The organism is Microbacterium xylanilyticum (assembly GCF_054654695.1).
The window spans coordinates 1514596-1961296 of record NZ_BAAIEN010000002.1 but is presented as its reverse complement, the minus strand read 5'-3'; the positions used below and the strand labels follow the sequence as shown (position 1 = coordinate 1961296).

The following is a 446701-nucleotide window of genomic DNA, read 5'->3' as shown; positions in this document are numbered from 1 at the left end:
GGCTACGGTCGATCACCCCGTTGAGCACGGCGTAGGAGAGCATCCCGGACAGGGTCTTTCGGGTGACGGATGCGAAGCTGTAGGAGCGTTCGCGGGCGAGACGCTGGAGCAGGTTGTGGATGAATCCTGGTGTGAGTGAGCCGATGGGCACGGCTCCGATGTATGGGAGGATGTTGTTCTTCACTCGCTGGTGGTATGCCTCACGGCTGGATTGCTCGATCGAGTCGTCCGCCCGCTGATCGACATCCGCCAGCCAGAGCATCGCCAGCTGTTCCGTCGTTGATGCTTCGACGAGCGGGACGAACATGCCTGACCAGATCTTGCTCGCAATCGCGCGAAGGTCTTCCTCAGCGTCGGCAGCGGTTGTACCCCACCCGCTGATCCGATGGGCTTCGCCGGCGCCATCGCGGATGGTCACCCGGCTCCGGTACACCCCGCCTTCCAGGCGCGTACGGATGGTCCCGAACTCACCGGGCTGCTTGCGCGGCCTAGGCAACGTCCTGCTCCTGCCGTTCGATGAACGCGACGATCGACGCGGCGGTCCACCGGAGGTGCTTGCCGATCTTGATCGCGCTCGGTCCGCGCTTGTGCGCACGCCATTCGTCGACCGTCCGGACGGAGACGCCGAAGTAGTCGGCTACTTCGGCCTTGGTCAGGAGAGCGGGGAGCTCCACCCTCGGGGGGAGCCCGGTTGCGCTCGTTTCGGTGCTGTTGTTCGTGCCCATACCGATCACATACCCGTATCGGTCGGCTATCGGTCCGCGGTCGTGAGCGCGAACACGTATCAACCGCCGGGGCGTTTCCTCAGCACCCTGATTTCGGGAGTTTTTGGCCGGTTTCTGGCCGGTAGAGGCCCATTTGCGTGATGTGCCTGACATGAGCGAAGGCGTCACTTCCCTAGAAAACACTGGGATGTGACGCCTTCGATTGGCTCCCCGGCTTGGACTCGAACCAAGAACCTGCCGGTTTCAAGCCCATCGTGGATCTCGCGTCGCGGCGGAAGGCGAGCTGATGGGTGTCACGCTGGACCAGATCGAGGCCGTAGAGATGACGATCGCGCGGTGCGTCCTGCAGGGCGAGATCGCGCGGGCTCGCGACTACGCCCAGTACCTCGCGGAGCTCCGCGACTCTCGCCCGACGTTCGCTGAACAGAGCGCCGCGCTGAGCGCCCTCCGCGCCTAGCAGATCACGCGGCATTCCGCATTCCGCATGAATGAGGGGATGATCCACTTGAACAATGACCAGATCATCGCCCTGTTCGAGGTGTGGATGCTCGCGAGCTACCGCGCCGAGGGAACCGTTAAGCTCCGGCTGCGCCACGTGCGCCAGCTCGCCCGGCGAGTGCAGCTCACGCTCGCCGGGCAGGACCACCTCGAGGACGCGCTCGCCCGCACGAGGCACCTCGCCGCCGACACGCGACACTCGATCCTCGCCAGCTGGCGTCTGTTCTACCGCTGGGCGGTCGCGAAGCGGTACGTGCTCGCCGACCCGACCACGCTCCTGGACCCGATCCCGGTGCGGGCTCGGATGCCGAAGGTTGCTCCCGACGCCGCAGTGACGACCGCGATCGCGGCCGCGACACCACGAGATCGAGCGCTCGTGATGCTCGGCCGGTACGCCTGCCTGCGACTCAGCGAGATCGCCACACTCGACATGCGCCACCGCGCCGACGACGTGCTCCGGATCCGCGGCAAGGGCGACAAGGACCGGGTCGTGTACGTCAACGAGCCGCTCATGGACGCGCTCCTGCTCCTCGAGCGGCTGCTACCTCGCGGCCCGTACTTCCCGGGCGAAACAGACGGGCACCTGCACCCGCAATCGGTGCACAAGATCATCAAGCGCGTGACCGGTTGGAACCCCCACAGCCTGCGCCATGCCGGAGCGACCGCCGCGTACCGCGCGACCGGCGACCTGCGCGGCGTGCAGGACATGCTCGGACACGCGAGCCTTGCGACCACGCAGCGATACCTACACCTGGACGACGACTCGCGCCGGCGGGTCGCGAACGCGACAGTCATCCTCCCGCGCGATAGGGTCGCGGCATGAAGGATCGCTACTCGATGAATCCGTTCTCCGTCATGGCCTGGGTGCTCGCGCTCGCCGGCATCATCGTGTGGCTGTTCACCGCTGGCGCAGCAGGTGGTCAGTACGGCGACGCGAAGATCGCAGTACTGACCACCTCGGCTGTCGCTCAGAGCATCGGGCTCACTGCGCTCGGCGCCGCGCTGATCCTCTCGGGGCTGCGCTGGCTGCTGTCGTCGTGGACGACCCTCACAGGGTCAGTCGCGCGGGACGTTGCGGCCCGCGATGAGCGGGCCGGTGCCGAGCACGGCGCTGCCGAGGGATAACCAGAGCCCGCCCTGTTCGGCGGTGATGATGCCGTACCCCACGCCGACGCCGGCGAGGGCGACGAGGACGCCGTAGAGCCAGCGGCGCGCGTCGGGCGACGGGATCCACCGGTTCGGGGTCTGGGTCGCGCGCTGCTTGGCCTCGGCGCGCGTCGTGGGCTCGGCGTCGAGGACGCCGGCCGCGATGAGGGCCTCGCGGACGGCGGCGCGCTGCTCGGGTGTGGTTGCCATGGTGGGTATCTCCTAGAGCTTGGGGACGAGGTTGACGGCGAATGCGGCGACGGCCGCGACGGCGGCGACGACCATGGGCCACGCGGGCCGGATGGACGCCTTGATCTCCTTGATGTCGCGCTCGACGGCGACGAGGCGCTCATCGATCCGCGCGACGAGGGTCTCGGTGGTCTCGCTCATGCCTTGCCCTCGCGGACGGCCTTGCACGCGGCCTCGATGGACGCGAAGTCGGACGCGGAGACCTCGAACGTGGGGCCGGCGAGGTCGTGGCCCTGCGCCTTGGCGGTGTTGTACGCACCGTCGTTGGACTCGAACACCTGCCAGTAGCCGCTCACGGTGTTGTAGATCGCGTTCACGATCACGCCGTCGTTGCGGCGCGTCCAGCAGTACTTGTCCTTCATGTCGTCCTCCTCGGGACTCTCGATGGTGGTGGGGGTGGGGTCGTTGCGGTGGTTGTCACGGTCGCGGAAGTACTCGCGGTGCCACGGTTCGTCCTCGTCGGGGTCGTCGTAGCGGGCGGTCTGGATCCAGCCGTTGTCCGTCCACACGGCGTCCTCGTGCGGGTCGGTGTAGGCGTTGGTGTCGGCGGCGTAGCCCTTGCAGTGCACGGATTTACTGCCGGGGAGCGCCAGTGGTGCCCACGGCCCGCGACCCTCGACGTAGGCGCGGTATGCGGCATAGTTCTTGTCCGCGTCCTCAATGGAGCGTCCGGCCTCGGTGATCTGCGCCGGATCGCCGAGCTGATGATCGATACGGAAGATCGAGGCGGCGGCCTCGTCGGATGCCCAGCCGCGCTCGTACCCGAGGTCGGTGGTCATGCTCGCCCCTCCAGTGTGTCGAGGCGCTGCGCGAGGAGGTCGAGCGCCTGGTGCAGCTGCGCGTTCTGTGCGATGAGGAGCCCGATGAAGTCGATGCTGTCGGGCAGGGTCTCGCCGTTGATGTCGGCGTAGACGACGAACGGGGCGGTGTCGGGGTTCTCGGCGAGGCGTTCGGCGATGTACCCGATGCGGGCGGATCCGTCGCCGCCGGCCATCCGGTAGGAGTGCAGCACGGGCCAGATGTCGCCGAGCGCGGCCGGGTCGAGCGGCTGGATGTCTTCCTTGTAGCGTTCGGAGGACGCACCCTTGGACACCTGACCGTCGCCGTCGATGTACGCGATGGTGTATCCGGACACGGCCGCGGTGGCGCCGAGGGCGTAGAGCTTGCCCTGCACGTTGACCTTGTTGAACCAGAGCTCGGGTGCGCCGATCACGGCGTCCACGTAGGCCTTGTTCGCGACGTCGGCGCGCGCGGCGGGCGTGTTCGTGACGAGCCGGCCGGCGGCGGTGTAGGACGGGATCTTGTTGACCTCGACGGATCCGATCGCGGCGAGCTCGATGCCGAGCGCCGTGCGCGCGGCGGGCGCGGTCGTCGCCCCGGTACCGCCCTTCGCGATCGGGGTGACCGTGGCGGTGCGCTGCGCGATGTAGTCCCGGGTCTTGTTGATCTCGGTGTCAAGCGTGTTGGCGAGGGCCGTGCCGGGCACGAGATCCATGCCGGCGGCGAGGGCGTCATCTCCAGCAGCCATGCTGAGGGTCCTTTCAGGTGAGGGAGTCGATCGTGCCGGGCAGGGCGTCGATCGTGCCGGGGAGCAGGTCGATCGCGCCGGCAGGCACGTCGATCGTGCGGGAGTGGATGGTCATTCGGTCGGTGGTGAGGTCGTACTCGATCGCCTCGGCGGTGCCGGCGTGCACACCCTGGACGGGGTTGCGTCGCTCCTCGACGCTCGCCGAGGCGTTCACGGTCCCGAGCCACCGGTAGCGGAGCTCGGGCGACGGGCTCACGGTGCCGCCGTCGAAGTAGCCGCCGTTCGTGGGGGTCTTCTCCATGGACGCCCGGCGCACGACCGCGCGGGCACCAGCCGGGATGGCTGTCGAAGCGTAGAAGTAGAGGCTCACGCTGGCAGTGCCGGCCGGGGCCGACGCCAGCGAGGCGGTGAGCGTCTGCGTCGTCCCTGGGTTGATCGTCACTGCAGTGCCGACGCCGCGGGGCGAGAGCGTCCCGCTCGACGCGTTGTACGCGACGAGGTGCAGCAGCATCGTCAGCGGCGGATAGCCCGCGGGGACCGTCACTTCCAGCGACTCGGACCAAGGGTCGTTCGGAGCAGCCACGGGTCGCTGAGTGCCGATCATCTGCACGACTCCCGCCGTCGTGCCGGAAGCCCAGTCGATTTGCGTGCCGTTCGCGGTCGGCGTGAATACGGCCCCACTCGCTGCGAACCAGCCTGTCGTGGAGTTGACCATTGCCGAGTTCGTGATGTAGTTGCGGCGCTGCTCGGTCCAGGTGTATTCGTCGGCCTCGAACATGACGGTGAGGACCTCATCACAGACCGCGGACCAGTCCGCGACGGCGGTCACGTCGAGGGTGCGGCCCTTGCCCTTGGCGCGCTGGACCGCGTACTGGGCGCGGCCCGGGCCGGGGTAGACGGCGTTGATCTTGCGGAGGATGATCTTGGTCGCGCCGGGCAGGGTGTAGATGTCGTCGCGGGTCTGCTCGATGCCGTTCTCGTCGGTCCACGTGTAGCGGAACACGGCCCCGTCGTACCAGTCGTCGCCGTCGCGGCTGGCTTCCTCGGCGGCGTCGATCAGGTTCACGCCGTGGCGGATCGAGATCGAGCCGGGCTCGGTGTGGTCGGCGCCGCGGAGCGTCCATTTCCGGTCGCCGTCGCACACGAGCCGGTACCCGTTGGCCTGGACGAGCGGGGCGAGGAAGTCCATCGCGGACACGCCGGGCTGCCACTCGAACAGGGCCGGGGGCCGTTCGATGTTCGGTTTGCGGGTCGAGGCCGAGGCGTGCGGGCTGGCCGGGTCCTGCCACTCGTAGGTGTAGCCGCCGCCGGCCGCGGTCGCGCCGTCGTAGTACGGGATGAGCTCGCGGCCCTCGTACCACTGCGCGCACGACGCGTAGTGCAGGTTCCCGGCAGTGTTGGCGAGGGTCGTGATGAACGGGACAGCCTCGGTCGCGCCGGGCGGGCACTGCGCGATCACGCTGACACGGCGGAACGCGGTCGCGTCGCTCGCGACCACGGCACCATAGGCGGTCGCCGCGGCGGAGACACCGCCGACCGCCCAGAACTGCACCGCGGCCTGCGCGTTGCGGGCGGTGCCCGAGCAGAGATAGGCGGAGAACACGTACCACTTGCCGGCCTCGACGCGCATGCGGGACGTACCGACCGCGATCGGGACGATGTTCGACGTGCCGACCGCGGCGGTCCACTGGATCGCGGTCGTCCCGACCGGCGGGAGCGGCGCGGCCATGGTGGTGCGGGCCAGGGCGGACGACCCGGATCCGAGCTGCCAGCCCGTCGCGGTCAGCGCCGCACGGGGGTTCACGACCTGGTTCGTCACGGCCCAGTACGCGGTCACGTTGGCATCCTCGGTGCCCGCCTCGAGGTGCGCGCCGATCTTGCCGAGCACGTAGTTGCACACGCCGCGCAGGGACGCCTCGTAGGCGCGCGCGCCGACGTCCAGGACGAGGGGGGCGTAGTCGCCGAGCAGCGCCTCATCCGAGGCGAGCGTCAGCGTCGCGTCGCCGTTCGCGCGGCTCGGCTGCATCCGCCGGATCCCGAGGTCGAAGATGCGGTCCTGGCTGAATGTCGGGAACGTGGCCTGCGCGTGGACGGTCACCCGGCGACCGGCGCGCGGGTCGAGTTGCAGGAGCAGCGCCGGGTCCGGGATCGCGACTTCGATCGTGGCGGACACGTGCGGGTACTTCGACGCGTCGAGGAAGACCCGACCGCCCTTGATACCCAGGGACACGGGCGGGGCGCCGCTGAGGGTCGCGGTGTAGGTGTGGGTCGAGACGGTCACGGCGTGATCTCCTGAAACGGCACGGTGACGTGCCAGTGATTGCGGGTCGCGTCGTCGAGGGCGAATCCGATCTGCTGCCCTTCGGGCACGACGAACGTCATGCCGATGGTGCGCTCGTCGGAGACCAGCTGGAGCACGCCGTTCGCGCACACCGCGGCCCAGGCGTTGTTCGCGGCGGTCTCGTCGGTGAACAGGAGCGTGAGCGTGCCCGTGCGCGTCCCCGCGGGGCGGAGCGTGATGTCGGGGCTCGTGCGCCCGAGGATCTTGTGCACGATGGTTCCGCCCTCACGGGACGCCTCGTAGCCCTCCACGAGCCGCGGTGTGATGATGGTGGCGCCGGCCAGAATCGTCGTGGCCATTAGTCCCAGACCTGCCTTCCGAGGCCCTGCTTATCGATGTAGGCGGTGACGCGACCGTTCTTCTCGACCGGCTGCCAGTTGCGCCATGCGGAGTCATCGACGCCGACGCGGATGATCGCCTGCCGGCCGTTCACGTGATCGATCGCGCCGTCCGCGTCGCCCTTGAATCTCGCAATCGCCTGGGACGCGAGCCCGGTCTGCGCGTCGATGAACACCTGCGTGTTGTCGGGCAGGGTGATGAGCTTGTTGCCGAGCTCGTCAACCTCGACGGCGGCATCCGCCGAGTCCTGAACGATCCGCTTGAAGGACTCGGAGACCTGTGAGGCGGTGACCTTGCCGGCGTCCATCTCATCGGTGAGGCGCTTCATCGCTTCCTTCCCGAGGAAGGTTCGCTGTGCGAATCCGTCGAGGTCGTCGGCGATGTCCTGGTACTGCGTCCCCATGCCCTGCAGCTCTTCGTGCACACGCCGGTCGGTTTCGGCGAGCTGATCCTGGGCGACGCTCAGCGCGGTCGCGTTCCCCGCCATCGCGTTCATGGCCGTGGACACGTCCACGCCCCAGTTCTTGGCGTTCTCCTGCGCTTCCTTGTACCGCTCCGGGTCGGTCGAGATCGCCATGACGTTCGCCGTCTGGGTAGCCGTGCTGACGATCAGTGACCCGGCGTCGATATACGCCTGCGCCCACTCTGCGGCCCGCTGCCGGGACTGCTCGGCGGCTTCGTCGTTCGCACCGAACGCGGCGGCGATCGCGCCGACACCGACCGCAGCGGCGCCGGCGAGCAGGCCGATGCCGGGGATGCTGCCGGCGAGTCCGCCGAGGGTGCCCTGGATGAGATCCGTGACCGAGGACATGTCGCCGTTGAACGAGGAGGTGACCTCGGAGAGGTTCTGCAGGGCTTCCTGCTTGACCTCGGACATGTTCTCGCGGGCCTTGCTGGTGCCGTCCTCGGAGGACTCCTTGACCTTGCGGTAGCTGTCCCGGAACTCGCGTTCGATCGCGCGGGCGGTGTCCTTGGTCTCGTCGCCGAGGCGCTCGGTGGCCTTCTGTGCGTCCTTCAGGGATCGCTCGAGCTGCTCGGGTCCCTTGTTCTTGCCGAGGTCGAGCAGCTCTTTCTGTGCGTCCTCGAGCGGGTCGATCACGCCGGATTCGATGCCCTGCTTGAACGCTTTGGTCTCGGACGCGATGCCGACCTGGTAGCCCCCGGCCATCACTTGCTCACTTTCTCGAACGTCTCGGCGACCGTCCGGTAGACGGTTTGGAACATGAGCGCTCCCGCGCGGGGGATGAATGCCTGCACGGACGGGAAGAACACGTGGCCTCGCTTCGCACGGCTCCGGAACACGGGACCGATGCGGCGCTTGTAGGGCTTGCCCTTGCGGCTGTGCGTCGCGACGATCCGGCCCGGGTCCATGCCGAACTCGGTGCCGGACGCGAGGACGCTCGAGGGCGTGCCGTGGACCTTGCCGATGGTCGCGGTGCGCAGTATCACGTTGTCGTCCCGAACCGCGACCCGTGCGGTGTCCAGCAGGACGCGCGACTCGAGGCGGGTACCGGCGCGGGAGCGCATCTCCTCCTGAAACGCAGGCTCGATCACGCGGCGTGTCTGCGCGCGGAGTTGCTTGCGGACCTCGCCGGGCAGGGATCGTGCCGCCTGCACGAGCACCTGGAAGTCCCGGGAGACCAGGAGGGAGATGCGCCCCGCCATGGTTCAGGCCAGGACCGGCTGACCGTCCACGGGCAGCGCCACGGATCCGGTCGCGAACGTGCCGACCGTGCCGCCGATCGCGCCGGGCAGCAGCGTGACGGTCACGGTCGCGGCCTTGAGGCCGGCGCCCTTCTTCGGGGTGAACTTCATCGTCACCTTCTTGCCGACGTTCGCGAGGCTGTACTGCGCCCACGAGTTGGCCGTCTCGAAGTCCTGCGCGTAGTCGATGTTCGCGACCCACTCGGGCTGCGCGATGTCCTGGTAGACGGCGGTCGGCGCGAGGCCCTTCCAGACCTGCACGTTCGTGCTCGGTACCAGTTCGACCTTGGACACCTGCAGCTCGAAGTCGCCGATGTCGGTCGCGCCGTCCTTGATGTTCACGGTGCAGTCGCGCAGAACGTAGGGCTTGAGTGCAATCTGAGCCATTGTCAGCTCTCCTTCGTGATGATGGTGGTGAGGGTGATATCCCAGGCGAGCCGGTCGGTCTGGTCGTCCTTGACCTTGCGGGCATCGGCCCACGCGATCGTGGAGTGCGGGTCGAGGGCGACGATGAGCGCGAGCACGTCGTCATCCACCTGGAGCTCTGCCTGCTCCGGGTCCGAGAGCGGCGTGATGATGGTGAGCACGCACCGCGCCTGCACGTGCCCGAGCGGTGCGACCTCGAGCGGTTCGAGGCCGAGCAGCTTGAACACGACCGTGGTCACGTTCACGCTGTCGCGCGAGCGCATCGTGTCCGACCACTCCCACGTGTCGGGGAGCAGCGGCATCACTTCGCCCTTGACGTAGGCGCGCAGATCAGAGGGCATGGGGTTTCCCGTCCACCGGCCGGATGGTGGTCCGGATGGTCTTGTCGAGCGGGCGCGGCTGGTACGAGAACTCGCCTTCACCGAACTCGCCGCCCGAGCGGACGGTGCCCGCGGTGTAGAGGTTCTTCGCCTGCTGGAGCTGCGCGAGCACGTACCGGTTGGGTGGGTCCGGAACCGGCTCGCCGTCAGGGACGGGAGCCGGCTCCGGAGCGAACGCGATCACCTGGTCCTTGGCGACGGTGAGCAGCATGCCGAGCACCTCGGCGTTCTGCACCGGAGCGTCCGCCCAGGCGGCGCGCACGCGGGCCTGCGCCTCGGGGCTGTCCGCGGTGTACCAGGTGACCATGGCTCAGGCGTCCGCGACGCCGATGAGCTTGAGCGCCTCGGGGCGCCGCACGAACGTCTGCAGGTAGCCGTGCGCGGCCTTGTCCACGCCACCGCGGGCGAGGTCGAGGGCGTCCACCTCGAGCAGGCCGCCGGCGGGGCGGTCGAAGTCGATCGCGTAGGACGCGCCGACGAGGGTCGCGCCGGTGGCCTCGATGCCGACGTCGCCGTTCACGACGTGCACGTTCCCGTCCACGGTGCCGGCGCCGGCGGTGGACAGTGCGATGGACACGAACGCGGGCAGGTTCTGCTCGCCGCCGGCGGCATAGATCAGCTCCTCGAAGTCGAGGTCGTTCATGATCGCGAACGTCGGGGTGTCGCGGCGCCCGTCCGTCTTGCGCTTGCGGACGGCGAGGATGCCCTGGATGAGGTGGCCGAGGGCCTTCGGGTACTTCGCGTCGGCGAGGTACGCGCCGGCCGGGGCGATCGGGGCGCCCGCGGTCGCGACCGTGTAGGACAGGGCGAGGTCGTCCTGCCACACCAGGAAGTCCTCCTGGATGAACGTGAGGAACGCGAGCACGAAATCGAGTCCGCCGGGCAGATCGTAGAACTCCCGGCCGATGTCCTCACCGATCGCCCACCGGTCCAGGACCGAGGTGTGCGTCTCGGTGAAGCCCTGGTAGGACTTGATCGCGGTCTTGTTGCCGGCCCACGCGCCGTCGAACGGGGCGTTGATGGGCGCGGCCTGGGTGCCGCGCTTCATCTTGTAGCCCTTCTTGCCGCCGGCGTAGATCTCGGTGCCGGGGTTGAACAGGGTGATGTACTCCTGCACATAGGCGATGCCGTCCGACAGGAGCCCCATCCAGTTCGGCTGGAGGGCGGCGCCGGGCAGGGAGCCGGCGCCGGTCAGGGTGAGGTCGGAGAGTGCGGCGAGCACCTCGACGGCCTTCTGATCCTGCCGGTTCGACTTGAGGTCGCTGATCGCCTGCGCGATCGACTGGATGCTCGGCGCGCGGGCGGCGAGCACGGCAGCGGGCGCGGAGCCTGCGGCGGCGGTGGCGGGGATGGCCCCGGCCTGGACGGTTTCCTGAACGGCCATGAGGCCCTCCTCCTGGGTGTTGGTGGTCGTCTCCTCCACGACGGTCGTCGTGGTGGTCTGGGTGCCGCCGTCGATCTGGACGGCCTCGGTCTGCGTCTCGACCTTGCGCACCCACGTGTCGCCGTTCTCGTCGGTGTACTCGGACACGCGCGCCTCGCTGGTCGTCACGGGCGCTGCCGGGTCCGTCGCGGCGGGGTCGGTGGGGGCGAGCTCGGCGAGGACGCGGGCGGAGCGGAACGCGCCGGCGACGAGCTGCGCGGCGCCGGTGAGGATGCCGTTGCGGGCGACGCGGCCGGCGTCGATGTCGGTCTTGAACTCGGCGGACAGCGCGCGTCGGGTGCCGGCGGGGTTCGTGGCGTCGGCGAGGGCGGCGTCACCGGCCGGGGTGCGGGCATAGCTGAACGTCGCCATGATGCCCTGCGCGGTCTCCCACAGGCGGGTCGCGCGGCCGACCGGCTGGTACCGGTCGTGGTCGAGGTTCAGGGTGACGACGGACGGATCCGCGGGAAGCTCGATCGAGCCGGCTTCCACGGTGAACCGGCCGGAGCTGGTCTGCCCCACCTCGTTGAACGGGATCAGGAGCCCGGTGCTGGAGCGGTCATCGAGATTCGCGAGAATCTCGCCGCCCTGGATGGTGATGTCGTGCATGGTCAGTCCTCGCTTGTCTGCTGCTCGGTCGGGGTCGGGACGGTCAGGAACGCGGACGTGTCCACGCGGATCGACCGCCCGGGCGCGCACACGTCGTCCAGGGACAGGCGGGCCGCGATCGCGCTCGCGTACTTGGACAGCCCGTAGTCCCAGATCTCGGAGCGCTGCGCGCCGTTCTGCACGCCCGAGTACTTGATGTCGGTGCCGCCGCCGGATCCGCCCTGCCGGACGCCCTCGAGGATCGAGGCGGGAAGTCCGGCGTGATTGGCGAGGTCGAGGCGGTTGCCGTTGCGGCCGGACTCGAACAGGTCGGTGGGCAGCTGGCCGGCTGCGGTGTCGATCGTCACCCAGTCGGGCTTCAGGCCGGTCGCGCCGCCCTCGGTGGAGCGGGCCGCGATGAAGCCCTGCCGGAACTGCTCGCGCTCCTCCTTGGTCCACATGTCCCAGCGCTCGGCGGCGAGGGTGAGCATGGTCAGCGCGATCGGGTTCTTGATGCGGTCGCGGTAGGCGTCGCGGATCCCGATCGCGTCGAGGATGTCGGAGAGCGCGTTCACGAGCATGCCGTTGGAGCCGTAACCGAGGCGGATCGGGATGACGCGGGCGAGGTAGGGCTGCATGCCGGCGGCCGGGCGCACGTGGATCTGTCCGTCGTCGTCGGCCCACCAGCGGTCTTTCGGGATGTGCAGCGCGTCGATGGGCTGCCCGGCGCCGTCGAGCTGGAAGCCGATCGCGGCCCATCCTGACATGAACAGGTCGCTGGTCACGCCCCAGCGCAGGTCGCGCGGCGGGAGCCCGGTCGAACTGGTGGTGAGCCATCGCGGCTGGTCCGGCACGCGCGTGTCGCCGTCGTACTCGAACCAGGGCATGTCGGAGATCACGGAGCAGATCAGGTCGTGCGCGCGGGCGACGGCAGGCACCCGCAGCGCCGCGTCACGGGTGACGGAATCCGTGGCGACCGGGAGCGCGTCGGCGACGAGCAGGGACTGGATGCTGTCCTGCGGCGAGTGCCAGGACAGCAGACCGCTCGTCGCAGACGCGGCCGGGCCGAGGAGCCAATCACGGAAGAAACCCACGTGACAGACCCTCGGCCCGGTATCCCACAGATCAGGAATCAGACGGCGTGTTGCGCCGCCTTTCGGCGCGCCTCGGAGAGCGCGTCCTGCGCCTGGGTCTGGCCAGGGTGGGTGCGCTTCTCGTGCGCGGCGCCCCGCTCCCAGCCTTCCATCTTCGTGAACGCGAACCCGGTCCAGGCGGGGCCGCAGTCGGTGCAGACGATGACGACGCTCACGGGCGTGCAGTCGAGTCGGATCATGGTGTGTCTCCTCAGAACGTGAACACGTCGGACGGGCTGGTGGTGGTCGGGGCATCGTCCAGGAACCGCAGCGCGAGCGCCGCGGCCTCGACCGGGGTCACGTCCGCCTCGGGGTCGTCCTTCGGCGGACCGAACCGGAACGTGCCGTAGTTCCCGAACGCCTGCCGCGTCGCGATCCGGCAGGCCCGTTCCAGCTCGGGGCTGGCGAAGATCACGAGGTCGTCCTGCTCGAGCGCGCGCAGGAACCCGACCGTGGATCCGGGGATGTCGGCCGCGACGGTCGGCTTCATCAGCGGCCGCGGCGTCGCGGTCGCGATGTGCTTCTCGGCGATCTCCTCCGTGTACCCGCGCTTGTCGTAGCGCAGCACGACGGCCGGGTGCCGGCGCATCCGCAGCAGCACCTCGACGTCCAGGCCGGTCGTGCCCTGCTGGTGCCACCACAGCGCGACCGCCCGGCGTCGCCGCGGCGCCTCGCCGCCGGCGAGCTGCACGAGATCCGCGGGCGGCGTGTAGTCCCACGCGATCGCGAGCGACGCGGCGTTGCCGAGGTGGTGCACCTTGAGCGCGGCCGAGAACCGCGCCGGCGGCTCCGGGAACGCGGCGCGGGTCAGCGCCCGCTCGAGCTGGGCCGGCGGGATCAGCACGTCCGCGGCGCCCTCGAGCCCGAACTGCCCGCCGTACTCGATCAGGAAGTCGTCCAGCGGGAACTTGTCGAACGAGCGCTTCGGCGCGTCGGTGAGCGTCGTGAACCCGAGGCCCGGGTGGGTGCGCTCGATCCACTCCCGCATCCGCCCGCCCGTCGCGCCCGTCTTCGGGTGCGGTAGGTCTGGCTCCCACGACACCAGCTCGGCGCGGTCCACGGTCTCGGGGATCCCGTGCCACGCGATCGCGGCCTCGTCGTCGTGCAGGTTGTCCCAGAGCAGCTGCCCGGTCCGCCACTTCTGCCCGGTGCCGGCGAGCACGAACTGCGCGCCGATCTTTGTGTCCATCGTCGGGATGACGGCGCGCGTCACGTCCTCGCCCTGGTCCACGTCGGCCTCGCCGGCCTCGTCGCCGAACGCGAGATCGAACCCGCCGGAGCGGAACATGTCGCCGTTCGGCGTGCCGACCTGGATGAGCGAGCCCGTGTCGCGGAACACGAGCTGCTCGCCACCCTTGGACAGGCCGATCGCGACCGGGCTCGTCTTGGAGTCCGGCCACAGCTTGACGAGGTGCTTCACGATGTCCTCGCGGAACCGCTGCCCTGCCTTCGCCCCGGTCGTGAACATGGTCCACCCGACCGTGTAATCCTCCCGCGACCAGCATCGCCCGAGCATCACGGCCTGCACCGCGGTGGTCTTCGTGGACCGGCGCGGCTCGAAGATCGCGTTCATGAATCGGCCGGCGGCGAGCACGTCCGCGACGAGCAGCTGCATCGGCGACGGCCCGAACCCGCCATCGCCGGCACGCTGCCGCTGATCCAGCCGCAGCAGCCGCGCCCCCTGGATGAACTCGCCCCGCGACTGCTCCGTGGTGACGAGCTCGGTCAGCTTGATCGGCGTGAGGTGGTCCAGGCGCGATCGCCACTCGAGCCAGTTCGCCTCGGACCACAGGTCGGCGAGCGTCGGCGTCAGGGTCATGATGTTCTCCAGTTCAGGGGGAAAAGTGGCTCTTGGAGCCGGAGGCGGGGGTTGCACCAGCACCTAAAAAAAGGCTGGTCAGCGGTGGTTACCACGGCGCGAGGCCCGCGGTCGGTGTGGTCGGCGCGCTGCGCGGCGCGGGCTGGCCGGCGCGGCGCGCGTTGGTCAGCGCCGCGCCACGCCGTCCGCCGTCCGATCGGTTGCAGCGCACGCACTCGGGCGCGAGGTTGGACAGCGCGTGCCCGCCGTCCGGGTCGAGGTGCCCGACGTCGAACCGGGAGCCCGGCTCGATCGGACAGCCGCGCCGCCAGCAGCGCACCTCGGTGCCGTGCCGCCAGTCGCGTCGGACCCGAGCGCGCACGATCCGAGCGTTGGCCAGGTAGAGCGGATCCCGATGCTTGTCGGTCATGGCCGATCCAGCCTGGTCAGGCCGGTCAGGGCAGTTTCCCTATTTCTCTCTCTTCTCTTTCTTACGCGAGAGAAAGTAGAGAGAGGGCTGACCGCCCTGACCAGGCCGCCCCCCGCCTGGGATCGAGGGCTGACCACAGCCCTGACCATGCCCTGACCACAGGGCTGACCACCCTCATTCCATCGGCGAAGCTCATCATGATGAGGGGCACGGGGAGCGGGCGCGGCCCGGTTTGCCCTGACCGCGGTCAGCCCTGACCAGCCCACGGCGGTCATGCGCGGTCCGCCGTGATCATGACGCTGATGCCCTGGTAGTAGTGGACGCGGCCACCGTTGATGCGTGGGCGGGTGGCGGTCACGCCGCGCTGCTTGAGGCGCTGAGCGAGAGAGCCGGAGTTCATCGCCTGGTAGCCGTTGCGGCGGCACCAGGTCGAGTAGACCCTGTACACGTCGTCCTTCGGGCTGGACTGGTCGGCGCCTTCGGTCACGGCGTCGTCCTCCTCCAGCCAGGTGAGGAAGGGGTCGGCCTCGTCGTGCATGCGCGTGGTGGCGTCCTTGACCGCATCGGGCGGCAGGAACCGCCCGCGCTCCATGAGCCGGCGCAGGCCCTCCATCGCGTAGTTGAAGATCGCGGGTATCTCGTCGGTCAGCACAGACTCGTCGTACAGGGGCCCGGTGTTGTCCTCGGACTCGACCTGGTTCGGGAACTCGATCACCATCCACCGCCGGCGCCAGCCGCGGGAGTTGTCGGAGGTGCGGAAGAACCCGTTCGCGGCGAACAGGGGGACGGCGTAGGGCACGAACTCGAACGCCTGCCCGTGCTTGCGTGACGCGCTGATCGAGTCGCCGCCGGTGATCTCCTTGAGGATCTGCGGGTCGCGCAGGAACGCCTCGGACAGGTCGCCGCTGATGTTCGCGATCTTGCCGTAGAGGTTGGACGACGCGAACCGGTCCTCGACCAGCTGGTGCATGCTCACCGAGCTGTAGTTGGCCTTGCCGAGCATCGCGCGCAGCAGGCGCATCAGGGTGCCCTTGCCGTCGCCGCCGGCGCCGTACAGCAGGATGATCTTCTGCAGCGGGTTGCCGGTCATCAGGAGGTAGCCGATCACCTCCCACACGTGATCCTGCATGACGGGATCGTCGCCGAACACCTGATCGAGCCAGGCGCGGAACTCGTGCGGGATCGCGATCGGGTCGTGCACGATCGGGAGCTTGGTCAGCGCGCCGAGCATCTCGTTGTGCGGTGTGAGGCGATCCTCACGCCACCAGTAGACGCCGTTCTCCAGCACGATGTAGTCCAGGTAGCCGCGGGGGAGCTCGGGCAGGCCCACCTCGGTGAGCTCGATGTTCAGCAGGTGCGCCGCGGCCTGAGACTCGACGTTCTTCGTGTACGTCGCGCCGAGCGCTTTCGCGCAGCGCCGCGTGACCACGTACGGATCCTGCACATACACGCCCTCGCGGTACTCGTACAGGTTCCCCGCGAAATCGCGCCCGAGCTTCGTGGGCTCGTGCGCGATGTGATCGGCTAGCAGCGTCGCGTCGAAACGCTCGGTCTGCGGATTGACGAAACTCACCACAGCAGACCGTCTCCTCTCGCGTACGCGGATCTGAGCGCGTCGGCGGCGCGCTCCAGGGTGAGCGCGTCGGCGTGCATGGTCTCGTTGTGCTCCCGGATCCCGGCAAGCACTAGCGCGCGAGCATCGGCCCAGGGCAGATCGTCGGGTGCCGTCACGATGCGCGGCTCACCAGCGCACCGCATGCACACGCCGTGCAGACTCACTCCGGACTCCCGTTCGTGCGATCTGCCACCCATGCCGTGCGCGGATCGTGGGTGTGCGAGCCGTCCTCGTGGCGCTCGATCCAGGGGCCGTCACCAGGCGGGACCGCGAGCCAATCGCCGCACGCATCACACCGGATCGTGCGGTTCGTGCGCCGCTGGCTGCTCCACGCGGCAAGCTGCTCCGCGTAACGCTCCGGCGTCTGATGCTGGCTCGTCACATCGAGAACGACGCTCATCCGCCCGTCCGTGGACTCGATCTGCTCACGGTCGCGCCACTCGGTCATGAAGTCGAGCGAAAGCTGATCGACCGCGTTGTGCAGCTCGTCCAGAGTGTTCGCCGCGATCGTCACAGCCAGCATGTACTTCGGCAGCGGGATCAGATCCTCATCGCGCTGTGCGACGCGGTTGGCGATCAGGTCACGCAGTGGGTGGCTCATCACTCACTCCCATCCGTGCGGTTGGGTGCGGGCCGCTCACCGACCCAGCAGGCGAGCTTGTACGCGCCCCAGAGGAACAGGCCGGCGAGGATCCATGCGCCGTTGAGGATCACGGCTCGACCTCCTCGTCGGAGAGGGCGAGGCACACGGCGCCGAGCACGGCGCGCGCGTCGCCGAGCTGGAGCTGCACCGCTTCCCAGTCGATCTCGCGCGGCTTCTCGGGCTGAAAGCCCAGCAGGAACTCGGTCATCTTGATGTGGTCGAGCGCGGCGCGCACGTCGGCCCAGATCGCGACCTTGCGCGCGCTCGGGCGGCTCATCGGGCGTCCTGCTGATCGAACGTCAGCCACTCGCCGGTGTCCGGATCCAGGCCCATCGTGAGCCGGTGCTGGAATTCGGCGATCTCCTCGGGCGTGTAGTTCGCCCGCATGTACCAGTGGTCCCGGTCCACGGTCACCGCGTGCAGCTCCCGGCGCAGCCGCTCGATCTCCCGCCGCATGAACAGGTACGTGGCGGGCGAGATGTGAGGCCACGACGCCCCAGGCGCAGACGATGATGACGACGACGGCGACGCCGAGGATCGTGAAGAAGACGATGAGCCCGACAACCGTGTTCACCGCCCCGGCTCCCACGGCTCGCGGGCGATGATCGCCTCGATGTCCGCAGCGGCGTAGCGGCGCTGCGTGCCGCCCGGACGGATGGCGCGGATCGATCCCTTGTCGGCGAGCCGCGAAACGGACTTGGGTGTGAGGCCGAGTGCCGACGCCGCTTCCGCCGGCGTGAGCCACTCTGTGTCCCGAACGTGCTTTTCTGGCATGTTCGGGACCGTACCAGACAAAACGGGCATACCGGGACTTTCAGGCATGTGTCTTGTCGGAATGTCCGCTTTGTCCGTATTATGGCCGCATGAGTACAGCGAATCCGGTTCTGCCCATCGAGGAGCCCATCGACGTGATGGTGGGCCGCCGCGTACACACGCTCATGTGGGAGCAGCGGGTGAAGAACAAGGACGTGGCCGAGCTGCTCGGGCTCGACCCGACCGCGATCGGCAAAAAGCTGCGTGCTGAGCAGAAGTTCAGCATCGAGCAGTTGCGCGTCGTTGCGCGCCGACTCGACACGACGATCGCGTATCTGGTGGGAGAAGCAGAGAACCCCCACCCGAACGGATCGGATGGGGGTTCGTCGCTCCCCGGCTTGGACTCGAACCAAGAACCTGCCGGTTAACAGCCGGCTGCTCTGCCAATTGAGCTACCGAGGAATGCTCCCCGCTGGGCGGGCAACTCGTCAACTATAGCAAAGGTTGACCGTGCATCCCGCTTCGGGGCGCCGCCCGGGCGCGTCGCACACCGGCGCGGGAGCGCTCACCCCTCGAGGTGATCGACGCCGGGCAGCCAGCTCGCGCCGGGGCGTCCCCAGCCGCGCTTGCGGGCGATCTTCTGGACCGTCTTCCAGTCGCCGTCGTCGAGACGGTCGACGTACAGGATCCCGTCCAGGTGGTCGAACTCGTGCTGCATGATGCGGGCGCGCCAGCCGTCGACCTCGATGCGCACCTCGTCGCCGTCGAGGTTCGTGCCGGTGACGAGCACGCGCTCGGAGCGACGCAGCGGGAACCGCTCGCCCGGGAACGACAGGCATCCCTCCGACTCCAGATCGGGGTCGGGCGAGCCGGGCTCCAGGGGCGCCATCCACAGCACGGGGTTGATGATCTCGCCGCGCCAGGGGTTCTCATCGTCGTCCACGTACGAGTACACGTAGATGCGCAGGCCGACGCCCACCTGCGGTGCGGCGAGGCCCACGCCGGGAGCGATGTCCATGGTCTCGTACATGTCCGCCACGAGCGTGCGGATCTCGTCGGTGATCTCACCGACCGGTTCGGCGGGGGAATGCAGGACGGGGTCGCCCATGATGCGAATCGGAAGCACTGCCACGCGTCAACCCTAGTGGGCGCGCGTCGGCGGGTAGGCTCGAAGGGTGCTTGAGGACCTGACGCGGGACGTGGGGGCGGCGAACGTCGGCGACCACCTCGTCGGCGTGTTCCAGAACCCGGGACTGCTGATGGGCATCCCGCTGGCCCTCGCCGGTGCCGTCTTCATGTCCCTCGGCGCGCAGTATCAGCATCGCGGCGTCGAGAAGGTGGAGCGGCTCAGCGGCTCCGACGCGGGATCCGGCCTCAGCTGGGCACAGGTCAAGGGCCTCTTGAGCCGCCCCTCCTGGATCATCGGCACGCTCATGCTGGTCCTCGCGATCGTCTGCCAGCTCGCCGCGCTCACCAAGGCGCCGCTGATCGTGGTGCAGCCCCTCGGCGCCATCGCCCTGGTGATCACCACGCTGCTGAACGCGCGCGTCAGCGGCATGGCGCCGACCAGGCGCTCCCTCGTGTCGATCTTCGCGTGCGTGGGCGGCATCTTCATCTTCGTGCTGTTCGCCGCGCTGTTCGCCGCCGAGCGGCGGATCAGCGAGATCCAGCTCTTCACCATCCTGACGATCCTGCTGCTCGTGATCATCCTGCTGGGCACCTGCTGGCTGATCCTGCGGCATCGCATGCGAGCGCTCTTCTACGTCACCGGCGCGGGCATCCTGTACGGCTTCGTGGCGACGCTGGCGAAGGCCGTGCTCATCCGGATCCAGTTCGGGCAGTTCGACTGGCTCACGGCGGTCTGCGTGATCGCGCTCATCGCGGCCGGTGCCGCGGGCGCCTACTTCGTGCAGACCGCCTACGGATCCGGTCCGCCCGACCTGGTGATCGCGGGGCTCACCGTGATCGACCCCATGGTCGCCGTGCTCATCGGCCTGCTGGTGCTCGAGGAGGGCGCGGCCGCGCCGACCTGGGTGTTCGTCGCCTTCGGCATCTCCGGCCTCATCGCGGGCTGGGGCGTGGTCACGCTCGCCCGGTACCACCCGCAGGTGGTCAGCGAGAGCCAGGAGCTGCCCATCACCCGCGGCAGCGGCGGGGGCGCGACCCCGCCGTCGTCCGCGGCGGCTTCCGACCGCGGTCCGTCGGGGCCGGCAGCGCCGACCGGGCCGGCGACGTCTCCAGAGGGCTCGGAGCCGGGCGACGATGAGCGCCCGGACGCCCCGGAGTGGCCGTCGAATGTGGCACCGCTACGACGAGAGGACCCGTCCCGCGCCGGCAGCGATGTCGACGAACGCGGGAACGGATCCTCCTGGAGCTGATCGAGGCGACGTGCCGTCGCCCCGGTGCTCAGTAGTCCACGTCGATGAGGTCGGGGGCGACCTCTGATGCCGCTGCCTCGTCCACGAAGAATACGGTGCGCTTGCGCCCCTTGGCGCCTGCCGCCGGCACGTTCTCGTAGTTCGCGCCCGCGAGTGCGAGCCCCAGTGCGGAGGCCTTGTCCGCGCCGGTGAGCACCAGCCACACCCGCTTGGACGCGTTGATCACCGGGCGGGTGAGCGTGATCCGCTCCGGCGGCGGCTTCGGGGAGTCCCGCACGGGCAGGACCGGCCTGTCCGTGACGGTGATCTCGGGACGGTCGGGGAACAGCGACGCGATGTGACCGTCCGGCCCGACGCCGAGGAAGCAGACGGCGAACGACGGCCAGGCCCGCTCCGCGTCGCCGAATCGGGCGAGCTCGGCGGCATAGGCGTCCGCACCCTCATCGAGGGTCAGCCCGGCGTCGCTCGCGGCCATCTCGTGCACGTTCCCTGCGGGGACCGGGATCCGGTCCAGCAGCGCGGCGCGCGCCTGCCCCGCATTGCGGTCGGGGTCGTCCCGCGGCACGAAGCGCTCGTCGCCCCACCAGAAGTGCACGAGCGACCAGTCCACCTCCGCGGTGCGCGGATCCTCTGCGACTGCGCGCAGCACGGCTGCTCCCATGCCGCCCCCGGTCAGGGCGATGTGCGCCAGTCGGCCGTCCCGGATCCGCGCGCGCAAACGCACGAGGAACCGGTCGGCGACCAGACGCGCGAGAGCGGCTGGATCCGCGCCGATGACGACGCGCTTCGCGGGGGATTCGGCGGCCATGTCAGGCCACCGCCTCCGGAGCCTCGAGCAGCTCCCAGCCCTCGGTGATCACGCGGCCGTACAGCAGGTCGGGATCGAGGCGGCGCAGCTCCTCTGCGAGGCACTCGCGCAGCGTGCGCCGCGGCAGGTGCAGTTCGTGGTCCGGCTGTCCGGGCTGGGTGAGCACGGCCGACCCGGGCACCGGGCGCTCGAGCAGGATGTCGCCGTTCGACCGGGTGAGCCGCACCGACTTGATGCCGTGAGCCCAGTCGTCGACGGGCTCGTACGCCCAGCGCACCGGAACGTCGAGGGCCAGCCGCAGCCAGCCCGCGAGCAGTGCCGTGGACGGAGAGGCGGCGGAGCCGCGCACCTCGACCGCGGTGATGTCCTCGTAGGGCGGCTGGTCCAGCACCGCGGCGAGCTGCTCGCGCCAGTGCGTGAGCCGGGTCCAGGCGAGGTCGGTGTCTCCGGGCACGTAGGTGCGCCCCAGGACCTCGAGCTGCGCCCGCACGTCGTCCGCGGTCGCCGCGTCCGTGATGCGGCGCTGCGCGATCCGGCCCAGGGGAGAGGCTGCCGGCGCCTCCGGCGCCTCGCGCGGCCACCACACGACCACCGGGGCGTCGGGCAGCAGCAGACCCGTGACCAGGCTCTCCTCGTTGCTGGCGGCGTCACCGTAGGCGCGGAGCACGACGACCTCGCTCGCACCGGCGTCGCCGCCGACGCGGATCTGCGCGTCGAGGCGCGCCTCGCCGTCGCTCGTGGTCAGCACGATCACGCGCATCGGGTGCTCGCGGGAGGCGTCGTTCGCGGCATCGATCGCCGACTCGGCGACGTCGTCGTTCGCGGCGATGATCAGCGTGAGCACGCGTCCGAGCGCGACCACGCCGCCCTCCTCGCGGGCCTTGACCAGGTTCTTGGCGACCTGGCTGGTGGTGGTGTCGGGCAGATCGATGATCACGGGCGCCTCCAGACACGTCCGTCGCGGGCGAGCAGGGCGTCGGCGGAAGCCGGGCCCCAGGAACCGGGAGCGTACTGCTCCAGCGGGCCGCCTTCCGCGGCCCAGTACTGCTCCACGGGGTCGAGGATCTTCCAGCTGAGCTCGACCTCCTCGTGCCGCGGGAACAGCGGCGGGTCGCCCAGCAGGACGTCCAGGATGAGACGCTCGTACGCCTCGGGGCTCGCCTCGGTGAAGGCGTGCCCGTAGCCGAAGTCCATGGTCACGTCGCGCACGTTGCTGCCGTTGCCCGGCACCTTGGAGCCGAAGCGGAGCGTGACGCCCTCGTCCGGCTGCACGCGGATGACGAGCGCGTTCTGACCCAGCTCCGAGGTCTGCGCGCCGCCGAACAGGTGCTCGGGAGCGCGCTTGAACACGACCGCGATCTCGGTGACGCGGCGGCCGAGGCGCTTGCCGGTGCGCAGGTAGAACGGCACGTCCGCCCAGCGCCGGGTGTTGATCTCGAGCTTGACGGCCGCGTACGTCTCGGTGGTGGAGGCCGGATCCATCCCGTCCTCGTCGAGGAAGCCGGTGACCTGCTCGCCGCCCTGCCAGCCGCCCGCGTACTGCCCGCGCGCCGTGGCGAGGGAGAGGTCGTCGGGGAGGGACACCGCGGCGAGCACCTTCTCCTTCTCCGCGCGCAGGTGCTCGGCGGAGAGGCTGATCGGCTCCTCCATCGCGGTGAGCGCGAGCAGCTGCAGCAGGTGGTTCTGGATGACGTCGCGCGCGGCGCCGATGCCGTCGTAGTAGCCGGCGCGGCCGCCCACGCCGATGTCCTCGGCCATCGTGATCTGCACGTGGTCGACGTAGTTGCGGTTCCAGATCGGCTCGTACAGCTCGTTGGCGAAGCGCAGCGCGAGGATGTTCTGCACCGTCTCCTTGCCGAGGTAGTGGTCGATCCGGAAGATCGAGTCCGGCGGGAAGGTGCCCTCGAGCGCGTCGTTGAGCGCCCGCGCCGAGGCCAGATCGTGCCCGAACGGCTTCTCGATCACCACGCGGCGCCAGTGGTCGGCGTCCTGGTGTCCTTCGACGAGACCCGAGTCGCGCAGCTGCTGCGCGACCAGCGGGAATTGGTTCGGCGGGATGGACAGGTAGTACGCGTGGTTTCCCATGGTGCCGCGTTCGACGTCGAGCTTCTCGACCGTCTCGCGCAGGCGGCGGAACGCGTCCGGATCGCCGAACTCGCCGGAGACGAAGCGGATGCCCTGCAGTAGCTGCGCCCACGTCTCCTCGCGGAACGGGGTGCGCGCGTGCTGCTTCACGGCGTCGTAGACGACCTGGGCGAAGTCCTGGTCCTCCCAGTCGCGGCGGGCGAAGCCGACCAGGGCGAAGCCCGGGGGCAGCAGACCGCGGTTGGCGAGGTCGTAGACGGCGGGCATGAGCTTCTTGCGCGACAGGTCGCCGGTGACGCCGAAGATCACGAGGGCGCTGGGCCCTGCGATCCGGTTCAGTCGGCGATCGTCGGGATCGCGCAGCGGATTGTGGCCGCGGGTGACGTGGACAGTCATCGGTGGGGGATTCTCCTGAGGGGGTTTTGCGGGCCTACTGAGCGGCCTCGAACAGGTCGAGCACGTCGTCCTGCGGTTCGGTGATCGTGAGAGTGACGACCGGTCGCCCATGGGCGGCGAGCACGCCGGCGTCGCCGGCGGCCTGGGCCTCGATGAGCTGGCCGAACGTGAAAGGACGGTCCGGGATCTCCAGATCCACATCCGTGCGCTCGAGGATCTGCAGGTACACGCCCTGATCGGGTCCGCCCTTGTGGTACTGGCCGGTCGAGTGCAGGAAGCGCGGACCCCAGCCGAACGTCGTCGGACGTCCGGAGTCGGCGGCGACGAGCTCGCGCAGGCCCTGCAGCTGCGGCATCTCGAGGCGGTTCACGTACGCCTGGATCGAGACGTAGCCGTACTCGGGCAGCCGCGCCCACAGGGCGTCGAGCACGCCGGCGATCGTGCCGGAGACGAGCAGCGCCGGATCGGAGGCGCGCACCTCCACCCCGTCCTGTTCGAAGGCGGCCGGCGACGGCTCCGGCCGGGCGTCCAGCAGGCCACGGGCGGCGACCTTCGCCGACTCCACGTCGGGCTGGTCGAACGGGTTGATCCCGAGCAGGTATCCGGCGACCGCGGTCGCGTGCTCCCACACCAGGAACTGCGCGCCGAGCGTGCCGCTGACCAGGATCTCGCCGGGGTGGCGCTCGCGCAGGTGGAACTCGTCGGCGTCGTCGACGAGACGGACCAGCTGCAGATCCGCCGGTCGGCTGTCGACCTCGGGGGAGACCGGGAGCAGCACGACGGGCAGGATCCCGGTGCCGTCCTTGCCCGTCGACTCCGCGACGAGCTGCTCGATCCAGTCGGGCAGTCCGACGATGTGCGTGCCGTCGGTGATCAGCCCGAGCTTGTCGCGACGCGGCCCGCCCGGGCTCTGCCTGCTGGCGGCGATCGCCGCACCGAGGAGCAGGGCCGGGTTCTCCGGCGAGTCGATCGCGACCTGCAGCAGCGTGGCCTCGGCCTCGTCCAGCAGCTCGCCGATGTCGACACCGGCGAGACCGGACGGCACCAGTCCGAACGCCGTGAGCGCGGAGTAGCGGCCGCCCACGTTCGGGTCGGCGTTGAACACCCGGTAGCCCGCCTCGCGGGCGGACGTGTCGAGCGGGGATCCCGGATCCGTGACAATGACGATGCGCTCCACGGGGTCGATCCCGACATCGCGGAACGCGGCCTCGAAGGTGCGGCGCTGCGCGTCGGTCTCGACGGTGGAGCCGGACTTCGACGACACCACGAGCACGACGTCGGACAGCCCCGCGTCGATGGCGGCGAGCACCTGTCCTGGCGCTGTGGAATCGAGGATCGTGACGTCGATGCCGGCGGTCTGCGTGATGACCTCGGGGGCGAGCGAGGACCCGCCCATCCCGGCCAGCACCACGCGCGAGACGCCCTTCGCCGCGAGCTCGTCGCGGAGAGCCAGGATCTCGGGCACCAGCAGGCGCGACACGGAGACCGCGTCGACCCACCCGAGGCGGATCGACGCTTCGGCCTCGGCCGCCTCGCCCCACACCGTCGGGTCGCCGTTGGTGACTCGGGAGGCGATGAGCTCGCCCACCAGACGCGGGACGACCTCGTCGATCGCCGCCTTCGGCGCCCCCGACGTGTGGATCTCGAAGCTCACCGCTGCGCTTCCAGTCCTTCGCGGACCTGACCCAGCAGATCGTGCCAGGAGTCGATGAACTTCGCGACGCCCTCGTCTTCGAGCACCTGGGTCACGTCGGCGAAGTCGACGCCGACGGCGGCGAGGTCCGCGAACACCGCGCGGGACTCGTCATAGGTGCCGGTGATGGTGTCGCCGGTCACGACGCCGTGGTCGAAGGTGGCCTCGAGGGTCTTCTCGGGCATCGTGTTGACGACGTCGGCCGCGACGAGCTCCGTCACGTAGAGCGTGTCGGGGAGGGCGGGGTCCTTGACGCCGGTGGAGGCCCAGAGCGGACGCTGACGGTTGGCTCCGGCTGCGAGCAGCGCGGCGGCGCGCTCGTCCGCGAAGGTCTTCTGGTACAGCTCGTAGGCGAGGCGCGCGTTGGCGAGCCCTGCCTTGCTCTTGAGCGCCGCGGCCTCGTCGGTGCCGATCGCGGCAAGACGCTTGTCGGTCTCGGTGTCGACGCGCGACACGAAGAACGACGCCACCGAGTGGATCGTCGACAGGTTGATGCCCGCGGCCTTGGCCTGCTCGAGCCCGGCGAGGTACGCGTCGATGACCTCCGCGTAGCGCTCCAGGCTGAAGATCAGGGTGACGTTGACGCTGATGCCGGCGGCGATCGCCGCGGTGATGGCGGGCAGACCCGCCTTCGTGGCCGGGATCTTCACGAGAAGGTTGGGGCGGTCGACCTTGGCCCACAGCTCCTTCGCCTGAGCGACGGTGCCGTCGGTGTCGTGCGCGAGGTCGGGGGAGACCTCGATCGAGACGCGGCCGTCGACGTGCTTCGACTCCTCCCACACCGGGCGGAAGATGTCCAGCGCCTCACGGACGTCCTGCGTCGTCGCCTCGAAGATCGCCTCCTCCGCGGTGGCGCCGGAGGCGGCGAGCTGGGCGACCTGACCGTCGTACGAGGTGTCGTCCGGGTTGGTGATCGCGTTGGCGAAGATCGTGGGGTTGGTGGTCACGCCGACGACGTTGCGGGAGGCGATGAGGTCGGCGAGGTTGCCGGACGTGATGCGGTAGCGGGACAAGTCGTCCAGCCAGATGCTGACGCCGGCTGCGGAGAGGGCTGCGGTGGGGGTGGTCATGCGGATCTCCTCTGGATGGTGCTCAAGCGGCCGCGGAAGCGGCGATGGTCTCGTGGGCGGCCGCGACGACGGCCTCCGTGGTGATGCCGAACTTCTGGAACAGGGTCTTGTAGTCGGCGGAGGCGCCGAAGTGGTCGATGCCGACGGAACGCCCCGTCGATCCGACGATGCCGTGCCAGCTCAGCGTGGATCCGGCCTCGACCGAGACGCGCGCCTTGACGGAGGACGGCAGGACGGACTCGCGGTAGGCCTCGTCCTGCTCCGCGAACCACTCGAGCGACGGCGCCGAGATCACGCGGGCGTTCACGCCCTCACCCGCGAGGGTCTCGCGGGCCGCGACGGCCAGCTGGACCTCGGAACCGGTCGCGATGAGGAGGACGTCGGGGGTGCCGTTCGGCGCCTCCGCGAGGACGTACGCCCCCTTGGCGGTGTTCGAGGCGGCGGCGAAGGTCTCGCCGGACGCCTCTCCCGTGCCGCGGGCGAAGTTCGGCACGTTCTGACGGGTCAGGGCGATGCCGGTCGGCCCGCCGTGGCGGCGGAGGATCTCCAGCCAGGCGGCGGCGGTCTCGTTGCCGTCGGCGGGGCGAACCACCGCGAGGTTCGGGATGGCGCGCAGCGAGGCGAGCTGCTCGATCGGCTGGTGCGTGGGACCGTCTTCGCCGAGCGCGACGGAGTCGTGCGTCCACACGAAGATGCTCGGCACGTTCATCAGCGCGGCCAGGCGCACCGGCGGGCGCATGTAGTCGCTGAAGATCAGGAACGTGCCGCCGAACGGGCGCGTGGGCCCGTGCAGGACGATGCCGTTGAGGATCGAGCCCATGGCGTGCTCGCGGATGCCGAAGTGCAGCACGCGGCCGTAGGGGCTGCCGTTCCAGTCGTGGGTCGACCACTCTGCGGGGATGAACGACGGAGCACCGGCGATCGTGGTGTTGTTGGATCCGGCCAGGTCGGCGGATCCGCCCCACAGCTCGGGGAGCTCGGGCGCCAGGGCGTTGATGACCTTGCCGGAGGCGGCGCGGGTCGCGAGCTCCGTGCCTGCCTCGAACACGGGCAGCACGTCCTCGATGCCCTCGGGCAGCTCGTGCGCCTCGAGGCGGTCGAGCAGCGCCTTGCGCTCCGGGTTGGCCGCGGCCCACGCGTCGAAGCCCTCCTGCCACGTCGCCCGCTCGGCGGCGGCGCGCGCCCCGAGCTCGCGGGTGTGTGCGATCACGTCGTCCTCGACGACGAAGCTCTTCTCCGGGTCGAAGCCCAGCACGACCTTGGTCTCCGCGACCTCGTCCGCGCCGAGCGCGTTGCCGTGCACCGACTCGGTGCCCTTCTTGTTCGGCGCCGGCCAGCCGATGATCGTGTTCAGGATGATCAGCGAGGGCTTCGACGTCTCGCCCTTGGCCTGCTCGATCGCGTCGAAGAGCTCCTTGACGTCCTCGACGTACGTGCCGGTGCGCACCCAGTCCACGTGCAGGACCTGCCAGCCGTAGGACTCGTAGCGTTCCCGGACCTTCTCGGTGAAGGCGACGTTCGTGTCGCCCTCGATCGAGATGCGGTTGGAGTCGTAGATGGCGATCAGGTTGCCGAGCTGCTGGTGGCCGGCGAGCGACGACGCCTCGCTGGTCACGCCCTCCTGCAGGTCGCCGTCGCCGGCGATCACGTACACGTAGTGGTCGAAGGGGCTGGTGCCCGCGGCGGCGTCGGGGTCGAACAGGCCGCGCTCGTACCGCGAGGCGTATGCGAAGCCGACCGCCGAGGCCAGACCCTGGCCGAGCGGGCCGGTGGTGATCTCGACGCCCTTGGTGTGGCCGTACTCCGGGTGGCCCGGGGTGAGCGAACCCCAGGTGCGCAGCGACTCGAGGTCGTTCAGCTCGAGGCCGAACCCGCCGAGATACAGCTGGATGTACTGCGTGAGAGAGGAGTGACCCACGGAGAGGATGAACCGGTCGCGTCCGATCCAGTGGGTGTCCGCCGGGTCGTGACGCATCACGCGCTGGTAGAGCAGGTAGGCGACGGGCGCCAGGCTCATCGCGGTTCCCGGATGGCCGTTGCCGACCTTCTGAACGGCGTCGGCCGCCAGAACCCGGGCGGTGTCCACCGCGCGCCGATCGATCTCATCCCACAGCAGTTCCGACACTCCAGAGCCCTTTCAACACAGTGAGTGCGCCCCGGACTGCGCGGCAACCGCGACTTCACGGATGGCGTAGCACGAACGGGCGCGCGAGTGTTTTCAGCATAGTGCGGCGGCGAAACGCCGTGCCCGGTCACGCGGAAGTGTTTCAGCGTGTTCCCAGTCGTGTTTCCGAGGTGTTTCGGGCGATGGCCTGTGCGCCGGGCCGGCGCGGGTCGTGACGTGGTCCGTGACATAGAATGTTTCTGTTCCCGTGTGCGCATGAAGGAGGCGGTCAGCATCGCGACCACCATCGAGTCCGTCGCCCCCGAGCGCACCCTGAAGCGGACCATAAAGGCGTACATCGCGCTGACCAAGCCGCGTGTGCTCGAGCTGCTGCTCGTCTCCACCGTTCCGGTCATGTTCCTCGCGCAGCACGGCCTGCCGAACATGTGGCTCGTCGTGGCCACCGTGATCGGCGGCTCCATGAGCGCCGGGTCCGCCGCGGCGTTCAACATGTACATCGACCGCGACATCGACGCGCACATGCATCGCACGGAGAAGCGTCCGCTGGTGACCGGGGAGGTCTCCCCGCGTGGCGCGCTGGTGTTCTCCTGGGTGCTGGCGATCGCCTCGACCGTCTGGCTCTGGCTCACCACGAACTGGGTGGCCGCCGTGCTCTCGGCCGCCGCGATCTTCTTCTACGTCGTCATCTACACGATGATCCTCAAGCGCCGCACAGAGCAGAACATCATCTGGGGCGGCATCGCGGGGTGCTTCCCGGTGCTGATCGGCTGGGCCGCCGTCACCGGATCCCTCGACTGGCCCGCCTTCGTGCTCTTCGTGCTGGTCTTCCTGTGGACCCCGGCGCACTACTGGCCGCTGTCGATGAAGTACAAGGACGACTACGAGGACGTCGACGTGCCCATGCTCGGCGTCACGCGCTCCGCGTCGCAGGTCGGGCTGCAGGTCATCCTGTACGCCTGGGCGACCCTGACCTGCTCCCTGCTGCTGATCCCCGTCGCCGGCATGGGACTCGTCTACACGATCTCGGCACTGGTGTTCGGCGGATGGTTCGTCTACGAGTCGCACCGTCTCTATGCGCAGGCGGTGAAGGGGGCGGCCGCTCGACCGATGCGCGTCTTCCACGCGTCCATCACGTATCTGACGCTGATCTTCGTCGCCGTCGCGGTGGATCCGCTGCTGCCGTTCTGAGACGCGCCGCACGTCGCCCGCCCGCAGTTGATCCGGCACCGCCAGGCCGCCGTCCGATCTCCGGGGGAGAGGTCCCGGATGTTCGGGCATCCGGGACCCGCGTCCCCAGCAGCATGCAGGTCTGCGGATCCGTTCCCCAGAAGAGGGATCCTCCTGCTAGCGTCCAGGTTCATCCAACTGACCTGATCAGGACGACGCAAGGACCGGTTCCTGCGTTGTCCGCAAGAGGACGCCATGACCGACGACGAGCTCCTGGACCTTCTGCTGCGCGAGCGGCCGCGCGGCGTCGCCGACGTCGCGGAACGCTCAGGGCTCGACATCGCGACAGCCCGCGCTGCGCTGGAGCGGCTCGCCGCGACCGGTGACCTGTCTCTGCGCGACGACGTCGTCCTGCTGAACCCCCCCGCAGCACGCGGCGGCGATCGCCATCGAGCGACTGCTGGTCGCGGAGCGAGCGGAGGCGCAGGCGCGCAGCGAGAGCCTGGCGGCGATCATGGATGCGGTGGCTCGGCGCACGTCATCGTGGAACTTCGGCGAGGCGGTCGCCCAGGACCGGCTGGTGCTGCAGAGCGCGCATGGGCCGCACGCGGCGGAGGATCTCTGGTTCGCCGTGCAGGCGTCGCGCGTCGGCTCCGGCGGGCGGGTGCGCGCCGTGCTCACCGATCTCGCCCGATATGAGGCCAGCGACCCCGAGCGCAGCGCCGCATTCGCGAAGGCGATGTCGTCGTACTCCTCGGTGCGCGCGATCCTTCCGGCCGTCGCGCTGAACGACCCGCTGACGGCGATGATGCAGCGGTTCCAGGCGGCAGGTGTCGAGTTCCGCATCCTCCCGGATCCGCCGAGCTGGTTCTGGGTCGACGACGAGGAGGTGACCGGCCTGCCGCTGCTGTGGGGGGACCAGGCGCCGCAGAGCGTGCTCGCCGTCTCCAGCCCCGTGATCGCGGCGCTCGCGCGCGCGTATTTCGACGGTCTCTGGCAGCAGGCGCGCCCGGTCGAGCGCGATCCCGGCGGATACGGACAGCTGCTGCACCGGATGCGGCGCGGGATGACGCTGGATGCGGCGTCGCGTTCGCTCGGCATCACTCCGCGCACGGGCCGGCGCCGGATCGCTGCGGCGATGGAGCGTTACGGCGTGGCGACGCTGTTCGCACTCAGCGCGGCGTGGGCGCAGGACGGCAGCCCGGGCGTGGACCGGGCGCAGGACTGACGGGAGAAGGTCCGGTGCCGGCGGGGGAACGCGCGACCGCCGCTCAGGACGCGGTGCCGGCCTCCTGGTCGGAGGCGATCAGGCCCGCGGGGCCCTTCACGCGCAGCACGAGCACGGTGCACGCCGCGACGAGCACGGCGGCGAGCACCATGTGCACGCCGACGGCGAGCGGCGGCAGCGCGTTGCGCGCCTGGTACAGGCCGACGGCGATCTGCACGAGCTCGATCGCGAGCAGGCCGATCACGGCGCTGCGGATGGCGGCGAGGCCGTTCGCGAGCGTGATCACGAGCAGCGTGAGGGTGAGCGCGAACAGCGCGTACGCGGGCCACGAGTGGACGTGCTCGAGAAGAGTCGCATCGAAGCCGTTCCGCAGCGTCACCGCCGGGTCTCCGGAGTGCGGTCCGGCGCCCGTGGTCAGCACGCCGAAGATCACGGTGAGGGCCAGCACGAACGACGTGATGTGCACCAGGATCGCCACGCCCTTCGGCACGACGCGCTCGCGCGGTCCGCGCGGCTGCCCCATGCGCACGAGGAACGCGGCGGACACGGCGACGAGAACGAGCGAGACGAGATAGTGGAACGCGACCATGTTCGGGTGCAGATGGAAGATCACCAGGATCCCTCCGACCGCGGCCTGGACCAGGACGCCGGCGAAGACGATCCACGCCATCGCCCACAGATCGCGACGTTCGGCCCTGATCCGGGAGATCAGCACGATCACGACGATCGCGGCGAGCCCGACGAAGAAGCTCAGCCCCCGGTTGCCGAACTCGATCAGCGAGTGATAGCTCTGCTCGGGGGTGGGGAACAGGGAGTCAGGGGTGCACAGGGGCCACTCGCAGCCCAGCCCGGAGTCGGTGAGGCGCACGGCGCCGCCCGTGCCGACGATCGCGACCTCGAGCACGAACGACACCCAGGCGGCGATCCGCACGCGGAGATCCACACGATCCGGGAGCCAATCGTGGACTCGGCCCAGAAATCCGGGGCGAGTGCGGGGAGCGGACGAGGGAGCGATCTCGGGCATGGGTCCTCCGGAACCCTGCGCGGGCGGCCATGACGGCCCGGACGTCGGAGGGAACCTGTAGAATCGGGGGTGTGCGGAGATGACCGCGGAACTCGCGGACAGCATCGTGCACAAGTTTAGGCGCGATTGCTCGCGTCCATGATGAGGGCCCAGAAGCGGCACCCGTTCCCTGCAGACTCGACGGGATCGACGGTGTGCCGGGGCGGATGAACCGTTACGGCCCAAGAGGAGAGTGTGATGTCGGATGTGCTGATCGACCGCCCGGAGCTGGATGGGCTGGGGGTGTACGAGTTCGGCTGGCACGACCCCGATGCGGCCGGCGCGAGCGCGCGTCGCGGTCTCAGCGAAGCCGTGGTGCGCGACATCTCGGCGCTCAAGAACGAGCCCGAGTGGATGCTGAAGACCCGTCTGAAGGGTCTGCAGCTGTTCGGGCGCAAGCCGATGCCGACCTGGGGTGCCGACCTCAGCGAGATCGACTTCGACAACATCAAGTACTTCGTGCGCTCCACGGAGAAGCAGGCGCAGAGCTGGGAGGACCTGCCGGAGGACATCCGGGAGACCTACGAGCGCCTGGGCATCCCCGAGGCCGAGCGTCAGCGCCTCGTCGCCGGTGTCGCGGCGCAGTACGAGTCCGAGGTCGTCTACCACCAGATCCGCGAGGACCTGGAGGCGCAGGGCGTCATCTTCATGGACACCGACACGGCGCTGCGTGAGCACCCCGAGTTCTTCGAGGAGTACTTCGGCACGGTGATCCCGGCCGGCGACAACAAGTTCGCGGCGCTGAACACCGCCGTGTGGTCCGGAGGGTCCTTCGTGTACGTGCCCAAGGGCGTGCACGTGGAGATCCCGCTGCAGGCCTACTTCCGGATCAACACGGAGAACATGGGCCAGTTCGAGCGCACGCTGATCATCGCCGACGAGGACAGCTACGTGCACTACATCGAGGGCTGCACCGCTCCGATCTACAAGAGCGACTCGCTGCACTCGGCCGTGGTCGAGATCATCGTCAAGAAGAACGCCCGGGTGCGCTACACGACGATCCAGAACTGGTCGAGCAACGTCTACAACCTGGTCACCAAGCGTGCCGTGGCGCACGAGGGCGCGACCATGGAGTGGGTCGACGGCAACATCGGCTCCAAGGTGACGATGAAGTACCCCTCGATCTACCTGATGGGCGAGCACGCCAAGGGCGAGACGCTCTCCGTCGCCTTCGCCGGCCCCGGTCAGCACCAGGACGCCGGCGCGAAGATGATCCACATGGCGCCGTACACGCAGTCGTCGATCGTCTCGAAGTCGATCGCCCGCGGCGGCGGTCGTGCCGGCTACCGCGGCGAGGTGCGGGTGGACGCGAACGCGCACCACTCGGCGAACACGGTGCGCTGCGACGCCCTGCTCGTGGACACCAAGTCCCGCAGCGACACCTACCCGGCGATCGACATCCGAGTGGACGACGTGCAGCTCGGCCACGAGGCGACGGTCTCCAAGGTCAGCGAGGAGCAGCTCTTCTACCTCCAGTCCCGCGGCATGCCCGAGGACGAGGCGATGGCGATGATCGTGCGCGGCTTCATCGAGCCGATCGCGCGCGAGCTGCCCATGGAGTACGCGATGGAACTGAACAAGCTCATCGAGATGGGCATGGAAGGATCGGTCGGCTGAGATGACGGCCCCCACTGCCGCGCTCGCGGAGGCGCAGGACACTCACGCCCACATCGACCCCGCGGCACAGCTCGTGGCCGCCGGCAAGGTCGTCCCCGTGCAGACCCGTTCGGAGCGTCCGCACTCGTTCGACCCCGCCGACTTCGGCGCGCCCACCGGCCGCGAGGTCAACTGGAAGCACACCCCGGTCGCACAGCTCGTGCCGCTGTTCGAGCCGGCCGGCTCCGGCTCCGGCATCGCTGTCGAGGTGAGCGACGAGGCGTACCTGCGCCCCGCGCTCGGCTTCGGCGACGCCCCGCGCGGCGAGATCTTCCGCCCGGAGGACGTCGTCTCGGCCGTCGCCTGGCAGGGTGCCGCCGAGGCGGTGCACCTCGCCATCCCCGCGGACCAGGAGGTCGCCGAGCCGATCTTCGTGCAGCTGACCGGTCAGGGTGCCCAGCTCCGCGCCGACCAGCACCTCGTGATCGAGGCGGGCACGAACAGCTCCGCGACGGTGGTGCTGCGGCACACCGGCTCCGCGCAGCTGGCGCAGAACGTGGAGATCCTCGTCCGCGACGGCGCCAGGCTGACGCTCGTCACGGTGCAGCAGTGGCAGGACGATGCCCTGCACTCCGCGTCGCACCAGGCCCGGATCGACCGGGACGCGCACCTCACCCACATCGTCGTCAGCTTCGGCGGCGGCGTCGTCCGGGTGAACCCGAACGTCGAGCTGGCCGGATCCGGGTCCGAGGCGCGCCTGTACGGGCTGTCCTACGCGGACGCGGGCCAGCACCTGGAGAGCCAGGTCTACCTGCACCACAAGGGTGCGCATACGGTCGGCGACGTCCTGTACAAGGGCGCGCTGCAGGGCGACGGCGCGCACAGCGTCTGGATCGGCGACGTGCTGATCGGCCCTGGCGCCACCGGCACCGACTCCTACGAGGCCAACCGCAACCTGGTGCTCACCGAGGGCGCGCGTGCCGACTCGATCCCGAACCTGGAGATCGAGACCGGCGACATCCTCGGCGCGGGTCACGCGAGCGCCACCGGTCGTTTCGACGACGAGCAGCTGTTCTACCTGCAGGCGCGGGGGATCACCGAGGAGGAGGCCCGCCGCCTCGTCGTCCTCGGCTTCCTCAGCGACATCGTGCAGCGTCTGGGCGTGCCCTCCCTGGAGGAGGAGCTGCTCGCGGCGATCGAGCTCGAGCTGCAGGCGGTGAACGCGTGACCGCGCAGCGGGCGTGCTCGGTGAGCGAGCTGCAGGAGGACACGCCGCTGCGCGTCGAGCTCGACGGCGTCCCGATCGCGGTCGTCCTCGACTCGGAGGGCGAGATCCACGCGATCGGCGACACCTGCACGCACGGCGACATCTCGCTGGCGGAGGGCTTCGTCGAGGGCAAGACGCTCGAGTGCTGGGCCCACGGCTCGGCCTTCTCGCTGTGCACCGGCAAGCCGCTGAACCTGCCCGCCTACGAGCCGGTCCCCGTCTACACCGTCGAGATCGACGGCGACGACGTGCTGATCGACCCTGCCGTCACGAAGGACGTCAGCGCTCTCTGAGCGCGTCCGTGCGCGCGGATCCGCGCGCCGCGTCCCCCACGAAGCTTTCACGAAACCACGAAGGAATCATCCATGTCTGTCCTGGAGATCACCGATCTGCACGTCACCGTCGAGACCGAGGCGGGCACCACGCCGATCCTCAACGGCATCAGCCTCACGATCCGCACGGGCGAGACCCACGCGATCATGGGCCCGAACGGATCCGGCAAGTCGACCCTGGCCTACACGATCGCCGGTCACCCGAAGTACACCGTCACGAGCGGCTCGATCACGCTCGACGGCGAGGACGTCCTCGCGATGAGCGTCGACGAGCGCGCCCGTGCGGGACTCTTCCTGGCCATGCAGTACCCGGTCGAGATCCCGGGTGTGACCGTCACGAACTTCCTGCGCACGGCCAAGACCGCGCTCGACGGCGAGGCGCCCTCGATCCGGCAGTGGACGAAGGACGTCAAGGAGGCCATGGCCAACCTGCGCATGGATCCGAAGTTCGCGCAGCGCAACGTCAACGAGGGCTTCTCCGGCGGTGAGAAGAAGCGCCACGAGATCCTCCAGCTCGAGGTGCTCAAGCCGAAGGTCGCCGTGCTCGACGAGACGGACTCCGGCCTCGACGTCGACGCGCTCCGGATCGTCTCCGAGGGCGTCAACCGCGCCAAGGAGCACACCAACCTGGGCGTGCTGCTGATCACGCACTACACCCGCATCCTGCGCTACATCCGTCCGGACTACGTGCACGTCGTCGTCGCGGGGAAGATCGTCGAGGAGGGCGGCCCGGAGCTGGCCGACCGTCTCGAGGAGGAGGGCTACGACCGCTTCCTCGACCCCAGTGCTCCCATCGAAGCGTAGGCTGAAACCATGACCGCAACGCTGACCGGAGAGAAGTACGACGAGGTCACCGAGGCGCTCAAGGACGTCGTCGACCCGGAGCTCGGGATCAACGTCGTCGACCTCGGTCTCATCTACGACCTCTCCTGGGACGAGGAGAACGACGCCCTCGTCATCCACATGACGCTCACGAGCGCCGGGTGCCCGCTGACCGACGTGCTCGAGGAGCAGACCGGCCAGGCGCTGGACAACGTGGTCGACCGCTTCCGCATCAACTGGGTCTGGATGCCGCCGTGGGGTCCCGAGCGGATCACGGACGACGGACGCGACCAGATGCGCGCCCTCGGCTTCGCGATTTGATACGCAACGCCTCAATGCTGCGCAGCAGCGTTGAGGCGTTGATGCTCCTATAGTTGTCAACCCATGATTTCGCCGGTTCTGGGGTCGGTCTTGACGAGGTGGTAGACCTCCCGGATCACGTAGCGCTTCAGGCAGCGGATGATGTCTCGCTTGCTTTTGCCTTCGGCGGTCCGTCGGGCAACGTAGGCGATCGTCGGCTCGTGGAACCGCATCCGGACGATCACAGTCCGGTAGATCGCGGCGTTCAGCTGCCGGTGTCCGCCGTGGTTGATCCGGTGCTTGCCGCTGGTCATCCCGGAGCCGGTCGGGATGGGACTGATACCGGCGAGCTTCGCGAACGCGGCTTCGCTTCTGATCCGCTCCGGGTTGTCACCGGCGACGATCAGGATTTCCGCGGCAGTGTCGACGCCGATGCCGAACTCATCGAGCAGGTGCGGGGCGCGCTGGAGCACGAGCTGCTCGATCTGCGCCTCGAGTTCCTTGATCTCGTCGTTCAAAGCGATCCACCGTTTCGCGATCGAGCGCAGCGCGTGACGGTTCGCGTCCTCGGGTGTCGCCAGCCCTCGAGGACGGAGCGCGGCGCAGTGCCGGGCGACCATCTTCTGTGTCTTCTTCGACATCTCCCGACGGAGGTCATCGGTGGCGTGCACGAGCATCGCCTTGAGCGTGATCATTGCCCCGGTGCGGTCCTTGACCGCGGTATCGTGCGCGACTTTCAGCTGTCGGATCATCTCGACGACGCCGTCCGCGGTCTTCGGGATCGCAGTCGCGAACCCGGCCAGCACAGCCCGGGCGGCGTTCTCCGCGTCGAGGGTGTCGGACTTCCCATTCAACCGGCGCAGCCGCCGGTCAGGCCGGCTGACCTCGATCACCTTGTGCCCGTGACGGCGGACGAACGAGGCGAGAGCGGCTCCGTAGGAACCCGTCCCCTCGATGCCGAACGCGATGATCTTCCCGAAGCCCGTCGCCCATTCCAGCAGCTGCCGGAACCCGGCCGTGTCGGTGGCGATGGTCAGCGTCGCGAGGATCCCGCCGACGGAGTCCATCACTGCGGCGACGTGGATGTGCTTGTGCGTGTCCACGCCGATCACGACGTGTCCGGAACGGACGGTCTCGATATCGGTCATGTGTGCTGTCTCCTTCACCGGTTAGCGTGGTGTCACGCTGTCGCCGGCGGGTGGACAAGACTGTCATGGGGACGCGTTGTCGAGACTGCTCCAGGCTCCTATCAGGTCACGCCCGATCCGGCGGCAGCGGTTACTGCGCGCCCGGCCGGAGGCTCGACAGATCAACGCCAAGGCACCCTGCGGGCCAATCGTAAGCAAGGGTCAGAACGCTCCAGCCGGGACTACCCCATCCTCGCGAGATCGGGCAGAAACAGACTGACAGTCGTACGCGTCGCCGACGGTCCCGATCGACCCGGCGATCCCAGCGTCGTGGAGTGCGTCGGTGAACGCGAGAGACGTGTACTGGGACCCCGCGATGCTCTCCTAAGAGTCAAGCGGCAATTTTGGCGGGTTTCGTGTTCGGGGTGATGTGTTCGATGCCGGGGTTGAGGAGGAAGTAGACCTCGCGGGCGAGGTAGCGCTTGAGGCAGCGGATGATCTCCATCTTCGAGTGGCCTTCGGCGGTCTTCTTCGCGGCGTAGGCCTGCGTCTTGGGGTCGATTCTGAGGCGGCTGATCACCGCGAGATGCAGGGCCCGGTTCGCCTGCCGGTCGCCACCGCGGTTGAGCCTGTGCCGCTGGGTCATTCCGGACGAGGCGGGAAGCGGGGACACGCCGCAGAGCATCGCGAACGAGGCTTCCGAGCGCAGCCGGTCCGGGTTGTCGCCGGCGGTGACGAGGAGTTGTCCGGCGACTTCGATGCCGATTCCGACGCGTTCGAGCAGCTGCGGGGCGAGAGCTTCGACGATGGGGTTGATCAGGTCATCGAGGCCGACGATCTCGTCGGTGAGCTCGAGGTAGCGGCGACCGAACGACTTCAACGCGACCCGGTAGGCGACGACGGGGTCGGTCGCGTTGGAGACGTCGGGGCGCCAGGCGGCGAGGTGGCGGATCAGCTGCATGCGGGTGAGGTTTCGGACCTGGTCACGGACTTCGTCGGGCGCGGAGACGATCGACATGCGCAGCAGCTGCAGCGTGTTGCGGCGTTCCCGGACCGCTTGAGCGCGGGCGACGCGCAGGATCCTGAGGGCCTCGACCGCGCCGTCCTTCGACTTCGGGATCGTGGTGCGCCGCTCATGCAGTGCGGCGCGGGCGGCGTTGATCGCATCCAGATCGTCGTCCTTGCCTTTGCGTCGGCGGTCGGAGCGGTCGGGCCGGTCGACCTCGAGAACGACGACGTCGTTCTTGGCGAGGTGGCGGGTGAGACCGGCGCCGTACGATCCGGTGCCCTCGATCCCGATCCTGACGAGTTCTCCGTGGCTGTGCACCCACGCCAGCAACGCCCGGTAGCCGGCACGGGTCGTGGAGAAACTGTGTGTGCCCATCACGGTGCCGGCCGCGTCCACGACGGCGGCGACGTGGATCTCCTTGTGCGTGTCGACTCCTGCGAACACGGGCGGGTGGGATTGAGGTGGTCGTGTCGTGTCGTGGATGATGGTCATGTCGTGCTCCGATCTGCTCGCGTGGGGGTGGGGAACGGCACCGCGCACCACCAGACCGGCGGACAAGACAGTGATGAGCACCTGTTGGCGCAGGCTCTCCTTAGGTCACTCCGGCGGCGAGGCGTGACGCCTCACCGGGCGTTCTCAGGGGACCGACAGATCCGAGGAAAGACAGCACAAGTCGATCGGAGTGAGAGTCAGGAACCCCTGAGAACACTCGGCACCAGCATCCTTGCGCGTCCATCGCTGTGAGGGTCAGGACCCCTGAGAACACCAGCACGAACAGTCTCACTGTCGGAGTGGTGCACGAGCCCCGTCGCCGTGAACTCGACGAGTCCGCGGTGGCGGACCGCGACCGCTTGGGCGAGCGCGGAGGCGACCAGCGGTGTCGTCTTCACCGTCATCACCCTCCAGCCCAGGATGCGGCGGGAGAACACGTCGGTGATGAACGACACGTAGCAGAACCCCGCCGTCGTCCACACGTAGGTGAAGTCCGCGACCCACCACTGATCGGGCCGGGTCGGGATCGCCCACCGGCGATGCGCGAGGTCCGGATGCCGCGGCGCCCGATCATCCCGTTCGGTGGTGACGGTGCGGTGCTTCCCGCGGCGGACCCCGTCGATCGCGGCGAGTTTCATCAGTCGTTCCACCTGGTCACGGCCCACCCGGATCCCGGCACGTCGCGCGGCCTGCCAAAGCTTGCGCCGTCCATACAGGCGCCGGTTGGCCACCCACAGGGTGAACAGTGCGTTCGCGAGGTACGCGTCCTCGAGTTCGGCCGGGCTGGGCGCGAAGCCGCGGGCGGCGTGCGCGTAGTACGTCGACGGGGCGATCCCGATGCCGTGCTGATTCAGCACGGCGAGGATCGGCTCGACCCCGAACCGGTCCGCGTGGGAGCGGACGTAGTCGATCACTGTCCGAGTTTGCGGTCGAGCTCCGCTGCCGCGAAAAACGCGGATGCGGTCTTCAAGATCTCGTTCGCCCGCCGCAACCGGGCAACCTCGCGTCGCAACTGGACGACCTCATCATCGGGACGCTCCGACCCCGCCGACGTGGTCCCCTCACCGACCTCCCGGCGCACCCAGTTCCGCAGCGTGGACTCGTTGATTCCGAGCAGCTCGCCAACCTCGGCACGGGCCGCGCGCAGTGACACGTCGCCCTCCTCGACCCGGTCCAGATACATCCGGACCGCGCGAGCCTGCGTCTCCTCGTCGTACTTCTTCAAAGCGGGCATTGATCTCTCCTTGTTAGATCATGCCCTCCGGAGATCCCAGGCCGGTTCACCTACCCGCCCGTCTACACCGGCGACATCCAGATCGCGCTCGACGGAAACGGACCCCTGATGTTCAAGGACGGGACGTTCCAGACGACGATTACGGTCAACGGCAAGACCACCAACCTGGGCAACGGGAACTACTCCGAAGCCGAGGTACCTGCGGGGATCATCGTGAAGAACCCGAAGTTCGCCTGGCCGACGCAAGCCGTGGGCAACGGCGGCATGAATGTGAACCTGACCGGCTACTCCCCGTCAGGGCCCACCATCACCCAGGGCGTGTGGGTCGACTTCGCCAAGTGGACGGCCGCCCCCGTGCTGTAAGAGTCCTGCAGGGAGCGAGGGGCATTCCTCATCCTCCCGCGATTATGCCCCGGGCGGGCCGGCATTTCTGCTGAGTGCGCCGGCCCGCCCGGTCTCGATAGGAGAGCTCCCCACAGAGTGGAGCTGTCGGAATGGCAGTCTCTCTCGGCTGCGGGACTCATCGTGACCGAACTGGGATCGCTTCGACGTTTCGCGTCATCCGACGACTGCCGCATCTTTCGGCCTTCCCAGAATGGACCCAGCTCAGCTTGAGGAGATTGTCGGACCCGTCGTGTGCTTCTAACCCTTCTGCCTCGCACAGGTACTCCGCGAATAGCCTCCTGATACCCACGTCGTTTCGCGGTCACCTGACCGAAGCAACAGGGCATGCGAGCTACCTCCGGATTACTCGGCCTAGCATGGAGACTCGGAGGCGCTAATGGACGAACGGGTCACGATTCACGACGTGGCAAGAGTGGCGGGAGTCTCGCGGCAGACAGTCACGCGCGCGATGAACAGCATGTCGGAGATCAGCGAGCAGACTCGCGATCGTGTTCTCGCGGTAAGTGAGCAGCTTGGGTACCGGCCGAGTCGCTTCGCCGCGAACATGGCGAAGCAAAAGAGCCACACGATCGGGCTCCTCGTGCCTTCACTCCAGAATCCCTATTTCACCGACCTCGCTACCCATCTGCTTGAGGAGATGGAGCCGCATCGCTGGCAGCTCTCTGTCGCAGCGCGCTTCCACATCGATGATGTCGAAACGATGCGCCGTCTCTCCCATGAGGTGGATGTCATCGTCGGCCACTTCTCGCCTGCGCAAGTCAGCGCTGCACCTCGGGGCACACCATTGGTCCTGCTGGAGGACGGCGAGCCGAGTGGAGCCACCAATACCGTGCATATCGATCTCGAGGCCGGAGTCATCGACCTCGTGACACACCTTGTCGGCTCGGGTGTCAGATCCGTCGGATTCATCGACGTCTCGCGTGGGCCTCGCGGCAGCTACGTCCAGAGCGTTCGCGGGGGCCTGATCGCCAAGCACCTCCGCCCGCATGCGGAGCTCTTCGCCGTCGAAGCGAAAGAGGAGTCCCTGGAAGGCGGAGCTATGGGACTCGAAGAACTGCTTCGCGATCATCCACAGATCGATACCCTTATCGCCTACAACGACCTGATGGCCGTCGGGGCCATGCGCGCTGCACGCGAAGGTGGCCTCGCGGTTCCTGGACGGCTTCGAATCGTCGGGATTGACGGCATCGCGATCGGCACCATCGTTACGCCCACCCTCAGCACCGTAGCCATCGACACATCCGCGGTGGCGCGCGCCGCCGTCCACATCATCGAGAACATTCTCCGGCCCAGCGACAAGCCCCGACCAGCGCCCGACCCGATCCGCCCAAACCCGATCTGGCGAGAATCCGCCTAGGGCGTGTCCCCCATACAGTCGGTTGGGCTCGAGGGACGCGGAGCGGATGAGATCGACGGGTCGGTGCAACTCCCAGGCGGACGGCGAGCTGAGCCGGCCCTCCCGCAACCTCATCCGAAGACTCATGCATCGCTTCGTGACCGCCTTATTCGTCTTGGTCGGTGAACTCTTCGGTCGTGAAGAGTGGTCGTGCATGGTCTCACCAGCCAGGCAGCGATCGGCCCGCTTCACAATGGGCCAGGCGACTTGAAAGCGGGCGGCGACCTCGCTGATCGGCCAGCCGTCATCGACGACGAGCCGGGCGACTTTGAGGCGGTGACGTGGAGTGCGTGCTGCGTTCGCGTGGGACTCGATGCTCCTTGGAGTGCGGAGACGGCCAGTGGAGTCTGCCGCTGGCCGTCTCTAGATGGTGGAGGTGAGGCCGTTACGCGACCGCGGTTCCTTCGAGTTCGACCATCTGGCCGGGGATCGCGAGACGGGTGACCCCGAGCATCGTGGTTGTCGGCGCGACCCCTGCGGCTCCGAGCCGCCCAGCGATGATGCCGTAGTGCGGGAACAGCGCGTCCACGTCGATGGTGTAAACGTTGAGGCGGATCAGATTCGCCAGCGGTTGACCGTAGAGCAGAAGCAGGAGTGCCGCGGTTCGCTCGAGAGGCCGCAAGGCCGGTGCCGAGTTGATCAGCTGCTGGATGTGCGCCAGGCGTTGCTGCTGGGTGATCACGGGGGTGGTCTTAGCGAGCCGGTAGGGGATCTCGATCGTGGCGAGGTGGCCGTGTTTCATGGCCCAGCGGATGAAGCCGCGGGCGAGGCTGCGTGTCGTGGGGCCGCCGTTCAGCCAGTCATCGATGTCGGCCTGTCTGCAGGCTGCTGGCGTGGTCTGCCGGTCTCTGAGGAACGCGAGGAACTCGTGTGCGACCGTGGTGGACTGTTTGGCCGAGAGGAAGGTTCCTTTCTTCAGTTGGCCGATCTGGGCGAGGTGGTGCATGCGGTTGAGGTGGACCCAGCGCGCGTATTGGGTGACCATCCGACCATCGTCCGGGTGTGCGAGCGCGACCTTTCCCGCGAGCCAGGCCTGGAAGCGTTCGATGTCGAGATGGACGGGGGAGAGGAGTCCGTGTTCGATGCAGAGCTCGCGCAGGAACGCGACTTTGGACGGGTTCGGGTGCTCCGTGAAGGTGCTGTGTTCGAGCGTCGCTTCACCGCGGGCCAGGGCTTGGATCAGGGCGGTGACGTCCTTGTTGATGATGAACCAGATCTTCGCGCTGCGTGCGTGCTTCTGCGTGTCGCGCGTCAGACTTTGTGGCAGGACGATTGATTGAGTCCTGAGCGGAGTGTTTGACGATGGGTAGACCACCAGTGATCCCGGTGGAGAAGAAGACGAGGATCGTGCTGAGCATCCTCGCCGGCGAGATGACGATCGCTGAAGCGGCTCGGCGTGAGAAGGTCAGCGAGCAGTCGATCGGCCGGTGGAAGGCGGACTTCCTCGAGGCTGGCAAGACCGGCCTGGCCGCTGGCAAGACGGGGCCGTCGACCCGGGAGCAGCAGCTCGAGGCGGAGGTCGCCGATCTGACCCAGGCGCTGGGCGAGGCGGCCGTCGAGATTCGGGTGTGGAAGAAGAGTGCGGAGGGCCGGTTGGGCCCTTCGAGGACCTCGAGGTGATCCGCATGGAGGCGGGCATGTCGACCTCGAGGTTCTGCCGCCTGATCGACATGCCCGAACGCACCTGGCGGCGCTGGCAGGCCAAGGCGAAGCAAGACCGGCCGACGAAGGGGCCCTGGCCGCAGCCTGCAAGGGACGCCGCCCGCCCGCTGGTGACGGGGCATGCGTTGGCGAAGCCGGCGTGGGGGCATCGGAAGATCTGGGCGCTGACTCGGCACGACGGTCACAAGGTGTCGCAGGCGACCGTGCTGCGCCTGATGCGCGATGACGGGCTGATCCTGCCGTCGGAGTACCAGAAGCAGCGCCGCGAGCTGGCAAAGGAGCGGAAGGCAGCGTTCGCGCGGAACCCGACCGGACCGAACCAGGTCTGGCAGCTGGACTTCAGCGAGTTCGAGACCACGACCGGTGGGACCTGGCGGATCGCGGGGTGCCGGGACTGGTACTCGAAGCTCGAGTACCCGTTCCACGTGTCGCCGACCGCGAACCAGTACGACGCGATCGCCGCGATCGAACTCGCCCTCGCCGACTACGAGCAGATGTTCGAGCACCCGCTCGTCGACGAATGTCAGGTCGATGAAGAGACGGGTGAGGTGCTGCCGGTGGTGACGATCGTCACCGACAACGGCGGCCCGTTCCGGTCGCTGAACTTCGAGCTGTTCATCATGCGGCACCCCGAGCTGCGGCACGTCCGCACGAGGGTGCGCTCGCCCGGGCAGAACGGGTCACGCGAACGCGGGTTCGGGACGCTGAAGTACGAGCGATTGTTCCTCGATGAGATCCCCGACGCCTTGACGCTGATCGAACGCGCCGAGGACTACCGGGTCGAGTACAACACCGAGCGGCCGCACGAGGCGATCGCCTGGAACAGGCCGATGCAGGTGCACCTGGGCCTGGCCGACCCCACCATCCCCACCTTTGAAAGAGAAGAAATCCTGCCAACTACTTGACGCGGGACATGCGTCGTCAAGGCCTGGAACAGCGGATGTAGGTGTGGGGCGATCTCGCCGTGGCCGTTGTCGAGCAGTTGAGCGAGATCGTCGGCGAGGCAACAGTGGGCGCAGAGCCCGGCGCGGACGGGTTCGTCTTCTCGGCGGCAGCGGGTGCAGTGGAAGTCTTTCGGGATTCCCGTGCAGTCGGTGCAGGCTGGCGCATCGTTCAACAGCCCCGGCAAGAGACGGTGCGTGTCGCAGCCCGGGCAGGTGCCATGGACGCGTGTGGCCCGCTGATAGCAACGCCGGCAGATGCGACCCTCAGGCCAGGTCGTCGCGAATCGAACCCCGGTCCGGCCGCAGCGTGCGCAACCGACTTCGGCGCGGCGGGCGTTCAACTGGGCCGGTGGATCCGTGCCCGGGCGGGCCGGATCGCGTCGGTGCGGGAGGCCGCGGCCGCGTCCGTCGTTCCCGTGGCGCGGGTGCGGGATGCGGTGGCGGTGACCGTGACAGGGACCAGCTCCTCGAACGTGCAGTCCAGGGTGTCGAGGATCGCGCCGAGCAGGGTGAGGTTGATCCTCTCGGGCGTTCCGCTGAGGAGCCGGTAGAGCTGCGAATCGGAGAGGCTGATGCCTCGATCGGAAAGGTGGGGGATCAGGTCGGAGATGGTGGTCATCCCGCGGGCGGCCATCAGTTCCCGCAGTCGCCAGCCGTGGTCAACGCGTCGGATCATCAGATATCACTCCTGTGTGGTGAGGGCTTGTGTGGCCATGCGGGCGATCGCGTCGTCGACGACGCGGGCCCGGTAGTCGGGGGAGAGGCCGGTGTAGATGGATGTGGTCGACGCGTGCTCGTGGCCAACCTGCTGCTGGATGAAGAACGCGTCGTAGCCCTCCTCGACCAGGTGGGTGATGTAAGAGCGGCGCAGGGAGTGGAAGTCGAGATCGTCGGTCAAGCCGGCCTCGCGTTTGACCTCAGCGAACGCCCGGCTGATCTGCCCGGCCGTGATGATCTGGTTCCCGCGCTCGCTCGGCCAAAGACCGGTCACCCCGGGCGGGGCGTAGAGCGGGCGGACCTCGTCACGCCATTGCTGCAGGCACTCGACCGCCCAGGAGAACTCCGGCAGGGTCAGCACCGTGCGGCGTTTCGGGGGAGAGCCCTTCATCGCCTTCCCGAATCGGACATAGATGATGCCCGCGTCGCCGAACTGGCGTGCCCGGGGATTCGAGGCGAGATCGACCAGATCGAGCTGACGGACCTCGTTGCGACGAAGACCCCAGGCGTAGGCGACCTTCATCAGCGTCGCGATCCGGAACGCCGGCACCCACCCCTTCACGCCGGCGCGACGGATCCGCAATACACGGTCGTCAGCGCAGTCGAAGAGATCCTCCAGCTCGTCTCGGGTGTAGGGGCGCTTGCCTGGTTCCGCGATCGCCTCTGACGCGTGCCGCGCCGTGTTCCAGTCGTGGAAGACCTGTGCCGGGTGATCACCGAACCGGTCCCAGCACTGCTCGCTCCACCCGTAGGCGGGATCGGTCAGATACTCCAGGAACATCCGCAGCGCGTTCTGATAGCCCAGCACCGTCGAGCGCGACGCACCACGAACGCCGCGCAGCTCGATGAAGAACTCGTCCACCAGCCCCGCCGTCCACGACCACGGGTAAGACTCCGCGAACGCACGAAACTGCAGCACGATCGACCGACGCGCATCCACGGTCGACGGAGCGAGGTTGCGCGCGAACTGCTGCGCCCGCCACCCATCAAGCATGGCCAACCAGACGTTCTCAGCCTCATTCAAGACCGCCGAACCCGACCGCAAATAGGCAGGAACCGCGCCCGGAACAGGCCCCTCAGACACTCGCATAATACGCGAAAGTCTCGCACTATCCGCGAATCATCCGCAAGTGCGGCAGCGAAACACCACGTCAGGAGCAATTCGGAGTGTCAGCCTGACGACCGTAACCCCAGCCACGGTGCCTTCCACGCGCGCGACATGACCCCGCAGTTCCGGACCGCACCAGGGGAGTCGTACCAGGTGTCGAATTCGCATCCAGTGAGAACAAGCCATCTTCTGATGGGTAACCGCGTTATCCGTTCCTTCACCAATCGCCCGTCCCAGGTGGGGACTCAGCCGCCAGTCGTCGGGGATCGCCGCGTTAACTGCGCGGCGCCACTCAACGCACGACTGCTCCACCGACGTCTGGTTTGACAGGCCGGCGCACCGGCGCCTCCTCGTCGCGAGCATGTCCTCCGACATGCCGTACTCGTGGGCCAGATTTGAGGCGTGTACGAAATTGCCGTGAACGCGGCTGGACGGATCGGACAATACAGAGTGTGAGCATCGACGACGGCGAGATCATCAGCCGCTCCCTGGAGCAGCGAGCGGCATTCGCCGAGCTGTATGACCGCCACGAGCGTGTGGTCTACCGCTATGCCGCTCGCAGGATCGGTGTATCTCATGCTGATGACATCACCTCCGAAACGTTCCTCGTGGCGTTCACTCGACGAGAGGACTTCTACGGAGGACGGGATGCGCGCCCGTGGTTGCTCGGAATCGCGACCACGCTGATGCAGAAGCATTCCCGGCAAGAGGCCAGAGCGTGGAAGGGAATGCTGGTCGCTGACCTTGCCCGCGTCGATGTCGACGAGTTCGATGCCGCGGATGCCCGCATCGACGCAAAAGGCGTCGTACAGCGGCTCGGTCGGGCAATCGCGCGACTGCCAGCTGGAGATCGTGACGTACTCCTACTGCATGCGTTCGCCGATCTCGACCACGAGGGTATTGGCCTTGCTCTCAGCATCCCCACCGGCACTGTCCGGTCACGGCTGAGCCGCGCCCGGCGCAAGCTCCGCATCGCGATCGACTCAACAGCCCGCCTAGACAAGGAAGAACATCATGGACGAGATCTCGCTCCTGCGTCGGTCGCGGAATGATATTCCGGAACGCACTCCACAGAACATCGCTCGCGGACGTGCTGCACTGTTCCGTGCGATCGACGAAGAGTCGCCGTTCTCGCTTTTCGCCGGCGTCGAAAACCTGAAGGTAGTGGAGCCGCGGGTGCGTCGCCGGCGGCGAACAATGGTGTGGACGGGGTTCTCCGCGCTCACCGCTACGGGGCTCACCGTCGCGATCGTCGCCGCCAATGTTCTCGGCATTGGGGGTTTGGACGGCGCCGCCGATCCCGCAGCGGCCAGCGTCCTCGAATCGGCAGCCACCGCCACCCTCGAGTTCAGCGACCCTGTCGTTGCTGCTGGCCAATACAAGCTCGTGCGAACCGACGCGATCTTCGCAGCCACCGGAAGTGTCGAGAAGGACGGGCCATTCGTCTCCTTCCTAGAGAACTATCACGACGAGACGTACGTGCCTGCCGACCGCGCCGCCGACTGGGTGTGGATCTCCTGCGCGCGGACGCCATTCCAGACCTTTGGTCCCGAATCGGAAGCACTCGCCAAGATATTCACCTCAGGCGGCGATACCAGCGTCTTCCGTCGCCTCCCCGGAGGTGACGCACCCAACGGCGACGCATTCGGCGGCTACAACAACGGCACTCGGAACCTGAGCGATGACTACAACGCCCTACCGAGTGACCCACAGCAACTTCTCGACGCGATCTACGCGTTCAACGGCAAAGCGGGCCAGTCGCGCGACGGCGAGGCGCTCGTATGGATCGCTGACACCCTCCGCTCGGGCACCGTACCCGCCGAGGTACGCGCCGAACTTTACAAGGCCGCAGCCCTGATTCCAGGTGTAACGATAACCGAGGAGCAAGCCACGCTCAACGGAGCGAAAGGGACCGCCATCGGACGCGTCGAAACTGCGTCCAATACTCGTCAAGATCTCATTATCGACCCTGCCACGGGCCAGTTCATCGGAGAACGGCAGGTCGCGCTCAACGGCTACAACGGGCTTCCTGCGGGAACCACGATCGCTTCGACGGCCGTAACGACCACCGTTGTGGACACAGCGCCGACCGACACCTCAACCTGCGGCGCGCACAACTAGGAACGCCGACAAATGGAGGACTCACACATCCGCTCGAGCATCGGACCCGCAGACATAGCGCTTCCGCCGACCAGTAGCGTTCAGGTGCCCATCACACCTCGGACATCCACAGAGACTGAGCCTCGCCACGCACAGCCATATCCCCGCGGGTTAGCTGAACTGAACTGCGGCAAGTGGAGATCGGGCGAGCAGGCGGCTTGTGCGGTCGGACGTCACCGCATGGTCCGTCGTTTGAGGGTGATGTAATCCGACATTGGTGCGCTGGCGCGAGCCGCGTATCGGGCGACGACGGGTTTGCTGTAGCCGAGTAGGTCCATCAGCGTTCGCGCGTCGACATCATGGGTGAGGTCGCGCAGTGTTGCGTTGCGTGCACGCTGGGCATCGATCCCGAGCACTTTGAGACGCTCGGACAGCGTCCCGGGGTGGAGGTGTCGTCCGGCCTGCGTGCTGGGGAAGAGCCATGAAGTCCCGGTGTTCACAGTGCGCGGATTGCCGGGCGATTCCAGGTGCCGCCAGAAGAGGTCGGCGACGGCTTCCGGGACCGCGGTGGGATGCTGTCCCAGTGTCAGGGTCATTCCGTCGGCGCGGACTGTAACGTGCTCCTGTTTGAGCATCACGATCTTGTTCAATGGCTGGGCCCAGAGCAGAAGGAGGAGCCCGGCGATTCGCGTCGGCAGCATCACCTGGTCCCATTCCAGGCAGTTTCGGACGAGTGTGATCCGCTCGCTCTGCCGCAGCATCGGCTCCGAATGAGCTTGGCGGAAGGGAACGTCGAGCCGGCCGGCCTTACCGCTGCGGTGGTCGTCTCGGTTGAGCCAGCGGACGAAGTTTCGGATGTGCTTTCGGGTGCTTGTGCCGCTTGAGAGGTAGTCGTCTACATGTTCCTGGCGCAGCTGCGCAGCGCTGAACCGATACTCGGCGCGAAGCCAGAGCAGGAACTTGCCGGCCTCCGTGATCTCCTGCTTGGCCGCGTGAGTCACGGTTTCGATGTTGACCTCGGGCTCGCGGGCGCGTTCGCGGACCCGTCTGAGGTGGTGCCAGGTCGCGAAGCGCTCGATGCGGTCGCGGGTACCGTCATCCGGCAGAGCCGCGAGGCGCTCGACGATCCATTGTTCGAAGCGGTGTAGTTCCTCCACGGTGCCACGCTCGGGGAGCATTCGGTGGTGAACGAGCAGGGCGCGGAGATGCTCGACGGCCGGGCCTGGCGTCAGCTGATCGAACGCTCCCTGGGTGAGTGCGAGTTCGCGGTTGCCTATCGCGGTCAGCAGTGCGCGAGCGCGGGCGCCGCGCATGTACGTATAGATGCTCTCGGGGCGGCGCACACTGGCGAGGGTGTCGACGAGGCGGTGTAGCCGAAGATCCGATTCGGGGCGGAGAAGTTCCGTAAGTTGGCCACGGACAACACAGCGCACGCAGGCGCCGGCACGGAATCGCTCTGCCTCGCGGCCACAATCGACGCATTCGAGCCGCGTGGTGATTCCCGCGCACGTTCGGCAGATCGGGTTGCGTTCGTCGTCGCGTCCGGGCAACATCCGATCTTCCTCTTCGCAGCCCGGGCACCTCCCGTAGGTATGGGTCGCGGTGGTGAAGCAGATGCCGCAGATTCTCCCGTCAGGCCACTTCACCCGAAGTTTCGCTACGTCCGTGCGCCCGCAGCGGTCGCAGGTGTTCGCGCCGGTGGAGCGCGGCCGCCCGCGACGTGCCGGCGGCTCGAGCCCTCGGAGAGTTGGCGCGCGCTTCGAGCCGTTCCCGCCGGTAGCTGGCCGACCTCGCGGCATCTCAGTCATTGTCGTCGACGATGCGTGCGCGCACCGGGCGGTAGTCGCTCAAGTCCGCCAGCCCCGTGGTCTCACCCGATACCTTCCGCCGCCGTGTGGTCTTCGCGTCGATCGCGGTGAACGTGATGAGGTCGTTCATCTCGACGTCGAGTGCGTCGCAGAGAGCGACGAGCATTTTGAGAGATATCCGTTCGGGTTCGCCCGCGACGATCCGCCAAATTGCGTTCGGTGTCAGGGTAATACCGCGTTCGTGGAGTAGGGGAGCGAGGTCTTTGGCGGTGAAGATCCGGCGTCGTGCCATGATCTCCCGCACCCGCCAGGTGTAGGTGAGTTCGCGTCGACTCATGGGGTCCTCCTGCTCATGGAAGTCGGCGACTGTGCCGCCTCGAGAGTGCGTGCGTGTGCTCGCTCAAGCGAGAGCCGTTGGTAGTCGGGGGAGGGGAGTGTGTAGATCGAGGTGGTCGCGGCATGCTCGTGCCCAAGCTGGAGCTGTGCAAAGGTGACGTCGAATCCCTCGCCGGTGATGAGCTGCGTTGCGTAGGAGCGCCGGAAGGAATGCAGGTCGAGGCCCGGAGGGAACCCGAGTTCGTCGACGAGCCCACGAAACCTCCCGAGAAGGTGTGACTCGGAGACGAGCCCGCCGGGACCGGTCGGGAAAATGTCGTTGATCGGATCCCCGAAGCGAGGGAGCCCACGGTCGATCCAGTCCTCGATAACGTCAACCGTCCAGGGCCACACGGTCAAGACCGAGCGCACCTTCTTCGCACTTCCGCGATGTGCCTTGCCCCAGCGGACCCGCAGCACCCCGAAGTCGCGCATATAGGGCGCACGGCCGTTGCGCGAGAAGTCGACGGTCTGCAGATGTCGCAGCTCGTTCGTCCGCAAGCCCCAACCATAGAGAGTCTTGAACGCGACCGAGTCGCGCCAGGCTGCCAGAGGGCCGCGGCGTCCCGCGTGAAGAATGCGCTGGATTTCTAGGTCGGCGAGGTCGAAGAGCTGCTGCAGTTCGTGCTGGGTGAACGCGCGTTTCTCCGGTCGTCCCGTGTTTGCGTGAGAGTGCGTGACGCGGTTGAGCTCGGTGACGACTTGCGCGAAGACCTGGCCGAAGAGCTTCGCGGCCTGCTCGTTCCACTCGTATGCAGGGTCGCACGCGAAATCGCAGAACAGCTTGATCGCCGTCTGGTACGACCGCACCGTCGCATGCGACAGATTGCGCACCCCGCGAGCGTGCGAGAAGTAATCGTCGGCGTCACCGAGAGTCCATTCCCACGGGTAGTGCCCGGTGAAGTCGATGAACGCGAGCACGAGCCGCCGTCGCGTACGGATCGTTGCGGGGGAGAAGTCCTTCGCACGCTGCTGCCTGCCCCAGCCGTCCAAGATCGCAGCCATGAACGACTCAGGGTCGGGAACCTGCAACCCGAACGGCGCGAAGACCACGTTGTCATCGCCCGCCATCCCTGCCTCCTGACACACCATTACACCCAATCGAAGCGCCGCTATACCGGCGTCGCAGCGATTGCGAGTCTCGCACGTTGTTTGCGAGAAACGCAATCATTGCGCGAGGATTTCCTGATCAGGAGCGATTCCTACGGAGTCCGTCGCGTTTCTGGCGCGCGGGAGTCCGTCACGAGCGGACAGGATCCGAGCCTGCGAGAACCCCAGTTCAACCTCTAGATCCAGCAGGGCGGGGAGGAGTTACCCGCTTCTTCACGATTGCGAGAAGCGCACATAGTGTCGATATCAACTGACATAATGTGCATTATCGGAGTATCAGCCACCGTCAGAAGTCAGCTCCGTCCACGTTGCCTGCCGGGCACTTTCTCAGCGCGCGGAGCTGCTCCCGTACGTCCTGAGCGCGCACGACTCGCACGACAACAGTCTCCCTGAGAAGCAGACGGACCAGGCCGATTTCGGTGATCGGCGTCGTGCACCACGACTGAATTGCGGCGAATCGCTTGCGCGCCTGCTCGTGATGCCTCAAGCTCAGCGCGAGCAGGACGTTGACGTCCAGCAGCACCCGTCGGGTCATCCGTCATCCCTATGCACGGCGACAGGACCATCCGTGACGACATGCCTCTTCGAACCTGACATAACGGAAATCCGCTCCGCATTCGAGGCGATTCCGGCTCAGCCTGGTCGAGTCCGACAGCGGCGACTTCAGACAGGGGCCGCCCCACCGGCACCGCACGCAGCGCGGCGCGCACCTCGAGGGCGGGAGCCGACAGCGACTCCAGGGCGCCTTCTCCACCAAAAGCACCAGGCGACCGACCGCCTTGCCGTGGTCGGTGACGGTCGGCTCTGCTCCCCCGCGCACGGCCGCGAGGTCCGTGGGGACCATCGTGAGCGAGGTCCCCTGCCCGGTCAGCCCAAGCCCGGCTCGCCCCACTGTCCGCCGCCCGGCGGAGGCGGACACGGCACATCCACTGGGTCCGCGCCGACTTCGGCGCGGATCGCCACGCCTCCGCTCGGCAGCGTGTCGATGGTGAAGGCGATTCCTTCCAACGCACCACGATGCGGCACCTCGCCGAACCCGATCTCGGTCCCCACGTGCGCGGGATCCGGCGCCTGGGTGCGGTTGGGGATCAGTCCCGGAGTCGGATTCTCGACCATCCAGGTCATGGCATCCGAGAGCGACAGGTCCGGAATTGTCCAGTAACGCTCCTCCGCGACCGTCGCCGGGCACGGCCATCCCGTGTACGACTGGAATGCGACAGGCGCACGATCAACCGGGACGGCGCCGGCCGGCACGGAAGCGGTGGCGAGCCACCCATCCGCCCGCTTCTGCGCCTCGACCGTTCCGGGGCTGACCGAGGGTGTCGCAGACCCCGTCGGAGAAGGTTCGGGCACAGCGGGCGGGGCCCCACCCACGCTCCCTGCACATCCCGTCAGCGCGCCGAACATGACCACCGCCACGGTCGCGACTGCTCCTCTGAGACCTCGCATGATCGCGAGCCTAGTGCTCAACGGGCACCGGCTCGTTGCCGCGCCGCCTCGTACAGCATGAGGGTCGCCGCGTTCGAGGCGTTCAGCGAGCTGGCGGATCCGCTCATCGGCACGCGGACCATGACGTCCGCGGCCTCGCGCCAGGCGCGCGCGAGCCCGCCCGTCTCATTCCCGATGAGCACCAGGGACGGCTGGGTGAAGTCGTGGTCCCACACGTCGACGTCGCCGTGCTCGTCGGTCGCCACGATCGTGATCGCCGCTCCCGCGGCACGCTGGGCCTGGACCCAGTCCAGCACCGGTCCCGGCGACGTGGCTCGCACGACCGGCGTGGCGAACAGCGATCCGGTCGACGCGCGCACCGACTTCGGATCGTAGGGATCGGCCGCATGCCCGGAGACGATCAGCCCATGGCCGCCGAGCGCGTCCATCGACCTCACTATCGCCCCGATGTTCCCCGGCTGGGTCGGCCGGTCGAAGACCACGCCGAGGAAGTCCGGCGGCACGGGGATCCGTGTCAAGTCCTCGCCCGGCATGGCGACGACCGCGATCACCTCGGTCGCGCCCTCGTCCTTGTCCGCGAGTTCGGCGAGCAGCGCAGGGCTCATCGCGATCGTTTCGCGCGCGTGCGCCAGGACGTCGCGCGCCCACGGCGAGAGCGAACGCTCGGCGTCGTGGACCGCGGTGAGCACCGTCCAGCCGTGCGCGATCGCCTGGGTGATCGGCCGGACGCCCTGCACCACGAACCGGTGCTCCCGGGTGCGATGTGTGCGATTGCGCGTCAGCGCCTCGAGCAGCTGGAACCGCGAATTGCGCGTCGTGATCTTCAGATCCGCCACCGTGCCCCCTTACGCGCCCACGTACGCGGCGAGGTGCTCCCCCGTCACGGTGGACTTCGCCGCGACGAGATCCGCGGGCGTGCCCTTGTACACGATGCGCCCGCCGTCGTGCCCGGCACCCGGTCCGACATCGATGATCCAGTCGGCGTGCGCCATCACCGCCTGGTGGTGCTCGATCACGATCACGGACTTGCCGGAATCGACGAGGCGATCCAGCAGAGCGAGCAGGTTCGCCACGTCGGCGAGATGCAGGCCGGTCGTCGGTTCGTCCAGCACATAGACGTCGGCACCGTCACCCATCTGCGTCGCGAGCTTGATCCGCTGGCGCTCTCCGCCCGACAGCGTGGACAGCGGCTGCCCCAGCGACAGATACCCGAGTCCGACGTCCTCGAGCCGGCTCAGGATCGTGACGGCTGCGGGGATCTTCGCCTCTCCCCCGCGGAAGAACTCGTGCGCCTCCGCGACCGGCATGTCGAGGACCTCGGTGATGTCCTTGCCCGCGAGCTTGTAGTCGAGCACGGCCGCCTGGAAGCGCTTTCCGCCGCAGTCCTCGCACGGGCTCTCCACCGTGTCCATGAAGCCGAGCTCGGTGACGATCACTCCGGCACCCTTGCACGTGGGACAGGCCCCCTCGGAGTTCGCGCTGAACAGCGCCGGCTTCACGCCGTTCGCCTTCGCGAAGGCCTTGCGGATCGGCTCCAGCAGTCCGGTGTATGTCGCCGGATTGCTGCGCCGCGATCCCTTGATCGCTGTCTGATCGATCGAGACGACCCCGTCGTGCTTGGCCACCGAGCCGTGGATCAGCGAGCTCTTCCCGGATCCGGCCACACCCGTGACGACGGTGAGCACGCCCAGCGGAACGTCGACGTCGACGTTCTGGAGGTTGTTGGTCGTGGCGCCCCGCACCTCGATCGCTCCCGTGCGCTCGCGCACCTCGGGCTTCAGCGCGGCACGATCGTCGAGATGCCGTCCCGTGAGCGTCCCGCTCGCGCGCAGACCCTCGACGGTGCCCTCGAAGCAGATCTCTCCCCCGGCGCTGCCGGCCCCGGGCCCGAGATCGACCACGTGGTCGGCGATCGCGATGGTCTCCGGCTTGTGCTCGACGACGAGCACCGTGTTGCCCTTGTCGCGCAGCTGCTCCAGGAGCCGGTTCATGCGCTGGATGTCGTGCGGATGCAGTCCGATCGTGGGCTCGTCGAACACATAGGTCACGTCCGTGGGGGACGAGCCGAGATGGCGCAGCATCTTGATCCGCTGCGCCTCTCCCCCGCTCAGCGTGCCGCTGGGCCGCTCGAGGGAGAGGTAACCGAGGCCCAGGGTCACGAACGCGTCGAGGTTCGCCCGCAGCGCATCGAGCAGCGGCCCAGCACCCGGCAGATCCAGCCCGCGCACCCACCCCGCAAGGTCGGTGACCTGCATGCGGCACGCGTCGGCGATGCTCACCCCGTCGATCTTCGACGAACGCGCGCCCTCCGTGAGCCGGGTGCCGTCGCACTCCGGGCACACCGCGAAGGTGGCGACCCGCTCCACGAAGGCGCGGATGTGCGGCTGCAGCGCGTCGATGTCCTTCGACAGCATCGACTTGGTGATCTTCGGGATCAGACCCTCATAGGTGATGTTGATCCCGTTGATCTTGACCTTCGTCACCTCGCCGTACAGGAACAGGTGGCGCTGCTTCTCGGTGAACGTGGAGATCGGCTTGTCGGCCGGGTAGAAGCCGGATTCCGCGAACTGACGCACCATCCAGCCGTCGGCGGCGTAGCCGGGCACCATGATCGCGCCGTCGTTCAGCGACTTGGTCTCGTCCACGATCTGCCTGAGATCCAGATCCGACACCGCTCCCCTGCCCTCGCAGCGCGGGCACATCCCGCCGAGGTAGATCGCGTCCTTGACGATCTTCTTCTCGCCGCCCGGGCCCGTCATCACGCCGCTGGCCTTCTGGGTGGGGATGTTGAACGAGAAGGCGGTCGGACCGCCGATGTACGGGGTGCCCAGTTTCGAGAAGAGGATCCGCAGCATCGCGTTCGCGTCGGTCACTGTCCCGACGGTCGAGCGCGGGTTCGCGCCCAGGCGCTCCTGATCCACGAGGATCGCCGTGGTGAGCCCCTCCAGCACGTCCACGTCGGGACGCGGCACGGACGGCATGAACCCCTGCACGAACGCGCTGTAGGTCTCGTCGATCAGCCGACGCGACTCGGCCGCGATCGTGTCGAACACGAGCGAGCTCTTGCCGGATCCGGACACGCCCGTGAACACCGTCAGGCGCCGCTTCGGCAACTCGATCGAGACGTCTTTGAGGTTGTTCTCGCGGGCGCCCTGCACCCTGATGACGTCATGGGTGTCGGCGATGTGCGGCTCGGTCATGCGCGGTCTTCTCCGTCTTGTGGGCGCTGAAGGGGCGGGACACAGACTAGCGGGGCCCGCCGACGCGCCGGCGGGCCCCGCTGGACGGCTCAGGCGACCTGCTGCAGGCGGATCATGTTGCCGGCGGGATCCCGGAACGCGCAGTCGCGGATCCCGTAAGGCTGATCGATGGGCTCCTGCACGACGTCGGCGCCGCGAGCCTCGATCTCCGCGAACGCCGCGTCCACGTTCGCCGTGGCGAGCACGACGCCCCCATAGCTGCCCTTGGCCATGAGCTCGAGAATCGTGCGGCGCTCATCGTCATTGATGCCGGGATCGACCGCCGGTGGCGTGAGCACGATGGAGGTGTCGGGCTGGTTGACCGGGCCGACCGTGAGCCAGCGCATCTGCTGGTAGCCGACGTCCTTGCGGAGCTCCCAGCCGAGCACGTCGCGATAGAAGCGGAGGGACTCCTCCGCGTCGGTGTGCGGGAGGAAGCTGGCGTTGATCGTGATGTCCATGACGCTCACGCTACGCGGGCGGATCCGCCGGGGCTTCTCGATTCCTGATCGGTCTCGTCGCCTGCTTCTCGATCCACGACGGGATCCCCGGCCCGAGACCCGGATCCGCCCGGTAGCGGCTCGGCGAGACGCCGACGAGTTCGGAGAACCGCGTGCTGAACGTGCCGAGCGACTGGAATCCGACCGCGAAGCACGCCTCGGTCACGGACACATCGCCTCGGCGCAGCAGCGCCATGGCGCGCTCGATCCGGCGCGTCATGAGATAGGAGTACGGCGGCTCGCCGTAGACGAGCTTGAACTGCCGGCTCAGATGCCCCGCCGACATGTGCACCCCGGCTGCGAGCGCTTCGACGTCGAGGGGCTGCGCGTAGTCCCGGTCGATCCGATCGCGCACGGAGCGCAGCGCCGCGAGATCGCGCAGGCGGTCGTCGTCGGCGGGACTCATCTCTCGATCCTCGCATGTCGCGGGGCGGTGAACGCCCGGCTACCTGGCCTTTTCCGTACGCGGCGGTACAGTGAGCGCATCCCCCGTTCCCAGGGAATCCTCAGAAAGGGTCATCTCATGTCCGAAGCAGTTGCCGATGCGAAGAGCCTCGTGAAGTCGCTTCGCATCTTCCTCGCCGTGTCCGGAGTCATCGCCCTCATCGCGGGCATCGTGATGCTGGTCTGGCCGGTCAAGACCGCTTTCGTCCTCACCGGCATCGTCGCCGCCTATCTGATCGTCGCCGGCATCGTGTACATCGGGCTCGGCATCTTCGGCGCCGCGCGGACGGGCTGGGCACGTCTCGGGCACATCGTTCTCGGCCTCCTCTACATCGTCGCCGGCGTGATCGCGTTCACCAACATCCAGGCAGCGGCGGTCGCGTTCGCGCTCGTGACGGTGATCTTCATCGGAGTCAGCTGGATCTTCGACGGGGTCGTCTCGCTGAGCCTCATCGGCCAGGACGGATCCAAGACCTGGACGCTGCTCTACGCGCTGCTCAGCATCGTCGCAGGCATCGCGGTGATCAGCCTCGGCCTCGCGGCCGTGCCGTTCTTCTGGATCTTCCTCGGTATCTCGCTCGTCGTGCTCGGCATCGCGCAGATCGTGCGCGCGATCACGATCGCGAAGGACGCGAAGGCGGTCGCAGACGTGGCAGGACTCTGACCGGCCACGAAGAAGCGGTCCGGAGCGGAGTGCGCTGCGGACCGCTTCTTCGTATGCGGACTACTCGGCGACGAAGCCGCTGACGTCGCCGATCAACCGGGTGTGGTCGGCGGGCACGGGCTCGACGGCGGCCTGCGCGACCTCAGCGGCGAACTCGGCGACGTTGTACAGACGTCCGGCCGACTCCCGGCGCTGCGAGATCGCGCCCGGGTTCGCCCGCTCGAGCAGGGTCGCCGTGATGGTGCCCTCGATCATGTCGCCCGACACGACGACGAACTCGACGCCCTGCGCCTCGATCGTCGGGATCAGCTCGCGCAGGGCGTCCTCGCCGGCGCGCTTGGACAGCGCGACGGGCTCGTACTCCGGCATGGTCGGCGTGGTCCGGATGAAGTGCGCCTGGTGGCTGGTGACGAAGACGATGCGGCCGCCGTCGCGCAGCAGCGGAAGAGCGGTCTGGAGCACGTTGACCTGCGCGTCGCGGTTGAGGCGGAGCGCATAGTCCTCGCCCATGTTCGCCTCCATGCCGCCGGACGCGTTGAGCACGAGGATGTCGAGCCCGCCGAACTCCGCCTTCACCGCGTCGAACATGTCGGCGACCGATGCCGGGTCGGTGAGGTCGGCGCCGACGACGAGCGCACGGCGTCCCAGCGCGCGAACCTCGGCGGCGAGCTTCTCCGCACGCGGCGCCTTGTTGCGGAAGTTGATCACCACGTCCGCGCCAGCCTCGGCGAAGTAGCGGATCGTGTCGGCGCCGATGCCGCGGGAGGAACCGGTGACGAGGGCGACCTTGCCGGTCAGCGAATCGGCGGGAAGGGTCTGAGACACGAGGACTCCTCGAGAGCATGCGCCGGGGCGCGCGGGTGGGACGACATCACCCTACCAACCCGCGTGATTCCGCGGTGCGCCGCCTGGAATCGCCTTCCCAGCGTCGTGATAGGTTGGCAAAAAGAAGGGGCGGTATGGACACGATCCTGCAGATGTTCCAGGACTGGGCGTGGATCGGCTGGCTGGTCCTCATGGTCCTGTTCTTCGTCATCGAGATCTTCACTCTCGACATGACATTCCTCATGCTCGGCCTGGGCTCCGCGGTGGGTCTGCTCTCCACACTCACCGGCTGGCCCGTCTGGGTCCAGGTCATCATCGCCGCTCTCGCGGCGGTGCTGCTCATCTTCCTGCTGCGGCCGCCGCTGCTGCGCCGCCTGCATCGCGGCGAGGACCAGACCCGCTCCAACGTGGACGCCCTGATCGGCCTGCACGGCACGGTGCTGCTGGAGGTCACCTCGCTCACCGGACAGGTCAAGCTCAGCAACGGCGACACCTGGACCGCCCGCCTCGCCTCGGAGGCCCCCGTCATCGCTCCTCTGGCGCCCGGCGCGCCGGTGACCGTGGAGCGGATCGAGGGCGCCACCGCGTACGTCCGTTCCGCCCACGACTAGGAGAAACAGGAGCAGCCCTTCATGGACAGTGCGTCCTTCATCCCCACCGCCATCGGGTGGATCCTGGCGATCGCCGTCATCATCTTCGTGCTGGTGACGATCGCGCGATCGGTCAGGATCATCCCGCAGGCCACGGCCGGCATCGTCGAGCGTCTCGGCAGGTACCACAAGACCCTCTCCCCCGGTCTGAACCTGCTCGTCCCATTCATCGACCGCCTGCGCCCCCTCATCGACATGCGCGAGCAGGTCGTGTCGTTCCCGCCGCAGCCGGTGATCACGGAGGACAACCTCGTCGTGTCCATCGACACCGTCGTGTACTTCCAGGTCACCGACGCGCGTGCGGCGACCTACGAGATCGCGAACTACCTCGGTGCCGTGGAGCAGCTCACCACGACCACCTTGCGCAACGTCGTCGGCGGCCTGAACCTCGAGGAGGCGCTGACCAGCCGCGACAACATCAACGGCCAGCTGCGGATCGTGCTCGACGAGGCGACCGGCAAGTGGGGCATCCGCGTCTCGCGCGTCGAGCTCAAGGCCATCGACCCGCCCGTGTCGATCCAGGACTCGATGGAGAAGCAGATGCGTGCGGAGCGCGACCGCCGCGCCGCGATCCTGACCGCGGAGGGCACCAAGCAGTCCCAGATCCTCGAAGCCGAGGGCCAGCGTCAGGCGGAGATCCTGCGCGCCGAGGGCGAGAAGCAGGCCGCGGTGCTGCGTGCCGAGGGCGAGGCGGAGGCGATCCAGAACGTCTTCAACGCCATCCACCAGGGCCAGCCGGACGACAAGCTGCTCGCGTACCAGTATCTGCAGATGCTGCCCAAGATCAGCGAGAGCGCATCGAGCAAGCTGTGGATCATCCCCAGCGAGTTCACCGAGGCGCTGAAGAACTTCGGTGGTGCCTTCACACCCGGGGCGGGCGGATCCGCGCCGTTCCCGCCGAAGGCCCCCGCGAGCCCCGCGGTGCCCTCGACGCGGGCCGAGGCCGCCGCTGCCGCTCAGGCGCCGAGCGCCGACGGCACCGCGTGACGCACCCCTATTTCGAGGGCGCCGCCGCGCCACGAGTCCTCGCCCACCGCGGTCTGGTGGGCGAGGACTCGTCCGTGTTCGACAACTCGGCGCTCGCCCTCGCGTCCGCGGACGCCGCCGGTGCCGAGTACGTGGAGACCGATTGCCGCGCCACGGCCGACGGCGATGCGGTCCTCTTCCACGACGAGACGCTGCAGCGGCTGCTCGGCGATCCGCGCCCGGTCGCCGAGGTCGGCACCAGGGAGCTCGGGGACCTGTTCGCGGCCCACGGCGGTCTGCTCAGCCTCGGCGAGGCGCTCGAAGCGTTCCCCGCCCTGCGGTTCAACGTCGACGTGAAGGCGCGCGCCGCCGCCGCGGACGTCGGACGCGCGGTCGCCCGGCATGGACACCGCGTGCTGCTCACGAGCTTCGACGACCGCAACCGCCGCGCCGCCCTGGATGCGGCGCGCGACGCCGGCGCCGAGGTCCTTCCGGCGTCGTCGGGCGGCCGCACCACGATCGCGTTGCTGCGCTCGGCGTCGGCGCTGCGCCTGACGGCGTGGTCCCGGCGCGTCCTGCGCGGCGTCGACGCCGTGCAGATCCCGGAGCGGTACGGCGCGCTGCGGGTGTTCACGCCGGCGCTCGTGCGTGCGGCGCATGACGCCGGTGTCGAGGTGCACGTGTGGACCGTGAACGACCCCGACCGGATGCGCGCGCTGGTCGCCGCCGGCGCCGACGGGATCGTCACCGACCGTGCCGACCTCGCCATCGCGGCGCTGCGCTCCGACTGAGACGCGGTCGCGGGATCCGCCGTACTCGGTCTCAGATCCGGCGCCCCGGCCCACGGGGCTGGGTATCGACTGTGAAAGCGTTCACGGTTTGCTCCCTTCGCACCTTCTGCACAGCCCAGGCCGCTATACCTGAGGGCGACGAGAGGACCACACAATGGCAGATCGCAGCCTTCGAGGAATCCGACTCGGCGCCCAGAGCCTTCAGAGCGAAGAGGGCGTCGTGTTCATGGAGCGCACGCAGACCGCTTACACCTGCGACACCTGCGACCACGTGACCACCCTGATGTTCGCGGCGGACGCCGAGCCGCCTGCCACCTGGGAGTGCCGCGCGTGCGGTGCGGAAGCGCGCCTGCAGATCGACGGCAAGCCCGTCGAGGTCGCGGACAACGGCGACAAGAGCGGCCGCACCCACTGGGACATGCTGCTGGAGCGCCGCACCCGTGCCGAGCTGGAGGAGCTCCTGGAGGAGCGCCTCGCCTTCATTCGCGCGCGCCGCGGTGCGGGCGACGACCCCACCCGCGAGCGGATCGGGGCCTAAGCCCCGGATCCGGCCCGCCGCAGGCGCGCCAGTCCGCCGGCTGCGCAGAGCGCGAGCAGTCCGCCCCAGAGCAGGACCTGCTCGACCCACGGGCCGAGCATCACCCCCGCCGTCGCCCCGGTGCGAAGTTCGACATCGTCGAGCAGCGCACCGGGGCGATCCGCGTGCAGGGAAGCCTGCGTCGATCCGTCGGGCCGGATCACCTGACTCGTGCCCACTGTGGAGATGTTCACCACGGCGCGGCCGGTCTCGACGGCGCGCATCCGGGCGATGCCGAGCTGCTGCAGGTTCTCCACCGTGCCGCGGAAGTCGGCGTTGTTGGTCTGGAACACGAGGACCTGCGCTCCCCCGCCGATGCCCTCGGCGATGAGGTCGTCGTAGATCACGTCGAAGCAGATCGCCAGGCCCACCGGGGTCTTCCCGACGCGCACGACAGGCGCATCCGTGCCCGGAGTGTATCCCCGTCCGATGAGCCCGATCAGGTCAGGGGCGAGCGCGTAGTAGAACGCACGATCGGGCACGTACTCGCCGAACGGCACCGGGTGACGCTTCGCGTGCGTCTGCACGTCGCTCCGGGTGAGGGCACCATGATCCGTGTCCGGCCACAGGAACGAGGTGTTGAAGAAGGCCTCGCCCTTCTGGGTGGCGGCGTTCGCGAGGATCGGCGCCCGCACCTTCGCCGCGACCTCGTCCAGACCGTCTGCGAGCGCCGGATCCTGGAAGGGATCCCCGTCCAGCCCTCCCTCGGGCCAGACCAGCAGGTCCATCCGCTCGCCGTACAGGGACTCGGTGGCGGAGGTCTGCGCATTCAGAACGGACAGGGGCGCGCGCTGGTCGAAGTACCCGGTGGGTCCGTTCCCCTGCACCGCGCCGATGCGCATCGTGCCGTGCGCAGCGGTCGGGAACCCCGGAAGGAATACGAGCAGCGCCGTGAGAGCTGCCGGAAGCACCAGCCCGCCGACGCGGAGAGGCCGGCCCGCCCGCGCGAGCTCGACGAGGAGCGCGATCAGCAGCACGAGCACGAACCCGAGCCCGCTGATCCCGATCCAGCTGGACACTCGCGCCGCATCGGCGTTCGACAGCGTGTAGGCGATCCTCGCCCACGGGAAGCCGCCGTACGGCCAGTTGCCGAGGAACAGCTCCCGGCCGATCCACAGCGCCGCGACGACGAGGGAGAGCACGAGCGAGCGCATGAACCGGGGTCGGATCACCTGCGGGATCCAGCGGTATGCGAGGGTCACCGGGATCAGCGCGACCGCGGTCAGCACGCCCTCGAACAGCGCCAGCGCGAGCCACGGGATCGGCCCCAGATAGCGCGCCGTCCACGACACCAGGATCAGGAAGAACACGGCACCGTACACGAAGCCGACCAGCAGCGCCGAACGGATCCGCCGCCCCATGAGCGCGCACAGCAGCAGCGCAACCCCGGGGACGGTCGCGATCCACACCGACGGCGAGGGGAACGCCAGGTTCATGAGACCGCCGGCCCCTGCCGCCGCGACGACCGCGGCCCAGAGCGGCAGCGGCGGACGCGAGGGTTCTGACCCGGCGCGGGCGCGGGTTGCGGCGGCGGAAGCGGTCACGATCACATCGAGGAGTAGGCGACGATGCCGCGGCGCACGCCGTCGAGCGCGGCACGGGCGGTGCGGGCGGTTTCAGCATCGGGCGCCACGATGGAGAGCTGGTCCAGGAGGTCGATGGTCTGCTTCGCCCAGCGCACGAAGTCGCCCGCTGCCATGTCCGCATCCTCCAGGACGGCGTCGAGCGAGCTGCCTCGCGCCCAGGCGTGCATCGCGCCGGACAGGGCCGCCGACGGACGGTCGGATCCGGGCAGGCGGTTGTCGTGCTCCATGTCGTCGAGCTCGGCCCAGAGCTCCTGCGTGCGCTCCCAGGCGATGCGGAAACGACCGCGCGGCAGGTCGCGAGGGTCTGCCGACCCGTCGTCGCGGCGCGGCTCGTACACGAGCGCGCACGCCATCGCCGCCAGGGACGGCGCGTCCAGCCCGTGCCACAGCCCGCGGCGCAGGGACTCGGCGACGAGGAGATCGCGCTCCCCGTAGATGCGCTGCATGGTGCGGCCTGCTTCGGTGAGCGTGAGGTGGTCTCCGCTCCCCTGCACGTAGCCGACCTCGGTGAGCACGTCGATGACGCGGTCGAACACGCGTGCCACGGTGCCGGTGCGGTTCTCGATCTGCTTGCGGATCCGGTCGGTCTCGCGCTTCAGCTTCCAGTAGCGCTCCGCCCAGCGCGCATGCGCCTCGCGATCCGGGCAGCGATGGCAGGCGTGGCGCTGCATCTCCCGCCGGAGCGACTCGATCCGGCGCAGTCGCTTGTCGCGCACAGCACGCGGCGCCTGCTGATCGGACCGGTTCTTCTTCTCCAGGTCGCTCAGCTCGCGCCGGATCCCCGAGTACTCCGTGAAGTCGCCGCGGTCGCAGGTCATCGACGCGAGGTAGCCCTCCAGCGACGTCTCGGCCTCGCGGACGCTGCGGGCGAGGCCCACGACGGCGCGGTCGGCCTGGAACTGCGCGAAAGACGACTCCAGGATCTCGCGCGACCGGTTCCGCCCGAATCGGGCGAGCAGATTGACCGCCATGTTGTAGGTCGGCCGGAAGCTCGAGTTGAGCGGGTACGTGCGGCGGGAGGCGAGCGCGGCGACGGCCTGCGGATCCATCCCCTCGGTCCACTGCACGACCGCGTGCCCCTCGACGTCGATGCCGCGGCGGCCGGCGCGACCGGTCAGCTGCGTGTACTCACCCGACGTGATCGCAACACGCGCCTCGCCGTTGAACTTCTCCATGCGCTCCAGCACGACCGTGCGCGCCGGCATGTTGATACCGAGGGCGAGCGTCTCCGTGGCGAACACGACCTTCAGCAGGCGCTGCTGGAAGAGCTCCTCGACGATCTCCTTGAACGCCGGCAGGAGCCCCGCGTGGTGCGCCGCGACGCCGCGCTCGAGGTTGTCCAGCCAGTCCCAGTAGCCGAGCACCGCGAGGTCCTCGTCACGCAGCGTGCGCACGCGGTCCTCGACGATCGCCCGGATCTCGTGGCGCTCCTCGGCCGTGGTCAGGCGCAGTCCCGAACGGCGCACCTGCTGCACCGCTCCGTCGCACCCAGCGCGGCTGAAGATGAAGAAGATCGCCGGCAGCAGGTTCGCCCGGTCGAGCAGCTCCACCACCTGCGGCCGGTCCAGCCGCTCGATCCGGCGCACGTTTGCGGAGCGCACCGGACGCTTGCCGCCCCGCTGCGGCCGCCGCCCCTGCGCCCCTGCGTGCCTGGCGCTGCGGTATTGCTGCGCGTCGCGGTTGCGCTCGTAATTGGCGCCGCCGAAGGAGCGGATGCGCAGCAGCTCCTGGTTGACGTGGGCCGTCGCGATCCCGGCCCTGTCGTCGAACAGCGGCAGCAGATCGTCGCGCACCAGGACGTGCTGCTCGAGCGGCACCGGCCGTGTCTCCGACACGATGACCTCGGTGCCGCCGCGCACGGTGTCGAGCCAGTCGCCGAACTCCTCGGCGTTGGAGACCGTCGCGCTCAGCGCCACGAGCCGCACGCTCTGCGGCAGGTGGATGATGACCTCTTCCCACACCGCGCCGCGGAAGCGGTCGGCGAGGTAGTGCACCTCGTCCATGATCACGTAGCGGAGGTCGTCGAGCGTGCGCGAGTCCGCGTAGATCATGTTGCGCAGCACCTCGGTGGTCATCACCACGATGCGGGCGGATCCGTTGATGTTGACGTCTCCGGTGAGCAGGCCCACCTGGTCGGCCCCGTACACGTCGACGAGCTCGCGGAACTTCTGGTTGGACAGCGCCTTCATCGGCGTCGTGTAAAACGCCTTCTCGGAGGCCGTCGACATCGCCAGGTGGATCGCGAACTCGCCGACGATCGTCTTGCCGGCACCGGTGGGGGCGGCGACGAGCACACTGCTGCCGCGCTCGAGCGCATGACACCCCTCGATCTGGAACGGGTCCAGCTGGAAGCGCTGCATGGCCGCGAACGCGGTCGTGGCGGGATAGTCTTGAGCGGCGCGAGCGGCGGCGTAGCGATCCGCCGGCGACGTCATACCGTGGACTCCTCGAGGAACTCCTGCTGCCGCTTGTGCTTGCGCCGGTCGAAGAGCAGCGACAGGCAGGCCGCGGCGAAGTACAGCACGATGAGGATCCCGGCGAGCATGAGCATGCTGACCACGTCCGCTGCAGGGGTCGCGAGGGCCGCGAACAGACAGGCGATCAGGATCGCGATCCGCCACGCCTTCAGGATCGCGCGGCCGGACATGATGCCGGCGAAGTTCAGTGCGACGAGGAAGACCGGGATGATGAACGAGATGCCGATGACGAGCATCAGCTTGAAGACGAAGTCGTAGTAGTCCTGAGCGTTGTAGAGATTGGCGGCGCCCTTGGGCGTGAAGCCCCACATCAGCTCCACGATGTGCGGCATGACCAGCACGCCCACGTAGCAGCCGGCGAAGAAGAGCGGCACAGCGGAGGCCACGAAGCCCACGGTGTACCGGATCTCCTTCCTCGTCAGACCGGGCATGATGAACGCCCAGATCTGCCACAGCCAGATCGGCGCCGACAGGAAGATGCCGATCGAGAACGCGATCCGCATCCGCATGTCGAAGGCGGCCGTCACCGTGCCGAAGTTGAGCGCCGCGAAGTCGTCGCCGCGCTCCTTCGCCACCTGCCGGATCGGCTCGGTGACGAAGGAGATGATCGGATCCGTGATGAGGAACGCCACGATCATCCCGATGAGCAGAGCGGCGGCCGAGATGACCAACCGCTTGCGAAGCTCCACGAGATGCCCCGCAAGGGGCATGGTGCTGTCGCGACGCGGCTTGCGGCCCTTCGTCGCGGGTGACACGTCGGTCACGCCTGTCAGCGCTGGGTACCGGCGTCGTGCGGCGGGGTGACGGCCGTGGTGTCAGCGGAGGTGTTCTGGGTCTGCGTCGGCAGCGCGGTCGTCGCCGGCGCCTGGGTCGACGCTGCAGTGTCGTTCGCGGCGGCTGCCGCGTCCTCCTCCTTCATGGCCTTCATCTCACCCTTGAAGACGCGGGCGGACTGGCCCATGCTCTTCGCCAGTGCGGGAAGCTTGGCCGCGCCGAACAGGAGCAGGATGACGGCGAGGATGATGACGAGGTGCCATCCGTTGAGCCCGGCGAACATGATGATCTCCCTTGATGGTTCGGGTGTTCTGCACAGTCTATCGTGACGGCGGAGTGGTTTGTTCGGAGTACAGCGCAAGCGCAGCATTCGCCCAGTCGCGCGCCGCACAGCGCGCCGCGGACGGCTCCAGGATCTCGACCGCGCCGCCGAAGCGGGCGGCCAGGCGCTTCAGGCTGAGCGGGTCGCCCACGTGCAGGGTCGCCGTCATCTCACCGTCCGCGACGGTCACGTCGGCCCGATTCAGGTAGTCCCGCAGCAGCGGTGCCAGTCGCTCCGGGAAGCGGATGACGGCCTCGTCTCGCTCCGTGTCGCCGGCGAACAGCTCGGGGACGGGCTCGTCGCCGTGCGTGATCGGGATGTCGGTCAGGTGGGGCTCGCTGACGCGATCGAGGTGGAACGTGCGCATCGCGCGCCGCAGATGGCACCACCCCTGCAGGTACCACTGGCCGTTCGTGATGAGGACGGTGACCGGATCCACGGTGCGCGTCGTCGGCTCGGCATCCGGTGCACGATAGGTGAACGCCACGGCGACGCGCTGCTTCAGCGCCGTCGCGACGACGGTGCGCACTTCGTCGACCGGTCCCGGCGCGACGATGACGTCGGCCGGCAGGCCGGCCGCGCCGCGCGAGAGCTTCGCGATGAGCCCCTGCACCACGGCCGACGACGCGACACCGGGCACCGCGGAGGCGAGTTGCAGGCCCGCCACGAGGGCGGCCGCCTCGCGCGCGGTGAACTTCGGCACGCGGCGCAGTCCCACGTCGTTGGTGATCTCGATGATCCCCTGCTCGTCGAGCAGATCCCAGTTGATGTCGAACAGCTCCTGCGGCGCCTGCCAGTAGCCTTCGTCGCCGGGAAGCCCGATCACGGTGAGCTTCTCGACCATCGCCCGCATCTGCGTCTCGGACATGTCGAACTCCGCCGCCGCCTCGGCCAGCGACACCTCACCGCGCTCGAGCAGATACGGGACGAGCGTCAGGTAGGCGCGCACGCGGTCGGAGCTGAGCAGGGGCTTGCGCTGGGGGGCCATCATTCGCCGCCCTTCGACTCGGCGTGTGCGGACGCCGCTGCCTTCAGGCGCGCGATCACGGCCTCGCGCAGAAGCGCGGGCTCGACCACGCGCACCTCAGGGCCGTACGAGGCGAGCTCGTCGGCGAGGATGTGCAGGTCCACGTACGGCACGCGGATCCCCTGCACGGCCGGCTCGGCGCGCCGTCCCAGCCGCAGCGCGGCCTCGGTGCCCGGGGTGACCTCGAGCAGCGCCGAATGCGCCGCCGCGACCGCCTGCAGACTCGCGAGCGCACGCTCACCGGCGCCCTCGCGCAGCTCCGCGGGAAACGGCTCGGAGGTCACGGTCACGTCGCCGACGATGCGGGTGAGCAGGAACATCCGGTCGCCCTCGGCATCGATGTCCTGGCCGAAGACATGCCAGCGCGCCTCGTACTCGACCAGGGCGAGCGGCTGCACGCGGCGACGCCGAGGCGCCTGCTCCCCCGGCTTCAGGTAGTCGAACGAGACGACGACGCTGCGCTCGATCGCGCCCTGCAGCGGGGCGAAGGCGGCATCACGCGCCGTGATCCGCGGAGCGAAGCCGATGATCGGCTCGTCCACCTCGATGCCGAGGGCGCGGATCTTGCGCACCCCGGCCTGGGCGTCCGCAGACAGCGACTCCTCACTCCACACGCTGCCCGCGAGCCGCAGCACGGCGAGCTCGGCCGGGGTGAACTCGATGTCGACGGGGAGGTCGTATTCCGCTTTCGGAATGCGATAGCGCGCCTCTCGGAGATCGTTCGGATCCGCGTGGTCGCCGAGGGTCTCGATCGGGATGCCGAGGGCGCGGAGCTCCTCCTTGTCCCGCTCGAACATCTTGTCGAGGGCGTCCGCCTTGCCTCCGGACCGTTGCCGGTAGCCGGAGACCGAGGCCAGGATCTGCTGCTTCGTCAGGCCGATCTCCGTCGCCATGAGCGCCACGACGAGGTTCGTCAGGCGCTCCTCCGCGGGGATCCGTGCCGCCATCTACTGCCCCGAGGACAAGGAGGCGGCCGAGTCCACACCGAGGATGTCGACGACGATCGCCTGGGTGCCGTTGCCGTCCGAGCCGGTGCTCTGGCCCGCCCCGGCGGGCGGGATCACCAGGAGCACCTGGGATCCGACCGTCTGGCCCTCGAGCTCCGAACCGGAGATCGCCGTGGACTGGGAGTCCCAGGTGGACTTCAGCACCTTGCGGGTGTCCCAGTCCACGCTCGTGAACTGCACCCGGAGCACGTCGGTCTTCTTCACCTTCGGGCCGTTTCCCTTGATGAGGGTCTGCGTCACCTGCTTGGCAGGCTTCTTGGCGTCGGGGATGATGATGCCGGGACGGCCGTCGGGGGCGCGCACCACGGTCGGAAGGCCGAGCGCATCGTTGTAGACCAGCGACCCCTCGGCATGCGGGAGGAAGACCTTCTGCACGTCCACGACTGCGACCGCCGCGTCCTCGGCGACGGTGCGCGCCGGGAACCCGACCAGCAGGCGGGACCCCGCCTTGGCGCACCCGAGGGCGTCGCCGATGGTCTTGAGCTGACCGTCCCACATGGTGATGTCGGCCACCTGGGTCGAGCCGTCGAAGCCGGTGCTGCCGAGCGATTCGCCCGTCTTGGCGTCGTAGAGGGCCACGTCGATGACGAACGGCTGGTTCTTCGCGGTGATCGCGGATCCCTTGCCCGTGATGAGATCGTCGACGCTGGACGTGGGCACCTTGGTGGGCGACGCGAACGTCACCCGCGGCGCCGAGCCGAAGTCGCCCTTCACCGTGACCGAGTTCGTGAGCGCGGACGAGGTCGGCTTCGCCGAGCAGGCCTGGCCCTCGTACGAGGGGCCGGCAGAGCAGCCGGCCAGGGCGAGGGCGGCGAGGCCGAGGGTGATCAGAGCAGCGGCAGTCTTACGCACGCGCTCCAGTCTATGCGGACGGATCCCCGGGCTCGGTCCCTTCGACGTCCGCGTCGCGCGACGCGGCGAGCCGCGCTCCTCCCGCGGCCCGCTGTGCCTCCCGGACGCGCTTGCGCAGGTTCTTGTCGGTGATCTCCCGGTCGCCGACCGCCCCCGGGGTCCACAGCTCCACATCCTCGTCGCCGTAGGTGGCCTTCTTCGCCGCGCGGCGCTTCACGTCGGGCGGGATCGCGCCCGGTGCGAGCCGGCGCGCGGTGATGAGGAATCCGGTGTGCGCGACCATGCGGTGGTCGGGCCGCACGGCAAGGCCCTCCACGTGCCAGCCGCGCACCATGGTCTCCGACGCCTCGGGCTCGGTGAACAGCGCGGTGCCGCGCACGTACTCGGCGACGCGAGAGAGCTGGGTGGCGGTCGCCACGTAGCAGAGCACGACGCCCCCGGGTGCGAGCGCGTCGGCGACGACGTCGATGCACTCCCACGGCGCCAGCATGTCGAGCACGACGCGGTCGACAGTGCCCGCTGCGAATTCGGCGGGCAGCGCCTCCTGGAGATCACCCACGACGACCCGCCAGGACTCCGGCAGGTCGCCGAGGAAGGTCTCCACGTTGGCGGTGGCCACCTCCGCGAAGTCCTCGCGGCGTTCGAAGGAGACCAGGCGCCCGGTCGGCCCGATCGCCCGCAGCAGCGAGAGCGACAGCGCCCCCGAGCCGACACCGGCCTCGACCACGGTCGCACCGGGGAAGATGTCGGCCTGCGTCACGATCTGGGCCGCGTCCTTCGGGTACACGATGGCCGCCCCGCGCGGCATCGACATCACGAAGTCGCGCAGCAGGGGTCGCAGCGCCAGGTACTCGTTGCCGGAGCTGTTCGCGACGACGGATCCGTCCGGCAGTCCGATCAGGTCGCGGTGGCGCAGCACGCCGTGGTGAGTGTGCAGCTCGCCGTCCGCACGCAGGGTGACGGTGTGCATGCGCCCCTTGGGGCCGGTCAGCTGTACGCGGTCGCCCTCGCGGAACGGCCCGCTCGGCCGCTGCGCGGTCACAGCGCGGCCTCCGCCCGGGCGTAGCGCACGCGCGCGAACTCGGCGGCGAGGTCGTCGACTCCGCGCCCGGAGAGCGTGTCCCAGAGGACGTCGGCGCCCAATCCGTCCAGCTCGACGATGTGCGGGACGCCGATGGTCACGGCGCGCGCCGACAGCGCGGCCTGCAGGCCCGTCGGCGAATCCTCGAGCGCGACGGCGTGCGCGATATCCACACCGAGGGCGTCGGCGGCCTGCAGGTACGGGTCCGGGAACGGCTTGGGGCGCTCGACATCGTCCCCGCCCACGATCACGTCGAAGGCCTCGAAGCCGATCAGGGAGACGATGTCCTCGGCCATCCGGCGCAGCGACATCGTCACCAGGGCGGTGGGCACGCCCTCCGAGCGAAGTGCACGCAGCAGCTCCTTCGCGCCGGGGCGGAACGGCACGCCGTCCTGCTGCAGGCGCACGCGGACGCGCTCGGTCAGCTCATCGACGATCTCCTGCGCTCCCATCCGCACTCCCGCGCCCTGCAGGATGACCGCGCTGTCGATCAGGCCGTTGCCGACCAGCTGCAGCGCCTGCTCGTGGGTCCAGGTGCCGCCGAACGACTCGACGAGATCGGTCTCGGCGTCCATCCAGTACGGTTCGGTGTCGACAAGGGTTCCGTCCATGTCCCAGAGGACCGCGCGAGGATGCTGATTCACTCCCCCATCGTACCGGCGTGCCGCCGCTCGCCCTGTGGCAGGACTAGCCTGGACGGAACACGCGGCGCGGGCCGCCGCAGGAAGGAACACTGTGCAGGTACTCGGATCCCGGATCCTCGTCGCCGCCTTCGACGGCTGGAACGACGCCGGTGAGGCTGCGTCCGGCGCCGCCGAGCAGATCGACGACGGCGGCTACGAGCTCGTGCACACGGTGGACCCCGAGCTGTACTTCGACTACCAGTGGGCCCGTCCGACCGTGGAGCGCGACCAGGACGGCAATCGTCACCTGCGCTGGCCGTCGGCGCGCATGCAGCGCCCGGCGGGCGCCGTGGACGACGCGGAGGCCCGGCTCTGGCTGCTGACCGGCACGGAGCCCGCACGCGCCTGGCAGGCGTTCAGCGCCGAGTTCATCGACGCCGCCCTGAGCGAGGACATCACCGGCTTCGTCACGCTCGGCGCGATGCTCTCGGACGTGCCGCACACGCGCCCGATCTCGATCTTCGCCTCGAGCGAGAACGCCGAGGTGCGCGAAGCCCTGGGGATCGAGCGGTCCACCTATGAAGGCCCCATCGGGATCCTCTCCGCGCTGGATCACGCCGCGGAGCAGGCCGGGATCCCGGCACTCTCGCTCTGGGCCAACGTGCCGCATTACGTGCAGACCGGCGGTGCGTCGCCCAAGGCGACCCTGGCCCTGCTGGACCGCCTGCACGAGGTGACGGGAGTGGACGTTCCCCGCGGCACCCTGGCCACCGAGGCCGCGATGTGGGAGGCGACGATCGACGCCGCCGCCGCGGAGGACGAGGAGATGGCCGCCTACATCGCGCAGCTGGAGGCCAAGCGCGACACCTGGGATTCGCCGGACGCCTCGGGCGAGGCGATCGCGCAGGCCTTCGAGCGGTTCTTCCGCCGCAACGGCGAAGGGCCCGGCGACCACAAGCGCTGAGCCGTGCCTCGGCCTGCGCTCCCGTTTCGCGGCTGATCGCGGCCACACGCCGTGGCAGCGCTGCCCGCACGAAGCATCGGGCGACCCGTCGCGTGCCGCCCGATGCGAGGCTCACCTCACGCAGCGGTCTCGGTCGCGTCCCGGACTCGGGGTCATGCGGCTGTCGTGTCGGTGTCGATGAACATGACGCGGGGTGGTGGGGTGTCGGCGTATTCGGTTCCGGTGGGGCTGATCCAGATGATCACTCCGCCGGGTCTCTGCTCCGCGTCCCAGCGCCACCGCGGATCCACGTCCGGATGCTTCATCGCGTGATGGGTCTCGCAGAGGCAGGCGAGGTTGCACGGGTCGGTGGGGCCGCCGCGGGCGTAGTCGTGGGTGTGGTCGATCTGGCAGCGGCGGGCCGGCATCCGGCAGTTCAGGAACCGGCAGGTGCGGTCCCGAGCGCGGAGGTACCGCTTCACCTTCTCCGGGGGACGGTACGGGGTGGTGCGGACGATCCTGCCGGCGGCGTCGATCACGAGCCTCTCCCAGCTCAGCGCGGCGGCGGCGAGGCGTCGTGCGAGGTGCGGATCCATCGGCCCGCGCCCGTCCAGCTCCGCCATCCGCTCGTCCTCCCCGGCCAGGGTGGATTCGGCGACGGTGACCTGGACCGTGGCGTGCACGTTGTCGAGGAGGTCGGCGTCGTCGGCGATCCGTCCGGTGAGGAGCTTCAACAGGAACCGGTCGAAGCGCACCTGGTCCAGCCGCCGACCGTCCGCCACCGCGCCGGGCTGCTTCGCCGCATCGAGGATCGCGCGTCCTTCCTGCGTGAGCAGATCGAACGCGGCGTGGATGAGCGCGGCGGGCCCCGTGGCGTGCAGGGTCGCCTGACCGGTCCCGTCGTCCGTCACCCGCACGACACGATCGTCCTGCGCCCGTCGGCGCGTTTCCGTCACCGGGACCGGCGCGACCGCGGCGGCCACCGTCTCGGCGAACGCCTTCGTGCGGGCCCGGGATACCGTCGCGGCCAGCGGCACCACCTGCGCCTCGTACTCGGCCAGCGCCACCTGATCGTCGTGCGGGATGTCGGCCGCGGCCTCGATGATGACCTCCACATGGGCGAGGGCCACGTCACCCGCCTCGAGCGCGGCACGAGTGGCCGGGAACCGCTCGTGCAGGGTGTGCCCGGTGGCCAGCAGCTTCGCCGCCGCATAACGCGACAGCTGCAACCCCACCGAGAACTCGCAGATCATGGACCGTTCGGCCTGATCGAACCCGGCCGACCCCGCCGGGACCTCCTCCAGCAGCAGCGCCACCCGTTCAGACGCGAGCGCGGCCTGCCTGGCCTGGATACGAGACATCTCACGGCTCAGTTCAGCGCACTCGTCCGCGATCTCCGCACTGCGGCGGAGGTAGTGGTCGAGGGGCTTCTCCATGACCCCAGTTTAGAACATATCTTCGAAGAGGGGAAGAGTTCCCCACAGCTTCAGAACGACCGACGCTCATCGGGATCGTCCTGACCCCTGGCGTGACGCGTTGCGGGTCAGGGCTTGATCACGCCTACCGCCAGCAGCACGATGAGCACGACGCCGAGCAGGATCCGGTAGATCACGAACGGCAGGAAGCTGCGCTGCGAGATCCAGCGCATGAAGAAGGCGATGACGCCCAGCCCGACGACGAACGCGATGCCGGTCGCGGCGAGGGTCTCCCCCGCCGAGAACACGCTCGGCTCGCCGATGCTCTTCACGGCCTGGTAGACGCCGGACCCGAAGACCGCGGGGATCGCGAGCAGGAAGGCGTAGCGGGCGGCGGCCTCGCGCTCGTACCCGAGCAGGAGACCCGCCGTGATCGTTCCGCCCGAACGCGACACGCCGGGGATCAGCGCAAGCGACTGCGCGAGACCGTACACCACGCCGTGCCCCACGGTCAGGTCCTTCAGGGTCCGCCGGCGGGCGCCGATCGCGTCGGCGACGCCGAGCAGCACGCCGAACACGATGAGCATGATCGCGACGAGCCACAGCGATCGGAAGACCGTCTCGATCTGATCCTTGAAGACGAGCCCGAGCACCACGATCGGGATGCTTCCGATGATGATCAGCCAGCCCATCCGCGCGTCCGGGTCGTTCCTCGGGATCCGGCCGAGCAGCGCCGACCACCAGCGGCTGACGATGCGCACGATGTCGCGCCAGAAGAACACGACGACGGCGGCCTCCGTGCCGATCTGCGTGATCGCGGTGAACGCGGCGCCCGGATCCTGCGCGCTCGGGAGGAAGGCTCCGACGATGCGCAGGTGCGCGCTGGAGGAGATCGGCAGGAACTCGGTGAGTCCCTGCACGATGCCCAGGAAGATGGCTTCGAGAAGGTGCATGGCTCGCTTTCGCGTCGGGCGCGGCTCGCGCGGTCAGTCGGAGGGCGGGTGCGGGCGCGGCGCTCAGTAGGTGCGCAGCAGGTCGGTCAGCACGCGCTGCCCGAACACCAGCGAGTCGACGGGCACGCGCTCGTCGACCCCGTGGAACATGCCGGTGAAGTCGAGGTCCGCAGGCAACTTGAGCGGCGCGAAGCCGTAGCCGGTGATGCCGAGGGACGCGAGCGCCTTGTTGTCGGTGCCCGCGCCCAGCAGATACGGGATCACCGGCACGCCGGGGTCGTGCCGGCCGAGCGCCGCCACCATCGCGTCGACGAGGTCGCCGGCGAAGGGGGTCTCCATCCCGATGTCCTGCACCACCATCTCGAGCTCGATATCGTCGCCGACCAGGCCGCGCAGCTGCGCCAGCACGTCCTCCTCCTGTCCGGGCACCACCCGCACGTCGATGAGCGCTTCGGCGCGCTCCGGAATGACGTTGTGCTTGTACCCGGCCTGCAGCACGGTGGGGTTCGTCGTGGTGCGCAGCGTCGAGCGCAGGAACGCCTCGGCGGGGCCCGCGGTGGCCGCCAGCGCGTCGGGGTCGTCCACGGGCAGGCCCGTGAGCGCGCTCATGCGGTCGAGGAACTCGCGCGTGGTGTCCGTGAGCTGGATCGGCCACGACGAGTGGCCGATCGCCGTGACGGCCGCGGCGAGCTTCGTGACCGCGTTGTCCGGATGGAAGCGGCTGCCGTGCCCGGCGCGCCCCTTCGCGATCAGCCGGATCCACATCAGCGCCTTCTCGCCCACCTGGAGCAGATACGCGCGACGGTCGCCCACGGGGATGGAGTAGCCTCCGACCTCGCTGATGGCCTCGGTGGCGCCGGCGAACCACTCCGGGCGGTTCTGCACGACCAGGGTCGAGCCTTCCACACCGCCGTTCTCCTCGTCGGCGAAGAACGCCAGGACGAGGTCGCGTTCGGGTTGCTCCCCCGACCTCAGGATCTCGGCGACCGAAGTGAGGATCATGGCGTCCATGTTCTTCATGTCCACGGCGCCGCGGCCCCAGAGCATGCCGTCGCGCACGACGCCGGCGAACGGGTCGACGCTCCAGTCGCCGGCCATGGCGGGCACGACATCGAGGTGCCCATGCACGACGAGCGCCGGCTTGTCCCGGTTGCGGCCTGGCACACGCGCCATCACGTTGGTGCGGCGGGCGATCGGCTCGTAGTACTCGGGCGTCAGTCCCAGGGATTCGAGGTGAGCGCCGACGTACTCCGCGGCCTCGCGTTCGCCCTTCGCGTCCCCGCCGCCGAAGTTGGAGGTGTCGATACGGATGAGCTCTGCGGCGATCCGCGCGACCTCGGGAAGTTCGGCATCCGGGTGGGGCATGCGACAAGGCTATCGAACCCGTCCGACGCGCCCGACGTGCATCCTGGTTCGAGGGGGCCCTCGGAACGTGATAGTGTCATTCCTCGGTTGGAAACAGCCGAAAAACACCAGCGCGGGTGGCGGAATAGGTAGACGCGCTAGCTTGAGGTGCTAGTGCCCGCATAGGGCGTGGGGGTTCAAGTCCCCCCTCGCGCACAGAACGAAGAAGACCCCGGATCGAAAGATCTGGGGTCTTCTTCGTTTCCGGTGAACGGCCGTTCAGATGGGTGCTTCATCCGAGTCGGGCTGCTCAGGGGCGATCACGCCGATCCCCTGCGCGCGATGGCTCGGCTCCGGTTCCGCTTCCCGTGCGATCGCCGGCGCCTTCGGCTCCTCGTCCACCTCCTTCTCGGTGCTCGGTTCCCGCAGCTCCGACACGGTCGGCTCCTCCGGCCGGTCCGCATCGGGACTCGTCTCCGGATCCAGATCCCTCTTCCGGTCTTCCACTCCGCTCATCGCTCCGCCTTCCTGTCCTGCTCCGCCGTGTTCTGTTCCAGGCTGCGGACGGAGAAGGGGGTGAGGCCAGCGGCTTGACAACCGGCCTCACCCCCCCAGAGCGACGGGTCACGCGATGCCAGGCTCAGAAGCCGGCGGTGCCCCTCGGCGTGCCCAGGCCCGTGGGACCGTCCCAGCCGGCACCTGCGGTGCACAGCACGGTGACGGTGCACGATCCGTTGCTCCCGGAGGTCACGTCGTTGAACGCCGACGATGCCGCCGCGTAGAGCACGTCGTTGGAGTAGCCCGACGGCGCCCCTGCCAGCGCGAACACCGACGCGATCAGCGGAGACGACAGCGAGGTGCCGCCGTACTGCGCCCAGCTCGAGTTCTTGCGCGACGTCGGCGCGTACACGGCGAGACCCGTGTTCGGGTCCGCGACCGCCGAGACATCGGCCATGGCGCGCTGCGCACATCCCGTCGCGCCCGGATTCTGCCCCGTGGGTGCGACGTTCAGCGTCGAGCATCCGGAGCCGGCGCCGCTCCACCCGGCTTCCGACCACCCACGGGTGTTCGCGGCCGTGCTGAGCGAGGTTCCTCCGACCGCCGTCACGTACCGCGAGCTCGCCGGATACGACGGCCCGGTGAAGCCGTTGTCCCCTGTCGACGCGGTCACCGCGATGCCCGGGTGGCTGTAGTACCCGCCATAGGTCGTGTCGGCGAGGTCGCCCGAGGATCCGTAGGAGTTCGAGATCGCCGTGGCGCCGAGCCGGGCAGCGGTGTTCACGGCCGTGCCGAGATCCGCCATCGAGCTCGAGGACGCCTGGACCAGGAGGATCCTGCAATCCGGACATGCGGCCGAGACGGCGTCCAGATCCAGGGCCTGCTCATCGGCCCAGCCGAGGTTGAAGGCGGGCAGGTTGGAGCCGCCGCTCTGGTTGACGATCGTGAGACACCCTGTGGCGACGCTGCACGCCGGCAGGTGGAAGTAGGACCGATAGGCGGCGAGGTCCCGCTCGGCGTTCGGATAGCCGTACGCGTCGACGATGGCCAGGGTGCGGCCCTGCCCGGACAGCCCCGCGAGTCCATAGGCCGACTGGATGTCCGCCGGGGTCTTGCCGCTCACCGTCGCTGCCGCCCCTGCTCCAGCGCCGGCGCGGAACGGGTCGACCGGATTGTCCTGCGCGTCGACCAGGACCTCGGCGAAGCACGACGCCGAATCCGCGGCCGCCGTCGCGCAGACGCGCCGGCCGTGTTCTCCTGCATGGCTGCTCGCCTGAGCCGGCACCGCGGCCAAGGCGCCGCTGAGGGCGATGCTCGCGACGACGGCGAGACGTAGGGACGTACGGAGTTTCACGGTGGGTATCTCCTTCGACACGACATCGATATCTGGACGGAATCAATAAATGGGCACCGCACCCGGGATCCCAGTATTCCGCCGTCCTGACGCGATGCGTCGACGAGACGTCGTGCGCCGACAGGACCTCCCCGATCAGCCGGCGCTGACTCCGAACAGGAGGCCCAGCCCGTAGGTGACGGCCGCCGCGCCGAAGCCGATCGCGAGCTGGCGCAGTCCGCGACGCAGCGGCGGACCGCCGGAGAGCACGCCGACCGTGGCGCCCGTGCTCAGCAGGGCGATGCCGACGAGCACGAGGGCCACGATGACCGCCGGGGTGCCCTGGAGGCCGAAGATCCACGGCAGCACGGGCACGATCGCGCCGGAGGCGAACAGGAGGAAGCTCGAGATCGCGGCCGGCCAGGCGTTGCCGACGATCTCGTGCTCGTCGCCGTCGTCAGCCGCGACCCGCAGCGGCCCGGTGGCGCGCTGGGCGAGTCCCGCCTTCGCGGCGCTGACGACGCGGCGCGCGCGCTCCAGCGACTCCTCGGGATCCATGCCGCGTGCGCGGTAGACGAGCGCGAGCTCGTTCTCGTCCAGATCCAGGTCGCTCGCCGTGGCGGCGCCGTGCCCGTTCTCCTGGGTGGCCTCCAGCAGCTCGCGCTGCGAACGCACCGACACGAACTCGCCCGCGCCCATCGAGAGCGCCCCCGCGAGCAGCCCGGCGAGGCCGCTGAAGAGCACGAACCCGCTGCCCGCGCCCGTGGCGCCGATGCCCAGTACGAGCGCGAGGTTGCTCACGAGCCCGTCGTTCGCGCCGAAGACGGCGGCGCGGAAGGATCCGGACAGCTGCCGGCGTCCACGCGCGGCAAGGCCCCGCACCACCTCGAAGTGCACCTTCTCGTCGGCGCGCATCGCGGGCGTGGCGTACTCCTCGGAGTCGTACGGCGAGCGGGCCTCGGCGGTCTGGGCGAGCGCCAGCACGAAGATGGAGCCGAAGCGTCCCGCCATCCAGCCGAGCAACCTGGTGCGCAGGCCGGGCCGCGGCAGCCGCGCCGGCTCCCCGCCGAGGAGCTCCAGCCAGTGCGCCTCGTGGCGGCCCTCCGCGGCGGCGAGCTCGAGCAGGATCTCCCGCTCCTCGCCCTCGCGCCGCGCGGCGAGCTGCTGATACACGTGGGCCTCCGCGCGCTCCTCGACGAGGTAGCGCGACCAGCGCCGGCGGTCGGCTGCCGTGGGCGCAGCGGGCACGGGGGCGGGGGTGTTCATCGACGTCCTTCGCGATCGGGGTGGCCGTTCCACGCTACCCACCCGCTGTCCGCCGACCCGCACGGAGACGAGGATTGACAGCATTTCGGGGATCCGAACCGGCAGCTCCCGGGCGCGTCCCTTCGACAGGCTCGAGGGCGCTCGTCGCGGACCGTCCCGGCTCAGGAACGGACGCGCCGCCGCAGGACGTCGATCCGGGACTGCAGCTGGGAGACCGTGGCCTGCGCCACCGCGGGACCGCCGCACAGGCGCCGCAGCTCGGCGTGCACCGCGCCGTGCGGCTCCCCGGTCTGCCGCGCGTACAGACCGACGAGGCTGTTCAGGAGCTGCCGCTGCTCGCGGAGCGTGCGGTGCAGGGGCTCCGGAAGGGTCGTGGTGGCCGCGGGCGACTGCGCCTCACGCGCCTCCCGGAGCCGGGACTGCCGGGACTGACGCTGCATGAGCAGCTCGTGCACGTGCTCGGGCTCGAGGAGCCCTGGGAGCCCGATGAACTCCTCCTCCTCGGGCGTCCCGGGTTCGGCGAGCTGGCCGAACTCCTTGCCGTCGAACACGACCCGGTCGAAATGCGCGAGTGAGGAGATCGCCTGGTAGCTGAACTCCTGGGTGAGGGCATCGGAGGCCTCCTCCTCGCGATTGGCGCTCTCCAGCAGCGAGTCCTCGAGGCCGTCGTCGTCCTTCGACTGCCGGTCGAGCGCGTGATCGCGCTGCTTCTCCAGCTCGTTCGCGAGCTTCATCAGCACCGGCACGTTCGGGAGGAACACGCTCGCAGCCTCACCGCGACGTCGAGCCCGCACGAAGCGGCCGATCGCCTGCGCGAAGAACAGCGGCGTCGACGAGGATGTGGCGTACACGCCCACCGCCAGCCGCGGCACGTCGACCCCTTCCGACACCATGCGCACCGCGACCATCCAGCGATCCTGCGACGCGCTGAACTTCTCGATGCGCTCGGAGGCGGTGGCGTCGTCGGACAGCACCACGGTGGGTCGCTGCCCCGTCAGCGAGTGCAGGATCTTGGCGTATGCGCGCGCCACCGTCTGATCCGTGGCGAGCACGAGCCCGCCCGCATCGGTCACGTGATGGCGGATCTCCGTGAGCCGCCGGTCCGCGGCCGAGAGCACGGCCGGCATCCACTCCCCCTCGGGATCCAGCGCGGTGCGCCACGCCTGAGAGGTCACATCCTTCGTGTTGTCCTGGCCGAGGTGCGCCTCGAGCTCGTCGCCGGCGCTCGTGCGCCACCGCATCTTCCCCGCGTACATGTGGAACAGCACGGGCCGCACCACGCCGTCCTGGAGCGCACGGCCGTAGCCGTACGCGTAGTCGGTGCTGGAGACCCGCGCCCCCGACTCATCGGGCAGGTACTCCACGAACGGGATCGGCGCGGTGTCGCTGCGGAACGGCGTGCCGCTGAGGAGCAGTCGCCGGCGCGCCGGGGTGTAGGCGTCGCGGATCGCGTCGCCCCAGCTCAGCGCGTCGCCGCCGTGGTGCACCTCGTCCAGGATCACGAGCGTGCGCGCGCCCTCGGTGAGGTGCCGGTGCACGGACGACTTCGCGGCCACCTGGGCGTACGTCACCACGACGCCGTGGTACTGGCGCGACGGCGCCCAGTGACTGTTGCGGAACCGCGGATCGAGCCGGATGTGCACGCGCGCGGCGGCGTCGGCCCACTGCGTCTTGAGGTGCTCCGTCGGGGCGACCACGATCACGCGATCGACCTCGTTCGTGCGCAGCAGCTCCACCGCGAGAGTGAGCGCGAACGTCGTCTTGCCGGCGCCGGGCGTCGCGGCGACCAGGAAGTCCCGGCGATCCGGGATCCGGAAGTACTCCTCGAGCGCCTCGCGCTGCCAGGCCCTCAGCCGATCTGCGGTTCCCCAGGGTGCGCGCTGGGGAAAGGACGGGGAGAGCATGGGATTCCACGATAGACGAGCCCGCCGACATCCCCGACCACGCCGCGGGGCTCCTCCGACAGGCCGCACGGCGTCCCGCGCGGGTAGTCTCGGATCCGGCGCCGCGCCGACCGCGCGGCACGCAGGAGGAGGATCATGTCCGGTCACGAGCCGCGCACCCCGTACGTCCCCAACGACACCCCGCATCCGTGGCATCGCTACGTCGCGCTGGGCGACTCGTTCACCGAGGGCATCGGCGACCCCGAGCCGAGCGCGCCGGGGGGGCACCGCGGCTGGGCCGATCGCGTCGCCGAGGTGCTCGGCGCGCAGAGCGAGGATTTCGCATACGCCAACCTGGCCGTGCGCGGCAAGCTCATCGCGCAGATCGCCGACGAGCAGATCGCCCCGGCGATCGCGCTGAACCCCGACCTGATCACCCTGTGCGCCGGCGGCAACGACGTGATCCGCCCCGGCACCGACCCGGATGCGATCGCCGTCCAGCTGGACGACATGGTGACCCGCTTGGACCGCACCGGCGCCGCGATCGTGCTGATCACGGGCATCGACACGAACTTCACCCCGGTGTTCCGCCCGTTCCGCGGCAAGGTCGCGATCTACAACGAGAACGTGCGCGCCATCGCCGAGCGGCACGACTGCATCGTCGCCGACCAGTGGGGGCTGAAGACGATCCAGGATCCGCGGTTCTTCGCCGATGACCGGCTGCACATGAATCCGCTCGGGCACCAGGAGGTGGCGCGTCTCGTGCTGCGTGCACTGAACGTGCCGAACGATCTGCAGGCCATGGAGGCGGAGCCGCTCCCGGAGCGCACCTGGCGCGAGGCCCGCAGCGAGGACCTCGTGTGGGCCCGCACGCACCTGGTGCCGTGGGTGCTGCGGCGCCTCCGCCACCAATCCTCCGGTGACGATGTCGAAGCGAAGCGCCCCGAGCCGATGCCCGTGCTGCTGCCGCGCGAGGACTGACCGGACCGCCCGCGGAACGCCTCAGCGGCGGCGCCGGGCGGGCGGATGCGCCAGGGCCCATAGGGCGACAGCCGCCGTGGAGGCGACGTTGAGCGAGTCCACGCCGCCGGCCATGGGGATCGTCACGACCGTGTCGGCCGCGGCCAGGGCGTCCGCGGTGAGACCGGGCCCCTCGGATCCGAACGCGAGCGCCACGCGCTCCGGACGGGTGGCCGCATACTCCTCCAGCGGCACCGCATCGTCGCGCAGCGCCAGGGCGGCGAGCCCGATCCCCTCCGCACGCAGCAGAGGGACGAGCTCCTCCCAGTCGCGGAACCGCGTCCAGGGCACCTGGAACACGGATCCGGTGCTGACCTTGACGCTGCGGCGGTACAGCGGATCCGCGCAGCGCGCCGAGACGAGCACCGCGTCAGCGCCGAGGGCGGCGGCCGCCCGGAAGGCGGACCCGACGTTCGCATGCTCGATGAGGTCCTCCAGCACGAGAACCGTGCGCGCTCCCCGCAGGATCGCGGGCGGCTCCGGGAGCGGCGGCCGGTGCATGGCGGCCAGGGCGCCGCGGTGCACGGGGAAGCCCGCCACCGCCTCGACCACGCCATCCGGGCAGACGTACACCGGCACCGCATCGGCGAGGGCGAGGTCGCGGATCCCGGGGAGCCAGCGCTCCTGAGTCAGGATCGACCGCGGCCGGTGCCCCGCCCGCACCGCGCGCTCGATCACCTTGAGCGACTCGGCGATGTACAGGCCGCCCTCGACGTCCCGGCGCGCACGCAGCGCGGTGTCGGTCAGGCCCCGGAAGTCGTCGAGGCGAGGATCGGCGGGGTCGTCGATGCGGATCTCGTGCACGGATCCACTCTCCCAGGTCGGTCGACGCGCGTGCGCCGCTCGCCCGCGACGCGCGGCCCGCCGCCCGGCGGCAGGCGCCCGTAGACTCGAGCGGGGAGGTTCCGTGAACAGCAGCATGCCGTCGTTGCACGCGCAGCTCGAGCCGGTCGCCGAACTGCTGGCCGACCGCCGCATCGCCTTGCTCACCGGCGCCGGTCTCTCCACGGACTCGGGCATCCCCGCCTACCGCGGCGCGGGATCCGCACCGCGGCGCACCCCGATGACCGTGCAGACGTTCCTCGGATCCGAGGACGCGCAGCGCCGCTACTGGCTGGGCGGTCACCTCGGCTGGCGTTCCTTCGGCACCGCCGATCCGAACCCGGGGCACCGCGCGATCGCCGGGCTCGAGTCCGCCGGACGAGCGGTCGGGGTGATCACGCAGAACGTCGACGGGCTGCATCTCGCAGCCGGGTCCGCGCGCGTGGTCGAACTGCACGGCACGATGCGCACCGTGCTGTGCCTGCGGTGCGGCCAGGCGTTCTCGCGCGACGCCGTGGCCGCGCAGATCGAGGAGCGCAACCCCTGGCTCGACGTGCCGGACGAGGTGCTGCTCGCCCCGGACGGCGATGTCCGGCCGGAGAGCACGGCCGGGTTCCTCCTCCCGATCTGCACGGTGTGCCAGGGCCCGCTCAAGCCGGACGTGGTCTTCTTCGGCGAGTTCATCCCCGCCGACCGGTTCGCCACCGCCGAGGCCCTGCTGCGCTCCGGCGATGCGCTCGTCGTCGCCGGGTCGTCGCTCGTGGTGAACTCCGGGATCCGGATCATCGACCGGGCGCGCCGACGGGGCCTCCCCATCGTCATCGTCAATCTCGAACCGACCCGCGCCGACGCCTGGGCCTCCGCGACCATCGCGGCCTCCACCAGCGTCGTCCTCCCCGCCCTTCAGGAGCTGCTGTCGTGACCCTCATCACCCTCGTCCGCCACGGTCAGACCGACTGGAACCTGGAGGGCCGGATCCAAGGATCCACCGACATCCCCCTCAACGACACCGGACGCGCGCAGGCACGCGACGCCGCGCGGCGCCTCGCCGGCACGCCCTTCGACCACGTCTACGCGAGCCCCCTCAGCCGCGCCCGCGAGACCGCGGAGATCATCGCCTCCGAGCTCGGACTCCCGGCGCCGCTGATCACGGTCGGCATGCGCGAGCACGAGTTCGGCGACGCCGAGGGGATGCTCTGGGACCAGTACGTGGAGCGATTCCGCGCGCGCCGCGAGGACGTGCCGGGCGCGGAGACCGTCGAGGCGCTCACCGCTCGCGCTCTGGCCTCGCTCGACCGGATCGCGCTCGCCGCCCGGCGCCGCTCCGCGCCCCGCGTCGAGTCGGTGCTGATCTGCACCCACGGGGGCGTCATCCGCGCGCTGCTCGAGCACGTGTCCGGCGGCACCCTTCCCGCACCGGGCGAGCGCCTGGGGAACGGCTCCGTGCACCGCTTCGCCATGGACGGCGGCGGGCTCCGGCTGCTCGACGCGGCCGCGGTGTGAGCGTGCCGCGCGCTGCGCTGGACCGGTGCCGTCCCGGCGCGGCCCGGTGCGGTCCCGGCGCGGCTCGGGGTCGGGCGTAGGATCGAAAGAGCCGCCGACCCCGAGGAGAGCCGTGAATCCCGCCCCTGCACCGACCTGGCGGATGTGGCTCATCTGGACGGTGGGGGTCGCGGCCTACGTGCTGTCGATCACGAACCGCACCTCGCTGTCCGCCGTCGGCGTGGATGCGGCGCATCTGTTCCAGGCCGATGCGTCCACGCTCTCGCTGTTCGCGGTGCTCCAGCTCGCCGTGTACGGGCTCATGCAGATCCCGGTCGGCCTGCTGCTGGATCGGTTCGGATCCCGTCCGATCATGGTCGCGGGGATGCTGCTGATGGCGATCGGCCAGCTCGTCATGGCGTTCGCTCCCAACGTCGGCGTCGCGATCGTGGCGCGCATGATCCTCGGCGCCGGTGACGCCGCGATCTTCCCCGGCGTGCTGCGCCTGGTCGCGATCTGGTTCCCCGCCCAGCGGGGGCCCCTGATGGCACAGCTGACGGGCATCGTGGGTCAGCTCGGCCAGCTGGTGGCGCTGATCCCGCTGCCGCTGCTCCTGCATTCGACCACGTGGTCGGTCGCGTTCGGGAGCCTGGCGGGGCTCGGCGTGCTGTTCACGGTGCTCGTGTTCGCGCTGATCCGCAACCGGCCGCCCGAGCTCACCGAGGATGTGTCGGTGAACACGGACACCGGTGCGATCCGGGTCGTGACCTCGCAGGTGGACCTGCGGGTCTCGCTGCGCGAAGCGCTTGCGCACCCCGGCACCCGCCTCGGCTTCTGGACGCACTTCACCACGCCCTTCGCCGGCACGGCCTTCATGATGCTCTGGGGCATCCCGTTCCTCACCAGCGGGGAGGGCCTGTCCACCGGCACCGCAGCACTCGTGACGACGGTCTACGTGCTGTTCGGGATCCTGTTCGGCCCGGTGCTGGGAACCCTCTCGGCGCGACACCCCACCAGCCGCTCCCTCATGCTCGTGCTGCCGACGATCGCCGTGCAGGTCGTCGCCTGGCTCGCCGTGGTGCTGTGGCCGGGTCCCGCGCCGCTCTGGCTGCTGATCGTCCTCGCCATCGCGCTCGCATCCGGCGGACCGGCCTCCATGGTCGCGTTCGACCACGCCCGGACGCACAACCCGCAGCACCGGCTCAGCACGGCGACCGGCGTGGTCAACGGCGGCGGCTTCCTGGCCGCGCTCATCGCGATCTTCCTGATCGGACTCGCCCTCGACCTGCAGGGCGCCGGCACGCCGGCGACGTATTCGCTCGACGCGTTCCGCTGGGCGTTCCTCACGCAGGCGCCGCTGTGGCTGCTCGGCACGGCCTTCATCGTGCGGGAGCGGCGGCTGACCCGGCGCGTACTGGGTCTGGACCGCCGCTCCCGAGAGGGCTGATCGCGTCGATCAGCCGAGCAGCATCGCCCGGCCGGGCTCCTGCAGGACGTCGGCGACGGCCTTCAGGAACTGGGCGCCTTCGGCACCGTCCACGATGCGGTGGTCGAACGAGAGGCTGAGCGTCATGACGTCGCGCAGCGCGATCCCGCCGTCGTGCTCCCAGGGCATGCGCCGCACCGCGCCGAGGGCGAGGATGCCGGTCTGCCCCGGCGGCAGGATCGGCGTGCCGGCATCGATGCCGAAGACTCCGATGTTGGTGAGCGAGAACGTGCCGCCCACGAGGTCGGCGGGCGCGGTCTTCCCGCTGCGCGCGGTGCGGGTCAGCTCCGCGATCGCCGCGGCGAGCTCGCCCAGCGCCATGCGCTCGGCGTCGCGGATGATCGGCACGATGAGCCCGCGGTCCGTGGCCGCGGCGATGCCGAGGTCGACGAAGTGCTGCTGCACGATCTCGCCCGCCTCGCCGTCCCAGCGGGAGTTCAGACCAGGGAAGCGTCCGAGCGCCAGGCACACCGCCTTCGCGACGATCGTCAGCACCCCGATGCGCGGGGCATCCGGCGCGGCGGTCTTGCGCAGCGACGCGATGAGCTCGCTCGTCGCCGTCACGTCGACGGTGTGGAACGTGGTCACGTGCGGCGCCGTGAAGGCGCTCTGGACCATGGCCTCCGCGGTGTGCTTGCGGACGCCGCGGATCGGGATGCGCGTGGTGGCGCGCTCCCCCGTCGCCGGACGGACGCGGGCCGGCGACGGGGGAGCGGATGCGCCGGCATCGGGCTCGGAGGTCGTCCCGGCGGCGCGCTGGGCGACCCGTTCCCGGTACGCATCCACGTCGGCCCGCGTGATCACGCGGTCGCCGAGCTCGGCCGCGACGAGCGCGAGATCCACGCCGAGCCCCTTCGCGTAGGCGCGCACCGGGGGCGTGGAGCGCGGCCGCTCCCCGCGCACCGGCGGAGCGGGGTGCACCTCGATCGCGTCATGCGGCGCCGCGACACGCACCTCGGCGTCGGTGGCCACGGCGGTCGCGGTTCCCGCGGCAGCGCGACGGGCCCTGCGCTGGGGACGGCCGGCGGAGGGCGCGGCACCGTAGCCGACGAGGTTCGGACCGGATCCCTCTTCGACGGCCTGTGCGGGGGCCGCCGGCGCGGGTGTCGGCTCCGCGCCTTCGATCTCGAAACCCACCAGGGGGGCACCGACCGGAACCACGTCGCCGGCGGCGGCGTGCAGCGCCGTGATCACGCCGGCGTGCGGCGAGGGCAGCTCGACGACCGCCTTGGCGGTCTCGACCTCTGCGAGGGTCTGGTTCAGGGTGACGGTATCGCCCTCGGCGACCAGCCACTGCACGATCTCTGCCTCGGTGAGACCCTCGCCGAGGTCCGGGAGGAGGAATTCCTGCTTCATCGGTCCGCCCCCTCCAGCAGCGGCTCGTCATCGCACACCCGGTCGACCGCATCCAGGATCCGGTCCAGGTCGGGCAGGTGGAACTTCTCGAGCTTGGCCGGCGGGTATGGGATGTCGTGACCGGTGACCCGGAGAGGCGCCGCCTCCAGCCAGGTGAAGCACTTCTCGGTGATGCTCGCGATCACCTCGGCGGCCACGCCGGCCTCGCGTGCGGCCTCGTGCACGACCACGACGCGCCCCGTGCGCCGCACCGAGGCGCACACGGTTCCGTAGTCGACCGGGGAGAGCGATCGCAGATCGATGACCTCGAGCGAGCGGCCCTCGGCCTCGGCGGCCTCCGCGGCGTCGAGCGCGGTGCGCACCATCGCGCCGTACGTGACGATCGTGACGTCGCCGCCCTCCCGCACGACACGGGCGAGGCCCATGGGCGCCGCATCGGCGAGCGGGGTGTCCAGATCGACTTCGCCCTTGGCGTGGTAGAGGCGCTTGGGCTCGAAGAAGATCACGGGATCGTCGCTCGCGATGGCCTGCCGCAGGCAGGTGTACGCGTCCTGCGGGTTGGACACCGCGACGACGCGGAGGCCGGCCGTGTGCACGAAGTACGCCTCGGGCGACTCCGAGTGGTGCTCGGCTGCCCCGATGCCACCGCCCCAGGGGATGCGGATGGTGATCGGCATCGGCACCGTGCCCTGCGTGCGGTAGTGCAGCTTGGCTACCTGGGAGACGATCTGGTCGAAGGCGGGATACACGAAGCCGTCGAACTGGATCTCCACCACCGGCCGGTACCCGCGCATCGCGAGCCCGACGGCGGTGCCGACGATGCCGGACTCCGCGAGCGGCGTATCGATGATCCGCTCGGCGCCGAACTCGTCCAGCAGGCCGTCGGTGATGCGGAACACTCCCCCGAGCTTGCCGATGTCCTCGCCGAGCAGCACCACCTTCGGGTCGTCCGCCAGCGACTGCTTCAGGGCGGCGCCGAGCGCCTTGCCCATCGTCATCTGCACCATGTCACGCCTCCGCGAGGGTCGCGAGGTAGCGCGCGTAGTCGGCGCGCTCCTCCGCGAGTCCGGTGTGCGGCTCGGCGTACACGCCGTCGAACACCGCGAGCGGCTCGCGGGTGGTCATGCTCAGGCACGCGCTGCGCATCCGCATGGCGGCCTCTTCCGCCTCGGCGGCGAAACCGGCGGCGAGTTCGTCGGTGAGCACACCCTCGTTGCGCAGCAGCGTCTCCAGCCGCGTGAGCGGGTCCTTGCCGCGCCAGTACTCGAGCTCGGCCGGGTCGCGGTAGCGGGTCGGGTCGTCGGCCGTGGTGTGCGGGCCCATCCGGTAGGTGACGAGCTCGAGGAACGCCGGGGAGCCGCCCCGCGCCTGCTCGAGCGCCCAGCGCGTCGCCGCGAACACGGCGAGCACGTCGTTGCCGTCCACGCGCATGCTGGGGATGCCGAAGCCCGGCGCACGCCCGGCGATCGGGTACTGCGACTGCACGGCGACCGGCTCGGAGATCGCCCAGTGGTTGTTCTGGCAGATGAAGACCACCGGTGCGCGGTAGGAGGAGGCGAACACCATGGCCTCGTTCACGTCGCCCTGGCTCGTTGCGCCGTCGCCGAAGTACGTCACGGCGACCTGGTCCGAACCGTCGTGCAGGATGCCCAGGGCGTAGCCGACGGCGTGCAGGGTCTGCGCGCCGATGATGATCTGCAGCGGAGCCATGTGCATCACGGCGGGGTCGTAGGCGGCGCCCTCCTCCCCGCGCCACATCCGCACGTAGTCGCCGGGCTGCGCGCCGCGCACCAGCATCACGCCGGTCTCGCGATAGCTGGGGAACACGACGTCGTCGTCCTTCAGCGCGCGCGCCGATCCGATCTGCGCGGCTTCCTGACCCTGGCAGGGCGCCCACAGGCCGAGCTGGCCCTGACGCTGCAGGGCCACGCCCTCGGCATCGATGCGGCGCAGCACCACCATGTCGCGCAGCAGGGCCAGGAGCTGCTCGGAGCTGACATCCGCGGCGAAGGGCGCCAGGCGCGCGTCGGCGTGGCGACGACCGCCCGCATCGATCAGGGTCGCGGGCTCGTCCAGTCCGATGCCGGTGACCGTGATGGGATCAAGGTGGGTAGACATCTTCGTCCTCCTCAGTGGATCCGCCCTCGTGAAGCGGAACCGATGCGTCTTCGCTGTGCCTTGAGCGTACGTCCGCTTGACACGTCGCTCAAGCATTCCGGCATGCCCTGAGCATGTTGCGCAATTATCGCCTCGTCTCCCCTGCTACCCTTTGGCAACATGGCAACCCTCGATCGCACCGATCTCGACATCCTCGAGATGCTCTCGGCCGACCCCCGCACCACGGTGGTCGCGATGGCGGAGAAGCTCCGCCTCTCCCGCAACACGATCCAGGCGCGCATGGCGCGCTTGGAGCAGACCGGCGTCTTCCTGCCGTATGAGCGCGCCTTCTCAACGGCCGTGCTGGGCTACCCGCTGCAGGCGTTCATCAGCATCGGGCTGCGGCAGACCGAGCTGCCCCGGATCATCGCGGAGCTCGCCCGGGTGCCGGAGGTCGTGCAGGCGCACGGGCTCAGCGGATCCATCGACCTGCTCGCCCTGGTCGCCTGCCGCGACGCGCGTCACCTGTTCGACACGGACGCCAGAATCCTGTCGATCGACGGGGTCGAGCGGACCGAGACATCGCTCGCGATGGGCGAGGTGATCCCGTTCCGCGTGGGCGGTCTCATGGGGCTGGCACGGCGAGAGGCCGGAGGAACCGCCTGATCGCTCCCGCCGCCTCGGCCGGCGTCTCGTAGTGGATCAGGTGCCCGACGTGGGCGATCTCGACGAGCTCGGCGTCCGGGAACAGCACGACCAGCCGGCGCTCGGCCTCGATCGGGGTGATGTCGTCGCGCTGCGCGGCGATGAGCAGGGTCGGCACCGCGATGCGGGGCGCGAACTCGCGCACGTCGTGCGACACGCTGGTGCGGAACGCCTGGCTGAGGACCTCGCGGTCGGCGAACCGTGAGAAGTACGTGTCGTGCTGATCGTGCACGAACCGGCGCAGCGCGGGATCGGTGGTCTTCGCCATCGCGATGCTCATGGCCCGCACGATGATGCGGTTTCGCAGGAGTCCGGTGCCGACCCGCTCCGGCAGCCGCGCACCCAGGGCGTAGTACAGGATCGCCAGGCGGGTGAGCACCGCCTTCGGCCCCTCCAGCGCGGGCGCGCCGATCGGGTTCACCAGGATCAGCCGCGGCGTCTGCAGCCCGCGCGCGACGGCGGCCGAGGCGACGATGGATCCGAACGAGTGCCCCAGGATGACGGCCCCGGGTGCGACCGCCGCGGCGAAGTCCGTGAGCCAGGCAGCGTACGCCTCGATGTCGTGCACGCGCCCGGGCAGCGGGGCGGTCTCGCCGAATCCCGGCAGGTCCGGCATGATCACGCGGACGCCCGGGAGATGCGCGACCACCGGCTCCAGTCCGTGGTGCTCTCCGCGGAAGCCGTGCACGGCGAGGACGGTGGTGTCGGCGTCCTCCGGGCCGTAGGCCCAGTACGCGGTGCGCCCGCCGAGCACCTCGGCCTCGAAGCGCTGCACGGGGACGCGATCCAGGCGTGCGGCGTAGGGCGAGGGAACGGGCATGCCTCGAGTCTACGGGCGGCGGCGCGCGGGCCCCGTCCCCCGAGCGCCCGGTACCCGCCGCCGCGGGGTCGCGGCACCGCCGCGCGCCGTCGCCGCGATGTCCGGGCCCCGCCCTACGGTGGGCGTCATGACTCCGCCGCCGCTGCCGCCCTGGCTGACCCGCGTCGGAGTCTTCGACCTGGAGACCACCGGGATCGACGTCACGCGCGACCGGATCGTCACCGCGCACGTCGGCGTCCTCGACCACCACGGGGCCGAGATCGCGGCGCGCACCTGGCTCGCCGACCCCGGGATCCCGATCCCCGCCGGCGCCACCGCGATCCATGGCATCACATCCGAGCGCGCGCACCGTGACGGCGCGCCCGCGGCGCAGGTGGTCGCCGGCGTCGTGGCCGCACTGCGGTCGCTGCTCGACCAGGGCGTGCCGCTCGTCGCGTACAACGCCGCGTTCGACTTCTCCCTGCTCGCGCACGAGGCGCGGCGCCACCGCATCGCCCCGCTGGAGAATCCGGCACCGGTGATCGATCCGCTCGTCATCGACAAGGCATACGACCGCTACCGTCCCGGCAAGCGCACACTCGAGATCGTCGCGGCGCACTACCGCGTCGATCTCGTCGGCGCGCACGACGCCTCCGCCGACGCCGTCGCGGCAGGGCGCGTGGCGCAGGCCCTCGCGCAGCGCTTCCCGCTGCCGCCGAGCGCTGCGGAGCTGCACACGCGTCAGATCGCCTGGGCGAGGGCGCAGGCAGCGAGCCTCACCGACTACTTCGTGCGGATCGGCCGGATCGACCCGACCGATCGCCTGGACGGCCGCTGGCCGGTGCGCGACGGGGACCCTGCCCGTCAGGACTCCCCTGCCGCGACGTGGTGACGGCTGGCGTTCATCCGGCGGATCCATGCCCCCGGTCGCCCCGGACACGACGAAGGCCCCGCCGGAGCGGGGCCTTCGAGGAAGCGATTACTTGGAGGAACCGCCGAAGTTCTTGAAGCGCTGGTTGAACTTCTCGACGCGACCGGCCGAGTCCATGATGCGCTGCTTGCCCGTGTAGAACGGGTGCGAGGCGGAGGAGATCTCGACGTCGATGACGGGGTACTCCACGCCGTCGAGCTCGATCGTCTTGTCGCTGGTCACCGTCGAGCGGGTCAGGAACGTGTCTCCGGTGCCGAGGTCGCGGAACACGACGGCCTGGTACTCGGGGTGGATGTCAGTCTTCATGGGATTCCTTACGTGGTGCCCTGGATTGTGCCAGGGGCGAGGGAAGTCTGCGGTGCAGAACGCACCAAGGGTCGATTCTAGCACTCCTTGACGCCGATCCCGCGCTCGCAGCGGGGCGCGAGCGCGGCAGGGGTCAGGACGCGGCGCGCGCCGCGAACCGGCCGTCGACCCGGTCCAGGGCGATCGGCATGCCGAACGTCTCGCTCAGCGCCTCGGCGGTGAGGGTCTGCTCGATCGGGCCGGCGGCCACGATCCGCCCCTCGCGGAGCAGCAGCACGTGCGTGAAGCCCACGGGGATCTCCTCCACGTGGTGCGTCACCATGACCATGGCGGGCGTCGTCGGGGACTGGGCGAACCCGCTGAGCAGGCCCAGCAGCTCCTCCCGGGCGCCGAGGTCGAGGCTCGCGCTCGGCTCGTCCAGCAGCAGGAGCTCCGGATCCGTCATCACCGCACGGGCGATCTGCACGCGCTTCTGCTCGCCGTCGCTCAGCGTGCCGAAGTGGCGCTCGGACAGGTGCTCCAGGTGCCACTGCTCCAGCACGCGCGTCGCGCGGCGCTCGTCGAGCGACTCGTACGACTCGTTCCAGCGCCCCATCACCGAGTACGCCGCCGTCATCACGGTGTTCAGCACGGTCTCGTCCGCGGGGATCCGACGGGCCATCGCGGAGGAGGCGAAGCCGATGCGCGGGCGGATCTCGAACACGTCCGTACGGCCGAGGGTCTCCCCCAGCACGTCGACGCGACCCTGCGTCGGGTGCATCAGCGTGTCGGCGAGCTGCAGCAGCGTCGTCTTGCCTGCGCCGTTCGGTCCGAGCACGACCCAGCGCTGGTCGTCCGCGACGGTCCAGGAGAGGTGATCGACGATGTTGCGGCCGTCGCGGCGCACCACGACATCCGAGAATTCGAGGACGGCAGACATGCCTTCAGCCTATCGGTCAGGCCGTGAGCTCCTCGTAGAGCGCCCGGGTCGTGTCGGCGATCGCGGCCCAGCTGAACTCGTCCGCCGCGCGCTGACGACCGGCCTCGCCGTAGGCCTTCGCGCGCTCCGGATCCGAGACGACCTCGGTGAGCACCGCGGCCAGATCCGACGCGAAGCGCTCCGGGTCCACAGGGGTGCCCGTGCCGTCCTGCACCTGCTCGATCGGCACCAGCCGGCCAGTCACGCCGTCGACGACGACCTCCGGGATGCCGCCCGTCGCCGTGCCGACGACGGCGGTGCCGCAGGCCATGGCCTCGAGGTTCACGATCCCCAGCGGCTCGTAGACGGAGGGGCAGACGAAGGTGGTCGCGGCCGTCAGGATCGCGGAGAGCTCGTGGCGCGGGAGGAACTCCTCGATCCAGACGACGCCCGTGCGGGTCGCGGTGAGGTCGGACACCAGGCCGCGCACCTCGTCCATGATCTCCGGAGTGTCGGGCGCCCCGGCACAGAGCACGAGCTGCACCTCGGGCGGCAGCTTGACCGCGGCCCGCAGGAAGTACGGCAGGCCCTTCTGCCGGGTGATCCGGCCGACGAACACGACGGAGGGGCGCGACGGGTCGATGCCGTGCTTCGCGAGGACCCCCGGGTCGTCGACGGGATGCCAGGCGTCGACGTCGATGCCGTTGTAGATGACCCGCACCTTCGCGGGATCCACCTGGGGGTAGGCACGGAGGATGTCGTTGCGCATGCCGCCGCTCACCGCGATGATCGCCGCCGCGTTCTCATAGGCGAGCCGCTCGATGCCGCTGGACACGGCATAGCCGCCGCCGAGCTGCTCCGCCTTCCACGGACGCAGCGGCTCGAGGCTGTGCGCGGTCAGCACATGCGGGATGCCGTGCAGCTGCGCGGCGATGTGCCCCGCGAAGTTCGCGTACCAGGTGTGGCTGTGCACCACGTCGGCTCCGGCGACGTCCGGAACCATGTCGAGATCCGTGCCGAGGGTCTGCAGGGCGGCGTTGGCGCCAGCGAGCTCGGCAGGCGTCCGATAGGCCGTCACACCCGGTTCGTCACGGTCCGCACCGAAGGCGCGCACCTGCACATCGATGCTCTCGCGCAGCGCTTTCACGAGTTCTGCGACGTGGACGCCGGCGCCTCCGTAGATCTCCGGCGGGTATTCCTTGGTGATGACGTCGACGCGCATGTCATGAAGGTAGTACACGGCGACCGCCTGCCTCTATGGTGGACGCATGTCCGCACCAAAGAAGGTTTTCGGGATCATCCTCGCCGGCGGCGAGGGGAAGCGACTCATGCCTCTGACGGCCGACCGGGCCAAGCCCGCGGTGCCTTTCGGCGGCCAGTACCGCCTGATCGATTTCGCCATCTCCAACCTCATCAATTCCGGTCTCAGACAGGTCGTGGTGCTGACGCAGTACAAGTCGCACAGCCTGGACCGCCACATCTCCCAGACGTGGCGGATGTCGGCCCTGCTCGACTCCTACGTCGCCTCGGTCCCGGCACAGCAGCGTCTCGGCAAGCGGTGGTTCTCGGGCTCCGCGGACGCCATCCTGCAAAGCCTGAACCTCATCAACGACGAGAAGCCGGACATCGTCGTCGTCATCGGCGCCGACCACGTGTACCGCATGGACTTCCGGCAGATGATCGACGCGCACATCGCCTCCGGCGCGCGCGCCACCGTCGCCGGCATCCGCCAGCCACTCGCCCTCGCCTCGCAGTTCGGCGTCATCGACGTCGCCGAGGGGGACTCCGGCCGCATCCACCAGTTCCTCGAGAAGCCGTCGGACCCGACGGGCCTGCCCGACTCGCCGCACGAGGTGCTCGCGTCCATGGGCAACTACGTCTTCGACGCGGACGCCCTCATCGAGGCCGTGGAGGCGGACGGCGAGCTCGCCGGCTCGAACCACGACATGGGCGGCGACATCGTCCCCTACTTCGTGGAGCGCGGCGAGGCGGGCTTCTATGACATGAAGCAGAACGAGGTGCCGGGATCCTCGCCCCGCGACCGCTCGTACTGGCGGGATGTGGGCACGATCGAGTCGTTCTTCGACGCGCACATGGATCTCATCTCGACCCTGCCGATCTTCAACCTCTACAACATGGAGTGGCCGATCCACTCGCAGGCGGTCAACTCGCCGCCGGCGAAGTTCGTGCGCGACTCGGTGGGACGGATCGGCAACGCGATCGACTCGATCGTGTCGCTGGGATCCGTGCTGTCCGGCACGCATCTGGAACGCAGCGTCGTCGGGCCGTGGACGCTGGCCGCGGGAGGCTCGACCATCACCGACTCCGTGCTGTTCGACGGCGTGCGGGTGGGGCAGGGCGCCCGCGTGCATCGCGCGATCCTCGACAAGAACGTGGTTCTGCTCGACGGCGCCACCGTCGGAGTGGACCGCGAACGCGACCTGGAGCGCGGTTTCACGATCACGGAGACCGGGTTGACGGTGGTCGGCAAGGGCGTGCGCATCGAACGCTGAGCCGGCCGCCCCGCGGCCGTCACACCGGCGGGGATCCACGGCCTCGGCCGCTACGCTCATCGGGTGACATCTGCGCGCTTCCTCGTCGTCCTCGATGCCGATTCCACGCTCATCCGCAACGAGGTGATCGAGCTCCTCGCCGACGAGGCCGGCCGGCGAGCGGAGGTGCAGGCGGCCACCGAGGCGGCCATGCGCGGCGAAGTCGACTTCGCCACGAGCCTGCGCTCCCGGGTCGCGGCCCTCGCGGGCGTTCCCGCCACGGCGTTCGCGCGGGTGCGCAGCCGCATCGAGCCCACCCCGGGCGTGCAGGAGCTGACCGCCGCGGTGCATGAGCGCGGTGGCGTCGTCGGCGTGGTCTCCGGCGGGTTCCACGAGATCCTGGACGCCGTGGCGCCCGCCCTGGGCGTCGACCGCTGGCGCGCGAACCGCCTCGAGGTGACCGACGGCGCCCTCAGCGGCCGTGTCGACGGCGAGATCGTGGACGCGGCGGCCAAGGCGGCATCCCTCAGGGAGTGGGCGGCGGAGCTCGGCGTCCCCCCGCACGCCACGATCGCGATCGGCGACGGGGCCAACGACCTGCAGATGATGGCCACCGCCGGTCTCGGGATCGCGTTCAACGCCAAGCCCGCCGTGCGCGCGGCGGCGTCGCTCGTGGTCGGCCCGGTCGATCTCGCGCAGGTCATCCCGCTGCTGCCCTGACGCCCCCGGGCGGGCGGCGCGGGTCGCCGAGGAGTAGGCCCCAGTGCCGGATGTCGGCGGCCCGGCTTAGCGTGGTGCCATGAAGCTCATCCTTGTTCCCGGACTGTGGCTCGATGCCGATTCCTGGGCGCCCGTGCTCGAACCGCTCCGTGCCACGGGCCATGATCCGCAGCCCCTCACCATGCCCGGTGTCGGCGTCCCCGCACCCGACTCGGCAGACATCCACCTGCAGGACTGGGTCGATGCCGTCGTCGCCGCCATCGACGACGCGTCCGGAGAAGTCGTCCTCGTCGGGCACTCGGGTGGCGGCAACGTCATCTGGGGCGCCGTCGATGCGCGTCCGGATCGCGTGCACCGCGCGATCTTCGTCGATTCCGCGCCTCCGGCGGACGGCGTGGGCATCAGCGAGTTCGACGTCGTCGACGGGGTCGTCCCCTTCCCCGGATGGGACTTCTTCCCCGAGGACGAGGTGCGCGATCTCGACGCAGCGACGCGCGCATCCGCGGCGGCCTCCGCGCACAGCGTGCCTGCGCACGTGCCGACGGATCCGATCTCGCTGCACGACGAGCGCCGCTATGCGGTGCCGGTGACCCTGTTGATGGGATCGGTCGAGCGTCCGGAGTTCGAGGAGGCGCTCTCGCACTGGGGCCCCTACAAGGACGAGTACGAGGCCCTCGACGACGTCGAGGTGATCCGCATCGGATCCGGGCACTGGCCGCAGTTCTCCGTGCCGGACCGCCTCGCCGAGCTGCTCGCCGCCGCGGTGCGCTGACCGCGCCGCGCGGGGCCGCGCCGACGGTCACCGAATCGGCGGTCCTGCGCGGGCGGCGGCGCTACCACCCCACGGCGGTGGGCCGGGTCAATGGCCCATGCCGAGACCGCCGTCGACGGGGATGACAGCGCCGGAGATGTACGCGGCGTCGTCGGAAGCCAGCCAGGTGACGACGCCCGCGACCTCGTCGGGCGAGGCGAACCGCCCCGCCGGGATGCTCGCCTTGTACTGCTTCTGAGTGTCCTCGGAGAGCTCCGCGGTCATGTCGGTCTCGATGAAGCCGGGCGCGACGACGTTCGCCGTGATCCCGCGCGCGCCCAGCTCGCGGGTGAGCGATCGTGCGAATCCGACGAGCGCGCTCTTGGAGGCCGCATAGTTGATCTGCCCGGCGGAGCCGTAGAGACCGACGACGCTGGAGATGAGGATCACCCGGCCGAAGCGGGCCTTGAGCATGCCCTTGGAAGCGCGCTTGACGACGCGGAAGGAGCCGCCGAGGTTGGTGGACACGACGCTGTCGAAATCCTCCTCGGACATCCGGAGCAGGAGCGTGTCCTTGGTGATGCCCGCGTTCGCGACCACGATCTCGACGGGACCGAGCTTCTGCTCGACCTCGGTGAACGCCGCGTCGACGGCGGCCGCGTCGGTGACGTCGGCACGGACCGTCAGCGTCCCTTCCGGCCCCTCGCCGCTGCGGGCGGTGACGGCGACCCGGTAGCCGTCCCGCACGAAGCGCTCGGCGATGGCGCGGCCGATGCCACGGTTGCCGCCGGTGACCAGGACGACGCGATCAGTGCTCATGCGGGACTCCCAAGAATCGAGGTGTACGGCACGCAAGCCTAGCGACCGGACAGGGCGTCAGGAATTGACACGGCCCTGGCCACGCGGAAATCTGTGTGGTGAACCAGGAGGAAGCGCATGAGCAACGACAACGGCGGGATCCCGCCCCAGGGGCAGCAGCCCGCATACCCGGGCGGCCCGGTGGCCCCGCAGCAGCCGCCCACGTACCCGGGAGCCGCCGTGCCGCCGCAGCCCTCCTATCCGGGCGCCGCGCCGCAGCAGCCGCCTGCACCCTCCTACCCGGGAGCCGCGCCTCAGCAGCCCGGCTACCCCGGTTCCGCGCCGCAGTCCCAGGGCTACCCCGGTGCCGCGCCGGCCGCGCCGGGCTACGGCGCACCATCGTACGGACAGCCCTACGCCCCGCCGTACCCCGTGCCGCTGAAGTCGAACGGCCTCGCCATCGCTGCGCTCATCTGCGGCATCGCGGGAGTGGTGCTGTTCTGGCTCGCCTACATCGTGCTGCCGTTCCTCGCCGCGGTGACGGCGATCATCACGGGCCACCTGGCCCTCGGGAGGATCAAGCGGGACCCGGCACTCGGCGGGAAGGGCATCGCCCTGACCGGCGTCATCCTGGGCTACGTGGGCGCGGTCCTTAACCTCGTCATCGGCATCGGCTTCCTGCTGCTCATCGTCTACGGCATCTCGCAGGGAAGCAGCTACTGAGTCGTCCTCTGCGACGATCGCCGGGTCGCGGCGGCGTAGGCTGGAGTCATCGTGAAAAGGACTCCCGACGCCGCCGTGACCTCCCTGCCGCGCGCCCCGCGCGACGAGGCACGAGACCGCGTGCGCCATTACGCGATCACCATGGGGATCCGCACGATCTGCTTCATCCTCGTCTTCACCGTGCAGCCGATGGGCTGGTGGACGTGGGTCTTCGCGATCGCCGCCGCGGTGCTGCCCTACATCGCCGTGGTGTTCGCCAACGCGGGTGACGACTCCGTCCCCACGGGCGTCGAATCGCCGCTCATCGAGCTCGAGTCGCCTGCCGGGCAGCAGGACGAGGCACCGCGCGATCCGCAGGTGATCACGGTCGCGGAGACGCCGGCGCGCCCCGCAGAGCCGCGATCATGAACGCGCCCGAACGGGAGCTGAAATGCTCCCGGGCGGGTTGCCGTGCGGCAGCCACGAACCGGATCGTCTGGCGGAATCCGCGCATCCACGGGCCCGAGCGTGAGAAGGTCTGGCTCGCCTGCCCTGAGCATCTGCGCTTCCTGTACGACTACCTGCGCGCCCGCGACTTCCCGGCGAGGATCGACGCCGCCGTCGGCGAGGGCGAGCGGGAATGATGCGGCAGCGTCTGCTCCGCTGGAGCGCCTATCTCGCCGTGGCGATCGTGTTCGCCGTCGTGTGCGCGTACCTGTCGAACTGGCAGTTCTCCCGCAACGAGGGACGGCAGACGCAGCTCGAGCTCGTGCAGCGCAACTACGACGCCGAGCCGGTGCCGCTCGACGATCTGCTGGCCCGAGGCGGGAAGCTCCCCGCGTCGGCGCAATGGCATCCGGTGACCCTGCACGGACGCTATGACGCGGGCGGGCAGCTCCTGGTGCGCAACCGACCGCACGGCGGCACGAGCGCCTTCGAGGTGCTCGTACCCTTCCGCACCGATGACGGCCGCGTCTTCGTCGTGAACCGCGGCTGGGTCGTCGCCGGCGAAGGCTCCGACGTGCCGACCTCGATCCCGGCCCCGCCGGCCGGCGACGCCACCGTGATCGCCCGGCTGCGGCCCGGCGAGCCGCTGCCTCCGTCCGGCCGCGGCGCCCCCGAGGGACAGGTGCCGAGCATCAACCTGCCCCTCGTGGCCGAGAAGACCGGCGACGGCGCGGCCGTCGACACGGGCGCGTACGGCGAGCTGGTGAGCGAGTCCCCCGCACCGTCCTCGCGGCCGCACGCGTTCGAGGCGCCCTCGGACGATCCGGGGCCGTTCCTCTCCTACGCGATCCAGTGGATCCTGTTCGCGATCATGGGCTTCATCTTCATCGGCTACGTCATCCGCACCGAGATCGTGAAGCACCGCGATGAGGCCGCCGGCCGCGCACCTCGCGGTCCGCGGCGCCGCCGCGATCGCGACATGGACGATGAGGACGCGCTGCTCGACGCCGTCGAGCAGCGCTGAGCCCGGCGCGATCGGTCCCGAACCGAGTCAGGCGAGCTCGATGAGCTCCTGGTACTCCTTCGACCAGATGTCCTCGACGCCGTCGGGCAGGATCAGCACACGCTCGGGGTTCAGCGACTCCACGGCGCCCGGGTCGTGCGAGACGAGCACGACCGCGCCCTCGTAGTGCGCGAGCGCGCCGAGGATCTCCTCGCGCGACGCGGGGTCGAGGTTGTTCGTGGGCTCGTCCAGCAGCAGCATGTTCGCGGAGGACACCACGAGCGTCGCGAGCGACAGCCGCGTCTTCTCCCCGCCGGAGAGCACGCCCGCAGGCTTGTGCACGTCGTCCCCGGTGAAGAGGAAGGATCCGAGGACCTTGCGCGCCTCGGTCTCGTTGAGGTCGGGAGCGGAGGACATCATGTTCTCCAGGACCGACCGGCTCACGTCGAGGTTCTCATGCTCCTGGGCGTAATAGCCGACCTTGAGGCCGTGTCCGGGCTCGAGCTGCCCGGTGTCGGGCTGGTCGACGCCGGCGAGGATGCGCAGCAGCGTGGTCTTGCCGGCGCCGTTCAGGCCCAGCACGACCACCTTGGAGCCGCGGTCGATCGCCAGGTCCACGTCGGTGAAGATCTCCAGCGAGCCGTAGGACTTTGACAGCCCGGACGCCATGAGCGGCGTCTTGCCGCAGGGCGCCGGCTTCGGGAACCGCAGCTTGGCGACCCGGTCGACCTGGCGCACCTCCTCAAGCCCGGAGAGGAGCTTCTCGGCGCGCGCCATCATCTGGTGCGCGGCGGCGGCCTTGGTCGCCTTCGCGCCGAAGCGGGCGGCCTGCTGCTGCAGCGTGGTCGCCTTCTTCTCGGCGTTCGCGCGCTCCTTCTTGCGCCGCTCCTCGTCTGCCACCCGCTGGCGCAGGTAGTTCTTCCAGTTCATGTTGTAGATGTCGATGACCTGGCGGTTCGCGTCGAGGTAGAAGACCCGGTTGACGGTCTCCCCGACGAGCTCCACGTCGTGGCTGATCACGATGAGGCCGCCTTTGTACCCCTTGAGGAACTCGCGCAGCCACACCACGCTGTCGGCGTCGAGGTGGTTGGTGGGCTCGTCCAGGATCATCGTCTCGGCGTCGGAGAACAGGATCCGGGCGAGCTCGATGCGGCGGCGCTGTCCGCCCGACAGCGTCTTCAGCGGCTGGTCGAGGATGCGGTCCGGCAGCGAGAGGTTGTGCGCGATCGACGCGGCCTCGGCCTCGGCAGCGTAGCCGCCGAGCGTCTCGAAGCGCTCGGTGAGGTTTCCGAACTGCCGCATGGCCTTCTCCGCGACCGCCGGGTCGTCGGACCCCATGGCCTCCGAGGCCTCGCGGATGCGGAGAGTGAGGGATCCGAGTCCGCGAGCGTCGAGGATGCGGGTGCGCGCCAGCATCTCGGGATCGCCCGAGCGCGGGTCCTGAGGAAGGTAGCCGAGCTCGCCGCTGCGCTCCACCTTGCCGTCCGACGGGATGAGGTCGCCGGCCAGCACCTTCGTGAGCGTCGTCTTGCCGGCGCCGTTGCGGCCGACCAGCCCGATCTTGTCGCCGTCGGCGACGCGGAAGGACACGTTCTCCATGAGGAGACGCGCTCCCACGCGGATCTCGAGGTCGTGCACGGCGAGCACAGCGGACGTCCGTTCTTCAGAAGGGGGTGAGCGGCCGGATGGCCAGCCTCCCAGTATAGGCGGCGCGCCCGGGAGGCCGCCGACCCGGCCGGTGCAGGCGCGTGCCGTCCGCAGATCCGGCAGCGCTCAGCCGGCGAGGCCGCGGGCGGCCAGCGCCTCCCCCACGGCGTCGGCGTGACGCATCGTGCGCACCAGGAGGGGCAGCGCCGCGCGCAGGCCCAGCCGCACGCCGCGGGCGTCCTGCGCCTCGCGGACGGCCCGCACGAACCCGCCGATCACCGGGACCATGGTCAGGGTGAGCGACAGCACCAGCCCGACCGCGTCCGCGTCGACGCCGATGCGCCGCAGCGGTCGCAGCAGCCGCACGATCAGCGCCATCAGCGCGCTCGTCGCCGTCGTCCGGGTGAGCAGCTCCGCCAGCAGCAGGAGCACCACGAGGCGGCCGGTGTTCACGACCGCCGCCGGAACGCCGACGAAGACGCCCAGCGCGACGCCGAGCACGAGGATCAGCCAGCGCAGGCGCCACCATGCGGCCCCCAGTTCCCGCACGCCGAACCCCCCGAGCGGGAAGAGCAGGCTCGCCACGACCACGCCCGTGAGGATCGGCGCGATCATGACGGCGTGCGCCGGGACGAACGACAGCGCGAGCGCGACCGCCGCCAGCACCGCGAGCTTCACGCCGGCAGGCGTCCGGTGCAGGAAGCCCGAGCCGGGACGGTACAGGGAGATCACGCGAACCGCCTCACGCGCACAGTTGCAGGTAGGAGGCGATCACGTCGTCCGGGGCGCCCTGAGCCTGCACCCGTCCGCCGTCGATGAGCACCGCCTCGTCGCATCGCCGGGCGAGGTCGAGGTCGTGGGTCACCAGCACGAGCGGGACCTCGAGCTCCTCCACCAGGGCATCGCCGATGCGCCGGCTGTTGCGCAGGTCGAGGCGCGTGGTCGGCTCGTCGGCGACGATCAGCTCCGGTCGGCCGATCAGCACCGAGGCGAGCGCGAGCAGCTGCTTCTCTCCGCCGGACAGTTCCGCCGTGGGCGCGTCGCGGAGCGCGTCGAGCCCGCAGAGCGCGAGCGCGGCGTCCACACGCGCGGCACGCTCCCGTTCCGACAGGCCGCGCAGGGAGAGGGCGAGATCCTCGGCCGGCGTCGGCATCAGGATCTGCGCCTCGGGATCCGCGAACACGAAGCCCACGCGCCGCCGCACCTCCCGCACGTCGCGAGCCGGATCCAGGCCTCCGACCCGCACGGCTCCGGAGGTCGCGACGCGGAGTCCGTTCAGCAGCCGGACCAGGCTCGACTTGCCGGATCCGTTCGCGCCGATCACGGCGGTCCTGCGCGCCGTGAGCCGCAGCGACACGTCGTCGAGGATCGTGCGGCCCTCCGCCCGAAGGGTGACCGAGCGCAGCTCGATGTCAGGCGACACGGAGCTCCGTCCGCGGGAACGCGCGCGGGTAGGCCCGCTGCAGCGCGACGCAGAGCGCGGTCGCCGCGACCGCCTTGATCAGGTCTCCCGGCAGGAAGATCAGGCTCGACAGGGCGGTGGGGCCGAGGGGTACACCGGTCACGAGGGCCTGCACGGGGACGCCGAAGACGTACACCGTGGCGATGCCGCCGAGCACTGCGGCGAGCCCGGCGCGCCACCAGGTGAGCCGTCGCGAGCCGGCGATCAGCCCGATCACGATCACGCCGGCGACCCAGCCGATCAGGTAGCCCGCACTGGGCCCGACGAACACGCCCAGTCCCCCGCGGCCTCCCGCGAGCACCGGAAGACCGGCGGCGGCCAGAGCGAGCACGGCGAGGACCGACAGCGGCGCGAGGCGCGGACCGAGGACGAGGCCGGCGAGCATCACGCCGAGGGTCTGCCCGGTGATGGGCACTCCCCCGGGCAGCGGCACGATCACCAGACCGAGCGCGATGATCAGCGCCGCGAACACGGCGATACGGGCGGCGTCGGAGCCCCAGGGGCGGCCGGTCGTCGTCATGGAGGTCTCCTCGGTTGTGCTGTCGGATCGTGTCGCGGCGGTCCGCCGCTGCCGAGCTGTTCACCTGAACACTGTTCACCTGAACGTCGTTCAGTATAGTCAGACCATGACTCCCGCGCGCACCGGAAGACACGACCGCGAGCACATCATCGGCGTCGCCCTCGAACTGCTGGACCGTTACGGCCTGCCCGATCTGACCATGCGCCGCCTGGCGGCCGAGCTCGAGGTGCAGGCGAGTGCCCTCTACTGGCACTTCGACAGCAAGCAGGACCTGATCGCCGCCGTCTCGGACCGCATCATGGCGCGCATCCCCGACCCGGTCGACGGCGCGGAGCTGATCGATGCCGCCCGTGCCGTCCGTGATGCGCTCCTCGCCCACCGCGACGGAGCGGAGGTCGTGATGAGCTCCGCGGCGCTGCGCCCGGGGCCTTCCCGCGCCCTCGACGTGCTCCGGCAGGCTCTGCCGTCGCACCAGGAGGACGGCGAGCTCGCGGCCACCGCCGTGCTCCAGTTCGTGCTCGGTCACACAACGCTGATGCAGCAGCGCATGCACGGAGAGAGCTACGGCGCCGCCAGCACGGCCGGCACGCTGGACGAAACCGCCCGGGATGCCGCGGTGTTCGAGACGGGCATCGCCCTGATCAGTCGTGGGGTTGCCCGGTCGACGGCCGGCCGCTGACGGCAGGACCTGTCGCGTCTCTCCGGGGCCCGTCGCCGATGCGCGCCCCGGGCACCAGCCCGATCACCACGGCCGTCGCTGCGACCGCGAACACCGCGGGGAATCCGGATCCGGCGATCGGCGCACTCACGAACATGAGCCCGGCGAAGGCGATCGCAACCGCGGATCCGGTCGAATCCGAGATCGAGAGCGCCGAGGAGTTGAAGCCCTCATCCGCCGGCGTGGAGTAAGCGAGCGTGAGCACGTTCAGCCGCGGGTAGAGCAGCCCGATGCCGCTTCCGGCGATCCCCCACAGCACGACCACGCTCCAGGGCGCCGAGCGCGTCACCGCGACGACGATGAGGCCGAGGAACGCCACGAGCAGCAGCGCCGCGCTGATCACGACCATGCGGCGGCTGCCCAGTCGCTCGCCGTAGCGGCCCTGCACCGCGGACGCCCCTGACCAGGCGAGGGCCGCGGCCGTGAGCGCGAGTCCGGCGATCGTGGGGCTGAAGTCGAACCGCTCCATGAGCATGCGCGGCACGTACGCCTCCGCGGCGAAGAACCCGCCGGCCAGGAGCCCGCGCAGCAGCACGACGCTCGGCAGCCCCGGAGCGGCGCGCAGGGCGCCGGCGGGGAACAGCGGCCGGATGGCGAGAGCGATCGCCGCGGTCGCCGCGATCGCGATCGGCCAGCCGATCGCCGGGGCGGCATCGGAGGCGAATCCCACCGCGACGGCCGCGACCGCGACGACGACGGAGAGCAGGATCCGCACGCCGAACCGGCCGCCGGACGCGGCCGCCTCCGCAGCGGTGCTGCCGTCGGGGTGTGCGCGCAGGTCGACGTCGCGCAGTCGCACGACGACCAGCAGGAACGCGATCACGTTCAGCGCCGCGACGCCCAGGAAGGTCCAGCGCCAGTGCAGGTACTGCGCCACCGCGCCGGCGAGGAACGGCCCGATCATGGACGGGACGACCCAGGCCGCGGCGAACGCCGCGAAGATCCGCCCGAGCAGCGCGGACGGGTAGACCCGCGCCACGACGACGTAGAGGGCCACGGTCTGCGCACCACCGCCCAGCCCCTGGATCAGCCGCCCGAGCACCAGTGCGTACATGTCGGTCGCCGCTCCCGCGATCACCAGCCCGGCGATGAACAGCACCACGGCCGTGTACAGCGGAGCACGAGGGCCGGCACGGTCGCTCCATGCGCCACTGGCGACCATCCCGATAACCCCGGTCGCGAGGGTCCCGGCGAACGCCACGGCGTACAGCGCTTCGCCGTGCAGATCCGCGGCGACGAGGGGCATGACCGTCGTCACCGCGAGCGCTTCGATCGCGCCGAGGAGGATGAGCACCACGGAGCCGACCGTGATGCCGAGCCGGTGCCGGTCCCAGATCGTCGCTGCGGCGGCCGGCGAGGTCACCGGCGCACCAGCGCGGCGATGCGGAGCACCGCCTCGGTGAGCACGTCCGGGGAGCAGCCCAGGTTGATGCGCACGTGCCCCCTGCCTTCGTCGCCGAAGGTGTGCCCGCGGTTCACGGCGACGCGCGCCTCGCGCAGGATCCGGTCCGCGGGGTCGTCTCCCCAGCCGAGGTCGCGCAGGTCGACCCAGGCGAGGTACCCCGCGTCGGGCAGACGGTAGCGCGCCTCGGGCAGATGCTCCGCGAGCAGCCGCCCGAGCAGCCGCCGGTTGTCGTCCAGCGCCACCCGCAGGGCCTCCAGCCAGGAGTCGCTCGCCGGGTCCCACGCAGCCACGGCCGCCAGCGCGCCGAACAGGCCGGTGCGCCATTCGACCTCCGGCGGGAGCGCGCGGACGACCGCCGCGGTCTCCTCGCTCGCCGTCACCATGACCGCGCACTTGAGGCCGGCGAGGTTGTACGCCTTGCTCGCGCTGGTCACCGCGTAGCCGACCTCCGTCGCCCGGGGCGACGCCGCGAGGAACGGGGTGTACTCGACACCGGGGTGCACCAGGGGCGCGTGGATCTCGTCGCTCACCACGACCGCGCCGTGGGCGGCGGCGATCTCCGCCAGCTGCGCCAGCGCGGAACGGCTGTGCACGGTGCCCGTGGGGTTGTGCGGGTTGCACAGCAGCACGGCGCGGGCTCCGCCGGCCAGCGCGCGCTCGATCCCGGCCAGGTCCAGGATCCAGGATCCGTCGACGTCGATGAGCGGGACGCGCTCCACGACGCCTCCCGCCTCCTCCACGCAGTCGAAGAACGGCGGGTACACGGGAGGCGCCACGACCACGCGGTCCCCGGGCGCGATCACGGCGCGCAGGATCTCGACGACCCCCATCATCACGTCGCAGGTGGAGCGGATGCGATCCGGGTGCACGGTCCACCCGAAATGGCGCTGCGCATAGGCGGCGAACGCGGTGCGGAGTCCGGGATCCGGCGGGGTGTACCCGGTGTCGCCCAGCTCGAGGGCCTCGCGCAGCCGCGCCGTGATCGCCTCTGCGAGCGGGAAGTCGGTCTCCGCCACGAACAGCGGCAGGACGTCCTCGGGGTAGGTCCGCCACTTGGTGCTGGAGCGGCGACGGAGCTGTTCGAGCGGCAGTGCATGCAGTGCGGTGCGGCAAGCGGTGGTCACTCTTCGACCCTATCGACGCCGGGACGACGAAGGGCCCGGCGCCGTCATACGGCGTCAGACCCTTGCCTTTTGAGAGGGTTTCGTCTCGCTCCGCTTCGCGGTGCTCGCTCAACCTTGATACGACTGTCAGTCTGTTTCTGCCCGATCTCGCGAGGATGGGGTAGTCCCGGCTGGAGCGTTCTGACCCTTGCTTACGATTGGCCCGCAGGGTGCCTTGGCGTTGATCTGTCGAGCCTCCGGCCGGGCGCGCAGTAACCGCTGCCGCCGGATCGGGCGTGACCTGATAGGAGCCTGGAGCAGTCTCGACAACGCGTCCCCATGACAGTCTTGTCCACCCGCCGGCGACAGCGTGACACCACGCTAACCGGTGAAGGAGACAGCACACATGACCGATATCGAGACCGTCCGTTCCGGACACGTCGTGATCGGCGTGGACACGCACAAGCACATCCACGTCGCCGCAGTGATGGACTCCGTCGGCGGGATCCTCGCGACGCTGACCATCGCCACCGACACGGCCGGGTTCCGGCAGCTGCTGGAATGGGCGACGGGCTTCGGGAAGATCATCGCGTTCGGCATCGAGGGGACGGGTTCCTACGGAGCCGCTCTCGCCTCGTTCGTCCGCCGTCACGGGCACAAGGTGATCGAGGTCAGCCGGCCTGACCGGCGGCTGCGCCGGTTGAATGGGAAGTCCGACACCCTCGACGCGGAGAACGCCGCCCGGGCTGTGCTGGCCGGGTTCGCGACTGCGATCCCGAAGACCGCGGACGGCGTCGTCGAGATGATCCGACAGCTGAAAGTCGCGCACGATACCGCGGTCAAGGACCGCACCGGGGCAATGATCACGCTCAAGGCGATGCTCGTGCACGCCACCGATGACCTCCGTCGGGAGATGTCGAAGAAGACACAGAAGATGGTCGCCCGGCACTGCGCCGCGCTCCGTCCTCGAGGGCTGGCGACACCCGAGGACGCGAACCGTCACGCGCTGCGCTCGATCGCGAAACGGTGGATCGCTTTGAACGACGAGATCAAGGAACTCGAGGCGCAGATCGAGCAGCTCGTGCTCCAGCGCGCCCCGCACCTGCTCGATGAGTTCGGCATCGGCGTCGACACTGCCGCGGAAATCCTGATCGTCGCCGGTGACAACCCGGAGCGGATCAGAAGCGAAGCCGCGTTCGCGAAGCTCGCCGGTATCAGTCCCATCCCGACCGGCTCCGGGATGACCAGCGGCAAGCACCGGATCAACCACGGCGGACACCGGCAGCTGAACGCCGCGATCTACCGGACTGTGATCGTCCGGATGCGGTTCCACGAGCCGACGATCGCCTACGTTGCCCGACGGACCGCCGAAGGCAAAAGCAAGCGAGACATCATCCGCTGCCTGAAGCGCTACGTGATCCGGGAGGTCTACCACCTCGTCAAGACCGACCCCAGAACCGGCGAAATCATGGGTTGACAACTATAGGAGCATCAACGCGCTCATGGAGTCCACGATCGGCCTGTTCAAAACCGAGGTCATCGAGCACGAGAGGGTCACGTGGACGTCGTGGCGGCAGGTTGAGCAGGCCACCGCGTCCTGGGTGCACTGGTATAACCACGAACGGCTGCACTCCGCGATCGGACACCTCACCCCCGTCGAGTTCGAAGACCTCGACTACGCTCTAACCCACGACGTCGAGCAACCGCTCGCCGCCTAACACCGCCCTCCGAGAATCCCAGGCCGGTTCAAGTTGACGTTGCTGTTGAGGAAGCCGATGTTGTAGTTCGGACCGGTCCAGACCTGGATGACGTCCTGGAAAGTCACGGACCCGTAACCCGGTGCGGACGCCTGGATCGTAACCGGCCCTGGGGTTGCGCCATTCATCAGCCACTCGCTCCTGGCGAAGCGTTGCGCGTTCGTCAGTATTGCGATCATCGGTCCGTGCCCGACGCGGCGATCGTGCGCACCTCGAGGCGGATGTCGCCGTGGACGTCGCGGGGTGTGAGCTCGTGTTTGGCGAGGACGCCGGGTCCGCAGGCTGCCGTGCCGACGCCGCGCTGGGCGAAGTCGATGATGAGGTGGACGGGGCCGTCTGCTGCGAGTTCGTGGTCGTGTTCTGCCTGGGCTACCGCGGATCGGGTGTTTCGGCTGATCGTAAAGCTGAAGTTCCCGCGGATCGTGACCTCATGTCGACCATCGCAGATCGTGAGGAACGATCGGCATGTGCGTGCGCCGTTCTCCTGCGGCCGCAGGTAGTCCGTCGACAGGGCGGCCACGTTCGATCGCCACCAGCCGGCGCGTTGCCCCTGTCCGGTGTCGGGGTAGCTCTGGTCCGGGCCGTCGCCCATCCAGATCACTTCATCGAAGTCGCTTGGCAGTTCGAACTCGATTCCGACGCGCGGCCAGGAGTCGCATTCTCGCCATCCTCCGATGGGGGTGACCGAGAAGTCGAGATCGGCGCCGCGGGGCGTCGCGGTCCAGACGAAGTCCGTGTCGACTCCGCGGGTGGTGGCTGCTGGCGCGACACGTTGGCGCACATGGGTTCTCGTGCCGTCGCTCACGACCGACACCGTGCGCGTATGGAGATGTTCGAGTCCGGCTTCTTCCCAGACGGTCGCGTCCGGGCGTTGCCCTTCGAAGGAGCCGAGGTCGTTGTCGGTTGGTGCACGCCACAGCAGCAGGGAAGGGCCGACGATCGGCACTGCCCCTATGGATCGCAGGGCACCGCGTGCGGTGAAGTCGATCCCGGCGACGCTGTGCGCTTCTTCTTCCCCAGGCGCAGTGCCCCGAGGTGGCTGATCGGCTGGGACGGCGGCCTTGACGATCTGTCCCCATGCGACCTCGTGAGCTGCGGGCGCCCATCGGGTGTCATGCGCGAGGACCGCGCGCACCGTGAACACGGTGTCGCCGTCTGCTCCCCTCCATGCGTCCCGTGCCTTCGCCGGGATGGCAAGTTCGCGTTCCTCTCCGGGGCTGATGTTCTCGACGACGAGTTCGCCGGCGGCGCGGACGTGCTCGTCCTCGACGACCGCCCACTCGAACGTGAAGTCGCGCAGATCGATCACGTCGTGACGGTTGCGAATCTGGGCGGTGGTGGCGTCGGCGTCGATGCTGATCCGAATGGGCTCGTACACCTTCTTCAGGTCGGCAAGCGCAGGGCGAGGAGCACCGTCCGGGGCGACGAGCCCGTCCGCGACGAACGTCCCGTCATGCACGTGTTCGCCGAAGTCGCCGCCGTATCCGAAGTACTCGGTGTCACCGCGGCCGATAGCGATCCCGTGTTCGCGCCACTCCCAGACGAAACCGCCCTGCAGACGGGGATACCTGTCGAACAACGCCGCGTACTCGCGGAGCCCTCCGGGACCGTTGCCCATCGCATGGGCGTACTCGCAGAGGATGAACGGAAGAGATCGACGGTGCGCATCTGCGACAGGATCCGCGAGTTCCGGTTCCTCGTATCGCCCCCACGCTTCGAGGGTCGCCGGGTCGACGTACATGCGCGAGTTGATGTCCGTGTATGCGGCGTCGAAGTCTCTTTCGTAATGCACGGGCCGGGACCGGTCGCGCGCTCGGACCCAGTCGGCCATGGCGCGCAGATTGGAGCCATCTCCTGATTCATTGCCGAGAGACCACATGATGACACTGGCATGGTTCTTGTCGCGCTCGACGGTTCGACGGATCCGATCGATCGCAGCCTCGCGCCAGATGGGGTCGTCCGATGGATTCTTCGCCGCGCCGAGGTCCTGTACGCCAGGGTGCTCGAAGCCGTGCGTCTCGTAGTCGTTCTCCAAGATCACGTAGAAGCCCAGCTCGTCCAGCAGCGGGAGCACCCGAGGGTCAGGCGGATAGTGACTCGTCCGCACCGCGTTGATGTTGTTCTGCTTCATCAGGCGGAGTTCGTCGCGGACGCGGGTCAGGTCGAGCGTTCGCCCGGTCCACGGGTCGTGCTCGTGCCGGTTCACGCCTCGAAGCTGTATGGCAGCACCGTTCACCATCAGCAATCCGTCGGAGATCCTTACCCGCCGGAATCCCACGTGCACGGTCGCCGTCTCCGCAGGGGTATGCACCATCACGGGGTAGAGCTGAGGGGTCTCCGCCGTCCACGGATCAACCTGGCCCACCAGGTGCCGTTCACCGACAGCCAGTCCGCTCAACCCGAGATCCGGGATGTCGAAAGTGACGTCGGAGCCCGTCGACGCATACGTCTCACAGTCGATGACGATCGTCGCCGTCCCGGTATCGGCATCGTAGTCGGCATGAACGAACAGATCTCGGATGCCCTCGTTAGGTGCCGCGAGCAGCGTCACCGAGCGGAAGATCCCGGGCAGCCACCACATGTCCTGCCCCTCGAGATAGGTCGCTGAGGACCATCGCGCCACCCGCACCGCGAGGACGTTGTCCTTGCGGAGCAGTGCGCTGACGTCGAACTCGTGGCACAACCGGCTGCCGCGAATGCTGCCCAGTAGCGAGCCGTTGAGCCAGACCTCAGCGGCGGAGTCGACACCGTCGAAGCGGAGGATCGCACCGTTGCGGAAATCCGAACCTGCCGCGAAACGAAGACGGTAGTCACCCAGTGGGTTATCGTCCGGCGTGTGCGGCGGATCGACCGGGATCGGATACCGGATGTTCGTGTAGACCGGAGCGTCATACCCGTTGAGCACCCAGGTGGACGGGACAGGCAGGATCGGCCAGCCCGAATCGTCCAGATCCTTCGATGCGAAATCAGCTGGAGCTGACCACGGCGAATCATGATGCCGAAACCGCCACATGCCGTCCAGGCTCAGCTCAGACCTGGTGGACTCGAATCGCGCCCGCGGTGGGATCGTCCCCTGGGACGGGCCTGTGTTGGTGAGAAAGTCGGAGTTGTTCACAGAAGGGTTTCCGGGTTGAAGCGAGAAGTGATGGCCTTGAGGAACGTCAAAAAGGTGCTGGCATCGTTGACGACCGAACGGCACGTACGTAGCCGCCCAATTACTCGTGTGCCCCCGCCACGGCGACGCTCCGGGGGCACACGAGCACACATCTTGGTTGGTGTCGACGGCGGGGAGGCTGGCGTATCCGCGCCGTCGCCGTGTCGTCAGGGTTTGGTGTCCGTCGGAGTCATCCCTTGTTGGCGCCCAGGGTGAGCCCGGCGATGAACTGGCGTTGCAGGACGAGATAGATGACAAGGGTTGGTATGACAGTGATCATCGCGCCCGCGGCGAGCAGGTTGTAGTTCGTCAACCATTCGCCTTTGAGGTTGTTGATCGCGGTGGTGACAGGGAGACGGTTACCGCTCTGGATGAAGATCAGCGGCCAGAAGAAATCGTTGTAGATAAAGATGACTTCGAGGGTCGCGAGCGCTGCGAGGGCTGGGCGGCTCAAAGGCATCACGATCGACCAGTAGTGTCGCCAGACTCCGGCGCCGTCGACTCTTGCGGCTTCAGAGATTTCCGTGGGCAGCGCTTTCATGTAGTTGGATAGCACGAATGTGCAGAAGCCGACCTGGAGCGCGGTGTTGACGGCGATCACGCTGACATAGGTGTTGAGCAGTGTGCCTGAATCGCTCATCCAGTACGGCAGCTGCAGGAGGCGGAAGGTCTCGAACAGCGGTGTCGCGAGCACCTGGGGTGGCAGCAGATTGCCGGCTGTGAACATGACGAGGAGCGTCAGGTTGAAGGGCCAGGAGTAACGGCTCAGCGCGAACGCCATCAGGGAGGCCAGAAACAGCGTGAGGATCACGGTCGGGACCGTATAGATCACGGAGTTCGTGAAATAGGTCGTGAAGCCACCCTGATTCCAGGCATTGATGTAGTTCTGAATGTCGAACGTTCCGCTGAAGGAGAAGTATCCGTGTTTCGCGGTGTCGGCATAGGGGCGCAATGAGGTGTACAGGGTCCACACGAGGGGCACGAGCCACATGATCGCCATGACGGTGAGGAACACGTACGCGCCCAGGTTCCGCTGGCGCGGGTCTTTCCGGAGCGTGCCGACCTGGCCAGTGACGATGGCGCGGGTACTCGTTGGTGCGGTAGTCATTCTCGAGCTTCCTTCCCGAACGTGCGGACAAGGTAGAAGGTGATGGGGACGAGCGAGATCAACAGCAGAACCACGGCGAGGGCCGAGCCGATTCCGATGACCTGGCCCTCTCCCACGAGGTTGCGCACGACGAGCGCGGAGAGGAGTTCGAGTCCGTTTGTGCCGCCGTTGATGACCCATACCACGTCGAAGGCGCGTAGGGCCTCGATGATGGTGATGACGATCACGATGATGTTCGTGGGCCGCATCACGGGGAACACGACGCGGAAGAACGTCTGCACCGCGTTGGCGCCATCGAGGGACGCGGCCTCACGAAGAGAGGGATCTACACCCTTCAGGCCGGCGAGGTAGAGGATCATGACGTAGCCCGCATGGCGCCACGTGGCTGCGATCAGCGCCGCCCAGAGGTTCACACTCGAAGCCCCGAACCAATCGATCGCACGCGACGTGCCCGCAGTGCCGAGCAGGTTGTTCAGCAGGCCGCTGTCTTGGGAGTAGAACAGCTGCCAGATCACGCCGACAAGTGCGAGCGAGAGCATCACCGGGATAAAGAACACCGTCTGGTAGATTCGGCTTCCTTTCAGTTGACGATCCAGCAGAACAGCCAACAAGAGTCCGATCGGAGTCCCGACGACGGCGAGGAAGAGCAACCAGACGACGTTGTGCAACACGGCGGGCCAGAACGGCGGATAGTTCTGTATCACGTACTGGTAGTTGTCCAGTCCCGCCCAGCGGATGTTGTTGAGGGAAAGTCCGTTCCATTTGGTGAACGACAGCAGCACAGACACCAGGGTGGGGATCCAGATCAGGACGGCCTGGACGAGTGTCGGTAAGGCGATCATCAAGCCCAGAACGAGCCTGTCGCCACGGGTGAGCTGTTGCAAGCGCCGCCGACGAGCGGGCGGAACCTGTGCTTGTGGTCTGCCAACGGTGGCAGCACCGGGGGAGGTCGCGGTCATCGTCGCCGTCCTCTCATTGCTGGGAGTAGAGCTGCTTGGCCTGCGACTCAATGTTCGCGAGGTTGATCGTCCCGGACTTGGTGAACTCCTGCAGTGCAGGGATCACCACGTTGCTGGCCATCGCGGGCAGTGCGTCGCGGTCGAAGAACTGGCTGATGTGGCCCGCCTTGGCGATGACCGACGACAGGGACTTCGTGAAATCGCTGTAGGCGGACGTGTCGGCGTCCTTCGCGGTCATGATGTTGGAGGGGTCGACCTTCCAGTACGCGGTCTGCCCGGCTCCGGTCGCCATGAACGCGAGAAGGTCCCGGGCGGCCTGGCTGTCCGCGCCCCTCTTTGACAGGCAGAGGCCGTCGATCGGCGCCTCGAGTGCGGACTGGCCCTCCATCGCGATCTCCGGGAACTCGAAGAACCCGATGTCACCGGCAACGGCGGGGTCGGTGAACTGCTGCGTGATGAACGAGCCGAGGAGATACATGCCGGACTGCTTGTTGGCGAGCTTCTGTGCGGCGTCCTGCCAGGTGAGGCCCAGCGCGCTCGGATCCTGGAAGGGGCGGAGCTCGTTCCACGTGTCGAACACCTTCTGCACTCGCGGCTGGTCCCAGGACTCATTGTGTGCGCATAGATCCTTGTGGAACTGGTAGCCGTTCAAGCGCATGTCGATGTAGTCGAACGTTCCCATCGCGGGCCAGCCATCCTTATCGGCGAACTGGATCGGGATGAGACCGTCGGACTGCATCTTCTTGCACAATGCGATGAAGGCGTCCCACTTCGTCGGGACCTCGTACCCTTTCTCCTGCCATACCGACTTCCGGTAGAAGAAGCCCCACGGATAGTTGTAGTTCGGCACAAAATACTGCTTGCCGTCATCGGCCGTCGAAGCGTCCTTCATCGCCGAGCTGTAGTTGCTGCTGGCGCTCGACCACACGTCCGAGACGTCGCCGAGCAACCCGTTCTTCGCGAAATACTGCATCCGATAGCCGGCGAACCATGTGAACGCGTCATCCGGGCTGCCCTGCAAGTAATTGTTGATCTTCTCCTGGAAGGAATTGTGGTCGCTGGTGTTCACCTTGACCGTGTCGCCCGACTTCTTCTCGAACGCAGCGACGAACGCTGCATAGGCGTTCTTGGGTGTCGGATCCGAGGCATTCGATCCGAAGCTCGCGGCTCCTGCCTTCGAGGAGGAAGGCGCAGTCCCGCCCGTGCAGGATGCGAGCGTCGGGGTAAGAGCAAGAGCGAGAGCGCTGGCGCCGACGCCCGTCAAGAGCTGCCGCCGGCTCACTGCAACGGCGGGCCAGGAATGGTTGTTTCGCGACATGCGTGACTCCTTCGTCAACAAGAAGTGACCGGTCGGCCTGACCGGTTCTGCAAACAGGATGAACCCGTTCACTGGTCCGTCTCACGAAGATCCGTGAACGTTCACGGACCACCATACGACCCTGCTCCGCGCCCGTCAACACTGGATCTTTCACCGCCCGCGTCGGACGTGGCCGCTATCGTGGCGATCGTCCGACGGGGACATCAGACGACTGTGTCGGCGTGACGTTCCGGGAGTTTGTTGAGCCTCGAGCTTGGCGTGTAATCGATGTTCAACCTGGTTGAGCATCAGGGGACGTCGACATGACAAGCGGGCGTGAGGAACGAATCGGTGACAACTGATCGTTAGTGCCGGGAGGCGCTGGCGGGAAGGATGTCATCATGCCCGGTCCCTATCCCAGAGAGTTCCGCGAAGACGTTGTCGCGGTTGCTCGCAGCCGCGAGAGCGGCGTCACCATCAAGCAGGTTGCGACCGACTTCGGTATCAGCGAGGCGACGTTGCAGAACTGGCTCCGTCAGGCCGACGTCGAGGAAGGCAACCGTCCTGGTCAGACCGCCGCGGACGCTGCCGAGGCACGTGAACTGAAGAAGCGGATCCGCCTCCTCGAGCAGGAGAACGAGGTCCTCCGGCGAGCGGCGGCGTATCTGTCGCAGGCGAACCTGAGACTCGGTGGCTCCCCAAAATGACGTACCCGCTCGTATCTGAGCTCGCCGACGCGGGGATTCCCGTGACGGTGTCGTGCCGGGTCCTCAAGCTCGCAAGACAGCCCTACTACCGGTGGCGAAACGATCCCGTCAGGGACGCGGACATGCTCCGCGCGTATCGGATCAACGCGCTGCATGACGCGCATCACGACGACCCGACGTTCGGATACTGATACCTCGCCGACGAAGCCCGCCGGGCGGGATGGCGGATGAGCCGGCGCACGGCGTGGAAGCTGTGCTCGCAGGCCGGGATCCTCTCGTCCGCGCAGCGCCGGCGACGTGGGAAGGGCAAGAAGACCGGCCCGCCGGTGTTCGACGATCACGTGCAGCGGGTGTTCCGCGCCGATGCCCCGAACCGGCTGTGGCTCACGGACATCACGGAGCATCGGACGAGCGAAGGCAAGCTTTACTGCTGCGCGATCAAGGATGTGTTCTCCAACCGCATCGTCGGCTACTCGATCAGCGACCGGATGACCGCGAAGCTCGCCGTCGATGCCGTCCGCAACGCCGTCTCTCGTCGCGGTGAGGTCGCCGGGTGCATCCTGCACGCTGACCGGGGCAGCCAGTTCCGCAGCAGGGCGATGGCCCGCGAGCTGCGCCGTCATGACATGGTCGGATCGATGGGTCGCGTCGGCGCCGCCGGAGACAACGCCGCCATGGAGTCGTTCTGGTCGCTGCTGCAGACGAACGTCCTCAACCAGCAGCGGTGGGCCACCCGGCAGGAACTGCGCCTCGCGATCGTCGTCTGGATCGAGCGGAAGTATCACCGCCAACGAGCACAGGACACCCTCGGCGGGTTGACGCCGATCGACTTCGAAGCCAAGCTAACCGAGCCGCAATCTCTCGCGGCCTAAACCGAATCTGTCACCGATTCCTGCTTCACGCCCTTGCGTTTAGGGTGAGCACATGACGGCGGCGCGCACCAGGATCCCTTCACGCATTCTGGTCACTACAGGGGCCGCTCTTGTGCTCATGGGAGTCTCGGGTTGCTCGGTGGGAACCGCCCGGTCGCACGCGGAGCCTTCTGTAAAGCCGTCGGCTACGGCGGCGTCTCCCTCCCCCGATCCGACGGCTTCTGTTGCAGCGATCGACAGAGTGTCCTGCGAGACGTACTCGGACATGCTGACGATCCTGCAGAACTCCGACTATGCGTTCCACAACAACGGCATCAGCTCTCAAGAGCGGATCGGCTGGTACGCGCTCGCTTTCCGCGTCATCGGACGCGCGCCGTCCGCAGGTGATGGACCTGTCGCCACGGCGCTGACAACGCTGAAGACGATCCAGCCCCCGATGATCACCGAATCGTCGACGCCGGACCCCACGAGTCGCGCGTGGGGCGACGCCTCGCAGACGCTCGCCGCGGCGTGCAAAGCCGAAGGTCTTCCGTACTGGGCCGAAGGCTTCGTCGGAGGCTGACCCCTGACGAGCGCGATCGACATGGGTCCGACAAGACTCGTGCGGTCTCCTGCGCGCCCGAATACGCCGCTCTCGAATACGCACCCACACCACTATGTTCAGGGCGTGCTTCCCTGGGCATCGCCGCACGACGGCGCCGATTGTCGTCTGCTACTGCTGAGAATGCACGGCGTGGCCTACTGTCATGACCGTTCACCTCGCACGCGCTCATGATCCGCGGCATCGACCTTGTGGGTCTCGGCGAATGAGGCTTTCACCTGCCAGCTCATCGAACGTCCGGTCGGTTCGGAAGGACGGAAGTATGTGATGTTGTCACCCAGGCCCGCGCTCGTGCGAAGACCTTCCCGGCGCCTCTGGGTGGCAGCTTCACTCTGTCGACCGCTCCCCCGCCGTCGCCCCCGTCAGGCGGTCTCCAGCACGCGCGTCACTGCGCTCAGAGCCTCGGGGACCAGCCGGTAATACGCCCACGTCCCTCGCTGGGAACGGGTGAGGAACCCCGCGGTGGTGAGGACCTTGAGGTGATGGGACACGGTCGGCTGCGACAGCCCGACCGGATCGATCAAGTCGCACACGCACGCCTCCTGGCCCTCGCTGGAGGCGACGATCGACAGCAAGCGCAGCCGGGCCGGATCCGCGAGCGCCTTCAGCCGCACGGCAAGCTGCTCAGCATCCTCTTGCCCGAGCGGTTCCTTCACGAGCGGCGCACAGCACGCCGTCGTTGCGGTGACGTCGGTGACCTCCAGCATCGTGACCATGCATCGATACTAATCGATATTGACACTCGTCGATAGATGCGCTCATACTTGCATCGACGTTCATCGATATGCGGAGGATCTGATGGTGACGATGCTGGATCTGACCCCGAGGGTCGCGGTCTCTGACCGGTTGGCGACACTGCCGGTCGTGATCATCGGCGCGGGCCCGATCGGGCTCGCTGCGGCGGCGAACCTGGTCGATCGGGGCATCGACTTCACGATCCTCGAAGCCGGAGACAGGATCGCGGACTCCATCCAACTCTGGGGACACACCCGCCTCTTCTCCCCCTGGAAGCATCTCGTCGATCCCGCGTCTCGGCGGCTGCTGGAGGCGACGGGTTGGGTGATGCCGGGCGCGGAGGGACGCGCCCCGACCGGGCAGGAGCTCGTAGACGACTACCTGGCCCCGCTCGCGGATCTTCCCGAGATCGGGTCGCGGATCCAGTTCGGCGCCCGGGTGGTCGCCGTGTCTCGGGAGGGCATGGACCGCACCCGCACCGCGGGGCGCGCGCAGGCCCCGTTCCTGCTGCGCATCCAGCACCAGGACGGGCAGGTCACCGAGTCCACGGCGCGGGCGGTGATCGACGCATCCGGCACCTACACGTCCCCCAACCCGCTCGCCTCCTCCGGGCTCACCCCGCTCGGCTTCGACCAGGTCGCCGACCGCGTCCTGCACGCTCTCCCGGACGTTCTCGGCGCCGATCGGGCCCGGTTCGTGGGGCGGCACACGGTCGTGGTCGGGGCGGGGCATTCGGCCGCGAACACGCTCATCGCGCTCGGGAAGCTGGCCCAGCAGGAGCCGGGCAGCCGGGTGACCTGGGCGATCCGCAACCCCTCCGCGATCCGCGTGTCCTCCTCCCCCGACGACGATCTGCCGGACCGTGCGAAGCTCGGCACCCGCACCGAACGCCTCGTCGCCTCCGGCGTCGTCTCGGTGGTCGACTCGTTCGAGATCTCCCGCGTCGAACCCACTGGCGACGGGATCCGCCTGATCGACACCCGCCGTGGGGAGCCGGCGATGCTGGACGCGGACCTGGTGGTGAACGCCACCGGCTTCCGCCCCGACCTGGACATGCTGCGGGAGGTCCGGCTCGAGTTGGACGACATCGTCGAAGCCCCGCGCCGGCTGGCGCCGCTGATCGACCCGAACATCCACTCCTGCGGCACCGTCGAACCCCACGGGTTCCGGGAACTCACGCACCCGGAGTCGGGGTTCTTCATCGTCGGGATGAAGTCCTACGGCCGCGCCCCCACGTTCCTCCTCGCCACCGGCTACGAGCAGGTCCGCTCCGTCACCGCCTGGATCGACGGCGACCTGCCCGCGGCCACCCAAGTCGCGCTCACCCTGCCCGCGACCGGGGTGTGCTCGACGGGCGACAGCACCGGCGGATCCTGCTGCTCATGAGCCGGATCCGCGCCATGGCCCCTGCGGACTGGGAGCGGGTCGAGGAGATCTTCGCAGCCGGGATCGCCGGCGGCGAAGCCACCTTCGAGACCCGAACCCCCACCTGGGAACACTTCAACACCGGCAAGATCCCGCACCCGCGCCTCGTCGCCGTCGACGACGCCGACATCGTGATCGGCTGGGCTGCCGCGTCCCCGGTCTCCACCCGGGACGCCTACCGGGGCGTGATCGAGCATTCCGTCTATATCGACCCGGTTCACCGTGGCCAGGGGATCGGCCGAGCCCTGCTCGACGCGTTCATCGCCGCGGCCGAAGACGCCGGCTACTGGACGATCCAGTCGAGCATCTTCCCGGAGAACACCGCCAGCCTCCGCCTGCACGAGAGCGCCGGATTCCGGATCGTTGGAACACGGGAGCGAATCTCCCGATCCCTCCTCGGACCGCACGCCGGCCAGTGGCGGGACACCGTCCTCGTCGAACGCCGCTCCACCCGCAACGGCACCCCCTGACCACTCCCCTCGCCCACCCGAACGAAGGAACCCGCGTGACCAAACCCACCGTCCTGTTCGTCTGCGTCCACAACGCGGGACGCTCCCAGATGGCCGCAGGCTACGTGTAGCACCTCGCCGGCGACCGCATCGACGTCCGCTCCGCCGGATCCGAACCCAAAGACCAGATCAACCCCGTCGCCGTCGAGGCCATGGCGGAGGAAGGCATCGACATCACCGCGAACGCCCCGAAGCTGCTCACCGTCGACGCCGTCAGGCAGGCCGACGTCGTGATCACGATGGGCTGAGGCGACGCCTGCCCCATCTTTCCCGGCAAGCGCTACGAGTACTGGGAACTCGACGACCCCGCCGGACAGAACATCGATGCCGTCCGACCCATCCGCGACGAGATCCGCACCCGCGTGGGCGCACTCATCGACGAGCTGCTTCCCTAGCGAACAAGCCTCGCGGTCGAGCGGATCTCGGGGCTTGGGCCTGATCTTGGGCAGAGTTCTCCTCAGCCATTGGCGATTGGCGCCTTTCCCGGGCTCCTAGCGACGCCGGATGTCCGCTGCGGCGCATCGGGCCGGCATCTTCCGGGCCTGCGGCCGGCGCTTCCTTCACAGCCACCTCCGTGATCGACTCCGTAGCGTGGTCCACGCCGTCCCCGCAATCGAAAGGCGACCGCGTGAAAGCGAGCATCCCCAGCCCTCCTGAGCAATGGGCGCAGTTTCAGGTCGGTCCGCTGACGATCCATGCGTACGCGCTGTGCATCATCGCCGGCATCATTGCGGCGACCCTCATCCTCGGCAGGCGCCTGAAGAGGCGCGGCATCGAGCCGGGGTTCGCGATCGACATCGCCCTCTGGTCGGTGCCCCTCGGGATCGTGTGCGCGCGTTTTTACCACGTGTTCACGCACGTGGCCGACTACTTCGCTCCCGGGGACAACCTGTGGAACGTGTTCGCGATCTGGGACGGAGGCAACGCTCTCTACGGCTCGCTGATCGGGGGCACGGTTGGCATCGCCATCGCGTGCCGCCGCGCTCGGGTGCGGTTCTGGAGCCTGGCGGACGCCCTCGCGCCTGCGCTGCTGGTCGCCCAGTCTCTCGGTCGACTCGGCAACTACTTCAACCACGAGCTCTTCGGGTTGCCGACCACGCTGCCCTGGGGCCTTGAGATCGAGGCGACGAACTCCAAGTTCCCGCCCGGGCTGCCGGCGGGCACCCTGTTCCAGCCTCTGTTCCTCTACGAGATCGTCTGGAATCTGCTCGGCTTCGCCGTGATCCTCTGGATCGAGCGCCGTTTCGCCCTGCAATGGGGCAAGGTGCTCGCGCTGTACCTGATCTGGTACGGCGCGGGCCGCAGCTACCTCGAATCGATCCGCATCGATCCGTCCAGCATCGGCTTCCTGGGCATCCCCGCCAACGTATGGGCGTCGCTCGCTGCCGTCGCGCTGGGCATCGTCCTGTTCCTGGTGCAGGCCAGGCGCCACCCCGGCGCGGAGCCGTCCGCCTTCACCGGGGCATCCCGGGTCGCGCTCCCGGCCGGAGGATCGGGCGAACCGGTGGGGCGCCGTGAGCCCCGGGACGAGACGACGGATGCAGGAGAACCGGCGGGGAGGGCATCAAGACCGTAGTACTGCCCTCGATCCGCACGCGGAGCGACGTCAGGCCACGAGGACCTCGTCGCCGAGCACCGCCCGTGCGGTGAGCATCCCGCCCGACAGCGACGCGGAGTCGAAGCCCGATTGGGTCAGGAGCCGGTGGGCGATGTGCGAGCGCACGCCGGAGCCGCACAGCACTCGCACCGGGCGGTCCGCCGCGGCGGCGCGCACCTCGTCGAGACGGTCCCGCAGCTCGGTGTGCGGGATGTTCAGGGCGCCCGGCAGATGTCCGGCGGCGTATTCCGCCGCGCTGCGGACATCGAGGATCAGCGTCTCGTCGCGCAGCCGCTCCCAGTCCTGGGCGTACCAGAGGACGAGGGTTCCGTCCGTCACGTTGGCGCCGACCATGCCGACGAGGTTCACCGGATCCTTCGCGCTGCCGTAGATCGGGGAGTAGGCGAGGTCGAGGTCGATGAGCTCGGCCGTCGTGAGGCCTGCCCGGATCGCGGTGGCGAGCACGTCGATCCTCTTGTCCACGCCGTCGCGACCGACCGCCTGCGCGCCCAGCAGGAGCCCGTCGCCTCGGCGGATGTGCACGACGAGGGACATCTGCGTCGCCCCCGGAAAGTAGCCTGCGTGCTGGGTGGGGTGCAGGTGGAGGGTGTCGGTGTCGATGCCTGAGGCGCGCAGCGCGTCCGCATTCGCCCCGGTGAGTGCCGCGGTGATCTCGCCGACGCGCAGGATCGCCGTGCCCACAGGGGCGGGCAGCGGGCGAGCCGACGCGGGGCGGAGGATGTGGTCGGCGATCCCGCGCCCCGCTCGGTTCGCAGGGCCGGCGAGAGCCACGGGCCGACGCAGTCCCGTGACGGCATCGGCGGACAGGACCGCGTCTCCCGCGGCGTACACGTGCGGGACGTTCGTGCGGCCGTGTTCGTCGACGAGGATCGCACCGCGCTCGCACGCGATGCCAGCCGCCTCGAAGACGGCGGTGTCGGGGCGGACGCCGACGGAGAGCAGGATCAGATCGGCCTCGAGTCGTCGCCCGTCCGTGAGCACCAGGGTGTCGTGTCCTTCGTGCTGCTCCACAGCCTGCGCCGCGACACCGGCGTGCACCGAGATCCCGAGCCGCTTCAGCTCGGTCGTGACGGACGCGGCCATCTCGGCCTCCAGAGGTGGGAGGACATGCGGGGCGAGCTCGACGAGAGCGACCTCGAGCCCCTGGCGTCTCAGAGCCTCCGCGGCCTCCAGGCCGATGAAGCCGGCGCCGAGCACGACGGCGCGTCGCGCGGGGCTGGAAGCCTGCGCGTCGATGCGCGCTCGCAGGCGCACCGCATCCTCGACGGTCCGGAGGGTGCTCACCCGCGGCGAATCGAGTCCGGGCAGCGGAGGACGCAGGGCGACCGCGCCCGGCGCGAGGACGAGCGCGTCGTACCGCAGCTGCTCCTCCCCTCGCGGCCCTCGCACGGACACGGTCCGCCGAGCGGGGTCGAGGGCGGTGACCTCGTGGCGCACCCGCACATCGAGGTCGAGGGCGTCGCGCAGCTTCTCGGGCGTCTGCACGAGCAGCGCGGCCTCGTCCTGGATCTCGCCGCCGACGTAGTACGGGAGCCCGCAGTTGGCGAACGAGACATGCTCGCCGCGTTCGAGCACGACGATCTCCGCGTCCTCGTCCAGTCGACGGGCCCGGGCGGCGGCGCTCATCCCGGCCGCCACACCGCCGACGATCACGATCCGCCGGGGACGATGTGCCATGGTCGCGCTCATCGTCCGAGGATCCGGGACAGCAGGCCGCTGCGGGCGGGTCGGGCCGCAGCGATCTGCGCCTGTGTGTGCCGACCATCGCACCACTGTGCGGCCGGCACGGAGCGCTTCACGTCGGATACGTGCTGGCCGCACCCGGCCCAGGTGGTCTTCCCGCACGTCTTGCACGTCACTGCACGGCACATCTCTGCTCCTCGATCCCGGGAGGGGTTGGATACTCCTGGGGGTATATCCTAACATACTCCCCGGGGTATAATCGCTCCATGGTCAGCAGGGGAACAGCTCAGGGCATCGCCGACGACGAGACGCGCGCGGCGGGGCACGATCCGGACGCGGTGCGCAAGATCGCGAACCGGTTGCGACGCGCTCACGGCCAGCTTGCGGCAGTGATCGCCGCGGTGGAGGGCGGCGACGACTGCCGCGCGATCGTGCAACAACTCTCTGCCGTCACGAAAGCGCTCGACCGTGCCGGCTTCCTGGTCATATCGACCGCGTTGCGCGAGTGCCTGACTGATCCGGACGCCCAGGGGGCTCCGGATGCGGAGGAGTTGGAAAAGCTCTTCCTCACCCTCGCCTGAAGGGCAATGCTTCGGTCGAGCCGAGTCCCGGCCGACTCGTCACCGCAGGCGCCGTGCTCATCGGGCTTCCCATTGGAACCAGCGGATCCCGATGCCCGCGAAGACGATCAGGTATCCGGCGATGGCGACGATCGCCCAAGCGTCATCGGTGTTCCAGGCTGCCGTAGCCTGTGCGGCGGTGAACAGCGTCATCAGCGCCCCGACGGGCGACCATTTCGCGATGTTCGTGAACGTGTCGCCGAGCACGCCGGAGATGCCGAGGATCCCGAGCAGGAGGAGGACGACGTAGAGGACACGGCCGAGGGCGTTCACCGCTGTCGAAGAGCGCAGGAGCCCGACCACCGCCTGCCCGATGCCGAGGAACATCGCCGCACCGTAGAGCGCGACGAGCAGGATCAGCAGGTAGGTGCCCAGCCCGTACGTGAGACCGTGCATGATGCCGCCGACGACGATCACGACGACAGCCGTGACGATCGCGGCCGCGAATTGCACGGCCAACCGGCTCAGCATGATCGCCCAGGTCGGCGTCGGTGTCACGCGCAGCCGTTGGAACACTCCGGCCTCGCGATCACGCGCGACGGTGATCGAGTATCCCAGCAGCGCAGACGACAGCAGACCGTAGCTGAGGGCGAGCGCGATCATCATGGCGGGTCCGGCCGCACCGAATCCGCTGCCGCCCCGGCGGGTGGCCTGGTTCGTGATGATCAGCATCAGGATCGGCACGGCGAGGTTCAGGATCAGCGTCTGCCTGCTGCGCAGGAGCACCAGGAAGTCGGCGGTGAGGAGCGAACGCAGGGTGAGGCCGATCGGAGGTCGGGCGATGGCGGCGTCAGTCACGGAGATCAATTCCGGTCAAGGCGATGAACACGTCTTCCAGCGTCGGCTCGCCGTGCGCGATGGCTCGCACGCGAGGGTCGTCCCGGTGCGTCGCGATGAGCTCGGCCGGGCTGCCGGTGGTGACGATCCTGCCGTGGTCGATGATGACGATGCGGTCGCACACGGCCTGGGCCTCCTCCATGGAGTGGGTCGTGAGCAGGATGCTTCCGCCTCGCCTGCGAGAGCCCTCGATGTGCCGCCACAGATCTGGTCGAGGTGCTCCAATTGTCGGCGCAGTCCGGTCCCTGCATCGACTGCTTCCGCACCGGCTCCCCCATCCTGGTGCCATCGCTCGCGACGGCGTCCGGCTGGGATTCCTTCCGCATCGAGGCGCTGGCGCAGGGATTCGCGTCGATCCACGCACTCCCGCTCCGGCTCAGGGAGCAGACCATCGGCACCCTGAACTTGATGGGGGCGCAGGAAGGCCCGCTGTCCGAAGAGGTGCTGGTCGCCGCCCGCGCTCTCGCGGACGTGGCCACCATCGGGATCCTCCATGAGCGCTCTTTCCGGGAGTCCGAGCTGCTCGCGGAGCAGCTTCGCATCGCCCTCAGCAGCCGTGTCGTCATCGAGCAGGCGAAGGGCGTGGTGTCGTTCACTGCTGATCTGCCCATCGACCAGGCCTTCGAACGCATCCGCTCCTATGCCCGGCGCAACCAGCTGCCGCTGAGCCAGGTCGCGGGCAGGATCGTGCGGCGGGAACTGCATTTCGACGCCGACTCCGAGCGATGATCTGAAGCCGTCCAGGGGTTGCCCGGACTTGGGCGGCTCCTAGACTGGGAAGAGGAGAGAAGACGCCCCAGACCCCGGCGCACGAGTTTGACGCTGCGCACGGGACTCTGACATGAAGCTGATCATCACTCCGCTGGGTTCGTACCTCACGGGCGACGAGATCGCCGACGCTCTCCTGGACTACGGTCACGCGCTCGCCCGGAACCAGACCACGGACCTCGTGGACGTCCCTGTCGTGGCGGAACAGTCAACGAGAAGGCTGCGTCTCACCGTCGGATGGATGGTGCAGCTGCAGAGCCTGGATGCCGAACCCCGCGAACCGGAGCTCGTCTCGCTCTCCACCACGAAGGCGCTGCGGGCCCGAACCGCCAAGCTCCTCGAAGGCGAGCCGAGCCTGGCGTGGCCGGCCGAGCCCGAGACCGGGGCCGGGACGGACGAGGACGGCTTCTTCGAGTACGGCCTGTGAGCCGTCACCCCCCGGCACTGCGTGAGGCGGTCAGTACGCGCGGGCGACGACCGCGACCAGATCCTGCTCGGGATGCATCGGATCCGGCATCCGGCCGTCGCGGGTCTGCAGGCAGCGCACGGTGATGGCGTGCGTGTTGAGCTCCCTCTCCCCCGCTTCGCCGAGTTCGGCCCAGCTGATCACCGCGAAGCCGGTCGCCGCGGCCTCGCGTGCCTCGTCGATCGTCGACACGTGCGTCGTGCGTGCAGCGAGACGCCGGCGGGCGTGCGCGAGCATGTCGTCCTGCATCTGCTCCAACAGTCCGGGAACCGTCGACGCGAGGCTGCTCATCGGCAGCGCGGACTTGCCGTCGACGCCACGACGGGCGTACGTGACCTGAGCCGCGTCGAGATCGCGCGGGCCGACCTCGATCCGCAGCGGCACGCCCTTGAGCTCCCACTCGGTGGCACGACGGCCGAAGCCCGGGGGCCACGTGCGTCGAGCTTCGCACGCACTCCCGCGGCCTCCAGGTCGGCGACGACCCGCCGTGCGGCATCGACCGTGCGATCGTCGTCCTTCACGGCGATGACGACCACCTGGTGCGGCGCGATGCGCGGAGGGATGCGCAGCCCGGAATCGTCGCCGTGCGACATGAAGAGGCCGCCCATCATCCGCGTCGACGAGCCCCATGAGGTCGTCCACGCGGTCTGCACCCGGCCCTGAGCATCCGTGTACGTGATGTCGAAGGCGGTGGCGAAGTTCTGGCCGAGCTCGTGACTCGTGGCCATCTGCAGCGCCTTGCCGTCGCCCATCATCGCCTCGCACGTCATCGTGTTGATGGCGCCGGCGAAACGCTCGGACGGACTCTTGAAGCCGGGCAGCACCGGGATCGCCAGAACGTTCTCGAGGAAGTCCTGGTACACCTCGAGATGGATCCGGGTGGCGTACGCCGCGGCATCCTCGCGCGTCGCGTGCGCGGTGTGCCCCTCCTGCCACAGGAACTCGCTGGTGCGCAGGAACAGCCGCGGACGCATCTCCCAGCGCACGACGTTCGCCCACTGGTTCAGCAGCAGCGGCAGATCGCGGTGGGATTGGATCCACTTGGCCATGAGCTCGCCGAACACGGTCTCGGATGTCGGCCGGACGACCACCGGCTCGGTGAGCTCCTTCCCGCCGGCGTGCGTGACCACGGCGAGCTCCGGACTGAAGCCCTCGACCTGCTCGGCCTCGCGCTCGAGGTACGACTGCGGAATGAACAGCGGCAGGTACACGTTCTCGGCGCCGGCCGCCTTGATGCGCGCATCCACTTCGGCCTGCATCCGCTCCCACATCGCGTAGGCGTACGGTCGGATGACCATCGTGCCGCGCACGGGTCCGTTGTCGGCGAGTTCGGCCTTCTCCAGACATCCTGGTACCAGCGAGGGAAGTCGGTGTCGACGGATGCGAGGATCCTCTGTCGTTCTGCCACGAGGCCAGGCTATTGCCCCGCGTCGATCTCGCCGAGACCGACGATCGGGTCTTCTCGTCGGGCGGGGCGGCCGCTCCCCCGCCGCGCTTCTCAGAGGCCCGCAGCCTTGAGGGCGGCGGCCACGTGCAGCGCGGTGGTCGGGAAGACCGGCACGTCCACGTCTCGCTGGGTGATGAGCAGCTCGATCTCGGTGCAGCCGAGGATGATTCCCTCGGCGCCCGCGCCTGCCAGGCGCTCGATGACCTCCTGATATGCCCGACGCGACTCCTCGGTGATGAGCCCCTGCGTCAGCTCTTCGTAGATGATCCGATGCACGACCGCCCGGTCCTCGGCATCCGGAACCAGCGCGGCGATGCCGTGTGATGCGAGGCGGTCGCGGTAGAACGCCTGTTCCATCGTGAAGGCCGTGCCCAGCAAGCCGACTGTGCGCAGGCGCGCGGCGGTGATCGCCTCCGCGGTCGAGTCCGCGATGTGCAGGAAAGGGACGCTGATGGCCTCGGTGATCCTGTCCGCGACGAGGTGCATCGTGTTCGTGCACAGCACCACGAGGCCCGCGCCGGCGGCCTCGAGCCCGCGCGCGTGGGACGCGAGCAGGTCGCCCGCGGCGTCCCACTCCCCTGACGCCTGCATCGCCTCGATCTCTGCGAAATCGAGCGAGTCGAGCAGGATCGGGGCCGAGTGGAAGCCGCCGAGCTCCTGTCTCACCTGCTCGTTCGCCATCCGGTACCAGTCCAGTGAGGACTCCCAGCTCATGCCGCCCAGGACGCCGATGGTCTTCATGCCTTCACGGTACCGGCGAGACCAGCACGCATGACGCGGGAGCCCTCGGAGCTATACCGACCCGCCGTTGTGGTGCCGGGCGGCGGCATCCCCGGTCCATGGAGGCGCGCGTTCGGTCGACCCCCGCCCCTCTCGCCTCGCCGCCAACACGGATGCAAGGCCGGCGAGCAGCATGATGACGACGCCCGAGATGACACCCGCGCGGACATCCTGTGACATGAACCAGATACCGGAGCCGGCAAGCACACCGAACAGCAGCGCGGTCGTCCACGCGGCGACGAGATAGCCCCGTGTGGGTCGCGGAACGGGGGTGTCGTTCATGTCTGAAGGATACGGACGGGTCTGCGGTCACACCAGCGCGTGATGCGCGGTGGGACGCGTGTCCTCAACCTGGAATGCCACGACCAGGGCCGCGGTTCACGAGGACATGATCACCGGGGAATTCTCCGCCGAGCGCGCGTTCGCACGGCCCCTGTCGGAAGTGTGGCGTGGATACAGCGATCCTGCCCTGCGTGCGCTCTGGCGCTCGGTTCCCGGTTCGCGAAGCCGCTTCTCCGTCGACTTCCGGCCGGGCGGCAGGGAGGTCGCCGAGGGGATCTTCGCGCCATCGGGGGTCGATGAGGCCATCGTGGCGACGGCGGACTTCCTCGACATCGTCGACCATGACCGCATCGTCTTCGCCTCATCGCTGCGGCTCGACGGCGTCCTTCGCTGGGCCTCCCTCGTGACGGTCGTGTTCAGCGGCGGGGACGCGACAACATCCGTGCGGCACACCGAGCAGTTCTCGTTCCTGGCCTACGACGGTGACGGTGAGAACGACGTCGCCCATCTCCGCGGCGGTCTGAACCTGCAGTGGAATCGCTTCGAGGTCGCGCTGGACTCGTTGCGCGCAGATACGTCGCAGAGCGTGAGGCTCTGATCAGGCCGGACCCTCCGGGTGCGCCAGGTCGTAGGCGCGGGACAGCTTCTGCGGGACGACCATGCGCCACGCATCCACGACGAACTCGCGCGCTTCTCCCGGCTCGAGAGCGGCGAGGGTGGAGCCCACGCAACCCCCTGAGTTCGTCGACTCAGCGCCGCGGCGTCCAGCCCGCCGGCAGCGGGCCGTTGAGAAGCGCGCGCTCCTCGTCGGCCGCACGGGACCAGCCCTGCGCCGCATCCTCGGCGTCGAAGCCACCGCGTGCGACGCGGAAGCCCAGATCGTCCTGTGCGGTGCGTGGGTCCCCGCCCCGCCGCACGGAGGCGCGCACGCTCCACGCGTCGTCGGCGAACCCGCCGCCGCGGAACACCCGGTATTCGCCGTAGCGGGCGGGATCCAGCAGGTCCCAGCACCACTCCCACACATTTCCGAGGGTGTCGAAGAGCCCGTTCAGGTTGGGCATCCGCTCCCCCACGCGCTGCGCGTGACGGACGCCGTCGGCGGCCGTCCACGCGACCTCGTGCAGGGGGCCGTAGTGCGGCGTCGTGGAGCCGGCACGGCACGCGTACTCCCACTCCGCCTCCGTGGGCAGCCGGTATCCGTCGGCGGTGACGTCCCAGCGCACCTCGGTGCCGTAGAACCGATATACCGGGTCGAGCCCCTCCCACTCGGATGCCGCATTGCAGAAGCGGATCGCCCGCTGCCAGGAGATGTCCACCGCCGGACGGTCCGGATGCTCGGCCGCGATCCCGAGCAGCTCCGAGGCCTGCTCCTCGGTGACGGCGAACACGCCGATCTCGAAAGGCTCCAGCGCGACGGTCCAGCGCCGGCGGGTCCGTGCGTCGTGCAGGGCGACGGAACCGGCCGGCAGGGAACGCATCTCGATCTCACTCATCTCAGGGCAGTCTAAGAGCCGGGTCCGTACCATCGGATCCATGTCTGCCGCCGCCCCGCATCGCACGCTCGATCGAGTCTTCGCGGTGAGCCTCGTGCTGAAGGGCGTGGACGGTGTCGCCGAGCTCATCGGCGGCCTCGCCCTGCTGTTCATCTCTCCGTCCCGGCTCCGGGACTGGCTCGGCGATGTGGTCTCCTTCGTCCTGGTCGGGCACGAGCACTCCCCCGTGTTCCACTGGGCCATGCACCTCGGGGACTCGTGGGGCACCGGGACGACGCTGTTCGCGGCCGCGTACCTGCTGCTGCACGGCATCGTCAAGGTGGTGCTCGTCTGGGCGCTGCTGCGCGAGCAGCTCTGGGCATATCCCTGGATGCTCGCCGCTCTCGCCGTGTTCATCGCGCTGCAGTGCTACGAGCTGATCGTGCATTTCAGCGGGTGGATGCTCGCGCTCACGCTCTTCGACGTGTTCATCGTGATCCTCACCGCGCGCGAATGGCAGCTGCATCGCCGTCGGCGCGCGGACGCGGCCGATGTCGGACCCGGCGTCTAGCGTCTCCTGCATGACTCGCGCGATCTTCTACACCGCTTCGACGCTGAACGGCTTCCTCGCCGATCCTCACGACTCGCTGGACTGGCTCCTCACCATCCCGCAGGACGAGGCCATGGCCGACATCGCGGCGTTCACCGAGCGGATCGGCGTGATGGTCGAGGGATCAGCGACGTATGAATGGGTGCGCGAGCACGAGGATCTGCTCGCCCACCCCGAGCGGTGGCAGCAGTTCTACGACGACCGACCGACCTTCGTCTTCACCCGACGCGAGCTGGAGAGGGTGCCCGGCGCCGACATCCGCTTCGTGGCAGGAGCGGTGACCGAGCACTGGGCGGACATCGTCGCGGCCGCCGGGGGCAAGGACGTGTGGATCGTGGGCGGCGGGGATCTCGTGGGCCAGTTCGCCGACGCCGGCCTGCTCGACGAGATCGTCGTCACCTTCGCGCCGGTGACGCTCGTCGCGGGCAAGCCGCTGCTCCCTCGCGATCTCGATCACACCCGGCTCGAGCTGATGGCCGTGCGCCATGCCGGTCCGTTCGCCGAGCTCACGTATCGGGTGTCGGGGCGCGCCGGCGACGTGTGATCACGCTCTGTCGCGCGGGGTGGGCAGGCCGGACGGACCCTCTACGCTGAACACGTGCCCGACGCCCTCCTGACTGCCGAACGGCTCGTGCGCCGGTTCGCCCGAGAGACCAACCTGCTGATCGCGGGGCGGACCATCGACGTCATCGGCGAGAGCGAGGTCGCGGACGCACTGCGCGTGCTGCTGCCGCGCCTCGGTGCGCGGTCGGGGCCCGGCGGGGTCGCATTCGCGCCCGGCGCCGAGAGCGAGATCCTGCTGGACGGGGCTCCGCTCCCCCTGCGGCAGAGCGCCGACGAGCGCATCGACTTCGCCGCCGCGCACATGCCGGTGTCGCGAGGGATCGCCGAGACGCTGCGCGGATCCGGCGCGGTGCGCGGGATCCGCATCGGCATCGCGATGGTCCTCGAGCCGAAGACGGCGCAGCTCGCCCTCCTGCTGCGTGATGCAGGCGCCGAAGTCGCGGTGTACGCGCATCCCGACGAGATCGACGTCGAGGTCGCTGAGGCGCTGCGCGCCCGGGGGATCCCCGTGGACGGCGATCCCGCGCTCCCGGGTGCTGCGGAGCGGGCGGCCGCTGTCACGTTCCTCCGCCGAGATCACGAGCTGCTCCTCGACGATGGCTCCCACCTGATCCGGCTCGCGCACGAGGAAGGGATCCTCGCGGGCCTGCGCGGCGCCGCCGAGGAGACCACGAGCGGCCTCGCGCCCCTGCGTCGGATGGCCGCCGAGGGCGCGCTGCGGATCCCGGTGATCGCCGTCAACGACGCGCCGATGAAGACCGCTTTCGACAACAGGTACGGCACCGGGCAATCCTGCGTCTTCGCCATCGCCGATGTGCTCGACGCGGCGGGCATCGGCCTGCGCGATCAACCCGCGGTCGTCGTCGGATACGGCCCCGTGGGCGAGGGCGTCGCGGCGCATCTGCGGGCGCTCGGCGCCGCGGTCGCCATCACGGAGACGGATCCGGGACGAGCCCTGCGCGCGGCACACGACGGCTATGCCACCGGCCTGCTGCGGGACCTCGCGCCCGGCGCACTCGTCGTCTCGGCCACGGGCGCGCCGCACACGATCGACGCCGCCACTCTGCGCGCGGCGCGGATCGCGGCGGTCGCCGGAGGGGTTCCGGGCGAGGTGGACGTCGATCTCTCCGCTCTGCAGCCGGTGTCCCGCGCGGGATCGATGATCCCGCACCTGGACCACGCGGGTGACGGCGCCCTTCTCCTCGCACGGGGCGGTTGCGTCAACCTCGCCGCGGCCGAGGGCAACCCCATCGAGATCATGGATCTCTCCTTCGCTGTGCAGCTGTCCGCGGTCGCTCAGCTGGTCGGCTCGTCGCTGCCGGCCGGCGTGCACCCCTTCCCTGCCGATGCCGACGCCGCCGTCGCGCGAGCCGCCCTGGCCGCGCGCGGCGAGCAGATCGACGTGCGCTCCGAAGCGCAGCAGCGCGCGCAGCGGGACTGGCGTTCTCCGCGCTACCGCGGTGAGGGCACAGCATGACCGGCGTCACCCTCTACTCGGCCGGACAGGTCTTCCCGATCACCGCACCGCCCATCGCCGAGGGCGCGGTCGCGGTGCAGAACGGACGGATCCTGCACGTGGGCGAACGCGCCTGGGTGCGTCGCTCGCTCGCCGATCGAGGCATCACGCCGATCGAGGTGCACTGGCCCGGGGTGCTGATCCCGGGCCTCGTGAACGCGCATTCCCATCTCCAGTACACCGGCATGGCCGAGGTCGGACAGGGCCGGTATCACGGGTTCGAGGACTGGGCCAGGGCGTTCGATCCGGTGTACGAACGCGGACGGGACTGGTCTGCGGACGCTGCCGACGGCGCGGCGCAGCTTATCCGCTCCGGGACCACCGCGGTCGCCGATGTCGTGACGGACGTCGCGGCGGCAGCGGCGCTGCACGATGCGCGGTTGCACGGCATCACCTACTGGGAGGTGATGAGCTGGACCAACGCCGACTGGGCGCGTACCGGCCGTCGCCAGGTGGAGGACGCCCTGGACGCCCTTCCCGCTCCCCCGGGCACCGGGCTCTCGCCGCACGCGCCCTACTCGCTCGAGATCGAGCCCCTCCTGGAGATCCCCGACATCGTCAGGAAACGCGGCGGCCGGATCCACATCCATCTCGGCGAGGCGGCTTTCGAGAGCGAATTCGCGCACGACCAGGCGCACGCCTGGCACACGGCCGGCCTCACGAGCTTCCAGGAGCTGCGGGACGCGGGCTTCGGCACCAGCGCGACGGAGTTCGTGGACCAGCTCGGGGTGCTCGGCCCGGACTGCCACATCGCGCATGGCGTCTACATGAGCGCCCGCGACCGCGCGATCCTGCGCGAGCGCCACACGAGCGTCGCGCTGTGTCCGCGCTCCAACGCCGTGATCGGGCTCGAGGAGCCGCCGATCGCCGCGTATCTGCGCGAGGGCAACCCGATCGCGGTGGGCACCGACTCGCTCTCGTCGAGCCCTTCCCTCGACCTGCTGGCGGACGTCGCAGAGCTGGCGCGCATCGCTCGCTCGCAGGGCTACACCGACCGCGACCTGCATGCGCGGCTCCTGAACGCCGCGACTCTCGGCGGTGCCCACGCCATGGGCATCGACGTGGGTCCGGATCGGACGGGGTACCTCGCGGTGGGCGCACTCGCGGACCTCGCGTTCTTCGACGTGCCCTCCGGGCCCGAGGCCGTCGTGGAGCTCGTCGAGGCCGGCGCCGGACGCGCCGCCGCGACGGTGATCGCCGGCGAGCTGGGCCACGCGACACCCGCGTTCGATGCATCCCTTCCCGCGAACGGAGACACGCCATGACAGACCCGATCCCCGCGACCGCCGCCCGCCTCGGTCTGGAGCCGCATCCCGAGGGCGGCTGGTTCCGTCGCACCTGGACGAGCACGCATCCCGTGGAGACCGTGAACGGCACGCGCCCCGCCGCGACGTGCATCCATTACCTCCTCAGTGCGGACGAGTCGAGCGCCTGGCACGTGGTCTCCAGCGACGAGCTCTGGCTGTGGCACGGGCCGGGCCGTCTCGTACTGCGCCTGGGCGGATCCGGCTCCACGCCGGACGAGGCCGAGACGATCGTGCTCGGACCGGACGACGCGGCGCAGGCGCTGGTCCCCGCAGGCGTGTGGCAGGCCGCTCAACCCCTGGACGGCCTCGAAGTGCTCGTCTCCTGCTTCGTTTCGCCGGGTTTCGACTTCGCCGACTGGCGTCTCGCCTATTCCTCTACGGTATGAACGGGGCACCTGCGCCCGCCGTCGCACCCGTCCGCCCCCGCACTCGCACTTCAGGAGTCCTCGTGTCCCTCGCACCCGCCCTGCGCCGCACCGCCGTCATCGCGACGGTCGTCGCCTCCGCGCTCTCCCTCGCCGCCTGCAGCGGTGCCGCCTCGTCCTCCACGCCGTCCGCCGGCGCCGATGCCACGGGCACCGCTCTGCAGACCGTGACCGCCGGCAAGCTCACGATCGCCACGGGAGACCCGGACTACGAGCCGTGGTTCATCGACAACGACCCGGCCAACGGCAAGGGCTTCGAGGGCGCCGTCGCGAACGCGGTTGCGAAGGAGCTCGGCTTCTCCGACAAGCAGATCGTGTGGACGCGCACCGGGTTCGATGCCGCGATCGCGCCCGGCCCCAAGGACTGGGACCTGAACATCCAGCAGTTCTCCATCTCCGAGGACCGCAAGAAGGCCGTCGACTTCTCGTCGTCCTACTACACGACCACCCAGGCCGTCGTCGCGGCGAAGGGCACCCCGGCCGCGACGGCCAAGACGGTCGCCGACCTCAAGAAGGCCAAGGTCGGCGTCGCCACGGGCACCACGAGCTACACCGTCGCGAAGGCGCAGCTCGGCACCGGCAACCTCAGCGTCTTCAACTCGGTCGACGATGTCGTCCAGGCGCTCAAGGGCGGTCAGATCGATGCAATGATCACCGACCTGCCCGGCGCCTTCTACGTCACGGGCGCCCAGTTCGACAACGGCACGGTCGTCGGGCAGTTCGCCGATGACAAGGGCGGCGACCAGTTCGCGTTCGTGCTTCCCAAGAATTCTGCGCTCACCCCGGCCGTCACCAAGGCCGTCGACGCGCTCAAGAAGAACGGCACGCTGGCGGAGCTGCAGAAGAAGTGGCTTAGCGAGGCCGTGAACGTCCCCGTCCTGAAGTGACCTCGCCCCTCGTCGACGCGGCGTGGCAGCCGAGCCCGCTCGAGCTGTCCCGCCGCGCCCTGCGCCGTCGCGCCACGACGCGCTCGGTCCTGCTCGCTCTGCTGAGCAGCCTCGTGCTCGCCGCGGTGCTGGTGGCCGTCGTCGCGAACACCCCGGGGTGGACGGTCGTCCGCGAGACGTTCTTCGACCCGAAGATCGGCCTCGCCAGCGTAGGGCCGATCTTCCAGGGACTGCTGGTGAACCTTCTCGTGCTGGTGATCGCGGCCGTCTGCGTCGCGCTGCTCGGCACGCTGCTGGCGGTGCTGCGATCTCTGCGCGGGCCGGTGTTCTTCCCGCTCCGGCTGCTCGCGGCGGCGTACACGGACTTCTTCCGCGGTGTTCCGCTGCTGATCGTGCTGTACCTCGTGGGCTTCGGGATCCCGGCGCTCATGATCTTCCCGCGGATGCCGGCGATGTTCTGGGGCACCATCGCCCTCGTCATCAGCTACTCCGCCTACGTCGCCGAGGTGCTCCGCGCCGGCATGGAGGCCGTGCACCCGTCTCAGCGCGTCGCTGCGCGCTCGCTCGGTCTGACGCACGGCCAGACGCTGCAGATCGTCGTGATCCCGCAGGGCGTGCGCAAGGTCGTCCCCGCGCTGATGAACGACTTCGTCTCGATGCAGAAGGACGTCGGACTCATCTCGGTGCTCGGCGCCGTGGACGCGGTCCGCGCTGCGCAGCTGCAGGTCGCGGAGACCTTCAACTTCACGCCGTACATCGTCGCCGGCCTGTTCTTCGTGGTCCTGAGCTGGCCGATGATCCGGCTCACCGACATCGTCACCGCGCGGCTCAACCGCCGCGAGCAGGCCGGGGGGATCGTATGACCGCCCCCGTCATCGAGGCGCTCGGCGTCCGCAAGCGCTTCGGGGATCACGATGTGCTGCGCGGCATCGATCTGGCGGTGGACGCGCACGAGGTCGTCGTGCTGATCGGCGCCTCCGGATCCGGCAAGTCCACCCTGCTGCGCACGATGAACCTCATCGAGCGCGTCGACGACGGACAGATCCTGCTGTCCGGCACCGACATCACGGATCCACGGATCGATGCGGATGCCGTCCGCGCGCGGATCGGTGTCGTCTTCCAGCACTTCAATCTCTTCCCGCATCTGACGGTGCTCGACAACATCACACTGGCCGCACGCCGGGTGCACCGGATGGCGAAGGCGGACGCGGTGCGACGGGGCCGGGAGCTCCTTACCGCGCTGGGCCTCGGGGACAAGGCCGACGCCTATCCGGACCGGCTCTCCGGCGGGCAGCAGCAGCGCGTCGCGATCGTGCGCGCGATCCTCACGGATCCTGAGCTCCTGCTTCTGGACGAGATCACGAGCGCCCTGGACCCGCAGCTCGTCGGCGAGGTGCTCGATCTCGTTCGCGAGCTCAAGCAGCGGGGCACGACCATCCTCATGGCCACTCACGAGATGTCGTTCGCGCGCGAGGTCGCCGACCGGGTCGTGTTCCTCAAGGACGGGGTCCTCGTGGAGCAGGGGCCGCCGGCGCAGATCTTCGACGCGCCTCAGCACCCGGCGACGGCGGAGTTCCTGGCGCGCGTGACGCGCTGAGCGCCGCCCTGCGACCTGGGCCGGGCCGTCCGGTCGCTCAGTCGGCCGACGATGGGCGGATCTCGGTCCACTCCGGGAACTTCGGGCGGCGACCGTCTCCGGAGGAGCGCCGGGTGACGCGCCGCTTGATCCACGGACCGACGTGCCGACGGTAGTACGCGGCAGTGCTCAGCGGCTCGGACTCCGGCGCCGCACGGGCGTGCCACCACTCCTCCGGAGCGCCCGCCCCGACGGCGTCGAGCACCCGGGCCGCTACGCGGTGGTGTCCGTTCGCGTTCATGTGCAGGCGATCCTCGGCCCAGTACTCCGGCCGGCTGAGCTCGTGGTCCGGCCAGTTCAGCGCCTGGAGCACGTCGGGGCGGTCCTGGATCCGCCGCAGCACCGCCGCCGACAGCTCGTCGCCGCGGCGCTGGATGAGCGAGCTGAACGGCAGCCGCGCCGAGGGGTTCGCGCCGCTCAGCACGATGAGCGTCGTGCCGGTCTCGTCGCACCGGCGCAGGACGCGCGAGAACGCATCGGCGATGTGCTCGATGTCGGCACGGGGGCGGAGCATGTCGTTGCCGCCCGCGTTGAACGAGAGGTGCGTGGGCCGCAGCGCCAGGGCGGGCTCGAGCTGCTCCTCGACGACCGGCCACGCCAGGCGTCCGCGGATCGCGAGGTTCGCGTACGAGATCGGCTCCCCCAGAGCGTCCGCCCAGCCCAGCGCAGCCAGGTCCGCCCAGCCCCGCACCCTTCCGTCGGGCAGCTCGTCGCCGACGCCCTCGCTGAAGGAGTCGCCGATGGCGACGAATCGAACCGCAGTCACGCTCTCAGCCTACGACGGCGCGGCGTGTGCCCAGGTCCCTGCCGACCCGGGCCGGGCTGCGCGGGCTCGGTGCGCCGCGAATCGGTCAGTCATCCGCCAGCAGTCGCCGCACGCGCGGGATCACCTCGGTGCCGTACAGCTCGATGCTTCGCATGAGCGCGGAATGCGGGGTCGTTCCGGTGGCGTACTTGAGGTCGAAGCGGCCGATGCCGAGGGTGCGCACGGTATCCGCGATCTTGGCGGCCACCCGGTCCGGGGATCCCGCGTACACGGCGCCCTCCGGGCCGACCTCGTTCTGGAACTGCGCACGGCTGTAGCCCGTGCCCCAGCCTCGCTCCGCGCCGATCGTGTTGCGCATGGCCTCGAAGCCCGGGTAGGCGGCGGACCAGGCCTCCTCGTCGGTGTCGGCGATGTGTCCGGGCGAGTGCACGGCCACGGGGAGCGCAGGATTGCCGAACGCGTCCACCGAGCGGTGGTAGAGATCCACGAACGGGCGGAACCGCGCGGCGGGCCCGCCGATGATCGCGAGCATGAGGCCGAGCCCGTGCCGGGCGACGCGCACGACGGATTCCGGCGAGCCGCCCACGCCCACCCAGGTGCGCATGCCCTTCTCCGTCTTGGGGAACACGTCCGCGTCCTCCAGGGGAGCGCGCACCGTGCCCTGCCAGCTCACCGGCTCCTCCTTGAGCAGCTCGACGAACAGTTCGAGCTTCTCCTCGAAGAGCCGGTCGTAGTCGCGCAGGTCGTAGCCGAACAGCGGGAAGGACTCGGTGAAGGATCCGCGCCCGAGCACGACCTCCGCGCGTCCGTTCGACAGCGCATCCAGGGTGGCGAAGCGCTCGTACACGCGCACCGGGTCGTCCGAGCTCAGCACGGTGACGGCGGTGCCGAGACGGAGACGCTCCGTGCGCGAGGCGATCGCGGCGAGCACCATCTCCGGGCTCGAGACGGCGAACTCGCGGCGGTGGTGCTCCCCCACCCCGAAGAAGTCGACGCCCACCTGGTCGGCCAGCGCGGCCTGCTCGACGATGTTGCGGATCGTCTGCGCCGCGGTGAGCGGTGTCCCGTCGTCGCCGACGGTGATGTCTCCGAAGGTGTCCAGCCCGAACTCGATGTCCATCCCGAGCCCCTTTCTATTCACCTGAATGAACTGAGGAGGGGTCGCGGGCATTCCCGCGACCCCTCCTCGGGTCTACCGGGGCTCAGCCGACCTGGAAGACGGAGCGCAGCGTGTCGAGGCCGACGCCGCCCATGTCGAGCGCGCGCTTGTGGAACGCCTTGATGTCGAAGGCGTCGCCCTCGCGCTCCTTGACGGCATCGCGCACCTGCTCCCAGATCCGCTGGCCGACCTTGTACGACGGCGCCTGGCCGGGCCAGCCCAGGTAGCGGTTCACCTCGAACTGACGGAACTCGTCCGACATGTTCACGTTGCGCCGCATCATGTCGAGTGCGTAGTCGTGATCCCACACGCCGGATCCGTCCAGACGCGGCTTGCCGAGGTGCACGCCGATGTCGAGCACGACGCGCAGGGCGCGCATCCGCTGTCCGTCGAGCATGCCCAGCCGGTCGGCGGGGTCGTCGAGGTACCCGAGCTGCTCCATGAGGCGCTCGGCGTACAGCGCCCAGCCCTCGGCGTGCCCCGAGGTGCCGGCCAGCACGCGCCGCCAGGTGTTGAGCTCGGCGCGGTTGTACGTGGCCTGCGCGATCTGCAGGTGATGTCCGGGTACGCCCTCGTGGTACACCGTGGTGAGCTCGCGCCAGGTGTCGAACTCGGTGACGCCCTCCGGCACCGACCACCACATGCGGCCGGGGCGGGAGAAGTCGTCGGTCGGGCCGGTGTAGTAGATCCCGCCCTCCTGCGTCGGCGCGATCATGCACTCGAGCGTGCGGATCTGCTCGGGGATGTCGAAGTGGGTGGCGCCGAGCTCGGCGATCGCCCGATCGCTGGTCTCCTGCATCCAGCGCTGCAGCGCATCGGTGCCGATGAGCTTGCGCGCCGGATCCGCCTCGAGGTGCGCGACGGCCTCCTCGACCGTGGCACCGGGGAGGATCTCATTCGCGATCGCGGTCTGCTCGGCGACCATCCGGGCGAGCTCCTCGCGCCCCCACTCGTAGGTCTCGTCCAGGTCGATCGTCGCGCCGAGGAAGCGCCGCGAGGCCAGCGCGTACAGGTCGCGGCCGACCGCGTCCTGCTCCCCTGCGACGGGGGCGAGCTCGGCGCTGAGGAACGAGCGCAGCGCGTCGTAGGCGACCCGCGCCGCCGCCGAGCGGTCCGCGAGGTCGCGGGCCAGGCTCGCCGGCAGCTGCCCCTCCTCGGTCGCGGCGTCGGCGACGAACGCCGTGAAGAAGCCGTCGTCGGCGGTGTAGCGGCCGATCTGCGTGGCGACCTCGACCACCTGGCGACGTGCCGGGACGACGCCCTTCGCGATCCCCTCGCGCAGCGTCTCGACGTACCCCTCGAGCGCAGCCGGGATCGCGCCGAGCCGTTCGGCGATGACGCTCCAGTCGTCGGCGGTGGCGGTCGGCATGAGGTCGAAGGCCTGGCGCACGTCCTGGGCCGCGGACGCGATCACGTTGAGGTCGCGCAGATGCCACTGGGCATCGTGCTGCTCGATCGCGAGCCGGAGCTCCGCGGAGAGGTCGGTCTTCGTGACGCGGTCGATCTCGTCGACCGGCTCCTGCGCGTCCAGCTCTGCGAGCACGCGCCGGGTCTCGGCGATCGCGTACTCGTGGCCCGCGGGGCTGAAGTCGTCGAGACGACCGTTCACCTCGTTGCGGCCGATGTAGGTGCCGAGGATCGGCGAGAGCTCGGTCAGGGTGTCGACCCAGCGTTCGGCGATCTGATCGATGGCGGAGGGCGTGCGCGTCGTGGGCTGCTCTGCGGTCATCCCATGATGCTATCCGCGGATCCGGCCCCGCTCCATGGAACGACGCGTCCCTGCCGGGCGGGTCGCGGAGCAGGGCCGGCGGCTCACCGCGCGACTCTCAGTGCGCCGCCTCGTTCCAGTCGGCGCCCCGGCCGACCTGCACGTCCAGGGGCACTGACAGGTCCGCCGCGCCGGCCATGCGCTCGCGCACGATCCGCTCGGTCGCGTCCCATTCCCCGGGTGCCACCTCGACGACGAGTTCGTCGTGGATCTGCAGCAGCACCCGCGACGACATGCCCTGCTCGAGCAGGTCGGCGTGGATGCGGAACAGCGCGATCTTCATGATGTCGGCCGCACTGCCCTGGATGGGGGCGTTGAGGGCCGCCCGCTCGGCGTTCTCGCGGAGCACCCGGTTCGGGCTGACGAGGTCGGGGAACGGGCGCCGACGGCCGAAGATCGTCTCGGTGTAGCCGACCTCCTTCGCGGCGAGCACCGAGGCGCGCAGGTAGTCGCGGACGGCGCCGAACCGCGCGAAGTACTCCATCATGAGCTGCTTCGCCTCGGACTGCTCGATGCGCAGCTGCTTGGACAGGCCGAAGGCGCGGAGCCCGTACACGAGCCCGTACGACATCGCCTTGACCTTGGTCCGCATCGCGGGCGTGACGTCCTCCGCCTCCACGCCGAACACGCGCGCTCCGACGAAGCGGTGCAGGTCCTCCCCCGAGTTGAAGGCCTCGATCAGGCCTTCATCGCCGGACAGGTGCGCCATGATCCGCATCTCGATCTGCGAATAGTCCGCGGTGAGCAGGGTCTCGTAGCCCTCCCCGACCTGGAACGCGCTGCGGATGCGGCGGGACTCCTCCGTGCGGACGGGGATGTTCTGCAGGTTCGGATCGGTGCTGCTGAGCCGGCCGGTCTGGCTGCCCGTCTGCACGTACGTCGTGTGGATGCGGTGATCGGCGCGGATCGCGGTGTCGAGCGACTCGATGATCTGCCGCAGCTTGGTCGCCTCACGGTGCTGCAGCAGCAGGTCGAGGAACGGATGCGGGTTGATCTCCTGGAGATCCGCGAGAACGGCGGCGTCCGTGGAGTAGCCGGTCTTGGTCTTGCGCGTCTTGGGCAGCTCCAGCTGGTCGAACAGCACCTCCTGCAGCTGCTTCGGCGAGCCCAGGTTGACCTCGCGGCCGATGATCTCGAACGCCGCCTGCGCGATGCCGCCTGCGCGTTCGCCCAGCTCGTGCGAGAAGCCGGAGAGGATCTCGTGCGACACGGCGACGCCGGCGAGCTCCATGTCGGCCAGCGTGATGAGCGTGGGGAGCTCGATCTCGCGGAGCACCCGGTCCACGCTCTCCGGGACGTCCGCCCGCAGCGCCGTCGCCACGCGGGCGGTGAACCAGGCGAGCTGCGCGGGAGACGCCCCCTCGGTCTCCGGCACGAGCTGGGTCGGGTCCGCCTCCGGCAGCTTCTCGCCCAGGTAGCGGTCGACGAGGTCGGCCAGCGTCTTGTCCGGGTAGCTGGGGCGCAGCAGCCAGCCGGCGAGGTTCGTGTCGTAGGCGAGGCCGCCGAGACGCACCCCTGCGGTGTGCAGCGCCTTCACCTGGGGCTTGGCGTCGTGGAGCACCTTCGGCGCCGCGGAGGCCAGCCAATCCCCGAGCGCCGCCTTCGCCGCCGGATCCCAGGGCAGCTCGACGAGGTCGTCGCCGTGAGCGAGGCCGAGGCGCCGCGGCAGACCTCCGGACACGGTCACCTCGACGGCGACCTCGCCCGTGGCGCCGGCGAGCCATGCCGGGACGGCCTCCGCCGTGAGCTCGGAGGCGGCGGGAATCACGACGGCCGCGGGCTGCTCCAGCGCAGGGGCGTCCTCGCCGACCGCCTCGAACACGCGCGGCAGCAGCGTGCGGAACTCCAGGCGCGCGAAGATGTCCCGCACCGCCTGTGCGTCGATCGGCCGGGTCGCCAGATCCGCGGGGCCGACCTCGAGCTCGACGTCCTGCAGCAGGCGGTTGAGCTTGCGGTTGCGGCGCACGTCCTCGATGTGCTCGCGCAGGTTGCCGCCGACGACGCCTTTGATCTCGTCGGCGCGCTCGAGCAGCGCGTCGAGCGAACCGAATTGCGTGAGCCACTTCACGGCCGTCTTCTCGCCCACTTTCGGCACGCCGGGCAGGTTGTCGCTGGTCTCCCCGACGAGCGCCGCGATGTCGGGATACTGCTCGGGGCGCACGCCGTAGCGCTCCTGCACCGCGATCGGGTCGTAGCGCTTCAGCTGCGACACGCCCTGCACGTTCGGGTAGAGCAGGGTCACGTCGTCGCTGACGAGCTGGATGGTGTCGCGATCGCCGGAGACCACGAGAACGTCGTAGCCCTGCGCGGTGCCCTGAGCGGCGAGGGTGGCGAGGATGTCGTCGGCCTCGATGCCCTCCTTGGTGAGCACGGGGATCGACATCGCGGCGAGGCAGTCCTGCAGCAGCGGGATCTGACCGCGGAACTCGGACGGCGTCTCCGAGCGGGTGGCTTTGTACTCCGGGTACTCGTCGGTCCGGAACGAGTGGCGGGAGGTGTCGAACGCGATCGCCATGTGGGTCGGCCGCTCCGCCTTGATGAGGTTCACCAGCATCGACAGGAACCCGTAGATCGCGTTCGTGTGCTGGTTGTCCTTGGTGGTGAAGTTCTCCACCGGAAGGGCGAAGAACGCCCGGTATGCGAGCGAATGGCCGTCGACGACCATGAGGGTAGGCTTTGCGGAGTCCGTCACCACTTCAGCCTAACGACAGCGGCGGACATCGATTCGAGGAGGATCCGCGTGACCGACCCGGCCGACACGAGCACCGCGCAGCGCAGCCCCGGCCTGGACTGGGCGGCGGAGCGTGGCATGGGAGCGCTGGCCGAGAAGATGGGCCTGCGCTGGGTCGAGTTCTCCGTCGACCGCTGCGTCGCGACGATGCCCGTCGAGGGCAACACGCAGCCGGTCGGGCTCATGCACGGCGGGGCATATGTCGTGCTCGGCGAGTCGCTGGGATCCATGGCCGCCAACTTGCACGCCGGCCCGGGACGCCTCGCCGTGGGCGTCGACATCAATGCGACGCACACCCGCTCCGCGACGAGCGGAGTGGTCACCGGCGTCTGCACGCCGGTCCACCTGGGACGCAGCATCACGGTGCACGAGATCGTCGTGAGCGATGATCAGGGCCGCCGCTGCTCGACGATCCGGATCACGAACATGATCAAGGACCTGCCCGCCGCACGCTGACGGATGCGCGCTCAGGCGCTGCCGTCGACGGGGTCCTCGAGGATCCGCTGGAAGAGCAGATGATCCTGCCACTCCCCTGCGATGCGCAAGTAGCGCGGAGCGCGGCCGATCTCGGTGAATCCGGTGGCGCGCAGCACCCGCTGCGACGCGACGTTGTGCACGAGCGTCGCCGCCTGCACCCGATGCAGGCCGATGTCGTCGCGCGCCTGCGCGCACACGGCCTGCACGGCCCGGCGCATGAAGCCCCGACCCGACGCGTCCTCGTCGATCCAGTAGCCCAGATGAGCGCTCCAGAACGCGCCGCGGACGATGTCGCCGAGGTTCACCCGTCCCACGATGCGGCCACCGGCGTCGGCCAGCACGAACGCCGCGCTGAGGCCATCCGCGACGCTGCGCAGCGCCTCCTCCACGAGAGCGTCCTGACGCTCCGCGGTGAAGAAGTCCTCGGACCGTGAGGGCTCCCACGGCGCGAGGTGCGCACGGTTGCGCGTGTACGCCGCTGCCAGCTCAGCGCCGTCTCCCGGCAGGAGCGGACGGAGCAGGATCCCGTCGCCGAGATCCACGCCCTTACTTCTTGGGGGCGAGCTGCTCGATGATCGCCTTCGCCACGTCCTGCATGGTCAGGCGGCGGTCCATCGACGCCTTCTGGATCCAGCGGAAGGCCTCCGGCTCGCTGAGGCCCATCTTCTCGTTGAGCAGGCCCTTGGCGCGGTCAACGAGCTTGCGGGTCTCGAAGCGCTCGACCATGTCGGCGACCTCGGCCTCGAGCGTGATGATCTGCTCGTGACGGGCGAGGGCGATCTCGATCGCCGGCAGCAGGTCGTTCGGCGTGAACGGCTTCACGACGTAGGCGAGGGCTCCGGCCTCGCTCGCCCGCTCGACGAGCTCCTTCTGGCTGAACGCCGTGAGCAGCACGACCGGGGCGATGTTGCCCTTGTGCAGCTTCTCGGCGGCGCTGATGCCGTCCAGCTGCGGCATCTTGACGTCCATGATGACCAGGTCCGGACGCAGCTCGGTCGCGAGCTGCACGGCCGTCTCGCCGTCGCCGGCCTCGCCGACCACGTCGAAGCCGTTGTCACGGAGGATCTCGACGATGTCGAGGCGGATCAGCGACTCGTCCTCGGCGACGACGACGCGTCGCGGAGCGGACGAGGCGGGCTGCTCAGGCTGCTGCTCTTCAGTCACGGATCCATCCTATCGGACACGCGTTTCGGTTCACGCGAACCGTGGTGCCGGCGGTGGGACTCGAACCCACACGCCCTTTCGGACAAAGCATTTTGAGTGCTCCGCGTCTGCCATTCCGCCACGCCGGCCCGGATCGACCCTAGCGCATCCCCGGAGACGACGAACGCCGGCCCCGTGAGGGGCCGGCGTTCCGAGTGCGCTCAGCCGTTGTTGGCCTGATAGATCGGCGCCGCGCCGTGCACGGTGTCGCCGACCCGGTGGATGCGCAGGTCGTTCGTGGAGCCGACGATCCCGGGAGGGGATCCGGAGATCACGACGACCTTGTCCCCCACCTCGGCCAGGCCGGAGCCGAGCAGGTGCTCGTCGACCTGGTGGAACATCATGTCGGTGTGCGGCACGAAGTTCACGAGGCTCGTGCGCACGCCCCAGGTCACGGCGAGACGCCGGCGGATGCCGGGGTCGGGCGTGTACGCCAGCATCGGGATGCGCGAGCGCAGCCGCGCCAGGCGGCGGGCGGAGTCGCCCGACTGGGTGAACACGCAGAGGTACTTGGCCTCGACGAACTCGGCGACCTCGAGCGCCGCGAGGGTGATCGCACCGCCCTGCGTGCGCGGCTTGGTGGTCAGCGGCTGGATCCGCTCCAGGCCGTGGTCCTCGGTGGACTCGATGATGCGCGCCATGGTCTCCACGACGATGACCGGGTACTCGCCGACGCTGGTCTCACCGGAGAGCATCACGGCGTCGGCGCCGTCGAGCACCGCGTTGGCGACGTCGGATGTCTCGGCGCGCGTGGGCACGGGGCTGGAGATCATCGACTCGAGCATCTGCGTGGCGACGATGACGGGCTTGGCCATGCGGCGGGCGAGTTCGACCGCGCGCTTCTGCACGATCGGCACGGCCTCCAGCGGCAGCTCGACACCGAGGTCGCCACGGGCGACCATGATCCCGTCGAACGCGTCGACGATCTCCTCGAGGTTCTCGACAGCCTGCGGCTTCTCGATCTTCGCGATGACGGGCACCTTCACGCCCTCTTCGGCCATGATCTCGTGCACCCGGGTCACGTCGGCCGCATCCCGGACGAACGACAGCGCGATGAGGTCGGCGCCGGTGCGCAGACCCCAGCGCAGGTCGTCCTCGTCCTTCTCGCTCAGGGCGGGCACGCTGACGGCCACGCCGGGCAGGTTGATGCCCTTGTTGTTGGACACCGCCCCAGCGACGACCACGCGGGTGGTGACGACCGTGCCGTCGGTGTCGACGACCTCGACGCGGACCTTGCCGTCGTCGATGAGGAGGAAGTCGCCCGGCTTGACGTCCTGCGGGAGGCCCTTGAACGTCGTGCCGCAGATCTCCTTGTTCCCGATGATGTCCTCGGTGGTGATCTTGAAGATGTCGCCGGCCGCGAGCTCGTACGGGCCCGCCTCGAACTTGCCGAGACGGATCTTCGGGCCCTGCAGGTCGACCAGCACGGCCACGGCGCGACCGGAGTCCTCAGCGGCGCGGCGCACGTTCGCGTAGTTGTTCTCGTGCACCGAGTAGTCGCCGTGGCTCAGGTTCAGTCGGGCGACGTCGACACCTGCATCGATGAGGGCCCGCACCGTCTCATATGTCGAGGTTGCTGGGCCAAGAGTGGCCACGATTTTGGCACGTCTCAATGCGTTCTCCGATAGCTGTCAGGGGGATGGAAGTCAGGCCTCGCGGCCGGGCCAAGCCTACGCGGGCTGGAGCCCGATCGCGACATCGGTCGGGCGGACGGGCGCCGGCAGCACCGTGGATCCCATGAGGTGACGGTCGACGGCGGCGGCCGCCGCGCGGCCCTCGGCGATGGCCCACACGATGAGGGACTGACCGCGTCCGGCATCGCCGGCGACGAAGACGCCGGGGATCGTGGACGTGTAGTCCTCGTCGCGGCGGAACGCGCCGCGCTCGGTGCGCTGAGGAGCCTCCTCGCCGAACGAGTCGTGCTCGGGACCGGTGAAGCCCATGGCGATGAGCACCAGGTCCGCCGGGATCTCCCGCTCCGTGCCGCTCTTGGGCACGCGGCGGCCGTCGACGAACTCGGTCTCGGCGACGCGCAGCGCGCGCACCTCTCCGGCCTCGTTGCCGAGGAACTCCACGGTCGAGGCCAGGTACATCCGCTCGCCGCCCTCCTCGTGGGCGGACTGCACCTCGAACACGGTCGGCATCATCGGCCACGGCTGGTGCTCCGGCCGGTGTGCGGAGGGCTGACGTCCGATCGCGAGGTTCGTGACGCTGAGGGCGCCCTGGCGGTGCGCGGTGCCGATGCAGTCGGCGCCGGTGTCGCCGCCGCCGATCACGATGACGTGCTTGCCTTCGGCCGAGATCTGGTTCGGCACCGGGTCGCCGGCGACGGCCTTGTTCGACTCCACGAGGTACTCCATCGCGAAGTGCACGCCGTCGAGGTCGCGCCCCGGGATGGCGAGGTCGCGCGGCAGCGTGGCGCCGGTGGCGATGAGCACCGCGTCGTATCGGGCGCGCAGGTCGTCCCAGCTGATGTCGGTGCCGATGTTGACGCCCGCACGGAACCGGGTGCCCTCCTCGGACATCTGGCGCAGCCGCGCGTCCAGGTGGGACTTCTCCATCTTGAAGTCGGGGATGCCATAGCGCAGCAGACCGCCGATGCGGTCGTCCCGCTCGAACACGGCGACGGTGTGCCCGGCGCGCGTGAGCTGCTGCGCTGCCGCGAGTCCGGCAGGACCGGATCCGACGACGGCGACGGTCTTGCCCGTCAGACGTTCCGGCGGCTGCGCCTCGACCCATCCCGAGGCGAACGCCTCGTCGATGATCGAGACCTCGATCTGCTTGATCGTCACCGCGGGCTGGTTGATTCCGAGCACGCAGGCGCTCTCGCAGGGCGCCGGGCACAGCCGCCCGGTGAACTCCGGGAAGTTGTTCGTCGCGTGCAAGCGCTCGATGGCGGCGCGGCCTTCGCCGCGCCAGGTGAGGTCGTTCCACTCCGGGATGAGGTTGCCCAGCGGGCAGCCCTGATGGCAGAACGGCACGCCGCAGTCCATGCAGCGGCTGGCCTGGCGGCGGAGCACAGCCGAATCTCCCGGCTGGTACACCTCCTTCCAGTCCATGATGCGGACCGGTACGGGCCGGCGTGCGGGGAGCTCGCGCTCCGTGACTTTCAGGAAGCCCTTGGGATCAGCCACCGGTCACCTCCAGGATGCGGTTCCAGACGATGGAGCCGTCGGGGTCGATCCCCTCGGCCTCTGCTTCTGCCCTCGTGCGCAGCACGGCCGCGTAGTCGCGGGGCAGGATCTTCGTGAAGGAGGCGGCGAAGTCGTCGTCCTCCAGGATCTCCGCGGCGAGCGGGGATCCGGTGCGCTCCAGGTGCTGCGCGAGCAGTTCGCGCAGCTCCTGCGCGTCCACCTCGTCGAGCGGGAGCAGCTCGAGCTCGCCGGAGTTCAGCGACAGCGGGTTCACGCGCTCGGTGTGCAGGCCGCGCACGTAGGCGATGCCGCCGGACATGCCGGCGCCGAGGTTGCGGCCGGTGCTGCCGAGGATCACCGCGACGCCGCCGGTCATGTACTCGAGCGCGTGGTCGCCCACGCCCTCGGCGACCGCGGTCGCACCCGAGTTGCGGACCAGGAACCGCTCTCCGACCACGCCGGAGATGTGGATCGTGCCGCTCGTCGCGCCGTATCCGATCACGTTGCCCGCGATCACGTTGCGGTGCGGCGCGAACGTCGCATCGCGGTGCGGGCGGATCGTGATCTCCCCGCCGGAGAGCCCCTTGCCGACGTAGTCGTTGGCGTCGCCCTCGAGGGTGATCGAGATGCCGCGGGGCAGGAACGCACCCAGCGACTGGCCGGCGGTGCCGTGCAGGGAGATGCCGATCGTGCCGGCCGGCAGGCCCTCTCCCCCGTGGCGCACGGTCACCTCGTGACCGAGCATGGTGCCCACGGCCCGCTCTGTGTTGCGGATGGGCAGGTCGAACGACACGGGCGTGCCGTGCTCGATCGCGTCGCGTGCCGCGGTGAGCAGGGGCGCGTCGAAGTGCTTCTCCAGCTCGTGGTCCTGCGTGCGGGCGCTGCGGCGCGGCTCGTGCGCCGGGAACGCCGGGCCCTCGAGCACGGGTGCGAGGTCGAGGCCGTCCGCCTTCCAGTGCCGGATGGCGGCGTCGGTGCGGAGCAGGTCGGTGCGTCCGATGATCTCGTCGAGGCTCCGGAAGCCGAGCGCGGCCAGGTGCTCGCGCACCTCCTCCGCGATGAACTCCATGAAGTTCACGACGAACTCGGGCTTGCCGGTGAAGCGCTCGCGCAGCACCGGGTTCTGCGTGGCCACGCCCACCGGGCAGGTGTCCAGGTGGCAGACCCGCATCATGATGCACCCGCTGACCACCAGCGGCGCGGTGGCGAAGCCGAACTCCTCGGCGCCCAGGAGCGCGCCGATGATGACGTCGCGCCCGGTCTTGAGCTGGCCGTCGACCTCCACCACGACGCGGTCGCGCATGCCGTTGAGCATGAGCGTCTGCTGCGTCTCCGCCAGGCCCAGCTCCCAGGGGGTGCCGGCGTGCTTGAGGGAGTTCAGCGGGCTCGCGCCCGTGCCGCCGTCGTGGCCGGACACGAGCACCACGTCGCTGAGCGCCTTGGCCACGCCCGCCGCGACCGCGCCGATGCCGGACTGGCTCACCAGCTTGGTGTGGATCCGGGCGTCGGGGTTGGCCCGCTTCAGGTCGAAGATGAGCTGCTTCAGGTCCTCGATCGAGTAGATGTCGTGGTGCGGCGGCGGGGAGATGAGCCCCACGCCCGGCGTCGCGTGCCGGGTGCGCGCGATCCACGGGTACACCTTCTGCGGCGGGAGCTGGCCGCCTTCACCGGGCTTCGCGCCCTGGGCGAGCTTGATCTGGATGTCGTCGGCCTCGGTGAGGTACTGGCTGGTCACACCGAACCGGCCGGACGCGACCTGCTTGATCGCGCTGCGCCGCTCCGGGTCGACGAGGCGCTCCGGATCCTCTCCGCCCTCGCCGGTGTTCGACTTCGCGCCGAGCCGGTTCATCGCGATCGCGAGCGTCTCGTGCGCCTCCTGCGAGATGGAGCCGTAGCTCATCGCACCGGTGGAGAAGCGCTTCACGATCGACGACACCGGCTCGACCTCGTCGATCGGAACCGGCGGCCGCTCGCCCGTGCGCAGCTCGAACAGCCCGCGCAGCGTCTTCAGCTCCCTGGCCTGGTCGTCCACGAGCCGCGTGTACTCGCGGAAGATGTCGTACCGCCGCGTGCGTGTGGAGTGCTGCAGACGGAACACCGTCTCCGGGTTGAAGAGGTGGGGTGAGCCGTCACGGCGCCACTGGTACTCGCCGCCGGTCCAGAGGCGCTCGTGCGCGCGCGCCGCGGCGTCCTCGGGATAGGCGAAGTCGTGCCGGGCCTGGTTCTCGGCGTAGATGTCCTCGATGCCGATGCCGCCGAGCTTCGTCTCGGTGCCGGTGAAGTACGCGTCCACGAGCTCCTGGCTCAGCCCCACGGCCTCGAACACCTGGGCGCCGGCGTAGGAGCTGACCGTGGAGATGCCCATCTTGGACATGATCTTCAGCACGCCCTTGCCGAGCGCGTAGATGAGGTTGCGGACCGCCTTCTCCGGCGTGAGGCCGGTGATGTAGCCCGAGCGCACGAGGTGCTCCACGGTCTCCATCGCGAGGTAGGGGTTGACCGCGGAGGCGCCGTAGCCGATGAGCGTGGCCACGTGGTGCACCTCGCGCACGTCGCCGGCCTCGACGATCAGGCCGACCTTCATCCGGTTCTCGCGCCGGATGAGGTGGTGGTGCACCGCGGAGAGCATGAGCAGCGACGGGATGGGGGCGAGGTCCTTGTTGGAGTCGCGGTCGCTGAGGATGATCAGCTCCGCGCCCCGCTCGATGGCCTCGTCGACCTCGGCGCACATCTCCTCGAGGCGACGCGCGAGCGACTCCGGACCGGCGTCGACGTGGTACAGGCCCTTGATGGTCGCGCTGGAGCGCTCCGGACGCGCCTTGTCGATGTGACGGAGCTTGGCGAGCTCGTCGTTGTCGATGACGGGGAAGTCCAGCACGATCGTGCGGGCGTGCTCGGGACCCCAGTCGAGGAGGTTGCGCTCCGGGCCGAGACCCAGCGACAGGTTGGTGACGACCTCCTCGCGGATCGCGTCCAGCGGCGGGTTGGTCACCTGCGCGAACTGCTGCACGAAGTAGTCGAAGAGCAGTCGGGGCCGTTCGGAGAGCACCGCGATGGGGGTGTCGCTGCCCATGGCGCCGAGCGGCTCGACGCCGGTCTGCCCCATCGGCGTGAGCAGGATCCGGACCTCCTCCTCGGTGTAGCCGAAGGTGCGCTGACGGCGCGTGATGGACGCGACGGGGTGCACGATGTGCTCGCGCTCGGGGAGGTCGGCGAGACGCACGCGTCCCTCGTCGAGCCACTCCTGCCAGGGGTGCAGCTCCGCGAGCTCGCGCTTGACCTCGTCGTCCTCGACGATGCGGCGCTTCGCGGTGTCGACGACGAACATCGTGCCCGGCTGCAGGCGTCCGCGGCGCTTGATGCGCTCCGGTGCGAACTCGAGCACACCGGTCTCGCTGCCGATGACGACCAGGCCGTCGGTGGTCTCGGTCCAGCGTCCGGGGCGCAGGCCGTTGCGGTCCAGCGTCGCGCCGACGACCGTGCCGTCGGTGAAGATGAGGGCGGCAGGGCCGTCCCACGGCTCCATCTGGTTGGAGTGGTACTCGTAGAAGGCGCGCAGACCCGGATCCAGGTCGGTCTGGCGCTCCCAGGCGGCCGGCACCATCATCATCACGGCGTGCGGCAGGCTGCGACCGGTGAGGGTGAGCAGCTCGAGCACCTCGTCGAAGGAGGCCGAGTCGCTCGCGCCATCCGTGCAGATGGGCAGCAGGGGCCGGATGTCGCCGAGCAGCTCGGACTCGAGCTGGGACTGGCGCGCGCGCATCCAGTTGCGGTTGCCGCCGACCGTGTTGATCTCGCCGTTGTGGGCGAGCATGCGCAGCGGCTGCGCGAGCGGCCAGGACGGGAACGTGTTCGTCGAATAGCGCGAGTGCACGACGGCGAGCTCGGAGGCGAAGCGCTCGTCCTGCAGATCCGGGTAGAAGGGCTCCAGCTGCAGCGTGGTGACCATGCCCTTGTAGCCGAGCGTGCGCGCCGACAGCGACACGAAGTAGGCGCCGAGCTCGTGGCCGGCGCGCTTGCGCAGGCGGTAGGCGACGCGATCCAGGTCGATGCCGGAGAGCGCCTCGGCGGATCCGGTCGCGGGGCGCGAGACGAAGAGCTGCTCGAACGCGGGGCGAGCCTCGTCGGCGAGCTTGCCGAGGTGCTGGTTGGCCGTGGGCACCTCGCGCCAGCCGAGGACGGTGAGGCCCTCCTCGGCGGCGATCCGCTCGATGCCCGCCTTCTGCTCGCGACGCGCGCGGGAATCGAGCGGGAGGAAGGCGAGGCCCGCGGCGTACTCCCCCACGGCGGGCAGCGCGAAGGGCACCACCGCTCGCAGGAATGCGTCCGGCATCTGGGTCAGGATCCCGGCGCCGTCACCGGTTCCCGCGTCGGAACCGATCGCGCCGCGGTGCTCGAGGTTGCGCAGCGCCTCGAGGGCGAGCGCGATGATGTCGTGTCCCGGCTCCCCACGGAGCGTCGCGACCATGGCCAGGCCGCAGGCGTCCTTCTCGAACGCGGGGTTGTACATCCCCTGCTTCGGGGGGTAAGCGCCAGAAGCGCCGGTGGGAGGCTGGAAGTGCACCAGTCACCGTCCTCAGAATTCGGATGAAACCGGGGACGTCGTCGGCCCGCTCGTTCAGTGCGTGTTTCCCGGTGGACGTGCGTCCACCGCAGCGAGGCTCCTGTCGGTGCCGTTCTCAGGGGCGCGAGGCGGCGCTCGTGGCGTCCACCTCGACGCGATTCCCGTCGGACTGAGGCTCACTCAGGTCGACGAAATCATCGGGGTCTTGCGATTCTACCGCAGGGTCGCGCGGCTCCCGACCCGGCTGGTACGGCGAGGGCTCGAAGCCGGGGTGACGGCGCGTCTGCACGAACAGGATCACGATGCCGAGCACGACGCCGAACAGCGCCGCCCAGACGTTGGTGCGCAGACCGAGGTAGATCTCGCTGGGATCGATGCGGATCGACTCCCACACCATGCGTCCTGCGCCGTACCAGATGAGGTAGACGGCGAACAGCTTGCCCCACTGCAGGCGCAGCTTGTGACCGAGCCAGAGCAGGAACAGGCAGCCGAGGGTGTTCCAGATCACCTCGTAGAGGAACGTGGGGTGGAACAGGGTCCCCGGGGCGAGCCCGGGAGGGAAGGCCGAGTTCGTGGGCTCGATCTCGAGGCCCCAGGGCAGGTCCGTGGGAAGGCCGAACAGCTCGTGGTTGAACCAGTTCCCGAACCGGCCGAACGCCTGCGCGAGGATGAGGCCGGGGGCGAGCGCGTCGGCGAAGGCGGAGAAGCGCACTCCGGTCCATCTGCAGCCGAGCCACGCGCCGATCGCGCCGCCGATGAGCGCGCCGAAGATGGCGATACCGCCCTCCCAGATCGCCCACACCGACCCGGGCTCGAACGGGTTCCAGGTGTTCTTGCCCGGGCCGAAGTAGAAGCCCGGGTGGGTCAGCACGTGGAAGATCCGCGCACCGATGATCGCCAGGGGCACCGCGATGATGCAGATGTCCACCACGACCCAGCGCTCCGCCCCGCGCCGGGTGAGGCGGTGGTTGGTCATCAGCGTGGCGGCGATGATGCCGGCGATGATGCAGAGCGCGTAGTAGTGGATCTGCATCGTGAGGCCGAAGATGTTCAGCGTGAAGTAGCTGACCGGCGGGCTCGGGATGCTGGCGTGCACGCCGATCAGGGCGTTCTGGAGCGCGAAGGGCATGGTCACGAGTCTACGTCGTCAGAGCGCGCTCACCGTGCGCGTGGCGTGCCCGTGGCGAGCTCGCGGGTCACCTCGGCGAGGCGCTCCACTCCCCCGTCCCTGAGGGCGCGGACGAGCGCAGTGCCCACGATCGCGCCGTCGGCGTACTCCAGCACCCCGGCGATCTGCTCGGCCGTGGAGATGCCGATGCCGACGCAGGCGCGGGAGGCGCCGTGTTCGCGGAGGCGGCCGACGAGGGCGCGTGCGGCCTTGTCGAGCTCCGCACGCTCGCCCGTGATGCCCATCGTGGACACCGTGTACACGAAGCCCGTCGAGCGGGACGCCACCAGGTCGAGGCGCTCGTCCGTGGACGTGGGCGCGGCCAGGAAGATCCGATCGAGCCCGGTGCGCTCGCTCGCGGCGATCCACTCCGGCGCGGCCTCGGGCGTGATGTCGGGCGTGATGAGCCCCGCGCCGCCCGCGGCCAGAAGGTCGTCGGCGTAGCGGTCGACACCGTATTGCAGGACGGGGTTCCAGTACGTCATGACGACGACCGGCGCGTCCACGGCCTCCGTGATCGCCTTCACCGCGGTGAACAGGTCGCGCATCCGGAAGCCGCCGGCGAGGGCCGCCTGGGTGGCCTCCTGGATGATCGCGCCGTCCATCACCGGGTCGCTGTAGGGCGGGCCGAGCTCGATGATGTCGACGCCGTTGCGGGCGAGGGCGATCGCCGCGTCGATGCTCGTCTGCAGATCCGGGAAGCCGACGGGCAGGTAGCCGATGAACACGCCACGGCCGGCGTCGTGCGCGCGCTGGATCGCCTCTTCGACGCGGCTCATCCCCGGGCTCCGTTCTCGGCGGCGGCGCCGTCGTACAGCCCGAAGTAGCGGGCGGCGGTGTCCATGTCCTTGTCGCCGCGGCCGGAGAGGCAGACGGCGAGGATCGCGTCGGGGCCGAGCTCGCGGCCGATCCGGATCGCGCCGGCGAGGGCGTGCGCGGACTCGATCGCGGGGATGATGCCCTCGGTGCGGCTGAGCAGGCGCAGCGCCTGCATCGCTTCGTCGTCGGTCGCGGGGATGTACTCGGCGCGACCGATCGCGGCGAGCCAGGAGTGCTCCGGGCCGACGCCCGGGTAGTCGAGGCCGGCCGAGATCGAGTGCGACTCGATGGTCTGGCCGTCCTCGTCCTGCAGCACGTAGGTGCGGGCGCCGTGCAGCACGCCGGGCCGGCCGCGCTCGATCGACGCGGCGTGCTTGGGGGTGTCGACGCCGTCGCCGGCCGCCTCCACGCCGTACAGGCGCACCTCGGCGTCGTCGAGGAACGCGTCGAACATGCCGATCGCGTTGGATCCGCCGCCGACGCAGGCGAGCACGGCGTCGGGCAGACGCCCGGCCTCCTCCAGCAGCTGCCGGCGGGCCTCCTCGCCGATGATCTTCTGGAAGTCGCGGACCATCGCCGGGAACGGGTGCGGTCCCGCCGCGGTGCCGAAGATGTAGTTGGTCGTCTCGACGCTCGCGACCCAGTCCCGGTACGCGTCGTTGATCGCGTCCTTCAGCGTGCGGGAGCCGGTCGTGACCGGCACGACCTCCGCACCCAGCAGCCGCATCCGGGCGACGTTCAGCGCCTGGCGCTCGGTGTCGACCTCGCCCATGTAGATCGTGCAGTCCAGGCCGAACAGCGCAGCGGCCGTGGCCGTCGCGACGCCGTGCTGACCCGCGCCGGTCTCCGCGATCACCCGGGTCTTGCCCAGGCGCTTGGTGAGCAGCGCCTGCCCGAGCACGTTGTTGATCTTGTGGGATCCGGTGTGGTTGAGGTCCTCGCGCTTGAGGAAGATCCGCGCACCGCCGGCGTGCTCGGCGAACCGCGGCACCTCCGTGATCGGCGAGGGACGCCCCGCATAGGAGTGCAGCAGCGCCGCGAGCTCCGCCTGGAAGGCCGGGTCGGCGATCGCCTCCTGGTACGCCACGGTGAGCTCGTCGATCGCGGCGATGAGCGACTCGGGCATGAACCGCCCGCCGAAATCGCCGAAGAACGGCCCGGGCTGTTCGCGCAGACTCTGAGTCATGATCCGGCCTCCAGGAAGGCGTGCAGGGTGGCTACCGGATCACCGGTGACGAGCGCTTCGCCGATGAGCACCGCATCGGCGCCGGCCGCGCGGTAGTGCGCGACGTCGGCCGGCGTGAGCACGGCGGACTCCGCGATCTTCACGGAGGTCGAGGGGATCCGGTCCACGAGACGGCCGAACAGGTCGCGGTCGAGCTCGAGGGTCTTCAGGTCGCGGGCGTTCACGCCGATCAGGTGCGCACCGAGGTCGATGGCGACCTCGAGCTCCTCGGCCGAGTGGGTCTCCACCAGCGGCATCATGCCCAGCTCGACGATGAGGGTGTAGAGCTGCTCCAGGTTCGCGCGTTCCAGGCCTGCCACGATCAGCAGCGCGAGCGATGCGCCCGCCGCGCGGGCCTCGAACACCTGGTACGGGGTGGCGATGAAGTCCTTGCGCAGCACCGGCACGTCGACCGCCGCCGTGACGGCCTCGAGGTCGGCGAGACTGCCGCCGAAGCGGCGCTCCTCGGTCAGCACGCTGATCGCGGACGCGCCGCCCTGCTGGTACAGGGACGCCTGCAGGGCCGGATCCGGGATCTCGGCGAGGGCACCCCGTGAAGGGCTCGCGCGCTTGACCTCGGCGATGATCTTCACCCGGTCAGCGGGCGCCAGAGCGGCGCGGACATCCATGGCCGGGGCGCGATCGAGGGCAGCACGCTCCACGATCGCGAGCGGACGTTCCCGCTCGCGACGGGCGGCGTCCTCGACTGCGCCGGCCGTGAGGTCGGCGAGCACCATTAGTGCGCCTTCGGCTGGTACTTCGGACCCTTCGCGCCGTAGCCGGCCTTGGAGAGCACCCAGCCCGCGATCGCGCCGATGACGATGAGCGCGACGCCCACCCACACCACGACCGGGATGTCCAGGAAGAAGGCGGTGGTGCCGACGCTGAAGCCGAGCAGCATGATCACCACGGCGGTCCAAGCCGCAGGCGAGTGTCCGTGGCCGGGATCTGCGATGGGGTTGCTCATGTTCTCCTCCGAGCGTTCGGGTGGTCGGTGCAAGTCTATCGGGATCGTGCTTCCCGCCGCGGACGCCGCCCGGCATCCGTCGACAGGAGACAGGTCAGCGGGTCGGGTCCGTGCCGCGGCTGAGCTCGTCCCAGCTCTCCACGGCATCCACCGGACCGTCGTGCGGCGCCGGAGCCGTACGGTAGCGCCTGCCCCCGCTGCGCCAGCTCCCTGCGGTGACGAGAGCCCACGCGCCGCCGAGAAACAGCAGCGCCCAGGCGATCAGGGCGCCCCACGGCCAGGCCGTCACCGTGATGCCGTCGACGAGGGCGGTGAGGGCCTGATCGCCGGCGAGGCCGGTCGCCTTCGTGAGCGCAGGGGCGATCGCGTCGAGCGGATGCTGCAGCAGGATCCGCGCCGTCAGCACCAGCAGCAGACCGCCGACCAGGACGGCGATCACCGCGAACACGCGGCGCAGGACCGGGCCGACGAGTGCCAGCGCGGCGCCGACCGCGAGGGCGGTGAGGCTGAGGGGTGCGAGCACCGGAAGCGCGGCGTTGCCCGCGACGTCGAGGGTCTCTCCCCCGTCGGCGCGGCCGACGGCGAGCCAGGTCTGCGTCGAGGACAGGATCCCCAGGGCGCCGGCGAGCAGGATCAGCAGCAGGCTCGCGGACTTCGCACGGCGGGCGAGCATCAGGGCGCCGGCTCGGCGTCGGACGCCACGACCGCGTCCAGATCACGCCCGTCGAAGCAGGTGCGCGTGCCGGTGTGGCAGGCAACGCCGACCTGGTCCACGAGCAGCAGCACGACGTCGCCGTCGCAGTCCAGGCGGGCGCCGCGGACGTGCTGGACGTGTCCGGACGTGTCGCCCTTGCGCCAGTACTCCTGGCGGGAGCGCGACCAGTAGGTGGCGCGGCCGGTGGTGAGCGTGCGCCGCAGCGCCTCCTCGTCGGCCCACGCCATCATCAGCACCTCGCGGGTGTCCCACTGCTGCACGATCACGGGCACGAGGCCCTGGTCGTTGTACGCGACGCGCGCGAGCTGTTCGTCGGTCGTGCTCATCGCACCGGCACCCCCGCTTCGCGCAGCGCGGCCTTGACGTCGCCGACCGTGAGCTGACCGGAGTGGAAGACGCTCGCGGCGAGCACCGCGTCCGCACCGGCGGCGATGGCGGGCGCGAAGTCCTCGGCCCTGCCCGCACCGCCCGAGGCGATCACGGGCACGCTGGAGACCTCGCGCATGAGACCCACGAGCTCCAGGTCGAAGCCGTCCTTGGTGCCGTCCGCGTCGATCGAGTTCACGAGCAGTTCGCCCGCTCCGCGTTCGATGGCCTCCCGCGCCCAGTCCAGGGCGTCCAGGTCGGTCTCGGTGCGGCCGCCGTGCGTGGTGACCACGAAGCCGGACGCGGTGCGCGGGCTGCGCTTGACGTCGAGCGAGAGCACCAGCACCTGTGCGCCGAACCGGTCGGCGATCTCGCCGATCAGCTCCGGCCGGGCGATCGCGGCGGAGTTCACGCCGACCTTGTCCGCGCCCACGCCCTGCAGGCGGGCGACGTCCTCGACCGAGCGCACCCCTCCCCCGACCGTGAGCGGCACGAAGACCTCTTCGGCCGTGCGGCGGACCACGTCGTACGTGGTGGCGCGCTCGTCGACGGTGGCGGTCACGTCCAGGAACGTGATCTCGTCGGCGCCCTGCGCTGCGTAGTGCCTGGCGAGCTCGACGGGGTCGCCCATGTCGCGCAGGTTCTCGAAATTCACGCCCTTGACGACGCGGCCCGCAGCCACGTCGAGGCACGGGATGACCCGGGCGGTGAGCGACATCAGAGCCTCGCGGCGTGGATCGCGGTGACGAGGATGGCCCGTGCGCCGAGCGCGTAGAGCTGGTCCATCACCTGGTTCATGCCGCGGCGCGGGATCATCACGCGTACGGCGACCCATGCGGGGTCGCGCAGCGGGGACACCGTGGGCGACTCGCGGCCGGGAGCGATCGCCGCCGCCTCCTCCACGAGGTCGGCGGGCAGGTCGTAGTCGAGCAGGACGAAGCGGTGCGCGACCATGACGCCGCGCAGGCGCCGCAGCAGCGTCTCGGTGCCCTCGGCGTCGCCCGGGCGGCTGATCAGCACGGCCTCGGACTCGATGATCACCGGGCCGAAGATCTCCAGGCCCGCCTGCCGCAGCGTCGTCCCGGTCTCCACGACGTCGGCGATGGCGTCCGCCACGCCGAGGCGCACCGCGGACTCGACCGCGCCGTCGAGCGGCACCAGTTCGGCCTGCACTCCGTGCTCGCGGAGGTAGTCGTCGACGAGGCCCGGGTAGGCGGACGCGACGCGGACGCCGTTCAGATCCTCCAGCGTCCGGAAGCGTCCGGGCGGGGCGGCGAAGCGGAACGTGGAGCGGGCGAAGCCCAGCTGCTCGATCTCGCGCGCGCCGGGGCGGCGGATGTCGCGCAGCAGGTCGCGGCCGGTGATGCCGACATCGAGCGCGCCGGAGGCGACGTACGTGGCGATGTCACGCGGACGGAGGAAGAAGAACTCGACGTCGTTGTCGGCGTCGATGACGTGCAGGGTCTTGGTGTCGCGGCGGCCGGCGTATCCGGCTTCGGCGAGCATCTCGGCGGCGGTCTCGGACAGCGATCCCTTGTTCGGGACGGCAATGCGCAGCATGGGAGGTCTTTCAGTTCGAAGCGGTCGGGGACGGCTTCACAGATGTCGGTAGACGTTCTCCAGCGTCAGGCCCTTGGCCAGCATCAGCACCTGCAGGTGGTACAGCAGCTGGGAGATCTCCTCGGCTGCGGCCTCGTCGCTCTCGTACTCGGCGGCCATCCAGACCTCGGCGGCCTCCTCCACGATCTTCTTGCCGATCGTGTGCACGCCCGCGTCGAGTTCGCGCACGGTCCCGGAGCCCTCCGGGCGCTCGGCCGCCTTGCAGCTCAGCTCGGCGAACAGTTCGTCGAAGGTCTTCACCCTCCCAGGCTACCGGCTCGGGCGAGCCCCCGGAGCCGCGTGACGGCGGCCTCGATGTCGCGGGAGCCGTAGACGGCGGATCCGGCGACGAAGGTGTCGGCTCCGGCGGCGGCCGCCTGGGCGATGGTGGCGTCCGAGATCCCGCCGTCGACCTGCAGCCACACATCGGATCCGCGGCGCTTCGCCTCGTCGGCGAGGGCGCGCAGCTTCGGCATGGTCTCGGGCATGAACCCCTGCCCGCCGAAACCCGGCTCCACGGTCATCACCAGCATCTGATCGAACTCGTCGAGGATGTCGTAGAGCGCGTCCCCCGCCGTGCCCGGCTTGATCGCGACCCCCGCGCGCGCGCCGATGCTGCGCAGCGTGCGCGCGAGACCGACCGGATCCGTCGCGGCCTCGAGATGGAAGGTGACGCTGGCCGCGCCCAGTTCGGCGTACCCCGGCGCCCAGCGCTCCGGATCCGTGATCATCAGGTGCACGTCGAGCGGGATCGGGCTCGTCGCCTGGATGCGCTCGACCATCTGCGGCCCGAACGTGAGGTTGGGCACGAAGTGGTTGTCCATCACGTCGACGTGCACGAAGTCGGCCGTCGCGATGCGGGCGAGCTCGGCCTGCATGTTCACGAAGTCGGCGGCGAGGATCGACGGGTTGATCCGGGGAGCGGCGGGGAGGGGGACGTGAGATGCGGGCATGCGCCCCATTATCCCGGTGCGCGGTGTCAGGGGGCACCTAGGGCGTGTCTGACAAATTGATCGGTGTGGGCCTGGGAGTCTTGAAGCGTGTCGCGTTTCCAGTTGCTCTCGGATGCTCAGTGGTCGTTGATCGAGGGCATGCTGCCGCGTCCGACGGGCCGGAAGGGCCGGCCGTTCTCGGATGCGCGGACCATGCTCGAGGGGATCATCTACCGGTACCGGTGCGGGATCGCGTGGCGTGATCTGCCCGAGGTGTTCGGGCCGTGGCAGACGGTCTGGACGTGGCATCACCGGCTCGCGACGGAAGGTGTGTGGGACACGATCGTGGCGACGCTGATCGCGCAGGCCGACGCGCAGGGCCTGGTCGACTGGTCCGTGTCGGTGGACTCGACGATCGCGCGTGCGCATCAGCACGCGACGAACACGACGCGTGACACAGGGGGATGGGTCGAATTACACGAATCTGGCCGTCGAGCCGCGTGATCACGGGATCGGGCGCTCGCGCGGCGGGTTGTCGACGAAGATCCACCAGCTGGTCGACGGGAACGGACTGCCGCTGGTCACCGTGATCACGCCCGGGCAGGCCGGGGATTCGCCGATGCTGATCCCACTTCTCGGGCAGCTGCGCGTGGCCCGTCCGATCGGTCGGCCTCGTACTCGGCCGGACGCGGTCCGCGGCGACAAGGCATACTCGTCCCGCGCGATCCGCTCGCACCTGCGCGGTCGCGGCATCAAGGCCGTGATCCCCGAACCCCGCGACCAGCAGGGCCACCGGAAACGTCGCGGCCCACGCGGCGGCAGGCCCGTCGGGCTCGATGCCGACGACTACAAGAACCGCAACGTCATCGAACGCCGCTTCTGCCACACCAAGCAGTGGCGCGGCCTCGCGACTCGCTACGACAAACACGCGATCGTCTACCGCGCCGCCGTCCTCATCCACGCGATGATCGCCTGGACCCAGCAATTATCAGACATGCCCTAGGCGACCCCGCTACGGTCGGCCCGGGCCTACGGCCCCACCCGGGATCCTGCGCGATCCGCACCGAGCACCACGAGGAGACCGATGACCGCACCGCGGAGGCAGAAGGACGCGCAGCGCGGCGCGGAGGCGACGCTCGCGCCGACGCGGGTGCCGGATCCGACGCCCGGTTTCTGGATCGCGAAAGCCGCGTCGACCGCGTTCGGCGAGGCGGCCTCAGACTTCTCGATCCACGTGGCTCCGCCGGTGGTCGCGGTGTTGACGGGATTCGCCCTCTTCGCCGCCGCGCTGGTCTGGCAGCTGACGCGCCGCAGGTACGTGCCGTCGGTCTATTGGTTCGCGGTCGCGATGGTCGGCGTGTTCGGAACCATGGCCGCCGATGTCGTCCACGTCGTCCTCGGCCTCCCGTACGCGGTGACGACGCTGGCGTACGCGCTGTCCCTGGGCCTCGTCTTCCTGCTGTGGTGGCGCACCGAGCGCTCGCTCTCGGTGCACGAGGTACGCACCACCCGCCGCGAGCTGTTCTACTGGGCGGCGGTGGTCGCGACGTTCGCGTTGGGCACCGCGGCCGGAGACCTCGCCGCGGTCGGCCTGCATCTCGGCTACGTGCCCTCGATCGCGCTGTTCGCGGTTCTCATCATGATTCCCGCGCTCGGGTTCCGGTTCCTGGGATGGAACGGCGTCCTGACGTTCTGGACGGCTTATGTGCTGACGCGCCCCCTCGGCGCCTCCGTCGCGGATTGGCTCGGCAAGCCCGTCACCGAGGGTGGCGTCGGCATCGGCTCCGGTTGGATCGCCCTCTTCTTCGCGGTCGCGATGACCGTCGCCGTATCGGCGTTCGCCCGCGCGCGGCGTCCGCGGGCCTCCGCCGCCGCACGGCAGGCATCCCCGCGCTAGTCGTCCTTGCGGAGTAGCGCGAGGAACATCGCGTCCGTGCCGTGCCGGTGCGGCCACAGCTGTGCGTGGCCGGATCCGCCGGTCGGCGCGGCCAGGTCCATCGGCGTGCGGGTGACGGCGTTCAGCGCCTCCCGCGCATCCAGCTCTTGCACGTCATCGCGATCACGCAGCACCGTCTGCACCACGGCGGCGGTCTCGGCCAGGTGCGGCGAGCAGGTGACGTAGGCGAGGAGGCCGCCGGGCTTCAGCGCGCCGAGAGCCGCGGCGAGCAGCTCCTCCTGGAGCGCGGCGAGCTCGGGGACGTCGGCGGCGGTCTTGCGCCAGCGCGCCTCCGGACGTCGGCGCAGCGCACCGAGCCCGGTGCACGGGGCATCGAGCAGGATCCGGTCGTAGGCTTCGGGGCGCTCGGCGGCGAGGACGCGTCCGTCCTCCTCGGCGACGGCGACCTCGAGCGGCACCGGGGCGACGGCCTTGCGCACCAGACCGGCGCGTGCGGGCACCACTTCGTTCGCGTCCAGGCTCGCACCGGAGCGCAGCGCCTCCGCGGCGAGCAGCGCGGTCTTCCCGCCCGGACCCGCGCACAGATCGAGCCAGCGCTCCCCCGGCCCGACCGGCCGGGCGCCGACCAGGGCCAGCGCGACGAGCTGGGATCCCTCGTCCTGCACCCGCACGCGCCCCTTCTCCGCGGCGACGACGGCGCCGGGATCTCCGCCTTCGGAGCCGAACGCGGTCGGCGCGTACGGACGACGGGGTTCTCGGGGTTCGGCGAGGCCAGGGAGGGCCACGAGGGTCACATCGGGTGCGGCGTTGTCGGCCGCGAGGAGGGCTTCGAGCTCGCCCTCCCTGCCCTCCGCCGCAAGTGCGCGTCGCAACGCACGGATGATCCAGACGGGATGGGCATACCGCAGTCCGAGGCGCTCATCGTCCGACCGGGCCGCGGTCGTCACGTCTTCGAGCCACTCCTCCTGGGTGCGTGCCGCGACCGTGCGCAGCACGGCGTTCGCGAACCCGGACGCACCGCGTCCTGCGTGCAGAGCCACGAGGTTCACCGTCTCGTTCACCGCCGCGTGGGCCGCCACACGCGTGCCGAGCAGCTGATGCACGCCCAAGCGCAGCGCGTCCAGCACCGGCGGGTCGATGCTCGTGACGTCGCGTCCCGCCGCACGGGCGATGATCGCGTCATAGGTGCCGAGCTGCCGCAGCGTCCCGTACGCGAGCTCGGTCGCGAGCGCCGCGTCCGGACCCGTCAGGCCCGCCTCGCGGATGGCGCCCGGCAGCAACAGGTTCGCGTAGGCGTCGGACGCGCTGACCGCGCGGATCACGTCGTAGGCGACGCGGCGCGCCGGCTGAACCTCGCGGCCGCGCGCCGGCTGCCCGCCGCGGCCGCGTCCAGACGTGGCACGGCCGCCGCCGTGCTCGGTCCGGCTCTGCGGCGCCCGGCGGTCATCGCGGTTCTTCCGATTCTGACCGCTCATCGCGCCTCGTTCCCGTCGCCGCTCTCGCCCAGTCGCACGGTCTCCCCGTCCGCGATGCGCAGCCCCCGGAACCAGTCCGCCGCCGCCATCGGCGGCTTGCCCGCGGGCTGGACCCGCACGAGCAGCAGCGGGTCGGTGCCGGTTCCCACGAGCACTCCGCCCTTCACGCCCCGCAGCGCTCCCGGCGGCAGCGGATCCGCGCCGGTCGCCCGAGCGAGCCCGCGCACCTTCAGCGGGGCGCCGTCGATCGTCGTGTGCGCACCGGGTTCGCTCGTGACCCCCCGGTAGCGGGCGAACACGGCGTCGGCGGGCTCATCCCAGTGCAGCAGGCCGTCGGCGAGGCCGAGCTTCGCGGCATGCGTGGGCTCCCCCTGCTGCGGCACCGGGCGGGCCGTGCCGTCGGCGATCGCGGCCACCGCCTCCACAGTGAGCTGCGCGCCGTCCTCGGCGAGCGAGGCGAGCGCCTCATCGGCCGTCGCGTCCTGCGGCACCGGGAGCACCCGCGCGGCGTGCACGTCGCCGGCGTCGAGGGCCGGGACGAGCTGGAACACGGTGGCGCCGAGTTCCTCGTCTCCGGCGATGAGGGCTCGCTGCACGGGTGCCGCGCCCCGCCAGGCCGGCAGCAGCGAGAAGTGCAGGTTGATCCACCCGTGCGACGGCGTGCTGAGCAGCGGCTCGCGCACGAGGCCGCCATAGGCGACGATGACGCCCAGGTCGGGCCGGAGGGCGGCGATCCGCCCCGTCGCCTCGTCGTCCAGCCGTGCGGCCTTGATCACCGGGATGCCGAGGGCGTCGGCCTCCTGTGCGACCGGGGAGGGCGTGAGCACGCGCTTGCGCCCGAGGGGCGCGTCCGGACGGGTCACCACGGCGACGATCTCGTGCTGCGCGGCGAGCAAGCGCAGGGTGGGCACGGCGGCCGCCGGGGTGCCGGCGAAGACGAGGCGCATGGAAGGTCCTTCGGAAGGTGCTGCGGGCGCTCCTGACGAGCGGCCGGGTCAGAGGTCGGGTTCGGTGATGTCGAGCCTCACGGAGAGCGTAGTCCGTGCGGTGCGGCCGCGGCCCCGCCGTCGGCCCATGGCCTCGGCGACAACGGCGGCGCGCAGGGTGGCGGCGACCCGCGCTCCTTCGGCATACGGGAAGCGCACCAGGGCGCGCTCGCGGCCGTCGGGATCGCCCTCGATGGGCACAGGGCCCAGCACCGCATCCGGGGGCAGGTGCAGGGCTCCGAGGTCGTCGAGGGCGCGCCGCACGCCGGCGGCGGTGCCCTCCAGCTGCGCGACGCGCACGGTGGGAGGCATCCGCAGCGGTGCGCGCTCGGCGAGCTCGGTGCGGGCGTAGGCGGCGTGCGACCACGTGGCGAGAGCGCGGGCCACGGGACCGTCGACGCCGACGAGGTGCACCGGCGCCCCGGGCGCCGCCAGCGCTGCGGCGTTCGACCACCAGCGCAGGCAGGATTCGCCGATGCGCAGCTCCGGCGCCTGCAGCATCCGGGAGCCGTCGAGCAGGACGACGGCGCGGTACCCGCCCTCCGCGAGCGGCTCCGCTCCGCGGGTCGCGACGACCAGGGCCGGCTTCGCACTCACCCGGTCCACCGGGTGGGCGCCGTCCGCGACGATCACTCGGATGCCGGGGAACGCGCGCCCGAGCTCCTCCGCCGTGCGTTCGCTGCCCGACGCCGCCAGGCGCACGGCCTCCCCGCCGCACGCGACGCACGCCCACGCCCGTGCGTCGCGGCCGCACCATCCGCACACGGGAGTCGCGCCGCGGTGAGCGGCGCCGAGCGGCCCGCCGCAGGAACGGCAGCGGGCCGGCGCGCGGCACGACGCGCAGACGAGGGTCGGTGAGAAGCCGGGGCGGGCGACCTGCAGCAGGACAGGGCCGGTCGCCGCGGCCTCGCGTGCCGTGAGGAAGGCGCGCGACGGCAGCCGCTGCCCGCGTCGATCCAGATCCTCGGTGGAGTCGAGCACGATCCGCGGCAGCAGCCGGCGTTCGGCCGCGATCGCGCGACACCATCCCGTCTCGACGAGCCGCTCGACGTCGGTCGTGCGGCTGTGCCCGGCGAACAGCAGGGCGGATCTCTCCTGCTCCTGCCGCAGCAGCGCCGCATCCCGCGCGTGCACGCCGGGAGCCAGCGGCTCCGCGAGCAGCCCGTCCCCGTCGTCCCACACCGCGACGAGACCCGCCCGCACCGGGGCGTAGACGGCCGAGCGGTTGCCCACGACGATGCACGGGGCGTCCTCGAGCGTGCGCAGGTAGGCGCGGTAGCGGTCGGGCCCGCTCTGGCGCGAGTCGAGCCGGGCGACGGGCACGCCCGGCGCCAGCGCGTCCAGCGCGGCGAGCAGCAGATCCAGATCCCTGTAGTCGGGCACCACGAGGATCGCCGACTCCCCCGCGGCGAACGTCTGAGCGCCGGCCGCGGCCAGCAGCCGCGTCCATTCCGGCAGCCCGTCTGCGGCGAGCCGCGCGATCGCCTCGACCGCCGCACGTCCCTTCTCGGCGAGGACCTCGGTCAGGCCGGCGTACTGGGCGATCGTCGCGCCCGCCTCGGCGCGAGGCCCGTCGACCGGTGCGCCGGCCGGCGCCGCCTCGTCCGGCGCCGCCTCGTCCGGCGCCGCCTCGTCCGGCTCCGCCGAGCCGGCGACCTGCCCGGGCGTCTCCGCACCGGCGGCGAGCCACGCCTTCTCCACGCGCACCTGGCGCTTGGGCACGATCAGCCGCAGCACGTCGGAAGCGCCGCCCGCGGCCCGGTCGGCGACGCGGCGGGCGAGGGTGTAGAGCCGCTCCGGCAGCACCTGCGCCCGGGAGACGACGGCCTCGATCTCGGCGAGCGGACGGGCGTCGTCGTCCTCGACGGCCAGCTCGACGACGAACGCGTCGACCATGCGCCCTGCGGACCGCAGCGGCACCCGCACGCGCACGCCGGGCAGCGCCTCGCCGGACAGCTCCTCCGGCACCGCGTAATCGAACAGACGATCCAGCTGCGGGACCGGCGAGTCCAGCAGCACACGGGCGATCGGTCGGGGCACGAGCAGGTCCTGCCGTTCCGAACGCGGGTTCAGAGGCCGGCGGCCCGGCGCAGGTCCTCCGCGCGGTTCGTCCGCTCCCAGGTGAACTCCGGCAGCTCGCGCCCGAAGTGCCCGTAGGCGGCTGTCGCGGCGTAGATCGGGCGCAGCAGGTCGAGCTCCTCGATGATCGCCTGCGGGCGCAGGTCGAACACCTCGCGGATCGCCCGCGTGATGATCTCGTCGTCGACCTTCCCGGTGCCGAACGTCTCCACGTACAGCCCCACCGGCTGAGCGACGCCGATCGCGTACGCCACCTGCACCTCGAGCCGATCGGCGAGTCCCGCGGCGACCGCGTTCTTGGCGACCCACCGCATCGCGTACGCGCCGGAGCGGTCGACCTTGGATGGGTCCTTGCCGCTGAAGGCGCCGCCGCCGTGGCGCGCCGCGCCGCCGTACGTGTCGATGATGATCTTGCGCCCGGTGAGGCCCGCGTCGCCCTTGGGCCCGCCCGTCACGAAGGGGCCGGCCGGGTTGATGTAGGGGGCTCTCATGCCGTCCAGGTCGAGCCCCGTCGTGGCGAGCACGGGGTCGATCACGTGCTCGCGGACGAGCGCCTGCAGCTCCTCCTGGGAGATGTCGGGGTTGTGCTGCGTGGAGAGCACCACCGTGTCCACGGTCTTCGGCGTGAAGCCGTCGTAGCCGAGGGTCACCTGGGTCTTGCCGTCGGGACGCAGGAACGGCAGCGTGCCGTCGCGGCGCACCTGGGTGAGCCGCTCCGCGAGGCGGTGGGCGGTCCACGCCGCCATCGGCATCAGCTGCGGCGTCTCGGTGGTCGCGAACCCGAACATGATGCCCTGGTCGCCGGCACCGAGGAGATCGCGCGGATCCGACGAACCCCCCTGGCGGTGCTCGTGCGCCTGGTCGACGCCGCTCGCGATGTCGGCGGACTGCTCGCCCACCGACACGCTGACGCCGCAGGAGGAGCCGTCGAAGCCCGTGTCGCTGGAGGTGTAGCCGATCCCGTTGACGACGTCGCGCACGATCGTGGGGATGTCGACGTACCCGGAGGTGCGGATCTCGCCGGCGACGTGCACGAGGCCCGTCGTCACCAGCGTCTCCACCGCGACCCGCGCGCCGGTGTCCACCGTGAGCAGTCCGTCCAGGATCGAGTCGGAGATCTGGTCGCAGATCTTGTCCGGGTGTCCCTCGGTGACGGACTCGGAGGTGAACAGACGCAGCGCGCTCATCGGTGCTCCCTAGGTGTGCAGGGCGGTTGGCGGGGCGGGATCGGCCCCGGGTGAGGGGCGGGGCGCCCGACCCCAGTATGGACGGAGCCGCCGACATCCCGGAAAAGGATGACGGCGGCTCCGTAAGGATCGCTCACTCCGCGTGGCGGATGCGGAGCTTGTCCTCGTTGATCTCGTGCAGCGCGATGGTCAGCGGCTTGTCCTCGACGGAGGAGTCGACCAGCGGTCCCACGTTGTCGAAGAGGTTGCCCTCGTGCAGGTCGGAGTAGTAGTCGTTGATCTGACGCGCGCGCTTGGCGGCGTAGATCACGAGCTCGTACTTCGACGAGACGCGCTCGAGGAGGTTGTCGATCGGCGGGTCGATGATGCCCTGGTTGTTTCCGGCCATGGTGGACCTCCTGAGTCTGGCGACGGTGCGTCGCGGTGAAGAATGAGGGGCGCGCTGAAGCGTCAGCGCGCGGAGTCTGCCGTCAATTCTACGACCTCGCGGGCGGCGGTGGCGACGTCCTCGTTGACCACGCGGTGATCGAACTCGCTCTGCGAAGCCAGTTCGACCTTCGCGGTGCGCAGCCGGCGCGCACGCTCCTCGGCGTCCTCGGTGCCCCGGCCGACGAGCCGCTGCACGAGCTCGTCCCAGGACGGGGGCAGCAGGAAGACGAGGTTCGCGGACGGATCCGCGGCGCGCACCTGTCGCGCGCCCTGCAGGTCGATCTCGAGCAGCACGGTCCTGCCGTCGGCGAGGGCCTGCTCGATCGGCTTGCGCGGAGTGCCGTAGCGGAACTTGTTGTGCACGGTCGCGTGTTCGAGCAGCTCCCCTTCGGCGATCATCCGGTCGAACTCGGCGTCGTCCACGAAGAAGTAGTGCACGCCGTCCTGCTCGCCCGGGCGGGGCGCGCGGGTGGTCGCCGACACGGAGAGGTGGATCTCGGGATAGTGCTCCCGGATGTACGCGGCCACGGTGCCCTTGCCCACAGCGGTCGGGCCGGCGAGCACCAGGAGCCGACTGCGGCCCGCACGCGGCTTCGGCAGCGGGAAGCGCGCGTCGACCCACGCCCGCAGCGCCTGCTGCTGCCGCACGCCGAGCCCGCCGAGCCGCTTGACCGGCGAGATGTGCAGGTCGGCGAGGATCCGGTCGCGCTTGCCGGCGCCGATCGCGGGCAGGGCGGTGAGGAAGTCCGGCACGCGGAGCGTCCCCGCGGTCGAGTTCGGATCGGCCGCCGCGGCCTGCAGCACGTCCTGCGGGGCGACGACGCGCATCGTCAGATCCCGCTTCAACGACGCCCGTGCGCGCCGGCGCTCGACCGCACGGCGAGCGGCGGCGACGCGATCGACCTCGGGCACCACGCGCCCTGCCGGTTCAACCACCCATGACCTCCTGGTAGCGCGCGGCGCGCTCTTCGATCGTCGCTGCGATCCGGTCCGGACCGGCGGACAGGATGCTCCGGCTCTCGGAAGCCAGGACGTTACCTGCCAGCGTACCGAATCTCGACCGCAGATCCGCAGGCGTGGCGCCCTGCGCGCCGAATCCGGGGGCGAGCAGCGGCACCGTGCGCAGCGTGTCGTCGTCGAGCGCGAAGGCGGCGCGGTCGATGGTCGCCCCCACCACGAGCCCGACGGATCCGAGCGCCCCGTCGTGCGCGTCGAGGGCGGTCACATCGCGGGTCACCCGCAGCGCGACGGTCTCCCCCGGGGTGCCCGTGCGCGCCTGCTGCACGGCCGCGCCCTCGGGGTTGCTCGTCGCGGCGAGCACGAACACGCCCTTGCCCGCGGGCAGGGCGCGCGTGATCGCCTCGGTCAGCGAGCCGCCGCCCAGGTACGGGCTGATCGTGAGCGCGTCCGCCTCCAGCGGCGCGCCGGGCTCGAGCCAGGCCTCGGCGTACCCCGCCATGGTGGTGCCGATGTCGCCGCGCTTGGCGTCCGCGACCACGAGCAGCCCCGCGGCGCGGGCGGCGGACATCACGTCCTCCAGCGCCGCGAAGCCTCGGGATCCGAACCGCTCGAAGAACGACACCTGCGGCTTGACCACGCCCGCGCGGCCGGCCGCGGCCTCGACCACCGTCAGGCCGAAGGCGCGGACGCCCTCGGCGCTCTGCGGCAGCCCCCAGGCGTCCAGGAGCGCCTCGTGCGGGTCGATGCCCACGCAGAGCGGCCCGCGCTCGTCGAGCGCGGATCGGAGCCGCGAGCCGAAGCCGGGGTTCACACCCGGGCCAGACGGTCGTGGGCGTACTCCTGGAGGCTGCGCACCGCGAAGCCCTTGTCCGCCGCATCCATGCCGCTCACGGCGGCGCCGAGCGTCGCGATCGTCGTGAACAGCGCCTTGTCCGCGGCGACGGCGGCTGCCCGGATCTCGTAGCCGTCCGCACGCGCTGCACCGCCCGAGGGCGTGTTCACGATGATGTCGATCGCGCCCTGGTCGATGAGGTCGACGATGTTCGTCTCCCCCGACGCCTGCGTCTCGCTGTACTTCTCGACGACGGTCACCGGGATGCCGTTGCGGGACAGGATCTCGGCCGTGCCCGCCGTGGCGACGATCGTGAAGCCGAGCTGGTGCAGTCGGTGCGCGGGCAGGATCACGGCGCGCTTGTCGGCGTCGGCGACCGAGATGAACACGGTGCCCGAGGTCGGGGTGCCGCCGTAGGCCGCCGCCTGGCTCTTCGCGAACGCGGTCGGGAAGTCGCGGTCGATGCCCATCACCTCACCGGTCGAGCGCATCTCCGGGCCGAGCACGGAGTCCACGATGCGGCCCTCGGCGGTGCGGAACCGCTTGAACGGCAGCACGGCCTCCTTGACCGACACCGGGGAGCCGAGCGGCACCCGGGATCCGTCGTTCTCCGGCAGCAGGCCCTCGCTCTTGAGCTCGTCGATCGTGGCGCCGGCCATGATGCGGCTCGCCGCCTTCGCCAGCGGGATGCCCAGCGCCTTGGACACGAACGGCACGGTGCGGCTCGCGCGGGGGTTCGCCTCGATGACGTACAGGACGCCGGCGCTGATCGCGAACTGCACGTTCAGCAGGCCCCGCACGCCGACGCCCTCGGCGATCGCGAGGGTCGCCTCGCGCACCCGGTCGATGTCGGTCCGTCCGAGCGAGACCGGGGGCAGCGTGCAGCTCGAGTCGCCGGAGTGGATGCCGGCCTCCTCGAGGTGCTCCATGACGCCGCCGATGTAGAGCTCGGATCCGTCGTACAGGGCGTCCAGGTCGATCTCGATCGCGTCGTCGAGGAAGCGGTCCACGAGCAGGGGCTTGCCCTCCTCGATGATGACCTCGCCCGCGGTGCGCACGAAGTAGTCGCGCAGCGCCTCGGTCGAGTACACGATCTCCATGCCCCGGCCGCCGAGCACGAAGCTCGGGCGCACCAGCACCGGGTAGCCGATCTCCTCGGCTACCGCGACGGCGCCGTCGACGTCGATCGCGGTGCCGTTGCGGGGCGCCACCAGGCCGGCATCGTCGAGCAGGCGCGAGAACAGCTCGCGCTCCTCGGCGAGGTCGATCGCCTCGGGGCTGGTGCCGAGCACCGTGTACCCGGCGGCCTCGATGCCCTTCGCGAGGCCCAGCGGGGTCTGGCCGCCGAGCTGGCAGACGACTCCGAGGATCTCCCCGCTCTGCGCCTCGGCGTGCAGCACCTCCAGCACGTCCTCGAGGGTCAGCGGCTCGAAGTACAGCCGGTCCGAGGTGTCGTAGTCCGTGGACACGGTCTCCGGGTTGCAGTTGACCATGACGGTCTCGAATCCGGCCTCCGAGAGCGCGAACGACGCGTGTACGCACGAGTAGTCGAACTCGACGCCCTGTCCGATGCGGTTCGGGCCGGATCCGATGATGACCACCTTGGAGCGGTCGGAGGGCGTGACCTCGGTCTCGCTGTCGTAGCTCGAGTAGTGGTACGGGGTGAGCGCGGGGAACTCCCCCGCGCAGGTGTCGACGGTCTTGTACACCGGGCGCACCCCGAGCGCGTGCCGGACGCCGCGCACCTCGGCCTCGGTGAGTCCGCGCAGCTGTGCGAACTGCGCATCCGAGAAGCCGTGGTCCTTGCCGAGGCGGAGGATCGCGGCATCGAGCTCGGGAGCGGTGCGGATCTGCTCGGCGACCTCGTTGATGAGGACGATCTGGTCGAGGAACCAGGGGTCGATCGCGGTGGCCGCGAAGGCCTGCTCGATCGTGGCGCCCTTGCGCAGCGCCTGCTGCACCACGACGATCCGGCCGTCGGTGGGAGTCTTCGACACCTCGAGCAGCTCCTCGACCGGGCGGGTCTCCTCGCCCCAGTGGAACGAGGATCCGCGCTTCTCCAGCGACCGCAGGGCCTTCTGCAGGGCCGTGGTGTAGTTGCGCCCGATCGCCATGGCCTCGCCCACCGACTTCATGGTGGTCGTGAGCGTGGCGTCGGCGGCGGGGAACTTCTCGAACGCGAACCGGGGGGCCTTGACGACCACGTAGTCGAGCGTGGGCTCGAAGCTCGCAGGGGTCACGCCGGTGATGTCGTTGGGGATCTCGTCGAGGCGGTAGCCGAGCGCGAGCTTGGCGGCGAGCTTGGCGATCGGGAAGCCGGTCGCCTTCGACGCCAGCGCCGAGGAGCGCGACACGCGGGGGTTCATCTCGATCACGATGACCCGGCCGTTCTCGGGGTTCACGGCGAACTGGATGTTGCAGCCGCCGGTGTCGACGCCCACGGCGCGGATGATGTCGATGCCGATGTTGCGCAGGTTCTGGTACTCGCGGTCGGTCAGCGTGAGCGCCGGGGCGACCGTGATCGAGTCGCCGGTGTGCACGCCGACGGGGTCGACGTTCTCGATCGAGCACACCACGACGGTGTTGTCGGCGGTGTCGCGCATGAGCTCGAGCTCGTACTCCTTCCAGCCGAGGATCGACTCCTCCAGGAGCACCTCGGTGGTCGGCGAGTCGTGCAGGCCCGCCCCGCCGATGCGGCGCAGGTCCTCCTCGTCGAACGCGAAGCCGGATCCGAGTCCGCCCATCGTGAACGAGGGGCGCACGACCAGCGGGTAGCCGAGCTTCTCGGCGCCGGCGAGCAGCTCGTCCATGGTGTGGCAGATGACCGATGCGGCCACGTCTGCACCGGCGTCGAGCACGAGCTGCTTGAAGATCTGCCGGTCCTCGCCCTTCTGGATGGCGTCGACCTTCGCGCCGATGAGCTCGACGCCGTACTTCTCCAGGATCCCGCGCTCGTGGAGAGCCATCGCGGCGTTGAGCGCGGTCTGGCCGCCGAGGGTGGGCAGGATCGCGTCCGGCTTCTCCTTGGCGATGATCGTCTCGATGACCTCGGGGGTGATCGGCTCGATGTACGTGGCGTCGGCGAAGTCCGGGTCGGTCATGATCGTGGCCGGGTTGGAGTTGACGAGGATGACGCGGACGCCCTCCTCGCGGAGCACCCGGCAGGCCTGGGTGCCGGAGTAGTCGAACTCGCAGGCCTGACCGATGACGATGGGGCCGGATCCGATGACGAGGACGGAGTGGATGTCGTCGCGCTTGGGCATTACTTGCTGTCCTTCTTTGCGAGGTGGGCGACGACGACGTCGCGGAAACGGTCGAAGAGGTAGTTGGCGTCGTGCGGGCCGGCGGCGGCCTCGGGGTGGTACTGCACCGAGAAGGCCGGGATGTCGAGGGCGCGCAGCCCCTCGACCACCCGGTCGTTGAGGCCGACGTGGCTGACCTCGACCTTGCCGTAGCCGTTCGGGCTGTCGAAGGATCCCTCGACAGGCGCCTCGACCGCGAAGCCGTGGTTGTGCGCGGTGATCTCGACCCGGCCGGTGGCCTTGTCCAGCACCGGCTGGTTGATGCCGCGGTGTCCGAAGGTGAGCTTGTAGGTGCCGAGTCCGAGCGCGCGGCCGAACAGCTGGTTGCCGAAGCAGATGCCGAAGTACGGCAGCCCCGCGTCGAGCACCTCGCGGAGCACGGCCACCTGGCCGTCGGACGCCGAGGGGTCCCCCGGGCCGTTCGAGTAGAACACCGCGACCGGCTCGACCGCCATGATGTCCGCGAAGGTCGAGGACTGCGGCAGCACGTGCACGTCGAAGCCGCGCGCGGCGAGGTTGTCGAGCGTGGACTGCTTGACGCCGAGGTCGAGCACGGCGAGGTTGCCGATCCGCTCCTGCGCCGTGGACGGCGTGAGCTCGGCGACGGAGACCGAGACCTGGGCGGACAGGTTCTGTCCGGCCATCTCGGGCGCCTCGGTGACGAGGCGCAGCTGCTCGTCGGCGTCCAGCGCGGCGTCGGCCCCGGAGAAGATGCCGCCGCGCATGGATCCGGCGGAGCGGATGTGCCGGGTGACGGCGCGGGTGTCGATGCCGCTGATGCCGACGATCCCGTCGCGCACCAGGGTGTCGTCGAGCGAGCTGTTCGCCCGCCAGTTCGACACGACGCGCGAGGGGTCGCGCACGATGTAGCCGGCCACCCAGATGCGGCGGGACTCGGGGTCCTCGTCGTTCATCCCGGTGTTGCCGATGTGCGGCGCGGTCTGCAGGACGATCTGCCCTGCGTAGGACGGATCGGTGAGCGTCTCCTGGTACCCGGACATGCCGGTGGCGAAGACGACCTCGCCGAGAGTGGTGCCGCGGGCGCCGTAGGCGCGACCGACGTGGCGCGTGCCGTCCTCGAGGACCAGCACGGCGGAATCGTGGGAAAGGGTCATTCGGAGTCTCCCGTCTCGGAGCCAGCGCACAGGCGCTGCAGGTCGGTGAGGGCGGCGCCCTGGGCGTCAGCGTGGCCCAGGTCGCCGGTGATGCGGAGGTAGCTGTCGACGAGCGTGCCGTCGTCGGTGTGCCAGACCAGGCGGATCAGTCCGCCCGGTTCCACGGCGCGGTCGATGGTGACCGTGGCCCGGTCCGCGGCGACGAGACGCGCCGTCGCGAGGAACACGGTGGGCGAGCCGTCCAGGCTCAGGGCCGCGCCGCGGTCGGTGATGGCGAGCTCGCCGCGGGCGCGGTAGACGAGGGGGCGCACCGCGAGCCGCTCCAGGGAGTGGTCGTGCTTCGTCGTCGCCACGTACAGCGTCTCGTAGCGGGTGAGGACCTCGGCGTGCTCGGGCACCCCGATCGGCGCGGTGAGGCCGGCATCCCGGCGCAGCCGCGCCCGCCACGCCAGCACGCCGGCGAGGATGAGCAGCACGGCGACCCCGAGCACGATCGCTCCCGCGAGCTGCTGGTTCACGAGCGCCCCTCGAGCGTCGCGAGCACGCCGTCCTCGAGCGTCAGGTAGCCGCGGTGCACGGTCCAGCGCACGCTGCCCGGCAGCTCACGACCCAGGTACGGCGAATTCGTGCTCTGCCCGTGCAGATCCGGCTCGGCGAACACGCCCTGGGCGTCCGCGTCGTAGAGCGTGAACTCCGCGGGCTGCCCTGCCGCGATCGGCGTGCCGTGGCCGGCGAGGGATCCGATGCGCGCGGGCGCGGCGCTCATGACGCGGGCGACGTCCGCCCAGTCGAGCAGCCCCGTCTGCACCATGGCCTGATGCACCACGCGCAGGGCCGACTCCAGCCCGACCATGCCGTTCGCGGCGGCCTGCCACTCGCAGGCCTTCGCCTCGCTCGGGTGCGGGGCGTGGTCGGTGGCGACGATGTCGATCGTGCCGTCGGCGAGGCCCTCGCGCACCGCGAGGACGTCCTCCTGGGTGCGCAGCGGCGGGTTGACCTTGAACCGCGCGTCGTAGCCGCGGGCCAGCTCGTCGGTCAGCAGCAGGTGGTGCGGCGTGACCTCGGCGGTCACGGCGACCCCGCGCTTCTTCGCCCAGCGGATCAGCTCGACGGATCCGGCGGTGGAGAGGTGACAGACGTGCAGGCGGGATCCGACGTGCTCGGCGAGCAGGATGTCGCGCGCGATGATCGACTCCTCGGCTACGGCGGGCCACCCGGCGAGACCCAGCTCGGCCGACACGGCGCCCTCGTTCAGCTGGGCGCCCTCGGTGAGCCGGGGATCCTGGGCGTGCTGCGCGATGACGCCGTCGAACGCCTTCACGTACTCGAGCGCGCGGCGCATGATGAGCGGGTCCCACACGCAGAAGCCGTCGTCGCTGAACACGCGCACGTTCGCGCGGGAGGAGGCCATCGCGCCGAGCTCCGCGAGCCGCTCTCCCTTCTGCCCGACGGTGACCGCGCCGATCGGCTGCACCGTGGCGTAGCCGGCGGCCTCGCCGAGGGCGAGCTCCTGCTCGACGACGCCGGCGGAGTCGGCGACGGGAGAGGTGTTGGGCATCGCGAAGACAGCCGTGAAGCCGCCCGCGGCCGCGGCCCGGGTCCCGGAGAGCACGGTCTCGCTCGCCTCGTAGCCGGGCTCGCGCAGGTGGGTGTGCAGGTCGACGAGACCCGGCAGGGCGACGAGCCCGTCGGCGTCGATGACCCGGGCTCCGGCGGCGCCGAGGCCGGAGCCGACCTCGGCGATCAGGCCGTCCTGCACGAGGATGTCGGCGGATTCGCATCCGAGGATCTTCGCGCCGCGGAACAGCAGGCTCTCGGTCATCATCGGTCTCCCCTGCTCGCTTCGGCGCTGCTCGCCTCAACCTTGTTCACATCGATCTCCTCGCTCGCCGCGGGACGCTCCCCGGCCAGCAGCACGTAGAGCGCCGCCATCCGCACGGACACGCCGTTCGCGACCTGCTCCAGCACGGTGGAGCGGGCGGAGTCCGCGGCGTCGGAGGAGATCTCCAGGCCGCGGTTCATCGGACCGGGGTGCATCACGATCGTATCGTCGGGCAGCAGCCGCAGGCGGGTGGCGTCCAGGCCCCAGCGCCGGGTGTACTCGCGCTCGGACGGGAAGAACGCCGCCTGCATGCGCTCGAGCTGGATCCGCAGCATCATCACCGCGTCCGCGCCCTCGGCCAGCGCCGCGTCCAGGTCGTAGAGCACCCGGACGGGCCAGGCGGTGACATCCTGCGGGATCAGCGTCGGCGGGGTGACCAGCGTGACCTCCGCCCCGAGCGTCGACAGCAGCCAGACGTTGGAGCGGGCGACGCGCGAGTGCAGCACGTCGCCGACGATCACGACGCGCACGCCGGACAGGTCGCGGCCCCGGCTGTCCGCGCCGAAGCGGCGCTTGCGGATCGTGTACGCGTCGAGCAGCGCCTGCGTGGGGTGCTCGTGCGTGCCGTCGCCGGCGTTCACGACGCCGGCGGAGATCCAGCCGCTGGTGGCGAGGGTGCGCGGCGCGCCGGAGGCCGAGTGCCGCACCACGACGGCGTCGGCGCCGATCGCCTCCAGGGTCTGGGCGGTGTCCTTCAGGCTCTCGCCCTTGGACACGCTGGATCCCTTGGCCGCGAAGTTGATCACGTCCGCGGAGAGGCGCTTGGCCGCTGCCTCGAAGGAGATGCGGGTGCGCGTGGAGTCCTCGAAGAACAGGTTGACCACGGTCTTGCCGCGCAGCGTCGGCAGCTTCTTGACCTCGCGGGACTGGGTGTCGGCCATGTCCTCGGCGATGTCGAGGATGCGCAGCGCGTCCTCGCGGGCGAGGGTGCGGGTGTCGAGCAGATGCCTCATGCGTCGCTCCCCTCGATCGACACGTACTCCTCGCCGTCGTCCTCGCGCAGGCGCACATTCACGCGTTCGGCGCGCGAGGACGGGATGTTCTTGCCGACGAAGTCGGGGCGGATCGGCAGCTCGCGGTGGCCGCGGTCGACGAGGATCGCGAGCCGCACCACGGCCGGCCGTCCGATCGACTGCAGCGCGTCGAGCGCGGCACGGATGCTGCGGCCGGAGAACAGCACGTCGTCGACGAGGACGACCGTCTTGCCGTCGATGCCGCCGGCCGGGATGTCGGTGCGGTGCGGCGAGCGGGTGGGGTGCTTCGCGAGATCGTCGCGGAACAGCGTCACGTCCAGTGCTCCCACCGGAACGGCGACCTGTGCGATCTCGCTGATCAGCAGCGCGAGGCGCTCGGCGAGCGGGACCCCGCGGGTCGGGATGCCCAGGAGGACGAGATCCGCCGCTCCCCGGTTGGATTCGAGGATCTCGTGGGCGATGCGCGTCACGGCGCGCCTGATGTCGGCTTCCTGCAGCACGATGCGTGCGCTCATCCGCCGGCTCCCTTCTCCGCCTCACAGGACGGTGTTAAAGGTTGCTTCTGTCGGTGCGTCCAGTCTACCGGAGCGACCAGGCCGCCCCGAACCGCGTGTCGGGGTCGCTCAGCCCGCGGACTGCAGCGCCTCGCGCGCCGCGCGGCCGGTCTCGATGATGCGCGAGGCGCGGATCGGGTGCCCGCTCGTGGAGAGGCACCGCCCGGTCTTCAGGTCCCACTTCCAGTCGTGCATGCTGCAGGTCAGCACGCCGTCCTCGTCCACGGAGCCGGTGCGGGTGAGGTCCGCGCGCAGGTGCGGGCAGCGTCGCTGCACGACCCAGTCGCCGATCTCCGCATCCTCGGTCTGGTCGGTCTGCTCCTGATACCAGTTCTCGACGTACTCGATGCGATCGACCGAGAGGCACTTCAGGAACGTGGTGAGGAACTCGTTGAACTTGCCGCTGCGGCCCACCGAGAACTGCATCGACAGGAAGATCGAGTTCGACCAGTCGATCTCGTGGTCGGCGATGTTCGTGGAGACCAGGTCCGCCGGGATCGTGTACCAGTAGATGCACTCCTCCCCCGCGTACTCGCGCACCTTCGCCTTGGGGAAGTCGACCACCATGTCCAGCTCTCCGATGCGGAAGCGGACGTTGCCGCCCACGCCCAGGCGGATCGTGCGGGACTTCTTCAGCAGCGGCTCCCACCATTCCTTGATCGCGGCGAGCATCTCCTCGGGCGGCAGGATCGGCGCACGGCGCGCCTCCTCGTCGCGCAGCTCCTGCTGGCGGCTGGCCCGCTGCTGCTCGAGGTAGTCCCACTTCTCCTCGAAGATGTGGCGCAGCTCCTCCTCGGAGTACAGCGTCTGCTCCACGGAGACGAGCGCGCGGTCCTCGAGGGTGACCAAGGTGCCGGGAACGAACAGGTGCCCGTCGTACTGCGGGGCGAGCTCGTTCATGTGGGCGAGGAACTGCTTCTGGTCGGTGAAGATCGACTCGCCGTTGCGGCCGGTGCCGTTGAAGTCGAACAGCTCGTCGCGCAGGAACATCGGCGGGCCCGCCATCGGGAAGACGTGCGGCGCGTCGACCTTCTCGATGTAGTACATCGCGCGCTTGTTCTGCGCCTCGCGCTTGAGACGCGCGAAGTTCTGCTTGGCGTCGAGGGGCAGGTCGTAGACCATGGGCCACCAGATGGCGCCGGAGACCTGGGTGAAGTACGCGTCCGGCTTGCCGAAGGCCATCAGCTTCTCGAGGTCGAGGGGGTGCGAGTCGTTCTGGTTCAGCACGGATCCGGTGCCGTCGTCGACGCTGAGCGAGGAGTCGCCGATGGGGCCGTCGCTCGGCGCGCGCAGCGGCGTGATCATGATCTTGAGCACGCCGCGCTCGATGATCTCGCCGGCGGGTGCGTAGGTGATGTTGTCGTAGCCGAGGGCGCGCAGGTCCTGTTCGAGATCGTCCGTCGGGTACTCCGGCAGCAGCACCTCGATGTCCTTGCGGATGTAGCGCTCGAGCAGGCGCGGGTCGAAGTGGTCGCGGTGCCGGTGCGAGATGTACAGGAAGTCGGCGTCCCGGCCGAGGCGCTCCCAGTCGAGCCCGCGGTTGTCGGGGAACGGGAACCAGGAGCCGTAGAACGACGGGCCGAGCACGGGGTCGCAGATGATGTTCCCGCCGGCTGTCTCGATGAACATCCCGGCGTGTCCGAGTCCCGTGATCCGCATGCTTCTCCTCCTGTGCAACCCTGTCGATCCTACCGGGGCGATGCCGCGGCGGCCTGGAGACGGCCCGTGCATAAACCGGATCCCGCGGCGTGCGGCCTCAGCTCAGCAGCTCCCGGATGTCGTCCGCGGTGAGGGCCTGCGCGAAGAGGTCCTCGTCGTCCAGGACCGCGGAGAACAGCCGGGCCTTGCGCTGCTGCAGCGCGAGCACCTTCTCCTCGATCGTGCCCGCGGCGATCATGCGGTAGACGAACACCGGGTTCTCCTGGCCGATCCGGTGGGCTCGGTCGGCCGCCTGCGCCTCGGCCGCCGGGTTCCACCACGGATCGAGCAGGAAGACGTAGTCGGCCTCGGTGAGGGTGAGCCCGGTGCCGCCCGCCTTCAGGCTCAGCAGGAACGCGTCCTGGTCGCCTTCGCGGAACTCCTGCACCACCCGGTCCCGGTCGCGCGTGGAGCCGTCCAGATACGACACGCGCAGGCCGGCACGGCGGAGACGTTCGGCCGCGAGGCCCAGGAACGAGGTGAACTGGCTGAACACGAGCGCGCGATGGCCCTCCGCGCGCAGCTCGAACAGGCGCTCGACCAGCTCCTCCAGCTTGCGCGAGGGGATCCCGGCATCCTCCCCGTCGATGAGACCGGGTGCGAGGCTCAGCATCCGCAGCATGGTGAGGGAGCGGAAGACGATGAAGCGCTGCCGGTCGAGGTCGGGCAGCAACCCGAGGATCTTCTGACGCTCGCGCTGCAGCACGGTGTCGTAGCGGTGCCGGTGGGCGGGACCGAGCTCGACGCTCAGCACCTGCTCCTGGCGCTCCGGCAGCTCCGGCGCGACGAGCTCCTTGGTGCGGCGGATGAGGAACGGGCGGATCCGCCGGCGCAGCAGCTCGATACGGGACCGCCGGTACGGGGCGCCCTCGGCGTTCTCGGGCACCTTGCCCTGCTCGATCGGCTGGATGAAGTCCTCGCGGAACTTCCGCGCCGATGCGAACAGACCCGGCGACGTGAGACTCAAGATGGCCCACAGCTCGGCCAGCCCGTTCTCCAGGGGCGTGCCGGTGGCGGCGTACACGGCCCGGGCGTCGAGCGCCGCGACGGCCCGGTGCTGGCGGGTGGCCGGGTTCTTCACGTGCTGCGCCTCGTCCAGGACCACTCCAGCCCAGCGCCGGCGTGCGAAGTCCTCCGCGTCGAGGCGCAGCAGCGTGTAGGAGGTGATGACGAGATCGGCGCCGGCGATGTGCGGCCCCAGCGCGACGCCGTGCGCGTGACGCGTGCGGTCGACGACCGCGACCCGCAGGCCCGGCGCGAAGCGCTCCGCCTCGCGCTGCCACACCGGCAGCACCGAGGTCGGCGCGACGACGAGCCAGGGGGCGCGATCGTGCTCCGCTCCTACGTCCGGCGTCGGCTCCTGAACGGCGTGCGCGATGAGAGCGAGCAGCTGCAGCGTCTTGCCGAGTCCCATGTCGTCGGCGAGGATGCCGCCGAGCCGGTGCTGCCACAGGCGTGCGAGGCGCGTGAAGCCCTCGTGCTGGTACGGGCGCAGCCGCGCGGTGATGGCCGCGGGCACGGCGACCGGATCCAGCCCGGGATCGGCGCGCAGGCTCTGCACCGCCGCTCGCCAGGTCTGCGCTGCGACCGTCTCGTCCGCGAGGTCCTCGAAGTCCTCCCACAGGGCGAGGTGCGTGCGCGGGATCCGCGGGCCCGCCTCCCATTCCGCGAGGTCGGCGGCCTCGTCGAGCAGCTCCTTGAGCCGGTCGAATGCCGGGTGCCGCAGGGAGAACCAGGTGTTGTCGGAGAGCTTGAGCTTGCCCTGCCGCAGCGCGAGGGCGCGGAACAGCGGTTCGAACGGGATGCTGCGCCCGTCGATGCGCACGACGAATCCGAGGTCGAACCAGTCCGGATCCGTGCTCTCCACGACGTTCACGGTGATCGCCGGATCCCCGGTGAGCTCGGGATAGGCGCGGGGCGCCCCGGTGCGTTCGACGATGATCCCGCGCTCCTCCAGAGCGGGGACGAAGACCGAGACGAACTCGGCGGCGTCGGCGTCGCGGAGCGTTCCGCCGAGCGAGAAGGGCAGCCCGGTGACGGCGGTCCAGTCGGACACGACCTCGTCGCGTCGCGCGGCTTCGGCCTCGGCGTCGCGGACCGGGGAGGCGGCCGCCTGCTCGTCCAGCGGGAAGCGCCGGTATCCGGGGTAATCCCAGCAGAGCTCGTAGGCCACGACGTCGGCAGGGCGGAAGTCCAGCACGAGCGTGGGCACCGGCCGCGGAGGCTCCGGCAGGGTCACGCCCTTGCCCGGCCGGATGTGGGCGGAGCGCCGCAGCAGCGGGTAGGCCTCGCGGAAGAATGCGGCGCGATCCACGGGCGCCACGGAGAGGCCGCCGGGCGCTTCCAGCAGTGCCCGAGCAGTGTCGGAGAGCGCGACGGGCCCCAGCACGAGCTGGATGTCGGCTCCGAGCACGCGGTGCGCGTAGACCCCACCGGATCCGATCGGCCGCACGGCGGCTCCGTCGAGCGGCTCACCGTCCAGGTCGATTGCGGCGGCGACGGTCAGACCGCCCCCGCGCGTCCCGTTCAGGTCCACCCGGACGCGCAGCCGGTCGGTCCACTGCAGCAGGGTGCTGCGCTCCGTCGGCACCAGCGCGATGCCGGCGTCCGCGGCCGCGGCCAGCTGCGGCCACAGCAGCGGCGAGGCCACGGGATCCAGCAGCAGCCAGTCCCCCGCCGTCCCGGACAGCAGCGAGTCTCGGGAGATGCTGAGCAGGTCGGCGAACCAGCGCGACTGCGTCGCCCGGAAACGCGTCCCCGGCCGGCGCACCGCATCCCAGTCGGCATCGGATTGCACCCAGGAGTCGCCCGCGTCGTTGCGCCGGAGCGGACGCACGGCGAGGAAGAGCTCTCCGGGATCCTTGACGAGATCGCGGGCGGTCGCCGTGCGCAGCGGGCGCGCGCCCCAGTGGCGGGCGTCCGCGACGTCGCGGCGGCGCAGCTCCACGCCGAGCGCCAGCGGCGTGCCTCCCGCGCCGGCGGAGGGCAACAGGACGCGCCAGTCGTCGGGCTCAGCGGTGGTCATCGGATCCATCCTCGCCCCGACCACGGACACCCGTCCTCCGTCCCTGAGCGCGTCGCAGGGTCCGATGACGGGAGTCCAGGCGCTGCGACGGTCGCAGCGACCTGGGGGCGCGGCCGGCTCAGGCCGAACGGGCCACGCGCGCCAGCACGCCGTGCACGAAGGCGCCGGACTCGTCGGTGGAGAACTCCTTGGCGAGCTCCACGGCCTCGTCGATCGCGACCGCGGTCGGAACCTCGTCGTTGTGCAGGATCTCCCACACGCCGATGCGCAGCAGCGCCCGGTCGACGGCCGGCATCCGGTCCAGCTTCCAGTCCCGGCTGTGCGTGGTGATCTGCTCGTCGATCTCGTCGCGCTGATCGATGATCCCGTCGACGATCTCGCGCGCGTACAGCCACGAGGCCTCGCGGGCGGGCTCCGCGGCGGCGCGCTTGGCCTCCGCGGCGAGCGTCACCGCGAGGTCGTCGCCGCGCACGTCGGCCGAGAAGAGGATGTCGAGGGCGCGCTTGCGCGCCTTGGTCCTGGCGCCCACGCGTCAGTCGTTGATGCGGCCGAGGTAGCCGCCGGTGCGCGTGTCGACCTTGACCTTGGTGCCGGTCTCGAGGAACAGCGGGACCTGGATCTCGTAGCCGGTCTCGAGCGTCGCGGGCTTGGTGCCGGCCGAGGAGCGGTCGCCCTGCAGGCCGGGCTCGGTGTAGGTCACCTCGAGCACGACCGAGGCGGGCAGCTCGATGTACAGCGGGTTTCCGTTGTTCAGCGCGATCTGGACCGACTGGTTCTCGAGCATGAAGTTCTTGGCGTCGCCGACGGTGGCCGCGGGGACGTTGATCTGGTCGTAGTCCTCCTGGTCCATGAACACGAAGTTGTCGCCGTCCGTGTACAGGTAGGTGAAGTCGCGACGGTCCACGTTCTCGATGTCGACCTTGGCGCCGGCGTTGTACGTGCGGTCGACGACCTTGCCGCTGACGACGTTCTTCAGCTTGGTGCGGACGAACGCGCCGCCCTTGCCGGGCTTGACGTGCTGGAACTCGATGACGTTCCAGAGCTGCCCGTCGATGGAGAGGACGACGCCGTTCTTGATGTCTGCAGTGGATGCCATGGGTCTGAGAAGTCCGTTCTGAAGTCTGCGCGGTCGATCGACCGACGTCCCATCTTACGCGATGCCCACCGGACGGCCGGTGGGAGCAGTCCGTCCCGGCCCGCGATCAGCCGTCGGCCTGACCGGTGATCACGAGGATCAGCCGGCGCGTCGCGGTGGCATATCCCTGCACGCCCTCCCCCACGACGTGCACCGCGGCGACGTCGGTCAGGTACGAGTGGTGCCGGAACTCCTCGCGGGCGTACACGTCGGAGATGTGCACCTCGGCGAACGGGAGGCCCACCCCGGTGAGCGCATCGCGCAGCGCGACCGAGGTGTGCGTGTAGGCGCCGGCGTTGATCACGATGCCGGCGCAGTCCTCGCGGGCAGCATGGATCGCGTCCAGCAGCACGCCCTCGTGGTTGCTCTGCACGGCGCGGGTCTCGAACCCGTAGGCGGCGGCGGCCTCGGACGTGATCCGCTCCACGTCGGCGAGCGTCGCGGATCCGTAGATGCCGGGCTCGCGCGTGCCCAGGAGGTTGAGGTTGGGTCCGTTGACGAGCAGGAGGCGGCGAAGCGTGGTCACGTGCTCACGGTATCAGCGCGCGACGGGCACGACGGGGCGCACCATCACGTACTCGCGTCCGTTCGCGAGCTCGGTGATCTCCCCGGTGCGGGTGAATCCGCAGCGCTCGTATGCCGCCTGCGCGCGGTGGTTGTCCACGTGCACCTCGAGGGTGAGCTCAGCGTACCCGTGATCCGCGGCCCATGCGGCGCACTCGTCGAACAGCACCTCGATCACGCCGGCGCCGCGATGCCCGGCGGCGACGTAGACGCCCACGACGAGGGCCGTGGCGCGGCCGGCGCTGGTCTGCGACGGGATCACCGTCGCGGATCCGAACCACTCGCCGCCCTCCGCGACCGTGACGTACTGCGCGTTCGGCCCACCGGGCGCCGCGTTCGCCGTGCGCTGCTGCCAGAACTCGTCCGGCTGCACGGAGGCGTTCTCGAACGTGTCGAGGAACGCCAGCGCCGCGACCGGATCCTGCAGGGATCGCAGACGCAGGTCGCGCACGCGCTCCCACTCGTCCGCCTCGACCCGCCGCACGGTGAAGGTCACTCCGCGACCTCCTGGTAGGCCGCGAACAGGAGCGACTCGTCCGGGGCCTGCAGCACGGTGGGTCGGGCGATGCCGTCCAGCACGATGAAGCGCAGCATGCCGCCGCGGCTCTTCTTGTCGCGCTGCATGGTGGACAGCAGCGTGGGCCAGGCTCCGCCGCGGTAGGACGTGGGCAGGCCGAGCGACTCGAGCACGGTGCGGTGCCGGTTCGCGTCGTCGTCGGACAGCCGGCCCGCCAGCCGCGACAGCTCGGCGGCGAACAGCATGCCCACCGAGATCGCCGCGCCATGGCGCCAGCGGTAGCGCTCGGCGTGCTCGATGGCGTGGCCGAGGGTGTGCCCGTAGTTGAGGATCTCGCGCTGGCCGGCCTCGCGGAAGTCGTCCGAGACGACGGCCGCCTTCATGCCGATCGCGAGCTCGACCGCCCGGCGGAACTCCGACGTGAGCGGATCCACGGCGCGCTCAGGGTCGGCCTCGACGATGTCGAGGATCTCCGGAGCCCAGATGAAGCCCGCCTTGACCACCTCGGCGAAGCCGGCCGTCGCCTCGTTCCGGCTCAGGCTGGAGAGCTGGTCGAGGTCGCCGATCACCGCACGCGGCGCCCAGAACGCGCCGACGAGGTTCTTGCCCTCGTTGGTGTTGATCCCGGTCTTGCCGCCGACGGCGGCATCCACGAGACCGAGCACCGTGGTGGGGACCTGCACCACCTGCACGCCGCGCAGCCAGGTGGCGGCGACGAAGCCCGCGAGGTCGGTGACGGCACCGCCGCCGTAGCCGACGACGGCGTCGGTGCGGGTGAAGTCGGCCTGCCCCATGATCTGCCAGAGGAACTGGGCGACCTCGATGCGCTTGCCCTGCTCGGCATCCGGGATCTCCGCGAGGAGCACCTCCCGCGGCCCGTTCGCGGTGTCGGCGAGCATGCGATCGCGCAGCTCCGCCGCGCGGTCCGCCAGCGTCGGCGGGTGCACCACCAGCACCTTGCGCACCGTGGGTGCGAGCGCCGCGGACACGCGGTCCAGGATGTCCCGGCCGATCGTGATGTCGTATGGCGTGGTCCCCCTGACCGCGATGGTGGTGACCGCGTCGTCCGCCGCCATGTCTTTCTGATCGACGCTCATCCTCGTCCTCTCATCCATTCCACGATCCGGTCCGCCACGCGCGACATCGGCACCCGGGACGTGTCGAAGGTCGCGTCGGCGACCTCCTCATACAGTGCGCGCCGCTCGGCGAGGATCCGCTGCCAGCGCTGCACCGGATCCTCCTCGCCGTGCAGCAGCGGGCGGTCGCTGCCCGTGATCCGCTCGGCCACCGCCTCCGGGGTCACGGTGAGCAGGACCACCGGCACGGTGCGCAGCAGCTCCCGGGTCGCCGCGGTGAGCACCGCTCCTCCGCCCAGCGAGATCACGCCGCCGTTCGCGACGGCCGACGCCACCTGCGCCTGCTCCCAGGCGCGGAACTGCGCCTCGCCGTGCTCGGCGAAGATCGCCGGGATCGGCCCGTGCGCACGGGCGATCTCCTTGTCCGTGTCGACGAAGCGGAGCCCCGCGGACCGGGCGACTCGGCGGCCGACACTCGTCTTGCCCGCGCCCATGGGACCCACGAGCACGAGCGTCTGCGGCGACGCGGACTCAGCCGAGCTCATCGTGCAGGATCAGCGCGGCCTCCGATGCCGGCGTGGTGCGCAGCTCCTCGGGGATCGCCGCGAGGTACGCCTCGAGGTTGCGCCGGGTCTCGGCGACGTTGTCGCCGCCGAACTTCTCCAGCACGGAGTTCGCCAGCTCGATCGCGACCATGGCCTCCGCCACGACGCCGGCGGCCGGCACCGCGCACACGTCGGAGCGCTGGTGGTGCGCGGTGGCCTGCTCCCCCGACGCGACGTCGACCGTGCGCAGCGCGTGGGGCACAGTGGCGATCGGCTTCATGCCGGCGCGCACGCGCAGCACGGTGCCCGTGGACATGCCGCCCTCGGTGCCACCGGCGCGGTCGGATCCGCGGGTGATGCCGTCGCCGGTCGCGAACAGCTCGTCGTGGGCTGCCGACCCGCGACGGCGGGTGGTCTCGAAGCCGTCGCCGATCTCGACGCCCTTGATCGCCTGGATCCCCATGAGGGCGTACGCGAGCCGGGCATCCAGCCGGCGGTCCCAGTGCACGTGCGAGCCGAGCCCCGGCGGGAGCCCGTACGCGAGCACCTCGACGATGCCGCCGAGGGTGTCGCCGTCCTTGCGGGCCGCGTCGACCTCGGCGACCATCCGGGCGGAGGTGGCGGGGTCGAAGCACCGCAGCGGGTCCGCGTCCAGCGCATCGACGTCATCGGGGGTCGGCAGGACGGATCCCTCCGGGACCTGCACCGGGCCGATCGAGAGGGTGTGGCTGACCAGGCGGATGCCGAGCTCGCCGAGGAATGCGCGGGCGACGGCGCCGAGCGCGACACGAGCCGCGGTCTCCCGCGCGCTCGCGCGCTCCAGGATCGGGCGGGCCTCGTCGAAGCCGTACTTCTGCATGCCGACGAGGTCGGCGTGCCCCGGGCGAGGACGGGTGAGCGCAGCGCTGCGGCCGCGCGACTTCTCCGTCATCTCGACCGGATCCGCGCTCATCACCTCGACCCATTTCGGCCACTCGGTGTTGCCGATGCGCATCGCGATCGGGCTGCCCAGCGTGAAGCCGTGGCGCACGCCCCCGGAGATCGTCAGCTCGTCCTGCTCGAACTTCATCCGCGATCCGCGTCCGTAGCCGAGCTTGCGGCGCTGCAGATCGGACTGGATCGCCTCGCGGGACAGGGGCACGCCTGCCGGCAGGCCCTCCATGACGGCAATGAGTTCGGGGCCGTGCGATTCGCCGGCCGTGAGCACGCGGAGCATTGTCCTAGTCTCCCATGTCGGAACGGGCGCTCCGCGCGGATGACTTCACGCTCGGGCGCGAACCCGCGGGCGCTTCAGTGAGCCGCGCTTCAGTGCACCGCCGCTTCAGCGCAGCGCGGCGCGCATGGCGTCGAGCACCGCGGGCTCGTCCGGCAGCGCTTCCTCGGGCGTGCCGTGCAGGAAGATGCGGATCTGCGCCACGGCCTGATGCATCAGCATCTCCAGGCCGGTGAGCACCGGGGCGTCCGTCCATGCCTGAGCCAGTCGTGTCGGCCACGGGGCGTACGCCGCGGAGAACAGCGCGCCCCCGCGTGCGGCCAGGGCCGCAGCGACCGGGTCCGGGAGTACGACGTTGCCGGGCAGCGTCGAGACCGTCAGATCCACTGCGGAGGGAGGCGCCGGGTCGTCCAGTGCGCGCGCGGACGCGGTCAGGCCGATCCTCGCGCCGAACACCGCGAGCTCGCGCGCCTGCTCGATGCGCCGGGTGCGCAGCTCCACCTCGGTCACCCCGAGGCGCAGCAGCGACACCAGCGCCGATCGCGCGGTGGCGCCGCCGCCGAGCACGCGCGCCGTGCGGCTGGAGCCCAGCCCTCCGGACTGCAGCGCCTCGGTGAGACCGCGCACGTCGGTGTTGAAGCCGTGGATCCGCTCCCCGAGCAGGAGCGTGTTCACCGCCCCGGTGAGGCGGGCGGCGTCGTCGAGCTCCTGGGCACGGGCGAAGGCGCGTTCCTTGAGCGGCATCGTCAGCGAGAGCCCGCGCCAGGTGGCGTCCAGGCTGTCCAGCGCGTCGTCGAAGCCGGAGACGTCGACCTGCCGCCGGCCGTAGTCCCAGTCCAGCCCGAGCAGACGATAGGCGGCACCGTGCAGGTCGGGCGACCGGCTGTGGTCGATCGGATCCCCCCACACCGCGAGTCGCGTCCGAGCGCCGCTCACGTCAGCAGCCCGAGTCCGGGTTCGCCTTGCACCAGTCCTGCCACTGCTTGACGGCGGCCTCGTGCTCCTGGTAGGTCGTCGAGAACACGGTCTCTCCGGTGTCGAGGTTGACCGTCACGAAGTACAGCCAGGAGCCCGTCGCGGGGTGCATCGCGGCATCGATCGCCTTGTCGCCGGGGTTCGCGATCGGGGTCTTCGGCAGACCCTCGATGACGTAGGTGTTCCACGGGTTGTCGTCGGTCTGCGCTGCGTCCGAGGTGCTCGCCGAGCCGCTGTGCAGCTCGCCGTAGCCGTACTGCGCGGTCGAGTCCATCTGGAGCTTCATGCCCTGATCCAGACGGTTCTGGATCACCCGCGACACCTTGTAGAAGTCGGCCTCGGCGCGTGCTTCGCGCTGGATGATCGACGCGATCGTGAGCACGCGCTGCTCGTCGCCCGCCGGCACGGAGGCCGCAGCCAGGGAGTCCCTGGTGCGCTTCACCATGGTGGCCACGATGTCCTTCGCCGTCGCGCCCGGCGCGAACTCGTAGAGGGCCGGGAAGAGCCAGCCCTCCAGCGACGGGGCGTTCACGCCGTAGTCGGCGGGATTCTGCACGGCGGCCTGGAGATCGGCCAGCGGCACGTCCACGCTCTTCGCGATGCGCTCCACGGTCTGGGCGACGGTGTATCCCTCGGGGATCACGGCCGAGTTCTGCATCTTGTTCTTCGGGTCGTTGAGCGCCTTGAGCGCGGCTGCGGCGGTCATCTTCTGCTGCAGCTTGTAGACACCCGGGTAGAACGTGTTGACGATGTTCTCCTTCACCATCATGGTGTAGAACACGCCGGAGGTCTTCGTCACGCCGGCGTTGTAGAGCGCCTCGGACACCTGCTGCCCGCCGTCGCCCTTGTTGATCGTGACGAGCGCGGTGCCGGTGGCCTGGCCGGCCTCGTAGTCCTTGGACGGCCCCCAGCCCATCGTCTCGCTGATCTTGTCGCCGTACGTGTTCCACACCCACAGTCCGCCCGCAGCGACGCCGCCCACGAGGACGAACACGATCAGCAGGGCGATCAAGCAGCCCCGGCGTCGCTTGTGCTTCGGCACGGTTGCCGGCTCGGCCTCATGGCGGAACAACGCCTCGAGGGCCGCGTGGTGCTCCTCGGCAGCCGGCACCGCCGGCGTCTCCGCGTGGGCCGCATCCGGGGCGCTCGTGGCGGCGGCTTCGCGTGCAGCGCGACGGGATCCGGGGACAGCCGGCTGCTCGGCCGGCCTCGGCGTCTGCACCTGGGGATCCGGGAGGGCACCGAACAGGTCGTGCAGCTCAGGCTCCTGCCCGGAGGGGGCGGCCGATTCCGATCGGTCGGACATGTCAGCGATTCTCCTCGTCGGGCATGAGGGCGGTGCCGGCGGGCCGACCCGTCCCCTTCTCCGTGTCGATGGCGTGCTGCAGCAGGACCACGGCCGCGGCCTGGTCCACCACGCCGCGCGACGTGCGCTGGCTGCGTCCTGACGCGCGAAGCGCCTGATGCGCGGTGACCGTGCTCAGGCGCTCGTCGATCAGTCGCACCGCGCACCCGCCGGCCTGCGCGAGGGCGGCAGCGAACTCGCGGGCGTCGGCGGTGGAGGCGGTGTCCTCGCCGCGCAGGTTGATCGGCAGCCCGACGACGACCTCGAGCGGCTCGTACTCCGCGACGAGCTGCGCGATCCGCGTCACGGACGCGTCATCGCGCGGCACGGTCTCGACGGGCACGGCCAGCAGGCCGTCCGGGTCGCTGCGGGCGACGCCGATCCGGGCCCGCCCGACGTCGATCCCGAGCCGCACACCACGTCGGAAGCCGGTCACGCGCGCCGCAGCTCCTGCTCGATCGCGGCGAAGGCGGCGGGCAGGGCGGTCACGTCCGAACCGCCGCCCTGGGCGACGTCGTCACGGCCTCCGCCTCCGCCTCCGAGCACGCCGGCGGCGATCTTGGCGAGAGCGCCGGCCTTCACCCCGGTGGCGCGCGCGGCGTCGTTGACCGCGACGACGACCATGGGGCGCCCGTTCGCGACGCCCGCGATCGCCACGACCGCGGCGGCGGATCCGAACGTGTCGCGGACGCCGGTCGCGATCTCGCGCACGTCGTCGGCTCCCGAGACGGAACCGAGGTCGTGCGCCACGAACTGCAGCGCGCCGAGCGACGTGGCGGTCTGAGCGATCGCCGGCACGCGGCCCGCACGCTCGGCGGCCTCAAACTGGGCGATCCGCTTCTCCGCGGCCTTGAGCTGGGCGGCGAGGTCGCTGACGCGTTCGGCGAGCTGCTCGCGGGGGGTCTTCAGGGCCGAGGTGAGCTGGGAGACGAGCGCGCGCTCGGCGGCGAACTCCCGGAACGCGTCCTGTCCGACGAGCGCCTCGACGCGGCGGTTCGACGCGCCCACCGAGGACTCCCCGACGAGGTTGATGATCCCGATCTCGGAGCTCGTCGACACGTGTGTGCCGGCGCAGAGCTCACGCGACCACGGGCCGCCGATGTCGACCATCCGCACCGTGGCGCCGTACTTCTCGCCGAACAGGGCCATGGCGCCCGCGGCCTTCGCGTCGTCGAGCGACATGATCCGCGTGGTGACCTCGAGACCCTCCTGCACGGCGCGGTTGGCGATCTCCTCGATCTCCGTCTTCGTCTCGGCGGACAGCGCCTGCCCCCAGGAGAAGTCGAACCGCAGGTAGCCGGCGCGGTTCAGCGAGCCCGCCTGGGTGGCGGTCTTGCCCAGCGTGTCGCGCAGCGCGGCGTGCACGAGGTGCGTCGCGGAGTGCGCCTGACGGGCCGCGCGGCGGTTGGCTGCGTCGACCGTGGTGGTCGCCGGCGCGTCGACCGAGACCACGCCGCTGGTGACCTCGACGGTGTGGCTGATGAGGCCCGGCACCGGGCGCTGCACGTCCAGCACCTCGAGCGCGTAGCCAGGTCCGGTGATGACGCCCTTGTCGGCGACCTGACCGCCCGACTCGGCGTACAGGGTGGTCTCGGCGAGCACGACCTCGGCGACCTGGCCCTCGGAGGCGCTCGCGACCGAGGCGCCGTCGACGAGGATGCCGAGCACCGTCGTGGCGGTCTCCAGCTCGTCGTAGCCGAGGAACGCGGTCTCGCCCTTCGCGCGCAGGTCGCCGTAGACCGACACGTCGGCGATCTGGCGCTTGCGGCTGCGGGCGTCGGCCTTGGCGCGGGCGCGCTGCTCCTGCATGAGCGTGTCGAACGCGGCACGGTCGACCTTCAGGCCGGCCTCCTCGGCGATCTCGAGGGTGAGATCGATCGGGAAGCCGTAGGTGTCGTGGAGCAGGAACGCCTCGGAGCCCTTCAGCGTCTCGGATCCGGACTTCTTCGTGTCGGCCAGGGCCAGGTCGAGGATCGTGGATCCGGCGTCGAGCGTGCGGCGGAAGGTCTCCTCCTCCGCGTTCGCGGCGGTGCGGAGCTGCGCCCAGTCCTGCTCGAGGACCGGGTACGCGGACTTCATCGCGTCCTTGGAGGCGGCGAAGAGCTCGTCGAACACCGGCTCGTCGACGCCGAGCAGTCGCATGGAGCGGACCGTGCGACGCATCAGGCGGCGGAGGATGTAGCCGCGGCCCTCGTTCGAGGGGCGCACGCCGTCGGAGAGCAGCATGAGCGAGGACCGCACGTGGTCGGCGACGACGCGGAAGCGGACGTCGTCGGCGTGGTCTGCGCCGTAGCGCCGTCCGGAGAGCTCGACGGCGCGGTCGAGGACCGGACGCACCTGGTCGGTCTCGTACATGTTCTCGACGCCCTGCTTGAGGAACGCGACGCGCTCCAGGCCCATGCCGGTGTCGATGTTCTTCATCGGCAGCTCGCCGACGATGTCGAACTCCGTCTTGCCCTGGATGTTCTCGATGAAGTCCTGCATGAACACGAGGTTCCAGATCTCCAGGAACCGCGTGTCGTCCGCGGCGGGACCGCCGTCCTTGCCATACGCCGGTCCGCGATCGAAGAAGATCTCGCTGTCGGGTCCACCGGGTCCGGGCTGCCCGGTGTTCCAGTAGTTGTCGGCGCGGCCGAGACGCTGGATGCGCTCGGGCCTCAGCCCGATGACGTCGCGCCAGATCGCCTCCGCCTCGTCGTCGGTCTCGAAGACCGTGACCCAGAGGTCCTTCTCGTCGAAGCCGAGCCCGCCGTCGCTCTCGGAACTGGTCAGCAGCTCCCAGGCGTAGCGGATCGCGCCCTCCTTGAAGTAGTCGCCGAACGACCAGTTGCCGAGCATCTGGAAGAACGTGCCGTGGCGGGCCGTGCGCCCGACCTCCTCGATGTCGTTGGTGCGGATGCACTTCTGCAGGTCGGCGATGCGCGGGTACGGCGCGGGGACCACTCCGGTGAGGTACGGGATCATCGGCACCATGCCGGCCACGGTGAACAGCAGCGAGGGGTCGTCGCTGACGAGCGACGCCGAGGGAACGATCAGGTGGTCGTTCTTCTCGAAGTAGCTCAGGTAGCGCTGCGCGATCTCCGCGGTCTTCATGCTCGTCGGGTGGTCCTTGCTGTCAGGGCGCGCCGGAGCGCGGATTCGGGAAAAGGGGGCGGATCCGCGTCAGTCCGCGGTGCTGTCCTGGGTGAGGCGGGACTCCTGCGCGCGGAACGCGTCGGCGAGGATCCCGGTGAACTCGTTGATGCGATCGTCCACCGCCGCCAGCACCTCGTGCCCGCGGGGATCCTTGTTCAGGAAGTGCGCGGCGACGAAGCCGCCGATCAGGCCGATGAGGAACCACAGCAGACTCTTCATGTCACCACCTCCGGGAAGCACCGCTCATCACAACGGTCTCCATCGTATGCGTAAACGCGAAGGAGGCGCCGGGGATCCCCCCGACGCCTCCTCGGCGTGTTCGCAGAGTTCGCTGAACTCAGCGAGCCGCGTAGTACTCGACGACCAGCTGCACGTCGCAGGTCACGGGGACCTCGGCGCGCTTCGGACGGCGGACCAGACGGGCCTCCAGCTTGTCGAGCTCGACCTCGAGGTAAGCCGGAACCGGGGGCAGCACCTCGGCGTGACCGCCGGCAGCCGCCACCTGGAAGGGCTCGAGGCCCTCGCTCTTGGGCTTGACGTGGATGAGCTGACCCGGCTTCACGCGGAACGACGGGCGGTCGACGAGCTGGCCGTCGACGAGGATGTGACGGTGCACGACGAGCTGGCGGGCCTGCGCGGTGGTACGCGCGAAGCCGGCGCGGAGCACGAGCGCGTCCAGACGCATCTCGAGCTGCTCGACGAGGTTCTCACCGGTCAGGCCGTCCTTGCGACGGGCCTCGTTGAATTGGATGACCAGCTGCTTCTCACGGATGCCGTACTGCTCGCGGAGACGCTGCTTCTCGCGCAGACGGACGGCGAAGTCGCTGTCGGCCTTGCGCTTGGTGCGGCCGTGCTCGCCCGGAGCGTAGGGACGCTTCTCGAGGTAGCGGGCGGCCTTCGGGGTGAGCGCGACGCCGAGGGCGCGCGACAGACGCACCTTGCGGCGGTCCTGGGACTTCGTGACCACGAAGTGTTCCTTTCGAAACGCGGCCGTGTCCGTCACGGCTCGCGGACGTATCGTCTCGCTTCCGCCCCTCACGAACGCACGCCGGGGCGGACGAGAGGGTGGTACAGGAGTGGAGAGATGCCCGAAAACTCGGTTTCGAGCCGATCCATGCTATCAGATCCGACCTCAACGGCCGGCCGGGGCGCGTCCTCGTGCAGCGGGCTCGGTGGCGGAGACTACCCTTGCGGGGATGGACCTGACCTTCGCCGAGTTCGAAAACACCCGCAGCCACTGGTGGTGGCGTCCCGGCTGGGGTCCCGGCGTACGGTACCTCACCTTCCACCTGACCTTCGAGGGCGCAGAAGACCTTCATGACGCCGTGCGCACGCTGACGACGTCCCTGTCCGAGCTCGATGCAGTGGATCCCGTGCCGGAGGAATGGCTGCACATGACGATGACCGGCCTGGGCTTCGCCGACGACATCGACGACTCCGCGAGGGATGCGGTCGCGGAAGCGGTCTTCACGGCCGCCGGGTCTCTGACGACGCGGCCGCTGCGCTTCGGACGCGCGTACGTGCATCGCGAGGGACTCGGATTCTCTGCGAACGACGCGGACTGGCTGCGGGAGCTGCGTCGCATCCAGCTCGCAGCGGTCGGCACGGTACGGGATACTGCGCACGATTCCGCGTTCCGTCCTCATGTGACGGCCGCGTACTTCTCCGGGGCTGCGGATGCGCAGCGCGTCGGCGAGGTCGCACGCGCACTGCGCGCGGAGCAGATCGTCGTCGCGCACCCACGGCTCTCCCTCATCGAGCTGGGGCGGGACGATCAGGTCTACACCTGGCGGGTGCTCCGGCAGATGGCTCTCGGCTGAGCCGTCATCCCTCCCCCAGGATCCGCCGGATCCGCTCCAGCCGCGCCTGCACCTCACGCTCGCCGCCGAGCGCCTTGGGCTGGTAGTAGCGGCGCCCGCGCAGTTCATCGGGAAGGTACTGCTGCGGCACGATGCCGGCGTCGCTGTCGTGCGGATAGCGGTAGCCCTTGCCGTGTCCGAGCCGCTTGGCGCCCGGATAGTGCGCGTCGCGCAGGTGCACCGGCACCCGTCCGAACCCTCCGGCGCGCACATCGGCGATGGCGGCGTCGATCGCCAGGTACGCGGCGTTCGACTTCGCCGTCGTCGCGAGATAGACCGTCGCCTCTGCGAGCGGGATCCGCCCCTCGGGCATGCCGATGAACGCGACCGCATCGGCGGCGGCGGTGGCGATCACGAGGGCCTGCGGATCGGCGAGGCCGATGTCCTCCGCCGCGGAGATGACCAGCCGCCGTGCGATGAAGCGCGGGTCCTCCCCCGCCTCGATCATCCGGGCGAGGTAGTGCACCGCCGCGTCGACGTCCGATCCCCTGATCGACTTGATGAACGCGCTGATCACGTCGTAGTGCTCGTCGCCCTGGCGGTCGTAGCGCAGCAGGGCGCGGTCCACGGCCTGCGCCACGTCGTCGTCGGTGACGACCGGCGTCTCGTCCTCGGTGAGGCGATCGGGCGCGGCGGCGACGGCCGCGGCGGCCTCCAGGCCGGTCAGTGCGCGGCGGGCGTCTCCGGAGGCGAGGCGGATGAGAGCGGCACGCGCAGCGTCGTCGAGGGCGACGGCGCCGTTCAGCCCGCGCGGATCCGCCACCGCCCGATCGATGAGGAGGCCGATGTCGTCGTCGGTCAGCGGCTGCAGGGTGAGCAGCAGGGATCGGGAGAGCAGCGGCGAGATCACGGAGAAGGACGGATTCTCGGTGGTCGCCGCGATGAGGATGACCCAGCCGTTCTCCACGCCGGGCAGCAGCGCGTCCTGCTGCGCCTTGGTGAAGCGGTGGATCTCGTCCAGGAACAGGATCGTGGACTGGCCGTACAGATCGCGCTGGGTCAGCGCCTCCTGCATCACCTCGCGCACATCCTTCACCCCGGCGGTGATCGCGGAGAGCTCGACGAAGCGGCGCCCGGACGAGCGGGCGATCGCCTGGGCGAGGGTCGTCTTGCCGGTGCCAGGCGGACCCCACAGGATCATCGACACGCTGGACGCCGTCTTCGCGGACGGATCCGCGAGCGTCACGATCGGTGAGCCCGGGCGCAGCAGGTGCTGCTGCCCCGCGACCTCGTCGAGCGAGACCGGGCGCATCCGCACGGCGAGCGGCGTCTGGCCGCTCATCAGCGGGGCTGCAGGAGTCATCCCCCCAGGCTATCGGCGGCGACCGACATGCGCCGCGGTCCGCCGAGCCCGCCGTGCGGTGCACAGGGGCGGGGGCGATAGGCTCTGTGCTCGACATCAGGGAGGATCCATGGCCGGTCGCCGTCCGACGAACGCCCGCACGCAGCGCGCACGCGTGGAGCAGGAGCGGGCCCGCCTGCACGCGGCACGCCAGGAGCTGCACGCCCGCAGCGTGCGCCGCCGGGTGCGCGACAACACCGTCGCCGTGGTGGCGGGAGCGCTCATCGTCGTCGGCGCCATCGTGAGCCAGGTGCTGCACGCGGAGGCGACCGCGCCGGCGCCGAAGCCCTCCCCGACGGCCAGCCCGACGGCGACGCCGCAGGCCCCCGCGACGCCCGCGCCGACCGTCTCGGAGACGCCCGCCGGCTGAGCACGGGCACTCTCGCAGGACGGCCCGTCGTACTAGGCTGGCCGTGTCCTTTCCGCCTCCCGCGGTCCGCCGCGCAAGGAGTTCACCGTGTCCACCGAAGAGCACACCCCCGAAGACCCCACCGCCGCAGAGCAGGCCGCGTCAGGCGCAGCCGAGACCGCCGCGGCCTCTGACGAGCAGGCCGCCGAGGCGCCCGCCGCGAGCAGTGACGCGCCGGCCGAGACCGCATCCGCCGCCGAGCCCGAGACCGGGACGCCCGCGGCGTCGGCTCCGGCCGTGCCCGCACCGCGTACGCCGGCCACGCCCCGGCCGCCGGCCATGCCGCGCCCGCCCGCAACGGCGATCCGCCCCGTCGTGCCCGCAGCGCCCGCTGCGCCGGCCCCGGTCAGCACGTCCGACGCCGCCGAATGGGGTCGCGTGGCCGAGGACGGCACCGTCTCCGTGCGCGAGGGTGACACGTGGCGCGAGGTCGGGCAGTACCCCGACGGCACACCGGCCGAGGCGCTCGCCTACTTCGCCCGCAAGTTCGAGGACCTCGCCTTCAAGGTGAACACGCTCGAGCAGCGCGTGCAGGCGGGAGGCTCCGGCGCCGGCGATCTCGTCAAGCAGGCTCAGCACCTCGTCGACGAGGTGACCGATGCCGCGGCGGTCGGCGACCTCGCCGGGCTCCGCGCCCGGCTCGATGCGCTCACCGGCTCTCTCGCCGAGGCGTCCGCCGCAGAGGCGCAGGAGGCCAAGGCAGCCGTCGACGCCGCCATCGCCGAGCGCACCGCCATCGTCGAGCGCTCCGAGGCGATCGCCGCGCAGGACCTCTCCTCTGTGCAGTGGAAGAAGGTCACCGAGGAGATGGGCGCGCTGTTCGACGCGTGGCAGAACCACCAGCAGAACGGCCCCCGTCTGCCGAAGGGCGTGGCGAACCAGCTCTGGAAGCGCTTCCGCGACGCCCGCGCGACGGTCGACCGTCAGCGCCGTGCGTTCTACGCCGAGCTCGACGAGACCCACAAGGCCGCGCGCGAACGCAAGACGCGCCTGGTCGAGCGCGCGGAGGCCCTCGCTCCCAAGGGCGTCGACGGCATTCCCGCCTACCGCGGTCTCCTCGACGAGTGGAAGGCGGCCGGCCGTGCCGGACGCAAGGCCGACGACGCCCTGTGGGCGCGGTTCAAGGCCGCCGGCGATGCGCTGTACGCGGCACGCGCGGAGCAGGCCGCGGCGACAGAGGCCGAGTCCGCGCCCCGTATCGAGGCCCGCACCGCGCTCCTCGAAGAGGCCAAGGCCGTGGCGGACGAGCCCGACCTCGCCAAGGCCCGTGCCCTGCTCACCCGGATCCAGCGTCAGTGGGACGAGGTGGGACGCATCTTCCCGCGGGAGAAGGAGCGCGCGCTGGATGACCGTCTGCGCGTCATCGAGCAGGAGCTGAAGGCCCGCGAGGACGTCGACTGGAAGCGCAACAACCCCGAGACGAAGGCCCGCGCCGGCGCGATGAGTGAGCAGCTCCAGCAGGCGATCGCCAAGCTGGAGGCCGAGCGCGACGCGGCGCAGAAGGCCGGGAACGCCAGGGCGCTGAAGGAGGCGACCGAGGCGCTCGAGGCGCGTCGGTCCTGGCTCAAGGCGCTCGGCGGCTGATCACGACGCCGCGGTGGCGCCGCGGCAGGTTGTCCACAGGGCGGGGATCCTCGGATCCCCGCCCTGTGCCGTCTGGCGCACACTGGACGCATGCGCGGCGTCTTCCTGCATCTCCCCGGCGAGCGGCTCTCACTGTCGGAGCTCTCTGCGGCACGGCTCGACGGAGATGTGGTGGAGCTGGGCGAGGCCTATGCACCCGCCGACCTCGTGGAGACGGCGGTGCTGCGCGCGGCGTCCCTCCTGCCGCTGATCGGGAGCATCCCCGGAGCGGCATTCGCCGGGATGAGCGCGGCATGGATCCACGGCGCCGGTGACGCGCCTCCCGATGTGCACGAGGTGCAGAGCGCCACCGGGCGCCGACTGCGCGCGACTCCGAGCCGCCGCCTCCTCGTGCACGATCCGGTGCTGGACGCGGAGGACGTCCAGCACATGGGCGGTATCGCCGTCACGACCGCCGAGCGCACGCTCATCGACCTGCTGCGGTGGCCGCCGACGCACCCGGCGCGTCGGGACTGGGCGCGCCTGCTCGCCGAGAGCGACCCGTCGCTGCCCGAACGTGCCGCAGTGCGGCTGTCGCGTCTGCCCCATGGCCCCGGCCATCATCGCGTCGTGGAGTTCCTCACCGCGCACGGCGCGGAGGCGGCGTGACCGCGGATCAGGCCCGCTCCGGGCGGTGCGGGTTCAGGACGATGTGACGCGGTAGACGTCGTAGACGGCGTCGATCCGGCGCACCGCGTTCAGGACCCGGTCCAGGTGCACGGTGTCGCCCATCTCGAAGACGAAGCGGCTCAGCGCCAGCCGGTCGTTCGTGGTCTGCACCGTGGCCGACAGGATGTTCACGTGGTGCTCGCTGAGCACGCGGGTCACGTCGGAGAGCAGGCCGGAGCGGTCCAGCGCCTCGGCCTGGATCTGCACCAGGAACACGCTGCGCGTCGTCGGCGCCCACTCCACGTCGACCATGCGGTCCTTCTCGACCGACAGCGCCTTCACGTTCACGCAGTCGGAGCGGTGCACGGAGACACCGCTGCCCCGCGTGACGAAGCCCACGATGTCGTCCCCCGGCACCGGAGTGCAGCACTTCGCGAGCTTGACGAGGATGTCGGCCGCTCCGCGGACCAGCACGCCCGAGTCGCCCTCGCGCGGGATCCGGCTGCGCCCATGCGACGGGATGTCGATCGCACCGGTCGTCGTGTCGTCGGCCGTCGAGATGAGCGCGGTGACCTTCTCGAGCACGGACTGCGTGGAGACGTGCCCCTCGCCGACCGCCGCGTACAGAGCGGAGACGTCCTCGTACCGCAGCTGGTGCGCGACCTCCGTGAACGACTCCTGGCTCATCAGGCGCTGCAGCGGCAGGTTCTGGCGGCGCATCGCACGGGCGATGGCCTCCTTGCCCTGCTCGATCGCCTCCTCGCGACGCTCCTTCGTGAACCAGCCGCGGATCTTGTTCCGCGCCCGGGTGCTCTTCACGAACGTCAGCCAGTCCTGGCTGGGGCCGGCGTCGGGGTTCTTCGAGGTGAAGACCTCCACGACGTCGCCGCTGTTCAGCGCGGTCTCCAGCGGCACCAGGCGCCCGTTGACCTTGGCGCCCATCGTCCGGTGCCCGATCTCGGTGTGCACCGCGTACGCGAAGTCGACCGGGGTCGCACCGGACGGCAGGCCGATGACCCGTCCCTTCGGCGTGAAGACGTAGACCTCCTTCGCGCCGATCTCGAAGCGCAGCGAGTCCAGGAACTCGCTGGGGTCGGCGGTCTCCGCCTGCCAGTCCGAGATGTGCGCGAGCCAGGTCATGTCGGCGTCGGCGGTGGACGCCTTCCCGCCGCCGTTCATCCGCTCCTTGTACATCCAGTGCGCCGCGACGCCGAACTCGGCCTGCTGGTGCATCTCGTGCGTGCGGATCTGGATCTCCACGGTGCGGCCGCCGGGGCCGATCACGGTGGTGTGCAGCGACTGGTAGAGGTTGAACTTCGGAGTGGCGATGTAGTCCTTGAACCGGCCGGGCAGCGGCGTCCAGCGGGCATGGATCGCGCCGAGGACGGCGTAGCAGTCGCGCACCGTGCTGACGAGCACGCGGATGCCGATGAGGTCGTAGATGTCGTCGAACTCCCGGCCGCGCACCACCATCTTCTGGTACACGGAGTAGAGCTGCTTGGGCCGCCCTGCCACCTTGCCGCGCACGCGCAGGTCGCGCAGGTCGCTCTCGACGGCCTCGACCACCTCGCGGATGTACTTCTCCCGCTGCGGGGTGCGCTGCTTGATGAGGCTGTCGATCTCGGCGTAGATCTTCGGGTGCAGCACCGCGAAGGACAGATCCTCGAGCTCGGACTTGATCGCCTGGATGCCGAGCCGGTGCGCCAGCGGGGCATAGATCTCGAGGGTCTCGGTGGCCTTCTTCGCCGCCTTCTCCGTAGGCACGAAGCCCCAGGTGCGCGCGTTGTGCAGGCGGTCGGCGAGCTTGATGATCAGGACGCGGATGTCCTTCGACATCGCCACGATCATCTTGCGGACGGTCTCCGCCTGCGCGCTGTCGCCGTACTTGACCTTGTCGAGCTTGGTGACGCCGTCGACGAGCATCGCGACCTCGTCGCCGAACGTCGCCGTCAGGTCGGTGAGCGCGTATCCGGTGTCCTCGACCGTGTCGTGCAGGAGCGCCGCGGCGATCGCGCGCGGACCCAGCCCGAGGTCGGCGAGGATCTGCGCCACCGCCAGCGGATGCGTGATGTAGGGCTCGCCGCTCTGGCGCTTCTGCCCCCGGTGCTTCTCGGCAGCGACGGCGTAGGCGCGCTCGATGATGGCGAGATCACCGCGCGGGTGGTTCTGCCGCACGGTGCGGATGAGGTTGTCGAGGTCGTTGATCCTCGGCGCGCGCGAGAAGATCCGGGGCACGAGCCTGCGCAGGCTCGAGCCCTGTGCCGGCGCCCCAGGCGTCGTGCCGACCTCGCTCATCCGACCTCCAGGCAGATCATCCTACAAGCGCCCGGGAGGGCGGGATCCATAGACGGCCGAGGGGGCCGAGCCACCGGCCTGACAGGGCATCAGACCTCGATCGCGCTGACCGTCGCGCGCTGGCGCGCCGCCAGGACCCGCTTGTCGTGCTCGCGGATCGCCGGCTCGTTCTCACGGAAAAGCGAGTACAGCGGCGCCGCGACGAACAGCGTCGAGTACGCGGCGACGATGATGCCGACGAAGATGGACAGCGAGATGTCCGTCAGCGTCTGCGCGCCGAGCCAGAACGCCCCGATGAACAGGATCGCGCCGACCGGCAGGGCCGCGATGACCGCGGTGTTGATCGAGCGGACCAGTGTCTGGTTCACCGCCAGGTTCACCGACTCCCCGAAAGTGCGGGACGACTTCGCCCCCTCCTCCGTGGTGTTCTCGCGGATCTTGTCGAACACGACCGTGGTGTCGTACAGCGAGTACGCGAGAATCGTCAGGAAGCCGATCACGGCCGCCGGAGAGATCTCGAAGCCCGCCAGCGCGTAGACGCCGATCGTGATGATCAGCACGTCGAGCAGGCCCAGGATGGACGCCGCCGACATCTTCCAGGTGCGGAAGTAGATCGCCAGGATGAGGAAGGTCAGCGCGAGAAAGATCGCGAGGCCCCAGAGCGACTGCCGGGTCACGCCCTCGCCCCAGCTCGGGCCGATGAACGACGTGTTCACCTTGTCCTCGGAGACGCCGTACGCCTTCGCGAGTGCGGCGGCGACGTCGTGCGACTGCTGCTCGCTCTTGAGCTGCGCGGTCTGCACCCGGATGTCGCGGTTGTTGACCGTGGTCACCTTGGTCGTGACGTTCGGCAGCACCGAGCGCACGGCCGTCGTCGCGATGCCCTGATCGCGGGTCGCCGGAGCCTCGACCGTGAACTGCGAGCCGCCGGTGAACTCGATCGAGAACTGCACCGGACGGAACAGCGGCACGAGCGCCGAGCCCACGACGAGCAGGATCGCGATGATGAACCAGATCCGCCGCTTCCCGACGAACGGGAAGGAGGTCTTGCCGGAGTAGAGGTCGTTGCCGAGCTCATTCATGGAGCGCATCAGTCGTTCTCCCCGTTCCGGCTCGCGCCCTGGGACGCGTCGGCGAGTGCCTCCGCGCGCTTTCGTTCGGCGATGGTCTGCCGGCGCTCCGCCTCACCGCGCGAGCGGCTGGCGCGGGCGGCCCGGCCCTGCGACCCGGTGATCACCTCGCGGTACTCGCTGCGTCCGCGATAGACCGCGCCGAGCGCCTCCGGATCCATGCCGGACAGCGGGTGACCGTTTCCGAAGAACCGGGTGCGCGCGAGAAGCTGCATGACGGGGTGCGTGAACACCACGAAGATCAGCACGTCGATCAGGGTCGTCAGGCCCAGCGTGAAGGCGAAGCCCTTCACTGTGGCGTCGGCCAGGATGTACAGCACGACCGCGGCGAGGATGTTGATCGACTTGGAGATGTAGATCGTGCGCTTGGCGCGGCTCCAGCCGTCCTCGACCGCACCGGTGATCGACTTGCCGTCGCGCAGCTCGTCTCGGATGCGTTCGAAGTACACGATGAACGAGTCCGCCGTGAATCCGATCGACACGATCAGACCGGCCACGCCGGCGAGCGACAGACGGAAGCCCATGCGCCAGCCCAGGATGCAGATCAGCACATACGTGATGACCGCCATCACGGCGATCGACGCGATGATCACGAAACCGAGGGCGCGGTAGCTGAGCAGCGAGTAGATCGCCACGAGGCCGAGTCCGATCAGGCCGGCGAGCAGGCCGATCTGCAGCTGCTGGGATCCGAGCGTCGCCGAGATCGTGTCGGAGCTCTGCACCGTGAAGCTCAGCGGGAGCGCACCGAACTTGAGCTGGTCGGCAAGGCTCTTCGCCGTCTCCTGCGTGAACGAGCCGCTGATGGACGGGCGACCGTCCAGGATGACGCCGTTCATGGACGGCGCGGAGATCACGGATCCGTCGAGCACGAACGCGAACTGGTTGCGCGGCGTCTGGTTCTGCTGCGTGAACGCGTAGAGGCGCTGGCTCACCTTGCCGAAGGCGTCGGTGCCCTTGCCGTCGAAGGTCAGGTTGACCTCCCACTGGCCGTTCTGCTGGTTGAGACCCGCGGTGGCGTCCTTGATCGACGTGCCGTCCAGCTCGACCGGGCCGAGCAGGTACTTGGCCTGGCCGCTGCTGTCGCATGCGATGAGCGGCTGATCGGCGGGCTGCTTCGCCGCCTCGCGCTTGGTCTTGCAGTCGTAGGCGAGGAACTGGGCCTGCAGCTTCGGCGTCACCCAGGACATGTCGCTGCCGTCGGTGGGCTTCGGCGACGGCGTGGAGGCGAGGTCGGGCGCCGGCGTGGGGTACGGCGTGGACTTGCCGTCATCCCCCACGAACGAGGTCGCCGGGTTGGTCGCCGCGAGCACCGCGCGCAGCTCCATCTTCGCGCTCGCCTGGATGCGGTTGCGCGTCGCTTCGTCCGCCTTGCCGGCGATCTGCACGACGATGTTGCGGCCGCCCTCCGTCGTGATGTCGGACTCGCCGACGCCCGAGGCGTCGACACGCTGACGGATGATCTGCGCCGCCTGCGTGAGCTGCTCGGCGTTCGGATCCTTGCCGTCGGCCGTCTGGGCGCTGAGGATGATCTGCGTGCCGCCCTGCAGGTCGAGGGCGAGCTGCGGCGTCCAGGAGCTCTTGCCGAAGCCGTACACGCCGAGCGCGTTCAGGCCGAAAAGCACACCGATGGCGATGAGCAGGCCGAGCAGGACCCGCCAGGCGTGCTTGACCGGAGAAGACGATGCCACGAAGGTTCTTCGCTTTCTGAGGGTGGGAGTGCGACGGCGCGGGGCGCGCGTCAGTTCTTGTCGTCGGCCTCGCGCTGCAGACGCGCGCGCGTCTCCTCGGCCGATTCGATGCGGATGTCCTCAGGACGCTCGTCCAGCGGCGTGTGCTCGTCGAGCGGCGTCTGCGCAGCCTCCTCGGCTGGCGCCGCCTGCTCCTCGTCCACGATGCGCAGGATCGCCTGCGAGTGCACCTCGATGACGACGCCCGGGGCGACCTCCACCTTCGCGGGGCGGTCGAGGTTCTCCGGGTCGAACTCGACGATCGTCCCGTAGATGCCGCCCTGCAGCAGCACCTTGGCGCCGGGAACGGTCTCCTGCGCCTTCTTCTCCTGCTCCTCCTTCATCCGCTTGTTGCGGCGCCGCGTCGACAGCACCATGAAGACGAGCAGGATGGCCAGGACGAAGAACAGGCCGTACTGCGAGAAGAAGGTCGCGAAGTTCATGCGGAGAGAGAGCCTTTCGGGCGCGCGCCGACGGTGGGGCGCAGAAGGGTGGGGATGGTGGAAGTCTCCAGCGATTATAGGTCATCGAACAACGCGGCCCCCTCGGGGTGCGCGACGCCGAGGTGAGTGTAGGCCTCGGGCATGGCGATGCGCCCACGAGGTGTACGGCCGAGGAAGCCGATCCGAACCAGGTACGGCTCGACGACGCTCTCGATGGTGTCGGCCTCCTCGCCGACCGACACCGCCAGGGTGCTCAAGCCCACCGGTCCGCCGCGGAACCGCCGCACGACGGCGTCCAGCACCGCCCGGTCCAGGCGATCCAGCCCGATCCGGTCGACGTCGTACAGCTCGAGCGCGGCGCGGACGTCCTCGACGGCCGCGGACGACCCGCCGCCGTGCACGAGCGCGTAGTCCCGCACCCGGCGCAGCAGCCGGTTGGCGATGCGCGGGGTGCCGCGGGAGCGACGGGCGATCTCCTCGCGCGCGATCGCGGGCACGTCGACGCCCAGGACGATCGCCGAGCGCTCGACGACGCGCTCCAGTTCGGCCGGGTCGTAGTACTCGAGGTGAGCGGTGAACCCGAATCGGTCGCGCAGGGGGTTCGGCAGCAGTCCGGAGCGCGTCGTCGCGCCGACGAGGGTGAACGGCGCGAGCTCGAGCGGGATGCTGGTGGCGCCCGCGCCCTTGCCGACCATGATGTCGATGCGGAAGTCCTCCATCGCGAGGTACAGCATCTCCTCGGCGGAGCGCGCCATCCGGTGGATCTCGTCGATGAACAGCACCTCGCCGGGTGTCAGGCTGCTCAGCAGCGCGGCGAGGTCGCCGGCGTGCTGGATCGCCGGGCCGCTGGACATGCGCAGAGGGCGCCCGCTCTCGTGAGCGACGATCATCGCGAGCGTGGTCTTCCCGAGCCCGGGCGGGCCGGACAGCAGGATGTGGTCGGCCGGACGGTCCTGGATCCGGGCCGCGTCGAGGAGCAGCTTCATCTGCCCGCGCACCTTGTGCTGGCCGACGAACTCGTCCAGGCTCGACGGGCGCAGCGCACCCTCGATCGCCAGCTCGGCCTCGTCGACGGCCTCGCTCGAGTCGCGGAACTCAGCCACGGGCGCCCCCGCCCTGCGCGGGTCCCAGCGTCGCGAGCGTGCGACGCAGCAGCAGGGCGACGGACCCGCGTTCGGTCTCGCTGGCGTCGGCCGTGCTGCGCTCGGCGGCGTCGGCGGCGACCCGCTCGGACCAGCCCAGCCCGATGAGCGCGGCGATCAGCTGCGCGCTGATCTCGTCGGGGATCGATGCGGCCACCGGAGCGGCCGCGGGGGGCTGCAGCTTGCCGGTGAGCTGCACGACGATGAGCTTCGCGGTCTTCGGACCGATGCCCGAGACCCGGCGGAAGGGCGCGTCGTCGTCTGCCGCCACCGCCGAGGCGATCTGGTCGACGGACAGGTGCGACAGCACGCCGAGCGCCGACTTGGGGCCCACCCCTGTCACCGACAGGAGGTGACCGAACACCTCCAGCTCGGCGGGATCCGCGAAGCCGTACAGCGACAGGGCATCCTCCCGCACGATCAGCGAGGTGTGCAGGCGCAGCTCCTGTCCGATGCGCGCCGTGTGCGCCACATCGCCGGGGACCGCGACCGAGAAGCCCACTCCCCCGACCTCGATGACGACGGAATCCGTGGTGGTGGACAGCACGGTGCCGCGCAGGGAGGAGATCATGTCAGCAGTCTACGCAGGTGCTCGTAGGTATGTTCGAGCGACACGCTCCGCGTCGGCCCACGCCTTCTGCGCCGGCGTCTGGCCTCCGGCATCCGCCGCCGAGGTCGCGAGCCCCGGTCCGCGCCAGGCGTGGCAGAGCGCGATGGCCAGCGCATCGGCGGCGTCCGCGGGCTGCGGCGGCGCGTCCAGCCGCAGGATGCGGGCGATCATCGCCTGCACCTGCTTCTTGTCCGCGGATCCGTATCCGGTGACCGCCGCCTTGACCTCGCTCGGCGTGTGCGTGGCCGCGGGGAGTCCGTGCTCGGCCGCGATGAGCAGCGCCACCCCGCTGGCCTGCGCCGTGCCCATCACGGTGTGGCTGTTCTGCTGCGCGAAGACGCGCTCCACGGCGACCGCCTGCGGCGCGTGGTCCGCGATGACCGCCCGGATCCCCACAGCCACCGCAGCGAGCCGCTCCCCGATCGGCGCGTCCACGGGCGTGCGGATCACTCCGACGTGCACGAGGGTGCCGCGCCGCATCGGGTCGACGTCGACGACGCCGACGCCGCAGCGCGTGAGCCCCGGGTCGATGCCCAGCACGCGACGGATTCCGGTCATCCCCCCAGGCTAGGCGCGGGGCGCCGCGCCAGGGCCGAGGCGCTCCGCAGATCCGGTCCCTGAGCCCGTCGAAGGGACACACCTGAGTCCGGTCCCTGAGCCCGTCGAAGGGACACACCTGAGTCCGGTCCCTGAGCCCGTCGAAGGGACCCGCCTGAGTCCGGTCCCTGAGCCCGTCGAAGGGACCCGAGTTCTCCACAGCCTGGTTCTCGGCCCTCGCGTCGGGGGAAGGATCGACAAATGGCTTGGACATACATCGTCGAGTGCGCGGACGGCTCGTTCTACACCGGCAGCACGGACCTCATCGACGTCGAGGCGCGGATCTGGCAGCACAACAACGACCGGGACGTGAGTGCGAACTTCACCCGCAGACGTCGCCCCGTCCACTTGGTATATTCCGAGGCGTTCGACCGCATCGAGGATGCATTCACCCGGGAGAAGCAGATCCAAGGATGGTCACGGGCGAAGAAGCTGGCGCTCATCGAACTTCGCGGGGCGGATCTGCCTGAACTCTCGCGCTCGCGTCGACGCGAGGTCGCTTCGACAGGCTCAGTGACCGACGGTGGTGACGCGAGGTCGCTTCGACAGGCTCAGTGACCGACGGTGGTGACGCGACGTCACTTCGACAGGCTCAGTGACCGGTGGTGACGCGAGGTCACTTCGACAGGCTCAGTGACCGACGGTGGTGACGCGAGGTCACTTCGACAGGCTCAGTGACCGACGGTGACGCGAGGTCACTTCGACAGGCTCAGTGACCGACGGTGACGCGACGTCACTTCGACAGGCTCAGTGACCGACGCGCGGGGACCACCGGTGCAGCATGACGAAGGGGCCGGCGGCGCCGAGGCGCACGTCGACCCCTTCGGAGGCTCGGGGGCCTATTCGTCGTTCTCGAGCTCGGCCTGCACCTCGGGGGTCAGGTCGAAGTTGGCGTACACGTTCTGCACGTCGTCGCTGTCCTCGAGCGCGTCGATGAGGCGGAACACCTTGCGGGCGGCCTCCGCGTCGATCTCGACCTTGAGGTTCGGCACGAACTCGACGTCGGCCGACTCGTACTCGATCCCCGCCTCCTGCAGGGCGGTGCGCACGGCGACCAGGTCGGAAGCGTCGGTGATGACCTCGAAGCCCTGGGCGTGCGGCTCGATCTCCTCGGCGCCCGCCTCCAGCGCCGCCATCATGACGTCGTCCTCGGTCGTTCCCTCGGAGGAGACCACGATGACACCCTTGCGGGTGAAGTTGTACGCGACGCTGCCGGGGTCGGCCAGCGTGCCGTTGTTGCGGCTGAGAGCCGTGCGCACCTCGGCGGCGGCGCGGTTCTTGTTGTCGGTCAGACACTCGATCATGAGGGCGACGCCGCTCGGGCCGTAGCCCTCGTACATGATGGAGCTGTACTCGACGGACTCGCCGCCGATGCCGGCGCCGCGCTTGATCGCGCGGTCGATGTTGTCCTTGGGGACGGAGGTCTTCTTCGCCTTCAGCACCGCGTCGAACAGCGTCGGGTTGCCCGCCTGATCGGGGCCGCCGAGCTTCGCGGCGACCTCGATGTTCTTGATGAGCTTGGCCCACGACTTGGCACGGCGTGCGTCGATGACCGCCTTCTTGTGCTTGGTCGTGGCCCACTTGGAATGCCCGGACATATGTCTCCTGCTCGTATCCGCCCCGGGGTCGCTCCCGCCAGGGCATCGTCCATTCTAGAAGATCCCCGCTCGCGGCACGGTGCCGTCGGGAGGTGCACCGGGATCGACGCGCCTGCTGCGGTAGATCCAGGTGAGGAGGATCCCGAGGAGTACCGTCACCGCGCAGACCGCCCAGGGCAGCCAGGCCGCGTCGGAGAAGCCGGCGTCCGTGCGCACGACGATGCGGTCCCCCGCCATCGCCGTCGCGCCATCGCGGTAACCCGCGCGCGCCATCTCCACGGGGCCGGTCGATCCCGCGAGCACCACACCGTCGAGCTTGCGCGAGCCGTCGTCGCTGGTCCAGCTGCCGATCGGCCGGCATCCGCTCTTGGTGCTCTCGCAGGACAACTGCGTGAACGTCCCCCACTGCACGGGGCGCGAGGCATCCACGGCCTCGCCGATCCCCCACGCCGCGCAGAGGAGGAAGACGAGTCCGAGGAACGCGTAGCCGGCACTCAGCGCGAGACGGGCTGAGCGGGGCATGCGAGAACCGGAGGGCACCTCTCCATTAAACAAGCCCGGCCGTGCGACGACCCGACGTCGACGGGCTCAGGCCGCGCGCGCAGTGCGCTGCTGCGCGGCGATGTCCAGCAGCCGCTGGTGCAGGCGGGTCTCGCCGTTCATCTCCGGGTGGAAGCTGGTGCCGAGCAGGTTGCCCTGCTCCACGGCCACCACGCCGCCGTCCGGCAGCGCGGCGATCGCCCTGGCCTTGGGCCCGACCCGCGTGATGAGCGGGGCGCGGATGAAGGTGGCGGCGACCGGATCCGCGATCCCGGCGACCTGCAGTTCCGTCTCGAACGACTCGACCTGTCCGCCGAACGCGTTGCGCGCGACGGTCACGTCCAGGCCACCGAACGTGAGCTGCCCGTCGATCGCGCCCTCGATCTCGTCGGCGAGCAGGATCAGGCCGGCGCAGGTGCCGTAGACGGGCAGACCGTCGGCGATGAGCGCCCGCAGCGGATCCCGAAGCCCGAAGATCCGGGACAGTTTGTCGATCACGCTCGACTCGCCGCCCGGGATCACGAGTCCGTCGAGCCCCTCCAGCTGCTCGGGGCGGCGGACGGCGACCGCCTCCGCCCCGAGCGAGGTGAGGATCGCCGCGTGCTCGCGGACATCGCCCTGCAGGGCGAGCACGCCGATCCGGAGAGCGGCTGTCACCAGCCGCGCTCCGCGAGACGGTGTGGCGCGGGCAGGTCCGACACGTTGATGCCGACCATGGCCTCGCCGAGGCCGCGCGAGACCTGCGCGATCACCGCGGGGTCGTCGTAGGCGGCCGTCGCCTTCACGATCGCGGCGGCACGCGCCGCCGGGTCGCCCGACTTGAAGATGCCGGATCCGACGAAGACGCCGTCGGCGCCGAGCTGCATCATCATGGCGGCGTCCGCCGGAGTCGCGACTCCGCCGGCGACGAACATGACGACCGGGAGGGCGCCCTTCTCCGCCACCTCGACGACGAGCTCGTACGGCGCCTGCAGCTCCTTGGCCGCCACGTACAGCTCGTCCTTGCTCAGCGACGTGAGCCTGGCGATCTCGCCGCGGATGGTGCGGATGTGCTTCATGGCCTCGGAGACATCGCCGGTGCCGGCCTCGCCCTTGGAGCGGATCATCGCCGCACCCTCGGTGATGCGGCGCAGCGCCTCGCCGAGGTTGGTGGCGCCGCAGACGAAGGGAACCGTGAAGCCCCACTTGTCGATGTGGTTGACGTAGTCGGCCGGCGAGAGCACCTCGGACTCGTCGATGTAGTCCACGCCGAGTTCCTGCAGCACCTGCGCCTCCACGAAGTGGCCGATGCGCGCCTTCGCCATGACCGGGATCGAGACGGCCGAGATGATGCCGTCGATCATGTCCGGGTCGCTCATGCGGGACACGCCGCCCTGAGCGCGGATGTCGGCGGGCACCCGCTCGAGAGCCATCACGGCGACGGCGCCGGCGTCCTCCGCGATCTTCGCCTGCTCGGGCGTGACGACGTCCATGATGACGCCGCCCTTGAGCATCTCCGCGAGGCCGCGCTTGACGCGGGCGGTGCCGGTGGTGGATTCGGATGCCAGTTCTGTCATAGGACATATCTTACGCTGTCTGCGACGGGGTCCGACATCACCCGGACAGTGGGCGGATGCGCCGTCCGCGAGGTGAGAGGATCGAGGAATGCTCACCGTGCTCTCGATCCAGTCCGCCGTCGCGTACGGCCACGTCGGCAACTCCGCTGCGGTCTTCCCGCTCCAGCGCATCGGCGTCGAGGTGCTGCCCGTCTACACCGTGAACTTCTCCAACCACACCGGCTACGGCGCGTGGCGCGGTCCGCTGATCGCCCCGGAGGACGTCCGCGAGGTCGTCACCGGCATCGAGGAGCGCGGCGTGCTCGGCGAGATCGACGCCGTGCTCAGCGGCTACCAGGGCGGCGAAGGCATCGGCGACGTCATCATCGACGCCGTCGCTCGCGTCAAGGCCGCGAACCCGAACGCCGTGTACGCGTGCGACCCGGTGATGGGCAACGCGAAGTCCGGCTGCTTCGTCGCGCCGGCCATCCCCGTCCTGCTGCGCGACCGCGTGGTGCCGGTCGCCGACATCATCACCCCGAACCAGTTCGAGCTCGGCTTCCTCACGGGCACCGAGCCCGACACGCTCGAATCGACGCTCGCCTCTGTCGACGCCGCCCGCGCGATGGGCCCGAACACCGTGCTCGTGACGAGCGTGGAGCGCCCCGACCGCGAGGACGGCACGATCGAGATGCTCGCCGTCGACGACAAGGGCGCCTGGCTCGTGGCCACCCCGCATCTGCCGATGAAGGCGAACGGATCCGGCGACGTCACCGCGGCCCTGTTCACGGCGCACTACGTCGAGACGGGCGACGCGAAGGTTGCCCTGGAGCGCACGGTGTCGAGCGTGTACGAGCTGCTGCGGCTCACCCTCGAGTCGGGTGCGCGCGAGCTGCAGCTCATCCCGGCCCAGGAGTTCTACGCGAACCCGCCGCTGCAGTTCACCGCACGCCAGGTGCGCTGACGCCGAGTCGGTGCTCCGCGGGCGCCGCGGTGGGCACCGAGATCAGGCGAACCGCCCGAGATGAGGTGGATCCTGCCGAGATCGCCTGATCTCGGGCAACTCGCCGCATCTCGGGCGCTGCGGATGCACCGGCATGCCCGTGGAACCCCGCGGTTCAGGCGGGCCAGGCCGCCGCGACGGTGTTGCGGACGTCGCCGAGCAGCTGGGGCAGCGCCTTGGTCTTGGCGATGATCGGGAAGAAGTTCGCGTCGCTGTTCCAGCGCGGGACGACGTGCTGGTGCAGGTGCGCGTCGACTCCGGCGCCGGCGACGGCACCCTGGTTCATGCCGATGTTGAAGCCGTCGCATCGCGAGGTGGCCTTCAACACCCGCATGGCGGTCTGGGTGAGCGCGCCGATCTCGGCGACCTCCTCGGCGGTCGCCTCGTCGTAGGTCGCGATGTGGCGGTACGGGCAGACCAGAAGATGCCCGGAGTTGTACGGGAACAGGTTCAGCAGCACGTACGCCGTGCGCCCGCGGGCCACGATCAGCCGCTCCTCGTCCGGATGCTTGGGCGCCTCGCAGAACGGGCACTCCTCGCGCAGCGGCTCCGGGCCCGCCTGGATGTAGGTCATCCGGTGCGGCACCCAGAGGCGCTGGAACTCGTCGGGGACGCCGGCCAGGTGCGCGGCGTCCTCGAGCCGCTCGCCGGCGGCGCCCCCGTCGATGGTCATGCCAGGTCGCCCGCCGTCTGGATCAGCGCGTGGCTCTCGACCGCGCGGCGCACCCGCTCCACGGCATCGGCGAGGGGCACACCGTTCTCCTGGGTCCCGTCCCGGAAGCGGAACGAGACCGTTCCCGCGGCGCGGTCCTGCTCCCCCGCGATGAGGATCAGGGGCACCTTGCCGGTGGTGTGGTTGCGGATCTTCTTCTGCATGCGCTCGTCGGAGTGGTCCACCTCGGCGCGCACGCCGGCCTCGCGGAACGCCGCGACGGCGTCATCCAGGTAGTCCGCGAACTCCTCGGCCACGGGGATCCCCATGATCTGCACCGGGGAGAGCCACAGCGGGAAGTCGCCGGCGTAGTGCTCGAGCAGGATCGCGAAGAAGCGCTCGATCGACCCGAACAGGGCGCGATGGATCATGATCGGGCGCTTCTTCTGCCCGTCCCGGTCCGTGAACTCCAGGTCGAAGCGCTCCGGCAGGTTCGGGTCGACCTGCACGGTCGACAGCTGCCACACCCGGCCGATCGCGTCGGTGGTCTTCAGGTCGATCTTCGGGCCGTAGAAGGCCGCCTCACCGGGCACCTCGGTCAGCTTGAGGCCGGATGCCAGCGCCACGTTGCGCAGCGCGTTCGTGGAGTACTCCCAGAACTCGTCGGATCCGATCCACTTGTCCTTCTCGTCGTCGCGCATCGACAGCTCGAGCTCGAAGTCGCTGAGCCCGAAGTCCCGCAGCATCGAGAGGATGAACTCCAGGACCTTGGTGACCTCGGACTCGAGCTGGTCGGGCGTGACGAAGAGGTGCGAGTCGTCCTGGGTGAAGCCGCGCACACGCGTAAGGCCGTGCAGGGCGCCGGAGAGCTCGTTGCGGTAGACGGTGCCGTTCTCGGCCAGCCGCAGGGGCAGGTCGCGGTAGCTGCGCGCGCGCTCCTTGTAGATGAGGATGTGCATCGGGCAGTTCATCGGCTTCAGGTAGTAGTCCTGGCCCTGCTTGGTGATGTGCCCGTCCTCGTCGCGCTCCTCGTCCATCCGGATCGGCGGGAACATGCCGTCGCGGTAGGTGACGAGGTGGTTCGAGGTGAGGAAGAGGTCCTCCTTGGAGATGTGCGGCGTGTACACGTAGTTGTACCCCGCCGCGATGTGGCGGCGACGCGCGTGCTGCTCCATCTCGCCGCGGATGATGCCGCCGCGCGGGTGCCAGACCGAGAGGCCGGATCCGATCTCGTCGGGGAAGGAGAAGAGGTCGAGCTCCTTGCCGAGGCGGCGGTGGTCGCGCTTTGCGGCCTCCTCGAGGCGCTGCTGGTAGGCGCGCAGCTCGTCCTTGGTGGGCCACGCCGTGCCGTAGATGCGCTGCAGCTGCGGGTTCTTCTCGGATCCGCGCCAGTAGGCCGCGGCGATGCGGGTGAGGTCCCAGCCGTTGCCGATCATGCGGGTGTTCGGCAGGTGCGGACCGCGGCAGAGGTCCTTCCAGACGACCTCGCCATCCTTGGAGACGTTGTCATAGACGGTCAGCTCGCCCTCGCCGACCTCGACGGACGCGCCCTCGGTCTTGTCGGCGCCCGGACCCTTCAGGCCGATGAGCTCGAGCTTGAACGGCTCGTCCGCGAGCTCGGCCCGCGCCTCGTCGTCGGTGACCACGCGGCGGACGAAGCGCTGGCCCTCGCGCTGGATCCGCTGCATCTCCTTCGAGATCGCCTTGACGTCCTCGGGGGTGAACGGGGTGTCCACGCCGAAATCGTAGTAGAAGCCGTCCGTGATGGGCGGGCCGATGCCGAGGTTCGCCTGCGGCTTGATGCGCTGCACGGCCTGAGCGAGCACGTGCGCCGTGGAGTGGCGCAGGATCGCGAGGCCCTCAGGGCTGTCGATCGTGATCGGCTGTACGTCGTCGTCCTCGTTCACGACGGCAGCGAGGTCCTTCTGCTGCCCGTTGACGAGCATGGCGACGACGGAGCGGTCGCTGTACGGTCCGTTCGCGCCGTAGAGTGCGAAACCGTCGCAGGGGTAGGACGGCAGTTCAGGGGCGGACACGGGGTTCTCAGACAAAGGAAGTTCTCCAGTTTGGCGACGGTCTCGGCTCAGCTTCGGGCGCGTCGGCGCCCTGCCCGCTCAGGCCCTGAGAGTTCGCGTGCCGGTGACCGTGACGACGGTCGCGTGCGTCAGCCGAGCGAAGTCCATAGGAGAATCCTACGCCGCCGCATCCTGCGACCCGACCAGCGATCCACCCAGGGCCTCGTCCAGATGCCGCCAGCCACCCGCTTCGTACGCCACGACGAGGAGCACCGGCCCCGCGAGCACGGCGAGCAGGCACGCCCACAGCGCCCAGCCCGCTGCCGCTGCGGCGACGCCCGCCGCCGGGAGCACCCCTGCGAGCACGTGGATCGGCAGACCGCGCGTGCGCCGGCGCACGAGGTGCAGGTGCAGGAGCGCGACCGACAGGACGAACACCATGACGGGCACGGCGATCATCGGGATCACCGTCGACGTCGGAAGTGCGTGCTCGCCGTACGCGTAGCCGATCAGATGGAGGCCGGCGCCGACGGCGGCGATGCTGGCGAACACGAGGGCGTGCCCGTAGCCCCACACGAAGGCGCGGTCGCGGTGCGCGGCCAGCACGGCGCCCGACGGCAGCATCGTATAGATCCACCACAGGGCGAAGGTCATCGCGATGCCGGCGCCGATGACGACGACCGCGTCGACCGTCCATCCTTCGGTCTCGGCGATCTCCTGGGCGGCGGCGAGCGTGCCGATGACGGTCTCGCCGAGGGCGATGATCGTCAGGAGCGAGTAGCGCTCCGCGATGTGGTGCGCGTGCCAGGGCGTGCCGCGGCGCTCCCCCTCGCCCTTGCGCTCCGCGACGATCGGGCCGCCGAGCTCGACCAGCCAGCACAGCGCGGCGCCGATGATCGCGGCGCCGAAGGGCAGCGGCGCCCAGGCCGTCCGCGGTACCTCGTGATGGAGTACATCGACGGGCCGACCCTCGCGGAGCTGATCGCCCACGGGCCGCTCGACCGCGCCGACGCCGCCGCCGTGGGGCGGGACCTGGCCGACGCGCTCGCCGCGGTGCACGCCTCGGGTGCCGTGCATCGCGACGTCAAGCCCTCCAACGTACTGCTGCGGCCATCGCTCGATCCCTCGCACCCCTGGCACGCCGTCCTCGCCGACTTCGGGATCGCACGCGGCACGGACGACACTGCGCTGACCGCGCCGGGGATCACGATCGGCACCGTGGCGTACATGGCTCCGGAGCTGTTCCGCGGCGCTCGCGCCACCCCGGCCGCCGATGTGTACGCGCTGGGCGTGCTGCTGCTCGAGGCGCTCACCGGCGCTCGCCCGTCTCCCGCCGCGCTCGGCACGGACGCTGCCCGCGCATCGGGGCCGACGGTCCCCGATGCGCCCGGCGGCATGGCACCGCCCACGGTCCCTGATGCGCTGGGTACCGGATGGGCGCTGCTCCTGGGGCGCATGACGGCCGCCGAACCCGAGGAACGCCCGTCCGCCGCACAGGTGGCAGCAGCGGCCGCGGATCTCCTCTGCGTGGAGGATCGTACGTCTTCCGCAGTAGGGCTGCCGACCCGCAGCCGTGGTTCCACGGGCGGCCGCGACCTCCCGTCCCGCAGCAGACGCGCGGCCCGACGATGGTCACGCGGCCGCACCCGCGGCCTCGTCGCCGTCTGCGCCGGTGTGCTGATCGCGCTCGCTCTCGCCGTAGCGGGTCTAGGCGGTCTCGCGCACCCGGATCCTCCGGAGGCGCAGCCCTCCGTGCCCGGCCCGTCGTCCGAGCCGACCCCTCTGCCCTCGACGCCGGTCGCCGGCGTCCCGTCCCCGGCGGTACCGCAGGCGCCGGTCGTCCCGGCCGCCGACGTCGAACCGCACCACGGCCCTGGCAGGGGTGCGGCCGCGCACGCCGGCCAGGGCGGGGATCCGGGGCCCGGCAGCGATCACGCGGCGACGGGGAACCCGCACGACCGCGGCTCGAACGAGGACTCCCCCGACACGAGCGCGGGAGACGACCGCTGAACCACAAAAACCCCGGGCCGGACCGGGGGTTTCTCTTGTGCGCGATACTGGGATCGAACCGGTACACCTGACCCTTCCGAGATCCGCAGAATCTCGTGGATTTCGAGACGTTGACCTGGTATTTCTATCCTCTCCTCAATGTGGCCAGATAGGGCTAGAATGGGCAACAATCAGCACCCGTTAGGGCACGTTGGGGCACGCTGATTCGACACTGGGATCGAACAGGGAGCACGAGATGGTTGGGGCACGCGGCAAGATCACCGACGCATTGGGACGCGAACGGAAGGCGACGCGCGCCAGCTTCGGGAAGGTGCGTAAGCTGCCCTCGGGCCGCTATCAGGCGAGCTACGTCGGCCCGGACGGAGGACGGCACACCGCGCCGCAGACCTATGTCGCGAAGATCGACGCCGAGAGCTGGCTGGCCGTGCAGCGGGCGCAGATCGTCCAGGGCGAATGGGCACCCGCCATCGTCAAGGCGAAGGACGTCCTGCAGCGCGAGCGGGCGCAGACCCTCGGCACCTACGCCGCCGACTGGATCAAGACCCGCACGGGCCGCAACGGCGAACCGCTCCGCCACACGACGCGCGCCGAGTACGAGCGCATGCTGAGGCTGCCCGACAGTGCGAAGGACACGAAGAACGGGAAGGACCGCGGCGGCCCGCTCGCTCCCCTAGTCACGATGCCGCTGGCCGCGATCACCCCTGAGTCCGTCCGCAGCTGGTACTCGAAGCTTGTGAAGGCGGGCCAGAAGACCACCGCAGCGCGCGCTTACGGGCTGCTGAGGAGCGTGTTGCAGACAGCCGTGCAGGATGGCCTGATCCCTGTCAACCCGTGTCAGATCCGCGGCGCGCAGAACGCGAGCACCGGCAAGAAGACGCTGCCGCCGACGTCCGCGGAGCTGCTGATCATCCAGCAGAGCATGCCGGAGCACCTGCGCGCGGCCGTCAGCGTCGCCGCCTGGGGCGCTCTCCGCTATGGGGAGCTGACCGAGCTTCGCCGTAAGGACGTGACCTTCGACGGCGACGTGGCCATGGTCAACGTCACCCGCGCTGTTACCCGCGTGAAGGGCGGCGGCTTCCACGTCGGCCCGCCGAAGAGTGAAGCAGGTGTGCGCACGGTGGCACTCCCCCCGGCCGTGTCGCGCGAGCTGAAGCAGCACATCGAGCAGCACGCGCAGCCGGGGCCTGACGGGCTGCTGTTCCCGAGCGTCAGCGGGGGTCACCTGGGCGAATCCACGTTCGTCCGCGCGTGGTATCCGGCACGCGCTGCTGCTGGCCGTGACGACCTGCCCTGGCATGGACTCAGGCACTTCGGGCTGAGTCGTTACGCGCTGACCGGCGCGACCCTCCGCGAGATCCAGGAGCGTGCAGGACACTCGACTATCGCCGCCGCCATGCGCTATCAGCACGGCGGGAACCGTGACGCTGAACTGGCTGCACGGATGGCTGAATTGTCCTGATTTGCTAATGATTCTATTAGCAGCCGGGAAATGGCTACTGACACTAGCCGAAATGTCGAACTAAGGAAATTCCCAGCATTTAATGCGCACTATTTGCCCCCACTCTGCGATATTGTCTAGCCAAGACGAAACACCCGGCGACTAGTCATCGGAGCCTGAAGAGGAAAAGGGCTCACATGCATCTAGGCAACGGAATCCAACTCACCCTGAGACAGATTCCTTGCCCTGTGTTGTGAGCAACTCTTCAGGAGGGGATCATGGCCCTTGTAGGCTCCGAGCTTCTGACCGTTCAGGCCGCAGCCGCCCGACTCAGCCTCGCGCCGTACACCATCCGCCGACTGATCGCAGATGGCGCGCTCCGCGCCTACAAGGTCGGCCCCGAGCCCGTGGGCAAGCTCCGCGACGTGCGGCCGCTCCGTATCCCTGCCGACGCCGTGGAGGCCTTGCTGCATCCCGTTATCGGGAGCGCAGCATGAGCGCCGTCGTCAAGCTCTTGTCGGCATCCGAGGCGCAGCGTCTCACGCAGCGGATCAAGCTCACGGCATCCGGCGTGCGGGATGGCCTCTTCAAGCTCCGGAACCTGGTGGACGAGGCGAAGAACACGAACGTCTGGAACGTGCTCGGTTTCCCGTCCTGGCCCGCCTACCTGGCTGACACGCTCGGATCTGAGCCCATGCGTCTCGGGCGCGAGGAACGGCAGGAGCTGGTCGGCTACCTCGCGGGTGAGGGCATGTCCACCAGGGCTATTGCTCCCATCGTCGGAGTGAGCAGGGAGCAGGTACGTATCGATGTGGCAGGTGACAAGAAGTTGTCACCTGAGCCCGTCCGCGATGACGCACCCGAGTACAGCGACTACCCGCATGCCGACCCTGCCACGGGGGAGGTAATCGAAGCCGAGCTAGTCGAAGACGAAGACGAGCCCGAGCCCGTGAAGGTGATTGGCCTGGACGGCAAGACCTACACCCGCCCGGAGCCACACGCTTACCGTCGTCCGCTTCCTGAGGTCGCGAAGGGCATCGTTCGCGACATGGAACTGCTGACGCAGCGGATCGACAAGATGTTCACAGACGACCGCTTCCGCGGGCACGCCATGGAGATCGCGAAACTCTTCGACGACACCACACACCGCCTCTACTCGGAGCTTGGCAGATTCGGCTGCCCGGAGACGTGGGGGGAAGAGCAGCACGCGCTCACCGACGATGAGCTTGCGCGGGCCGGTGTCGATCTAGGACACCCCCTGGTCGAGCTTGTGGCGAAGCCGGTGGCACCGTGAGCCGCCCTCTGGAGGACTGGTCGTACTCCGAGGAGTTCGACGCCCTCGGGCTGTCGGCACCTGAGCGGGCCGTGGCGCGCTACCTCTGCTGGCGGGTGTCGAAGAAGAGCGGCTGGTGGTACGAGTCCATCGACAAGATTGCGGCCAAGACCGGGCTCGGTGCTTCGACCGTCCGCAAGGCACTGGACCGGCTAGAGGTTCAGGCGTACCTGGTGCGCGAGCGGCGTCGTGATCGACGCGGGTACGGCATGGAGTACGTGTTCGCCTTCCCGGCCTTGCAGCCCGTGGACGCCGTCAGCTGGCGCGCGGCCCTTCGACCCGGCCTACCGCTCGCAGAGAGCGCTAGGAGCGCTCGGGGCGACAGCATGACGTATCTGGACACGCCTACCGCTCTGAGCGAGCGCACCGGACCGCTCTCAGCGAGCGCACCGGACCGCTCTGAGCGAGCGCACAAGAGAACGAGGGAAGAGAACGAGGGAAGAAAACGAGGGGATTCGACTGCCCCAACCGCAAGCGGTCGGGGCCGAGCGTCTGATTCTCAGCTCGCCTACTTCAGGGATCTCTACGTGATCTGCCACAGGCAGGAACCGTCCGAGGCGTTGCTCGCGTCCGCCAGCGGTGCGACGCACGAGGACGTGCACGAGTCGATCATGCGTCTACAGCGCGAGGCCTATACCGAGTACCGCGACGGCGAAGAGATTCGCCACGAAGAGGTTCGCGACGACATGCAATACGACGGCTCCTGGGATCTGCTCAGCGACGAGGGCCGAGCCAAGCTCGACGTCCGCGCAGAGAAGCGCATCGCATCCGAGGCAAGCCTCCGCGAGGCCTTCGAGGCGGGCGCACCCAAGACTGACGCCGACTGGTGGAAGACCGCCAGCGCCGCCGACCTGTTCACGATGAAGGGGGCACCGGAATGAACGCCAACCGCGACACTGGGAACGCGATCACGGCCGTGTTCGCGTTCGGCTCGATCCACGTTGCCGAAGGCATCGACCCTCGCGGCAACACCGTGTTCGCGATCCTGGGCGACCCGGATGGGATCCATGGAAGCGCGGATGCGAAGTACGCACCGCACGAGCAGCTGGGACCGCTGCCCGCCGCCTGGCAGGAATTGGTTGACCTCACACCCGCTGACCGCCACGTGTCTCGGGTACTCGCTCAGGTTGACGACGGACGCTGCACCGGCATCCGTAAGGACGGTCAGCCCTGCCGGGCGCACCGGGTGCGCGGGTCGCTATGCAGCGCCCACGAGCGTCAGCAGGCCGATGCCGGGAGGACGCGATGAACGCGCGTTGCGACGAGCACGTTGGCGAACCGTTCCCGCCCCGCTGTAAAGCGTGCGACGAAGCCGAGATCGAAGCTGCCGCCGACCGGATCGGATCGAAGCTCGACACTCTCGCAGCGACCGCTGCCGACACCACGAAGGGACTATGACCGTGACCGACATGGAGCTGCTGGAGGCGGCTGTTCACGCTGTCGCCGCCTGTCATGTCCACCGCGGCGACCCGCACGCCGTGGAGCGCGTTCTTCAGGACGTAGAGCGCACCCGCGCCCGCGTCCTGGAACCGCTGCCCGAGCACGTCTGGAGCGCGCGATGAGCGAGCAGCTGACCGACCTCTTCGGGCGCGTCGTCAACCCGCCGCAGCCGACGCTGGAGAGCCGTCTGCGCTCCGTCCCGCAGCCCAAGCCTGAGCCCGTCCCGCCCGTGGATGGTCACGCCATGACGGCGCAGGTTCTCCGCCCGTCGGGCAACACCTACGCCGCCCCCATCCATATGCGGGTCTGCGAATGCGGCCGAACCTTCGAGTCGTCGGACATGCGCGTCGCGCAGAACCTCGCGGACATGCACCTGGCCGACCCCACCCTGCCCGAGCGCATCGCCCGCTCTGAGGCTGAGAAACCGGCGCGCATCGACACTGCGCAGCGGATCTAACCCACCACTGAAAGGAACAACATCATGGACGCAGAGTACGAAGTGAAGACCTTCAAGCCCGAGAAGACCGAGGAGGAGAAGCGGCAGGCCGCGTTCGTGCAGAGCGCCACGCACCGCGACGCCTCTGGGATCCGAGCAGGGATCGAGGCTGCCGAGGAGCGTCGGCAGGCCGAGGCTGACCTGATCGCGCGAGTGCAGCGGGAGCAGGCTGCCGCCCGCCGCCGCGCGGAGGGTGCCGCACTCATGACGCCCGAGGGACGGGCCGCCGCGCAGCGCCGGGAAGCGGAGGACGACAACGCCAGAATTTTCGCGGCTGACGCTGAGCTGTCCGAGGATCTGGCGGCGCAAGGGCTCCGATCCGGCGACGGGATCCTCCGCATGCAGGCGACGCGCGACGCGATCCGGTCCAAGGCCGCACAGCTGCTCTCCCAGACCGCCGACGCGAACGGGCGGCGCTAGACAACCGAACTCCCGCGGGCGTCTTCCTTTCCGCCCGCGGGCACGGGGCCGCTGGCCCTCCTCAAGCCGACCAGCGGCCCTACTCCCTCCCGAGCAGAAGCGAGGACCATGATGTTCCATCGACGTAAGCGGCCACGCGGCGGGCGCATCATCGCGCAGGTGCCCATCGACAGCGCGCACGTGCTGCTCGTGGACCCGATGCACGTGGATCCCGAAATGCTCGATTGGCTGCTGGAGCCGCGCCCCGAGATGGGCGGGCGCAGCGTCGGCGTCATCCTGCACACCCCAGGCGGAGACGGACGGCTGTCCATAGTCAGCGACGCGGACAACGGCACAGCGACACTCGTGCACTCCGCCGACGACGAAGGCGACTTCACCAACGCGACGGACGCGAAGCGGATGGCCAACCTCGCTTTCTGGCACCAGTACCAGGCCGAAGAGCAGGACGGCGACGACGATGCGTAGCTCTGGGTACTCCCGCAGCGGCGGCCGGTGGAGGACCCTGAAGCGGCGCATCCTCCAGCGGGACGGAGGCCGGTGCTATGCGTGCGGAGGCGACGCCATCACGGCCGACCACGTCACGCCGGTAGGTGAAGGCGGCGACCTCTGGGACGAAAACAACCTTGCTGCTATCTGCAAGACCTGCCACGACGCGAAGACCGCCGCAGAGACAGCACGCGGTGCTCAACGTGCCGCGACCGCACGACGCGACCGACACGCGAACCTCTCGACCTGGCACGAGCCACACCCGAACGCACCGCACCGGGACCGGGGGTAGGGGGGTACCGGGGAAACCACCCATCCCCCGGGGGGAGCCGCGACTAGCGTATAGAAGCTCGCATCCAGCGTGCTGACGTGAGCATCCGTCATTTTTCAGCCAGCCCGCCCGCGAGCCAGGTTCCTGCTTCAGCGATTCAGAGACAGGAGGACAAGATGGCCACGAACAAGCTGCTCCGCGCTCCCGCGGGGCTCGGATCCGCAGGCCGCGCCCTATGGCGGCAGATCGCAGCCGACTGGGCTGAGAACGACGTACTGCCGGACGCACGAGAGCATCGGCTGCTCGCTGATGCTTGCCACGAAGCCGACGTGCTCGCGCTGCTGCAGGAGGAGCTGGCCGCAGCGACCGCTGCAGGCACCTTGACGACGCGCGGGAGCATGGGCCAGTTGGTGACGCATCCGCACGTCTCCGAGGCCCGCCGAAGCCGCGCTCAGATCGCCGCGAACCTCCGCCAGCTGCAGCTGGACGTGCCAGAGGCGAAGGAGCAGGGGCCGAAGTACCGGACGCGCTCCGAGCAGGCCCGTGCGGCTGCCGATGCACGGTGGCGGGCTCGTGGTTAGGTCGGCTGGCCCGCGCCGGGGCCGTGTGGATCCGGCCGTGCAGGCCATCCGTGAGGCGCACGTGGCCCGCGGAGACGCGCACCTGCGCCACTGGTGGACCGAGGGCCACGAAGCACGCTGGAACGCAGAGCGAGCCGCCTGGGAGGCCGGGGAGGACATGATCCTGACCTCCGCCGAGCTGCTCGGCGACTGTATGGCCGCTGGACTCACTGCTGAGGCCACGAAGCACGTGCACGCGACCGATCCCGCGGATACCCGCATCTGGCTGATCCCCGGCCTCACGGGCGGCCCGCTGGTCGAGGTTTACGTGGATGACGGTGAACTGTACGACGTCACCACCGGGCGGCGGATCCCGTGACCGAGGATGGGTCACCCTCCGAGCGCGGTGGGAGAGCCCGATACTTGCATATTCATGCTGTACAGATCTATGCTTGGCCAGTCGATAGGACTGCCAACGCGGTTCCGTTCAGCCGGTGAGACTGCCAACGCGGTGCTCACACAGCGCTGGGTCGAACACACGAGGCCAAGGACCATCATGGTCCCTGGCCTCGCTCTTTTCTGGGGGACGCATGTATTTGCTGTTCGTAGATGAATCCGGAACACATCCTGGACCGCATCCGTTCGTGCTCGGGGCTATGGCCATCCACGAAGATGATGCAGCGCAACTGCAAAGGCAGCTCGATCAGATCGTCATCGAGCACCTCGGCCGGGTGCCGCCGAACCTCGATGAGTACGAGGTGCACGCGTCCGAGATGAGGAACGCGAAGAAGCCGAAGGACGGCTCGTCGCCTCAGAACCAGAGCATCTGGGCTAACGTCGACCGCGCGGTGAGATTGGCTATCCTCGACGCGGTCTACGAGAAACTCACCACGTTCATCCCATCGAACGCAAAGCTCCCTGCGGTGCTGTTTGGCGTGGCAGTTGAGCGGGACTTCCATTCGGACTGGAGCCAGATCGAGCGCGACGCGGTACACGCCCGTGATCACCGCATCCGGCGCATCGGCGGCGACGTAGGCGATTGGCTCCACGGGGCCGCGCCTGTCGAGCATGATGCCGATTTGAAACATCACGGTGATCACCGCCTCTCGAATCCGGGGATCTCTAATTCTACCGCTGGGCCGCCGACGCTGCCTCGGCGCAGCCAGTAGCGCGCGTGCACGCTCCCCATCGGGTCGAGGTAGGTCGCAAGGATCGCGTCACACCGGTTGTCGAGGTTCGGGTGCAGCTCGATATCCACGTCCTGCCCGTCGATGAACACATGGCCCTCGTGAAACCACGGCGCGCGGGCACGCGAGCCGATCTGCTTGCGGAGGACGTAGCCGATCACCTTGCCCTCAAACCGGATGTTCCAGCGCTCGGGCGCGAACCGGCGCACGGGCATGGACTCGACGGTGAGGCGGGGATCCATGCCGCAACGGTAGACCCGGCCGCCGACACGCTCGGATCCGAACCCATGCGACTCGGGCGGTGGTCGCCGGGCTTGATTCAGTCTCGACAACGCTTCCTGTGTGTACGAACATGAGCTATCCGTCATATCGGTTCGTCTAACACCATTCGGGAAGTGTTCGCATGGATCTGGGGCCGTACGGGGGACGCACCGACGACGGCGGCCGCGCTCAGCAGCTCAGGGACCTGTTGAGCGCGGTTTCTACGCAGCATGCATGCGCCGCCCGCCCGCCGTAGCCCCCCCACCGCCGACGCTACTCGGGGACCTCGCGAGCCCATCCGCGCCCGTGGGGAACGTCCGGACGACTCATCATGCACTCGGGATTGGTGCACAGCGTGGCCTCGGGGAGATATGCGACGTTCGCGCCCATCATGCCGTTGATCCCACCCTCATGTCGCCGCAGCCGTTGTTCCGTGGGCAACCCCGCACGAAGCACACTCGAACCTGGTCATGCGCAGGACGGTACGCCGATCCGGAAACCTGTCAAGAGCCGGGCGAGGTCATCGAATAAGCGATGTTGGGACTGGTGGTTGGGTCTGATGACCCGTTAGCGTCAGCGCATGGCGACATACAAGATCAACGAGGGCTATCCCGACGAGAAGACCGTTACCGCGCTCTTCCCGAAGGAGATCAATGGCTTCTTCTACTTCCACGAAGAGGCCGTAGACGACCTGTCGAAGATCGTCTACATCATCCCGTCAACCGGCGTCCGATCCATCGAGCGCATCTCCAGTTAGGTTCAGCGGCGGCTGCATCCCCGCGACCTCCTGCAGCGTATCGGCCAGCGCGCGCGCCTGGAGGCCGCTCAGATCCTCTAGGCCGTCCTGGTAGTCCAGGGACACCCGGACACCGTCCACGTCGCTCCAGAGCGCCGTCAGCGTCGCAATGAGCTGCCCTTCCGCGGTGACCGGCACCACGGGTCCGATTGCCGTCTCGCCGGACACGTCCAGGGTCCATGTCGAATCGTTCATGGGATCGATCATCCACAGAGATCGTCTATCTGTAACCCGGTCGGCCGTGCGACTTCCATTGGACGCCGAGCGGGATCCGCTGGGGCACGCTAGGGGCACGCCACTCCCCCACCAACGAAAAAACCCCCGGCTGACCGGGGGTTTCTCTTGTGCGCGATACTGGGATCGAACCAGTGACCTCTTCCGTGTCAGGGAAGCGCGCTACCGCTGCGCCAATCGCGCCTGTTCAGGCTATTCAGTTGAGGAGAAGCGAGGTGGCGACGGGATTCGAACCCGTGTAAACGGCTTTGCAGGCCGGTGCCTAGCCTCTCGGCCACACCACCATGTGGATTCGAACCCACATGCCGAAGCCCCCGAAGGGGCTCCTGCACTGGAGCGGATGACGAGACTCGAACTCGCGACCCTCACCTTGGCAAGGTGATGCGCTACCAACTGCGCTACATCCGCGTTTTGTGTTTTCCCCGGTGTCCCGGGCACTTGAAATACATTAGCCGAGGATCCGGCGTGTGCCAAACCGGGGCCCGTTCTCGGGCGTGTCCAGGATCACACGCGCGGGCTCTCCTGTGTCTCCGCACCGCCCCAGTAGGTCCACCGCCACCCGTCCGCCTCCCGGACGAAGACGCCTGTCTTCGTATAGGGAACGCGCACCACGATGCCGTCCTCGTCGACATCGACGCCACCGAGGATCTGCGCCCAGGCGACGTCGCCTCTGCGCCACACCCGCACGCGTTCGGGCACCCACGCGCGACCTTGCCCGGCGATCTCGCCGGCGACGGCGATGACCCGCTCGGGGCCGTCCATGAGCTCGCCCACGCCCGACCCCGCCACCGTCATGTCGCCATGCCCGAAGATCTCGGCGAAGTCGCTGCCCGACGTCGACAGCGCGGCATAGATCTGCGCGATGAGCTCTCGGATGATGGCGGAGGTGGCCGCATCTGCTTCCTGGCGGTCAGCCTAGACCGCTCCCCTGGCGACGTACGGGCCCTGGTCGGAGCGACCACTCAATCGACCAGGGCTCCCGCGGACAGGTTCGCGATCACCCCTGTCATCGACGCTGCCCGATCGGATGCAGCGAAGGCGAGGTACTCCGCCACCTCGTCGAGCGCCGGGAGCCGCCCGAGCAGGGTCGTGGCGGCGAGCCCCCGGATCCATTCGTCCACGCCGAGGCCCGAGGCCTGCGCGATCCGCCCGAACATCTCGCGCGTATACGAGGTCTCAAGCGCGTCAGAGATCGCGTGCGGGCGCACGCAGACGACCCGGACGCCGTCGGGTCCGAGCTCGCCGGCGAGGGCGCGGGAGAATCCCTCCAGCCCCGCGGATTGGGCCGCATTGCCGATCAGCCCGCGTCCGGTCAGTCGCGCTCCGGGCGTCGAGATCGTCAGGATCACTCCGGAGTGCTGCGCGACCATGCGACGGGCCGCCGCCTTCGCCGTGATGAAGTTCGTCCGCAGGTAGCCGACGATCGGATGCAGGTACTCCTCGAGCGAGGTCTCCGTGATCGCCGACCCCTGGACATGATCGAAACCGACCGCGTTGAGCGCGATGTCGACGCGTCCTGCATCGCCTGCGGCCTCGTCGATGTGCCGTTCCACGGCGACCGGGTCGGATGCGTCGACGACCGCGATCGAGACCTGCGCGCCTTCAGCTCGCGCCGCAGATGCCGCCGCCTGCAGCCGCGGCAGCGAGCGCCCCGTCAGGAACAGCCGCGCTCCTTCTCGCGCGAAGACCCGAGCGGCAGCGGCCCCGATCGATCCGCCACCGCCGTAGATGACAGCGGTCTTGTTCTCCAACAGCATGATGCGCGCTCTCTCTCTCGTCAACCGATTGCAACCCAAGGATTGCACTTGATGAGAAATGACGCAACCGCACAGTTGCATAAACGGCCAACCCGCTCAGAGTCCCTCGGCGATCTCCTTGATCGCTGCGAGCCGGCGCTCCCAGGCGCGTCCGATCTCCTCCAGACGGCGCGCAGTGGCACCGAGCTCAGCCCCCACCACGCGGTAGCGCACCTCCCGGCCGACCCGGACGGGTTCCACGAGACCGACCTCGGCCAGCACCGACAGGTGCTTCGCGATCGCCTGCCGCGACACCGGGAAGCGGGCCGCGAGGGCCGACGCCGAGGCGTCGCCCTCACCGAGGGCGCTGAGGATGCTCCACCGGGTCTCATCGCCGAGCGCCGCGAACACGGGCACCAGGGTCGTCGTCATCGTCCGGCCTCCAGCAGCGAGACGAGCTTGTCGAGCTCGAGTTCCCAGCCTGCACGATGGCTCTCGAGGTTCGCGCGAGGATCCGAGGTCCGCTCGAAGCCGGACTCGACGACGGTGAGTCGCGTGATCTCCCCCTGCTCCTCGAGCGTGAACGTGAACACCGTCGAGGTCGCCTCGACGATCCCGGAGGGCAGGACACCGCGGGCGTCGTCGTTGTTCCAGCGATAGGTCACCGAGCGCGGCGCATCGATCGACTCGACGCGGATCGGCACGGCGCCGTAGCCGTCGAAGCTCATCGTGCCCTGGGCGCCTGCTCCGGCTCCGGCGAGGACGGTCCGGCCGAACCAGAGGGACAGATGCTCCGGCTCCGTGATCGCACGCCACACCTTGTCGGCGGACGCGGCGATCTCGATGCTCCGCGTCACGCGGAAGGCCTCTTCATCGATGACCGAGGCGCCTTCTCGCTGGGTGTTCACCACGGCCAGACCTCCTGGAGTGCTCGAGGAGGCCGTCGGCCTGCCTCCTGCAACTGAGAGGTTACATCACAGCGGTCGCCGCGGCGGGGAGATGGTGGTGGGCGATGCCGGACTCGAACCGACGACCTCTTCCGTGTGAAGGAAGCGCGCTACCAACTGCGCCAATCGCCCTTGCGGGTTTGCGTGCCCTGAGGCACAGGTAAAGAGCATACCCGATGCGGTGCTCCCCCTCCGACCACGCCGTCCGCCGGGCGTGGCGCGCACCCGCGAGGCGCCGCCGATGTCGTCGGCCGCCGGTACCGTCGCCGCATGAACACCGCAGAGCTTGCCGAGGAGCTGGACGAGGCGCAGCGCTGTGCCGTCGAGCACGGCGAAGGCCCCCTCGTCGTCGCCACCGGAGCAGGGACCGGTAAGACCCGGGTCCTCACCGCACGCGTGGCGCGCCTGATCGATGCCGGTGTCGCGCCGGAGCGGATCCTGCTGCTCACCTTCACCCGGCGCGCCGCTGCGGCCATGACCTCGCGTGCGGCGGCGATGGTCGGCGACACCGGGATCGCCCAGCGGATCGCAGGCGGGACCTTCCACGCCGTGGCGCATCGCGTGGTGGCCGAGTACGCGCAGCATCTGGGGCTGGCCGATGTCAGCGTGCTCGCGCCCGACGACATCATCGATCTGATCGACCTGCTCCGCAGCGAGCACGGTCTGGACGGCACCGATCGCCGGATGCCGACCAGCCGCGCGATCGCCGACATCGCCTCCCGTGCGATGAGCCTGGAGCGCCCGGGCCGCGAGGTCATCTCCGAGCAGTTCCCGTGGGCGCTCGGCCACGCGGACCAGATCATGGCGCTGCTGCGCGCCTATGCACAGCGCAAGCGGGCTCGCGGTCTGCTCGACCTCGACGATCTCCTGCTCGCCTGGCGCGCGCTCGTGCGCGATCCCGACGTCGGCGCCCGCCTCAGGGCGCGCTGGGACTGGGTGCTCGTCGACGAGTACCAGGACGTCAACCGCGTGCAGGCGGACATCGTTCAGGGGCTCTGCCCCGACGGTCGCGGCCTGACCGTGGTCGGCGACGACGCACAGGCGATCTACGGCTTCCGCGGCGCCGGCGCCGGACAGCTCCAGGAGGTGCTGGACCGTCTCCCCCACGCCGAGCTCGTCCCGCTGGAGCGCAACTTCCGCTCCACGCAGCAGATCCTGGACCTGGCGAACGCGGCTCGGCCACAGGATTTCCCGATCCGCCTCGTCGCCGACCGCTCGGCCCCCGCCGCGCGCCCCGAGCTGGTGAGCTGCGAGAACGCGGATGATGAGGCGCGTGCCGTCGCCGATCGGATCCTGGCCGCTCACGCCGACGGGCTGCCGCTGCGGGAGCAGGCGGTGCTGATGCGCACGGGATCCCACAGCGCGCTGCTCGAGGTCGAGCTCACGGTGCGGGACATCCCGTTCATGAAGTTCGGCGGCATCGGCTACCTGGAGACCGCGCACGTGCGTGATCTGCTGGCGGCGTTCCGAGTCGTGCTCAATCCGCACGACGAGATCGCGTGGTACCGCCTGCTGACGCGGCATCGCGGCCTCGGCAAGGTCGGCGCCCGCCGGCTGTCCGGCCTGCTCGCCGATCAGGGCATCGCGGGAGGGCCGGAGGCGATCGCCGCCGCGCCTGCGACGGCACGGGTGGGGCTCGCCACCACGCTGTCGCTTCTCGGCGTCGTGGACGGCGACTCCCCGGTGTCCGAGGTGACCCAGGCCTGTCACGACGCCGTCGCAGCGCTGCTCGAGCAGCACTACCCGGACTGGCAGCGCCGCGCGGCCGACGTGGCCGCGGTCACCGAGACCGCGGGCCGGCACAGCGATCTCCGCGCGTTCGTCGGCGAGCAGGCCATCGATCCCGTCACGGTCGCCGGCGACTGGGCGGCGCAGCCGCATCTCGACGAGGACTGGGTGACGCTGTCGACCATCCATTCGGCCAAGGGGCTGGAATGGTCGGCCGTCCACCTCCTGCGCGCCACCGACGGCGCCATGCCCTCCGACATGGCGCTCACCTCACGGGCCGGTCTCGAGGAGGAACGGCGCCTGTTCTACGTCGCGCTCACCCGGGCCCGCGACACCCTGAGCATCTACGCGCCGGCCACCCTTCCCACGCACCCGACCGCGTTCACGGCCCGTCACGTGCAGGCGAAACCGAGCAGGTTCCTGACGGACGCCGCACGGTCCTGCCTCACCGTCGTCGGCACCAGAACCCCATCTCCGGCGCCCACGGCGGCTCCCGCCGGTCCGCGCGTGCGCCTGGACGACCTCGACGCGCTGTTCGCGTGATCGGCGGCGGGCGGTGCTCAGTCCAGGATCTCCGCGGTCTGCCGCGCGATCTCCAGCTCCTCGTTGGTCGGCACGACCAGCACCGTGACGCGTGAGGAATCGCTCGAGATCACCCGGATCCCCCGATCGGGAGCCTCATTGCGCTGCGGATCGATCTCGACACCCGCGAACCCCAGCGTCGCCATCGCCTCCCGGCGCACCAGCGCGTTGTTCTCGCCCACGCCTGCGGTGAACGAGATCACGTCCACGCCGCCGAGCTGGGCGATGTACGCCCCGGCGTAGCCGCGCAGACGATGGATGTACACCGCGAACGCGAGCTCCGCGGCCTCATCCCCCGCCGCCGCACGGGCGAGCACGTCCCGCATGTCGGAGACGCCCGCCAGCCCCTTCAGGCCGCTGCGGGTGTTCAGCAGCTCATCCAGGTCCGGGATCGTGAGTCCGGCACGCCGAGCGAGGGCGAACAGCACCGCCGGGTCGATGTCGCCCGACCGGGTCCCCATGACCAGTCCCTCCAGCGGCGTCATCCCCATCGACGTCTCGACCGAACGCCCGTCACGCACGGCCGTGACCGAAGCGCCGTTGCCGAGGTGGAACACGAGCTGACGCAGATCCTCGCGCCCGCCGCCCACGAACGCCGCGGCCGTCTCGGAGACGTACTTGTGCGAGGTGCCGTGGAACCCGTACCGCCGGATCCGATGGGCGGCGGCGAGGTCGCGGTCGATCGCGTAGGTGTAGGCGGCCGGGGCGAGCGTCTGGTGGAACGCGGTGTCGAACACGGCCACGTGCGGCACATCCGGGAACGCGCGCTCGGCGGCCCGGATCCCCTGCAGCGCGCCGGGATTGTGCAGCGGGGCGAGGGCGGAAAGCTCCTCGATGTCGGTCTCCACCTGCGGCGTGACCACCGTCGGCGCGAAGAAGCGCGCACCGCCGTGGACCACGCGGTGCCCGATCGCGACCGGCCGCACGTCCCCGAGCGACGGGCCGTGGGCTCCGAACGCGTCCAGCATCACCTGGAAGCCTGCGGTGTGGTCCGGGATCGGCAGCGTCCGCTCGCTCTCCGCGCCCGACGCGTCGACGTGCACGGCCCTGCCCTGGTCCTGGCCGATGCGCTCGACGAGCCCCGACGCCAGCGAGGCCCCGGAATCCGTGTCGACCAGCTGGTACTTGAACGACGAGGATCCGCTGTTGATCACCAGCACGACGCTCATGGGCGGTCCTCCTGAGCCTGGATCGCGGTGATCGCGATGGTGTTGACGATGTCCTCGACGAGCGCGCCGCGGGACAGGTCGTTGATCGGCTTGTTCAGGCCCTGCAGCACGGGTCCCATCGCGACCGCTCCGGCGGAGCGCTGCACCGCCTTGTAGGTGTTGTTGCCGGTGTTCAGGTCGGGGAAGACGAACACAGTCGCGCGGCCCGCCACGGACGAGCCGGGCAGCTTCGCCCGGGCGACGGCCGTGTCCGCCGCGGCGTCGTACTGGATCGGTCCCTCGACGGGCAGCTCCGGCGCCCGCGTGCGCACCAGCTCCGTCGCCGTGCGCACCTTCTCGACCTCGGCCCCCGCACCCGAGTCGCCGGTCGAGTACGACAGCATCGCCACCCGCGGCTCGATCCCGAACGCCCGCGCTGTGGCCGCCGAGGAGATCGCGATGTCGGCGAGCTGCTCGCTCGTGGGGTCGGGGATCACCGCGCAGTCGCCGTAGACGAGCACGCGGTCGGCGAGGGCCATGAGGAAGACCGAGGACACCACGGAGACGCCGGGCCGGGTCTTGATGATCTCGAAAGCGGGGCGGATCGTGTGCGCGGTGGTGTGCGCGGCGCCGGACACCATGCCGTCCGCGAGACCGAGATGCACCATCATCGTCCCGAAGTAGGACACGTCGGTGACGGTGTCGGCCGCCTGGGCGAGCGTGACGCCCTTGTGCGCGCGCAGGCGGGCGTACTCGGCGGCGAACCGCGGCACGAGCTCGGGATCCGTGGGCGAGACGATGCGGGCGGCATCGAGGTCCACGCCGAGTTCGCGTGCCCGTGCGCGGACGGCCGTCTCGTCGCCGAGGATCACGAGATCGGCGATGCCGCCGCTCAGCACCGCGCCCGCGGCGCGCAGCACGCGATCGTCGTCGCCCTCGGGCAGCACGATCGTGCGCCGCTGGGTGCGCGCCCGGTCGAACAGCTCGTACTGGAACATCAGCGGCGTCACCACGTCGGACCGCGCGACGCCGAGCAGGGCGATGAGCGCGGGCACGTCGACGTGCTGCTCGAACAGCGCCAGTGCGCGCCCGACGCGGTGCGGGGCGTCGACCGAGAGGCGCCCCGGCGCGTTCATGATCCGCACGGTGGTCTCGTAGGTGCCGTGATCCGTGGCGATGATCGGGACGCGCGGCCCCAGGCCGTCGAGAAGCCGTTCGATCGGCTCCGGCAGCGCGAACGGGCCGTTCAGCACGATCGCCGCGATCGACGGGAAGGTGCCGGCCGCCTGCGCGAGAAGCGTCGCCAGCAGCACCTCCTCGCGATCGGCGGGGATCACCACCACCGCCGATTCGATGAGCCGCGGCAGCACGTTCACCATCGACATGCCGGCGATGACCACGTCCAGCACCTCGCGGTCGAGGAGTTCCTCGTCGCCGCGCAGCATGCGCCCGCCGAGCGCCTGCAGCACACCGCGCACGGACGGCGCGACGAGGGGCGGATCCTCAGGGACGACCCACACGGGCACGGCATCGGCAGCGCTTCCGTCGCGGTCGCCCAGAGCAGCCGCGACCGCCGCACGGATCTCGTCCCCGTGCTCCGGGTCTGCCCTGTTCACGATGATCGCCGAGAGCACCGCCCGCTCCTGGGCGAGCTCGGCGACCCCGAGCCGGGCGAGCTGCCCGAGCTGCGCCGCCGTGCGTGCCTCCGTCGCGCCGAGCCGCTCCCCGTGCCCGGCGGTGTCGCGACCGCCCAGCACGAGCAGGACGGTGGCGCCCAGGTTCGCGGCGATCCGCGCGTTGACCCCGAGCTCGGCGGGTCCGGCCACGTCGGTGTAATCGCTGCCGAGGATCACCACGGCGTCGCACCGGGCCTCCACCGCGCGGAACCGCTCCACGATCCGCCCGAGAGCCGCATCGGGATCCGCGTGGAGCTCGTCGTAGCCGACGCCGATGCACTCCTGTGCGGACAGTCCGATCCGCGTGCGCGAGAGCAGCATCTCGAGCACGTCGTCCGCGGTGTCGGTGGACCGCGTGACGGGTCGGAACACCCCGACCCTGGCAGTCGCCCGGCTCAGCGCATCGATCACTCCCAGCGCGATCAGCGACTTGCCGGAGTGGCCTTCGATGGACGTGATGAGAATGCTCTTCGCCACACGCTCAGCCTACGGGTGCTGCTGCGGTTCAGGGCTTCTCGCTGAACGCTGCGAACAGTCGATCCCGGAAGGCATCCATGCGCCAGATCGGCGAGCCGTCACCCGGAAGGAGCCCGGGAGACCATGCCCAGCTGTCGATCGCGGTGAACACCGCCGGATCGCGGGCGATCACGCTGATCGGCACGTCGTGCGACGCTCCGGCGCCGCTCACGATCGGCGCAGGCTGGTGGTCGCCGAGGGCGATGACCACGAGGTTCGGATCGTCGACGTTCCTCAGAAAGGAGAGCAGAGAGCCGAGGGAGTACTGCACGGACTGCCCGTAGAAGCGCTGAATCGTCTTCGCGCTCTGCCAGACGGCGCCTGCGGACATGCTCTGCGCCGGCTGCGGATCGTAGACCGAGCCGTCTCCGATCCGATCCCACGGGAGGAGCTGCGGCAGCGGCGCCCACGGCGTATGAGATGACACGAGATCGATCTCGGCCATCACCGGGGCATGGGGACCACGGAGCTCGGTCGTCGCGAAGCGCTTGAGCGTGAACTGATCCGGGATCCGGGCGTAGCCGAACCCGGGCCCCTGATAGCCGGCGTCCGTCGCGTCGATCAGCGAGTCGTAGTGGTAAAAGGACGAGCCCACGCTCCAGCTTCCCGTGTCCGACGGGATGTCGGAGACCGTCCGCCAACCCGCGGCGCGGAACGCCCCGGCCAGGGAGAGCCGATCGCTCGCAACCAGCTGGTCGTACGCCGACTGCGTGGGCGTCCACACCCCCGTCTGCAGCGTTCCGTGGGCGAGCCAGCTGAGCCCGCCGCAGGTGGGCGACGTGAGCCAGGCGCTGCGTGCGGAATAGCCCTCCGCCGCGAGCGAGGCGTCGCCGGCACGGAGCACGCCGGTGACGCCGTCCGCGATCCCGTCGCCCTCGACGGCGACGCGGCCGTAGCTCTCCACGAACACGATGATGACGTCCTTGCCCCGAAGCCCGGTGAGCAGCCGACCGGACGGCACGGCGGCGAACGGATCCTCCGCGATCGCGCGCGCGACGGCTGCCTCAGCGGCGACCACGCCCGCGGTACGGGACACCGCGCCGCCGATGGAGCCGACGGATGCGGCAGCCGCGAGCGAGCGTCCGCTCGGCCACGGCGCGACGACACCCGCGACCAGCCACATCACCGCGAGCGCCGAGACGGCGACCCGTCCCGCGGCATGCGTCCGCACCGCGTCTCCCACGCGCAGCGCTGACCAGGCCAGCACTGCCGCGCACGCGAGGATCGCGCACAGCACCAGGAGGAGCAGCAGCTCGGCGAGGAAGGCACCCGCCGAGTCGACGACCACTCCGTACGCGGAGGCGAGCTGGGCCCCGTCCACGAGGACGAACGGGGTGCCGACCGTGGCCCGGAACCCCCGGTCGACGCCGGCGAGGACGACCGCCGCGGCGACGAACGCGCCGAACATCCCCGCGAGGATTCGGCGCACGGTCCGCCACGGCACGATCACGATGAGGAGCACGATCACAAGCGATTCCGCGGGGATCCCGACGAGGCCGGTCGACGCCGCGGGGAGCCGCTCCGTCGCCAGCGGCCCCGGAGTGAGCGGCAGGACGACGAGCGCGGCGATCGCGGAGATCGTCGCAGCACTGCCGCCCCGCGCCCCCGAGCTCGAACCTCCGTGCGCCCCCGAGGGGCCGATGCGCTCCCGCGATCGGATCCGGCTCCCCCGTCCGGCGCTCATCGCCGTCCGGAGACGACGGCTGCGTCGTCCAGGATGGCAGCATCACCGTCGTCCTGGACGACGCAGCGATCAGACAGCGCGTAGCGCAGCAGCACCACGTCGCCGATCTGCTGAGCGCCCGCGAGCCGCGCGCGCCGCGAGGCGGTCCACGGGTACGCGCCCTCGCCCGCCGCGCGAGGCGCGCCCGCCTCGCCGACGAAGAACGGGGCGATCACGAGCTGCAGCTCGTCGACGAGGTCCGCCTGCAGGAACTGGGTGAGCACGCTCCCGCCGCCCTCCACCATGAGACGGCGGATCGACCGGCGCTCGCCGAGGTCGTCCAGCACCCCGGCCATCGTGACCCGCGCACCGAGTCCGATCACGGTGGCGCGCTCGCCGAGGCGCGAACGCAGCCGGGGCACCGCCTCGGAAGGCGTGTACACGAGCCGCGGCACCTCCCCTGCCGTGAAGAATGCGGCGTCCGGCGGCAGTTCACCGGAGGCCGTCACGGTGACCTTCGCCGGCGAGTCGGAGAATCCCGCGGATACCCGTCGCGCACGGCGTCCGGCGTCACGCACCAGCAGACGCGGATCGTCCCGCCGCACGGTCGAGGCGCCCACCAGGATCGCGTCGTTGCGGGACCGCACCTCATCGACCCGGTCGAAATCCGCCGCGTTCGACATCGCCAGACGGTGCGGCGCGAAGCCGTCGAGATATCCGTCGATCGACATCGCGCAGCTGAGTGTGACGTACGGGCGCTCGCTCATGCTGCTCTCCTCCGATCGACGAGGAGCAGGACGGCGCCCGGCACGACCCCGATGAGCGCCAGCGCGCCGAAGGTGGCGGAGATCGAGACACCGGTCGGTGCCCCGAGGCCGATGGCAGCGAAAGCGACGCCTGCGGCGGCCTCCCGCGGGCCCCAGCCGCCGATGCTGATCGGGATCGCGGATGCGGCGAGCACGACGAGCCCGACCGCGACGATCCCGCCGTCGAACGGCAGTCCGGCGACGAGCGATGCCACGACGAACAGCGCGACATGCGAGCCCACCACCACGATCGAGGCCAGGACGATCGTCATCAGCACCGCGGGGCGCGCCAGCACGGGCCGCATCAGGTCCCACTCCCGCCGCACGAGCCGTCGCGCACCCGGCAGCAGAGCCGCCGCCATCCCCGCCACGACAACCGCGACCACGCTCACCCCGGCGCACCAGGCGAGCGGCACGAGCGCGGATCCGAATCCGAGCGGCACGAGCGCGGATCCGAATCCGAGCGGCAGCAGGATCGCGAGCGTCAGCATGATCTGGACGCATTGCCCGAGGATCCGCTCCACGGCCACGGCGCGTGCGGCGCTGCCGAGACGCGCCTGATCGCGGCCGTGCGTCCACGCGCGGTGGACGTCGCCGAGCACGCCCGCCGGCAGGACGGCGTTGAGGAATTGCGACCGGTAGTACGCGGCGAACGCGGCGCGCCGCTTCAGCGCCAGTCCGTAGCCGTTCGCGACAGCCCGCCACCGCCACGCGGCAGCCGCGCTCGCCGTCGTGGCCAGCGCGAGGGCGGCCAGCGCGGACACCGGCGAGATCGCCGCGATTCCGCGCAGGAAAGGACCGAGCCCGACGAACAGCACCGTCGCGATCAGGATCCCGATTCCGGCGGCGCTGCGGAGGGCGAGCCGAAGGCTGCGGCTGCGTCGCTGGGGCGCCGCGAGACGTCGCTCCGCGACGCCGTCCGAGACGGGGCTCAGCGCGGCCATGCGAGCACGTCCTGGTGCGAGACGGTGACGCGCAGCGCTCCCCCGGCGAGCTGGGCGGTTCTGCGGGCGAGGTAGGACCGGGCTTGGTCGGCGAGCTCGGGGCGCTGCTCCACCGCTGCCGCGATCCAGCCGTCCAGCCAGGCGGCGATCAGGAGCGTGTCCTCGGGGCCGAGATGCCACGGCGTCGCGGCCGTGCGCACCTGCCACCGGGCATCGGCGAACAGACGGGCCAGGATCGTGGGCGCGTCCGGACCCAGCAGCCGGCGTCCTCCGACCTGCCGTCGCTGGTGCGCGTTGAACGCGTCGCCGAGGACGGCATCGAGGGCATCCGGCGGTTCGATCACCACCGTCCCGGTGACGGAGAGGCTGAACAGCGCGGGAGCACCGGCCGCGACGCACGCACGCACGATGCGGACCGCCTCCTCGAGCGTCACCACATCGAGCAGGGCGGACGCCGTCACGGCGGATGCGCCCGCGAACGCGCGCGTCTCCAGCGCTTCGAGCAGCTCGACGAGCGCGGTGAGGCGGATCGGCCGCCCGGTGTCGTCGCCGACCGCCTCGAGGTCGAGATGGTCGAGAATCCCCGGATCCCCGTCGCGGAGCACCCACCTCTGCGGTCCGGGCAGCCGCGGGGCGAGCCACCGGGCCATGCCGCCGGTGCCGGCGCCGAGGTCGTGCAGCACGATCGGGCCCGGCGGGAGCAGACGCGCGAGCCGGGCGGCCAGGGCCGTCGAGCGCGCCGCGTCGTCGGCGGCGGCGCGCAGCGCGAGCCACGACGGGGTCGCCGTCGAGAGGCCGCTCATGACGACCCCAGGACGCGGGCCACGATGTCCACGGTGTCGGCCCAGGCCGGCAGCGCCGCGCGGGCCGCGCGCGTCTCGGCACGCAGCCGCCGGCGCAGCGCCGGATCCGTCATCCATTCGTCGAGGGCCGCGGCGAGGGCGGCCGGATCGTCCGGCGGGACGAGGACGGCCCCGCCTCCCGCGACCGTGTCGGGGATGCCGCCCACGGCGGCGGCGACGACCGGCACGCCGTGGCCGAGGGCCTCCGCGATCGCCATGCCCGAACTCTCCGCCCGTGAGGGCGCCACGAGCACGGCGCTGCGTCGATATGCCGTGGCGAGCTCGGCCCCGTCGAGCACCCCGGTGAGCCGCACCCTGCCGCAGAACCGCCGCGCGTCGCGAGCCACCGAGGAGGCGAACGCGGCGAACGGCCGCGAGGATCCGACGATCCGGCATGTCCAGCGCCGTTCCGGCAGCCGGTCGAGCGCGGCGAGCAGCAGATCCTGGCCCTTGTGCGGCGCCACGACGCCCACGCAGAGGAGATCCAGGCGCGATGGCGCGCGGTCGGCTCCGGGGAAGGATCCGGCCGCCGGCGCATCGACGCCGGGCGGCGCGATCGTCACCCGCTCCGGCGTCGCCAGCCCGAGGCGCTGCAGCTCCTCGGCGGACCACCGGCTCGTCACGACGACATGGGCCGCCGCCGTCAGCGCCTGCCGCTCCGCTAGCACCGCCCGCGGCGCCGCGTCCGGGAATGCTGCCGCGACCATGTGCGCCAGCACCACCGTCCGTGTCCGGGCCGCCGCCTCGGCGCACGCCTGCGGTGCCCGCAGGGCGACGAGCCCGTCGATGAGCAGCGTGGCGCCGCGGGGCAGATCGCGGAGCGCGGCCGCTGCATCCGACGCGTCTCCCGCCTCGACCGTCGCCACCCGCCACCCCAGAGCGGTCAGCCCGTCGCGCACGCGTCGGTCGTACACGTTCCCCCCGCTGACGCGGGAGGGGTCGTCGATCCCCGCCGGCACGAGGAACACGAGCGAGGGCCCGGTCATATCGTCACCTCGTAGGAGGCCCAGGCGATGTGCGACTCGTGCAGCGTCACGACGATGCCGGTCAGCCGTGCGTCATCGGGTGCGCTCTCGCGCACTCGGACGGCGAGCCGGTCGCCGATGATCTGGCACAGCCTCTCGGTCGTGGTGTTGATCCCCGCGAGGTCGGTCTCGTCGTCGAGGTTGCGGTACGACAGCGCGCCGACGATCTCCCGCAGCACGTCCGACGCCCATCCGATGTCCACGACGATGCCGTTCGGATCCAGCTCCGCCGCACGGAACGAGGCGTCGACGACATACGTCGCGCCGTGCAGCCGCTGCGCGGGCCCGAACACCTCGCCGCGCAGGCTGTGCGCGATCATCAGGTGGTCGCGCACCGTCACGGTGAAGGTCATGGTGCGCTCCAATCGATCGTCTGGCAGAGTTCGGCCGCAGTGCCGTCGGCAAGACCCGCCGTCACCTCGGGCAGCCGACGCCAGGACACGCTGGCACCGAGCAGGGGTGCGAACGCGGGGTCTTCGAGCAGGTGCAGCGCGAGCACCAGCCGATCCCCCGTGCTGCGCCGCTCGCGGCGGCTCGCGGCGACCGCGCCGACCTGGCTCGACCGGATCCTCAGACGTCGCGAATGGAAGTCGGCGCCAAGCTCGAGCGGCACCGGTGCGGCGCCGTACCAGCTCGCCACGACGACCTCCCCGTCTGTGGGCGCGGCCCGAAGGGCGTGTTCCAGTCCGGCTGCGGATCCGCTCGCCTCGATCACCACGTCGGGCGCGCCGATGGGAAAGCCGTCATCCGCGAACCGCGCGCCCAGAGCCTCGACGACGTTCCGCTTGTCCGGATCGACATCGGCCACGGTGACCTCGACCCCGGGAATGCGCTGCGCCAGCGCGGCGACCGCGCAGCCGATCATCCCCGCTCCGACGACGAGCACCCTGTCGCCGATCGCGGGCGCCGCATCCCAGAGCACGTTGACCGCCGTCTCGACGGCGCCGGCGAGCACCGCGCGCCGTGACGGCACGCCGTGCGGCAACGGCACGAGCGCATCGACGGGCGCGATGAACCGCGACTGGTGCGGGTAGAGCGCGAACACGGCGCGACCGCAGAGCTCCTCCGGCCCCTCCTCGACCACTCCGACGTTGAGGTAGCCGTACTTCACCGGGAACGGGAAGTCGCCAGCCTGGAAGGGGGCTCGCATCCGCTCGTGCTCGGAGCGGGGAACCGCGCCGCGCGCGACGAGGGCCTCCGTGCCGCGGCTGATCCCCGTCCACAGGGTGCGCACGGAAGCCTCACCAGGGCCGGGAGCGCCGATCGGCTCGATGCGGAATTCGCCGCGGCCAGGGCCCGTGGTCCACCACGCGGTCGCCGCATCCGTGCGATCCGCGTGAACCTCGACCGCCCGTCGCGTCGTGTCACCCATGACTGCCATGAACGTAACACGGAGGCCGGATGCGAAAGGTTCAGCTCAGCCCCTGGCTGTGGGCAGCCGCGGGAGCTGTCGTGACGGTCGCGATCGGCCTCTCGGCGCCGCTGTCCCTCGCGGGGTGGATCGCAGCGCTGTGCTACCTGGCCGTGTCCTCGGCGCTGGTCTCCCGCGGGCTCCGCCGGCGTGGCAGCACGCGGTTCGGCGCAGCCAACGCCGTCACGGCGGCGCGGTCGGCGCTCGTCGGCATCGCGACCGGGATCGTGGTGACAGCGCTCAGCGGGCGCGATTCTTCCGCTCTGCTCCTGAGCGTGGTGGTGATCGCGCTCGCGCTCGATGGCGTCGACGGCTACGTGGCGCGCCGCACCGGCACAGTGAGCGAACTCGGCGCCCGTTTCGACATGGAGGTCGACGCGTTCCTGCTGCTCGTCCTGAGCGTCTATGACGCACGCATCGTGGGCGGATGGGTGCTCGCGATCGGCCTGATGCGCTACGTGTTCGTCGCCGCCGCGTGGGCGCTGCCGTTCCTCGGACGCGCCCTGCCGTTCCGGTATTGGCGGAAGGTCGTCGCCGCGGTCTGCGGGATCGTGCTCGCCGTCGTCGCCGCGCAGCTGCTGCCTCCGGCTATCGGCGTCCTCGCCGCGGCGGGAGCGCTCGTGCTGCTGATCGAGTCGTTCGGGCGCGACGTGGTGTGGCTCGTCCGGATGAACCGCGCCGGGGGCGCATCTCGTGTCATCTCAGAAGGCCACGGCTCGACACGGAAGCAGGCAGCACCATGACATCCACCGCCACCGCCCTGCGGATCATGCGCATCCTCAGCGCACTCGTCCTGATCGCCACCGGCGCGATCCACCTGTTCCTCGTCTTCGACGGGGTCGGCGGCGTCCTGGGCGTGCTGTTCGTCCTCAACGCCGTCGCGGCACTGGTGCTCGCGGTCGCGATGATCCTGCTCCGCGGCCGGCTCCTGCAGGCCGCGACCGTGCTGTCGCTGCTGTTCCTCGTCGCGACGCTCGGCGCGCTGCTGCTCGCGCTCACCGTGGGGCTCTTCGGGATCACCGAGGTGTGGACGTTCACGCTCGTCCCGCAGACGGTCGTGGTCGAGTCGGTCGGGATCCTGCTGCTCGCCGCGACGACCGTGATGGTGCTGCGCAACGGGGCGCCGGCACGCCGCTGAGGGCTCGTCGGACAGCGGTCAGCGCACCGCGGTCCAGCCGAACCGCCGCTGCAGCACGCCGGCGACGCTCTCGAACCGGCGGCGGTCCAACGCCGCCGCCTCCCGCCGCACGCCCGCGACATGCACGCTGTAGAGCTGGTCGATGTCAACCCAGCTCTCGCGCCCCTGACCGTCCCACGGACCGGATCCGAGGGACAGGAAGTCCCGGTCGCCGTCGTGCGACTTGCTGGTGAGCTTCACCGCGTACACCCGGTCCGCGGACTGCGTCGCGATCACCAGGACCGGACGGTCCTTGCCCCGCCCGTCGCGCTCGGCGTACGGCACCCAGGTCCACACGATCTCCCCGCCGTCCGGCGCGCCGTCGCGGTGCGGCGCGTAACGGACGCGCAGTCCGCGCACCGACCGCGGGTCGAGCTCGACGGTCTCCGTGGCGCCGCCGTGGCCCGGCTCGAGGATCGCAGTGGCGGCACCGCCCGCCCTGTTGCGCGCGGACCGAGGTGCGGCGCCGTCCCGGCGCGAGCCGCTCCTGAGGGAGCGGACGAACGCCGCCGCGGCATTCGCGAGCGCGGACAGAATGCCGTTGCCAGTGGTGGTCACAGCGACACCCTATCCGCGCCGACCCCGCGTTCCGCCGGCTCAGGAGGTGAGCGCGTAGCCCTCCTCGCCGTGCACCACGAGGTCGACACCGGCGATCTCGTCCTCGCTGGTCACGCGGAACCCGATGGTCTTGTCGATGGCGAGGCCGATGATCAGGGCGACGACGAAGGAGTAGATCAGCACGCCGCCCGAGGCCAGCACCTGCACCACGAGCAGGCGGAGGTCGCCACCCGTGAACAGGCCCTGCCCGGTGGCGAAGAAGCCCAGGTAGATGGTCCCGATGAAACCGCCGACCAGGTGCAGGCCCACGACGTCGAGCGAGTCGTCGAAGCCGAGGTGGAACTTGAGCTCGACCGCCAGGGCGCACACGGCGCCGGTCACCGCGCCGAGCAGCAGGGCCCAGCCGGGAGTGAGGTTGGCGCAGGCGGGCGTGATCGCCACGAGACCCGCGACTGCGCCGCTCGCGGCCCCGATCGAGGTCGCCTTGCCGCCCCGGATCCGCTCGACGAGGATCCAGCCCAGGATGCCCGCCGCAGCCGCGCCGAAGGTGTTGACCGTGATGAGCCCGACGCCGTCCATGCCCTTGGTCGTCCACTGCGCACCCGCGTTGAAGCCCACCCAGCCGAACCACAGCAGGGCGGCGCCGAGGAGCGTGAGGGGGACGTTGTGCGGCTTCTGGATGCCCTTCTGGAAGCCGATGCGCTTGCCCAGCACGAGGGCGAGGGCGAAGGCCGCCGCACCCGCGTTGATGTGCACGGCCGTGCCGCCCGCGTAGTCGATGAACTCGATGCCGCTCTTCTCGCCGAACAGCATCGTGCCGAGGTGCATGATCCAGCCGCCGCCCCACACCCAGGCCGCGATCGGGAAGTAGCCGACCGTGGCGAACACGCCCACGAAGATGAGCCAGGGGCCGAACTTGGCACGGTCCGCGATCGCGCCGGAGATGAGCGCCACGGTGATGATGGCGAAGGTCGCGCCGTAGCCCACGGTGAGCAGCGCGATGTTGGAGCCCTTGCCGCTCGCGATCGATGCGAGCCCGAAGTCGGCGAACGGGTCGCCGGCGAACTGGGTGGGGGCCTTGACGCTCGCCATCGACGATCCGTACAGGATCCACAGCACGGCGACGAGTCCGATCGCGCCGAAGCTCATCATCATCATGCTGATGACGCTCTTGGCCTTGACCAGGCCGCCGTAGAAGAACGCCACTCCCGGCGTCATGAGCAGCACGAGTGCCGTCGCCGTGACTCCCCAGGAGATGTTCCCTGTCGATTCCATGCCGTACGCCTCCACCTGATCGCGTTGTGCGTTTCAGTGTGGCGCCGCTGTGTTTCGCGGGGAGGCGGGAAATGTTGCGGGCGTGTTACAGCACGCGCCGCTGTGTGAACAACGTGTTTCGTGAACGCGCCGCTCAGACGCCCGCGGGTCGCTCGGCGTGCGAGAGGGCGTTCAGGCGGGAGATCGCCCGCAGATACTTCTTCCGATAGCCGCCGCCCAGCATCTCCTTGCTGAACACCTCGTCCAGGGGGCGCCCGGTCGCCAGGATCGGGATCTGGGCGTCATAGGCCCGATCGACGAACGCGACGAACCGCAGCGCCTCGGACTGATCGGTGAGCTGACGCACCTCGCGGATGCCGAGAGCACCGAGCCCCGCGATGAGCCGGATGTACCGGGACGGGTGCACCTGCGCGAGGTGCTTCACGATGTCGTCGAAGGCATCGTCGGACACGCGGTGCGCGGTGCTCAGCGCTGCGAGCTCCTGCGCGTACTCATCGGGGCTGAGCGAGACGGCGTGACCGTCCAGCGCGCGCTGACGGAAGTCGACACCGTCGATCCGGATCGTCTCGAAGCTGTCGGACATCGCGTGGATCTCGCGCAGGAAGTCCTGCGCGGCGAAGCGGCCCTCGCCCAGCGCGTTCGGCGGCGTGTTCGACGTCGCGGCCAGCCGGGTGCCGGACCCCACCAGCTCCCCGAGCAGTCGTGTCATGACCATCGTGTCGCCGGGATCGTCGAGTTCGAATTCGTCGATGCAGAGCAGATCGGATCCGCGCAGCAGGTCGACGGTGTTGCGGTATCCGAGCGCACCGACGAGCGCGGTGTACTCGATGAAGGATCCGAAGTACTTCCGGCGAGCCGGCATCGCGTGATAGATCGACGCGAGCAGATGCGTCTTGCCGACGCCGAATCCGCCGTCGAGGTACACGCCCGGCTTCGACTCCGCGATCTTCGGCGCACGACGGAACAGGCCCCCGCGCTTGACGGGCTGCGCACCCGTGGCGAAGGCGACGAGACGCTGCTTGGCCTCCTCCTGGGAGGGGTAGGCGGGATCGGAGCGATAGCTCTCGAAGGTCGCGCCGTCGAACTGCGGCGGCGGGACGAGGCCCCCGAGCATCTCGGTGCCGGTCATCTGCGGCTGGCGGTCGATGAGGTGGACGACGCCGGCGGGGGCGGCCTGATCGGTCATGCGGATCCTGTGTCGAAGTCTTACCCCTCGGGTGCACGGAGGCCTGGAGGGTTCTAGGGTCGAGGGGGACGGATCAACACTACGCCGTCGCCACCTCACCCCCGGCGCACATCCGGCGCCGCCACCCGTGACGCTTCTTCCATCCAGCGCCGTCTTCTCACCCAGGGAGCCACCGTGACCGTCGAGTTCGACACCTCATCCGCATCGTTCGCCGACTACGCCGAGCCCGGGCGCCTGGTCACCACCGAATGGCTCGCACAGCACCTCGGCGATGAGGGGCTCGTCGTCGTCGAGTCCGACGAGGACGTGCTCCTCTACGAGACCGGGCACATCCCCGGCGCGGTCAAGGTCGACTGGCACACCGAGCTCAACGACCCCGTCGTGCGCGACTACGTGGACGGCGCCGGGTTCGCCGAGCTGATGAGCCGCAAGGGCATCGCGCGGGACGACACGGTCGTCATCTACGGAGACAAGAACAACTGGTGGGCCGCCTACGCCCTGTGGGTCTTCTCCCTCTTCGGCCACGAGGACGTGCGCCTGCTCGACGGCGGCCGGGACCGGTGGATCTCCGAGGGCCGCGAGATCACCACCGACCTCCCCGACCGCGCGCCGACCGAGTACCCGCTGGTGGAGCGCGACGACACGGTGCTGCGCGCCTACAAGGACGACGTGCTCTCGCACCTCGGCAACCCGCTCATCGACGTGCGCTCCCCGGAGGAGTACAACGGCTCGCGCACCTCGGCCCCGGCCTACCCCGAGGAGGGCGCGCTGCGCGCCGGCCACATCCCCACCGCGCAGAACGTGCCGTGGGCGAAGGCCGTCGCCGAGGACGGCGGCTTCAAGCCGCGCGCGGAGCTCGAGGCGATCTACCTGGACGGCGCCGGCCTCCGGCCCGGCGACGACGTCGTGGCGTACTGCCGGATCGGCGAGCGTTCCGCGCACACCTGGTTCGTCCTGAAGCACCTGCTCGGGTTCGAGAACGTGCGCAACTACGACGGGTCCTGGACCGAGTGGGGCAGCGCGGTGCGCGTGCCGATCGTCACCGGCGAGGAGCCCGGCTCGATCTGACCGTGGGAGAATGGCGGGGATGACCGACACCCCCGCCACCGCTCTCCCCGACTCCCTCGCCGAGATCCGGGACGAGTTCCTGGAGCTCCCGGAGCCCGACCGGCTGCAGCTGCTGCTGGAGTTCTCGAACGAGCTGCCGCCGGTGTCGGACGAAGTCGCCGCGCACCCGGAGATGACGGAGCGGGTCGCCGAGTGCCAGTCCCCGGTCTACATCTACCTCGAGGTGGCCGATGGAGCGGTGACGATGCACGCCACCGCTCCGGCCGAGGCGCCGACGACCCGCGGCTTCGCGAGCATCCTCGCCCAGGGCATCGCCGGGCTCACGCCGCAGGAGGTGCTGGCGATCCCCGACGACTTCCCGCAGTCGATCGGTCTCACCCGGGTGGTCTCGCCGCTGCGCATCTCCGGTATGACGGGCATGCTCATGCGCGCCAAGCGCCAGGTGCGCGAGCGCCTCGCCGCCTGAGCCACGGCGACGCAGCCGGTCGCTGAGCCTGTCGAAGCGTCCGACTCCGGGATCCGGCAGCCTCAGTCCGCGAAGCCGTGCTCGTCGAGCCAGGCGGTGATCGCGTCGGTCCACCGGTTCTGGTCGTAGTTCCACAGCTTCGTGTGGCGGGCGCCCGTGAACACCGGCATGGTCACCAGGTCGGGCCGCGCCGCCGCCAGCGCATGCGACGCGTCGGACGGGACGAATCCGTCGTCGTCGCTGTGCAGCAGCAGGATCGGGACGTCGAGTTCGGCTGAGCGGGCGACCATGTCGAGCGCATCGAAGGCGATCGCCTGATCCGCGCCGCTGAGACGTGCCGACCAGGGCTGTTCGAGCGCCCCCATCGCAAGCCGTGGGAACGGCCCGGGCAGCCTCATCTCCCGGGCCTGGAAGTGCAGCACCGTGCGCCAGTCCACCACGGGCGAGTCCAAGATCATCCCGACCACCGCGCCGCCGTGATCGGACGACACGAGCGTCTGCAGGGCGATCGCGCCGCCCATCGACCAGCCCATGAGCAGGATCCGCTCGGCGCCGTGCCGCAGCGCGTAGGCGATGGCGGCGTCGACGTCGCGCCATTCGGTTGCTCCGAGGCCGTACGATCCGGGGCGTGTGCGAGGCCCCTCGCCGTCGTTGCGGTACGACGTCACGAGCACGGGCAGCCCGGCGGCGTGCAGGACCGGCACCGCGCGCAGGCACTCCGAGCGCGTCGCTCCCCGGCCGTGCACCTGGATCACCCAGGTCGACGACTCCGCAGGGAAGAGCCAGGCCGGGCAGGGGCCGGCCGGCGTGCCGATGAGCACGGACTCGTACGGCAGGTGCAGCTCGCCCGGCGCGAGGTAGTAGTAGCCGCTGAAGGCCGCCCACCGGCCGATCTCGGCGCCGGGCTCGATCTGGGTCAGCAGCTTTCGGCGCACCGAGTGGCTGTCCGCATGCAGCACCGCGCCGAGCTTGACGTAGCCGGGCGTGCCGTCCACGTACAGGCCGTAGCTGCCGGGCAGCTCGGTGTCGGGTGTCCGTGCGAGTTCGATCGTCTGGGCGGCGGTGTCGACCGCGAGCACCTGGGTGTCGTTCTTCCGCGGAGCCGGCGTGACCACCTCGCGCGCGATGCGCAGCACGAGGGCTCCCCCGATCGCGGCGCCGAGAGCCGCGGCCCCGGCCAGTGCGATCGCGCCGAACGTCGCGGCGTGCCTGAGACTCTTCATCGCCTCCTGACTCTAGTCTGTCCGCGTGAGCGCTCATCCAGGATCCGACGGGGCCTTCGCGCACGCCGCCGAGCAGCTTCGGGCGCTGCGATTCCGCACCGACATCGTGGTGCGCGAGATCCCTGCGCCCTCGGGCCTGGCCCCCGACGCGCTGGCGTTCGCCGCCGACGTGCGTCCCGACGCGAACGGCGACTCGATCTACGGCACCGGCAGGTTCGTGCTGCTGCACGATCCCGCTGAGCCGGATGCGTGGGGCGGCCCGTGGCGCATCGTCGCTTTCGCTCAGGCGCCGCTGGAACCGGAGATCGGCACAGACCCGCTGCTCGCGGATGTAGCGTGGTCATGGCTGATCGACGCGCTGGCCTCCCGAGGTGCGTCGCACCACTCCGCATCCGGCACCTCCACGAAGACCCTGTCGAAGGGCTTCGGCGGGCTGGCGGCGGAGGGTGACGGCGCGCAGATCGAACTCCGCGCGTCGTGGTCGCCGACCGGTGCGCTCGCGCCGCACGCCGAGGCGTGGGCCGAGCTCGTCGGAATGCTGGCGGGACTGCCGCCCGGCTCAGAGGACATCGCCGTGTTCGGCGCCAGGAGAACCATTCGTGACTGACTACGTCGTCATCGACAGCGATGAGGCCTTCGCCGCGGCGGCGCAGGCGCTCGCCGCCGGACAGGGCCCCGTCGCCGTCGACGTGGAGCGCGCCTCCGGCTTCCGCTATTCGCAGCGCGCCTATCTCGTGCAGGTGTTCCGCCGTGAGGCAGGCGCGTTCCTGTTCGATCCGATCGCGATCTCCTCGTTCGCGCCTCTGCAGGGCGCGATCGGCGCCGAGGAGTGGGTGTTCCACGCCGCCAGCCAGGACCTGCCCTCGCTGCACGAGCTGGGCCTCGAGCCCGCCCGCGTGTTCGACACGGAGCTGGCCGCGCGCCTGCTCGGGTACGAGCGGGTCGGCCTCGCCGCCGTCGTGGAACGCGCGCTCGGGATCGTGCTGGCCAAGGAGCACTCCGCGGCGGACTGGTCCACGAGGCCGCTGCCGAACGCCTGGCTCGAATACGCGGAGCTCGACGTGCTCCACCTCGTGGATGTGCGCGATTTCATCGCCGCCGAGCTCGAGGCGGCGGGCAAGACCGCGTTCGCGGCGCAGGAGTTCGAGGCCACGCGGCTGCGTCGGCCCAAGCCGCCGCGCGACGAGCCCTGGCGCCGCCTCAGCGGGCTGCATCAGGTGCGCGGTGCGAAGAACCTCGCTGTCGCCCGCGAGCTGTGGGAGGCGCGCGAGGAGTTCGCCCGCGAATCCGACGTCTCCCCCGGCCGGCTCGTGCCCGACCGCGCCCTCATCGCCGCCGTCCAGGCGAATCCGCAGAGCAAAGGCGCCCTCGCCGCGGTGTCGGCGTTCACCGGGCGCGCGAGCCGCAGCCAGCTCGACCGCTGGTGGGCCGCGATCGAGCGCGGCCGGGAGCGCACGGATCTGCCGCGCGAGCGCGTGCCCAGCGACGCGCCTCCGCCTCCGCGGGCGTGGGCGGACCGCAACCCCGAAGCGGATGCCCGGCTGAAGGCCGCACGCGCGGCCGTCGAGGCGCGCGCGGAGGAGCTCGGGATGCCGACGGAGAACCTCCTCACCCCGGACACGCTGCGTCGTGTCGCCTGGGAGCCGCCCGCGGAGATCGACGCAGCGGCGATCGGGCAGGCGCTGGCGGAACGCGAGGCTCGGCCGTGGCAGATTGAGGAAACCGCACAGCGGATCGCGGATGCTTTTGTCGAAGCTGCGCAAACGCCGGACGAGGCGCCCGGAACGTCTTCGTAGGTTCAGCCCAACCGATTCGCGCCCGGATCCCCCACCGCTCCTAGGCTGAGGGAACACCCCCTGGATGCGATGACCGAGTTGACACTCGGTCTCACCCATCCAGGAACCGCGTTCCTCAGGACGTGCGAAAATGTAAGTCCGGCTCGCACAGGCGGCCGGCGGAACTATGGAGGCAGAGTGGCCGAGATCTCGGACGTCTTCTTCGTCGATGGAGTGCGCACCCCGTTCGGGCGCGCCGGCGAGAACGGCATGTACTGGAACACGCGCGCGGACGACCTGGCGGTGAAGGCCACGATCGGCCTGATGGGGCGCAACGCGAACGTCCCGCTCGACCGGATCGATGACGTGGCGATCGCTGCCACGTCGCAGACCGGTGACCAGGGGCTCACCCTCGGCCGGTCGGTCGCGATCCTCGCCGGCCTCCCCCAGACGGTGCCGGGCCTCGCCGTCGAGCGCATGTGCGCCGGCGCGATGACCAGCGTCACCACGATGGGCGCCTCGATCGGGGTCGGCATGTACGACCTGGCCCTCGCCGGTGGCGTGGAGCACATGGGCCACCACCCGATCGGCGGCAACGCCGACCCGAACCCTCGTTTCGTGGCGGAGAAGATGGTCGACCCGGGCGCCCTGAACATGGGCGTGACCGCGGAGCGCATCTTCGACCGCTTCCCGCACCTCACCAAGGAGCGCTCGGACCGCTACGGCATGCTCAGCCAGCACAAGGTGCAGGCCGCCTACGACGCCGGCAAGATCCAGCCCGACCTGGTGCCCGTCGCGATCAAGGGCGCCGATGGCGCCTGGGGCCTGGCCACTGAGGACGAGGGCCGTCGCCCGCAGACCACGATGGAGGATCTGGCCGGCCTGAAGACCCCGTTTCGCCCGCACGGCCGCGTGACCGCCGGCACCTCCTCGCCGCTGACGGACGGCGCGACGATGTCGCTGCTCGCCGGCAAGAGCGCCGTGAAGGAGCTCGGCCTCACCCCGAAGATGCGCATGGTCTCGTTCGCCTTCGCCGGCGTGCAGCCGGAGATCATGGGCATCGGGCCGATCCCGTCCACGGAGAAGGCGCTCAAGAAGGCCGGACTCACGATCGATGACATCGGCCTGTTCGAGCTGAACGAAGCGTTCGCGATCCAGGTCATCTCCCTGCTCGACCACTTCGGCATCGCCGACGACGACCCCCGCGTGAACCCGTGGGGCGGCGCGATCGCGATCGGTCACCCGCTCGCCGCCTCCGGTGTGCGCCTGATGATCCAGCTCGCGGCGCAGTTCGCGGAGCGTCCTGACGTGCGCTACGGCCTCACCGCGATGTGCGTGGGCCTCGGCCAGGGCGGCTCGGTCATCTGGGAGAACCCGTTCTTCGACGGCAAGAAGCGCAAGTAAGGATCCGCGGAATGACGAACTACGACGCCATCGACTTCTCGCCCATCCAAGCCCTCACCGAGGGCGAGGTCGTCACGCACTCCCCCGTGCGCGACGTCCGTCTGCCCTCGGGCAAGGTCCTCGCCCTCATCACGCTGGACAACGGGCGCGACCACACCCGCCCCAACACGCTGGGCCCCGCCACGCTCACCGAGCTCGGCGAGACGCTCGCGTCGCTCAAGGCGCGCGCCGCTTCCGGCGAGATCCAGGCCGTCGGCATCACCGGCAAGCAGTACATCCTCGCCGCCGGCGCCGACCTCTCCGACATCAGCCGGGTCGGCTCCCGGGACAACGCCCGCCTCATCGCGCAGCTCGGGCACAAGGTGCTCGGCTCGCTCAGCGAGCTGGGCGTGCCGTCGTTCGCGTTCGTGAACGGCCTCGCGCTGGGCGGCGGCGTCGAGATCGCGCTGAACTCCACGTACCGCACCGTCGACGCGTCCGCCGCGGCCATCGCGCTGCCCGAGGTGTTCCTCGGGATCATCCCCGGCTGGGGTGGCGCCTACCTGCTGCCGAACCTCATCGGCATCGAGAACGCGCTCGAGGTGGTCATCTCGAACCCGCTCAAGCAGAACCGCATGCTCAAGCCGCAGCAGGCGTTCGAGCTCGGCATGATGGATGCGATCTTCCCCGCCGCGAACTTCCTCGAGGACTCGCTGCGCTGGGCCGATGCCGTCCTCGGCGGCAAGAAGGTGGAGCGCAAGAACGAGCCGGGCAAGATCGAGCGGCTCACCAAATGGCCGATCGCGATCAAGATGGCGCGCGGCATGCTCGAGTCGAAGATCGGCACGGTGCCGCGCTCGCCGTACGTCGCCCTCGACCTGCTCGACAAGGCGAAGAGCGGCACGCGGGAGGAGGGCTTCGCGCGGGAGGACGAGGCGCTCGCGGATCTCGTCACCGGCGACCAGTTCGCCGCGTCCATGTACGCGTTCGACCTCGTGCAGAAGCGCGCCAAGCGCCCGGTCGGCGCTCCGGACAAGGAGCTCGCGAAGAAGGTCACCAAGGTCGGCATCATCGGTGCCGGGCTCATGGCGAGCCAGTTCGCGCTGCTGTTCGTGCGCAAGCTCCAGGTGCCCGTGCTGATCACCGACCTCGACCAGGCCCGCGTCGACAAGGGCGTCGCCTACATCCACGACGAGATCGGCAAGCTCGAGGCGAAGGGGCGTCTGGACGCCGACACCGCGAACAAGCTGCGCGGTCTCATCACCGGCACCACCGACAAGAGCCTCTACGCCGACTGCGACTTCGTGATCGAGGCGGTGTTCGAGGAGGTCGGCGTCAAGCAGGCCGTGTTCGCCGAGATCGAGAAGATCGTGGCGGAGGACGCGGTCCTCGCGACGAACACCTCGTCGCTGTCCGTCGAGGAGATCGGATCCAAGCTCGCCCACCCCGAGCGCCTGGTCGGCTTCCACTTCTTCAACCCGGTGGCGGTCATGCCGCTCATCGAGATCGTGAAGACGCCGACGACCACCGAAGCCGCACTGTCGACGGCCTTCGTGGTCGCGAAGGGTCTCGGCAAGAACGCCGTGCTCACGGCCGACGCCCCCGGATTCGTCGTGAACCGCCTCCTCGCCAAGGTCATGGGCGAGGCGGCACGGGCCGTCTACGAGGGCACCCCCGTCGCGGACGTGGAGAAGGCGTTCGCGCCGCTCGGACTGCCGATGGGGCCGTTCCAGCTCATCGACCTGGTCGGCTGGAAGGTCGCGGCGCACGTGCAGGACACCATGGTGCACGCGTTCCCCGACCGCTTCTACGCCAACGAGAACTTCCACGCCCTGGCGGATCTGCCCGAGGTCGTCGAGAAGGACAAGGGCGGCCGGGTGACCGGCTTCACGAAGGCGGCCGACAAGCTCGTCAAGCAGGTGGCCGGTTCCACCCCGACCTCCGCGGCGGAGATCCTCCGGCGGGTGCAGGACGGCCTGGCGCAGGAGATCAAGCTCATGCTGGAGGAGGGCGTCGTGCCCGAGGTCGAGGACATCGACCTGTGCCTCATCCTCGGTGCGGGCTGGCCGTTCATCGACGGCGGCGCGTCGCCCTACCTCGACCGCGAGGGCGCTTCGGAGCGCGTGTTCGGCGCGACGTTCCACACCCCGGCGATCCGGGGCATCGCGCACAGCTGACGCTTCTCAGAGCCGCCCGAGGGCTGGATCGAGACGAGACGCCGCTTCCCGACGGAGGCGGCGTCTCGTCGTCTCGCCGCAGGACGGCATACGGAGCACGCAGCAAGGTGCCGTATGCGGGGCCGCCCCGCGGCGCCTCTTCAGCGCCGGAACACCGGGACGAGCACCGTCAGCGCGCCGCGCCGCACCGCGACCATGCAGGAGTCCTCAGCGACGCGCTCTCCGTCGGCGTACACGACCATCGCCGGCGCGCTGACCGTGATCTCCCTGGTGCCCCAGGCCGTCACCTCGGGCAGCATCATGTGCGTGCCGTGCAGAAGCTGCGGGAAGAGCCGCAGCAGGCGGATCCGCCCGAGCGGCGCGACGTGCACGACTTCGAGGCGTCCGTCGTCGGGGATGGCCTTCGGAGCGATGGGCATCCCGCCGCCGTAGCAGCGCGTGTTGCAGAGCGCGAGCAGAGTGCCCGGTGCCTCGCGATCGCCTTGTTCGTCGGTCACCCGATAGCGCTGCGGTGCGAGCCGGATCAGCTCCAGAGCAAGCGCCAGGTAGTAGCGCAGCGCGCCCCGGGGCCAGCGCAGCCGATTCGTGCGAGCCGCGACCTTCGCGTCGAACCCGCACGCCGCGACCGTGAGGAAAAGCCGGCTCCCCTGGTCGCTGCGCACGACACCCAGATCCACGGCGCGCGGCAGACCGCGAAGGATCATGTCGGCAAGGCGCTCCGGATCCTGCGGCAGCTCGAGCGCCGCGGCGAAGTCGTTGCCCGTACCGCCGGGGACGACCGCGAGCGGCACCGGCGCATCGGCGAGGAGATCGAGCACCGCCGAAATCGTGCCATCTCCGCCGGCGATCACGAGCACATCCGGCCGCTCGGCGATCGCCTGCTCGACCAGCCGCCGGGTGTCCGCCGCAGTGTCGCCCTGCCGGACGTCGATCTCCGCGCCACGCCTGCGCAGCGCTCGTTCGACCGCCCCGGCCTTCGCCGCGGCGCGACCGCGCCCGGCCACAGGGTTGACGATCATGATCGCGGTGCGGTCTGCACGTGCTGCGGGATCCCCTGCGAGTCCCCTGGGCGACGCTGCCATGCGGTCAGTCTAGGGTGCCGGCGAGGGGCGACGCGCACGCGGCAGGGCGGAATGCGTCACGCCCCGCCTCACCCCTCGACACCCCGTGGTGCTAATCTTTGAACATGTTCAGTTCTGCGGAAGGCCCTCAGAAGCCGCTGACTCCCAAGGCCGAGGCGACCAAGGCCCGGATCCGGGAGGCGGCGATGGCCTCATTCATCGAGCGCGGTTACCCCGACACCACGATCCGTCTGATCGCGAAGGAGGCGGGCGTCTCGGTCGGGAACGCGTACTACTACTTCCCCTCCAAGGAGCACCTGGTGCAGGAGCTCTACGAGCAGGTGCAGCACGAACACGCTCGGGCGGCGCGACCCCGCCTCGACGGCATCACCGGGCTCACCGAGCGACTGCGCGTGTTCTTCGAGACGGGTCTCGAGACGATCGGCTCCTATCGCCGGGTGGCTCCTGGGTTCCTCAGCGCGATGGTCTCCCCCGACTCCCCGATCAACCCGCTGTCCGTGGAGTCGTCCCCGGCGCGTGAGCTCACCGTCGGACTTCTCCGCGAGGCGGTGCGCGGAGCGGCGCACCGCGTGCCGGACGACATCGCGGAGCGCCTACCGGACGCCCTCTTCCCCGCGTATCTGGCCCTCATCCTGCGCTGGACGTACGACGAGTCCCCCGAGCAGGTGAAGACCGTGCGCCTGCTCGACACGGGCCTCAGGCTCTTCGCCGTCGCCCTGCCGTTCCTGCGGGTTCCCGGCGTGCGCGGCGTGATCCGCGACCTGCTCGACCAGATCGCGGACGTGCGGCCATTAGTGGTGCGACGGTGAGCTCGCCCCGCACTCCCGAGAAGCCGATGGCGTTCACCCGGGCGGAGTTCGGCGGCGGGAACTGGCCTGCGGCGCATTGTCGAGCTGGCTATCGTTCCTGAGTTTGTTGTCACTGGCGTTCCTCATCCCGGCAGTCGTCATGCTCTTCGCGCCGGAATCGACAGGAGGTATACCAGGATCCGATGTCGACGCGGACTGGTCTGCACGCATCGGGGCCGTCGTCGTGTGGCTGTGCTATCTGATTCCGGTCCTGATCGTGGGAGGGACCGTGTCGGCTCTTGCGACGCTCGCTGCAGCCCCGCTCGCCGGGCTGATCGGCCGTTCCCTCATACGCGTACGGACCAGATGGATCCATGCATGTGCCTACTTCGCGCTCGGCGCAGTCGTCGGCGCCCTCGTGGGCGTCATCGGCAGTGCATGGGCGCTAGGATCGAGCCATATGAGCGGCGACACCACCGCCCTGCTGGTCATCGCCGTCGGAACAACGGCGGCCTCCGCCACGGCCGGCTGGACGATCACAGCGCTTCGCGCGCTGCATGACGACGCGGCCGTCGCCGAACTCTGGCCTGACCGGGCTTAGCGGCGGCGGCGCTCCTCGGCGTCCGCGTCGGCGCTGCGGCCCGTCACGATCTCCACGGTGCCCGTGTGCAGCGGGATCTCGCCGGTCGGGCGGGCGATCGGCACGCGCGTGCCGAGCACCTGGGCGACCACATCCTGCGCGATCTTGCCCGCGGTGAGGCCCGCATCCTCGAGGATCTGCTCGCGGCTGGCGTGGTCGATGTACGCATCGGGCAGCCCCAGCTCGTCGACCGCGGTGTCGATGCCCGCCTCGCGCAGCACCTGCCGCACTCGCGTGCCGACGCCGCCGACGCGGATCCCGTCCTCCAGCGTGATGACGAGGCGGTGCCGGGCGGCCAGCTCGACGAGCGACGGCTGCACCGGGATCGCCCAGCGCGGGTCGATCACCGTTGCGCCGATGCCCTGGGCCTTGAGCCGCTCCGCCACGTCGAGCGCGAGCGTCGCGAACGGCCCGATGCCGACGAGCAGCACGTCCTCGCCCTCGCCGCGGGACAGCACGTCCACGCCGTCGTGCAGGCGCTCGAGCGCCGGGATCTCGGACGTCACCGCGCCCTTCGGGAACCGGATGACCGTGGGCGCGTCGTCGATCGCGACGGCCTCCTCAAGCTCCTCGCGCAGCCGGGCGGCATCGCGCGGCGCGGCGATCCGGATCCCCGGGACGATCTGCAGCATCGACAGATCCCAGAGGCCGTGGTGGCTGGGACCATCGGGCCCGGTCACGCCGGCGCGATCCAGCACGAACGTGACGCCGGCACGGTGCAGCCCCACGTCCATGAGCACCTGATCGAACGCGCGGCCCATGAAGGTGGCGTAGAGCGCCACGACCGGGTGCAGGCCGCCGTAGGCGAGCCCGGCGGCCGCCGTCACCGCGTGCTGCTCGGCGATGCCGACGTCGTAGACCCGGTCCGGGTAGCGCTCGGCGAACGGAGCGAGCCCCGTGGGACGCAGCATCGCCGCCGTCATCGCGATGACGTTCGGGGTGCGCGCACCGACGTCGACGAGCGCGTCGGCGAACACGTCGGTCCAGCCGGTGCCGGACGCGGCGAGCGGCATCCCGGTCTTGGGGTCGATCTTGTTCACGGCGTGGAACTGGTCGGCCTCGTCGTCGAGCGCCGGCTGATAACCGCGGCCCTTCTCGGTGATCACGTGCACGATGACGGGTGCGCCGAAGTCCTTCGCGAGCTGCAGGGTCTCGGTGAGCGCCTGGATGTCATGCCCGTCGACGGGGCCCAGGTACTTGATGTCGAGGTTCGAGTACAGCTCCTCGTTGTTCGAGAACCGGGACAGGAAGCCGTGCGTTCCACCGCGCACGCCGCGGTAGAACGCGCGCCCGAGCGGGCCGAACGCCCGGAAGAACCGGTCCGACTTCCGGTGCAGATCGCGGTACACGGCTGCCGTGCGCACCCGGTTCATGTAGCGCGCCATGCCGCCGATCGTGGGGGCGTAAGACCGGCCGTTGTCGTTCACGACGATCACGAGGTTGCGGTCGTTGTCGTCGGAGATGTTGTTGAGCGCCTCCCAGGTCATGCCGCCCGTGAGCGCGCCGTCGCCGACCACGGCGACGACGTGCCGATCAGCGCGCCCCGTCGCCGTGAACGCCCGCGAGATGCCGTCCGCCCAGCTCAGCGAGCTGGACGCGTGGGAGGACTCGACGACGTCATGGGCGCTCTCCGACCGCTGCGGGTATCCCGCGAGACCGCCGCGGGAGCGCAGCGCCGAGAAGTCCTGGCGCCCGGTGAGCAGCTTGTGCACGTACGACTGGTGTCCGGTGTCGAAGATGATCGGATCGTCCGGCGAGGAGAACACGCGATGCAGCGCGATCGTCAGCTCCACGACGCCCAGGTTCGGCCCCAGGTGTCCACCGGTGCGCGCGACGTTCTCGATCAGGAAGGAGCGGATCTCGGCGGCGAGCTCGGAGAGCTGTCCGGGGGTCAGCCGATCGAGGTCGCGGGGACCGGAGATGCCGGGAAGGATCGCCACCGTGTCTGCCTCCTGAAACGAATCGGATGCGCCGGGCCGGGGGTCCACCGCACCGATCCAGCCTATCGAGCAATGTTCCCGGGGCGCTGAGGATCCGCCGGATCCGGTCCGACGTAGTGGCCGATCGGCCGCAGACGCAGCGGCGCGCGGCCGTACTCGTCCAGCGCGTGTGCGCACCACCCTGCCGACCTCGCGACGGCGAACACGATCTCGCCGGCATCCGCGGGCATGTCCCAGGCCAGCGCGATCGTCGCCAGGGCCAGATCGACCGTGGGATGCAGCCCCGTCCGAGCGCGCACCACGGCGGCCACCTCGTCAGCGACCTGCAGCGCGGCATCGGCCGCCGGATCCGCGGCCCTCCGCAGCGCATCGAGCACCAGGCGCCCTCGCGGATCCCCGTCCGGATACAGCGGCTGACCGAAGCCGGGCACCCCGGCCCCGCCCAGCCGGGTGGCACTCGCCACGGCCGCCGCCGGGTCCGCGCCCGCGCGCACCGCGCTCAGCAGCGCGTGCACCGACGCGCTCGCGGCGCCGTGCAGGGCGGAGTCGAGGGCGCCGAACCCGGCCGCCACGACCGCGTAGGGGTGGGCCCGCGCCGAGGCTGCGGCGCGCGCCGCGAGCGTCGACACCGCCATGTCGTGGTCTATGAGGAGCACGAGCGCCGCGTCCAGCACCCGCACCCGGTCCGCGGTCGCAGGCGCGGCAGTCAGCCGCGGCCACAGGCGGGCGGCCAGCGGCGCCGCCGCCGCGCTGGGCGTGGCGCTCCGCCCCGCGCCGTCTCCCGCCGCGATCTGCCGGGGCAGCGCGTCGACGAGCCCCGCCACGAGCCGCAGCGCGACGCGCGACACGGTCTCCGGCCGCAGGTCGTAGCGCTCGGGATCGACCGCGGCGAGGGCCGCGACCACGGCGAGCAGACGACTGAACGCGGGCGACTCCGGCGGAAGAGCGGCGAGCACCGCTGCCGCAGCATCGCTGCCCATGGATGCGAGCGGGGTCGCGCCAGGCCGAGGGAACTCGGTGCGCTCGAACAGCCAGCGCACGACGCCGTCGAACCTCGGCGGTTCCCCCGGCCCGGCGATCAGCTGGTCGACCGGCACGCCGCGGATCCACAGCTCGCCGTCCTCGATGAGCGCGATGTCGGTGTCGATGACCGCGAGCGGGCTGCCGTCTGCACCGGCCGGCCGCGCGCCGCCGTGCGACGGCGTGGTGACCCTGCGGCGGGTGCGCGCGAAGCGTTCGACCTCCAGCGGATCGAACAGGGATCCGTGCGCTCCGCGCTCCCGGGAGATGAGCCCGCGCGACACGTAGGCGTAGAGAGTCTCGGTCCGCACGCCGAGTCGGGCCGCGGCCTGGGCTGCGGTGAGCATCTCCATCGCGTCGCCTCCTGGTTGATCCGATCAACATTGACGATAACCGGATCCATGTCGCATCGTGAGCGCAAGGCCGCATCGCGGCCCGGGAGAGCAGCGATCCGCCACCAGCGGCTCGCCAGAGAGGAGCCGACATGGCCATCACGATCGATCGCAACGACACCCAGCTCATCGAGGTCCCCCGGGGACTCAGCAACGTGGTCGTCGCGGAGACGAGCGTCGGCGACGTGCGCGGTGCCGAGGGCTTCTTCCACTACCGCGGACACTCCGGCGTCGAGCTGGCCGCCGACGCCCGCTTCGAGGACGCCTGGCGCCTGGTCGCGCTCGGCGCCCTGCCCGCCGACGACTCGGACGCAGGCCGGTGGCGCACCCGCACGGCCGAGGCCCGCCGGATCCCCGCGACCGTGTCGGAGACTCTGCCGTCGATCGCGCGATCGGCGCTGGATCCCATGGCGCAGCTGCGCACGGCGCTCGCCCTCGTGTCCGCCGCCGACGGCCGGCGCGCACTGTACGACGAGACCGACGCCGAACACATCGATGACGCGATCCGCCTGGCCGCCGTGACGCCCGCACTCATCGCCGCGCTGCACCGGCTGCGCAGCGGCGGGGCGCCGATCGCCCCGGACCCCGCGCGCGACCCCATCAGCGACTATCTGCGCATGCTCCTCGGCGCCGCCCCCGCCACCCCCCTCGTGTCCGCCCTCGGCACGTATCTGACGGCCGCGATCGACCACGGGTTCAACGCCTCCACGTTCACGGCGCGGGTGATCGCCTCCACCGGCGCCGATCTCGCCGCCTGCGTGGGCGGCGCCCTCGGCGCGCTCGCCGGGCCGCTCCACGGCGGCGCCCCCTCCCGCACGCTCGACATGCTCGACGAGATCGGCGCCCCCGAGCGCGCCGAGGCGTGGGTGCGCGATCGCGTGCAGCGGGGCGGCCGCATCATGGGGTTCGGTCACGCCGTGTACCGCACCGAGGACCCCCGGTCGCGGCTGCTGCGCGACGTCGCCCAGCAGCTGCGCGCCGACGGGCTCGCCTCGACGCGGGTCGACCTCGCCGTCACCGTGGAGCAGACTGTCCTCCGGGTGCTGGACGAGCTGAAGCCCGGCCGATCGCTGCGCACGAATGTCGAACTGTACGCGGCAGTCGTGATGGAGGCGTGCGGGATCCCGCGGGAGCTGTTCACGTCGACGTTCGCCTCGGCGCGCCTGATCGGCTGGGGCGCGCACGCCTGCGAGCAGGTGCAGGACGGCAAGATCCTGCGCCCATCCTCCCGGTACATCGGCCCGGCCGCCTGACGCCGCCGAACGCGAACGGGGCCGGCTCCCGAAGGAACCGGCCCCGTTGCTGCGCGCGGATCAGACCAGCGAGCGCAGCACGTACTGCAGGATGCCGCCGTTGCGGTAGTAGTCCGCCTCACCGGGGGTGTCGATGCGCACGACCGCGTCGAACTCGATCGTCTGCTTGCCCTCGGGCGAGAACTCGCTCGGGGCCGCGGTGACCTTGACCGTCTTCGGCGTGGTGCCGTTGTTCAGCTCCTCCAGGCCCGTGATCGAGACGATCTCGGTGCCGTCCAGGCCGAGCGACTCCCAGCTCTCGCCGGCGGGGAACTGCAGCGGCACGACGCCCATGCCGATGAGGTTCGAGCGGTGGATGCGCTCGAAGCTCTCGGTGATGACCGCCTTGACGCCGAGCAGGTTGGTGCCCTTGGCCGCCCAGTCGCGGGAGGATCCGGATCCGTACTCCTTGCCGCCGAAGATCACCAGCGGCGTGCCCTGTGCCTGGTAGTTCTGCGACGCGTCGAAGATGTACGCCTGCGGTCCGCCGGGCTGGGTGAAGTCGCGGGTGTAGCCGCCCTCAATCTGCTGCCCGTCGTTGACCGCCTTGACCAGCGCGTTCTTCAGGCGGATGTTCGCGAACGTGCCGCGGATCATGACCTCGTGGTTGCCGCGGCGCGAGCCGTAGGAGTTGAAGTCCTTCTGCGCGACGCCGTGCTCCGTGAGGTACTGCGCGGCGGGCGTGCCCGCCTTGATGTTGCCGGCCGGCGAGATGTGGTCGGTGGTGACCGAGTCGCCGAGCGTCGCCAGCACGCGGGCGCCGGTGATGTCGGTGACGGGCGCCGGGGTGCGCTCCATGCCGTCGAAGTACGGCGCCTTCCGCACGTACGTGGAGTCCTCGTCCCACTCGAACACCGGACCGGTCGGGGTGGGCAGGTTCTTCCAGCGCTCGTCGCCGTCGAACACGGTGGCGTACTGCTTGATGAACTGGTCGCGCGAGATCGAGGAGTCGATGATCTCCTGCACCTCGGCGGGGTCGGGCCAGACGTCCTTGAGGAAGACGTCGTTGCCCTCGGTGTCCTTTCCGAGCGGCTGGGTCTCGAAGTCGAAGTTCATCGACCCGGCCAGGGCGTAGGCCACCACCAGCGGCGGGCTGGCGAGGTAGTTCATCTTCACGTCGGGGCTGATCCGGCCCTCGAAGTTGCGGTTGCCGGAGAGCACCGCGGTGACCGCGAGGTCGTTCTCGTTGATCGCGGCGGAGACCTCGTCGATCAGCGGCCCGGAGTTGCCGATGCAGATCGTGCAGCCGTAGCCGACGGTGTAGAAGCCGAGGCCCTCGAGGTCCTTGTCGAGGCCGGACTTCTCGTAGTAGTCCGTGACGACCTTGGATCCCGGGCCGAGGGTGGTCTTGACCCACGGCTTCTGCTTCAGGCCCTTCTCCCGCGCCTTGCGGGCGAGGAGTCCGGCGGCGATCATGACGGACGGGTTCGAGGTGTTGGTGCACGACGTGATCGCCGCGAGGGTGACCGCGCCGTTGTCCAGGATGTACTTCGTGCCGTCCGCAGCCTTCACCTTGACGGGCTTGGACGCCTCCGCGGGAGCACCGGAGTTCAGCACGACCGGGATCTCGGTCGTCTCGACCTCCTCACCCGGCACGGATCCCGGGTCGGATGCCGGGAAGGATCCGGCGTCGGCGACGTCGACCGGAGCGGTCGCGTAGCCGATGATGTCCTTCTCGAACTGCGCCTTGGCCTCGGAGAGCAGGATCCGGTCCTGAGGACGCTTCGGACCCGCGATCGAGGGCACCACCGTGGAGAGGTCGAGCTCGAGGTACTCGCTGAAGCTCGGCTCGTTCGCGGCGTCGTGCCAGAGCGACTGCTCCTTCGCGTACGCCTCGACGAGGGCGACCGCCTGCTCGTCGCGACCGGTGAGACGCAGGTAGTCGAGCGTGACGTCGTCGATCGGGAAGATCGCGGCGGTGGAGCCGAACTCCGGCGACATGTTGCCGATGGTGGCGCGGTTGGCGAGCGGCACCGATGCGACGCCGGCGCCGTAGAACTCGACGAACTTGCCGACCACGCCGTGCTTGCGCAGCATGTCGGTGATCGTGAGCACGACGTCCGTGGCGGTGACGCCGGCGGGGATCTCGCCGGTGAGCTTGAAGCCGACGACGCGCGGGATGAGCATGGAGACCGGCTGGCCGAGCATGGCCGCCTCGGCCTCGATGCCGCCGACGCCCCAGCCCAGCACGCCGAGGCCGTTGACCATCGTGGTGTGCGAGTCGGTGCCGACGCAGGTGTCGGGGTACGCCCGGAGCACGCCGTTCACGGTGCGGTCGTAGACGACCTTCGCGAGGTGCTCGATGTTGACCTGGTGCACGATGCCCGTCCCCGGCGGGACGACCTTGAAGTCGTCGAACGCAGTCTGACCCCAGCGCAGGAACTGGTAGCGCTCGCCGTTGCGCTCGTACTCGATCTCGACGTTGCGCTCGATCGCGTCCGGGCGGCCGAACAGGTCGGCGATGACCGAGTGGTCGATGACCATCTCGGCCGGCGAGAGCGGGTTGATCTTGTTCGGGTCGCCGCCGAGGGCCGTGACGGCCTCGCGCATGGTAGCGAGGTCGACGATGCAGGGAACGCCGGTGAAGTCCTGCATGACCACGCGCGCGGGCGTGAACTGGATCTCGGTGTCGGGCTCGGCCGCCGGGTTCCACGAGCCGAGCGCCTCGATCTGCGCCTTCGTGACGTTCGCGCCATCCTCGGTGCGAAGCAGGTTCTCCAGGAGGACCTTGAGGCTGAACGGGAGCTTCTCGTATCCCGGGACCGTGTCGATCCGGAAGATCTCGTAGTCGGTGCTGCCGACCGTCAGGGTGCTCTGGGCACCGAAGCTGTTCACCGTGGACACGGATCCGTCTCCTTCTGTTCGGATGGAAGCGACAGGCGACTCCATCTTGCTCGTCCCGCTCCCCCGCACACTAGCAAGGCGGGCCTTACAAGTGTGCGCTTCGGCAGCGGCGAGCGAAAGGTGTCGATTTATCTTGACGTCAAGATAAATCTAACACGTCTCAGAACGCCGGATCAGCCTTTTCCGACGGCCGTGTCGTCGCTCGGCTCGGGCGGGTACAGCGCGCGGACGACCAGCCAGGTGAGCGCCACCATCGGTGCGAACAGCGGCAGCCCCATCACCAGCTTCAGCGTGCCCAGCGCCTGCACGTTGCCCGCGAAATAGAGAGGAAGCTGCACGGCGAGGCGCGCGAAGAACAGCGCCGCCCACGCCACCGTGAGCCAGAAGAAGGCGCGGCGCTTGCGCGCGTCCTGGCGCCAGCCCCGCACGTCGCCCATGAGGAAGCCCGCCGCGAGGCCGATGAGCGCCCAGCCGGCCAGTGCCGAGATCAGCAGGACCGTGCCGTACGCCGCGTTCGTCAAGAAGCCGGGCACGAAGTTGTCCTGCCCGCGCCCGGTCCACAGCGCCAGCCCCGCGGCGGCGGCCACCGCGACGAGCCCGCCCAGCGCGGACGCCGCGGGCGAGCGCTGCAGCAGCCGGATCACGGAGAACACGGCGGCGAGCCCGACCGAGACCACCAGGGAGACCCAGAGCGGATCCGGGCGCAGCGTGTAGATGATGAGGAACGCCGCGCTGGGCAGCACCGACTCGAGCACGCCGCGCCAGCCGCCCATCGCGCGCCACACCACGTGACCGGTGCCGACTCCGGAGTTCGGGTCGATGCCGAGGCGCTGCGCGGCGCCGCCGAGTGCGGCACCCAGGCTCTGCACGGCGTCCGGCGCGGGCGGAGGCGCATAGCGCTCAGCCTCGGGCTCGCGCGACGGCTCCGTCTCGTCCGGCGTGCTCACGCCGTGCCGGGCGCGGCGGGCATCCGCAGCGGGATGAGATCGCGCGGCGGCATCGGCGCTCCCCCGCGCACCACGACGATGGAACGGAACAGGTCCTCCACGGCCGCGGCCGCGGTCTCGTCGGTGGCCGCAGCGCCGCCGATCACGCCGCGCAGGAACCAGCGCGGGCCGTCGACGCCCACGAAGCGGGCGAGCCGTGTGACGGCTGCGTCGCCGGCCACGGCGGGGATCTCGGCCAGCAGCTCGGCACCCAGGGCGCCCTCGCGCTCGGTCACCTTCCCGCCCTGCTGCGAGATCTGCTCCTGGATCTGGGCGCGGGTCTCCTCCCAAAGGCCGCTGGAGCGCGGCGCCGCGAAGGGCTGCACCTGCAGCGTCGAGTCGGCGTAGTCGAGCCCGACCGCCACGATGCGCTGCGTCTGCTCTTCCACCTCGAGGCGGAGGTTCAGGCCCTCCCGGGGCAGGATCTTGATCGCGCCGAGGTCGATATACGGACGGACCGGGTTCGCCTCGCTCTCGTCGAACGGCCCGTCGACCGCGCGGTCGCGCAGGGGCGCCTTCGCGGCGCCCTCGACAGGTTCGATCCCGGACGTGCTGTCGTCAGTCATGCGTTCTCCTCCGCGCCGACAGGGGCGGCGCTCTGGGTCTGATAGCCGGTGGATCCGAATCCGCCCGCGCCGCGCACCGACTCGTCGAGCGTGGAGACCGGGATGAACCGGGCCCGGGTGACGGGCATGACGATCAGCTGGGCGATGCGATCACCGACCGCGACATCGTACGCCGCGTCGCTGTCGGTGTTCAGAAGACTCACCTTGATCTCGCCGCGGTAGCCCGCGTCGACGGTGCCGGGTGCGTTGACCACGGTGATGCCGTGCTTCGCCGCCAGCCCGCTGCGCGGCACGACGAACGCCGCGAAGCCCTCGGGCAGGGCGATGCGCACGCCCGTGCCGATCAGGGCGCGCTGCCCCGGCTCGAGTCGCACCGCCTCGGTCGAGACGAGGTCGGCCCCGGCGTCGCCCGGGTGCGCGTACACGGGAGGCTCGGGCGCGATAATGGGAACGTCCACGGATTCGGTCACGGAAAGAGGCTAATGCAGAACGCACCAGGCGACGGCCGCCCCGCATCCGCCCGGGTCCGCTATCGCGAGCGCCTCGCACCGAGTCTCTGGCTGTTCCTCGCCGCCGCGCTCGGCGGCCCCATGCTCACCCTGGTCTTCGTGCCGGCCGGATCCGCGCTCGCACTGGGGATCGGCGTCGTGGCGACGCTCGTCATCATCGCGCTCATGATCCTCGCCTCCCCCACCGTGGAGGTCGACCAGCGGGTGCTGCGCGCCGGACGCGCCTGGATCGATGCGTCCTGGCTCGGAGAGCCGGAGATCCGCACCGGAGAGGACGCCCGGCAGGCCCGCGGGCCAGGACTCCCCGCCCGGGGATGGCACCTCATCCGCGGTGGGATCGACGGCGTGGTCGTCGTGCCGAACACGGATCCTGCCGATCCCGCGCCGAGCTGGACGATCTCCACCCGCACGCCGGATCGGCTCGCCGCGGCGATCGACGCCGCGCGCGCTGCCGCGACCGCATCCGCGTTCTAGGGCATCCACGTCCGGAAACGCATCCACGTCCGGAAACGCAGAACGCGCCCGGAACCGATCAGGTCCGGGCGCGAGCAGCGTCGAGGGGTCAGGCCGCGCATTCCTTGCAGATGGGGCCTGCAGCGTCCTCGTGGTCGAGCTGCGAACGGTGCTTCACGAGGAAGCAGTTGACACAGGTGAACTCGTCCTCCTGCGGGGGCAGCACCACGACGTCGAGCTCGACGTCGGAGAGGTCCGCACCGGGGAGGTCGAAGCCACCGGGGTTGTCCGAGTCCTCGACATCGATCGATCCCGACAGCTTGTCGGGGACGCGCTCCTTGAGAGCCTCGATGGACTCGCTCTCGTCTTCGCTCTTGCGCGGGGCGTCGTAATCGGTTGCCATGGATCTCCACTTTCATCCTGCGAGTGGCGGGAGCCGGGGGTGTTCGGCGGCCCATAGTTTGCATGACGCGCGTGCAAATCGCAAATGCCACTCAGTCCTCCCGATCCGAACTGACGGCGCGCCCACGATATTCCCTGGACGGGACCCGCCGCGTGACACCATGAATCGACACTCATCCTGAGGGGCTGAAGCCATGGAACACGTCACGATCGTCGGCGCAGAGGACGATGTCCTCGTCCTCGCCACCGAGTCGGGAGAGCGATTCGCCCTGCCCATCGACGAGGTGCTGCGCACCGAGCTGCGCCGGGCCAGGGCCGGGCGCGAGGAGAAGCCTGCGCCTCTTGCCGCCAGTCCACGCGAGATCCAGGCGCACATCCGCGGGGGCATGTCGGCCGCCGAGGTCGCCGAGCTGCTCGGTGTCGATCTCGACGTCGTGCAGCGGTTCGAGAGCCCGGTGCTCGCCGAGCGCGAGCACATCGTCGGCCAGGCGCTGGCGGTGCCGGTGCTGATCGGCAGCGAGGTCGAGCCCGACGCGCAGCCCACCTTCGGCGTCGCCATCCGCGCCAAGCTCGCCGAGCTCGCCGCGACCGACGAGCGCTGGGCGAGCTGGAAGGACGACACCGGCTGGGTCGTGAAGCTCGAGTTCACCGCGAACGAGGTCGACCACGACGCGCGCTGGAGCTTCGATCCGCGCCGCAGCGCACTCGCGCCGCTCAACGCCGATGCGACCCAGCTCTCCCGGCAGGGCTCGCTGCCCGAGGGCCTGATCCCCCGGCTGCGTGCCCTGGACAAGGAGCGGCCGTCGCCGTACAAGGACGAGACCCGGTTCGACTCCGGCGCGTTCGGCCCCCGCCTCGTGCCCGCTCCCACCGAGCCGGCCGACGCCGCAGAGCCGGCCGAGTCGTCTCCGACGCCGGAGCCGCGCTCCGCACGCCACCCGCAGTCGTCCTCGAACGCACAGGAGGCCGCCACCCGGAGCGCCTCGTTCGCTCCGGCCACCCCGGCGGACACGGCGGACCTGCTCGAGGCGCTGCGCCGCCGCCGCGGGCAGCGCGAGGCGCGCCCCACGGTCGAGGAGGAGTCGGACGACGCACGCCCGCTCGCCCTGTTCGACGCCCTGGAGCCGGGGTACGAGCCGGAGCCGGAGCCCGCTCAGCCGGCGCCGCCGGTGTCGATCGACAGCGACTCGGGCTCCCGCAAGCGCCGTCGCGGGATGCCTTCCTGGGACGAGATCGTCTTCGGCGCGCGCAGCGAGGACTGACCGCCCGGGTCAGCGGGCGAACGCCCCGAACCGGATCAGCGGCACCCGCAGCTCCTCCGGGCTGAGCGAGCCGTGCTGACCGACCATGCCCTGGGAGCGCGGGTCCGCCGCGCCGTCGTACAGCGCCCACAGCCCCCGCGCCGGAACGACGAGATCGCCGATCCGCGACAGGGCCTCCGCCGTGGGGGCGACGCCGAACAGCCCGCCCTGCACGGCCTGCGCCCGGGTGAGCACGTCCGCCGCACCCTCGACGCCGGCGGCCCAGCGCGCTGCCAGTTCGTCCACGCGAGACGGGTCCTCGAGATACACGTGCAGCATGCGCGGCTCTCCGGCGATCGCCGCGACGCCCTCCTGCAGGGGGCCGCGCTCGTCGATCACGAGGTGCCGGGTGCGGGGCACGTCGACCATGCCGTGGTCGGCGGTGACGAGCACGCCGATCCCGTCCGGCACCGACCCGGGGATCGCCGCGTCGAGCTCCTCAACGGCGGCGACCCAGGCGGGAGAGGCGATGCCGTGCTTGTGCCCGGCCTTGTCGGCCTCGGGCAGATAGCAGTACACCAGAGCACCCTCGTTCTCGTCCGCGAGGCTCAGCGCCAGCGCGACGCGCTCGGCGGCGGTCTTCGCCGAGCGGAACTCGGCGCCGCGGAGCGTGGCCGCCGAGAAGCCGCTGCCGGCGTACGCCGCGAGGCCGACGGCGAACGCCGGGCGCCCCGCTGCCGCCGCGGTCTCGAAGACGGTCGGCGTGCGCTGCCACTGCCGCGGATCGGCGTGCGCCTTCTCCCAGCCGGCGAGCTGATTGACGATCACTCCTGTGCCGGGATCCCGGACCTCGTAGCCGACCAGCCCGTGCTGCCCCGGATCCACGCCGGTGAGCAGACTCGTGAGCGCCGCGGCCGTCGTGGACGGGAAGACGCTGGAGAGCACATCCTTCTTCGCCATCGCGCCGGTCAGCCGTCGCGCGTGCCCGGCATGGGCGCGCAGCGGGATCGCGCCGAGGCCGTCCATCACGACGAGCACGGCGGAGCGCACCGTCGGCAGCGACTCCCCGACGCCGTCGAGCGCGCCGAACAGGTCGCCCGCCACCCCGGTGATGCTCCGGGGCGACGGCGGGATCGCCGGTAGCATGAGGGTCATCCGAGCCAGTCTCGCACAGAGGCCGGCCCGGCCCCGGCGTCGAGAACCGCTCCGCCGCCTCCCGAAACCGCAGGAAGCCCATGCCCCGCACGACCACCCCGCCCGAGCCGATCGAAGAGCGCATCCAGGACATCGATCTGTCGAGCGAGATGCAGGGCTCCTTCCTGGAGTACGCGTACTCCGTCATCTACTCCCGCGCACTGCCGGACGCCCGCGACGGCCTCAAGCCCGTGCAGCGCCGGATCCTCTTCCAGATGGCCGAGATGGGCCTCGTGCCCACCAAGGGCCACGTGAAGAGCGCCCGCGTCGTCGGCGACGTGATGGGCAAGCTGCACCCGCATGGCGACTCCGCCATCTACGACGCCCTGGTGCGCCTGGCGCAGCCGTTCGCCCTGCGCCTGCCGCTCGTCGACGGGCACGGCAACTTCGGCTCCCTGGACGACGGTCCCGCCGCCTCGCGCTACACCGAGGCGCGTCTGGCCCCGGCGGCGCTCGCGCTCACCGAGAGCCTGGACGAGGACGTCGTCGACTTCGTGCCGAACTACGACGGCCAGTTCCAGCAGCCGTCCGTGCTGCCGGCCGCGTTCCCCAACCTGCTCGTGAACGGCGCGAGCGGCATCGCGGTGGGCATGGCGACGAACATGGCGCCGCACAACCTGATCGAGGTCGTGGCCGCGGCCACCCACTTGCTCGAGCATCCCGAGGCCACCACCGAGGAACTCATGGAGTTCGTGCCGGGACCGGACTTCCCGTCGGGCGGCATCGTGATGGGCCTGGACGGGGTGCGCGACGCGTACGCGACCGGCCGCGGCGCGTTCAAGGTGCGCGGCAAGGCCTCGGTCGAGCCGCTGGGCCCTCGCCGGACCGGCATCGTGGTCACCGAGCTCCCCTACATGGTGGGGCCGGAGCGTGTGATCGAGAAGATCCGCGACGCGGTGCAGGCCAAGAAGCTGCAGGGCATCAGCGACGTCAACGACCTCACCGACCGCAACCACGGCCTGCGGATCCAGATCGGCGTGAAGAACGGCTTCGACCCGAACGCCGTGCTGGAGCAGCTGTACCGGCTCACGCCGCTCGAGGACTCCTTCAGCATCAACAACGTCGCCCTGGTCGACGGCCAGCCGCGCACGCTCGGGCTCAAGGAGCTGCTCAGCGTCTACGTGCAGCATCGTCTCGAGGTCGTCACGCGTCGCAGCCGGTTCCGGCTCGCCCGCCGCGAGGAGCGCCTGCACCTCGTCGAGGGCCTGCTCATCGCGATCCTCGACATCGACGAGGTCATCCAGGTCATCCGCTCCTCGGACGACTCGGAGCAGGCCCGCACGCGCCTGCAGAGCGTCTTCGACCTCAGCGAGCGGCAGGCGGAGTACATCCTCGAGCTGCGGCTGCGCCGCCTCACCAAGTTCTCCCGCATCGAGCTCGAGACCGAGCGCGACCAGCTGCTCGCCGAGATCGCGAAGCTGCAGGAGCTGCTCGCCAGCGAGGCGCTCTTGCGCGCGCAGGTCGCGACGGAGCTGGACGCCGCGGCCGAGGCCTACGGGACGCCGCGGCGGACCCTGCTGCTGAACGCCGCCCCGCCCAAGGCGCGCGCGGCGAAGGGACCGGTCGACACCCAGATCGCCGACGCGCCGACGGTCGTGGTGCTCTCCACCACCGGCCGCGCCGTTCGGGTGGATCTGGAGCCCGGGCAGGAGCTCTCCCCCGCCACCCGGCGCAGCAAGCACGACGCGATCCTCGCGACGCTCACGACCACTACGCGCACGGAGATCGGCGCGGTCACCTCGGCGGGACGGGTGCTGCGCTTCACCGCGATGGACCTGCCGTCCGTCCCGTCCGCCTCGGTGCACCTCGCCGCGGGCGTGCCGCTGCGGGACTACATCGGCCTGCTCGACAAGAGCGAGCGGATCCTGGCGCTCGTCCGCTTCGATGACGACACCCCGCTCGCGCTCGGCACACGGTCGGGCGTGGTGAAGCGCGTCGTCCCGTCGGCGCTGGCGGTGAAGCCCGAGCTCGAGGTCATCGGGATGAAGCCCGGCGACGCCGTCGTCGGCGCCGGATCCGCCCCCGACGATGCGGAACTCGTGTTCGTGACCAGCGACGCGCAGCTGCTGCACTTCCCCGCCTCCGGGGTCCGCCCCCAGGGTGCGCCTGCCGGCGGCATGGCGGGCATCAAGCTCGGCGCCAAGGCCGAGGTCATCTCGTTCTCGGTCGTCGACGCCGGCGCGGACGCGATCGTGGTGACGGTCTCCGGCGCCACCGGCATGATCCCCGGCACCGATCCGGGGCGCGCCAAGTCCTCGCGCTTCGCGGAGTTCCCCGGCAAGGGGCGCGCGACCGGCGGTGTGCGCGCGCACGCGTTCCTGAAGGGCGAGGATCGTCTCACGCTCGCCTGGGTCGGCGGCGAGCCGGCGCTCGCGGTCGGCCCGGACGGCTCGGCGCGGACGCTGCCCGAGACCGGGGCGAAGCGCGATGCGTCGGGGCAGCCGATCGACGGCGTGATCGGCTCGATCGGTGGCACACTGGGCGCATGACCGGCTCGATCGTGCTCGTCTCCGGCCTTCCCGGCGTCGGCAAGACGACGGTGGCCCGAGAGCTGGCCGCCCGGGCCACCCGCGGGGTGCACCTGGACACGGACGTGATCGGCGAGTCCCTGGTGCTGTCCGGCCTCGTCGCCCCCGGCCAAGAGCCCGCGGAGGAGGCGGAGCGTCAGCTGGCGCTGCGGCGGCGGAACATCGCGGATCTCGCTCGCAACTTCGCCGGTGCGGACTTCGATGTGTCGATCTCCGACGTGGTGCTGTGGCCGGAGCTGCTGGACGAATACCGCACGGCGATCGGACTGCCGCTCCGCTTCGTGCTGCTGACCGCTACCGAGGACACCGTGAGCCAGCGGGATGCGCGACGGGAGAAGCATGTCGCCGACCAGTGGACGCACCTGCGCGACGACCAGGACCGGTTCCACGCACCGGGGCTCCGGCTCGACACCACCGGCCTGTCCCTGGAGGAGACGTTCGACGCCATCCGCGCACGGTGGGATGACGCACTGATCTGAAGGCGCGGGGCCGTCGCTCACTGCGCGCCCGGTGCGGCCGCGGTCCCCTCTGCACCGAGCGCCGTGCCGAGCTCGCCGAGCCCCTCGGCGACGATCGCGGCCACCGTGCGGGCGTGCACGCCGTCCGGGTCCAGGTCGGGATCGAACACGGTCACCGAGGCGCCCCACGCGTGGGGCGCGAGAGCGGCGAGCAGTGCGACGAGCTCCTCCGGGGCGAGGCCTCCCGGGTCGGGGCTGTCCACCGCCGGCATGTGCACGGGATCCAGCACGTCGACGTCGACCTGGATCCAGTAGCCGCTGTCGAGGCCGTCTAACGCGCGGACCCGGTTCGCCGCCCTGGTGCCGCCGTGCAGGATGACCTCGTCGGCGGGCACGACGAGGCCGATCGTGCGACGCAGCTCGTCCAAATGGGGATCGGCGTAGCGGCACCCGATGTGCGCGGTGCGCGCGGGGTCGAAGTACGGCGACAGTCCGTCGATGTCGCTGAGCGCGGGCAGATGCATCCCCACCGCCGCCGCGAGGTCCTCCCCCGCCACGCTCGCGACGCCGTCGCTGTTGCCCGGGTGGCGGAAGTCCGTGTGCCCGTCGATGTGCACGAGGCCACCGCCGCCGGTCACGCGGGACGCCAGCCCCGCTGCGATCGCCAGGCTGCAGTCGCCGCCCAGGACGAGGGGCGCTTGGCCCGGCTCGCGGATCTCGAACAGGCGATGCGCCAGCCGGCGGGCGTGGTCGATGATCGCCGCCTGATTGCGCACGGTCCCCGCAGGCCGGCGTCCATCGTCGTCCACATAGCGGCCGGGAAGCACGGCACCCCCGTCGACGGCGCCTCGGGCGAAGAGGAGGCGGTGCAGTCCGGCTTCGCGGAGCGCCTCGGGAGCCTTGGCGGTCCCCGGCACGCCGCCGCGCACGGGCGGCCGGAGTCCGAGGTTCGTGGGGGCGGAGACGACGGCGACCATCACCTCAGTCTGTCAAGCCACGGATCCCACCGGGTCCGACCCGCCCAGGACCCGGCGCATCCACACGTCGACGCCGTCCTCGTGCTCGGCGACGAAGCCGTGCCGCTCGTACAGCCGCTGCGCCGCGGATCCGACGAGCACCTGCAGCCTGAGCTCGCGCTCCGGCGGTGTCTCCGCCAGCACCGCACGGAGCACGGCCGTCCCGATGCCCCTGCCCTGGTGCGCGGCCTCGAGGTAGAACATCTCCAGCCAGAGCGCGTCCTCGTCCGGCCGCAGGGTGATCGTTCCCGCGACCGCGCCGTCGACGACGATCATACGGGTGTGCGCCGTCGAGAAGTGCTCGACCACGCGCGCCCGGGAGCGCGCCGGATCCCAACCGACCAGCCGCTCCAGGTCCTGCCGCAGCACCCGCTCCTTGAGCCCGGCGACGAGATCGACGTCCGCCGGCACGGCGGCCCGCATCCAGACGTCGTCGGACACCGCCTGCATCAGGCGTCGATGGCCTCGCGGGCGAGCCGGTCCGAGGAGTCGATGATGAACTCGCGGCGCGGCGCGACCTCGTTGCCCATGAGCAGCTCGAACACGCGGCCCGCGGCCTCGGCGTCCTCCATGCGCACCCGGCGCAGCAGACGGCCGGACCGGTCCATCGTGGTCGACGCCAGCTGCTCCGCATCCATCTCGCCGAGACCCTTGTAGCGCTGGATCGGCTCGTGCCAGCGCTTGTTCTGCTTGCGCAGCTTCGCCAGCAGCGAGTGCAACTCCGCCTCGCTGTAGGTGTAGATCGTCTCGTTCGGCTTGGATCCCGGGTTGATCACGATCACGCGGTGCAGCGGCGGGACGGCGGCGAACACGCGGCCGTCCTCGATCAGGGGGCGCATGTAGCGATAGAAGAGGGTGAGCAGCAGCGTGCGGATGTGCGCACCGTCGACGTCGGCGTCGCTCATCAGGATGATCTTGCCGTAGCGCGCCGTGGACAGATCGAAGGAACGACCGGATCCAGCGCCGATCACCTGGATGATCGAGGCGCATTCGGCGTTCGACAGCATGTCGCTGACGGAGGCCTTCTGCACGTTCAGGATCTTGCCGCGGATCGGCAGCAGCGCCTGGTACTCGCTCGTGCGGGCGTGCTTCGCCGTGCCGAGCGCGGAGTCGCCCTCGACGATGAACAGCTCCGTCTGCGACACGTCCGTGGAGCGACAGTCGACGAGCTTCGCCGGCAGCGACGACGACTCCAGCGCGTTCTTGCGGCGCTGCGTCTCCTTGTGGGCGCGTGCCGAGACGCGCGCCTTCATCTCGGCGACGATCTTGTCCAGCAGCATGGACGCCTGGTTCTTGTCGTCGCGCTTGGTCGACGAGAACCGCTCGCCCAGCGCCTTGCGGACCACCTGGGCCACGATCGTCCGTACCGCCGGAGTGCCGAGGACCTCCTTGGTCTGCCCCTCGAACTGAGGCTCGGGGACGTTGACCGTGAGCACCGCGGTGAGGCCGGCGAGCACGTCGTCCTTCTCGAGCTTGTCGTTCCCGACCTTCAGACGCCGTGCGTTCTGCTCGACCTGGGCGCGCAGCACCTTGAGCAGCTCCTGCTCGAAGCCCTGCTGATGGGTGCCGCCCTTGGGCGTCGCGATGATGTTCACGAACGACCGGATGGTCGTGTCGTAGCCGGTGCCCCAGCGCAGCGCGATGTCGACGGCGCAGAGCCGTTCGACCTCGGTGGCCAGCATGTGACCGTCGGGCTGCAGCACCGGGACGGTCTCCTTGAACGTCCCCTCGCCCTGCACCCGCCAGGTGTCGGTGACCGGGGCGTCGGTCGCGAGATACTCGACGAACTCGGAGATCCCTCCCTCGTAGTGGTACGAGGTCTCGTTCTTCTCCTCCGCACGCTCGTCGTGGACGACGAGCTCGAGGCCTGGCACGAGGAACGCGGTCTGCCGGGCGCGGGTCTCGAGGTCGGCGAGCTGGAACGTCGCGTCCTTGGTGAAGATCTGCCGGTCCGCCCAGTAGCGGATCCGCGTGCCGGTCGCGCCGCGCGCGGCCTTGCCGATCACGCGCAGTTCGCTCTTCTCCTGGAACGGGGTGAACGGCGCATCCGGGCGCTTCTCGCCGTCGTCGGCGAACAGCCCGGGCTCTCCGCGGTGGAACGACATCGCGTACACCTTGCCGCCGCGGTCGACCTCCACGTCGAGCCGCTCGGAGAGCGCGTTGACGACCGAGGCGCCGACGCCGTGCAGACCGCCGGAGGCGGCGTACGAGCCGCCGCCGAACTTGCCGCCCGCGTGCAGCTTGGTGAAGACCACCTCGACACCCGTGAGTCCCGTGCGGGGTTCCACGTCCACGGGGATGCCGCGTCCGCGGTCATGCACCTCGACGCTGCCGTCGGCGTGCAGGATGATGTCGATCTTGCTGCCGTTGCCGGCCACGGCCTCGTCGACGGCGTTGTCGATGATCTCCCACAGGCAGTGCATCAGGCCTGGCGAGCCGTTCGAGCCGATGTACATCCCGGGACGCTTGCGGACCGCTTCGAGCCCCTCGAGGACCTGGAGATGGTGGGCGGAGTACTCGGCTGTCACAATCCCCCATCGTATCGAGCAGACGCGGCCCGGTTCCGGCGACACTCCTGGCGGGAGCCGCCTTGCCGCCCGCCGCGTACGCTCCGAGCGAAACACGCCGCCTCACGGGCATTACTCCCAGGTCTGCGTGGTTGTATTGAGGACACCTCACAGCGGCACCCGAATCACCAAGGAGGCATCGAGATGAACGCGACGACCGAACGGGATACCAACGTCATCCCCCGCCTCACGGCGATGGACCGATGCGACGCGTGCGGAGCTCAGGCCTACATCGCCGCAGAGGTCAACGGGCACGAACTCCTCTACTGCGCCCACCACGGACGCAAGTACGAGGAGAAGCTGCGGGCCGTGGCCACCAGCTGGCACGACGAGACCTCGCGCCTCAACGAGTCCTGACGCCCCGACGGTCGATGGCGCGCAGCCGCCGACCGTCCCCCTGACAGAAGCGCCCGGTGTCCTCCGACACCGGGCGTTCTTCGTCCCCCGCGTTCTCCGTCACCGTCCGTCACCGGGAGCAGAGCGGACAGCGGCGAGTGCGGCGTCAGCGGTACTCGCGGCGCACGGAGGGCGTGAGCCGGCAGAGGATCTCCTCGCCGACGGTGCCGATCGCCTCGGCGAGCGTGGTGGGCGTCTCCTCGCCGCATCGGCCGCGCCCGAACACGACGACCTCTTCGCCGACGGCTGCCCCGTCCCACGCGGCGACCCGGATCTCGTCCGGGCCGATGGACCGCAGCGGTCGGGCACCGGCCGGCGTGCCGACCCGGATCCGCCCCGCGAGAGTGCTGGGGAGCCCGTCGAACGATCCGATCCCGGCGACGACCTCATCCCCCTCGACCTGCCGCACACCGGCGATGAGTTCCGCGGCGGGGGCGATGCCGGGAAGATCCGGGCCGTCGGCGGAGCGCACGCCGAAGCAGAACGCCCCCACGCGCACGAGCGTGCCGCGCAGCTCCGGACGCGCCCAGGTGGCCGCCGACGCCGTCAGGTGCTGATGGGGAAGCTCCGCGCCGAGCTCCTCGGCACGCGCCACCGCCGCCAGGAAGTGCGCCTGCGCGGCGTCGTCCTCGGCGTCGCTGGCCTCGGCGAGATGGCTCCACGCGCCGACCAGGTCGATGATCCCCCGGCGCTGTGCGTCGAGCGCGATGCGGACGCCGTCCTCCCATTCGGCGGCGATCAGACCGTTGCGGTGCAGGCCCGTGTCGATCTTGAGGTGGACGCGCGCGCGGAAGCCGGTGGCGTCCGCCTGCACGATCACGCGCTCGAGGTAGTCGAGGCTCCCCACGCCCAGATCGACGTGCGCGTGCAGCGCCGCCGCGACCTCGTCGTCGGTCGACGTCGCCCAGGCGAACAACCGGGGTTCCGTTCCGATCGCCGCGCGCAGCTGCACCGCGGTGGGGATGTCGTAACTGCCGATCCAGCGGACGCCTGCGTCGACCGCGATCCGTGCGGCCCAGTCCGCGCCGAGCCCGTAGCCGTCGTCCTTGACCACCATCATCAGCTCGGCGGGCGTCACCCGCGCGACCACCGCGGCGATGTTCGCCCGCAGCACGGCCTCGTCCGCCCGCAGCACCGGGCCCGTCATGCCACCCATGCGCGCTCCGTCCGCTGTCCGACCACGGCGACCAGCTCGCCCACGGTCATGCCGGTGATGCGCGCCCACTCCGCGAGCCCTGCGGCGAGCGGCCCCGTGCCGCCGAAGTAGGTGGCCTCAGCGCCCGGGTCCACGTCGGCGTCGCCGATGTCCGCGACGCACACGTCCATCGCGATCCGCCCGACGATCGGGTGCATCAGGCCGTCGATCTCCACCGAGGCCCTGCTTCCCAGCGCCCGGACGATCCCCTGCGCGTAGCCGCCGGTGACGAGCGCGAGCCGCGAATCCACCGGGGCGCGGTGGATGTAGCCGTAGGACACGCCGGATCCCGCGGCGATGGGCTTGGTCGAGAGCACGCGCCCGACGACGTGCATGCCCGGCTCGCCCGGCAGCACGCCCTCGGCATCCGGCAAGCCGTACAGGAGCCGCGGATCCAGATCCGGCTGATCCTCGTACGTCGCGGCGATACCCTGCGCGACGAGCAGCGCGACCTGCGCCGCGCCGTCCACACGCATGGCGCGCGCGCCGGCCTCTGCGGCGATCCGGGCGGTCTCCACCAGGCCGTGGCCCCAAGCGTCGCGGCGCAGATCGGCGACACCCGGTCCCCCGGCGGCGACGGCCCTCGCGGCCCCGGAGGCGAGGGCCGAGCGCGAGACCAGTGCTCGCAGCATCGCGCTCCGCGTTTCGGGGACAGAAGGCAGCGCGCTCACCGTCCCAGCCTAGTAGCGCCGCAGCCGCACGCCCGGCGGCGGACGCCCGTCCCGGGGCTCTCGGAGCATCGCCGCCTAGAATGGACCGGTCCCGCATCCTCGACCCGGAGTACGCATGCCCTCGAACGGCCTCGGCCTCAAGTCCCGTCTCGGCTACCTCGCCGAGCGCGCCCGCCGCATCAACATCGGTTCGGTGATCGAGCGCGCCAAGGAGGCCTCGGCCCAGCACGGCAAGGCCGTCCCCGCCGTCGTGGTGGACATGCTCTGGTCGGCCGGACGGCACAACGTCGGCTTCCAGGACTACATCGACTACGACTTCGCGATCCTGAACCGCGCCGAGCGCGCGACGTACATGACGCACCCGGTGTCGAACCAGATCTCCGAGCGGTACGCGCACCCCGACTTCCGGCACCTCTTCCACGACAAGATCGAGTTCGACGAGAAGTTCAGCGAGTTCCTCCGTCGCGAGTGGATGGTCGTGAAGCCCGGCAACGCTGAAGAGCTCCGCGACTTCGTGCAGCGTCAGGGCACGGTCATCGTGAAGACCCCGATGGGCCAGGCCGGATCCGGCGTGTTCCGCTACCACGCCGCCGACATCGAGGACTGGAACGCCTTCCACGCCGAGCTGCTCGGCCAGGGCCGCCTGCTGGTGGAGGAGGTCATCCGCCAGCATCCCGACCTCGCGGCCGTCTGTCCCGGCACTGTCAACACGACCCGGGTGACCGCCTTCTTCGACGGCGAGAAGACGCACATCCTCGCGATGGCGCAGAAGTTCGGCCGCGGCGAGGTCAGCGACCAGATGTCGTTCGGCGGCTTCTACACCATGCTCGACGACGACGGCCACGCCGTCAGCGCGGGCTACGACTCGCACGGGCACGTGCACGAGCTGCACCCCGACTCCGGCTTCCGCATCGCCGACTTCCAGCTGCCGATGATCGACGAGGTCAAGGCGTTCGTCGACCAGGTGGCGCGGGTCGTGCCGCAGGTGCAGTACGTCGGCTGGGACATCGTCGTCGGCCCCGACGGCCCCGTGCTCGTCGAGGGCAACTGGGGTGCCGGCGTCTACGAGAACAAGCCGAGCGTCTCCGGCATCCGCACCGGCCACAAGCCGCGCTACCAGGCCGCGATCAAGTTCTGAGCAGACGAAGAAGGCCGCCCCGTCGCGATGACAGGGCGGCCTTCTTCATGAATCGGCGGGGTCACGCCGGTCGGATGATGCCCATCGGCGTGGACTCGGTGCCCTGACCGAGCGGGTTGTCCTTCAGGATCGCGACGAGGCGCTTCTCGGCCGCCTTGTCGAGCGTGGATCCGAGGATGTTGCCGCCGAGGTCGTTGATGTCGACGACGGCCACATCGCACACGCCGCCGAGCACCTGCTGCATCTCGTGCGCGACCTCGCGCGGCCGTGCCGGGCCCAGCACCACGGAGCGGTCGTACGGGGGCATCGTGCCCTCGGTCGGCCCGTCGATCGCGCGCGCCTTCTCCCCGGCGATCCGGTAGAAGTCGCCGCGGCGGCCGAACGCCTTGGTCACGGCGGACACGGCGGCGGCGAGCAGGATCCGCGGGGTCCCGCACTCGCGCAGCGCCATCTCCATGGTCTCGGGCATGCCGAGGCCGATGCCGTACGGCGTGCGGGTCACGTACTTCGACAGGAAGTGCGCCAGCTTCCGAGGGTGGATCTCCTCGAGCAGGAACGAGCGTCCCTGCGTGATCCCGACGATCTTCTCGGTGATGAAGAGCAGGTCGCCCTTCGTCACCTCGCCGGCGGCGTACTCGGAGACGATGTCGGCGAGCACGTCACCCGGCATGACGACCTTCGTGCGAATCGGGATCCGCAGCCAGCGCGTGCCCTCGACCGAGATGTCGAGGTTCTTGCCGTCGTTCGGCTTCGGCTCCGCGCTCACTCGAGGTAGTCCCGCAGCGACTGCGAGCGGCTCGGGTGACGCAGCTTCGCCATGGTCTTCGACTCGATCTGGCGGATCCGCTCACGGGTCACGCCGAACGTGTCGCCGATCTGGTCCAGCGTCTTGGGCTGACCGTCGCCGAGGCCGAAGCGCATGCGGATCACGCCCGCCTCGCGCTCGGACAGGGAGTCGAGCAGCTGCTCGAGCTGGCGCTGCAGCATCGTGAAGCCGACCGCGTCCGCGGGGACCACGGCCTCCGTGTCCTCGATGAGGTCGCCGAACTCGCTGTCGCCGTCCTCGCCGAGCGGGGTGTGCAGGGAGATCGGCTCGCGGCCGTACTTCTGCACCTCGATGACCTTCTCGGGGGTCATGTCGAGCTCGCGGCTCAGCTCCTCGGGCGTGGGCTCGCGGCCCAGGTCCTGCAGCATCTGGCGCTGCACACGGGCGAGCTTGTTGATGACCTCGACCATGTGCACGGGGATGCGGATGGTGCGGGCCTGGTCGGCCATGGCGCGGGTGATCGCCTGGCGGATCCACCACGTCGCGTACGTCGAGAACTTGAAGCCCTTGGTGTAGTCGAACTTCTCCACCGCGCGGATGAGGCCGAGGTTGCCCTCCTGGATGAGGTCCAGGAACTGCATGCCGCGACCGGTGTAGCGCTTGGCGAGGGAGACCACGAGACGCAGGTTGGCGCCGAGCAGGTGGCTCTTCGCGCGCTGGCCGTCGCGGGCGACCCACTGCAGGTCGAGGCCCAGCTGGCTGGCCTTCTCGGCGGCCGACATGGTCGACAGCTTCTCCTCGGCGAACAGACCGGCCTCGATCCGCATCGCGAGCTCGACCTCTTCGGCCGCGTTCAGCAGCGCGACCTTTCCGATCTGCTTCAGGTAGTCCTTGACCGGATCGGCGGTGGCGCCGGTGATCTGGGTCGAGTAGACGGGGACGTCGTCCTCATCGGTCGAGCTGATCCGGATCGCGCCGGTGGGCAGCGGCTCGGTGAACGCGGGCTTCGCGCCCTCCTCGTCGTCGCCGTCGTCGGTCAGGTCGACGGGCGCCTCGTCGGGCGCGGCCTCCTCGACGGCGTCCTTCTTCGCCTTGGTCGACTTCTTCGCGGCCGGCTTCTTCGCCGCCGCCTTGGTCGCGGCAGCCTGCCCCGCGGCGTCGGCGGCGGCAGCCGCGACCTCCTCGGGCTCGACGGCCTCGGTCTTCGTGCGGGTGTTCTTCTTCGTGGCAGTCGTCACGTCTCGCCTCTCAACGGAGCGCTGCGCGGGCGCCCTGTGTTCATTCAGCCTTGCGGCTTGATCGGCCTGCGCCCTTTCGGGCACTAGTAAGACCCTTGTCAAGTCCCCGACGGTGCGGAGGGTCTTGACAACGGGTCGTCAGATAAGTATCGCACACTCTGCCGTGGACAAGGCCGGATCCGGCGATCGGCGTCGATCCTCTCGGGATCCTCCCGGGTCGGCTCAGATCCGGCCGTTCTTGTCCTCGTCGCCGGGGCGCGACGCCAGGAACCTCTCGAGTTCGGCGGCGAGCTCGTCGGCACTCGGCAGCGAGCGCTCATCGAACTCCGCGGGGCCCTCGTCGTCGAAGTCGAGACCGGCCATGTAGGCGTCGTACCGGTGCTCCAGGGTGCTGACCATCTGGCCGAGCTCCTCGTTGTCGCGCACCTGCTCGTCCACCCGCTCCAGGTACGAGACGCTCTTCTCACGCAGGTCGTCGGTGAGCAGCACCAGACCGGTGGCCGCCATGATCTTCTCCGCCGCCGTCAGCACGGCGTCGGGGTACTCGGTGTCGGCGAGGTAGTGCGGCACCAGCAGCACGAAGCTCGCGACGCTGCGCTCGGCGCGCACGAACCGGTGCTCGAGGAGGTGACCTGCCGTGCCGGGCACCTGGGTGCGCGGACGCCACACCGAATGCGCGGCGATGAGCTCGGCGCGGTTGCCGCTGACCGTCACGCCGATCGGGCGCGTGTGCGGCACCGGCATCGCGATCGCGTGCACCCAGGTGACGGTGGACACCTCGTACTCCGCGGCGAAGTCCAGCACGACCTCCGCGAACGCGTTCCACGCGAAGTCCGGCTCGTACCCCGCCAGCAGCAGGAACGGGCGGCCCAGCGCGTCGTGCGCCAGCGACAGCTCGAGGCGGGCCGGCTTCAGGTCGGCGATGTGATCCTGATCGAAGGTCAGCACCGGGCGCCGGGCGCGGTAGTCCAGCAGCGCGTCGTTGTCGAAGACGAGCACCGGTTCCGGAGCCGTGGTCTCGCCGAGGTGCTCGATGAGACCGGACACGGCGGATCCCGCGTCGGTGAAGCCGGTCAGCAGGATGACCAGAGGCAGGCCGGACGGCACGCCGCCGGGGCGGGCGACGCGTTCGTGGATCTCACCGGAGAGGGGCATGACTCCATGCTACGAGCCGCTCCGGGCCACGGATCCGCAGAGCGCTGAGAGCGAACACGCGTGCGCCGCATCCGCTCCTGGCTGGACGGTCCGAACCTAGGATGGACGCCATGACGTCACCTGCGCTCGAGCTCTCCACAGGCGCTCCGGCGGACGCGAACGCAGATGCGGTCGTGCTCGTCGTCGCCGGTCTCACGGACACCCCGGAAGACCTGTCCCCCTTCTCCTCCACGCACGCGGCGCTGACCGCGGTCGGCTTCACCGGCAAGGCGGGCGCGTACGCGCGGATCCCCGCCGCCGAGATCGCAGACGTCCCGGTCGCGGTGGTGAGCGCCGGTTCCGCGCCGGATGCGAACAGCGTCCGCGAGGCCGCCGGCACGGCACTGCGCACGCTGACCGGGTTCGATCGGGTCTCCGTCCTGCTGAGCGACGCCGTCGCGGGCTTCGCCACCGCCGCCGCCGAGGGTGCGCTGCTCGGCGGCTACCGCTTCGACGACTACCGCTCCGGCGAGCAGCAGAAGCGCGCGGGCACCGTCGTGCTGCACGCCGACCTCTCCGCGGAGGATGCCACGCACGCGACCGCCCTTGCGGAAGCCGTCGCGCTCACCCGCGATCTCGTGACCACGCCGGCCGAGTGGCTGGGCCCCGCGGATCTCGCCGCGCGCGCCGTCGACGCCGTCGACGGTCTCGACGTCACCGTCGAGGTGCTGGATGAGGCGGCGCTCGCCGCCGGCGGATTCGGCGGCATCCTCGGTGTCGGCCAGGGGTCCGCGCGGCCGCCGCGCCTCGTCCATCTCGACTACTCCCCCGAGGGCGCCGTCGGGCACATCGCCCTCGTCGGCAAGGGCATCACGTTCGACACCGGCGGCCTCTCCCTCAAGCCTCCGGCCAGCATGGTCGGCATGAAGACCGACATGGCCGGCGCCGCCAGTATCCTGGCCGCGACCAGGGCGATCGCCGCAATCGGTCTGCCGATCCGAGTCAGCGCCTGGCTCTGCATCGCCGACAACATGCCCTCGGGCACGGCGATCCGGCCCGGCGACGTGCTGCGGTTCGCCGACGGCCAGACCGTGGAGGTGCTCAACACCGACGCCGAGGGCCGGCTGGTGCTCGCTGACGGCCTGGTCGCCGCGAGCCGCGAGCATCCCGATGTGATCCTCGACGTGGCGACGCTCACGGGCGCGATCATCGTCGCGCTCGGAATGCGCCACACCGGCGTCTTCGGCGACGACGACACGGTGCAGGAGGTGCTGGCCGCGGCAGCCGCCACCGGCGAGGCCGCGTGGCCGATGCCCCTCCCCGACCACATGGAGGAGGAGCTCAAGTCGCCGATCGCCGACCTCGTGAACGCAAAGATCGGCGACACGGCCGGCGGCGCGCTGTTCGCCGGTCTCTTCCTGCGACGCATGGTCGGGCGCACCTCGGACGACGAGGACGCCCCGCGCATCCCCTGGGCGCATCTGGACATCGCCGGATCCTCCGAGCACAAGGGCGCCCCATACGGCTTCACCGACAAAGGCGCGACCGGCGCCATCGTCCGCACGCTGATCGCCTTCGCCGAGGGCCGCGCGAAGGGGGTCCGCGCATGACCGCGCACAGCTTCGACGTCGTGATCCTCGGCGGCGGCAGCGGCGGCTACGCGGCCGCCCTCCGCTCGGCGGAGCTCGGCAAGTCCGTCGCGCTGATCGAGAAGGACAAGGTCGGTGGCACCTGCCTGCACCGCGGCTGCATCCCGACCAAGGCGCTGCTGCACTCCGCGGAGATCGCCGAGAGCGTCCGCGACGCCGCGAAGTACGGCGTCGGCGCCTCGTTCGACGGCATCGACCCGTCGGGTGTCCGGGCGTACCGCGAGGGCATCGTCGCGAAGAAGTACAAGGGGCTCGAAGGCCTCATCAAGGCCCGCGGCATCACCGTCGTCTCCGGCGAGGGAGCGCTGCGTCCCGACCGCTCCGTCGCCGTCGGCGACGACGTCTACACCGGCACCGACGTGATCCTGGCGACCGGCTCCTACAGCCGGAGCCTGCCGGGGCTCGAGATCGGCGGACGGATCATCACCAGCGAGCAGGCGCTCGCGCTCGAAGAAGTGCCGCAGCGTGTCGTCATCCTCGGCGGCGGGGTGATCGGCGTCGAGTTCGCGAGCGTGTGGCGCTCCTTCGGCGCCGAGGTCACCATCGTCGAGGCGCTCGACCACCTCGCCCCGAACGAGGACATCGCCCTCAGCAAGGGCCTGGAGCGCGCCTTCCGCCGTCGCGGCATCGCGTATTCGCTCGGTGTGCGGTTCGCGAGCGCGACCCAGACGGCCGACGCCGTCACGGTCACCCTCGAGAACGGCACCAACTACGAAGCCGACTACCTGCTGGTGGCGGTCGGCCGGGGCCCCGCTACGGCGGGCCTCGGTTTCGAGGAGGCGGGCGTGCAGCTGGATCGCGGATTCGTGCTGACGGATCCGGAGCTGCGCACGAACGTGGAGCACGTGTGGGCGGTGGGCGACATCGTCCCCGGTCTCCAGCTCGCCCACCGCGGATTCCTACAGGGCATCGCGGTCGCCGAGCGCATCGCCGGACTCACGCCGGCGGTCGTTCCGGACGCACAGGTGCCGCGCGTGACCTACTGCAGCCCGGAGGTGGCGTCCGTGGGCGTCACCGAGGCCGCGGCCATCGATGAGCACGGAGCCGAGCGAGTCGTGTCCTACGAGTACAACCTCGCGGCCAACGGCAAGAGCGAGATCATCGGCACCGGAGGACTTGTGAAGGTCGTCCGGCTCAAGGACGGTCCCGTGCTCGGCGTGCATCTGCTCGGCGACAGGGTCGGCGAGCTCATCACCGAGGGCCAGCTCGCGGTGAGCTGGGAGGCGCATCCCGAGGACATCGCGCCGCTGATCCATGCGCACCCGACGCAGAGCGAGGCCCTCGGCGAGGCCTTCCTCGCACTGTCCGGCAAGCCTCTTCACGCGATGTGAAACTTTTCTTGCGCATCGTGGAAATCAAAACTGGGCTGAACACCAGGTTGCCCACTAAGCTGAACACCATCACGAACTTCCCTAAGGAGACTCCGTCATGAGCACACCTGTGGTCCTTCCCGCCCTCGGCGAGAGCGTCACCGAGGGCACTGTGACCCGTTGGCTCAAGCAGGTCGGCGACACCGTCCAGGCCGACGAGGGCCTGCTCGAGATCTCGACCGACAAGGTCGACACCGAGATCCCCTCGCCGGTCAGCGGCGTGGTCGAGGAGATCCTCGTCGCCGAGGACGACACAGTCGAGATCGGCGCGGTCCTCGCCCGCATCGGCGACGGCTCGGGCGCGTCCGCCCCGTCGGCGCCCGCCGAGGAGGCCGCAGCGCCTGCCGCCGAGGCACCCGCGGCGGAGGCCCCCGCTGCCGAGCAGCCGGCGCCCGCCCCGCAGGCTGCCCCGGCTGCATCTTCCGACGCGACCGACGTGCGCCTGCCCGAGCTGGGCGAGAGCGTCACCGAGGGCACCGTCACCCGCTGGCTGAAGCAGGTCGGAGACGAGGTCGCGGTCGACGAGCCTCTGCTGGAGATCTCCACGGACAAGGTGGACACCGAGATCCCCTCGCCCGTCGCCGGCACCCTGCAGGAGATCCTCGCCGCCGAGGACGACACGATCGCCGTCGGCGCCGTGCTCGCGCGCATCGGCAGCGGTGCACCGGCTGCCGCCCCGGCCGCACCCGAGGCGCCTGCACCGGCCCCGGCGCCCGCGCCGGAGGCTCCCGCCGCTGCCCCCGCACCTGCGCCTGCCCCGGCTCCCGCCGCCGCTGCTCCGGCACCGGCCGCTGCTCCGGCACCGGCTCCGGCCGCCGCCGACGCCGGATCCGACTCGCTGTACGTCACGCCGCTCGTGCGCCGCCTCGCCGCAGAGAAGGGCGTCGACCTGGCGTCCGTCACCGGCACCGGCGTCGGCGGACGCATCCGCAAGGAGGACGTGCTGAACGCTGCGGCCGCTCCGGCGGCCCCCGCTGCCGGAGCGGCCGCCGCCGCCGCTCCGAAGGAGCGCGTGATCTCGCCGCTGCGCGGCACCACGCAGCCGATGTCGCGTCTGCGCAAGGTGCTCGCCGAGCGCGCCGTCGCATCGATGCAGCAGACCGCGCAGCTCACCACCGTGGTCGAGGTCGACGTCACCAAGCTCGCCGCGTACCGCGACGAGGTCAAGGTCTCGTTCCAGCAGAAGACCGGCGACAAGCTGTCGTTCCTGCCGTTCTTCGCCCTGGCCGCGGCCGAGGCGCTGCAGGAGTTCCCGATCGTCAACGCCACGGTCGACGGCACGGACATCGTCTACCCCGCCTCGGAGAACATCTCCATCGCGGTGGACACCGAGCGCGGCCTGCTCACCCCGGTGCTGCGCGACGCGGGTTCGAAGAACATCGCCCAGATCGCTCACGAGATCGCCGACCTCGCGGCACGCACCCGTGACAACAAGCTGAAGCCGGACGAGCTCGCGGGCGGGACGTTCACGCTGACCAACACCGGTTCGCGCGGCGCCCTGTTCGACACCCCTGTGGTGTTCCTGCCGCAGTCGGCGATCCTCGGCACCGGCGTGGTCGTGAAGCGCCCCGGCGTGGTCACGGTCGACGGCCAGCAGGCCATCTCGATCCGCTCGTACGTCTACCTCGCGCTGTCGTACGATCACCGCACCATCGACGGCGCCGACGCGGCCCGCTTCCTGTCGTCGGTGAAGGCGCGCCTCGAGGCTGCGGACTTCGCCGCGCAGCTCGGGGCCTGATCCGCACGGATTCACGGGGCTCCGGCCCCCTCGGATGGCGGGTCTGCGATGTCATACACATCGCGGATCCGCCATTCGGCGTCTCGGCGGATGATCACGACCATCTGAGCCCGAGGTCCGGAACCGCTGCGCAGCGCGGCGACGTCGCCGTAATCCTCGATCAAGACGGCGGGCGTGTCGCGGTCGAGCAGCTCCTTGGCTGCCGCACGGCCACCGTCCCAGATGTCGCCGCAGGCCGGAACGGGTGCGGCACGGCAACGGAGTGCGGCGGCGATCAGCTCCTCTCCGGCGCGGGCCGGGTCCTGCTCGGAGGACGGGCCGGGATTCCGGGCGGCCTCCGCGGCGGTGGGGCCAGGGGTGGCCGGCGCCGCGGCAGGCGGGGGCACGACTGCGCCGGCGGACGCGGTCGTCGCCGGGGCGGACGACGATGCCGCTGCGGGCCGAGGTTTCGCATCGCGGTCGACGGCATCCGCGCTCCCGGCACCCGTCGGCCAGAGCGCGCCGCCGACGGCGATCACCGTCGCGGCGGCCACCGCGACGACCGCCGGGCCGGCCCAGCGCCGCCGACCACCGCGCGCCGGCGTCTCCCCCGATCGGACAGAGGACGATCGCCCCGCCAGCCCGGCGAGCCGCGCGACCGCGGCGTCCCGCGCCGCGCTGGCCGCCTGACCCAGCCCGGTCAGACGCCAGACCGAGGCGCTCCCGATGCTCGCCGGGCCGCCCTTCTTCGACCGCCTGCGTCGTCCGGTCGCCGCGGCGACGGCCCTCAGGTCGCGGCGTCGCAGCGCCTGCTCGCGCCGCGACGACATCGGCCCGTCGATGACGGTCGCGGGCTCCACGTCCTCGTCCTCGCGCAGACGCAACGGCCGCGGAGCCGCGACCTCCAGGAGCTCGTCCTCCCATCGCGCCGCCTCGGCCCGGAGCCGACGCGGGTCGTCCAGCGCATCCGCGAGACGCAGCAGCAGGCGTCGCAGCGCACGATCCTCGACGCGGCTCTCCAGCTCGTGCAGCAGCTGCTGCGCGCTCGCGCACGCGGTGTCGTCGCCGGTGGGCGACGCCGGGACCGCGAACACGGGGCGCCCCTCGTCGGTCAGCCACCATCGACCTCGCAGCTCGTCGCCCTCGGCCGGGTCCCCCGCGCGGGACGAGCCTGCGTCGACGCCCTCCGGGGCGAGCTCTCGCACGCCGCGCAGCATGCTGACCGCGAGGGTGACGACCTCCCCGCGCGCCATGCCCTCGGGCCCGCCGCCGGCGGCGAGATGGGCGCCGACGGTGCGCACGCACCACGGCAGCAGCACGTCATGCCCATCCGCGCCCAGCGCGAGGTCGAGCGGGGCGGCGACGTGCTCGCAGCCGGCGAACGCCCAGCCGGCCCAACCGCGCAGCGCGGCCACCGGAACCCGGACGGCCACCGCATCGCCGCGCGAGACCAGCTCGCCCGGGAACGGGCCCTCGCCGTCCGACAGCACGCGGATCGTGCGGTGCGCGCCCGCGACGGCGATGCTCCTGCTGCGTTCGGTCATGACCCCATCCCAGTCCTGCCGGACGCGCCGCGGGCCCCGGCATCCGCGACCCGTGCACAATCACGGAATCCGCCGAGCTGTGCAGGGAGAGCTGTTCGCCCAGCGCGTCGACTCCGACGCCATCACGGGCCCGCGGAATCGGTAGGCTGGAAGGCATGGCAAAAAGTCCTTCCGCGACGGAGAAGCAGCCCGGATTCTTCTCCCAGCTGCGCTCGCTCTTCGGCTTCACCCGGGAGATCTACCCGTGGTTGCCCTGGGCGCAGATCGCGATCCTCGTCGCCGGCGCCCTCATCGGTGTGATCGTCGGATACCTCATCCCGCCGTTCCAGATCTGGAGCGTCGTGCTCTGGGGCATCACAGGCCTGCTCGCCGGCGTGCTCGGCGCGATGTTCCTGATGACCCGTCTGTCGACCACGGCGATGTACCGGAAGATCGACGGCATGCCGGGCGCCGCCGGGCACGTGCTCAGCACGGCGCTGGGACGCAACTGGCAGGGATCCGAGATCCCCGTCGGCGTGAACCCCAAGACGCAGGATGCGGTCTACCGCGCGATCGGCCGCGGCGGCATCGTGGTGGTCGCCGAAGGCGCCCGAGGCCGGCTCACCCGCCTCGTCAAGGACGAGAAGACCAAGGCGCTGCGTGTGGCGCAGGGCGTGCCCGTGACCGTCCTCTACGTCGGGCACGGCGAGGAGGACGTCTCCATCGACAAGCTCGCCACGACGATCAAGAAGCTCCCGAAGGCCATCGACAACGCCACGATGGCCGCCGTGATCAAGCGCATGGAGTCGGTGTCGCAGTCGGTCGCCTCCCTGCCGATCCCGAAGGGCATCGACCCGCTCAAGGCACGCGCTCCGCGCCCGCGCTGAGCCTCGACGCTCGAAGCGCCCGGCCTCCGCTTCCGAGGGTGCCGGGCGCTTCGTCGTCCCGGGAGGATGCCGGTCAGTTGACGTCGGTCAGGTGCTCCTTCGGGAGCTTGCGCACCTTCGCCCTGCGCCGGCGACGCTCCGGGATCATCGAGCGCATCTCGTCGAGCTTGCCGAAGCAGAGCAGGCGGTCCTCATCCTCGAGCACCACGTGCTTGCGGGGATTGGGGATCACGGTCACACCGCGGTGCAGCGTGAGCACCGTGATGTCCCTGTCCCACAGTCCCAGCTCGCCGAGCTGCTTGCCGACCTGCTCGGCCCCCGCGTGGATGACGAGCTCGGCCACGCCGTACCCCGTCGACACGCTGAGCCGCTGGCGCACGTCGATCTCGGGGAAGTTCACCTGGTTCGCGATGAAGTCGATGATCGCGCCGGCGACGTCGAGACCGGTGGCGGCCTCGATGCCCTGCAGGCCCGGCGAGGAGTTCACCTCCATGACGAGAGGACCGTCCTCCCCCTCGAGCATGTCGACGCCCGCGACGCGCAGGCCCATGATCTGCGCCGCACGCACGGCGGTCTGCTCGTAGACCGGGTCGAGGTGCACGGCCTCGACCGTCCCGCCGCGGTGCACGTTGGAGCGGAACTCGTCGCCGTTCGCGACGCGGCGCATCGCGGCCACGACCCGGTCCCCCACCACGAGGGCGCGGATGTCACGGCCACGGCTCTCCGCGATGAACTTCTGGATCAGCACGTTCTGCTTGGTGGAGTGCAGGGTCTCGATGATCGCCTCGGCGACCTTCACCTGCGGGGCGAGGATCACGCCGATCCCCTGAGTGCCCTCGAGCAGTTTGATGACCACCGGCGCTCCCCCGACCCGCTCGATCGCCGGACGCACGTCGGCGCGGTTGCGGACGAAGGCGGTCGGCGGCATGGCGATGTTGTGCCGGGAGAGGATCTGGTTCGCCCGCAGCTTGTCGCGCGCGCTCGAGATCCCGTTCGCGGTGTTCGGCGTGTAGACATCCATCTGCTCGAACTGGCGCACCACGGCGGTGCCGAAGTAGGTGATCGAGTTGCCGATGCGCGGCAGGATCGCGTCGTAGTCGCTCAGCCGGCGGCCGCGGTAGTGCAGATCCGGCTCCTCCGAGGTGAGGTCGATCGCGAACCGCAGCGTGTTCAGCACCTTGACCTGGTGGCCGCGCTGCGTCGCGGCGGCACGGAGGCGCTGGGTCGAGTACGACTGCGGGGCGCGCGAGAGCACGGCGAGCTTCACGGTGATTTCCTGCCAGGATGTGTGGTGTGGACGAACCTACTCATTCAAGCACCCTTATCGGGTGGCGGGAGTGGGTGTCCCTCCCCGACGTCGGGATCCCCTGGATCAAGGCCAAGATCGACACCGGGGCGCGCAGCTCCTCACTGCACGCCCAGCACATCCGGGAGTTCGACAGGGACGGAGCGCCGTGGGTGCGCTTCGACGTGCGCCCGTGGCAGGGCGCGCACGAGCTCATCCCCGTGGAGCTGCCGGTGTTCGACCGCCGCGACGTGCGCTCGTCCTCCGGGCACGCGCAGAGCCGCCTGGTGGTGCTGCTCGACCTCGTGCTCGTCGGCCGTCGGGTCACGGCGGAGGTGACCCTGAGCAACCGCAGCGAGATGGGCTTCCGCATGCTCATCGGCCGGGAGGCCTTGCGGCAGGGCTTCTCCATCGACCCTGCGCGCTCGTTCCTGGGCGGCAAGGCCCCGAAGAGCTTCCGCCGCCTCAACCGCGGCCACGCAGCGGTCTGACGCGGGCTCAGGAGCGGATCAGCACGGTGCCGACGGCCTTGTCGTGCAGGCCGCGATGATCCGCGTCGAAGATGACCGCCGGGATGACGAGGATCAGCAGAACGTGTGCGCACGGACGGGCCGCCACAACCCCACCCAGCCGCCGCTCATCATGGCCAGGCGCAGTCCCACGATGCGGTGCCCCGGGCTGCCGCCGATGGTCGGGATGAACACGATCTGCAGCACGGCGAAGACGATCATCGGGGCGAACTGGGTCAGCCCCGCCTCCTTCGGCAGGTCGAACTGCCGGAAGCCGAAGAACGCCGTCGCGATGATCGTCGCCGCGGCGTAGTCGATCACGAGAGCCGCCACCCGCCGGCCCAGGCGTCCGATGCTGCCGGACCCGGTCCTGGGCAGGCCGAGTCGTTCGCCGGGATAGCTCTGCGCGGTGTCGGGCATCCCTCCAGCCTAGGCGAGCCGCACAGTGCGCATCCGACAGCGGGCGGACCTCCGACGCGTAACACGCCGGAAACATTCCAGACATGATCGCGTCATCCCCCGCCCGTAACCTGCTTGCAGGTCACTCGACCGCACCCGTTCCTCCAGGAGTTGATGCATGTTCACCACCCCCGCCGACGTGCTCGCGTACATCCGCGACAACGACGTCAAGTTCCTCGACATCCGCTTCACCCGACCTGCCGGGCGTGCAGCAGCACTTCAACATCCCGGCATCGACGGTCGACGAGGACTTCTTCGTCAACGGTCAGCTCTTCGACGGCTCGTCGATCCGCGGGTTCGCGTCGATCCACGAGTCCGACATGCAGCTCATCCCGGACGTGACCACGGCCTACCTGGACCCGTTCCGCGAGGCGAGCACCCTCATCATGGTGTTCGACATCTACAACCCCCGCACCGGCGAGATCTACCCGAAGGACCCCCGCCAGGTCGCAAAGAACGCGGAGAAGTACCTCGCGTCGACCGGCATCGCCGACACCGCCTACTTCGCCCCTGAGGCCGAGTTCTACATCTTCGACGACGTCCGCTACTCGGTCACCGCCGGGGAGAGCTTCTACAAGGTCGACTCCGAGGAGGCCGCGTGGAACACCGGCCGTGAGGAAGAGGGCGGCAACCTCGCCAACAAGACGCCGTACAAGGGCGGGTACTTCCCGGTCTCCCCCGTGGACAAGACGGCCGACCTGCGCGACGACATCACTCTCAAGCTCATCGAGGCGGGCCTCGTGCTCGAGCGCTCGCACCACGAGGTCGGCACCGCCGGTCAGCAGGAGATCAACTACCGCTTCGACACCATGGTGCACGCGGCGGACGACATCCTGAAGTTCAAGTACATCGTCAAGAACACCGCGGAGCTGTGGGGCAAGACCGCCACGTTCATGCCGAAGCCGCTGTTCGGCGACAACGGATCCGGCATGCACACCCACCAGTCGCTGTGGAACGACGGCAAGCCGCTGTTCTACGACGAGCAGGGCTACGGCGGTCTCAGCGACATCGCCCGCTGGTACATCGGCGGCATCCTCAAGCACGCTCCGGCGGTGCTCGCCTTCACCAACCCGACGCTGAACAGCTACCACCGCCTGGTCAAGGGCTTCGAGGCGCCGGTCAACCTGGTCTACTCGGCGGGCAACCGCTCCGCGGCCATCCGCATCCCGATCACCGGCTCCAACCCGAAGGCCAAGCGCATCGAGTTCCGCGCCCCGGACGCCTCCGGCAACCCGTATCTCGCCTTCGCCGCGCAGCTGATGGCCGGCCTGGACGGCATCAAGAACCGCATCGAGCCGCACGAGCCGATCGACAAGGACCTCTACGAGCTCCCGCCGGAGGAGGCCAAGGGCATCCCGCAGGTGCCGAACTCCCTGCTGGACTCGCTGGAGGCCCTCCGCGCCGACCACGACTTCCTCCTCGAGGGCGGCGTGTTCACGGAAGAGCTCATCCAGACATGGATCGACTACAAGTACGAGAAGGAGATCCTGCCGATGGCGCAGCGTCCGCACCCGTACGAGTACGAGCTGTACTTCGGGGTCTGATTCCGGGAGGCCCTCAGAGCCACACTTCCGGTCTCTGAGCCCAGCAATTTACTGAGCCCCAGGCGGCAGTTGCCGTCTGGGGCTCAGTGTACCTCTGGACGTTTACGGACGGCTACGGGGAGTAAACGGACAGGTTTTCGGACAGCGCAGATGGCCGCTTCGACACTGGTTCCTCGCTATACATTGACGCCATAGAGTGACTCGATGCCTACGCCGCGAAGGCACATACGACGCGCGCGGGCAAGCAGAGCAGCTCACCCGGCCCCGGACGCGAGGACTTCAGCGCACTTCGATGAGCAGTAACATGAGCAGCATCAGCCATCCCGGTCTCTCCTCTTCGGTTGTCCAGGCGCTCGCTCGCCGCACGCCGAGCAGGCACGGCACCGCGTGGAACATCACTGAAGGAAGTGTGCGCTGAGCTGACTACTCGGCAGGCAGCGCCCTCACGAGCGCCTCGACAACCTGCTCGAATCGTTCGAGCGTCGCCACGGAGAGTCCCTGGATTGACCGGTCGAGGTTGCGCAGGAACACCGCGGCGACGTGGCCGTGGTTGAACTCCTTGCCGATCTTGCGCGTGATCCGCGCGACGATCCGGTCCTTGCCGGACAGGTCGGAGAGCTTGAGGCTAACGCCGTATGCCTCGTTATAGAACGCGAGGTACTCGCCGGGCTCAAAAAGATCCTCGATGTCAGGCGTCGGCGGGGTCGCATAGTTGTCGAGGCTGATGACCCTCGCCGCATCGAGCCGCCCGCGCTTGATCGTGTTCTCGATCTTCTGCTTGTCGGAGCTGCCGTCCAAGAGCACGACCACATCGAGCTGCCCTCCGAGCAACGCAAGGAAGGTGGGGATGTTGGTTGCACCGCCAGCGGGGAGCAGACGAGCGGACTCGGGAATGGAAGCGCGACCGAGAGACGAGAGGTGATCCGAGATGGTGCTGAGGTAGATGAAGTCGGACACGCCCTCGATGAGGATGTTCCGGTTGCCGATGAATAGGTTATGCGCGATGTCGTAGCCAAGCGCGGCCTGGAGCGGGAACAGCGTGTCCGGGTCCTTGACGACTCCGGCATCGGGAATGACCGCTGAGCCGAGATCGGGCCCCTGATCCTCCACGATGCGGACCTGATTGAGGTGCGGCGTCTGGACGAGGAACGGCGAGTGCGTCGAATAGAGCACCTGACGGTCGGAGGCTAGCCGGGACTCGATCGTGTTCAGAAGGTCGATCTGCGCGCGTGCATGCAACGAGAGACCCGGCTCGTCCAGCAACAGGATGAGATTCTTGTCCTTCTCGAACTCAAGGAACGACGCGAGGAACGACACAAACCACTGGAAGCCAGTGGAGCGGCGGTCCAGGCGGCTGCTGAAGTCGTGCCGCGAGTCCTCGACTCGAAACTGGAGATACCGCTTGATGACCGGCGCTGCCGTCCGTGGGTCGGTTTCGACCTGATCCTCGATGCGGACCGCAAGTTTAAGGTGATCGTTCTGCTTCCAGTGCTCCTTGACACGACGGGTCAGCAGACTGGACGCAGCCTCCAACTCGGCGTTCGACTTCTCGAAGTCCCAATCCTGCAAGGTCTCTGGCACGGCACGCGCCAGCCGGAGGAAGTCGGCCGCGGCGGCCAGTTCCTCTTCGGCGTCGGGATCACTCAGTGCGCTGAAGACCTCATCGAGGTTGTAGCGGCCCCGCAGCGACGAGTAGGAGCTGAAGTAGAAAGTGCGGGGAATGCGCTCGCGGATAAAGGCCTGGACTGCGGTCGTCAGATTCGCCGCTCCGCCCAGCTTTTCGGACAGCGTCTCTTTCGCCGCGGCCGCGTCCTTCGCTACGGCGGTCGGCTCGCCGTCTGTATTGGTGCCGGCGGCAACCTTGTCGAGCGCTGTGGAGACTTCGGTCGTGGTGGTCGGGCTGCCAATGGCCTTTCCCAGCCGTTCGGAGAGCCCGGCGATGAACGGGGCGACGAATGCGGCCTGCTCGATGTGGGCTTCGATGGTGAGGATCTTTGGCTTGGCGTAGCTACGCGACACGGTCACGTGGCGGTCGGACAGCACCCCGGCGCCGAGGCCGGCTTCGAGTTCAGCGACCTCGTCGTGGGAAAGCTCGAATGTGGCCGTGACCGGGACGGCGCTGTTGATCTCGCCGGTGATCTCGTGCTCTTTCTTCAGCCACCGCGGGTACTCGTCGAGCAGATCGAGCGCGAACGACGGCTTGGCGGGGTTGAGGTGATGGAGCGCCTGAAGGATCGCAGACTTACCCGACTCGTTCTTGCCGACCAGGGCTGTCACCGAATCCACCGGGATCTCCCCCGAGTCGATGATGTTGCGGAACAACCTGACGTGGAATGACTTCAGCTTCATCGCACCCGCCTTTCTGCGTGTCTGAAGACTAGCGGGCACCTCAGACACAGCCAGCCGCATGCGACGTCGAACGGCACGCAAAGATGCTGCGCTGGTTCCGGTACCGCGAGCGCGTCAGGCGCGCGACGAGGTGAGCAGCGGGGCGTCCTCGCTGATTGCGTAACCCGTCGACTCACGCTCGGCGAGTCGACGGTCACGCCGCTCGGCGACGCGCGCCCGGATCAGGACGATCATCGTGATCGGCCCGTTGACGAGGAACTTCAGCGCGTTCCAGATGAAGAGCAGCACCAGCAGGTTCAGCCAGCCCGGCCCGCCGTCGGCGATCCAGACGGTCAAAAGCCACGCGCCGAGCAGGTACGGCACAGCGATGAGCATGGCGGGCACGCCCCACTTCAGGCCGCGTCGCGTCCGCAGCGCGTCGAGCAGGATGTTCGTTGGCATGTACGTCCGCAGGAACAGCCGAACCCGGATGCTGAGATTCCAGAGCAGTCGGAACATGATGTCCGCCTCTTGAGAGGCTGCGTAGCTCCGCCGAGGAGGTAGATCATGTGGTGAGCGTCCCGAGGGGACCGTCGCAAGCGACCTAGAAATCGTGGCTACTACCTCGACACCCAGGGTACGCCTGACCTCGGACACACGGAAGGGCAGCTACAGGCGCGGCGCGGATACCCCGACTGCACTGACCGTGGACTCCGGTTCTGCTGCGCGTGCCCCGAGCTGGTTCGCGCGGAGGATCGCGGCGCGTGCTCGTGCCGCGTCCGCACGCTGCCGGGCGTCGTCGCCGATGAGTCCGAGCGCGCTGGTCTCGGTGATGCCATAGGTGTCGCGGTAGGCCGCGACGGTGCGCGCCTCGCGTCGCCAAATCGCGGCAAGCTGCGGATCGGCGGGCTCTGGGCCGAGTTCCGCGGCCCATGCCTCGGACGCCTCCACCGCTTCGGCGACGAGTGCGTCGGCCCGCTGCTCGATGAGTACGGCGCGTTCCCGGAGCGCGGCTCGCATGTCGTCGTCCATCGTGCCGAGCGCCGGGGTGATGAGTCCAGCGATGGGCGCGGCGGGCTGGCGCACGCGCCCCGCACCGTTCGCGCGCGCCAGGGCTCGGATCACCCGTTCGTGGAGCACCGCGGCCACGTCGTCGGCGTCGTCGAGCGGACGCGAGGCGACGAGCGCGTGCAGCAGGCGCTCCGTGTCGTACCCGTCCGCCTCGGCGCGGCGCAGCTCGGCACCGAGCACGCCGAACGCGGTCGATCCAATGGCGGCGTCGGCTTCGGCCTCGGTGAGTCGGGTGGCGCGCACGAGGGCTTCCCAACGTGGTTGCTGTGCGGCGGCGGCGATGGTCTCGTACTCGGCGGCGAGCTGGCCGACCGAGCCCCAGGCGTCCTGCTCGGCGGCGATCATCTGGCGGGCGGAGAGTTCCGCCCCAACGTGCTGGAGCACCCCGGCGAGCACCTTGCGGGCCGCGACTGCCTTGGTGTCCTGGGTAGGCGGATGGATGTGGTCGTCGTCGGGACGGTTGATCGAGACGTAGGCGGTGTTCCCGAGCCTTCCGCGGGTCATGGCGACGTAGAAGTTCTCGCGCGTCGCGCCTGGCTCGATGAGCGTGTGTCCGGTGTCGACGGTGACGCCTTGCGCCCGGTACGCGGTGACGGCGTAGCCGAGTTCGACGTGCTCGGCGACGTACTCGACGGGAAGCCGCACGGTCGCGCCCCAGCTCCGTCCGGCGGGACGCACCCGCAGCGATCCGTCGGCGCCGATGGCGGTGATCGTCCATCGACTGCCGTTGCGTACCCAGCCGCGGCCGATGCGCAGCTCGCGGTTGTTGCGGCGGGTGATGATCGCGTCCCCGACGGATGCCTCGGTATCGTCATGCAGCCGCACCTCTGCGCGCGCGTCGACCTGCCCGGCGAGGATGAGGTCGGCGCGGGCGCGCTGGTTCAGCGTATTGACCATCGCGCTTGACTCGGCGATGAGGATGCTCGCCAGTCCAGCGGCGCGGTCACGCTGCCACGCAGCGTAGGCGGCATCAGCCATGCGCTCGGCCTCCCCGGCGTGGATGCGCCCGTGGGCCTGGTAGGTGTCGATGGCGTCGATGCGCCCGTGGCGCAGGTCGAGGGTGGCGTCCTTCTCCCAGGCTGCGGCGATGCGGCGCACGTCCGTCAGCTCGGGCACGCTGTCGCGGTCGGCGACGAGCATCCCGAACGCTCCCCCGGCGTCGACGGACTGGAGCTGCGCGGGGTCGCCTACGAGCAGCACCTTGGCTCCGGCGTCGGCCGCGACGCGCACGAGGCGGTCGAGCGCGAGCGTCCCGGCGAGGGATGCCTCGTCCACGATCACGAGCTGCCCAGCAGTGAACCCGGTGCCGTGGTCGCGGTGGGTCTGCCACCACTTCGCGGTGTTCTCCGTCGGGATGCCGAGGTCACCGGCCAGCACTTCGGCCGCGACCGCGGACGGTGCCAGGCCGATGACCGAGCCATGCCCGTGCTCGGCCTCCCACGCGCGCCGCAACGCGCGCAGCGCGGTAGTCTTGCCTGCCCCAGCGGGGCCGACGAGCAGGTCGAGCATCCGGCCCGACGACGCAATCGCTGTGAGTGCGGCGCGCTGGTCGTCGCCGAGCGTGCGCCCACGGTGGGGTTGCAGCGCGTGCGCGATCGTTGCGTCGGCCAGGCGCGGTGCAACCTGCTCACGGGAGTGCGCAAGCAGCCGGCCCTCGGCGGCGAGCACCGCGGCACCGCTGTAGCGGGCGGCGTTGCGAGGCCGGAACACGCTCGTCCCGTCCGCGCGCCGGAACGAGGCGGGACTGGAGGCTAGCTCAGGCGGGGTGAGCCGGATGGACGCCTGCTCTGCGGCATCGACGATCATGCCAGTGATCGCCTCACGGTCATCCGTGCCGGTGAAGCGCCAGCCCATCGTCTGCCGTGCGGCCTCGGCATACAGGTTCCAGACACTCCACGTCGTGCGCTTCTCGGCAACCGCGGCGACCACCGACACGCCGAGCCTGGCGATTCGCTCCAGCGGCACGTCCTCCGCGCACAGGAGCTTCGCGGGCTCGACCGCGACGGCTTCTCGCGCCCATTCGGTTGCGTCCTGGCCCAGCAGTCGGCTCGCTCGGGTGCGCCACTCCTGGGCGAGGTCGGCGAGCGGGCGGACTTCCTTGTCGGGCCGGGTTGCCAGCGTCGCCTGCTGTCGCAGCCGGATGATCGTCTCCCGCGACGGCGCGTGCCCGTGCGCCATCTCGTACTCGGCGATCAGGCGATCCTTCTCGATATCGATGTGCCGGGACCGGGACGAGAACTCCACGACCAGTTCCTCCGGCACCGTGGCGACCGCCCACACCGGGTTGCGGTCGGCTCCCCGCTCGCGCCGCTCCCAACCCAGGCCGAGCGCGCGGCTGAGGTGGTCGGCGAAGACCGCGTTGTGCAGCTCGCTCAGCGCCACGGTCGCCGCGTGCAGCGGCCGGCTATCCAGCGACCGCCACTTGCCGTCGAACAGGGTGCGCACCTTGTTGCTCACCACGACATGCGTGTGCAACTGCGGATCGCCCGCCCGCGAGTCGAAATGGTCGAACGCGGTGGCGATTAGCCCCTTCACCTCGACCTGTGCAACCGCGCCGTCGCGTGAGGTTGCGCCCGAGCGCGTGGCCGCAACCTCCCGCTCCATGAACGCAACGACCTCCGCAATGGCCGCATGGTGCGCCTCGGTAATCCGCGCCTGGGTCGCCGTGTCCGCAACACCCCACAGCACCGACGCCGACTTCGGCAACGAGAACGTGAAGTCAAACCCCGCGACCGCCCGCCGCGACGTGCGCGCCGATTCCTCCGCCTCGATCACGGCGACTGCCTCGGCTCGCTCCGTCGCGCCCAGCGCCGGAGCGAGCCTCGCGAGCCGAGCGGTGACCCGATCCTCGACGCTCGGAAACACCGGGTACGCCTTCCCCAGTGGATCGCCTGTCACCGGGTCAAGGCCCATGCCGAGTAGGAGCTGGAGCTGCGCCTCCGACACCTGCGCGCCCTCGTGGATCTCGCCGTGCCCGAGCGCGGCGAGGCCGCTGCCCATCCACCGGCCGGGCGGGGTGCCCTGCTCGGCGTAGTAGCGGGTCAGAGGCGTCGACAGCGCCCTCTCCCCGTCGGCGGACGCCACGGTGCGCAGCAGGTACTTGTAGCCGTCCCCCGCGCCCATGACCCGCATCGAAACCGACACCCCGCACCACCTCTCTCGTCAAAGAGGTGAGCCACGGAACCCGCCGTCAGGCGGGGTCAGCCTGGATGTGCCAGACGTGTACTGGTCTCTGGAAGGGCTTCCGAGGTCAGACGAGGCGGGCGCAAACGATCAGGTCGGCCTCCCGAAGAGACTGTCAGGGCGCGTAGATTGCGGAGTCGACATGGCGGACGCCGTAGCGCACGCCCAGGCGCTCAGATGCTCGGCTCAGTACCGGATCGGGGACGCCGAGGTGAGCGAGGGTCGCGAGGCTCAGGATCACCCTGGTCGCATCGCGGAGTGCACGCGACTCCTGCGCGTCGACGAACAGGACGGGGTTGGCCGGGTTAGGCGCTCCCTCGTGCGCGATATCGTTCCGAGCCGAATGGAGCGCCGCCGTCCAGTTCGCCAGGTTGATCTTCGTGTGCGCGAGGTGCTCTGGCTGCAGGGACTCGATGAGCGCGCCGACGTACTCCTCATACCGAGTGCGACGAGCATCGTTCCGAATGCCGTTGACAAACGCGCGCTGCGCCCCACTCAGGGTTGGAAGCAACGCCTGTAGCGTGTCTTCGATCACCGCGAACTCCTGCGCGTCAAGGCGAGGCGGAGACATCGGCGGCGGGAACTTTTGCTTTGTGAATCGCTCCAGCGCAGCCGCGAGCGCGATCACGTCACTCTCCACGAAACCCGGCTCATATCGAACGGCCGCAAGGATCTGCGGGACCGGGCGGAAGTCCACCCGCATCTTCCACCACGCCTCGACCACGGTTGCGAAGTACGCAGCGCCGAACCTGAGCAGGTACTCGACGGGCTGGCGACCACGACTCTCGAACGCCGGATACCGTGTCCAGCCATGAACCGCGACCTCGGTTCCATCCGCAAGAACCCCGGTGAGGGAGACACGCTCCGCAGGCTGATCGGCAGCGAACACGATCAGGTCTTGTAGCGCCGCGAGATGGGACGCATACTCCTCCATCGGTGCAGGATTGGGTGACCTGATCTCGGCAACGCCTCTAGCGTCGAGCAGGAGTGCCATCGTCCTCGCCGATTCAAGCGGTGGCAGCACTATCTCAGCACTAGCACTTCGCGCCGCCCCATCCTCATGACGAATCGTTGACAGCGATGGCAGGAGTTCGAACTCAGCGCGGATCGCCACATACTCCTGTGTCAGAGCGTCCGATCCAATCCTGACCTCCGAAAGGTGAAACGCAGCTCCGCCCGAACACCCGCGCATGATCGCTGGTTGCCCGCCGATGACCGTCGTGGCGACTCTCGAGTTGTCTATCCCCCGCCACCCCTGCTGGAAGGACAGTCCAGGCTCGACGTCCACGACGTACTTGCCGCTCGCCTCGCGGATCTTGCCGCTACGGGCTCCCTCGTCCTTCCCGACGAAGACAAGCTGCAAATCTTCCGGCCAGTTGATGCCGCCCGCAAACAATGACACCGCTACTCCGCCTTCGTCCCCTCGACCGCCATCCACGAGATGAGGCGCACATCGTCCAGCGCGATGGGCGGGAGCGGTTCGACCTTCTCGGCGGGCTGGATGCCGAACCCGTCGAGCACCTGGACAATCGCGGTCACGACGGCCTCCGGCTTCCCTGGCGTGCGCAGCGCACCTCGCATCGCCTTCCTCGCCTTGGCGGTCGGCACCGTGTTGAGCCGCTTGATCGTCTGGAGCTGTGCAGCTCCGAGGTGACCACCCTTGTTCAGGATGACTTCGCGCGCATCTCGGAAGGACGCCGGGATCTCGGCGGCGAGGGCGTTCGGGTCGGTTGAGCGCATCCACTCGTCGTGCGCATCCTCCTGCGCGAGAGCCCATGCCTCGTATGCGGCGCGGAACGCTTCGTCGGGCAGAGACCTGGGCCTGTCGGGTTTGCCGGGGTCTGCGGTGACGAGTGAAATCAGGGTGTCATCGACCACGACGCGCCCGTCTTCGTCGGCGATGGGCCGCCAAGCGTCGTCGGCGTTCACGTTGCGGAACCAGATGTGGCCCGTGTCGCCCATCTTCATGCAGAACACGAAGGCGCGGCCGGCGACGGCCGGGTTCACGAATCCGCTGCCGATACCGTAGGGCAGGTCTTCAAGCCGTCCGCGGAGCGCCTGGTCGGCGTCGAGCGCGTTAGCGAGCCGTCGCCGGTACTCCTCCCCCGATCCCGCGGCCGAGCCGCCACCCTGCTCGATAAGTTCCTCGATCTCGCCGACGATCGCGTCAGGGTCGTAATGCTCCTGCGGCGGGTAGTGCGAAACCCCTGGGAGCACCTTCCCCGCGCCGATGGCGGCATCCGCCTGCCGAAGCTTGCGGATCAGGGTCTGCTCCAGCCCGAGGAACTCGTCAAGGTGCTCGGCCGGGAAGAACACGTCGAGTTCGATCGACTTGTGCTGGCTGCCGATGCGGTCGACACGGCCGTGGCGCTGCACGATGCGCATCGGGTTCCACGGCAGGTCGTAGTTGACGATATGTGCGGCCTGCTGGAGGTTCACGCCTTCGGCGATCACGTCGGTCGTCAGCAGAAGGTCGTAGACGTCCGCCTCGACCGGAGTGCCGTCGTCTCGGAGTTGCCCGGCTGTGCGAGGCGCGAAGTTGGCGACCGCCTTCGCGCGGGTCGGCTGGTCGATGCCGCCGCGCTTGCCCGAGGCGAACTCTCCGATTACCGCGGGCGCGACCCGGCCGCGGTAGGCCGCGAGGGGCGAGCCGTCCGCCACGGCGTCCAGCGCGTCGGTGAGCCGCTCGTGCAGGTCGCGGATCGTGTCGGCGTAGGTGGAGAAGACGATGACCTTTCGCCGGTCGCCGCTGGGGGCGTTCGTCACTGCGGGCTTCTCGGCCTCGGCCGCGATCCGCTCCAGCTCGGTCAGCAACGCCGCGACTTTCGGCTCGCCGTCGTGCGCCGCCGCCTGAGCGAGCGACTGGAGGTGACGGATCAGCACGAGGTCGCGCTCGACATCGGATGCCAGCAGCTCCGCGTCGTACAGCGCGGCAGGGGTGGCCTGGTGCTCGGCGTCCTCGTCGAGTCCGGCGACGATCTCGTCAAGGTCTTCCGACTCGGAGTTGACGTAGTCGCGCAGCGCCCCGCCGACGAGCACGGTGCCCTTGCCGAGCGCGGAGAGGAACGCCTCGTGCGTCTGAATGAGTACGCCGAGCGTTCCGGCCAGCGCGGTCGGTGAAGATTCGAGCCGCTTGAGGAGCGCGGAGCGCAGCAGCCCCATGTTCGAGACCTCGGTCTTATTCAAATCCTCGGACTTCAGGTACCGGCTGGAAACGTATCGTGCAAGCAGAAGCCGCCCTGGGTCGCCGCGGCGCACGCTGAACGACGCGACGTGCGCCTCATCGTCGGGGATATCGAGCGCGTAGGTGACCGCGTTCACCAGCGCTTCGCCGGGCTCATCGAGTTGATAGTCGACACGGCGTACGTCGGCGTCGGGGAACTCGACCGGGATCTTCTTGCCGCCAGGCCCAGCAATCGTTTCGCCGCGATAGTTGTCCTTGACGAACGTCCTGGTGCGCCGCACCGCCACCTGATCCATCAGGTCGAACAGGTGCGCGGGCGTGAGCGCCTCGGGATCGAGCGCCTGCGCATCGCGGATGTACTTGCGGATCGACGGGATGCCGATCGAAGCGAAGCGCGCATCGTCACGGATGAAGTACTTGACCAGGGTCTCAAGGTCGATGAGCGAGTTGTTCACCGGCGTCGCGGTCAGCAGCACGACCTTCTTCGGGTGCCGCCCCGCGAGGATGATCCGATCCAGCGCCTCCGAACGCGCCGCGCCCGCGTTCCGTAAGTTGTGCGCCTCGTCCACGATCACCAGCGCCGCATCCTCGGCACGCTCGTAGAAACCGAGGTGCTCCGGATGCTCGGGGTCCATCCGGCTACGGATCTCCTCGTAGGAGTGCACCGAGACGCGCCGGGAGATGTCGTACCGCTCCAGCACCGGGTCCCACACCGACGCCTTCAGCGCGGCCGGAGCCGCGACCAGCACACGCTGCCGCTGCTCCTCCGTGGCCGCCGCGATCACTTCGAGCGCGAGGAAAGTCTTGCCGAGCCCCACCTCGTCGGCGACGAGCACGCCGCCGATCTCGTCCAGCAACCGACGCATCCGCTTCACGCCGTCGGCCTGGAAGCGGGTCAGCTCGAACCTCGTGGGACCGGCCTGCTCGTCATCGAGGTGCTCTCCGTATCGGGCGAGCAGCATTCGGAGGAACACGCTCCACGGCGTGTGCTCGGCCCACAGCGGCTCGTACAGCCCGGCGAGGTCGAAGGCTTCGGAGTCGGCCCAGCACTCCTCGAACCAGTCGATGACCTGCGGCGTGGACCCGTGCTGACCGGACGCGCCCACGTTCAGCTCGGCGTTGCGCGTGAGCCCGGCGTACGTCAGGTTCGACGACCCCGCGAGATAGGCAGGATGCGTCGGATGGTGGCTGATGAACGCCTTGCCGTGCAAGAACCCGCCCGTGTAGCGGCGGATCTCCACGACCGGCTCGCCACGCTCATCAGCCGCACGCAGCCACGCCACCAGGCGCTTCGCCGACCGCGTTGCCTTCAGCTCGAAGCCGAGCGCATCACGCTCCGCCTTCAGCCAGCGCACATGATCGGTCAGCGCCGCATCGAGCCGCTTCTGGAGCGTCGCGTCGGCATCCACCGGCAGCAACGGATCAGGCAGCGGATCAGCGCCAAGCAGGATGCGAATGCGCGGCAGCTTCTCCAGCTCGTCGGCAAGCAGCAGGAAGCCCGCAGGGTTGACGTAGGCCGTCGCAATCGCCGCGCTCGGCGGCACCGCAAGAGCCTCCCGGTTCACACGGAACAGACGACGCACCTCCTCACGCACCGTCATGGGCGGCGCGATCCGGTTCGTCGCAAAGACCGGAAGCTGGTCGGTCATGTCGCGTCCTTCCACTGCTCGTAGTACGCGAGGACCCGTTCCAGCCGCGCGGCGTAGTCCCAACCGCGATGGAACGTCGCGAAGACGTGCTCTACCTGGTCCGGTGTGAGCCCGTAGAGGAGCGATACAAGTGCGTCAAGTTCCGCGACCAGCTCCGTCTTTGTCGGCTCGTCATTGGCCGTTGCTACCTCGACGCCGACCTCCTCTGCCCAGGTCTTGTACCGCTCGTCGATTGCCGCGAGGCGACCTGCAATCACAACAGTCCGACCTGCGATGCTTGATTCGAACTTCGACCACGGCACTGGCAGCCGAGTCAGGATGCCGAAAGTCAGGTGAAGCTCAACCCACCGCCGTGCACTCCAATCGAACGGTATTGAGGCCATCACTCCCAACAGGAACGCCTCGTGCCGCGCTGATCCCCGACGGGTGACAACCATGTGAGCAGGATCGACAATTGCTCGACCAGGCGGCGCAAGGCACGGAATAGAGGTCCGTGTGTCTGTCGCACGCGCGATGCCTCGGTACACGATCCGGGCCTGGTCGAGCTGTAGGCGTCCTTCGGGCAGCGTCATGCCCGAGTAAGCCGAACGCGAAGTTCGCGCAGCCCTTTCAAACTTTCGCCGGAGGTATGGGCGCAGCACATCCACCGGGGAGTACGCATACGGAACACCCGCATCCGGATTCCAAATATTGAAGGAAGCGCCGGTGCCAACCGGAATCCGGCCGCGCGATTCCTCAACATCGAACTCAAGGACAGGCTTGTCCTTTGTCGCATTCAGGTCTCCCTGGATTAGAGCGAGATCCACGTCAGGCGGAGTGTTGCGGAAAACACCTGCGAGCATCATCGTTCGCAGGACTTGCGCGGCAGCCGTACCTGGGATCAGCGGAAATGCCGCGGTTTCAGACCACGACCCGAACTCTTCGGCAGGAACCTCCGCCGTAGTGGCAGCTCCCGAAACGAACTCCGACTGACTGAAGAAGGGTCCGGCGAACCGCACGACATGATCCGCGCCGCGCTCTACAACAGTGAGACACACCGTGTACTGAGGGTGGACGTTCGGGAACACCCACTGCATGTTGTTGGTCAGGAAGCACACGTCAGCGAAAGCGCCATCCGCGAGAACCGATCGTCGCCACTCCGCGAGCGAAGCGCCTGAGAGTGCGCCGCGGGGCAGAACGAGCCCAGCGCGGCCCCCTTCGCGCAACAAGCTCCAGTTCCTCCACCCAAACATCTGGTAGAGATCGAGATGTGCAGCTCCGACTCCAGGGAATGGCCCCGCTGCAATGGCCCGCCGCAGCGAATTAACTTGCTCAATCTCGGCCAGGTACTGCGACTCAAGATCGGGTCGACTCTCACGAAGCTCACGAAGTGCAACGATGCGCTTGGACTGCTGCATCGAGCGCAAACCGGGCAAGCGAAGCCCCCACCAGTGATGCTCCGCGACGTGCAACTCCTCCCAGGGCGGGTTCCCCACCAACACGTCGAAACCAGGCCGTTCCCGGAGAAAGACCTCGGGAAACAGGTACGGCATATGTGCGGGCTGGAGCGGATCGACGGCTTCGCGCACTTCGCGCATCGCGGCGAGTGCGACAAACTGCTCGGCGTCCCATGCCTCGTCAATCGTCACGCCGAGGCGCTTGGCGACGGCCACGTCGAAGATCGCCTTGGCCGGGGCAGCCGCGTCTCGCGCCTTCGCCAGCATCTCCGCGCCCGCAGCGACTTCGGACTTGTCGGCTTCGGATGCGTTCGCGTAGTCGATGAGCAGGTCTCGTGCGGCTGTCAGCGGTTCGCGGATGATCTGCTCGAACAGGCCGTCGGCCTTCAGTGCGTCCATCGCCTCGTCGATGGTGCCGATGCCGGTGAGGGAGTTGGCGAGGACGAGGCCGTGGTCGAGGCTCGACATCGGCAGGCCGGGCACGAAGGTGTGAATCCAAAGGGCGAGCTGCGACAGCTCCACGGCGAGCGGGTTGATGTCGAGGCCGTAGATGCAGCGGCGGGCCACCTGGCGGCGAAGGAGCTGGCCGTCGGTGATCGCCTTCGCCCCGTCGGTGTCCTGCCCGAGCGCCTCGCGCGCTTTCTCCGCGAGCCGGGCGAGTTCGGCGCGCACGCCGGGCACCTCGGTGGCGGTGAGGAAGTCGCGCATGCCGCGCTCGATCTTGTCCACAGCGGCGACGAGGAAGTGGGCGGAGCCCATCGCAAGGTCGGCGACGCGGAAGTCGAAGAAGGCGTCCGCGGCCTGGCGCTCCTTGCCCTCGTCCATGAGGGTCTTGATCCGGTCGAGGTGGGCCTTCAGCGCGGGCTCGACCGAACGCTCGATGAGGTGGTCGACGACGATCTTCGGCGTGTAGTACGAGCCGGTCGCCTTGCGCTCCCCCGAGGCGGAGTGGAAGTACGGGCGTCCTGTTGGTGCGACGACCTCATCGTCGTCCTTCGCGGGGACGAATGCGCCGTTCCGGTCGACAGTGAGGTCCTGCTCGGCGAGCGAGAGGCTGGACTCCAGCAGGCCCTCGTAAATGGTGCCAAACTCACGCACCTGTAGGCTGCGAAAGTCGACAGGCCCCCATGTCTGGTCAACGGTCTCCTCACTGAGGAGTTCCTGGAGGGCGGGTCCGACCACGCTGTCGGTGAGCTTGACCCGGGACAGCAGTGCACCTTCTTCGGTGGCCGGGTCGAACAGGCTGCCGCCGTAGGCAGGCACCTCCCAGCGGGAGTTGCCTTGGAAGATGACATCCCACACCTGCGTGAGATCCGACCAGATCGCTGCCGACTCGGTGGAGAACTGGTCAGGGCCGGTACCGATCTCACGGGTGATGAACGCCTGGAGCGAGTTCGCGTCGTAATGGTCGTTGCGGCCCGCGGGCAGCAGCTCGGTGGCCTCCCCGTATGCCTGGAACAGCAGGCGGAACAAGATGCGCATCGTGAGGCGGTACGCGGTCTGGAGTCCATGCGCGTCGAGCGCGAGCCCGAGCGACGGGAGCTGGTCGGCGATGGCGAGCGCGACCCGCGGCACCACCCCCTCGTACACGCGGTCGCGCAGGCGCGTGCCGAGGTCGGCGGCGTACTTGCCCGAGCCGTCGAGGATCTGCTGCGCGGAGCCGTCAACGTCGAGCGCCTCGGCGGAGAAGATGAGGGTGAGCAGCGCGGCCTGCTCGGGCGCGAGCAAATCCAGGTCCAGCTCAAAGTACGTCTCGGACTGGCCGCGCTGGCCGACGCCCACGCCGTCACGTCCGGGGTAAAGCCGCAGCGTGGACTTTCGCAGCGCGATCACCCACGGAACGTCCTCGCGGCCAGCGATCTCCAGCGCCTTCGCCACGGGTGTGAGCTGGTAGGTCGCGGATTTCTGATCGAAGTGCTCGTCGTCGCGCAGCAACACTGCGACCGCGCGCCGTGGCCCGCTCGATGTGCGCAGGACGAGCAGCCGCTCTGTCCCCGCGGGCTCGGCGTCGAACCCGAGCGCCGCCACCAGCTCGATGCCGCGCTTGGGCAGGATCGGCGTTGCCTTCTGACCCGCAGATTCCCAATCGGGACGGCGGGGCACGTCACGGTTCAGGTGGTAGGTGGCGAACAGGAAGTGGTTGGAGAAGCCGTCCGTGCCCGCCGAGGACATCGCCTCCTGAATGGCGCGGATGCGCCCGTGAGCGGCGAGCCCGTTCCCCTCCTCCAGCACGGACTGGAGCTGGCGCTCGGCCTGACCGACCGTGACGGGGCCGATGGGCGGAGCGTCCGCGGACGGATAGTGAATCCAGACGCCATCCGGGGTGACGGCTGCGACGATGAAGCCCATCGGAGCCCGCGTGCCTCGCGATTTCCACAGGTCGTCGAGCACGCCCTTCGTCGGTCGCGCGGTCAGGCGGGCGATACCGACCTGGATCGCCCCTGCCCCGGCGTCATCCCGGCCGAGGACGACGATGGCGTCGGATGCGCCCGCGGGCGCATCCGCCCACGCGACCGTGCTCGATCCGTCAAGCTGCAATGCCGACACGTTCCCTGCTCTCTCCGCGCTCATCCGAGGTGCCCCGGAAACCACTCGGCTGGCGTCACCGTCGCCACCCGCTCCACGCCGTCTACGTCCCCGACGACCAGGACATCGCCATAGGTCGTCACGCGAAGCGTCGCGCGGTCGGCAAGACCTCCGGCGAACGGCTGCTTGCGACGTTCGCCCGAGTCGAGGTCGGCGATCTCGTCGCCCTCGACGGCGTAGAAGTGCGGGGTGAAGAACCCGCGGGCGATGTCGCTCTCCGGGTCGGGGCCGAGGTAGCCGAGCAGGCGCGGGGTCGCGCCGATGAACCCGCCCACGGCCCCGTCGGTGTCGATCCACAGCTCGCGGCCGCGCGGCTCGACGGCAGTCCAGGCACGCACCTTGTCGGCGAAGTCGCCGGTGACCCTGGAGTGCACGGATTCCATCGTGTCGGGGTGCACGACATCCCCCGCGCGGGTCATGTGGTAACGCAACTCCGGGAGCGGGCCGACCCAGGTGCCACCGATACTCGGGCGCGGCAAGTCCTCTGGCGTGTCCAGTGGCACAGTCTCGGCAACGACAGGAGCCGTTGCATCCGAGCTCGGCGCTGCGCCCGCCGGATAGCGTCCGGTGCGCAGCTCGTCCAGCCGCTCGATCAGAGAGTCGATGCGTCCCGCGATATGCATGCCGCTGGACTGCACGAATCCGCGCACGACCTTTGCCGCCTCGACGAGCTGGGCGGTCGTCGGATCGTCGCCGAAGTGGAACCAAGTGTTCCTGGTGGCAAGGATCTTCTTCGCCGCAGCCTGCTTCTGGAACTGCCCGCCGAAAACGCTCAGATACGGGGAGTCCTGCTCGTGGATGTAGTCGCGGAGGATCACACCGGGGTCCTGCGGCTCGAAGCGATGGTTGGGTCGCCAGTTCTTCGGGTCCGAGTCCTTCAGCTCGCTGATCCGGGCGGCGAACCACTGCGATCCCAACGACTCCCGCAGCGTGAAGTGGCTCGTGACGTAGAGATCCCAGCCGAACGCGCGCATGAGCGTGAAGTAGCCCTTGATGAGTTCGCCAGGCGTCTCGTCCTCGGGCAGCGCGATAGAGACGTCGACGCCGCTCATGCGTTCGGGCCTTCCACTGATTCCTTGCCGTAGCCGGTCATGATCGGCACGACGCGCGTGAGCGCGTAGACGGCGAACAACGCCGACGGGTCGGCGAGCGGCACCTCGATGGCCGGCTCGGTCTTGAAGCGGGTTGCACTCGGCAGCAGCACGCCATACGCTCCCGTGCGCGTCGCGCCGAGCGCGGCAAGCAACGCCTGCGCGTCGCCGCCAGCCCATTCGCTGATCTGCGACCACTCGACCGCCGCCCCCGTGGCTCGCCCGGTCCTCCCGTAGCGCAACGCCCGAATCCGTGCGACCAGCTTGTCCCCCACGAGCTTCGGCGAGATCGCTCCGGCGTCCTCCAGCCGCTCGTAGTCCGACGGGCCTGCGAGAAGCTCCGCGAAGCCGAGCGAGGTCTCGTCACTGTCATCCCAGCGGACAAGCGAGACCTGTGCGCGAAGACCGTCTTCGGCCTTGAGGTTGGCGAGCGCGGCGTGGGCGGGTCGCTCCTGCCTGTCACCATGCCACTGGCTCGGCGGAACGACCGTGATCGCGTGCTGACCATCGAGCACCTCGACACTCACCGGCCCGATCCTGAAGCTGCTCATCCGCGCTCTCCTCCCCTCATCTGCTCCGCTGCTCGGTCTCACGCGCGAAAGTCCTCCAGGCTAGGCCCGACCTCCGACATCGTTCACTCGGCCTCCGATGAGGCTCCCCCCGAACGCACCCACTCATCGACTTCGCTGACCTGGAACTTCCAGAGACGCCCCACCTTGTGAGCGGGCATCCCCTTGTCGGCGATCCAGGCGTACACCGTGTCCTTGGTCACTCCGAGGTGAGATGCAATCTGATCGGCTGAGAGCCAAGGCTCAGACATCAGTTACCTCCCCTTGCGGCACGAGCACACGGTCGATTCCAGCCTAGCCAATGGCCTGCCAATCAGACCGTGTTTGTCAGGGTGCAACCGAAGAACACCCCGTTTCGGGGCACATAAAGGACGTGCTCCTCGCCCTGGAAGATCGTCTCGTCGAGCGGAACCGGCCCATCGACATTGAGCAGCAGGGCTGGCCTTCCGAGCGGCGACCGACCCTGCGACGCTGACCAGCCTCGTCAGCGATGGCGCCCGACCCAAGCCTCGAGCGCCGACGCGACGTTCAGCGCCTCCGCCGCCCGGCCTTGGAGAATCCCGACCCGCATCCTGCCCTCGACCACCTGCAGGCCGCGCTCCTCGTTACCGAGGACCTGACGCGAGAGCAGAATTGGCGGCACGAGCCAAGTTCCGCGGTGCTCCCACGCGTCACGGATCCCCTGGGAGCGCAGCCCAAGGTAGTGCCGATGCAGCCGAGCCACCGATTCAAGGAACTCCGCGTCACTCGCACCGGTTGGGATGTCGACAAGTTGAGCGGCAGGCACCAACTCTCTCGTCCACTCGATCGCGGCCAGGTCGAGGTGTCCGTAGTCTTCGATGAATGCGGCGTTGCCCGCATGATCGAAGAGCCATTGCTCCACGACATCGGCCGGCCAGTGCAGGTCGGCCACCTGGGGCAGCGCGAGGTAGTCACTGAGATTGCCGGGCCGGTCCAACATATTCCGCTCGGGATCAACGAGCGGTAAGTCTCCGAATCGAGTCGCCATGCCTCAGCCCGAAGACTGTCGGTAGACGTTCCACGACGCATGGGCGGCGTTGAGGAGATGAGCTGCTCGCACTGCGAATGCTCCGACGCTCTCTGCGTCCGGGTAGAGGCTGGCCTGACCAGGCTCTCCTGGCTGGGCCAGCTGCTGAACCGCTGACAACGAGCCATGCGCACTCGTGCTCGCGATCCACCACAACAAGGAGTAGTCGAGGTCGTCCGTGTCCGAGATAGTCGATTCGGCTGCAACGAGCACCTTTGCCATCTCGATCCTGCGGGGGGCGTAGAACGATTCTTCGCGACCCGGGAGCGACGCTCGGAACGCAGTAGTCACTCTCTCGAGCTCGCGCGCTGCACCGACGAGCGCGCCCGACCGCTTCTCTCGACCTTCCGCTGTTCGCGCGTGGGCGACAGCGAACTTCTCCCGTCTGATTGCCCAGGTGAGGTCGTCTATGACGACTCGGAACGCTCGATGCATCCGATCGTCACGGTCGGATCCTTGCAGCACCCACCAACCGAGGGCCGCGTTCTCCACGACAACGCGAAGGAGTGAATAGTCGGCGATCATGTGAACCTCGCCTTCTCTCCACAGCACCGCGGCCGCTCGTGCGCCGTCGTAGGCGGACATGAGCTTGCCGCTCACGATCCAGGGCGGCGTCTCCGGCCTCACGGCAGCGTGGTCGTGGTCGTGCTGCGCTGTGCTGCCATGCTCTGCAACCGAGTCGCGCTCGGTGAAGAGTTGCCCTGCTCGAAGCCAAAGCCTCGAGACCGCGGCCAGTGGAGTCCCATCTAGTTCCAAGTCGAGGTCCTCAGATCCGATTGAGCGGCGGGAGCCAAGCCCGCCGGAGGCGGTCCTCCAGGCTCCCAGCGGCCGCGATCGTCTCGCACTCGAACCACGACAGCTCGCATTCACATAGCCAGACTGCGATCGCCGCCGCTTGCGCGGGAGTTACGAGTTGCGGGTCTGGCTTCGCCGTCACTGCGGGCGGGATGCCGAACAACAGCTCGCAGACGTTTCGCCGCAGCGAGGATCCGGAGAGATTCACCCCACGACCCAAGTGGCTCCCCCACAGCCGCGATCGCAGGCTCGTCGCCTTGCCGACGTATTGCACCGAGCGGGTGTGCCGCCAGAGGTATACGCCAGGCTGCTCCGGCACGTCGCTACGGGCAAGCTCGCTCACTGGTCGTGCCGTCCGCCCGAGGAGTGCCCGCCACTCGTCAGTTGGGGGCGGATCGGCGTGAGTCATGCACCGATCTTCGCAGGCTTTCCGATGCTCGACCCTCGGGCCAAGTCGTTGCGGGATCCGTCGCGCTGACGACGGCTGGTCACCTCTCGCTACCGACCCGGGATTCCATTCCTCAAGCCGTGATGTGGCCGGTGAGCCACTCGGTCACCGTGTATTGCCACCGCCCCCGGTCAGAGTTCCATGAGAGCGTGTGTCTTGCTTCGAAGACCTCCAGTGACACAAGGCCAGGCCGAGCATCTCGGAGTCCTTGTGAGAGCCGTATCGGTACGGAGTCGTCGTGGGTGCCGTGAAGGATGAGCGTGGGCGCGGTGAGTTCCTCGGCACGAACCGTCCAGTCGAAGGATCGGAGCGGGATGCGCTCGGGCAGGCCGACCATGTGGGCCAGCGGGCGGAGCGTCAGCCACGGAATCGCGAGGCTGCCCGCGGCTGCGGGGAATCCGCTGCGGGCACAGTTCGCTTTGATGACTTCCGTCCAGTCGAGCACAGGCGAGTCGAGCACGAGACCTGCGATGCTGCGTCGATACGACGGGTGGTGAGCGAGCTGGAGCGCGATGGCCGCACCCATCGACCATCCGAACAGCACGATCTGTCGGGCTCCGTGCCGCATCGCGTACTCGATGGCAGCCGCGGCGTCGTCGGCCTCGGTGAAACCAAGCATTGAGCGCCCGTTGCCGACTCCCGGGCCTTCGCCGTCGGCTCGGTAGCTGACAACGAGCGAGGTGTAGCCGCGCTCGGTCGCTGCGAGCACGCCGCGAAGTGTTCCGGCTCGAACGCTGCCGAGGCCATGTAGGTGGATCGCCCACGTCGATCTGGCACCGTCGCCGTCGATGCGCCAGGCGGGGGCAGCACCCGCGGGGGTGTCGATGGTGATGTCGTGTGCGTGAAGGCCGGCGTCGTGCGGGGTCGGGTAGTAGATGCCGCTCCAGGAGACGTGATCGCCAGCCCTGAGAGTCAGCCCCGATGCCGTGCTCGTCACCCGTCGTGCGATCAGAGTCGGTCCACGGTCGAGCACGTCTTCGGAGAGTTGCGCCCAGCCTCCGTTCTCGAACCAGAGGTTGTACGCGCCTTCGGCTGCGGTCCGGCGAGTTCGGTCGAGCACGATGAGGGGACCGTCGCCGTCGCGCTCAACCTCGCGGACGGTCAGGTCGTATCGCCGCGTGCTGGGGGCTGTCAGCCGCCGCGCGATCACCCAGCCGACACCCAACGCGCCTGCCGCAACGAGTCCGGCACCTAGCGCGACCCGTCGCATCACGAACTGCCCTCCTGGCCGACCCGGCCTCCTGGCGAAGCGGTGGTCCGTGTCGCTCTCGTGTCGAGTCCGAGGAGGTGGCTCTCGGCGCGATTCAGCAGGGCGCGCTCGGCTGCGCTGATGTCGAAGGTGACGCGCGGGTCGATCATCGCGTCGCGGATCTCAACGATCTCTCGGTGTAGACGGCTCTCCAGGTCATCCGCGCTCGCAGCGAGCGGGTCTGCTTGGCTCAGCCCAGGCCGCACGAGGGACGCCCGCTTCCAGAGAGGCTCCAACTGTGTCGCGAGGCCGACGGTGCGCTTCCGGCGCATGTCGTGCTGTGCGCGGCGGACGACAGGCTGCGCGGCGAAGCCCGCGCATAGGAAGAGGAACGCGAGTAGAGAGAGCGGTTCGTAGGCGGGTTGGACGGCGCGCATGAGATCGAGATGTCCTGTGACGTGTGCGACATCCATGATGAGCACGGCCAGGCACAGTGCGCCGCCGAACGCCGATCCCAGGCTCAGCAGAGCCGCGGGGAGACGCTGGATGCCGGAGCTGCGCAGATATTGCCGCGCGGCGAGGATCATCATCGTCGTGATGACGAGGAAGAAGTAGCTGAAGTTGATGATCGAGTACGCCGCTGCTGCGGGTTGCGCGCCGAGGTCGATCATGAACCGAGTCGTGGTTGTGCCTCGGTCGATGAACACGAACGTCGTGGTGATCGCAAGAAGCGATGTGAGGAGCACCGGGACGCCCACGGCGACCCGCACGAGCCTGGGGCGGTACTCGTCGACCTTCATGACGCCTCGACCGAGAAAGAAGATCCCGGTCATCAGCAGCCCGTCTGAAACGAGGGTCGTGACGTTCGTGCCGCCAAGAAGCGGATCGGTGGCGAGGTAGATGGCGTCGACGTTCAGGGTCATCGCGACGGCAATCGTGCAGGAGGCGTAGGTGATACTTCGATCCGCCCGTTTGCGGCGGAAGATGAGCAGGCTCGCCACGAGCGCCCACATGAGCGTCGCGACGAGCGCCTGGATCACCCGAAAATCTCCGAATAGCGAGACTCGGCGAACACCGATCCTCGGATGCCCGCGGCCAGCCGATCTGCGAGCGACTCGGCGGCGATCTCCGTCTCACTGTCAATGTCCTGTCGCTTAAGCAGGCGTCCGCGCGTGTGAGGAGGGATGTTGGGCAGCAAGACGTCCCCGGCTGTGCAATCGTCACCCTCCGTGTGACCGAGGATCATGTGGGCCAACTCGTGAAGGACGAACTGCTGGCGGTGCAGTGCAGAGTCGCTGCGTGCGTGGAGCACGAAGTCCTCGGTGTCGGTGACCAGCCAGAGCGCACAGATGCCGTCGCGGGTGTCGAGGTCGGCGAGTTCGACGACGCGGAGCCTACGATGGCGCCGTTCCTGTATGGCCTGGAGAAGGTGTGCAAGCGTGAATCTGCTGCCGAGCCGCAGATCGGAGACGGCGGCCGTTACGGTCTCTTCGGTGTTCACGTTTACCCCCTCTCGGCCGAGCAACTACTGGCCTCGGCTCCATGGTGCGCGACACCCGTCAGTGCTCGGGTGTTCGCATCATTTCCTCGTCCAGGAACCTGCTGATGGCTTGGAGCGCCTTCGGCGAGATATCGCCGAGTGTGCGAGCAGCGTAGGACTTCACCTTCGCTGCACGCATCGAACGCACGAGGTCGAGTTGGGCGGAGACCTTCTCCGGGGTTGCCACGCCGCTCTCCCCCGCAAGAAAGGCAGCATCAACGTCGAAGAAGTCCGCGAGCCCCTCGAAGATTGCGGTGTCTTGAACGTATCGGTGGCCGTTGACCATGTACGTCCATCGTGATCGAGACAGGCTGATGCCACGTTGTCTCAGATACTCCGCGATCTGCGAGTAGGTCGGTTCGGAGCCGGACTCGGCAACAGCGACATCCATCAGAAGTCGCAGGCGTTTGGCGAGGTCGTCAGCCGCAGACTGACTTTCATCTTCAGTCATCGTCGCTGATCCCCCCTTCCCTTCGGGAGGGCCAAGGCATCCACGTAGCCCAGGCCCAAGGGCAGTTGCGCATGCTCAATCTACCCGTTGAGCATGCACAAATCAACTGTTGCGCATGCTCAACGGGCGGTGTTAGAACGGAATCTCCGTAGCGTTTTGAGCATGCTCAACGCGGCTACCCGGTGAGCGGGAGGAGACGATTCCGTGAGAACAGCGCGACCCCGCAGCCTGCCTGCGTTGCCCACCGGACGGCGACCATCTCTTGGGAACCCCGGCGCACCTGATCGACAAGAGCCCCACGGCTCACGACCAGGCCAGAGGAGGTGCCGAGATGACGATGCCGGAAGCCGCGCGCGGAGAGCGCCAGCCGATGGATGCCGCCGCACTGCTCGCCTCGCTCACCGGGCTGTCGCCGAGCGCCGCAGCGTGTCGCTACGCCGAGGCAGGCATCCCGGTCTTTCCCTGCGTCACAGGAGGCAAGCGCCCGCTGACCAAGCGGGGATTCCACGAGGCGAGCACCGAACCGCGCCAGGTCGCTCGCTGGTGGGCGCGGTGGCCGCGCGCCAACATCGGGATGCCGACGGGCCAGATCTCCGGGCTGGAGGTCGTGGATGTCGACGTGCACGGGGCGATCCGCGGCTTCGCAGCGTTCGAGCTGGCCCGGCGCGAGGGGCTGACGGATCGCTGGGCCGCGTTCATTCGCACGCCCTCGGGCGGAGTCCATGCCTACTACCCGGCCGATCCCGAGCTGGTGCAGCCGTCCTGGCAGGTGGCGCGTGCTGGCATCGACTTCCGAGGATCGGGCGGCTACGTCATCGTGCCGCCCTCGATCATCGCCACCGATGCGGGGCCGAGTGCGTATGCCCTCATCGGCTCCGGGCGAGGCGATGCGGTTCCCATCGATGCCCGCGCGCTGCGGCAGTTCCTCGATCCGCGACCGGCGCGCCCGATGCCCGTCATCCCTGTCGAGCGAACAGACGGCGTTGACGTGGAGCGGATCGCCCGCTGGGTCGGGATGCGCGGCGAGGGCGAGCGCAACCGCGGCCTGTTCTGGGCCTCGTGTCGGCTCATCGAGGCGGGCATCCCGCCCGACCGCGTGCGTGCCGCGCTGGTGCCGGCTGCCGAGCGCGCAGGCTTGCCCGCGCCGGAGATCGAGACGACGATCCGCTCGGCGCACCGCGTAGCGAGGGGCGCACCGGCCGCGCCCGCCGCCAGTTCCATGCCCAACCATGCAGCTCAGCCTTCATCGGGTCAGGTGCTCTCGTGATCCCCGGCAGCACGCAACAGCCGCGCGGGCGGATCGCCGTGTGGACTGCGGTGGCTGGTACCGTATTCATCGCCGCAGCCGCCTTCTGGCTGTCGTTCACGGCGCTCGCCGACCTCGCGCGACGCTCCGGCGTTGATGAGAGCCAGGCGTGGGCGTGGCCGCTCATCGTGGACGGCATCATCGTCGTCGCCACGGTGTCCGTCGTCGCGCTCGCGGGGCAGCGTGCCGCCTGGTATCCGTGGCTGCTGCTCATAGCCGGTGCCGCGGTCTCGGTCGCAGCCAACGCGATCCACGCGGTCGTCGCCGCTGACGCCGACGTTCCTTCTGCGCTCGCAGGATCGGTTGCCGCCGTTCCGCCGCTCGTGCTACTGGCGATCACGCACCTGACGGTGGTGCTCACTCGACAGTTCCGTGCCGAGCCGTCGACGCAGACAGCCGAGTTGGTGCCGAGCGCGGTCGAATACCTGTCGCCGGAAGCGCCTGCGCACCTTGCCCCTAGAGAACTCGCTCTACGGATGAAGGAGGACGGCATGACGAACACCGCCATCGCACGTGCGACCGGGGTGCATCCGTCCACGGTCGGTCGTTGGCTGGCGACGCCCGCGCTCGCCGCCGCATCGGAAGGCGGCGCGCTGTGAACGACGAGACACCGGATGCGGAACGCGTGCGCGAGGCTGCGGAGGCTCGTCGCGTCGCTGAGCAGCGCCGCGACGAGGCATCAGAGGTATCGGCGCTGGCGCGCCACGGCGACCCGTCCCGCCCGGCATCCGCATCGTCGGCGGCCACGTCGTTGGAAGATCGGCTGCGGGCCGATCACGACCGGAGCCAGGTGGTGTGGGTGCGCCCGACCGAGCTGCTCCCGTCCGCCTCGGCCCGCATGATCGGACGCGGCATCGACCTGCGCACCGAGCTGGCACGCCGCGTCGAGGAGCGTCGGCAGACCTCGCCGCAGGCAACTCCGATGACCCGGCCAGGCATCCGGGCACGTGCCCAGGGCATCGCGCCGCTCTCCGCGTTCGGGCAGTCGCCCGCGCACCAGTCCTCTGTCAGCCGCGACCCGCTCCGCGGCCTGTGAGCGCGCCATGTCTGCCCAGGCCGCGCCCACGTCGTTCCGCACTCCGGAGGGACTGCGCGCGCTCCTGGAGCGTCTGCACGACGATGGGAAAGGCGCGTGGCGGCGCGACGTGGATGTCGCGGCGCTCATGGAGTACACGGCGGGTCGGTACGCGAGCCTCGCGCGAAAGCACGGCCTCGACCCGTGGGAAGCGGCGAGCGCCGCGTTCGACGCGATGCGCACCCCGGCCGTGCGCAACGCGGAAGATCCGTGGGCAGTCGTCACCCGTGCTGTGCAGGTCACACTGATCGCCGAGGAACGAGGCAACGGACTGCTGTGCTCGACGCATCAGGCACGCAGGCCGCAATACAGCGGTTTCCACGACCCGGAGCGGTTCAGCGACCGGGAGAACCCGCTCACCGACTACCACGAAGCGTTGCAGGTCGCGCCCGCGGGTGAGGACGAGAACGAATCGGACGACGAGGCATCTGGCGTCGTCCGTGCAGTCGAGGACGCGATCAAGCTACTGACGCTGCTCGACTGGCCGGAGCAGACGGCGCGCGCGGCCATCGAGCACATCTGCACTCGACTCGGCGAAGCGCCGTCGCGGGCGAGCGCAGCGGAGTCGCTTCGGCGAGACCCACACGCTCGGGCCGTGCTCGATCTGTCGTCGACGAGCTGGAACGCGCTGCTCCGTGCGATCCTCGGCAACCCCGATCCCGATCAGGCCCGCACCGCCGTCGGCCGCGGCGTGCTGTACCGCCTTCTTGTCGGCGAACCCCTGCGCGCGCTGCTCACCGATGGCGACCTCGTGCTGCTGCTCGGCCTGAACGCGCCCACTCTGGCGGGGGCGAGGTGAGCGCATGGCGACGAGCACCGGGCACATCGAGCTGGAGCGCACCATCGACTCCATCGTCGTCGGCAGTCGTCATCGCGTGGAGCTGGGCGACATCGACGCACTCGCAGCATCCATCGAACGTGACGGACTGCTCCAGCCCCCGACCGTGACGCCGGAGGGGGTGCTCGTGTGCGGCGCTCGCCGCATTGCCGCGCTGCGCAAGCTCGGCTACAAGAAGGTCAACGTGTTCGTGCGCTCCGGGATCAGCGACCGGCTCCAGAGGCTCATGGCTGAGCAGGCCGACAACGTGCTGCACAAGCCGTTCACGCAGACCGAGGCCGCGGCGCTGTACCGCGAGCTGAAGACGCTCATGGCCGAGGACTCCGCCCGTCGTCAGGCGGCGACGCAGTTCGGTGCGGGCGGGAAAATCGCCGGAACGAGCGGTGGTGCCGTCACGGCACCACCGCTGATCGGTGCCCCTGGCAAGTCCCGTGCGCAGGCCGCGCTCATGGTCACCGGGCGCAAGTCGTACACGAGCCTGGAGCAGATCAACGATCTCCAGCGGATCGCGAACGACCCCCGCCAGCCGGAGGATGTGCGCAGCTTCGCCCGCTCCGAACTCGACGCCATCGACCGGGGCGCGTCGATCACCACGGCGCACGCCCGCACCATCGCCATGCTCGCGATCCCGCAGGATGAGCCCGAGCCGCCCGGCGAGCTGGAGCTGCTCGCTCAAGAGGCGCTGGAGCGCGCGAAGCAAGGACGCAAGCGCGGCCCGGCTCCCGCGCCAGCGACAAGCCCCGTGCCGGTTCGCTACCCGGTGCGGGCGTTCACGCTCACCTGGAACGACCTCGATCAGTGGTGGTCGCACTACGACCCCGCCGAGGTCGGCACCGCACTGAGCGACGAACAGTGGGAGCACGTCGAGGCGATCCTCGACGCCACCGTCCGCTTCTTCGACGCGGCCCGAGCCGCCCGCGCCGCCCGCCAACGTCTCGCCAAGGAGAGTGCCTGATGCCGCAGACTCGCTTCCCCCGTCGCCTCATGATCCTCCTGATCGTCGGTGCCGCCGTGCTCGCCGTCCTCGTCGGAGTCGGGCTCTACGGGCTGTTGCTCGCGCCTCGCTCCGACCCCTCGCCCGGAAACACCGCGGGCGATCCTCCCGGCGCGTCGACCAGCACGCCGTCGCCGACATCGAGCACGCCGCCCGTCGTCCGTGAGTCCGACGACCCCGAGACGTTCGCGCGAGCCCTCGCCATCGCGCTGTTCACATGGGACACCGCGACTGAGTTCGGGCCGACCGACTACGCGCAGGTCATCGTGGATGTGGGCGACCCCTCCGGCAATGAGACCGCCGGGCTCGCCTCTGACGTGCGCACCTATCTCCCGACCGCGGACGCCTGGGCGCAGCTCCGCACGATGCAGACCCGCCAATGGCTCGACATCAACGACGTGTTGGTGCCGGACGAGTGGGCGACGGCGCTGGAGCAGGCAGCCGAGGGACAGATCCTTCCGGGCACCGTCGCCTACACGATCACCGGCATACGACAACGTGAGGGCGTCCACGGCATCGAGCCCGTGACCAGCTCCCACGAGGTCGCGTTCACCGTCTTCATCACCTGCGAGCCGACCTTCGATACCTGCCGCGCGCTTCGCATCTCCGAGCTTGACAACCCCCTGCGTTGATCGGCACCCGCATGAAGAAGCTCGTTGTGGTCATCGCCACCCTCGTCGCAGTGCTCCCCATGAGCCTGGTCGGCGTGGGTCTGCTCGTGTCGCCCGCTGTATTCGCCGCATGTCTCTCGTCAAGCTCCCTCGTTGTCGGGCCGATCCCGGAGTCGCTCACAGCCACGACGCGCGCGGGCGAGACCGTGACCCTCAACCACGAGCAGCTAACCCATGCAGCCACCATCATCACGGTCGGCGCGCAGACCGAGGGCGTTGGTCGCGCTGGCATCGTCATCGCGCTCATTGCCGCACTCACCGAGTCGCGGCTACGGATGCTCGCAAACTCGGCTGCGATACCAGAGTCGAGCGGTTTCCCGAACGACGGAGAGGGCAGCGATCACGACTCTCTTGGTCTATTCCAAATGCGGCCGAGCGCAGGATGGGGCACCGTCGCAGAGCTGATGAACGCGACCTACCAATCGCGCGCCTTCTACGGAGGTTCGAGCGGGCCGAACTACCCATCACCGCGCGGACTGCTCGACATACCCGACTGGCAGCACCTCGACCCTGGCGAGGCAGCGCAAGCGGTCGAGGTCTCGGCATATCCCGACCGCTACCAGAACTACCAGCCGGTCGCCGAGGCGATCCTCGCTGCACTCACGCGCCGCGCCGAAACCACGCCGGGCGGTACACCGCTCGGCAACGTACCCGAGACGACTGCCATCGTCTTCCCACTGCCGAGCGGGACGTGGGTGAACACCAGCGACTTCGGGTGGCGCGAAGACCCCTTCACTGGTGAGCGAGCGTTCCACTCAGGAACGGACTGGGCTGCCGACGACGGCACGCCGATCCTCGCGCTCGCCGATGGCGTGGTCAGCTTCGCCGGGCCGTCGGGTGGCTACGGCAACCTCATCATCATCGAGCACACCATCGGCGGCGAGCGCATCGCCTCCGCCTACGCCTACATGTGGCAGAGCGGCGTCCTCGTCAGCGTCGGGGATCGCGTCGTTGCCGGGCAGCACATCGGCAACGTCGGTTCGGCGGGCAGGTCGACCGGAGCCCATCTGCATTTCGAGATCCGGCCAGGCGGGTCGAATGCTGCGGCCGTCGATGCCGAGCCGTGGCTTGCCGCCCACGGAGTGCAGAACCTCGATGCCGCAAGCACCGCGGCGCTCTGCTCAGCACAGATGGCCGCATGACATGGACATATTCCCCGACTTCGGAGCCGTCGGCGGTCAGGCAGAACTGCGGGCCATCGTTGGCGCGCTGCTGACCATCGTGCTCATCCTCGCCGGGCTCATGCTCGTCATCTGCGCCGCAGTGTGGGCGATCTCGTCGGCGAACGGCAACATCACTTCGGCTGTCCGCGCGCGCACCGGATTCCTCGTCTCCGTCGGAACTGCCGCCCTGGCCGGCCTCGGCGTCACCTGGGTCAACTTCCTGCTCGGACTCGGCGCGAGCATCTGAGGCGTCGTGCTGTCACCACTCGTGCGCTCGCCGCGCCACGAGCCGCAGCCCGATCACGTTCGTGCGCTGGATATAATCGCGCGCATGGGGAGCAACGCGTGATCCCGCCCTTCGAAGACGGGACCTGGTACCTCCCACAGGGGTTGCACACGGCGACGCTCGAAGAGATCGACGAACGCTTTGTCGCCGCCGCACCATTCATTGATCGGCGTCGCGTCGTCTTCGACGCATTCCAGCTCTGGCATGGGATCGTGAGCGGGATCGTGCCCGGCGCTCGCTTCTGGGTCGACGGCGGATTCATCACTCACAAGCCCTGGGCGGCTCCGTCGGACGTCGATGTTACGGTCATGCTCAGGCCGGACGAACTCAACAACCTTCCTGACGACGAGCAGCAGCACCTGGACCAGATGTTCACCAAACCTGGCCCGCCGCGTCAGCAGCCCATGTCGGGGCTCGTCGACGCGTTCCTGTGCCTGCGTGGAGACGTGGACAGGACTCTTTACTGGCGGGAGCATTGGTCCACGGTGCTCGGCGAGAACCGGACGAAGTTAAACGGCACACAAAAGGGCTTCGTGGAGGTGAGGTCATGACGCTTTCGAACCAGGCACTCGATCAGTTCCGCGACGCCTGGCACGCCGCCGAAGGCGAGGACTTCGCCAGCCGCCTGCAGCGTCAATCCCTCGAAGCACTAGCATCCGAGAACGATGCACTGCGCCCGGTTCTCTTCGAGCTTACGAACCGTGCGCAGTCCGAGCTTGACCTGCATCTCGACGGCGAGACAGTGCACAATCATGAGGCAAACGCGGAGTCCTTCGCTTCCCTCGTGCGTGGTCTGGCCGATGCGACGAAGGAAGTCGCGAAGCACCTACTTGGACGCCAACGGCGCGCGTCAACGCTGCGAGTCCTCGCGCCGAGTCCTGGCTCCGTGCGTGTAGTCCTGAAGGCCGCGCCACCCGAGGAAGCACCAGGAAAGACCGCGCAGAACACTCGCACGCCCTCGGTCGACTCGACGTCCCTGGACACCGTAGCGGTGCTGCTTTCGCGCGCTCAACACGAAGGGGCAAGCCTCACCGACGACGTTCTGTCCGGGCTGGCTGCCGACCTGCCTCAGAAGGCGCACGCCGGACTGAAACGAGTTGCACGGGCAATCGACGAACAGAATTGGGATATCGCAGGTGAGTTGCGATCTCAGCATGGATTCCAACCGCTGCATGTCAGCCCATTAGGTGCCAAGGCACTGCTCCGAGTCCTCGACGAGCGCCAGGAGAGCAGCGATGTCGTGCGCCTCGATGGAGTCATCGACGGGCAACGCCGATCAGTTGGCGCTTTGTGGTTCACCCCCGACGGCGCAGCAGCGATCGAAGCCGCGGTTCCTAGCCCAGAGCTGATGGAGCAGGTCGTGCAGCATGATGCTGCGAACGCGCGCGTTCGCGCAGTGTTCGATGTCGTCACGATCGTAGGCAAGGGCGCGAACGCACGCCGACGCCAGGTCTACACCCTGCGCTCCATTGAGCCCTTGCCAAAAGCACCGACGCTGATCTGACGACGCATCGCGCCAAGGCGGGAGCATCCGAGCTGGCGTAGGGCTCGCCGCACGGCAACCAGCACTCTTCAGCGAAGCTTGCGCGGCTTCGAGGGCCGCTCCAGCGGCGAGCCGTGGCCGACGACGTGCCACCAGCCGCAGTAGTGGCACTGCACGGCTTCTGCGCCCTTCGCTACGCGCGCCGCGACGGTCGCAGCCTCCAGCCGAGTCTCAATCGGAGGGCGCTTTGTCGGGCAACGAACTCCTCGCATAGCCACGACGGTAACCCTGACCTCCGACGTTCCTCGGGACGCCGTGCGCACCTGATGGACGAGACCCGCCCGTCCATTCCAAGGAGCACACAGTGATCGACATCGACCCCAATACCGACGGGTTGCCCGGCATCGAACAGCTCCGCGTCATCGTCGGCGCGGCCATGACGGTGGGGCTCATCCTCGCTGTCCTCGCCCTCATCATCTCGGCCGTGGTCTGGGGCTACGGGGCGAACAGCTCGAATCCGCACCTCGCCAGCCGGGGCAAGGTCGGCGTACTCGTCTCGTGCGGCGCGGCGATCATCTGCGGTGCGTCGGTGACGCTCGTGAACTTCTTTTGGAACGTCGGCCAGTCGGTCTGACTCCACGACCGAGTTGAGATGGCTGAGCCGATGAGTATCTGTGATGTGCCCGTCATCGCCTCGGTGTGCGATGCCGTGGGTGAGGGAACTGCGTCGCTCATCTCCGCGCCGTTCGACTGGCTCGCGCAGGCAATGGGGCAGGCCGCCGCCTGGCTGTTCGAAAGCGTGTGGGCGGTGTTCGACTCGACAACGCTCGTCGACGTCACTGGAAGCCAATACGTCTCGGTCTACAACGTGCTGTTCGGGGTGGCGATCTTCGTCATGCTCGTCTTCTTCTGCCTCCAACTCATCACCGGGCTCGTGCATCGAGATCCGATGGCACTGTCGCGCGCGGGCGTGGGACTCGCCAAGTCGGTGCTCGGATCGTTCGTCGCCATCACCCTCACCGCGACCCTGTTGGAGGTCACCGATCAACTCACCATCGGCATCGTGCAGGCGACTGGCAACACGATGGAAGGCATCGGCGACCGCATGGCCCTGCTCGCCGCTGGGCTGACGACGATCAACATCGCCTCGCCCGGCGTCGGTGCGATCATCACGATCTTCCTTGCCGGGCTCGGCATCGCGGGTGCGGGCATCGTGTGGTTCACGCTGCTCATCCGTAAGGCGCTGCTACTGGTCGCCATTGTCTTCGCGCCCATCGCACTCGCCGGGTTCACCTGGGATGCTGCAAAGGGTTGGTTCGGACGCTGGGCGGCGTTTGTCGTGGCGCTCATCTTCTCGAAGCTCGTCATCGTCGTCGTGTTCCTCGTCGCCATTGGGCAGATCAGCGCGCCCATCGACCTCGACCTCGCCTCGATCAGTGACCCGATCTCGGGCGTCGTGCTGATGTTCATCGCCGCGTTCGCGCCCTACCTGACGTACAAGTTCATCTCGTTCGTGGGCTTCGACATGTACCACGCGATGTCGAGCGAGCAGGAAGCGAAGTCGGCGCTCAACCGACCCGTCCCGCTACCGGTCAAGGCTCAGCCGAACGCGGCAAAGTCCGTCCTCGGAGGGCAAAGCGGCGCGAGAGGCGGGACTCCTCCCGCGCCGAGCACAGCTCCCGCTGCAAGTGGCGCAGCAGGCGGCGCTGCGGGCGCAGGCGGCGCTGCGGGCGCAGGTGGCGGGGCGGCGGCCTCGGGAGGCGCGGCAGGTGCCGGCGCAGCAGCGGCCGGCCCCGCGGCCGCAGCCGTCGTCGGGGCGCAGGTCGTCAAAGCCGCGGCGACGACTGGGCCGAAAGTCGGTGCCGCGGTCGGCGGCGCAGCAGCCGGGCACGCAGAGACATCCACACCGCCGATACCCGTAGCGCCGAGGAAGGGGTAGAACATGGCCACCCAGCACCCCCCGGCTCCCGAGCAGCAGCTCTCCCCCGTGCAGTTCTCCCGACTCGCGCACCGTGGCATCCTGCTCGGACTGTCGATCTCGCAGTTGATCGTGTTGGGCATCGGCGTGGTCACCGTCGTCGCCACGATCTACACGGGCGGTGGCATGGGGCTGGTCTGGACTTCCCCGATCTGGCTCAGCTGTCTGCTGCTCGCGGTGGTCCCCGTGGGCGGGCGCAAGCTCGTGGACTGGCTGCCCATCGTGTCGCGCTGGATGTGGCGGAGCACCGCAGGGCAATTGATCTTCCGCCGCCGCGTCATCAAGCCGCGTCCGGTCGGCACGCTCGCGCTCCCCGGCGATGCGACCGCGCTGCGCGAATGGGTCGATCCCGAGACGGGCGCGGCGATGGTGCATGACCCCCACGCTCAGACCCTGACCTCGGTGCTGGGGGTGACGCACCCGGCGTTCGTGCTGCTCGATCCGGGCGAGCAGGAGCGGCGGATCAACGGCTGGGGTCGGGTGCTCGCTACCGCGTGCCGCTCGGGCCGGATCGCCCGGCTCCAGGTCTGCGAGCGGACGCTGCCGGACTCAGGCACGGGGCTCGCCGAATGGTGGGCCAGGCACGGCACCGACGATGAATCCTGGCCTGCGACCACCTACCGGGAGCTGATCGAGCGTGCTGGGCCGACCGGCGAGCGCCATGCGACGACCATCTCGATTGCGCTCGATATGAACGCCTCGGGACGACAGATCCGCTCAGCGGGCGGCGGCATCCGTGGAGCTGCCGCCGTGCTGCGTCAGGAGATGACCACGCTCGTCACGGCGCTGCGAGCTGCGGACCTCGCCACGACCGGCTGGCTCGCGCCCGGCGAGGTCGCTGTCATCCTGCGTTCCGCCTACGACCCGGCTGCCGCGCCCGCGCTGGAGCGGCACGCCGACATCGGGCGTTCCCTCGCCACCGCGGGGCCGGTCGCGGTGACCGAGAGCTGGGATCGCGTGCGCACCGACTCCGCGCACCACACCGTGCTTTGGCTCTCCGAGTGGCCGCGTTCGCAGGTGTTCCCCGGATTCCTCGCCCCGTTGCTGCTCACCTCCGGCGTGCAGCGGGCGTTCTCGCTCATCTGCACGCCAGTTCGCGCTGACATCGCGGCCCGCGACCTGCGGAAGAAAAAGGTCGGCCTGCTCTCCGACGCAACCCAACGCGCGAAGATCGGGCAGGTCGAGGACGCCTCGCGCACGGCTGAGTACCAGGACGTGCTGCAGCAGGAGTCCGACCTCACCGCTGGGCACGGCGTGCTCCGCTACACCGGCCTCATCTCCGTCTCCGCGCCCACGGTCGATGAGCTGGATGCCGCCGTCGCCGCCATCGAGCAAGCCGCGGTCCAGGCGTCCTGCGAAACGCGCAGACTCGTCGGCCAGCAGGCCACCGCGTTCGCCGTCGCCGCGATCCCGCTCTGTCGGGACGTGTGACGCACCCAGCCCTCGACCCCGGAAGGAGTAGCCATGCCAACCTTCAGCAACCCCGTGCAGGACGCCACGGAGACCCGCCAGGCGGTGCGGGCGCTCGCTCATGCGAGCCGGGCCTTCGCCGACCCCGAGGACACCTATCAGGTGGTCGGCGAGCTATTAGGGACGCTGCGCTCCCTGGAGCAAGTGCTGGAGCAGGTCGCGGCGGCGCACGTCCTGCACCAAGACAAGGCGTTCCTCGACAACGGCGACCACGAGGCCGGGGTTGACGAGGCTTGGGCCGCCGCCAACGCACTGCGCAGGGCCGCAGAACTCGTCCAGTCAGCCGAGACCGCCGTCGATCAGGCGTCGCAGCATTCGAGCTACATCGCGTGGCACCCGGCACCTGTCGCCAATCGACCTGAGTTGGACCCGTTCTCCCGCGACCCGTTCGAGGCACTCCCGGTCAGCTCCCGGCGAGGACTATCACTATGAGCCCCGGCGACCGCGAGCGCCTGCACACCACGGTCCTGCTCGACCCGGCAGGCGAGCGCCGCGCCGCGCGGAAGGCGCGACGGCGAGCGGCGAGCAAGATCGAGACCGCCGACCGCAAGGCTCAGCAGGAGCGGGCGCGGGCGACATGGGAGGCGGAACGCGAGGCAAGGCGGGCGACGACCTACCTGCCACCGTCCGGCGAGACGCGGCCCGCAGCACTCCGCACGCCCGGCCGTTTCCGGCTGCCGCGCCACCAGGACACAAGCGCGACGCTGGCAGGGGCGTATCCGTTCCTCGCCGAGGGCGGGCTCGGCTCCGCTGGCGTGTTCGTCGGCCAGGATCTCTACAGCGGGGCGTCGTTCGTCTACGACCCGTGGGTGCTCTACGCGCAGGGCATCATCACTGCACCGAACATCGTGCTCGCGGGGATTGTCGGCTCCGGCAAGTCCTCGCTCGCCAAGAGTCTGTATACACGGTCAATCCCATTCGGTCGGAGGGTGTACGTTCCCGGCGATCCGAAAGGCGAGCACACGGCCGTCGCTGAGGCGGTCGGCGGTCGGGCGATCATGCTGGGGCACGGGATGTCTACGCGGCTGAATCCCCTCGATGAGGGGCACCGGCCTTCGGGCCTCAGCGATGCTGAGTGGCAGAGCCAGGTCACCTCCCGACGACGCGACCTGATCGGCGCACTCGCCGAGACCGTCCTCGACCGCGGCCTCACCCCACTGGAGCACACAGCCGTCGACATCGCGCTCGCCGATGCGGTGCGCTCGGCCGAGGTGCCGATCCTTCCGATGGTGGTCGACCGCATCCTCGCTCCGAACGCTGAGAACGACGACGGCAGGCTCGCCGAGCACGGCCGACTCGTCGGACACGCGCTGCGGAGACTCGTGGCCGGTGACTTGGCGGGACTGTTCGACGGCCCGAGCACCGTGCGCTTCGACCCGTCGCTGCCGATGGTGTCGCTAGACCTGTCGCGGGTGGCGGAGAACTCGACGCTCATCTCCGTGCTCATGACGTGTTCGTCGGCGTGGATGGAATCGGCGCTGCTCGACCCGGCGGGCGGCCCGAGGTGGGTCGTTTACGACGAGGCGTGGCGGCTCATGTCGCATCCGGCGCTGCTGCGCCGGATGGATGCACAGTGGCGGCTCGCGCGGCACTACGGCATCGCCAACCTGCTCATTTTCCACAAGCTCAGCGACCTCGACAACGTAGGCGACCAGGGCTCGGCGATGCGCGCACTCGCCTCGTCCCTGCTCGCCAACGCCGAGACACGGGTGATCTACAGGCAGGAGAGCGATCAGCTCGGAGCGACTGCGCAGGCCCTCGGACTCACCGGAACTGAACAGGGATTGCTGCCCGGCCTCGGCACCGGACAGGGGCTCTGGAGGATCAAGAACCGCTCGTTCGTCGTCCAGCACCAGCTGCACCCTGCCGAACTTGCGATGTACGAGACAGGTCAGAAGGCCAGAGGAGAAAGTGACGGGTTCCCCCAAATCCGTTCGGAAATCCAGGGAACCTGAGTGCTCAAATCCAACTAGAAACCAGATGAGGGTGCGGGTTGTAGAAACCCGTCGGCGTTCCTGGGTTCCTGCATTGCGCAGATCAAGTTGGGCGCGATCAGCGACGGACCCATCGTCCCGGGCTTGACTCATCGGGTCGTCATCATCCAAAAGGTTGAGATGCAGTTCAATACTGTTCGCGATGCCGTGACGAGCCGGGCCTGGTGGAGTTGACGGTATGGCAGTTTCTCGTGCGCGCAGACCCTTCTCTGACCGGCTGACTTCGCGCGGCGGGGCGTGGGTATCGCTCGGTCTGGTCGTGTTGATCATGGTCGCCTTGTTCGGTGTGTTCGGGTCGGCGAAAGCCCCCGCACGAAACGATCAGGCGCCCGTGGGTGCGGAGTCCTCGCGCACGAGCGAGCTGCTGGCAGAGTTCCCGAACGCGGACCGTCAGTCCGTGCTCGTCGTCGCGTCCCGCGATGACGGCGCGAAGCTCTCCGAGGGTGAGATCGAGGAGCTCAAGGATCTCCTCCCGGTACTCGACGCCCGTTCGGATGCGGTCTCGTCCGGGCCGATGGTCAGTGACGATGGGAAGGCTGCGGTCCTGATCACGCCGATCAAGGTCGGTGAGACGAACACGGACACGGCTGCGGTGATCAAAGAACTGCGCACGGATATCGCAGGCCATACGCCGACGGGAATGTCGCTGTTGGTGACCGGCGGGCCGGCGTTCGGCGCGGATGTGGCGGCCGCGTTCGAGGGCGCTGACTTCACGCTGCTGCTGGTGACGATCCTGATCGTCGCGATCCTCCTCATCGTCACCTATCGGTCGCCGGTGCTGTGGCTGATCCCGCTCGTCGCGGTCGGGCTCGCGGACGGGCTCGCGGGCCGCCTGACCGCCGCGGCAGGCGCGGCGTGGGATCTGCAGTTCGATGCGGGCATCATCAGCGTGCTCGTGTTCGGCGCGGGCACTAACTACGCGCTGTTGCTGATCTCCCGCTACCGGGAAGAGCTCCAGTCGACAGAGGACCACCGGCAGGCGCTCAGCACGGCGTGGCGGAAGACCCTTCCTGCGATCCTCGCATCGAACGTCACGGTCGTGCTCGCTTTGCTGACGCTCGCGCTCGCGGTGATCCCCGGCACGCACGGGCTCGGGATCTCATCCGCGATCGGTCTGCTGATCGCGCTCGGCTCGGTCCTGTTCCTGCTGCCACCGCTGCTGGCGGTGTGCGGTCGGAAGGTGTTCTGGCCGTTCGTGCCCCAGCCGGGAGATGCTCGCAGACAGGGCGGCGCATGGCGGAAGGTCGCGACGAGTGTCGTGAAGCGCCCGGTAGCGAGTCTCCTCGCCGGGGTCGCGCTGCTCGCGGTGATGGCGACCGGCCTGTTCGGGACATCGGTCGGGCTCGACCAGATCGAGAAGTTCCGGGTGCAGTCCGAATCCGCGACGGGGCTGGAAGTCCTGTCGGATCATTTCCCGCCGGGTGAGGCGCAGCCGATCCTCATCGTCGCGAACAGCGTGGAGGCCGACGCGGTCGTCGCGGCGGCGAACGACGTGGAGGGCGTGGTCCGCGCACACCCGGTCGGCACCACAGACGACAAGTCGCTCACGAAGATCATGGTGACCAGCGAGTATGCGCCAAGCACCGCGGACAGTCTTACCCAGATCACGGAGCTGCGCGACGCGGTGCACGAGGTGCCGGGCGCGGATGCGGTCGTGGGCGGCGCAGTCGCCACCGATCTCGACGCTCGTGCCGGGAACCAGCAGGATCTCCGGCTGGTCGCACCGCTCGTGCTCGCGGTGAGCTTCCTCGTGCTCCTGATCCTGCTGCGCTCGATTGTCGCCCCGGTGCTTTTGCTCCTGGTGAACCTTGCCAGCGCGGTCGCCGCGATCGGCGCCGGTGCGTGGCTGAGCCGCGTGCTGTTCGGCCAGCACGCGCTCGATCTGCAGGTGCCACTGCTGGCGTTCCTGTTCCTCGTCGCCCTCGGCATCGACTACACGATCTTCCTCGTGCACCGCGCCCGCGCCGAAGCCGCGGTCCGCGGGACGCGGGAGGGCATGGTCGAAGCGGTCGCCCATACCGGCAGCGTGATCACGAGCGCGGGCATCGTCCTCGCAGCCGTGTTCGCCGCCCTCGGCGTGCTGCCGCTGGTCACACTCGGACAACTCGGCTTGATCGTCGGCGTGGGGGTGATCGTCGACACGCTGGTGGTGCGCACGGTGATCGTGCCGGCGATCTTCACCCTCGTCGGCGACCGCATCTGGTGGCCCGGAAAACCGGGCCGGGGAGAATCGACGCATGAACATCGTGCACGCGCCGCTGACGCGCAATGACCCAGTGGGGCCGGTAGCCGCCGGCCCCACCGTGCGGGCGATGGAGATCGGCCAGCACCTCATCGCGGCCGCCCTCACTCTGATCGGTGCCATTCGCGCCATCGGTGACGGCACCCCGATTCCGGCTGCGATCGTCACGGGCCTCGCGATCCTGGCCTGGCACACGGCCGGAGCGATCCTGCCGTCCCGAACCCGCTCACGGCAGATCGTCGTGTGGTGGCTGGTCGGGTTCGCGGTGATCTGGGTCGCAGCGGTCGCCGTGTCCGCGGAGTTCGTGTGGATCGCGTTCCTGCTCTGGCTCCTCGCCGGGCATCTGCTGCCAGTCCCGTGGGGGTTGGTGTTCTCCGGGCTCGTGCTCGCGGTGGTGATCGTCGCTCCGATCCTCCACCACGGCACCACGAGCTACGCGAACGTGTTGGGTCCGCTCATCGGCGGGATCTTCGCGTTCGGGATCTCCCGCGGCTATCTCCAACTCCTCCGAGATGCGGCTGAACGCGAGCGCCTGGTGGCCTCCCTCACGAGAGCGCAGCAGGAGACGGCCGATCTGCAGGACGAGCTCGCTCTCGTCCAACGCGAATCGGGTGCGATCGCCGAGCGCACCCGCATCTCCCGTGATATCCACGACACAATCGCACAGGCGCTCTCCTCGATCCGGCTTCTCGCCCACGCCGGAGCCGGCCGCACGACCGACATCGACGCTGCACGGACCCTCGAACAGGTCGAGACGTTGGCGGGCGACAGCCTCGCCGACGTGCGGCGCATCGTCGCCGCGCTCGCGCCCGCCGAGCTCGAGGACAACGCCCTCGCCGCGGCGCTCAGTCGCATGCTCGACCGTGCCCAGGACGAAACAGGCCTGCGTACCGAGTTACACGTTGACGAAGGGTTGCCCGCCCTTCCCACCGAGGTCGAGGTCGCGCTGCTGCGCACCGCGCAGTCTGCGCTCGCGAACGTGCGCCTGCATGCGGGGGCGAGCCGGGTCGTAGTGAGCCTGATCGACTCGGGCTCCACCGTGCGGCTCGACCTCATCGACGACGGCGCCGGGTTCGACGTCACCGCCTGGGAACAGGCCGCGGAACCTGGGACCGGATCGTCGAGCTACGGGCTCAGGTTCATGCGGGCCAGGCTCCGAGAACTCGGCGGCGGCCTCGACATCGAAAGCACCCCGGGCGAGGGCACCGCGATCTCGGCGCACCTCCCGATCCACCACACCATCACGACGCAGGCTTCCGGCAGTGAACCGGCCGCAGAGGAGACGCCATGACCACCACCGTGCTGCTCATCGACGACCACCCCGTCGTCCGCAGCGGACTCCGCGCCGTCCTCGACACCGACACCGTGCACGTCATCGGCGAAGCCGCAACCGGCGAAGAAGCCATCACGCTCGCCGCCCACCTCCACCCCGACGTCGTGCTCTGCGACCTCCGCCTCGGTGCCGGCATCGACGGCATCCAGACCACCGCAGCCCTTCGCGCCCTCGACCCGGCCCCGGCCGTACTGATCCTCACGACCTTCGACCGCGACGCCGAGATCCTCGGCGCGATCGAGGCCGGCGCCGCCGGCTACCTCCTCAAAGATGTCGCACCCGACGTGATCGTCGAGGGCATCCACCGTGCAGCCGGGGGCGACATGTTCCTCGCCCCCGACCTCGCGGGCCGAGTCCTCCAGGGCATGCGGAACCCGCTGCCGCGCCTCACCGACCGGGAACTCGAGGTGCTGCGACTCATGTCGACGGGAGCGGCGAACAAGGACATCGCCCGCAACCTGTTCGTCACCGAGGCGACCGTGAAGAGCCACATCGCGCACATCTTCACCAAGCTCGGCGTCGACAGCCGCTCTCGCGCGATCCATCTCGCCCAGGAAACCGGCCTCATCTAACCCCGCAGATCTCACCCCCTGCTCGAAAGGATTCCCCACTCATGAAGAAGCTCTTCAACGCGGCATTCATCTACATGCTGGCCGGTGTCGCCTCCGGCCTGTTCTACCGCGAGTTCACCAAGCTCAATGACTTCCCCGAGGGCCAGTTCACGCAACTCGGCCTCGCCCACACGCACCTGCTCACGCTCGGGTTCATCGTGCTGCTGATCGTGCTCGTCATCGAGAAGGTCTTCACGATCTCGCGTAGTCCAAAGCTGTTCGGCTGGTTCTTCTGGCTCTACAACGCCGGCGTGATCCTCACCTCCGCCATGCTCATCTGGCACGGAAGCCTCACCGTCCTCGGCGAGGACTCGAACGCGATGATCGCGGGGATCGCGGGCCTGGGGCATATCGCGATCACGGCGGGCATGATCGTCTTCTTCGTCGCCCTCCGCCGCGCAGTGACTGGGCGCACGCCCGCACCCGTGGAACGCGCAGCGGTCTGACCATGACCGCCGCACCGACCGTTCAGGTGAGCGCGCCGACTCGGCGGGAATGGTTCGGGCTCGCCGTTCTCTCCATCGGGCTCGGCCTCATCGTGCTCGACGGCACGATCGTCGGTGTCGCGCTGCCCGCTATCATCGGCGACCTGCACCTCGACCTCACCGACGCGCAGTGGGTGAACAGTCTCTACGCTGTCCTGCTCGCCGCCCTCCTGCTCTCCACCGGGAATCTTGCGGACAGGTGGGGCCGCAAGCGGCTCTTCCTCGCCGGCCTCATCGTGTTCGTCGCGGGCAGTCTGCTTGCTGCCGCCGCTTCGACCGTGGGGGTGCTGATCGGGGCGCGTGCGGTGCAGGCGGTCGGGGCAGCGTTCATCATGCCCTCCACCCTCTCCACCGTGAACGCCGTGTTCCGGGGCAAGTACCGTGCCGTGGCGTTCGGGTTGTGGGGTGCGGTGATCTCCGGTGCTGCCGCAGTCGGGCCGCTCGCCGGCGGCGCGCTCACCCAGTGGGCTTCGTGGCACTGGATCTTCCTGGTGAACCTGCCGCTCGGCGCGCTCGTGTTCATCGCGGCGATTTTCACCGTGCCGGAGACGCGCGGGGAGAAGAAGCGCCCCGGCGTCGACGTCGACGGTGCGCTGCTCAGCGCCATCGGATTCGGGGCACTCGTGTTCGCTGTCATCGAAGGCCCCGACCTCGGCTGGTGGACGCCGAAGAGTGACCTGACGATCTTCGGCTGGGTGTGGTCGAAGGACGCGGCGGTCTCGGCCGTACCCGTCGCGTTCGGGATCGCCGCGGTCGCGCTCGTCCTGTTCGTGATCTGGGAACGACACCGCGAGAAAGTGCAACGCGCCGCGCTCCTCGACCTCGGCCTGTTCTCGTTCTCCACGTTCTCCTGGGGGAACCTCACCGCCGCGATGGTCGCCGTCGGCGAGTTCGCGATCATCTTCGTCCTCCCGCTCTACCTCATCAACGCCCTCGACCTTGACGTCATGGGCGCCGGGCTCGTGCTCGCCGCGATGGCCGTCGGTGCGTTCCTCTCCGGTGCTGCAGCCCGACACCTCGCCGCGAAGTTCGGCTCGACTGGAACTGTGCTCATCGGCTTGGGCCTCGAAGTCACGGGCGTCCTCGCGCTCGCCCTGCTCCTGGGGCCCGCGACTCCCGGCTGGCTCATCGCGATCCCCCTCACCGTCTACGGCCTCGGCCTCGGGCTCGCCTCCGCACAGCTCACCGGCACCGTCCTCCAAGACATCCCCGTCGATATCTCCGGCCAGGGATCGGCCACGCAGAGCACCGTCCGGCAAATCGGTTCCGCCCTTGGCACCGCGTTCGCCGGAGCGACGCTCTCGATCTCCCTCGCGCTCACTCTCCCCACCGCTCTCGGTAACGCGGGGCTCACCGGTGCGGAGGCGGACTCGCTTGCGGACGCCACCCGGCAATCGGCGGGCACCACAATCATGCAACTCCGTGAACAGGGAAGCAGCAGCAGCCTCGGCGACCAGACCGCGACGGCTGTCGACGCCCTCACGGGCGGGTTCGCTGATGCGACCCGCTGGGCGCTCCTGATCGCGACCGTGTTCCTCGCGCTCGGATTCATCGGGGCCCTACGCCTGCGCCGCGCATCGGCTTCACCCCTCGTTAACTCGTCAGCACAGTAAGAGACTCATCGACCATGACCACGACAGAGAAATCCAGAACCGTCAGCCCCCGCGTGCTCTTCCGGAGCTTTGCCGTCGCCGAGATGTTCACCTGGGCCGGGCTCATCACCGCGCTCGTTCTCCGGGCACTCAATGTCGCAAACCTGGTTCCGATCATCGGAGGCATCCACGGATTCGTCTTCCTGTGCTACTCCGCGAGCACGATCTTCGTGTGGGTGAACCAGAGATGGCGTTTCCGGCTCGGCCTCACCGGGCTCCTCCTGGCGATCGTGCCATTCGCCACGGTGCCGTTCGAGATCGTCGTCGATCGCAAAGGACTGCTGACCGGCGACTGGCGACTCGCACCCGGCGGTGAGCCACCGCAAGGGTTCATCGAGCACGTCCAGGCCTGGGTGCTGAGGCATGTGCTTGTTTCGATCGTCCTGCTGGTCCTCCTCGTCACGGCGCTCTTCATCACCCTGCTCTGGCTCGGCCCGCCCGTGCCCCGCGACTGAGAAACACGATGCTCCGGCTGAGCCCTCGAGCGGCCTGAGCCGCAGGAGGGGCATCACGAGTCAACGATCCCGATGTGTTGGCCCTGATCGACCTCTGCGCTACGGGCAATCCTGTGCGCACACGTCGGGTCAGGATCAACGGGCTTCGCGAGTTGAGTCGAACCTATTAAGCGAGCATGGAGCTGACGGCGAAACTTGATATGAACCTTGCCGGCGGCGGTCTGTTCACGCGCGCGGCCGAGTCAAGCTGCTCAATCGAAGTCACGATCGAGAATGTCTGGCCGAACGGTGAAGCGGCGGAACGCCCCGCCGCTGTGCCCATGCTCCAATGGCGTACACACCGAGCGCCGGGATCCAACGGCGCACCTACTGTCCGACCGGGATTCTCGGCACCGGTGCTCAGGAGGTTCCCGTGGCCAGTATCATCACGCGGCGACGCCGAGCGCGTCGAGAGAACACTGAGCAAGAGTGCGCGGCCAGCATGCCGCCCGTGCTGCCGGTCGTGACGATGACCGTGCAGGCGGACGCGACGCTGCGCGTCATGGTCGACGGGGAACCGTTCGGTCCGCCGACGTTCGCCCCGCCGTGGCAGCGGCACTCCTTCGCGCAGATCATCAGCGAGGTCGTCGAGCAACGCGACTCCCCCGTGCGCGTCGTCGTGCACGAACTCGATGGCACCGTCTACACGGACATCGTGACCGCTCCACTCCACCCCGTGTCCCCCGACCAGTCCCCGCCCGCAGGACCGCGGGCCTCGGTCGAGGATGGCGACTCCGCCCGGGATGCGACGGAGCCTTCGCACCCACGCGCACTCCAGAATGGCGAGGGTTTCGTACCGGGCGAGGAGGTGGCCGTAGCGGTCATCGTCCGGCACGCCGAGGCAAGCGGCGACGGAGCGGCAAGGGCTCAGCTCGAGCCGGGTCTGCTCGATCTGAGCCCCACGCACGAGGTCATCCTGCTCGGCCGCGTCTCGGGCACCTGCGTCATCGGACACCCGGCATGACCAGTTCGTCACCGCGAGCCAGGGCATTCGGCGACGAACTGACTAACCTCGCCCTCGGCGCGCTCATCGGGGCGATGCTGCTGGCCGGTGCGCTGCGCTTGGCCGGGAGCATCGCTGCGTTCGTCACGGGTGCGCCCCAGCCCGCGGCAGGTCTCGAAGCGGGAGTCGGCGTGGTCTTCCACGCCGATGACCCCGGCTCGGCACTCGGCTCCGCGTCACTCAGCCCGGTCGCCTACTGGATCACCGTCACACTCCTGCTCGCTGCCATCGGAACCGCGACGTGGTTCATCTGGCGATGGGTGCGCGAGCTGGGCAAGCGGACCAAGGCCGACCCGAACCGGATCGAGGGAATCGCCGAGGGGCGCGATGTGCAGCGGGCCGCATCCGAACGCGACCTCTTGCGTCGAGCGAAGACCTTGCGCCCCTCGCTCACCGACCCGAAACCCGAGCAGGTCGGCTACCTCCTCGGCACCTCACGCGGCAAGCGCGTGTGGACATCCGTGGAGGACTCGATCCTGCTGATCGGCCCGCCGAGATCCGGCAAGGGCGCGAACATCGTCATCAACACCATCCTCGACGCGCCCGGTGCGGTCATCACGACCTCGACCCGGCCGGACAACCTCACGGCGACGCTCCGCGCCCGCCAGTCGCACGGCGGCCCAGTCTCCGTGTTCGATCCCCAGCACCTTGCCGAGGGCGTGCCCGCGGGTCTGCGGTGGTCACCGATCCGCGGGTGCGAGGTGCCCCTGACCGCGATGATCCGCGGCACAGGTCTCGCCGCGGGAACCGGGCTCTCCGGCCCGTCCGTCGAGAACGGCGGATTCTGGGAGGGCAAGACGCGCACGGCGCTACAGGCGCTTCTGCACGCCGCGGCTCTCGATCACCGGCAACCCGCCGAGCTGTTCCGCTGGACGCTCGACCCTGCAGCTGCGGCGGATGCCGTCTCCATTCTCGCGTCGCACCCCCACGCCGCGACCGGATGGGCCGAGTCGCTCGACGGGATGCTGCAATCCGACCCTCGCACCCGCGACTCCATTTGGCAGGGCGTATCGCTCTCCCTCGCCTCGCTCGCCGACCCACGGGTGCTGGAGGCGGTCAGCCCGAGCGAGGACGAGCAGTTCGACCCCGAGGCGTTCCTGCGCGGCTCCGGCACGCTTTACCTGCTGGCGACAGGGGCCGGAGCCGGAGCGTCCTCGTCGCTCGTCGCGGCGTTCATCGAAGACCTCGTAGAGACGGCCCGGCGCATCGCCGCGCGCTCGCCGGGCGCGCGGCTCGATCCGCCTGTGCTGCTCGCGCTCGACGAGATCGGGAACCTCGCGCCTCTGCCTTCGCTTCCGGTCCTCATGGCGGAGGGTGGGGGCACCGGGCTCACGGTGATGCCCGTGTTCCAGTCGCTCGCCCAGGCGCGAGGTCGTTGGGGCGACGACGCCGCGACCGCGATGTGGGATGCGAGCATCACCAAGATCGTGCTCGGCGGTGGGACGGACACACGGCACCTCCAGGACATCTCCACACTGATCGGCGAACGCGACGAGACGACTGACTCCGTGACCATCGGGGAGCGCGGCTTGCGCTCGAATCAACGCTCGATCCGCCGCGTCCCGATCATGAAGGTCGAAGACATTCGCACCCTGCCCCAGGGCACCTCACTCGTGTTGTTGCGCTCCGCGCCGCCGATCATCACAACGATGCGCTACTGGCTTAACCGGCCGGATGCCGAGACGCTGCTCGCCCAGCGGGCCGAGGTCGAATCGGTCATGCAGCCGGGCACCACTGGAGTCGGTACGCCCGCGCTCCCCGCGGAGTAGCAGGTCAGGCGGGAGCGAGGTCGCCCTGCCCGTCTTCGTCGGGGAACCTGCGGCCTTCCGTGAGATGGAGTGCGTCCCTCACCATCTGGCTGCGCAGCGGCACATACTCACCGTCGAGAACGCCACCACCCCCGAACATGCGCATGAACTCGGCCGAGGCACGCTCGTCCAGGAGGGTGGGGTTCGCCTCCAACATCCGGTTCATGTTCTCGATGACTTCGGGCGACGAAAGCTGCTCCAGGGCTCGGTGCAGCTCGGGCAGCTCCGCTTGATCGTCAAGTCGCACGTTGGAGAGGATTCGCCGCTGCTCCGCGATGAACGCTGACGCCGCGAGCATCGCCAACAGGCGCTGCTGTGCCTCCTCGCTGCTCTTCCCGATGCGGGTGTCGTCGATGGCGAGTTCGATCGCGGTCGAGATGTCGGCGGGTTCAGCCTTCGACAGCGCGGTAAGCGCGAGCGCCGCCGACTCGTCGCGGGCAGGTACGACCTTCGGCTTTCGGGCAACGAGCTTCTTGAGTCCTGGCCACGCCGTGTCCAGCCACCATCGCTTCACATGCGGAGCTGCCGCGATCGCAATCGCAACCAGTGCCGCTCCCAGCAACGCGCCGAGTTCCTCCGCCCGGCGTCGATCCTCGTCGCTCAAACCCTGCGGCTCGGAGTCCGACTCGTACTCGTGCTCGTCGTCGGGGATAAAGGTCGCGTGGGTCTCGACTCTACCTTCGTCGTTGTAGAGGTTCTGGCTGAGTCCTCCGTCGATCTTGCGGCCTGGCGTGAAGTCGTCGTCGTAGACGTACTTGCCCCGGATCTCAGCCATGTCATCACAGTAGCCGGGGGCGCGGACGGTCGAGCCTGCGCACCTATCGGGTAGCAATCCTCTCTCGGCAGGAGAAGTTAGGAGCATCCCGATGCGAACCAAAGAATCCCTGTGGGGCTTCTTCGCCAGCGACCCGCAGTTGTCCTTCAACGAGGACGGTGAGGCGCGGCTGTTCGCCTGGATCGGTCAGGAGCAGTTCGAGCGCAACCCGGACGGCTCGTTCACCCAGGGCGAGACGAAGTTCTACCCGTTCAAGATGTTCCGGCGCAGCGCGGAGCACGCTTACGAGAAGTTCGCGCGCGGCGACAACTTCGTGGCCAGCGGCCATGTCCAGAAGTTCAGCTACGAGAAGAACGGGGAGACGGTCGGCGGCGAGGAGTTCATCGCCACGCACATTGGCCCCGACGCCGCCCGCACGAGCTACGCCGTCGACCGTGGCCGCTCGCGCTCGCAGCAGCTCGAGGGCGCGCCCATCGAAGCGCCCGACCCGACCCTTTCCCAGCAGCCGTCGTCCCGTCCGATGACGCTGTGAGGCCGCGTCATGACCACCGAGACGACGCTGTTCCCGCCGGACGATCCCGACTTCGACGTGCCCCCGCTCGAAGAACCGGAGCCGGAGCCGGTAACGCCTTCGCCGAGGCCGGCCAAGGAGGCGGACCCCGAGACGGAGGATGCGCCCGAGCCGCCACGCCCCGTGAACTGGAACATCCTGACCGCGGCCGAGGCGCAGGTGGAGTGGTTGGAGCTGAACGCCTTCGTGAACTGGCTGCGCCGCGAGTTCGGGCTGAGCGTGAATGTCGTGCCGCCGTATTGGCACCGGCACCCGGAGCTGGTGTGGCCGCTGTCGGCGTTGCGTCAGCACTATCTGAATGCCTACGACAAGAAGCAGCACGGCTCGGCACCGTTCGGTTGGTGGCGAGACTTCTGGGCCTTCATGCCGCAGCTCCGGGACGCGGTGACGGCGTGCGGGACGAAGCTCAACACGGATCGCCCGACGCGGCAGGCCGTGTGGCCGGGCGAAGACGACCTGCCCCCGGTCGCGGAGACGGTCATCCCCAACCGGGACGCCGACTTCACGCAGTTCGTCAAGGAGGACGTGGCACGCAGGCAGGCCATCGAGGACGAGTTCTACGCCCGCCTCGCGGCGGAGCAGTAGGGCCGCGGGCGGTGACTGCGGATGGCGCGGCAGCGATCCCGGAAGCCCTGGCCGGGGCAACTGGAGTTCGATCTGTGGGGGCTCGACGAGCCCGCGGCCGACGCCGCACTCACCGCAGCTCGGGAGGCTGGGGCAGGCGATGAACAAGTACGGGCAGATGGCGCTGACGCATTGGCAGGCGACGGACCCGAGCCGGGTGGCGGAGCTGAGCGACCCGGCGGCATTCTTCGAGGCGATGGGCCTGGAGATGCAGACGCAGGTGACGAACCTCGCGTCAATCCTGGCGGGGAGCGACCGGCAGGGGGAGACTTTCTTGCAGAAGGTCACCCGGCTGACAGCAGCCCGGAAGCAGGCGGAGGAGGTCGTGATGTCACAACTGGCGTGGATCATCGACCCGAGCCTGCCGCTGGATCAGGCACGGGAGGAATGGGAGCAGACCCGGCCCTCCGACGAGAACCTGATCCTTTGGGCGGAGCGGATGCAGGACTGCCCGGATTCGATGCCCTCCTCCGTGGAACTGGAGGAACTGGCGAAGAACTGGGCGCTCAGCGTCGAGTTCCTGCTGGAGCTCGTGGCGACGGAGCCCCCGCGGGAGTACATGCGGGCGAACCAGGCGACGCTCGCCGAGGCGGCGACGATCCGCTTCTTCCGCGAGCTGCGGTAGCGCCTCGCTTCGTCCCCGCCTCGCAGGACGACCTCGGGCCGTCTGGCGCGAAAGCACGCTATCGGGCGAACGTGGAGGCGATCCAGCTCATCCACGATCTGAACTCGACGGGTCGCCCCGCGTCCCTGGAGGGTCAGCGCGTGCTCGCCCGCTGGTCGAGCTGGGGCGCGATCCCCGAGGTGTTCGATGACCTGAAGCCCGAGTGGGATGCCGAGCGCGCCGAACTGCGCGAGCTGCTGAGCGACGACGAGTGGGAGGCCGCGGAGCGGACGACCATCAACGCGCATTACACCGACCCGATGATCGCCCGGCAGGTATGGCGACTGCTGGACGGGCTGGGGTTCAGCGGAGGCGCGGTCCTGGAGCCCGGCTCCGGGGCGGGCACGTTTATCGGCCTCGCGCCAGAGTCGGCACAGATGACCGGAGTGGAACTCGATCCGCTGACGGCGGCGATCTGCGCCGAGCTGTACCCGCACGCGACCATCCGCGCCGAGTCCTTCGCCGACACCCGACTGCCGGAAGGACACTTCGACGCCGCCATCGGCAACGTGCCGTTCAGCAGCGTCACCCTGCACGACCCGCTGCACAACGCGACCCGGCAGTCGATGCACAACCACTTCATCATCAAGTCGCTGCGCCTGACCCGGCCCGGCGGACTCGTCGCGGTGTTGACCTCGCACTTCACAATGGACGCGCAGAACCCCGGCGCGCGGCGGGAGATGAACGAGCTGGCCGACCTCGTGGGCGCAATCCGCCTGCCCACCGGGGCGCACCGCCGAGCCGCGGGGACGGAGGTGGTGACCGACCTGCTCGTGTTCCGGCGGCGACCGGACGGCGAGCAGATGCGCGACGACGCCTGGGAGACGGTTGCGCAGGTGCCCATCGACGGCGTGCCGATGCGGATCAACCGCTACTTCGATGAGCACCCGGAGCAGATGCTCGGGGAGGTCGGCGTCGGCCACGGGATGTACGACGCGGCCACGCTCACCATCACGACCGATCTGGCCGACTTGGAGGCGGAACTCGCGGTCGCCGTCGACCAGATCGTGTTCTCCGCGCGCCGGGCCGGGCTGACGATGACCGAGCGCACCGCCGAGCAGCAGGCGCGCCGGGCGGCGTTCGCCCCGTCGGCGCCGGAGCTGTGGGACGGCAGCATCGTGGCGGGCGAAAGCGGCGGCTTCCGCACCGTTGTCTCCGGCTCGCTGGAGCCGCTTGCGGTACCGAAGTCCGCCGAGCGCGAGCTACGCGCCCTGCTGCGTCTGCGCAACGGGGCATCTCGCCTGCTGACCGCGGAAGCTGCGAGCGTGGACGACACGCCTGACATCGTGCTCACCCGCACGACGTTGCGCCGTGACTACCTGAAGTATGTCGGCACCTATGGGGCGCTGAACCGCTACACGCTGCGCCCCACCGGGCGCACGAACGAGAGCGGCGAGGAGACCTTCGCGCGCATCGTGCCGACCCCGATCCGGCTTCTGCGCTCCGACCCGTTCGGTCCCCTGGTGCTGGCACTGGAACAGTTCGACGACGAGGATCAGTCCGCGTCGCCTGCCGCGATCATGAGTCACCGCGTGGTGGTGCCGCGCGCCGAGGTGCAGGGTGTCGACAGCCCGGCCGATGCCATCGCGGTCAGCCTCGACCGCACTGGCCGCATCGACATCACTCTCGTCGCCGACCTGCTCGGCATGAACGACCGCGAGGCGCGCGAGGCGCTGGGAACGCTCGTGTTCGCCGATCCGGTCACGAACCAGCTCATCCACGCGCCGGAATATTTGTCGGGCGACGTGCGGGTCAAGCTCGAAGCGGCACGGCTCCGCGCCGAGGACGACCCGGAGTTCCAGGTCAACGTCGATGCGCTCGCTGAGGTGTTGCCCGCGCCGCTGGGCATCCAGGACATCCACGCGAAGCTCGGCGCGGTCTGGATCAGCGCCGACGTGCACGAGCAGTTCCTGCGGAGCACCCTGCGCGCGCCCGACGTTCGCGTGGAGAACCCGCTGCCAGGCATGTGGGAGATTCGCGGCGGTCGGCAGGGGCTGCCCTCCACATCGGAGTGGGGCACGCCTCGCCGCCCCGCGCCGGACATCGCCCAGGCCGTCATGGAGCAGCGGACGATGCTCGTTTACGACGAGGAGAAGGACATCGACGGCAAGGTGCGTCGCGTGCTCAACCCCGTCGAGACCGCCGCAGCGCAGGAGAAGGCCGACGCCCTCCAGGAGCGGTTCAGCGAGTGGGTGTGGGAAGACCCGGCCCGCGCGCAGGCACTCGTGGACGAGTACAACCGGCGCTTCAACTCCATCGTGCTCCGCGACTACACGGATGCCGGGGCGTATCTGTCGTTGCCCGGCCTGGCGTCGAACTTCGAGCCGCGCACGCACCAGCGGGCCGCGGTCGCGCGCATGGTGTCCGAGCCCGCCGCGGGTCTGTTCCACGAGGTCGGCGCGGGCAAGACCGCGGAAATGATTATGGGCGCGATGGAGATGCGCCGGATGGGGCTCATCAGCAAGCCCGTCGTGGTCGTGCCGAATCACATGCTGGAGCAGTTCGGGCGCGAGTGGCTCCAGATCTACCCGCGCGCCCGTGTGCTCGCGGCGTCGAGCCTCGACCTCACGGCAGACAAGCGGCGGCTGTTCGTCGCCCGCGCCGCCGCGAACGAGTGGGACGCGATCATCGTCACCCAGGGCGCGTTCGCCAAGATTCCGCTGCGCGCCGAGACGCAGGCACAGTACATCCGCGGGCAGGTGGAGGACGTGCGGCGAGTGCTGGGTGAGGCTACCGGCGAGCAGCGGATGAGCGTCAAGCGCATCCAGCGCAAGCTCCTGGCGATGGAGAACAAGCTGAAGGAGCGCACCGATACCGACCGCGACCACGGCGTCTGCTTCGAGGACACCGGCATCGACTACGTCATCGTCGATGAGATGCACATGTACAAGAACCTCGCCACGGAGTCGAACATCCGCGACGCCGCCATCGAGGGCTCGGATCGCGCGAGCGACCTGCACATGAAGCTCGAATACCTGCGCTCGGCAGGACGCGAGCGGGTCGTGACCGCGGCGACCGCAACGCCCATCTCGAACTCGATCACCGAAACCTATGTCATGCAGCGATACCTGCGGCCCGACGTGCTGGAGTCGGCGGGCGTCGGCGCGTTCGATGCGTGGGCGGCGACGTTCGGCGAGCTGGTCACGCAGATGGAGATCTCGCCGACCGGCAGCACCTTCCGAATGAAGACCCGCTTCGCCCGGTTCCAGAACGGGCAGGAGCTGCTTCGGATGTGGTCGGTGTTCGCCGACGTGAAGACCGCCGACGACCTCGACCTACCCGTGCCCGCGCTCGTGCAGCGCGACGACGGCAGCCGCGCGCCCTCCACCGTCCCGGTGCAGCCGACCGTCGAGCTGGAGCAGTACGTCGCCTCCCTCGCCGAGCGCGCCGAGAAGGTCGCCACCCGCCAGGTGCGGCCCGACGAGGACAACATGCTCCTGATCGCCACCGACGGGCGCAAGGCCGCGCTCGACATCCGCATGGTCGTCCCCCGCGACCCGTCCGGGCCGAGCAAGGTCGACGTCGCCGCCGACGCGATCCACCGCATCTGGGAGCGCACCCGAGACAACGAGTACCTCGACACACTCACCGGGCAGCCCTCCACGGTGCGCGGGTCGCTCCAGCTCGTGTTCTCCGATATCGGCACCCCGAACCAGGACAGGTGGAACGCCTACGACGAGCTGCGGCAGCAGCTCGTGCAGCGCGGCATTCCCGGCGAGCAGGTCAGGTACATGCACGAGGCGAAGACCGACGTGGAGAAGGCCCGCCTGTTCGCCGCGGCTCGCGCCGGCCACGTCGCCGTGCTCCTCGGATCGACGGAGAAGATGGGCGTCGGCACGAACGTCCAGGCCCGCGCCATCGCGCTGCACCACCTGGACTGCCCGTGGCGGCCCTCCGACATCGCGCAGCGCGACGGGCGCATCATGCGGCAGGGCAACCAGAACGAGGAAGTGGCGATCGTCCGCTACGTCACCGAGCGTTCCTTCGACTCCTACATGTGGCAGACGGTCGAGCGGAAGGCCGCGTCGTTCGCGCAGCTCCTGCGCGGCAAGATCAACGCCCGAGAGATCGAGGAGATCGACACCTCCGCGCTCTCCGCAGCAGAGGCCAAAGCCATCGCCTCCGGCAATCCGCTCCTGCTGGAGCACTCCGTCATCCAGGGCGAGGTGAACCGGCTGCGCCGCCTCCAGCGCGCGCACGAGCGCAACGAGGACATGCTCATCCACACCGGCAACCGCGCCCGGTCAGCCGCCGAGCGCGCCGCCGCGGACATCCGCGGGCTGGAAGCCGCCGCCTCACGGATGACCGACACGAGCGGCGACAGGTTCCGCATCACGCTCGGCACGCGCGACTACGACTCCCGCTCCGACGCCGCCCACGCCCTCACCGCCTGGATGGGCGACTCCGGGCTGAAGTGGCTGCCCCGATACGGGCACAAGGACTTCGGGATCATCGGCCGCATCTCAGGCTTCGACATCCACGTCGAGGCCCGCTCCGGGCTCGCCGCCCTCGATGTGACCGTCTCCCTGCCCGAGGTGCCCCGCTCGGGATTCACGATGCCGAAGGAGTCGTTCCTGGAAGCCGGGCTCGGACTCGTGCAGCGCATCGAGAACCGTGTCAGCGGCATCCCCTCCCTCCTCGACCAGGCCCGCGAACACTTGGAGGAAGCCGAGCAGACCGTCGCCGACACCCAGCAGCGCCTGGGCCAGCCCTTCCGCCATGCCCAGGCGCTCGCCGACGCCGAGGAAGACCTCGCCCGCGTCGAGTCCCAGCTCGCCGCGATGCAGGACGAACCAGCCCCCGAGCCCGCCGCGCCGGAGTCCGAGCGCGTCGAGCTGACAGTCGAAGCAGTGCGCGCCTACGAACCGAACCTCGGATCGCGGGAGGGCGTGGGCCGTGAGCCCGCGACCTCGTTCGTCCCCGCGACGCCTCCGGCCGCGCCGCCGAACAACGCCCCGCGGCTGTAGCTCAGCGGCACTCCGGGCCGAGCCCGTCGATGATCGCGGCGGGGTCGGCGATGATTTGCTCGCAACGCAGGCAGCGCGCGCCGCGGAAGATCACCTCCGGTTCGCGGTGGATGCCTTGCTCGGGCTCGACCTCGTAGAGGTCCGCGTGTGCGGCGAACAGGCGCGGGTGGTTCTTGGCGATGGCGGCGTGGAATTGCGCGGGCGTGGTCGGCGGGTTGATCTGACGCTCGACGAACAGGTCGATCACCGTCGAGTAGGCATCGCGGGTGAGCCGCGCGGCGAGGAACAGATCGGGGTTCGCCGCCGAGATACCGACGCTAGCAAGATCGTCCAGCCCGTAATCGTCCACATCCTCGGTGACCAGGAAGCGCGCGCCCGCGGCCGCAGCATCGGCAAGGATCTGCCGATCCGCGCCCTTCGTGCCTCCGAAGCGTTCCGCACCCGTGCCGGTCGGCCCGAGCAAGACGTCGAATCGCTCCCGGACACTCGACGGCGGCAACGCCCTCGGGCGCATGTGCACCTGGGCCTCCCGCTCGGCAGCCCGGCTCCAGAAGGCGCGGAAGCCGCTCGGCACCCCGCCGACGACCAGCAGAGTCCGAGTGACGGGCTTAGCGATGATGTTCGCGTCCAGGAGAACGCGCGTCAGCTCACTGATCGCCGAGGAGGTCGTCACGGAGTTCATCGCGCGTCAGCTCCACGAGGTCGCCCATCGTCTTGCGCCAGTACCGCTCGAACTCCTCGTAGGGGATGCGATTGCGATTGCCGACCTTGACCGCGCGAATCTCCCCCGCCTTGATCCTCCGCGAGATGGTGGGACGAGACACGCCCATCGCGTCGGCGACCTGCTCGGGGGTCATCATGCGGCGCTTCGCCGTCAGCGTCACCGTCTCCCCATCGGCTGCCGCCTGCTGCACATACGCGGCGACCTGCTCCAGCCAAGCCGGGCGCGCCCCGGCGCCGGAGCGCACATCTTCCGGGTTGATCGTCAAGCTCGTCATGGTCATGAACCCATCCTACCTCTACCTGCACACTCTGGACAATACAAGTGTTCATACGGCATCCCCTTCTTGAGTCTTACAGTTCATGCGTCGATGCCCGCGAACGCCTCGTCGAGCGCGTCGGCCGCGATCTCGACGATGAGGTCGGGACGCTTCGCGTAGTGCCCCTCGGTGATCGCAGCGTCACTGTGCCCGAGCAGATCGCGTGCGACCTCGACGCCAGCCGTGTCCGATACCGCCGCGGCAACGGCCTTGCGGAGGCTGCGGAAGGTGAGGCGCTCGGCGTCGACCCCGATAGCCAGCAGCTCGGGCTCGAACTCGCGGCGGAACATCCTGAGCAACTCGCCGACCGCGCTGGGGTCGCGCGGACGGCCGCGCTCGGTCGTGAACAGTACGTCGTCTGGGTTCCGTTCGGGGTCGGGAACATGGCTCGCCACGAGTTCGCTCAGTACCTTCGCTGCGAACTTCGGAACGCGAACCCAACGCTTCTGCCGTTCCGCCTTGGGCGAGTCCTGGCGAAACAGGCCGCGGGACTTGGTGCGCACCATCGTCCCGCCGACCCAGACGAGCGCCTCCATCGTGAGGCTTCCATCCGGTTGTTCCACCGCCTCGAACCGCACGTCCTGGAACCGGATCGCAATGGGCTCCGCGGTCCTCTCGGAGGTGCCGAGCGTGATGAGGATGTAGTCGGCGAGCAGCTTGTAGTTGGGCCGTCGGCCCACCGGATACCGCTTCCGGTGCCGCTCGGGCCACACCTCGCGGATGAGGTGGAGGATGTACTTGACCTGCACCGCGTCGAGTTCGAAGTACACCGTGTCCGGCTCGTCCGCTCGTCTGGTCGCACGGATCGGGTTCGCCACGATGACCGCTCCGTACCGCGTGTTCTGGATCGACCCGGCAGCCGAGAAGTGTCCCTGCTGGATCGCCCAGTCGAACATGAGCGACATCACGTTCCGAACCTTGTTCGCGGTCGTCACCGACTTCTCCCGTGCGATGTCCATAAGCAGCCCATCAGCACGGTCGGCGGTGATGTCGGCGATGGGGATGGCCCCGGCGCGCGGGATGACATGCGCGCGCACCACCGAGGCGTAGCCATCGACGGTCTGCTCGCGGCGCTGGCGCAGCACCCGCGGATCGTCGTCGTGGTACGCCGTCTTCAGCCACGTCGTCGCCAGCTCGGCGACGGTCATGAGCTGTGTTCGTCGCGCCAGGACTCGACCGACGGCGACACCAGCCGCTTCCTGCAACGCGGTCAGAGCCTCAGCCTCGGTCGCTCCGCTGCCGCTGGGACGACGCTCTTGCCCGTTGCCGTCATAGACCCGCGCTCGCGCGATGACCAGGCCGTTCGGCTCGACGGTGTAGGTCACCTTGCCGAGTTCGCCAAGCGCGCGCTTCGGCCGCGCCATCAGTCGCCCGCCCTATCCGTCGGGGCCACGATCCGCCCCGCGATGAACGCCTCGACATCCTCATCGCGGTAGCGAACGTTGTGCGACGAGAGTGCGACGAACGGCAACCCGAGACCTCGGCTGCGCGCACGCTCTGTCCGCCAGTCAGCGAGCGTCCTGATCGGGATGCCCGTATACTCTGCAAGCTCCTGCGGAGTCCAGAGGCGGGGGCGGTCGTCGCTCATACCAATGAGGTAGGCGGCACCACCCGCAGACTTCCAGCGAACCCCGTAGGACGGCCAAGAATCGAGTAAACGGACGGGTTCTCGGACAGCCGCAGCAGCGACCCCACTCATGCTCACCATTGCACTTCCCTGTGTTTGCAGGGAAGTGTGAGCCTGCGGAACCCTCCTCCGGTTCTCAGATCCTCAAGCCGAGCTCTACTACGGCGTCTGACACGCGAGTTCCTTCGTGAGGGCCCGACCGGTGACGAACCGGTCGGGCCCTTCGCCTATCCGGCAGAGCCCGCCCGCTGGGCCTCTGCCACAGCGTCCCTGCGGTCGGCGAGCTCCTTCTCCGTCGCCTGACGCCTCTCCTCCGCGGCCGCCTGCGCCGTGTGCGCCTCGTCGGCGGCCGCCCGGGCGGCGCTGAGCTGGGACTCGAGCTCGGAGATGCGCGCGGCGATCTGCTCCGTCCGCCGGGCCGCCTCACGGGCGTCCCGCTCCGCCGCGGCGTGATCCCGCTGCGCCGCCGCAAGCGCCCGCTCGGCCTCCTGCAGCGCGCGCTGCGCCCGGCGGCGCTCCCGCATCGCAGCTACCTCGTCCTCGGGCGCCGCCGCGATCTCCGGCGCCTCCGGGGCCCCGCCCGCGACGACCGTGGACGGGTCGAGCGCGCCGCCGTCCCGGCATCGAGCTCGGTCACGAGCCGACCCGAGGCGACGGCGGCGGCCGCGCCCGGATCGAAGAACGCCGCGGAGAGCGTCTGCTGCACCGCGTCCCGCGTGGCGTCGGTGACGCGTCCTCCGCGCGCTCGCGCGAGCTCGGCGGCGTCCGCGGCGAGCCGAGACGTGAGGGCACGGCGCTCCCGCCCGAGCTGTGCCAGCGCGGCCGCGTCGAGGTCGGCCTGCGCGTCGCGCAGCTCGGCCGCGAGCCGCAGCGCCTCCTGCAGCTGGGCGGTCCGCTCCCGCGCGAACACGTTCACGACCCAGGCCGCGGTCGTGGGCCTCCGGAGCGCGCGGATCCGCGCCGCAGTGGGCGCGTCGGTCGCCTCCTTGGCACGAGCGTCGCGCGTGGAGACGAAATCCGCGGGCGCGCCGGAGTACAGCTGGTCCACGATCGTGTCGAAGTCGCTCATCTCAGGAGTCAGCCTGCACAGGGCCGCTCCTGTCAAGACCCCGTCCGAGACGCCCCTCCGCGTCCGGGATCCGGCAGATGCCCGCGCATGCTCCGCGGGCACCTGCAGTCCGGTCAGCAGGGCAGGGGCGGGAAGCTGGGAATCGGGATCGGCTTCTCCGCGCGATGCTCGAGAGCATCCATGCGGGCCTTCGTCTCCGCGCTGGGCACGTAGGGATGCCAGTGCCGGGCGACCTCGCGGTCCCAGTCCGATCCCTCAGCGTGGGGCGCGCCGGGCGCCGGATCCGTGATGCTCATGACGCGACGGTAGTGACCGTGAACCGCTCCGGAAAGGGGCTTGCGCTCGGGGGACCGATGTGCAGACGACCCGAGGCAGGCGCCGCGACAGGCTCACGCGCGCACCAGCAGCGCCCCCTCCCGGATCCCCGCCGTGAACGAGCGCACCCGGCCGCGCTCCTCGCCGTCGATCTGGAACGGCTGCGCCGCACCGAGCTCGACCGCGACCGTGCGTGCCGACGCGTGCCGCACCACATCCGTGCTGGTGGTCTCGCCGCCGAACAGCCGGCGCAGGCCGTTGTCCCAGACCACCGTGCGCACCGTCTCGAACCAGTCGGCCACGCCGTCCGCGCTGATGAGCAGCAGATCCAGCTGCCCGTCGTCGGGCGCCGCGTCCGGGAGCAGGGTGATGCCGCCCTGGATGGTGCCGCAGTTGCCGATCATGAGCGTGTGGATCCGCGCATGATCGCCCGGCGCGCCGTCGAGGGAGAGCTCGACCGGCACGAGCTCGGTCCCCGCAGCAGCGGCGCCGAGGGCCTTCACGTACGCGAGCCAGCCGGCCTTCGCCTTGAGCTCGTCGTCGGTCTCCTCGAGCATGCGGGCATCCAGGCCGAGCCCTGCCATCACGACGAACACGTGCGCCCCCGGATCGTCGCCATCGGTCACCTCGATGGTGCCGACGTCGATCCGGCGCGGCTCCGCGGACAGGGCGTGCGCGACCGCGGACGCCGTGCCGTCGAGCGGGACGCCGAGATTGCGGGCGAGCAGGTTGCCCGTGCCGTGCGGGAGGATGCCCAGCGCCGTGCTCGTCCCGGCGAGCACCTCGGCCACCGCGCGGACGGTGCCGTCGCCGCCCGCGGCGAACACCAGCTCGCAGTCGGCGTCGAGTGCCTGCTGCGCCCCCGCCCGTCCCGGGTCGTCCTCCGTGGTGTCGAAGAAGCGGACCTCCGCGTCCGGGAGGTGCCGCCCCACCGCGGCGCGCACCTCCTCCTCGGACTCGAGCTTCACAGGGTTGCGGACCACTCCGATCATCGTCATGTCCCCAGCCTGCCCGCCTCCGAGCGGAACCGTCGCCATCGCCGCCGGTCAGCCGCAGAACAGGGTCAGCCGTAGAACAGCGTCTCGAACGCCCTCCGGGCCCGGCGCGTGACGCGGAGGTACTCCTCCTCGACGGCGATCGCCGAGCGGTCCGGGTAGCCCAGGATGCGGCCGACGCCGTCCAGCTCCCGCGGATCGGAGGGCAGCACGTCCTTCGTCTGCCCCGTGAGCAGGGTCATCGCCGAGCGCAGCCGGCTCGACAGCCGCCAGGCCTCCCGCAGCCGGTCCGCCGCCTCGGCCGGCACGAAGCCCGCCTCGACCGCGACGTCGAGCGCCGCGAGCGTCGAGGTGGTGCGCAGGGCCGGCACCGCATGCGCATGCTGCAGCTGCACGACCTGGATCAGCCATTCCACGTCGCTGAGCGTTCCGGGCCCGAGCTTGAGGTGCCGGCGCGGATCCACGCCCTGCGGCAGCCGCTCCCCCTCCACACGCGCCTTGATGCGCTTGATCTCGCGCAGCGAGGCGAGGTCGAGCGTCGCCGGATAGCGCACCCCGTCGGCCAGGGCGATGAAGCGCTCGATGAGCTTGTGACTGCCCGCCACTCCCCTGGCCCGCAGCAGCGCCTGCGCCTCCCACGACAGCGACCAGCGGCGGTAGTACTCCGCGTAGGCGTCGAGGCTGCGCACGAGGGGCCCGTTGCGCCCCTCAGGCCGCAGATCCGCATCCAGCTCCAGCGGCGCGCGGTGGTCGGTCAGGTGCTCCCTGAGGCCGGTGACCATGCGCGCGGCCAGCTGGTGCGCGCGCTGCGGATCCACGCCGTTCGCGTCATAGACGAACAGCACGTCGGCATCGGATCCGAACCCCAGTTCCGCGCCGCCGAAGCGCCCCATCGCGATGACCGAGAAGTCCAGCGCCTCGTCCTCGGGCGGCACCACGTCGCGCCGGACGGCGCGCAGGGCGGCCTGGATCGTCGCCTCCGTGATGGCGGTGAGGGCGGCCGCGACGTCGTCGATCGTGAGCACGTCCAGCACGGCGCCCATGGCCGTGCGCAGCAGCTCGCGCCGCCGCAGCGCCCGCACCGACCGCATCGCGTGCAGCACCGTGTCGTGCCGGGTCTGGATCGCCCTGGCCTCCTCGTCCAGCGCCTGCCAGGGGCGCGGCCGCAGCTGCTCGGTGCTCTCCAGCCAGGCGACGGACTCCGGGATCCACTCCATGAGCTCGCCGATGTAGCGCGAGGTGGACAGCACCCGCGTGAGCCGCTCCGCCGCGCCCGAGGAGTCGCGCAGCATGCGCAGGAACCAGGGCGTGTCGCCGAGCCGCTCGCTGATCCGCCGGAACGCGATCAGGCCGTAGTCCGGATCCGTTCCGTCCGCGAACCAGCGCACCATGACGGGCATGAGGTGCCGCTGGATCGTGGCCTTGCGGCTGAGGCCGGCGGTGAGCGCGCCGATGTGCCGCAGCGCGCCGGCGGGGTCGCGGAACCCGATGGCCGCGAGACGGTCGCGCGCCTGGTCGGTCGAGAGCGTGCGCTCCTCCTCCGGCAGCGAGGCCACCGCGCTCAGCAGCGGGCGGTAGAACAGGCGGGTGTGCAGGTCGCGGACCTCGCGGCGCACATCCTCCCAGACCCGGGTGATGCCGTCGGCCGTGTCTGCCAGGGCGGTCGCGCGGCCGAGCACCCGGAGCGCCTCCTCCTCCCGGGGCACGAGGTGCGTGCGCTGCATCTCGCGCAGCTGCAGGCGGTGCTCGATCAGGCGCAGCACCCGGTAGTCCCGTCCGAACAGCGCGGCCTCGGCGCGGCCGATGTAGCCGCCGGCGACGAGGGCGTCGAGGGATTCGAGCGTGCCCCGGGTGCGGATGTCGGGATCCGTCAGGCCGTGGACCAGCTGCAGCAGCTGCACCGTGAACTCGATGTCGCGCAGCCCGCCGGGCCCCAGCTTGAGCTGATACGGCACATCCTCGGGGGCGATGTGCTCGGTGACGCGCTCGCGCATGCGCTGCACGCTGCCGACGAAGTCCTCGCGCGCGGCGCTGGACCACACCTTCGGCTGCACGGCGTCGATGTAGTCGCGGCCCAGGTCGGCGTCTCCCGCGATGGCTCTCGCCTTGAGCAGCGCCTGGAACTCCCAGCTCTTCGCCCAGCGGTCGTAGTACGCGACATGCGACGCGAGCGAGCGCACCAGAGCGCCCTGCTTGCCCTCCGGCCGCAGGGCGGCATCGACCTCCCAGAGCGGCGGCTCCGCCTCGATCCCGCTGAGCACCTGCATCGTCTCGCGGGCGAGCCGGGTGGCGATGTCGATCGCACGCGCTTCGGACAGCTGCTCCTCGTCCGCGGTGCCGGCGACGTAGATCACGTCCACGTCGCTGACGTAGTTGAGCTCGCGGGCCCCGGTCTTGCCCATGCCGATGATCGCGAGCCGGGTCAGGGCGACGTCGCGGCGCGCCGGGGCGGACGCACCCGCGACGACGGTCCGTGCGACGGCGAGAGCCGCCTCCAGGGCTGCCGCGGCGGCGTCCGCGAGCGTCGACGACACCGCAGCGACCGCCTCGACCGGATCCGCGGCTGCGAGGTCCCATACCGCGATCCCGACGACGGCGCGCCGGTACGCGACCCTCAGTCGGATCCGCGTCGCCGCATCGCCCGAGGCGGCGAAACCGTCCTCCGCGCCCACTGCGGCCAGGAGCTCGGCACGCAGGACGTCGCCTGTCGGCAGCCCTGCACCGTGCTCGCGCAGTACGGCCAGCTGCTCCGGACGGCGCTCGAAGAACCGCCCCAGGCCCGGTGAGGCGCCGAACACCGCCCACGCGTTGCTCCGCGCCTGCTCGTCGCCGAGCACCGCGGCGACGGCGGCGGGATCGCGACGGCCCACCCGGATGAGCCCGGCCAGCGCCTCGTCCGGATCCGCGCTGCGCAGGCCCTCGATCAGCGCGACCGGAGCCACTCCGGCGATCTCGGCGAGCTCGCGCAGCCCCGCCGAAGCCGTGGAGAGGCCCACGAAGCCGAGCCGTGCGAGCGCGGACAGCGACAGCGAGTCATCGAACCGGGGCACCGCGCGCCCCGATCAGAGCAGCTCGAGGTTGCTCTTGAGCTCGAACGGCGTGACCTGTCCCCGGTACGCTTCCCACTCCTTGCGCTTGTTCAGCAACACGTAGTTGAAGACCTGCTCGCCGAGCGTCTCCGCCACGAGCTCCGACTCCTCCATGTACTCCAGCGCGTGATCCAGGCTGGCCGGCAGGGGCTCGTAACCCAGCGCACGCCGCTCGGCATCGCTGAGCGACCACACGTTGTCCTCCGCCTCGGGCGGGAGCTCGTAGCCCTCTTCGATGCCCTTGAGCCCGGCGGCGAGCATCAGCGCGTACGCGAGGTACGGGTTGGTCGCCGAGTCGAGCGCACGGTACTCGATGCGCGTGGACTGCCCCTTGTTCGGCTTGTACATCGGCACCCGGATCAGCGCGGACCGGTTCGCGTGACCCCAGGTGACGAAGCTCGGCGCCTCGTCCCCGCCCCACAGCCGCTTGTAGGAGTTGACGAACTGGTTCGTCACGGCCGCGATCTCGTTGGCGTGCCGCAGCAGGCCCGCGATGAACTGGCGCCCGGTGCGCGACAGCTGGTACTTGGCGCCCTCTTCGTAGAACGCGTTCAGGTCGCCCTCGAACAGCGACATGTGCGTGTGCATGCCGCTGCCGGGGTGGTTGCTCAGCGGCTTCGGCATGAACGTCGCGTAGACGCCCTGCTCGATCGCCACCTCCTTGACCACGGTCCGGAAGGTCATGATGTTGTCGGCGGTGGTGAGGGCGTCGGCGTAGCGCAGGTCGATCTCGTTCTGGCCGGGACCGCCTTCGTGGTGGCTGTACTCCACCGAGATGCCGAGATCTTCGAGCATCCGCACGGAACGCCGGCGGAAGTCGTGCGCAGTGCCGCCCGGCACGTTGTCGAAGTACCCCGCCGAGTCGACCGGCACCGGGCCCTCGGGACCGAACTGCGACGACTTCAGCAGGTAGAACTCGATCTCGGGGTGCGTGTAGAAGGTGAAGCCCGCGTCCGCCGCCTTGGCCAGCGTGCGCTTGAGCACGTGGCGCGGATCGGCGACCGCCGGACGACCGTCCGGGGTGGTGAGGTCGCAGAACATCCGCGCCGTCGGGTCGATCTCGCCGCGCCACGGCAGGATCTGGAAGGTGGTCGGATCCGGCTGTGCGAGCAGGTCGGATTCGAACGTGCGGGTGAGGCCCTCGATCGCGGAGCCGTCGAAGCCGATGCCCTCCGCGAAGGCGCCCTCGACCTCGGCCGGGGCGATCGCCACAGACTTCAGGGTGCCGATGACATCCGTGAACCAGAGCCGGACGAACTTGACGCCCCGCTCCTCGATGGTGCGCAGGACGAAGTCGCGCTGCTTGTCCATTCCGCTCATCGAGCGCCGTCCGAGCGACCCCAGTCGTCCTCGGTCGCGTCCTCCTCGGCCCAGAGCCGGGAGCGCTCCTTGAGCACCTGCGGCGCGCGGGCCGCCTCGGCGGCGGTGTCGAACGGGCCGATGCGGTCGATCGACGAGGACAGCATGCCGTGCTCGACCTGACCGGTCTTGCTGTTGAACCAGTACTTCTCGTCGCCGAAGTCCTCGCCGTCGTACCTGTCGTCGCGCTGCGCGTCGCTCATCGCTGCTCCTCCTGTGTGCTTGTCACGATCCTACTGGGGCGCCCGCCTCTGGCTAGGCTGTTGCGCATGGCAAAAGCGATCGGCGTCGACATCGGCGGCACGGGTATCAAGGCAGGAATCGTCGACCTCGAACACGGGACCATGGCGTCCGACCGCGTTCGCGTCCCCACCCCTGAAGGCGCGTCGCCGCAGGACGTGCTCACGGCCGTCCAGACGGTGCTGCGGACTCTCGACGTGCACGACTCCACGCTGCCGCTCGGCGTCGCCTTCCCCGCGATCGTCAAGCGCGGCAAGACGCTGTCCGCCGCCAACGTGTCGAAGCAGTGGATCGACTTCGACGCCGAGCGCTTCTTCCGCGACGGGCTCGGTCGCAACATCGTCTTCGTGAACGACGCGGATGCCGCGGGCGTCGCCGAGGCGCGCCACGGCGCGGCCCGCGACGTCATCGGACTCACGCTGATGACCACGCTCGGCACCGGGATCGGATCCGCCTTCCTCTACAACGGCGTGCTGATCCCCAACTCCGAGCTCGGGCACCTCAACTTCCGCGGCTACGACTCCGTGGAGACCTGGGCGGCCACCTCCGCCCGCGAGCGCGAGGGGCTCAGCTGGGCCGAATGGGCCGAGCGCCTGCAGGCGTTCTACTCGCACATCGAGTTCCTGTTCAGCCCCGACCTGTTCGTCGTCGGCGGCGGCGTCTCGAAGAACGCGGGCGACTTCCTCCCGCTGCTGGAGCTCAAGACGCCGATCGTCCCGGCGATCCACCGCAACAACTCCGGCATCATCGGCGCCGCCTCGCTCGCCGGCGACTGAGCCGCGTCGCGCAGTCGCAGAACGTCGAAGGCCCGGATCCGCAGCGCTCGCGGATCCGGGCCTTCGCCATGTGTGAGGAACGGGCCGGCCTGTACGCCGGGTTCTGTTCCGGGGCGGAGCCCCTTCGACGGTCATCTCTCTCGGCGACGCGTTGCCGCGCCGCTCCAGCGGCCTACCCGGGGACTCGGCGGGCCGCGTCGTCATCCCCTGTCTGGCCTTGCTCCGGGCGAGGTTTACCTGGCGGACCGTGTCACCACGGCCCCCGGTGGTCTCTTACACCACCCTTTCACCCTTACCCCGTCGGGCCCTTCGACTAGCTCAGGGACCGTAGGGGCGGTCTTCTCTCTGTGGCACTGTCTCGCGGATTGCTCCGGGTGGGTGTTACCCACCGCCCTGCCCTGTGGAGCCCGGACGTTCCTCGGTGCGGTCTCCCGCCACGCGACCGTCCGGCCGACCCGTTCGGATCCAGTCTACGAGGCCTTGCCCGCGTCCTCGGCGATGCGCAGGTCGAGAGGGATGTCGATCTCGAACCCCGGGAAGAGCCTGCGGGTGGCGGCATCGGCGGATTCCTGCACGGCGCGCGCCGCCTCGGCGGCGAGTTCGGCCGGCGCATGCACGATCACCTCGTCGTGCAGGAAGAAGGCGAGGTGCGCGCGATCGGAGAACACGGGGCCGGATCCGGCCGCGGGTCGGACGGCTCCGGGCAGCGCGCTCAGGCGGTGGCGGATCTCCGCGAGCCACAGCAGGGACCACTCCGCCGCGGTGCCCTGCACGACGAAGTTGCGCGTGAACCGGCCGCGATCCCTCGCTATGCTGCGGGCCGCGCGCTCGTCCGCGCCGTCGGCCTCCGGGTCGCTCGCCCGGAACTGCGCGGCGGTCCACGCCGCATCCGGCCGAGGCGAGCTCCGGCCCAGCAGCGTCGACACCACTCCGCCCTCCTCGCCCGTCTTCGCCGCGCCGTCGACGAGCGCCATGGCGCGCGGGAAGACGCTGCGCAGTCTCGGCCCGAGCCGGCCACTGGGTCCCGTCGTCGCCCCGTACATCGCGCCGAGCACGGCGTATTTCGCCTCCTGCCGCGTCTGCACGGCACCGGAGCGCACCACGCCCTCGTACAGGTCGGCGCCGCGCGCCGCGTCCGCCATCGCGCGATCCTTCGACATGGCGGCGAGCACGCGGGGCTCCAGCTGCGCCACGTCGGCGCACACCAGCACCCACCCCTCGTCGGCGCGCACCGCGGGGCGGAGACTCCGCGGGATCTGCAGCGCTCCCCCGCCGCTGGACGCCCAGCGTCCGGTCACCACACCCCCGGTCAGGTAGATCGGGCGGAACCGCTCATCGTGCACCCACTCCGCCAGCCAGTGCCAGCCGTTCGCGGAGTACAGCCGGGCGAGCTTCTTGTACGCGAGCAGCGGCTCCACCACCGGATGCTCGATCTCGCCGAGCTCCCAGCGCGACGTGGAATCCACGAGGATCCCGGCGCGGCGCAGGGACTTGAGGAGCCGGGGCGGGCTGTCCGGATTGACCGACGGATCCTCCAGGGCGCCGGCGATCGTCGCGGCCAGCTCGGCCATCCGCGCCGGCCGGGCTCCTGTCACGGGACGGGGCCCGAGCGCATCCGCCAGCAGGCGTTCGTGCACGGCGGTGCTCCACGGGAGTCCTGCCGCGGTCATCTCCTCCGCGACGAGCGCACCGGTCGACTCCGCCGCGCAGAGCAGGGCGAGGCGCCCGTCCGGGGCACGGCGCAGCGCTGCCCGCTGCCGCGCGTATTCGGCGAGCAGTTCGTCGATCTCCGCCGGCTCGTCGGCCGCGGACGTCTCGTCGTTCAGGTCGAACAGCGCCGGCGAGGAGACCGGGACCGCGGAAGGATCCACGCGCAGCCAGCGGGACGACGCGGGAACCGGATCCGCGAGGCTCGCCGTGTCGCGCAGGATCGCATGACACAGCAGCAGGTCATGAGCGCGGCGGATCCGGATCCCGGCGGCCAGCATCGCCGGGTAGACCTCGCGGAGGCTCCGCACCACCCAGCGCGGATGCGCCTGCTCCTCGAAGGCACGGATCAGGGCGTGCAGTGCGGCGGCGGGGACCTCGCGCGCGTCCTGCTCCACGCCTTCTTCCCCGTACGCCCGGAGGCACCAGTGCCCCGGCCGGGCCGACCGTCCCAGCACGATCTCGTGCGGGAGAGCCGATTCGATCATGCATTCGAATCTACGCCCTTCCGGCGCCGCCCCCGACACGCCCCGCGCTCGCGCGCCGGTGCCGCGGGTGTGTCGGCGTGTATCACGGCCCCGCGCGCACGACGACGCCGACGATTAGCGTGGGAGGACCGGAGAGGAGACCCCATGTCCGACGCATCCCCCTTCATCGCCCACAACGGCTTCACCCTGCCCGTGCAGGGCCTCGGCACCTACGGCTTCCGCGGTGAAGCCGGCGCGGACGCCGTCCGCAGCGGGATCGAGACCGGCTACCGCCTCATCGACTCGGCGTTCAACTACGAGAACGAGGGCGCCGTCGGCTGGGGCATTTCGGGAGCCGCCGTCGACCGCGCCGAGCTCATCGTGACGTCGAAGCTGGCCGGCCGCCATCACGCCAAGGCGAAGGCGCTGGACGCGATCGAGGAGAGCCGGTTCCGGCTCGGCCTGGACGCGATCGACCTGTTCCTCATCCATTGGCCGCTGCCGCGCCGGAACACCTACGTGGAGGCCTGGCAGGCGCTGATCGAAGCGCGCGACCGCGGGCTCGTACGGCAGATCGGGGTGTCGAACTTCCTGCCTGAGCACCTGGAGCGCATCGAGGACGAGACAGGCGTCCGCCCGGTCGTCAACCAGATCGAGCTGCACCCGCGCTTCCCGCAGGAGGAGGCGCTCGCCTACCACCGCGCGCAGGGGATCATCACAGAGGCGTGGAGTCCGCTGGGCCGCGCCGGCGCTCTGCTGGAGGACCCGGCGATCACGGCCGTCGCGACCGCGCACCGCATCACGCCCGCGCAGGCCGTGCTCGCCTGGCACGCCGCGCGCGGCGTCGTCGCGATCCCCAAGGCGGCGTCCTCCGAGCACCAGGCGCTGAACCTCGCGGCGGCCCAGGTGCGACTGTCCGAGGACGAGGTCGCCGCGATTACCGCGCTCGGCACACCGGACGGGCGCCTGTGGGACTCCGACCCCGCTACGCACGAGGAGTTCTGAGGCACGCCGAGCGGGCGCGCTGGGGCGTTCAGTCCGCGGCGTGGGCGCTCGCGCTGCTCGTCAGCCCCGACTCCTCGGTGCGGACCAGGATGCAGCCGCACTCCGGGCACGACACCACGTCGTCGTCCGCGGCCCGGCGGATCACGTTCAGGTCGGTGCCGGAGAGCACCATCCGGCATCCCTCGCACGTGGCGCGGCGCAGCAGTGCGGCGCCCGCGGTCCGTCCGACACGGCGCTGGTACTCCGCCATGAGCGACGGGGAGACGGAGTCGACGAGCGCCGCGCGGTCGCGGGCGAGCTGCTCCCCCTCCGCGGTCGCTGCCGCGATGAGCGCCTTCGCCTCCGCCGTCAGTCGCGTGCCCTCGGCCACGGTCTCGTCGATGAGCGCCTGCTGAGCCGCCACGGCCGCCTCCGCGTCCTCGAGCCGGGCCATGATCTCGAGCTCCGCGTCCTCGAGGTCGCTGATCCGGCGCCCGAGACTTGCGATCTCCTGCTCGAGGGCGACCGCGTCCTTGGGGTTCTGAGTGGCCGCGAGCCGTTCCGCGTCGCGGTCGCGGCGCTGCGTCGCGAGGGCGACATCCGACTCCAGGCGCTTGAGCTCGGCCTGCACGTCGTCCCGCGCGCCGGACAGCACCGTCAGCTCGCGCAGCTGCCCCTGCCGCTGGGCGGCGAGCTCGTTGATCCGCTCCCCCTGCGCCGGGTGCGTGCGCGCGTAATCGGCCTGCAGGATGCGGCGGTCGATGTCGGCGATGTCGAGGAGCACGAGCTGGTGCGCGGGGTTGGCTTTCACGACGTCAAACCTACGCCAGCAGGGCGCCCGCCCGCGCGTTCGGGAAGGGTGTGCGGGAAGGGCGTCAGGCCACGACGCCGTCGACGTAGTACCAGTGCCCGTCCTCGCGAACGAAGCGGCTGCGCTCGTGCAGCACTCCGCGGCCGGCCGGATCCCGGTGGATCGCCTCGAACTCGACGACGCCCTCCGTGTCGAACGGGCCGCCGCCGGTCTTCGCGAGGATGTCGAGACGCAGCCAGCGCACGTCATCATCGAGGTCCAGGCGTTCCGGGCGGGTGGACGGATGCCAGGAGCGCAGCAGGTACGCGGCATCGCCGCGCGCGAACGCCGTGTACCGCGACCGCATCAGGCGCTCCGCGGTCGGCGCCGGCCGGCCCGCGAGGATCGGCCCGCAGCACGCGTCGAACAGATCGCCGCTGCCGCACGGGCAGCGGTCCGCCGCTGCGCTCACACGCCGATCCGGTCGAGCGCGTCGCCCAGGCGGCGCACCGTGCCGTCCACATCGCCGAGCTTGTCCAGGCCGAACAGCCCGATCCGGAACGTGGAGAACGATTCGGGCTCGCCGCAGTGCAGCGGCACCCCCGCAGCGATCTGCAGCCCCTGCTCCCGGAACCGCGCGCCGCTGCGCAGACCCGGATCCGTCGTGTGCACGACGGCGACGCTCGGCGAGGCGAAGCCCTCCGCCGCGACCGACGGCAGGCTCCGCTCCGCGAGCAGGGCCCGCACCCGCTTGCCGAGGTCCCACTGGGCGGCCCGGAGCGCATCGAACCCGCGCTCACGCGTCTCCGTCATGAGGACAGCGTTGTGCGCCAGCGTGTCCGTGGGCATGGTCGCGTGGTACGGCGCCCTGCCCTCGCGGTACTCCTCCGCGATCCACAGCCACTTCGCCAGGTCGATCGCGAAGCTCGAGGAGGTGCGCGAGGTCACCGCGTCACGGCCGGCGTCGTTCAGCATCACGTATCCCGCACCGGGGGATCCGCTCCAGCCCTTCTGCGGCGCCGAGATCAGCACGTCGACGCCGAGCGCCGCCATGTCGACCCAGAGCGCGCCGGATGCGATCGCGTCGAGCACCAGCAGGCCGCCGACCTCGTGCACGGCGTCGGCCAGAGCCCGCACGTAGTCGTCGGGCAGCAGGATGCCGGCGGCGGTCTCGACGTGCGGCGCGAAGACGACGTCGCTGCGCTGGGCCCGGATCGCGGCGACCACCTCGTCGATCGGCGCCGGCGCCCAGACCGCCTGCACGTCGTCCGAGTCCGGACGGGCCGTGCACACGACCGTGCTGCGGGCGATGTCGCCCGTCTCGAGGATCTGCGACCAGCGATAGGAGAACAGCCCGTTGCGGACGATCAGGCAGCGCCGCCCGGTCGCGAGCTGGCGCGCGACCGCTTCCATCGCGTAGGTGCCACCGCCCGGCACGATCGCCGTCGTCGTCGCGCGGTACGCGGCGCGCAGATCGGCCTGGATGCTCTGCATCACCCCGACGAAGCGCGCGGACATGTGGTTCAGGGAGCGATCCGTGAAGACCACCGAGTACTCCAGCAGGCCCCCGGGATCGACATCGTCGTGCGGAAGGTTCATGGCCCCACCCTGGCACATCGGCACCGGTAGGCTGGAGCTCACGCGCCTATAGCTCAGTTGGTAGAGCACGTCGTTTACACCGATGTGGTCGGGAGTTCGAGTCTCTCTGGGCGCACCTCGAAGCTCGTCATCGCGTGCACCCACGACGCTGGATCGGGGCTAGGCTGACTCCCGCGCGCTTTGTGCGGAGCCGACAACACCTCCCCGCGTCGCATCCCGATTTCGTTGGCACGACCTGCCAGACAAACGAAAGGCCTCCTGTGACTGTTCACGACCAGGATCCGTACTCCCAGGGCCCGCTCGACAGCGACCCGGAGGAGACCAGCGAATGGCAGCAATCGCTCGACGAGCTCGTCGATGCCAAGGGCCACGGCCGCGGTCGCGAGATCATGCTCAGCCTGCTGAAGCGCTCCAAGGAGCTGCACCTGGGCGTGCCGATGGTGCCGACCACTGACTACATCAACACCATCGCCTCCGAGAACGAGCCGGCCTTCCCCGGCGATGAGGAGCTCGAGCGCCGGTACCGGCACTGGATCCGCTGGAACGCGGCCATCACGGTGCACCGCGCCCAGCGCCCCGGCATCGGCGTCGGCGGTCACATCTCGACCTACGCCTCGGCCGCGTCTCTGTACGAGGTCGGCTTCAACCACTTCTTCCGCGGGCAGGACCACCCGTCCGGCGGCGACCAGATCTTCTACCAGGGGCACGCCTCCCCCGGCGCGTACGCCCGTGGCTTCCTCGAGGGCCGCATCACCGAGCAGCAGCTCGACGCGTTCCGGCAGGAGAAGTCCGGCGCGCCGAACGGCCTGCCCTCCTACCCGCACCCGCGGATGATGCCGGAGTTCTGGCAGTTCCCGACCGTGTCGATGGGTCTCGGGCCGATCAACGCCATCTACCAGGCGATGACCAACAAGTACCTCGCCAACCGCGGCATCAAGGAGAACGACTCGCACGTGTGGGCGTTCCTCGGCGACGGCGAGATGGACGAGGTCGAGTCGCGCGGTCAGCTCCAGGTCGCCGCCAACGAGGGCCTGGACAACCTCACCTTCGTGATCAACTGCAACCTGCAGCGCCTCGACGGCCCGGTCCGCGGCAACGGCAAGATCATCCAGGAGCTGGAGAGCTTCTTCCGCGGCGCCGGCTGGAACGTCATCAAGGTGGTCTGGGGCCGGGAGTGGGACGACCTGCTCGCCCGCGACACCGACGGCGCCCTGCTGAACCTCATGAACGTCACGCCGGACGGCGACTTCCAGACGTTCAAGGCGGAGTCCGGCGCCTACGTGCGCGAGAACTTCTTCGGCCGGGACGAGCGCGCGCTCGCGCTGGTCAAGGACTACTCGGACGACGACATCTGGCGCCTCCGCCGCGGTGGCCACGACTACCGCAAGGTGTACGCGGCCTACAAGGCGGCCATGGAGCACAAGGGCCAGCCGACCGTCATCCTCGCCAAGACCGTCAAGGGCTACGGCCTCGGTCCGCACTTCGAAGGCCGCAACGCGACCCACCAGATGAAGAAGATGACGCTGGACGACCTCAAGCTGTTCCGCGACACGATGCACATCCCGATCACCGACGCGCAGCTCGAGGCCGACCCGTACCGGCCGCCGTACTACAACCCCGGACCCGGCGACGAGACGATCCAGTACATGCTGGAGCGCCGCCGCGAGCTCGGCGGGTTCCTGCCCGAGCGCCGCACCACCCACGTGGGGCTGAACCTTCCGGAGGACAAGGACTACGCCCTGCCGAAGAAGGGTTCCGGCAACCAGGAGGTCGCGACGACCATGGCCCTGGTGCGCATGATCAAGGACCTCATGCGGGTGAAGGGCTTCGGCGAGCGGATCGTGCCGATCATCCCCGACGAGGCGCGCACGTTCGGCATGGACGCGTATTTCCCGACCGCGAAGATCTACAACCCGAACGGGCAGAACTACACGGCGGTCGACCGGGAGCTGCTGCTCGCCTACAAGGAGAGCCCGCAGGGCCAGATCATGCACGTCGGCATCAACGAGGCCGGAGCCGCAGCCGCCTTCACCGCGACGTCGACCTCGTACTCGACGCACGGCCAGCCGCTGATCCCGATCTACATCTTCTACTCGATGTTCGGCTACCAGCGCACCGGCGACGCGTTCTGGGCCGCCGGCGACCAGATGGGCCGCGGTTTCATCATCGGCGCCACCGCAGGACGCACCACGCTGACCGGCGAGGGCACCCAGCACGCCGACGGCCAGTCGCCGCTGCTCGCCTCGACGAACCCCGCCACGCTCGTGTACGACGCGGCCTACGGGTACGAGGTCGCGCACATCGTGCAGGACGGCATCGAGCGCATGTACGGCGGAAACCACCCGGATCCGGATGTCATGTACTACCTGACCGTGTACAACGAGCCGATGCGTCAGCCGGCGGAGCCGGAGGACGTGGACGTCGAGGGGATCCGCAAGGGTCTGCACCGCGTCTCGGTCGGATCCGGCGACGGGCAGCGCGTGCAGCTGCTCGCGTCGGGTGTGGGCGTGCCGTGGGCGATCGAGGCCCAGGAGCTGCTGCTCTCGGACTGGGGCGTGTCGGCCGACGTCTGGTCGGTCACCTCCTGGACCGAGCTGCGCCGCGACGGCCTCGCCGCCGACGAGCACAACTTCCTGCACCCGGAGGAGGAGCCGCGCACGGCGTACCTCACCGAGAAGCTGAAGGACGCGCAGGGTCCGTTCATCGCGACGAGCGACTACATGCACGCCGTGCAGGACCAGATCCGCCAGTGGGTGCCGGGCGCGTACTACACGCTGGGCGCCGACGGCTTCGGCTTCGCCGACACACGTGCCGCCGCGCGCCGGTTCTTCAAGATCGACGGCCCGTCGATGGTGGTGCGTGCGCTGCAGGCTCTGGCCGACCAGGGCCGCATCGACCGGTCGGTCGTGGGTCAGGCGATCGCGAAGTACGACCTGTACAACGTGAATGCGGGCACCAGCGGCAACGCCGGCGGCGAGAGCTGACCCCGCCCGCACGATGAGCCGAACCTCGGAGATGACCAAGGAGGAGACGCTGGCGTGGCTGCGCCGCATCTCCGGTGATCTCGCCACGGCGACCCTGCAGCGTCTCGAGGATTCGCTGCCGTGGTACGCCGAGATGCCGCCGGCCCGACGCTCCGCCGTCGGGCTGGTGGCGCAGGCGGGCATCACCTCGTTCATCCAGTGGTACGACGACCCCACGTCGACGCCCTGGATCGCCGCGGACATCTTCGCCGCCGCGCCCCGCGAACTGCTGCGCAGCGTCAGCCTGCAGCAGACCCTGCAGCTCATCCGGGTCACGGTCGAGGTGACCGAGGAGCGAGTGGCCGGCAACGGCGGACACCTGCGCGATGCGATCCTGCTGTATTCGCGCGACGTGGCCTTCGCCGCGGCGGACGTCTACGCCCGCGCCGCAGAGGCGCGGGGCCTCTGGGACGCCCGCCTGGAGGCGCTCGTCGTCGACTCGATCCTCACGGGCGAGGCCGACGAGGAGCTCCCCAGCCGCATCGCGGCGCTCGGCTGGCACGGCCACGGCGAGGTGTGCGTGATCGTGGGCACCACCCCGCCGCAGTTCGATGTCGACCAGGTGCGCCGCACCGCGCGCAAGCTCGCGGTCGACGTGCTGATCGGGGTGCAAGGATCCCGTCTGGTGCTGGTGGTCGGCCGCTCCAAGCCCACCACGGCCGAGGAGGCTCCGGAGGAGTTCTCGTTCGCCGAGATCGCCCGCACCTTCGAGCCGTCGTTCGGCCCGGGGCACGTCGTGGTGGGGCCCGCGGTCGCCGCCCTCGTCGATGCCGGGCAGAGCGCGCGTGCGGCGCTCGCGGGGTTCGCGGTGGCGCGCGCCTGGCGCGGGGCGCCACGGCCGGTCGACGCGGACGAGCTGCTCCCCGAGCGTGCGATCGCCGGCGACCCGCTGGCGAAGCAGACGCTGATCGAGCGGGTGTTCCGCCCGCTCAACGACCACTCCAGCGACCTCGTCACAACGCTGTGGAGCTACCTCGACAACGGCCGGTCGCTCGAGGCCACCGCGCGCGAGCTGTTCGTTCACCCGAATACGGTGCGCTACCGGCTGAAGCGGATCAGCGAGGTCATCGGCTGGGACGCCACCGGTCCGCGCGAGGCGTTCATCCTGCAGACCGCCCTCGTGCTGGGCACGATCGGCACGGCGGATCCGGTGCGCCGCGGCCTGCGCCCCCGTCGCCTGCGCTGAGCCCTCTCCTGCCCGTCGACTGTCGATCGAAGACAACCGATCTGCGATTTGTTGTGAGGGTTGAGCCACCGAAACCGGCGGATCGTTGGCAGACTGGGAACGTGATCGTCTTCGCATGCCCAGGACAGGGCTCCCAGACCCCCGGTTTCCTCTCCCCCTGGCTCGAGCTCGACGGCGTGGCCGATGATCTGGCGGCGTACTCCGACGCGGCCGAGGTCGACCTGATCCAGCACGGGACCGTCTCGGACGCCGACACCATCCGCGACACCCGCATCGCGCAGCCGCTCATCGTGGCCGCCTCGCTCATCGCTGAGAAGGCGCTGCGCGAGCGCGCCGGACGCGCACCCGACGGCATCGCCGGGCACTCCGTCGGAGAGTTCGCCGCCGTCGTGGGCGCCGGCGTCATCGACGCGGTCACCGCCATGCGCCTCGTCGGCATCCGCGGTCGAGCCATGGCCGACGCGGCGGCGAAGACCCCGACCGGCATGAGCGCCGTCCTCGGCGGCGACGAGGACGCGGTGCTCGCGCTGCTCTCCGACCTCGACCTCACGCCGGCCAACTACAACGGCGGCGGCCAGATCGTCGCCGCGGGTGCGCTGCCCGCGCTCGCGGCCCTCGCCGAGGCGCCGGTGCGCGGATCCCGCGTGATCCCGCTCCAGGTGGCCGGCGCGTTCCACACCGACTACATGTCCTCCGCCGTCGCGACCCTGCGCGAGGCCGTGGCGGACGTCGTCCCGGCGGATCCCGCCATCACCCTGTGGACCAACAAGGACGGATCCGTCCTCACCGACGGCGCCGCGGCGCTGGAGAACCTCGTCACGCAGGTCTCCTCCCCCGTGCGCTGGGACCTGTGCATGGCCTCGTTCGCCGACAACGGCATCACCGGCCTCATCGAGCTGACCCCCGCGGGAGCCCTCACCGGCCTCGCCAAGCGCGGTCTGCGGGGCGTCCCCGCCGTCGCCGTGAAGACCCCGGACGACCTCGACGCGGCTGTGGCGCAGCTGCTCGGCACGAACAACGGAGAAGCAGCATGACCACGCTCAAGCAGGCCACCGGCCCGGCATATACGCGCATCTACTCCGTCGGCGCGGCCCGCGGTGAGAACGCGGTGCCCAACGAGGACCTCATCGGGCCGATCGATTCGAGCGACGAGTGGATCCGCCAGCGCACGGGCATCGTCACGCGCGTCCGCGCGAACGCCGAGACCGACGCGATCGACCTCTCCACCGCGGCCGCGGCCGAGGCCATCGAGCGGTCCGGCGTGGCGCCGTCCGACATCGACCTCGTCATCGTCGCGACGATCAGCAACCCCAAGCAGACGCCCTCGGTGTCGGCGATCGTCGCCGACCGCGTGGGTGCGAACCCTGCGGCCGCCTACGACATCAACGCCGCCTGCGCCGGCTACGCCTACGCGGTCGCCCAGGCCGACGCGCTGATCCGCGCGGGCGCCGCGAAGTACGCCGTCGTGATCGGCGCCGAGAAGCTCTCGGACATCGTGGATCCGACCGACCGCAGCATCTCGTTCCTGCTCGGCGACGGCGCCGGCGCCGTCGTGATCGGCCCCAGCGACACCCCCGGCATCTCCGGCACCGTGTGGGGCTCGGACGGTTCGAAGGCCGACGCCGTCGGCATGAACCACACCCTCACCGAGTTCCGCGACGGCCAGGCACCCTGGCCCACGCTGCGCCAGGAGGGTCCGACCGTGTTCCGCTGGGCCGTGTGGGAGATGGCCAAGGTCGCCAAGCAGGCCCTCGAGCAGGCCGGCGTCGAGGCGTCCGACCTTGCCGCGTTCATCCCGCACCAGGCCAACATGCGCATCGTCGACGAGTTCGCCAAGCAGCTGAAGCTGCCCGAGACGACCGTGATCGCCCGCGACATCGAGACCACCGGCAACACGTCCGCCGCCTCCATCCCGCTCGCGACGCATCGTCTGCTGGAGGAGCACCCCGAGCTGAGCGGCGGCCTCGCCCTGCAGATCGGCTTCGGCGCCGGGCTCGTGTTCGGCGCGCAGGTCGTCGTCCTGCCCTGACCGCGCACTGCGGACTCCTAGACTGTTCCCCGGTTCCGAAACCACCCCATAGAAAGAGGAAATCATGGCTTTCAGCAACGACGAGGTCCTCGCCGGCCTGGCAGAGCTCATCACCGACGAGACCGGCATCGACGCCTCCGAGGTCGCTCTGGAGAAGTCCTTCACCGACGACCTGGACATCGACTCGATCTCGATGATGACCATCGTCGTCAACGCGGAGGAGAAGTTCGGCGTCACCATCCCCGACGACGAGGTCAAGAACCTCAAGACCGTCGGTGACGCCGTGAACTTCATCGTCGCCGGCCAGGAGTGACACCTGTGGATGCCACCCCCGGCCCGAGGGCACGGGGAGTGGCATCCTCCGCTCCTGAACTCCACCCGCTCCCTGAGAAGGATCACGCATGACCAAGCGCATCGTCGTCACCGGCATCGGTGCCACGTCCGCCCTCGGCGGCACCGCCCCGGAGAACTGGGCGAACCTGCTCGCCGGAGTCTCCGGCACGCACACCCTGACCCACGACTGGGTCGCCGAGCACCAGCTCCCGGTGACGTTCGCCGCCGAGGCGTCCGTCCGCCCTGAGGAGGTGCTGCCCCGGCACGAGGCCAAGCGTCTCGACCCTTCGGTGCAGTTCGCCATGATCGCCGCGCGTGAGGCCTGGGAGGATGCGGGAGCCCCAGAGGTCGCCCCGGAGCGGCTCGGCATCGACTGGGCCACCGGGATCGGGGGCCTCTGGACCCTGCTCGATGCCTGGGACACGCTGCGCGAGAAGGGCCCGCGCCGGGTGATGCCGCTGACGGTCCCGATGCTGATGCCGAATGCCGGCGCCGGCAACCTCTCGCTGCACTTCGGCGCAAAGGCCTACGCGCGCACCGTGGTGAGCGCGTGCGCCTCCAGCACCGAATCGATCGCGAACGCGTACGAGCACCTGCAGGATGGTCTCGCCGACGTCGTCATCGCGGGCGGCGCTGAGTCGGCGATCCACCCGATCACGATGGCCGCCTTCGCCTCCGCGCAGGCGCTGTCCCGCCGCAACGACGACCCCGAGCACGCCTCGCGCCCGGGCGCCATCGACCGCGACGGCTTCGTGATGGGCGAGGGCGGGGCGGCGCTCGTGCTCGAGACCCTCGAGCACGCACAGGCTCGGGGCGCCAAGATCTACGCCGAGCTCGTGGGCGGCGGCGTCTCGGCCGACGCGTACCACATCACCGCGAACGACCCGAGCGGCGCCGGCGCCACGCGCGCCGTCCAGGAGGCCCTGGCGCAGGCCGGCGCGACGCCCGACGAGGTCACCCACGTCAACGCGCACGCCACGTCCACTCCCGTCGGCGACCCGAACGAGTACGAGGCGCTCAAGAGCGTCTTCGGCGACCGGATCAACGACATCCCGGTCTCGGCGACCAAGGCGTCGACCGGGCATCTACTGGGCGGCACCGGAGCGCTCGAGGCCGTGTTCACGATCCTCGCGCTGCGCGATCGCGTCGCTCCGCCGACGATCAACATGACCGAGCCGGATCCGGCCGTGCCGTTCAAGCTGTCGGTCGAGCCGCAGCCGCTGGGCGACGGTCCGCAGCTCGCGATCAGCAACTCGTTCGGGTTCGGCGGCCACAACGCCGTCGTCGCGTTCCGCTCCTACGACGGCTGAGCCACGCAGAGAATCGCCCCGGTCGCTTCACGCTTCGAAGCGGCCGGGGCGTTTCTCATCCCTGTGCGGTTGTACTGTTCTGTTGTCTCTCCGGTGGTGGACCGGGGATACGCTTTCTCGGTTTCCGGGTCCCTGCTCTCCGACTCCCGATAATCGCGCCTCCTCCGGTCCTCGTCCCTTCGTGTGATCCGGTCCCTGAGCTTGTCGAAGGGCCCGGATCACACGAGTCCTTGTGCAGTCACCCCACCCGCCAGCGCAGCGGCCTATCCCACCTTGTGCAGCCACACCACGCGCGCGTCGTCGCTCGCGTGCCGGAACGGCTCCAGCTCCTCGTCCCAGGCGGTGCCGAGCGCCACATCCAGCTCGCGCTGCAGCTCGACCGGGCTGCCCGCGGCGATCTCCATCGCGTAGCGGATCCGGTCCTCGCCGACGACGATGTTCCCGGCCGCATCCGTCTGCGCGTAGTGCACGCCCAGATCGGGCGTGTGCAGCCAGCGTCCGCCGTCGCTGCGCGGCGTGGGATCCTCGGTCACCTCGAACCGCAGGTGCTCCCAGCCGCGGATGGCGGTCGCGAGCGCGGCGCCGGTGCCGACCGGGCCGTCCCAGTAGAACTCCGCCCGGCGGGCGCCTTCGAGGACGGGCTGCTCCGTCCACTCGAAGTTCACGGCGCGCCCGATAGCGCGTCCGACCGCCCATTCCAGGTGCGGGCAGAGCGCGCGCGGTGCGGAGTGGATGTACACCACTCCGCGTGCTTGTGCTGTCGCCATGGTCTTCTCCGTTTCATCAGGTGCGTCTTCCCCTACGACCTGATCCGCGAAGCACGGCGGGTATGCGGTTATGCGCCCATTCTCACCGATGCCTTCGGAAATCACAAGCATGTAACTCATTGCGAAACGGCAACGACCCCCGGCGTGTGACGCCGGGGGTCGTGATATCGCAACCGGTCAGGGCCGCGGGTGCCGCGGGAGGCTCAGGCCTCGCTCATCGCGATCTTCTCCTTCTGACCCTTGGCCGCGTAGTACGCGGCGCGGGCGGCGTCGCGACGCGCCTGCTCCTCGTAGCCCGCGTCCAGGATCGCCTGGTCGACCGGGTAGTTCTCCACGTCCTGGGTGCCGTGGTACTTCTCGATGTACGCGTCGAGCTCGGGGCCGGAGGTCCACGAGGTGATCAGGCAGTAGCGCGGCTCGGTGCCGTTGTGCGTGGCGGCGTGCCAGAGGCGCTGGGTGTCGACGATCAGCTGCGCGCCCGCCGGGAGGGCGATGCGGTACTCGACGCTCGGGTCGGTGCGGTTCTCGCGCAGGACGAAGTAGCTGTCCTTGTCGTCGGTGAGGTTGAAGAAGCCGCGCACGACCCAGCCGGTGCCGTCGGGGTTCAGGCGGTTGTTGTCATCCTGGTGCAGGTTGTAGAGGCACTCGCCGTAGGGCGTGGGCTGCAGCTCGATGACGCGGCAGCGTCCGACGTTCGCCCCGGGCTCCTGGGCGCGGCGGGTGAGGTTCGGCGCCTTGGCGACCTGCGACTCGATCCAGACGCCGTCCTTGTCCGTGCGCGGCGGGACGTGGTTCCAGAAGCCGTTGCACTCGATCTCGCCCTTGGCGCTGGCCAGCGGAGCGAACCGGGTGTCGCCGGAGGACTTCCAGTCGTTGTACTCGAGGTCGAGCCACTCCTTGGGGTCGAGCTCCTGGTTGTAGCTGTCGAGGACGACGAAGCCCTTGTCCTCGAGGGCGGCGGACTTGATGTATGCCATGAGCGAGTCATGTCCTTTCATAAGGGGCCAGCACGTTTTAACAGGCCCTTCTTAGGACAGCCTAACAGCGGGCCCTGGCCGGCCCCGGGGACCGGGCCGTGAATATCCGGGGCCGACCGGCCGCTGAATAGACTGGGGGAGCAGACCGCACACGAGGAGAAGCGCAGCGAGCATGAGCACGGCCACGAACGTCGAAGCAACCGCAGTCTCAACGATCGAGTGGCTCTCCTCCCCCGCGACCACGATCGTCGTGCCCGTCTATCAGCGCCAGTACCGCTGGGACATCGGCGGCTGCGAGAAACTGCTCTCCGACATCCGGGCGGTCGCCGATGAGGACGACGCGCACCGGCACTTCCTCGGGTCCATCCTCTCCGCGGAGGACCGCGCCCATCCCGACGCCGATCTCATCCTCATCGACGGCCAGCAGCGCATCACCACGCTCATGCTGCTCATCGCCGCGCTGCACCACTCCGTGCGCGACACGGATCCGGCTCTGGCCGCGGGGCTCGAGCAGGTGCTCGTCCGCCCCGGCGACCCAGCCCGCACCAAGCTCCGCCCGCACGACGCCTGGGCCGGCCTGTTCGAGTCGGTCGTCCTGGACCGCCGCAGCCCGGACCAGCCGGAGTCGCGCTTCGACGACAACTACGCGTTCTTCCGCTCGCAGGTGCACGCCGATGAGGCGCCTCGGATCTGGCGCGGGCTGCAGAAGCTGGAGCACGTGTCGATCACGCTCGGCGCCGCCGCCAGCGCGCAGCAGATCTTCGAGAGCCTGAACTCCACCGGCGAGCCGCTGCGCGATCACGAGCTGATCCACAACTACGTGCTGATGGGCCTCTCGCACTCCGAGCAGCAGCAGGTCGAGGACGAGTTCTGGCTGCCGATCGAGCGCAGCACGGGCGAGGCGATCGGCTCGTTCTGGCGGCATTACCTGATCATGACCACCGGACGCGAGGTCGCCGTCGACGGCGAGCACGGCGTGTACAGCGCGTTCCGCCACGAGTTCCCCCGCCCGGAGCTCCAGGCGCTGCGCGCGCAGGCGCTGGTCTGGCGGGAGTATGCGGAGATCTACGGCGTGCTGCAGGATCCTGCGCAGGAGGCGGATCCGGAGATCCGCCGGCAGCTGGCGTACGTCAACACGTTCGGCCGTTCGACGTACCCGCTCGTGATGAGCGTGTACCGCGACCACCAGCGCGGCGCGATCAGCAAGGACGAGCTGATCCGCACGCTGGAGCGGATCCAGTCCCTCCTGCTGCGACGCGCCGTCGTCGGCGTCCCGACCGATCGCCTCATCGCGCGGCTGTGCCGGGCCAGGGCGGAGGGGCCGGAGCAGCTGCTCAAGGCGTTCGCCCGCATCACGCCCTCGGACGAGCGGATCCGCGTGGCGCTGAAGTTCGCCGACCTGCCGCATGCGCTCTACGTGCTCGGACGCATCCAGGGCGCGAAGGATCCGGAGGGCTACGACGTCGAGTACGTGGTGCCGCCGGCGCCGCACAACAACTGGTCCGGCGACGGGATCCGGCTGTGGAGCGAGTACACCGAGGACGAGCAGAACAGCCACCGCGCCCTCGCGTCCACGCTGGGGAACCTCACCCTGATCGAGGAGTCGCTCGCGGAACGCGTCTTCGGCGACTCCTTCCCGAGCAAGCGCGACGCCTACCGGCGAAGCCGGATCGCAGGCACCGCAGCGCTCGCCGAGCTCGATGCCTGGGGCACCGCGGCGATCTCCCAGCGCACGGCGGCGCTCACCGATGACTTCCTGCGCATCTGGCCGCGGCCCGCCGTCACCGACATCGACGACGACGGCCTGACCCCGATCCTCGACGCCGTGCGCCGCCGCGGCTGGCCGGCGGGCTGGGAGCGCGAGTTCGAGTACGTGGAGTATCGCGGGGAGCGCTGGGACGTGCCCGACGTGAAGTATCTGTTCAACCGCGTCTTCCGCCGCGGCTGGGCGGACACCCGCGAGGCCCTCGAGGCGTTCAACGCGCGCAACGGCGGTCCGATCTACGACGAGAAGGCCTGGAACGGCCCCTGGGACCAGCTCGATGACAGCCACTTCCTCTACATGGGCTGGGACTCGAAGTACATGATGAGCGCCGTCCAGGGGCTCCTCGAGGAGTCGGGCCTGGCCGAAGAGGTGTTCGTGAAGTACTCCTACATCGGGAATGTGATGTGATGACGATCTCCGCCGCCCCCGTCCTGCGCCGCCGGATGATGGACCTGACCCTCGAGGAGCACACGCTCACCGTGCCGCTGGTGTGGTCGGATCCGGCCGACGGCCGAACCATCGACGTCTTCGCCTCCGTGGTGAGCCGCGAGGGCGGCGAGGATCTGCCGTACCTCGTGTTCCTGCAGGGCGGCCCCGGATCCGAGGCGCCGCGGGCGCTGCATGCGCCGGGCGCGCCCTCCTGGCTGGACCAGGCGCTGGCGCATCACCGGGTGGTCCTGATCGACCAGCGCGGCACCGGACGCTCCACGCCCGTCGGCGACGGGATCCTGTCGCGTGGCGCGGACGCCGTCGCGGATCACCTCACCCACCTGCGGGCCGACGCGATCGTCCGCGACTGCGAGGCGATGCGCGAGCACCTGGGAGCCGAGCGCTGGAACGTGCTCGGGCAGTCGTTCGGCGGATTCACGACCCTGGCCTACCTCTCCACGGACGCAGCCTCGATCGATCGCGCCTATCTCACGGGCGGGCTCAGCACCGTCACGCGCACACCCGACGAGGTGTACGCGCTCTGCTACGACAAGATGCGCGACGCCTCTGAGCGCTACTACCGGCGGTTCCCCGAGCATCGCGACCGCATGCGCCGCCTCGTGGATCTCGCCGCGGCCGGCGACATCGTGCTGCCCAGCGGCGAGGTCGTCTCGCCGTCCCGACTGCGCTCGGTGGGCTCGGCCCTCGGCACGAACGACGGCTGGCAGACCCTGTGGCAACTGCTCGAGCTGGATCCCGACACGAACGCGTTCCGCTACGACCTGGCGGCGGCGATGCCGTTCGGCGGACGCAACCCGCTGTACTTCGTGTTCCACGAGTCCAGCTACGCGAACGGCCACGTCACGGCGTGGTCGGCCGAGCGCGTCGAGCCGGCGGACTTCGCCGAGGACGTGACGCTGTTCACGGGCGAGCACATCCGGCGGGAGTGGACCGAGACCGTCCCCGCGTTCCGGCCGTGGCGCGACGTCGCCCTGTCGCTCGCGGAGCACGCGTGGCCGACGATCTACGACCCCGCCGCCCTCGCCGCCTCCGATGCGCGTGGGGCCGCCTCCGTCTACGTCGACGATCCCTACGTGCCGCTGGAGTACTCCCTGGAGACGGCCGCGCTGCTGCCCGGCATCCGGCTCTGGGTGACGAGCGAGCACCAGCACAACGGTCTGCGCGCCGGCCGTGTGCTGGAGCACCTCGTCGACCTCGCGCACAACCGCCGCATGCGCTGACGCCGCTCGTCGTCCAGGCGATAGCGAGTCGTCCGCGCCGCGTCAACCCCGTCGCGCCGAGCATCCGGAGTTGCGATCGTGGTCTCCACGACCGACAGGAGAGGAGCACGCCCATGAGCGCTGCCGATCACGTGAAGAACACCGGCGAGAAGATCGCGGGCAAGGCCAAGGAGGCCGCCGGCAAGGTCACCGACAACGAGAAGCTCGAGAACGAGGGACGCCTGGATCAGACGAAGGCCGACCTCAAGGAGAGCGGCGAGCACCTCAAGGAGGGGCTCGAGAACGCCGGGGACCGCGCCAAGGACGCGCTGGACGACTGAGGTCCGCGAGACTCCCCGCCCCATCGGGTGCGCCGCACGCGGATCCGGTGGGGCGGGCGGGACTTGAACCCGCGATCGTTGGGTTATGAGCCCACTGCCTTCACCAGCTTGGCCACCGCCCCGGACCTTCGAGACTACCGGGTTCCGCGAATCGGCCGCGCACTTCGTCAGCCCGCCCAGAATGACGGCCACGGCCGTTCAGCGATTTGTCTGCCAAGGCCCGGCGCACGCTGGCGCATCGTGAGGTTGACCCGGGTTGACTGCGCACCCCGTAATATGGCTCATCCCAATCGGGGGTGTAGGAGTTGGGGTCTGAAGCCGCCGGTCTCGAGCAGGCTTCGGGCGATGTAGTTGGTCAGGTTGCGGAACCCGAGTGCGGAGCCGCGCAGGTGTTCGACCCGTCCGTTGAGCGCCTCGGTCGGCCCGTTGCTGGTGCCGGGTCGTTCGAAGTAGGCGAGCAGGTCAGCGGCTCGCTTCTTCAGGGTCCGGCCCAGGGTAGTGCGCTCGGTGAGCACCTTGGGGACGCCGGCGCTGAGGTCGGTGATCAGCTTCTCCATGAGCTCGCGCCCACGTTGCCGGTCCTCGTGGCGATAGGCGGCGATCATGCGCTGGTAGACACCCCAGGTCGCCTCGACCTCGACGTGAGCGTCATCAACGAACAGCGTGCGTAGCCTGTCGCTCTGCTTGTCGGTGAGCAGGTCCGCGCCGGTGTGCAGCGTGCGCCGCGACTTGTAGAGCGGGTCGTCCCTGAACCCACGGTGCCCGTGGATCGCGAGTTGGACCCGGCGCCGGCACCTGTCGAGGGCGTCACCGGCCAGGCGCACGACGTGGAAGGGATCCATCACCGTGACCGCGTCCGAGATCTCCTCTGCAGCGGCGGTCTTGAACCCGGTGAAGCCGTCCATCGCGACCACCTCGACCCCGTCACGGAAGGCGTCGTCGCGGTCGGCGAGTCAAGTCTTGAACGCCGCCTTCGACCCGCCCTCGACCATGTCCAGCAGCCTTGCTGGGCCGGCGCCATCGCGGACCGGGGTGAGGTCGATGATCACGGTGACGTACTTGTCGCCACGCCTGGTGTGGCGCCAGACGTGCTCATCGACGCCAATGACCTTCACGCCCTCAAACCGCGTGGGGTCGTTGATCAGCAGCCGCTTGCCTTCAGCCAGGACCGCGTTGTTGGCGGTGTCCCACGCGACCCCAAGTCCCTCGGCGACACGGGCGACGGTGAGGTGTGCGACCACGATCCCTTCCAGCGCCCACCGCAGCCCGGTGCGCGAGAGCTTCGCGCGTGGCTCCGCCGCGGCGCTGGTGTCTTGACGCCACACGTGTCCGCAGTCGGCACAGCGGTAGCGGCGCACTACAACTTCCAGCACGGTCGGTCGCCAGCCCAGCGGCTCGTGGGCCAACCGTCGGATCACGGTGTCACGAGCAGCGCCTTCGCTGCCGCACCGTCGGCACCACTGATCTGGTTCCACCACGCGGCACGCGAGGACCGCACGATCCGGTTCAAGTCGTTGTCCGGTCACGCTCAGACCGAGGCCGTCGAGTCGAGCGAAGGCGGTCAGGTCAGGGCGGCCGAAGCCGGCCGGCGGGATAGCGTCGGACACGTCGAGGTCTTTCGGATGGATGGCGTAGGAACCTCCATCGTCGGGAGATCTCGACGTCTATCTGCGGACCGACGCGCCCGGCCGACCTACACCGTCATCTGAGAAGACCCCTGAAACGTCTTCGACGACGACGGGACCGGCGAGGAGGAGGGTGCGGTGAGCTAAAGGAATCGAGCTTGCTCGGCTTCGACGCCGCCGCAAGCTCCGGTGAAACGGTCGGTACTGGTCGGTCGTCGTCGGTCACCACAGGATGGCGGCTTCCCCCACGCTCGGCGTTTGCGCAGGTCAGCGGCTCGTTCGCCCAGTGGGCGCATCAAGCGATAGACGCAAAGCCGACGTGATTAGGTCGTCGGTTCGATTCCGACAGGCGGCTCCGGCGAACAGCCCTGACCTGCGGAAATGCAGGTCAGGGGCTGTTCGGTTCTGGTGGTCGCGCGATGCGCTGGCCTCACGGCTCTGCCCGACACCGACGTCGCTCTCCTCTGCGACGGACCCCCCGCCGGCTGAGCGCTCGCGGCCGGCATCCTGTCCGTGTGCCGATAGGCCTCGCACCGCTCGGCAACGCAGCATGGCGTTGCGTCGCGACCTGGCGACGGCTCGGCGGGGCGCGATCGTCTCGTGCGTTGGCGGACTACGGGAGCTTGGACGCGAGGACGTCGGCCGCCAGGATCTCGGGTGCTGCGCCGAGGAGGTGCTGGTTGGCCATCAGGGCTGCGACGATGGCGCCGTTGGCGTGGGCGTCGCGAGCGGCCTCGTCGGGGAATGCATCGAAGATCCAGAAGGTGTCGGCGTCGGTCCTGACCGCGAACCAGACAATCGTTCCTACTTCTTCGTTGGCGAGTGCGACAGCGCCGGCGAGCAGATCGGCGACCGCGTCGTGCTGTCCATCGGCCGCGACGATCTTGGCGACGAAGGCATACGGAAGTGATGCGGGTGTGGACATGAGGGACTCTCCTTGAAATCGGCGTTCTTCGTGGGACGAGTTCAGCGTATGACGAGCGAGGACCGGTGGGCAGTGGCGTATACGGCAGTATTGCTATTGTTTACGTCATGCGTATCGGACTGATCGCGATCGACGGCTGCTTCGGTTCGGCTATCGCGTCGATCATCGACATCGTGCGGGTGGCCGACGGAGCCCGCGGCGATGTCGACCCGCGGATCGACCCGATCGAACTCGCCATCCTCGGACCGAAACGGCGAGTGACCACGACGGCATCGATGACCCTGTCGGTGGACCACCCGCTGTCGGAGTCCGGAGAGTTCGACGTGGTCGTCGTCCCTGCGCTTGGAACCCTTACGGCCGCCGCTACCAACGACGCCCTCCAGAGCCGAGATGCTCGTTCGGTCATCGCCTCGCTCGGGCGCCTCGACGAGGCGACCACCCGGATCGCCGCGGCGTGCACCGGCGTGTTCGCTGTCGCCGAGACCGGACGGATGCATCATCGGCGGGCGACGACCAGCTGGTTCCTGGGGCCGGAGTTCCTGAAGCGCTATCCGACCGTCGCCCTCGATCTCGACACCATGGTCGTGGCCGACGGGAACCTCGTCACCGCCGGCGCCGCGTTCGCCCACATCGACCTCGCGCTCTCACTCGTGCGATCGATCAGCCCCGACCTCGCCCAACATGTCGCCAAGCTCCTCATCATCGACGAGCGCCCGTCGCAGGCGGCCTTCGTCGCCTACGAACATCTCCGGCACGAGGACCCGATCGTCGTCGAGTTCGAACGCTTCGTGCGCGCGCGCCTGGACGAACCGTTCAACGTCGCCTTCGTCGCGCAGTCGCTCGGCACCAGCCGGCGCACCCTCGAACGACGAGTCCGTGCGGCGCTCAACCTCACTCCGCTCGGCTTCGTCCAACGGCTTCGCATCGAACGAGCTCGCCACCTCTCAGCAACCACGGACCTCACCTCCGCCGAGATCGCGCTACGGGTCGGCTTCGCGAACGCCGAGACTCTGCGCTCCCTCCTGCGCAGGGAGCGACGCCGTTCCTGACCTATCGCCATGCCTGTAGCCGGTGTGCCAGTGCTCGACTGGAACCACCTCTCAGCACGTCCCGTCGACGCTTCTGCGTCGCCCCTGGACGACCCACTCGACACGCCCGCCGCACAGGCCATGTGACGTGTCCCGGCTTCCCGGACGGTCGGGGTTGGGTGGCTGTGATGTCGCTGCGTTCTCGTCGAGAGGATCAGCAGACCCGATCAGGGTCGATTGGGATGAGACGCGAAGGCGGTCAGGTCAGGGCGGCCGAAGCCGGCCGGCGGGGTAGCGTCGGTCACGTCGAGGTCTTTCGGATGGATGGCGTAGGAACCTCCATCGTCGGGAGATCTCGACGTCTATCTGCGGACCGACGTGCCCGGCAAACCTACACCCTCATCTGGGAAGAGCCCGTAATATCGACCTGACCGACACCGTCTCTTCCCGTCGAGGCAATGCCGGATTGACGAACACTCACCGTTCGGCTGTCCCCTATTTGGTGGACGGCCCAGTAGGCGCGAACGTAACACACGGACTCGCCCCCCTAGGCTCTCCTTGGTCTTATTGGATGCAGTCCATCAATAGATTCGGAGAGTGACCGGGGTTGGCGCGGGTGAAGAAGATCGCTGTCGTAGGTATGGGAGCCGCAGGTGTCTCGGTCTCGAGCGCGATAACCGATGAGTTCGGTGCGAAATGCGATCTGACCGTCTTCGATCCGCACCTTCGAAGCATTCGGAATGCGGCCCGAGGAACCCCGTATCGAATGGACGCCGCGCATCCGCTCCTGAATGCGCCTGCAAGGATGATGTCCGTGCGGCTGGGCGAACCGGACCATTTCAAGCGCTGGCACGAGACTCGTCACGGCGAACACGGCGCGCGGGACACCTACGTGACACGCCCCATGTTCGGAACATACCTCGCGGACGTCTTCAGAGACCTCCGCCATCGCTGGGCTGAGGAATCCGGCCTCCTGCATTGCGTTCCTGAAGAAGTGGTCGGTATCCGCGAAGACGCAATGGGCACCTACACCGTCTCGACTCCCGATGCAGACTTTCGCCGGTTCGATCACATCGTGCTCTGTCTCGGATGGGGCGGATCGGGGCCGAAGCCCAGCGCATACCCGCTGGAGGAGACGATCGATCGAGCTCTCGCCACGAGTTCGGTCGGAGTTGTCGGAACCGGGTTGACCGCTATCGATGTCGTACTGTCAACGACGGCTGAAAACTGACCCCTTTTCGTCGGCGAAAGTTGACCCCCTGGGTCGTGTTTCTAGTGTTCCGCTGCCGTGGTGGCGGGCGGGGTCTTGAGGAGCTCGCGGCGGGCTCGGGTGCGGTAGGAGTCGCCGGCGAGGGTGAGGACCTCGGCGTGGTGGACGAGGCGGTCGATCATCGCGGACGCGACGATGTCGTCGCTGAAGATTTCGCCCCAACGGCCGAAGGGCATGTTGCTGGTGACGAGGATCGAGCCCTGTTCGTAGCGGGACGCGACGAGCTGGAAGAACAGGTTCGCCGCGTCGGCGTCGAAGGGCAGGTAGCCGACCTCGTCGATGATCAGCAGCCGGTAGCGGCGCAGTCGTTTCAGCTCCTGCTCGAGCCGCCCGCTCTGGTGCGCGGTCTGCAGGCGTGACACCCAGCCGGTGGCGGTGTCGAACAGCACCGGGTAGCCGGCGTGGGCGGCCTTGTGCCCCAGCGCGATCGCGAGGTGGGTCTTGCCGACCCCGGGAGGACCGAGGAGGATCACGTTCTCCGCTTTCGGGATCCAGGTCGTCGTCGCCAGGTGCGCGAGGACGTCGCGGCGCAGCGAGGGCTGGTGGTCGGCGTTGAAGTCCTCGAGGGTCTTCACTGCAGGGAAGTGCGCCCCGCCGATCCGCAACGCGGTGCCGTTGGCCTCTCGGTCGGCGACCTGGCGTTGCAGCACCGCGGTCAGATACTCCTCATGCGACCACCCCTCCGCCCGGGCGGTGGTCGCGAGCTGTTCCCAGACCCGCCCGATGGTCGGGGCCTTCAACGCGCGAGAGAGGTAGCCGAGCGTTGCGGCCGTGTCCGTCGCGGCGCCCATCAGAACACCTCCCCGGTGGCCGGGTCGAAACGGACCCCGAACAGGTCGTCGTAGTCGGACGTGTCGCGGAACATCACTCGCTCCCCAGGGCGGGCGAGGGTCTGCTGACGCTCGCGGTCTCGCTTCGCCGCGGAGAACGTCGCCCGCAGCCCTCTCGCGGTCTCGACATGGACGGGATCGGTGACGACAGCATGGTTCGCCCAGCAGCGCTCATGATCGGCGACGACCTGCCCCTCGCAGATCACGATCACCCGGGTCAGCGTCGCGGTGACATCGAGCAGCCGGCCGATCACCCGCGGATCAACGGAGTAGTCGTTCCCGTCGAGACGGACGTAATAGTCCCGTCCGAGCCTCACCCTCGTCTGCAGCCCCGTCGCCGGCGGGTGCGGGGGAAGGAGCGTCATCGCGGCGAGGTCCCGGTCCAGAACATCGACGGGACGTCCACCGAGGGAACGGACCGTGCGGGAGTTCGCGCGCGGCAACCAGTCCGCCAACTGCGCGTTGAAGTCCACCGGCGACGCGAACTGCCTGCCGGGCAGGAACGACGTCTCGAAGTAGCCGTTGTTCCGCTCGGTCATGCCCTTGAACTCCGGATCCCGAGGCGGCGCCAACACCACCCTCGTCGCGAGCGTCCCCGCGAACGCAGCCGCCGCCTGCGTGACCACGCCCTTCCCGCCGATCGCGGACTCCCGATCCCAGACCAGCGTCTTAGACACCGCCCCGACCTGCGCGATCAGCTGCCACATGCCCGCCAGCAGATCCCCCGCCTGACGCGAGGGAAGCATCACCGCCGACAGGAACTTCGAGAACGTCAGCGTCATCACCAGCACCGGCAGCATGCCCGCCTGCCCGAACCCGACCGGGATCCGCGGCTCCGGGAACCACAAATCCATCTGCGCGGCCTGCCCCGGCTCGTGAACGATCCGGTCCGCCGGATCGACACCCGCGTACTCGGGCCGGATCTGCCGGATCCGGTCCTTCAGGATCGTCAGCGAGTGCTCCCACCCGATCCGCTCCGCGATCACCGTCGCCGGCATCTTCGCATCCACAGCCAGCAGCTTGCGCACCTCGGGCTCGGCAGCGTCAACCAACGACTGCTTACCCGCCCGCTGATACTTCGGCGGCACATCCGACGCGAGCGCCGCCCGCACCGTGTTCCGTGCCACCCCGAGATGCCTCACGATCGCCTTGATCGGCATGCCCTCGGCCCTATGTAACCGGCGGATCTCCGCCCAATCTTCCAAACTGATCACCCTCCAAGAGTGGTCGGAGGGGGTCAAAATTCCCCGACGTCTGAGGGTCAGTATTCACGCGTCGTCGACACGTACGCGCTCTCATCTTGCACGGATACACGGGCCGAGTACAGTTGGCGTCGCGGCGGGGGGTGCTTCCCGCGATTCGCAGTTCTCACGCCGACGTAGTGCCGCGCGAATTCACCCGATCGAGAATCAGTTGTCTTGACCACCTCACTCTTCGTGAAGCGCTCCAGCTCATTGAGGTCGAGGCGGACGAACATCAGATCGATCTCTCCATTCCCCGTTCGTATATGGCTGGGAAACTCGACCAGCTGCGCTATCTGGCGAGTTCAGCCCGCGATGGCTGGGGCGCTCTGGCAACCGCATTGTCCGATGAAGTCCTCTGCGACGCTTGGGGTCTCTTCAGCACAGCGGACCGACGCATCGTGCATCGCTATCTGCATCCATATCTTCAGGCATGGTGCAACCCGATGCCGCCAGCAACCGGAGCCTTGGTCCATGCGGCTCTTTCCGACGGCCAATTGACAATCGATCGGGGCCTGAGGGAATGGACTGACCACGCGCTCAAGCTTGACGACGGACGCAAGCTGATCGCGGATCTCGTAATCGACACTTCTCGAGGGGCAAGCGAAAGAGTGGCCCGGATGGACTCACCTCTCATACAAGACCTACTTTCCTCGGGCATCGCGATCAGTGACCCTTTCGGGGGAGTCCGCGTCGAAAGGGGCTCCTGGCGCCTCTTGTCTCGCTCTGGGGACAGGCACAACATCTACGCGGTGGGAAGCTTGGCGCAGGGTGCGAGGTACTACGTCAACGCATTGGACAGCATCGTACGAAGTGTCGGAGACGTCATGGAGGCGATTGCCCCATGAGAGTCCTCGAGAACAGGTCCACCGCTTCTGGTAACCCGAACCGGTGGACCATGTTCACCGTGGGTCTGGTCGCGCAGGTGGTGTTCAGCGCAACCTTTCTCGGACTGCCGACGGCATCCGCGATGATCCAGGCCACATTCGGATTCACCTCCGGGGAGCTGGCGCTCGTCCTCGGGGCAGCAAGCCTTGCGGTGGTCATCACCGAGGCTCCCTGGGGCGTCGCAGCGGATCGATACGGCGAGCGTCGCGTTCTCATTCTCGGCGTCAGCTTGTGCGCTCTGCTTCTGTTGATCGTCGGCATCTCCTTCGCGACCAAACAGGCACCCTCCGTGCCGATTCTCTTGATCCTGCTCTTCCTTGCGGCAGGAGCAGGAGGAGCGGTGACCGGTCCGAGCGGCAGCGCTATCCTCGGCTGGTTCGACACTCGCCGACACGGCACCCTGGTTTCGCTGCGGGTCGCGGCTGTCCCGCTTGGTGGAGCGATCGGCACTGCCGCCTACTCGGTGCTGCTTTCGCGGTTCGGCATTGCCGCGACCTTCATCGTCGTCGGCCTGTCGTGTGCGGCGGTAGGAGTGCTCGTCGCCGTCTACGTGTACGACCCACCTATCGCTGCACGCGCCGTCACTCTGAGATCCGGCGCGCGAGCACTCAGGCGTCTCGACGTATGGCGCGTCGCGAGCAGCGGATTCCTGCTCGACGTCACCCAGTTCCTCGTCCTCACTTTCTCTGCGACTGCGTTGACTCGTCTCTTTGGACTTCCGCTGGTTCTTGGGCTCATCGCAGTCGCCGCCATGCAGATCATCGGTGCCCTTCTCCGGGTCCTCACGGGCGTCGGCACCGATCTCCTCCCGTGGCTGAACCGGCCGACCGTCGTGCGCGTTCTCTGCGCCACTCAAGTCGCCTGCTTGCTGCCTTTCGTGTTCGGGACTTCGCTGCCCGAGTATGTCGGTGTGACTTTGATGATCGTCTCCGGCGTTGCTGGGTGCGCGTGGCAGGGTGCCCATTTTGCGCAGATCACCAGCCTGGTGGACCGGTCCGAGGCTGGTAGTGCGCTAGGGCTCAACAACGCCGCCACCTCCTTCGGTGCCTTCGTGGCACAGATCGCGGCGGGTCTGTTCGCTACCTTGCTGGGCTGGCCGACGGCGATCCTCGTCTTGGGTGCTTTGCCTGCGTTGCTGGCCCTCATGATCTTCCCGCCCGGCGGGGAACTGCGGAACAGATCCTCACGTCGACAGAATCGCATGAGTGGCGTCACCGCGTGCGTGCCGGAATGAGCTACGGCACCGCGAGCCGCTTGCCGTCAGCGGAGGCTGCGCGGATCAGGCGGGCGCGGCGCCACGGTGCATGGCCGTGTGGCCACGGTAGATCCGGGCGTTGTTGCGGAGCCCCTCGCGCTCCTCGGCGCTGAGCTCGCGGCGCACCTTGGCCGGCACGCCCGCGACGAGCGACCCGTCGGGGACCTCGGTGCCGGAGAGCACGAGAGCGCCGCCGGCGACGAGAACCTCGGATCCGATCACAGCGTCGGTCAGCACGACCGCGCCCATCCCGATCAGCGAGCCGTCGCCGATCGTGCAGCCATGCACGACCGCGTTGTGCCCGATCGAGACGTCGTCGCCGATCACCACGGGGTGTCCCTCGTCGACGTGCACCGACACGTTGTCCTGCACGTTGCTGCCGGCGCCGATCGTGATCGTGTCGGAGTCGGCACGCAGCACCGCGTTGTACCAGACGCTCGAGCCCTCGCCGATGGACACGGATCCGATCACGCGCGCTCCGGCAGCGAGGAACGTCGAGGAATCGATCGCCGGGGTGCGGCCGGGCAGGGACAGGATCGTGGCGCCGTCGTTCATGCTGCGACCCTACCGCGTTGCACCGGGCCCTTCGACAGGCTCAGGGACCGGCGGGGTACCCCCGGGGCGCTTCGACAGCCTCAGGGACCGGTGATGCCCATCGCGCTCTTGAGCGCCGCGGTGTACTGCGGGGCGAGGGAGTTCGCGAAAGTGACCGTGATGTGATCCTGATCGCGGTAGATGTTCGCGCCGCCCACCACGGCGCGGCACGTCTCGTCGTCGCAGAAGACCTTGGTGAAGTCCAGGAGCGTGACGTCCTTCTGCCCCGCGGCGGCCTCGCGCAGCGGATCCTTCTCGGTGAGCAGATCGGACCGGGGGCCGTCGCAGGCGCTCTGCGCACGGGTCCGCAGGCACTTGTTCGGGTCGGTCTCCCACACCGGGTTGTCCACGACGGTGATCACGGGCGTGCCCTTGGCCGTCTGCGTCGCCCAGGCCTCGCGGTACCCCGCGACGGCGGCGTCGTAGGACGAACCATGGTCACCGGCCGCGTAGGGCGTCGTCGAGAGAGCCGCCGTGAAGATCGCGTCGAAGTGCTTCTTCTCCAGCTGCGCGGCCACGGCGGAGCGGTACTGCGTGCACGCGTCGCCGAACGCGCCTCCGGTCGACAGCGGTGTGGTGTTCCACGGGCAGGCGCCCTTGAAGTAGGTCGTGAGGTGCCAGCCCTCCTTCTTCGCGATCCCCTGGAACGTCGTGAGCAGCTGGTAGGCGTGGCTGTCCCCGATGAGCGCCACCTGCTTCGCACCCGGATCCTTCGAGCCGAACTCGCACGACACCGGGCGGGCATCGTTGAGCTGCACGAAGCACTGCGATTCCTCGGGCCGATCCACTCCGGCGAAGCCGGGGGCGGGCAGGATCCGATCCGTCGTCCTCCCGGCACAGGAGTCGTCGAGGATCGCGGCGGCCCCGAAGCACGCGGGCGGGTTCGCGCGCAGCTGCGCGATCGCCTGCACGCCCTGCTGGTAGGTGCCCGCGTTGGCGGCCCAGCCCGCGCCCGCGGTGCCCGCGACGATGACCATCGCCGCCAGCGCCGCCCACAGCGAAAGCCGCGGCTTGCGCGAGGTGAGCGGCTTCCAGGTGCGCGCCGGATCCTCCACGAACCCCTTCGTGAGCCACGCAAGCACGAAGCAGATGCCGACGAGGGCCACGCGATGGTAGATCGTCAGGCCCCAGAACGGCACGGACGGCGCGATGATGATGAGCGGCCAGTGCCAGAGGTAGAGGCTGTACGAGATGTCGCCGGTGAAGCGCATCGGACGGATGGCCAGGATCCGCGTGGGGTACCACCAGCGCTCGGTGTTCGAGGCCGCGATGACCGCCGCGGCCGCGAGGGTCGGGATCGCGGCCATGTAGCCCGGGAACGGCGTCTGGCCGTCGAAGCGGTAGATCACCACGAGCAGCACGATGATGCCGCCCCAGCCGAGCACGAAGCTCCCGATCGCGTTTCTGATCCGCAGACGCGGAACGAGCGCCAGCACGGCGCCCACGCCGAACTGCCACACGCGTCCGAAAGTGACGAAGTAGGCCGGCGCCGGGTTCGTGGCGGTGAACCAGACGCAGAACGCGAACGAGGCGACCGACACCACGGCAATGGCGACCGCGGCCGCGCGCAGCCGGGAGCCGCGGAAGTACTTCACCGCGATCCATGCCGCGAGCAGCATGATCAGCGGCCACAGCACGTAGAACTGCTCCTCGAGGGACAGCGACCAGTAGTGCTGCACCATCGTCGGGTCGCCGGAGTGGGCGAGGTAGTCCGCAGAGTTCAGCGCGAGGAACCAGTTCTCCACGTAGAACGTGGAGGCGACGATCTCCTTCAGCTCAGCGGGCAGCTGCGACAGCGGCGACAGCACGGGGATCGCGGCGACGATCGCGCAGAACAGCAGCACCAGCAGAGAGGCGGGCAGCAGGCGCCGCGCCCGGCGCGCCCAGAACTGGCCCAGGTTCACGCGGCCGGTGGCCTCCAGCTCCCGCGCCAGGTGCGCGGTGATCAGGAAGCCCGAGATCACGAAGAAGATGTCGACGCCGACGTAGCCGCCGGTCAGCCGCCCGGGCCAGAAGTGGTAGAGCACCACGGCGAGCACCGCGATCGCACGCAGGCCCTGGACGTGCGGGATGAAGTTCGCGCCGACCTTCTGCCCAGTGGAATCGCCCTGTGCTGCGGATGTGCGGAGTCGGCGCAGGGCCGCACGGGAGGAGGTACCAGCTGTTGCCACCTGACGAAGGTATCCCGGATCGCTGTGCGCTCCTGTCTTCCACACCGCGCCAGAGCGGATCCGCAGCCAAGGCAAGGCTTGCCGAAATGGCGCGTGACCAGCGAGTTAGCGTTGCCTCAGCTTGGTTGCGGAACAATCTGCGGTGAGTAGCGTTGAGGTCACCACATCAGCACGCACGGATCCGAGCGACCACCGAGGAGACATCATGAGCAACACCGACACCATCACCGCCACCTCCGTCGACCCGACCGTCGCCGCCGGCGCCGCGCAGTTCCTCACCCCGGTCGTGCTGGGCCTGCAGGCCCTGACGCTGAACGGCAAGCAGGCGCACTGGCACGTGCGCGGCGCGAACTTCGTGGGCGTGCACGAGCTGCTCGACGTGATCGTCGACCACGCCGGCGACTTCGCCGACACTGCAGCGGAGCGGATCGTCGCCCTGGGCCTGCCGATCGATGCCCGCGCCGCGGTCGTCGCCGAGAAGGCGGGCGCGACGCAGGTGCCGGCCGGCTTCACGAAGTCAGACGACCTCGTCCGCGCCGTGATCGCCGACATCGACGAGATCCTCGTCGACGTGAAGGCCGCCGTCGAGGGCCTCGACGAGATCGATCTCACCAGCCAGGACGTCGCGATCGAGATCCAGCGCGGCCTGGAGAAGGACCGCTGGTTCCTGGTGTCGCACATCGCCGCCTGACCCGCTTCGCCCATGGGCTTCACGCCGCGAAGACCCCGCTCACCTTTCGAGGGGCGGGGTCTTCGCTGTCCCCGGCAGGATCAGGCCAGGTGCGTGAGGCGCCCGCCGACGAGGGTCGCTGCGATCGGCATCGTCCGCAGCGATCGCGCGTCGGCGCGGTGCGGATCCGTGCCGAGCAGCACGAGGTCGGCCACGGCCTCCGGACGGATCCCGGCGTCGCCTCCGGTCCCCCGATGCGCGCTGGCCGCGAGCGCGGTGCTGAGCTCGACGCGCTCCTCGGGGTGCCACGGCGCGCGGTCGTCGTCGGTGCGGAACACGGCCGCGGAGATCGCGTGCCAGGGATCCAGCGGCGCCACGGGTGCATCGGATCCGAAGCGCAGAACCGCGCCGGCGCGGTGCAGGGAGGCGAGCGGATACGGGATCGCCGTCTGCCCCGCCCACAGCGCATCGGCCGTGTCGCGGTCGTCGAGGGCGTGCTGCGGCTGCACGCTCGCGGCGACTCCGAGCCTGCCGAACCGCGCCAGATCCCCGTGCCGCACGAGCTGCGCGTGCTCCACCGTCCCCTGGGCTCCCGTGGCAGCGAACGCGTCGAGTGCTGCAGTGACGGCGACGTCGCCGATCGCGTGCAGCGCGATCTCCAGCCCCGCCCCGGCGGCGCGCAGCAGCAGCGCCTGCAGTTCGGCGGGCGGGACGGTGAGCACGCCGTGGTTGTGCACGTCGTCGGCGTAACCGTGGCTGCATGCGGCGGTGCGGGTGCCCAGCGAGCCGTCCGAGATGATCTTCAGCGGGCCCGCATGCACCAGACCGCGCGGGTCGTCGGCCGCCGGCTGTCCCGTGCGGATCACCTCCGCGACGGCGCGATCCAGGTCGTGCGGGTAGACCGCGAACTCCACCCGGTGCGTGTCGAACCCGTGCGAGAGCCGGCGCTCCCACGCCGCGGCATTCCAGGCCATGTCGAAGTCGACGATGCCGACGACGCCCCGGCCGGCCGCGCGCTCCGCGGCCGCCGCCACGGCCTCGTCCGCGACGGCGGGGTCGGCCGCGTTCAGCCGCCGGGAGATCTCGAACGCGTCCTCCTCCCGCAGCATCCCGTCCTCCGCCGCAGGGAACTGCTCGCGCCGGAACGCCGCCGAGTTCAGCCATACGCTGTGCACGTCGGCGTTGATGAGGTAGGTCGGCACCTGGCCGGTGCGCTCGTCGAGCAGCGCCAGGCTCGGGCGATCGGCCCAGCGCACGTCGCGGAACCCGGTGCCGACCCGGCGCCCGTCCCCCAGCACCGGCGCGGCCGCCATCAGGGCGGCGGCCTCGACGGCGCTCGCGGTCGAGGAGAGGTCCTCGCGCTGCGCGGCCAGCGCCCACTGGACGGTGTGCACGTGGTGGTCCCACAGGCCCGGCACGATCCAGGCGCCGTCGCCGTCCAGCACCCGTCCGGGCAGTGCCAGCGCGCCGGTCGGGGCGATGTCGGCGATCCGCCCGCCCTCGAGGAGCAGATCCACCGGGCCGTCGACCGGGAGCAGGCGCCGATCCTCGGTCGCGATGCGCACCGCCCGCACCGCGTCGACCGTGGCGCCGCGCTCCGGCGGGGTCACCGGGCGTCCGCCCGCGCGGCAAGCCGAGCGTCCTGTGCGCGGCGCATCTCGGCGGCCAGGGCGGGGTTCGCGTAGACGCCGTCGCCCTGCAGCTCCAGGATCACGTTCTCGATGACGTCGTCCGGCTTGTTCTGGCTCAGCTTGCGCTTGGCGGTCACGCGCGTCGGCGTGAGCCGGAACCCGACCGTGCCCGCTTCGAGCCGGCGGACGAAAGCCTCGTCGTTCGGCGGCGTCCACATGCCGCGCGGCTGGGCCAGACGCCCCTCGAAGTGCCCGACCAGGTGCTCCAGCACGCGCAGGTTCTCCTCGGTGTCGAGCACTTCCGGCACCCCGGACAGGTGCACCGCGACGTAGTTCCAGGTCGGCACGGCTGCGACGTCGCCGTACCAGCCCGGCGAGACGTAGCCGTGCGGGCCCTGGAAGACGACCAGGAGCTCCTGCGTGCCGAGACCGAGCACGAGATCATCGGGGCGACCCACGTGCGCGACGATCGTCAGATCGTCCCGGTCGGGGTCGAGCAGCACGGCGTAATGCGATGCGGTCATGCCGTTCTCATCGCGACCCACGAGCGTCGCCCACGGATTCGCGGCGATGATCCGCCGCAGCTCGGCGACCTCGGTCATGGCGAAACTGGGGTTCTGGCGCATGGCACAAGCCTACGAGCGGCGGCCGGCACCTCGGCGTCTCCGCAGGGAGACGCTGCTCACGCCTGGCAGCGGGGGCACCAGTACAGCTTGCGGGCGCCGATCTCCTCGAGCACGATCGCGGTGCCGCACACCCGGCAGGGCAGGCCCGTGCGGTGATAGACCCAGTGCCGGTCGTCGCGGTGCGCCATGGCCGCGCGGTACTGCTCCGGCGACAGGTCGTCCATGGTCATCATCTGGCCGGTCTCGACGCCGATCGCGAGGAGCCGGACCCAGTCGCGCCAGAGGGCCCGGACCGTCTCCTCGGGCACGTCCCGACCCGGAGTGTGCGGGTTCAGCCGCGCGCGGAACAGCAGCTCGGCGCGGTACACGTTGCCGATCCCGCTGACGACCGCCTGGTCCATGAGCAGCAGCGCGATGGGCGTCGACTTCTTGCGGACGGCCGCGACGAAGCGCTCCTCCCCTTCGGCGACGTCGCCGACGAGCGGATCCGGTCCGAGCTTCGCCACGGTGGCGAGCATCTCGTCCGGAGTCTGCAGCACGCACGCGGTCGGGCCGCGCAGGTCTGCGCAGGTCACATCGGTCAGCAGGCGCAGGCGCACCTGGCCCACGACCGGCGGGGGCCACTCGGCGCCCTCGTCGGCGAGTCCCCTGGTGGCCTCGGACATGCGCACGTGCACCCGAGTCCTCCGGGGCGCGCCGATCGAGGAGAGCGAGTTCTCCCCCGCCGCGTCCAGGATCGGGACGTCGAGGTCGGTGCCGCGCTGGTTCGTCTGCCCCATCCGCCCGTTCGCGGAGGCGATCGTCGGATCCACCAGGATCTCACCGGAGAAGTCCCAGGCGCCGTAGAGGCCGAGATGGACGCGCAGCCACAGGTCCCCGTCGGTCTCGAGGAACATCTGCTTGCCGACGGCCTGCACGCTCTCGACGGTGCGGCCGTCCAGGAGCGCGGCACCCTCCGCGAACCGCCCCTGCGGGCTGGACGCGGCGACCGGCTTCCCCACGAAGTTGCGGGCGAACTGCCGTGCGATGCGATGGACGGAATGGCCCTCGGGCATCAGGCGCGGGGGTCGGGGAGCAGGGATCCGTCGCGCTCGAAGTCGGCGATCTGCGCGATGCGGCGCACGTGCCGCTCCTCGTTCGAGAAGGGCGTGGCGATGAAGCGGTCGATGAAGGTCGTGACCTCCTCGAAGCTGTGCTGACGGGCGCCGATCGCGATCACGTTCGCGTCGTTGTGCTCGCGGGCGAGCTCCGCCGTCGCGATGCTCCACACCAGCGCGGCGCGGATGCCCTCGACCTTGTTCGCCGCGATCTGCTCCCCGTTGCCGGATCCGCCGAACACGACGCCGAGCGCCTCGACGCCGGCGCGCTGGTCGGCGATGGTCGCCTGGGCCGCCCGGATGCAGAACGCCGGGTAGTCGTCCAGGGCGTCGTACTCGACCGGACCGTGGTCGACGACCTCGTGCCCCGCCTCGGCGAGGTGGTGCTGCAGCTGCGTGGAGAACTCGAGACCGGCGTGGTCCGTGGCGATGTGGATGCGCATGCGTCAATCCTACGGACGACCCGGACCACGGCCGCCGGGATGACGAGCACTCCGACCTGCGTCAGACCCGGTGCCGGCTCCGTTCAGGGCGCGATCCCGGCCGCGGCCGGCTTGAAGCCGGCCCGGATGTTCTCGCAGCAGCCGGGGCGGCACACGTCGAAAGCCGGTCCGAGCGCCGTCACGTGCTTGCGATCCGCCGCGGGGCGTCCCTCCAGCCGCTCCTCGATGAGATCGACGATCCCGGCGACGAACGAGTCCGAGACGCCCGGCGTGGGGGTGCGCACGAATGCGAGGCCCGCCTCGGCGGCGGCGTCCTTCGCCTCGGTGTCGAGATCCCAGAGCACCTCCATGTGGTCGCTCACGAACCCGAGCGGCACCACGGCGACCGCGGTGCGACCGCGTGCCGGAAGCTCCTCGATGACGTCGCAGATGTCGGGCTCGAGCCACGGCTGGGACGCGGGACCGGAGCGGGACTGGTACACCAGCTCCCACGGCACGTCGGTCGCCGCCGGCAGCAGCCGGGCCACGCGGTCCATCACCCAGGCCGCCACCGCCTCGTGCTGCGCTGCATAGGCGCCGCCCGGGCCCCAGTCCACGTCACGCGGGCCGGAGCGCAGGGCGTCGTCGGTCGGCACGCTGTGGGTCGTGAACAGCACCTGGATCGCCGCGGGGGCCGCGCCGTCGGCGATGAATCCCTCGACGGCCGCGCGCACGCCCTCGACGAACGACTCGACGAAGCCGGGGTGGTCGTAGAACGGTCGGATCTTGTCGATGGTCACCGTGCCGCCGAGGCCGGTCTCGTCGAGCACCCGGGCGAAGTCCTCGCGGTACTGGCGGCAGCTGGAGAACGAGCTGTAGGCGCTGGTGGCGAACGCGAGCAGGGTGGTGTCCCCCTGCTCGGCGGCCTCCGTCACGGCGTCGGCGAGGTACGGCGTCCAGTTGCGGTTGCCCCAGTACACCGGGAGGTCGATCCCCCGGCGGGAGAGCTCCGCCTCGAGCGCGGCCTTGAGGGCACGGTTCTGCGCATTGATCGGGCTCACGCCGCCGAAGTGCCGGTAGTGGTGCGCGACCTCCTCGAGACGCTCGTCCGGGATGCCTCGCCCGCGGGTGACGTTGCGCAGGAACGGGATCACGTCGTCCTGGCCCTCGGGGCCGCCGAAGCCCGCGAGCAGCACGCCGTCGTACGCGACGGGCGTCTCCACGTACTCGGGGCCGCACGCGGCGGCGGCGGAGGCGAAGGGGACGGTGGCTTCGGTCACATCTGGGGCGGTCACCCCTCCATTCTCTCCCGGTTCTCCTTTGCCCGGGCCGAACGCCGCCGCGCGGGTGCGACCGACCGTGACGCCGCGCGAAACCGCGCGCGGGCGCTCTGGCGTAGGCTGGGACGGTTGCCGCCGGCGCCAGCAGCGCGGATCTTGCGGCCGAAACCCTCACCCCTGGGAGTCTGAGCAGTGCCTGGAGAGAACCTCACCCGCATCGAGGCGCAGGAGCGCCGCGCGATCATCGACACCGAGTCGTATGAGATCGCGCTCGACCTGACCAAGGGCGCGGAGGTCTTCGGATCCCGCAGCGTCGTCCGGTTCACGGCGACCCCCGGATCCTCCACCTTCATCGATCTCATCGCGCGCGAGGTGCGCGAGATCACCCTCAACGGGGAGCAGATCGACCCGACCACCGCGTTCGCCGACTCCCGGATCACGCTGGACGGCCTCGCCGAGCAGAACGTGCTCGTCGTCGACGCCGACTGCGAGTACACCAACACCGGCGAGGGCCTGCACCGCTTCATCGACCCGTTCGACGGCGAGGTCTACCTGTACTCCCAGTTCGAGGTGCCCGATTCGCGTCGCGTGTTCGCCGTGTTCGAGCAGCCCGACCTCAAGGCCACGTTCCAGTTCACGATCACCGCGCCCGCGGCGTGGAAGGTCGTGTCCAACTCCCCCACGCCCGAGCCCATCGTGCACGACCCGTCCACGGGCTCCGGCACCGAGGCGTCCGCGACCTGGGGCTTCGAGCCCACGCCGCGCATCTCGTCGTACATCACGGCGATCATCGCCGGTCCGTACGAGGAGACGTTCTCGGAGCTCACCAGCGCCTCCGGCCGGGTGATCCCGCTCGGCGTCTACGGCCGCAAGAGCCTGTGGGAGCACCTCGACGCCGACTACATCTTCGACAAGACCCGCGAGGGCTTCGCCTACTACGAGGAGAAGTTCGGGGTCCCGTATCCGTTCGCCAAGTACGACCAGCTGTTCGTGCCGGAGTTCAACGCGGGCGCGATGGAGAACGCGGGTGCGGTGACCTTCACCGAGACCTACGTGTTCCGCAGCAAGGTGACCGACGCGGTCAAGGAGCGCCGCGTCGTCACGATCCTGCACGAACTCGCGCACATGTGGTTCGGCGACCTCGTCACCATGAAGTGGTGGAACGACCTGTGGCTGAACGAGTCGTTCGCCGAGTGGGCGTCGACCATCGCGACGGCCGAGGCGACCGAGTGGACCGAGGCCTGGACCACGTTCAACGCCATGGAGAAGACCTGGGCCTACCGCCAGGACCAGCTGCCCTCGACGCACCCTGTGGTGGCGCAGATCAACGACCTCGACGACATGCAGGTCAACTTCGACGGCATCACGTACGCCAAGGGCGGATCCGTCCTCAAGCAGCTCGCCGCGTGGGTGGGCATCGAGGCGTTCTTCGCCGGCGTCTCGGAGTACTTCAAGAAGCACTCCTGGCAGAACACCGAGCTCAGCGACCTGCTCGTCGAGCTCGAGAGGACGAGCGGCCGCGACCTCACCACCTGGTCGAAGAAGTGGCTCGAGACGGCCGGCGTGAACACGCTCGCCCCGGTCATCGCCGAGGCCGGCGACGGTACGATCTCGCGCTTCGCCGTGACCCAGACCGCACCCGCCGACTATCCGACGATCCGCCCGCACCGCCTGGGCATCGGGTTCTACAACCTCGACGAGAACGGCGCCCTGGTGCGCACGCACCACGTCGAGGTGGACGTCGACGGCGACCGCACCGAGGTCCCCGAGCTGCAGGGCCTGCAGCGCCCGGATCTCGTGCTGCTGAACGACGAGGACCTCGCCTACGCGAAGATCCGCCTCGACGAGCGCTCCCTCGCGACCGCGGTCGCGCACCTCGCGGACATCAGCGACCCGCTCGCGCGCTCGCTGGTCTGGGGCGCGGCCTGGGATCAGACCCGCGACGCGGAGAGCGCGGCGAGCGATTACATCGACCTCGTGCTCGGCAACATCGGCCGCGAGACCGAGTCCACCACGGTGCGTACCACGCTGAGCCAGCTGCAGACCGCCGCAGCCCTGTACGTCACTCCGGAGCACCGTGCCGCGGCGCGCACCCGCGTCGCCGACGGACTGTGGGCGCTCGCCCAGGCCGCGGAGGCCGGATCCGACAGCCAGCTGCAGTTCGTGACCGCGTTCGCGAACTCGCTCACGACTCCTGAGCACGCCGACGTCGTCCGCCGTCTGCGCGACGGCGACCTCGTCCTCGAGGGCCTCGCGATCGACACCGACCTGAGCTGGCAGCTGCTCGTCGGCCTGGCCACGGTCGGCGCGGTGGACGGCGCCGCGATCGACGACGCGCTGGCCGGCGACAACACCGCCAAGGGCGCCGAGTTCGCCGCACAGGCTCGTGCCGCGCTGCCGACCCCCGAGGCCAAGCAGGCCGCGTGGGCCTCCCTGGTCGACCACGACGACCTCTCCAACACGATCGTGCGCTCCGCCGCGCTCGGCTTCACGCACCCCGCCGGAGCCGCGCTGCTGGAGCCCTTCGTCCCGCTGTACTTCGACAGCCTGCTGCCGATCTGGGAGGGGCGCACCTTCCAGGTGGCGAACTACCTGATCGTGGGGCTGTACCCGAAGGCGCTCGCCGACACGGCGCTGCGCGACGCGACCCGCGCCTGGCTCTCCGCGCACCAGGACGCGGCGCCCGCCCTGCGCCGACTGGTGTTCGAGAACCTCGCCGACGTCGAGCGCGCCCTGGCCGCCCAGGCGCGTGACGCGGACGGCATCGAGGAGAAGACGCAGTCCTGATCGGGCGTTCCGACGACGGCGCCGCGACGGGGAACCGTCCGGCGCCGTCGTCGTGCAGGGGCATCCCCGATCCCGCCTTCAGTCCTCACCGAGGCACGCCGAACTAGGATCGGACGCGATGAACATGCTGCCCAGTGCACTCCCCGCGGAAAAGGTCGTCGACCGATGGGCCGAGATCCTGAAGATCCTGGGCGACGTCGGCCTGAAGGCGCTCAACTGCCTCATCATCGTCGTCGTCTGCATCCTGATCGGCTATGCGCTGAGGGTCGTGATCCGCCGCGTCGTGCGCCGCATCGTCTCCGGCGCGAAGTCGAAGGCCAACGTCGACGACACGCAGGCGCTCGAGCGATCGCCCCTCGCCGACATGCGACTCGTCCAGCGCACGCGGACGCTCGGCACGATCCTGCAGAACATCGTCAACGTCTCCCTGGTCGTCATCGCGTTCATCCTCGTGGTGAACACGGTCGACACCTCGCTGCTGGGCTCGCTCACGCTGCTCACCGCGGCCGTCGGCGCCGGTCTCGGCTTCGGCGCCCAGAACATCGTCAAGGACGTGCTGAACGGGATCTTCCTCGTCGCAGAGGACCAGATCGGGATCGGCGACGTCGTCGAGCTGCGTCTCGCCAGCGGCGGCGCGACCGGCGTCGTCGAGTACGTCAGCGTGCGGGTCACCCAGGTGCGCGACGTCAACGGCACCCTCTGGTACGTCCGCAACGGCGAGGTCACCCATCTCGGCAACATGTCGCAGGGCTGGGCGCGCGCCATCGTCGATCTCGGCGTGCCGGCCGACGCCGACGTTCCCACGGTCGAGGACGCCCTCCTCGCCACTGCGCAGGCGCTGGCCAAGGATCCGAAGTGGCGCACCCGCATCATCGAGAAGCCGGAGATCTGGGGCCTGGAGTCGGTCGAGGGCGACACGCTCGTGATCCGCGTGGTGATGAAGACCCGCACGAACGCGATGGACGACGTGGCGCGCGAACTGCGGATGCGGCTGCGCGACACGATGCGCGGCATGGATCTCGCGCTGCCGAGCCTCGAGTCCGTTCAGCTCAGCGGCTCCGAGGGCGCCCGCCGGGTGCACGGCGCCAACCCCCCGCGCACCCGACCCACCCCGATCGCCGCGCCGAGCAACGCTCCGGAGCGCGGCTTCTGGCGGCGCAAGAAGGCCGAGGAGACGCCGGCCGCCACCGCGGCGCCGCGCACAAAGCCGAACCCCACGGCCTCGGCGACGACCAAGCCCGCCGCGCCGAAGCCGTCCGGAAAGCCGAAGAAGACTCCTCCGGGCGCACCGCAGAGCCTGCCGCTGCCGCCCCTGCCGGATCCCCGGAGTCCCGAGGATCCGCCGCATCCGCAGGACCCGGGCAAGCCGCAGGATCCGAATAGGCCGAAGGGTCCGAACAAGCCGCAGGAGCGGGGAGACGAACAATGAGCGAGCCGGTGTCCTTCTACGACGAGATCGGCGGCCACGCGACCTTCCAGCGTCTCGTGGACGTGTTCTACCAGGAGGTCGCTCTCGACCCGGTGCTGAAGGCGATGTACCCCGAGGAGGATCTGGGGCCGGCCGCAGATCGGCTCCGCATGTTCCTGGAGCAGTACTGGGGCGGCCCCACCACCTACGGCGAGCAGCGCGGCCATCCCCGGCTGCGCATGCGGCACCTGCCGTTCCATGTCGACCCCGACGCGCGTGACCGCTGGCTCCGCTGCATGCGCGCGGCCGTCGACGACGCACAGCTCTCGCCCATCCACGAGGCGACGCTGTGGGACTACCTGGAGCGCGCCGCGCATGCCATGGTGAACACGTTCGAGCCGAGCCGCGCCGGCGCGGACGGCGTTCCTCCCCTCGGCGGACGCCCGCTCCTGTAGCTCGGCAGCGAATCAGCAGACCCAGAGTTCGACGGAGATCTCATGACGGTGAAGACCAGCTCGCATTCCGCCGACGTGCTCGTGATCGGCTGGGGTCTGGCGGGCCTCGTCGCCGCCGCCGAGGCGGCCGCCGCCGGCCGGCGCGTCGTCATCGTGGATCAGGAGCCGCGTACGAACCTCGGCGGTCAGGCCTGGTGGTCGTTCGGCGGGCTGTTCCTCGTCGACTCGCCCGAGCAGCGCCGCATGGGCATCAGCGACTCCCTCGACCTGGCCCGCCAGGACTGGTTCGGCAACGCGGGCTTCGACCGAGACGAGGACGCCTGGCCGCGACGCTGGGCCGAGGCGTACCTGCAGTTCGCGAGCGGCGAGAAGCGCGCCTGGCTGCGCGAGCGCGGCGTCGGGTTCTTCCCCGTCGTGGGCTGGGCCGAACGCGGCGGCTACGGCGCCCTCGGGCCCGGGAACTCCGTACCCCGCTTCCACATCACCTGGGGCACAGGGCCCGGCATCGTGGCGCCGTTCCAGGCCGCCGTCGAGCAGGCCGAGCGCACCGGACGCCTGGTCGTGCTCCCCCGGCACCGCGTGACGACGCTCACCACGCAGGACGGCGTGGTCACCGGCGCCCAGGGCGAGATCCTCGCCTCCTCGCCCGCCGCGCGCGGCGTGGCGAGCGACCGCGAGCGGATCGGCGACTTCGAGATCACCGCGGCCACGACGATCGTGACGTCGGGCGGCATCGGCGGCAACCACGCCCTCGTCCGCGCCGCGTGGCCGGCGTGGCTCGGCAGCCCGCCCGCAGACATGCTCACCGGCGTGCCGGCGTACGTCGACGGCTCCATGCAGGTCGCCTCCGCGGCGGCCGGCGCGCACCTCATCAACGGCGACCGGATGTGGCACTACGTCGAGGGCATCCGCAACTGGGATCCGGTCTGGCCCGGCCACGGCATCCGGATCCTGCCCGGCCCGTCGTCGCTGTGGCTGGACGCCACGGGCCGCCGCCTGCCGGTCCCGCTGTATCCCGGGTTCGACACGCTCGGAACCCTGGAGCACCTGCGCGCGACCGGGCACGACCACTCCTGGTTCGTCACGACGCGCCAGATCGTGGAGAAGGAGTTCGCGCTCTCCGGCAGCGAGCAGAACCCCGACCTCACCGGCAAGGACGTGCCCCTGCTGCTGCGGTCGCGCCTCGCCAAGGGCCCGACGGATCCGGTGCAGGCCTTCCTCGACCGCGGCGAGGACTTCGTCGTCGAATCCGACCTGGGCCGGCTGATCGCGCGGATGCAGCAGCTTCCCGGAGGCGACGCGCTGGATCCGGATCGCGTCCACGAGGAGGTCGTGGCACGCGATCGCGAGATCGACAACGACTTCACCAAGGACGCGCAGATCGCGATGCTGCGCTCGGCGAGAGCCTATCGCGGCGACCGCCTGATCCGCACGGCCACCCCGCATCGCCTGCAGGATCCCTCCGCCGGTCCCCTGGTCGCCGTGCGCCTGCGGGTGATCACGCGCAAGTCGCTCGGCGGCATCGAGACGGATCTCGACGGGCGCGCCCTCGACACGGACGGCGCGCCGATTCCGGGCCTGTACGCCGCCGGTGAGGCCAGCGGCTTCGGCGGTGGCGGGATGCACGGCTACCGGGCCCTGGAAGGCACCTTCCTCGGCGGCTGCCTGTTCTCCGGCCGCCAGGCCGGCCGTGCCGCCGCTGAGGACGTCTGACCCGCGCGGCGGCAGCCGGCGCTACTTGCGGATGAGTGTCACGGTCTTCGTGACCCCCATCATCGTGACCTGGTACGAGATCTTGCCGCCGGCGTACGCGAAGTCCTTGGTCGGGTCCGTCGACGCAAGCAGGGCGTGGTCTGTCGCGGCTTCGTCGCGCGTGGACGTCCACGTGAAGTCGCCTGGTGCCGACGGAGCAGAGTACGTGCCGACCCAGTAGACGGACGTCGTTCCACCCTTGGTGTCCACCCAATCGATCGAGATGGTGTCGGCCGTGAGCTTCGCCGCCTGATACGCGTCGCCCGCGCCCTCCTGGATCCATTCGCCCGCGAGCTCGGCCGGCTTGGCCGCCGGTGTCGCGGTGGGCTCGGCATGCGAGGCGGCGGGCGCGCTGACCCCGGGATCGGTCGATGCGGACGACGGCGATGAGCACCCAGTGAGGGCCAGGACGCCGGCAATCGCGGCAATGGCAAGGAAGTCTTTGCGAATCATCTGATGTGACTACTTTCGTGCGATCGAGAACGTGGGCCAGCGGCTCAGCTGAAGTAACCGGAGACTCCGAGTACGAACGAGTCGCACTTCCTGCCGTAGAGGTCGATGCTGAAGGTGACCTCGCCACCGGGCGAAAGAACAGCGTCCGGCTTCGCAAAACCATCAACGTACGAGGAGAGCGTGTCGCCCTCGAAACAGTATGCGTAGACGCCGAACGGATTCTGCAGCGTCTTGTCGGTGGGGTTCGACGCGGATCCGATGATCGCCGAGCCGTTGTTGTCCGCCTGCGTGACCTTGAGCGCTGCCGTGTTGTACGACGAGGTGTCCGCGGGCATGGTCTGCGCCTGGAACTCGTAGGTCACACCGGCATCGGGGACGGAGGACACGTTGGAGAAGTAGATGTAGTCGAGCGCGACTTCCCCCGGCTGCAGCTGGGCGGGAATGGATCCCGTCTGACTGTTTCCGCTTGCCACGACCTTGCCGTCGACCTTCGCCGCGACGGTGAAATCGACGTGCGCCACCGCCTTGCTCGTGTTGTTGCGATAGGCGATGAGAAGGATCCCCGACTCCATCCCCTCGGTCCTTGAGAGCTGCCCCTGAGCGACGACCGAAACCTTCCCCGCCTCGCCCGCGGGGAACGACGGCCTTGCATTGCCGCCGAGGAGCTGACTGCTGTTGAGTTCCTTCGGAGCTACGGCCTCTGCCTTTGACGGCGTCGGAGCGGTCGTCCCCGCCGGCACTGCCGTGCTGTGCGTGTCGGGTGACACGAGTGCGCTGCACCCGCTCAGGGTAAGAACGAGCACGCCCGCGGCGACCAGGACGGAGGGCTTCTTCATATGGTTCTCTCCGTGTTCCGCGAGCACTGATGAGCTCTAATACAGGTTCTTGTACCGATAGTACAGTTTTCTGTGCTGACTCATTGCAATTGCACAGGTCGACTTGAGGTGTGCCCTTCACGCCGCCCGAGCCGGACCTGGATCAGCTTCGTGTGTCGTTCAACAGGGCGCGCCACGCAGCCAGCCTGACGTTCGACCAGCTCGCGGAGCGATCGGGTGTGAGCCGCCAGACGCTGATCAATCTCTCGCAGGGCCGCCACTACGGGGATCTGAAGACGTGGCTGAAGCTCTCCGCGGCCTTCGGAGTCGGTCTCGACGAATTGGTCAGCGCGGTGTGGGACGAGACGTCCTCGACGGAGCCGACGACGTCCGACACGACACACCGGGCTCGCGGCTGAGACGAACCCGAGTCGGCGTCACCCGGCCGAGCCGGTCGCCCGCACGGCCGTCAGCCCGACGGCCGCCGGGCCGCGGCTCAGCACGTGCCCGCGCGCGAACGCGAGCCGGCTCCAGCGGCCCGAGGTGGTGACCGCCACCTGCTCGGCTCCGGAGATGAATCCGAAGGCGTGGGCAGCGAACGCCACGCCCCGCGGCAGGCCGAGGAGGTCGTCATCCGGCTCGCCCCAGATCGCGGCGCGGAGGGCGCGCACCGCGTCCTCCCCCGCACCGGCCGGCGAACCGTGCGCGACCGCCGAGATCCCCCACTGCGCGCGCTGTGCGATCACGTCGGCGCCCAGGGTGCCGGCCTGCGCCCAGCCGCCGCGCGGGGGCGCGATCCCCGCCCAGGCGGGGCTGCGGCCGGTGTCGGGCAGCGCGAGCGCGCGCGGATCGTCCGTGGCGGTGAGCTCGTCGATGACGATGTCGCAGCGCAACTCGGGGTCTGCGCGCACGATGCGCATCGCCAGGATCGTGGGTGTCGCGTCGAACAGGGTCTGCGGGGCGAGGGCGGCCGCGGTCATCGCGAGCACACCGCCGTCGGCCTGCAGCCGCACGCCGTCGTCGCCGGCTCTGGCGGCCCGGGAGACGAAGGTGAGCGCGTCGCGCGCGGTCTCGGCGTCGGCGAGGATCAGGGGCGTGGGCACGCCCTCTAAACTAGCAATCGGCCCGCGGCTGAACCGCCCCGTGACCGCGGCGGAGAGGACCCCATGGCTTCGGATGAGGACGCCCGGCGCTCGGTCGACATGCTGCTCGGGATCCTGGATCTCGGATCCACGGACGCCCGCACCACCGAGGACATCTTCACCGGAGCCTCCCACCCGATGCCGACCGGCCGGATCTACGGCGGGCAGGTGCTGGGTCAGTCGATCATCGCCGCCGAGCGGACGATGCCCGAGGGCCGGGTCCCGCATTCCATGCACGGCTACTTCCTCCGCCCCGGCGACGCCGCGCAGGGTCTCACCTTCGCGGTCGACCGGATCCACGACGGCCGCTCGTTCTCGACCCGCCGGTCGCAGGCCTACCAGAACGGGGTGCCGATCTTCTCGATGATCGCGTCGTTCCAGGACGAGAACCCGGGGATCGAGCACGCCGAGCCGATGCCGGAGGGCGTCCCGGATCCTGAGGCTCTACTCCCGGACGAGGAGCTCTCCGACGGGATCCATCCGCTGTCCAAGCGCATGCTGGCTGAGCGCCCCGTCGACATGCGCCACGTCGAGGGGCCGCTCTTCCTCGGCGCAGGGGCGGAGCGGATCCCGCGCCAGGCGGTGTGGATGCGCCTGCGCGCGCCGTTCCCCGACGATCCCGCACTGCACCGCGCCGCGCTCGCCTATCTCAGCGACATGTCCATCCAGGAGTCGATCCTGCGCGCCCACGGGCTGAGCTGGGCCACGTCGGGCCTGAAGGTCGCGAGCCTCGACCATGCCATGTGGTGGCATCGCCCTGGCCGTGTCGACGAATGGCTGCTGTACGTGCAGGACTCCCCCAACGCCCGGGGCGGACGCGGGCTCGCACAGGGCCGGATCTACACGCGCGACGGCGATCTGGTGGCCAGCGTCGCGCAGGAGATCACGATCCGCGTGCCCGACGCCTGAGCGGGCACGCTGCCCGATCACCGCTGCACATCATCCGGCGGGTCAGGGACGTCGGGGGGTGTCGACCCCGACCCACCGGATCCGACGACGCCTACGGTGAGCCGTCGTCAGTCAGGATCGTCACCACACCGCGTGCGCGCTTCAGGTTGACCCCGGAGCTCGGCTGCAGCGTGACGACGAAGGATTCGTTCGGCTCCGGCACCGCATCGCCCCACACGGTGAAGGTGATCGTCGCCGTGGTCTGCCCCGCCGCGAACGTCACGACCCCCGACGTCGATCCGGTCACGTCGACGCCGAACGTCGCCGAGGCGCCGGTCGCAGCCGGCCCTGTCGTCCACGGAATCGACAGCGTGCCGTCACCGGAAGACCGGGTGACCGTCATCGTGACGATCCTGCTCGTGCCGGCCGCACCTTCGACGACAGACATGTCCGAGATCGACGCGGTCTGCAGGGGCGGCGCGCCCGCATAGACGCTGTCATCGGTCTTCACGCGGTATTCGTCGACGGAGGCGACGGCGCCGGCTCCGAGACCGAACACGCCCTGTTGCCCGTCGCCCAAGGGTGAGTTGAACGCGAACGAGCCCAGCACCTGGCCGTTGAGCGTGACCGTCACGACCGTAGCTTTCAGCACGATGTTCAGGGTCACATCCGACCCGGCGACGATCTGCCGCGGGAGGACGAGGTCGTTGACACGCACCCCGTGCGCGACGTGGCCGATCAGCACCCTCTGTCCCGCGACGTCGATCGCGGCGAACTTGTGATCGGAAGCCGAGTACCAGTCGAAGACGAAGCCGGTGACACCGATGGCCCGCAGCCTCGCCTCGAGCTCGACATAGCTCATCGGATCGAACGACGGCACCTCGGTCTTCGCAGCCGGTACGACGCCGATCAGCGCGATCGCGCTGCCGGTCGCGTCCGCGGACCCCTGATAGCGTCCGTCCGCCGTGGTGCTCCAGGCGCCCGTCTGCACCGCCGTCCGGGTCTGCGGAGTGCCGTCGAAGTACTCGGTGCGGTCGATCGTGATCGCCGGCTGGATCACCGTCAGGTTGATGTTGTCGAACCAGCCCTTGGCCTGGTTCGAGCCGAACCCGGCGAGCCCCCTGTTCAGCGCGACCTGCTCGCCGCCCAGGATCCGCGGCACGAAGGTGAACGAGAACGCGTTCTGCCCGCTGAGGGTCACCGTGACCACCAGCCCGTTGACGACCACGTTGAGGTCGTAGAACGTCGTCGCCTTGACGCCGCCTGGAACGGAGGATTGCGCGTCGTAGATCCAGCCGGCGGCGGTGCGGTGCCCGATCACCATCTTGTTGATCGACTGGTCAACCCCGGCGAACTTGAAGTCGGTCGGACCGAAGTAGTCGAACACGATGAAGGCGTTCGCCTTCCAGCCCGCCACCGGCTTGTCCATCGAGATCTTGGCCGCCAGCTCGTAGTACACGGTCTGATAGGCGTCGTCGTACCAGACGGCCACCGCATCGGAGCCGGTGCCGGTCGCGGTCACCTTCAGCTGCCCGTTCATGACCGTGAATGTGCCCGACGCCGTGGCGAAGCCCTGCATGGACCCGTCGTTGAAGTCCGCCCCGCGCACGGAGTCGCGTCGCCCGCCGGGGATGTTCCCCGCCTGCGGATCCGTCGGCCCGCCCGTCTGCGTCTGCCACTGCCCGTGGTCGTGCTGTGTGATCAGGCCGAGCTCGCCGTTCGGCTCGCCGTTGCGGACGGGGTCATCGCCGGTGTCGGTGGCCCGCGTCGGGTCGGCGCCCTGGCTGCGACTGAGCGCGTAGAGGAACTCCGGCAGCCACGGGCTCACCTGACGGCTCACGGTCGCGATGCCGAAGGTCGAGAACGGGACGAGGTAGCTGTTGAACTCGCCCACCCAGTCGATCAGGCGGTCACCCCCGGTGTTGGCGATGAGGACGTCGAGGCCCGCGCCGCCGTACACGCGATCCTGGAAGCTCGAGTTCACGCCGTCCGGCACGTCGTTCAGGTAGGTGTCGCCCGGCGTCGTGCACGTGCCGTTGTTCGCCATGACCGCGCATCCGGAGTGCAGGTCGTCGTCGGCGTTGGAGAGGTCGTTGCCCCAGCCGGCCCAGATCGTGTCCTGCCCCGTGCCGCCGACCGACCAGTCGTTGCCGAGGTCGCCGAAGATCACGTCGTTGCCGTCCGTGCGCTGGTCGGTCTTCCAGGCGAGGCAGTTGCCCTGGTTGTCCACCGAGATGCACGCGCCCTTGTTGTCGAAGCCCGTGTAGTAGTTGCCGGTCAGATCCTCGTTGTTGAGGAAGAACAGGTTCGGGAACGACGTCGCCGGCGGTGCGGCCGTGCACGTGTGACCGCTCGGCGTGTAGGCGGTGCAGCCCCACACGGCGCCGGTCGCGTCGAAGCGGATCTCGCGACGCGGGTCGTACTCGTTGTAGAGGTAGAACTCGCCCAGCCGCACGGAGTTGTGGTTGTTCGCGTGCCACGGGTTCGTGTCGTCGCCGAAGTGAAGCACGTCGCCCGGGTTCCACGGGTGGGCGAAGTCGATGTCGACCAGGCCGTCTGGCGCGTAGTTCGCGTCGAAGTGCTGGACGAACCCGGCCCCGCCGTAGCCCGCCTGGCCTGCGCCGATAGCCTCGGCCCCGGAGATCGCGTCGTCGCCGGCGCCGCCGTGGATCGCGTCGTCGCCCCAGCCGCCGAAGATGATGTCGTCGGAGTTGTTGGCGTCGAACGTCGGCTGCTGCGCCACGTGGTGCAGGCTCGCGTTCGTCGTGTCGCCGAGGTTGTACGGCGTGAGGTCGGCGGCCTTGGTGAGCAGGCCCGCCTGGTTGATGATCGCCTGCTGCACCTGTCCCGGCGTGTAGATGTACTCGTTCAGCACGTTGCCGTTGGAGTACTTCGTGTCGGGGTCGACCGCGAGCAACGCCGAGATGCCGTACAGCGGCTCGCTGTAGCAGCTCGCCGTCGCAGACGTGCACGCGGCGCCCGTACTGGTGAATCCACTCGACGAGTTGCGGCTGGTGAAGAGGCGGCCGTCGTCGCCGAGGATGCCGTCATCCCCTGTGCCGCCGGAGATCCAGTCGTTGCCCCAGCCGCCGATGATGTCGTCGTTCTGGGCGTCTCCGTAGGCCACGTCGTGGTCGGCGCCCGTGTAGATCGTGTCGTCTCCGGTCTCGCCATGGACCTCGTCGCGACCGCCGATCTGGCTCGTCTTCCATGTGCCGTAGGACGTGTCGAGGACGATCGAGCACGTCGGCTGCGTCGGCGAGCCGCTGCAGTCGCTGCCGGTGCCCTGGCCGAAGTTCGCCGGCCGGTAGTCCGGTCCGCCGGGCGTGTAGTCGAGGAGCGTGACCCCGCGGACGACGACCTTCTCGCCGCCGTAGTTGTCGTACACGAATGTCACGTAGTTCGCTCCCTGCGTCGGGGGAACGCCCACGCCGCCGAGGTTGCCGTTGCCGTTGACGTCCGCGCCGTTCGTGCCGACGATGCGGACGACGTCGCCGTTGTCGCCGACGACGGTGTCCGCGTCCCGTGCGTGCATGCTGGCGGGGAGCGTGTTGTCGCCGAGGATGCCGCCCGGTGTCCCGGTCGTGCCGACGATCCCGGTCACCTGGTTGTCGATGCCGATCTCGGCGCCGGATCCGCCGAAGATGAGGTCGGCACCGCGGTCGCTGCGTCCGGGCACGTAGGCGAGCGGCTGGATGGCGTGCCCCTGCGCGTCCGTGAAGGGCAGGCCGTCAGGCCGCTGGAACGGGGTCGTGAGGCTGAAGAAGTCGCTAGAACCGCCGACGATGTCGTCCTGCCCGAGGTCGCCGAAGATGACGTCGTTGCCGGCGTTGCCCTCGAGGTAGTCCTGACCGTCGGTGACCGACTCGAACGAGCGCACCGTCACGAGCACGCCTGTGTAGTCGCAGGTGAGGGCTCCTACGGGGCCGGTGCAGCCGGCGGGGGTACGCGAGGCGCCGACGTGGTACGCGGCGGTCGTGGCGACGACGGTCCTGACACCGCCCACGATCACGATCGTCGGCCCGTCGTCGATCCAGCGCTTGTAAGCGCTCACCGGCGTACCCGTCGGCAGCAGGCCTCCGCCGGCCGCACCGTTGGGCGCGTTCAGCACGCCGTCGATGCCGCCGTCGCCCTGGATGACGTCGTCACCGAGCTCGCCGAACACGAGATCGTTGCCTTCGCCGCCCGCGAGATAGTCGTTCCCGAACGTCGCGGCCCACTTCGTCCCGAGATCCGCGTCGAAGTCGTGGTACAGGTTCGCGACGTCGTACTCGGCCCACCATGGTGCCCCGTCGGGGTCGCGGTAGGGACGCGGGGTGCCGTCGACGAGGAGCTGACCGGAGTTGTCCTGGTTCCAGCTGCCGCCGCACATCGTCGGGAAGTCGCTGCGGCTGTACATGAGCATTCCGCACAGGGTCTGGAACCGGCCGTTCCTCCAGTCCCCCGGAGTGCGCACGAGCAGCGCCGCGTCGCCGAGCACGAGGTCGTCGGCCTGGTCACCGTCGATCATGTCGTTGCCCGCACCGCCGATCAGCACATCGCGTCCGAGACCCCCGAAGATGACGTCGTCCGCACCCTTGTCGAGGTTGACGCTGCCGATCGTGATGATCGTGGGCAGCTCGGTCGTCTGGATGCGCTGCAGGCGCGCGTCGGGCAGGTTCGGGTCGGCGACGTTCTGGAGCACGGCGCCGTGGTCGCCGAAGACGATGTCGTCGTTGGCGCTGTCGCCGCCGGGCGCCACGGCCATGCCGCCGAGTCCGAGACCGGGCGCACCCTCGCCGTGGATGAGGTCGGAGCCCGCGACGAGCAGGTCGTCGACGACCCCGGCGATGCCGCCCGCGACCGGGATGATCGTCGTCCCGTTTGGGATGACTCCTCCGCCGGTGACCTCCGGCAGCGGGCTGCGGTTCACCGTCGCGATGTCGAGTGCCCGGGTGAGCACATTGACGTTGACGCCGGAGTCGCCGTAGATCTGGTCGGTGCCGCGCCCGCCGCGGATCTCGTCGTCGCCCGAGCCGCCGGCGAGGAAGTCGCCCGCCTGGCTGCCGATGATGAGGTCGTCGCCGTTGCCGCCGTAGGCCGTGAATCCGACGGTGGGCAGCGCGTTCGGAGTGACGTCGGCGAACAGGCCCGAGCCGTCGATGATGTCGTTGCCCGCTGTGCCGTGCCAGTGCGCGAGGCCGAAGACCCACTCGTCGTCCTCGTTCTGCGCGTCCGGGATGTTCGTGAACGGGTCGAACGGCTTCGGGCCGAACTCCATGCCGCGGGTGTCACCGGCGGCTCCGGCGTACCAGACGCCGTCCTGCGACGTGTCGCCGTAGACGACGAGCGGCGAGCCGGGTCCGGCGTTGTGCGCGCCGTCGCAGGCGATGCGGGCGTCGGGGATGCCGTCGCCGTTCTGGTCGACGCCGAACAGCAGCGACGGGTCGGCGCGGTTGCAGACCGTGAGGATGTCGCCGCCCATCATGATCGCGGTCGTCGGCGCGTTCTCGTTCCACGCGGTGACCGTCAAGGTCGGGTGCTCCCAGACCTGGTGGCCCGCGGCATCCAGGTGCATGCTCGGCGCCCACGCCGTGTTCGCGAAGGTCATCGCATGCCCGTCGGCCGAGATCGAGGCGACCGTGAACGGGCCCGCGAAGGCACTGATCTTGACCTGCATGCCCTGCGTGAATCCAGCGGCGTTCCAGTCGCCGGCCCAGACGAGGCTCGAGGTCTGCACGTCGATCGGCGCGGTGACCCAGATCTTCACCGGGTCGGCGACGCGTGCGTCGGTGAGCGCCGTTCCGGCCGCGAGCGCGACACCCGCAGGTCCGGTCTGTCCCGGTAGCGGCCCGGACAGGAGCATGATCGATCCCTTGCCGCAGCCGGGGAACGGGTCGGAGTACGGGCACGGGGCGTCGGCGAAGCCGAGGATCATGCGCGTGAAGTTCTCGCCGATCAGCTGGATGTGCTGGTACTGGTGCAGGTACGGGTCTCCGGCGACGTAGCCGCTGCCGGCGAGCAGCCCGTTGAACGCCCACGGCAGGCCGTCGAGGCGCGTGAGGGCGAACTGGCCGCCGACCGTGCCGCGCGTCATCGTGAACACGTTCTGCAGGGCGGTGTTGCCGCCTCCGTGGACCGTCGTGAGGCTGCCGTGCGCACCCGGCACGAACACGCTCGGCGTGGGCGCGGCGGGCGCCGGGATCGTCACCGGCGCGGCGATCGCGTCGCCGCGCTGCAGCGTCAGGGTGGTCGCCGTGACTGCCGCGAGCCGCCACGACCCGGTGAGGCCGGAGATCATGACGAGCTGCCCAGTGACGAAGCCGTCCGCGATCCAGCTGCCGGCCGCCCGCGTCACGGTACCGCCGTCGCCCGCGGCGTTCGGGGTGATCGTGATCGCGCCGGTGCCGTTGCCCGACGCGGCGCCACCGTAGACCGCCGCATCCGTCGCGATCACGGACGGGGCCGCCGGACCGGATGCCGATGTGCCGAGTGCCGGCACCGATCCGGTGAGCAGGACGAGGTACATGACCGTGTTGTCGGTCGTATCGCTCGGGTCGGAGTCGGCGAAGCCGGCGACGCGGAACGTGCGTCCGGGCTGGTTGCCGATCGTCACGGTCTGCCCCACGAGGAAGCCCTGCGACTTCCAGTCGAACGGCGCGGGCCGGGTGAGCTGGTAGCCACCGGCCGGCGGCGCGGGGAAGCCGGCGTAGGTCTGCGCCGTTCCGAGCACGATCGTGCCGGTGAGCTTCACAGCGGCATCCGGCTGCAGCGTGCCCTGCACGTCGAGGCGGTCGTTGCCGTAGCCGAGGAAGAGGTTCAGCACCTCGATCGTGCTCTTGCCGCCGTCGGTCGTGTACTGGCCGTCGACGACCGACACGCTGCCGAAGCTGATGCCGCCGGGTACGATGACGTGCCCGTTCACAATCGGCTCGCCGAAGGTCGGGCCGGTCACGATGCCGAAGTCGAGGTCCTTCGCGGTGCCGAGGCCGCGCAGCGTCGTCGAGGTCATCGAACCCCACGTGTTCGCCGCACTGTCGTCGTTGTAGATGTTCAGCACGTCGATCTGCGTCGACTCCGGCGCCTGCTGCGCGATCGCGAAGAGCGGCGCGTCCTTCTCACCCGGGAGCTTGAGGCCCAGCTGCAGCGACCGGTCGGCGCCCGTCACGCCGCCCTCGACGGCGAGCGGGCCGCGCAGGTGGTTCAGCAGATGCTGGCGCGCCGGGAAGTCCTTCACTCCGGTGCGCGTGATCGGCTGGTAGTAGCCGAGGTCGGCTTCGAGCTGGATGTACTGCTTGACGGACCAGTTCGCACCGTTGAAAGTCGCCTGCGCCGCGATGCGCTTCACGGTATACGGCCCGGCGCCGAGGCTCGACAGGTCGTCGTACGAGGTGGGGCGGAACTCGAGCTGGTTGTCGAACGTCGCATTCGTGCCGCGGATGTTCTGGATCTTGACCCGCACGCAGTGGCTCGCGGTGTCGCACACCTGCACCCACTGGCCCTCGAGGAACCCGTCGACGAGCCAGCTGCCGGCGCTGCGCGTCAGGCGGTAGTGGTTGCTGCCGTCGTCGCCGAGCACGACGGCGCTCGCGGCGGCGCCGTCCCACGCGCCCTGGCGCGTCACGGCATTGACGGTCGTGGCGGTCAGCGTGCCCGCGCATCCCGCCCCGAGCGGTGTCGTCGTCGTGAAGCTCTTGCCGTCGGAGGCGACCGACAGGATCGTGTACACCGCGCCGCCGCAGGCGCCGAAGCTCACGCGCATCCCGGCCTTCAGGCCTTCGTCGATGAAGCTGCCGGTGTCGCTGCCGTTCGCGCGGGTGACCGTGGAGCCTGCGAACGTCAGGTTGCCGAGGAAGACGCGAGACGGGATGTCGCCGCCGATGATGGCGTACTCACTCGGCGTGATCGCGTGGCAGTTGACACCGGGTGCATCGCAGATGGCCGTGACGTTCACGAGCCCGTCCGGGGTGATCGCGACGTTGACGTCGGTCGGCGTGTACGGCGGGGTGTTCGGCAGTGGCAGGTGCGGCTGCGTCGTGAGGCGCAGGTAGTACCCGTCGGTCTGCCCGGTGATCGTGCAGGCGGCGTTGCCGCACTTCTGCACGACGGTGTCGGTGCCGGTCGGGATGACCACGACGTTGGCGCTCTCGTCGTCGTAGACGAGCACCTCGCTGCGCTGCGAACCCGAGCGCAGGTTCGGGAACTTGTACGACGACGTGATCGTGCCGCCCTGGCCCCAGTTGATGACCGCGACCGTCGGGTCGTCGGTGACCGAGTTGACGCGCGCCTGCACGGTCAAAAGGACCGGCTGGTTCCAGTTGGAGTGGTCGAACGTCAGCTCGTACCACGTGCCGAGGATCGGGTCGGTGTGCAGCGACCAGCGGCCGCCGAGGCCCGGGTCGAGGATCTGCAGCAGGCGCTGGGAGTCGGCGTCCAGCGTGATCTTCACGGTGATCACGAGGCCGCACGCCGGGTCGAGCACCGGGCAGGGGTCCTTCGCGAGCTGCACGAGGACGTTGTCGTTCAGTCGCGTGGAGGCGGTGTCCCCCTCGATCACGACGCCGCGGTCATCGAGCTGGCACAGGCTCGGTGTCGCCGAGGTGCAGGTCGGGGACGGCTCGACGTGCACCGCGTACACGCCCGGCGTGTCGTCGTCGTACACGCGCACGTTCACCTGGCGGACGGCCGCGCCGTCGAAGATCTTGTCGGCGGAGATGACCGAGTGCTGGATGACGACGGTCCGGTCGCCTTCGGAGCGGTCGTCGTTCACCGCCCACAGATACACGATCTGGTCGGAGTTCCAGTTGTGGAGGGCTCCGTTGGTGAAGGTGAGAACGACCGCCCTCCCTGCTTCGTCGACGATCGCGCCGTTGCGGATGTAGTGACGCTGGAACTTGTCGATCGTCGCGCACTCCCCCGGCGTGCCGTTGCCGACGCACAGCCAGATCGTGTCGCCCGCACCGTCGGTGAGGCCGTAGCCGGTCGGGTTGCGCAGCGTGTCGTTCGCCTCTTCCGAGGGCGACCCGGCGGCCGACACCGTGACGTACACGTTCGCGGTCGGTGCGTGGCTCAGGTGCACCTTGTAGCTGTCGATCTGCGTGATCGGGCCCGTGGTCGTGCCCTCCCGCACGCTCGTCGAGCTGCCGGTCTCGGTGATCACGACGACACCCTGATCCGGGGTCGCCAGGTTGTACTCGACGCCGTCGACGACCAGTCCGTTGAAGCGCGGGTCGAGCGAGGTGACGATGTGGTTGATCGAGCCGGAGATGCCCTCGAGCTCGCGGGTCACGATGTCGGTCGTGACGTCGCCGGCGACAGAGATCTGGTCGCTGCCGAGGCCGCCGATCACGCGGTAGGCCACGCCGTAGGCGGTCGAGAGCACGAAGAACTGGTCGTCGCCCTCGAGGCCGTCGACCTCGACGATCTCGACCGTCGTGTACTTGACGTTCAGGCCCGCGCCGTAGATCGCCTTGTCGGTGATGACGATGTCGTCGGCGAACTCCGTGCCGAGCACGACGAGCTTGTCGAACCCGGTGCCGCCATCGACGTTGACCGGCGCATTGACGTTGTACTGCACCTCGTCGTCGCCGCCGCCGGCGCGGATGTCGAGCGGGCGGTTCGTCGAGAAGCCGAGCCCGATGACCGGCACCGCGACGCCGTTCGCGTCGAGCGGGATCACGTCGTCCTGCCACATCGTGTTGTCGAGGTCGACGTTGCTGCCGACGTTGTGGTGGTAGGTGACATGCGCGTCGGCGTTGTTGCAGACACCGTCGTGGTTGTTGTCGAGACGGATGCCACCACCGGTGAGGTGGCACACCCCGTCGACGGCGCCGTCGGCGGAGTCGAGCGGGAAGATGCCGCCCGCGGGCGTGAACGTGACGTCGGCGAGGTTGCACAGGCCGTCGCCGTTCGCATCGGTGTCGCAGACCGCGGCGATCGCGAACGCCCGCACGATGAACAGGTCGTTGTCGTCGTCTCCGTTCAGCTGGATCTCGGCCTGGTTCGAGTACACCGTGAACGCGTCGTTGCCGGTGCCGCCGGTCACGAGCAGCGGTGCGTGCGGGCCGGGGCTCAGCCAGCCGCGCGTCGTCGGCACGAGAGCGGGGAATGTGTCGGCGGGCAGCAGCGCGCCGTCCGCGGCATCCCGCCTCGAGCCGAAGATCTGGCCGATCTGGAACGTGTCGTCGCCTGCGCCTCCGTCGAGGGTCATCGTCGCGCGCGTGTCGTCGACGTAGAAGGCGTCGTTGCCGCCCTGGCCGTAGACGGTGATGCGTCCGTTGAGCGCCGCGTCGTACGTGATGCGCTGCACCATCCAGCTCGGCTCGTTACCGACGGTGCGGTCGCGGTAAGCGCCGATGCCGCCGTCGGGTGCGCTGGATCCGGCGAGGAGGGCGATGTAGGCCGGCTGGTCGGCGGTCTCGGTCGGCGAGGCGCAGGACGCCGGCACTCCGGACGTGGTGAACGGCGCCTCGTTGTCGATGCAGGTCATCGCGCGCAGCAGGAAGATGTCGTCGGTCGGCTTCCCTGCGCCGTTCGCGGAGGTCAGCGCGTCGTATCCGTAGACCGCCAGGTCGTCGACGCCGTCGTCCGGGGCGCCCGTGTCGAGGATCTCGATGTTGTCGTTGCGGATGTTGCCGTGGCTGCCGTTCGTGTGGACGGCGTAGTGGTCGCTCTCCCCCTGGCCGTCGAGGTTCAGCACGTGGCCGGCGCCGACGCCGTATCCGGTGGGGGCGGTGAGGCCGGCGGGGCTCGTCAGCACGTTCATCGACTGCAGGTACCAGACCGTCATCCGGTCCTCGCCGTCCGCGGTGTTGGATGCGGATGTCGCGTTACCGTGCACCGTCGTCTTCGAGCCCAGGAAGATGTAGCCGGGGTCGCCCCACGAGTTGTGGCCCGAGGCGCCCGACGTCTGGACGAGGTCGAGGCCGGACGGGTCGCCGAAGTCGATCGTGTCGGCGTCGCTGCCGCCCCACACGTTCGTCTGCCACGTCGTGTTCGTCGAGGGGGTCCAGGTGCCCATCGGGAAGCCGTGCGCGTTCCCGGCGGTCACGACGGCGCCCGCGGCGATCTTGCCGCGCAGGATCATCGTGGTGCCCCACTCGGTCACCCCGCCGCCGGTGTCGAGGTTGCCGTAGTCGCCCCGGATGTCGATGCTCGTGCCCGCGACGATCTGCGAGTTCTGGTGGGTCACGACATCGTCGGCGACGCGGAGCTCGACGCTTCCCAGCTCGGCGTAGATCGTGCCGTTCGGGATGGGCCGGAGATGGTCGGCGTTGTTGCCCGGCAGCGTCGTGTTGTCCTCGGCGAAGTCCGCGCTGCCGTGCTTCACGAGATACAGGTCCTCGCCGAGCGCCGAGGTCTCGGCGACGGTGAGGCGGATGTTCCCGCCGGTGGAGTGCGCCAGCACGAGCCGCAGGTAGCCCGACGTCTCGGTGAGGAAGATGCCCGCGGACGCCTCGAGGGCCACGGCATCCGATTCGGGCGTGTTCGCGAGGCCCGCGTCGCTCGTGCCGTCCGCGTTGTTGAGGCAATATGCGTTCACGCACGCGAACGGCGAGCCGACGAGCGAGTCGATCTCGAGGTCGTTGAGGGCCGTGCCGATGGATCCGCCGTCGGCGTCGATCCAGATCGACTGGCCGACGACATCCGCCGCCGCATCGTTCAGGGCGTCGAGGATCGAGCCCGCGCGCGACCGCAGCGACACGTTGCCGGTTCCGGTGGAGGCGTCGCCCGCCGTGATGACGAGTCCGACCTGCAGGTCGCCGGCGACCTGGTCGAGGTAGATGCCCGCCGTCTTGTCGTCGTCCGCGGCCGTGTCGGTCGCGTTCAGGACGCCCAGCGGACCGCCGACGGCGTTCACCTGGATCTCGAGGAAGTCGTCCGGCAGTCCGATGCCGCCGGTGTGCGAGATGCTGCCCGGCTGGCCGAGGCCGTTGTCGCCGGCGACGAGCGTGATGTTCCGGCCGGTGACGTCGATGCCGGTCACGGTCGCGCCGCCGCAGTCGAGGTCATATGCGTCGAGACACGTGGGATCGTCGTCGGTGTCGATGACACCCGCATCGCGTTCGGCGTCCAGGATCATCCGCGGCGAGCGCAGCGTCACATCCGCCGCGATCGCGCCGGAGGTGCAGGCCGGGAGGACGCCGCTCGTGCACGAGCCCGTCGCGTGGATGTGGCCGACCCGCAGGTCGCCCTTGCCGCTCTGCTCGACGACGAGGATGGAGCCGTTGGTCAGCACGTCGATCTTGCCGGATCCGTCGGTGTTGCCGCGCGTGGCGCTGGTCTCGTCGTCGATCCATGTGGCATCGACGTCGGTGTAGGCGGTGACCGTGATCTCTGTCGCGCTCGACGGGTGGAAGATCGCGATGCTGTGTCCGGCGCGGATGTCGTTGAAGGTGTAGAACGCACGGATCGGGGTCGCACCGGTGCTGAGGGGCACCGTGACGATCGCGCCGCCGACGATCGAGGGAGCGATCACGCCGCCGTCGCAGTCGGTCGTGCTGTCGGGCCGGAAGTAGCAGACGGTGTCGACGTTCTCGAGGAACGTGCCGAGCCCGGCCGCCCAGACGGGCTGGTCGACGACGACCCGCAGCTTGCCGATCGTCGCGGGGTTGGTGAGTTCGCCACTGTCACGGAGGATGACGACCGCGTCGTGTCCCGCCTTGATGGGACCGATGACCGGCTGGATCGCCACGTTGCTGGGCGTCTGGGAGTCGGCGCGGATGGCGGTGACATCGAGGAAGAGGTCCGTGCCCGCCTCGGCGTCGAGGTGGATCGGCTTCTGCACGGCCGGGACGCCCACTACGCCGGTGTGGAAGATCTGGAAGAGGACCATGACGATCGGCTTCGTGACAGTGCCGATCGAGCCGAGCTCGGAGTCGAGGTCGAGGGAGTTCGTGTAGATGGTCTGAGCACCCGCACCCGATCCGCGCAGGATCGACCCGCGGTCGTTCTGGATGAAGGTCCGGCCCAGGATGTTGCGGATCTCGCCGTCGAACGTGACGTCGTATCCGGTCTTGGCGGCCGCGCTGAGGCTCTCGATGCGCACGTCGGTCGCCGGGAAGATGCTGCGCAGGTGCCAGAACCACTGGGTCTGCGGAGGTGCATGCGGTCCGTTGTCCACGGACACCTCGATGGTGCCCATCGGCGTCGTCGACATGTGCGAGTTCAGCGTGTCGATCGAGACGCTGGGGTTCGCGCCCGTGCCCTGGATCACGACCGCCTTCTCGGACGAGTTGCGGATCAGGACCGAGTTCCAGGTCTGCTGCACGTAGAACACGCCCTGCGTGCCGCGGATGAGCCCGCTGCAGTCGCCGTTGCATGGCAGGCCCGGCTGCGTCGCGTTGGCCTCGAAGACCGCGTGCGGCTGCTGGTCGTAGATGATCGGGTCGACCCAGATCGTGTCACCGGTGATCGTGTCACCGATCCCGAGGGCCGCACCCAGCGGGCTGTTGCGCACGGTCACGTTGTCCGTCTTGGCGACGATCGTGCCCGAAGCGTCGACGATCAGGATCGGGTTCGGCTCGCCGAGAAGGTAGACCGTCGACTCCCAGGCGATGTCACGACCGGGCCGGTAGTCGATGCCGGCGTCGGCGCTGCCGAAGTCGAACAGGCCGCCGGACCGGTGCGCGTGGACGTACAGGGTGGAGAAGAACTGGAAGGACGCCACGTGCAGGTTCGCCGTGCGCACGACCGAGGCCGGCGCACCCACGACGTCGGATGCCGTGTGGACCGTGATGCTGGCGGTCGCATCGGTGTCGCCGCCGCCGCATCCGCAGTTCGAGTTCGCATCGGCCTGCAGGTCGAGGCTCTCGTTCGCGGCCCGGATGAAGACGCCGGCCCCCTCGACCGCCGATCCGCCCGCAAGCGTCACGGTGGAGGTCGACGCCAGCGTGATGTAGCCGGCCGCGTCCGAGTCGGCCCCGAGAGCGTACGCGTCGGCTTCGGAGCGCGAGGTCGCGCGCGCCTGCACGCCGGTGCCGACGATGAGCCCGGTCGTGGCGTCCGGAATCGTGAACTGCCGTCCGACGGCGGCGGAGAGCTGGATCTGGCCGCCGAGGATCGAGCCGGTCGGATCCACCTGCGTCGCGACGGTCGCGGGGTGGTTGTGGCCGATCTGCACTCCGGTGCTGCCGTCGTCGTTCGAATCGGTGTTGACGCCGAGTCCACCCGATCCGGCCGACGCGTGCGACGAGGCGTTGAAGCCGGCCGCGGCGTCTGCGAGCACGCTGCGGTTGGCCGAGAGGTCTCCCGCGATCTCGGTGAGCACGTCGAACCCGATCTCGAGCACGACGCGTGCCGTGGCGCCGGCGATGAAGCCGCCGGCCCGGTTGACGCTCTCGCCGTTCGCCGTCACGAAGCCGAGGGCTGTGACCGCGATGTCGGTCAGCGAGAAGATCGAGGCGCCGTCGTCCACCTTCGTGTGGACCGTGTTGACGACGTCCGCCTGGGCGTAGGCGGTGCCGAAGGAGGCGAACCCGCCGCCCTTGGCTACCGAGGCGACCGCCGCATTCGCGTAGGAGACGCCGCCGATCGCCACCGATCCGCCGCGGAGCGTGCCGCCCTGGATCTCGGTGGTCACCGTCGGTCGGGCGTCGACGTTGGAGTGCACGTCCTTGAAGTCGAATAGGCCGCCGCCGATGCCGGTCGAGGTCGCACTCGGGACGCCGTTGACGCCGCCCGCGAGATCGGCCAGGAGCGACGACGGGCCGCCCACCCCGATCAGCACGTGCGGTGCGCCGGCGAGGGCCCCCGCGCCCAGGTCGATGTAGAGCTGCTGGGCGCCGGTGCCGCCGGAGACCACCGCGATGCCCTCGTTCGCGAGGCGGTGCGTGCCGAGCTTGTTCGCGAGCCCGGTCTGCACCGTGCCCGCCGCGTTCTTGAGCTCGAACGTCGTGCCGTTGAGAACGTGGATGAAGTACATGTTCCCTTCGACGAGCCCGATCGACTCGTACCCGACCCGGCGCAGCTGGTGGTCCGCCTTGAGCCCCGCCGGCGTGGTGTTCGGCACGAGTCCGATCACCTGGATGTTGGTGCTGCACGGCGTGTTGTCGTCGCTCGGGTCGGACGACGGAGTCGGGTCGTACGTGCCGATGCCGGCGTGGCAGGCGGAGTCGGCGACGCGGATCATGTGGTCGCCGGACGGGAACCCGTCCACGTTCAGGCTCTGGGAGATGATCCACACGTGCTGGCCGTTCGTCAGCCCGCCGATCGCGGCGCCGCCGCTGACGGTGTAGATCCATTCCGACTGGTCGATCGCGCCGTGGCTCGGAGCGTAGATCGTGTTCCAGCCGGCGTTGGTCGTGATGACGCCGCCGGACTGATCGAGCTTCCCGGAGCCGTCGGTGTGGATGTCGACCAGGCTCGACTTGAAGTCGATCGTCGCCGGGGCGTGGTAGACGACCGCGCGTCCGTCCAGACCCGAGGTGGACCCGACCGTGAAGACGCTTCCGCCGGAGATGGAGGGAGTGCCGGAGACGACGTCCGTCCCGCCCTGCGCAAGCGGCGTGGCCGAGAGGCGCAGGTGCGTCGCGTCGACCGCGTACACGTAGTACGACGCGCCGCAGCTGAGGCCGGAGATCGGCAGAGTGCCGAGGATGCCGCCGCCGTTGCAGTCGTACACGACCTTGTCGCCCGTGGCGAGGTTGTGTCCGCCGGGGAAGACGAGGGTCGCCGTGGCCACGTTCACCGACGTCGCGGCGTCGAATTGCACGCCGAGCCGCAGCGAGTTCGCGCCGACCTTGATGACGCCGTAGGTGCGGCCGTCGGCGAGTCCGGGGATCGCGTTCGGGTTCGGGATGACGCCCTTCTCGACGTCGGGGTCCGTCGACGACGGTGCGCTGTAGGTCACCGTCGCCCCCGTGTTGAGCCCGTGCGGGAGCGTGAAGCAGATCGTGTCGGCGCCGTCGCAGTTGATCGCGCTGATCGTCCCATCGGACAGCGGCGAGAGCGCTGTGCCGTGCTGCGCGGTGAAGGCGAGGAGCCCGCCGGCCTGCGCGAACCCGCCGGTCATCGTGGCGTTCACGATCGGCTTGTCGACGGCGAGGGCCGTGAAGCCCGCCGTGATCGAGATGAGGCCGCCGGTCGTGGCGTTCGCGAAGGAGTCTGCATCGGTCAGCGACTGCGCGCTGGCGGTCAGGTTGCCGGACGCTGTGACGTGGCCGCCGCCGAGGGTCGCCGAGACCGTCGGCTTCGTCCGGGCCTCCGCCGTCGACGAGTTGACGGCGGCGATGCCGACGGCGAAGCTGTCGACGCTCGCGTTCGTCGCGTCGTCGCCCGTCGCGATCAGCGTCACGGTGCCCGCTCCCGGGTCGCCCACGGTGCCGACGGCCGGGTCGATGTGGGTCGTGCCGACGTTGCCGTCGAGCTCGGCTTTCGTGACGGCCTCGTCGATCGCGAGCGGGGCGATCGTGTTCACCGAGATGCCGCCGAACGCGATTCCTCCCGCGGTCGCGGTCGCCCGGTTGATGGCGTGAGCCCAGAGCTTCAGGACCTGGGTGACGCCCGAGATGTTCGCGGAGGCCCCGACGATCGCGGACGTGACGGCCGTCGACGAGATCGTCGCATCCGCCTCGCCGCCGGTCACACCGGCGAGCCCGCTGGCGAGAACCTCCAGCTTCGAGGTGGCCGTGTTCGTCCCGTTCGCCTCGATCGTCACGTTCCGGGCCGCGGTCACCGTGCCGTCCCACTCGGCCCGCGTCGACGACGAGATCACGGCGCTCGGAGCGCTCACCGCGACACCGAGCAGGATGCCGCCGGTCATGACGTTGGACGACGCCGTGGAGAGGTTGTGGCTGATCGCGGTGAACGAGACATCCGCCCCGCTCGCGGCGATCGAGCCGGCACCGTTTGCGACGACGCCGCCGGCGATCTTGGAGTCCGACGAACCGATGGCGAGCGATGCGAGCGCGACCGACTTCGTCTCGATGGCCGTCTCTGCGGTGTTGTGCGCATCCGCCTTCACCGTGACGCCGGTCGCCGCCGTCACGGAACCGTCGAGGGTGGCCCGGGTCTCGTTCAGCACGCGCCCGATCGCGACGAACGCCTTGAGGTCCGCGAGCCCGCCGGATGCCGAGTCGATGATGCCCTTGGCGTGGTTGCCGTCGCCCTGCGTTTGCGCCGTGATCGTGATGGGACCTGCGGCGCCGAGGCTCGAACCCGCGTCGGCCGTGGCCCGGATGTCGGCGCCCGACGTGATCACACCGCTCGCCCAGGCTCCGGAGAGCCCGATCAGCGAGCCGCTGTACAACTCGGTGCGCGAATCGGCGAGGTTGGATGCGGTGGCGGTGATGTCGATCGAGGATGCTCCGGTGACCGTGCCCGTCGCGCTCGCCCTCGTGTGACCGGACAACTCGGAGAAGACGACGGTGATGCCGATCGCGATGGCGCCGATGGAGACGCCGGGGGCCCGGACGGTGGCCGCGTTGGCAGCCGTCGCGCTCGAGACCACGGCGCCGGAGGTCGAGGCGTTGCCGCCCACGGTCGCCTCCAGGTTGCGGCCGGAGTTCGCGCGGGCCACGGTGAGTCCGAAGGCGAGGGCTCCGACGGAGACGTTGAGGGTGCGGGCGTTCACCGTGCGCGTGCCGTTCGCGGTGGCTCCGAATCCGCCGGATCCCACGGTGCCGACGGGAGCAACGCCGGCCTTGGCCGTGCCATCGAGGCTCACGAAGGTCACGACGCCGCCGATCGCGCCGATGCCGCCAGCGACGCTCACACCGAGCCCGGTCACCGTGATGTCGTCCTTCGTCGTCGCGTGGAAGCCGGCGACTGTGCCCACCGAGCCGACCGCGACGGATCCGGTGTCGGCCGTGTTGTCGCCGGAGACGTTCACGATCGAGACCGAGACGCCGACGCCGATCGCGGCCACGGCGACGCCGATCGAGTAGTTCTTGAGGTCGCGCTCCGCGGTCGAGGAGACGGTGACACCGCCCCCGGCCTGCGTGATCTGCGCGCCCCCGTCGATGTGCGCGTGCTGCGTGCCGCTGTCGTTGATCACCACGACCTGGCCGGCGATACCGACGAGGCCGGCAGCGCCCGAGAAGCCGAAGCCCACCGAGTCCTCGTGCATCGCGGCGGTGACCTGCACGTCGCCCGCGCCGCTCGCACCAGCCTGGATGCGGGCCGTGGAGCCGATGCCGGCGTCCGTGTTGCTCTGGATGTTCAGGACGAGCACCGAGATGCCGACGCCCACCGCGCCCACCGCGCCGGAGCCGGCGACGCCGAGGATGACGAGGCGATCGATCGCGGCGACCCGCACGTGCCCGCCGGCGACGACGATCGCGTTGATGGTCGCGGTCGTCCCGCCCGTCGGCGTCGCGCCGAGGGCGTCGGTGCCGGGGTTCGAGGTCGGTGCCGCCGAGGAGATGTTCCCGTTGACGATCCCGAGCTGCGTGGTCAGCCGCCCGTTGGTCGCCGACTCGGAGCCGGAGTTGAGCTTCCAGTGCGCGGCGGTGTTGTTCGCGACCGCATCCTGGATGTCCTGGTCCGGGTTCTCGTTCGCCGGGTTGCCGGGGATGTCGACGAGGGCCGAGTAGTCGTGCCCGTTGTAGTGCACCCGGTTGCCCTCGACGTAGCTGGTGTTCGGGTCCCAGTTCGGCGCCGCCTGCGCGGTCGTCCCGCCCAGCGCGTCCTTGTACCCGCCGTCGCCCTTCGCGACGTCGCCGCCCTGCTGCACCGAGTTGAGCGTGCCGCCTTCCTTCCAGTCGGCGGGGGTCGCGTGGGGGTCGCTCGTCACGCCGTCGTGCCGGGCCGTGTAGTACTTGTTGTCGTGCGGGTCGAGGACCTCGTCGCCCTCGTTGTAAACCTGCGCCGAGTCGTAGGTCCCGCGGCCGAACGCGCTCTGCTCGCCGAACCACTTCGCCGGGTTGCTCATCGGCGACGCGCCGCCGAGGACGTTGTCCTCCTTTGCGGAGTACCGCTTGTTGTCGTTGGGGTCGGTGACGACGTCGCCCTGACGATACTTCGTGCCCGGGTCCCACGTGCCGCGGTCCTCGCCACCGGATGCCGCGTGGTAGGTGCCGTTCGGAGTCGTCCCGATCGTCCACACCGACACGGCCGCCGCGACGCCCACGAAGCCGCCGGCGAAGCTGACGGCGAAGGTGGAGACATCCTTCTTCGAAACGGCATAGACCTCGACGTTGCCGTCCGCCGTCACGGTGAGGTTCGCCCCGAGCACCGCCTGCACCGACGTGTTCGCGACACCCACGTCGACACCGCCGGCCACACCGACGAAACCGCCTGCGATGCCGCCCGCGATCGTGAGCGACTTGAACCGGTCGCTCGCCGACACGTTCACTCCGCCGCTCGAATGCACCGAGCCGCCCGTCTGCACCGTTGCGCCGCCGCCGATGAACGCCTTCACGAGGACCGTGAGCAGCGTGATGGAGACGCCGCCGGCGACCCCGACGAAGCCGCCGCCGATCGCGGGCACGAGCCCGAAGATGTCCTCGGAGGAATCCGCCCGCACGACGACGCCCGAGAAGCTCTGGTGGCCGAAGCCGGTCGCCGACACCGTGCCGTCCGAGACGTTGCCGATCGCCGCGGTCGTCGCGTCCGCCGTCACCGAGCCGTTGCCGCCGAGGTAGGCCTCGACCTTCTTGTTCAGCACGGCCACGCCGACGGCCGCACCGACTCCGACATAGCCGCCGGCGATCGCGATCGTGATGAGCACCATGCGCGTGTCATCCGACGCGGACACGAGCACGTTGCCGCCCGCGTGGATCGTCGCTCCGTCACCGAGGCACTCGAAGGCGTCCGAGCCCGTCGGCGTGCCGGTGCAGGCGAACGTGTGCACGTTCATGACCGTGACCGCGACCGTGCCGGCGACGCCGACCGTGCCGCCGCCCGCGCCGACCGCGACGGAGACGACCGTGTCCTTGCCGGTGGCGGTGACCCGGACGTCGCCGCGCGCGTTGACGGAGGAGCCGCTGCCGATCCAGGCGTACGTGTCGATGTTCACGACACGGACGGCGACGGGGACCGCGATGCCCGCGGTTCCGCCGATCGCGAGGGATGCGGCGATGCCGAGCTCGTAGTACTGGTTGTTGGCGGCGACGACGACCGACTGACCGCCGTTCGCGCCCAAGTCGTTGGTCGCGCACGTCGCCCCGCAGTTCACCTGCGCGTTCGCCCCGATGTGGGCGGACGTGTGGACGGTGTTCACCGCGACCGAGCCCGCGATCGCGACCCCGGCCGTGCCGCCGATCGCGACGCCGACGCCGAACGCCCCGACGTCGTCGGAGTTGTTCGCCGTGACGGCGACGCCGCGGAAGCCCGCGTCGGGCGTCTGCGAGATCGTGCGCGGACCCATCGCGCTCGGGTCGCCGGAGGGCGCGGTCCCCGACTTCGTGATGCTGTGCCCGCGTCCGCTCGCCTGCGAGGCGTCGAGCGTGATGGCGTGGCCGCCGTCGGTGCTCTTCTTGTCCCACAGCTCGAAGGAGTTCCCGCCGAGCGAGTGGTAGAAGTACGTGCCACCGTCGACGAGTCCGCCGATCGGCGTGCCGCCGCCCGCCGAGTACACGACCGTGTCGTCGTTGCTGGCCCCCACCGCGTACGGGGTGGTGATCGTGTTGCCGGAAACCGCGGTGGCCGGGTTGAAGCGCGGCGACTGGTCGACGGGCGCGTTCGCCTGGTCGATCCGGAAGAAGCGCTGGTTCTCGGTCGTGCCCTGATCAGTGATGTCGACCGGTGCGCCGCCCTTGGTCAGCGAGACCTGGAAGGTGTCCGGCGTGACGCCCACGATGAAGTAGATGCCACGGTGGATGAGTCCGCCGGCGCCGCATGTGGGGTCGCCGTCGATGTCGCAGCCCGCGTCGTACTGCACCTGGTCGCCGTTGTGGAAGCCGTGGTTCTGCAGCGTGATCGTGTCGGTGGACGTGTTGATGTCGGCCGGTGCGAAGCGCATGTCCTTCGCCGAGACGCTGTACCCGCCCGAGGTCACCGTCACCGGCGTCAGGCCCCTCGCGTTCACGTGGGCGAAGTCGCCGATGTAGGCGTGCGTCTCCTTCGTGGTCACCGGGACCGCGACGGACGCGCCGACCCCGGCGGTGCCGCCCACCGAGATGTTGCCGCCGATGACGTTCAGGGTCAGGCTCTCGTCCGCGGCGACCCGCACGCTGCCGTCCACGGCAACGACGGTCGGCGCGAGGCTCGTCGCATCCGCGATGTACGCCTTCGTGGTGATCGTGAGCGCCGAAACGGCAGCGTTGACGTTGACCGCAGCGGTGCCGCCGAAGCCGCCGCCGACCGACACACTGGTCACGGTCTCGTGGGATGTCGCGTCGACGGTCACATTGCCGGTCCCGTGCACCGAGGCGCTCGCCCCGATCCAGGCCTCGGTGTCCTTCGTGATGACCTCGACGTCGACGCCGGCGCCGACACCCGCCGTCCCGCCGATCGCGATCATGCCGGCCAGCGAGAGGATCGTGGTCTGGTCGTCCGCGTGGATCGCGACCGAGGTCGTCGGCAGGCCCACGACGGCGGTGCCGTCCAGGTGCGCCTTGGTGGTGTCGTGCTGCACGTCGACGACGACCGCGCCCGCGACGCCGGCGCTGTTGCCGCCCGCGCCCGCGACGGCGATGAACTTCCAGTCGCCGCTCTGCGTGGCCGTGATGGCGAGCCCGGCGCCGCCGGCCTGCACATCGGCTCCCCCGGCGACCCACGCATCGACAGTCGAGGACCGCACCACCACGACGGCCGCCGCGCCGACGCCAGCCGACCCGCCGCCGACCGCGAGGTTGCCCGAGACGAGCGTCCCGGATGCGGTGCGTCCCGCCGAGACCGTGACCGCTCCGGTCGCGTGCACCGTCGCGCCGCCGATGTGGGCCGCGGTCTTCGGGTTCGAGCCGCCCTGGTTCCACACGAACACGAGCACCGAGCCGGTCACCGCCGCGGAGTTGGCGCTCACGCCGCCCGCGACCGCGACGAGGGTCCAGTCCTCCGCGCCCGTCGCCGTGACGAGGACCGCTCCGCCGGCCTGCACGTTCGCGCCATCGCCGATCCATGCCAGGACGTTGGAGTTGCCGACGACGACGAGGACGGAGATGCCGACGCTCGCCGAGCTCTTGCTGAGCGCCAGGGTACCGTCGACGTCCACGAGCCGCAGGTCGTCGGCCGCCGTGACCGTCACGCCGCCGCCGACGATCGACGGCGTCTGGTTCACTTGGGCGCCGCCGCCGATCCACGCCTGCGTGTCGATGTTCAGGATCTCGACGATGAACGCGCCGGTGATCGCGGCCCCGCCGTCGCTCGCGCCGCCTGCGATGGCGACGGACGAGAGCTTCAGCCAGTCGATCTTCCCCTTGACGAGCTCCGGGACGTCCGGAACGAGCGGGATCAGCTTCGTGTTCGCGGTGACGGCGGTGCTGCCGGTCGCATCCGTGTGCGCATCGGCCCCGATCGAGGCGTACGTCTTGACGTCGAAGTAGTCGACCGCGAACGCTCCACCGATCGCCGTCCCGTTGCCGGTCGACAGAGCGCCGGCGATCGCGAGGTTCTGGGTGCCGAAGTACCGCTGCGCGTTGACCGTGATCCCGCCGGCCGGTGCGCTCAGGACCGCGCCGGCATCCACCTGCGCCTTCGTCGTCAGCAGCAGGATCTGCACCGCCGCGCTGCCCGCGAACGACGTGCTCTTGCCGCCGCCCGCCGCGAAGCCCCACACGATGAACGTGCCGCACTGCAGGGTGTCGGCGCCGTCGCACTTGCCCGGGCCCGCTGCCGGCTGCGTCGCCTCGACGGTGACGCCGGTCTGACCGGTGACGTGGGCGCCCACGCCCACCTCGGCAAGGTTCGTGAGGTCCTGCACGTTGAGGCCGATCGCGGCGCCGACTCTGGTGCCGTTGGACTTCAGGTCGATCGCAGAGCCCATCGAGAACGCGTTCGCCGACGCACCCCAGATGCTGCGCACCGCGACGGTGCCCGTGGTCGCCGTCACATGGGCGTTTGCCGCGATGCGGGCGGTGTTCGTGGCGAGGAGCCAGTTGACCGCGACGGCCGCGCCGACGCCCGTCGACCCGCTGCCGGTGCCGGACTGGCTGCTGGAGCTCGAGTTCGCCCCGCTCGCCCCGTTCGAGCCGTTCGTGCCGCCGTTCGACGACGGCATCCCCGAGGTCTGGCTGTTCGTGCCCTGCGTGTTCGGGTTCTTGTTGTCGGAGCCGGTGACCTGGTCCTGCGACTCCTTGTCGCCGGACTTCCCGCCCTCATCGGCGCCGACGGCGCTCGCGGTCGACTTCGCCTCCGTGCGCGTCAGCGAGGTGGCGATCACCGCCACCGATGTTCCGGTGACATCCCGCGCGATCTCGGCGAGCGTGGACCATCCGACGATGACGTTCACCGCGAGATCGACGCCGACGGCGGTGCTCTTGCCCGCCGCCTTCGCGTCGCCCGACGTCTTCGCCGTCAGTTCGTGGTCGGCGGTGACCGAGACGGCTCCGGTGCTCACCAATGCCGTGCCGGTGCCGATCCGTGCGACGACCTGGTCGTCGACGCTGATCACGACCGGCACGACCGGGGTCACCGCGGTTCCGCCCGATGTGCCGCCCTGGGCCGTCGTGGCGAGGTCGCGCAGACCCGCGGCCGAGACGGTGAGCGACGTGCCGCCGGTGAACGCTGCGCCGTCCTCGATCTCGGCACGGACGATGTTCGCACCGGTGTGGCCGTCGATGACCTGCAGGGCGAAGGAGGCGCCGACGCCGGTCGCGCTGCCGACCTCGGCCTTCGCGGTCGCCGTGACCGCATCGCGCTCGTTGCTGCGGGCCGAGACCGTCGCACCGGCGGAGCTCAGCGTGACGTGGGCCCCCGCCGACACGACCGCTTCGGTGATGTTGAACAGGATGTTGATGGCCGCGGCGCCCGCGACGCCGACGCTCGTCGACTTGCTCGCACCGGCGCGGGCCGTGGAGGTCACCTCGTGCTCCCACAGCCGGAACATCTGGTCGGTGGTCGGGCTCGGTGGGTACGTGTCTGCGTCGGTGACCGTCACGGTCTTGGCGACCCACGCGTGCTGGTCATTGCGCTGGTAGTAACCGGGCGCGAACGAGCCGTCCTGCTCAGTGAGGTGGAACCAGGTGTTCTTCTCGATCTCGTCGGTCGGCAGCTCCGACTTCGTGCCGACCGCGAACTTCGTCACGAACGTCCACGTGGACCCCGTCTTCTTCCAGACGCTGCCCGCCGGGTGGCCGTCCTTGTCGAAGTTGAGGACGTAGTAGCCATCGGGGTCACCGTTCGGGGGCAGCTCGTCCTTCTCGCCCTGGAGCGCCGCGTCGTCTTGGATGGTCCAGCTCGAGCCGTCGAAGGTGTAGGTGCCGTGGTGGTCCGCGGAGTTGTCGGGGTCCGTGGTCTTGACGAAGTAGACGTCGTCCTTTGACGGGCCGGGCAGCTGCTTGCCGGAGTCGACGACCTCCCACTCGGTGCCGGTCCAGCGGCGCACGACATCGTCGTCATCGCCACCCCGCATCCCGGCAGTCACCACGAGGCCGGTGGCGGTGATGGTGGCTGCCCCGGTCTCCGCACGGTTCGTGATCGAGACGCTCTGCACCGAGACGCCGACGCCGACGCCGTACTTGCCGGTGGTCGCCGAGTCGCCCTTCGCGGATGCGGAGCTGTCGGTGTTCGCGAGCGACTTCAGCGTGACGACCCCGCCGGCGGAGATCGTGACGCCGTCCGCGAACCACGCGTGGGCGGTCGTCTTGACGACGTTGATCGCGATCGCGGCGGCGACGGAGATCGAGCTGCCGTTGTTGTCGTTCGTGGCGCCCTTGGGCGTCGAGGTCGTGTCGGTCTTGCCGCCGGCATCCGTCTGCTTCTCACCGTTGGCGGAGGTCAGGTTGTCGTCGGCCTTCTGGTTGACGTCCTTGCCGTCGCCGCCTTCGGCGGAGCTCGGCGCGCCCTGCGTCGCGGCTTCGGCCTCGGTTTCGATCGCGACCGCCTGGTCGGCCTGGAACGACACGGCGCCGGTGGCGGTGATGCTGCGCGCGCTGCCCGAATCGGCGACCGTGCTGTCGAGGACGGCGAGCGCAAGCGAGACGCCGAACCCTCCGGTGGATCCCGCGACGGTCGACCCCTTCGCGGTGGTCGTCGCCTTCACGTCCTGCGTGGCGTGGGCGTCGACCGAAGCGGCGGTGAGCGCGGAGGCGGATGCGCCGATCGACGCGCTCACGTGGATGGTGGCGAGGGTGATGGCGATCGCGGGAACGATCGCGACCTTCGAGGAACTCCCGCCCCCGCCGGCGGTGGCCTCTGTGGTGAGCGTCACGGACTGTGTCGCGGTGATGCTCACGGCTCCTGCGCCCGTGAGCGGGGGGCCGCGGGTCGGGTCGGACGCCTGCTGGATGCCGGCGTAGACCGCCTGCGTGACGAGGTTCAGGGCGAAGGATGCGCCGATGCCGACGGTCGCGCCGCCGTCCTGCTTGGCCGTGGCGGACGCCTTGCCGCCGCTCTTCGACTGCGCGGTCATCGCGACCGCTCCCCCGCTGAGCACGATGCCCCACGGTGACGGCGGGACGGGCAGCAGTCCGGTCGGATCCGACGACAGGTCGGCGCGCGTCTGCTCGTCGACGAGGTCGATCGCAAACGCCCCGGCGATGCCGAGCGTGCCATCGGTATGCGATGCGCCCGCCTCGGCTGTGGCCTCGAAAGCGTGGACGTCGTCGGCGGCGACGGTGCGCATCGTGGCGCCAAGGGTCAGTGCGTGCGCCTGCACGAGTGCTCCGTAGCCGACCTCCGCGAGGTTGCGCAGCACGACCTTGGTGACGGCCAGGGCCGCACCGATTCCGATCGACGTCGAGTTCGTCGCCGTGCCCTTCGCCGTCGCCGTGGCATCCGTGTTGTTCGTGGTCAGCAGCGAGAGCCCACCGGTCGTGACGACGTGCACGCCCGCGAGCACCAGCGCTGTCGTGGAGGAGACCACCAGGTCGAAGGCGATGGCCGCCGCAACCGACAGCTTCGTTCCGTTCTCGTCCTTCGCGGCCGGAGTCGTCGACCCGCCGCCGGCGCCCCCGGTGGTCTTGCCCGCCGCGCTGCCCAGCTGATCGTCGGACTTGGCGTTGGCGTCCTTGCCGGTCGTGTCGCTGCTCTCGTCCGGCGCTCCCTGCGCACTGGCCTCGGCGCTGGTGGTCGTGGTGGAGGTGCCGTCGGCTGTCATCGCGATGTCACCACCGGCGGTGACGTCGCGGCCGATCGACGCGTCGACCTCGTGGTCGGCGGAGGTCAGGGCGAAAGAGATCGTGGCCGCGAGGGTCGCCCCGGAACCGGCACCCGTGGAGCCGGTCGCGGTCGTTGTCGCCTTCGCGGTCTGGTCGGCGTGCGCGGTGAGGGGTCCGGCAAGCGTGAGCGCCGGGCCGGCGAGGACGGATGCCGTGGTCGAGACGTTGTGGATCGCGATGCTCGCGACCCCGGTGAGCGAGGCGCTGGTGCCTCCGTCGGCACCGCCGATCGTCGTGGTCGTCGCGTCATCCGTTCCGGTCGCGGTGATCGAGAGCGCCCCGATCCCCGTGGGCGCGGCGCCGGCCGCGATCCCGGAATCCACCCTCGTGCGGATCAGGCTCAGCGCGACCGATGCACCCGCGCCGACCGCACTGCCGTTGTCGCCGGCCGCCGACTGCTTCGCCGTCGCGCTCGCGGAACTGGTGTGGCTGCCGCGGGCGCTCGTGGTGACGGCGCTGCCGCCGAACGCCCCCGCGCCGCGCAGCTGCGCCGAGGTGAGTGCATCCTTCTTCACGACCGCGAGGGATCCGGCGATCGAGACCGATCCCGACGACTTCTTGCCCGACACGGCCGTCGCGGTGTACGCGGACTGCCCGGTCGCGGGCTCCGCGGCGGCCACCGTCACGCCGCCCGTGGCGCTGAGGATCGCGTTCAGCACGTACGCCTCGGTGATGAGGTTCGCGATGATCACGCCCACCCCGATCGCGAGACCGAAGCCGCTCGATCCGCCGGATCCGTCCGCGGTCCCGCCGTCGCCGGTGGCGATGACGGTGTTCTTCGCGTTCGCGGTGACGGCCTGGGCGCCGGCCGTCGTGACCGTCGCACCGGAGACATACGCTCGGGTGGTGTCGCTGAGGATGGCGACGGCGATCGCGCCCGCGACATCGATGGCGCCGTCGCTGGTCGAGGACTGTCCGTTGCCGCGGTCCGATCCGTTCGCCGGCTTGTTGTTGTGCGTCGCGCCGCCCTTGCCCGCCTTCGCCTGGGCCGTCACCGTCGACTGCTGGCTCGCGAGGACCGACAGGGATCCGGCACTCGTACCCGTCGGGTCCGTGGAATCGATCGCCGCGACCGTGTGCTGCGTCAACGAGACGATCGCGACTCCGGCGCCGCTCGCCGCATCCTTCGCGTCACCGACGCCATTCAGCGTCGCCGTGTTCGTGGCCGAGATGCCCAAGGCACCGCCGACGATCGCACGAGCCGTGTCGGTGATGGTGCCGAGTGCGTCCGTGGTGACGGCGATGATCGCCACGGCGGCGTCGTAGGCGTTCGCGCCCGATTCCTGCTTCGAGGCATCGGCCTGCGGGGTGGCGCCGGCCGTGACGGTCGACGTGGCGCCGATCGTCGCCGCGCCGCCGACGTGCAGCACGGTGCTTCCGCCGACCTTCGCGTTCGCCGTCGACGTGACGATCGCCGCGTCCCCGTACTGCTTGTTCAGGGTGAACGGCCCGACCGTCGACGTCGCGGTCGCCGTGAACGCGCCCGGCGTGGTGATCGTCGACGCACCGTGCACGTCGACGGTCGCGGCGGAGTTCACCAGCACCGCGTATGCGGTCGCCGCGCTGGCGTCGGGGGTCACGGAGGCGTCCGCGGTCATCGTGACATCCCCGCCGGCGTCGATCGTGGTTCCGTCCAGGACCACCTGGGCGTTGGCACCGTGGTCGATGCATCCGAGGATGCTGAAGTCGGTGAAGTCCGTGCAGTCGGCGACGTTCAGCGGGATGCCCGCGGTGTTGCTGTCGGCTGCCGTGAGGGTCACGCTCCCGGCCGTCACGTGCGCGTGGTCGAGCGCGATCGACTCGAACAGGATCTCGAGCGCGGCGTTGGCGAGATCGATGATCCCGTGGATGACGATGCTGTCGTGGCCCGCGCCGCCTTCCAGGCGCACCTTGTCACCCGGCAGCGTCGGGGCGATGAAGCTGATCTGCTCGAAGGCGTCGCCACCGGTCGATCGCAGCAGCAGATGTCCGGCGTTGTCCGGATCCGCGAGCAGCTCGGCCTGGTTGTCGCCCGCTGTCAGCACCTCGGTCTTGCTTCCCGGGGTGCTGTCGACGATCGGCTCGATGTTCGTGTAGGTCACGACGGATGCGCCGAAGTCCAGCGTGCCGCTGGAGGCATCCGTGGCGCGCGACACGAGGTCCTTCGAGCCCTGCGTCACGAGCGCGTCGTTGCCCGCCGCCCCGTCGAAGAAGATCGGGATCGCAGGATCCGTTCCGCCGAAGTCGATCGTCAGCGTGTCGTCGCCGTCTGTGCCGGTGACGCGGATCTCGGAGATCTGGGACAGCGGTCGAGAAACGCCCTCGAAGGTGACGGTGCCATCCGGGTTGAACCGCAGCGTCGACGACGGGCCGCTCATCGCGAGGATCCAGGGCGTCGGTGCGAGAGGCGCGGGCACGCTGGGATCCGTTGCAGCGGGCGGGTTCGAGCCGGTCGGCGTGCTCGGGTCGGTCGGTGCGCTCGGGTCGGTCGGCACCGCGGCGTCGGTCGACGTCGTCGCGGTGTCGACCGGGAGGGTAGCCGTCGCCGACGACGGATCCGTGGTCGGCGCGGGATCGGCCGTCGGCGCGGCGGTCGGATCGGTCGTCGGCGCGGGCGTGGTGTCCGAAGCCGGATCTGTCGAGGGCGCGGGATCGGTCGGCGCAGGGGCAGGCGGATCCGTAGGGGTCGGCTCGGTCGGCGGAGGCACGACCTCGCCGGCGACGAAGGGCCTCACATCGAGGGACGCGAGCTGCCCGACCACGGGCGAGCCTGCATGCTGCACCTGGGGCGGCGTCGCGGCGGCCCCGGCGACGTGGACCACGATCGCATCGGCCCCAGGATCGGCGACCGGCGCCGAGAACGTGTCCTCAGTGCGCGTCGCGGGAGCAGATGCCGCAGGAACCAGCGCTGCGACGGGAGCGAACACAGATGCCGCAGGCTCCGAGGTCGCGCCGAGCGGCACGCCGAAGGGAGCCGACATGCTCGCGGCGACGGTGAACACCGTCGCCCAGGCAAGCATGCCGAACGCCGCTCTCCGCGAACGCCCCGCTCCGTTTTCCATGACGCGCCTGTCGCTCGTATGACGAACTTGCAACAACGCGCCGCCGCACATCACCCGCTATGCGGTTCCCCCGAACCCCGGCGACCACACCCGAAACCCGGGTGCGCTCCGCCCGACGACCGCCTGTCCTCACGGCCATCGACCAATGCGACGCCCAAGTTAGACCCGCTCCCGAGGCACGTCAAGATTAATTGGGGATTTTGGTCCGCGGCTCGGCGCGGCGTGCGCGCGCATTCCGGGATCTCCGGCGTCGCGGGCACGTATATTCCAAATGCGGCATATCCTGTCCGCCGGGCAGCAGCAGTCGTCACGACCCCGCGTGCGGCGCAACAGATGCGTCAGCGGTGGGCGTAGGTGATCGACGGTCCGACGTACGGGGCCCAGGCGTCCCGCATCTCCTGCGAGATCCGGGTCGGCCGTCCCGTCGCGGCGTCGACGAGCACGATCACCGCGGTCGAGCGCGCGTAGATCACGCGCTCGGAGAACGACGGGTCGTTGAACACCTCGTAGCAGACCTCGACGCTGGATCCGCCGATCTTGCCGAACCACATCTGCACCTCGAGCGGGTGCCGCTGGTACGGCACCGGCGCGAAGTACTCGATCTCCTGACGCGCGACGAGCGTCAGCGCGCCCGCATCCAGTCCCGAGTCGAGCACCGCGGTGCTGGGCGCGTGCTCCCCCTCGCCCGGGCGCCAGAACGCCCGCACGCGCGCCTCCTCGAGCAGCTTCAGCATCGAGGTGTTGTTGACGTGGTTGAACGCGTCCAGGTCGCCCCAGCGCAGCTGGATCGGGATGTGGAGGCGCTCCTCCGCGGGACGATCAGTCACGCGTGAGCCTGCGGTGGGTGGAACGGTGCGGGTTGGCCGCGTCCGGGCCGAGCCGCTCGATCTTGTTCTTCTCGTACGCCTCGAAGTTGCCCTCGAACCAGTACCACTGGTCGGGGTTCTCGTCGGTTCCCTCGTACGCGAGGATGTGCGTGGCGATGCGGTCCAGGAACCACCGGTCGTGGGTGATCACGACCGCGCAGCCGGGGAACTCCAGCAGCGCGTTCTCAAGGGAGCTCAGCGTCTCCACGTCGAGGTCGTTGGTCGGCTCGTCGAGGAGCAGCAGGTTGCCGCCCTCCTTGAGCGTGAGGGCGAGGTTCAGGCGGTTGCGCTCACCGCCGGAGAGGACGCCCGCCTTCTTCTGCTGGTCCGGGCCCTTGAACCCGAACTTGGAGACGTACGCCCGCGACGGGATCTCGGTCTTGCCGACGAGCATGATGTCCAGGCCGTCGGAGACGACCTCCCACAGCGTCTTGTCGGGGTCGATGTTCGCCCGGGACTGGTCGACGTAGCTGATCTTGACCGTCTCGCCGACCTTGAGGTCGCCGCCGTCCAGCGGCTCGAGGCCGACGATCGTCTTGAACAGGGTGGTCTTTCCGACGCCGTTCGGGCCGATCACGCCGACGATGCCGTTCGGCGGCAGGCTGAAGCTCAGCCCGTCGATCAGGGAACGCCCGTCGAAGCCCTTCTTCAGGTTCTTGGCCTCGATCACGACGCTGCCCAGGCGGGGCCCTGCCGGGATCTGGATCTCCTCGAAGTCGAGCTTCCGCGTCCGCTCCGCCTCGGCCGCCATCTCCTCGTAGCGGGCCAGACGCGCCTTGGACTTCGTCTGGCGGCCCTTGGCGCTCGAGCGCACCCACTCGAGCTCGTCCTTGAGGCGCTTCGCGAGCTTCGCGTCCTTCTTGCCCTGGATGTCGAGGCGCTCCGCCTTCTTCTCCAGGTACGTCGAGTAGTTGCCCTCGTAGCCGATCAGGCGGCCGCGGTCGACCTCGGCGATCCACTCGGCCATGTTGTCGAGGAAGTACCGGTCGTGGGTGATCGCGATCACCGCCCCCTTGTAGGCCTGGAGGTGCTTCTCCAGCCACAGCACGCTCTCGGCGTCGAGGTGGTTGGTGGGCTCGTCGAGCAGCAGCAGGTCCGGCTTCTGCAGCAGCAGCTTGGCGAGCGCCACGCGGCGCTTCTCACCACCGGACAGGTTCGTCACCGGCGCGTCGGCCGGCGGCGTGCGGAGCGCGTCCATCGCCTGCTCGAGCTGGGAGTCGAGGTCCCACCCGTCCGCCGCGTCGATCTCCTCCTGCAGCACGCCCATCTCGGCGAGCAGGGTGTCGAAGTCGGCATCGGGATCCGCCATCTGCGCGGAGATCTCGTTGAAGCGGTCGAGCTTGGCCTTGATCGCCACGCCCGACTCGATGTTCTCCAGCACCGTCTTGGTCTCGTCGAGCTCGGGCTCCTGCATGAGGATGCCGACGCTGTACCCGGGGGTGAGCTTGGCCTCGCCGTTCGACGGCGTGTCCAGGCCCGCCATGATCTTGAGGATCGTGGACTTTCCGGCGCCGTTCGGGCCGACCATGCCGATCTTCGCGCCGGGCAGGAAGGCCATGGTGACGTCGTCGAGGATGAGCTTGTCGCCGACGGCCTTCCGGGCGCGGACCATGGAGTAGATGTATTCGGCCACGAGGGCGCTCCTTCTGTCGTGATGACGACGATCGTGGGGACCAGGCGGACGACTGCGGGGATTCCGGCTCGCAGCCTCGGGATCGACACTCCAGCCTACCCGGGGCGGCTACGGTCCGAGCGTCGCCGTCCTGCCGACGAGGCATGCGCCGCCGTCCAGCTGCGGCAGCACTGCGGCGACCGGGTCGCCGGTCGAGGGGCCGACCTGCCCGACGAGGCACTCGCGGTCGCCCCAGCGCACCGAGAACTGGATGCTCTCGGCCGGATTGCCGACCGTCGAATGATCCTCGGTCAGCTGCATCGCGGCGCGGTCGAACCCCGCTGCCGCGAGCGCATCGATGTAGGCCCGACCCGAGGCCCGCTGATCGGAGGCCCAGACCCGGTCTGTCACGGCACGGAACAGCGGGAGGTTGTCGTCGGCGCTGCCCGACGGCACCAGAGCGGGGGCCGCCGCGGCCGTCTCCGGGCGGGAGGGCGGTGCCGTGACGAGCGCTGTGCCGGCGGGTGCTGCGGGGCCGCTCGGCCCCGGGTGCGTGGCGGGGCCGCAGCCCGCGATCGACAGTGCGACGGCCAGGGCGCCCAGGGCGGCCACGATCGCCCGCGGAGCCGCGATCGCCGGACGTTTGAGCACGGATCGAGTCTACGGGGGCGGCATGGGCTTGCGGTTCACAGAATTTTGCGTGATCTTCACCCCAGAAACGTCCGAAAGGACTCGGAGTCATTAGGCATGGTGGAACCAACCCGCCGGGACAGCCGCTCCCGCAGCGCACCATCACACGGAGGAAATCATGACCGCTTTCCAGGACGACATCGAGGCCATCGAAGCCCTCAAGAAGCAGTACGGATCCAGCTGGGATGCGATCAACCCGGAGTCCGTCGCCCGCATGCGGGCGCAGAACCGCTTCAAGACGGGCCTGGAGATCGCCCAGTACACCGCCGACATCATGCGTCGGGACATGGACGAGTACGACGCGGACTCGTCGGTCTACACCCAGTCGCTCGGTGTCTGGCACGGCTTCATCGGCCAGCAGAAGCTGATCTCGATCAAGAAGCATCTCAAGAGCACCAACAAGCGCTACCTGTACCTCTCCGGCTGGATGGTCGCTGCGCTCCGCTCCGAGTTCGGCCCGCTCCCCGACCAGTCGATGCACGAGAAGACCTCGGTGCCCGCCCTCATCGAGGAGCTCTACACGTTCCTGCGCCAGGCCGACGCGCGGGAACTGGACCTGCTTTTCACGAAGCTCGACGCGGCGCGCGCGGCGGGCGACGAGACGGCTGTCGAGTTCATCCAGTCGCAGATCGACAACTACGAAACCCACGTCGTGCCGATCATCGCCGACATCGACGCGGGCTTCGGCAACCCCGAGGCCACCTACCTGCTCGCCAAGAAGATGATCGAGGCCGGGGCGTGCGCGATCCAGATCGAGAACCAGGTCTCGGACGAGAAGCAGTGCGGCCACCAGGACGGCAAGGTGACCGTTCCGCATCAGGACTTCCTCGCCAAGATCAACGCGGTCCGCTACGCGTTCCTCGAGCTCGGCATCGACAACGGGATCATCGTCGCCCGCACTGACTCCCTCGGGGCGGGCCTGACCCAGAAGCTCGCCGTCTCGGCGACGCCGGGAGACCTCGGCGACCAGTACAACGCGTTCCTCGACGTCGAGGAGATCGCCGAGGCCGACCTGAGCGACGGGGATGTCGTGATCCGCCGTGAGGGCCGGCTGCTGCGCCCGAAGCGACTGGCCAGCAACCTTTACCAGTTCCGCCCGGGCACCGGTGAGGACCGTGTCGTGCTCGACTGCATCACGTCGCTGCAGCACGGCGCCGACCTTCTTTGGATCGAGACCGAGAAGCCGCACGTGGAGCAGATCGCCGGGATGGTCGACCGCATCCGCGAGGTCATCCCGAACGCCAAGCTCGTCTACAACAACAGCCCGTCGTTCAACTGGACCCTCAACTTCCGCCAGCAGGTGTTCGACCAGCTCGCCGCACAGGGCGAGGACGTGTCGGCGTACGACCGCGGCAACCTGATGAGCGTCGAGTACGACGGCACCGAGCTCGCCCGGCTCGCCGACGAGAAGATCCGCACCTTCCAGCGCGACGGCTCGGCGCGTGCGGGGATCTTCCACCACCTCATCACCCTGCCGACGTACCACACGGCGGCGCTGTCGACCGACAACCTCGCGAAGGGCTACTTCGGCGACGAGGGCATGCTCACCTACGTCCGCGACGTCCAGCGCCGCGAGATCCGCGAGGGCATCGCCACGGTCAAGCACCAGAACATGGCGGGCAGCGACATCGGCGACAACCACAAGGAGTACTTCGCCGGTTCCGCCGCCCTCAAGGCGGGCGGCAAGGACAACACCATGAACCAGTTCAGCTGAACGCCCTCCGACCGGACCGGGTCCTGGCCAGCGCCGGGGCCCGGTCCGTCGTATGCGCCCCTCGCCGCGCGGCTCAGTAGGGCACCTGCTCGGCGCCGGGCGTCGCCCACGCATCACCGGATCCGGCGGCCGCGCCGACCGCGGCGAGGCCGGACGTCTCAGCATCGGTCGGTTCCGGGGATCCCGAGTGCGCCGTGCGATGGAAGATGCCGCGTCCGCGACGCAGGTCCGGGCCGATGCTGTCCGCATCGATCTCCACGCTCAGGTTGCGCCGGCCCTCCTTGTTCTCCCACTCGCGCAGCCGCAGCCGCCCGGTGACGATGACGGCGTCACCCTTGCTGAGGGAGGCAGCGGCGTTCTCGGCCAAGGCGCGATACGCCTTGACTTCGAACCAGTTCGTGCTGGCATCGACCCACGCGCCCGTGCTGTCCTGACGCCGGTGGTTGGTCGCCATCCGGAAACTCAGCGTGGCGATCCCTGTCGTCGTGCTGCCTCGCTCCGGCGCCGTGGCGATGTTGCCCACGACAGTGATGGTGTCGGCCATGATTGCTCTCCTCTGCTCTCGCGGAGCCGCATCGACTCCGATCTGCACAGATCGTGACGCTCCCCAGGTGGGCACCGCGGCGCGTTCCCGCAACCGGTGCAGAACACGTTGCGCATCTCGGCGGTGCAGGACCAACGCCGCGCGGCGCGAGACCGCACTCGATCAGTGCACGAAGAGCAGCAGCGCCGCGACCGCGATGAACAGCGTGCCGAACACGACGTTCAGCGTGCGTTGGCCGCGGCGGCTGGCGGTCAGCCTGCGGAAGCTGCGGGCGGTCGCGGCGAAGACGAACCACATCACGATCACATCGATCGCGACGGTCGTCCCGATGAGGATCAGGTACTGCGGCCACGGGTCGCGGTCGAGGCGGATGAACTGCGGGACGAAGGCCAGGAAGAAGACGATCGCCTTCGGATTGAGCAGGTTCACCCAGAACCCGCGACGCAGCATCGGCCACCGGCCCTCGGGCGATCTCTCCAGGTCCTGTTCCTCGACCGCATCGGGAATGCACGCCGTGATCAGCCGGATCCCGAGGTAGACCAGATACGCCGCACCGACATAGCGGATGGTCTCGAACAGCCACGGGACACGCGCGACGAGCAGGCCGACGCCCGCGGCGACGATCGCGACGTGGACCACGAGCGCGAGCTGCTGACCCGCGATGCCCCAGATCGAACGCCGCCATCCCTCGTTCAGGGAGTTGGTCATCGTGTTGATGGCACCGGCCCCGGGCGTGAGGCTGATCACGAGGCACGCCACCACCAGCGAGAGCCACACAGTCACGGTCACCAGCACAGTGTAGGGACTTCCGCGCGCCCTCATGTGCACGGGCCGAGCTGCCCGGAACGAATGTCGGTGGCCGTCCTTATGTTCGAAGGTGAAGGAGGAGCCATGACCACGAACACCACCCCCGCACCCACCATCCGCTGGGCGACGCCCGTTCTCAACCGCGCCGTAGAGACCCTGCAGCCCGCCGGTGAACGACTCTGGCGCGTCGTCGACACCCGCGGGACGATCCGGGGTCACCTGCGCATCGTGCCTCACGACCTCGGTCTGCGATACCGCGCTGAGCGGCTCCACCTGCCATCCGGGGTGTTCCGCATCGTCGGCGACTTCTGGAGTGCCGACGACGCCGTGGCGGCTCTCCGGTTCTAGCACCGCGCCTCGTCCCTCGCACCGCCCCGTCCGTCGTCGACGGCCGGTCCTCACCACGCGACGGCCGGTTCTTGGCGAATCCTTAGCAGGACTCGGCGAACATGGATCTTCGGCGCGTCGATCGGCGCGCCGTACGCCGGCCTCTGCGCCGCTGCAAGGGATGAGGATCGTCGATGGCCCAGGCGCACAACGCTCAGCACGCGACGCGCACAGGAATCGAGCGCGCGTCCTCCCGGCCGCTCGCGGACGTGGCGACCGCCGTCGTCGGTGCAATCGCTGTCGTCATCCTGGGATTCGTGATGAAGGCGACGCAGGCGGATCAGGGTCTCGTCGTCGCCCTGAACCGGACGCACACCGGATGGTGGGGCACGGTCGGCACCGCCGTCTACCGCGGGATCGAGCCGGTGCCCGCCGTCGTGATCACCTTGGTCATCGCCGGTCTGGTCTGGGCGGTGTCGCGATCTCTGCGCACGGCGATCCTGTTCGGTCTCACCGTGGCGTTCACGTGGCTGCCCGTCGCGGCGGTCAAAGTCCTCGTCGACCGTCCGCGGCCCGACGCGACTCTGCTCACACACCCGTTCACGCCGCTGCAGACGGATGGTTCCTTCCCCAGCGGCCACACGGCGTACGTCGTCGCCCTCGCGATCGCGTTCTGGTTCCTTTTGCGAGGGACCCGGTTCGCCTGGCTGCCGGTGGTCCTGGGCGTGGTCGCCACGGTGATCATCGGTCTCGCCGTCGTCAGCGACGGCCTGCACTTCCCCACCGACGTGCTCGGCTCCGTGATCTGGGCCCTCACCACGGCCGCAGCCGTGCGCTGGCTCATCGTCGACGTGATCGCCGCGCGCATTCGGCGACGCCGCGCCGAGTGAGCTTTCGAGAAGCCAGTGCCCCCGGCAGGATTCGAACCTGCGACCAGCGGATTAGAAGGCCGCTGCTCTTCCGCTGAGCTACGGAGGCGCTCCTCCAGGCTAGCGCGTCGGCGCCGCTCAGTAGGATGGCCGCATGGTTTCTTCGTCCGAGAACGATCGGCTGGTCTGGATCGACTGCGAGATGACAGGGCTCGATCTCTCGGTCGATGAGCTCGTCGAGATCGCCGTCGTGATCACCGATTTCGAGCTGCGCCTGGTGGACCCGGGGTTCCAGGTCGTCATCCGCGCGAGCGACAATGCGCTGAGTCAGATGAGCGAGTTCGTCACGAACATGCATCGCACCTCGGGGCTGTACGAGGAGATCCCCACCGGCGTCACACTCGCCGAGGCGCAGGCGCAGACCCTGGAGTACATCCGCCGGTTCGTGCCGCAGGAGCGCAAAGCGCCCCTGGCCGGCAACACGATCGGCACCGACCGCATGTTCCTCGCCAAGTACATGCCCGAGGTCGACCAGTACCTGCACTATCGCAACGTCGACGTCTCCAGCATCAAGGAGCTGTCGCGCCGCTGGTATCCGCGAGTCTTCTTCCACGCGCCGGCGAAAGACGGCGGCCACCGCGCGCTCGCCGACATCCTGGAGTCGATCCGCGAGCTCGAGTACTACCGCCAGGCGGTGTTCGTGGAACTGCCCGGACTCACCAGTGAAGAGGCTCAGGCGCTCTCCGACGCCGTCGTGTCAAAGTTCGGTCCGAACCTGTAATACACTGGTCAGGTTGCCCGCTCCGGCAGGCACATGGTGGCTATAGCTCAGTTGGTAGAGCACCGCGTTGTGGTCGCGGGGGTCGCGGGTTCAAGCCCCGTTAGCCACCCCAGCAAGAGGCCCGGATCCGCATGGATCCGGGCCTCTTCTCATCGACCGGGCTGCGTCCGCGAAGACTGCGATCCGCGCCGCCGGTCCGGATCCGGCGGCTAGCATCGAGACATGGCCTCCTTCGTGCGCACCGCGACCGACGCCGACCTCGCAGAGCTCTCCCGTATCGAGGAGGAGGCCGACGCCGTCTTCGCGGAGCGCTTCGGAACGGCGCTCGGACACGCTGCGCCGTCGGGTGCCGACCGCGCCGCGGAACGCGGGTTCCTCCTCGTCGCGGCCGAGGAGGAGGACGGCCCCGCCGTGGGTTTCGCTCACGTCCTCGAGGACGACAGCATCGCCCACCTGGAGCAGGTCTCCGTGCTTCCCGCGTACGCCCGCCGGGGGCACGGACGCGGGCTGGTCGAGGCCGCTCTGGATGAGGCGGCCGAACGCGGGCACCACAGCGTCACCCTGCGCACCTTCGCCGACGTGCCCTGGAATGCACCGTTCTACGCATCACTGGGCTTCGTGGAGGCCGACTCCCCCGACCTGCCCTTCTACCGCGATCTCGTGGACGCCGAGCGCCGTCTCGGCCTGGACGACCTGGGCCGACGGGTGCACATGACGATCGACGTGCACGGCGGGATGACGATGGATCCGGACGCGTTCGAGGAACTCGTCACCGACGAACTCGACCGCCTCCCGGACGACATGGTCGACGGCCTGGAGAACCTCGTCTTCGTCGTCCAGGACCGCCCCGACGACGGCTCGCTCGACTTGCTCGGCCTGTACGACGGTCTCGCCGTGACCGAACGCGGCAACTACGGCATGGGCGAGCTGCCGGACCGGATCATCGTGTACCGCGAGCCGCATCTCGCGCAGTGCTCCGACGAGCGGCAGCTCCGCGCCGAGGTGCACACCACGCTCGTGCACGAGATCGCCCACTACTACGGCATCGACGACGCCCAGTTGCACGAGATGGGGTGGGCATGAGCACGCCGCTGACCACGCCGGATGTCGACGAGAGCATCGATCTGCAGGCCGCTCCGGCCGTGCCCTGGGAGCTCGTCGTGTGGGACGACCCCGTCAACCTCATGAGCTACGTGGTGCGGGTGTTCCGCACCTACTTCGGCTACCCGAAGGATCGCGCCACCCGACTCATGCTGGCGGTGCACAACGAAGGGCACGCCGTCGTGGCCACCGGGCCGCGCGAGACCATGGAGGTGCACGCGCAGGCGATGCACGACTACGGCCTGTGGGCCACCGTGCGCCGGGCCGGAGAGTGAGCGACGTGACCGACCCCGTGCTCCGCGTGCCGATGCAGGCGATCGAGGCGCAGCAGCTCGCGAACCTCGTGGACCAATTCCTCGACCTGCTGCGCGACACCGAGATCGGCGAGGACGCGGCCCTGGACCGCCTGACCCCGTCCGTCTACCCCCAGGACCCCGACGCGTCCGCGGAGTTCGCCGACGCCACGAGCGCCGACCTCCTGGATCGCCGCGCCGCCGACGCGCGCGTCGTGCGCGACGCCCTCCGCGTCGCGCACGACGACGCGAACCCGGTGCCGGCGGATCTCGCCGTCCGCGCCGCCGACGTCGACGCGTGGCTGCGCACGCTCGCCGCCCTGAGGCTCGTCATCGCCTCGCGCCTGGGGATCGAGGAGGATCCCGCGCCGGACCCGGAGGATCCCCGGCTCGGGGTGTACGAGTGGCTGGGGTATCGCCTCGACCTGCTCGTCGAGGCGGCGGACGCGCTGGACGAGAGCGCACCCGAAGGCTGAGTCGTCCGCTACGGGACCGAGACCACCAGCGTCGCGTGACCGATGGGGTCGTCTCGGCGCAGGTGGACGACCTCCTGCAGCGCCCAGCGATCCCAGTGCGGACGGAAGAGGTCGCCGTCGCGATCGAGCGCCCGCCGCTTGCGGCTGGCCTCGGGAGACTGCACCCACACCCGGACGTCGGCCACCCGCGCCGTGCGGGGCGTGAGCCCCCCGCACCCTTCCAGAATCACCCCGCGCGCCGGATCCACCGCATAGCTCTCCGCGTACTCGCCGGCCTCCCAGTCGTAGCGCTGCCAGGTGCCGACGAGGTCGCGGCCGTGCGGGCGCAGGATCTGCTCGTAGGCCCGCTCGACGCCGGCGTCCATGCCGTCCCAGCCCGGATAGATCGAGTCCAGGGCGATGAGCTGCGGATCCGTGCGCAGCGGCCAGTGCTCGGCGAGCAGCCGCGCCAGCGTGGACTTGCCGGCGCCGCTGCGCCCGTCGATGAGCACGACCGGGTTGGACGCCTGCACGGCGCGCACCGCATCGGCGACGCGGGCGACCGCCTCGCTCAGCGCGCGTGCGACCGGATCGTCACTTCTTGAGGGCACGGATGACGCGGGAGATCGCGCGGCCGGTGACCCACACGAAGGGCACCGCCACCGCCAGCAGCGAGACGAAGTTCGGCTCGAACCGCAGACCTTCCTCGCGCCGCACGTAGACACCCAGCGGAATCGCGATTCCGCCTCCACCGCCGCCTTCGCCCTCGGCGGTGCCCTCAGCGCCTCCGGATCCGCCTCCGAAGCCGGAGATCGTCAGCGCCACGGGGGTGAACTGCGCGCCATCCACCTCCTGCGGTTCGCCGTAGGCGCTCTTGACGCCGAAGGACGCGGAGTTCTTGCCCAGCTCGAGTGCGATGTGCGGCATGCGTCCACGCTAACTCACCGCGGCCGCGACGACCACCGCCCCAGTCACGGACCCGCGGGACCGTCAGTCGAGCCCGTGCGCGCGGGGGTGCGGTGCCGAGCCGCGGCCGGGTCGGGCGCCGAGATGCCGGGCGCGCGTGACGGTGCCGGATCCGAAGCGCGCCTGTGCGCTGTCCAGGGCGTCCTCCACGCGTCGCCACTCGGCGTCGTCGTCCCAGAGCCCGAGCGCTCCCCCGGCGTCGGTCAGGCGCTCCGCACGCACGCCGACGAGACGCACCGGGTCGCGGCGGTCGATCGCGTCGAACAGCGTGCGCGCGACCTCGCCGATGCGCTGTCCCACCGACGTCGGCTCGGGCAGCGTCTGGGAGCGGCTGATCGTGGTGAAGTCGGAGAAGCGCACCTTGATCGCCACAGTCCCCGCCTCCCAGCCCGCGCGGCGCAGGCGGGCGGCGACGCGATCCGCCAGCCGCAGCAGCTCCGACCGCAGCGCCTCGCGGTCGGAGACGTCGACGTCGAAGGTCTCCTCGTGCCCCACGCTCTTCTCCACGCGGCTGGTCTCGACGCCGCGCGGGTCACGGCCTGCGGCGAGCTCCTGCAGCCGCTGCGCGAGCGCGGGACCGACCGCGCGCTCGAGCGCCGACGCGGGCGTCGCCAGGATGTCGCGGATCAGCCGGATGCCGCGTGATTCCAGCGTCTCCGCCGTCTTCGGGCCGACGCCCCACATGGCGCGCACGGGCTTGGTGGCGAGGAACTCGAGAGTGTCGGGCTCGGCGACGATGAGCAGGCCGTCCGGCTTCGCCATCGTGGACGCCATCTTGGCGACGTGCTTGGTCGCCGCCACGCCGACGCTGCAGGTGATCCCGACCTCGTCCTGCACCCGGCGGCGGATCATCGCGCCGATGGTGCCGGGGCCGCCCCACAGCCGGCGCACGCCGCGCACGTCGAGAAAAGCCTCGTCGATCGACAGCGGCTCGACCAGGGGTGTGATCTGCTCGAAGATCGCCATGACCCTCTGCGAGACGTCCCGGTACTTCGTGAAGTCGGGCGGCACGATCCGCGCGGTCGGGCACAGCCGGACGGCCTGCGACACCGGCATCGCCGAGCGGACGCCGTACCGACGCGCCTCGTACGACGCGCTGGAGACCACCGAACGCCCGTCCGGAGACCCGATGATCAGCGGCAGTCCGCGCAGCGAAGGATCGTGCAGCACCTCGACGGCCGCGTAGAACGCGTCCATGTCGACATGAAGGATCCCCGTGCCGGCGTCGTCGGCACCGGGGGCCGAGACGATCCGCCCGGATCCGTCGCCTCTTCCCATGACCCCATTCTCGCGGAGGCCGCCGACATCATGCCTGCGGCCTCCGCAGCGCCTACTGGGCGGCGCGCTCCAGGATGAGCTCGCGCACCCGGGCGGCGTCGGCCTGACCCTTCATCGCCTTCATCACGGCGCCGATCACCGCACCGGCGGCCTGCACCTTGCCGTCCTTGATCTTGGCGAGCACGTCCGGCTGCGCGGCCAGGGCCTCGTCGATCGCGGCGATGAGCGCGCCGTCGTCGGAGACCACGGCCAGGCCGCGCGCGTCCACGACCTGCTGCGGCGAGCCCTCGCCGGCGATGACGCCTTCCAGCACCTGGCGGGCGAGCTTGTCTGTCAGCGTTCCGGCATCGACGAGCTTCTGCAGAGCCGCGACGTTCTCCGCGCTGACCAGCGATGCCGCGTCGACCTCGCGCTCGTTGGCGATGCGGCTGATCTCACCGGTCCACCACTTCCGCGCGGCGTCGGCGGTCGTGCCCGCGGCGATCGTCGCCTCGACCTCGTCGAGCAGACCGGCGTTCACCACGCCCTGGAACTCGATGTCGCCGAACCCCCACTCCGCCTTGAGCCGGCGACGACGCGCCACCGGCTGCTCGGGCAGCGCGGCGCGCAGCTCCTCGACCAGCTCGCGCGGCGGCTGCACCGGCAGCAGGTCGGGCTCCGGGAAGTAGCGGTAGTCGTCGGCGTCCGACTTCGGACGTCCCGGCGAGGTGGATCCGGTGTCCTCGTGCCAGTGCCGCGTCTCCTGCGTGATCGTCCCGCCCTCGGCGAGGATCGCCGCCTGGCGCTGGATCTCGTAGCGCACGGCGCGTTCGACCGAGCGCATCGAGTTGACGTTCTTCGTCTCGGTGCGCGTGCCGAGCTTCTCCTGCCCGCGAGGACGCAGCGACACGTTCGCGTCGCAGCGCAGGTTGCCGCGCTCGAGGCGCGCCTCCGAGATGCCGAGCCCGCGCACGATGTCACGGATGGTCGCGACATACGCCTTCGCGATCTCCGGAGCGCGGTGCTCGGCGCCGAAGACGGGCTTGGTCACGATCTCCACGAGGGGCACGCCCGCGCGGTTGTAGTCGACGAGCGAGTACTCGGCGCCCTGGATCCGTCCGGTGGATCCGCCCATGTGGGTGAGCTTTCCGGCGTCCTCCTCCATGTGCGCCCGCTCGATCGGGATGGTCACGAGCGTGCCGTCCTCCAGCTCGACCTCGACGGACCCCTCGAACGCGATCGGCTCGTCGTACTGCGAGATCTGGTAGTTCTTGCCGAGGTCCGGGTAGAAGTAGTTCTTCCGCGCGAACCGGCACGACTCGGCGATCGAGCAGCCCAGCGCCAGGCCCAGGCTGATCGAGGAGCGCACGGCCGTCTCGTTCACGACCGGCAGGGATCCGGGAAGGCCCAGGTCCACCGGAGCGATGAGCGTGTTCGGCTCGGCGTCGTGGTTGCGCGCATTCGCGGGGTTCGGCGCATCCGAGAACATCTTGGTCTCGGTGTTCAGCTCGACGTGCACCTCGAAGCCGAGCACGGGCTCGAAGAGCTCGAGCGCCTTGTCGTAATCCATCAGCTTCACGGCGGACATCAGCGGGTTCCTCCCAGCACGGGCTTCTCAGCGAGCACAGGTGCGCGGTCGAGCAGCGGCCCGCCCCACGCGTCGACGAGCAGGGCCTCGAGTGCGGCGCCCACGCGGTACAGGCGGGCGTCCTCGCGCGCCGGCGCGAGGAACTGGATGCCCACGGGAAGGCCGTCCTCCTCCGCGAGACCCGACGGGATGGAGATCCCGGGGACGCCGGCGAGGTTGGCCGGGATGGTGGTGAGGTCGTTCAGGTACATCTGCAGCGGGTCGCCGACACGCTCGCCGAGCTTGAACGCCGTGGTCGGCGCGGTCGGCGTGGCGATCACGTCGACCTGCCCGAAGGCGGCGTCGAAGTCGCGCTGGATGAGCGTGCGCACCTTCTGCGCACTGCCGTAGTAGGCGTCGTAGTAGCCGGCCGACAGCGCGTAGGTGCCGAGGATGATCCGGCGCTTCACCTCGGGGCCGAAGCCGACCTCCCGGGTGAGCGACATCACGTCCTCGACCGTGCCGCCGCCGTCGGGCGTGACCCGCAGGCCGAAGCGCACGGAGTCGAACTTCGCCAGGTTGCTGGACGCCTCGGCGGGGAGGATCAGGTAGTAGGCGGCGACGCCGTACTCGAAGTGCGGGGCCGAGATGTCCACGATCTCCGCACCCTGCTGCTGCATGCGCTCGAGCGCGGCGTGGAACGAGCTCGCGACGCCGGGCTGGAAGCCGGAGTCGGGAAGCTCGCGGATCACGCCGACCTTGAGGCCCTTCAGGACCTCCCCGGTCGCCCCCTCGCGCGCGGCCGCGGCGAACGACGGCCAGGCGTCGGGCAGCGACGTGGAGTCCTGGGGGTCGTGGCCGCCGATCACGTCGTGCAGCAGCGCCGAGTCGAGCACCGTGCGGGAGACGGGGCCCACCTGGTCCAGGCTCGAGGCGAGGGCGATGGCGCCGTAGCGGCTCACCCCGCCGTAGGTGGGCTTGATCCCGACCGTGCCGGTCACGTGCGCGGGCTGGCGGATCGAGCCGCCGGTGTCGGAGCCGAGCGCGATCGGAGCCTCGAACGCCGCCACGGCCGCGGCCGAACCGCCGCCGGAGCCGCCGGGGATGCGATCCAGATCCCAGGGGTTGTGCGTGGGGCCGTACGCCGAGTGCTCGGTGGAGGAGCCCATCGCGAACTCGTCCATGTTCGTCTTGCCGATGCCGATCAGGCCCGCCGCGCGGGCGCGGGCGACGACGGTCGCGTCGAACGGCGAACGGTATCCCTCGAGGATCCGAGAGCCGCTCGTGGAGGGCTGGTCGGTGGTGACGAGCACGTCCTTGATGGCGAGCGGCACGCCGGCGAGCTCGCCGAGCTCCTCACCGGCGGCACGACGGTGGTCGACCTCGGCGGCGGCGTCGAGCGCGTGCTCGTTCACGTGCAGGAAGGCGTGCACGTCGCCGTCGACGGCGGCGATGCGGTCCAGGTGCGCCTGCGTCGCCTCGACGCTCGACAGCTCGCCCGCAGCCAGCTTGGCGCCGAGCTCTGCGGCGGTCCAGCGGATGATCTCGCTCACTGCTCCTCCCCCAGGATCGCCGTCACGCGGAAGCGGTCGCCGTCGTAGTCGGGCGCGTTCTGCAGCGCCTGCGCGGTGGTCAGGGTCTGGCCCACGACGTCCTCGCGGAACACGTTGTGCATCGGGATGGGGTGGCTCGTGGCGACCACGTCGGGCGTCGCGACCTCGGACACCTTGGCGATGTTGTCGACGATGGCGTCGAGCTGACCGGTCAGCTGCGTCACCTCGTCGTCGGTGAGCTGGATGCGCGCGAGCACGCCGAGATGGCGTACAAGATCGGGGGTGATTTCAGACACCCGCCCAGTCTAGCCAGCGGCCACCGCCCGCCCCGTCG

The 446701-nt window shown here is 69.6% G+C and carries 414 protein-coding genes, 11 tRNA genes, 1 other RNA gene, 8 pseudogenes and 1 other annotated feature (1 of these 435 cut by a window edge); of the genes and pseudogenes, 167 read left to right on the top strand and 267 right to left on the bottom strand.

From position 1 onward, the window contains the following. Positions 1 to 307 carry the 5' end (the start) of a tyrosine-type recombinase/integrase gene (locus ACYQ1L_RS09955; protein WP_460004009.1) on the bottom strand. 770 nt of this gene lie to the left of the window's left edge, so only the first 307 of its 1077 coding nucleotides appear in the window; its start codon is at positions 305 to 307; its stop codon lies beyond the left edge, outside the window. 181 nt (positions 308 to 488) lie between these two features. Then, positions 489 to 725 carry a helix-turn-helix transcriptional regulator gene (locus tag ACYQ1L_RS09950; protein WP_460004008.1) on the bottom strand — a complete coding sequence of 79 codons (237 nt, stop codon included), beginning with the start codon at positions 723 to 725 and terminating at the stop codon, positions 489 to 491. 286 nt (positions 726 to 1011) lie between these two features. Between ACYQ1L_RS09950 and ACYQ1L_RS09945 the strand changes: the two genes are divergently transcribed. From ACYQ1L_RS09945 to ACYQ1L_RS09935, 3 genes are read left to right on the top strand one after another with little or no spacing between them, the layout of a single operon-like run. Further along, positions 1012 to 1182, top strand: coding sequence for a hypothetical protein (locus tag ACYQ1L_RS09945; protein ID WP_460004007.1), 171 nt, complete (start codon positions 1012 to 1014; stop codon positions 1180 to 1182). A 39-nt stretch (positions 1183 to 1221) separates the two neighbouring features. Continuing rightward, entirely contained in the window at positions 1222 to 2046 is an 825-nt protein-coding gene (locus ACYQ1L_RS09940; RefSeq protein ID WP_460004006.1) for a tyrosine-type recombinase/integrase, read from the top strand. After that, a complete protein-coding gene (locus ACYQ1L_RS09935; RefSeq protein WP_460004005.1) occupies positions 2043 to 2348 on the top strand; it encodes a hypothetical protein in 306 nt (101 codons plus the stop codon). Before ACYQ1L_RS09940 ends, ACYQ1L_RS09935 begins: the two co-directional genes overlap by 4 nt. Here ACYQ1L_RS09935 and ACYQ1L_RS09930 read toward each other — a convergent pair. The 22 genes from ACYQ1L_RS09930 to ACYQ1L_RS09825 all read right to left on the bottom strand — a co-directional run bounded on the left by ACYQ1L_RS09930 (position 2280) and on the right by ACYQ1L_RS09825 (position 17740). Beyond that, positions 2280 to 2579, bottom strand: a complete 300-nt coding sequence (locus ACYQ1L_RS09930; protein ID WP_460004004.1) for a hypothetical protein — start codon at positions 2577 to 2579, stop codon at positions 2280 to 2282. The two genes, ACYQ1L_RS09935 and ACYQ1L_RS09930, sit on opposite strands and share 69 nt — an antisense overlap. 12 nt (positions 2580 to 2591) lie before the next feature. Continuing rightward, positions 2592 to 2759 (bottom strand): hypothetical protein, encoded by a 168-nt coding sequence (locus tag ACYQ1L_RS09925; RefSeq protein ID WP_460004003.1) that lies wholly within the window; start codon positions 2757 to 2759, stop codon positions 2592 to 2594. After that, complete coding sequence (locus ACYQ1L_RS09920; RefSeq protein ID WP_460004002.1) at positions 2756 to 3397, bottom strand: M15 family metallopeptidase domain-containing protein; 642 nt, start codon at positions 3395 to 3397, stop codon at positions 2756 to 2758. The genes ACYQ1L_RS09925 and ACYQ1L_RS09920 overlap by 4 nt, the downstream gene beginning before the upstream one ends. After that, entirely contained in the window at positions 3394 to 4146 is a 753-nt protein-coding gene (locus tag ACYQ1L_RS09915; RefSeq protein WP_460004001.1) for a tail fiber domain-containing protein, read from the bottom strand. Before ACYQ1L_RS09915 ends, ACYQ1L_RS09920 begins: the two co-directional genes overlap by 4 nt. A gap of 13 nt (positions 4147 to 4159) precedes the next feature. Then, entirely contained in the window at positions 4160 to 6427 is a 2268-nt protein-coding gene (locus tag ACYQ1L_RS09910; RefSeq protein ID WP_460004000.1) for a hypothetical protein, read from the bottom strand. Next, positions 6424 to 6786 (bottom strand): hypothetical protein, encoded by a 363-nt coding sequence (locus ACYQ1L_RS09905; RefSeq protein ID WP_460003999.1) that lies wholly within the window; start codon positions 6784 to 6786, stop codon positions 6424 to 6426. The genes ACYQ1L_RS09910 and ACYQ1L_RS09905 overlap by 4 nt, the downstream gene beginning before the upstream one ends. Then, positions 6786 to 7997, bottom strand: coding sequence for a hypothetical protein (locus ACYQ1L_RS09900; RefSeq protein WP_460003998.1), 1212 nt, complete (start codon positions 7995 to 7997; stop codon positions 6786 to 6788). Before ACYQ1L_RS09900 ends, ACYQ1L_RS09905 begins: the two co-directional genes overlap by 1 nt. After that, positions 7994 to 8491, bottom strand: coding sequence for a hypothetical protein (locus ACYQ1L_RS09895; RefSeq protein WP_460003997.1), 498 nt, complete (start codon positions 8489 to 8491; stop codon positions 7994 to 7996). The genes ACYQ1L_RS09900 and ACYQ1L_RS09895 overlap by 4 nt, the downstream gene beginning before the upstream one ends. Before the next feature lie 3 nt (positions 8492 to 8494). Further along, a complete protein-coding gene (locus ACYQ1L_RS09890; RefSeq protein WP_460003996.1) occupies positions 8495 to 8917 on the bottom strand; it encodes a hypothetical protein in 423 nt (140 codons plus the stop codon). Positions 8918 to 8919: 2 nt separating this feature from the next. Beyond that, complete coding sequence (locus ACYQ1L_RS09885; RefSeq protein WP_460003995.1) at positions 8920 to 9297, bottom strand: hypothetical protein; 378 nt, start codon at positions 9295 to 9297, stop codon at positions 8920 to 8922. Next, positions 9287 to 9643 carry a hypothetical protein gene (locus ACYQ1L_RS09880; RefSeq protein WP_460003994.1) on the bottom strand — a complete coding sequence of 119 codons (357 nt, stop codon included), beginning with the start codon at positions 9641 to 9643 and terminating at the stop codon, positions 9287 to 9289. Before ACYQ1L_RS09880 ends, ACYQ1L_RS09885 begins: the two co-directional genes overlap by 11 nt. A 3-nt stretch (positions 9644 to 9646) precedes the next feature. After that, positions 9647 to 11368, bottom strand: a complete 1722-nt coding sequence (locus tag ACYQ1L_RS09875) for a hypothetical protein (RefSeq protein ID WP_460003993.1) — start codon at positions 11366 to 11368, stop codon at positions 9647 to 9649. 2 nt (positions 11369 to 11370) lie between these two features. Further along, the gene (locus ACYQ1L_RS09870) at positions 11371 to 12441 is read right to left on the bottom strand and encodes a hypothetical protein (protein ID WP_460003992.1); all 1071 of its coding nucleotides are present in this window, start codon (positions 12439 to 12441) and stop codon (positions 11371 to 11373) included. Positions 12442 to 12479: 38 nt separating this feature from the next. Next, positions 12480 to 12680 carry a hypothetical protein gene (locus ACYQ1L_RS09865; RefSeq protein WP_460003991.1) on the bottom strand — a complete coding sequence of 67 codons (201 nt, stop codon included), beginning with the start codon at positions 12678 to 12680 and terminating at the stop codon, positions 12480 to 12482. 11 nt (positions 12681 to 12691) lie between these two features. Further along, entirely contained in the window at positions 12692 to 14299 is a 1608-nt protein-coding gene (locus ACYQ1L_RS09860; protein ID WP_460003990.1) for a hypothetical protein, read from the bottom strand. 88 nt (positions 14300 to 14387) lie between these two features. Then, the gene (locus ACYQ1L_RS09855; protein WP_460003989.1) at positions 14388 to 14708 is read right to left on the bottom strand and encodes a hypothetical protein; all 321 of its coding nucleotides are present in this window, start codon (positions 14706 to 14708) and stop codon (positions 14388 to 14390) included. 271 nt (positions 14709 to 14979) lie between these two features. Continuing rightward, on the bottom strand, positions 14980 to 16284 hold the full coding sequence (locus ACYQ1L_RS09850) for a DNA primase family protein (protein ID WP_460003988.1): 1305 nt from the start codon (positions 16282 to 16284) through the stop codon (positions 14980 to 14982). Continuing rightward, the gene (locus ACYQ1L_RS09845; RefSeq protein WP_460003987.1) at positions 16278 to 16439 is read right to left on the bottom strand and encodes a hypothetical protein; all 162 of its coding nucleotides are present in this window, start codon (positions 16437 to 16439) and stop codon (positions 16278 to 16280) included. The genes ACYQ1L_RS09850 and ACYQ1L_RS09845 overlap by 7 nt, the downstream gene beginning before the upstream one ends. 44 nt (positions 16440 to 16483) lie before the next feature. Beyond that, on the bottom strand, positions 16484 to 16924 hold the full coding sequence (locus ACYQ1L_RS09840; RefSeq protein ID WP_460003986.1) for a hypothetical protein: 441 nt from the start codon (positions 16922 to 16924) through the stop codon (positions 16484 to 16486). Between the two features lie 109 nt (positions 16925 to 17033). After that, a complete protein-coding gene (locus tag ACYQ1L_RS09835) occupies positions 17034 to 17243 on the bottom strand; it encodes a hypothetical protein (protein ID WP_460003985.1) in 210 nt (69 codons plus the stop codon). Continuing rightward, a complete protein-coding gene (locus ACYQ1L_RS09830; RefSeq protein ID WP_460003984.1) occupies positions 17240 to 17422 on the bottom strand; it encodes a hypothetical protein in 183 nt (60 codons plus the stop codon). Before ACYQ1L_RS09830 ends, ACYQ1L_RS09835 begins: the two co-directional genes overlap by 4 nt. 114 nt (positions 17423 to 17536) lie before the next feature. Further along, on the bottom strand, positions 17537 to 17740 hold the full coding sequence (locus ACYQ1L_RS09825; protein WP_460003983.1) for a helix-turn-helix domain-containing protein: 204 nt from the start codon (positions 17738 to 17740) through the stop codon (positions 17537 to 17539). An 89-nt stretch (positions 17741 to 17829) separates the two neighbouring features. Between ACYQ1L_RS09825 and ACYQ1L_RS09820 the strand changes: the two genes are divergently transcribed. After that, positions 17830 to 18147 carry a helix-turn-helix domain-containing protein gene (locus tag ACYQ1L_RS09820; protein WP_460005797.1) on the top strand — a complete coding sequence of 106 codons (318 nt, stop codon included), beginning with the start codon at positions 17830 to 17832 and terminating at the stop codon, positions 18145 to 18147. Here ACYQ1L_RS09820 and ACYQ1L_RS09815 read toward each other — a convergent pair. Both ACYQ1L_RS09815 and def read right to left on the bottom strand, forming a co-directional pair. Continuing rightward, positions 18109 to 18181, bottom strand: a tRNA-Asn gene (locus ACYQ1L_RS09815). The genes ACYQ1L_RS09820 and ACYQ1L_RS09815 overlap by 39 nt on opposite strands. A 103-nt stretch (positions 18182 to 18284) precedes the next feature. Then, positions 18285 to 18851, bottom strand: a complete 567-nt coding sequence (gene def, locus ACYQ1L_RS09810; protein WP_460003982.1) for a peptide deformylase — start codon at positions 18849 to 18851, stop codon at positions 18285 to 18287. A 127-nt stretch (positions 18852 to 18978) separates the two neighbouring features. Between def and ACYQ1L_RS09805 the strand changes: the two genes are divergently transcribed. Beyond that, complete coding sequence (locus ACYQ1L_RS09805; protein WP_460005796.1) at positions 18979 to 20097, top strand: DMT family transporter; 1119 nt, start codon at positions 18979 to 18981, stop codon at positions 20095 to 20097. Positions 20098 to 20125: 28 nt separating this feature from the next. On the opposite strand, the gene pgl is transcribed toward ACYQ1L_RS09805, so the two are convergent. From pgl to tkt, 6 genes are read right to left on the bottom strand one after another with little or no spacing between them, the layout of a single operon-like run. After that, positions 20126 to 20905 (bottom strand): 6-phosphogluconolactonase, encoded by a 780-nt coding sequence (pgl, locus tag ACYQ1L_RS09800; RefSeq protein ID WP_460003981.1) that lies wholly within the window; start codon positions 20903 to 20905, stop codon positions 20126 to 20128. A gap of 1 nt (position 20906) precedes the next feature. After that, positions 20907 to 21842 (bottom strand): glucose-6-phosphate dehydrogenase assembly protein OpcA, encoded by a 936-nt coding sequence (locus ACYQ1L_RS09795; RefSeq protein ID WP_460003980.1) that lies wholly within the window; start codon positions 21840 to 21842, stop codon positions 20907 to 20909. Further along, positions 21839 to 23386: a glucose-6-phosphate dehydrogenase gene (zwf, locus tag ACYQ1L_RS09790; RefSeq protein WP_159575931.1), complete on the bottom strand. Its 1548-nt coding sequence runs from the start codon at positions 23384 to 23386 to the stop codon at positions 21839 to 21841. Before zwf ends, ACYQ1L_RS09795 begins: the two co-directional genes overlap by 4 nt. A gap of 34 nt (positions 23387 to 23420) precedes the next feature. Beyond that, a complete protein-coding gene (locus ACYQ1L_RS09785; protein ID WP_460003979.1) occupies positions 23421 to 25040 on the bottom strand; it encodes a glucose-6-phosphate isomerase in 1620 nt (539 codons plus the stop codon). Then, positions 25037 to 26149 (bottom strand): transaldolase, encoded by a 1113-nt coding sequence (gene tal, locus ACYQ1L_RS09780; RefSeq protein WP_460003978.1) that lies wholly within the window; start codon positions 26147 to 26149, stop codon positions 25037 to 25039. The genes ACYQ1L_RS09785 and tal overlap by 4 nt, the downstream gene beginning before the upstream one ends. A gap of 22 nt (positions 26150 to 26171) precedes the next feature. Next, entirely contained in the window at positions 26172 to 28274 is a 2103-nt protein-coding gene (gene tkt / locus ACYQ1L_RS09775; protein ID WP_460003977.1) for a transketolase, read from the bottom strand. A gap of 273 nt (positions 28275 to 28547) precedes the next feature. Here tkt and ACYQ1L_RS09770 point away from each other — a divergent pair, with 273 nt between their 5' ends. Both ACYQ1L_RS09770 and ACYQ1L_RS09765 read left to right on the top strand, forming a co-directional pair. After that, the gene (locus tag ACYQ1L_RS09770) at positions 28548 to 29462 is read left to right on the top strand and encodes a heme o synthase (protein WP_460005795.1); all 915 of its coding nucleotides are present in this window, start codon (positions 28548 to 28550) and stop codon (positions 29460 to 29462) included. 502 nt (positions 29463 to 29964) lie between these two features. Then, positions 29965 to 30669 carry a helix-turn-helix transcriptional regulator gene (locus ACYQ1L_RS09765; RefSeq protein WP_460003976.1) on the top strand — a complete coding sequence of 235 codons (705 nt, stop codon included), beginning with the start codon at positions 29965 to 29967 and terminating at the stop codon, positions 30667 to 30669. A gap of 43 nt (positions 30670 to 30712) precedes the next feature. Here the strand turns inward: ACYQ1L_RS09765 and ACYQ1L_RS09760 are convergent, their stop codons facing one another. After that, positions 30713 to 31600 carry a COX15/CtaA family protein gene (locus tag ACYQ1L_RS09760; RefSeq protein WP_460003975.1) on the bottom strand — a complete coding sequence of 296 codons (888 nt, stop codon included), beginning with the start codon at positions 31598 to 31600 and terminating at the stop codon, positions 30713 to 30715. Positions 31601 to 31930: 330 nt separating this feature from the next. On the opposite strand from ACYQ1L_RS09760, the gene sufB reads away from it, so the two are divergent. The 5 genes from sufB (at position 31931) to ACYQ1L_RS09735 (ending at position 36070) form a co-directional block, all read left to right on the top strand. Then, the gene (gene sufB / locus ACYQ1L_RS09755; protein WP_159575925.1) at positions 31931 to 33349 is read left to right on the top strand and encodes a Fe-S cluster assembly protein SufB; all 1419 of its coding nucleotides are present in this window, start codon (positions 31931 to 31933) and stop codon (positions 33347 to 33349) included. A gap of 1 nt (position 33350) precedes the next feature. Continuing rightward, a complete protein-coding gene (gene sufD, locus ACYQ1L_RS09750) occupies positions 33351 to 34556 on the top strand; it encodes a Fe-S cluster assembly protein SufD (RefSeq protein ID WP_460003974.1) in 1206 nt (401 codons plus the stop codon). After that, positions 34553 to 34888 (top strand): non-heme iron oxygenase ferredoxin subunit, encoded by a 336-nt coding sequence (locus ACYQ1L_RS09745; protein WP_159575923.1) that lies wholly within the window; start codon positions 34553 to 34555, stop codon positions 34886 to 34888. Before sufD ends, ACYQ1L_RS09745 begins: the two co-directional genes overlap by 4 nt. A gap of 72 nt (positions 34889 to 34960) precedes the next feature. Further along, positions 34961 to 35731: a Fe-S cluster assembly ATPase SufC gene (gene sufC, locus ACYQ1L_RS09740; protein WP_460003973.1), complete on the top strand. Its 771-nt coding sequence runs from the start codon at positions 34961 to 34963 to the stop codon at positions 35729 to 35731. 9 nt (positions 35732 to 35740) lie between these two features. Then, positions 35741 to 36070, top strand: a complete 330-nt coding sequence (locus tag ACYQ1L_RS09735; protein ID WP_159575921.1) for a metal-sulfur cluster assembly factor — start codon at positions 35741 to 35743, stop codon at positions 36068 to 36070. A gap of 56 nt (positions 36071 to 36126) precedes the next feature. Here the strand turns inward: ACYQ1L_RS09735 and ACYQ1L_RS09730 are convergent, their stop codons facing one another. The 4 genes from ACYQ1L_RS09730 to ACYQ1L_RS09715 form a co-directional block, all read right to left on the bottom strand. Then, positions 36127 to 37197, bottom strand: a complete 1071-nt coding sequence (locus ACYQ1L_RS09730) for an IS110 family RNA-guided transposase (RefSeq protein WP_460003908.1) — start codon at positions 37195 to 37197, stop codon at positions 36127 to 36129. A gap of 370 nt (positions 37198 to 37567) precedes the next feature. Beyond that, entirely contained in the window at positions 37568 to 38677 is a 1110-nt protein-coding gene (locus ACYQ1L_RS09725) for an IS110 family RNA-guided transposase (RefSeq protein ID WP_460003972.1), read from the bottom strand. Between the two features lie 197 nt (positions 38678 to 38874). After that, positions 38875 to 39591, bottom strand: coding sequence for a DDE-type integrase/transposase/recombinase (locus ACYQ1L_RS09720; protein ID WP_460003971.1), 717 nt, complete (start codon positions 39589 to 39591; stop codon positions 38875 to 38877). After that, positions 39502 to 39633 (bottom strand) — a sequence feature (AL1L pseudoknot). It overlaps the preceding gene by 90 nt. After that, positions 39588 to 39911: a transposase gene (locus tag ACYQ1L_RS09715; RefSeq protein ID WP_460003970.1), complete on the bottom strand. Its 324-nt coding sequence runs from the start codon at positions 39909 to 39911 to the stop codon at positions 39588 to 39590. Its footprint overlaps the feature before it by 46 nt. Before ACYQ1L_RS09715 ends, ACYQ1L_RS09720 begins: the two co-directional genes overlap by 4 nt. A gap of 108 nt (positions 39912 to 40019) precedes the next feature. On the opposite strand from ACYQ1L_RS09715, the gene ACYQ1L_RS09710 reads away from it, so the two are divergent. Together ACYQ1L_RS09710 and ACYQ1L_RS09705 are read left to right on the top strand one after the other, a co-directional pair. Continuing rightward, the gene (locus tag ACYQ1L_RS09710; RefSeq protein ID WP_460003969.1) at positions 40020 to 40274 is read left to right on the top strand and encodes a hypothetical protein; all 255 of its coding nucleotides are present in this window, start codon (positions 40020 to 40022) and stop codon (positions 40272 to 40274) included. Between the two features lie 418 nt (positions 40275 to 40692). Further along, entirely contained in the window at positions 40693 to 41673 is a 981-nt protein-coding gene (locus ACYQ1L_RS09705) for a LacI family DNA-binding transcriptional regulator (protein ID WP_460003968.1), read from the top strand. Between the two features lie 58 nt (positions 41674 to 41731). On the opposite strand, the pseudogene ACYQ1L_RS09700 reads toward ACYQ1L_RS09705, so the two are convergent. Both ACYQ1L_RS09700 and ACYQ1L_RS09695 read right to left on the bottom strand, forming a co-directional pair. Next, positions 41732 to 42027, bottom strand: a pseudogene (locus ACYQ1L_RS09700) (IS481 family transposase); the annotation flags it as partial. Positions 42028 to 42097: 70 nt separating this feature from the next. Then, a pseudogene (locus ACYQ1L_RS09695) lies at positions 42098 to 42289 on the bottom strand (RidA family protein); the annotation flags it as partial. Positions 42290 to 43014: 725 nt separating this feature from the next. On the opposite strand from ACYQ1L_RS09695, the gene ACYQ1L_RS09690 reads away from it, so the two are divergent. Continuing rightward, positions 43015 to 43332, top strand: coding sequence for a transposase (locus ACYQ1L_RS09690; RefSeq protein ID WP_460002273.1), 318 nt, complete (start codon positions 43015 to 43017; stop codon positions 43330 to 43332). A gap of 5 nt (positions 43333 to 43337) precedes the next feature. Next, complete coding sequence (locus ACYQ1L_RS09685; protein WP_460005739.1) at positions 43338 to 44279, top strand: transposase; 942 nt, start codon at positions 43338 to 43340, stop codon at positions 44277 to 44279. Positions 44280 to 44655: 376 nt separating this feature from the next. Here ACYQ1L_RS09685 and ACYQ1L_RS09680 read toward each other — a convergent pair whose 3' ends face one another. Both ACYQ1L_RS09680 and ACYQ1L_RS09675 read right to left on the bottom strand, forming a co-directional pair. Then, a complete protein-coding gene (locus tag ACYQ1L_RS09680) occupies positions 44656 to 44994 on the bottom strand; it encodes a helix-turn-helix domain-containing protein (protein ID WP_460003967.1) in 339 nt (112 codons plus the stop codon). Between the two features lie 6 nt (positions 44995 to 45000). Further along, on the bottom strand, positions 45001 to 46029 hold the full coding sequence (locus ACYQ1L_RS09675; RefSeq protein ID WP_460005794.1) for a tyrosine-type recombinase/integrase: 1029 nt from the start codon (positions 46027 to 46029) through the stop codon (positions 45001 to 45003). A gap of 566 nt (positions 46030 to 46595) precedes the next feature. On the opposite strand from ACYQ1L_RS09675, the gene ACYQ1L_RS09670 reads away from it, so the two are divergent. Further along, positions 46596 to 47195: an RNA polymerase sigma factor gene (locus ACYQ1L_RS09670; RefSeq protein ID WP_460003966.1), complete on the top strand. Its 600-nt coding sequence runs from the start codon at positions 46596 to 46598 to the stop codon at positions 47193 to 47195. Beyond that, positions 47158 to 48264, top strand: a complete 1107-nt coding sequence (locus ACYQ1L_RS09665; RefSeq protein ID WP_460003965.1) for a CU044_5270 family protein — start codon at positions 47158 to 47160, stop codon at positions 48262 to 48264. The genes ACYQ1L_RS09670 and ACYQ1L_RS09665 overlap by 38 nt, the downstream gene beginning before the upstream one ends. 212 nt (positions 48265 to 48476) lie before the next feature. On the opposite strand, the gene ACYQ1L_RS09660 is transcribed toward ACYQ1L_RS09665, so the two are convergent. The 9 genes from ACYQ1L_RS09660 to ACYQ1L_RS09620 form a co-directional block, all read right to left on the bottom strand. Continuing rightward, on the bottom strand, positions 48477 to 49796 hold the full coding sequence (locus tag ACYQ1L_RS09660) for a hypothetical protein (protein WP_460003964.1): 1320 nt from the start codon (positions 49794 to 49796) through the stop codon (positions 48477 to 48479). Positions 49797 to 50043: 247 nt separating this feature from the next. Then, positions 50044 to 50388 (bottom strand): helix-turn-helix domain-containing protein, encoded by a 345-nt coding sequence (locus tag ACYQ1L_RS09655; RefSeq protein ID WP_460003963.1) that lies wholly within the window; start codon positions 50386 to 50388, stop codon positions 50044 to 50046. Further along, entirely contained in the window at positions 50385 to 51497 is a 1113-nt protein-coding gene (locus tag ACYQ1L_RS09650; protein WP_460003962.1) for a tyrosine-type recombinase/integrase, read from the bottom strand. Before ACYQ1L_RS09650 ends, ACYQ1L_RS09655 begins: the two co-directional genes overlap by 4 nt. Before the next feature lie 325 nt (positions 51498 to 51822). Beyond that, positions 51823 to 52071: a PIN domain-containing protein gene (locus tag ACYQ1L_RS09645; protein ID WP_460003961.1), complete on the bottom strand. Its 249-nt coding sequence runs from the start codon at positions 52069 to 52071 to the stop codon at positions 51823 to 51825. Positions 52072 to 52403: 332 nt separating this feature from the next. After that, positions 52404 to 52955, bottom strand: a complete 552-nt coding sequence (locus ACYQ1L_RS09640; RefSeq protein ID WP_460003960.1) for a hypothetical protein — start codon at positions 52953 to 52955, stop codon at positions 52404 to 52406. A 47-nt stretch (positions 52956 to 53002) separates the two neighbouring features. Further along, a complete protein-coding gene (locus ACYQ1L_RS09635; RefSeq protein WP_460003959.1) occupies positions 53003 to 53821 on the bottom strand; it encodes a TrmH family RNA methyltransferase in 819 nt (272 codons plus the stop codon). Between the two features lie 9 nt (positions 53822 to 53830). Then, a complete protein-coding gene (locus ACYQ1L_RS09630) occupies positions 53831 to 56185 on the bottom strand; it encodes an ATP-binding cassette domain-containing protein (RefSeq protein ID WP_460003958.1) in 2355 nt (784 codons plus the stop codon). Positions 56186 to 56274: 89 nt separating this feature from the next. Then, entirely contained in the window at positions 56275 to 56685 is a 411-nt protein-coding gene (locus ACYQ1L_RS09625; protein ID WP_460003957.1) for a VOC family protein, read from the bottom strand. A 10-nt stretch (positions 56686 to 56695) separates the two neighbouring features. Next, positions 56696 to 57130, bottom strand: a complete 435-nt coding sequence (locus tag ACYQ1L_RS09620) for a helix-turn-helix transcriptional regulator (RefSeq protein WP_460003956.1) — start codon at positions 57128 to 57130, stop codon at positions 56696 to 56698. 117 nt (positions 57131 to 57247) lie between these two features. Here ACYQ1L_RS09620 and ACYQ1L_RS09615 point away from each other — a divergent pair, with 117 nt between their 5' ends. Continuing rightward, the gene (locus ACYQ1L_RS09615; protein WP_460003955.1) at positions 57248 to 57832 is read left to right on the top strand and encodes an HdeD family acid-resistance protein; all 585 of its coding nucleotides are present in this window, start codon (positions 57248 to 57250) and stop codon (positions 57830 to 57832) included. Between the two features lie 60 nt (positions 57833 to 57892). Here the strand turns inward: ACYQ1L_RS09615 and ACYQ1L_RS09610 are convergent, their stop codons facing one another. Beyond that, positions 57893 to 58657 carry an SDR family oxidoreductase gene (locus ACYQ1L_RS09610; RefSeq protein ID WP_460003954.1) on the bottom strand — a complete coding sequence of 255 codons (765 nt, stop codon included), beginning with the start codon at positions 58655 to 58657 and terminating at the stop codon, positions 57893 to 57895. Positions 58658 to 58791: 134 nt separating this feature from the next. On the opposite strand from ACYQ1L_RS09610, the gene ACYQ1L_RS09605 reads away from it, so the two are divergent. The 4 genes from ACYQ1L_RS09605 to ACYQ1L_RS09590 all read left to right on the top strand — a co-directional run bounded on the left by ACYQ1L_RS09605 (position 58792) and on the right by ACYQ1L_RS09590 (position 61602). Further along, positions 58792 to 59268 (top strand): NfeD family protein, encoded by a 477-nt coding sequence (locus tag ACYQ1L_RS09605; RefSeq protein ID WP_460003953.1) that lies wholly within the window; start codon positions 58792 to 58794, stop codon positions 59266 to 59268. A gap of 21 nt (positions 59269 to 59289) precedes the next feature. Continuing rightward, positions 59290 to 60294 (top strand): SPFH domain-containing protein, encoded by a 1005-nt coding sequence (locus ACYQ1L_RS09600; protein ID WP_460003952.1) that lies wholly within the window; start codon positions 59290 to 59292, stop codon positions 60292 to 60294. Beyond that, positions 60291 to 61064, top strand: a complete 774-nt coding sequence (locus ACYQ1L_RS09595; protein WP_460003951.1) for a glycerophosphodiester phosphodiesterase family protein — start codon at positions 60291 to 60293, stop codon at positions 61062 to 61064. Before ACYQ1L_RS09600 ends, ACYQ1L_RS09595 begins: the two co-directional genes overlap by 4 nt. 154 nt (positions 61065 to 61218) lie before the next feature. Next, positions 61219 to 61602: an RNA polymerase-binding protein RbpA gene (locus ACYQ1L_RS09590; protein ID WP_460003950.1), complete on the top strand. Its 384-nt coding sequence runs from the start codon at positions 61219 to 61221 to the stop codon at positions 61600 to 61602. Here the strand turns inward: ACYQ1L_RS09590 and lnt are convergent. Genes lnt through ACYQ1L_RS09545 form a run of 9 tightly spaced genes read right to left on the bottom strand, consistent with a single transcriptional unit; the run spans position 61599 to position 71411 of the window. Beyond that, positions 61599 to 63185, bottom strand: a complete 1587-nt coding sequence (gene lnt, locus ACYQ1L_RS09585; protein ID WP_460003949.1) for an apolipoprotein N-acyltransferase — start codon at positions 63183 to 63185, stop codon at positions 61599 to 61601. The two genes, ACYQ1L_RS09590 and lnt, sit on opposite strands and share 4 nt — an antisense overlap. Positions 63186 to 63187: 2 nt before the next feature. After that, entirely contained in the window at positions 63188 to 65662 is a 2475-nt protein-coding gene (locus ACYQ1L_RS09580) for a DEAD/DEAH box helicase (protein ID WP_460003948.1), read from the bottom strand. Beyond that, entirely contained in the window at positions 65659 to 66414 is a 756-nt protein-coding gene (tatC, locus tag ACYQ1L_RS09575; RefSeq protein ID WP_460005793.1) for a twin-arginine translocase subunit TatC, read from the bottom strand. Before tatC ends, ACYQ1L_RS09580 begins: the two co-directional genes overlap by 4 nt. Before the next feature lie 59 nt (positions 66415 to 66473). Next, positions 66474 to 66761 carry a Sec-independent protein translocase subunit TatA gene (tatA, locus tag ACYQ1L_RS09570; RefSeq protein ID WP_460003947.1) on the bottom strand — a complete coding sequence of 96 codons (288 nt, stop codon included), beginning with the start codon at positions 66759 to 66761 and terminating at the stop codon, positions 66474 to 66476. A gap of 37 nt (positions 66762 to 66798) precedes the next feature. Continuing rightward, a complete protein-coding gene (locus ACYQ1L_RS09565) occupies positions 66799 to 67791 on the bottom strand; it encodes a helix-turn-helix transcriptional regulator (RefSeq protein WP_460003946.1) in 993 nt (330 codons plus the stop codon). Continuing rightward, positions 67788 to 68774 (bottom strand): helix-turn-helix transcriptional regulator, encoded by a 987-nt coding sequence (locus ACYQ1L_RS09560; RefSeq protein ID WP_460003945.1) that lies wholly within the window; start codon positions 68772 to 68774, stop codon positions 67788 to 67790. The genes ACYQ1L_RS09565 and ACYQ1L_RS09560 overlap by 4 nt, the downstream gene beginning before the upstream one ends. Further along, positions 68775 to 69686, bottom strand: a complete 912-nt coding sequence (locus ACYQ1L_RS09555; RefSeq protein ID WP_460003944.1) for an FKBP-type peptidyl-prolyl cis-trans isomerase — start codon at positions 69684 to 69686, stop codon at positions 68775 to 68777. A 10-nt stretch (positions 69687 to 69696) separates the two neighbouring features. Continuing rightward, entirely contained in the window at positions 69697 to 70728 is a 1032-nt protein-coding gene (locus ACYQ1L_RS09550) for a tRNA (adenine-N1)-methyltransferase (protein ID WP_460003943.1), read from the bottom strand. After that, entirely contained in the window at positions 70725 to 71411 is a 687-nt protein-coding gene (locus tag ACYQ1L_RS09545) for an HAD family hydrolase (RefSeq protein ID WP_460003942.1), read from the bottom strand. The genes ACYQ1L_RS09550 and ACYQ1L_RS09545 overlap by 4 nt, the downstream gene beginning before the upstream one ends. 91 nt (positions 71412 to 71502) lie before the next feature. On the opposite strand from ACYQ1L_RS09545, the gene ACYQ1L_RS09540 reads away from it, so the two are divergent. Next, positions 71503 to 72354, top strand: a complete 852-nt coding sequence (locus ACYQ1L_RS09540; RefSeq protein WP_460003941.1) for a PAC2 family protein — start codon at positions 71503 to 71505, stop codon at positions 72352 to 72354. A 152-nt stretch (positions 72355 to 72506) separates the two neighbouring features. On the opposite strand, the gene ACYQ1L_RS09535 is transcribed toward ACYQ1L_RS09540, so the two are convergent. The 3 genes from ACYQ1L_RS09535 to ACYQ1L_RS09525 all read right to left on the bottom strand — a co-directional run bounded on the left by ACYQ1L_RS09535 (position 72507) and on the right by ACYQ1L_RS09525 (position 76066). Then, a complete protein-coding gene (locus tag ACYQ1L_RS09535; RefSeq protein ID WP_460003940.1) occupies positions 72507 to 73769 on the bottom strand; it encodes an HNH endonuclease in 1263 nt (420 codons plus the stop codon). Positions 73770 to 73876: 107 nt separating this feature from the next. Further along, complete coding sequence (locus ACYQ1L_RS09530) at positions 73877 to 74701, bottom strand: undecaprenyl-diphosphate phosphatase (protein WP_460003939.1); 825 nt, start codon at positions 74699 to 74701, stop codon at positions 73877 to 73879. A gap of 63 nt (positions 74702 to 74764) precedes the next feature. Next, a complete protein-coding gene (locus ACYQ1L_RS09525) occupies positions 74765 to 76066 on the bottom strand; it encodes a M20/M25/M40 family metallo-hydrolase (protein ID WP_460003938.1) in 1302 nt (433 codons plus the stop codon). 110 nt (positions 76067 to 76176) lie between these two features. Here ACYQ1L_RS09525 and ACYQ1L_RS09520 point away from each other — a divergent pair. Next, positions 76177 to 76261 (top strand) — tRNA-Leu (locus ACYQ1L_RS09520). 63 nt (positions 76262 to 76324) lie between these two features. Here ACYQ1L_RS09520 and ACYQ1L_RS09515 read toward each other — a convergent pair. The 4 genes from ACYQ1L_RS09515 to ACYQ1L_RS09500 form a co-directional block, all read right to left on the bottom strand. After that, positions 76325 to 76561 carry a hypothetical protein gene (locus ACYQ1L_RS09515; protein WP_460003937.1) on the bottom strand — a complete coding sequence of 79 codons (237 nt, stop codon included), beginning with the start codon at positions 76559 to 76561 and terminating at the stop codon, positions 76325 to 76327. A 124-nt stretch (positions 76562 to 76685) separates the two neighbouring features. After that, on the bottom strand, positions 76686 to 77897 hold the full coding sequence (locus ACYQ1L_RS09510) for a S53 family peptidase (protein ID WP_460003936.1): 1212 nt from the start codon (positions 77895 to 77897) through the stop codon (positions 76686 to 76688). 135 nt (positions 77898 to 78032) lie between these two features. Then, a complete protein-coding gene (locus tag ACYQ1L_RS09505) occupies positions 78033 to 79142 on the bottom strand; it encodes a VIT1/CCC1 transporter family protein (protein WP_460003935.1) in 1110 nt (369 codons plus the stop codon). 161 nt (positions 79143 to 79303) lie between these two features. Next, entirely contained in the window at positions 79304 to 81046 is a 1743-nt protein-coding gene (locus ACYQ1L_RS09500) for a DEAD/DEAH box helicase (RefSeq protein ID WP_460003934.1), read from the bottom strand. 135 nt (positions 81047 to 81181) lie between these two features. Here ACYQ1L_RS09500 and ACYQ1L_RS09495 point away from each other — a divergent pair, with 135 nt between their 5' ends. Beyond that, positions 81182 to 82006: an SGNH/GDSL hydrolase family protein gene (locus tag ACYQ1L_RS09495; protein ID WP_460003933.1), complete on the top strand. Its 825-nt coding sequence runs from the start codon at positions 81182 to 81184 to the stop codon at positions 82004 to 82006. 21 nt (positions 82007 to 82027) lie between these two features. Here the strand turns inward: ACYQ1L_RS09495 and ACYQ1L_RS09490 are convergent, their stop codons facing one another. Next, on the bottom strand, positions 82028 to 82849 hold the full coding sequence (locus ACYQ1L_RS09490) for a TrmH family RNA methyltransferase (protein WP_460003932.1): 822 nt from the start codon (positions 82847 to 82849) through the stop codon (positions 82028 to 82030). A gap of 115 nt (positions 82850 to 82964) precedes the next feature. Here ACYQ1L_RS09490 and ACYQ1L_RS09485 point away from each other — a divergent pair, with 115 nt between their 5' ends. The 3 genes from ACYQ1L_RS09485 to ACYQ1L_RS09475 all read left to right on the top strand — a co-directional run bounded on the left by ACYQ1L_RS09485 (position 82965) and on the right by ACYQ1L_RS09475 (position 85796). Continuing rightward, positions 82965 to 83789, top strand: coding sequence for a Sir2 family NAD-dependent protein deacetylase (locus ACYQ1L_RS09485; protein WP_460005792.1), 825 nt, complete (start codon positions 82965 to 82967; stop codon positions 83787 to 83789). Beyond that, complete coding sequence (locus ACYQ1L_RS09480; protein ID WP_460003931.1) at positions 83786 to 84370, top strand: histidine phosphatase family protein; 585 nt, start codon at positions 83786 to 83788, stop codon at positions 84368 to 84370. Before ACYQ1L_RS09485 ends, ACYQ1L_RS09480 begins: the two co-directional genes overlap by 4 nt. 142 nt (positions 84371 to 84512) lie before the next feature. Next, entirely contained in the window at positions 84513 to 85796 is a 1284-nt protein-coding gene (locus ACYQ1L_RS09475; protein WP_460005791.1) for an MFS transporter, read from the top strand. A gap of 9 nt (positions 85797 to 85805) precedes the next feature. Here ACYQ1L_RS09475 and ACYQ1L_RS09470 read toward each other — a convergent pair whose 3' ends face one another. From ACYQ1L_RS09470 to ACYQ1L_RS09460, 3 genes are read right to left on the bottom strand one after another with little or no spacing between them, the layout of a single operon-like run. After that, positions 85806 to 87191, bottom strand: a complete 1386-nt coding sequence (locus ACYQ1L_RS09470) for a dihydrolipoamide acetyltransferase family protein (RefSeq protein ID WP_460003930.1) — start codon at positions 87189 to 87191, stop codon at positions 85806 to 85808. After that, positions 87188 to 88198 carry an alpha-ketoacid dehydrogenase subunit beta gene (locus tag ACYQ1L_RS09465; RefSeq protein WP_460003929.1) on the bottom strand — a complete coding sequence of 337 codons (1011 nt, stop codon included), beginning with the start codon at positions 88196 to 88198 and terminating at the stop codon, positions 87188 to 87190. The genes ACYQ1L_RS09470 and ACYQ1L_RS09465 overlap by 4 nt, the downstream gene beginning before the upstream one ends. A gap of 1 nt (position 88199) precedes the next feature. Next, complete coding sequence (locus ACYQ1L_RS09460) at positions 88200 to 89309, bottom strand: thiamine pyrophosphate-dependent enzyme (protein WP_460003928.1); 1110 nt, start codon at positions 89307 to 89309, stop codon at positions 88200 to 88202. Between the two features lie 159 nt (positions 89310 to 89468). Between ACYQ1L_RS09460 and ACYQ1L_RS09455 the strand changes: the two genes are divergently transcribed. After that, a complete protein-coding gene (locus ACYQ1L_RS09455; protein ID WP_460003927.1) occupies positions 89469 to 89954 on the top strand; it encodes an Lrp/AsnC family transcriptional regulator in 486 nt (161 codons plus the stop codon). Here the strand turns inward: ACYQ1L_RS09455 and ACYQ1L_RS09450 are convergent. Next, on the bottom strand, positions 89914 to 90813 hold the full coding sequence (locus ACYQ1L_RS09450) for an alpha/beta fold hydrolase (protein ID WP_460003926.1): 900 nt from the start codon (positions 90811 to 90813) through the stop codon (positions 89914 to 89916). The two genes, ACYQ1L_RS09455 and ACYQ1L_RS09450, sit on opposite strands and share 41 nt — an antisense overlap. A 127-nt stretch (positions 90814 to 90940) precedes the next feature. Between ACYQ1L_RS09450 and ACYQ1L_RS09445 the strand changes: the two genes are divergently transcribed. Beyond that, positions 90941 to 91684, top strand: coding sequence for an exonuclease domain-containing protein (locus tag ACYQ1L_RS09445; protein ID WP_460003925.1), 744 nt, complete (start codon positions 90941 to 90943; stop codon positions 91682 to 91684). An 87-nt stretch (positions 91685 to 91771) separates the two neighbouring features. On the opposite strand, the gene ACYQ1L_RS09440 is transcribed toward ACYQ1L_RS09445, so the two are convergent. From ACYQ1L_RS09440 to glgA, 3 genes are all read right to left on the bottom strand, one after another. Further along, a complete protein-coding gene (locus ACYQ1L_RS09440) occupies positions 91772 to 92029 on the bottom strand; it encodes a type B 50S ribosomal protein L31 (protein WP_159575906.1) in 258 nt (85 codons plus the stop codon). 133 nt (positions 92030 to 92162) lie between these two features. Next, a complete protein-coding gene (locus ACYQ1L_RS09435) occupies positions 92163 to 92948 on the bottom strand; it encodes an ABC transporter ATP-binding protein (protein WP_460003924.1) in 786 nt (261 codons plus the stop codon). A gap of 16 nt (positions 92949 to 92964) precedes the next feature. Further along, positions 92965 to 94149, bottom strand: coding sequence for a glycogen synthase (glgA, locus tag ACYQ1L_RS09430; RefSeq protein WP_460003923.1), 1185 nt, complete (start codon positions 94147 to 94149; stop codon positions 92965 to 92967). Positions 94150 to 94195: 46 nt separating this feature from the next. Between glgA and ACYQ1L_RS09425 the strand changes: the two genes are divergently transcribed. The 3 genes from ACYQ1L_RS09425 (at position 94196) to ACYQ1L_RS09415 (ending at position 96911) form a co-directional block, all read left to right on the top strand. Then, a complete protein-coding gene (locus ACYQ1L_RS09425; RefSeq protein ID WP_460003922.1) occupies positions 94196 to 95440 on the top strand; it encodes a glucose-1-phosphate adenylyltransferase in 1245 nt (414 codons plus the stop codon). Between the two features lie 63 nt (positions 95441 to 95503). Then, positions 95504 to 96139 (top strand): phosphoserine phosphatase SerB, encoded by a 636-nt coding sequence (gene serB, locus ACYQ1L_RS09420; RefSeq protein WP_460003921.1) that lies wholly within the window; start codon positions 95504 to 95506, stop codon positions 96137 to 96139. A 79-nt stretch (positions 96140 to 96218) separates the two neighbouring features. Beyond that, positions 96219 to 96911 (top strand): alpha/beta fold hydrolase, encoded by a 693-nt coding sequence (locus ACYQ1L_RS09415; protein WP_460003920.1) that lies wholly within the window; start codon positions 96219 to 96221, stop codon positions 96909 to 96911. An 87-nt stretch (positions 96912 to 96998) separates the two neighbouring features. On the opposite strand, the gene fabG is transcribed toward ACYQ1L_RS09415, so the two are convergent. After that, on the bottom strand, positions 96999 to 97709 hold the full coding sequence (gene fabG / locus ACYQ1L_RS09410; protein ID WP_460003919.1) for a 3-oxoacyl-ACP reductase FabG: 711 nt from the start codon (positions 97707 to 97709) through the stop codon (positions 96999 to 97001). A 117-nt stretch (positions 97710 to 97826) separates the two neighbouring features. On the opposite strand from fabG, the gene ACYQ1L_RS09405 reads away from it, so the two are divergent. From ACYQ1L_RS09405 to ACYQ1L_RS09390, 4 genes are read left to right on the top strand one after another with little or no spacing between them, the layout of a single operon-like run. Continuing rightward, positions 97827 to 98411 (top strand): DUF4190 domain-containing protein, encoded by a 585-nt coding sequence (locus tag ACYQ1L_RS09405; protein WP_460003918.1) that lies wholly within the window; start codon positions 97827 to 97829, stop codon positions 98409 to 98411. A gap of 51 nt (positions 98412 to 98462) precedes the next feature. Next, the gene (locus tag ACYQ1L_RS09400) at positions 98463 to 98819 is read left to right on the top strand and encodes a DUF3099 domain-containing protein (RefSeq protein ID WP_460003917.1); all 357 of its coding nucleotides are present in this window, start codon (positions 98463 to 98465) and stop codon (positions 98817 to 98819) included. After that, positions 98816 to 99034, top strand: a complete 219-nt coding sequence (locus tag ACYQ1L_RS09395) for a hypothetical protein (RefSeq protein ID WP_460003916.1) — start codon at positions 98816 to 98818, stop codon at positions 99032 to 99034. Before ACYQ1L_RS09400 ends, ACYQ1L_RS09395 begins: the two co-directional genes overlap by 4 nt. Next, positions 99031 to 99861, top strand: a complete 831-nt coding sequence (locus tag ACYQ1L_RS09390) for an SURF1 family cytochrome oxidase biogenesis protein (RefSeq protein ID WP_460003915.1) — start codon at positions 99031 to 99033, stop codon at positions 99859 to 99861. The genes ACYQ1L_RS09395 and ACYQ1L_RS09390 overlap by 4 nt, the downstream gene beginning before the upstream one ends. Before the next feature lie 27 nt (positions 99862 to 99888). Here the strand turns inward: ACYQ1L_RS09390 and abc-f are convergent, their stop codons facing one another. The 4 genes from abc-f to ACYQ1L_RS09370 all read right to left on the bottom strand — a co-directional run bounded on the left by abc-f (position 99889) and on the right by ACYQ1L_RS09370 (position 103469). Next, positions 99889 to 101487: a ribosomal protection-like ABC-F family protein gene (abc-f, locus tag ACYQ1L_RS09385; protein WP_159575916.1), complete on the bottom strand. Its 1599-nt coding sequence runs from the start codon at positions 101485 to 101487 to the stop codon at positions 99889 to 99891. A gap of 126 nt (positions 101488 to 101613) precedes the next feature. Next, on the bottom strand, positions 101614 to 102219 hold the full coding sequence (locus ACYQ1L_RS09380; RefSeq protein ID WP_460003914.1) for a CbiQ family ECF transporter T component: 606 nt from the start codon (positions 102217 to 102219) through the stop codon (positions 101614 to 101616). Between the two features lie 10 nt (positions 102220 to 102229). Next, positions 102230 to 102910, bottom strand: coding sequence for an energy-coupling factor ABC transporter ATP-binding protein (locus tag ACYQ1L_RS09375; protein WP_460003913.1), 681 nt, complete (start codon positions 102908 to 102910; stop codon positions 102230 to 102232). Beyond that, on the bottom strand, positions 102900 to 103469 hold the full coding sequence (locus ACYQ1L_RS09370) for a biotin transporter BioY (protein ID WP_460003912.1): 570 nt from the start codon (positions 103467 to 103469) through the stop codon (positions 102900 to 102902). Before ACYQ1L_RS09370 ends, ACYQ1L_RS09375 begins: the two co-directional genes overlap by 11 nt. Before the next feature lie 106 nt (positions 103470 to 103575). On the opposite strand from ACYQ1L_RS09370, the gene ACYQ1L_RS09365 reads away from it, so the two are divergent. Then, positions 103576 to 104148, top strand: a complete 573-nt coding sequence (locus ACYQ1L_RS09365) for a TetR family transcriptional regulator (RefSeq protein ID WP_460003911.1) — start codon at positions 103576 to 103578, stop codon at positions 104146 to 104148. Here the strand turns inward: ACYQ1L_RS09365 and ACYQ1L_RS09360 are convergent. Next, positions 104111 to 105550, bottom strand: coding sequence for an MFS transporter (locus ACYQ1L_RS09360; protein ID WP_460003910.1), 1440 nt, complete (start codon positions 105548 to 105550; stop codon positions 104111 to 104113). The genes ACYQ1L_RS09365 and ACYQ1L_RS09360 overlap by 38 nt on opposite strands. Continuing rightward, positions 105547 to 106716: a MalY/PatB family protein gene (locus ACYQ1L_RS09355; RefSeq protein ID WP_460003909.1), complete on the bottom strand. Its 1170-nt coding sequence runs from the start codon at positions 106714 to 106716 to the stop codon at positions 105547 to 105549. The genes ACYQ1L_RS09360 and ACYQ1L_RS09355 overlap by 4 nt, the downstream gene beginning before the upstream one ends. A gap of 385 nt (positions 106717 to 107101) precedes the next feature. On the opposite strand from ACYQ1L_RS09355, the gene ACYQ1L_RS09350 reads away from it, so the two are divergent. Both ACYQ1L_RS09350 and ACYQ1L_RS09345 read left to right on the top strand, forming a co-directional pair. Beyond that, the gene (locus tag ACYQ1L_RS09350; protein ID WP_460003908.1) at positions 107102 to 108172 is read left to right on the top strand and encodes an IS110 family RNA-guided transposase; all 1071 of its coding nucleotides are present in this window, start codon (positions 107102 to 107104) and stop codon (positions 108170 to 108172) included. 25 nt (positions 108173 to 108197) lie between these two features. Then, positions 108198 to 108413, top strand: coding sequence for an integrase core domain-containing protein (locus ACYQ1L_RS09345; RefSeq protein WP_460003907.1), 216 nt, complete (start codon positions 108198 to 108200; stop codon positions 108411 to 108413). A 214-nt stretch (positions 108414 to 108627) separates the two neighbouring features. Here ACYQ1L_RS09345 and ACYQ1L_RS09340 read toward each other — a convergent pair whose 3' ends face one another. The 4 genes from ACYQ1L_RS09340 to ACYQ1L_RS09325 all read right to left on the bottom strand — a co-directional run bounded on the left by ACYQ1L_RS09340 (position 108628) and on the right by ACYQ1L_RS09325 (position 115063). Beyond that, entirely contained in the window at positions 108628 to 111567 is a 2940-nt protein-coding gene (locus tag ACYQ1L_RS09340; protein WP_460003906.1) for a glycoside hydrolase family 2 TIM barrel-domain containing protein, read from the bottom strand. 229 nt (positions 111568 to 111796) lie between these two features. Beyond that, entirely contained in the window at positions 111797 to 112714 is a 918-nt protein-coding gene (locus ACYQ1L_RS09335; RefSeq protein ID WP_460003905.1) for a carbohydrate ABC transporter permease, read from the bottom strand. Then, positions 112711 to 113673: a carbohydrate ABC transporter permease gene (locus ACYQ1L_RS09330; RefSeq protein WP_460003904.1), complete on the bottom strand. Its 963-nt coding sequence runs from the start codon at positions 113671 to 113673 to the stop codon at positions 112711 to 112713. Before ACYQ1L_RS09330 ends, ACYQ1L_RS09335 begins: the two co-directional genes overlap by 4 nt. A gap of 13 nt (positions 113674 to 113686) precedes the next feature. Next, a complete protein-coding gene (locus tag ACYQ1L_RS09325; RefSeq protein WP_460003903.1) occupies positions 113687 to 115063 on the bottom strand; it encodes an ABC transporter substrate-binding protein in 1377 nt (458 codons plus the stop codon). Between the two features lie 308 nt (positions 115064 to 115371). Here ACYQ1L_RS09325 and ACYQ1L_RS09320 point away from each other — a divergent pair. Together ACYQ1L_RS09320 and ACYQ1L_RS09315 are read left to right on the top strand one after the other, a co-directional pair. Beyond that, positions 115372 to 116549 (top strand): annotated as a pseudogene (locus tag ACYQ1L_RS09320) (IS3 family transposase). Positions 116550 to 116814: 265 nt separating this feature from the next. After that, the gene (locus ACYQ1L_RS09315) at positions 116815 to 117111 is read left to right on the top strand and encodes a hypothetical protein (RefSeq protein WP_460003902.1); all 297 of its coding nucleotides are present in this window, start codon (positions 116815 to 116817) and stop codon (positions 117109 to 117111) included. A 401-nt stretch (positions 117112 to 117512) separates the two neighbouring features. Here the strand turns inward: ACYQ1L_RS09315 and ACYQ1L_RS09310 are convergent, their stop codons facing one another. Beyond that, entirely contained in the window at positions 117513 to 117866 is a 354-nt protein-coding gene (locus tag ACYQ1L_RS09310; RefSeq protein WP_460003901.1) for a metalloregulator ArsR/SmtB family transcription factor, read from the bottom strand. Positions 117867 to 117948: 82 nt separating this feature from the next. Here ACYQ1L_RS09310 and ACYQ1L_RS09305 point away from each other — a divergent pair, with 82 nt between their 5' ends. The 4 genes and pseudogenes from ACYQ1L_RS09305 (at position 117949) to lgt (ACYQ1L_RS09290) (ending at position 121395) form a co-directional block, all read left to right on the top strand. Beyond that, positions 117949 to 119271: an NAD(P)-binding domain-containing protein gene (locus ACYQ1L_RS09305; RefSeq protein WP_460003900.1), complete on the top strand. Its 1323-nt coding sequence runs from the start codon at positions 117949 to 117951 to the stop codon at positions 119269 to 119271. After that, positions 119268 to 119780, top strand: coding sequence for a GNAT family N-acetyltransferase (locus tag ACYQ1L_RS09300; RefSeq protein ID WP_460003899.1), 513 nt, complete (start codon positions 119268 to 119270; stop codon positions 119778 to 119780). Before ACYQ1L_RS09305 ends, ACYQ1L_RS09300 begins: the two co-directional genes overlap by 4 nt. Positions 119781 to 119869: 89 nt before the next feature. Then, positions 119870 to 120214: pseudogene (locus ACYQ1L_RS09295) on the top strand (arsenate reductase ArsC). 233 nt (positions 120215 to 120447) lie between these two features. Next, positions 120448 to 121395 carry a prolipoprotein diacylglyceryl transferase gene (gene lgt, locus ACYQ1L_RS09290; RefSeq protein WP_460003898.1) on the top strand — a complete coding sequence of 316 codons (948 nt, stop codon included), beginning with the start codon at positions 120448 to 120450 and terminating at the stop codon, positions 121393 to 121395. Positions 121396 to 121425: 30 nt separating this feature from the next. Here lgt (ACYQ1L_RS09290) and ACYQ1L_RS09285 read toward each other — a convergent pair whose 3' ends face one another. After that, a complete protein-coding gene (locus tag ACYQ1L_RS09285; RefSeq protein WP_460003897.1) occupies positions 121426 to 123114 on the bottom strand; it encodes an FAD-dependent oxidoreductase in 1689 nt (562 codons plus the stop codon). Positions 123115 to 123122: 8 nt separating this feature from the next. Continuing rightward, positions 123123 to 123308 (bottom strand): hypothetical protein, encoded by a 186-nt coding sequence (locus ACYQ1L_RS20125; RefSeq protein ID WP_488199505.1) that lies wholly within the window; start codon positions 123306 to 123308, stop codon positions 123123 to 123125. 78 nt (positions 123309 to 123386) lie between these two features. Here ACYQ1L_RS20125 and ACYQ1L_RS09280 point away from each other — a divergent pair, with 78 nt between their 5' ends. Beyond that, positions 123387 to 123701 (top strand): metal-sensitive transcriptional regulator, encoded by a 315-nt coding sequence (locus ACYQ1L_RS09280; RefSeq protein WP_460003896.1) that lies wholly within the window; start codon positions 123387 to 123389, stop codon positions 123699 to 123701. A gap of 57 nt (positions 123702 to 123758) precedes the next feature. Here the strand turns inward: ACYQ1L_RS09280 and ACYQ1L_RS09275 are convergent, their stop codons facing one another. Together ACYQ1L_RS09275 and ACYQ1L_RS09270 are read right to left on the bottom strand one after the other, a co-directional pair. After that, a complete protein-coding gene (locus ACYQ1L_RS09275; protein ID WP_460003895.1) occupies positions 123759 to 124538 on the bottom strand; it encodes an ABC transporter permease in 780 nt (259 codons plus the stop codon). Continuing rightward, positions 124531 to 124719, bottom strand: coding sequence for a hypothetical protein (locus ACYQ1L_RS09270; RefSeq protein ID WP_460003894.1), 189 nt, complete (start codon positions 124717 to 124719; stop codon positions 124531 to 124533). Before ACYQ1L_RS09270 ends, ACYQ1L_RS09275 begins: the two co-directional genes overlap by 8 nt. Before the next feature lie 74 nt (positions 124720 to 124793). Between ACYQ1L_RS09270 and ACYQ1L_RS09265 the strand changes: the two genes are divergently transcribed. Both ACYQ1L_RS09265 and ACYQ1L_RS09260 read left to right on the top strand, forming a co-directional pair. After that, positions 124794 to 125306 (top strand): GAF and ANTAR domain-containing protein, encoded by a 513-nt coding sequence (locus ACYQ1L_RS09265; RefSeq protein ID WP_460003893.1) that lies wholly within the window; start codon positions 124794 to 124796, stop codon positions 125304 to 125306. Positions 125307 to 125418: 112 nt separating this feature from the next. After that, positions 125419 to 125772 (top strand): hypothetical protein, encoded by a 354-nt coding sequence (locus ACYQ1L_RS09260; protein ID WP_460003892.1) that lies wholly within the window; start codon positions 125419 to 125421, stop codon positions 125770 to 125772. A gap of 30 nt (positions 125773 to 125802) precedes the next feature. Here the strand turns inward: ACYQ1L_RS09260 and ACYQ1L_RS09255 are convergent, their stop codons facing one another. The 4 genes from ACYQ1L_RS09255 to ACYQ1L_RS09240 form a co-directional block, all read right to left on the bottom strand. Continuing rightward, a complete protein-coding gene (locus ACYQ1L_RS09255; protein ID WP_460003891.1) occupies positions 125803 to 126195 on the bottom strand; it encodes a hypothetical protein in 393 nt (130 codons plus the stop codon). After that, positions 126099 to 127121 (bottom strand): aminoacyl--tRNA ligase-related protein, encoded by a 1023-nt coding sequence (locus ACYQ1L_RS09250; RefSeq protein WP_460003890.1) that lies wholly within the window; start codon positions 127119 to 127121, stop codon positions 126099 to 126101. The genes ACYQ1L_RS09255 and ACYQ1L_RS09250 overlap by 97 nt, the downstream gene beginning before the upstream one ends. Positions 127122 to 127309: 188 nt before the next feature. Further along, the gene (locus ACYQ1L_RS09245) at positions 127310 to 127999 is read right to left on the bottom strand and encodes an aspartate/glutamate racemase family protein (RefSeq protein WP_460003889.1); all 690 of its coding nucleotides are present in this window, start codon (positions 127997 to 127999) and stop codon (positions 127310 to 127312) included. Between the two features lie 51 nt (positions 128000 to 128050). Then, on the bottom strand, positions 128051 to 128320 hold the full coding sequence (locus ACYQ1L_RS09240) for a hypothetical protein (protein ID WP_460003888.1): 270 nt from the start codon (positions 128318 to 128320) through the stop codon (positions 128051 to 128053). A gap of 106 nt (positions 128321 to 128426) precedes the next feature. Between ACYQ1L_RS09240 and ACYQ1L_RS09235 the strand changes: the two genes are divergently transcribed. Further along, positions 128427 to 128918 carry an SRPBCC domain-containing protein gene (locus ACYQ1L_RS09235; protein WP_460003887.1) on the top strand — a complete coding sequence of 164 codons (492 nt, stop codon included), beginning with the start codon at positions 128427 to 128429 and terminating at the stop codon, positions 128916 to 128918. On the opposite strand, the gene ACYQ1L_RS09230 is transcribed toward ACYQ1L_RS09235, so the two are convergent. Continuing rightward, positions 128919 to 129047: a hypothetical protein gene (locus tag ACYQ1L_RS09230; protein WP_460003886.1), complete on the bottom strand. Its 129-nt coding sequence runs from the start codon at positions 129045 to 129047 to the stop codon at positions 128919 to 128921. A gap of 22 nt (positions 129048 to 129069) precedes the next feature. Further along, the gene (locus tag ACYQ1L_RS09225) at positions 129070 to 129813 is read right to left on the bottom strand and encodes a formylglycine-generating enzyme family protein (protein WP_460003885.1); all 744 of its coding nucleotides are present in this window, start codon (positions 129811 to 129813) and stop codon (positions 129070 to 129072) included. Between the two features lie 40 nt (positions 129814 to 129853). On the opposite strand from ACYQ1L_RS09225, the gene ACYQ1L_RS09220 reads away from it, so the two are divergent. From ACYQ1L_RS09220 to ACYQ1L_RS09185, 8 genes are all read left to right on the top strand, one after another. Next, positions 129854 to 130363 carry a DUF2127 domain-containing protein gene (locus tag ACYQ1L_RS09220; protein ID WP_460003884.1) on the top strand — a complete coding sequence of 170 codons (510 nt, stop codon included), beginning with the start codon at positions 129854 to 129856 and terminating at the stop codon, positions 130361 to 130363. Between the two features lie 10 nt (positions 130364 to 130373). Then, complete coding sequence (locus ACYQ1L_RS09215) at positions 130374 to 130946, top strand: dihydrofolate reductase family protein (protein WP_460003883.1); 573 nt, start codon at positions 130374 to 130376, stop codon at positions 130944 to 130946. 54 nt (positions 130947 to 131000) lie between these two features. Further along, positions 131001 to 132443: an adenosylhomocysteinase gene (locus tag ACYQ1L_RS09210; RefSeq protein ID WP_460003882.1), complete on the top strand. Its 1443-nt coding sequence runs from the start codon at positions 131001 to 131003 to the stop codon at positions 132441 to 132443. Continuing rightward, a complete protein-coding gene (locus tag ACYQ1L_RS09205; protein WP_460003881.1) occupies positions 132440 to 133747 on the top strand; it encodes an amidohydrolase family protein in 1308 nt (435 codons plus the stop codon). The genes ACYQ1L_RS09210 and ACYQ1L_RS09205 overlap by 4 nt, the downstream gene beginning before the upstream one ends. Continuing rightward, positions 133744 to 134175, top strand: coding sequence for a cupin domain-containing protein (locus tag ACYQ1L_RS09200; protein WP_460003880.1), 432 nt, complete (start codon positions 133744 to 133746; stop codon positions 134173 to 134175). Before ACYQ1L_RS09205 ends, ACYQ1L_RS09200 begins: the two co-directional genes overlap by 4 nt. Before the next feature lie 62 nt (positions 134176 to 134237). Beyond that, on the top strand, positions 134238 to 135101 hold the full coding sequence (locus ACYQ1L_RS09195) for an ABC transporter substrate-binding protein (protein ID WP_460003879.1): 864 nt from the start codon (positions 134238 to 134240) through the stop codon (positions 135099 to 135101). After that, positions 135098 to 135964, top strand: coding sequence for an amino acid ABC transporter permease (locus tag ACYQ1L_RS09190; protein ID WP_460003878.1), 867 nt, complete (start codon positions 135098 to 135100; stop codon positions 135962 to 135964). Before ACYQ1L_RS09195 ends, ACYQ1L_RS09190 begins: the two co-directional genes overlap by 4 nt. Continuing rightward, complete coding sequence (locus ACYQ1L_RS09185) at positions 135961 to 136698, top strand: amino acid ABC transporter ATP-binding protein (protein ID WP_460003877.1); 738 nt, start codon at positions 135961 to 135963, stop codon at positions 136696 to 136698. The genes ACYQ1L_RS09190 and ACYQ1L_RS09185 overlap by 4 nt, the downstream gene beginning before the upstream one ends. A 37-nt stretch (positions 136699 to 136735) precedes the next feature. Here ACYQ1L_RS09185 and ACYQ1L_RS09180 read toward each other — a convergent pair whose 3' ends face one another. The 4 genes from ACYQ1L_RS09180 to polA all read right to left on the bottom strand — a co-directional run bounded on the left by ACYQ1L_RS09180 (position 136736) and on the right by polA (position 143095). Beyond that, entirely contained in the window at positions 136736 to 137503 is a 768-nt protein-coding gene (locus ACYQ1L_RS09180; RefSeq protein WP_460003876.1) for an SGNH/GDSL hydrolase family protein, read from the bottom strand. An 85-nt stretch (positions 137504 to 137588) separates the two neighbouring features. After that, positions 137589 to 138623, bottom strand: coding sequence for an LLM class flavin-dependent oxidoreductase (locus ACYQ1L_RS09175; RefSeq protein WP_460003875.1), 1035 nt, complete (start codon positions 138621 to 138623; stop codon positions 137589 to 137591). A gap of 82 nt (positions 138624 to 138705) precedes the next feature. Beyond that, the gene (locus tag ACYQ1L_RS09170) at positions 138706 to 140391 is read right to left on the bottom strand and encodes a DUF885 domain-containing protein (RefSeq protein ID WP_460003874.1); all 1686 of its coding nucleotides are present in this window, start codon (positions 140389 to 140391) and stop codon (positions 138706 to 138708) included. A 97-nt stretch (positions 140392 to 140488) separates the two neighbouring features. Further along, the gene (polA, locus tag ACYQ1L_RS09165; protein WP_460005790.1) at positions 140489 to 143095 is read right to left on the bottom strand and encodes a DNA polymerase I; all 2607 of its coding nucleotides are present in this window, start codon (positions 143093 to 143095) and stop codon (positions 140489 to 140491) included. Between the two features lie 144 nt (positions 143096 to 143239). On the opposite strand from polA, the gene ACYQ1L_RS09160 reads away from it, so the two are divergent. Continuing rightward, on the top strand, positions 143240 to 143617 hold the full coding sequence (locus tag ACYQ1L_RS09160) for a hotdog fold thioesterase (RefSeq protein WP_460005789.1): 378 nt from the start codon (positions 143240 to 143242) through the stop codon (positions 143615 to 143617). Between the two features lie 11 nt (positions 143618 to 143628). Here ACYQ1L_RS09160 and ACYQ1L_RS09155 read toward each other — a convergent pair whose 3' ends face one another. The 17 genes from ACYQ1L_RS09155 to rpe all read right to left on the bottom strand — a co-directional run bounded on the left by ACYQ1L_RS09155 (position 143629) and on the right by rpe (position 160351). Beyond that, the gene (locus ACYQ1L_RS09155; RefSeq protein ID WP_460003873.1) at positions 143629 to 144180 is read right to left on the bottom strand and encodes a GNAT family N-acetyltransferase; all 552 of its coding nucleotides are present in this window, start codon (positions 144178 to 144180) and stop codon (positions 143629 to 143631) included. Positions 144181 to 144184: 4 nt separating this feature from the next. Further along, entirely contained in the window at positions 144185 to 144802 is a 618-nt protein-coding gene (locus ACYQ1L_RS09150) for an ANTAR domain-containing response regulator (RefSeq protein ID WP_045252013.1), read from the bottom strand. Between the two features lie 42 nt (positions 144803 to 144844). Further along, positions 144845 to 144930 (bottom strand) — tRNA-Leu (locus tag ACYQ1L_RS09145). Positions 144931 to 145002: 72 nt separating this feature from the next. Further along, positions 145003 to 146454 carry a pyruvate kinase gene (gene pyk / locus ACYQ1L_RS09140; RefSeq protein WP_460003872.1) on the bottom strand — a complete coding sequence of 484 codons (1452 nt, stop codon included), beginning with the start codon at positions 146452 to 146454 and terminating at the stop codon, positions 145003 to 145005. Positions 146455 to 146511: 57 nt separating this feature from the next. Beyond that, positions 146512 to 147975: a glutamate synthase subunit beta gene (locus ACYQ1L_RS09135; RefSeq protein ID WP_460003871.1), complete on the bottom strand. Its 1464-nt coding sequence runs from the start codon at positions 147973 to 147975 to the stop codon at positions 146512 to 146514. Continuing rightward, complete coding sequence (gene gltB, locus ACYQ1L_RS09130; protein ID WP_460003870.1) at positions 147968 to 152485, bottom strand: glutamate synthase large subunit; 4518 nt, start codon at positions 152483 to 152485, stop codon at positions 147968 to 147970. Before gltB ends, ACYQ1L_RS09135 begins: the two co-directional genes overlap by 8 nt. Positions 152486 to 152654: 169 nt before the next feature. Then, a complete protein-coding gene (lgt, locus tag ACYQ1L_RS09125; RefSeq protein WP_460003869.1) occupies positions 152655 to 153668 on the bottom strand; it encodes a prolipoprotein diacylglyceryl transferase in 1014 nt (337 codons plus the stop codon). Between the two features lie 29 nt (positions 153669 to 153697). Then, positions 153698 to 154486, bottom strand: a complete 789-nt coding sequence (trpA, locus tag ACYQ1L_RS09120; RefSeq protein ID WP_460003868.1) for a tryptophan synthase subunit alpha — start codon at positions 154484 to 154486, stop codon at positions 153698 to 153700. Further along, positions 154483 to 155712: a tryptophan synthase subunit beta gene (gene trpB, locus ACYQ1L_RS09115; protein WP_460003867.1), complete on the bottom strand. Its 1230-nt coding sequence runs from the start codon at positions 155710 to 155712 to the stop codon at positions 154483 to 154485. The genes trpA and trpB overlap by 4 nt, the downstream gene beginning before the upstream one ends. Further along, positions 155709 to 156485 carry an indole-3-glycerol phosphate synthase TrpC gene (gene trpC / locus ACYQ1L_RS09110; protein WP_460005788.1) on the bottom strand — a complete coding sequence of 259 codons (777 nt, stop codon included), beginning with the start codon at positions 156483 to 156485 and terminating at the stop codon, positions 155709 to 155711. The genes trpB and trpC overlap by 4 nt, the downstream gene beginning before the upstream one ends. Before the next feature lie 2 nt (positions 156486 to 156487). Next, positions 156488 to 156718 carry a DUF6704 family protein gene (locus tag ACYQ1L_RS09105; protein WP_460003866.1) on the bottom strand — a complete coding sequence of 77 codons (231 nt, stop codon included), beginning with the start codon at positions 156716 to 156718 and terminating at the stop codon, positions 156488 to 156490. A 94-nt stretch (positions 156719 to 156812) separates the two neighbouring features. After that, positions 156813 to 157391: a Trp biosynthesis-associated membrane protein gene (locus tag ACYQ1L_RS09100; RefSeq protein WP_460003865.1), complete on the bottom strand. Its 579-nt coding sequence runs from the start codon at positions 157389 to 157391 to the stop codon at positions 156813 to 156815. Then, on the bottom strand, positions 157391 to 157759 hold the full coding sequence (gene hisI / locus ACYQ1L_RS09095; protein ID WP_460003864.1) for a phosphoribosyl-AMP cyclohydrolase: 369 nt from the start codon (positions 157757 to 157759) through the stop codon (positions 157391 to 157393). The genes ACYQ1L_RS09100 and hisI overlap by 1 nt, the downstream gene beginning before the upstream one ends. Beyond that, on the bottom strand, positions 157756 to 158517 hold the full coding sequence (gene hisF, locus ACYQ1L_RS09090; protein WP_460003863.1) for an imidazole glycerol phosphate synthase subunit HisF: 762 nt from the start codon (positions 158515 to 158517) through the stop codon (positions 157756 to 157758). Before hisF ends, hisI begins: the two co-directional genes overlap by 4 nt. After that, positions 158517 to 159359, bottom strand: a complete 843-nt coding sequence (hisG, locus tag ACYQ1L_RS09085; RefSeq protein WP_460003862.1) for an ATP phosphoribosyltransferase — start codon at positions 159357 to 159359, stop codon at positions 158517 to 158519. Before hisG ends, hisF begins: the two co-directional genes overlap by 1 nt. Before the next feature lie 36 nt (positions 159360 to 159395). Then, entirely contained in the window at positions 159396 to 159659 is a 264-nt protein-coding gene (locus ACYQ1L_RS09080; RefSeq protein ID WP_460003861.1) for a phosphoribosyl-ATP diphosphatase, read from the bottom strand. After that, a complete protein-coding gene (rpe, locus tag ACYQ1L_RS09075) occupies positions 159656 to 160351 on the bottom strand; it encodes a ribulose-phosphate 3-epimerase (RefSeq protein ID WP_460003860.1) in 696 nt (231 codons plus the stop codon). Before rpe ends, ACYQ1L_RS09080 begins: the two co-directional genes overlap by 4 nt. An 87-nt stretch (positions 160352 to 160438) precedes the next feature. Here rpe and ACYQ1L_RS09070 point away from each other — a divergent pair. Together ACYQ1L_RS09070 and ACYQ1L_RS09065 are read left to right on the top strand one after the other, a co-directional pair. After that, a protein-coding gene (locus ACYQ1L_RS09070; protein ID WP_460003859.1) for an IS5 family transposase occupies positions 160439 to 161333 on the top strand; the annotation gives its coding sequence in 2 pieces (ribosomal slippage) (positions 160439 to 160795 and positions 160797 to 161333; 894 coding nt in all). Between the two features lie 81 nt (positions 161334 to 161414). Next, on the top strand, positions 161415 to 162227 hold the full coding sequence (locus tag ACYQ1L_RS09065) for a COG4705 family protein (RefSeq protein ID WP_460003858.1): 813 nt from the start codon (positions 161415 to 161417) through the stop codon (positions 162225 to 162227). Here the strand turns inward: ACYQ1L_RS09065 and ACYQ1L_RS09060 are convergent. The 28 genes from ACYQ1L_RS09060 to rpsD all read right to left on the bottom strand — a co-directional run bounded on the left by ACYQ1L_RS09060 (position 162224) and on the right by rpsD (position 194197). Further along, entirely contained in the window at positions 162224 to 163702 is a 1479-nt protein-coding gene (locus ACYQ1L_RS09060; protein WP_460003857.1) for an RsmB/NOP family class I SAM-dependent RNA methyltransferase, read from the bottom strand. The genes ACYQ1L_RS09065 and ACYQ1L_RS09060 overlap by 4 nt on opposite strands. Continuing rightward, complete coding sequence (gene fmt, locus ACYQ1L_RS09055; RefSeq protein ID WP_460003856.1) at positions 163699 to 164649, bottom strand: methionyl-tRNA formyltransferase; 951 nt, start codon at positions 164647 to 164649, stop codon at positions 163699 to 163701. The genes ACYQ1L_RS09060 and fmt overlap by 4 nt, the downstream gene beginning before the upstream one ends. Before the next feature lie 48 nt (positions 164650 to 164697). After that, complete coding sequence (locus ACYQ1L_RS09050; protein WP_460005787.1) at positions 164698 to 166734, bottom strand: primosomal protein N' family DNA-binding protein; 2037 nt, start codon at positions 166732 to 166734, stop codon at positions 164698 to 164700. Positions 166735 to 166757: 23 nt separating this feature from the next. After that, complete coding sequence (metK, locus tag ACYQ1L_RS09045; RefSeq protein ID WP_460003855.1) at positions 166758 to 167954, bottom strand: methionine adenosyltransferase; 1197 nt, start codon at positions 167952 to 167954, stop codon at positions 166758 to 166760. Between the two features lie 133 nt (positions 167955 to 168087). Then, on the bottom strand, positions 168088 to 168342 hold the full coding sequence (rpoZ, locus tag ACYQ1L_RS09040) for a DNA-directed RNA polymerase subunit omega (RefSeq protein ID WP_460003854.1): 255 nt from the start codon (positions 168340 to 168342) through the stop codon (positions 168088 to 168090). Between the two features lie 62 nt (positions 168343 to 168404). Next, complete coding sequence (gene gmk / locus ACYQ1L_RS09035; protein WP_460003853.1) at positions 168405 to 169319, bottom strand: guanylate kinase; 915 nt, start codon at positions 169317 to 169319, stop codon at positions 168405 to 168407. Next, positions 169312 to 170154: an orotidine-5'-phosphate decarboxylase gene (pyrF, locus tag ACYQ1L_RS09030; RefSeq protein ID WP_460003852.1), complete on the bottom strand. Its 843-nt coding sequence runs from the start codon at positions 170152 to 170154 to the stop codon at positions 169312 to 169314. Before pyrF ends, gmk begins: the two co-directional genes overlap by 8 nt. Then, entirely contained in the window at positions 170151 to 173438 is a 3288-nt protein-coding gene (carB, locus tag ACYQ1L_RS09025; RefSeq protein ID WP_460003851.1) for a carbamoyl-phosphate synthase large subunit, read from the bottom strand. The genes pyrF and carB overlap by 4 nt, the downstream gene beginning before the upstream one ends. Beyond that, positions 173438 to 174592 carry a glutamine-hydrolyzing carbamoyl-phosphate synthase small subunit gene (carA, locus tag ACYQ1L_RS09020; protein WP_460003850.1) on the bottom strand — a complete coding sequence of 385 codons (1155 nt, stop codon included), beginning with the start codon at positions 174590 to 174592 and terminating at the stop codon, positions 173438 to 173440. Before carA ends, carB begins: the two co-directional genes overlap by 1 nt. Next, positions 174589 to 175110: a PH-like domain-containing protein gene (locus ACYQ1L_RS09015; protein WP_460003849.1), complete on the bottom strand. Its 522-nt coding sequence runs from the start codon at positions 175108 to 175110 to the stop codon at positions 174589 to 174591. The genes carA and ACYQ1L_RS09015 overlap by 4 nt, the downstream gene beginning before the upstream one ends. Continuing rightward, positions 175107 to 176414 carry a dihydroorotase gene (locus tag ACYQ1L_RS09010; protein ID WP_460005786.1) on the bottom strand — a complete coding sequence of 436 codons (1308 nt, stop codon included), beginning with the start codon at positions 176412 to 176414 and terminating at the stop codon, positions 175107 to 175109. Before ACYQ1L_RS09010 ends, ACYQ1L_RS09015 begins: the two co-directional genes overlap by 4 nt. Continuing rightward, positions 176414 to 177427, bottom strand: a complete 1014-nt coding sequence (locus ACYQ1L_RS09005; protein ID WP_460003848.1) for an aspartate carbamoyltransferase catalytic subunit — start codon at positions 177425 to 177427, stop codon at positions 176414 to 176416. The genes ACYQ1L_RS09010 and ACYQ1L_RS09005 overlap by 1 nt, the downstream gene beginning before the upstream one ends. Further along, positions 177424 to 177963, bottom strand: a complete 540-nt coding sequence (gene pyrR / locus ACYQ1L_RS09000) for a bifunctional pyr operon transcriptional regulator/uracil phosphoribosyltransferase PyrR (RefSeq protein WP_460003847.1) — start codon at positions 177961 to 177963, stop codon at positions 177424 to 177426. Before pyrR ends, ACYQ1L_RS09005 begins: the two co-directional genes overlap by 4 nt. A 108-nt stretch (positions 177964 to 178071) precedes the next feature. Next, positions 178072 to 179661 (bottom strand): Rieske 2Fe-2S domain-containing protein, encoded by a 1590-nt coding sequence (locus ACYQ1L_RS08995; RefSeq protein WP_460003846.1) that lies wholly within the window; start codon positions 179659 to 179661, stop codon positions 178072 to 178074. 97 nt (positions 179662 to 179758) lie between these two features. Further along, positions 179759 to 182725 carry a DEAD/DEAH box helicase gene (locus tag ACYQ1L_RS08990; RefSeq protein WP_460003845.1) on the bottom strand — a complete coding sequence of 989 codons (2967 nt, stop codon included), beginning with the start codon at positions 182723 to 182725 and terminating at the stop codon, positions 179759 to 179761. A gap of 118 nt (positions 182726 to 182843) precedes the next feature. After that, on the bottom strand, positions 182844 to 183254 hold the full coding sequence (gene nusB / locus ACYQ1L_RS08985) for a transcription antitermination factor NusB (protein ID WP_159575828.1): 411 nt from the start codon (positions 183252 to 183254) through the stop codon (positions 182844 to 182846). Between the two features lie 3 nt (positions 183255 to 183257). After that, the gene (gene efp, locus ACYQ1L_RS08980) at positions 183258 to 183821 is read right to left on the bottom strand and encodes an elongation factor P (RefSeq protein ID WP_045251985.1); all 564 of its coding nucleotides are present in this window, start codon (positions 183819 to 183821) and stop codon (positions 183258 to 183260) included. A 106-nt stretch (positions 183822 to 183927) separates the two neighbouring features. Further along, positions 183928 to 184386 (bottom strand): type II 3-dehydroquinate dehydratase, encoded by a 459-nt coding sequence (gene aroQ, locus ACYQ1L_RS08975; RefSeq protein ID WP_460003844.1) that lies wholly within the window; start codon positions 184384 to 184386, stop codon positions 183928 to 183930. A 12-nt stretch (positions 184387 to 184398) separates the two neighbouring features. Next, positions 184399 to 184920 (bottom strand): GNAT family N-acetyltransferase, encoded by a 522-nt coding sequence (locus tag ACYQ1L_RS08970; RefSeq protein ID WP_460003843.1) that lies wholly within the window; start codon positions 184918 to 184920, stop codon positions 184399 to 184401. Next, positions 184917 to 186038, bottom strand: coding sequence for a 3-dehydroquinate synthase (aroB, locus tag ACYQ1L_RS08965; protein ID WP_460003842.1), 1122 nt, complete (start codon positions 186036 to 186038; stop codon positions 184917 to 184919). Before aroB ends, ACYQ1L_RS08970 begins: the two co-directional genes overlap by 4 nt. Then, the gene (locus ACYQ1L_RS08960) at positions 186035 to 186562 is read right to left on the bottom strand and encodes a shikimate kinase (RefSeq protein WP_460003841.1); all 528 of its coding nucleotides are present in this window, start codon (positions 186560 to 186562) and stop codon (positions 186035 to 186037) included. Before ACYQ1L_RS08960 ends, aroB begins: the two co-directional genes overlap by 4 nt. After that, positions 186549 to 187778 carry a chorismate synthase gene (gene aroC / locus ACYQ1L_RS08955; protein ID WP_460003840.1) on the bottom strand — a complete coding sequence of 410 codons (1230 nt, stop codon included), beginning with the start codon at positions 187776 to 187778 and terminating at the stop codon, positions 186549 to 186551. The genes ACYQ1L_RS08960 and aroC overlap by 14 nt, the downstream gene beginning before the upstream one ends. Before the next feature lie 105 nt (positions 187779 to 187883). Beyond that, positions 187884 to 188711, bottom strand: coding sequence for a shikimate dehydrogenase (locus ACYQ1L_RS08950; protein WP_460003839.1), 828 nt, complete (start codon positions 188709 to 188711; stop codon positions 187884 to 187886). Position 188712: 1 nt separating this feature from the next. Further along, entirely contained in the window at positions 188713 to 190056 is a 1344-nt protein-coding gene (mltG, locus tag ACYQ1L_RS08945; protein ID WP_460003838.1) for an endolytic transglycosylase MltG, read from the bottom strand. 1 nt (position 190057) lies between these two features. Beyond that, complete coding sequence (gene ruvX / locus ACYQ1L_RS08940) at positions 190058 to 190531, bottom strand: Holliday junction resolvase RuvX (RefSeq protein WP_460003837.1); 474 nt, start codon at positions 190529 to 190531, stop codon at positions 190058 to 190060. After that, the gene (gene alaS, locus ACYQ1L_RS08935) at positions 190528 to 193188 is read right to left on the bottom strand and encodes an alanine--tRNA ligase (protein ID WP_460003836.1); all 2661 of its coding nucleotides are present in this window, start codon (positions 193186 to 193188) and stop codon (positions 190528 to 190530) included. The genes ruvX and alaS overlap by 4 nt, the downstream gene beginning before the upstream one ends. Before the next feature lie 69 nt (positions 193189 to 193257). Further along, on the bottom strand, positions 193258 to 193449 hold the full coding sequence (locus ACYQ1L_RS08930) for a hypothetical protein (RefSeq protein WP_460003835.1): 192 nt from the start codon (positions 193447 to 193449) through the stop codon (positions 193258 to 193260). Positions 193450 to 193567: 118 nt separating this feature from the next. Then, positions 193568 to 194197, bottom strand: coding sequence for a 30S ribosomal protein S4 (gene rpsD / locus ACYQ1L_RS08925; RefSeq protein WP_460003834.1), 630 nt, complete (start codon positions 194195 to 194197; stop codon positions 193568 to 193570). A gap of 229 nt (positions 194198 to 194426) precedes the next feature. On the opposite strand from rpsD, the gene ACYQ1L_RS08920 reads away from it, so the two are divergent. After that, complete coding sequence (locus tag ACYQ1L_RS08920; RefSeq protein WP_460003833.1) at positions 194427 to 195050, top strand: 2'-5' RNA ligase family protein; 624 nt, start codon at positions 194427 to 194429, stop codon at positions 195048 to 195050. Between the two features lie 4 nt (positions 195051 to 195054). Here the strand turns inward: ACYQ1L_RS08920 and ACYQ1L_RS08915 are convergent, their stop codons facing one another. Continuing rightward, positions 195055 to 196392 carry a replication-associated recombination protein A gene (locus ACYQ1L_RS08915; RefSeq protein WP_460003832.1) on the bottom strand — a complete coding sequence of 446 codons (1338 nt, stop codon included), beginning with the start codon at positions 196390 to 196392 and terminating at the stop codon, positions 195055 to 195057. A 109-nt stretch (positions 196393 to 196501) separates the two neighbouring features. Between ACYQ1L_RS08915 and ACYQ1L_RS08910 the strand changes: the two genes are divergently transcribed. The 3 genes from ACYQ1L_RS08910 to ACYQ1L_RS08900 all read left to right on the top strand — a co-directional run bounded on the left by ACYQ1L_RS08910 (position 196502) and on the right by ACYQ1L_RS08900 (position 199072). Next, entirely contained in the window at positions 196502 to 196801 is a 300-nt protein-coding gene (locus ACYQ1L_RS08910; RefSeq protein ID WP_460003831.1) for a hypothetical protein, read from the top strand. An 87-nt stretch (positions 196802 to 196888) separates the two neighbouring features. Further along, positions 196889 to 198424 carry a DUF349 domain-containing protein gene (locus ACYQ1L_RS08905; RefSeq protein WP_460003830.1) on the top strand — a complete coding sequence of 512 codons (1536 nt, stop codon included), beginning with the start codon at positions 196889 to 196891 and terminating at the stop codon, positions 198422 to 198424. 90 nt (positions 198425 to 198514) lie between these two features. Then, positions 198515 to 199072, top strand: a complete 558-nt coding sequence (locus ACYQ1L_RS08900; RefSeq protein ID WP_460003829.1) for a type IV toxin-antitoxin system AbiEi family antitoxin — start codon at positions 198515 to 198517, stop codon at positions 199070 to 199072. A gap of 33 nt (positions 199073 to 199105) precedes the next feature. Here the strand turns inward: ACYQ1L_RS08900 and ACYQ1L_RS08895 are convergent, their stop codons facing one another. The 7 genes from ACYQ1L_RS08895 to ruvC all read right to left on the bottom strand — a co-directional run bounded on the left by ACYQ1L_RS08895 (position 199106) and on the right by ruvC (position 206977). Then, on the bottom strand, positions 199106 to 201367 hold the full coding sequence (locus tag ACYQ1L_RS08895) for a RelA/SpoT family protein (RefSeq protein WP_460003828.1): 2262 nt from the start codon (positions 201365 to 201367) through the stop codon (positions 199106 to 199108). Between the two features lie 89 nt (positions 201368 to 201456). Beyond that, positions 201457 to 202458: a protein translocase subunit SecF gene (secF, locus tag ACYQ1L_RS08890; protein WP_460003827.1), complete on the bottom strand. Its 1002-nt coding sequence runs from the start codon at positions 202456 to 202458 to the stop codon at positions 201457 to 201459. Then, positions 202458 to 204185 (bottom strand): protein translocase subunit SecD, encoded by a 1728-nt coding sequence (gene secD, locus ACYQ1L_RS08885; protein WP_460003826.1) that lies wholly within the window; start codon positions 204183 to 204185, stop codon positions 202458 to 202460. The genes secF and secD overlap by 1 nt, the downstream gene beginning before the upstream one ends. 50 nt (positions 204186 to 204235) lie before the next feature. Then, complete coding sequence (locus ACYQ1L_RS08880; RefSeq protein ID WP_460003825.1) at positions 204236 to 204667, bottom strand: preprotein translocase subunit YajC; 432 nt, start codon at positions 204665 to 204667, stop codon at positions 204236 to 204238. A 74-nt stretch (positions 204668 to 204741) separates the two neighbouring features. Then, positions 204742 to 205770: a Holliday junction branch migration DNA helicase RuvB gene (gene ruvB / locus ACYQ1L_RS08875; protein WP_460003824.1), complete on the bottom strand. Its 1029-nt coding sequence runs from the start codon at positions 205768 to 205770 to the stop codon at positions 204742 to 204744. Further along, entirely contained in the window at positions 205763 to 206380 is a 618-nt protein-coding gene (gene ruvA, locus ACYQ1L_RS08870; RefSeq protein WP_460003823.1) for a Holliday junction branch migration protein RuvA, read from the bottom strand. The genes ruvB and ruvA overlap by 8 nt, the downstream gene beginning before the upstream one ends. A 9-nt stretch (positions 206381 to 206389) precedes the next feature. Next, the gene (gene ruvC, locus ACYQ1L_RS08865; protein WP_460003822.1) at positions 206390 to 206977 is read right to left on the bottom strand and encodes a crossover junction endodeoxyribonuclease RuvC; all 588 of its coding nucleotides are present in this window, start codon (positions 206975 to 206977) and stop codon (positions 206390 to 206392) included. Between the two features lie 240 nt (positions 206978 to 207217). Between ruvC and ACYQ1L_RS08860 the strand changes: the two genes are divergently transcribed. After that, on the top strand, positions 207218 to 207574 hold the full coding sequence (locus ACYQ1L_RS08860; protein ID WP_460003821.1) for a GIY-YIG nuclease family protein: 357 nt from the start codon (positions 207218 to 207220) through the stop codon (positions 207572 to 207574). A gap of 281 nt (positions 207575 to 207855) precedes the next feature. Here the strand turns inward: ACYQ1L_RS08860 and ACYQ1L_RS08855 are convergent, their stop codons facing one another. From ACYQ1L_RS08855 to pdxS, 4 genes are all read right to left on the bottom strand, one after another. After that, positions 207856 to 208614 (bottom strand): YebC/PmpR family DNA-binding transcriptional regulator, encoded by a 759-nt coding sequence (locus tag ACYQ1L_RS08855; RefSeq protein WP_460003820.1) that lies wholly within the window; start codon positions 208612 to 208614, stop codon positions 207856 to 207858. 54 nt (positions 208615 to 208668) lie between these two features. Next, positions 208669 to 209136: a hypothetical protein gene (locus ACYQ1L_RS08850; RefSeq protein ID WP_460003819.1), complete on the bottom strand. Its 468-nt coding sequence runs from the start codon at positions 209134 to 209136 to the stop codon at positions 208669 to 208671. 66 nt (positions 209137 to 209202) lie between these two features. Then, on the bottom strand, positions 209203 to 209814 hold the full coding sequence (pdxT, locus tag ACYQ1L_RS08845; RefSeq protein ID WP_460005785.1) for a pyridoxal 5'-phosphate synthase glutaminase subunit PdxT: 612 nt from the start codon (positions 209812 to 209814) through the stop codon (positions 209203 to 209205). Further along, on the bottom strand, positions 209808 to 210710 hold the full coding sequence (gene pdxS / locus ACYQ1L_RS08840; protein ID WP_460003818.1) for a pyridoxal 5'-phosphate synthase lyase subunit PdxS: 903 nt from the start codon (positions 210708 to 210710) through the stop codon (positions 209808 to 209810). Before pdxS ends, pdxT begins: the two co-directional genes overlap by 7 nt. 88 nt (positions 210711 to 210798) lie before the next feature. Between pdxS and pdxY the strand changes: the two genes are divergently transcribed. After that, a complete protein-coding gene (pdxY, locus tag ACYQ1L_RS08835; RefSeq protein WP_460003817.1) occupies positions 210799 to 211653 on the top strand; it encodes a pyridoxal kinase PdxY in 855 nt (284 codons plus the stop codon). A gap of 154 nt (positions 211654 to 211807) precedes the next feature. On the opposite strand, the gene ACYQ1L_RS08830 is transcribed toward pdxY, so the two are convergent. The 3 genes from ACYQ1L_RS08830 to ACYQ1L_RS08820 form a co-directional block, all read right to left on the bottom strand. Next, complete coding sequence (locus ACYQ1L_RS08830) at positions 211808 to 212365, bottom strand: HIT family protein (protein WP_460003816.1); 558 nt, start codon at positions 212363 to 212365, stop codon at positions 211808 to 211810. Further along, entirely contained in the window at positions 212362 to 214290 is a 1929-nt protein-coding gene (thrS, locus tag ACYQ1L_RS08825) for a threonine--tRNA ligase (protein WP_460005784.1), read from the bottom strand. The genes ACYQ1L_RS08830 and thrS overlap by 4 nt, the downstream gene beginning before the upstream one ends. 246 nt (positions 214291 to 214536) lie before the next feature. After that, a complete protein-coding gene (locus ACYQ1L_RS08820) occupies positions 214537 to 215349 on the bottom strand; it encodes a low temperature requirement protein A (RefSeq protein WP_460003815.1) in 813 nt (270 codons plus the stop codon). Here ACYQ1L_RS08820 and ACYQ1L_RS08815 point away from each other — a divergent pair. The 14 genes from ACYQ1L_RS08815 to ACYQ1L_RS08750 all read left to right on the top strand — a co-directional run bounded on the left by ACYQ1L_RS08815 (position 215305) and on the right by ACYQ1L_RS08750 (position 223982). Then, positions 215305 to 216369, top strand: a complete 1065-nt coding sequence (locus ACYQ1L_RS08815) for a serine/threonine-protein kinase (protein ID WP_460003814.1) — start codon at positions 215305 to 215307, stop codon at positions 216367 to 216369. The genes ACYQ1L_RS08820 and ACYQ1L_RS08815 overlap by 45 nt on opposite strands. A gap of 190 nt (positions 216370 to 216559) precedes the next feature. Further along, positions 216560 to 217828: a tyrosine-type recombinase/integrase gene (locus ACYQ1L_RS08810; protein WP_460003813.1), complete on the top strand. Its 1269-nt coding sequence runs from the start codon at positions 216560 to 216562 to the stop codon at positions 217826 to 217828. 257 nt (positions 217829 to 218085) lie between these two features. After that, positions 218086 to 218304 (top strand): excisionase family DNA-binding protein, encoded by a 219-nt coding sequence (locus tag ACYQ1L_RS08805; RefSeq protein WP_460003812.1) that lies wholly within the window; start codon positions 218086 to 218088, stop codon positions 218302 to 218304. Then, on the top strand, positions 218301 to 219101 hold the full coding sequence (locus tag ACYQ1L_RS08800) for a hypothetical protein (protein ID WP_460003811.1): 801 nt from the start codon (positions 218301 to 218303) through the stop codon (positions 219099 to 219101). Before ACYQ1L_RS08805 ends, ACYQ1L_RS08800 begins: the two co-directional genes overlap by 4 nt. Further along, positions 219098 to 220021, top strand: coding sequence for a hypothetical protein (locus ACYQ1L_RS08795; RefSeq protein WP_460003810.1), 924 nt, complete (start codon positions 219098 to 219100; stop codon positions 220019 to 220021). Before ACYQ1L_RS08800 ends, ACYQ1L_RS08795 begins: the two co-directional genes overlap by 4 nt. Continuing rightward, positions 220018 to 220389, top strand: coding sequence for a hypothetical protein (locus ACYQ1L_RS08790; protein WP_460003809.1), 372 nt, complete (start codon positions 220018 to 220020; stop codon positions 220387 to 220389). Before ACYQ1L_RS08795 ends, ACYQ1L_RS08790 begins: the two co-directional genes overlap by 4 nt. A 145-nt stretch (positions 220390 to 220534) precedes the next feature. Then, entirely contained in the window at positions 220535 to 220702 is a 168-nt protein-coding gene (locus tag ACYQ1L_RS08785; protein WP_460003808.1) for a hypothetical protein, read from the top strand. Further along, positions 220699 to 221037, top strand: coding sequence for a hypothetical protein (locus ACYQ1L_RS08780; protein WP_460003807.1), 339 nt, complete (start codon positions 220699 to 220701; stop codon positions 221035 to 221037). The genes ACYQ1L_RS08785 and ACYQ1L_RS08780 overlap by 4 nt, the downstream gene beginning before the upstream one ends. A gap of 24 nt (positions 221038 to 221061) precedes the next feature. Next, positions 221062 to 221496, top strand: coding sequence for a hypothetical protein (locus ACYQ1L_RS08775; protein WP_460003806.1), 435 nt, complete (start codon positions 221062 to 221064; stop codon positions 221494 to 221496). Between the two features lie 159 nt (positions 221497 to 221655). Next, positions 221656 to 221961, top strand: coding sequence for a hypothetical protein (locus tag ACYQ1L_RS08770; protein WP_460003805.1), 306 nt, complete (start codon positions 221656 to 221658; stop codon positions 221959 to 221961). Next, positions 221954 to 222274, top strand: coding sequence for an HNH endonuclease (locus ACYQ1L_RS08765; RefSeq protein ID WP_460003804.1), 321 nt, complete (start codon positions 221954 to 221956; stop codon positions 222272 to 222274). Before ACYQ1L_RS08770 ends, ACYQ1L_RS08765 begins: the two co-directional genes overlap by 8 nt. A gap of 155 nt (positions 222275 to 222429) precedes the next feature. Then, positions 222430 to 222834 carry a hypothetical protein gene (locus ACYQ1L_RS08760; protein WP_460003803.1) on the top strand — a complete coding sequence of 135 codons (405 nt, stop codon included), beginning with the start codon at positions 222430 to 222432 and terminating at the stop codon, positions 222832 to 222834. 37 nt (positions 222835 to 222871) lie between these two features. After that, positions 222872 to 223192: a hypothetical protein gene (locus tag ACYQ1L_RS08755; RefSeq protein WP_460003802.1), complete on the top strand. Its 321-nt coding sequence runs from the start codon at positions 222872 to 222874 to the stop codon at positions 223190 to 223192. 211 nt (positions 223193 to 223403) lie between these two features. Then, on the top strand, positions 223404 to 223982 hold the full coding sequence (locus tag ACYQ1L_RS08750) for a DUF3800 domain-containing protein (RefSeq protein WP_460003801.1): 579 nt from the start codon (positions 223404 to 223406) through the stop codon (positions 223980 to 223982). Here ACYQ1L_RS08750 and ACYQ1L_RS08745 read toward each other — a convergent pair. Next, positions 223910 to 224242: a hypothetical protein gene (locus ACYQ1L_RS08745; protein ID WP_460003800.1), complete on the bottom strand. Its 333-nt coding sequence runs from the start codon at positions 224240 to 224242 to the stop codon at positions 223910 to 223912. The genes ACYQ1L_RS08750 and ACYQ1L_RS08745 overlap by 73 nt on opposite strands. Before the next feature lie 599 nt (positions 224243 to 224841). On the opposite strand from ACYQ1L_RS08745, the gene ACYQ1L_RS08740 reads away from it, so the two are divergent. Then, positions 224842 to 225018 carry a hypothetical protein gene (locus ACYQ1L_RS08740; protein WP_460003799.1) on the top strand — a complete coding sequence of 59 codons (177 nt, stop codon included), beginning with the start codon at positions 224842 to 224844 and terminating at the stop codon, positions 225016 to 225018. Here the strand turns inward: ACYQ1L_RS08740 and ACYQ1L_RS08735 are convergent. The 9 genes from ACYQ1L_RS08735 to ACYQ1L_RS08695 all read right to left on the bottom strand — a co-directional run bounded on the left by ACYQ1L_RS08735 (position 224980) and on the right by ACYQ1L_RS08695 (position 228106). Further along, entirely contained in the window at positions 224980 to 225264 is a 285-nt protein-coding gene (locus tag ACYQ1L_RS08735; RefSeq protein WP_460003798.1) for a hypothetical protein, read from the bottom strand. The genes ACYQ1L_RS08740 and ACYQ1L_RS08735 overlap by 39 nt on opposite strands. 138 nt (positions 225265 to 225402) lie before the next feature. Beyond that, positions 225403 to 225474, bottom strand: a tRNA-Val gene (locus ACYQ1L_RS08730). Positions 225475 to 225504: 30 nt separating this feature from the next. Next, a tRNA-Cys gene (locus ACYQ1L_RS08725) sits at positions 225505 to 225575 on the bottom strand. Positions 225576 to 225623: 48 nt separating this feature from the next. Continuing rightward, a tRNA-Gly gene (locus tag ACYQ1L_RS08720) sits at positions 225624 to 225699 on the bottom strand. Between the two features lie 96 nt (positions 225700 to 225795). Beyond that, positions 225796 to 226155, bottom strand: coding sequence for a nuclear transport factor 2 family protein (locus ACYQ1L_RS08715; protein WP_460005783.1), 360 nt, complete (start codon positions 226153 to 226155; stop codon positions 225796 to 225798). Positions 226156 to 226253: 98 nt separating this feature from the next. Beyond that, complete coding sequence (locus ACYQ1L_RS08710; RefSeq protein ID WP_460003797.1) at positions 226254 to 227048, bottom strand: SDR family NAD(P)-dependent oxidoreductase; 795 nt, start codon at positions 227046 to 227048, stop codon at positions 226254 to 226256. 96 nt (positions 227049 to 227144) lie between these two features. Beyond that, a complete protein-coding gene (locus tag ACYQ1L_RS08705; protein ID WP_460003796.1) occupies positions 227145 to 227459 on the bottom strand; it encodes an ArsR/SmtB family transcription factor in 315 nt (104 codons plus the stop codon). Continuing rightward, positions 227456 to 227938 carry an SRPBCC domain-containing protein gene (locus ACYQ1L_RS08700; protein WP_460003795.1) on the bottom strand — a complete coding sequence of 161 codons (483 nt, stop codon included), beginning with the start codon at positions 227936 to 227938 and terminating at the stop codon, positions 227456 to 227458. Before ACYQ1L_RS08700 ends, ACYQ1L_RS08705 begins: the two co-directional genes overlap by 4 nt. Before the next feature lie 92 nt (positions 227939 to 228030). Further along, positions 228031 to 228106, bottom strand: a tRNA-Val gene (locus ACYQ1L_RS08695). A 138-nt stretch (positions 228107 to 228244) separates the two neighbouring features. Between ACYQ1L_RS08695 and ACYQ1L_RS08690 the strand changes: the two genes are divergently transcribed. After that, on the top strand, positions 228245 to 230245 hold the full coding sequence (locus ACYQ1L_RS08690; RefSeq protein WP_460003794.1) for an ATP-dependent helicase: 2001 nt from the start codon (positions 228245 to 228247) through the stop codon (positions 230243 to 230245). A 17-nt stretch (positions 230246 to 230262) separates the two neighbouring features. On the opposite strand, the gene ACYQ1L_RS08685 is transcribed toward ACYQ1L_RS08690, so the two are convergent. The 9 genes from ACYQ1L_RS08685 to ACYQ1L_RS08645 are packed head-to-tail and all read right to left on the bottom strand — an operon-like array spanning position 230263 to position 240276. Further along, a complete protein-coding gene (locus tag ACYQ1L_RS08685) occupies positions 230263 to 231453 on the bottom strand; it encodes an acetate/propionate family kinase (RefSeq protein WP_460003793.1) in 1191 nt (396 codons plus the stop codon). Beyond that, positions 231450 to 233585, bottom strand: coding sequence for a phosphate acetyltransferase (pta, locus tag ACYQ1L_RS08680; protein WP_460003792.1), 2136 nt, complete (start codon positions 233583 to 233585; stop codon positions 231450 to 231452). The genes ACYQ1L_RS08685 and pta overlap by 4 nt, the downstream gene beginning before the upstream one ends. Positions 233586 to 233613: 28 nt before the next feature. Continuing rightward, the gene (locus tag ACYQ1L_RS08675; protein WP_460003791.1) at positions 233614 to 235308 is read right to left on the bottom strand and encodes an alkaline phosphatase family protein; all 1695 of its coding nucleotides are present in this window, start codon (positions 235306 to 235308) and stop codon (positions 233614 to 233616) included. Continuing rightward, positions 235305 to 236054 (bottom strand): RibD family protein, encoded by a 750-nt coding sequence (locus ACYQ1L_RS08670; protein WP_460003790.1) that lies wholly within the window; start codon positions 236052 to 236054, stop codon positions 235305 to 235307. Before ACYQ1L_RS08670 ends, ACYQ1L_RS08675 begins: the two co-directional genes overlap by 4 nt. Beyond that, the gene (locus tag ACYQ1L_RS08665) at positions 236051 to 237037 is read right to left on the bottom strand and encodes a lysylphosphatidylglycerol synthase domain-containing protein (RefSeq protein WP_460003789.1); all 987 of its coding nucleotides are present in this window, start codon (positions 237035 to 237037) and stop codon (positions 236051 to 236053) included. The genes ACYQ1L_RS08670 and ACYQ1L_RS08665 overlap by 4 nt, the downstream gene beginning before the upstream one ends. After that, on the bottom strand, positions 237025 to 237840 hold the full coding sequence (locus tag ACYQ1L_RS08660; RefSeq protein WP_460003788.1) for an SAM-dependent methyltransferase: 816 nt from the start codon (positions 237838 to 237840) through the stop codon (positions 237025 to 237027). The genes ACYQ1L_RS08665 and ACYQ1L_RS08660 overlap by 13 nt, the downstream gene beginning before the upstream one ends. After that, on the bottom strand, positions 237837 to 238865 hold the full coding sequence (locus ACYQ1L_RS08655) for a glycosyltransferase family 4 protein (RefSeq protein WP_460003787.1): 1029 nt from the start codon (positions 238863 to 238865) through the stop codon (positions 237837 to 237839). The genes ACYQ1L_RS08660 and ACYQ1L_RS08655 overlap by 4 nt, the downstream gene beginning before the upstream one ends. Beyond that, the gene (locus tag ACYQ1L_RS08650; protein ID WP_460003786.1) at positions 238862 to 239257 is read right to left on the bottom strand and encodes a 6-pyruvoyl trahydropterin synthase family protein; all 396 of its coding nucleotides are present in this window, start codon (positions 239255 to 239257) and stop codon (positions 238862 to 238864) included. The genes ACYQ1L_RS08655 and ACYQ1L_RS08650 overlap by 4 nt, the downstream gene beginning before the upstream one ends. Next, positions 239254 to 240276, bottom strand: a complete 1023-nt coding sequence (locus tag ACYQ1L_RS08645) for a zinc-dependent alcohol dehydrogenase (RefSeq protein ID WP_460003785.1) — start codon at positions 240274 to 240276, stop codon at positions 239254 to 239256. The genes ACYQ1L_RS08650 and ACYQ1L_RS08645 overlap by 4 nt, the downstream gene beginning before the upstream one ends. Before the next feature lie 29 nt (positions 240277 to 240305). On the opposite strand from ACYQ1L_RS08645, the gene ACYQ1L_RS08640 reads away from it, so the two are divergent. Continuing rightward, positions 240306 to 241058, top strand: coding sequence for a CDP-alcohol phosphatidyltransferase family protein (locus ACYQ1L_RS08640; RefSeq protein WP_460003784.1), 753 nt, complete (start codon positions 240306 to 240308; stop codon positions 241056 to 241058). Next, complete coding sequence (locus ACYQ1L_RS08635; RefSeq protein WP_460003783.1) at positions 241055 to 241453, top strand: hypothetical protein; 399 nt, start codon at positions 241055 to 241057, stop codon at positions 241451 to 241453. Before ACYQ1L_RS08640 ends, ACYQ1L_RS08635 begins: the two co-directional genes overlap by 4 nt. A gap of 18 nt (positions 241454 to 241471) precedes the next feature. Here ACYQ1L_RS08635 and ACYQ1L_RS08630 read toward each other — a convergent pair whose 3' ends face one another. The 3 genes from ACYQ1L_RS08630 to zapE form a co-directional block, all read right to left on the bottom strand. Next, positions 241472 to 242050 carry a type II toxin-antitoxin system PemK/MazF family toxin gene (locus ACYQ1L_RS08630; protein WP_460003782.1) on the bottom strand — a complete coding sequence of 193 codons (579 nt, stop codon included), beginning with the start codon at positions 242048 to 242050 and terminating at the stop codon, positions 241472 to 241474. Between the two features lie 39 nt (positions 242051 to 242089). After that, a complete protein-coding gene (locus ACYQ1L_RS08625; protein ID WP_460003781.1) occupies positions 242090 to 243325 on the bottom strand; it encodes an ammonium transporter in 1236 nt (411 codons plus the stop codon). Positions 243326 to 243458: 133 nt separating this feature from the next. After that, on the bottom strand, positions 243459 to 244511 hold the full coding sequence (gene zapE, locus ACYQ1L_RS08620; protein ID WP_460003780.1) for a cell division protein ZapE: 1053 nt from the start codon (positions 244509 to 244511) through the stop codon (positions 243459 to 243461). 174 nt (positions 244512 to 244685) lie between these two features. Here zapE and ACYQ1L_RS08615 point away from each other — a divergent pair, with 174 nt between their 5' ends. Further along, a complete protein-coding gene (locus tag ACYQ1L_RS08615; protein WP_460003779.1) occupies positions 244686 to 245579 on the top strand; it encodes a sulfurtransferase in 894 nt (297 codons plus the stop codon). A 19-nt stretch (positions 245580 to 245598) separates the two neighbouring features. Next, a complete protein-coding gene (locus ACYQ1L_RS08610) occupies positions 245599 to 246045 on the top strand; it encodes a SufE family protein (RefSeq protein ID WP_460003778.1) in 447 nt (148 codons plus the stop codon). Positions 246046 to 246107: 62 nt separating this feature from the next. Here the strand turns inward: ACYQ1L_RS08610 and ACYQ1L_RS08605 are convergent, their stop codons facing one another. Continuing rightward, the gene (locus ACYQ1L_RS08605) at positions 246108 to 247268 is read right to left on the bottom strand and encodes an alpha/beta hydrolase family protein (RefSeq protein ID WP_460003777.1); all 1161 of its coding nucleotides are present in this window, start codon (positions 247266 to 247268) and stop codon (positions 246108 to 246110) included. Between the two features lie 25 nt (positions 247269 to 247293). Here ACYQ1L_RS08605 and ACYQ1L_RS08600 point away from each other — a divergent pair, with 25 nt between their 5' ends. The 4 genes from ACYQ1L_RS08600 to ACYQ1L_RS08585 all read left to right on the top strand — a co-directional run bounded on the left by ACYQ1L_RS08600 (position 247294) and on the right by ACYQ1L_RS08585 (position 252603). Then, entirely contained in the window at positions 247294 to 247875 is a 582-nt protein-coding gene (locus ACYQ1L_RS08600) for a DUF3000 domain-containing protein (protein WP_159575786.1), read from the top strand. Next, entirely contained in the window at positions 247868 to 249064 is a 1197-nt protein-coding gene (locus ACYQ1L_RS08595; protein ID WP_460003776.1) for an HRDC domain-containing protein, read from the top strand. The genes ACYQ1L_RS08600 and ACYQ1L_RS08595 overlap by 8 nt, the downstream gene beginning before the upstream one ends. A gap of 177 nt (positions 249065 to 249241) precedes the next feature. After that, the gene (locus ACYQ1L_RS08590; protein ID WP_460003775.1) at positions 249242 to 250447 is read left to right on the top strand and encodes a thiolase family protein; all 1206 of its coding nucleotides are present in this window, start codon (positions 249242 to 249244) and stop codon (positions 250445 to 250447) included. Between the two features lie 11 nt (positions 250448 to 250458). Continuing rightward, entirely contained in the window at positions 250459 to 252603 is a 2145-nt protein-coding gene (locus tag ACYQ1L_RS08585; RefSeq protein WP_460003774.1) for a 3-hydroxyacyl-CoA dehydrogenase NAD-binding domain-containing protein, read from the top strand. Positions 252604 to 252743: 140 nt separating this feature from the next. On the opposite strand, the gene ACYQ1L_RS08580 is transcribed toward ACYQ1L_RS08585, so the two are convergent. After that, positions 252744 to 253685 carry a diacylglycerol/lipid kinase family protein gene (locus tag ACYQ1L_RS08580; protein WP_460003773.1) on the bottom strand — a complete coding sequence of 314 codons (942 nt, stop codon included), beginning with the start codon at positions 253683 to 253685 and terminating at the stop codon, positions 252744 to 252746. A 104-nt stretch (positions 253686 to 253789) separates the two neighbouring features. Here ACYQ1L_RS08580 and ACYQ1L_RS08575 point away from each other — a divergent pair, with 104 nt between their 5' ends. Both ACYQ1L_RS08575 and ACYQ1L_RS08570 read left to right on the top strand, forming a co-directional pair. Continuing rightward, complete coding sequence (locus tag ACYQ1L_RS08575; protein ID WP_460003772.1) at positions 253790 to 254494, top strand: TetR/AcrR family transcriptional regulator; 705 nt, start codon at positions 253790 to 253792, stop codon at positions 254492 to 254494. Between the two features lie 439 nt (positions 254495 to 254933). Beyond that, positions 254934 to 255074: a hypothetical protein gene (locus tag ACYQ1L_RS08570; RefSeq protein WP_460003771.1), complete on the top strand. Its 141-nt coding sequence runs from the start codon at positions 254934 to 254936 to the stop codon at positions 255072 to 255074. Here the strand turns inward: ACYQ1L_RS08570 and dxs are convergent. Both dxs and ACYQ1L_RS08560 read right to left on the bottom strand, forming a co-directional pair. Then, entirely contained in the window at positions 255071 to 257053 is a 1983-nt protein-coding gene (gene dxs, locus ACYQ1L_RS08565) for a 1-deoxy-D-xylulose-5-phosphate synthase (RefSeq protein WP_460003770.1), read from the bottom strand. The genes ACYQ1L_RS08570 and dxs overlap by 4 nt on opposite strands. 62 nt (positions 257054 to 257115) lie before the next feature. Continuing rightward, complete coding sequence (locus ACYQ1L_RS08560) at positions 257116 to 258426, bottom strand: citrate synthase (protein WP_460003769.1); 1311 nt, start codon at positions 258424 to 258426, stop codon at positions 257116 to 257118. Positions 258427 to 258557: 131 nt separating this feature from the next. On the opposite strand from ACYQ1L_RS08560, the gene ACYQ1L_RS08555 reads away from it, so the two are divergent. Then, positions 258558 to 259718: a citrate/2-methylcitrate synthase gene (locus tag ACYQ1L_RS08555; protein WP_460003768.1), complete on the top strand. Its 1161-nt coding sequence runs from the start codon at positions 258558 to 258560 to the stop codon at positions 259716 to 259718. A gap of 60 nt (positions 259719 to 259778) precedes the next feature. Here the strand turns inward: ACYQ1L_RS08555 and acnA are convergent, their stop codons facing one another. From acnA to dut, 4 genes are all read right to left on the bottom strand, one after another. After that, the gene (gene acnA, locus ACYQ1L_RS08550) at positions 259779 to 262601 is read right to left on the bottom strand and encodes an aconitate hydratase AcnA (protein ID WP_460003767.1); all 2823 of its coding nucleotides are present in this window, start codon (positions 262599 to 262601) and stop codon (positions 259779 to 259781) included. A 173-nt stretch (positions 262602 to 262774) separates the two neighbouring features. After that, entirely contained in the window at positions 262775 to 263548 is a 774-nt protein-coding gene (locus ACYQ1L_RS08545) for a DUF3159 domain-containing protein (RefSeq protein WP_460003766.1), read from the bottom strand. Continuing rightward, positions 263545 to 264153 carry a DUF3710 domain-containing protein gene (locus tag ACYQ1L_RS08540; protein WP_460003765.1) on the bottom strand — a complete coding sequence of 203 codons (609 nt, stop codon included), beginning with the start codon at positions 264151 to 264153 and terminating at the stop codon, positions 263545 to 263547. Before ACYQ1L_RS08540 ends, ACYQ1L_RS08545 begins: the two co-directional genes overlap by 4 nt. Then, positions 264150 to 264623: a dUTP diphosphatase gene (gene dut, locus ACYQ1L_RS08535; protein ID WP_460003764.1), complete on the bottom strand. Its 474-nt coding sequence runs from the start codon at positions 264621 to 264623 to the stop codon at positions 264150 to 264152. The genes ACYQ1L_RS08540 and dut overlap by 4 nt, the downstream gene beginning before the upstream one ends. Before the next feature lie 12 nt (positions 264624 to 264635). On the opposite strand from dut, the gene ACYQ1L_RS08530 reads away from it, so the two are divergent. Continuing rightward, positions 264636 to 265136, top strand: coding sequence for a DUF3093 domain-containing protein (locus ACYQ1L_RS08530; protein ID WP_460003763.1), 501 nt, complete (start codon positions 264636 to 264638; stop codon positions 265134 to 265136). A gap of 88 nt (positions 265137 to 265224) precedes the next feature. On the opposite strand, the gene ACYQ1L_RS08525 is transcribed toward ACYQ1L_RS08530, so the two are convergent. Beyond that, a complete protein-coding gene (locus tag ACYQ1L_RS08525; protein WP_159575773.1) occupies positions 265225 to 265518 on the bottom strand; it encodes a DUF4193 domain-containing protein in 294 nt (97 codons plus the stop codon). Positions 265519 to 265711: 193 nt separating this feature from the next. Here ACYQ1L_RS08525 and sepH point away from each other — a divergent pair, with 193 nt between their 5' ends. Then, complete coding sequence (sepH, locus tag ACYQ1L_RS08520; protein WP_460003762.1) at positions 265712 to 266779, top strand: septation protein SepH; 1068 nt, start codon at positions 265712 to 265714, stop codon at positions 266777 to 266779. Between the two features lie 9 nt (positions 266780 to 266788). On the opposite strand, the gene ACYQ1L_RS08515 is transcribed toward sepH, so the two are convergent. Continuing rightward, entirely contained in the window at positions 266789 to 267913 is a 1125-nt protein-coding gene (locus ACYQ1L_RS08515) for an alkaline phosphatase family protein (RefSeq protein ID WP_460003761.1), read from the bottom strand. Positions 267914 to 267993: 80 nt separating this feature from the next. On the opposite strand from ACYQ1L_RS08515, the gene ACYQ1L_RS08510 reads away from it, so the two are divergent. Together ACYQ1L_RS08510 and ACYQ1L_RS08505 are read left to right on the top strand one after the other, a co-directional pair. Then, the gene (locus ACYQ1L_RS08510; protein ID WP_460003760.1) at positions 267994 to 270441 is read left to right on the top strand and encodes a DNA gyrase/topoisomerase IV subunit A; all 2448 of its coding nucleotides are present in this window, start codon (positions 267994 to 267996) and stop codon (positions 270439 to 270441) included. Then, on the top strand, positions 270438 to 270959 hold the full coding sequence (locus ACYQ1L_RS08505; RefSeq protein ID WP_460003759.1) for an AAA family ATPase: 522 nt from the start codon (positions 270438 to 270440) through the stop codon (positions 270957 to 270959). The genes ACYQ1L_RS08510 and ACYQ1L_RS08505 overlap by 4 nt, the downstream gene beginning before the upstream one ends. Before the next feature lie 17 nt (positions 270960 to 270976). Here the strand turns inward: ACYQ1L_RS08505 and ACYQ1L_RS08500 are convergent, their stop codons facing one another. Genes ACYQ1L_RS08500 through ACYQ1L_RS08490 form a run of 3 tightly spaced genes read right to left on the bottom strand, consistent with a single transcriptional unit; the run spans position 270977 to position 274482 of the window. Then, positions 270977 to 271915, bottom strand: a complete 939-nt coding sequence (locus ACYQ1L_RS08500) for an arginase family protein (RefSeq protein ID WP_460003758.1) — start codon at positions 271913 to 271915, stop codon at positions 270977 to 270979. Between the two features lie 12 nt (positions 271916 to 271927). Beyond that, positions 271928 to 272404, bottom strand: a complete 477-nt coding sequence (locus ACYQ1L_RS08495) for a GNAT family N-acetyltransferase (protein ID WP_460003757.1) — start codon at positions 272402 to 272404, stop codon at positions 271928 to 271930. Further along, positions 272404 to 274482 (bottom strand): DNA gyrase/topoisomerase IV subunit B, encoded by a 2079-nt coding sequence (locus tag ACYQ1L_RS08490; protein WP_460003756.1) that lies wholly within the window; start codon positions 274480 to 274482, stop codon positions 272404 to 272406. The genes ACYQ1L_RS08495 and ACYQ1L_RS08490 overlap by 1 nt, the downstream gene beginning before the upstream one ends. Positions 274483 to 274665: 183 nt before the next feature. Between ACYQ1L_RS08490 and ACYQ1L_RS08485 the strand changes: the two genes are divergently transcribed. Then, positions 274666 to 274878 carry a DUF7455 domain-containing protein gene (locus ACYQ1L_RS08485; protein ID WP_460003755.1) on the top strand — a complete coding sequence of 71 codons (213 nt, stop codon included), beginning with the start codon at positions 274666 to 274668 and terminating at the stop codon, positions 274876 to 274878. A 145-nt stretch (positions 274879 to 275023) separates the two neighbouring features. Here ACYQ1L_RS08485 and ACYQ1L_RS08480 read toward each other — a convergent pair whose 3' ends face one another. Beyond that, on the bottom strand, positions 275024 to 276073 hold the full coding sequence (locus tag ACYQ1L_RS08480) for an alanine racemase (RefSeq protein ID WP_460003754.1): 1050 nt from the start codon (positions 276071 to 276073) through the stop codon (positions 275024 to 275026). Further along, complete coding sequence (locus ACYQ1L_RS08475; protein ID WP_460003753.1) at positions 276061 to 276744, bottom strand: alanine racemase C-terminal domain-containing protein; 684 nt, start codon at positions 276742 to 276744, stop codon at positions 276061 to 276063. Before ACYQ1L_RS08475 ends, ACYQ1L_RS08480 begins: the two co-directional genes overlap by 13 nt. A gap of 154 nt (positions 276745 to 276898) precedes the next feature. Between ACYQ1L_RS08475 and ACYQ1L_RS08470 the strand changes: the two genes are divergently transcribed. After that, on the top strand, positions 276899 to 277921 hold the full coding sequence (locus tag ACYQ1L_RS08470) for a sugar-transfer associated ATP-grasp domain-containing protein (protein ID WP_460003752.1): 1023 nt from the start codon (positions 276899 to 276901) through the stop codon (positions 277919 to 277921). A gap of 61 nt (positions 277922 to 277982) precedes the next feature. On the opposite strand, the gene ACYQ1L_RS08465 is transcribed toward ACYQ1L_RS08470, so the two are convergent. The 3 genes from ACYQ1L_RS08465 to ACYQ1L_RS08455 all read right to left on the bottom strand — a co-directional run bounded on the left by ACYQ1L_RS08465 (position 277983) and on the right by ACYQ1L_RS08455 (position 281080). After that, positions 277983 to 278687, bottom strand: coding sequence for a coenzyme F420-0:L-glutamate ligase (locus ACYQ1L_RS08465; protein ID WP_460003751.1), 705 nt, complete (start codon positions 278685 to 278687; stop codon positions 277983 to 277985). After that, positions 278684 to 280027, bottom strand: coding sequence for an RNA polymerase sigma factor (locus tag ACYQ1L_RS08460; protein WP_460003750.1), 1344 nt, complete (start codon positions 280025 to 280027; stop codon positions 278684 to 278686). The genes ACYQ1L_RS08465 and ACYQ1L_RS08460 overlap by 4 nt, the downstream gene beginning before the upstream one ends. A 120-nt stretch (positions 280028 to 280147) precedes the next feature. After that, positions 280148 to 281080, bottom strand: coding sequence for a proteasome assembly chaperone family protein (locus ACYQ1L_RS08455; protein ID WP_460003749.1), 933 nt, complete (start codon positions 281078 to 281080; stop codon positions 280148 to 280150). Between the two features lie 110 nt (positions 281081 to 281190). Here ACYQ1L_RS08455 and ACYQ1L_RS08450 point away from each other — a divergent pair, with 110 nt between their 5' ends. The 3 genes from ACYQ1L_RS08450 (at position 281191) to sucB (ending at position 285816) form a co-directional block, all read left to right on the top strand. Next, positions 281191 to 282669 carry a leucyl aminopeptidase gene (locus ACYQ1L_RS08450; protein WP_460003748.1) on the top strand — a complete coding sequence of 493 codons (1479 nt, stop codon included), beginning with the start codon at positions 281191 to 281193 and terminating at the stop codon, positions 282667 to 282669. Continuing rightward, on the top strand, positions 282666 to 284039 hold the full coding sequence (gene lpdA, locus ACYQ1L_RS08445) for a dihydrolipoyl dehydrogenase (RefSeq protein WP_460003747.1): 1374 nt from the start codon (positions 282666 to 282668) through the stop codon (positions 284037 to 284039). Before ACYQ1L_RS08450 ends, lpdA begins: the two co-directional genes overlap by 4 nt. A gap of 97 nt (positions 284040 to 284136) precedes the next feature. Then, on the top strand, positions 284137 to 285816 hold the full coding sequence (sucB, locus tag ACYQ1L_RS08440) for a 2-oxoglutarate dehydrogenase, E2 component, dihydrolipoamide succinyltransferase (RefSeq protein ID WP_460003746.1): 1680 nt from the start codon (positions 284137 to 284139) through the stop codon (positions 285814 to 285816). 11 nt (positions 285817 to 285827) lie between these two features. On the opposite strand, the gene ACYQ1L_RS08435 is transcribed toward sucB, so the two are convergent. Further along, positions 285828 to 287339, bottom strand: a complete 1512-nt coding sequence (locus ACYQ1L_RS08435) for a hypothetical protein (protein ID WP_460003745.1) — start codon at positions 287337 to 287339, stop codon at positions 285828 to 285830. 155 nt (positions 287340 to 287494) lie between these two features. On the opposite strand from ACYQ1L_RS08435, the gene ACYQ1L_RS08430 reads away from it, so the two are divergent. Then, complete coding sequence (locus tag ACYQ1L_RS08430; protein WP_460003744.1) at positions 287495 to 288205, top strand: DUF4191 domain-containing protein; 711 nt, start codon at positions 287495 to 287497, stop codon at positions 288203 to 288205. Positions 288206 to 288278: 73 nt separating this feature from the next. Here the strand turns inward: ACYQ1L_RS08430 and ACYQ1L_RS08425 are convergent, their stop codons facing one another. Then, positions 288279 to 289472: a RimK family alpha-L-glutamate ligase gene (locus tag ACYQ1L_RS08425; protein WP_460003743.1), complete on the bottom strand. Its 1194-nt coding sequence runs from the start codon at positions 289470 to 289472 to the stop codon at positions 288279 to 288281. A gap of 17 nt (positions 289473 to 289489) precedes the next feature. Here ACYQ1L_RS08425 and ACYQ1L_RS08420 point away from each other — a divergent pair, with 17 nt between their 5' ends. Beyond that, complete coding sequence (locus ACYQ1L_RS08420; RefSeq protein ID WP_460003742.1) at positions 289490 to 289981, top strand: ATP-dependent zinc protease family protein; 492 nt, start codon at positions 289490 to 289492, stop codon at positions 289979 to 289981. A 7-nt stretch (positions 289982 to 289988) separates the two neighbouring features. On the opposite strand, the pseudogene ACYQ1L_RS08415 reads toward ACYQ1L_RS08420, so the two are convergent. Then, positions 289989 to 290419, bottom strand: a pseudogene (locus ACYQ1L_RS08415) (RDD family protein). Positions 290420 to 290576: 157 nt separating this feature from the next. Here ACYQ1L_RS08415 and glnA point away from each other — a divergent pair. Beyond that, a pseudogene (glnA, locus tag ACYQ1L_RS08410) lies at positions 290577 to 292002 on the top strand (type I glutamate--ammonia ligase). 423 nt (positions 292003 to 292425) lie between these two features. Here the strand turns inward: glnA and ACYQ1L_RS08405 are convergent. The 16 genes from ACYQ1L_RS08405 to ACYQ1L_RS08330 all read right to left on the bottom strand — a co-directional run bounded on the left by ACYQ1L_RS08405 (position 292426) and on the right by ACYQ1L_RS08330 (position 314570). Then, positions 292426 to 294351, bottom strand: a complete 1926-nt coding sequence (locus tag ACYQ1L_RS08405; RefSeq protein ID WP_460003741.1) for an AAA family ATPase — start codon at positions 294349 to 294351, stop codon at positions 292426 to 292428. A 114-nt stretch (positions 294352 to 294465) separates the two neighbouring features. After that, entirely contained in the window at positions 294466 to 294849 is a 384-nt protein-coding gene (locus ACYQ1L_RS08400; protein ID WP_330171813.1) for a sulfate permease, read from the bottom strand. A 150-nt stretch (positions 294850 to 294999) separates the two neighbouring features. After that, entirely contained in the window at positions 295000 to 298545 is a 3546-nt protein-coding gene (gene mobF / locus ACYQ1L_RS08395; protein ID WP_460003740.1) for a MobF family relaxase, read from the bottom strand. Between the two features lie 154 nt (positions 298546 to 298699). Further along, the gene (locus tag ACYQ1L_RS08390) at positions 298700 to 299986 is read right to left on the bottom strand and encodes a hypothetical protein (protein WP_460003739.1); all 1287 of its coding nucleotides are present in this window, start codon (positions 299984 to 299986) and stop codon (positions 298700 to 298702) included. Between the two features lie 2 nt (positions 299987 to 299988). Beyond that, positions 299989 to 303417: an SNF2-related protein gene (locus tag ACYQ1L_RS08385; RefSeq protein WP_460003738.1), complete on the bottom strand. Its 3429-nt coding sequence runs from the start codon at positions 303415 to 303417 to the stop codon at positions 299989 to 299991. Then, positions 303414 to 307400 (bottom strand): Eco57I restriction-modification methylase domain-containing protein, encoded by a 3987-nt coding sequence (locus ACYQ1L_RS08380; RefSeq protein WP_460003737.1) that lies wholly within the window; start codon positions 307398 to 307400, stop codon positions 303414 to 303416. Before ACYQ1L_RS08380 ends, ACYQ1L_RS08385 begins: the two co-directional genes overlap by 4 nt. Before the next feature lie 20 nt (positions 307401 to 307420). Then, the gene (locus ACYQ1L_RS08375; RefSeq protein WP_460003736.1) at positions 307421 to 308491 is read right to left on the bottom strand and encodes a hypothetical protein; all 1071 of its coding nucleotides are present in this window, start codon (positions 308489 to 308491) and stop codon (positions 307421 to 307423) included. Further along, the gene (locus ACYQ1L_RS08370; RefSeq protein ID WP_460003735.1) at positions 308488 to 309057 is read right to left on the bottom strand and encodes a hypothetical protein; all 570 of its coding nucleotides are present in this window, start codon (positions 309055 to 309057) and stop codon (positions 308488 to 308490) included. Before ACYQ1L_RS08370 ends, ACYQ1L_RS08375 begins: the two co-directional genes overlap by 4 nt. A 107-nt stretch (positions 309058 to 309164) precedes the next feature. After that, entirely contained in the window at positions 309165 to 309350 is a 186-nt protein-coding gene (locus tag ACYQ1L_RS08365; RefSeq protein ID WP_128216385.1) for a helix-turn-helix domain-containing protein, read from the bottom strand. 233 nt (positions 309351 to 309583) lie between these two features. Continuing rightward, positions 309584 to 310108: a hypothetical protein gene (locus ACYQ1L_RS08360; protein ID WP_460003734.1), complete on the bottom strand. Its 525-nt coding sequence runs from the start codon at positions 310106 to 310108 to the stop codon at positions 309584 to 309586. A gap of 3 nt (positions 310109 to 310111) precedes the next feature. Next, entirely contained in the window at positions 310112 to 310747 is a 636-nt protein-coding gene (locus tag ACYQ1L_RS08355; RefSeq protein ID WP_460003733.1) for a hypothetical protein, read from the bottom strand. A 166-nt stretch (positions 310748 to 310913) separates the two neighbouring features. Then, positions 310914 to 311351, bottom strand: a complete 438-nt coding sequence (locus ACYQ1L_RS08350; RefSeq protein ID WP_366937546.1) for a GIY-YIG nuclease family protein — start codon at positions 311349 to 311351, stop codon at positions 310914 to 310916. A gap of 112 nt (positions 311352 to 311463) precedes the next feature. Next, positions 311464 to 312600, bottom strand: coding sequence for an alpha/beta hydrolase (locus ACYQ1L_RS08345; RefSeq protein WP_460005782.1), 1137 nt, complete (start codon positions 312598 to 312600; stop codon positions 311464 to 311466). Next, positions 312600 to 313619 carry a DUF6545 domain-containing protein gene (locus ACYQ1L_RS08340; RefSeq protein WP_460003732.1) on the bottom strand — a complete coding sequence of 340 codons (1020 nt, stop codon included), beginning with the start codon at positions 313617 to 313619 and terminating at the stop codon, positions 312600 to 312602. Before ACYQ1L_RS08340 ends, ACYQ1L_RS08345 begins: the two co-directional genes overlap by 1 nt. Then, positions 313616 to 314080: a hypothetical protein gene (locus ACYQ1L_RS08335; protein WP_125131942.1), complete on the bottom strand. Its 465-nt coding sequence runs from the start codon at positions 314078 to 314080 to the stop codon at positions 313616 to 313618. Before ACYQ1L_RS08335 ends, ACYQ1L_RS08340 begins: the two co-directional genes overlap by 4 nt. 58 nt (positions 314081 to 314138) lie before the next feature. Then, positions 314139 to 314570, bottom strand: a complete 432-nt coding sequence (locus ACYQ1L_RS08330; protein WP_460003731.1) for a hypothetical protein — start codon at positions 314568 to 314570, stop codon at positions 314139 to 314141. 337 nt (positions 314571 to 314907) lie between these two features. On the opposite strand from ACYQ1L_RS08330, the gene ACYQ1L_RS08325 reads away from it, so the two are divergent. The 23 genes from ACYQ1L_RS08325 to ACYQ1L_RS08215 all read left to right on the top strand — a co-directional run bounded on the left by ACYQ1L_RS08325 (position 314908) and on the right by ACYQ1L_RS08215 (position 337417). Further along, positions 314908 to 315837, top strand: a complete 930-nt coding sequence (locus ACYQ1L_RS08325; RefSeq protein ID WP_460003730.1) for a bifunctional DNA primase/polymerase — start codon at positions 314908 to 314910, stop codon at positions 315835 to 315837. 38 nt (positions 315838 to 315875) lie between these two features. After that, entirely contained in the window at positions 315876 to 316475 is a 600-nt protein-coding gene (locus ACYQ1L_RS08320) for a DUF2637 domain-containing protein (protein WP_460005781.1), read from the top strand. Next, the gene (locus tag ACYQ1L_RS08315) at positions 316472 to 316912 is read left to right on the top strand and encodes a hypothetical protein (protein WP_460003729.1); all 441 of its coding nucleotides are present in this window, start codon (positions 316472 to 316474) and stop codon (positions 316910 to 316912) included. The genes ACYQ1L_RS08320 and ACYQ1L_RS08315 overlap by 4 nt, the downstream gene beginning before the upstream one ends. 7 nt (positions 316913 to 316919) lie before the next feature. Next, positions 316920 to 317750, top strand: coding sequence for a hypothetical protein (locus ACYQ1L_RS08310; protein WP_460003728.1), 831 nt, complete (start codon positions 316920 to 316922; stop codon positions 317748 to 317750). 4 nt (positions 317751 to 317754) lie between these two features. Continuing rightward, positions 317755 to 318744 carry a ParB N-terminal domain-containing protein gene (locus tag ACYQ1L_RS08305; protein ID WP_460003727.1) on the top strand — a complete coding sequence of 330 codons (990 nt, stop codon included), beginning with the start codon at positions 317755 to 317757 and terminating at the stop codon, positions 318742 to 318744. Further along, positions 318744 to 319415, top strand: a complete 672-nt coding sequence (locus ACYQ1L_RS08300) for a hypothetical protein (RefSeq protein ID WP_460003726.1) — start codon at positions 318744 to 318746, stop codon at positions 319413 to 319415. Before ACYQ1L_RS08305 ends, ACYQ1L_RS08300 begins: the two co-directional genes overlap by 1 nt. 11 nt (positions 319416 to 319426) lie before the next feature. Then, positions 319427 to 320596, top strand: a complete 1170-nt coding sequence (locus ACYQ1L_RS08295) for a M23 family metallopeptidase (protein WP_460003725.1) — start codon at positions 319427 to 319429, stop codon at positions 320594 to 320596. Position 320597: 1 nt separating this feature from the next. After that, a complete protein-coding gene (locus ACYQ1L_RS08290) occupies positions 320598 to 320864 on the top strand; it encodes a DUF6112 family protein (RefSeq protein WP_460003724.1) in 267 nt (88 codons plus the stop codon). A gap of 98 nt (positions 320865 to 320962) precedes the next feature. Continuing rightward, complete coding sequence (locus tag ACYQ1L_RS08285; protein WP_228162895.1) at positions 320963 to 321454, top strand: DUF6932 family protein; 492 nt, start codon at positions 320963 to 320965, stop codon at positions 321452 to 321454. After that, a complete protein-coding gene (locus ACYQ1L_RS08280; RefSeq protein WP_460003723.1) occupies positions 321451 to 322407 on the top strand; it encodes a hypothetical protein in 957 nt (318 codons plus the stop codon). Before ACYQ1L_RS08285 ends, ACYQ1L_RS08280 begins: the two co-directional genes overlap by 4 nt. A gap of 343 nt (positions 322408 to 322750) precedes the next feature. Next, positions 322751 to 323020, top strand: a complete 270-nt coding sequence (locus ACYQ1L_RS08275; RefSeq protein WP_045246597.1) for a DUF6112 family protein — start codon at positions 322751 to 322753, stop codon at positions 323018 to 323020. Positions 323021 to 323050: 30 nt separating this feature from the next. Continuing rightward, a complete protein-coding gene (locus ACYQ1L_RS08270; RefSeq protein ID WP_460003722.1) occupies positions 323051 to 324325 on the top strand; it encodes a conjugal transfer protein TrbL in 1275 nt (424 codons plus the stop codon). A 3-nt stretch (positions 324326 to 324328) separates the two neighbouring features. Continuing rightward, positions 324329 to 325795 (top strand): SCO6880 family protein, encoded by a 1467-nt coding sequence (locus tag ACYQ1L_RS08265; protein WP_460003721.1) that lies wholly within the window; start codon positions 324329 to 324331, stop codon positions 325793 to 325795. A 33-nt stretch (positions 325796 to 325828) separates the two neighbouring features. Beyond that, entirely contained in the window at positions 325829 to 326266 is a 438-nt protein-coding gene (locus ACYQ1L_RS08260; RefSeq protein ID WP_125131951.1) for a hypothetical protein, read from the top strand. Beyond that, positions 326263 to 327789, top strand: a complete 1527-nt coding sequence (locus ACYQ1L_RS08255) for an ATP-binding protein (protein ID WP_460003720.1) — start codon at positions 326263 to 326265, stop codon at positions 327787 to 327789. Before ACYQ1L_RS08260 ends, ACYQ1L_RS08255 begins: the two co-directional genes overlap by 4 nt. Before the next feature lie 217 nt (positions 327790 to 328006). Next, a complete protein-coding gene (locus ACYQ1L_RS08250) occupies positions 328007 to 330100 on the top strand; it encodes an MMPL family transporter (RefSeq protein ID WP_460003719.1) in 2094 nt (697 codons plus the stop codon). After that, complete coding sequence (locus ACYQ1L_RS08245; RefSeq protein WP_460003718.1) at positions 330066 to 331361, top strand: sensor histidine kinase; 1296 nt, start codon at positions 330066 to 330068, stop codon at positions 331359 to 331361. The genes ACYQ1L_RS08250 and ACYQ1L_RS08245 overlap by 35 nt, the downstream gene beginning before the upstream one ends. After that, the gene (locus ACYQ1L_RS08240; protein WP_460003717.1) at positions 331358 to 331975 is read left to right on the top strand and encodes a response regulator; all 618 of its coding nucleotides are present in this window, start codon (positions 331358 to 331360) and stop codon (positions 331973 to 331975) included. Before ACYQ1L_RS08245 ends, ACYQ1L_RS08240 begins: the two co-directional genes overlap by 4 nt. Positions 331976 to 332016: 41 nt before the next feature. Then, on the top strand, positions 332017 to 332460 hold the full coding sequence (locus ACYQ1L_RS08235; RefSeq protein WP_460003716.1) for a DUF2871 domain-containing protein: 444 nt from the start codon (positions 332017 to 332019) through the stop codon (positions 332458 to 332460). 2 nt (positions 332461 to 332462) lie between these two features. Continuing rightward, a complete protein-coding gene (locus ACYQ1L_RS08230) occupies positions 332463 to 334112 on the top strand; it encodes a DHA2 family efflux MFS transporter permease subunit (RefSeq protein ID WP_460003715.1) in 1650 nt (549 codons plus the stop codon). Positions 334113 to 334126: 14 nt separating this feature from the next. Beyond that, complete coding sequence (locus ACYQ1L_RS08225) at positions 334127 to 334606, top strand: DUF3817 domain-containing protein (RefSeq protein ID WP_460003714.1); 480 nt, start codon at positions 334127 to 334129, stop codon at positions 334604 to 334606. 481 nt (positions 334607 to 335087) lie between these two features. Beyond that, entirely contained in the window at positions 335088 to 335609 is a 522-nt protein-coding gene (locus ACYQ1L_RS08220) for a hypothetical protein (protein WP_460003713.1), read from the top strand. Continuing rightward, positions 335606 to 337417 carry a type IV secretory system conjugative DNA transfer family protein gene (locus ACYQ1L_RS08215; protein WP_460003712.1) on the top strand — a complete coding sequence of 604 codons (1812 nt, stop codon included), beginning with the start codon at positions 335606 to 335608 and terminating at the stop codon, positions 337415 to 337417. Before ACYQ1L_RS08220 ends, ACYQ1L_RS08215 begins: the two co-directional genes overlap by 4 nt. Positions 337418 to 337421: 4 nt before the next feature. On the opposite strand, the gene ACYQ1L_RS08210 is transcribed toward ACYQ1L_RS08215, so the two are convergent. After that, the gene (locus ACYQ1L_RS08210; protein ID WP_460003711.1) at positions 337422 to 338231 is read right to left on the bottom strand and encodes a hypothetical protein; all 810 of its coding nucleotides are present in this window, start codon (positions 338229 to 338231) and stop codon (positions 337422 to 337424) included. Positions 338232 to 338322: 91 nt separating this feature from the next. Here ACYQ1L_RS08210 and ACYQ1L_RS08205 point away from each other — a divergent pair, with 91 nt between their 5' ends. The 4 genes from ACYQ1L_RS08205 (at position 338323) to ACYQ1L_RS08190 (ending at position 345057) form a co-directional block, all read left to right on the top strand. Beyond that, a complete protein-coding gene (locus ACYQ1L_RS08205) occupies positions 338323 to 338763 on the top strand; it encodes a single-stranded DNA-binding protein (RefSeq protein WP_460003710.1) in 441 nt (146 codons plus the stop codon). Positions 338764 to 338772: 9 nt separating this feature from the next. Continuing rightward, positions 338773 to 339387, top strand: coding sequence for a hypothetical protein (locus ACYQ1L_RS08200; RefSeq protein WP_460003709.1), 615 nt, complete (start codon positions 338773 to 338775; stop codon positions 339385 to 339387). A gap of 139 nt (positions 339388 to 339526) precedes the next feature. Continuing rightward, the gene (locus ACYQ1L_RS08195) at positions 339527 to 340051 is read left to right on the top strand and encodes a hypothetical protein (RefSeq protein ID WP_460003708.1); all 525 of its coding nucleotides are present in this window, start codon (positions 339527 to 339529) and stop codon (positions 340049 to 340051) included. Positions 340052 to 340122: 71 nt separating this feature from the next. After that, on the top strand, positions 340123 to 345057 hold the full coding sequence (locus ACYQ1L_RS08190; protein ID WP_460003707.1) for a helicase-related protein: 4935 nt from the start codon (positions 340123 to 340125) through the stop codon (positions 345055 to 345057). 1 nt (position 345058) lies between these two features. On the opposite strand, the gene ACYQ1L_RS08185 is transcribed toward ACYQ1L_RS08190, so the two are convergent. The 11 genes from ACYQ1L_RS08185 to ACYQ1L_RS08135 all read right to left on the bottom strand — a co-directional run bounded on the left by ACYQ1L_RS08185 (position 345059) and on the right by ACYQ1L_RS08135 (position 354754). Continuing rightward, on the bottom strand, positions 345059 to 345739 hold the full coding sequence (locus ACYQ1L_RS08185; RefSeq protein WP_274638430.1) for a hypothetical protein: 681 nt from the start codon (positions 345737 to 345739) through the stop codon (positions 345059 to 345061). Beyond that, the gene (locus ACYQ1L_RS08180; protein ID WP_460003706.1) at positions 345705 to 346061 is read right to left on the bottom strand and encodes a helix-turn-helix domain-containing protein; all 357 of its coding nucleotides are present in this window, start codon (positions 346059 to 346061) and stop codon (positions 345705 to 345707) included. The genes ACYQ1L_RS08185 and ACYQ1L_RS08180 overlap by 35 nt, the downstream gene beginning before the upstream one ends. Positions 346062 to 346138: 77 nt before the next feature. Continuing rightward, on the bottom strand, positions 346139 to 347461 hold the full coding sequence (locus tag ACYQ1L_RS08175; protein ID WP_460003705.1) for a site-specific integrase: 1323 nt from the start codon (positions 347459 to 347461) through the stop codon (positions 346139 to 346141). Then, positions 347461 to 347685 (bottom strand): helix-turn-helix transcriptional regulator, encoded by a 225-nt coding sequence (locus tag ACYQ1L_RS08170; protein ID WP_102209750.1) that lies wholly within the window; start codon positions 347683 to 347685, stop codon positions 347461 to 347463. The genes ACYQ1L_RS08175 and ACYQ1L_RS08170 overlap by 1 nt, the downstream gene beginning before the upstream one ends. A 266-nt stretch (positions 347686 to 347951) precedes the next feature. Continuing rightward, positions 347952 to 348248 carry a hypothetical protein gene (locus ACYQ1L_RS08165; protein WP_460003704.1) on the bottom strand — a complete coding sequence of 99 codons (297 nt, stop codon included), beginning with the start codon at positions 348246 to 348248 and terminating at the stop codon, positions 347952 to 347954. A 5-nt stretch (positions 348249 to 348253) separates the two neighbouring features. Next, positions 348254 to 348793, bottom strand: coding sequence for a hypothetical protein (locus ACYQ1L_RS08160; protein ID WP_460003703.1), 540 nt, complete (start codon positions 348791 to 348793; stop codon positions 348254 to 348256). Between the two features lie 113 nt (positions 348794 to 348906). Further along, entirely contained in the window at positions 348907 to 349089 is a 183-nt protein-coding gene (locus ACYQ1L_RS08155) for a hypothetical protein (RefSeq protein ID WP_460003702.1), read from the bottom strand. Positions 349090 to 349182: 93 nt separating this feature from the next. After that, on the bottom strand, positions 349183 to 350106 hold the full coding sequence (locus tag ACYQ1L_RS08150; RefSeq protein ID WP_460003701.1) for a diacylglycerol/lipid kinase family protein: 924 nt from the start codon (positions 350104 to 350106) through the stop codon (positions 349183 to 349185). Between the two features lie 65 nt (positions 350107 to 350171). Next, a complete protein-coding gene (locus tag ACYQ1L_RS08145; RefSeq protein WP_460003700.1) occupies positions 350172 to 353153 on the bottom strand; it encodes a bifunctional [glutamine synthetase] adenylyltransferase/[glutamine synthetase]-adenylyl-L-tyrosine phosphorylase in 2982 nt (993 codons plus the stop codon). A 12-nt stretch (positions 353154 to 353165) separates the two neighbouring features. After that, positions 353166 to 354503, bottom strand: coding sequence for a glutamine synthetase family protein (locus ACYQ1L_RS08140; protein ID WP_159576122.1), 1338 nt, complete (start codon positions 354501 to 354503; stop codon positions 353166 to 353168). A 5-nt stretch (positions 354504 to 354508) separates the two neighbouring features. Beyond that, entirely contained in the window at positions 354509 to 354754 is a 246-nt protein-coding gene (locus ACYQ1L_RS08135; protein ID WP_460003699.1) for an SPOR domain-containing protein, read from the bottom strand. A gap of 66 nt (positions 354755 to 354820) precedes the next feature. Here ACYQ1L_RS08135 and ppgK point away from each other — a divergent pair, with 66 nt between their 5' ends. Then, complete coding sequence (gene ppgK / locus ACYQ1L_RS08130; RefSeq protein ID WP_159576124.1) at positions 354821 to 355567, top strand: polyphosphate--glucose phosphotransferase; 747 nt, start codon at positions 354821 to 354823, stop codon at positions 355565 to 355567. A gap of 76 nt (positions 355568 to 355643) precedes the next feature. On the opposite strand, the gene rnpB is transcribed toward ppgK, so the two are convergent. Continuing rightward, positions 355644 to 356025: RNase P RNA component class A (gene rnpB / locus ACYQ1L_RS08125), an RNA gene on the bottom strand. Positions 356026 to 356037: 12 nt separating this feature from the next. Continuing rightward, positions 356038 to 357762: a bifunctional 3'-5' exonuclease/DNA polymerase gene (locus ACYQ1L_RS08120; protein WP_460003698.1), complete on the bottom strand. Its 1725-nt coding sequence runs from the start codon at positions 357760 to 357762 to the stop codon at positions 356038 to 356040. A gap of 144 nt (positions 357763 to 357906) precedes the next feature. On the opposite strand from ACYQ1L_RS08120, the gene ACYQ1L_RS08115 reads away from it, so the two are divergent. After that, positions 357907 to 358746 carry an aldo/keto reductase gene (locus ACYQ1L_RS08115; RefSeq protein WP_460003697.1) on the top strand — a complete coding sequence of 280 codons (840 nt, stop codon included), beginning with the start codon at positions 357907 to 357909 and terminating at the stop codon, positions 358744 to 358746. 28 nt (positions 358747 to 358774) lie between these two features. On the opposite strand, the gene ACYQ1L_RS08110 is transcribed toward ACYQ1L_RS08115, so the two are convergent. The 3 genes from ACYQ1L_RS08110 to ACYQ1L_RS08100 all read right to left on the bottom strand — a co-directional run bounded on the left by ACYQ1L_RS08110 (position 358775) and on the right by ACYQ1L_RS08100 (position 361114). Further along, entirely contained in the window at positions 358775 to 359536 is a 762-nt protein-coding gene (locus ACYQ1L_RS08110; protein ID WP_460003696.1) for a zinc ribbon domain-containing protein, read from the bottom strand. Positions 359537 to 359600: 64 nt separating this feature from the next. Further along, complete coding sequence (locus tag ACYQ1L_RS08105) at positions 359601 to 359987, bottom strand: YchJ family protein (RefSeq protein WP_460003695.1); 387 nt, start codon at positions 359985 to 359987, stop codon at positions 359601 to 359603. Next, on the bottom strand, positions 359984 to 361114 hold the full coding sequence (locus tag ACYQ1L_RS08100) for an aminotransferase class V-fold PLP-dependent enzyme (protein ID WP_460003694.1): 1131 nt from the start codon (positions 361112 to 361114) through the stop codon (positions 359984 to 359986). Before ACYQ1L_RS08100 ends, ACYQ1L_RS08105 begins: the two co-directional genes overlap by 4 nt. Before the next feature lie 42 nt (positions 361115 to 361156). Between ACYQ1L_RS08100 and ACYQ1L_RS08095 the strand changes: the two genes are divergently transcribed. From ACYQ1L_RS08095 to ACYQ1L_RS08065, 7 genes are all read left to right on the top strand, one after another. Further along, positions 361157 to 361229: transfer RNA gene (locus ACYQ1L_RS08095), tRNA-Val, on the top strand. Between the two features lie 145 nt (positions 361230 to 361374). After that, positions 361375 to 364098 carry a pyruvate dehydrogenase (acetyl-transferring), homodimeric type gene (gene aceE, locus ACYQ1L_RS08090; protein ID WP_159576143.1) on the top strand — a complete coding sequence of 908 codons (2724 nt, stop codon included), beginning with the start codon at positions 361375 to 361377 and terminating at the stop codon, positions 364096 to 364098. A gap of 13 nt (positions 364099 to 364111) precedes the next feature. Then, positions 364112 to 365323: a PucR family transcriptional regulator gene (locus tag ACYQ1L_RS08085; protein WP_460003693.1), complete on the top strand. Its 1212-nt coding sequence runs from the start codon at positions 364112 to 364114 to the stop codon at positions 365321 to 365323. A gap of 101 nt (positions 365324 to 365424) precedes the next feature. Next, positions 365425 to 366357: an ACP S-malonyltransferase gene (locus ACYQ1L_RS08080; RefSeq protein WP_460003692.1), complete on the top strand. Its 933-nt coding sequence runs from the start codon at positions 365425 to 365427 to the stop codon at positions 366355 to 366357. Beyond that, complete coding sequence (locus tag ACYQ1L_RS08075) at positions 366354 to 367352, top strand: beta-ketoacyl-ACP synthase III (protein ID WP_460003691.1); 999 nt, start codon at positions 366354 to 366356, stop codon at positions 367350 to 367352. The genes ACYQ1L_RS08080 and ACYQ1L_RS08075 overlap by 4 nt, the downstream gene beginning before the upstream one ends. A 64-nt stretch (positions 367353 to 367416) precedes the next feature. Beyond that, positions 367417 to 367665, top strand: a complete 249-nt coding sequence (locus ACYQ1L_RS08070) for an acyl carrier protein (RefSeq protein ID WP_045250084.1) — start codon at positions 367417 to 367419, stop codon at positions 367663 to 367665. A gap of 88 nt (positions 367666 to 367753) precedes the next feature. Beyond that, positions 367754 to 368995 carry a beta-ketoacyl-[acyl-carrier-protein] synthase family protein gene (locus ACYQ1L_RS08065; protein WP_460003690.1) on the top strand — a complete coding sequence of 414 codons (1242 nt, stop codon included), beginning with the start codon at positions 367754 to 367756 and terminating at the stop codon, positions 368993 to 368995. Positions 368996 to 369258: 263 nt separating this feature from the next. Here the strand turns inward: ACYQ1L_RS08065 and ACYQ1L_RS08060 are convergent, their stop codons facing one another. Then, positions 369259 to 369762 carry a DUF3145 domain-containing protein gene (locus tag ACYQ1L_RS08060; RefSeq protein WP_159576148.1) on the bottom strand — a complete coding sequence of 168 codons (504 nt, stop codon included), beginning with the start codon at positions 369760 to 369762 and terminating at the stop codon, positions 369259 to 369261. A 203-nt stretch (positions 369763 to 369965) separates the two neighbouring features. Next, the gene (locus tag ACYQ1L_RS08055; RefSeq protein WP_159576149.1) at positions 369966 to 370739 is read right to left on the bottom strand and encodes a hypothetical protein; all 774 of its coding nucleotides are present in this window, start codon (positions 370737 to 370739) and stop codon (positions 369966 to 369968) included. Positions 370740 to 370911: 172 nt separating this feature from the next. Here ACYQ1L_RS08055 and ACYQ1L_RS08050 point away from each other — a divergent pair, with 172 nt between their 5' ends. From ACYQ1L_RS08050 to ACYQ1L_RS08040, 3 genes are all read left to right on the top strand, one after another. Continuing rightward, positions 370912 to 372912 carry a DUF262 domain-containing protein gene (locus ACYQ1L_RS08050; protein WP_460003689.1) on the top strand — a complete coding sequence of 667 codons (2001 nt, stop codon included), beginning with the start codon at positions 370912 to 370914 and terminating at the stop codon, positions 372910 to 372912. Beyond that, positions 372912 to 374174 (top strand): alpha/beta fold hydrolase, encoded by a 1263-nt coding sequence (locus tag ACYQ1L_RS08045; protein ID WP_460003688.1) that lies wholly within the window; start codon positions 372912 to 372914, stop codon positions 374172 to 374174. Before ACYQ1L_RS08050 ends, ACYQ1L_RS08045 begins: the two co-directional genes overlap by 1 nt. A 113-nt stretch (positions 374175 to 374287) precedes the next feature. Further along, positions 374288 to 374494, top strand: coding sequence for a CsbD family protein (locus tag ACYQ1L_RS08040; protein WP_460003687.1), 207 nt, complete (start codon positions 374288 to 374290; stop codon positions 374492 to 374494). A 48-nt stretch (positions 374495 to 374542) separates the two neighbouring features. On the opposite strand, the gene ACYQ1L_RS08035 is transcribed toward ACYQ1L_RS08040, so the two are convergent. The 3 genes and pseudogenes from ACYQ1L_RS08035 to ACYQ1L_RS08025 all read right to left on the bottom strand — a co-directional run bounded on the left by ACYQ1L_RS08035 (position 374543) and on the right by ACYQ1L_RS08025 (position 377044). Then, a tRNA-Ile gene (locus ACYQ1L_RS08035) sits at positions 374543 to 374616 on the bottom strand. Between the two features lie 159 nt (positions 374617 to 374775). Then, positions 374776 to 376101 (bottom strand): annotated as a pseudogene (locus ACYQ1L_RS08030) (ISL3 family transposase). A gap of 631 nt (positions 376102 to 376732) precedes the next feature. After that, positions 376733 to 377044 (bottom strand): putative quinol monooxygenase, encoded by a 312-nt coding sequence (locus ACYQ1L_RS08025; protein ID WP_460003686.1) that lies wholly within the window; start codon positions 377042 to 377044, stop codon positions 376733 to 376735. A 107-nt stretch (positions 377045 to 377151) separates the two neighbouring features. Here ACYQ1L_RS08025 and ACYQ1L_RS08020 point away from each other — a divergent pair, with 107 nt between their 5' ends. Both ACYQ1L_RS08020 and ACYQ1L_RS08015 read left to right on the top strand, forming a co-directional pair. Further along, complete coding sequence (locus tag ACYQ1L_RS08020) at positions 377152 to 378093, top strand: GlxA family transcriptional regulator (RefSeq protein WP_460003685.1); 942 nt, start codon at positions 377152 to 377154, stop codon at positions 378091 to 378093. A 595-nt stretch (positions 378094 to 378688) separates the two neighbouring features. Next, a complete protein-coding gene (locus ACYQ1L_RS08015; RefSeq protein WP_460003684.1) occupies positions 378689 to 379303 on the top strand; it encodes an FAD/NAD(P)-binding protein in 615 nt (204 codons plus the stop codon). Positions 379304 to 379344: 41 nt separating this feature from the next. Here the strand turns inward: ACYQ1L_RS08015 and istB are convergent, their stop codons facing one another. Further along, the gene (gene istB, locus ACYQ1L_RS08010; RefSeq protein WP_460003683.1) at positions 379345 to 380133 is read right to left on the bottom strand and encodes an IS21-like element helper ATPase IstB; all 789 of its coding nucleotides are present in this window, start codon (positions 380131 to 380133) and stop codon (positions 379345 to 379347) included. Beyond that, positions 380133 to 381386 carry an IS21 family transposase gene (gene istA / locus ACYQ1L_RS08005; protein WP_460003682.1) on the bottom strand — a complete coding sequence of 418 codons (1254 nt, stop codon included), beginning with the start codon at positions 381384 to 381386 and terminating at the stop codon, positions 380133 to 380135. The genes istB and istA overlap by 1 nt, the downstream gene beginning before the upstream one ends. 167 nt (positions 381387 to 381553) lie before the next feature. Between istA and ACYQ1L_RS08000 the strand changes: the two genes are divergently transcribed. Continuing rightward, on the top strand, positions 381554 to 382261 hold the full coding sequence (locus tag ACYQ1L_RS08000; protein ID WP_460003681.1) for an FAD/NAD(P)-binding protein: 708 nt from the start codon (positions 381554 to 381556) through the stop codon (positions 382259 to 382261). 50 nt (positions 382262 to 382311) lie between these two features. Next, entirely contained in the window at positions 382312 to 383535 is a 1224-nt protein-coding gene (locus tag ACYQ1L_RS07995; RefSeq protein WP_460003680.1) for an MFS transporter, read from the top strand. A gap of 45 nt (positions 383536 to 383580) precedes the next feature. Here the strand turns inward: ACYQ1L_RS07995 and ACYQ1L_RS07990 are convergent, their stop codons facing one another. Both ACYQ1L_RS07990 and ACYQ1L_RS07985 read right to left on the bottom strand, forming a co-directional pair. Next, positions 383581 to 384111, bottom strand: a complete 531-nt coding sequence (locus ACYQ1L_RS07990) for a gamma carbonic anhydrase family protein (protein ID WP_460003679.1) — start codon at positions 384109 to 384111, stop codon at positions 383581 to 383583. A gap of 80 nt (positions 384112 to 384191) precedes the next feature. Beyond that, positions 384192 to 386321 (bottom strand): acyltransferase family protein, encoded by a 2130-nt coding sequence (locus tag ACYQ1L_RS07985; protein WP_460003678.1) that lies wholly within the window; start codon positions 386319 to 386321, stop codon positions 384192 to 384194. 205 nt (positions 386322 to 386526) lie between these two features. Here ACYQ1L_RS07985 and ACYQ1L_RS07980 point away from each other — a divergent pair, with 205 nt between their 5' ends. Next, complete coding sequence (locus ACYQ1L_RS07980) at positions 386527 to 387012, top strand: Dps family protein (protein ID WP_460003677.1); 486 nt, start codon at positions 386527 to 386529, stop codon at positions 387010 to 387012. Between the two features lie 80 nt (positions 387013 to 387092). Here the strand turns inward: ACYQ1L_RS07980 and ACYQ1L_RS07975 are convergent, their stop codons facing one another. The 5 genes from ACYQ1L_RS07975 to ACYQ1L_RS07955 all read right to left on the bottom strand — a co-directional run bounded on the left by ACYQ1L_RS07975 (position 387093) and on the right by ACYQ1L_RS07955 (position 392062). Beyond that, a complete protein-coding gene (locus ACYQ1L_RS07975) occupies positions 387093 to 388601 on the bottom strand; it encodes an amidohydrolase (RefSeq protein WP_460003676.1) in 1509 nt (502 codons plus the stop codon). Next, positions 388598 to 389248: an FMN-binding negative transcriptional regulator gene (locus ACYQ1L_RS07970; protein ID WP_460003675.1), complete on the bottom strand. Its 651-nt coding sequence runs from the start codon at positions 389246 to 389248 to the stop codon at positions 388598 to 388600. Before ACYQ1L_RS07970 ends, ACYQ1L_RS07975 begins: the two co-directional genes overlap by 4 nt. A gap of 56 nt (positions 389249 to 389304) precedes the next feature. Continuing rightward, positions 389305 to 390303: an Fpg/Nei family DNA glycosylase gene (locus tag ACYQ1L_RS07965; RefSeq protein WP_460003674.1), complete on the bottom strand. Its 999-nt coding sequence runs from the start codon at positions 390301 to 390303 to the stop codon at positions 389305 to 389307. Beyond that, positions 390303 to 390788 (bottom strand): ribose-5-phosphate isomerase, encoded by a 486-nt coding sequence (locus ACYQ1L_RS07960; RefSeq protein ID WP_460003673.1) that lies wholly within the window; start codon positions 390786 to 390788, stop codon positions 390303 to 390305. The genes ACYQ1L_RS07965 and ACYQ1L_RS07960 overlap by 1 nt, the downstream gene beginning before the upstream one ends. 83 nt (positions 390789 to 390871) lie before the next feature. Then, positions 390872 to 392062, bottom strand: coding sequence for a ferrochelatase (locus ACYQ1L_RS07955; RefSeq protein ID WP_460003672.1), 1191 nt, complete (start codon positions 392060 to 392062; stop codon positions 390872 to 390874). Positions 392063 to 392239: 177 nt separating this feature from the next. Between ACYQ1L_RS07955 and pepN the strand changes: the two genes are divergently transcribed. The 4 genes from pepN to ACYQ1L_RS07935 all read left to right on the top strand — a co-directional run bounded on the left by pepN (position 392240) and on the right by ACYQ1L_RS07935 (position 398410). Continuing rightward, positions 392240 to 394834, top strand: a complete 2595-nt coding sequence (gene pepN, locus ACYQ1L_RS07950; RefSeq protein ID WP_460003671.1) for an aminopeptidase N — start codon at positions 392240 to 392242, stop codon at positions 394832 to 394834. A gap of 118 nt (positions 394835 to 394952) precedes the next feature. Continuing rightward, positions 394953 to 396263: a mechanosensitive ion channel family protein gene (locus ACYQ1L_RS07945; protein WP_460003670.1), complete on the top strand. Its 1311-nt coding sequence runs from the start codon at positions 394953 to 394955 to the stop codon at positions 396261 to 396263. Then, positions 396260 to 396697 carry a globin gene (locus tag ACYQ1L_RS07940; protein ID WP_460003669.1) on the top strand — a complete coding sequence of 146 codons (438 nt, stop codon included), beginning with the start codon at positions 396260 to 396262 and terminating at the stop codon, positions 396695 to 396697. The genes ACYQ1L_RS07945 and ACYQ1L_RS07940 overlap by 4 nt, the downstream gene beginning before the upstream one ends. A 42-nt stretch (positions 396698 to 396739) precedes the next feature. Then, a complete protein-coding gene (locus ACYQ1L_RS07935; protein ID WP_460003668.1) occupies positions 396740 to 398410 on the top strand; it encodes an FAD-binding dehydrogenase in 1671 nt (556 codons plus the stop codon). Between the two features lie 21 nt (positions 398411 to 398431). On the opposite strand, the gene ACYQ1L_RS07930 is transcribed toward ACYQ1L_RS07935, so the two are convergent. Together ACYQ1L_RS07930 and ACYQ1L_RS07925 are read right to left on the bottom strand one after the other, a co-directional pair. Next, positions 398432 to 398902, bottom strand: coding sequence for a hypothetical protein (locus tag ACYQ1L_RS07930; protein WP_460003667.1), 471 nt, complete (start codon positions 398900 to 398902; stop codon positions 398432 to 398434). Positions 398903 to 398946: 44 nt separating this feature from the next. Next, positions 398947 to 399738 carry a hypothetical protein gene (locus tag ACYQ1L_RS07925; protein ID WP_460003666.1) on the bottom strand — a complete coding sequence of 264 codons (792 nt, stop codon included), beginning with the start codon at positions 399736 to 399738 and terminating at the stop codon, positions 398947 to 398949. A 110-nt stretch (positions 399739 to 399848) separates the two neighbouring features. On the opposite strand from ACYQ1L_RS07925, the gene ACYQ1L_RS07920 reads away from it, so the two are divergent. Then, positions 399849 to 400136 carry a helix-turn-helix transcriptional regulator gene (locus ACYQ1L_RS07920; RefSeq protein ID WP_460003665.1) on the top strand — a complete coding sequence of 96 codons (288 nt, stop codon included), beginning with the start codon at positions 399849 to 399851 and terminating at the stop codon, positions 400134 to 400136. Positions 400137 to 400154: 18 nt separating this feature from the next. Here the strand turns inward: ACYQ1L_RS07920 and ACYQ1L_RS07915 are convergent, their stop codons facing one another. Further along, positions 400155 to 400820, bottom strand: a complete 666-nt coding sequence (locus tag ACYQ1L_RS07915) for a DUF8185 domain-containing protein (RefSeq protein ID WP_460003664.1) — start codon at positions 400818 to 400820, stop codon at positions 400155 to 400157. Positions 400821 to 400883: 63 nt separating this feature from the next. On the opposite strand from ACYQ1L_RS07915, the gene ACYQ1L_RS07910 reads away from it, so the two are divergent. Continuing rightward, positions 400884 to 401768 carry an acyl-CoA thioesterase gene (locus ACYQ1L_RS07910; protein ID WP_460003663.1) on the top strand — a complete coding sequence of 295 codons (885 nt, stop codon included), beginning with the start codon at positions 400884 to 400886 and terminating at the stop codon, positions 401766 to 401768. A gap of 91 nt (positions 401769 to 401859) precedes the next feature. On the opposite strand, the gene ACYQ1L_RS07905 is transcribed toward ACYQ1L_RS07910, so the two are convergent. Next, positions 401860 to 430281 carry a hypothetical protein gene (locus tag ACYQ1L_RS07905; protein ID WP_460003662.1) on the bottom strand — a complete coding sequence of 9474 codons (28422 nt, stop codon included), beginning with the start codon at positions 430279 to 430281 and terminating at the stop codon, positions 401860 to 401862. Between ACYQ1L_RS07905 and ACYQ1L_RS07900 the strand changes: the two genes are divergently transcribed. Next, on the top strand, positions 430232 to 430987 hold the full coding sequence (locus tag ACYQ1L_RS07900; RefSeq protein ID WP_460003661.1) for a hypothetical protein: 756 nt from the start codon (positions 430232 to 430234) through the stop codon (positions 430985 to 430987). The two genes, ACYQ1L_RS07905 and ACYQ1L_RS07900, sit on opposite strands and share 50 nt — an antisense overlap. A gap of 316 nt (positions 430988 to 431303) precedes the next feature. On the opposite strand, the gene ACYQ1L_RS07895 is transcribed toward ACYQ1L_RS07900, so the two are convergent. The 3 genes from ACYQ1L_RS07895 to ACYQ1L_RS07885 all read right to left on the bottom strand — a co-directional run bounded on the left by ACYQ1L_RS07895 (position 431304) and on the right by ACYQ1L_RS07885 (position 434094). After that, the gene (locus ACYQ1L_RS07895; RefSeq protein WP_460003660.1) at positions 431304 to 431792 is read right to left on the bottom strand and encodes an acyl-CoA thioesterase; all 489 of its coding nucleotides are present in this window, start codon (positions 431790 to 431792) and stop codon (positions 431304 to 431306) included. After that, the gene (gene ettA / locus ACYQ1L_RS07890; protein WP_460003659.1) at positions 431785 to 433464 is read right to left on the bottom strand and encodes an energy-dependent translational throttle protein EttA; all 1680 of its coding nucleotides are present in this window, start codon (positions 433462 to 433464) and stop codon (positions 431785 to 431787) included. Before ettA ends, ACYQ1L_RS07895 begins: the two co-directional genes overlap by 8 nt. Positions 433465 to 433572: 108 nt before the next feature. After that, positions 433573 to 434094, bottom strand: coding sequence for a DUF6993 domain-containing protein (locus ACYQ1L_RS07885; protein WP_460003658.1), 522 nt, complete (start codon positions 434092 to 434094; stop codon positions 433573 to 433575). Between the two features lie 157 nt (positions 434095 to 434251). Between ACYQ1L_RS07885 and ACYQ1L_RS07880 the strand changes: the two genes are divergently transcribed. Then, a complete protein-coding gene (locus tag ACYQ1L_RS07880; RefSeq protein ID WP_460003657.1) occupies positions 434252 to 435847 on the top strand; it encodes an isocitrate lyase in 1596 nt (531 codons plus the stop codon). A gap of 73 nt (positions 435848 to 435920) precedes the next feature. On the opposite strand, the gene ACYQ1L_RS07875 is transcribed toward ACYQ1L_RS07880, so the two are convergent. Together ACYQ1L_RS07875 and ACYQ1L_RS07870 are read right to left on the bottom strand one after the other, a co-directional pair. Beyond that, entirely contained in the window at positions 435921 to 436391 is a 471-nt protein-coding gene (locus ACYQ1L_RS07875) for a single-stranded DNA-binding protein (RefSeq protein WP_460003656.1), read from the bottom strand. Positions 436392 to 436553: 162 nt separating this feature from the next. Then, positions 436554 to 437180 carry a LysE family translocator gene (locus tag ACYQ1L_RS07870; protein WP_460003655.1) on the bottom strand — a complete coding sequence of 209 codons (627 nt, stop codon included), beginning with the start codon at positions 437178 to 437180 and terminating at the stop codon, positions 436554 to 436556. A gap of 102 nt (positions 437181 to 437282) precedes the next feature. Between ACYQ1L_RS07870 and ACYQ1L_RS07865 the strand changes: the two genes are divergently transcribed. Together ACYQ1L_RS07865 and ACYQ1L_RS07860 are read left to right on the top strand one after the other, a co-directional pair. Beyond that, the gene (locus tag ACYQ1L_RS07865) at positions 437283 to 437546 is read left to right on the top strand and encodes a hypothetical protein (RefSeq protein ID WP_460003654.1); all 264 of its coding nucleotides are present in this window, start codon (positions 437283 to 437285) and stop codon (positions 437544 to 437546) included. A gap of 173 nt (positions 437547 to 437719) precedes the next feature. Beyond that, positions 437720 to 438415, top strand: coding sequence for a phosphatase PAP2 family protein (locus ACYQ1L_RS07860; protein ID WP_460003653.1), 696 nt, complete (start codon positions 437720 to 437722; stop codon positions 438413 to 438415). Between the two features lie 16 nt (positions 438416 to 438431). On the opposite strand, the gene ACYQ1L_RS07855 is transcribed toward ACYQ1L_RS07860, so the two are convergent. Continuing rightward, positions 438432 to 438503, bottom strand: a tRNA-Arg gene (locus tag ACYQ1L_RS07855). 45 nt (positions 438504 to 438548) lie between these two features. On the opposite strand from ACYQ1L_RS07855, the gene orn reads away from it, so the two are divergent. The 6 genes and pseudogenes from orn to ACYQ1L_RS07825 all read left to right on the top strand — a co-directional run bounded on the left by orn (position 438549) and on the right by ACYQ1L_RS07825 (position 441045). Then, the gene (orn, locus tag ACYQ1L_RS07850; RefSeq protein WP_460003652.1) at positions 438549 to 439175 is read left to right on the top strand and encodes an oligoribonuclease; all 627 of its coding nucleotides are present in this window, start codon (positions 438549 to 438551) and stop codon (positions 439173 to 439175) included. Positions 439176 to 439211: 36 nt separating this feature from the next. Then, positions 439212 to 439287, top strand: a tRNA-His gene (locus ACYQ1L_RS07845). Between the two features lie 110 nt (positions 439288 to 439397). Beyond that, positions 439398 to 439796 (top strand): annotated as a pseudogene (locus tag ACYQ1L_RS07840) (GNAT family N-acetyltransferase); the annotation flags it as partial. 114 nt (positions 439797 to 439910) lie between these two features. Next, on the top strand, positions 439911 to 440258 hold the full coding sequence (locus tag ACYQ1L_RS07835) for a metallopeptidase family protein (RefSeq protein WP_460005780.1): 348 nt from the start codon (positions 439911 to 439913) through the stop codon (positions 440256 to 440258). Continuing rightward, positions 440255 to 440551 (top strand): ATP-dependent Clp protease adapter ClpS, encoded by a 297-nt coding sequence (gene clpS, locus ACYQ1L_RS07830; protein WP_159576182.1) that lies wholly within the window; start codon positions 440255 to 440257, stop codon positions 440549 to 440551. The genes ACYQ1L_RS07835 and clpS overlap by 4 nt, the downstream gene beginning before the upstream one ends. Positions 440552 to 440556: 5 nt before the next feature. Next, complete coding sequence (locus tag ACYQ1L_RS07825) at positions 440557 to 441045, top strand: DUF2017 family protein (RefSeq protein ID WP_460003651.1); 489 nt, start codon at positions 440557 to 440559, stop codon at positions 441043 to 441045. An 8-nt stretch (positions 441046 to 441053) separates the two neighbouring features. Here ACYQ1L_RS07825 and ACYQ1L_RS07820 read toward each other — a convergent pair whose 3' ends face one another. From ACYQ1L_RS07820 to gatC, 6 genes are all read right to left on the bottom strand, one after another. Next, complete coding sequence (locus tag ACYQ1L_RS07820; protein WP_460003650.1) at positions 441054 to 441635, bottom strand: nucleoside/nucleotide kinase family protein; 582 nt, start codon at positions 441633 to 441635, stop codon at positions 441054 to 441056. Then, complete coding sequence (locus ACYQ1L_RS07815; protein WP_460003649.1) at positions 441619 to 441951, bottom strand: hypothetical protein; 333 nt, start codon at positions 441949 to 441951, stop codon at positions 441619 to 441621. Before ACYQ1L_RS07815 ends, ACYQ1L_RS07820 begins: the two co-directional genes overlap by 17 nt. Before the next feature lie 63 nt (positions 441952 to 442014). Further along, entirely contained in the window at positions 442015 to 443268 is a 1254-nt protein-coding gene (gene dinB / locus ACYQ1L_RS07810; protein WP_460003648.1) for a DNA polymerase IV, read from the bottom strand. 52 nt (positions 443269 to 443320) lie between these two features. Continuing rightward, positions 443321 to 444835 (bottom strand): Asp-tRNA(Asn)/Glu-tRNA(Gln) amidotransferase subunit GatB, encoded by a 1515-nt coding sequence (gene gatB, locus ACYQ1L_RS07805; RefSeq protein WP_460003647.1) that lies wholly within the window; start codon positions 444833 to 444835, stop codon positions 443321 to 443323. Next, on the bottom strand, positions 444835 to 446367 hold the full coding sequence (gatA, locus tag ACYQ1L_RS07800; protein ID WP_460003646.1) for an Asp-tRNA(Asn)/Glu-tRNA(Gln) amidotransferase subunit GatA: 1533 nt from the start codon (positions 446365 to 446367) through the stop codon (positions 444835 to 444837). The genes gatB and gatA overlap by 1 nt, the downstream gene beginning before the upstream one ends. Beyond that, positions 446364 to 446663, bottom strand: a complete 300-nt coding sequence (gene gatC, locus ACYQ1L_RS07795; RefSeq protein WP_159576188.1) for an Asp-tRNA(Asn)/Glu-tRNA(Gln) amidotransferase subunit GatC — start codon at positions 446661 to 446663, stop codon at positions 446364 to 446366. Before gatC ends, gatA begins: the two co-directional genes overlap by 4 nt. Positions 446664 to 446701: the final 38 nt, after the last annotated feature.

What these genes read in the sequence shown, in the direction of transcription:
- ACYQ1L_RS09950 (WP_460004008.1), bottom strand. Translation starts at nt 725, where the DNA reads ATGGGCACGAACAACAGCACCGAAACGAGCGCAACCGGGCTCCCCCCG.
- ACYQ1L_RS09945 (WP_460004007.1), top strand. Translation starts at nt 1,012, where the DNA reads ATGGGTGTCACGCTGGACCAGATCGAGGCCGTAGAGATGACGATCGCG.
- ACYQ1L_RS09940 (WP_460004006.1), top strand. Translation starts at nt 1,222, where the DNA reads ATGATCCACTTGAACAATGACCAGATCATCGCCCTGTTCGAGGTGTGG.
- ACYQ1L_RS09935 (WP_460004005.1), top strand. Translation starts at nt 2,043, where the DNA reads ATGAAGGATCGCTACTCGATGAATCCGTTCTCCGTCATGGCCTGGGTG.
- ACYQ1L_RS09930 (WP_460004004.1), bottom strand. Translation starts at nt 2,579, where the DNA reads ATGGCAACCACACCCGAGCAGCGCGCCGCCGTCCGCGAGGCCCTCATC.
- ACYQ1L_RS09925 (WP_460004003.1), bottom strand. Translation starts at nt 2,759, where the DNA reads ATGAGCGAGACCACCGAGACCCTCGTCGCGCGGATCGATGAGCGCCTC.
- ACYQ1L_RS09920 (WP_460004002.1), bottom strand. Translation starts at nt 3,397, where the DNA reads ATGACCACCGACCTCGGGTACGAGCGCGGCTGGGCATCCGACGAGGCC.
- ACYQ1L_RS09915 (WP_460004001.1), bottom strand. Translation starts at nt 4,146, where the DNA reads ATGGCTGCTGGAGATGACGCCCTCGCCGCCGGCATGGATCTCGTGCCC.
- ACYQ1L_RS09905 (WP_460003999.1), bottom strand. Translation starts at nt 6,786, where the DNA reads ATGGCCACGACGATTCTGGCCGGCGCCACCATCATCACACCGCGGCTC.
- ACYQ1L_RS09895 (WP_460003997.1), bottom strand. Translation starts at nt 8,491, where the DNA reads ATGGCGGGGCGCATCTCCCTCCTGGTCTCCCGGGACTTCCAGGTGCTC.
- ACYQ1L_RS09890 (WP_460003996.1), bottom strand. Translation starts at nt 8,917, where the DNA reads ATGGCTCAGATTGCACTCAAGCCCTACGTTCTGCGCGACTGCACCGTG.
- ACYQ1L_RS09885 (WP_460003995.1), bottom strand. Translation starts at nt 9,297, where the DNA reads ATGCCCTCTGATCTGCGCGCCTACGTCAAGGGCGAAGTGATGCCGCTG.
- ACYQ1L_RS09880 (WP_460003994.1), bottom strand. Translation starts at nt 9,643, where the DNA reads ATGGTCACCTGGTACACCGCGGACAGCCCCGAGGCGCAGGCCCGCGTG.
- ACYQ1L_RS09875 (WP_460003993.1), bottom strand. Translation starts at nt 11,368, where the DNA reads ATGCACGACATCACCATCCAGGGCGGCGAGATTCTCGCGAATCTCGAT.
- ACYQ1L_RS09865 (WP_460003991.1), bottom strand. Translation starts at nt 12,680, where the DNA reads ATGATCCGACTCGACTGCACGCCCGTGAGCGTCGTCATCGTCTGCACC.
- ACYQ1L_RS09860 (WP_460003990.1), bottom strand. Translation starts at nt 14,299, where the DNA reads ATGACCCTGACGCCGACGCTCGCCGACCTGTGGTCCGAGGCGAACTGG.
- ACYQ1L_RS09855 (WP_460003989.1), bottom strand. Translation starts at nt 14,708, where the DNA reads ATGACCGACAAGCATCGGGATCCGCTCTACCTGGCCAACGCTCGGATC.
- ACYQ1L_RS09840 (WP_460003986.1), bottom strand. Translation starts at nt 16,924, where the DNA reads ATGAGCCACCCACTGCGTGACCTGATCGCCAACCGCGTCGCACAGCGC.
- ACYQ1L_RS09835 (WP_460003985.1), bottom strand. Translation starts at nt 17,243, where the DNA reads ATGAGCCGCCCGAGCGCGCGCAAGGTCGCGATCTGGGCCGACGTGCGC.
- ACYQ1L_RS09830 (WP_460003984.1), bottom strand. Translation starts at nt 17,422, where the DNA reads ATGCGGCGGGAGATCGAGCGGCTGCGCCGGGAGCTGCACGCGGTGACC.
- ACYQ1L_RS09825 (WP_460003983.1), bottom strand. Translation starts at nt 17,740, where the DNA reads ATGCCAGAAAAGCACGTTCGGGACACAGAGTGGCTCACGCCGGCGGAA.
- ACYQ1L_RS09820 (WP_460005797.1), top strand. Translation starts at nt 17,830, where the DNA reads ATGAGTACAGCGAATCCGGTTCTGCCCATCGAGGAGCCCATCGACGTG.
- ACYQ1L_RS09805 (WP_460005796.1), top strand. Translation starts at nt 18,979, where the DNA reads ATGGGCATCCCGCTGGCCCTCGCCGGTGCCGTCTTCATGTCCCTCGGC.
- pgl (WP_460003981.1), bottom strand. Translation starts at nt 20,905, where the DNA reads ATGGCCGCCGAATCCCCCGCGAAGCGCGTCGTCATCGGCGCGGATCCA.
- zwf (WP_159575931.1), bottom strand. Translation starts at nt 23,386, where the DNA reads ATGACTGTCCACGTCACCCGCGGCCACAATCCGCTGCGCGATCCCGAC.
- tal (WP_460003978.1), bottom strand. Translation starts at nt 26,149, where the DNA reads ATGACCACCCCCACCGCAGCCCTCTCCGCAGCCGGCGTCAGCATCTGG.
- sufB (WP_159575925.1), top strand. Translation starts at nt 31,931, where the DNA reads ATGTCGGATGTGCTGATCGACCGCCCGGAGCTGGATGGGCTGGGGGTG.
- sufD (WP_460003974.1), top strand. Translation starts at nt 33,351, where the DNA reads ATGACGGCCCCCACTGCCGCGCTCGCGGAGGCGCAGGACACTCACGCC.
- sufC (WP_460003973.1), top strand. Translation starts at nt 34,961, where the DNA reads ATGTCTGTCCTGGAGATCACCGATCTGCACGTCACCGTCGAGACCGAG.
- ACYQ1L_RS09735 (WP_159575921.1), top strand. Translation starts at nt 35,741, where the DNA reads ATGACCGCAACGCTGACCGGAGAGAAGTACGACGAGGTCACCGAGGCG.
- ACYQ1L_RS09730 (WP_460003908.1), bottom strand. Translation starts at nt 37,197, where the DNA reads ATGACCGATATCGAGACCGTCCGTTCCGGACACGTCGTGATCGGCGTG.
- ACYQ1L_RS09725 (WP_460003972.1), bottom strand. Translation starts at nt 38,677, where the DNA reads ATGACCATCATCCACGACACGACACGACCACCTCAATCCCACCCGCCC.
- ACYQ1L_RS09715 (WP_460003970.1), bottom strand. Translation starts at nt 39,911, where the DNA reads ATGCCCGCTTTGAAGAAGTACGACGAGGAGACGCAGGCTCGCGCGGTC.
- ACYQ1L_RS09710 (WP_460003969.1), top strand. Translation starts at nt 40,020, where the DNA reads ATGTTCAAGGACGGGACGTTCCAGACGACGATTACGGTCAACGGCAAG.
- ACYQ1L_RS09705 (WP_460003968.1), top strand. Translation starts at nt 40,693, where the DNA reads ATGGACGAACGGGTCACGATTCACGACGTGGCAAGAGTGGCGGGAGTC.
- ACYQ1L_RS09690 (WP_460002273.1), top strand. Translation starts at nt 43,015, where the DNA reads ATGGGTAGACCACCAGTGATCCCGGTGGAGAAGAAGACGAGGATCGTG.
- ACYQ1L_RS09685 (WP_460005739.1), top strand. Translation starts at nt 43,338, where the DNA reads ATGGAGGCGGGCATGTCGACCTCGAGGTTCTGCCGCCTGATCGACATG.
- ACYQ1L_RS09680 (WP_460003967.1), bottom strand. Translation starts at nt 44,994, where the DNA reads ATGATCCGACGCGTTGACCACGGCTGGCGACTGCGGGAACTGATGGCC.
- ACYQ1L_RS09675 (WP_460005794.1), bottom strand. Translation starts at nt 46,029, where the DNA reads ATGCTTGATGGGTGGCGGGCGCAGCAGTTCGCGCGCAACCTCGCTCCG.
- ACYQ1L_RS09665 (WP_460003965.1), top strand. Translation starts at nt 47,158, where the DNA reads ATGGACGAGATCTCGCTCCTGCGTCGGTCGCGGAATGATATTCCGGAA.
- ACYQ1L_RS09660 (WP_460003964.1), bottom strand. Translation starts at nt 49,796, where the DNA reads ATGTTGCCCGGACGCGACGACGAACGCAACCCGATCTGCCGAACGTGC.
- ACYQ1L_RS09655 (WP_460003963.1), bottom strand. Translation starts at nt 50,388, where the DNA reads ATGAGTCGACGCGAACTCACCTACACCTGGCGGGTGCGGGAGATCATG.
- ACYQ1L_RS09650 (WP_460003962.1), bottom strand. Translation starts at nt 51,497, where the DNA reads ATGGCGGGCGATGACAACGTGGTCTTCGCGCCGTTCGGGTTGCAGGTT.
- ACYQ1L_RS09645 (WP_460003961.1), bottom strand. Translation starts at nt 52,071, where the DNA reads ATGACCCGACGGGTGCTGCTGGACGTCAACGTCCTGCTCGCGCTGAGC.
- ACYQ1L_RS09630 (WP_460003958.1), bottom strand. Translation starts at nt 56,185, where the DNA reads ATGACCGAGCCGCACATCGCCGACACCCATGACGTCATCAGGGTGCAG.
- ACYQ1L_RS09625 (WP_460003957.1), bottom strand. Translation starts at nt 56,685, where the DNA reads ATGGACATCACGATCAACGCCAGCTTCCTCCCGCACACCGACGCGGAG.
- ACYQ1L_RS09620 (WP_460003956.1), bottom strand. Translation starts at nt 57,130, where the DNA reads ATGAGTCCCGCCGACGACGACCGCCTGCGCGATCTCGCGGCGCTGCGC.
- ACYQ1L_RS09615 (WP_460003955.1), top strand. Translation starts at nt 57,248, where the DNA reads ATGTCCGAAGCAGTTGCCGATGCGAAGAGCCTCGTGAAGTCGCTTCGC.
- ACYQ1L_RS09605 (WP_460003953.1), top strand. Translation starts at nt 58,792, where the DNA reads ATGGACACGATCCTGCAGATGTTCCAGGACTGGGCGTGGATCGGCTGG.
- ACYQ1L_RS09600 (WP_460003952.1), top strand. Translation starts at nt 59,290, where the DNA reads ATGGACAGTGCGTCCTTCATCCCCACCGCCATCGGGTGGATCCTGGCG.
- ACYQ1L_RS09590 (WP_460003950.1), top strand. Translation starts at nt 61,219, where the DNA reads ATGGCAGATCGCAGCCTTCGAGGAATCCGACTCGGCGCCCAGAGCCTT.
- ACYQ1L_RS09580 (WP_460003948.1), bottom strand. Translation starts at nt 65,662, where the DNA reads ATGACGTCGCCGGCGGATCGCTACGCCGCCGCTCGCGCCGCTCAAGAC.
- tatC (WP_460005793.1), bottom strand. Translation starts at nt 66,414, where the DNA reads ATGCCCCTTGCGGGGCATCTCGTGGAGCTTCGCAAGCGGTTGGTCATC.
- tatA (WP_460003947.1), bottom strand. Translation starts at nt 66,761, where the DNA reads ATGTTCGCCGGGCTCAACGGATGGCACCTCGTCATCATCCTCGCCGTC.
- ACYQ1L_RS09565 (WP_460003946.1), bottom strand. Translation starts at nt 67,791, where the DNA reads ATGATGGCCCCCCAGCGCAAGCCCCTGCTCAGCTCCGACCGCGTGCGC.
- ACYQ1L_RS09560 (WP_460003945.1), bottom strand. Translation starts at nt 68,774, where the DNA reads ATGGCGGCACGGATCCCCGCGGAGGAGCGCCTGACGAACCTCGTCGTG.
- ACYQ1L_RS09535 (WP_460003940.1), bottom strand. Translation starts at nt 73,769, where the DNA reads ATGGAGAAGCCCCTCGACCACTACCTCCGCCGCAGTGCGGAGATCGCG.
- ACYQ1L_RS09530 (WP_460003939.1), bottom strand. Translation starts at nt 74,701, where the DNA reads ATGCACCTTCTCGAAGCCATCTTCCTGGGCATCGTGCAGGGACTCACC.
- ACYQ1L_RS09525 (WP_460003938.1), bottom strand. Translation starts at nt 76,066, where the DNA reads ATGCCCCACCCGGATGCCGAACTTCCCGAGGTCGCGCGGATCGCCGCA.
- ACYQ1L_RS09515 (WP_460003937.1), bottom strand. Translation starts at nt 76,561, where the DNA reads ATGAGCGGAGTGGAAGACCGGAAGAGGGATCTGGATCCGGAGACGAGT.
- ACYQ1L_RS09505 (WP_460003935.1), bottom strand. Translation starts at nt 79,142, where the DNA reads ATGAACACCCCCGCCCCCGTGCCCGCTGCGCCCACGGCAGCCGACCGC.
- ACYQ1L_RS09500 (WP_460003934.1), bottom strand. Translation starts at nt 81,046, where the DNA reads ATGCTCTCCCCGTCCTTTCCCCAGCGCGCACCCTGGGGAACCGCAGAT.
- ACYQ1L_RS09495 (WP_460003933.1), top strand. Translation starts at nt 81,182, where the DNA reads ATGTCCGGTCACGAGCCGCGCACCCCGTACGTCCCCAACGACACCCCG.
- ACYQ1L_RS09485 (WP_460005792.1), top strand. Translation starts at nt 82,965, where the DNA reads ATGCCGTCGTTGCACGCGCAGCTCGAGCCGGTCGCCGAACTGCTGGCC.
- ACYQ1L_RS09475 (WP_460005791.1), top strand. Translation starts at nt 84,513, where the DNA reads ATGTGGCTCATCTGGACGGTGGGGGTCGCGGCCTACGTGCTGTCGATC.
- ACYQ1L_RS09470 (WP_460003930.1), bottom strand. Translation starts at nt 87,191, where the DNA reads ATGAAGCAGGAATTCCTCCTCCCGGACCTCGGCGAGGGTCTCACCGAG.
- ACYQ1L_RS09465 (WP_460003929.1), bottom strand. Translation starts at nt 88,198, where the DNA reads ATGGTGCAGATGACGATGGGCAAGGCGCTCGGCGCCGCCCTGAAGCAG.
- ACYQ1L_RS09460 (WP_460003928.1), bottom strand. Translation starts at nt 89,309, where the DNA reads ATGTCTACCCACCTTGATCCCATCACGGTCACCGGCATCGGACTGGAC.
- ACYQ1L_RS09455 (WP_460003927.1), top strand. Translation starts at nt 89,469, where the DNA reads ATGGCAACCCTCGATCGCACCGATCTCGACATCCTCGAGATGCTCTCG.
- ACYQ1L_RS09450 (WP_460003926.1), bottom strand. Translation starts at nt 90,813, where the DNA reads ATGCCCGTTCCCTCGCCCTACGCCGCACGCCTGGATCGCGTCCCCGTG.
- ACYQ1L_RS09445 (WP_460003925.1), top strand. Translation starts at nt 90,941, where the DNA reads ATGACTCCGCCGCCGCTGCCGCCCTGGCTGACCCGCGTCGGAGTCTTC.
- ACYQ1L_RS09440 (WP_159575906.1), bottom strand. Translation starts at nt 92,029, where the DNA reads ATGAAGACTGACATCCACCCCGAGTACCAGGCCGTCGTGTTCCGCGAC.
- ACYQ1L_RS09435 (WP_460003924.1), bottom strand. Translation starts at nt 92,948, where the DNA reads ATGTCTGCCGTCCTCGAATTCTCGGATGTCGTGGTGCGCCGCGACGGC.
- glgA (WP_460003923.1), bottom strand. Translation starts at nt 94,149, where the DNA reads ATGCGCGTCGACGTCATCACCAAGGAATACCCGCCGGAGATCTACGGA.
- ACYQ1L_RS09425 (WP_460003922.1), top strand. Translation starts at nt 94,196, where the DNA reads ATGTCCGCACCAAAGAAGGTTTTCGGGATCATCCTCGCCGGCGGCGAG.
- ACYQ1L_RS09415 (WP_460003920.1), top strand. Translation starts at nt 96,219, where the DNA reads ATGAAGCTCATCCTTGTTCCCGGACTGTGGCTCGATGCCGATTCCTGG.
- fabG (WP_460003919.1), bottom strand. Translation starts at nt 97,709, where the DNA reads ATGAGCACTGATCGCGTCGTCCTGGTCACCGGCGGCAACCGTGGCATC.
- ACYQ1L_RS09405 (WP_460003918.1), top strand. Translation starts at nt 97,827, where the DNA reads ATGAGCAACGACAACGGCGGGATCCCGCCCCAGGGGCAGCAGCCCGCA.
- ACYQ1L_RS09395 (WP_460003916.1), top strand. Translation starts at nt 98,816, where the DNA reads ATGAACGCGCCCGAACGGGAGCTGAAATGCTCCCGGGCGGGTTGCCGT.
- ACYQ1L_RS09390 (WP_460003915.1), top strand. Translation starts at nt 99,031, where the DNA reads ATGATGCGGCAGCGTCTGCTCCGCTGGAGCGCCTATCTCGCCGTGGCG.
- ACYQ1L_RS09370 (WP_460003912.1), bottom strand. Translation starts at nt 103,469, where the DNA reads ATGACGACGACCGGCCGCCCCTGGGGCTCCGACGCCGCCCGTATCGCC.
- ACYQ1L_RS09365 (WP_460003911.1), top strand. Translation starts at nt 103,576, where the DNA reads ATGACTCCCGCGCGCACCGGAAGACACGACCGCGAGCACATCATCGGC.
- ACYQ1L_RS09350 (WP_460003908.1), top strand. Translation starts at nt 107,102, where the DNA reads ATGACCGATATCGAGACCGTCCGTTCCGGACACGTCGTGATCGGCGTG.
- ACYQ1L_RS09345 (WP_460003907.1), top strand. Translation starts at nt 108,198, where the DNA reads ATGGAGTCCACGATCGGCCTGTTCAAAACCGAGGTCATCGAGCACGAG.
- ACYQ1L_RS09335 (WP_460003905.1), bottom strand. Translation starts at nt 112,714, where the DNA reads ATGACTACCGCACCAACGAGTACCCGCGCCATCGTCACTGGCCAGGTC.
- ACYQ1L_RS09330 (WP_460003904.1), bottom strand. Translation starts at nt 113,673, where the DNA reads ATGACCGCGACCTCCCCCGGTGCTGCCACCGTTGGCAGACCACAAGCA.
- ACYQ1L_RS09315 (WP_460003902.1), top strand. Translation starts at nt 116,815, where the DNA reads ATGCTGACGATCCTGCAGAACTCCGACTATGCGTTCCACAACAACGGC.
- ACYQ1L_RS09310 (WP_460003901.1), bottom strand. Translation starts at nt 117,866, where the DNA reads ATGGTCACGATGCTGGAGGTCACCGACGTCACCGCAACGACGGCGTGC.
- ACYQ1L_RS09305 (WP_460003900.1), top strand. Translation starts at nt 117,949, where the DNA reads ATGGTGACGATGCTGGATCTGACCCCGAGGGTCGCGGTCTCTGACCGG.
- ACYQ1L_RS09300 (WP_460003899.1), top strand. Translation starts at nt 119,268, where the DNA reads ATGAGCCGGATCCGCGCCATGGCCCCTGCGGACTGGGAGCGGGTCGAG.
- ACYQ1L_RS09285 (WP_460003897.1), bottom strand. Translation starts at nt 123,114, where the DNA reads ATGGCACATCGTCCCCGGCGGATCGTGATCGTCGGCGGTGTGGCGGCC.
- ACYQ1L_RS20125 (WP_488199505.1), bottom strand. Translation starts at nt 123,308, where the DNA reads ATGTGCCGTGCAGTGACGTGCAAGACGTGCGGGAAGACCACCTGGGCC.
- ACYQ1L_RS09280 (WP_460003896.1), top strand. Translation starts at nt 123,387, where the DNA reads ATGGTCAGCAGGGGAACAGCTCAGGGCATCGCCGACGACGAGACGCGC.
- ACYQ1L_RS09270 (WP_460003894.1), bottom strand. Translation starts at nt 124,719, where the DNA reads ATGGAGGAGGCCCAGGCCGTGTGCGACCGCATCGTCATCATCGACCAC.
- ACYQ1L_RS09260 (WP_460003892.1), top strand. Translation starts at nt 125,419, where the DNA reads ATGAAGCTGATCATCACTCCGCTGGGTTCGTACCTCACGGGCGACGAG.
- ACYQ1L_RS09245 (WP_460003889.1), bottom strand. Translation starts at nt 127,999, where the DNA reads ATGAAGACCATCGGCGTCCTGGGCGGCATGAGCTGGGAGTCCTCACTG.
- ACYQ1L_RS09240 (WP_460003888.1), bottom strand. Translation starts at nt 128,320, where the DNA reads ATGAACGACACCCCCGTTCCGCGACCCACACGGGGCTATCTCGTCGCC.
- ACYQ1L_RS09235 (WP_460003887.1), top strand. Translation starts at nt 128,427, where the DNA reads ATGATCACCGGGGAATTCTCCGCCGAGCGCGCGTTCGCACGGCCCCTG.
- ACYQ1L_RS09225 (WP_460003885.1), bottom strand. Translation starts at nt 129,813, where the DNA reads ATGAGTGAGATCGAGATGCGTTCCCTGCCGGCCGGTTCCGTCGCCCTG.
- ACYQ1L_RS09220 (WP_460003884.1), top strand. Translation starts at nt 129,854, where the DNA reads ATGTCTGCCGCCGCCCCGCATCGCACGCTCGATCGAGTCTTCGCGGTG.
- ACYQ1L_RS09215 (WP_460003883.1), top strand. Translation starts at nt 130,374, where the DNA reads ATGACTCGCGCGATCTTCTACACCGCTTCGACGCTGAACGGCTTCCTC.
- ACYQ1L_RS09205 (WP_460003881.1), top strand. Translation starts at nt 132,440, where the DNA reads ATGACCGGCGTCACCCTCTACTCGGCCGGACAGGTCTTCCCGATCACC.
- ACYQ1L_RS09200 (WP_460003880.1), top strand. Translation starts at nt 133,744, where the DNA reads ATGACAGACCCGATCCCCGCGACCGCCGCCCGCCTCGGTCTGGAGCCG.
- ACYQ1L_RS09185 (WP_460003877.1), top strand. Translation starts at nt 135,961, where the DNA reads ATGACCGCCCCCGTCATCGAGGCGCTCGGCGTCCGCAAGCGCTTCGGG.
- ACYQ1L_RS09175 (WP_460003875.1), bottom strand. Translation starts at nt 138,623, where the DNA reads ATGGACATCGAGTTCGGGCTGGACACCTTCGGAGACATCACCGTCGGC.
- ACYQ1L_RS09170 (WP_460003874.1), bottom strand. Translation starts at nt 140,391, where the DNA reads ATGACCGCAGAGCAGCCCACGACGCGCACGCCCTCCGCCATCGATCAG.
- polA (WP_460005790.1), bottom strand. Translation starts at nt 143,095, where the DNA reads ATGGTCGTCGACGGCCATTCGCTCGCATACCGGGCGTTCTTCGCCCTT.
- ACYQ1L_RS09160 (WP_460005789.1), top strand. Translation starts at nt 143,240, where the DNA reads ATGGGAGCGCTGGCCGAGAAGATGGGCCTGCGCTGGGTCGAGTTCTCC.
- gltB (WP_460003870.1), bottom strand. Translation starts at nt 152,485, where the DNA reads ATGTACAACCCCGCGTTCGAGAAGGACGCCTGCGGCCTGGCCATGGTC.
- lgt (WP_460003869.1), bottom strand. Translation starts at nt 153,668, where the DNA reads ATGCCCTTCGCGCTCCAGAACGCCCTGATCGGCGTGCACGCCAGCATC.
- trpA (WP_460003868.1), bottom strand. Translation starts at nt 154,486, where the DNA reads ATGAGCCGCGTCGAAGAGGCGATCCAGCGCGCGCACGACGCCGGCCGT.
- trpB (WP_460003867.1), bottom strand. Translation starts at nt 155,712, where the DNA reads ATGACTCAGAGTCTGCGCGAACAGCCCGGGCCGTTCTTCGGCGATTTC.
- ACYQ1L_RS09105 (WP_460003866.1), bottom strand. Translation starts at nt 156,718, where the DNA reads ATGAGCAACCCCATCGCAGATCCCGGCCACGGACACTCGCCTGCGGCT.
- ACYQ1L_RS09100 (WP_460003865.1), bottom strand. Translation starts at nt 157,391, where the DNA reads ATGCTCGCCCGCCGTGCGAAGTCCGCGAGCCTGCTGCTGATCCTGCTC.
- hisI (WP_460003864.1), bottom strand. Translation starts at nt 157,759, where the DNA reads ATGAGCACGACCGACGAACAGCTCGCGCGCGTCGCGTACAACGACCAG.
- hisF (WP_460003863.1), bottom strand. Translation starts at nt 158,517, where the DNA reads ATGTCGCTCACCGCCCGGGTCATCCCGTGCCTCGACGTGGCTGCGGGC.
- hisG (WP_460003862.1), bottom strand. Translation starts at nt 159,359, where the DNA reads ATGCTGCGCATTGCCGTCCCGAACAAGGGATCGCTGTCCGAGACCGCC.
- rpe (WP_460003860.1), bottom strand. Translation starts at nt 160,351, where the DNA reads ATGCCCGCATCTCACGTCCCCCTCCCCGCCGCTCCCCGGATCAACCCG.
- ACYQ1L_RS09065 (WP_460003858.1), top strand. Translation starts at nt 161,415, where the DNA reads ATGACCGCACCGCGGAGGCAGAAGGACGCGCAGCGCGGCGCGGAGGCG.
- ACYQ1L_RS09060 (WP_460003857.1), bottom strand. Translation starts at nt 163,702, where the DNA reads ATGAGCGGTCAGAATCGGAAGAACCGCGATGACCGCCGGGCGCCGCAG.
- fmt (WP_460003856.1), bottom strand. Translation starts at nt 164,649, where the DNA reads ATGCGCCTCGTCTTCGCCGGCACCCCGGCGGCCGCCGTGCCCACCCTG.
- metK (WP_460003855.1), bottom strand. Translation starts at nt 167,954, where the DNA reads ATGAGCGCGCTGCGTCTGTTCACCTCCGAGTCCGTCACCGAGGGACAC.
- rpoZ (WP_460003854.1), bottom strand. Translation starts at nt 168,342, where the DNA reads ATGGCCGGAAACAACCAGGGCATCATCGACCCGCCGATCGACAACCTC.
- carB (WP_460003851.1), bottom strand. Translation starts at nt 173,438, where the DNA reads ATGCCCAAGCGCGACGACATCCACTCCGTCCTCGTCATCGGATCCGGC.
- carA (WP_460003850.1), bottom strand. Translation starts at nt 174,592, where the DNA reads ATGACCCTTTCCCACGATTCCGCCGTGCTGGTCCTCGAGGACGGCACG.
- ACYQ1L_RS09010 (WP_460005786.1), bottom strand. Translation starts at nt 176,414, where the DNA reads ATGACCGAGAGCCTGCTGTTCCGCGGCGCGAAGATCCTCGGATGCGAA.
- ACYQ1L_RS09005 (WP_460003848.1), bottom strand. Translation starts at nt 177,427, where the DNA reads ATGAGGCATCTGCTCGACACCCGCACCCTCGCCCGCGAGGACGCGCTG.
- pyrR (WP_460003847.1), bottom strand. Translation starts at nt 177,963, where the DNA reads ATGAGCGCACGCATCGTGCTGCAGGAAGCCGACATCAGGCGCGCCGTG.
- ACYQ1L_RS08995 (WP_460003846.1), bottom strand. Translation starts at nt 179,661, where the DNA reads ATGCGGATCACGGGACTCGGACACGCCGGGATGTTCATCGAGACAGCC.
- ACYQ1L_RS08990 (WP_460003845.1), bottom strand. Translation starts at nt 182,725, where the DNA reads ATGACCACCGCTGAGCCCGACGACTGGCGCGTCCTGTTGCCCTCCGCC.
- efp (WP_045251985.1), bottom strand. Translation starts at nt 183,821, where the DNA reads ATGGCATCCACTGCAGACATCAAGAACGGCGTCGTCCTCTCCATCGAC.
- aroB (WP_460003842.1), bottom strand. Translation starts at nt 186,038, where the DNA reads ATGAGCGTCGATCAGAAAGACATGGCGGCGGACGACGCGGTCACCACC.
- ACYQ1L_RS08960 (WP_460003841.1), bottom strand. Translation starts at nt 186,562, where the DNA reads ATGAGCTCGGCTGAGTCCGCGTCGCCGCAGACGCTCGTGCTCGTGGGT.
- aroC (WP_460003840.1), bottom strand. Translation starts at nt 187,778, where the DNA reads ATGCTCCGCGTGCTCACGGCCGGCGAATCGCACGGCCCCGAACTCATT.
- mltG (WP_460003838.1), bottom strand. Translation starts at nt 190,056, where the DNA reads ATGTCCGACCGATCGGAATCGGCCGCCCCCTCCGGGCAGGAGCCTGAG.
- alaS (WP_460003836.1), bottom strand. Translation starts at nt 193,188, where the DNA reads ATGAAGACCGCGGAGATCGCGCAGCGCTACCTGAGCTACTTCGAGAAG.
- ACYQ1L_RS08930 (WP_460003835.1), bottom strand. Translation starts at nt 193,449, where the DNA reads ATGAAGAGTCTGCTGTGGTTCCTCATCGGCCTGATCGGCGGCTTCGTC.
- ACYQ1L_RS08920 (WP_460003833.1), top strand. Translation starts at nt 194,427, where the DNA reads ATGGACCTGACCTTCGCCGAGTTCGAAAACACCCGCAGCCACTGGTGG.
- ACYQ1L_RS08915 (WP_460003832.1), bottom strand. Translation starts at nt 196,392, where the DNA reads ATGACTCCTGCAGCCCCGCTGATGAGCGGCCAGACGCCGCTCGCCGTG.
- ACYQ1L_RS08910 (WP_460003831.1), top strand. Translation starts at nt 196,502, where the DNA reads ATGGCCGGTCGCCGTCCGACGAACGCCCGCACGCAGCGCGCACGCGTG.
- ACYQ1L_RS08900 (WP_460003829.1), top strand. Translation starts at nt 198,515, where the DNA reads ATGCGCGGCGTCTTCCTGCATCTCCCCGGCGAGCGGCTCTCACTGTCG.
- ACYQ1L_RS08895 (WP_460003828.1), bottom strand. Translation starts at nt 201,367, where the DNA reads ATGAGCGAGGTCGGCACGACGCCTGGGGCGCCGGCACAGGGCTCGAGC.
- secF (WP_460003827.1), bottom strand. Translation starts at nt 202,458, where the DNA reads ATGCGCTCCATGAATGAGCTCGGCAACGACCTCTACTCCGGCAAGACC.
- ACYQ1L_RS08880 (WP_460003825.1), bottom strand. Translation starts at nt 204,667, where the DNA reads ATGAACTTCGCGACCTTCTTCTCGCAGTACGGCCTGTTCTTCGTCCTG.
- ruvA (WP_460003823.1), bottom strand. Translation starts at nt 206,380, where the DNA reads ATGATCTCCTCCCTGCGCGGCACCGTGCTGTCCACCACCACGGATTCC.
- ruvC (WP_460003822.1), bottom strand. Translation starts at nt 206,977, where the DNA reads ATGACCGGAATCCGTCGCGTGCTGGGCATCGACCCGGGGCTCACGCGC.
- ACYQ1L_RS08860 (WP_460003821.1), top strand. Translation starts at nt 207,218, where the DNA reads ATGGCTTGGACATACATCGTCGAGTGCGCGGACGGCTCGTTCTACACC.
- ACYQ1L_RS08855 (WP_460003820.1), bottom strand. Translation starts at nt 208,614, where the DNA reads ATGTCCGGGCATTCCAAGTGGGCCACGACCAAGCACAAGAAGGCGGTC.
- ACYQ1L_RS08850 (WP_460003819.1), bottom strand. Translation starts at nt 209,136, where the DNA reads ATGCCCCGCTCAGCCCGTCTCGCGCTGAGTGCCGGCTACGCGTTCCTC.
- pdxS (WP_460003818.1), bottom strand. Translation starts at nt 210,710, where the DNA reads ATGACAGAACTGGCATCCGAATCCACCACCGGCACCGCCCGCGTCAAG.
- pdxY (WP_460003817.1), top strand. Translation starts at nt 210,799, where the DNA reads ATGCTCACCGTGCTCTCGATCCAGTCCGCCGTCGCGTACGGCCACGTC.
- ACYQ1L_RS08830 (WP_460003816.1), bottom strand. Translation starts at nt 212,365, where the DNA reads ATGACCATCGACGGGGGCGCCGCCGGCGAGCGGCTCGAGGACGCCGCG.
- thrS (WP_460005784.1), bottom strand. Translation starts at nt 214,290, where the DNA reads ATGCTCGTCAACGGGCAGCAGAAGGACCTCGCTGCCGTCGTGAACGAG.
- ACYQ1L_RS08815 (WP_460003814.1), top strand. Translation starts at nt 215,305, where the DNA reads ATGGAGTACATCGACGGGCCGACCCTCGCGGAGCTGATCGCCCACGGG.
- ACYQ1L_RS08805 (WP_460003812.1), top strand. Translation starts at nt 218,086, where the DNA reads ATGGCCCTTGTAGGCTCCGAGCTTCTGACCGTTCAGGCCGCAGCCGCC.
- ACYQ1L_RS08800 (WP_460003811.1), top strand. Translation starts at nt 218,301, where the DNA reads ATGAGCGCCGTCGTCAAGCTCTTGTCGGCATCCGAGGCGCAGCGTCTC.
- ACYQ1L_RS08790 (WP_460003809.1), top strand. Translation starts at nt 220,018, where the DNA reads ATGAACGCCAACCGCGACACTGGGAACGCGATCACGGCCGTGTTCGCG.
- ACYQ1L_RS08785 (WP_460003808.1), top strand. Translation starts at nt 220,535, where the DNA reads ATGACCGTGACCGACATGGAGCTGCTGGAGGCGGCTGTTCACGCTGTC.
- ACYQ1L_RS08780 (WP_460003807.1), top strand. Translation starts at nt 220,699, where the DNA reads ATGAGCGAGCAGCTGACCGACCTCTTCGGGCGCGTCGTCAACCCGCCG.
- ACYQ1L_RS08775 (WP_460003806.1), top strand. Translation starts at nt 221,062, where the DNA reads ATGGACGCAGAGTACGAAGTGAAGACCTTCAAGCCCGAGAAGACCGAG.
- ACYQ1L_RS08765 (WP_460003804.1), top strand. Translation starts at nt 221,954, where the DNA reads ATGCGTAGCTCTGGGTACTCCCGCAGCGGCGGCCGGTGGAGGACCCTG.
- ACYQ1L_RS08760 (WP_460003803.1), top strand. Translation starts at nt 222,430, where the DNA reads ATGGCCACGAACAAGCTGCTCCGCGCTCCCGCGGGGCTCGGATCCGCA.
- ACYQ1L_RS08750 (WP_460003801.1), top strand. Translation starts at nt 223,404, where the DNA reads ATGTATTTGCTGTTCGTAGATGAATCCGGAACACATCCTGGACCGCAT.
- ACYQ1L_RS08745 (WP_460003800.1), bottom strand. Translation starts at nt 224,242, where the DNA reads ATGGATCCCCGCCTCACCGTCGAGTCCATGCCCGTGCGCCGGTTCGCG.
- ACYQ1L_RS08740 (WP_460003799.1), top strand. Translation starts at nt 224,842, where the DNA reads ATGGCGACATACAAGATCAACGAGGGCTATCCCGACGAGAAGACCGTT.
- ACYQ1L_RS08735 (WP_460003798.1), bottom strand. Translation starts at nt 225,264, where the DNA reads ATGATCGATCCCATGAACGATTCGACATGGACCCTGGACGTGTCCGGC.
- ACYQ1L_RS08710 (WP_460003797.1), bottom strand. Translation starts at nt 227,048, where the DNA reads ATGCTGTTGGAGAACAAGACCGCTGTCATCTACGGCGGTGGCGGATCG.
- ACYQ1L_RS08705 (WP_460003796.1), bottom strand. Translation starts at nt 227,459, where the DNA reads ATGACGACGACCCTGGTGCCCGTGTTCGCGGCGCTCGGCGATGAGACC.
- ACYQ1L_RS08690 (WP_460003794.1), top strand. Translation starts at nt 228,245, where the DNA reads ATGAACACCGCAGAGCTTGCCGAGGAGCTGGACGAGGCGCAGCGCTGT.
- ACYQ1L_RS08685 (WP_460003793.1), bottom strand. Translation starts at nt 231,453, where the DNA reads ATGAGCGTCGTGCTGGTGATCAACAGCGGATCCTCGTCGTTCAAGTAC.
- ACYQ1L_RS08675 (WP_460003791.1), bottom strand. Translation starts at nt 235,308, where the DNA reads ATGAGCGCCGGACGGGGGAGCCGGATCCGATCGCGGGAGCGCATCGGC.
- ACYQ1L_RS08670 (WP_460003790.1), bottom strand. Translation starts at nt 236,054, where the DNA reads ATGAGCGAGCGCCCGTACGTCACACTCAGCTGCGCGATGTCGATCGAC.
- ACYQ1L_RS08665 (WP_460003789.1), bottom strand. Translation starts at nt 237,037, where the DNA reads ATGGCCGCGCTGAGCCCCGTCTCGGACGGCGTCGCGGAGCGACGTCTC.
- ACYQ1L_RS08660 (WP_460003788.1), bottom strand. Translation starts at nt 237,840, where the DNA reads ATGAGCGGCCTCTCGACGGCGACCCCGTCGTGGCTCGCGCTGCGCGCC.
- ACYQ1L_RS08655 (WP_460003787.1), bottom strand. Translation starts at nt 238,865, where the DNA reads ATGACCGGGCCCTCGCTCGTGTTCCTCGTGCCGGCGGGGATCGACGAC.
- ACYQ1L_RS08650 (WP_460003786.1), bottom strand. Translation starts at nt 239,257, where the DNA reads ATGACCTTCACCGTGACGGTGCGCGACCACCTGATGATCGCGCACAGC.
- ACYQ1L_RS08645 (WP_460003785.1), bottom strand. Translation starts at nt 240,276, where the DNA reads ATGGGTGACACGACGCGACGGGCGGTCGAGGTTCACGCGGATCGCACG.
- ACYQ1L_RS08640 (WP_460003784.1), top strand. Translation starts at nt 240,306, where the DNA reads ATGCGAAAGGTTCAGCTCAGCCCCTGGCTGTGGGCAGCCGCGGGAGCT.
- ACYQ1L_RS08635 (WP_460003783.1), top strand. Translation starts at nt 241,055, where the DNA reads ATGACATCCACCGCCACCGCCCTGCGGATCATGCGCATCCTCAGCGCA.
- ACYQ1L_RS08625 (WP_460003781.1), bottom strand. Translation starts at nt 243,325, where the DNA reads ATGGAATCGACAGGGAACATCTCCTGGGGAGTCACGGCGACGGCACTC.
- zapE (WP_460003780.1), bottom strand. Translation starts at nt 244,511, where the DNA reads ATGACCGATCAGGCCGCCCCCGCCGGCGTCGTCCACCTCATCGACCGC.
- ACYQ1L_RS08610 (WP_460003778.1), top strand. Translation starts at nt 245,599, where the DNA reads ATGACCGACACCCCCGCCACCGCTCTCCCCGACTCCCTCGCCGAGATC.
- ACYQ1L_RS08605 (WP_460003777.1), bottom strand. Translation starts at nt 247,268, where the DNA reads ATGAAGAGTCTCAGGCACGCCGCGACGTTCGGCGCGATCGCACTGGCC.
- ACYQ1L_RS08585 (WP_460003774.1), top strand. Translation starts at nt 250,459, where the DNA reads ATGACGAACTACGACGCCATCGACTTCTCGCCCATCCAAGCCCTCACC.
- ACYQ1L_RS08580 (WP_460003773.1), bottom strand. Translation starts at nt 253,685, where the DNA reads ATGGCAGCGTCGCCCAGGGGACTCGCAGGGGATCCCGCAGCACGTGCA.
- ACYQ1L_RS08575 (WP_460003772.1), top strand. Translation starts at nt 253,790, where the DNA reads ATGTTCAGTTCTGCGGAAGGCCCTCAGAAGCCGCTGACTCCCAAGGCC.
- ACYQ1L_RS08570 (WP_460003771.1), top strand. Translation starts at nt 254,934, where the DNA reads ATGAGCGGCGACACCACCGCCCTGCTGGTCATCGCCGTCGGAACAACG.
- ACYQ1L_RS08560 (WP_460003769.1), bottom strand. Translation starts at nt 258,426, where the DNA reads ATGGAGATGCTCACCGCAGCCCAGGCCGCGGCCCGACTCGGCGTGCGG.
- ACYQ1L_RS08555 (WP_460003768.1), top strand. Translation starts at nt 258,558, where the DNA reads ATGGCCATCACGATCGATCGCAACGACACCCAGCTCATCGAGGTCCCC.
- ACYQ1L_RS08540 (WP_460003765.1), bottom strand. Translation starts at nt 264,153, where the DNA reads ATGACTGACGACAGCACGTCCGGGATCGAACCTGTCGAGGGCGCCGCG.
- ACYQ1L_RS08530 (WP_460003763.1), top strand. Translation starts at nt 264,636, where the DNA reads ATGCAGAACGCACCAGGCGACGGCCGCCCCGCATCCGCCCGGGTCCGC.
- ACYQ1L_RS08525 (WP_159575773.1), bottom strand. Translation starts at nt 265,518, where the DNA reads ATGGCAACCGATTACGACGCCCCGCGCAAGAGCGAAGACGAGAGCGAG.
- sepH (WP_460003762.1), top strand. Translation starts at nt 265,712, where the DNA reads ATGGAACACGTCACGATCGTCGGCGCAGAGGACGATGTCCTCGTCCTC.
- ACYQ1L_RS08515 (WP_460003761.1), bottom strand. Translation starts at nt 267,913, where the DNA reads ATGACCCTCATGCTACCGGCGATCCCGCCGTCGCCCCGGAGCATCACC.
- ACYQ1L_RS08510 (WP_460003760.1), top strand. Translation starts at nt 267,994, where the DNA reads ATGCCCCGCACGACCACCCCGCCCGAGCCGATCGAAGAGCGCATCCAG.
- ACYQ1L_RS08505 (WP_460003759.1), top strand. Translation starts at nt 270,438, where the DNA reads ATGACCGGCTCGATCGTGCTCGTCTCCGGCCTTCCCGGCGTCGGCAAG.
- ACYQ1L_RS08500 (WP_460003758.1), bottom strand. Translation starts at nt 271,915, where the DNA reads ATGGTCGCCGTCGTCTCCGCCCCCACGAACCTCGGACTCCGGCCGCCC.
- ACYQ1L_RS08495 (WP_460003757.1), bottom strand. Translation starts at nt 272,404, where the DNA reads ATGCAGGCGGTGTCCGACGACGTCTGGATGCGGGCCGCCGTGCCGGCG.
- ACYQ1L_RS08485 (WP_460003755.1), top strand. Translation starts at nt 274,666, where the DNA reads ATGAACGCGACGACCGAACGGGATACCAACGTCATCCCCCGCCTCACG.
- ACYQ1L_RS08480 (WP_460003754.1), bottom strand. Translation starts at nt 276,073, where the DNA reads ATGGGTGGCATGACGGGCCCGGTGCTGCGGGCGGACGAGGCCGTGCTG.
- ACYQ1L_RS08475 (WP_460003753.1), bottom strand. Translation starts at nt 276,744, where the DNA reads ATGCTGCGAGCACTGGTCTCGCGCTCGGCCCTCGCCTCCGGGGCCGCG.
- ACYQ1L_RS08470 (WP_460003752.1), top strand. Translation starts at nt 276,899, where the DNA reads ATGCCCTCGAACGGCCTCGGCCTCAAGTCCCGTCTCGGCTACCTCGCC.
- ACYQ1L_RS08455 (WP_460003749.1), bottom strand. Translation starts at nt 281,080, where the DNA reads ATGCCCCTCTCCGGTGAGATCCACGAACGCGTCGCCCGCCCCGGCGGC.
- ACYQ1L_RS08450 (WP_460003748.1), top strand. Translation starts at nt 281,191, where the DNA reads ATGACGTCACCTGCGCTCGAGCTCTCCACAGGCGCTCCGGCGGACGCG.
- lpdA (WP_460003747.1), top strand. Translation starts at nt 282,666, where the DNA reads ATGACCGCGCACAGCTTCGACGTCGTGATCCTCGGCGGCGGCAGCGGC.
- sucB (WP_460003746.1), top strand. Translation starts at nt 284,137, where the DNA reads ATGAGCACACCTGTGGTCCTTCCCGCCCTCGGCGAGAGCGTCACCGAG.
- ACYQ1L_RS08435 (WP_460003745.1), bottom strand. Translation starts at nt 287,339, where the DNA reads ATGACCGAACGCAGCAGGAGCATCGCCGTCGCGGGCGCGCACCGCACG.
- ACYQ1L_RS08430 (WP_460003744.1), top strand. Translation starts at nt 287,495, where the DNA reads ATGGCAAAAAGTCCTTCCGCGACGGAGAAGCAGCCCGGATTCTTCTCC.
- ACYQ1L_RS08420 (WP_460003742.1), top strand. Translation starts at nt 289,490, where the DNA reads ATGTGTGGTGTGGACGAACCTACTCATTCAAGCACCCTTATCGGGTGG.
- ACYQ1L_RS08405 (WP_460003741.1), bottom strand. Translation starts at nt 294,351, where the DNA reads ATGAAGCTGAAGTCATTCCACGTCAGGTTGTTCCGCAACATCATCGAC.
- ACYQ1L_RS08400 (WP_330171813.1), bottom strand. Translation starts at nt 294,849, where the DNA reads ATGTTCCGACTGCTCTGGAATCTCAGCATCCGGGTTCGGCTGTTCCTG.
- ACYQ1L_RS08385 (WP_460003738.1), bottom strand. Translation starts at nt 303,417, where the DNA reads ATGACCGACCAGCTTCCGGTCTTTGCGACGAACCGGATCGCGCCGCCC.
- ACYQ1L_RS08375 (WP_460003736.1), bottom strand. Translation starts at nt 308,491, where the DNA reads ATGAGCGGCGTCGACGTCTCTATCGCGCTGCCCGAGGACGAGACGCCT.
- ACYQ1L_RS08365 (WP_128216385.1), bottom strand. Translation starts at nt 309,350, where the DNA reads ATGTCTGAGCCTTGGCTCTCAGCCGATCAGATTGCATCTCACCTCGGA.
- ACYQ1L_RS08360 (WP_460003734.1), bottom strand. Translation starts at nt 310,108, where the DNA reads ATGGCGACTCGATTCGGAGACTTACCGCTCGTTGATCCCGAGCGGAAT.
- ACYQ1L_RS08350 (WP_366937546.1), bottom strand. Translation starts at nt 311,351, where the DNA reads ATGACTCACGCCGATCCGCCCCCAACTGACGAGTGGCGGGCACTCCTC.
- ACYQ1L_RS08345 (WP_460005782.1), bottom strand. Translation starts at nt 312,600, where the DNA reads ATGCGACGGGTCGCGCTAGGTGCCGGACTCGTTGCGGCAGGCGCGTTG.
- ACYQ1L_RS08330 (WP_460003731.1), bottom strand. Translation starts at nt 314,570, where the DNA reads ATGACTGAAGATGAAAGTCAGTCTGCGGCTGACGACCTCGCCAAACGC.
- ACYQ1L_RS08325 (WP_460003730.1), top strand. Translation starts at nt 314,908, where the DNA reads ATGCCGGAAGCCGCGCGCGGAGAGCGCCAGCCGATGGATGCCGCCGCA.
- ACYQ1L_RS08310 (WP_460003728.1), top strand. Translation starts at nt 316,920, where the DNA reads ATGTCTGCCCAGGCCGCGCCCACGTCGTTCCGCACTCCGGAGGGACTG.
- ACYQ1L_RS08305 (WP_460003727.1), top strand. Translation starts at nt 317,755, where the DNA reads ATGGCGACGAGCACCGGGCACATCGAGCTGGAGCGCACCATCGACTCC.
- ACYQ1L_RS08300 (WP_460003726.1), top strand. Translation starts at nt 318,744, where the DNA reads ATGCCGCAGACTCGCTTCCCCCGTCGCCTCATGATCCTCCTGATCGTC.
- ACYQ1L_RS08295 (WP_460003725.1), top strand. Translation starts at nt 319,427, where the DNA reads ATGAAGAAGCTCGTTGTGGTCATCGCCACCCTCGTCGCAGTGCTCCCC.
- ACYQ1L_RS08290 (WP_460003724.1), top strand. Translation starts at nt 320,598, where the DNA reads ATGGACATATTCCCCGACTTCGGAGCCGTCGGCGGTCAGGCAGAACTG.
- ACYQ1L_RS08280 (WP_460003723.1), top strand. Translation starts at nt 321,451, where the DNA reads ATGACGCTTTCGAACCAGGCACTCGATCAGTTCCGCGACGCCTGGCAC.
- ACYQ1L_RS08270 (WP_460003722.1), top strand. Translation starts at nt 323,051, where the DNA reads ATGAGTATCTGTGATGTGCCCGTCATCGCCTCGGTGTGCGATGCCGTG.
- ACYQ1L_RS08265 (WP_460003721.1), top strand. Translation starts at nt 324,329, where the DNA reads ATGGCCACCCAGCACCCCCCGGCTCCCGAGCAGCAGCTCTCCCCCGTG.
- ACYQ1L_RS08260 (WP_125131951.1), top strand. Translation starts at nt 325,829, where the DNA reads ATGCCAACCTTCAGCAACCCCGTGCAGGACGCCACGGAGACCCGCCAG.
- ACYQ1L_RS08255 (WP_460003720.1), top strand. Translation starts at nt 326,263, where the DNA reads ATGAGCCCCGGCGACCGCGAGCGCCTGCACACCACGGTCCTGCTCGAC.
- ACYQ1L_RS08250 (WP_460003719.1), top strand. Translation starts at nt 328,007, where the DNA reads ATGGCAGTTTCTCGTGCGCGCAGACCCTTCTCTGACCGGCTGACTTCG.
- ACYQ1L_RS08245 (WP_460003718.1), top strand. Translation starts at nt 330,066, where the DNA reads ATGAACATCGTGCACGCGCCGCTGACGCGCAATGACCCAGTGGGGCCG.
- ACYQ1L_RS08240 (WP_460003717.1), top strand. Translation starts at nt 331,358, where the DNA reads ATGACCACCACCGTGCTGCTCATCGACGACCACCCCGTCGTCCGCAGC.
- ACYQ1L_RS08235 (WP_460003716.1), top strand. Translation starts at nt 332,017, where the DNA reads ATGAAGAAGCTCTTCAACGCGGCATTCATCTACATGCTGGCCGGTGTC.
- ACYQ1L_RS08230 (WP_460003715.1), top strand. Translation starts at nt 332,463, where the DNA reads ATGACCGCCGCACCGACCGTTCAGGTGAGCGCGCCGACTCGGCGGGAA.
- ACYQ1L_RS08225 (WP_460003714.1), top strand. Translation starts at nt 334,127, where the DNA reads ATGACCACGACAGAGAAATCCAGAACCGTCAGCCCCCGCGTGCTCTTC.
- ACYQ1L_RS08220 (WP_460003713.1), top strand. Translation starts at nt 335,088, where the DNA reads ATGCCGCCCGTGCTGCCGGTCGTGACGATGACCGTGCAGGCGGACGCG.
- ACYQ1L_RS08215 (WP_460003712.1), top strand. Translation starts at nt 335,606, where the DNA reads ATGACCAGTTCGTCACCGCGAGCCAGGGCATTCGGCGACGAACTGACT.
- ACYQ1L_RS08210 (WP_460003711.1), bottom strand. Translation starts at nt 338,231, where the DNA reads ATGGCTGAGATCCGGGGCAAGTACGTCTACGACGACGACTTCACGCCA.
- ACYQ1L_RS08205 (WP_460003710.1), top strand. Translation starts at nt 338,323, where the DNA reads ATGCGAACCAAAGAATCCCTGTGGGGCTTCTTCGCCAGCGACCCGCAG.
- ACYQ1L_RS08200 (WP_460003709.1), top strand. Translation starts at nt 338,773, where the DNA reads ATGACCACCGAGACGACGCTGTTCCCGCCGGACGATCCCGACTTCGAC.
- ACYQ1L_RS08195 (WP_460003708.1), top strand. Translation starts at nt 339,527, where the DNA reads ATGAACAAGTACGGGCAGATGGCGCTGACGCATTGGCAGGCGACGGAC.
- ACYQ1L_RS08185 (WP_274638430.1), bottom strand. Translation starts at nt 345,739, where the DNA reads ATGAACTCCGTGACGACCTCCTCGGCGATCAGTGAGCTGACGCGCGTT.
- ACYQ1L_RS08180 (WP_460003706.1), bottom strand. Translation starts at nt 346,061, where the DNA reads ATGACCATGACGAGCTTGACGATCAACCCGGAAGATGTGCGCTCCGGC.
- ACYQ1L_RS08175 (WP_460003705.1), bottom strand. Translation starts at nt 347,461, where the DNA reads ATGGCGCGGCCGAAGCGCGCGCTTGGCGAACTCGGCAAGGTGACCTAC.
- ACYQ1L_RS08170 (WP_102209750.1), bottom strand. Translation starts at nt 347,685, where the DNA reads ATGAGCGACGACCGCCCCCGCCTCTGGACTCCGCAGGAGCTTGCAGAG.
- ACYQ1L_RS08165 (WP_460003704.1), bottom strand. Translation starts at nt 348,248, where the DNA reads ATGCGGGAGCGCCGCCGGGCGCAGCGCGCGCTGCAGGAGGCCGAGCGG.
- ACYQ1L_RS08160 (WP_460003703.1), bottom strand. Translation starts at nt 348,793, where the DNA reads ATGAGCGACTTCGACACGATCGTGGACCAGCTGTACTCCGGCGCGCCC.
- ACYQ1L_RS08155 (WP_460003702.1), bottom strand. Translation starts at nt 349,089, where the DNA reads ATGAGCATCACGGATCCGGCGCCCGGCGCGCCCCACGCTGAGGGATCG.
- ACYQ1L_RS08150 (WP_460003701.1), bottom strand. Translation starts at nt 350,106, where the DNA reads ATGACGATGATCGGAGTGGTCCGCAACCCTGTGAAGCTCGAGTCCGAG.
- ACYQ1L_RS08140 (WP_159576122.1), bottom strand. Translation starts at nt 354,503, where the DNA reads ATGGACAAGCAGCGCGACTTCGTCCTGCGCACCATCGAGGAGCGGGGC.
- ACYQ1L_RS08135 (WP_460003699.1), bottom strand. Translation starts at nt 354,754, where the DNA reads ATGAGCGACGCGCAGCGCGACGACAGGTACGACGGCGAGGACTTCGGC.
- ppgK (WP_159576124.1), top strand. Translation starts at nt 354,821, where the DNA reads ATGGCAAAAGCGATCGGCGTCGACATCGGCGGCACGGGTATCAAGGCA.
- ACYQ1L_RS08120 (WP_460003698.1), bottom strand. Translation starts at nt 357,762, where the DNA reads ATGATCGAATCGGCTCTCCCGCACGAGATCGTGCTGGGACGGTCGGCC.
- ACYQ1L_RS08115 (WP_460003697.1), top strand. Translation starts at nt 357,907, where the DNA reads ATGTCCGACGCATCCCCCTTCATCGCCCACAACGGCTTCACCCTGCCC.
- ACYQ1L_RS08100 (WP_460003694.1), bottom strand. Translation starts at nt 361,114, where the DNA reads ATGAACCTTCCGCACGACGATGTCGATCCCGGGGGCCTGCTGGAGTAC.
- ACYQ1L_RS08085 (WP_460003693.1), top strand. Translation starts at nt 364,112, where the DNA reads ATGAGCCGAACCTCGGAGATGACCAAGGAGGAGACGCTGGCGTGGCTG.
- ACYQ1L_RS08075 (WP_460003691.1), top strand. Translation starts at nt 366,354, where the DNA reads ATGACCACGCTCAAGCAGGCCACCGGCCCGGCATATACGCGCATCTAC.
- ACYQ1L_RS08070 (WP_045250084.1), top strand. Translation starts at nt 367,417, where the DNA reads ATGGCTTTCAGCAACGACGAGGTCCTCGCCGGCCTGGCAGAGCTCATC.
- ACYQ1L_RS08065 (WP_460003690.1), top strand. Translation starts at nt 367,754, where the DNA reads ATGACCAAGCGCATCGTCGTCACCGGCATCGGTGCCACGTCCGCCCTC.
- ACYQ1L_RS08060 (WP_159576148.1), bottom strand. Translation starts at nt 369,762, where the DNA reads ATGGCGACAGCACAAGCACGCGGAGTGGTGTACATCCACTCCGCACCG.
- ACYQ1L_RS08055 (WP_159576149.1), bottom strand. Translation starts at nt 370,739, where the DNA reads ATGGCATACATCAAGTCCGCCGCCCTCGAGGACAAGGGCTTCGTCGTC.
- ACYQ1L_RS08050 (WP_460003689.1), top strand. Translation starts at nt 370,912, where the DNA reads ATGAGCACGGCCACGAACGTCGAAGCAACCGCAGTCTCAACGATCGAG.
- ACYQ1L_RS08045 (WP_460003688.1), top strand. Translation starts at nt 372,912, where the DNA reads ATGACGATCTCCGCCGCCCCCGTCCTGCGCCGCCGGATGATGGACCTG.
- ACYQ1L_RS08040 (WP_460003687.1), top strand. Translation starts at nt 374,288, where the DNA reads ATGAGCGCTGCCGATCACGTGAAGAACACCGGCGAGAAGATCGCGGGC.
- ACYQ1L_RS08025 (WP_460003686.1), bottom strand. Translation starts at nt 377,044, where the DNA reads ATGTCCACACCCGCATCACTTCCGTATGCCTTCGTCGCCAAGATCGTC.
- ACYQ1L_RS08020 (WP_460003685.1), top strand. Translation starts at nt 377,152, where the DNA reads ATGCGTATCGGACTGATCGCGATCGACGGCTGCTTCGGTTCGGCTATC.
- istB (WP_460003683.1), bottom strand. Translation starts at nt 380,133, where the DNA reads ATGGGCGCCGCGACGGACACGGCCGCAACGCTCGGCTACCTCTCTCGC.
- ACYQ1L_RS07995 (WP_460003680.1), top strand. Translation starts at nt 382,312, where the DNA reads ATGTTCACCGTGGGTCTGGTCGCGCAGGTGGTGTTCAGCGCAACCTTT.
- ACYQ1L_RS07990 (WP_460003679.1), bottom strand. Translation starts at nt 384,111, where the DNA reads ATGAACGACGGCGCCACGATCCTGTCCCTGCCCGGCCGCACCCCGGCG.
- ACYQ1L_RS07980 (WP_460003677.1), top strand. Translation starts at nt 386,527, where the DNA reads ATGAGCAACACCGACACCATCACCGCCACCTCCGTCGACCCGACCGTC.
- ACYQ1L_RS07970 (WP_460003675.1), bottom strand. Translation starts at nt 389,248, where the DNA reads ATGCGCCAGAACCCCAGTTTCGCCATGACCGAGGTCGCCGAGCTGCGG.
- ACYQ1L_RS07965 (WP_460003674.1), bottom strand. Translation starts at nt 390,303, where the DNA reads ATGCCCGAGGGCCATTCCGTCCATCGCATCGCACGGCAGTTCGCCCGC.
- ACYQ1L_RS07960 (WP_460003673.1), bottom strand. Translation starts at nt 390,788, where the DNA reads ATGCGCATCCACATCGCCACGGACCACGCCGGTCTCGAGTTCTCCACG.
- ACYQ1L_RS07945 (WP_460003670.1), top strand. Translation starts at nt 394,953, where the DNA reads ATGAACATGCTGCCCAGTGCACTCCCCGCGGAAAAGGTCGTCGACCGA.
- ACYQ1L_RS07940 (WP_460003669.1), top strand. Translation starts at nt 396,260, where the DNA reads ATGAGCGAGCCGGTGTCCTTCTACGACGAGATCGGCGGCCACGCGACC.
- ACYQ1L_RS07935 (WP_460003668.1), top strand. Translation starts at nt 396,740, where the DNA reads ATGACGGTGAAGACCAGCTCGCATTCCGCCGACGTGCTCGTGATCGGC.
- ACYQ1L_RS07930 (WP_460003667.1), bottom strand. Translation starts at nt 398,902, where the DNA reads ATGATTCGCAAAGACTTCCTTGCCATTGCCGCGATTGCCGGCGTCCTG.
- ACYQ1L_RS07925 (WP_460003666.1), bottom strand. Translation starts at nt 399,738, where the DNA reads ATGAAGAAGCCCTCCGTCCTGGTCGCCGCGGGCGTGCTCGTTCTTACC.
- ACYQ1L_RS07910 (WP_460003663.1), top strand. Translation starts at nt 400,884, where the DNA reads ATGGCTTCGGATGAGGACGCCCGGCGCTCGGTCGACATGCTGCTCGGG.
- ACYQ1L_RS07905 (WP_460003662.1), bottom strand. Translation starts at nt 430,281, where the DNA reads ATGAGCGGCCCGTCGTCGACGCTGCGGTTCAACCCGGATGGCACCGTC.
- ACYQ1L_RS07880 (WP_460003657.1), top strand. Translation starts at nt 434,252, where the DNA reads ATGACCGCTTTCCAGGACGACATCGAGGCCATCGAAGCCCTCAAGAAG.
- ACYQ1L_RS07875 (WP_460003656.1), bottom strand. Translation starts at nt 436,391, where the DNA reads ATGGCCGACACCATCACTGTCGTGGGCAACATCGCCACGGCGCCGGAG.
- ACYQ1L_RS07865 (WP_460003654.1), top strand. Translation starts at nt 437,283, where the DNA reads ATGACCACGAACACCACCCCCGCACCCACCATCCGCTGGGCGACGCCC.
- ACYQ1L_RS07860 (WP_460003653.1), top strand. Translation starts at nt 437,720, where the DNA reads ATGGCCCAGGCGCACAACGCTCAGCACGCGACGCGCACAGGAATCGAG.
- orn (WP_460003652.1), top strand. Translation starts at nt 438,549, where the DNA reads ATGGTTTCTTCGTCCGAGAACGATCGGCTGGTCTGGATCGACTGCGAG.
- ACYQ1L_RS07835 (WP_460005780.1), top strand. Translation starts at nt 439,911, where the DNA reads ATGACGATGGATCCGGACGCGTTCGAGGAACTCGTCACCGACGAACTC.
- clpS (WP_159576182.1), top strand. Translation starts at nt 440,255, where the DNA reads ATGAGCACGCCGCTGACCACGCCGGATGTCGACGAGAGCATCGATCTG.
- ACYQ1L_RS07815 (WP_460003649.1), bottom strand. Translation starts at nt 441,951, where the DNA reads ATGCCGCACATCGCACTCGAGCTGGGCAAGAACTCCGCGTCCTTCGGC.
- dinB (WP_460003648.1), bottom strand. Translation starts at nt 443,268, where the DNA reads ATGGGAAGAGGCGACGGATCCGGGCGGATCGTCTCGGCCCCCGGTGCC.
- gatB (WP_460003647.1), bottom strand. Translation starts at nt 444,835, where the DNA reads ATGTCCGCCGTGAAGCTGATGGATTACGACAAGGCGCTCGAGCTCTTC.